The 377884-nt window shown below is 57.2% G+C and carries 343 protein-coding genes, 6 tRNA genes and 3 pseudogenes; 128 read left to right on the plus strand and 224 right to left on the minus strand.

Features of this window, described 5'->3' with window-relative positions; genetic code table 11:
* Positions 1-236: 236 nt before the first annotated feature.
* Positions 237-1124, plus strand: coding sequence for a threonine/homoserine exporter RhtA (gene rhtA, locus CKW26_RS09575; RefSeq protein WP_095048642.1), 888 nt, complete (start codon positions 237-239; stop codon positions 1122-1124).
* Positions 1125-1292: 168 nt separating this feature from the next.
* Positions 1293-1574, plus strand: a complete 282-nt coding sequence (locus tag CKW26_RS09580; RefSeq protein WP_093434980.1) for a hypothetical protein — start codon at positions 1293-1295, stop codon at positions 1572-1574.
* A 1-nt stretch (position 1575) separates the two neighbouring features.
* On the opposite strand, the gene CKW26_RS09585 is transcribed toward CKW26_RS09580, so the two are convergent.
* Positions 1576-2139 (minus strand): TetR/AcrR family transcriptional regulator, encoded by a 564-nt coding sequence (locus CKW26_RS09585; RefSeq protein ID WP_095048397.1) that lies wholly within the window; start codon positions 2137-2139, stop codon positions 1576-1578.
* A 91-nt stretch (positions 2140-2230) separates the two neighbouring features.
* Here CKW26_RS09585 and CKW26_RS09590 point away from each other — a divergent pair, with 91 nt between their 5' ends.
* Together CKW26_RS09590 and CKW26_RS09595 are read left to right on the plus strand one after the other, a co-directional pair.
* Positions 2231-2959: an SDR family oxidoreductase gene (locus CKW26_RS09590; protein WP_095048398.1), complete on the plus strand. Its 729-nt coding sequence runs from the start codon at positions 2231-2233 to the stop codon at positions 2957-2959.
* A 35-nt stretch (positions 2960-2994) separates the two neighbouring features.
* Complete coding sequence (locus CKW26_RS09595; RefSeq protein ID WP_093434986.1) at positions 2995-3591, plus strand: 2-hydroxychromene-2-carboxylate isomerase; 597 nt, start codon at positions 2995-2997, stop codon at positions 3589-3591.
* A 42-nt stretch (positions 3592-3633) separates the two neighbouring features.
* Here CKW26_RS09595 and CKW26_RS09600 read toward each other — a convergent pair whose 3' ends face one another.
* The 4 genes from CKW26_RS09600 to CKW26_RS09615 all read right to left on the minus strand — a co-directional run bounded on the left by CKW26_RS09600 (position 3634) and on the right by CKW26_RS09615 (position 7844).
* Positions 3634-5442: an aminopeptidase P family protein gene (locus CKW26_RS09600; protein WP_095048399.1), complete on the minus strand. Its 1809-nt coding sequence runs from the start codon at positions 5440-5442 to the stop codon at positions 3634-3636.
* Between the two features lie 56 nt (positions 5443-5498).
* The gene (locus tag CKW26_RS09605) at positions 5499-6665 is read right to left on the minus strand and encodes a cysteine desulfurase family protein (RefSeq protein ID WP_095048400.1); all 1167 of its coding nucleotides are present in this window, start codon (positions 6663-6665) and stop codon (positions 5499-5501) included.
* A gap of 205 nt (positions 6666-6870) precedes the next feature.
* Positions 6871-7485, minus strand: a complete 615-nt coding sequence (locus tag CKW26_RS09610; protein ID WP_034155169.1) for a LysE family translocator — start codon at positions 7483-7485, stop codon at positions 6871-6873.
* A gap of 101 nt (positions 7486-7586) precedes the next feature.
* Positions 7587-7844, minus strand: a complete 258-nt coding sequence (locus CKW26_RS09615) for a hypothetical protein (RefSeq protein WP_007917547.1) — start codon at positions 7842-7844, stop codon at positions 7587-7589.
* A 390-nt stretch (positions 7845-8234) separates the two neighbouring features.
* Between CKW26_RS09615 and msuE the strand changes: the two genes are divergently transcribed.
* From msuE to CKW26_RS09635, 4 genes are all read left to right on the plus strand, one after another.
* Positions 8235-8798, plus strand: a complete 564-nt coding sequence (msuE, locus tag CKW26_RS09620) for an FMN reductase (RefSeq protein WP_095048401.1) — start codon at positions 8235-8237, stop codon at positions 8796-8798.
* A 10-nt stretch (positions 8799-8808) separates the two neighbouring features.
* Positions 8809-9954, plus strand: coding sequence for an FMNH2-dependent alkanesulfonate monooxygenase (ssuD, locus tag CKW26_RS09625; RefSeq protein WP_007949711.1), 1146 nt, complete (start codon positions 8809-8811; stop codon positions 9952-9954).
* A gap of 141 nt (positions 9955-10095) precedes the next feature.
* Positions 10096-11283: an acyl-CoA dehydrogenase family protein gene (locus tag CKW26_RS09630; protein WP_095048402.1), complete on the plus strand. Its 1188-nt coding sequence runs from the start codon at positions 10096-10098 to the stop codon at positions 11281-11283.
* A gap of 36 nt (positions 11284-11319) precedes the next feature.
* Complete coding sequence (locus CKW26_RS09635; RefSeq protein WP_007917735.1) at positions 11320-12423, plus strand: sigma-54-dependent Fis family transcriptional regulator; 1104 nt, start codon at positions 11320-11322, stop codon at positions 12421-12423.
* Here CKW26_RS09635 and CKW26_RS09640 read toward each other — a convergent pair.
* Positions 12420-12773 carry an antibiotic biosynthesis monooxygenase gene (locus CKW26_RS09640; protein WP_095048403.1) on the minus strand — a complete coding sequence of 118 codons (354 nt, stop codon included), beginning with the start codon at positions 12771-12773 and terminating at the stop codon, positions 12420-12422. The two genes, CKW26_RS09635 and CKW26_RS09640, sit on opposite strands and share 4 nt — an antisense overlap.
* Positions 12774-12866: 93 nt before the next feature.
* Here CKW26_RS09640 and soxR point away from each other — a divergent pair, with 93 nt between their 5' ends.
* From soxR to CKW26_RS09660, 4 genes are all read left to right on the plus strand, one after another.
* On the plus strand, positions 12867-13319 hold the full coding sequence (soxR, locus tag CKW26_RS09645) for a redox-sensitive transcriptional activator SoxR (protein WP_007917730.1): 453 nt from the start codon (positions 12867-12869) through the stop codon (positions 13317-13319).
* Between the two features lie 105 nt (positions 13320-13424).
* A complete protein-coding gene (locus CKW26_RS09650) occupies positions 13425-13883 on the plus strand; it encodes a VOC family protein (RefSeq protein WP_095048404.1) in 459 nt (152 codons plus the stop codon).
* Between the two features lie 240 nt (positions 13884-14123).
* Positions 14124-14999 carry an alpha/beta hydrolase gene (locus CKW26_RS09655; RefSeq protein ID WP_095048405.1) on the plus strand — a complete coding sequence of 292 codons (876 nt, stop codon included), beginning with the start codon at positions 14124-14126 and terminating at the stop codon, positions 14997-14999.
* 61 nt (positions 15000-15060) lie between these two features.
* Entirely contained in the window at positions 15061-15975 is a 915-nt protein-coding gene (locus CKW26_RS09660) for a LysR substrate-binding domain-containing protein (RefSeq protein WP_095048643.1), read from the plus strand.
* Positions 15976-16125: 150 nt separating this feature from the next.
* Here CKW26_RS09660 and leuD read toward each other — a convergent pair whose 3' ends face one another.
* Positions 16126-16740 carry a 3-isopropylmalate dehydratase small subunit gene (gene leuD, locus CKW26_RS09665; protein WP_095048406.1) on the minus strand — a complete coding sequence of 205 codons (615 nt, stop codon included), beginning with the start codon at positions 16738-16740 and terminating at the stop codon, positions 16126-16128.
* Entirely contained in the window at positions 16737-18155 is a 1419-nt protein-coding gene (leuC, locus tag CKW26_RS09670; protein WP_095048407.1) for a 3-isopropylmalate dehydratase large subunit, read from the minus strand. The genes leuD and leuC overlap by 4 nt, the downstream gene beginning before the upstream one ends.
* 406 nt (positions 18156-18561) lie before the next feature.
* Here leuC and CKW26_RS09675 point away from each other — a divergent pair, with 406 nt between their 5' ends.
* The 8 genes from CKW26_RS09675 to CKW26_RS09710 are packed head-to-tail and all read left to right on the plus strand — an operon-like array spanning position 18562 to position 24837.
* Positions 18562-19761: a PepSY domain-containing protein gene (locus tag CKW26_RS09675; protein WP_095048408.1), complete on the plus strand. Its 1200-nt coding sequence runs from the start codon at positions 18562-18564 to the stop codon at positions 19759-19761.
* Positions 19758-20300, plus strand: coding sequence for a thiamine pyrophosphate-binding protein (locus CKW26_RS09680; protein ID WP_095048409.1), 543 nt, complete (start codon positions 19758-19760; stop codon positions 20298-20300). The genes CKW26_RS09675 and CKW26_RS09680 overlap by 4 nt, the downstream gene beginning before the upstream one ends.
* Positions 20297-20638, plus strand: coding sequence for a hypothetical protein (locus tag CKW26_RS09685; protein ID WP_095048410.1), 342 nt, complete (start codon positions 20297-20299; stop codon positions 20636-20638). The genes CKW26_RS09680 and CKW26_RS09685 overlap by 4 nt, the downstream gene beginning before the upstream one ends.
* Positions 20635-21210, plus strand: a complete 576-nt coding sequence (locus CKW26_RS09690) for a DUF6162 family protein (RefSeq protein WP_095048411.1) — start codon at positions 20635-20637, stop codon at positions 21208-21210. The genes CKW26_RS09685 and CKW26_RS09690 overlap by 4 nt, the downstream gene beginning before the upstream one ends.
* A gap of 35 nt (positions 21211-21245) precedes the next feature.
* Positions 21246-22175 carry a metal ABC transporter substrate-binding protein gene (locus tag CKW26_RS09695; RefSeq protein ID WP_093435032.1) on the plus strand — a complete coding sequence of 310 codons (930 nt, stop codon included), beginning with the start codon at positions 21246-21248 and terminating at the stop codon, positions 22173-22175.
* Positions 22172-23032, plus strand: a complete 861-nt coding sequence (locus CKW26_RS09700) for a metal ABC transporter ATP-binding protein (protein WP_095048412.1) — start codon at positions 22172-22174, stop codon at positions 23030-23032. The genes CKW26_RS09695 and CKW26_RS09700 overlap by 4 nt, the downstream gene beginning before the upstream one ends.
* Positions 23032-23931 (plus strand): metal ABC transporter permease, encoded by a 900-nt coding sequence (locus tag CKW26_RS09705; RefSeq protein WP_007917717.1) that lies wholly within the window; start codon positions 23032-23034, stop codon positions 23929-23931. Before CKW26_RS09700 ends, CKW26_RS09705 begins: the two co-directional genes overlap by 1 nt.
* The gene (locus CKW26_RS09710; RefSeq protein ID WP_095048413.1) at positions 23932-24837 is read left to right on the plus strand and encodes a metal ABC transporter solute-binding protein, Zn/Mn family; all 906 of its coding nucleotides are present in this window, start codon (positions 23932-23934) and stop codon (positions 24835-24837) included.
* Positions 24838-25014: 177 nt separating this feature from the next.
* Here CKW26_RS09710 and CKW26_RS09715 read toward each other — a convergent pair whose 3' ends face one another.
* The 5 genes from CKW26_RS09715 to CKW26_RS09735 all read right to left on the minus strand — a co-directional run bounded on the left by CKW26_RS09715 (position 25015) and on the right by CKW26_RS09735 (position 29574).
* Complete coding sequence (locus CKW26_RS09715; RefSeq protein ID WP_038364139.1) at positions 25015-25239, minus strand: MbtH family protein; 225 nt, start codon at positions 25237-25239, stop codon at positions 25015-25017.
* Positions 25240-25322: 83 nt separating this feature from the next.
* Positions 25323-26735 carry an aspartate aminotransferase family protein gene (locus CKW26_RS09720; RefSeq protein ID WP_095048414.1) on the minus strand — a complete coding sequence of 471 codons (1413 nt, stop codon included), beginning with the start codon at positions 26733-26735 and terminating at the stop codon, positions 25323-25325.
* A 142-nt stretch (positions 26736-26877) separates the two neighbouring features.
* Entirely contained in the window at positions 26878-27363 is a 486-nt protein-coding gene (locus CKW26_RS09725) for a GNAT family N-acetyltransferase (RefSeq protein ID WP_095048415.1), read from the minus strand.
* Between the two features lie 208 nt (positions 27364-27571).
* Positions 27572-28894: an ATP-binding protein gene (locus tag CKW26_RS09730; protein WP_095048416.1), complete on the minus strand. Its 1323-nt coding sequence runs from the start codon at positions 28892-28894 to the stop codon at positions 27572-27574.
* Complete coding sequence (locus CKW26_RS09735; protein ID WP_007908710.1) at positions 28894-29574, minus strand: response regulator; 681 nt, start codon at positions 29572-29574, stop codon at positions 28894-28896. The genes CKW26_RS09730 and CKW26_RS09735 overlap by 1 nt, the downstream gene beginning before the upstream one ends.
* Before the next feature lie 153 nt (positions 29575-29727).
* Here CKW26_RS09735 and dsbD point away from each other — a divergent pair, with 153 nt between their 5' ends.
* Genes dsbD through dsbG form a run of 3 tightly spaced genes read left to right on the plus strand, consistent with a single transcriptional unit; the run spans position 29728 to position 33112 of the window.
* On the plus strand, positions 29728-31485 hold the full coding sequence (gene dsbD / locus CKW26_RS09740) for a protein-disulfide reductase DsbD (RefSeq protein WP_095048417.1): 1758 nt from the start codon (positions 29728-29730) through the stop codon (positions 31483-31485).
* The gene (locus CKW26_RS09745; RefSeq protein WP_095048418.1) at positions 31485-32366 is read left to right on the plus strand and encodes a TlpA disulfide reductase family protein; all 882 of its coding nucleotides are present in this window, start codon (positions 31485-31487) and stop codon (positions 32364-32366) included. Before dsbD ends, CKW26_RS09745 begins: the two co-directional genes overlap by 1 nt.
* Positions 32342-33112 carry a thiol:disulfide interchange protein DsbG gene (gene dsbG / locus CKW26_RS09750; RefSeq protein ID WP_095048419.1) on the plus strand — a complete coding sequence of 257 codons (771 nt, stop codon included), beginning with the start codon at positions 32342-32344 and terminating at the stop codon, positions 33110-33112. Before CKW26_RS09745 ends, dsbG begins: the two co-directional genes overlap by 25 nt.
* Before the next feature lie 33 nt (positions 33113-33145).
* Here dsbG and CKW26_RS09755 read toward each other — a convergent pair whose 3' ends face one another.
* The 3 genes from CKW26_RS09755 to CKW26_RS09765 form a co-directional block, all read right to left on the minus strand.
* The gene (locus CKW26_RS09755; RefSeq protein ID WP_095048420.1) at positions 33146-34174 is read right to left on the minus strand and encodes a ParB/Srx family N-terminal domain-containing protein; all 1029 of its coding nucleotides are present in this window, start codon (positions 34172-34174) and stop codon (positions 33146-33148) included.
* A gap of 177 nt (positions 34175-34351) precedes the next feature.
* Positions 34352-35176 (minus strand): alpha/beta fold hydrolase, encoded by an 825-nt coding sequence (locus tag CKW26_RS09760; protein WP_095048421.1) that lies wholly within the window; start codon positions 35174-35176, stop codon positions 34352-34354.
* A gap of 182 nt (positions 35177-35358) precedes the next feature.
* Positions 35359-48357, minus strand: coding sequence for a non-ribosomal peptide synthetase (locus CKW26_RS09765; RefSeq protein ID WP_095048422.1), 12999 nt, complete (start codon positions 48355-48357; stop codon positions 35359-35361).
* Between the two features lie 372 nt (positions 48358-48729).
* Between CKW26_RS09765 and CKW26_RS09770 the strand changes: the two genes are divergently transcribed.
* Positions 48730-49284: an RNA polymerase factor sigma-70 gene (locus CKW26_RS09770; protein WP_095048423.1), complete on the plus strand. Its 555-nt coding sequence runs from the start codon at positions 48730-48732 to the stop codon at positions 49282-49284.
* Positions 49285-49392: 108 nt separating this feature from the next.
* Here the strand turns inward: CKW26_RS09770 and CKW26_RS09775 are convergent, their stop codons facing one another.
* The 3 genes from CKW26_RS09775 to CKW26_RS09785 form a co-directional block, all read right to left on the minus strand.
* Positions 49393-50406 (minus strand): GNAT family N-acetyltransferase, encoded by a 1014-nt coding sequence (locus CKW26_RS09775; protein ID WP_095048424.1) that lies wholly within the window; start codon positions 50404-50406, stop codon positions 49393-49395.
* A gap of 87 nt (positions 50407-50493) precedes the next feature.
* On the minus strand, positions 50494-51291 hold the full coding sequence (locus CKW26_RS09780) for an ABC transporter substrate-binding protein (protein ID WP_095048425.1): 798 nt from the start codon (positions 51289-51291) through the stop codon (positions 50494-50496).
* 92 nt (positions 51292-51383) lie between these two features.
* On the minus strand, positions 51384-52007 hold the full coding sequence (locus tag CKW26_RS09785; RefSeq protein WP_095048426.1) for a TetR/AcrR family transcriptional regulator: 624 nt from the start codon (positions 52005-52007) through the stop codon (positions 51384-51386).
* Positions 52008-52191: 184 nt separating this feature from the next.
* Between CKW26_RS09785 and CKW26_RS09790 the strand changes: the two genes are divergently transcribed.
* The 8 genes from CKW26_RS09790 to CKW26_RS09825 all read left to right on the plus strand — a co-directional run bounded on the left by CKW26_RS09790 (position 52192) and on the right by CKW26_RS09825 (position 61536).
* Positions 52192-53976 carry an acyclic terpene utilization AtuA family protein gene (locus CKW26_RS09790; RefSeq protein ID WP_095048427.1) on the plus strand — a complete coding sequence of 595 codons (1785 nt, stop codon included), beginning with the start codon at positions 52192-52194 and terminating at the stop codon, positions 53974-53976.
* A 12-nt stretch (positions 53977-53988) separates the two neighbouring features.
* On the plus strand, positions 53989-54858 hold the full coding sequence (locus tag CKW26_RS09795) for an SDR family oxidoreductase (RefSeq protein ID WP_095048428.1): 870 nt from the start codon (positions 53989-53991) through the stop codon (positions 54856-54858).
* A gap of 3 nt (positions 54859-54861) precedes the next feature.
* Positions 54862-56478: a geranyl-CoA carboxylase subunit beta gene (atuC, locus tag CKW26_RS09800; RefSeq protein ID WP_095048429.1), complete on the plus strand. Its 1617-nt coding sequence runs from the start codon at positions 54862-54864 to the stop codon at positions 56476-56478.
* 30 nt (positions 56479-56508) lie between these two features.
* Positions 56509-57666, plus strand: coding sequence for a citronellyl-CoA dehydrogenase (atuD, locus tag CKW26_RS09805; protein ID WP_095048430.1), 1158 nt, complete (start codon positions 56509-56511; stop codon positions 57664-57666).
* Positions 57663-58460 (plus strand): enoyl-CoA hydratase/isomerase family protein, encoded by a 798-nt coding sequence (locus tag CKW26_RS09810; protein WP_095048431.1) that lies wholly within the window; start codon positions 57663-57665, stop codon positions 58458-58460. Before atuD ends, CKW26_RS09810 begins: the two co-directional genes overlap by 4 nt.
* A 111-nt stretch (positions 58461-58571) precedes the next feature.
* Positions 58572-60533 (plus strand): acetyl/propionyl/methylcrotonyl-CoA carboxylase subunit alpha, encoded by a 1962-nt coding sequence (locus tag CKW26_RS09815; protein ID WP_095048432.1) that lies wholly within the window; start codon positions 58572-58574, stop codon positions 60531-60533.
* A gap of 70 nt (positions 60534-60603) precedes the next feature.
* The gene (locus CKW26_RS09820; RefSeq protein WP_095048433.1) at positions 60604-61146 is read left to right on the plus strand and encodes an exonuclease domain-containing protein; all 543 of its coding nucleotides are present in this window, start codon (positions 60604-60606) and stop codon (positions 61144-61146) included.
* Between the two features lie 105 nt (positions 61147-61251).
* Positions 61252-61536 (plus strand): pyrimidine/purine nucleoside phosphorylase, encoded by a 285-nt coding sequence (locus tag CKW26_RS09825; RefSeq protein ID WP_003226701.1) that lies wholly within the window; start codon positions 61252-61254, stop codon positions 61534-61536.
* 70 nt (positions 61537-61606) lie between these two features.
* On the opposite strand, the gene CKW26_RS09830 is transcribed toward CKW26_RS09825, so the two are convergent.
* Both CKW26_RS09830 and CKW26_RS09835 read right to left on the minus strand, forming a co-directional pair.
* Entirely contained in the window at positions 61607-62413 is an 807-nt protein-coding gene (locus tag CKW26_RS09830; RefSeq protein ID WP_095048434.1) for an MOSC domain-containing protein, read from the minus strand.
* A gap of 167 nt (positions 62414-62580) precedes the next feature.
* On the minus strand, positions 62581-63516 hold the full coding sequence (locus CKW26_RS09835; protein WP_064391361.1) for a chemotaxis protein CheV: 936 nt from the start codon (positions 63514-63516) through the stop codon (positions 62581-62583).
* Positions 63517-63970: 454 nt separating this feature from the next.
* On the opposite strand from CKW26_RS09835, the gene CKW26_RS09840 reads away from it, so the two are divergent.
* From CKW26_RS09840 to CKW26_RS09850, 3 genes are all read left to right on the plus strand, one after another.
* Positions 63971-64438 (plus strand): hypothetical protein, encoded by a 468-nt coding sequence (locus CKW26_RS09840; protein WP_095048435.1) that lies wholly within the window; start codon positions 63971-63973, stop codon positions 64436-64438.
* A 485-nt stretch (positions 64439-64923) separates the two neighbouring features.
* A complete protein-coding gene (locus CKW26_RS09845) occupies positions 64924-65817 on the plus strand; it encodes a sensor histidine kinase (protein ID WP_095048436.1) in 894 nt (297 codons plus the stop codon).
* The gene (locus tag CKW26_RS09850) at positions 65814-66473 is read left to right on the plus strand and encodes a response regulator transcription factor (RefSeq protein ID WP_093435094.1); all 660 of its coding nucleotides are present in this window, start codon (positions 65814-65816) and stop codon (positions 66471-66473) included. Before CKW26_RS09845 ends, CKW26_RS09850 begins: the two co-directional genes overlap by 4 nt.
* Here the strand turns inward: CKW26_RS09850 and yegS are convergent.
* Positions 66457-67374, minus strand: a complete 918-nt coding sequence (gene yegS, locus CKW26_RS09855) for a lipid kinase YegS (protein WP_093435097.1) — start codon at positions 67372-67374, stop codon at positions 66457-66459. The genes CKW26_RS09850 and yegS overlap by 17 nt on opposite strands.
* Positions 67375-67686: 312 nt before the next feature.
* Here yegS and CKW26_RS30050 point away from each other — a divergent pair, with 312 nt between their 5' ends.
* Positions 67687-67995, plus strand: a complete 309-nt coding sequence (locus CKW26_RS30050; protein ID WP_175559630.1) for a hypothetical protein — start codon at positions 67687-67689, stop codon at positions 67993-67995.
* Positions 67996-68056: 61 nt separating this feature from the next.
* On the opposite strand, the gene glp is transcribed toward CKW26_RS30050, so the two are convergent.
* Both glp and moaB read right to left on the minus strand, forming a co-directional pair.
* Positions 68057-69283, minus strand: a complete 1227-nt coding sequence (gene glp, locus CKW26_RS09865) for a gephyrin-like molybdotransferase Glp (protein ID WP_095048437.1) — start codon at positions 69281-69283, stop codon at positions 68057-68059.
* Positions 69267-69806 (minus strand): molybdenum cofactor biosynthesis protein B, encoded by a 540-nt coding sequence (moaB, locus tag CKW26_RS09870; RefSeq protein ID WP_095048438.1) that lies wholly within the window; start codon positions 69804-69806, stop codon positions 69267-69269. The genes glp and moaB overlap by 17 nt, the downstream gene beginning before the upstream one ends.
* An 81-nt stretch (positions 69807-69887) precedes the next feature.
* Between moaB and mobA the strand changes: the two genes are divergently transcribed.
* Complete coding sequence (gene mobA / locus CKW26_RS09875) at positions 69888-70490, plus strand: molybdenum cofactor guanylyltransferase MobA (RefSeq protein WP_095048439.1); 603 nt, start codon at positions 69888-69890, stop codon at positions 70488-70490.
* Between the two features lie 78 nt (positions 70491-70568).
* On the plus strand, positions 70569-70790 hold the full coding sequence (locus CKW26_RS09880) for a YgdI/YgdR family lipoprotein (RefSeq protein ID WP_007908660.1): 222 nt from the start codon (positions 70569-70571) through the stop codon (positions 70788-70790).
* Between the two features lie 80 nt (positions 70791-70870).
* Here CKW26_RS09880 and CKW26_RS09885 read toward each other — a convergent pair whose 3' ends face one another.
* The 3 genes from CKW26_RS09885 to CKW26_RS09895 form a co-directional block, all read right to left on the minus strand.
* Positions 70871-71761: a pseudouridine synthase gene (locus tag CKW26_RS09885; protein WP_095048440.1), complete on the minus strand. Its 891-nt coding sequence runs from the start codon at positions 71759-71761 to the stop codon at positions 70871-70873.
* A 70-nt stretch (positions 71762-71831) separates the two neighbouring features.
* Positions 71832-72149, minus strand: coding sequence for a transcriptional regulator (locus tag CKW26_RS09890; protein ID WP_093435111.1), 318 nt, complete (start codon positions 72147-72149; stop codon positions 71832-71834).
* A gap of 112 nt (positions 72150-72261) precedes the next feature.
* Complete coding sequence (locus tag CKW26_RS09895; protein ID WP_016985470.1) at positions 72262-72498, minus strand: glutaredoxin family protein; 237 nt, start codon at positions 72496-72498, stop codon at positions 72262-72264.
* Between the two features lie 208 nt (positions 72499-72706).
* Between CKW26_RS09895 and CKW26_RS09900 the strand changes: the two genes are divergently transcribed.
* Positions 72707-74419 carry a monovalent cation:proton antiporter-2 (CPA2) family protein gene (locus tag CKW26_RS09900; protein WP_095048441.1) on the plus strand — a complete coding sequence of 571 codons (1713 nt, stop codon included), beginning with the start codon at positions 72707-72709 and terminating at the stop codon, positions 74417-74419.
* On the opposite strand, the gene CKW26_RS09905 is transcribed toward CKW26_RS09900, so the two are convergent.
* Positions 74416-75624 carry an ammonium transporter gene (locus tag CKW26_RS09905; protein WP_095048442.1) on the minus strand — a complete coding sequence of 403 codons (1209 nt, stop codon included), beginning with the start codon at positions 75622-75624 and terminating at the stop codon, positions 74416-74418. The genes CKW26_RS09900 and CKW26_RS09905 overlap by 4 nt on opposite strands.
* Before the next feature lie 305 nt (positions 75625-75929).
* On the opposite strand from CKW26_RS09905, the gene CKW26_RS09910 reads away from it, so the two are divergent.
* The 8 genes from CKW26_RS09910 to CKW26_RS09945 all read left to right on the plus strand — a co-directional run bounded on the left by CKW26_RS09910 (position 75930) and on the right by CKW26_RS09945 (position 87300).
* A complete protein-coding gene (locus tag CKW26_RS09910) occupies positions 75930-76244 on the plus strand; it encodes a YqjD family protein (protein ID WP_007908653.1) in 315 nt (104 codons plus the stop codon).
* A 2-nt stretch (positions 76245-76246) separates the two neighbouring features.
* Positions 76247-76633: a phage holin family protein gene (locus CKW26_RS09915; RefSeq protein WP_007908652.1), complete on the plus strand. Its 387-nt coding sequence runs from the start codon at positions 76247-76249 to the stop codon at positions 76631-76633.
* Complete coding sequence (locus CKW26_RS09920) at positions 76630-76968, plus strand: hypothetical protein (RefSeq protein WP_093435122.1); 339 nt, start codon at positions 76630-76632, stop codon at positions 76966-76968. Before CKW26_RS09915 ends, CKW26_RS09920 begins: the two co-directional genes overlap by 4 nt.
* 123 nt (positions 76969-77091) lie before the next feature.
* Positions 77092-78255 carry an EAL domain-containing protein gene (locus tag CKW26_RS09925; protein WP_095048443.1) on the plus strand — a complete coding sequence of 388 codons (1164 nt, stop codon included), beginning with the start codon at positions 77092-77094 and terminating at the stop codon, positions 78253-78255.
* Between the two features lie 76 nt (positions 78256-78331).
* Positions 78332-79660: a deoxyguanosinetriphosphate triphosphohydrolase gene (locus CKW26_RS09930; protein ID WP_095048444.1), complete on the plus strand. Its 1329-nt coding sequence runs from the start codon at positions 78332-78334 to the stop codon at positions 79658-79660.
* Positions 79661-80027: 367 nt separating this feature from the next.
* Positions 80028-80654, plus strand: a complete 627-nt coding sequence (locus CKW26_RS09935) for a response regulator transcription factor (RefSeq protein ID WP_007908640.1) — start codon at positions 80028-80030, stop codon at positions 80652-80654.
* Between the two features lie 8 nt (positions 80655-80662).
* The gene (locus tag CKW26_RS09940; RefSeq protein WP_095048445.1) at positions 80663-84307 is read left to right on the plus strand and encodes a transporter substrate-binding domain-containing protein; all 3645 of its coding nucleotides are present in this window, start codon (positions 80663-80665) and stop codon (positions 84305-84307) included.
* 47 nt (positions 84308-84354) lie between these two features.
* Positions 84355-87300, plus strand: a complete 2946-nt coding sequence (locus tag CKW26_RS09945) for an HD domain-containing phosphohydrolase (protein WP_095048446.1) — start codon at positions 84355-84357, stop codon at positions 87298-87300.
* On the opposite strand, the gene CKW26_RS09950 is transcribed toward CKW26_RS09945, so the two are convergent.
* The gene (locus CKW26_RS09950) at positions 87301-87783 is read right to left on the minus strand and encodes a GAF domain-containing protein (RefSeq protein ID WP_095048447.1); all 483 of its coding nucleotides are present in this window, start codon (positions 87781-87783) and stop codon (positions 87301-87303) included.
* Positions 87780-88670, minus strand: coding sequence for an ATP-binding protein (locus CKW26_RS09955; RefSeq protein WP_095048448.1), 891 nt, complete (start codon positions 88668-88670; stop codon positions 87780-87782). The genes CKW26_RS09950 and CKW26_RS09955 overlap by 4 nt, the downstream gene beginning before the upstream one ends.
* Positions 88671-88837: 167 nt before the next feature.
* On the opposite strand from CKW26_RS09955, the gene CKW26_RS09960 reads away from it, so the two are divergent.
* Complete coding sequence (locus CKW26_RS09960) at positions 88838-91159, plus strand: response regulator (RefSeq protein WP_095048449.1); 2322 nt, start codon at positions 88838-88840, stop codon at positions 91157-91159.
* Here the strand turns inward: CKW26_RS09960 and CKW26_RS09965 are convergent.
* The 3 genes from CKW26_RS09965 to msrB form a co-directional block, all read right to left on the minus strand.
* A complete protein-coding gene (locus CKW26_RS09965; RefSeq protein ID WP_095048450.1) occupies positions 91143-91604 on the minus strand; it encodes a MarR family winged helix-turn-helix transcriptional regulator in 462 nt (153 codons plus the stop codon). The genes CKW26_RS09960 and CKW26_RS09965 overlap by 17 nt on opposite strands.
* Entirely contained in the window at positions 91601-92086 is a 486-nt protein-coding gene (locus CKW26_RS09970; RefSeq protein ID WP_016985485.1) for a glutathione peroxidase, read from the minus strand. The genes CKW26_RS09965 and CKW26_RS09970 overlap by 4 nt, the downstream gene beginning before the upstream one ends.
* Positions 92087-92195: 109 nt before the next feature.
* Positions 92196-92591 (minus strand): peptide-methionine (R)-S-oxide reductase MsrB, encoded by a 396-nt coding sequence (gene msrB / locus CKW26_RS09975; protein ID WP_095048451.1) that lies wholly within the window; start codon positions 92589-92591, stop codon positions 92196-92198.
* A gap of 224 nt (positions 92592-92815) precedes the next feature.
* Here msrB and CKW26_RS09980 point away from each other — a divergent pair, with 224 nt between their 5' ends.
* Positions 92816-94027 carry a pyridoxal phosphate-dependent aminotransferase gene (locus CKW26_RS09980; protein ID WP_007908620.1) on the plus strand — a complete coding sequence of 404 codons (1212 nt, stop codon included), beginning with the start codon at positions 92816-92818 and terminating at the stop codon, positions 94025-94027.
* A 303-nt stretch (positions 94028-94330) separates the two neighbouring features.
* Entirely contained in the window at positions 94331-95218 is an 888-nt protein-coding gene (gene htpX / locus CKW26_RS09985; protein ID WP_007908619.1) for a protease HtpX, read from the plus strand.
* A 116-nt stretch (positions 95219-95334) separates the two neighbouring features.
* Here htpX and CKW26_RS09990 read toward each other — a convergent pair whose 3' ends face one another.
* Positions 95335-95982, minus strand: coding sequence for a thiopurine S-methyltransferase (locus tag CKW26_RS09990; RefSeq protein ID WP_095048452.1), 648 nt, complete (start codon positions 95980-95982; stop codon positions 95335-95337).
* Positions 95983-96085: 103 nt separating this feature from the next.
* Here CKW26_RS09990 and CKW26_RS09995 point away from each other — a divergent pair, with 103 nt between their 5' ends.
* Entirely contained in the window at positions 96086-96853 is a 768-nt protein-coding gene (locus CKW26_RS09995; RefSeq protein WP_095048453.1) for a class III extradiol ring-cleavage dioxygenase, read from the plus strand.
* 105 nt (positions 96854-96958) lie between these two features.
* Here CKW26_RS09995 and CKW26_RS10000 read toward each other — a convergent pair whose 3' ends face one another.
* Entirely contained in the window at positions 96959-98632 is a 1674-nt protein-coding gene (locus tag CKW26_RS10000) for a DEAD/DEAH box helicase (protein ID WP_008088238.1), read from the minus strand.
* A 422-nt stretch (positions 98633-99054) separates the two neighbouring features.
* Between CKW26_RS10000 and CKW26_RS10005 the strand changes: the two genes are divergently transcribed.
* On the plus strand, positions 99055-99846 hold the full coding sequence (locus CKW26_RS10005) for a crotonase/enoyl-CoA hydratase family protein (protein ID WP_034155234.1): 792 nt from the start codon (positions 99055-99057) through the stop codon (positions 99844-99846).
* A 132-nt stretch (positions 99847-99978) separates the two neighbouring features.
* Here the strand turns inward: CKW26_RS10005 and CKW26_RS10010 are convergent, their stop codons facing one another.
* A complete protein-coding gene (locus tag CKW26_RS10010; RefSeq protein ID WP_095048454.1) occupies positions 99979-100734 on the minus strand; it encodes a spermidine synthase in 756 nt (251 codons plus the stop codon).
* 153 nt (positions 100735-100887) lie between these two features.
* On the opposite strand from CKW26_RS10010, the gene CKW26_RS10015 reads away from it, so the two are divergent.
* A complete protein-coding gene (locus CKW26_RS10015; RefSeq protein WP_095048455.1) occupies positions 100888-102234 on the plus strand; it encodes a class II 3-deoxy-7-phosphoheptulonate synthase in 1347 nt (448 codons plus the stop codon).
* A gap of 132 nt (positions 102235-102366) precedes the next feature.
* On the opposite strand, the gene CKW26_RS10020 is transcribed toward CKW26_RS10015, so the two are convergent.
* Positions 102367-103593: a winged helix-turn-helix domain-containing protein gene (locus tag CKW26_RS10020; protein ID WP_095048456.1), complete on the minus strand. Its 1227-nt coding sequence runs from the start codon at positions 103591-103593 to the stop codon at positions 102367-102369.
* Between the two features lie 80 nt (positions 103594-103673).
* Entirely contained in the window at positions 103674-103895 is a 222-nt protein-coding gene (locus CKW26_RS10025; protein ID WP_095048457.1) for a DUF1127 domain-containing protein, read from the minus strand.
* A 96-nt stretch (positions 103896-103991) separates the two neighbouring features.
* Here CKW26_RS10025 and CKW26_RS10030 point away from each other — a divergent pair, with 96 nt between their 5' ends.
* Positions 103992-104846: a LysR substrate-binding domain-containing protein gene (locus CKW26_RS10030; protein WP_007908606.1), complete on the plus strand. Its 855-nt coding sequence runs from the start codon at positions 103992-103994 to the stop codon at positions 104844-104846.
* Here the strand turns inward: CKW26_RS10030 and CKW26_RS10035 are convergent.
* The gene (locus tag CKW26_RS10035; protein WP_176471265.1) at positions 104836-105585 is read right to left on the minus strand and encodes a sulfite exporter TauE/SafE family protein; all 750 of its coding nucleotides are present in this window, start codon (positions 105583-105585) and stop codon (positions 104836-104838) included. The two genes, CKW26_RS10030 and CKW26_RS10035, sit on opposite strands and share 11 nt — an antisense overlap.
* 109 nt (positions 105586-105694) lie before the next feature.
* On the opposite strand from CKW26_RS10035, the gene CKW26_RS10040 reads away from it, so the two are divergent.
* The 4 genes from CKW26_RS10040 (at position 105695) to CKW26_RS10055 (ending at position 108970) form a co-directional block, all read left to right on the plus strand.
* Positions 105695-106651, plus strand: coding sequence for a LysR family transcriptional regulator (locus tag CKW26_RS10040; protein WP_093435162.1), 957 nt, complete (start codon positions 105695-105697; stop codon positions 106649-106651).
* Between the two features lie 72 nt (positions 106652-106723).
* The gene (locus CKW26_RS10045) at positions 106724-107179 is read left to right on the plus strand and encodes a MarR family winged helix-turn-helix transcriptional regulator (protein ID WP_176471266.1); all 456 of its coding nucleotides are present in this window, start codon (positions 106724-106726) and stop codon (positions 107177-107179) included.
* Positions 107180-107505: 326 nt separating this feature from the next.
* Positions 107506-107925, plus strand: a complete 420-nt coding sequence (locus CKW26_RS10050) for an organic hydroperoxide resistance protein (RefSeq protein WP_007908600.1) — start codon at positions 107506-107508, stop codon at positions 107923-107925.
* A 34-nt stretch (positions 107926-107959) separates the two neighbouring features.
* Positions 107960-108970 carry an alpha/beta hydrolase gene (locus CKW26_RS10055; RefSeq protein WP_095048460.1) on the plus strand — a complete coding sequence of 337 codons (1011 nt, stop codon included), beginning with the start codon at positions 107960-107962 and terminating at the stop codon, positions 108968-108970.
* A gap of 122 nt (positions 108971-109092) precedes the next feature.
* Here the strand turns inward: CKW26_RS10055 and CKW26_RS10060 are convergent, their stop codons facing one another.
* Both CKW26_RS10060 and earP read right to left on the minus strand, forming a co-directional pair.
* Positions 109093-109662, minus strand: coding sequence for an elongation factor P (locus CKW26_RS10060; RefSeq protein WP_007908599.1), 570 nt, complete (start codon positions 109660-109662; stop codon positions 109093-109095).
* A 48-nt stretch (positions 109663-109710) separates the two neighbouring features.
* The gene (gene earP, locus CKW26_RS10065) at positions 109711-110853 is read right to left on the minus strand and encodes an elongation factor P maturation arginine rhamnosyltransferase EarP (protein ID WP_095048461.1); all 1143 of its coding nucleotides are present in this window, start codon (positions 110851-110853) and stop codon (positions 109711-109713) included.
* Positions 110854-110977: 124 nt separating this feature from the next.
* Here earP and CKW26_RS10070 point away from each other — a divergent pair, with 124 nt between their 5' ends.
* Positions 110978-111385: a hypothetical protein gene (locus CKW26_RS10070; protein ID WP_095048462.1), complete on the plus strand. Its 408-nt coding sequence runs from the start codon at positions 110978-110980 to the stop codon at positions 111383-111385.
* A gap of 2 nt (positions 111386-111387) precedes the next feature.
* Positions 111388-111870: a GreA/GreB family elongation factor gene (locus tag CKW26_RS10075; protein WP_095048463.1), complete on the plus strand. Its 483-nt coding sequence runs from the start codon at positions 111388-111390 to the stop codon at positions 111868-111870.
* A gap of 9 nt (positions 111871-111879) precedes the next feature.
* On the opposite strand, the gene cysB is transcribed toward CKW26_RS10075, so the two are convergent.
* The 5 genes from cysB to CKW26_RS10100 form a co-directional block, all read right to left on the minus strand.
* On the minus strand, positions 111880-112854 hold the full coding sequence (gene cysB, locus CKW26_RS10080; RefSeq protein WP_003183769.1) for an HTH-type transcriptional regulator CysB: 975 nt from the start codon (positions 112852-112854) through the stop codon (positions 111880-111882).
* A gap of 113 nt (positions 112855-112967) precedes the next feature.
* The gene (locus CKW26_RS10085; RefSeq protein ID WP_095048464.1) at positions 112968-113471 is read right to left on the minus strand and encodes a universal stress protein; all 504 of its coding nucleotides are present in this window, start codon (positions 113469-113471) and stop codon (positions 112968-112970) included.
* A 97-nt stretch (positions 113472-113568) separates the two neighbouring features.
* On the minus strand, positions 113569-114474 hold the full coding sequence (locus CKW26_RS10090; protein WP_034155247.1) for a 5'-nucleotidase: 906 nt from the start codon (positions 114472-114474) through the stop codon (positions 113569-113571).
* Between the two features lie 22 nt (positions 114475-114496).
* Positions 114497-115453, minus strand: coding sequence for a putative 2-dehydropantoate 2-reductase (locus CKW26_RS10095; protein WP_095048465.1), 957 nt, complete (start codon positions 115451-115453; stop codon positions 114497-114499).
* Complete coding sequence (locus tag CKW26_RS10100; RefSeq protein ID WP_095048466.1) at positions 115450-115836, minus strand: co-chaperone YbbN; 387 nt, start codon at positions 115834-115836, stop codon at positions 115450-115452. Before CKW26_RS10100 ends, CKW26_RS10095 begins: the two co-directional genes overlap by 4 nt.
* Between CKW26_RS10100 and CKW26_RS10105 the strand changes: the two genes are divergently transcribed.
* Positions 115835-116278 carry a PilZ domain-containing protein gene (locus CKW26_RS10105; RefSeq protein ID WP_095048467.1) on the plus strand — a complete coding sequence of 148 codons (444 nt, stop codon included), beginning with the start codon at positions 115835-115837 and terminating at the stop codon, positions 116276-116278. The genes CKW26_RS10100 and CKW26_RS10105 overlap by 2 nt on opposite strands.
* 130 nt (positions 116279-116408) lie before the next feature.
* The gene (locus CKW26_RS10110) at positions 116409-117485 is read left to right on the plus strand and encodes a 3-deoxy-7-phosphoheptulonate synthase (protein WP_007908583.1); all 1077 of its coding nucleotides are present in this window, start codon (positions 116409-116411) and stop codon (positions 117483-117485) included.
* A 60-nt stretch (positions 117486-117545) separates the two neighbouring features.
* Here the strand turns inward: CKW26_RS10110 and CKW26_RS10115 are convergent, their stop codons facing one another.
* Entirely contained in the window at positions 117546-117827 is a 282-nt protein-coding gene (locus tag CKW26_RS10115) for a GNAT family N-acetyltransferase (RefSeq protein WP_003226804.1), read from the minus strand.
* A 638-nt stretch (positions 117828-118465) separates the two neighbouring features.
* Here CKW26_RS10115 and oprI point away from each other — a divergent pair.
* A complete protein-coding gene (gene oprI, locus CKW26_RS10120; protein WP_003199355.1) occupies positions 118466-118717 on the plus strand; it encodes an outer membrane lipoprotei OprI in 252 nt (83 codons plus the stop codon).
* Between the two features lie 126 nt (positions 118718-118843).
* On the opposite strand, the gene CKW26_RS10125 is transcribed toward oprI, so the two are convergent.
* The 3 genes from CKW26_RS10125 to CKW26_RS10135 all read right to left on the minus strand — a co-directional run bounded on the left by CKW26_RS10125 (position 118844) and on the right by CKW26_RS10135 (position 120952).
* A complete protein-coding gene (locus CKW26_RS10125; protein WP_093435185.1) occupies positions 118844-119815 on the minus strand; it encodes a L,D-transpeptidase family protein in 972 nt (323 codons plus the stop codon).
* A gap of 180 nt (positions 119816-119995) precedes the next feature.
* Positions 119996-120289 carry a hypothetical protein gene (locus tag CKW26_RS10130; RefSeq protein WP_007908575.1) on the minus strand — a complete coding sequence of 98 codons (294 nt, stop codon included), beginning with the start codon at positions 120287-120289 and terminating at the stop codon, positions 119996-119998.
* 57 nt (positions 120290-120346) lie between these two features.
* Positions 120347-120952, minus strand: a complete 606-nt coding sequence (locus tag CKW26_RS10135) for an arylesterase (protein ID WP_016985507.1) — start codon at positions 120950-120952, stop codon at positions 120347-120349.
* 10 nt (positions 120953-120962) lie between these two features.
* Here CKW26_RS10135 and CKW26_RS10140 point away from each other — a divergent pair, with 10 nt between their 5' ends.
* From CKW26_RS10140 to CKW26_RS10155, 4 genes and pseudogenes are all read left to right on the plus strand, one after another.
* A complete protein-coding gene (locus CKW26_RS10140) occupies positions 120963-121646 on the plus strand; it encodes an ABC transporter ATP-binding protein (protein ID WP_007908572.1) in 684 nt (227 codons plus the stop codon).
* A complete protein-coding gene (locus CKW26_RS10145; RefSeq protein ID WP_095048468.1) occupies positions 121646-124150 on the plus strand; it encodes an ABC transporter permease in 2505 nt (834 codons plus the stop codon). The genes CKW26_RS10140 and CKW26_RS10145 overlap by 1 nt, the downstream gene beginning before the upstream one ends.
* A 34-nt stretch (positions 124151-124184) precedes the next feature.
* Positions 124185-124352: pseudogene (locus tag CKW26_RS10150) on the plus strand (transcription elongation factor GreB); the annotation flags it as partial.
* A gap of 586 nt (positions 124353-124938) precedes the next feature.
* Positions 124939-125223 (plus strand): hypothetical protein, encoded by a 285-nt coding sequence (locus CKW26_RS10155; RefSeq protein WP_095048469.1) that lies wholly within the window; start codon positions 124939-124941, stop codon positions 125221-125223.
* Positions 125224-125336: 113 nt separating this feature from the next.
* Here the strand turns inward: CKW26_RS10155 and CKW26_RS10160 are convergent, their stop codons facing one another.
* A complete protein-coding gene (locus tag CKW26_RS10160) occupies positions 125337-127559 on the minus strand; it encodes a hypothetical protein (RefSeq protein ID WP_095048470.1) in 2223 nt (740 codons plus the stop codon).
* A 663-nt stretch (positions 127560-128222) separates the two neighbouring features.
* On the opposite strand from CKW26_RS10160, the gene CKW26_RS10165 reads away from it, so the two are divergent.
* The 4 genes from CKW26_RS10165 to greB all read left to right on the plus strand — a co-directional run bounded on the left by CKW26_RS10165 (position 128223) and on the right by greB (position 131905).
* Positions 128223-129146, plus strand: coding sequence for a hypothetical protein (locus tag CKW26_RS10165; RefSeq protein WP_095048471.1), 924 nt, complete (start codon positions 128223-128225; stop codon positions 129144-129146).
* Positions 129147-129150: 4 nt separating this feature from the next.
* Positions 129151-130302, plus strand: coding sequence for a hypothetical protein (locus tag CKW26_RS10170; RefSeq protein WP_256579890.1), 1152 nt, complete (start codon positions 129151-129153; stop codon positions 130300-130302).
* A 197-nt stretch (positions 130303-130499) separates the two neighbouring features.
* The gene (locus CKW26_RS10175) at positions 130500-131198 is read left to right on the plus strand and encodes a hypothetical protein (protein ID WP_095048473.1); all 699 of its coding nucleotides are present in this window, start codon (positions 130500-130502) and stop codon (positions 131196-131198) included.
* A gap of 194 nt (positions 131199-131392) precedes the next feature.
* Positions 131393-131905, plus strand: coding sequence for a transcription elongation factor GreB (greB, locus tag CKW26_RS10180; protein WP_095048474.1), 513 nt, complete (start codon positions 131393-131395; stop codon positions 131903-131905).
* Between the two features lie 107 nt (positions 131906-132012).
* Here greB and CKW26_RS10185 read toward each other — a convergent pair whose 3' ends face one another.
* Positions 132013-132459 carry a hypothetical protein gene (locus CKW26_RS10185; RefSeq protein ID WP_256579891.1) on the minus strand — a complete coding sequence of 149 codons (447 nt, stop codon included), beginning with the start codon at positions 132457-132459 and terminating at the stop codon, positions 132013-132015.
* A gap of 96 nt (positions 132460-132555) precedes the next feature.
* Entirely contained in the window at positions 132556-132864 is a 309-nt protein-coding gene (locus CKW26_RS10190; RefSeq protein ID WP_095048475.1) for a helix-turn-helix domain-containing protein, read from the minus strand.
* A gap of 123 nt (positions 132865-132987) precedes the next feature.
* Between CKW26_RS10190 and CKW26_RS10195 the strand changes: the two genes are divergently transcribed.
* From CKW26_RS10195 to CKW26_RS10205, 3 genes are read left to right on the plus strand one after another with little or no spacing between them, the layout of a single operon-like run.
* On the plus strand, positions 132988-133506 hold the full coding sequence (locus CKW26_RS10195) for a hypothetical protein (protein WP_095048476.1): 519 nt from the start codon (positions 132988-132990) through the stop codon (positions 133504-133506).
* A gap of 35 nt (positions 133507-133541) precedes the next feature.
* The gene (locus tag CKW26_RS10200) at positions 133542-133733 is read left to right on the plus strand and encodes an MbcA/ParS/Xre antitoxin family protein (protein ID WP_095048477.1); all 192 of its coding nucleotides are present in this window, start codon (positions 133542-133544) and stop codon (positions 133731-133733) included.
* Positions 133734-133757: 24 nt separating this feature from the next.
* On the plus strand, positions 133758-133937 hold the full coding sequence (locus CKW26_RS10205; RefSeq protein ID WP_095048478.1) for a hypothetical protein: 180 nt from the start codon (positions 133758-133760) through the stop codon (positions 133935-133937).
* 311 nt (positions 133938-134248) lie between these two features.
* Here the strand turns inward: CKW26_RS10205 and CKW26_RS10210 are convergent, their stop codons facing one another.
* The 3 genes from CKW26_RS10210 to CKW26_RS10220 are packed head-to-tail and all read right to left on the minus strand — an operon-like array spanning position 134249 to position 137582.
* Complete coding sequence (locus tag CKW26_RS10210) at positions 134249-135154, minus strand: plasmid partitioning protein RepB C-terminal domain-containing protein (protein ID WP_095048479.1); 906 nt, start codon at positions 135152-135154, stop codon at positions 134249-134251.
* Positions 135154-136032, minus strand: a complete 879-nt coding sequence (locus tag CKW26_RS10215) for a ParB/RepB/Spo0J family partition protein (RefSeq protein WP_095048645.1) — start codon at positions 136030-136032, stop codon at positions 135154-135156. The genes CKW26_RS10210 and CKW26_RS10215 overlap by 1 nt, the downstream gene beginning before the upstream one ends.
* A gap of 29 nt (positions 136033-136061) precedes the next feature.
* Positions 136062-137582 carry a recombinase family protein gene (locus CKW26_RS10220; RefSeq protein WP_095048480.1) on the minus strand — a complete coding sequence of 507 codons (1521 nt, stop codon included), beginning with the start codon at positions 137580-137582 and terminating at the stop codon, positions 136062-136064.
* 154 nt (positions 137583-137736) lie between these two features.
* On the opposite strand from CKW26_RS10220, the gene CKW26_RS10225 reads away from it, so the two are divergent.
* Positions 137737-138093, plus strand: coding sequence for a hypothetical protein (locus CKW26_RS10225; protein WP_095048481.1), 357 nt, complete (start codon positions 137737-137739; stop codon positions 138091-138093).
* 80 nt (positions 138094-138173) lie between these two features.
* On the opposite strand, the gene CKW26_RS10230 is transcribed toward CKW26_RS10225, so the two are convergent.
* A complete protein-coding gene (locus tag CKW26_RS10230; RefSeq protein ID WP_095048482.1) occupies positions 138174-139724 on the minus strand; it encodes a TIGR04141 family sporadically distributed protein in 1551 nt (516 codons plus the stop codon).
* 444 nt (positions 139725-140168) lie between these two features.
* Here CKW26_RS10230 and CKW26_RS10235 point away from each other — a divergent pair, with 444 nt between their 5' ends.
* Positions 140169-141230 carry an SDR family oxidoreductase gene (locus CKW26_RS10235; protein WP_095048483.1) on the plus strand — a complete coding sequence of 354 codons (1062 nt, stop codon included), beginning with the start codon at positions 140169-140171 and terminating at the stop codon, positions 141228-141230.
* Between the two features lie 51 nt (positions 141231-141281).
* On the plus strand, positions 141282-141491 hold the full coding sequence (locus CKW26_RS10240; RefSeq protein WP_095048484.1) for a hypothetical protein: 210 nt from the start codon (positions 141282-141284) through the stop codon (positions 141489-141491).
* A gap of 962 nt (positions 141492-142453) precedes the next feature.
* Here the strand turns inward: CKW26_RS10240 and CKW26_RS10250 are convergent.
* The gene (locus tag CKW26_RS10250) at positions 142454-142864 is read right to left on the minus strand and encodes an arsenate reductase ArsC (protein WP_095048486.1); all 411 of its coding nucleotides are present in this window, start codon (positions 142862-142864) and stop codon (positions 142454-142456) included.
* Positions 142865-142992: 128 nt separating this feature from the next.
* Positions 142993-143766 carry a ParA family protein gene (locus CKW26_RS10255; RefSeq protein WP_095048487.1) on the minus strand — a complete coding sequence of 258 codons (774 nt, stop codon included), beginning with the start codon at positions 143764-143766 and terminating at the stop codon, positions 142993-142995.
* 158 nt (positions 143767-143924) lie between these two features.
* Between CKW26_RS10255 and CKW26_RS10260 the strand changes: the two genes are divergently transcribed.
* Positions 143925-144698 carry a CHAD domain-containing protein gene (locus tag CKW26_RS10260; RefSeq protein WP_177409242.1) on the plus strand — a complete coding sequence of 258 codons (774 nt, stop codon included), beginning with the start codon at positions 143925-143927 and terminating at the stop codon, positions 144696-144698.
* Between the two features lie 132 nt (positions 144699-144830).
* Here CKW26_RS10260 and CKW26_RS10265 read toward each other — a convergent pair whose 3' ends face one another.
* Entirely contained in the window at positions 144831-146732 is a 1902-nt protein-coding gene (locus CKW26_RS10265) for a potassium transporter Kup (RefSeq protein ID WP_095048489.1), read from the minus strand.
* 345 nt (positions 146733-147077) lie between these two features.
* On the opposite strand from CKW26_RS10265, the gene CKW26_RS10270 reads away from it, so the two are divergent.
* The 4 genes from CKW26_RS10270 (at position 147078) to CKW26_RS10285 (ending at position 150351) form a co-directional block, all read left to right on the plus strand.
* Positions 147078-148220, plus strand: coding sequence for an ABC transporter substrate-binding protein (locus CKW26_RS10270; protein ID WP_256579892.1), 1143 nt, complete (start codon positions 147078-147080; stop codon positions 148218-148220).
* A 13-nt stretch (positions 148221-148233) separates the two neighbouring features.
* Positions 148234-149310, plus strand: coding sequence for an iron ABC transporter permease (locus CKW26_RS10275; RefSeq protein ID WP_256579894.1), 1077 nt, complete (start codon positions 148234-148236; stop codon positions 149308-149310).
* Positions 149307-150110 carry an ABC transporter ATP-binding protein gene (locus CKW26_RS10280; protein ID WP_095048492.1) on the plus strand — a complete coding sequence of 268 codons (804 nt, stop codon included), beginning with the start codon at positions 149307-149309 and terminating at the stop codon, positions 150108-150110. The genes CKW26_RS10275 and CKW26_RS10280 overlap by 4 nt, the downstream gene beginning before the upstream one ends.
* A 109-nt stretch (positions 150111-150219) precedes the next feature.
* Positions 150220-150351: a DUF2256 domain-containing protein gene (locus tag CKW26_RS10285; RefSeq protein ID WP_095048493.1), complete on the plus strand. Its 132-nt coding sequence runs from the start codon at positions 150220-150222 to the stop codon at positions 150349-150351.
* Between the two features lie 46 nt (positions 150352-150397).
* Here the strand turns inward: CKW26_RS10285 and CKW26_RS10290 are convergent, their stop codons facing one another.
* Positions 150398-150763 carry a histone-like nucleoid-structuring protein, MvaT/MvaU family gene (locus CKW26_RS10290; protein ID WP_095048494.1) on the minus strand — a complete coding sequence of 122 codons (366 nt, stop codon included), beginning with the start codon at positions 150761-150763 and terminating at the stop codon, positions 150398-150400.
* 294 nt (positions 150764-151057) lie between these two features.
* Here CKW26_RS10290 and CKW26_RS10295 point away from each other — a divergent pair, with 294 nt between their 5' ends.
* On the plus strand, positions 151058-151894 hold the full coding sequence (locus CKW26_RS10295) for an MliC family protein (RefSeq protein ID WP_095048495.1): 837 nt from the start codon (positions 151058-151060) through the stop codon (positions 151892-151894).
* A 256-nt stretch (positions 151895-152150) separates the two neighbouring features.
* On the opposite strand, the gene CKW26_RS10300 is transcribed toward CKW26_RS10295, so the two are convergent.
* From CKW26_RS10300 to CKW26_RS10330, 7 genes are all read right to left on the minus strand, one after another.
* Entirely contained in the window at positions 152151-155912 is a 3762-nt protein-coding gene (locus CKW26_RS10300; protein ID WP_095048496.1) for an autotransporter outer membrane beta-barrel domain-containing protein, read from the minus strand.
* A 596-nt stretch (positions 155913-156508) separates the two neighbouring features.
* Entirely contained in the window at positions 156509-157498 is a 990-nt protein-coding gene (locus tag CKW26_RS10305; RefSeq protein ID WP_095048497.1) for a fimbrial protein, read from the minus strand.
* A 9-nt stretch (positions 157499-157507) separates the two neighbouring features.
* Positions 157508-160078 carry a fimbria/pilus outer membrane usher protein gene (locus CKW26_RS10310; protein ID WP_095048498.1) on the minus strand — a complete coding sequence of 857 codons (2571 nt, stop codon included), beginning with the start codon at positions 160076-160078 and terminating at the stop codon, positions 157508-157510.
* 103 nt (positions 160079-160181) lie between these two features.
* Positions 160182-160859 carry a molecular chaperone gene (locus CKW26_RS10315; RefSeq protein WP_256579893.1) on the minus strand — a complete coding sequence of 226 codons (678 nt, stop codon included), beginning with the start codon at positions 160857-160859 and terminating at the stop codon, positions 160182-160184.
* Between the two features lie 127 nt (positions 160860-160986).
* Positions 160987-161511 carry a fimbrial protein gene (locus tag CKW26_RS10320; protein ID WP_095048499.1) on the minus strand — a complete coding sequence of 175 codons (525 nt, stop codon included), beginning with the start codon at positions 161509-161511 and terminating at the stop codon, positions 160987-160989.
* Positions 161512-162335: 824 nt separating this feature from the next.
* Positions 162336-165722 (minus strand): ATP-binding protein, encoded by a 3387-nt coding sequence (locus CKW26_RS10325; protein ID WP_141231854.1) that lies wholly within the window; start codon positions 165720-165722, stop codon positions 162336-162338.
* Positions 165723-165742: 20 nt separating this feature from the next.
* Positions 165743-166414, minus strand: a complete 672-nt coding sequence (locus CKW26_RS10330) for a response regulator transcription factor (protein WP_095048501.1) — start codon at positions 166412-166414, stop codon at positions 165743-165745.
* A gap of 742 nt (positions 166415-167156) precedes the next feature.
* On the opposite strand from CKW26_RS10330, the gene CKW26_RS10335 reads away from it, so the two are divergent.
* Positions 167157-167930: an EAL domain-containing protein gene (locus CKW26_RS10335; protein ID WP_177409244.1), complete on the plus strand. Its 774-nt coding sequence runs from the start codon at positions 167157-167159 to the stop codon at positions 167928-167930.
* Positions 167931-167987: 57 nt separating this feature from the next.
* Positions 167988-168386: a hypothetical protein gene (locus CKW26_RS29480; protein ID WP_141231855.1), complete on the plus strand. Its 399-nt coding sequence runs from the start codon at positions 167988-167990 to the stop codon at positions 168384-168386.
* Positions 168387-168550: 164 nt separating this feature from the next.
* On the opposite strand, the gene CKW26_RS10340 is transcribed toward CKW26_RS29480, so the two are convergent.
* Positions 168551-169549 (minus strand): zinc-dependent alcohol dehydrogenase family protein, encoded by a 999-nt coding sequence (locus CKW26_RS10340; RefSeq protein WP_095048503.1) that lies wholly within the window; start codon positions 169547-169549, stop codon positions 168551-168553.
* A 104-nt stretch (positions 169550-169653) separates the two neighbouring features.
* On the opposite strand from CKW26_RS10340, the gene CKW26_RS10345 reads away from it, so the two are divergent.
* Positions 169654-170016, plus strand: a complete 363-nt coding sequence (locus tag CKW26_RS10345) for a helix-turn-helix domain-containing protein (RefSeq protein WP_095048504.1) — start codon at positions 169654-169656, stop codon at positions 170014-170016.
* Positions 170017-170644: 628 nt separating this feature from the next.
* Here the strand turns inward: CKW26_RS10345 and CKW26_RS10350 are convergent.
* Entirely contained in the window at positions 170645-170992 is a 348-nt protein-coding gene (locus CKW26_RS10350) for a hypothetical protein (protein WP_176471240.1), read from the minus strand.
* A 555-nt stretch (positions 170993-171547) separates the two neighbouring features.
* Here CKW26_RS10350 and CKW26_RS10355 point away from each other — a divergent pair.
* Positions 171548-171952, plus strand: a complete 405-nt coding sequence (locus tag CKW26_RS10355; RefSeq protein ID WP_095048506.1) for a hypothetical protein — start codon at positions 171548-171550, stop codon at positions 171950-171952.
* Between the two features lie 195 nt (positions 171953-172147).
* Here CKW26_RS10355 and CKW26_RS10360 read toward each other — a convergent pair whose 3' ends face one another.
* The 5 genes from CKW26_RS10360 to CKW26_RS10380 all read right to left on the minus strand — a co-directional run bounded on the left by CKW26_RS10360 (position 172148) and on the right by CKW26_RS10380 (position 174762).
* Positions 172148-172633, minus strand: coding sequence for a hypothetical protein (locus CKW26_RS10360; RefSeq protein ID WP_141231771.1), 486 nt, complete (start codon positions 172631-172633; stop codon positions 172148-172150).
* Between the two features lie 27 nt (positions 172634-172660).
* On the minus strand, positions 172661-173038 hold the full coding sequence (locus CKW26_RS10365; protein WP_095048508.1) for a hypothetical protein: 378 nt from the start codon (positions 173036-173038) through the stop codon (positions 172661-172663).
* Positions 173031-173471 carry a hypothetical protein gene (locus CKW26_RS10370; protein WP_095048509.1) on the minus strand — a complete coding sequence of 147 codons (441 nt, stop codon included), beginning with the start codon at positions 173469-173471 and terminating at the stop codon, positions 173031-173033. Before CKW26_RS10370 ends, CKW26_RS10365 begins: the two co-directional genes overlap by 8 nt.
* A 119-nt stretch (positions 173472-173590) precedes the next feature.
* Positions 173591-173899 carry a hypothetical protein gene (locus tag CKW26_RS10375; RefSeq protein WP_095048510.1) on the minus strand — a complete coding sequence of 103 codons (309 nt, stop codon included), beginning with the start codon at positions 173897-173899 and terminating at the stop codon, positions 173591-173593.
* Positions 173900-174027: 128 nt separating this feature from the next.
* Positions 174028-174762 (minus strand): metallophosphoesterase, encoded by a 735-nt coding sequence (locus CKW26_RS10380; RefSeq protein ID WP_095048511.1) that lies wholly within the window; start codon positions 174760-174762, stop codon positions 174028-174030.
* Between the two features lie 197 nt (positions 174763-174959).
* Here CKW26_RS10380 and CKW26_RS10385 point away from each other — a divergent pair, with 197 nt between their 5' ends.
* The gene (locus CKW26_RS10385; protein WP_095048512.1) at positions 174960-175445 is read left to right on the plus strand and encodes a helix-turn-helix domain-containing protein; all 486 of its coding nucleotides are present in this window, start codon (positions 174960-174962) and stop codon (positions 175443-175445) included.
* Positions 175446-175838: 393 nt separating this feature from the next.
* A complete protein-coding gene (locus tag CKW26_RS10390; protein ID WP_095048513.1) occupies positions 175839-176078 on the plus strand; it encodes a hypothetical protein in 240 nt (79 codons plus the stop codon).
* A gap of 127 nt (positions 176079-176205) precedes the next feature.
* On the opposite strand, the gene CKW26_RS10395 is transcribed toward CKW26_RS10390, so the two are convergent.
* The 11 genes from CKW26_RS10395 to gmtY all read right to left on the minus strand — a co-directional run bounded on the left by CKW26_RS10395 (position 176206) and on the right by gmtY (position 195878).
* Positions 176206-179592 (minus strand): P-loop NTPase fold protein, encoded by a 3387-nt coding sequence (locus CKW26_RS10395; RefSeq protein ID WP_095048514.1) that lies wholly within the window; start codon positions 179590-179592, stop codon positions 176206-176208.
* A 284-nt stretch (positions 179593-179876) separates the two neighbouring features.
* The gene (locus tag CKW26_RS10400; protein ID WP_095048515.1) at positions 179877-181238 is read right to left on the minus strand and encodes a hypothetical protein; all 1362 of its coding nucleotides are present in this window, start codon (positions 181236-181238) and stop codon (positions 179877-179879) included.
* A gap of 338 nt (positions 181239-181576) precedes the next feature.
* Positions 181577-183778, minus strand: a complete 2202-nt coding sequence (locus CKW26_RS10405) for a hypothetical protein (protein ID WP_095048516.1) — start codon at positions 183776-183778, stop codon at positions 181577-181579.
* 25 nt (positions 183779-183803) lie between these two features.
* Positions 183804-183983 (minus strand): hypothetical protein, encoded by a 180-nt coding sequence (locus tag CKW26_RS10410; protein WP_095048517.1) that lies wholly within the window; start codon positions 183981-183983, stop codon positions 183804-183806.
* Positions 183984-184420: 437 nt separating this feature from the next.
* Positions 184421-185530 carry an XRE family transcriptional regulator gene (locus CKW26_RS10415; RefSeq protein ID WP_095048518.1) on the minus strand — a complete coding sequence of 370 codons (1110 nt, stop codon included), beginning with the start codon at positions 185528-185530 and terminating at the stop codon, positions 184421-184423.
* Positions 185523-186140 (minus strand): hypothetical protein, encoded by a 618-nt coding sequence (locus CKW26_RS10420; RefSeq protein WP_095048519.1) that lies wholly within the window; start codon positions 186138-186140, stop codon positions 185523-185525. The genes CKW26_RS10415 and CKW26_RS10420 overlap by 8 nt, the downstream gene beginning before the upstream one ends.
* A 178-nt stretch (positions 186141-186318) precedes the next feature.
* A complete protein-coding gene (locus CKW26_RS10425) occupies positions 186319-187698 on the minus strand; it encodes a hypothetical protein (protein WP_095048520.1) in 1380 nt (459 codons plus the stop codon).
* A 123-nt stretch (positions 187699-187821) separates the two neighbouring features.
* The gene (locus tag CKW26_RS10430) at positions 187822-188301 is read right to left on the minus strand and encodes a hypothetical protein (protein ID WP_095048521.1); all 480 of its coding nucleotides are present in this window, start codon (positions 188299-188301) and stop codon (positions 187822-187824) included.
* A gap of 299 nt (positions 188302-188600) precedes the next feature.
* Positions 188601-189200 (minus strand): gamma-mobile-trio protein GmtX, encoded by a 600-nt coding sequence (gmtX, locus tag CKW26_RS10435; RefSeq protein WP_218251745.1) that lies wholly within the window; start codon positions 189198-189200, stop codon positions 188601-188603.
* Positions 189200-194578 carry a VPA1269 family protein gene (locus CKW26_RS10440; RefSeq protein WP_095048522.1) on the minus strand — a complete coding sequence of 1793 codons (5379 nt, stop codon included), beginning with the start codon at positions 194576-194578 and terminating at the stop codon, positions 189200-189202. The genes gmtX and CKW26_RS10440 overlap by 1 nt, the downstream gene beginning before the upstream one ends.
* Entirely contained in the window at positions 194526-195878 is a 1353-nt protein-coding gene (gene gmtY, locus CKW26_RS10445) for a gamma-mobile-trio recombinase GmtY (protein WP_095048523.1), read from the minus strand. The genes CKW26_RS10440 and gmtY overlap by 53 nt, the downstream gene beginning before the upstream one ends.
* 127 nt (positions 195879-196005) lie before the next feature.
* Here gmtY and CKW26_RS10450 point away from each other — a divergent pair.
* Positions 196006-196335: pseudogene (locus tag CKW26_RS10450) on the plus strand (GreA/GreB family elongation factor); the annotation flags it as partial.
* A gap of 6 nt (positions 196336-196341) precedes the next feature.
* Here CKW26_RS10450 and CKW26_RS10455 read toward each other — a convergent pair.
* From CKW26_RS10455 to CKW26_RS10465, 3 genes are all read right to left on the minus strand, one after another.
* Positions 196342-196650 carry a hypothetical protein gene (locus CKW26_RS10455; protein WP_093435191.1) on the minus strand — a complete coding sequence of 103 codons (309 nt, stop codon included), beginning with the start codon at positions 196648-196650 and terminating at the stop codon, positions 196342-196344.
* A gap of 249 nt (positions 196651-196899) precedes the next feature.
* Positions 196900-197334, minus strand: a complete 435-nt coding sequence (locus tag CKW26_RS10460) for a DoxX family protein (protein ID WP_007908568.1) — start codon at positions 197332-197334, stop codon at positions 196900-196902.
* 111 nt (positions 197335-197445) lie between these two features.
* A complete protein-coding gene (locus tag CKW26_RS10465) occupies positions 197446-198867 on the minus strand; it encodes a transglycosylase SLT domain-containing protein (protein ID WP_095048524.1) in 1422 nt (473 codons plus the stop codon).
* Between the two features lie 236 nt (positions 198868-199103).
* On the opposite strand from CKW26_RS10465, the gene CKW26_RS10470 reads away from it, so the two are divergent.
* The 3 genes from CKW26_RS10470 (at position 199104) to CKW26_RS10480 (ending at position 202146) form a co-directional block, all read left to right on the plus strand.
* The gene (locus CKW26_RS10470) at positions 199104-199910 is read left to right on the plus strand and encodes a TatD family hydrolase (protein ID WP_095048525.1); all 807 of its coding nucleotides are present in this window, start codon (positions 199104-199106) and stop codon (positions 199908-199910) included.
* 175 nt (positions 199911-200085) lie between these two features.
* Complete coding sequence (locus CKW26_RS10475; RefSeq protein WP_095048526.1) at positions 200086-201567, plus strand: methyl-accepting chemotaxis protein; 1482 nt, start codon at positions 200086-200088, stop codon at positions 201565-201567.
* Between the two features lie 213 nt (positions 201568-201780).
* Complete coding sequence (locus CKW26_RS10480) at positions 201781-202146, plus strand: terminase (RefSeq protein WP_095048527.1); 366 nt, start codon at positions 201781-201783, stop codon at positions 202144-202146.
* Position 202147: 1 nt separating this feature from the next.
* Here the strand turns inward: CKW26_RS10480 and CKW26_RS10485 are convergent, their stop codons facing one another.
* The 3 genes from CKW26_RS10485 to CKW26_RS10495 all read right to left on the minus strand — a co-directional run bounded on the left by CKW26_RS10485 (position 202148) and on the right by CKW26_RS10495 (position 204298).
* Positions 202148-202942 carry an acyl-CoA thioesterase II gene (locus CKW26_RS10485; RefSeq protein ID WP_093435202.1) on the minus strand — a complete coding sequence of 265 codons (795 nt, stop codon included), beginning with the start codon at positions 202940-202942 and terminating at the stop codon, positions 202148-202150.
* A 234-nt stretch (positions 202943-203176) separates the two neighbouring features.
* Entirely contained in the window at positions 203177-203941 is a 765-nt protein-coding gene (locus tag CKW26_RS10490; protein ID WP_095048528.1) for a CHAD domain-containing protein, read from the minus strand.
* Positions 203942-204019: 78 nt separating this feature from the next.
* Entirely contained in the window at positions 204020-204298 is a 279-nt protein-coding gene (locus CKW26_RS10495) for a hypothetical protein (protein ID WP_007908543.1), read from the minus strand.
* Between the two features lie 216 nt (positions 204299-204514).
* On the opposite strand from CKW26_RS10495, the gene CKW26_RS10500 reads away from it, so the two are divergent.
* Positions 204515-205564 (plus strand): patatin-like phospholipase family protein, encoded by a 1050-nt coding sequence (locus tag CKW26_RS10500; protein WP_095048529.1) that lies wholly within the window; start codon positions 204515-204517, stop codon positions 205562-205564.
* A 141-nt stretch (positions 205565-205705) separates the two neighbouring features.
* Here CKW26_RS10500 and CKW26_RS10505 read toward each other — a convergent pair whose 3' ends face one another.
* From CKW26_RS10505 to kdpF, 6 genes are all read right to left on the minus strand, one after another.
* Positions 205706-206404: a response regulator gene (locus CKW26_RS10505; RefSeq protein WP_095048530.1), complete on the minus strand. Its 699-nt coding sequence runs from the start codon at positions 206402-206404 to the stop codon at positions 205706-205708.
* 48 nt (positions 206405-206452) lie between these two features.
* Entirely contained in the window at positions 206453-209104 is a 2652-nt protein-coding gene (locus CKW26_RS10510; RefSeq protein WP_095048531.1) for a sensor histidine kinase KdpD, read from the minus strand.
* A gap of 130 nt (positions 209105-209234) precedes the next feature.
* Positions 209235-209780 (minus strand): potassium-transporting ATPase subunit KdpC, encoded by a 546-nt coding sequence (gene kdpC / locus CKW26_RS10515; RefSeq protein WP_095048532.1) that lies wholly within the window; start codon positions 209778-209780, stop codon positions 209235-209237.
* Between the two features lie 455 nt (positions 209781-210235).
* Positions 210236-212299 (minus strand): potassium-transporting ATPase subunit KdpB, encoded by a 2064-nt coding sequence (gene kdpB / locus CKW26_RS10520; RefSeq protein ID WP_095048533.1) that lies wholly within the window; start codon positions 212297-212299, stop codon positions 210236-210238.
* 10 nt (positions 212300-212309) lie between these two features.
* Positions 212310-214004 (minus strand): potassium-transporting ATPase subunit KdpA, encoded by a 1695-nt coding sequence (gene kdpA / locus CKW26_RS10525; protein WP_095048534.1) that lies wholly within the window; start codon positions 214002-214004, stop codon positions 212310-212312.
* Between the two features lie 8 nt (positions 214005-214012).
* Positions 214013-214102: a K(+)-transporting ATPase subunit F gene (kdpF, locus tag CKW26_RS10530; protein WP_007899818.1), complete on the minus strand. Its 90-nt coding sequence runs from the start codon at positions 214100-214102 to the stop codon at positions 214013-214015.
* 399 nt (positions 214103-214501) lie between these two features.
* Here kdpF and eat point away from each other — a divergent pair, with 399 nt between their 5' ends.
* From eat to CKW26_RS10545, 3 genes are all read left to right on the plus strand, one after another.
* Positions 214502-215866 carry an ethanolamine permease gene (gene eat, locus CKW26_RS10535; RefSeq protein WP_095048535.1) on the plus strand — a complete coding sequence of 455 codons (1365 nt, stop codon included), beginning with the start codon at positions 214502-214504 and terminating at the stop codon, positions 215864-215866.
* Positions 215867-216087: 221 nt separating this feature from the next.
* Complete coding sequence (locus CKW26_RS10540; RefSeq protein WP_007908505.1) at positions 216088-216255, plus strand: DUF2897 family protein; 168 nt, start codon at positions 216088-216090, stop codon at positions 216253-216255.
* A gap of 137 nt (positions 216256-216392) precedes the next feature.
* Positions 216393-216947, plus strand: a complete 555-nt coding sequence (locus CKW26_RS10545; RefSeq protein ID WP_095048536.1) for a TetR/AcrR family transcriptional regulator — start codon at positions 216393-216395, stop codon at positions 216945-216947.
* Here CKW26_RS10545 and fabF (CKW26_RS10550) read toward each other — a convergent pair.
* The 34 genes from fabF (CKW26_RS10550) to mtnA all read right to left on the minus strand — a co-directional run bounded on the left by fabF (CKW26_RS10550) (position 216944) and on the right by mtnA (position 258102).
* Positions 216944-218218, minus strand: coding sequence for a beta-ketoacyl-ACP synthase II (gene fabF, locus CKW26_RS10550; RefSeq protein ID WP_095048537.1), 1275 nt, complete (start codon positions 218216-218218; stop codon positions 216944-216946). The two genes, CKW26_RS10545 and fabF (CKW26_RS10550), sit on opposite strands and share 4 nt — an antisense overlap.
* Before the next feature lie 22 nt (positions 218219-218240).
* Entirely contained in the window at positions 218241-219044 is an 804-nt protein-coding gene (locus CKW26_RS10555; protein WP_095048538.1) for an SDR family oxidoreductase, read from the minus strand.
* Positions 219045-219260: 216 nt separating this feature from the next.
* On the minus strand, positions 219261-219596 hold the full coding sequence (locus CKW26_RS10560) for a helix-hairpin-helix domain-containing protein (RefSeq protein WP_093435238.1): 336 nt from the start codon (positions 219594-219596) through the stop codon (positions 219261-219263).
* 110 nt (positions 219597-219706) lie between these two features.
* The gene (locus CKW26_RS10565) at positions 219707-221701 is read right to left on the minus strand and encodes a nucleoside-diphosphate sugar epimerase/dehydratase (RefSeq protein ID WP_095048539.1); all 1995 of its coding nucleotides are present in this window, start codon (positions 221699-221701) and stop codon (positions 219707-219709) included.
* 84 nt (positions 221702-221785) lie between these two features.
* The gene (locus CKW26_RS10570) at positions 221786-222835 is read right to left on the minus strand and encodes a glycosyltransferase family 4 protein (RefSeq protein ID WP_095048540.1); all 1050 of its coding nucleotides are present in this window, start codon (positions 222833-222835) and stop codon (positions 221786-221788) included.
* Positions 222832-223803 (minus strand): SDR family oxidoreductase, encoded by a 972-nt coding sequence (locus CKW26_RS10575; protein WP_095048541.1) that lies wholly within the window; start codon positions 223801-223803, stop codon positions 222832-222834. Before CKW26_RS10575 ends, CKW26_RS10570 begins: the two co-directional genes overlap by 4 nt.
* 460 nt (positions 223804-224263) lie before the next feature.
* A complete protein-coding gene (locus CKW26_RS10585) occupies positions 224264-225373 on the minus strand; it encodes a glycosyltransferase family 4 protein (protein WP_095048543.1) in 1110 nt (369 codons plus the stop codon).
* Complete coding sequence (locus CKW26_RS10590; RefSeq protein ID WP_095048544.1) at positions 225370-226515, minus strand: glycosyltransferase family 1 protein; 1146 nt, start codon at positions 226513-226515, stop codon at positions 225370-225372. Before CKW26_RS10590 ends, CKW26_RS10585 begins: the two co-directional genes overlap by 4 nt.
* Positions 226512-227411, minus strand: coding sequence for a GDP-mannose 4,6-dehydratase (locus CKW26_RS10595; RefSeq protein WP_095048545.1), 900 nt, complete (start codon positions 227409-227411; stop codon positions 226512-226514). Before CKW26_RS10595 ends, CKW26_RS10590 begins: the two co-directional genes overlap by 4 nt.
* Positions 227411-228442, minus strand: coding sequence for a GDP-mannose 4,6-dehydratase (gene gmd, locus CKW26_RS10600; RefSeq protein ID WP_095048546.1), 1032 nt, complete (start codon positions 228440-228442; stop codon positions 227411-227413). Before gmd ends, CKW26_RS10595 begins: the two co-directional genes overlap by 1 nt.
* A gap of 646 nt (positions 228443-229088) precedes the next feature.
* Positions 229089-229475 (minus strand): GtrA family protein, encoded by a 387-nt coding sequence (locus tag CKW26_RS10605; RefSeq protein ID WP_095048547.1) that lies wholly within the window; start codon positions 229473-229475, stop codon positions 229089-229091.
* 5 nt (positions 229476-229480) lie between these two features.
* The gene (locus tag CKW26_RS10610; RefSeq protein ID WP_095048548.1) at positions 229481-230425 is read right to left on the minus strand and encodes a glycosyltransferase family 2 protein; all 945 of its coding nucleotides are present in this window, start codon (positions 230423-230425) and stop codon (positions 229481-229483) included.
* Between the two features lie 14 nt (positions 230426-230439).
* A complete protein-coding gene (locus CKW26_RS10615; RefSeq protein ID WP_095048549.1) occupies positions 230440-232059 on the minus strand; it encodes a DUF6311 domain-containing protein in 1620 nt (539 codons plus the stop codon).
* 284 nt (positions 232060-232343) lie between these two features.
* Entirely contained in the window at positions 232344-233762 is a 1419-nt protein-coding gene (locus CKW26_RS10620; RefSeq protein WP_095048550.1) for a glycosyltransferase family 1 protein, read from the minus strand.
* Entirely contained in the window at positions 233759-234979 is a 1221-nt protein-coding gene (locus CKW26_RS10625) for a glycosyltransferase family 4 protein (protein ID WP_095048551.1), read from the minus strand. Before CKW26_RS10625 ends, CKW26_RS10620 begins: the two co-directional genes overlap by 4 nt.
* 23 nt (positions 234980-235002) lie before the next feature.
* Positions 235003-235884 carry an FkbM family methyltransferase gene (locus tag CKW26_RS10630; RefSeq protein WP_095048552.1) on the minus strand — a complete coding sequence of 294 codons (882 nt, stop codon included), beginning with the start codon at positions 235882-235884 and terminating at the stop codon, positions 235003-235005.
* Entirely contained in the window at positions 235881-237104 is a 1224-nt protein-coding gene (locus CKW26_RS10635; RefSeq protein ID WP_095048553.1) for an ABC transporter ATP-binding protein, read from the minus strand. The genes CKW26_RS10630 and CKW26_RS10635 overlap by 4 nt, the downstream gene beginning before the upstream one ends.
* A complete protein-coding gene (locus CKW26_RS10640) occupies positions 237104-237901 on the minus strand; it encodes an ABC transporter permease (protein WP_095048554.1) in 798 nt (265 codons plus the stop codon). The genes CKW26_RS10635 and CKW26_RS10640 overlap by 1 nt, the downstream gene beginning before the upstream one ends.
* Entirely contained in the window at positions 237898-239265 is a 1368-nt protein-coding gene (locus CKW26_RS10645; RefSeq protein ID WP_095048555.1) for a phosphomannomutase, read from the minus strand. Before CKW26_RS10645 ends, CKW26_RS10640 begins: the two co-directional genes overlap by 4 nt.
* A gap of 127 nt (positions 239266-239392) precedes the next feature.
* Complete coding sequence (locus CKW26_RS10650) at positions 239393-240835, minus strand: mannose-1-phosphate guanylyltransferase/mannose-6-phosphate isomerase (protein ID WP_095048556.1); 1443 nt, start codon at positions 240833-240835, stop codon at positions 239393-239395.
* A gap of 436 nt (positions 240836-241271) precedes the next feature.
* Positions 241272-242168 carry a glucose-1-phosphate thymidylyltransferase RfbA gene (gene rfbA / locus CKW26_RS10655; RefSeq protein ID WP_095048557.1) on the minus strand — a complete coding sequence of 299 codons (897 nt, stop codon included), beginning with the start codon at positions 242166-242168 and terminating at the stop codon, positions 241272-241274.
* Positions 242165-243058 (minus strand): dTDP-4-dehydrorhamnose reductase, encoded by an 894-nt coding sequence (gene rfbD, locus CKW26_RS10660; protein ID WP_095048558.1) that lies wholly within the window; start codon positions 243056-243058, stop codon positions 242165-242167. Before rfbD ends, rfbA begins: the two co-directional genes overlap by 4 nt.
* Positions 243055-244131: a dTDP-glucose 4,6-dehydratase gene (rfbB, locus tag CKW26_RS10665; RefSeq protein WP_095048559.1), complete on the minus strand. Its 1077-nt coding sequence runs from the start codon at positions 244129-244131 to the stop codon at positions 243055-243057. Before rfbB ends, rfbD begins: the two co-directional genes overlap by 4 nt.
* A gap of 203 nt (positions 244132-244334) precedes the next feature.
* Positions 244335-244595, minus strand: a complete 261-nt coding sequence (locus CKW26_RS10670) for a lipopolysaccharide assembly protein LapA domain-containing protein (protein WP_095048560.1) — start codon at positions 244593-244595, stop codon at positions 244335-244337.
* A 27-nt stretch (positions 244596-244622) separates the two neighbouring features.
* A complete protein-coding gene (ihfB, locus tag CKW26_RS10675) occupies positions 244623-244919 on the minus strand; it encodes an integration host factor subunit beta (RefSeq protein WP_003189779.1) in 297 nt (98 codons plus the stop codon).
* 152 nt (positions 244920-245071) lie between these two features.
* Positions 245072-245350, minus strand: coding sequence for a hypothetical protein (locus tag CKW26_RS10680; protein WP_095048561.1), 279 nt, complete (start codon positions 245348-245350; stop codon positions 245072-245074).
* Between the two features lie 203 nt (positions 245351-245553).
* A complete protein-coding gene (gene rpsA / locus CKW26_RS10685) occupies positions 245554-247239 on the minus strand; it encodes a 30S ribosomal protein S1 (RefSeq protein WP_093435292.1) in 1686 nt (561 codons plus the stop codon).
* A gap of 119 nt (positions 247240-247358) precedes the next feature.
* The gene (cmk, locus tag CKW26_RS10690) at positions 247359-248048 is read right to left on the minus strand and encodes a (d)CMP kinase (RefSeq protein WP_064391442.1); all 690 of its coding nucleotides are present in this window, start codon (positions 248046-248048) and stop codon (positions 247359-247361) included.
* Entirely contained in the window at positions 248045-250252 is a 2208-nt protein-coding gene (locus CKW26_RS10695) for a bifunctional prephenate dehydrogenase/3-phosphoshikimate 1-carboxyvinyltransferase (protein WP_256579895.1), read from the minus strand. The genes cmk and CKW26_RS10695 overlap by 4 nt, the downstream gene beginning before the upstream one ends.
* 28 nt (positions 250253-250280) lie before the next feature.
* Positions 250281-251393: a histidinol-phosphate transaminase gene (hisC, locus tag CKW26_RS10700; RefSeq protein WP_077574022.1), complete on the minus strand. Its 1113-nt coding sequence runs from the start codon at positions 251391-251393 to the stop codon at positions 250281-250283.
* Between the two features lie 12 nt (positions 251394-251405).
* Positions 251406-252500, minus strand: coding sequence for a prephenate dehydratase (gene pheA / locus CKW26_RS10705; RefSeq protein ID WP_095048563.1), 1095 nt, complete (start codon positions 252498-252500; stop codon positions 251406-251408).
* Positions 252500-253585: a 3-phosphoserine/phosphohydroxythreonine transaminase gene (gene serC, locus CKW26_RS10710; protein WP_095048564.1), complete on the minus strand. Its 1086-nt coding sequence runs from the start codon at positions 253583-253585 to the stop codon at positions 252500-252502. The genes pheA and serC overlap by 1 nt, the downstream gene beginning before the upstream one ends.
* Before the next feature lie 231 nt (positions 253586-253816).
* Positions 253817-256591 carry a DNA gyrase subunit A gene (gene gyrA / locus CKW26_RS10715; RefSeq protein ID WP_093435302.1) on the minus strand — a complete coding sequence of 925 codons (2775 nt, stop codon included), beginning with the start codon at positions 256589-256591 and terminating at the stop codon, positions 253817-253819.
* Positions 256592-257025: 434 nt separating this feature from the next.
* On the minus strand, positions 257026-258102 hold the full coding sequence (gene mtnA, locus CKW26_RS10720) for an S-methyl-5-thioribose-1-phosphate isomerase (protein WP_095048565.1): 1077 nt from the start codon (positions 258100-258102) through the stop codon (positions 257026-257028).
* Positions 258103-258210: 108 nt separating this feature from the next.
* Between mtnA and CKW26_RS10725 the strand changes: the two genes are divergently transcribed.
* The 5 genes from CKW26_RS10725 to CKW26_RS10745 all read left to right on the plus strand — a co-directional run bounded on the left by CKW26_RS10725 (position 258211) and on the right by CKW26_RS10745 (position 263079).
* Entirely contained in the window at positions 258211-259545 is a 1335-nt protein-coding gene (locus tag CKW26_RS10725) for a TRZ/ATZ family hydrolase (RefSeq protein WP_095048566.1), read from the plus strand.
* A gap of 56 nt (positions 259546-259601) precedes the next feature.
* The gene (gene ubiG, locus CKW26_RS10730; protein WP_093435309.1) at positions 259602-260300 is read left to right on the plus strand and encodes a bifunctional 2-polyprenyl-6-hydroxyphenol methylase/3-demethylubiquinol 3-O-methyltransferase UbiG; all 699 of its coding nucleotides are present in this window, start codon (positions 259602-259604) and stop codon (positions 260298-260300) included.
* 4 nt (positions 260301-260304) lie between these two features.
* Positions 260305-260976 carry an N-acetylmuramic acid 6-phosphate phosphatase MupP gene (mupP, locus tag CKW26_RS10735; RefSeq protein WP_095048567.1) on the plus strand — a complete coding sequence of 224 codons (672 nt, stop codon included), beginning with the start codon at positions 260305-260307 and terminating at the stop codon, positions 260974-260976.
* 72 nt (positions 260977-261048) lie between these two features.
* Positions 261049-261789 (plus strand): YciK family oxidoreductase, encoded by a 741-nt coding sequence (locus CKW26_RS10740; RefSeq protein WP_095048568.1) that lies wholly within the window; start codon positions 261049-261051, stop codon positions 261787-261789.
* Between the two features lie 363 nt (positions 261790-262152).
* Positions 262153-263079, plus strand: coding sequence for a GGDEF domain-containing protein (locus tag CKW26_RS10745; RefSeq protein ID WP_095048569.1), 927 nt, complete (start codon positions 262153-262155; stop codon positions 263077-263079).
* Between the two features lie 133 nt (positions 263080-263212).
* On the opposite strand, the gene CKW26_RS10750 is transcribed toward CKW26_RS10745, so the two are convergent.
* From CKW26_RS10750 to CKW26_RS10780, 7 genes are all read right to left on the minus strand, one after another.
* A complete protein-coding gene (locus CKW26_RS10750) occupies positions 263213-263974 on the minus strand; it encodes a TenA family transcriptional regulator (RefSeq protein WP_371917960.1) in 762 nt (253 codons plus the stop codon).
* Between the two features lie 79 nt (positions 263975-264053).
* Entirely contained in the window at positions 264054-266513 is a 2460-nt protein-coding gene (locus CKW26_RS10755; RefSeq protein ID WP_095048571.1) for an EAL domain-containing protein, read from the minus strand.
* 201 nt (positions 266514-266714) lie between these two features.
* Complete coding sequence (locus CKW26_RS10760; RefSeq protein ID WP_095048572.1) at positions 266715-268541, minus strand: ABC transporter ATP-binding protein; 1827 nt, start codon at positions 268539-268541, stop codon at positions 266715-266717.
* On the minus strand, positions 268534-269136 hold the full coding sequence (locus CKW26_RS10765; RefSeq protein WP_177409247.1) for a DsbA family protein: 603 nt from the start codon (positions 269134-269136) through the stop codon (positions 268534-268536). Before CKW26_RS10765 ends, CKW26_RS10760 begins: the two co-directional genes overlap by 8 nt.
* 35 nt (positions 269137-269171) lie before the next feature.
* Positions 269172-270113, minus strand: coding sequence for a rhodanese-related sulfurtransferase (locus CKW26_RS10770; protein ID WP_095048574.1), 942 nt, complete (start codon positions 270111-270113; stop codon positions 269172-269174).
* Between the two features lie 104 nt (positions 270114-270217).
* Complete coding sequence (locus CKW26_RS10775; protein ID WP_007908388.1) at positions 270218-270517, minus strand: BolA family transcriptional regulator; 300 nt, start codon at positions 270515-270517, stop codon at positions 270218-270220.
* Positions 270518-270529: 12 nt separating this feature from the next.
* Positions 270530-271051, minus strand: a complete 522-nt coding sequence (locus CKW26_RS10780; protein ID WP_095048575.1) for a DUF2059 domain-containing protein — start codon at positions 271049-271051, stop codon at positions 270530-270532.
* A gap of 193 nt (positions 271052-271244) precedes the next feature.
* Here CKW26_RS10780 and CKW26_RS10785 point away from each other — a divergent pair, with 193 nt between their 5' ends.
* The gene (locus CKW26_RS10785) at positions 271245-272639 is read left to right on the plus strand and encodes a class II fumarate hydratase (protein WP_007908383.1); all 1395 of its coding nucleotides are present in this window, start codon (positions 271245-271247) and stop codon (positions 272637-272639) included.
* Positions 272640-272724: 85 nt separating this feature from the next.
* On the opposite strand, the gene CKW26_RS10790 is transcribed toward CKW26_RS10785, so the two are convergent.
* The gene (locus tag CKW26_RS10790) at positions 272725-273678 is read right to left on the minus strand and encodes a DMT family transporter (RefSeq protein ID WP_095048576.1); all 954 of its coding nucleotides are present in this window, start codon (positions 273676-273678) and stop codon (positions 272725-272727) included.
* Positions 273679-273888: 210 nt separating this feature from the next.
* Here CKW26_RS10790 and CKW26_RS10795 point away from each other — a divergent pair, with 210 nt between their 5' ends.
* Positions 273889-274083, plus strand: coding sequence for a DUF6316 family protein (locus CKW26_RS10795; RefSeq protein ID WP_095048577.1), 195 nt, complete (start codon positions 273889-273891; stop codon positions 274081-274083).
* Between the two features lie 135 nt (positions 274084-274218).
* On the opposite strand, the gene CKW26_RS10800 is transcribed toward CKW26_RS10795, so the two are convergent.
* Together CKW26_RS10800 and pap are read right to left on the minus strand one after the other, a co-directional pair.
* Positions 274219-275403 (minus strand): thiolase family protein, encoded by a 1185-nt coding sequence (locus CKW26_RS10800; protein WP_095048578.1) that lies wholly within the window; start codon positions 275401-275403, stop codon positions 274219-274221.
* A gap of 102 nt (positions 275404-275505) precedes the next feature.
* Positions 275506-277020: a polyphosphate:AMP phosphotransferase gene (gene pap / locus CKW26_RS10805; protein ID WP_095048579.1), complete on the minus strand. Its 1515-nt coding sequence runs from the start codon at positions 277018-277020 to the stop codon at positions 275506-275508.
* A 172-nt stretch (positions 277021-277192) separates the two neighbouring features.
* On the opposite strand from pap, the gene mnmC reads away from it, so the two are divergent.
* From mnmC to CKW26_RS10830, 5 genes are all read left to right on the plus strand, one after another.
* Positions 277193-279172: a bifunctional tRNA (5-methylaminomethyl-2-thiouridine)(34)-methyltransferase MnmD/FAD-dependent 5-carboxymethylaminomethyl-2-thiouridine(34) oxidoreductase MnmC gene (gene mnmC, locus CKW26_RS10810; RefSeq protein WP_095048580.1), complete on the plus strand. Its 1980-nt coding sequence runs from the start codon at positions 277193-277195 to the stop codon at positions 279170-279172.
* 162 nt (positions 279173-279334) lie between these two features.
* Positions 279335-281107, plus strand: a complete 1773-nt coding sequence (locus CKW26_RS10815; RefSeq protein ID WP_095048581.1) for an N-acetylglutaminylglutamine amidotransferase — start codon at positions 279335-279337, stop codon at positions 281105-281107.
* 3 nt (positions 281108-281110) lie between these two features.
* Entirely contained in the window at positions 281111-282859 is a 1749-nt protein-coding gene (ngg, locus tag CKW26_RS10820; RefSeq protein WP_095048582.1) for an N-acetylglutaminylglutamine synthetase, read from the plus strand.
* 166 nt (positions 282860-283025) lie between these two features.
* Positions 283026-284216, plus strand: a complete 1191-nt coding sequence (locus CKW26_RS10825; protein ID WP_077574040.1) for an osmoprotectant NAGGN system M42 family peptidase — start codon at positions 283026-283028, stop codon at positions 284214-284216.
* Between the two features lie 198 nt (positions 284217-284414).
* Positions 284415-284642: a YheU family protein gene (locus tag CKW26_RS10830; protein ID WP_003199186.1), complete on the plus strand. Its 228-nt coding sequence runs from the start codon at positions 284415-284417 to the stop codon at positions 284640-284642.
* A gap of 5 nt (positions 284643-284647) precedes the next feature.
* On the opposite strand, the gene csrA is transcribed toward CKW26_RS10830, so the two are convergent.
* The 3 genes from csrA to CKW26_RS10845 form a co-directional block, all read right to left on the minus strand.
* Positions 284648-284833 (minus strand): carbon storage regulator CsrA, encoded by a 186-nt coding sequence (csrA, locus tag CKW26_RS10835; protein ID WP_016985988.1) that lies wholly within the window; start codon positions 284831-284833, stop codon positions 284648-284650.
* A gap of 135 nt (positions 284834-284968) precedes the next feature.
* Positions 284969-285301 carry a YnfA family protein gene (locus CKW26_RS10840; protein WP_008088571.1) on the minus strand — a complete coding sequence of 111 codons (333 nt, stop codon included), beginning with the start codon at positions 285299-285301 and terminating at the stop codon, positions 284969-284971.
* 63 nt (positions 285302-285364) lie between these two features.
* The gene (locus CKW26_RS10845; protein WP_095048583.1) at positions 285365-286180 is read right to left on the minus strand and encodes an SDR family oxidoreductase; all 816 of its coding nucleotides are present in this window, start codon (positions 286178-286180) and stop codon (positions 285365-285367) included.
* Positions 286181-286503: 323 nt separating this feature from the next.
* Here CKW26_RS10845 and CKW26_RS10850 point away from each other — a divergent pair, with 323 nt between their 5' ends.
* Positions 286504-286662 (plus strand): DUF3309 family protein, encoded by a 159-nt coding sequence (locus tag CKW26_RS10850; protein WP_169432680.1) that lies wholly within the window; start codon positions 286504-286506, stop codon positions 286660-286662.
* Positions 286663-286736: 74 nt separating this feature from the next.
* Here the strand turns inward: CKW26_RS10850 and CKW26_RS10855 are convergent, their stop codons facing one another.
* From CKW26_RS10855 to CKW26_RS10900, 10 genes are all read right to left on the minus strand, one after another.
* The gene (locus CKW26_RS10855) at positions 286737-288830 is read right to left on the minus strand and encodes an LTA synthase family protein (protein ID WP_095048584.1); all 2094 of its coding nucleotides are present in this window, start codon (positions 288828-288830) and stop codon (positions 286737-286739) included.
* 300 nt (positions 288831-289130) lie between these two features.
* Positions 289131-289736: an START domain-containing protein gene (locus tag CKW26_RS10860; protein WP_095048585.1), complete on the minus strand. Its 606-nt coding sequence runs from the start codon at positions 289734-289736 to the stop codon at positions 289131-289133.
* Positions 289737-289777: 41 nt separating this feature from the next.
* Complete coding sequence (locus CKW26_RS10865) at positions 289778-290032, minus strand: YkgJ family cysteine cluster protein (RefSeq protein WP_007908349.1); 255 nt, start codon at positions 290030-290032, stop codon at positions 289778-289780.
* Positions 290033-290198: 166 nt separating this feature from the next.
* A complete protein-coding gene (locus tag CKW26_RS10870; RefSeq protein WP_095048648.1) occupies positions 290199-290669 on the minus strand; it encodes a translation initiation factor 2 in 471 nt (156 codons plus the stop codon).
* A 79-nt stretch (positions 290670-290748) separates the two neighbouring features.
* Positions 290749-292188: a PLP-dependent aminotransferase family protein gene (locus CKW26_RS10875; RefSeq protein ID WP_016985994.1), complete on the minus strand. Its 1440-nt coding sequence runs from the start codon at positions 292186-292188 to the stop codon at positions 290749-290751.
* Positions 292189-292389: 201 nt separating this feature from the next.
* Positions 292390-293202, minus strand: coding sequence for an OmpA family protein (locus CKW26_RS10880; protein ID WP_095048586.1), 813 nt, complete (start codon positions 293200-293202; stop codon positions 292390-292392).
* Positions 293199-293555, minus strand: a complete 357-nt coding sequence (locus CKW26_RS10885; RefSeq protein WP_093435356.1) for a DUF4398 domain-containing protein — start codon at positions 293553-293555, stop codon at positions 293199-293201. Before CKW26_RS10885 ends, CKW26_RS10880 begins: the two co-directional genes overlap by 4 nt.
* A 9-nt stretch (positions 293556-293564) precedes the next feature.
* Complete coding sequence (locus CKW26_RS10890; RefSeq protein ID WP_095048587.1) at positions 293565-294386, minus strand: ABC transporter substrate-binding protein; 822 nt, start codon at positions 294384-294386, stop codon at positions 293565-293567.
* A 79-nt stretch (positions 294387-294465) separates the two neighbouring features.
* Positions 294466-295395, minus strand: a complete 930-nt coding sequence (locus tag CKW26_RS10895) for an electron transfer flavoprotein subunit alpha/FixB family protein (protein WP_093435361.1) — start codon at positions 295393-295395, stop codon at positions 294466-294468.
* Positions 295396-296145 carry an electron transfer flavoprotein subunit beta/FixA family protein gene (locus CKW26_RS10900; protein WP_095048588.1) on the minus strand — a complete coding sequence of 250 codons (750 nt, stop codon included), beginning with the start codon at positions 296143-296145 and terminating at the stop codon, positions 295396-295398.
* Positions 296146-296693: 548 nt separating this feature from the next.
* On the opposite strand from CKW26_RS10900, the gene CKW26_RS10905 reads away from it, so the two are divergent.
* Positions 296694-298358: an electron transfer flavoprotein-ubiquinone oxidoreductase gene (locus CKW26_RS10905; RefSeq protein WP_064120345.1), complete on the plus strand. Its 1665-nt coding sequence runs from the start codon at positions 296694-296696 to the stop codon at positions 298356-298358.
* Between the two features lie 183 nt (positions 298359-298541).
* Here CKW26_RS10905 and CKW26_RS10910 read toward each other — a convergent pair whose 3' ends face one another.
* Positions 298542-299432 carry an AraC family transcriptional regulator gene (locus tag CKW26_RS10910; protein ID WP_007908334.1) on the minus strand — a complete coding sequence of 297 codons (891 nt, stop codon included), beginning with the start codon at positions 299430-299432 and terminating at the stop codon, positions 298542-298544.
* A gap of 192 nt (positions 299433-299624) precedes the next feature.
* Between CKW26_RS10910 and CKW26_RS10915 the strand changes: the two genes are divergently transcribed.
* On the plus strand, positions 299625-300677 hold the full coding sequence (locus CKW26_RS10915) for an NAD(P)-dependent alcohol dehydrogenase (RefSeq protein WP_007908332.1): 1053 nt from the start codon (positions 299625-299627) through the stop codon (positions 300675-300677).
* On the opposite strand, the gene CKW26_RS10920 is transcribed toward CKW26_RS10915, so the two are convergent.
* The 10 genes from CKW26_RS10920 to CKW26_RS10965 form a co-directional block, all read right to left on the minus strand.
* Positions 300674-301477: an IclR family transcriptional regulator gene (locus CKW26_RS10920; RefSeq protein WP_053122534.1), complete on the minus strand. Its 804-nt coding sequence runs from the start codon at positions 301475-301477 to the stop codon at positions 300674-300676. The genes CKW26_RS10915 and CKW26_RS10920 overlap by 4 nt on opposite strands.
* Before the next feature lie 61 nt (positions 301478-301538).
* Positions 301539-302849 (minus strand): MFS transporter, encoded by a 1311-nt coding sequence (locus CKW26_RS10925; protein WP_095048589.1) that lies wholly within the window; start codon positions 302847-302849, stop codon positions 301539-301541.
* Between the two features lie 174 nt (positions 302850-303023).
* A complete protein-coding gene (gene dgoD, locus CKW26_RS10930) occupies positions 303024-304172 on the minus strand; it encodes a galactonate dehydratase (protein ID WP_007908327.1) in 1149 nt (382 codons plus the stop codon).
* A gap of 46 nt (positions 304173-304218) precedes the next feature.
* Positions 304219-304839, minus strand: coding sequence for a 2-dehydro-3-deoxy-6-phosphogalactonate aldolase (locus tag CKW26_RS10935; RefSeq protein ID WP_095048590.1), 621 nt, complete (start codon positions 304837-304839; stop codon positions 304219-304221).
* A gap of 19 nt (positions 304840-304858) precedes the next feature.
* On the minus strand, positions 304859-305848 hold the full coding sequence (locus tag CKW26_RS10940) for a 2-dehydro-3-deoxygalactonokinase (protein ID WP_095048591.1): 990 nt from the start codon (positions 305846-305848) through the stop codon (positions 304859-304861).
* Positions 305849-305953: 105 nt separating this feature from the next.
* Positions 305954-306484, minus strand: coding sequence for a hypothetical protein (locus CKW26_RS10945; protein WP_095048592.1), 531 nt, complete (start codon positions 306482-306484; stop codon positions 305954-305956).
* Positions 306481-307215: a hypothetical protein gene (locus CKW26_RS10950; RefSeq protein WP_077574055.1), complete on the minus strand. Its 735-nt coding sequence runs from the start codon at positions 307213-307215 to the stop codon at positions 306481-306483. The genes CKW26_RS10945 and CKW26_RS10950 overlap by 4 nt, the downstream gene beginning before the upstream one ends.
* A gap of 5 nt (positions 307216-307220) precedes the next feature.
* Positions 307221-307715 (minus strand): PAAR domain-containing protein, encoded by a 495-nt coding sequence (locus CKW26_RS10955; RefSeq protein WP_095048593.1) that lies wholly within the window; start codon positions 307713-307715, stop codon positions 307221-307223.
* Positions 307712-308374 carry a hypothetical protein gene (locus CKW26_RS10960; protein ID WP_095048594.1) on the minus strand — a complete coding sequence of 221 codons (663 nt, stop codon included), beginning with the start codon at positions 308372-308374 and terminating at the stop codon, positions 307712-307714. Before CKW26_RS10960 ends, CKW26_RS10955 begins: the two co-directional genes overlap by 4 nt.
* A gap of 159 nt (positions 308375-308533) precedes the next feature.
* Entirely contained in the window at positions 308534-309013 is a 480-nt protein-coding gene (locus tag CKW26_RS10965; RefSeq protein WP_007908312.1) for a GNAT family N-acetyltransferase, read from the minus strand.
* Positions 309014-309243: 230 nt separating this feature from the next.
* Between CKW26_RS10965 and CKW26_RS10970 the strand changes: the two genes are divergently transcribed.
* From CKW26_RS10970 to CKW26_RS10985, 4 genes are all read left to right on the plus strand, one after another.
* Entirely contained in the window at positions 309244-309897 is a 654-nt protein-coding gene (locus CKW26_RS10970) for an HD domain-containing protein (protein WP_095048595.1), read from the plus strand.
* A 108-nt stretch (positions 309898-310005) separates the two neighbouring features.
* Entirely contained in the window at positions 310006-311202 is a 1197-nt protein-coding gene (locus CKW26_RS10975; RefSeq protein ID WP_095048596.1) for an MFS transporter, read from the plus strand.
* Between the two features lie 82 nt (positions 311203-311284).
* Positions 311285-311626, plus strand: a complete 342-nt coding sequence (locus CKW26_RS10980; RefSeq protein ID WP_007908306.1) for a hypothetical protein — start codon at positions 311285-311287, stop codon at positions 311624-311626.
* Positions 311627-311670: 44 nt separating this feature from the next.
* The gene (locus CKW26_RS10985; protein ID WP_092279308.1) at positions 311671-311925 is read left to right on the plus strand and encodes a hypothetical protein; all 255 of its coding nucleotides are present in this window, start codon (positions 311671-311673) and stop codon (positions 311923-311925) included.
* A gap of 192 nt (positions 311926-312117) precedes the next feature.
* On the opposite strand, the gene CKW26_RS10990 is transcribed toward CKW26_RS10985, so the two are convergent.
* The 27 genes from CKW26_RS10990 to CKW26_RS11120 all read right to left on the minus strand — a co-directional run bounded on the left by CKW26_RS10990 (position 312118) and on the right by CKW26_RS11120 (position 337018).
* The gene (locus CKW26_RS10990) at positions 312118-313047 is read right to left on the minus strand and encodes a PfkB family carbohydrate kinase (RefSeq protein WP_095048597.1); all 930 of its coding nucleotides are present in this window, start codon (positions 313045-313047) and stop codon (positions 312118-312120) included.
* Entirely contained in the window at positions 313040-314506 is a 1467-nt protein-coding gene (locus tag CKW26_RS10995; protein WP_095048598.1) for a cytosine permease, read from the minus strand. The genes CKW26_RS10990 and CKW26_RS10995 overlap by 8 nt, the downstream gene beginning before the upstream one ends.
* Positions 314507-314734: 228 nt before the next feature.
* Complete coding sequence (locus CKW26_RS11000) at positions 314735-315733, minus strand: ADP-ribosylglycohydrolase family protein (protein WP_095048599.1); 999 nt, start codon at positions 315731-315733, stop codon at positions 314735-314737.
* Positions 315730-316443, minus strand: coding sequence for a GntR family transcriptional regulator (locus CKW26_RS11005; RefSeq protein WP_095048600.1), 714 nt, complete (start codon positions 316441-316443; stop codon positions 315730-315732). The genes CKW26_RS11000 and CKW26_RS11005 overlap by 4 nt, the downstream gene beginning before the upstream one ends.
* A gap of 281 nt (positions 316444-316724) precedes the next feature.
* Positions 316725-317693 carry an L-arabinose ABC transporter permease AraH gene (araH, locus tag CKW26_RS11010; protein ID WP_026000669.1) on the minus strand — a complete coding sequence of 323 codons (969 nt, stop codon included), beginning with the start codon at positions 317691-317693 and terminating at the stop codon, positions 316725-316727.
* Between the two features lie 12 nt (positions 317694-317705).
* Positions 317706-319253, minus strand: a complete 1548-nt coding sequence (araG, locus tag CKW26_RS11015) for an L-arabinose ABC transporter ATP-binding protein AraG (RefSeq protein WP_095048601.1) — start codon at positions 319251-319253, stop codon at positions 317706-317708.
* Between the two features lie 53 nt (positions 319254-319306).
* Positions 319307-320311 carry a substrate-binding domain-containing protein gene (locus tag CKW26_RS11020; RefSeq protein WP_095048602.1) on the minus strand — a complete coding sequence of 335 codons (1005 nt, stop codon included), beginning with the start codon at positions 320309-320311 and terminating at the stop codon, positions 319307-319309.
* 136 nt (positions 320312-320447) lie between these two features.
* The gene (locus CKW26_RS11025; RefSeq protein ID WP_095048603.1) at positions 320448-321266 is read right to left on the minus strand and encodes an SDR family oxidoreductase; all 819 of its coding nucleotides are present in this window, start codon (positions 321264-321266) and stop codon (positions 320448-320450) included.
* Positions 321267-321536: 270 nt separating this feature from the next.
* The gene (locus tag CKW26_RS11030) at positions 321537-322412 is read right to left on the minus strand and encodes an SMP-30/gluconolactonase/LRE family protein (protein WP_095048604.1); all 876 of its coding nucleotides are present in this window, start codon (positions 322410-322412) and stop codon (positions 321537-321539) included.
* 132 nt (positions 322413-322544) lie between these two features.
* A complete protein-coding gene (locus CKW26_RS11035; protein WP_095048605.1) occupies positions 322545-323261 on the minus strand; it encodes a FadR/GntR family transcriptional regulator in 717 nt (238 codons plus the stop codon).
* 136 nt (positions 323262-323397) lie between these two features.
* The gene (locus CKW26_RS11040; protein WP_053122580.1) at positions 323398-323958 is read right to left on the minus strand and encodes a DUF1285 domain-containing protein; all 561 of its coding nucleotides are present in this window, start codon (positions 323956-323958) and stop codon (positions 323398-323400) included.
* A gap of 15 nt (positions 323959-323973) precedes the next feature.
* On the minus strand, positions 323974-324579 hold the full coding sequence (locus CKW26_RS11045) for a DUF4823 domain-containing protein (RefSeq protein WP_007908280.1): 606 nt from the start codon (positions 324577-324579) through the stop codon (positions 323974-323976).
* 170 nt (positions 324580-324749) lie between these two features.
* Positions 324750-325718 (minus strand): GTP 3',8-cyclase MoaA, encoded by a 969-nt coding sequence (locus tag CKW26_RS11050; RefSeq protein ID WP_095048606.1) that lies wholly within the window; start codon positions 325716-325718, stop codon positions 324750-324752.
* A 137-nt stretch (positions 325719-325855) separates the two neighbouring features.
* Positions 325856-326494 carry a TetR/AcrR family transcriptional regulator gene (locus tag CKW26_RS11055; protein WP_007908276.1) on the minus strand — a complete coding sequence of 213 codons (639 nt, stop codon included), beginning with the start codon at positions 326492-326494 and terminating at the stop codon, positions 325856-325858.
* 351 nt (positions 326495-326845) lie between these two features.
* Positions 326846-327637, minus strand: coding sequence for a TatD family hydrolase (locus tag CKW26_RS11060; protein ID WP_095048607.1), 792 nt, complete (start codon positions 327635-327637; stop codon positions 326846-326848).
* A gap of 14 nt (positions 327638-327651) precedes the next feature.
* Positions 327652-328008 (minus strand): PilZ domain-containing protein, encoded by a 357-nt coding sequence (locus CKW26_RS11065; RefSeq protein WP_093435417.1) that lies wholly within the window; start codon positions 328006-328008, stop codon positions 327652-327654.
* A gap of 42 nt (positions 328009-328050) precedes the next feature.
* Complete coding sequence (locus tag CKW26_RS11070; RefSeq protein ID WP_095048608.1) at positions 328051-329034, minus strand: DNA polymerase III subunit delta'; 984 nt, start codon at positions 329032-329034, stop codon at positions 328051-328053.
* Entirely contained in the window at positions 329027-329659 is a 633-nt protein-coding gene (gene tmk / locus CKW26_RS11075; protein ID WP_095048609.1) for a dTMP kinase, read from the minus strand. The genes CKW26_RS11070 and tmk overlap by 8 nt, the downstream gene beginning before the upstream one ends.
* Before the next feature lie 19 nt (positions 329660-329678).
* Complete coding sequence (mltG, locus tag CKW26_RS11080; protein WP_095048610.1) at positions 329679-330854, minus strand: endolytic transglycosylase MltG; 1176 nt, start codon at positions 330852-330854, stop codon at positions 329679-329681.
* A 3-nt stretch (positions 330855-330857) separates the two neighbouring features.
* Positions 330858-331673 (minus strand): aminodeoxychorismate lyase, encoded by an 816-nt coding sequence (gene pabC, locus CKW26_RS11085; RefSeq protein WP_095048611.1) that lies wholly within the window; start codon positions 331671-331673, stop codon positions 330858-330860.
* Positions 331673-332917, minus strand: coding sequence for a beta-ketoacyl-ACP synthase II (fabF, locus tag CKW26_RS11090; RefSeq protein ID WP_093435430.1), 1245 nt, complete (start codon positions 332915-332917; stop codon positions 331673-331675). Before fabF (CKW26_RS11090) ends, pabC begins: the two co-directional genes overlap by 1 nt.
* Positions 332918-333025: 108 nt before the next feature.
* Entirely contained in the window at positions 333026-333262 is a 237-nt protein-coding gene (gene acpP, locus CKW26_RS11095; protein ID WP_003175607.1) for an acyl carrier protein, read from the minus strand.
* A gap of 196 nt (positions 333263-333458) precedes the next feature.
* The gene (gene fabG / locus CKW26_RS11100) at positions 333459-334202 is read right to left on the minus strand and encodes a 3-oxoacyl-ACP reductase FabG (protein WP_034155354.1); all 744 of its coding nucleotides are present in this window, start codon (positions 334200-334202) and stop codon (positions 333459-333461) included.
* A 16-nt stretch (positions 334203-334218) separates the two neighbouring features.
* Positions 334219-335157 (minus strand): ACP S-malonyltransferase, encoded by a 939-nt coding sequence (gene fabD, locus CKW26_RS11105; RefSeq protein ID WP_095048612.1) that lies wholly within the window; start codon positions 335155-335157, stop codon positions 334219-334221.
* Positions 335158-335279: 122 nt separating this feature from the next.
* Entirely contained in the window at positions 335280-336290 is a 1011-nt protein-coding gene (gene plsX / locus CKW26_RS11110; protein ID WP_095048613.1) for a phosphate acyltransferase PlsX, read from the minus strand.
* A 4-nt stretch (positions 336291-336294) separates the two neighbouring features.
* Entirely contained in the window at positions 336295-336477 is a 183-nt protein-coding gene (gene rpmF, locus CKW26_RS11115) for a 50S ribosomal protein L32 (RefSeq protein WP_003179396.1), read from the minus strand.
* 13 nt (positions 336478-336490) lie between these two features.
* Positions 336491-337018 carry a YceD family protein gene (locus CKW26_RS11120; RefSeq protein WP_038364482.1) on the minus strand — a complete coding sequence of 176 codons (528 nt, stop codon included), beginning with the start codon at positions 337016-337018 and terminating at the stop codon, positions 336491-336493.
* 105 nt (positions 337019-337123) lie between these two features.
* Between CKW26_RS11120 and CKW26_RS11125 the strand changes: the two genes are divergently transcribed.
* Entirely contained in the window at positions 337124-337702 is a 579-nt protein-coding gene (locus CKW26_RS11125; protein WP_095048614.1) for a nucleoside triphosphate pyrophosphatase, read from the plus strand.
* Between the two features lie 86 nt (positions 337703-337788).
* On the opposite strand, the gene CKW26_RS11130 is transcribed toward CKW26_RS11125, so the two are convergent.
* From CKW26_RS11130 to rluC, 3 genes are read right to left on the minus strand one after another with little or no spacing between them, the layout of a single operon-like run.
* A complete protein-coding gene (locus CKW26_RS11130) occupies positions 337789-338778 on the minus strand; it encodes a S49 family peptidase (RefSeq protein WP_095048615.1) in 990 nt (329 codons plus the stop codon).
* A gap of 24 nt (positions 338779-338802) precedes the next feature.
* Complete coding sequence (locus tag CKW26_RS11135) at positions 338803-339465, minus strand: HAD-IA family hydrolase (protein ID WP_095048616.1); 663 nt, start codon at positions 339463-339465, stop codon at positions 338803-338805.
* Entirely contained in the window at positions 339452-340411 is a 960-nt protein-coding gene (gene rluC / locus CKW26_RS11140) for a 23S rRNA pseudouridine(955/2504/2580) synthase RluC (RefSeq protein WP_034155359.1), read from the minus strand. The genes CKW26_RS11135 and rluC overlap by 14 nt, the downstream gene beginning before the upstream one ends.
* Before the next feature lie 699 nt (positions 340412-341110).
* Between rluC and rne the strand changes: the two genes are divergently transcribed.
* On the plus strand, positions 341111-344350 hold the full coding sequence (rne, locus tag CKW26_RS11150; protein WP_095048617.1) for a ribonuclease E: 3240 nt from the start codon (positions 341111-341113) through the stop codon (positions 344348-344350).
* A 268-nt stretch (positions 344351-344618) separates the two neighbouring features.
* Here rne and CKW26_RS11155 read toward each other — a convergent pair whose 3' ends face one another.
* The 12 genes from CKW26_RS11155 to CKW26_RS11210 all read right to left on the minus strand — a co-directional run bounded on the left by CKW26_RS11155 (position 344619) and on the right by CKW26_RS11210 (position 356080).
* Positions 344619-345215: a nucleotidyltransferase family protein gene (locus tag CKW26_RS11155; protein ID WP_095048618.1), complete on the minus strand. Its 597-nt coding sequence runs from the start codon at positions 345213-345215 to the stop codon at positions 344619-344621.
* A complete protein-coding gene (locus CKW26_RS11160; protein WP_095048619.1) occupies positions 345212-346192 on the minus strand; it encodes an XdhC family protein in 981 nt (326 codons plus the stop codon). The genes CKW26_RS11155 and CKW26_RS11160 overlap by 4 nt, the downstream gene beginning before the upstream one ends.
* Positions 346192-348513 (minus strand): xanthine dehydrogenase family protein molybdopterin-binding subunit, encoded by a 2322-nt coding sequence (locus tag CKW26_RS11165; RefSeq protein ID WP_095048620.1) that lies wholly within the window; start codon positions 348511-348513, stop codon positions 346192-346194. The genes CKW26_RS11160 and CKW26_RS11165 overlap by 1 nt, the downstream gene beginning before the upstream one ends.
* Positions 348510-348980: a (2Fe-2S)-binding protein gene (locus CKW26_RS11170; RefSeq protein ID WP_095048621.1), complete on the minus strand. Its 471-nt coding sequence runs from the start codon at positions 348978-348980 to the stop codon at positions 348510-348512. The genes CKW26_RS11165 and CKW26_RS11170 overlap by 4 nt, the downstream gene beginning before the upstream one ends.
* Before the next feature lie 245 nt (positions 348981-349225).
* Positions 349226-350245: a UDP-N-acetylmuramate dehydrogenase gene (gene murB, locus CKW26_RS11175; RefSeq protein ID WP_095048622.1), complete on the minus strand. Its 1020-nt coding sequence runs from the start codon at positions 350243-350245 to the stop codon at positions 349226-349228.
* Entirely contained in the window at positions 350242-350706 is a 465-nt protein-coding gene (locus CKW26_RS11180; protein WP_093435454.1) for a low molecular weight protein-tyrosine-phosphatase, read from the minus strand. The genes murB and CKW26_RS11180 overlap by 4 nt, the downstream gene beginning before the upstream one ends.
* Positions 350706-351470 carry a 3-deoxy-manno-octulosonate cytidylyltransferase gene (gene kdsB / locus CKW26_RS11185; RefSeq protein WP_095048623.1) on the minus strand — a complete coding sequence of 255 codons (765 nt, stop codon included), beginning with the start codon at positions 351468-351470 and terminating at the stop codon, positions 350706-350708. The genes CKW26_RS11180 and kdsB overlap by 1 nt, the downstream gene beginning before the upstream one ends.
* The gene (locus CKW26_RS11190; RefSeq protein ID WP_003174668.1) at positions 351467-351652 is read right to left on the minus strand and encodes a Trm112 family protein; all 186 of its coding nucleotides are present in this window, start codon (positions 351650-351652) and stop codon (positions 351467-351469) included. Before CKW26_RS11190 ends, kdsB begins: the two co-directional genes overlap by 4 nt.
* A gap of 21 nt (positions 351653-351673) precedes the next feature.
* Positions 351674-352684, minus strand: a complete 1011-nt coding sequence (gene lpxK, locus CKW26_RS11195) for a tetraacyldisaccharide 4'-kinase (RefSeq protein WP_095048624.1) — start codon at positions 352682-352684, stop codon at positions 351674-351676.
* Complete coding sequence (locus CKW26_RS11200) at positions 352684-353112, minus strand: biopolymer transporter ExbD (RefSeq protein ID WP_095048625.1); 429 nt, start codon at positions 353110-353112, stop codon at positions 352684-352686. Before CKW26_RS11200 ends, lpxK begins: the two co-directional genes overlap by 1 nt.
* The gene (locus CKW26_RS11205) at positions 353109-353744 is read right to left on the minus strand and encodes a MotA/TolQ/ExbB proton channel family protein (protein WP_042560451.1); all 636 of its coding nucleotides are present in this window, start codon (positions 353742-353744) and stop codon (positions 353109-353111) included. The genes CKW26_RS11200 and CKW26_RS11205 overlap by 4 nt, the downstream gene beginning before the upstream one ends.
* A 101-nt stretch (positions 353745-353845) precedes the next feature.
* A complete protein-coding gene (locus tag CKW26_RS11210; protein WP_095048626.1) occupies positions 353846-356080 on the minus strand; it encodes a DNA internalization-related competence protein ComEC/Rec2 in 2235 nt (744 codons plus the stop codon).
* A gap of 136 nt (positions 356081-356216) precedes the next feature.
* Between CKW26_RS11210 and CKW26_RS11215 the strand changes: the two genes are divergently transcribed.
* On the plus strand, positions 356217-356735 hold the full coding sequence (locus CKW26_RS11215; protein ID WP_095048627.1) for a DUF2062 domain-containing protein: 519 nt from the start codon (positions 356217-356219) through the stop codon (positions 356733-356735).
* 143 nt (positions 356736-356878) lie between these two features.
* Here the strand turns inward: CKW26_RS11215 and CKW26_RS11220 are convergent, their stop codons facing one another.
* From CKW26_RS11220 to CKW26_RS11235, 4 genes are all read right to left on the minus strand, one after another.
* Positions 356879-357658 (minus strand): ABC transporter permease, encoded by a 780-nt coding sequence (locus CKW26_RS11220; RefSeq protein WP_008087860.1) that lies wholly within the window; start codon positions 357656-357658, stop codon positions 356879-356881.
* Entirely contained in the window at positions 357655-358587 is a 933-nt protein-coding gene (locus tag CKW26_RS11225) for an ABC transporter ATP-binding protein (protein WP_093435472.1), read from the minus strand. Before CKW26_RS11225 ends, CKW26_RS11220 begins: the two co-directional genes overlap by 4 nt.
* A 123-nt stretch (positions 358588-358710) precedes the next feature.
* Positions 358711-359334 (minus strand): glutathione S-transferase family protein, encoded by a 624-nt coding sequence (locus tag CKW26_RS11230; protein ID WP_095048628.1) that lies wholly within the window; start codon positions 359332-359334, stop codon positions 358711-358713.
* A gap of 43 nt (positions 359335-359377) precedes the next feature.
* Complete coding sequence (locus CKW26_RS11235) at positions 359378-360037, minus strand: transglutaminase family protein (protein ID WP_093435478.1); 660 nt, start codon at positions 360035-360037, stop codon at positions 359378-359380.
* Positions 360038-360285: 248 nt separating this feature from the next.
* Between CKW26_RS11235 and CKW26_RS11240 the strand changes: the two genes are divergently transcribed.
* Complete coding sequence (locus tag CKW26_RS11240; RefSeq protein WP_095048629.1) at positions 360286-362733, plus strand: acyl-CoA dehydrogenase; 2448 nt, start codon at positions 360286-360288, stop codon at positions 362731-362733.
* Positions 362734-362807: 74 nt separating this feature from the next.
* The gene (locus tag CKW26_RS11245) at positions 362808-363215 is read left to right on the plus strand and encodes a PA2817 family protein (RefSeq protein WP_095048630.1); all 408 of its coding nucleotides are present in this window, start codon (positions 362808-362810) and stop codon (positions 363213-363215) included.
* Between the two features lie 108 nt (positions 363216-363323).
* Here the strand turns inward: CKW26_RS11245 and CKW26_RS11250 are convergent, their stop codons facing one another.
* On the minus strand, positions 363324-364322 hold the full coding sequence (locus CKW26_RS11250; RefSeq protein ID WP_095048631.1) for a LysR family transcriptional regulator: 999 nt from the start codon (positions 364320-364322) through the stop codon (positions 363324-363326).
* Positions 364323-364412: 90 nt separating this feature from the next.
* Between CKW26_RS11250 and CKW26_RS11255 the strand changes: the two genes are divergently transcribed.
* The 3 genes from CKW26_RS11255 (at position 364413) to CKW26_RS11265 (ending at position 366538) form a co-directional block, all read left to right on the plus strand.
* A complete protein-coding gene (locus CKW26_RS11255; RefSeq protein ID WP_095048632.1) occupies positions 364413-365039 on the plus strand; it encodes a hypothetical protein in 627 nt (208 codons plus the stop codon).
* 88 nt (positions 365040-365127) lie between these two features.
* Positions 365128-365898 (plus strand): 2OG-Fe(II) oxygenase, encoded by a 771-nt coding sequence (locus tag CKW26_RS11260; protein WP_095048633.1) that lies wholly within the window; start codon positions 365128-365130, stop codon positions 365896-365898.
* A gap of 1 nt (position 365899) precedes the next feature.
* On the plus strand, positions 365900-366538 hold the full coding sequence (locus CKW26_RS11265) for a LysE family translocator (protein WP_095048634.1): 639 nt from the start codon (positions 365900-365902) through the stop codon (positions 366536-366538).
* Positions 366539-366665: 127 nt separating this feature from the next.
* Here the strand turns inward: CKW26_RS11265 and CKW26_RS11270 are convergent.
* From CKW26_RS11270 to CKW26_RS11295, 6 genes are all read right to left on the minus strand, one after another.
* Positions 366666-366741: transfer RNA gene (locus CKW26_RS11270), tRNA-Gly, on the minus strand.
* A gap of 2 nt (positions 366742-366743) precedes the next feature.
* A tRNA-Glu gene (locus CKW26_RS11275) sits at positions 366744-366819 on the minus strand.
* A 57-nt stretch (positions 366820-366876) separates the two neighbouring features.
* Positions 366877-366952: transfer RNA gene (locus CKW26_RS11280), tRNA-Gly, on the minus strand.
* Positions 366953-366955: 3 nt separating this feature from the next.
* A tRNA-Glu gene (locus CKW26_RS11285) sits at positions 366956-367031 on the minus strand.
* Between the two features lie 104 nt (positions 367032-367135).
* Positions 367136-367211, minus strand: a tRNA-Gly gene (locus CKW26_RS11290).
* Positions 367212-367213: 2 nt separating this feature from the next.
* Positions 367214-367289: transfer RNA gene (locus CKW26_RS11295), tRNA-Glu, on the minus strand.
* Between the two features lie 383 nt (positions 367290-367672).
* On the opposite strand from CKW26_RS11295, the gene CKW26_RS11300 reads away from it, so the two are divergent.
* Positions 367673-368431, plus strand: a complete 759-nt coding sequence (locus CKW26_RS11300) for a hypothetical protein (RefSeq protein ID WP_176471267.1) — start codon at positions 367673-367675, stop codon at positions 368429-368431.
* A 647-nt stretch (positions 368432-369078) separates the two neighbouring features.
* Here CKW26_RS11300 and CKW26_RS30500 read toward each other — a convergent pair.
* The 4 genes and pseudogenes from CKW26_RS30500 to CKW26_RS11315 form a co-directional block, all read right to left on the minus strand.
* Positions 369079-369960, minus strand: coding sequence for a methyl-accepting chemotaxis protein (locus CKW26_RS30500; protein ID WP_371917961.1), 882 nt, complete (start codon positions 369958-369960; stop codon positions 369079-369081).
* A pseudogene (locus tag CKW26_RS30505) lies at positions 369940-371223 on the minus strand (HAMP domain-containing protein); the annotation flags it as partial. The gene CKW26_RS30500 and the pseudogene CKW26_RS30505, both read right to left, overlap by 21 nt.
* Complete coding sequence (locus CKW26_RS11310) at positions 371156-372556, minus strand: PLP-dependent aminotransferase family protein (RefSeq protein ID WP_095048637.1); 1401 nt, start codon at positions 372554-372556, stop codon at positions 371156-371158. The gene CKW26_RS11310 and the pseudogene CKW26_RS30505, both read right to left, overlap by 68 nt.
* A gap of 190 nt (positions 372557-372746) precedes the next feature.
* Positions 372747-373508, minus strand: coding sequence for an SDR family oxidoreductase (locus CKW26_RS11315; RefSeq protein ID WP_095048638.1), 762 nt, complete (start codon positions 373506-373508; stop codon positions 372747-372749).
* A gap of 237 nt (positions 373509-373745) precedes the next feature.
* Here CKW26_RS11315 and CKW26_RS11320 point away from each other — a divergent pair, with 237 nt between their 5' ends.
* Positions 373746-374750, plus strand: coding sequence for an NADP-dependent oxidoreductase (locus CKW26_RS11320; protein ID WP_095048639.1), 1005 nt, complete (start codon positions 373746-373748; stop codon positions 374748-374750).
* Positions 374751-374875: 125 nt separating this feature from the next.
* On the opposite strand, the gene pyrF is transcribed toward CKW26_RS11320, so the two are convergent.
* A complete protein-coding gene (gene pyrF, locus CKW26_RS11325) occupies positions 374876-375574 on the minus strand; it encodes an orotidine-5'-phosphate decarboxylase (protein WP_176471268.1) in 699 nt (232 codons plus the stop codon).
* A gap of 284 nt (positions 375575-375858) precedes the next feature.
* Between pyrF and CKW26_RS11330 the strand changes: the two genes are divergently transcribed.
* Together CKW26_RS11330 and CKW26_RS11335 are read left to right on the plus strand one after the other, a co-directional pair.
* Positions 375859-376620, plus strand: coding sequence for a response regulator (locus CKW26_RS11330; RefSeq protein ID WP_095048649.1), 762 nt, complete (start codon positions 375859-375861; stop codon positions 376618-376620).
* The gene (locus tag CKW26_RS11335; protein WP_095048641.1) at positions 376620-377669 is read left to right on the plus strand and encodes a HAMP domain-containing sensor histidine kinase; all 1050 of its coding nucleotides are present in this window, start codon (positions 376620-376622) and stop codon (positions 377667-377669) included. Before CKW26_RS11330 ends, CKW26_RS11335 begins: the two co-directional genes overlap by 1 nt.
* The last annotated feature ends 215 nt before the right edge of the window (positions 377670-377884 follow it).

Consider the following 377884-nt stretch of genomic DNA (forward strand, 5'->3'; position numbering starts at 1 on the left):
CAACCTGCCGCCGAAACCTACATAACTCATTGAATCTCAAGGAGTTTTCCGTTTCGACTGCGCCGGAAGTGGGGCGAATTATAGACATCCTGAATCTGCCGTCAACCGTTAATTTCACTTTTCTATCGATTGGCGGAAAAGACGGCCTCTATATAGACGTGATCGCAACGAATGCGCAGTATATTGCCCACTATCAAAATAAAACCCTGCTTTTTTACCTTGGACGATGCCGCGCAATGAATGACCAGCCACGCTCTCTTGCCTCAATGCTGTTCCCGGTTGGCCTGCTATTAATAGCCATGGCATCAATCCAGTCCGGCGCCTCACTTGCCAAAAGCATGTTCCCCATCGTGGGCGCTCAGGGAACCACTACGCTGCGGCTGATCTTTGCCAGTGTAATCATGCTGTTGATACTGCGTCCCTGGCGAGCCAGGCTGACCGCCAAGTCGCTACGCACGGTCATCGTTTACGGCATGGCTCTAGGCGGAATGAATTTCCTCTTCTATATGTCATTGCGCACTGTACCGCTGGGGATTGCCGTTGCCCTCGAGTTCACCGGGCCGCTGGCCGTAGCCATCTATGCCTCCCGTCGTGCTATCGACTTTCTCTGGATCGCTCTCGCCGCCGCGGGATTGATGTTGCTGATTCCAACAGGTGCCACCAGCGCCGGAATCGATCTGGTCGGCGCTGGGTATGCATTGGGAGCAGGTATCTGTTGGGCGCTCTATATCCTGTTCGGCCAGAAGGCAGGTGCCGATAACGGTGTGACGACCGCTGCATTAGGCGTAATGATCGCGGCATTGTTCGTGGCCCCTATTGGCATCGTGCATGCTGGCTCAGCGCTTTTGACCCCCTCCCTGATTCCCATTGCCATTGGCGTAGCCATTCTATCCACCGCCCTGCCCTACACACTGGAGATGGTCGCACTTACCCGCATGCCGGCACGTACATTCGGCACACTGATGAGTATCGAACCGGCTTTCGGAGCCTTATCGGGCCTGCTGTTTCTGCACGAATTCCTCACACTGTCACAATGGATGGCGATCCTATGCATTATTCTGGCGTCTGTCGGCGCAACCATGACCATGGGTAGCGCCGCGAAGCCTGCAATAGCGGCTGACTGAAAGAGGTTTTGACGAAGGTCTGGCAATTGGTGCGTATTTAGGCCATGTTTAGACCCGTAACCCAATGCCAGACATGGATTTTTTCGGACAGGGATTTCAAAACGCTTAGAGCGCAGGCGAACACAGGCAAACCCGGGCATTAGACTCGTGGCCGCTATAAGGACGGTAATGAAACGAATTTTGATACTGATCGCCATACTGGCTATTGCGGGTTGTGCGGCGACTTCGGAAACCAAGGTAAAACGCGGAAAAAAAGGGCTGCACATCAACTGCTCAGGGCTATCGTCCTCCTGGGACAAATGCTACGCCAGCGCCGCCAATGCTTGCTTGCCGAAAGGCTATAAGGTCATCGCCAAATCCGGTGACACCGTGGAAGAACCCGGCGATTACCCGTTCGGTCTCAATCCTGCGGGTTACACCAGTCGCAGCATGATTGTCATCTGTAAATAGATCAGCGCTGCGCGGCAATCTGCCGGCCAATTTCTTTATGGCTGGACTTCAGCACCGCTTGCTGAACGTCCGGCGTGGCCAACATGCGCGCCACCACCAAGGCCCCGACGCATTGCGACAGCACCGACCACGCCAGGGTCTCACTCTCAAGTATCTGTGCCCAGCGCTCTTGCAGCCGACGAATCCATAACTCGGCTTGCTCCCGTACTTGGATATCCGATCGGGCAATTTCCGCGCCCAGCGCCGGCAACGCGCAACCGGCTTCAGGTTGTTCTACGTGAGCCATGCTCAGATAGTGCTTGAGACAGCGCTCCAGTCGCTCACGATCCTGCGCGCCCTCGCCCCCCAGTCGCTCAAGGCTTTGCCCCAACTCTCGCTCGACGATGGCGGTGAACAACGCATCTTTCGACGAAAAGTGACTATAGAACGCCGCGCCACTCAATCCGATAGCCTTCATCAAGCCGTCGACGCCTACCGTGGAAAACCCCGAACGCTTTGCTGACAGCGAGCTGCTCTGCAATAGCTTTTCCCGGGTTTCCAACTTGTGACTGGCGGAGTAACGCATGTGTTTGCCCTCGAATCGACTGCCTTGACGTGGTCTGGATCCTAGCATAACGTTCGTTCACTTAACGATCGTTTAATAAAGGCATCTACCCATGAATAACAAGAAGGTCGTATTAGTGGTTGGCGCCGGCGATGCCACGGGAGGGGCGATTGCCAAGCGTTTTGCCAAAGAAGGATTCATCGCCTGCGTCACCCGACGCAGCGCCGACAAATTGCAGCCGCTGGTGGACGCGATCAAGGCTGAAGGCGGTGAAGCCCACGGTTTTGCCTGCGATGCGCGCAAAGAAGAAGACGTAATCGCTCTGATTGAAGACATCGAGACTCGCCTCGGTCCGATCGAAGCTTTTGTATTCAATATCGGCGCCAATGTGCCGTGCAGCATTCTTGAAGAAACCGCACGCAAGTATTTCAAGATTTGGGAAATGGCCTGTTTCTCAGGCTTCCTCAATGCCCGTGAAGTGGCCAAACGCATGGTCACGCGCAATCGCGGCACGATTCTCTTCACCGGTGCCACCGCTGGGCTGCGTGGCGCTTCCGGATTCGCCGCATTCGCCGGCGCTAAGCACGGCATCCGCGCACTGGCGCAAAGCATGGCGCGGGAACTCGGGCCGATGAACATCCACGTCGCCCATGTGGTGGTCGATGGTGCGATCGACACCGATTTCATTCGCAACAGTTTCCCCGAGAAGTACGCCACCAAAGATCAGGATGGCATCCTCAATCCCGAGCACATCGCCGAGAACTACTGGTATCTGCACAGTCAGCCACGGGATGCCTGGACGTTCGAGCTGGATCTGCGCCCCTGGAACGAACGCTGGTAAGGCCCCGCCATAACAATAACGACAGAGACGCGAAAATGACTAAAACCGTGGAGTTCTATTTCGACCTTGGCAGCCCTGCCACCTATCTGGCCTACACCCAATTGCCGAAGATTTGTGCCGAGACGAACAGTGAGCTGATTTACATCCCGATGCTGCTCGGTGGCGTATTCAAGGCAACCGGCAACGCGTCACCGGCAATGATTCCGGCGAAGGGTCGGTATATGTTTCAGGATCTGGATCGCTACGCGAAACGCTACGGGGTACCGCTGAGATTTAATCCGCATTTCCCGATCAACACACTGATGCTGATGCGTGCGGTCACGGGTATCCAATTACGTCAGCCAGAACGCTTTGAGGCGTTTATCGATTGTCTGTTCACGGCGCTATGGGTTGAAGGACGCAGCCTTGACGAGCCCGCGACTGTCGCCGCTGTACTGAGCGAACACGGTTTCGACCCGCAGGAAGTTCTGGCGCTGAGCAACGATGAATCTGTCAAAGCAGCGCTTAAGGAGAACACCGAAACGGCGGTTAAACGCGGCGTGTTCGGCGCACCGAGCATGTTCATCGGTAATCAGCTGTTCTTCGGCCAGGATCGGCTCGACTTCGTTGAGGAAGCCTTGCGCCAAGGCTAAGCGATCATTCAGGCGCTGGACACAGCGCCTGAATTCAGCCGATCAGATCGCCGCAGTACGGGTGTTCAACCACTCCAGCGCAGCCCCCTCAAGCAACGGACTCAGGCGCTCACGCACTTCTGTGTGGTAGCTGTTGAACCATTGCTTCTCTTCCTCAGTCAGCAGCGCCGGCAGCAGGCATCGCGTATCGATCGGGCACAGCGTCAAGGTTTCAAACTTGAGGAATTCACCGAATTCGCTGCTACCCGCCTCACGGTTCATCGCCAGATTCTCGATACGCACGCCCCAACGGCCCGGACGATACGTACCCGGCTCGATCGACGTGATCATCCCCGGCTGCATGGCCGTCTGCGGCGCAGGCGCGGCCTGATAGGCAATCACCTGTGGTCCTTCATGGACGTTAAGGAAGTAGCCAACGCCGTGACCAGTGCCGTGGCCGTAATCCACGCTGTCGGCCCAGATCGGCGCACGGGCGATGGCGTCCAGCAGCGGCGAGAGAATGCCTTTCGGGAACTGCGCGCGCGACAGCGCGATCACGCCCTTGAGCACGCGCGTGCAATCGCGCTTCTGCTCTTCGCTCGGCGTACCGACCGGCACCATCCGCGTGATGTCCGTGGTGCCGCCCAGGTACTGTCCACCCGAGTCGATCAGCAGCAAGCCGTCACCCTCGATCACCGCGTGTTCTTCTTCGGTCGCGTGGTAATGCGGCATCGCGCCATTGGCGTTAAACGCAGCAATGGTGTTGAAACTCAGCGAGACATAATCCGGACGACGCTCGCGAGCAGCGGTGAGCTTCTCATCGATGGTCAGTTCGGTAATGCGTTCGCGGCCCCAAGCAGATTCCAGCCAGGTAAAGAATTCGCACAGCGCCGCACCGTCCTGCTCCATGGCTTGGCGGATGTGTTGAGCATCGGCTTCACTTTTCTGCGACTTGGCCAGCGTGGTCGGATTCAAGCCTTCGACCAGTTTCACTGCGCTGTCGAGATTATCCAGTAAACCGCTGGTCACTCGTGCCGGATCAACCAGCAGGCTCGCGCCACTCGGTACGGCACGCAGGGCATCAGCGACTTCGCTGTAATCACGCAGCGTTACGCCATCCTGTTCCAGCACAGCGCGCAATTCGCCATCAACTTTGCTCAGCGCCACGAACAACGTCGCCTGCTGCTGATCGATCAAAGCAAACGAAACAAACACCGGGTTGAACGACACATCGCCGCCGCGCAGGTTGAACAGCCAGGCAATGTCGTCGAGGGTGGCGATGAAATGCCAGTCGGCCCCGCGCTCCCGCAAAGTTTCGCGCAGTTTGGCGAGTTTCTCGCCACGGCTGACCGTCGCCTGCGGTGGCAGATGCTGATAGATCGGTGCATTCGGCAGGCTCGGGCGATCACTCCAGACTTCCTGCAGCAGATCGATATCGGTACGCAGGCGCGCACCGCGTGCTTCAAGCTTGCTGCTCAGGGTACGCGCCGACGCCACGGCCATCACCGCACCGTCAACCGCGACCACACCACCTTCCGGTGTTTGCTCGGCCAGCCAGTCCAGCGGACTCGGCTGACCCGGTTGCAGTTTGACCAGTTCGATGCCGCTGCCCTTGAGTTCCTTGGTCGCTTGCTCCCAATAACGGCTGTCGGCCCAGACACCGGCGAAATCAACGGTGACAATCAACGTCCCGACCGAACCATGGAAGCCCGACAACCACTGCCGGCCCTGCCAGTAACCCGGCAGGTATTCCGACAAGTGCGGGTCGGCGGACGGCACCAACAACGCATGAATGCCTTCACGGCGCATCAGTTCACGGGTCTGCGCCAGGCGCTGGGGCACCGATCCTTCGGTCGAGGTCTGGGTACTCATCATGTCTCCTGCTAATCACTTCATCGTTATTGTTCGTAGCCGAGAGATCGGCTCGTTTAAAGCCCGGTCGCCCAGAATGCCGGAGCACTGGCGCAGGCGGTCTTGATCAATGCACAAGCCTTGTCGATATCCTCGGCGGTGGTGAAACGACCGAGGCTCAGCCGAATGGTGCGACCGGCCAGGTGCGCGTCATGCCCCAGCGCCAACAACACGTGGGATGGCGTGTTACTGGCCGAGTTGCAGGCCGAGGTCGCGGAAAAGGCAATCGAATGGCTCAACGCCGCACTGTTGAATTCACCTTCGCTGAAGGTCAGGCTCAAGGTGTGCGGAATGCGTTGAGTGGCGCAACCATTGAGACGTACGCCCGGCAGGCTGAGCAGTTGTTCGAGCAAGCGTTCACGCAACACGACGATAGTTTTTTTCTCGTCATCGAACGTCTCGGCGGCCAGCGCGAACGCTGCGCCCATGCCGGCAATCTGGTGCGTCGCCAACGTCCCGGAGCGCAAGCCACCTTCATGTCCGCCGCCGTGAATCTGCGCCTGTAACCGCTGCTGCGCCCGTGGGCCGACATACAATGCGCCGATGCCTTTGGGGCCGTAGAGTTTGTGTGCGGAGAAGGACATCAGATCCACCGGCCATTGCCCCAGATCGATTGCCACTTTGCCGGCGCCCTGCGCCGCATCGACGTGGAACAATGCCTCGCGACTACGCACCACTTCGCCAATCGCTTGAACATCATTGACGGTACCCAACTCGTTGTTGACCAGCATCAGCGACACCAGAAAGGTGTCGTCGCGCATAGCTTCACTGACCGCTTGCGGGGTGATCAGGCCATCGGCATCCGGCACCAGATAGGTTACGGCGACGCCGGCGTCCTGCAATTGGCGGGCGGTATCGAGAATGGCTTTGTGTTCGATCTGACTGGTAATGATGTGGCCGCCGGGGACACCGCGGGCCTGCGCCACGCCTTTGAGGGCAAGGTTATTGGACTCGGTGGCACCGGAGGTCCAGACGATCTGCTCAGCCTTGGCGCCGACCAGTTCGGCGACCTGTCGGCGGGCCTGCTCGACCGTGTGTCGGGCTTGCTGGCCGAACGCGTGGGAGCTGGAAGCCGGGTTGCCAAAGTTACCGTGAAACCCCAGACACTCGATCATCACCTGGATGACCCGCTCGTCAACCGGGGTGGTGGCGGCGTAATCGAAATACAACGGACGTGTGTTCATAAAAGACTCGCAGAGCGTGTTCCGGGATCAGGAGGCTCGTGTCTGCAAACGGCACGGCGCAGCCTTGTGAGCTGCGCGTCGGTTCGAGAGCGTCATCAATACCTGATCGGATGCCGTTAAAGAAGAACAACTTCATTTAAAAGTGCGTAGGAACGCTCCTGAAGCCGAGCTTAACAGGCATCCGGCCTGCGGTTGAAGCAATGCGTCAGCTAAAGCTTTCGAGAAGTAACGGGTACAGCGAAATCACCAGCAATGCGGCCATGCCCCAGTTGAACACGCGCAACCAGCGCGGATCCTTCAGCACATTGCGCAACAAAGTACCGCAGGCGGCCCAGACGCCGACGCTCGGCAGGTTGATGATGGCGAACACTGCAGCAATCACCACGACATTGGTGAAATAGCCCTGCATCGGCGTGTAGGTGCTGATGGCCCCGATGGCCATGATCCACGCCTTGGGATTGACCCACTGAAACGCGGCCGCGCCGAGGTAGCTGATCGGCTTCGCCTCGCCTTCGGCGCTGTCGCCGACCGGTCCCGAGTGAGCAATTTTCCAAGCCAGATACAGCAGATAGGCCGCGCCGACATAGCGCAGAACCGTGTAGAGAATCGGGTAGGTCTGAAACACCGCACCGAGGCCAAAGCCCACGGCCACGACCAGAACGAAGAAGCCGCAAGTGATCCCGAGCATGTGCGGGATGGTGCGGTTGAAGCCGAAATTCACTCCCGATGCCAGCAACATGGTGTTGTTCGGCCCCGGCGTAATAGAGGTGACTAGGGCAAACAGGGCAAAGCCCAACAGCAGGTCAAGCGAGAGGTTCATGGCAGGCAATCCATCAGGGTCATTCAGGTGTAGACCCTATCCCACGCCGCCCGGCAAGCCCACGGACAGTTGGGGAAAACTTCCACCAGTACAGTTTGTTTTCAGCTAGGACGACCGTGCAGCTGTACGGCACGTTCGGCGCTCATTTCAGCTTTCTTGTCGAACTGAGTCTGACCGAGCAATTGCGCTTTTTTTGCGTGGTATTCGTCGAAGGACAAGCCGCTGCGATTCAGTGCTTCCATCGCCAATTCACGGGATTCTTCATCGGTGTAAGGACGCAGTTCCGGTGATACATGCCCAGCACAACCGGCGAGTACGGAGACAGCGAGCAACAGGGAAACGGTGAGTAAACGATTCATGGGAGCGTCCTGGCGAGCAATGGGGGGGCGATGGACAAAGGCTACGCCCGGTCACGCTTGCGCAGAAATCAACGCTCTCAATAGTGGCTATCAGGAAATCGACACGTGCTGGCACATATCTCTTAACGATCTATAAATATCAATTAACGTTCTTTTACGGAATAACAAACTGCCTCTATAACTCCCTGCATGCGCTGAGCACTGTTGCTCCAGCAACTGTTGCTCAGCCAACACTGATTCAACAAAGCACCCTGCTACTCACAGGGGTGACCGCCGCGCTAACGCTCAACGCCCTGTAAACCGGGGCTTCCAGGAATTGGTACAGCGCTTGCTCTGACCCGGTGACTCACTCACTGCTCGCTGAGCAACTGTTGAAAAAAGGAACTGATCATGTCGCGTCCCCTGAAAGTCGTCGCCCTCTCCGGCGGCACCTGGCGTCCGTCCCGCACCCTGGTACTGACCCAAGCTTTGATCGCCGAACTGGCCGAGCACTTGTCCATTGAAAGCCATTTGATCGAACTCGGTGATATCGCTCGCCCGCTCGGTGGCGCGCTGTCGCGTCAGGAGCTCAGTGCCGAGGTTGAAGCCGAGTTGCAGGCCATTGAACAGGCCGATCTGCTGATCGTTGCCGCGCCGGTTTATCGCGGTTCTTATCCGGGCTTGCTCAAGCATCTGTTCGACCTGATCGACCTCAACGCCTTGATCGACACCCCGGTGCTGCTCGCCGCTACCGGCGGCAGCGAACGCCATGCGCTGGTGCTCGATCACCAGTTGCGGCCGCTGTTGAGCTTCTTCCAAGCCATGACCTTGCCGATCGGCGTGTACGCCACCGAAGCCGACTTCGCCGATTACCAGATCACCAGCGAGCTGCTGAAGGCGCGCATCCGCCTGGCGGCCGAACGCGCCGCGCCGCTGTTCGCCACCCAAATCAAACCCTTGCTGAAAATCGCCTGAGGAGCCGTTCATGGATGTTTTCTGGTTCCTGCCGACCCACGGTGACGGCCACTATCTGGGCACCACCCAAGGTGCGCGACCGGTCACCCTCAATTATCTGAAACAGGTGGCGCAGGCCGCTGACAGCCTCGGCTACCACGGCGTGCTGATCCCCACCGGACGCTCCTGCGAAGACTCCTGGGTGATCGCCTCGGCGCTGGTGCCGCTGACCGAACGTCTGCGTTATCTGGTGGCGATCCGTCCGGGAATCATCTCGCCGACGGTCTCGGCGCGCATGGCTGCGACGCTTGACCGGTTATCCAACGGCCGCTTGCTGATCAACGTCGTGACCGGCGGCGATCCGGACGAAAACCGTGGCGACGGCAGTTTTCTCAGTCACGCCGAGCGCTATGAAGTTACCGATGAATTCCTGAAAATCTGGCGCCGCGTGTTGCAGGGCGAGGCGGTGGATTTCGACGGCAAACACCTGAAGGTGCAGAACGCCAAAGCCCTCTATCCGCCCGTGCAGAAACCCTATCCGCCGCTGTACTTCGGCGGCTCATCCGATGCCGCGCATGATCTGGCCGCCGAACAGGTCGATGTCTATCTGACCTGGGGCGAACCGCCGGCCGCGGTTGCGGAAAAACTCGCCGACGTGCGCGAACGAGCGGCGCGGCATGGGCGCAAAGTGAAGTTCGGCATCCGCTTGCACGTGATCGTGCGCGAGACCGCCGAAGAGGCGTGGAAAGCGGCGGACAAACTGATCGAACACATCAGCGACGAGACTATTGAGGCGGCACAGAAATCCTTTTCCCGGTTCGACTCCGAAGGCCAGCGACGCATGGCGGCTTTGCACGATGGTCGTCGCGACAACCTCGAAATTGCCCCCAACCTGTGGGCCGGTGTCGGTCTGGTGCGTGGCGGTGCCGGTACGGCGCTGGTCGGCGATCCGCAGCAAGTGGCGGCGCGGATCAAGGAATACGCGGATCTGGGCATCGAGAGTTTCATCTTCTCCGGTTATCCGCATCTGGAAGAGGCTTACCGCTTTGCCGAGCTGGTGTTCCCGCTGTTGCCCGAGCCTTACGCCAGTCTGGCCGGGCGTGGCGTGACCAATCTGACCGGGCCGTTTGGCGAAATGATTGCCAATGATGTGTTGCCCACAAAAGCCTCCGCCTAAACCGGATCTCTTGTGTAGGAGCTGCCGCAGGCTCGGGCCGCGATCGGACGATCTTTTGACTTTGATTTTCTAAAAACCAGATCAAAAGATCGCAGCCTGCGGCAGCTCCTACAAGGGCAGTACAAATTCAGGAGTATTGGTGTGACCGCCAAACCGCAAAGTACTTTGTTATCCCCGTTGCAAACCGCCCGCCAACTGGCCGCCGAATTTGCCCTGACCGCCGTCGAACGCGACGAACGTGGCGGCACACCGAAGGCCGAGCGCGATGCCCTGCGCGACAGCGGCCTGCTGGCCCTGAGCATTCCCACCCGCTACGGCGGCCTCGGCGCAAGCTGGAGCGAAACCCTGCAGGTCGTTCGCGAGTTCGCCAAGGTCGACAGCTCGATTGCTCACGTCTTCGGTTTCCATCATTTGATGCTCGCCACCGTGCGCCTGTTTTCCCGGCCGGAACAATGGCAGCCGTGGTTCGAACAGACCGCGCGGCAGAACTGGTTCTGGGGCAACGCACTGAACCCGCTCGACACCCGTACCGTGGTCAAGGACCTCGGTGGCTGGCGCGAGTTTTCCGGGAAGAAAAGCTTCTGCTCCGGCGCCAGTGATTCACAAATGCTGATCGCTTCGGCGGTCGATGAAAGTGCCGGCGGCAAATTGCTGATCGCGGCGATTCCCAGCGGCCGCAGTGGCATCACCCTGCACAACGACTGGAACAACATCGGCCAGCGTCAGACTGACAGCGGCAGCGCCACGTTTGAACGGGTCCGCGTCGAAGAGTCGGAACTGCTGCTCGATCCCGGCCCGCTGAGCACGCCGTTTGCGTGCTTGCGCCCGCTAATCGCGCAGCTGACCTTCACGCATATGTTTCTCGGAATTGCCGAAGGCGCTTTCGAGGAGGCGCGGCAATACACCCTCAGCGAAACCCGACTCTGGCATAAATCCTCGGCGCGCGATGTGCGTGAAGATCCGTACGTGCTCGCCCATTACGGCGAGTTCTGGGTGGCGCTGGAAGGCATCCGCCTGTTGGTCGAACGCGCGGCGGCGTTGCTCGATGAGGCCTGGGCCAAAGGCGCGAACCTCAGCGCCGAAGAACGCGGCCAAGTCGCGACAGCGATTGCCACCGCGAAAGTTGCCGCCAGCCGTCAGGGCCTGGAGATTTGCAGCCGTTTGTTCGAAGTGACCGGCGCGCGCTCCACTCACGCGTCCCTGCGCCTCGATCGCCACTGGCGCAACCTGCGCACGCAAACCCTGCACGACCCGCTGGACTACAAACTCCATGAGTTGGGCGACTGGGCGCTGAATCAGTCGCAGCCGGTACCGACCTTCTATTCCTGACCTGCCTGCATTTGAACTAAAAAGAAGGACGAGCCCATGCAACTGCTGACCCTACCGCCCTCCCCCGCGCTCGCCACGTCGATCCGCGCCACTGCGCAGGTGTTCGAGGACCCGAAGTCCCAGGCCCTGCTCGCGCATTTGCAACAGGTCGCACCGAGTGAAGCGAGCGTGCTGATCATCGGCGAGACCGGCACTGGTAAAGAACTGGTGGCGCGACATATTCATAACCTCAGCAATCGCCGTCATCGGCCGTTTATCGCGGTCAATTGCGGGGCGTTTTCCGAATCACTGGTGGAAGCGGAGTTGTTCGGTCATGAAAAAGGCGCGTTCACCGGCGCGCTGAGCGCCAAGGCCGGATGGTTCGAGGAAGCGGATGGTGGCACCTTGTTTCTCGATGAGATCGGCGATCTGCCGATGGCGATTCAGGTGAAGTTGCTGCGGGTTTTGCAGGAACGCGAAGTGGTGCGACTGGGCTCGCGCAAAAGCATTCCCATCGATGTGCGGGTGCTGGCAGCGACCAACGTGCAGCTGGAAAAAGCCATCAACGCCGGCCATTTCCGCGAGGATCTGTATTACCGCCTCAACGTGGTCAATCTGGAACTGAGCCCGTTGCGCGAGCGTCCTGGCGACATACTGCCGCTGACCCGCCATTTCATCGAGGCCTATAGCCAACGCCTCGGTTACGGGCGGGTCAGCATCAGCCCCGGCGCCGAACACAAACTGCGCGCTTACAGTTGGCCGGGCAATATTCGCGAGCTGGAGAACGTCATCCATCACACCTTGCTGATCTGCCGCAACGGCGTGATCGAACGCGATGATTTGCGTCTGTCGAACCTGCGCATCGAACGCCCGGACGATCATCACAGCAGTGCCGATGATTCACCGGAGGCCTTACTGGAACAGGCCTTTCAAAAACTCTTCGCGCAACAGGCCGGCGCGCTGCACGAAAAAGTCGAAGACGCTTTGCTGCGCGCGGCGTATCGCTTCTGCCATTACAACCAGGTGCACACCGCCGCGTTGCTCGGTCTGAGCCGCAACGTCACCCGCACGCGACTGATCAAGATCGGCGAACTGGCGGTAAACAAGCGGCGGCTCACGGAAAATCTGCAGGGCGAACGCCTGATCCAGTTGTCGATCTAGCCGACCAGGTGACAGTGCAGCGCATCGTCGTGACTGCGGGCGATGCTGCTTAGCACCTGGAACGAATTGAAGTTGATGGTTTTCGCCTGGTGGGCGTGAATCAGTTGCCAGAAGTCCTGCTCGCCGCTTTCGAAGCTGCGAAATGCCGCTTCACCCGCCTCGCGGGACTGCCATTGGAGGAAACTCAGCACGCGCCGGCCGTCATCGCTGGCCTGCACACTGGCGCTGACAAAACCGGCATAACGTTGCGCCAGGCGCTCGGTTTGCATTGATAGTGCAGTGACCAAGGCGGGTTGTTGGCGTGGTTCGATTTCGAATTCGATCAATTGGGTAAAACTGCGGTTGTTCATGGAATGCCCCCACTCAGCGTAAGACGAGCCTTGCGACTCGAAGACCTGCAGGGTAAAACCTCTAGTTAAGTCAAGGTCAAGAGCTGTCTTCAAATGATCAGCAAAGAAAATGTGCACAAACAGTTAACGGTTGGTGAAGTCGCAGCGCGCAGTGGCGTGGCCGTCACCGCCCTGCACTTTTATGAATCCAAAGGCCTGATCAAGAGCCAGCGCAATGCCGGCAATCAGCGGCGCTATCCGCGCGAAGTACTGCGCCGCGTAGCGTTGATCAAAGTCGCGCAGCGGCTGGGGATTCCGCTGGCGGAAATTGGCGAGGCATTGAAAATCCTCCCGGAGGATCGTGCGCCCAGCGCGGCAGACTGGAAAATCCTCTCACAGCAATGGCGACAGGAACTGGACGCGCGGATCGAGCAACTGACGCTGCTGCGCGATCGGCTCAATGGCTGCATCGGATGTGGCTGTTTGTCGATGGAGGCCTGTCCGCTGCGCAATCAGGGCGATGTACTCGGCGAACAAGGGCCTGGCCCGCACTTTCCAAAGGATTGACTGCTCGTCGGGCAAAAGTCTGCACGGCGAGGACGGTTCTATAGTGAATCTTCCACAAATTCGGTGGAGTCCTGTCCCATAGAACAACAATTCAGGGAGAACGTCATGAGCGTCAAACCCATTCCCGAGGGGTATCACAGCATTACCCCGTATCTCGGCATCCACAAAGCCGCCGAGGCCATCGACTTCTATAAAACAGCCTTCGGCGCCACCGAGGTCATGCGTCTGGCCATGCCTGACGGCGGCATCGGCCACGCCGAACTGCGCATTGGCGACAGCGCGATCATGCTCGGTTCGCCGTGCGATCAGGGGCCACTGAGCAATCCGGATCAAGCAGTGTCGGTTGGTTTGCATCTGTATGTGACTGATGTCGACAAATCGTTTCAACGGGCGCTGGAGGCCGGGGCGACGACAGTATCCGAGGTCAAGGATCAGTTTTACGGGGATCGCAGCGGGACGTTGAAGGATCCGTATGGGCATCTGTGGTTTCTCGCCTCGCGCAAGGAGGATCTGACCGAGGAGCAGATCAAACAGCGGGCGATGGAGATGTTTAGCCAAGGCTGATTTTTTCTGTGTGTTCAATGGCCTCATCGCGGGCAAGCCCGCTCCCACAGGGTTTTGTGGTTGGACATAGATCGTGACCACACCAAAGATCCCTGTGGGAGCGGGCTTGCCCGCGATGGGGCCGGAACGGCCAACAACCATCACACTTCATGAACCTGCCGACCACGCTTTGCCCCTTGCCGCAAACGCCGGACAATTTCAGGATGCAGCCAACCAGAACCCTGAACAAGGATCAGCCCGATGTTTGCCGGATTCCGCAAAGACCAGCGCCACGTCAACGGCGTCGACATCGCCTACCGCCTCGGCGGCAGCGGCCCCGGCCTGTTGCTGTTGCACGGCCACCCGCAGACCCATGTGATCTGGCACAAGATTGCCGAACAACTGGCCGAACACTTCACCGTGGTCGCCGCCGACCTGCGCGGTTACGGCGACAGCAGTCGCCCGGCCGCTGATGAGCTGCACGCCCATTACTCGAAACGCGAAATGGCCCGCGACAATGTCGAGTTGATGCAGGCGCTGGGCTTCGAGCAGTTTTCGATTCTCGCTCACGACCGTGGCGCGCGGGTCGCCCATCGTCTCGCGCTTGATCACCCGAACGCCGTGCAGCGCATGATGCTGCTCGACATCGCCCCGACCCTGTCGATGTATACGCAAACCAACGAAGCCTTTGCCCGCGCGTATTGGCACTGGTTCTTCCTGATCCGCCCGGCACCACTGCCGGAAACCCTGATCGAAGCGGATCCGGAAGGCTATCTGCGCAGCGTGATGGGCAGCCGCAGCGCCGGACTCAAGCCGTTTACCGATGAAGCCTTTGGCGAATACCTGCGCTGCCTGCAACGACCGGGCAGCGCTCGCGGCATCTGCGAAGACTATCGCGCCAGCGCCGGCATCGATCTTGCGCACGACCGCGCCGACATCGCCGCCGGGCATCAGCTGAATCTAACGCTGCGCGTGTTGTGGGGCGCCGAAGGTACGGTCGGGCGCTGCTTCGATCCGCTCAAGGAATGGCAGCAAGTGGCGTCGAACGTCAGCGGTCAGGCATTGCCCGCTGGCCATTACATTGCCGAAGAAGTCCCCGAACGGTTGCTCGCCGAAGCACTGGCCTTTCTGCGCTGACCGGAAACACTGGATCTCGGTGCTATGCTGGCGGCTTCTGCCGCCAGTGTTCGTTTTTGACATGTCCCAGAAGAAAGACACCGTGCCCCTGCCCGAAGACCTGCGCGTACTGCTCACCGTAATCCGCAAGAACGGCTTTGCCGCTGCAGCGGATGAGTTGGGCCTGTCACCGGCCTACGTCAGCAAACGCATCCAGATTCTCGAAACCACCCTCGGCACGCGTCTGTTGCACCGCACCAGCCGTCGCGTCTCGCTGACCGAGGACGGTGAGCGCGTGCAGCGCTGGGCGTTGCGCATTCTCGATGATTTCCAGCAGTTGCACGATGAACTCTCCGACGCCCACGGCAGCCCGCGTGGGCGTTTGCACATTTGCAGCAGTTTCGGTTTCGGTCGCAATCACGTAGCCCCGGCGGTGTCGTTGCTGGCCGAACGTTATCCAGAACTGGAGATTCGCCTCGACCTGTTTGACCGGGTGGTGGACATCATCAACGAAGGCTTCGATCTGGAGATCCGCGTCGGCGATGACCTGCCCGGCCAGCACATCGGTCGACGCCTGGTCAGTAACCGGCGGGTGCTGTGCGCCGCTCCCGGTTATCTGCAACGTCGCGGCACACCGCAGACGCTGGACGAACTGCAACAGCACGATTGCCTAGTGATCAAGGAGCGCGACAACGCCTTTGGGATCTGGAATCTGGATCGCGATGGCGGACAAGAGAGCGTGCGCGTCAGTGGGCCGTTGTCGTCAAACAATGGCGAAATCGTTTTGCAATGGGCGCTGGATGGACGTGGGGTTTTGTTGCGGTCGTTGTGGGATGTGAAGCCGTTGCTGGAGCAAGGACGCCTGGTGCAGGTGCTGGAGGATTACAGCCAGAGTGCCAATGTCTGGGCGGTGTACCCGACGCGGCTGGCACATTCGGGGAAGTTGCGCGCGTGTGTGGAGTTTTTGCAGGCGCATTTCAAAAGCCTGTCGCTATAGCTCAAAACACCACAAAAACCTGTGGGAGCTGGCTTGTCGGAACGCCGCATCGCAGCGATGGCGTCAGCTCAGCCAACACAAATGCTGGAAGTGCCGGCCTCATCGCTGCGATGCGGCGTTCCGACAAGCCAGCTCCCACAGGTTATGCGTTCAGCCTAACCAAGGGTTGTTGGCCAGATGTTGGCGTTCGAAGGTTTTGATCTGCTCGCGCCGTTGCAAGGTACTGCCGATAGCATCCAGACCGAGGATCAACGCAGTCTTGCGCAGGGTGTCGATCTGAAAGTCGATTACGCTGCCATCCGCCAGGCCAATCTGCTGCGTCTCTAAATCAATACTGATCCGCGCCGTTTCAGCCTGACCGACAAGCTGTCCGATGCGTTGCACCTGCGCTTCATCCAGCGTGATCAACAACACCCCGTTACGCTGGCAATTGTCGTAGAAGATCCCGGCAAAACTGCTGCCGATCAACGCGCGGATGCCCATCTGCTGCAAGCCCCAAACCGCATGTTCGCGGCTGGAACCGCAGCCAAAATTCGCTCCGACTACTAGAAAACTCGCGCCCTGCCATGTCGGTTTGTTCAACACAAAATCGGGATCGGGGCTACCATCGCGCAGAAACCGCAGATCGAAAAACAGCCCGCGATCGAGTCCTCGGCGATCAATGCCTTTGAGGAATTGTTTTGGCATGATCACGTCCGTGTCGACGTTGGCCACCAGTAACGGTGCGGCCCGACCGCTGATGTGGGTGAAGGGTTGCAGGCTCATGGGCGTTCTCCAAATTGGCGAATATCGGTGAGTCGACCGCAGATCGCAGCGGCGGCGACCATGGCCGGGCTCATCAAATGAGTGCGCGCACCGGCGCCCTGACGGCCTTCGAAATTGCGGTTGGTACTCGACGCGCAGCGGTCGCCGGGCGCAAGTACGTCGTCGTTCATCGCCAGGCACATCGAGCAGCCGGACTGACGCCATTCAAAACCGGCATCGATAAAGATCTGCGCCAACCCTTCGGCCTCGGCCTGAGCGCGAACTTCGCTGGAGCCGGGGACGATCATCGCCCGCACATGTCCGGCCACTTGCTGACCGCGCACGACGCTGGCGGCATCGCGCAGGTCTTCTATCCGCGCGTTGGTGCACGAGCCGATAAAGGCGTGGCTGATAACAATGTCGCTGAGCGCCATGCCCGCTTCGAGGCCCATATAGTTGAGGGCGCGGCGCATGTCCTGACGCAGGATCGGATCGCTGATCGCTTGCGGATCTGGTACCCGCGCACCAATTGCAGCTGCCTGATCGGGGCTGGTGCCCCAGGTGACCATCGGTTCCAGGACGCTGGCGTCAAGGTGAATCTCGCGGTCAAACAGCGCACCGGGATCACTGCGCAGTTCGCGCCACTTCTTCACGCCTTGTTCCCATAGCTCTCCTTGCGGCGTTCGCGGCTTGCCCTTGAGATAGGCGAAGACTTTGTCATCCGGGGCCATGAATGCGCCGCGCGCTCCAGCCTCGACAGCCATGTTGCAAATGGTCATGCGCGCTTCAACGCTGAGGGCATCAATGGTCGAGCCGCAGAATTCGATCGCGTAACCGCTGGCCCCGGAAGCACCGATGCGGCCGATCAGGGCCATGATCACGTCTTTCGAGGTCAAACCCGGCGCCAACTCGCCGTCGACGGTCACGCGCAGGCTTTTCAGTCTTTTGTAGACCAGCGTCTGCGAAGCCAGCAGGTGTTCGATCTCGGAGGTGCCGATGCCGAAACCGAAAGCACCGAGTGCGCCATAGGTGGTGGTGTGGCTGTCGCCAGCGGCAATGACCATGCCAGGCAGAATAAAGCCCTGCTCGGGGGCGATAACGTGTTCGATGCCCTGACGCTTGTCGAGGATGTCCAGCAACTCGATGCCGAAGTCCCGGCAGTTCTCCGCCAGATACGACACTTGCCGCGCGCCGCCGGCGTCGGGCATTGCTGCGATACGCACAGGCGTGGTCGGGTTGACGTGATCGACCACCGCCAGCGCCGTGCCCGGCCGCCAGACGTCGCGCCCGGCCGCGCGCAAACCGCTGAAAGCCTGCGGGCTGGTGTATTCGTTGATCACCTGACGATCGATATACAACAGGACATGACCCTGATCGTCGAGGCGGCACACCGTGTGCGAATCGATGTGTTTGTCATAGAGGGTTCTGGCGGTCATCAAGGCGCTCACTCAGGGAAATCAGGTGATTCCCATCATAGGGAGCGCGGGTCGGCCATCAATTGGCAGACAGTGATGGCGTGGATCATGAATCGTGTTTGATCCCCTGCACGCAGCAAAGCCCTGTGGGAGCGAGCCTGCTCGCGAAAGCGGTGGATCAGGCAAAGGATGAAGTGACTGACCCGGCGCTTTCGCGAGCAGGCTCGCTCCCACAAAGGGATTTGTGGTGAGCGGGGAATTGGGAAACATTTGCTTTCATATCACCTTTCGGGATTTGTCCCGCTCATTCGTCTTATAGAGATGCAGGCCGTTCGCGTAGGCAAAAGCCACGTTCGGTCTTTCGGGGTCTGCCGTGCTGCGAAGCCCGTAGCCACGCGCCCTTTCACCGCTATAAAGACGCGCAATCATGTCGAAGAAATCCCGCTCCAAACTGTGGTTCCTCGTTCATAGCTGGCTGGCGTTACCGATCTGGTTCTTTGTCCTGATCGTCTGTGTCACCGGCACGCTGGCGGTGGTCAGCCAGGAAATCGTCTGGCTGGCCAACCCGCAGATGCGCGCCAGCCAGCCTGCGGACGATGCGCCGCTGCTCAGCTATGACCAGATCATGGCAGCGATCAAAACAGCCGAACCACAGACCATCGTTGAAAGTATCAGTCGTCCCGACGAATCCCACTTCGCCCTCGACGTTGCGGTCAGCTATCCGGACGGTCGTTCGCAGACGGTCTACGTCAATCCTTACACCGGGGTGATTCAGGGCCCTGCCCCGACGTTCGATTTCAAGGCCTTCACCCGCGCCCTGCATGGCTGGTGGCTGGTGCCGTTCACCAACGGTTTCAGTTGGGGCTGGTATCTGGTGTCGTTCCTCGGCGTGCCGATGCTGGTGTCGCTGATCACAGGTCTAGTGGTCTACAAGCGCTTCTGGAAAGGTTTTCTGCGTCCGACCCTGCGCGTGCGTCACGGCGCGCGGATCTTCTGGGGTGACTTCCATCGCTTGTGCGGTATCTGGTCGATCTGGTTCATTGCGGTGATTTCCATCACCGGGATCTGGTTTCTGATTCGGGCGATTCTGTTCGACAACCAGATCGCCATTTCCAGCGAGCCGATCATTCCGGCCATGTCCCGCGAGAGCGTGCCGATCTCTGCCGCCGGCACACCGCCGCCACGGATCAGCCTGGACCGTGCCGTCGAGCTCGCGCAAGAGAAGATTCCGGGGCTGGAAGCCAGCTTCGTCAGCCTGCCGGGCAATGCCTACAGCCACATGAGCGTCGGTGGGCGCGGCTGGTATCCGTTGATGTTCCAGACCGCCACGCTCAATCCGTACAACGGCGACATCGCCGCTTCACGGCTTCTGTCCGATCGTTCGTCGCTGGAGTTCGTCACCGAGTCCATGCGGCCACTGCACACCGGCGACTTCGGCGGCATCTGGATCAAGCTGATCTGGTTCTTCTTCGGTTTGATCCTGAGCATGATGATCCTCAGCGGCTTGTTGATCTGGACTAAACGCACCGCGCTGGCCACCGCCAACGCGTTGAAGCGCGAAGACAAGAAACACCGCCTCAAGGCACAACCGGCGATGAGCCGTGAAACCTCGGAGGCCAGCCTGTGAGCAAATCAATCACCAAGGCACAGCCTTCTCGACTCGCGCGTTTCTGGCACAAATGGCGCTTCCACATCAATGTCCTGCTGCTGTTGATCCCGCTGGGGTTCATGCCCAAATACTTCGCCGACGCCTCTCTGTTTCGCGGTGACAGCGGGCTGGGCCAACATGAAATCGGCAATATCCAGGTTGGCCCGTGGAGCCTGCGCCTGGCCGAACTGCGCAACGAAGCGCCGGTGCTCACTGGCCCGGCCGGCTACATGAAAGACTTCAGCGCCGCCCTTTGCGATGCCTGTGTCGAGCAGGTCAAGGCCACCTACCTGCGCATCGGCAAGCCACGCAGCCTGCGCGCCGCCGGTACGATTTTCTTTGGCACGCCATACCGCATGGGCACGCAGATGCCGATCCCGGAGAAGACCAGACCCGACGCCGAACTGTGGATCACCATGGAAGGCTGGGACGGCAGCATGCATCAGGCTTCGATTCCCCTGAGTCAGGCCTCCCCCGCCACCTTCGCCTGGCTGAACAAACAAGGAGTCAAACCATGACTTGTTCCCAACGCCATTCCCGCCTGCGCCTGAAGGCCGTGCTGCTGGTGCTGTGCGCCGGTTTCAGCGCCAGTGCGCTGGCTCACAACCCGATGTGCGAATGTAAAGCCATCGACGCCGAGCAGATCAAATGCACCGGCGGGTTCTCCGACGGCAGCGGCGCGCCGGGGGTGACCCTCGATGTGATCGGTTACGACGAAACCATTCTGGTGCCGGGCAAACTCGGCGCCGATTCCACACTGACGTTCAAGAAACCCGGCAGCGAATTTTACGTGCTGTTCGACGCGGGCCCGGGCCACGTGGTGGAAATCGACCAAGCGGATATCGAAGCCCCATGAGTACGCCCACTCGACAAATCGTGCGTCCGGCCGGTGCCGGTCATGAAACCCTCAATGTGCTGCTGTTGTGCCTGTTGATCCTCGCGGTCGCAGGTTCTGTGGTCGCGTGGCGCGGGGTTTCCCATGAGCCCGAGCCAGTGGCGACTAACCAGCTCGACGCACGCCGCGACCTCAGTGCTGCCGAGCAAGGCATCTATGCCGACCTGCGGGTGACCCTCGATGAAATCCGCTTGCTGCGCGAGGAACAACAAGCGCTGCCGACGCCGCAGAATCTGGCCGACGAAGGGTTTGCGCCATTTGCCCAGGATGCGAGTTCGGTCAGCCGCGGCGGTCATGCCTGGCAATTGCTGGCGGACGCCGCGTATTTCGGCCAAAGCCAGAATCCGGCCGTCGCCGGTTCGTTTGTGATGCTGCTCAGCGCCGATGACAAGGCTGCGCCGGACATCTGGCTCAGCCGCGATGCTGCCGCTCAAGCCCCGGCGCAACTCACTGCGGCGGCGCTGTCCGCTGCCGGCTGGAAACAGATCGTCGCGCAATACGATGCCGGGGTTACCCGCGAACATCGCCATTGATTCCTCGCCCTCCTCCGAGAGAAGACCGCTTGCCCATGTCTATTTCATCGCCACGCCGTCCATTGTTACGCCTCTTTTTATTGGGCCTGTGTGCCTGTCTGCTGAGCCCTTTGGCCAGCGCCGATCAGGCCAAACGCCTGCGCATTGGCATCACCCTGCACCCTTACTACAGCTATGTGGCCAACATCGTCGGCGACAAGGCCGAGGTGGTGCCGCTGATCCCGGCCGGTTTCAACCCGCATGCCTACGAGCCACGGGCCGAAGACATCAAACGCATCAGCGGGCTGGATGTGATCGTGCTCAACGGCGTTGGCCATGACGACTTCGCCGACCGCATGATCGCCGCCAGTGAAACGCCAAACATCAAAACCATCGAAGCCAACGAAAACGTGCCGTTGCTGGCGGCCACCGGGGTCGCCGCACGCGGGGCCGGCAAAGTGGTGAACCCGCACACGTTCCTGTCGATCAGCGCTTCTATTGCCCAGGTCAACAACATTGCTCGCGAACTGGGCAAACTCGATCCGGACAACGCCAAGACCTACACCCAGAACGCCCGTGCCTACGGCAAACGCCTGCGGCAGATGCGCGCCGACGCGCTGGCAAAACTGACGCAAGCGCCGAACGCGGAACTGCGCGTGGCCACGGTGCACGCGGCTTACGACTATCTGCTGCGTGAGTTCGGCCTGGAAGTGACCGCCGTGGTCGAGCCGGCCCACGGTATCGAGCCGAGCCCAAGCCAGTTGAAGAAGACCATCGACCAGTTGCGTGAACTGGACGTGAAAGTGATCTTCTCGGAGATGGATTTCCCGTCCACTTACGTCGACACCATTCAGCGTGAGTCTGGCGTCAAGCTGTATCCGCTGTCGCACATTTCCTACGGCGAATACACCGCCGACAAGTACGAAAAGGAAATGACCGGCAACCTCAACACCGTGGTGCGGGCGATTCAGGAGTCTGGCGCATGACTTCCAGAGAAACGATCTCGACCGAACTCCAGTCCCCTGGGGGAGCGAGCCTGCTCGCGAAGGCGCCGGATCAGCCAACATCTGTATTGAATGACACGCCGCATTCGCGAGCAGGTCGAATCGTCGCACCGTCGCTCCCACAGACCTGCGGGCCGACGCTGGATTTTGCGGAGGTTTGTCTGACGCTGGGGCGCACGACGATTTTGGATAACGTCACCTTCCAGGTGCAGCCCGGCAGCGTACATGCCCTGGTCGGCCCAAACGGTGGCGGCAAGAGTTCGCTGATCAAGACCCTGCTCGGGCAAATGCCCCATCAGGGCCAGCTCAGCCTGCAATGGCCCGGCGAACCCGGCACCATCGGTTATGTACCGCAGGCGCTGGAATTCGATCGCGGTCTGCCGATGACCGTCGACGATTTCATGGCTGCCATGTGCCAGCGACGTCCGGCGTTTCTCGGTTTGAGCAAGCGTTACGCCGGCGCCATTGGTGAAGCGCTGGAACGCGTCGGCATGCAGGACAAACGCAAGCGCCGCATGGGCGCGCTGTCTGGCGGTGAGCGGCAGCGGGTGCTGCTCGCCCAAGGTTTGATTCCGGCGCCGCAATTGCTGGTGCTGGATGAACCGATGTCGGCCCTTGATGAAGCTGGGATTCAAGTGTTCGAGCGTCTGCTCGGCGATTGGCGTGCAGCGGGCATCACCGTGCTGTGGATCGAGCACGATCTGGAAGCGGTTGGGCGTCTGGCCAGCCGTGTCACTGGTCTAAACCGCCGCGTGCTGTTCGATGCCTCACCGCAAGAGGCGCTGACCCCGGAACGTCTGCTGACCTTGTTCTCGACCCATCCACGGAGCGCTGCCTGATGAGTTACGAAGCCTTTCGTTTGATGGTGCAAGGCTGGGCCTCGTCCGGTTATCTGCCGGAAGCGCTGGCCTACGGTTTTGTGGTCAATGCGTTGCTTGCCGGCCTGTTGATCGGCCCGGTACTCGGCGGCCTTGGCACTCTGGTAGTGGTCAAGCGCTTCGCGTTTTTTTCCGAAGCGGTGGGCCATGCGGCGCTCACCGGTGTAGCCATCGGCATTCTGCTCGGCGAACCTTACACCGGGCCCTACGGCAGCCTGTTCGGCTACTGCCTGCTGTTCGGCATCCTGCTCAATTACCTGCGCAACCGTACCGGTCTGGCACCGGACACTTTGATCGGCGTATTCCTCTCGGTGTCACTGGCACTGGGCGCAAGCCTGCTGCTGATTCTGGCGGGCAAGATCAATGTGCACATTCTCGAGAACGTACTGTTCGGTTCGGTACTGACGGTCAACGGCAACGATCTGGCGGTATTGGCCATCGTCGGTTCGCTGGTCATGGCCCTGGCCTTGCCACTGTACAACCGCATCATGCTCGCCAGTTTCAACCCGCAACTGGCGGCGGTGCGCGGGGTGGCGGTGAAGACCCTGGACTATCTGTTCGTGATTCTGGTGACGCTGATCACCGTCGCAGCGGTGAAAGTCATCGGCGCGATTCTGGTCGGCGCGCTGCTGGTGATTCCAGCGGCGGCGGCACGTTTGCTCAGCCAGTCGCTCAAGGGTTTCTTCTGGTGCTCGGTGTTGATCGCCACGGTCAGCACACTGTGCGGGATCCTCGCGCCGATCGTGTTTGATCTGCCGATTCCGTCCGGCGCCGCGATCATTCTGGTCGCCGGCATTGCCTTCGCCCTCGCCGCCATTGCGCGCGGGGTTGTCCCGAGTCTGAAAGGGAATCTTGGATAAATGAGTTTTTCACTGCGCAAACTGACCCTGGCCATGACCCTGTGCGGTGTGATCTGCACGCCGTTGATGGCCGCCGAAAACACTAAACCGCTGCGAGTGCTGGCCTCGTTGCCGATCACGTATGGCTTGGGCGAAGTGCTGCTAAAAGGCACTGACGTCAGTCTGGAACGTGCAGCCCCCGCCAATTTGCCAGGCAGTCGCCAGACCGCGTATTTCACCGGTCGCGGTGCGCCGGCGCTGAGCAAACTGGCAACCGGCGCGGACGCGGTCATTGGCGTGCGTTCACTGTGGGCCGATGATCCGCTGTACCCGATCGCCCGTCGCAGCAATATTCGCATCGTTGAAGTTGATGCGGCGCGCCCGGTCGACGGCGCCCTCCCGGGCATTGCCGTGCAACCGGATCTGAAGGTTGATGGTTTGAACAGTCAACCGTGGCTGGCGAGCAACAACATGGGGCGCATGGCGGACGTGATGGCGGCGGATCTGGTGCGCCTGGCACCTAGCGCCAAGCCTGCGATCGAGGCGAATCTGGCGACGTTGAAGCAGCGTTTGCTGAAGCTCAGCGCCGACAGCGAGGCGCGGTTGGCGAGTGCCGACAATCTGAGTGTGATGAGTTTGAGTGATCACTTTGGTTATCTGATCGGTAGTCTGAATCTGGAACTGATCGGCGAGGATCCACGCCCTGATGCGGAATGGACGCCGCAGGATCTGAAAAAACTGACGGCGACGCTCAAGGACAATGATGTGGCGGTGGTACTGCATCATCGGCAGCCATCGGAGCCGGTGAAAGCGGCAATTGCTGAGTCAGGCAGTCGTTTGGTGGTGTTGAGTACCGATGCGGTAGATCCGGTGGCGGAGCTGGAAGGCAATGTGGATTTGTTGCTTAAGGGTTTGAGCGGGGCTTAGTTCCAGCCGGACCGCGTTATCGTTCTTCGCGAGCAGGCTCGCTCCTACAGGGCGAGCGCATTTCAAATGTAGGAGTGAGCCTGCTCGCGATGAGGCCAGCCCGGCCAACACAAACCTAAGGAATGAAAAAACCCGCTGACTGTTTCCAGTCCAGCGGGTTTCTTTTTGCCCGGCCGCTTATTGCGCGGCGGCCTGGGCTTCCATCTTCTGACGCAGACTCAGCGGACGCATGTCGGTCCAGACTTCTTCGATATAGGCCAGGCATTCCTTTTTCAGGCCGCTCTTGCCCACGGTGCGCCAGCCTTGCGGCACGGCTTTGTAGTCCGGCCAGATCGAGTATTGCTCTTCGTGGTTGACCACGACCTGAAAGAGGATGTCCTCGCGGTCGAATACTGACGTCATGCTGGTTCTCCATCGTTATAAGGGTGGGCTGCACGCTGAGTGCAGCCGGGTATGTAGAAAGAACGTTCGGCGCGGCGAAAAATTTACAGCGCAGCGGTGGCAGCGGCCAAAGCACGGCCAAAGATTTCTGCGACACGGTCGATTTCGGCGGCAGTGATCACCAGCGGCGGCAGGAAACGTACTACTGCGCCATGCCGACCGCCCAGCTCCAGAATCAGCCCACGCTTGAGGCATTCGCGCTGGACCAGCGGCGCCAGTCGTGCGAACGCCGGCGGATGACCGAGCGCATCCGGTGTGCCGTTCGGCTCGACCAGCTCGACGCCGAGCATCAGGCCGCGACCACGAATGTCGCCCAATTGCGGGAAGTCCCGTTGCAGGATGCGCAGGTGCTCGCTGAGGCGCTCGCCCATGGCAGCAGCGTGTTCGCAGACCTTGTGCTCAACCAGATAACGCATCACCGCAGAACCTGCCGCCATGGCCATTTGATTGCCACGGAACGTGCCGGCGTGCGCGCCCGGCTGCCAGGTGTCGAGCCAGTCGCGATAGACCACCACGGCCAACGGCAGGCTGCCGCCGATGGCTTTGGACAACACCACCACATCCGGGGTGATACCGGCGTGTTCGAAGGCAAACATCTTGCCGGTGCGGGCGAAACCGCTCTGGATCTCGTCGACGATCAACGCCACACCCGCCTTTTCGGTGATCCGGCGCAAGCCGCGCAACCACTCGATGTCCGCCGGAATCACACCGCCCTCGCCCTGCACCGCTTCGACGATCACCGCTGCGGGCAGTTGCACGCCGGCTTCCGGGTCGTTGAGCAAGTTTTCCAGATAGCTCAGGTTAGCCTTCACGCCCGCCGCGCCACCAAGGCCGAACGGGCAACGGTAGTCATACGGGAACGGCATGAACTGCACGCCATTGCTGAGCAACGCACCTAGCGGTTTTTTCGGCCCCAGGCTGCCCATCAGGCTCAGCGCGCCCTGGCTCATACCGTGATAACCACCGGAGAACGACAGCACGGTGCTGCGCCCGGTCGCCGTGCGTACCAGCTTCAATGCCGCTTCCACGGCATCGGTACCGGTCGGGCCGCAGAACTGGATTTTCGCTTCAGCCGCGAGGGCAGATGGCAGCAGGCCGAACAGGTCCTGGACGAACTGATCCTTGACCGGTGTGGTCAGGTCGAGGGTATGCAATGGCAATTCATCGGCCAGTACCTGCTGGATCGCTTCGATCACCACCGGGTGGTTATGCCCCAGCGCCAGCGTGCCGGCCCCGGCGAGGCAGTCGATGAACGTGCGCCCTTCAACGTCTTCGACATACAGGCCTTTGGCGCGCTTCAGTGCCAATGGAATGCGTCGTGGATAGCTGCGCGCGTTGGACTCCTGCCGGGCCTGACGAGCCAGCAATGGCGATTCATTGAACTGGTACAGCGTTTCGGCCGGCGCCGAGGTAACCCGGGCCGACGACTCTTCGATAAGGCTGGTGGCGACTGACATCTCTCGACCCCTCAATTGGCTATGGATAGTGACCAAAACAGCACACCGGACAGGTGCGCATTCCGATCGCGGGGCGCACTTGCAGGTTTTCCTGTTCTGGAAACGCTTAAGGGGCCTGAGGATTTAGCCCGTGATCGTGTTGTCAGGCCGGCGCTGCCAACGACTTGTGCATGGGCAGGGTCTGCACGCCTTGGTATTCGACGGGCGGCGCTGACTCGCGATAGCCCAGACGGCGATAAAAAGCACGGCCGGTGCGCGTGCTGTTGAGATTCGCTTGAGCAACGTCGCGAACCCGCAACCAGCCTTCCAGATCGTGCATCAACGCGCGCCCGACGCCCCGGCGAAAGGATTCCGGCTGCACGTAACACAGGGAAATGTCACCACTGGCCTGTGCCATGCCGACACCGACCGGTTTGTCCGCCAGTAAAGCCATGCATAAATAGAAGTGCGGGTCGGCGAGGCGGGCGCTGATGAAGTCGGCGGATTGCTGAGTGATCCAGGTGCTGACCCGTGTCGGATCGTTACGGTGGTCGAGCGCACAACCGATACGGATCGAACGTTCGATGATGCGGCTGATGATGCCGGCGTCGGCCAGTGTGGCGGGACGAATGCAGATGGGTGCTTCCATGGCGCAATTCCCTCAATCCATTGAGTCAAAGCTGCGTTGACCTTACCCCCACCTCTGCCGGATAGCGAATGTCGAAAAGTTACATTTGATGTGTCTGGCGCGATTTCCTGTAGGAGCTGCCGAAGGCTGCGATCTTTTGATCTTGATCTTGAAAAACAAAATCAAAAGATCGCTGCCTTCGGCAGCTCCTACACAAGCTCTACTGGAATCAGACAGGTTGCAATGGCATGGTCAGCTCGACACTCAGGCCATCCGGGCGGCTGTCGAAATGCAGGGCGCAGTCGCAGCGCTGGACGATCGCCTGAACAATCGCCAGGCCAAGGCCGCAACCGGTGCTCTGGCCGTTGCGCCAGAAGCGTTGGGTCAGGTGTTGCAGATCATCCGCCGCAATCCCCGGGCCATGGTCGCGCACGACAAACCGCACACGGTTGCCAATGGTTTCCAGGCTCAGCTCAACCGCGCAGTCTTCTGGCGTATGGCGCAGGGCGTTGTCGAGCAGATTGCGCAGCGCCGCAATCGACAGCACCGCCGGCATTTGCAGCGGTGCAACGGAAAGTCCGGTCGGCAGTTGCAGTTTGATGCGCTGGTGCTCGCCACCGGTGGCGTCCTGGATCGCCAGGCGTGCCACTTGCTCGGCGCTGCACTGCGAACCGTCATCGAACGACAGACTACCCTCGACCCGCGCCAGCAACAGCAACTGTTCGAGGGTGCGATGCAAGCGATCGGCCCCCTCCTCGGCCCGCGCCAGCGACTGATCGCGGGCGCTGCCATCGGTCATGCGCGCAACTTGCAGGTGGGTCTTGATCGCCGTCAGCGGGCTGCGCAGTTCATGCGCCGCGTCACCGGTCAGGCGCCGCTCGCGCTCGATGGTTTTGCCGATGCGTTGAAACAACTGATTTTGCGTTTCAAGCAGCGGCTTCAATTCGCTGGGGAAGGTCTGGATCTGCAACGGTTCAAGCGAGTCGGCATTGCGCCGCATCAACGCTTCACGTAGACGGTTGAGCGGCGCCAGCCCTTGGCCGATACCCAGCCACAACAGGCACAGACAACCGAGCAGCGCCACGCCCACCGGCACCGACGCTGCCAGCAGGATCGACATGTTCAGCGCCTCGCGCTCGATCTGCCGGTCGGCTGTGGTAATGCGCACATCGCCCCGGGCGAGGGTGAAGCTGCGCCACGGTGCACCGTCGATCATCTGGTCATGGAAGCCCATTTTCTCGGCTTCCAGTGCTTGTTCGGGATTGTTGTGGCTGCGCGCAAGAATTTCCCCACGCAAGGAGCTGACCTGACAGGCCATGCCACCGGGGATATTCAGTTGTTCGGCACTGAAATGCGTGCCCTCGCCTTTGCTCGGCAGCGTCGGCAACTGTTCCAGCAGCCCGGCGACCATGCGCGCCGAGGCCACCAGACGCTGGTCGAGAGAGAACATCATCTGATTGCGCAGGTCACTGAGCATCCAGGCCGCCGCCAGCGCCCAGATCAGCGCAAACGCAGCGCCGAGGGTCAGGCTCAGGCGCAGTCGCAGACTCATCACTTGCCTTGATCTCCACCGTCGGCCGGGCCAAGGCGATAGCCCAGACCGCGCACGGTTTCGACGATGCCTTTGCCCAGCTTGCTGCGCAGGTGATGGATGTGCACGTTCAGCGCGTTGCTTTCCAGTTCATCGTTGAAGCCGTAGACACTGTCCTTCAATTGCTCGGTGGACAGCACCCGGCCACGATTGTGCAGCAGCGCCTGCAACAGCGACTGCTCGCGACGCGACAGGTCCACCGGTTGCCCGGCCAGCGTGGTTTCGCGGCTGCTCGGGTCGTACGTCAGTGCGCCATGCTCGATCAGGTTGACGCTGCGCCCGGCGACCCGGCGCAACAGGGTTTGCAGGCGGGCGAACAGTTCGCGCAGATCAAACGGCTTGAGCAGGTAATCGTCAGCCCCGGCCTGCAAGCCGTCAACGCGGTCGGTGACCGAGTCGCGCGCGGTCAGAATCAGCACCGGAATTTCCAGACCACTCTGACGCAGTTGTTGCAGCAACTTGAGGCCATCTTCGTCGGGCAGGCCGAGATCGAGCACCATCACGTCGAATTCAGCGACCTTGAGCATCGCCCGCGCTTTCGATGCGGTGTTGACGTGCTCAACGGTCAAACCCTGAGCCGTGAGACCGGCAACGATGCCGCTGGCAATCAGCTCATCGTCTTCGCAAACCAGTACGTGCATGGTGAGTCCCGTAGAAAAAAGCCGATTAGGCAGTTGGCCGATTAAGCTGACATTATGCCCCGAACGTCACAGCGACAAGGGCGTGGCGGTTAATCATCGGTTAATCGCCGCCGCCCATTGTGCACCTCACTTGCACAGGGACAAGGCTCCTCCATGCGTCATTTTTTTCTTTTGTTTGCTCTGCTGATCTCCAGCCTGGCCCAGGCCGGGAACAATCCATTTGAGACAAAACCGGAGTTTCTCCTGGTCGACCAGGCATTCGTGCTGACATCCGAGCGCCTGGAATCCGGTGAGACCCAGTTGTTCTGGCAAATCGCCGACGGTTATTACCTGTATCAGAAACGCCTGAAATTCGAAGGGCTGAGCGCAGAGCAACAGCCCGCGCTGCCTGAAGGCGAATCCCACAGCGACGAGTTTTTCGGTGAGCAACCGGTCTATCGCCAAGGGCTGGAAATTAAAATTCCAGCCTCGGCCACGGGGCAGATCAAGGTCGGCTATCAGGGCTGTGCCGATGCCGGCCTGTGCTATCCACCGCAAACCCGGGTCATCGACCTGGGCGGTAAAGCGCCAGCCACGACAACACCGGCGACAACAGCGACAACGAACGACCAGGCACCGGATCAAGCCCTGGCCAGCAGCCTGCAAGAACACGCGTTGGGCTGGAGCTTGCTGGCGTTTTTCGGTTTCGGCTTGCTGCTGGCATTTGCGCCGTGCTCATTGCCGATGCTGCCGATTCTGGCCGGAATGGTCGTCGGCAGTGGTGCCACCCCGCGTCGCGGATTTGTACTGGCCGGCAGTTATGTGATTTGCATGGCGCTGGTGTATGCAGCGATGGGCGTGATTGCCGCGCTGCTCGGCGCGAACCTGCAGGCATGGTTGCAAAATCCATGGCTGCTGGGGACCTTTGCCGCGATCTTCGTGGTGTTGGCGTTGCCGATGTTTGGCTTCTTTGAACTGCAATTGCCGGTGGCCCTGCGCGATCGCCTGGAACACGCCTCGCGCAGTCGCAGCGGTGGCAGCGTGATCGGTGCCGGAGCGCTCGGTGCATTGTCCGGTCTGCTGGTCGGCCCGTGCATGACCGCGCCACTGGCGGGTGTCTTACTGTATATCGCGCAGACCGGCAACGCGCTGCACGGTGGTTTGATTCTGTTTTCGCTGGGCATCGGCATCGGTGTGCCGCTGCTGTTGCTGGTGACCGTTGGCAATGGCTTCCTGCCCAAACCCGGTGCGTGGATGAACCTGCTCAAAGGCGTGTTCGGATTCTTCTTCCTCGCCACTGCGCTGGTGATGTTGCGCCCGGTGCTGGATGCGTCGTTATGGCTGGGCCTGTGCGGCGCGCTGCTGTTGATCGCCGCGTTCTGCGCCTGGAAACAGTCCGAAGGTTTTGGCCGCGTTGCGCAGTTGTTCGGCGCCAGTTCGCTGCTGCTCGGGCTGTGGGGCAGTTTTCTGGTGATTGGTGCGGCGGGCGGCAGCGATGATCCGTATCAACCGTTGCAGGTCTACAGTGCCGGCCGCGCTGGCGCCGCCGCGCCTTCGGGTCATGAAGCGTTCACCACGATCAAGGAGCCGGCGGCGCTGCAACGCGAACTCGATGCCGCCAAGGCTCAGGGTCAGTGGGTGCTGCTCGATTACTACGCCGACTGGTGCAAGTCTTGCCTGATCATGGAGAAGCAGGTGTTCGGTAAGGACAACGTGATGCAGGCGTTGAGCAACGTGCGCCTGCTCAGGCTTGATGTCACCGACGACAATGCCGCCAGCGCTGAACTGCTCAGCCGCTACAAAGTGCCGGGACCGCCGACGTTCATCTGGATCGGTGCTGATGGTCTGGAGCGCCGCAGCCAGCGCATCACCGGCGAAGTCGACGCCGAGACGTTCCTGCAACACTGGACTGCCACCCGAGATGCCCATTAATGCTGACTTTCACCCTCGGCACCTTTGCCATCGCGCTTAACCACCTGCTGCTGATCAGTGCCCTGGCGCTGGCGACCTTTGTCGGCTGGCGGGTGGCCAAGCGTGGCGGTGATAACCCCGAGTCAGCATTGTTCAGCCTGTTTCTGCTGGGCATGCTCGCGGCGCGAATTGCCTTTGTGCTGCTGTACTGGTCGCACTATCGCAATGACCCGTGGCAGATCATCGATTTGCGCGACGGTGGTTTCCTCGCCTGGCCGGGGGTGATCGTGCTGTTGCTGGTCGCCCTGTATCGCGGCTGGCGGCGTCCAGGGCTGCGTCGCCCGTTGGGTTTTGGCGTGGCCAGCGGCGTGGCGTTCTGGCTGTTGGCGACGTTGTCGTTAAACCTCTACGAACAAGGCACCCGACTGCCGGACATCTCTCTGCGCAACGCGGCCGGGGAAACCATCCAGCTCAGCGATTATCAGGGCGGCCCGCTGGTAATCAACCTGTGGGCGACCTGGTGCCCGCCGTGCCGGCGCGAGATGCCGGTGCTGGAAAGCGCTCAGCAACAACGCCCGGATCTGACCTTCCTGTTCGTCAATCAGGCCGAAAGCATGCAGAGCGTGGCGACGTTTCTCGAAACCCAGGGCCTGAGCCTCAATAACGTGCTGTTCGACCGCAGTGGTCGGCTGGGTCAGGCCGTCGGTTCCATGGCATTGCCGACTACGCTGTTCTATAGCCCTGACGGTCGGCTGCTGACCAGCCACCTGGGTGAGCTGTCCAACGCCAGCCTGGCGCGCGCGCTGGAAAACTTCGCCACCCCAACCCCGAATTCGAACCCGGCCACTGCACCGGCCACCTCTGCAAGGAAACTGCCATGCCCCGCCTCCGCCACCTGCTGACGCTGACTCTGGGCACCGCCCTGCTGCACTTGCCGTCGGTGCAGGCTGCTGAAGAACTGCCCGCGGCGATCAAGCAGATCGAAGCCAAAGGCGCGAAAATCGTCGGCCAGTTCGACGCCCCCGATGGCCTGCGCGGGTATGCGGCGCAGTATCAGAATCGCGGCATGGCGCTGTACCTGACCCCGGATGGCAAACACGTGTTGCTGGGCAATCTGTACGACGCCGACGGTAAAGACCTGAGCAGCGAGCCACTGCAAAAACTGGTCTATGCGCCGATGGCCAAGGAAGTCTGGGCCAAATTCGAGGCGAGCAACTGGATTCAGGACGGCAACAAGGATGCACCGCGCACGGTGTACCTGTTCAGCGATCCGAACTGCCCGTACTGCAACATGTTCTGGGAACAGGCACGGCCATGGGTCAAGGCCGGCAAGGTGCAACTGCGGCACATCATGGTTGGCATCATCCGCGAGGACAGCCCGGGCAAATCCGCCGCGTTGCTGGCCGCGAAAGATCCGGCCAAGGCCCTGGAGGATCACGAAAAAGCAGGCAAGGGCAGCTCGCTCAAAGCGCTGAAAGACATTCCGGCGGCCGTGCAGACCAAACTGGCAGCGAACATGCAGTTGATGGAAGACCTGGATTTGCAGGCGACGCCGGCGATTTTCTACATGGATGACAAGGGTGAGTTGCAACAGCAACAAGGCGCGCCTTCGCCGGACAAGTTGGTGAAGATTCTCGGCCCCAAGTAACGATTACTGGCTCCCGCCTCAGTGCGGGAGCCATCAATATTCGCTTCGGCCGATAATGTCCTCCAGATACTCCGTTGTCCCCTGCTCTTTCAGGAACGTCGTAACCTCAGCTATCCACTGTTGATCCGACGCGATGCCCGCCCAGGCGTGCGTACCCGCCCAGTGATAGGGACGATCATCAAAGGTGCTGATCAGCGCCTGATTCAATGTTCGCACATCAAAATCCGGATTTTTTGCGCTTTGCATCATCAGTGAGCTGAACACTCGCTGTTGTGTGTCTTCGCACAATTTGACCTGCCGGGCCTCTGTGGAGCTCAAAACGATAAAGTCGGGCTTGATGCCCTCGTCGAGCGCTGCCTGCAACCGGTAGTGGCCATCGATGATCACGTACGAGCACAACGCGCCCACATACCAGAGCAAGATGGGCGGCAAGCTGCCTTCACTGGCTTTTTTACGCCACCATTTCATCCGGCCTGCCAATGGATCCACCGTGTGCAAGCCGATCAGATGACCCAGATCCCAATCGAGCCAATGCACGGTTTGCGGCTGCACATTGTCGAGAATGCCGTCACCGCGCGCGTACCATTTCGGCAAATGGCTGGAAGCTTCTGCAGGCGTTGAGAAATACCAGCCCTTTGCGCCTTCGCCGTAGGTATAGCGGGCAGCAGCGGGCAGCAGAGGACGCGCCACCCAATGGCCGGGATAGAGAAAGTCCGCCTGATTATCCATCAACCTGTTGATGAAATAACGGCACCAGTGGCGGATGCGCTCATCAGGGGGTAAATCAAAATGTTCCTGAACGTCAGCCGCACCAATGGCAGGAACCGGTGACGAGTCCAGTTGAGTGGACTGCGGATTGCGAACCAGCCACGCACCGTAATACGAGGTGGCGATGGTGCCCCAAAACAACGGGATGTCGTTGAGCATCAGCTTCATCCGACCGTTGTTACCGCTCTGCAGATGCAGCGGAGGTTTGGCTGATTTCGCTCGTTTGACTTCAACGCTCAAGCCGGCCCACTTGTCCTCAAGATCCTTGAGATCGCGCCAGTAAAATTGCTCCACATCAGTCCCTTAATGATTGTCTTTGCGGGCGGCAGTATCTCAGATTTCAGCTTTGCGGTGCCTGGGCTGGCCCCATCGGCGGATCTGCGCGCGAAGCCGGCTCGCTCCTGCTTTTAGCCGCGCGTCCTCAGTCAGGGTGCGGTCGAGTATCGGAGCGAGCTTGCCCGCGAAGTGCAATTACCCGGTAATTCGGTTGCGCTCGCTGAGGAAGGTAAGCAACGCCTCGGTGACAAACTGCGGATTCTCCAGATTGGAGATATGCCCCGCTTCCGGCACCAACACCCACGGGCAACCGATCAACTCAGCCATTTCCTGCGCTTCCGACGGTGGTCGCGGCTTGTCCTGATCGCCGCACATTACCAGCGTGGTCGCCGCATTCAACTTGCCCAACCGTGGCAACAAGTCATCACGGCCAAAGGTGATTCGCCCCATCGGCACGATGCTTTCGCGCAGCCGATCCGAAGAGTACGCCGCCAGTTTCGCGCGGAAATCCTGATACAGCGCCGACTGCGGATCGATCCCCGGACGGAAGAAAATCGGCACAACGATATCCAGTAGTTGCTCGGAGATTTCGCCGGTTTCCTCAATTTGCTTGAACAGCGAGAAGTAATACTGACGGGTGGGTTCAGGTTCGACGCCAACGTAGGTGTCCATCAATACCAGACCGTTGATCCGTTGCGGTGCCGACAACGCCAGACGCACGCCCCACATGCCGCCGACCGACAGGCCAATCAGGGTGACACGTTCGATATCCAGATGATCGAGCAGAGCCTGCGCCTGACTGGCAATGTCATCCAGTGATGTCGTGCCTTCAGGCAACCGTCCCGACTCACCGTGGCCCCACAGATCCAGCGCAATCACCCGATAGTGCGGCGATAACGCGGCGATCTGCGGCGCCCACATGGCCTGATCCCACAGATAACTGCCGGCCAGCAAAACTGCCGGACCAGTGCCTTGATCAATGTAATGCAGCGCTTGTCCGTCAACCGTGAAAAAAGGCATCGACCACCCCCGCGACAAAAAAGAGAACCGGCAGACTGAGCTGCCGGTTCTTTATCGTCAACCTTGGAAATGTACATGAATGTACCGGCCTCATCGCGAGCAGGCTCACTCCTACATTTTGGAATGCGTTCCCCTGTAGGAGTGAGCCTGCTCGCGATGAGGCCATTGCAGGCGCTAAGGAACTAGAAGCCCTCCAGCTCCGCCATCAGATCATTCAACCGATCAACCTTCTCCTCGGTGATATCACTCGCCGCCAATCCATCGACGTACTCAGCCAACTCCTCCACCGTGCTGCACTCGAACATCGCCCGCAGCGGCACATCGCGTTGCAGGGTTTTCTGCACCCGCGAGGCGATCTGCGTGGCCAGCAACGAATGCCCGCCCAGCTCGAAGAAGTTGTCGCGTACACCGACCTTTTCGACCTTCAGCACCTCGGCCCAAATATCAGCCAACGTCTGTTCAAGATCATTGCGCGGGGCCAGATAATCCTGGCTCTGCAACAGGCCGATCTCCAGCGCCGGGAGGGCCTTGCGGTCGAGCTTGCCGTTGGCATTCAGCGGCATTTGCTCGAGCCACAACCAGTGCAGCGGCACCATGTACTCTGGCAGTTCGGCGCGCAGGCGCTGCTTGATCCGCTCCAGGCGTTCGCTCGGATTGAGTGCTGAATCGGCCGCAACCAGATAACCGACCAAGTGTTTACCGTTGACGCCCTCCTGCACAGCGACCGCGCCATCGCGCACTTCCGGCTGTTCATGCAGGCGCGCTTCGATCTCACCCAGCTCGATGCGATAACCGCGAATCTTCACTTGGTGATCGACCCGGCCGACGTACTCCAGCACACCGTCACTGCGACGCCGCGCCAAGTCACCGGTGCGATACAGACGCTCGCCCGGCGCACCGAACGGGTTTGGTACAAACACCGGCGCCGTACGCAACGGATCGCTGACATAACCGCGCCCGACGCCGGTCCCGGCAACACACAACTCACCCACTGCGCCCAACGGCACCAGTTCCAGCGCGCCATCGACCAGGTACAGCAAGTTGTTGTCGGTCGGCGTGCCGATCGGCAGGTAACTGCCGCGCGTCGAGGCCATGTCGACGCGGAAGAACGCCACGTCGTCCGAGCACTCCGCCGGGCCGTACGCATTGACCAAACCAATGTCCGGATAACGCAGCAGCCATTGGTGCGCCAGCTCCGGCGGCATTGCTTCACCGGTCGGCAGCATCCAGCGCAAGCCATCAAGACTCAGGCGCTCCGAGGCGAGCATGCCCTGAATCAACGAGGGCACACTCTCCAGCACGGTGATGCCCTGCGCTTGCACATGCACCAGCAAACCTTGCGGATCGTGGGCGATGGTGTTCGGCACGATGTCCACTCGCGCTCCGAACAACGGCGCGGCAAGGAACTGCCAGACCGAAATATCGAAGCTTTGCGAAGCGGTCTGTGCAATCACATCGGCATCACTCAGATCCAAGTACGGCACCTTGCTCAACTGGTTATTGAGCATCCCGCGCTGCTCGACCATCACGCCTTTCGGCAGGCCGGTGGAGCCCGAGGTGTAGATCACGTAGGCGAGGTTGTCCGGGCCGCTGTAAATGCCCAGGTTCTGCGCCGAAGTCGCTGCCGCCTGAATCTCCTCCCACACCAGCAAGCGCGGGCGATTGGCGCAGCTGAATTCATCCAGCAAAGTCTGCGCTTGTTCAAAGCATGCTTTGGAGCAGACCAGCACCGGCGTGCGACTCAGCTCGATGATGCGTTGCAGACGCTGGCTCGGCAGGCCCGGATCCAGCGGCAGATAACCCGCGCCGGCCTTGAAGCTACCGATGATCATGCCGAGAAGATCAAGGTTACGTTCGCCGAGCAAGGCCACCGGTTGATCCATCTGCACACCGGCGGCGATCAGTGCATGACCGAGACGGTTGGCGTTGTGGTTCAGCTCGACGTAGCTCTGTTGTTGATCAAGGCACGTAGCGGCAATCCGTTGCGGATGCGCAGCGACCTGCGCTTCGAACAGCGCAACGTAGCTTTGCTCCAGCGGATAATCGTGGGCACTCTGGTTGCAACCGTGCAGCAGGAAGTCCTGTTCCTCTGTGCCTAGCAGCGGCAGATCGGCCATGTCGCCATGGAAGCCATCGACCAGCGCCAGCAGCAGACGTTTGAACTCGCCGAGCATGCGTTCGATGGTCGATTCGTCGAAATAACGCTGGTCATACGACAGGTGCAGACCGAGGTCATCGCCTGGGTAACACACCGCCGTCAGCGGGAAGTTGGTGTGCGTACGGCCCGAGTCCGAAGTCGCATTCAAGCTCTGCGCATGATCGAGTACCGAAACTTCCACCGGGGCGTTTTCGAAGACAAACAGGCTGTCGAACAGCGGCTGGCCTTTCGGCAATTCGCTCTGTTCCTGGATGTTCACCAGCGGCAGGTATTCGTACTCGCGCAGTTGCATGTTGCTGTCGAGCAAACCACTGAGCCACTGACGCACGCTGCTGCGCTGATCGTCCTCAGGCATTTTCACCCGCAGCGCGATGCTGTTGATGAACAGGCCGACAGTTCGCTGCATTTCCGGCATGTCCACCGGGCGCCCGGCCACGGTCACACCGAAGAGCACGTCACGATCGCCGCTCAGGCGCCGCAGGACCAAGGCCCACGCCGCTTGGGCGAAGGTGTTGATGGTCAGTTGATGGGCCTGCGCCAGTTCCCGCAGACGCGCCCCGTCCTCGACTTTGAGGCGGGTGTAGCGGTCGCCGACGACCATGCCGCCGCTTTCACCGGCATGTTCACGCAGGAATGGACGGTCGCTCGGGATCGGCGTGGTGCGCTCAAACCCTTGCAGATTGTGCTGCCACCACTGCCGCGCCTCGGCCAGGCTCTGACGTTGCAGCCAGCCAATGTAATCACGATAACGCGGCGGCACGGCGAGTTGCGTTTCACGGTCCTCACCCAGTGCGGTGTAAATCTCGAAGAAGTCGTTCATCAGCAACGAGCGGCACCAGGCATCGATGAGGATGTGGTGGTTGCTCATCATGAACCAGTAACGCGCCGCGCCGACCTTGATCAGGCGCAAGTGGAACGGCGCCTGATTGAGCAGATCGAAACCGGCCTCGCGCTCGCTTTTCAGCAGGGCTTGCAGCTTCGGTTCCTGCTCGTTTTCAGCAATGGCGCTCCAGTCCAGATATTCGATTGGCGTACGACCCGGCGTATGAATCACTTGCAGCATGTCTTCGCCGACGTTCCAGCAGAACGAGGCTCGCAGCGCTTCGTGACGGGCGACCACCGCTTGCCAGGCCTCAGCGAAACGCTGCGGGTCGAGTTCGCTGTTGATGCGGTAGCGATCCTGCATGTAGTACAGGCCAGTGCCCGGTTCGAGCAAGGTGTGCAGCAACATGCCTTCCTGCATCGGCGTCAGCGGATAAACGTCTTCGATGTGCGCGGCCGGCACCGGCAAGGCATCGAGTTGCGCCTGAGTCAGTCTGGCCAGCGGGAAGTCCGATGGCGTCAGGCCGCCGGCCTCGTCTTGCAGGCAATGGGTGATCAGGCTTTGCAGTTCACCAAGGTAGGCGTCGGCCAGATCGTTGATGGTTTGCGCGTCATAACGCTCGGCGCTGAAGGTCCAGCGCAGGAGCAATTCACCGCCGTAAACCTGGCTGTCGATGCTCAACTCGTTGGGCAATGGCGCCTGCGGATCGTGGGCGCCACCGACCGGCTCGTCCAGCGGACGGAACAGCGCATCACTGCCGAAGCTCTGGTCGAACTGGCCGAGGTAGTTGAAGGTGACCGGCGCATGCGGCAGCGCGGCCATGCTGCGCTGGCTGAGGTCATCGGCGAGATAACGCAGCACGCCATAACCGAGGCCTTTGTGCGGCACCGCGCGCAGTTGCTCCTTGATTGCCTTGATCGAAGCGCCCTGCCCCGCAGCTTCTTCGATGTTGTGCGGGGTCAGACGCAGCGGGTAAGCGCTGGTGAACCAGCCGACGGTGCGGGTCAGGTCGATCTCGTCGAACAGGGTTTCGCGGCCGTGACCTTCCAGTTGAATCAGCGCCGACGGTTGACCGCTCCAGCGGCACAACACTCGGGCCAACGCCGTCAGCAGCAGGTCATTGACCTGCGTGCGATAGGCCGCCGGAGCCTGTTGCAATAACTGTTTGGTGTGCTCGGCATCGAGGCGCACGCTGACGGTTTGTGCGTGACGATTCTGCTGGCCGCCCTGTGGATTTTCGCAGGGCAGATCAGCGTTCGGCCCGGCCAGTTGGGTCTGCCACCAGTCGAGTTCTTCGCGCAGTGATTCGCTGCCGGCGTAGGCCTGCAAACGCGCAGCCCAGTCCTTGAAAGAGCTGGTTTTCGCCGGCAGTTTTACCGCTTGTTCGGCGTCGAGTTGGCGATACACGGTTTGCAGATCGTCGAGCAAAACGCGCCACGACACGCCGTCGACCACCAAGTGATGAATCGCGATGAACAGGCGTTGCTGAACTTCAGGGCCGTCAACCAGCAGGGCACGCAACAACGGACCTTGCGCAAGATTCAAGCTGCGTTGGGCATCAGCGAACAGCGCTTCGCACTTGTCCATCGATGCGACGCGTACTTGCCAGAGAACAGCAACGTCGGACACCGGTTGATGCGTGGCTTGCCACTCAGCATTGGCCTCGGTGAAGCGCAGACGCAAGGCGTCATGCTGCTCAATCACCGCCAGCAGCGCCTGCTCCAGACGATGCGGTTCCAGCGCCACAGTTGGCTCCAGCAACAACGCCTGGTTCCAGTGCTGACGTTCAGGGATTTCTGTGTCGAAGAACCAATGTTGAATCGGCGTCAGGGCCGATTCGCCAGCCACCAGGCCCTGCTCGGCCGTCACCTGCTCGGTACGACTGGCTACAGCGGCCAAAGTCTGTACGGTCTGATGCTGGAACAGATCACGCGGGCTGAAATGAATACTTTGCTGACGCGCACGGCTGACCACTTGAATCGACAGAATCGAATCGCCGCCGAGTTCGAAGAAGTTGTCGTTGAGGCCGACCTGTTCGACGTTGAGCACCTCGCACCAGATCTGCGCCAGGGTCTGCTCCAGTTCGTTACTCGGCGCGACGTAGTCCTGACGATTCAACTCAGGATCCGGCGCCGGCAAGGCGCGGCGGTCGAGTTTGCCGTTGGCGGTCAGCGGCATGCTCGCCAGCAGAATCAGGTGGGTCGGCACCATGTAATCCGGCAGTTGTGCCTTGAGGTGCGCCTTGAGGGCGTCGCGCAGTTCAGCCTGACGGGCTTCACTTTGCTCAGCAACTTCGGTGACCAGATAGCCAACCAGTTGTTTGCCGCTCGGGGCATCCAGTGCGAGCACCACGGCTTCACGGATCGAATCGTGATCAAGCAGACGCGTTTCGATTTCGCCCAGTTCGATACGGAATCCACGGATTTTCACCTGATGGTCGATTCGTCCCAAATATTCCACCAAACCATCGGCACGCTGGCGCACCAGGTCACCGGTGCGATACATGCGCCCGCCATCGGTGGCGAACGGGTCAGCGACAAAACGCTCGGCGGTAATGCCCGGACGGTCGTGATACGCCTGCGCCAGACCGGCCCCACCGACGAACAACTCACCGGTCGCACCTTGCGGTACCAATGCCAAATCGGCGTCGAGAATGTACGCGACACGCGCGCCAATCACGCTGCCAATCGGCACGCTGCCGGCGCCCTCGTCCAGCACCTCCGGCGCCAGACTGGCCAGCGGCATGACCACGGTTTCGGTCGGGCCGTAAGCGTTGAAGAACATCGCCGGTTTGAACGCCGCGCGAATCCGTTGCAGGTGTTCACCGGTCAGCGCTTCGCCGCCGGTAATGATCATCCGCACCGGCAAGATTTCGTTTTGCGTTGAGAGGAACTGCGCCAACTGGCTGCCGTAGCTCGGGGTGAAACCAAGCACGTTGATTTTATACGTGCGGATCAAACCGCAGATTTCTTCCGCGTCCCACTGACCCTGCGCACGCAACACCACCTGCGCGCCACTGAGCAACGGCACCAACAGACGCTCGGTCGCCGCGTCGAAGTTGATCGAATAGAAATGCAGTTCGCAGTCGTCCGGGCGCATGCCGAAACGTTCGATCACGGCTTGGCAGTGCATAGCAATTTCACCGTGGGAGACCACCACGCCTTTCGGTTTACCGGTCGAACCCGAGGTGTAAATCAGGTACGCCTGATGCTGCGGCAGACTGATAAACGGCAGCTCGCTGGCCGGGTAAGCGGCGAGTGCCGCGCTGTCGTCTTCCAGACACCAGCGCGCCACACTTGGCGGCAGATCGCCGAGAGCTTTGAACATGGCGCGATCACTGAGCAGCAGGCCGATGCGGCTGTCTTCGATCATGTAATGCAGACGGTCGAGCGGGTATTCCGGGTCTAGCGGCACGTACGCACCGCCGGCCTTGAGAATCGCCAGCAGGCCGATGACCATTTCCAGCGAACGCTCCAGCGCCAGGCCAACGCGCACTTGCGGGCCGACACCGCGCTCACGCAAGGCCCAGGCCAGACGATTGGCGCGGGCGTCGAGTTCGGCGTAGTTCAGGGTCTGCCCGGCGAAGGTCAGGGCCGGCGCGTCTTTGCGCGCCAGCGCCTGTTCGGCGAACAGGTGATGGATGCACTGATCGAGACGATGCTCACCCGACTCGATGCCGAGGCTATCGAGCAGGTGCTGTTGCTCAGGCGCATCGAGCAGCGGCAATTCACTGAGGCGCTGTTGCGGATCGGCGATCAGCGCTTCGAGCAGATTGCGCCAATGCTTGGCCATGCGCGCGATGGTCGGCTCGTCGAACAGATCGGTGCTGTAAGTCAGGCAGCAACCGAGGCGATGGTCGAGGTCGGTGACTTCCAGGTTGAGGTCGAACTTGGTCGCTCGTGCATCGTTGGCCAGGTACTCGACGGTCATGCCAGCGAGCATGCGGCTCTGCTGGAATTCCCAGCGCTGCACGTTGCACATCACCTGAAACAGCGGGTTGTACGCAGCGCTGCGCGGCGGTTGCAAGGCTTCAACCAGATGATCGAATGGCAGATCCTGATGCGACTGGCCTTCGATCACGGTGTGACGCACCTGCTCGAAGAGTTCGCCGACCGACATCATGCCGTCGAGCTGGCAACGTAGCACTTGGGTGTTGAGGAATGCACCGATCAGCCCTTCACTTTCCGGGCGAATGCGGTTGGCCACCGGCGCGCCAATGCGCAGATCAGTCTGGCCGCTATAGCGGTAAAGCAGCGTCGCGAGTGCGGCGGTCATGGTCATGAACAGGGTCAGACCGTTTTGCGCGTTGAACGCACGAACCCGCGCGGCGAGTTCGTCGCTAAGGTCGAAACGGAACAGCTCACCCTGATGGCTTTGCACTGGGGGACGCGGACGGTCACCCGGCAATTCCAGCAGCGGATGTTCACGACCGAGTTGCGCGGTCCAGTAGTCGAGTTGGCGCTGACGCTCGCCGGATTCCAGCCAGTTGCGTTGCCAGACGCTGTAGTCGAGGTACTGCACCGGCAGCGGCTCAAGCGGCGAATCACGGTCATCGACAAAGGCTTCGTACAGCGCACTGAGTTCTCGGGCGAAAATATCCATCGCCCAGCCTTCGGTGACGATGTGGTGCAGAGTCAGGACAAAGTAATGTTCGTGCTCGGCAGTCTTCACCAGACAGGCGCGCAGCAGCGGGCCGGTTTCCAGATCGAACGGCAGATGAGCTTCGTCATCGGCCAGTTGCTGAACCTTTTGCTCACGCACATCGGCGGCAAGTTTTGAAAAATCCTTCCAACCCATGCGCACACCGGTTTCGCCATGCACCTGCTGACGGGCGACGCCGTCGACGCTCGGGAACGTGGTGCGCAGGGTTTCGTGGCGCAGGATCAGCGCTTGCAACGCCGCCTCGAAACACTCGACATGCAACACGCCGCGCAGGCGCGCCATGCCGCCAACGTTGTACGCCGGGCTGTCCGGCTCCATCTGCCAGAGGAACCACATGCGCTGTTGCGAGTACGACAACGGCACCGGTTGGCTGCGATCGACCTTGTCGATCGGTGGCTGTTTGTTCGTGCGACCGCTGGCCTGGATCAGGTGGATCTGTTCGGCAAAATCACCGAGTTCGCTGTGTTCGAACAAGGCGCGCAACGGCAGCTCGACGTCGCAGGCCTGACGAGTACGCGAGATGATTTGCGTGGCCAGCAGCGAGTGGCCACCAAGGGCGAAGAAGTCGTCGCGCAGACCGACTTGAGGCAGACCGAGCACTTCGCGCCAGATAGCGGCGATCTGCTGTTCAAGTGCAGTGACCGGTTCGACGTGTTCACGCACTTGCCATTGCGGCTCGGGCAAGGCGCGGCGGTCGAGTTTGCCGCTGGGGCTGAGTGGCATGGCGTCGAGACGCATCAGTTGCGCCGGGACCATGTATTCCGGCAGCTCGGCGGCCAGCGCGGTTTTCAGGCGAGTGTTTTGTTCGTCGTGATCTTCGCTGGCATCGGTGGCGGTGAAGTAGCCGATCAATTGCGCGCCGGCAGCGGTTTCACGCACCAGGACCACGGCTTGGGCGACGCCGTCCTGGGCGAGCAAGCGTGCTTCGATTTCTTCCGGTTCGACGCGAAAGCCACGCAGTTTGACTTGCTGATCGAGACGGCCGAGGTATTCGATCACGCCATCGGAGGTCCAGCGCGCGCGGTCGCCGGTGCGGTACAACCGCGCGCCCTGCTCGCCCAATGGATCGACCACAAAACGTTCAGCGGTCATCGATGGACGACCAAGGTAACCACGAGCCAGGCCGATACCGCTGATGCACAACTCACCCGGCACGCCTGCCGGCACTGGATTGAGATCGGCGTCGAGCACGCGGCAGATCACGTTGCCCAGCGGACGACCAATCGGCGAGCGCTCACCATCGGCAGTGGTGCAATGCCAGTGGGTGACGTTGATCGCGGTTTCGGTCGGGCCGTAACGGTTGTGCAGTTGCACCGCTGGCAGTTGCGCGAGGACGCGGTTGCGCAGTTCGGCTGGCAGCGCTTCGCCGCCGGAGAACACCCGGCGCAGGCTGGTGCATTCAGTGCTCAGTGGTTCGTCGATGAACAGCGAGAGCAATGGCGGCACAAAGTGCAGCGTGGTCACGCCATAGGCCTGAACCAACTGGGCGATGCGATGCGGATCGCGATGTTCGCCGGGGCCGGCAATCAACAGACGCGCGCCGGTGATCAGTGGCCAGAAGCATTCCCACACCGACACGTCGAAACTGATCGGTGCCTTTTGCATCAGCACATCGGTTTCATCGAGGCGGTAGGTGTTCTGCATCCATTGCAGACGCTCGGCCAGTGCCGCGTGGGTGTTGCCGACGCCTTTCGGTTGGCCGGTGGAACCCGAGGTGTAAATCACGTAAGCGAGGTTGTCGCCGTGCAGGTGCAAGCCCGGTGCCTGGCTCGGCCAGTTTTCCAAGTGCAACGCGTCCATGGCGATGACACTGACGCCATCGCTGGCCGGCAAGCGGCCGAGCAATTCGGTTTGGGTCAGCAGCAGTTCGACGCCGCTGTCGCTGAGCATGTAAGCCAGGCGATCCGCCGGGTAATCCGGGTCCAATGGCACATAGGCGCCGCCGGCCTTGATGATCGCCAGCAGGCCGATCAGCAGTTGCGGCGAACGCTCGGCGGCGATGGCCACGCAGACATCCGGGCCGACGCCTTTGTCGCGCAGATAATGCGCAAGGCGGTTGGCTTGCGTGTGCAGTTCGGCGAAATCGAGGCTGCCACCGTCCCACACCAGCGCGGTGCGTTCCGGGGTCAGGCGCGCCTGTTCATTGAGCAGTTCTGGCAGCCATTGTTGCGCCGGGGTGCATGGCGCAACGCCCCAGTGTTGTTGCTGATCGTGCTCAGTGGCGGTCAGCAGTTGCAGATCACCGATGGCTTGCTCCGGACGTTCGCAGACGTCGCGCAACAGGTTGCTGAAATGCTCGGCCAGACGCTCGATGGTCGCCACATCGAACAGTTCGCTGGCGTAGTCGAACGACAGGGTCAGGCGACCGTTACGGTCTTCTTCGCTGTGCAATTGCAGGTCGAACTTGGCTTCGCGGCTGTGCCACGGCAGTTCTTCGGCGAGCAGACCCGGCAGACGTTTGAGCGCACTCAGATCACGTTGCTGGTGGTTGAACATGACCTGGAACAGACCTTGTTCGCGGGCCTGCGGGAAGGCTTCGAGGAGTTGTTCGAAGGGCAGATCCTGATTCGCCTGGGCACCGAGTGTGGCGTTGCGGGTCTGGGCCAACAGCGCAACGAATGACAGGCGCGAATCGATCTCTGCTCGCAGCACTTGGGTGTTGATGAAGAAGCCGATCAGGCCCTGGGTTTCCAGGCGTGGACGGTTGGCGTTCGGTACGCCGATGCGGATGTCGCGCTGACCGCTGTAGCGATGCAGCAGGCTCTGGAATGCCGCGAGCAACAGCATGAACGGGGTCGATTGCTGAGCCTGTGCCGTGTTACGGATCGCATCGCTGAGGCTCGCGCCCAGACGCACGGAGTGACGTGCGGCGCTGTGAGTTTGTTTGGCGGATCGTGGGTAATCGGTAGCCAGCTCCAGCGCTGGATGCTCGTCGCCCAACTGCGCTTTCCACCAGGCCAGTTGCCGCGCGCTCTCGCCTTGCGCTAGCCATTGACGCTGCCAGCTGCCGTAGTCGGCGTACTGGGTTGGCAATGGCGCGAGGTTGGCTGTCGCTCCTTGCGAAGCAGCGGCGTAAAGGCGCGAGAATTCGTCGATCAATACGTTCAGGGACCAGCCGTCGGCAATGATGTGGTGCAGCGTCACCAGCAATTGGTGATCTTCGTCGTCGAGACGCACCAGCGTCACCCGCAGCAGCGGACCTTTTTCCAGGTCGAACCGGGTGCGTGCTTCGTCTTCGCGGATTTGTTGCGCACGGGCCTCGCGCTCGGGCGCCGGCAAGTCGCTGATGTCGATCAGTTGCAGGTTGAATTCGGTGCCGGCAATCACTTGTTGCAGAGCCACGCCGTCGCGCTCGAAGAAACGCGTGCGCAGGGATTCGTGGCGCTCGATCAGTTGCTGGAAGCTGGCATGCAAGGCGTCTTCGTCCAGTTCGCCGCGCAAACGCAGGGCACCGGGAATGTTATAGGCGCTGCTCTGTGGGTCGAGTTGCCAGGTGATCCACAAACGGTTTTGTGCCAGCGATTGCGGCATCGGCTCGCTGCGCGACAGTGTGGTGATTGCACCTTGGGCGCTGCCGCCGTCCTGCTGCTGTTGCGCAACGGCTGCGGCGAACGCTGACAGGGTCGGTGCTTCGAACAACAGGCGCAGGTTCAGCTCAAGCGCGAGCTCTTCACGCACGCGGGCGACCACTTGCGTAGCGGCGATCGAGTTGCCGCCGAGCAGGAAGAAGTGATCGTCGGCGTTGACCTGTTTGACGTTGAGTTGCTCAGCCCAGATCTTGCCGATCAAGCCCTCAAGTTCTGAGGCGCTGGTGACTGCGCCCTGGCTTTCAGCGGTGCTCGACGGGAACACCGCGTAGCTGTCGAGGCTGCCATCGGCCAGACGATTGCGGCACGCCGAGCGCTGCAATTTGCCACTGGAAGTTTTCGGCAAGGCGCCGGGATTAAGCAGCACCACCACGCTCGGGGCTTCCTGAAAAGCCTCAGCCACGGCTTGGCGAATGGCTTTGATCAACGCCTCCGGCGGGAGGATTTTCTGCACGCTGCGGCTGATTTCCGCCGCAATGCCGATGCCCTCCTCGCCATCCTGATTGACCGCAAATGCAGCGACGCGACCCTTGCGCACCACTTCCACTTCGTTCTCGACCGTTTTTTCGATGTCCTGTGGATACAGGTTGTGGCCGCGCACGATCAGCATGTCTTTCAGGCGTCCGGTGATGAACAGCTCACCGTCGCGCATGAAGCCCAGGTCGCCGGTGCGCAGCCAGGTGCGGCCGGCGTGCTGGACGAAGGTCTTGGCGCTCGCTTCAGGATTGCGCCAGTAGCCGTGGGCGATGCTCGGGCCTGCGGCCCAGACTTCGCCGACCGCGTTGTCGGCGAGTTCGACGAGTGTGTTTGGCTCGACGATCAGCACCGCGTGTTCCGGTTGGCTGATACCACAACTCATGATTGGGCTGCCATCGCCCGGCTCGGCGCGGTTTTGTGCCAGCGCCTGATCGTCCACGCGCAGTGCCGAGATACCGGTGCCGCGCGGGGTGCCGGCGACGAACAGCGTGGCTTCGGCCAAACCGTACGAGGCCATGAAGCTGTGCTCACTGAAACCGCATGCGGCGAACTTCTCGGCGAAGCGCTCCAGGGTGTCGAGACGGATTGGCTCGGAACCAGAATAGGCCACGCGCCAGCGACTCAGATCGAGACGTTCCAGCGCCGACTCGCTGATCCGTTCGCTGCACAAGCGATAGGCGAAGTCCGGTCCGCCGCTGATGGTGCCGCCGTATTCGCTGATCGCTTCCAGCCAGCGCAATGGCCGACCGAGGAAGTACGCCGGCGACATCAGAATGCATGGCACGCCGCTGAAAATTGGCTGCAGCAGACCACCGATCAAACCCATGTCGTGGTACAGCGGCAGCCAGCTGACGATGACATCATCAGGGTTCACGTCGATGCCGAAACCGTGACGGATCAGGAGTTCGTTGGCGACCAGATTGCCGTGGCTGACTTGCACGCCTTTGGGCAGTGCAGTCGAACCGGAGGTGTATTGCAGGAAGGCGATGTGGTCTTGCGGCAGGCTCGGTTCAACCCAGTTTTGCGCCAGTGTCTTGTCGAGAGTGTCGACACACAACAACGGCGGCGCACCCTCGATCTGCTGCAAGGCGTCGCGCAGGTCGGCGCTGGTCAGCAGCAGACGCGGTTCGGCGTCGGCAATGATCGACAGCAAACGCTCCTGATGGTGACGGCGCGCGGATTCCGGCGGATAGGCCGGCACTGCGATCACGCCGGCGTATAGGCAGCCAAAAAATGCCGCGACGTAATCCGGACCGCTGGGAAACAGCAGCACCGCACGGTCGCCGAATTCAGCGTCAGCCTGCAACGCGGCGGCGATCATGCGTGCGCGCTCATCCAGCTGACGATAACTGAGTACCACAGCCTGCTCTTCGTTTTCGGCGAGAAAACGCAAGGCCAGTCGATCCGGCGTCAGGGCCGCGCGGCGCTGGAGGGCTTGGACCAGGGTGCTGGGGAGTTCGAACGCGTCGGTCATGAGGTTTCCTGCCTGAATTCGGCTTGCTAATGGAATCGGGTTTGCTGCGTCACGCCCCTCGAAGGGCATGCAGGGCGCGGTCTGTGCCGACCGCGCAAGGCTGCGGAATGCGGTGTGGCCGGGGTTGTGCACCGGGAACCATTCACCAATGAGAACGGATGACGTCTTGAAATAATTAGTCGGCAGGCTGGATCGCCAATGGGGCCGGGGTGTGGCGGCGTGTCGCAGTTCTCAGAACGCACCTTTGTGGCGCATTACTTCTCTTTCTCAATTGACAATCATTATCATTCAACATAATTTGTCGCTCGATGTGTAGGACGCCCCCATCCCCCAAGGCGTCCCACGAACCTATTTGGCAGCAAGGTGATTTCCATGACGGAACAAGTATCCACAAGCAAGTGCGATTCACCGCTACTTCAGGCATTCGTCGACAATCGACTGATTCTGGTCAAGATTGCAGCCCGCATTACCGGCTGCCGGTCGCGCGCCGAAGATGTGGTGCAGGATGCGTTTTTCCGACTGCAATCGGCGCCACCGATCACGTCGTCGATCAAGGCTCAACTGAGCTATCTGTTCCAGATCGTGCGCAACCTCGCCATCGATCATTACCGCAAACAGGCGCTTGAGCAGAAGTACTCCGGCCCTGAAGAGGAAGGGCTGAATGTGGTCATCCAGGGTGCTTCGCCGGAAACCTCGCATATCAATTTCTCGACCCTGGAAAACATCGCCGACGCGCTGACCGAACTGCCCAGCCGCACGCGCTATGCGTTCGAGATGTACCGGCTGCACGGCGTGCCGCAAAAGGACATCGCCAAGGAACTGGGCGTTTCGCCAACCCTGGTCAACTTCATGATTCGTGATGCACTGGTGCACTGCCGCAAGGTCTCGGGCAGCCGTCAGGATGCGGTAGCCGTGGGTCGTCGCTGAGACCGCGCCGACAGATAAAAAAGATCGCAGCCTTCGGCAGCTCCTACATGGAAATGCATTCCTCTGTAAGAGCTGCCGAAGGCTGCGATCTTTTGCTTTTAAATGACCTCAAGCCAACTTGCAGCGATCAAAAAACCGCTCACGCCCCAGCATCATCAGCGCCGCGCGCTTGTGCGGAAAGTCGAATTCCTTCTCGCAGTGAAAGCACTGATTCTGCATATGGCCGATCATCTTCGCGTTGTCGGCCCGCGGCTCGGCGACCACCCGCTGAGTGCGCGGATCATCAAGAAACAGGTAATGCACCAGCGCCGATAACCAGCTCGCCACTTTATGCGGACCACGGTGCTCTTCCTCGCCGACCAGCATGTGAATACCGCGATCGTAGTTGTCGGCATCGTAGAACGGCGCGATGCGATCTTCCTTGGCCCAGTAGGCTTCGAAATAGGCAAACGGCTGATCATCGAAACAGCCAATCAGCGTCAGCGTATGCGGGTCAGCATCGAGCTTGCTCAGGTATTCGCGATGCTTCTCGAGGCTGCCCTCTTCCTGCCAGAAACTGGCAACGCGCGGGCTGTTCTGCCAGCGGTTGAAGCGCGCCAGGTCTGCTTCGATCTCTACAGTGCGCAGGGAAATCCACGCACCAAGGCGGGCATCGAAACGCCGATACACTTCACCGCGCGGTTTGACTGGCCGCAGCGGATGACGCTTGCCCTGGCTGATGACCATCTGCTGCGGATAACTACCACTCAGCGAAGTGCCGAGCCACGGTTGCGGCAACTGCCAGAACAGCGTGCGCTCGCAGCGATATTCGCCGGCCACTTCGGTGCTCACCAGCAAGCCACTGAGCAAGGCTTCGGTCGGTGGCTGATCGAGTTGCCAGGTCAATTGACGGCACGCCGGATCCCGTGCGAACAGCCAGTAACAGGCTGCCCACAACGCCTGCCCGGGCGGCAACGCAAAACGCTCATCGATCTGGATCGGCCCCTTTGCGTCTCGATCGAGGCGCAAGCGGATCAGCGGTTGTCCGTCCAGGCTCAGGCTCAGACGGTTTTCGCTGACATCAGCGATCAGTTGACTGCCCGCAGGCAAGGCCAGGGAAGTCAGGTCATTCAGATTGGACATGGGTCGGGCTCACGATAATCGTCGACAGTTCAACGATGGGACGTGATCCGGGAGGGAAAATTTAGGCTTTGCCCAGAAATCGCTGCCTCAGTGGTGAGGCACCGGCACTACGGCAATCTTGTACGGATCGAAAATCTTCAGCATTTCACCGTTGTCGCGCAAACCCTGCAACAACTTGCCAAACGCCGCGCCGGTGATCGGCGCGGTCGGACGAAGAATCGCGTAATGGTGATAGACCTGATCGATGCGCTGCGACACCAGCAACTCGTCGCGCACCTTCTCGTTACGCAGCAGGTAATCGAACAGATAGGAACGGGTCACCAAGGCAACATCGGCGCGCCCGCGCAGCACCATCAGCAGGTTGCTGTCGTGGGAATAGGTCAGCGTGGCGTTGTAATTCTGTGCGAGGTATTTCGGGTCAGCGTTGAAGTTGGCGAACTCGTAGTGATAACCGCTGAACATAGCCAGGCGCTTGCCAGTGAGGTCGGCGAAATAATTCTGCTGCCGGCCATCTTCGCGTTGTGCGACGAAAATTTCCGCATCCTCAAGACCCATGTCGACATCTGTGTGGGGAATTTCCTTCCAGCCCCAATCGGGATTCTCGAAAATTGCCATGTCGATCCGGCCCTGCTTGAAGTCACCGAAACGCCGGGGAATCGAGGTGGGCACGAGGACGAACTGATAGTCGCTTTGCAGGCGATTGAGGGCCTCGACCAATTGCGGCAGAAGGCCTGTGTCGGCACCGTTTTCCGGGCGAACGGTGTAAGGCGGAAAATGCGCCGCGCCGACCCGGACCAATTGCGCTGCCTGAGCGGGCAATACCCAAAATGCAGCCAGCGCTGCGAGCATCAAGCCCGCGGCCGTCCGAATTGGCAAAGACTTCAAAACACCCCACTCCCCGAAAAAATACCGATCAATGCATTCAAGCTAGGCGGTTTCGCCCAGTTAGCCAGTTTCCCGGCCCGATAGAAAGTGCTTCAACGCTCTTCGAGGACCAGAATCAACGCCTCGTCGGCCAACTGATCGAGGCTCAAACTGCCGCCGGCACGGAACCAGGTGGTCGTCCAGGACAGTGCGCCAGTGAGGAAACGTCGGGTAATAAATACATCGCCACGGATAAATCCTGCGTCCTTGGCCTCACCCAGCACTTGCAGCCAGATGTCCTCGTAGACATCGCGCAGTGCCAGCACTTGGGTCTGACCTTCTTCGGACAGCGAACGCCACTCATAAACCAGCACCGCCATGGCTTCACCGCTGCCGCCCATGATTGACTGCAGTTCGCAGCGAATCAGCGCCAGCACGCGTTCGCGCACATTGGCCGCATCGGCCAGAGCTGCCCGCATTAACGCGGTGTTGTAGCGGATGGTTTCCTCCATCACCGCCCGGAGGATTTCATCCTTGCTTTTGAAGTGATGAAAAATGCTTCCCGACTGGATGCCGACGGCGCCGGCCAGATCGCGCACCGTGGTACGTTCGTAGCCTTTGTTGCGGAACAGGTGAGCGGCCACTTGCAGCAATTTGCCGCGGGCGCTGTCAGGGTCAGTCAACTGGCCTTCGTCGACCAAATCGCGCATGACCCTCAGGGCTTTTTGCTCGTCCACCCGTTCTCTCCTACAGTCGATCAGTCTGTTGCCCCCTGAAACCGCAGGGTTGCGCGCAATTTAAGCCGCCAGCGGCAACCAAGCAAGCGCTTGGGCAGAAGATAGTCTCAACTGTTTACAAACCAAGCGCTTGCTTGGTAGCCTCCAGACACTTCTGTCGCAGGTTGCTGAGTCGGAGATAAAAATGCCCACCACCGTTCGCATCGGATGCGCCAGTGCATTCTGGGGAGACACCTCGACCGCCGCCGCGCAGTTAGTGGACGGCGGCAAGCTGGATTATCTGGTGTTCGATTACCTGGCCGAGATCACGATGTCGATCATGGCCGGGGCACGCATGAAGGACCCACAGGCGGGGTTTGCCGGCGACTTCATCGACGCGCTGACACCCCTGCTGCCACAACTGGCCGAGCAGAACATCCGCGTGATCAGCAATGCCGGCGGGATCAATCCGCAAGCCTGCGCCGCCGCCCTGCAAGCGGCCTGCGACAAGGCCGGCGTCGCACTGAAAATCGCCGTATTACTGGGCGATGATCTGCAACCACAGCTCAAACAGCTCAGCGGCATCACCGAAATGTTCAGCGGCGCCCCGCTGCCGCCAATGTGCGTGTCGACCAACGCCTACCTTGGCGCGCCGGGCATTGTCGAAGCGCTGCGCCTGGGCGCCGACATTGTCATCACTGGGCGCGTGGTCGACAGCGCGGTGGTCAGTGCGGCGCTGGTGCATGAATTCGGCTGGTCATGGCACGACTACGACAAACTCGCCCAGGCTGCGCTCGCCGGGCACATCATCGAATGCGGCGCGCAATGCACCGGCGGCAATTTCACCGATTGGCGCGAAGTGCCGGATTACGAGCACATCGGCTTTCCGATCGTGGAAGTCAGCGCCGACGGCCAGTTCATCGTCAGCAAACCGCAAGGCTCAGGCGGACTGGTCACCCCGCTGACTGTCGGTGAACAGATGCTGTATGAAATCGGCGATCCGCAGGCGTATCTGTTGCCCGATGTAGTCTGCGATTTCACTGGGGTCAGACTTCAGCAACAAGGCAAGAATGCCGTGCACGTCCACGGCGCCAAAGGCCTGCCACCAAGCGATAAATACAAGGTCAGCGCCACCTACCCGGAAGGGTTTCGTTGCACCGCCAGTTGCCTGATCGCCGGTATCGATGCAGTGGAAAAAGCGCAGCGGGTCAGTCAGGCGATTATCGACAAGACTTCTCAAATGTTCAGCCAGCGCGGCTGGGCGCCCTACAGCGAAATCAACATCGAACTGCTCGGCAGCGAAGCCACCTACGGCCCTCATGGCCAACGCCGCGACAGCCGCGAAGTGGTTATCAAGCTCGCCGTACGTCATCCAGACAAACAGGCGCTGGTACTGTTTTCCCGGGAGATTGCCCAGGCCGCCACCGGCATGGCGCCGGGGCTGACCGGCATCGTCGGCGGGCGGCCAACGGTGTATCCGCTGATTCGTCTGTTTTCATTCCTGATCGATAAAAGCGCCTGCACAGTACAGATCGACATGGCCGGTCAACGTTATCCATGCGCCCTGCCTTCGCTCAGCGCACTCGACAGCGCGGATTTGCCCCTGCCCCATCAGCCGCCCAAACCACAGGGCCGCGCCGATGCCAGTGTGGCGCTGGTGAAACTGGCCGTCGCGCGCTCCGGTGACAAGGGCAATCACAGCAACATTGGCGTGATGCCGCGCAAACCCGAATACCTGCCGTGGATCGCCGAAGCGCTGACCCCGGCCGTGGTTGTCGACTGGATGAGCCACGTACTCGACCCGATCCACGGCCGGGTCGAACGCTGGTATCTGCCCGGCACCCACAGCCTGAATTTTCTATTGGAAAACGCCCTCGGCGGTGGCGGCGTGGCCAGTCTGCGCATCGATCCGCAAGGCAAAGCCTTCGCCCAGCAACTGTTGGAAATCCAGATCCCGGTGCCACAGAGCATCGCCGAACAGCTCGACTAGAGGATTGTTTGCATGGCTTACGCGTCGATTTTCAACGCCGGTCTGTTCAGCGGCCAGACCATCATCGTCACCGGTGGCGGCAGTGGCATCGGTCGCTGCACCGCCCATGAACTGGCGGCCCTCGGCGCCAATGTACTGCTGGTCGGGCGCAAGCCGGAGAAACTGCAAAAGGTCACCGACGAAATCGCCGAGGACGGTGGCCGCGCGCACTGGAAGGCTTGCGATATCCGCGATGAAGAAGCGGTAAAACAACTGGTCAGCGAATTGATTGCTGAACACGGACCGATCCACGGTCTGGTCAACAATGCCGGCGGCCAGTACCCGTCGCCCTTGGCCTCGATCAATCAGAAAGGTTTCGAAACCGTGCTGCGCACCAATCTGGTCGGCGGTTTTCTGATGGCGCGGGAAGTGTTCAACCAGTCGATGAGCAAACACGGCGGCAACATCGTCAACATGCTCGCCGACATGTGGGGCGGCATGCCCGGCATGGGTCACTCTGGCGCGGCGCGGTCGGGCATGGACAACTTCACCAAAACTGCCGCGTTCGAATGGGGTTATGCCGGCGTGCGGGTCAACGCGGTGGCGCCGGGCTGGATTGCCTCCAGCGGCATGGACACTTACGAAGGCGCGTTCAAAGCGGTGATTCCGACCCTGCGCGAACACGTGCCGCTCAAGCGTATTGGTACCGAGTCGGAAGTCAGTGCGGCGATTGTTTTTTTGCTTAGCCCGGCCGCCGCATTTATCAGTGGCAGCACCTTGAAAATCGACGGCGCGGCCAGCCTCGGCAGCCGTGCATGGCCGTTGCACAAGGCGACCCACAGCGAGTCGTTCAACGGTTTCCACCGCGCGTATTTACCCGATGTGCTGAAGGACAAGGAGTAAGCCATGCCGCAGATCCAGTCCCGACTCGACCCGCACAGCGAAGCGTTTGCCCGCAACCGCTCGGCCATGCTCGCGGCGATCGAACATGTGCAGCAACTCGAACAGAGTCTGCTGAACAAGGCCACCGAAGCCAAAGCCAGGTTCGACAAGCGCGGGCAACTGCTGCCCCGTGAGCGCTTGAATCTGTTGCTCGATCCCGGCGCGCCGTTTCTCGAACTGGCCAGCCTCGCCGGCTACAAGTTGCACGACGACAAGGACGGCAGTTCCGCCGGTGGCGGACTGATCGCCGGTATCGGTTACGTCTGCGGCATTCGCGCGATGGTGGTGGCGAACAACAGCGCAATCAAGGGCGGGACGATCTCGCCCACTGGCCTGAAAAAATCCCTGCGCCTGCAACAGATCGCCCAGGAAAACAAACTCCCGGTGATCACCCTCGCCGAAAGTGGCGGCGCCAACCTCAATTACGCGGCGGAGATTTTTGTCGAAGGCGCGCGCAGTTTTGCCAATCAGGCGCGGATGTCGGCAATGGGTTTGCCGCAGATTACCGTGGTGCATGGTTCGGCCACGGCCGGTGGCGCTTATCAGCCGGGGTTGTCGGATTACGTGGTAGTGGTGCGCGGCAAGGCCAAGCTGTTTCTCGCCGGTCCGCCACTGCTGAAAGCGGCCACCGGCGAAGTCGCCACCGATGAAGAACTCGGTGGTGCCGAGATGCACGCGCAGGTCGCTGGAACGGCCGAGTACCTGGCGGAAAACGATGCCGATGGCGTGCGTCAGGTGCGCGAAATTCTCCGTATGCTGCCGTGGAACGAGCAACTGCCGTGGCTGCCGGAGCCACAATACAAAGAGCCGCTCTACCCCATCGATGAATTGCTCGGGCTGATCCCCGACGATCCGAAAAAACCTTACGACGTACGCGAAATCATCGCGCGCATTGCCGACGAATCCTGCTTCGTCGAATTCAAGGGCGAGTTCGATCAGCAAACAGTTTGCGGCCAGCTAAAGATTCAGGGCCGCGCCTGCGGGTTCATCGGCAACAACGGCCCGATCACACCCAACGGCGCGAGCAAAGCGGCGCAGTTCATTCAGTTGTGCGATCAGAGCCAGACGCCGCTGCTGTTCTTTCACAACACCACCGGTTTCATGGTCGGCACCGAATCCGAGCAGCAAGGCGTGATCAAACACGGCTCGAAACTGATTCAAGCGGTAGCCAATGCACGGGTGCCTAAACTGACGATGGTCGTCGGCGGTTCCTACGGTGCCGGCAACTACGCGATGTGTGGGCGTGGTCTCGATCCGCGCTTCATCTTCGCCTGGCCGAACAGCCGCACGGCGGTGATGGGCGGTGCGCAGGCCGGCAAAGTCTTGCGCATCGTTACCGAAGCCAAGCAGTTGAAGGACGGCCTGACGCCAGACCCGAAAATGCTCGACATGCTCGAACAAGTCACCGCGCAGAAACTCGACAGTCAATCCACCGCGCTCTACGGCAGCGCCAATCTGTGGGATGACGGGCTGATCGACCCCCGCGACACGCGCACCCTGCTTGGCTACTTGCTGGACATCTGCCACGAGGCCGACATTCGCAAGCTGCAACCCAATAGCTTCGGCGTCAGCCGGTTCTGACCGCCACGGATCTTACGGAGAACAATAAAAATGATCTTCACCCCGGAACACGAAGCCCTGCGCCGCACCGTCCGCCAGTTCGTCGAGCACGAGATCAATCCGCACGTCGATGAATGGGAAAAGGCCGGACGCTTTCCCATTCACGAAATTTTCCGCAAGGCTGGCGACCTCGGTTTGCTGGGTATTTCCAAACCGGAAAAATTCGGCGGCATGGGCCTCGACTACAGCTATTCGATTGTCGCCGCCGAAGAGTTCGGCACCATCCATTGCGGCGGCATTCCGATGTCGATCGGCGTGCAGACCGACATGTGTACGCCTGCCCTCGCCCGCTTCGGCTCCGATGAACTGCGCGAAGAATTCCTGCGCCCGGCGATCACTGGCGAGCAGGTTGGTTGCATCGGCGTCTCTGAAGTCGGTGCAGGCTCCGACGTCGCCGGGCTGAAAACCACCGCGCGCAAGGACGGCGACGACTATGTGATCAACGGCAGCAAGATGTGGATCACCAACTCGCCGAGCGCCGATTTCATCTGCCTGCTGGCCAACACCTCGGACGACAAACCACACATCAACAAATCGCTGATCATGGTGCCGATGAACACGCCTGGGATCAGCCTCAGCTCGCACCTGGACAAGCTCGGCATGCGCAGCTCGGAAACCGCCCAGGTGTTTTTCGACAACGTGCGCGTGCCGCAGCGCAATCGCATCGGCCATGAAGGCGCCGGATTCATGATGCAGATGCTGCAGTTTCAGGAGGAACGTCTGTTCGGCGCGGCGAACATGATCAAGGGCCTGGAATATTGCGTCGACAGCACCATCGAGTACTGCAAGGAGCGCAAGACCTTCGGCAATCCGCTGATCGACAATCAGGTCATCCACTTCCGCCTCGCCGAATTGCAGACCGAAATCGAATGCCTGCGCGCGCTGGTCTATCAGGCCACCGAGCAATACGTGAAAGGCCAGGACGTCACGCGGCTGGCGTCGATGGCCAAGCTCAAGGCCGGGCGCCTCGGCCGCGAAGTCAGCGACAGCTGCCTGCAATATTGGGGCGGCATGGGTTTCATGTGGGACAACCCGGTGGCCCGCGCCTACCGCGATGTCCGGCTGGTATCGATTGGCGGCGGCGCCGACGAGATCATGCTGGGGATTATCTGCAAACTGATGGGCATCCTCCCGGGGAAAAAGAAATGAGCAGCCTGCCGCAATGCCAGACGCTGTTGCTGGAGCTGCATGGCGGCGTGCTGCACGTCACCCTTAATCGGCCGGACAGTCGTAATGCGATGAGCCTGCAGATGGTCAGCGAACTGCGCGAGGTGCTGGCGGCTGTGCGTGATGACCGCGCTGTTCGGGCGTTGGTGCTCAGCGGTGCCGGCGGGCATTTTTGTGCCGGCGGCGATATCAAGGACATGGCCAACGCCCGCGCTCAGGGCACCGAGGCTTACCGCGATCTGAATCGCGCGTTCGGCGCCCTGCTGGAAGAAGCACAGCACACGCCGCAAGTGCTGATCACCGTGCTGCAAGGCGCGGTGCTCGGTGGTGGTTTCGGTCTGGCCTGTATCAGCGACATCGCGATTGCCGATCATCAAGCGCAATTCGGTTTGCCGGAAACCAGTCTCGGTTTACTGCCGGCGCAGATTGCGCCGTTTGTGGTGCAGCGCATCGGCCTCACCGAAACCCGTCGACTGGCACTGACCGCCGCACGTTTCGATGGGCACCAGGCACGCCGTCTGGGGCTGGTGCATTTCGTCGAGCAGGATGCACAAGCGCTGGCTGAGCGGCTGGATGAGGTGTTGCAACATGTGCTGTGTTGCGCGCCGGAGGCGAATGCCATGACCAAGAAATTGTTGTTGGCGAGTGCCGGGCAGCCTTCAAGTGAATTGCTCGATGAGGCGGCGCAGTGGTTTAGCGAAGCGGTGACAGGCGACGAAGGGATCGAGGGCACCATGGCATTTGTGCAGAAGCGTAAACCTCGGTGGGCCACTTAAAAGCATCGCGAGCAGGCTCACTCCTACAGGGGAAATCCATTCCAAATGTAGGAGTGAGCCTGCTCGCGATGAGGCCATCACATTCACCGCCAAATACTCAGGAAGATCACCATGCCCGCCATCCACAAAATCCTGATCGCCAACCGCGGTGAAATCGCCTGCCGCATCCAGCGCACCGCCCAAGCCTTGGGCTATCGCACCGTCGCCGTCTTCAGCGATGCCGACGCCAAGGCCCTGCACGTTCAGATGGCTGACCAAGCCGTTCGCATTGGTCCGTCCCCCGTTCAACAGTCATACCTCAACATCCCTGCGATCCTCGACGCCGCTCGCCGCAGCGGCGCTGACGCGATCCATCCCGGCTACGGCTTTCTTTCGGAAAACGCCGAATTCGCCCGTGCCTGTGAACAGGCCGGGCTGATCTTCATCGGCCCCAGCGTCGAAGCCATCGAATTGATGGGTAGCAAACGCCAGTCAAAAATCGCCATGCTCGAAGCGGGTGTGCCGTGCATCGCCGGTTATCAAGGTTCCGAACAGGACGACGCCACTCTGCTGCGCGAAGCCGAGCGAATCGGCTACCCACTGATGATCAAGGCCAGTGCCGGCGGTGGTGGGCGCGGCATGCGTCTGCTGCAAAATGCGGCTGATCTGCCGGCGCAACTGCGCACCGCGCGCTCCGAAGCATTGAACGCGTTCGGCAGCGACGAATTGATCCTTGAACAGGCGCTGATCGAACCGCGGCATGTCGAAGTGCAGTTGTTCGGCGATCAGCACGGCAACCTGATCTACCTGGGCGAACGTGACTGCTCAATCCAGCGCCGCCACCAGAAAGTCATCGAAGAAGCGCCCTGCCCGGTGATGACCGCCGAGTTGCGTCAGGCCATGGGTGAAGCGGCATTGAAAGCCGGGCGCGCAGTGAACTATGTTGGCGCTGGCACCGTTGAGTTTCTGCTCGACACACGCGGCCAGTTCTACTTTCTGGAAATGAATACGCGTCTGCAAGTCGAGCACCCGGTAACTGAACTGATTACCGGGCTGGATCTGGTCGCATGGCAATTGCTCGTTGCCGAAGGGCAGCCGTTGCCGCTGACCCAGGATCAGGTTCAGCTCAACGGACATGCCATGGAGGTGCGGCTTTACGCCGAAGATCCCGCGCAAGACTTCCTGCCACAAACCGGCCGAGTGCAAGCCTGGGAACCGGCGCTGCAGCACGGTACGCGAATCGACCATGGTTTGCTTGAAGGGCAATCGGTTAGCCCGTTCTACGACCCGATGCTCGGTAAGCTGATCGCCTGGGGTGCCACTCGCGAGGAAGCCCGACGCAAACTGTTGCGCGCGGTACAGGACACGGTGCTATTGGGTGTACAGAGTAATCAGCGCCTGCTCGCCAGTCTGTTGCAACACCCGCAGTTCATCAGCGGCTACTTCAGTACTGCCTTCATCGCCCGGCACTTCAGTGATCACCCTTGCCTGCACCGCTCCATTCCGGATGCCGAGCAGTTGGCGATCGCAACGGTACTTTTCTATCAAACCAGCGCCCGCAGCCACCGCGCACCACTTAACGGCTGGCGCAATAACGCGAATGTGCCGCTGCATTATCGCCTCGGCCTCGACGATCAGACCTGGACCGTGCAACTGCTCGCTGAGGCACAAGGCGTGTTCAAAGTGCAGATAGCCGAACGCACACTTGAATTGAAACTTATCGATCACGATGCCCAGTCGGTCACGCTGGAAGTTGACGGCCTTCGTCAGCGCCACACCTACCGCCAGAATGACGAGCAACTCTGGTTGTTCTGCCATCCCGGCAGTCTGCGCCTTGAGGATCGAACTCACGCCGTGATCGACAGTCAGACCAGCGTCAGCTCCGGCACCCTGAAAGCCCCCATGGACGGTGCCATCGTCGACGTACTGGTCAGCGAAGGCAGTCCGGTCAGCAAAGGTCAGTTGCTGGTGGTGCTGGAGGCAATGAAAATGGAGCACCCGCTCAAGGCCGGCATCGACGGCGTGCTCAAGCGGGTGCAGGTCAAGGTCGGCGATCAGGTAAAAAATCGTCAGGTTCTGTTACAGGTCGAGTAGTCGCCCACACGCCCGTGCGGGTTTTGACTACGCTCTGAGTTATCAGAACGCGGAAATCAGGAACCCTGCGATGCCTCACTGGCTGGTCATAGATCTGGAAGCCACCACCGATGAGGGTGGCTGGCCAGTCACCGAAATGGAAATTATCGAGATCGGCGCCACCCTGGTCGATCGCGCCGGGCGCGAGCAGGATCACTTCCAGCGTTTCGTCAAACCGACGCGACGGCCGTTGCTTACGCCTTTCTGTCGTGAACTGACACACATCACCCAAGCCAATATCGACTCGGCACAGCCGTTGACTGAGGTCTGGCCGGCGTTCGAACGCTGGCTCGCGCAACATCAGACACGCCTTGAAGGCTGGGCCAGTTGGGGCGATTACGACCGCAAGCAGTTGTTGCAGGAATGGCAGCGTCTGCAAATCGACAGTGGCTTGAGCAAGGTGCCGCACATGAATCTCAAACAACGCTTCGCCAAGGCCCGCCGCCTGGAGCGTCCATTAGGCCTCAACGGTGCGCTGCAATTGGCTGGCATGCAGTTCAGCGGCCAGCAGCACCGGGCGCTGGAAGATGCGCGCAACACCGCGCGGTTGTTGCCACTGGTCTTGCCACTCTAGGGTCAATTCGAGAACTCACCGGACAGACGCCGGGCAGGTGACGGCGCGAAAAGCCTTGTGCATACTGGCCGCCTCCAATTTCTAACCCTTTTCGAGGAATCGCCCATGTTTAAAGTCAACGAGTACTTCGACGGCACCGTCAAGTCGATCGCCTTTGGCACCGCTGAAGGTCCGGCGACCATCGGCGTCATGGCCCCGGGCGAATACGAATTCGGCACCGCTCAGCGTGAAATCATGCATGTGGTTTCCGGCGCACTGACCGTCAAACTGCCCGACAGCAGCGACTGGGAAACCTTCGCCGCCGGCAGCCAGTTCAACGTCCCGGCCAACAGCAAGTTCCAGCTGAAAGTTGCGGTCGACACCGCTTACCTGTGCGAGTACCGCGGCTAAACCCACGGCTTTCACTGCGATAAAAAATGCCCGTGTCCAAGGACACGGGCATTTTCGTTTCAGAGACGGGTTACTCGAGAATCTCCACCGGCATGCCGACTTCGAGTCGGCCATTGTTGTCGTTGACCAGATTCTGGCCGAACATCGCACCATCGGCTTCGGCGCGGTACTTCTGCAAGGTGGCCAGAGGCTCGCGATCGGCACTGCGCTCACCGGTTTGCGGGTCGATGGTGGTGAGGATGCAACGCGAACACGGCTTGACCACGCGAAACTCGACGTCACCGATGCGAATGCGCTTCCAACTGTCTTCGGCATATGCCTCACTGCCTTCGATCACCAGGTTCGGCCGAAAACGCAGCATTTCCAGCGGTCGTCCGACCTTTTGCGCAAGATCCTGCAGGGATGCCGCGCCGATCAACAACAGTGGAAATCCGTCAGCGAACGCAACCTGATCGTCATCCTTGCCGAAGCCTGCCTGGGTGGTCCGGGCGCGATCCAGCGGCACCTGCACCAGCCGGGTCGGCTTGCCGATGAAATCGCTGACCCAGCGCGCCGCCTCATCACCGGCATCCGGCACGCGCAAGGTGTCACGCCAGATCGTCACGCCGCGCAGTTCGGCATCGTTGCCCGGCAAGGCGATTTCGATGGGAGGCTGTTGCGGCGCACTAAGGGTCAGACCGCCCTGCGCATTCCATAGCGCCGACAACTGACTCATCTTCGCTTCAGCGCGCTGGGTCAGAAAGCGGCCGCTGGCCTCGTCCACGAGCATCCAGCGTCGATCGCCATCAAGCCCCAGCTTGTCGAGATCAACACTTTGCAGCACATCGACTTTGCCGGATTTCAACGGGTAACGATAAAGCGCGCTCAGACGCAGCATGGCCAGCTCCCTGAAGGGTAAAAACGCCACCCTATACGAGCTTGATCAGGAATCAAAGAGCAATAACTGTAGGAGTGAGCCTGCTCGCGATAGCGGTGTGTCAGGTAATGATTCGGGGCTGACACACCGCGATCGCGAGCAGGCTCACTCCTACAATGGGTGTGTGATCAGGCCGGAACTTCGTCGAGCATCAGACGCTGGCGAACGACGTCGACCAGTTTGTCCGGCTGGAATTTGGAGAGGAAGTTGTCGCAGCCGACCTTCTTCACCATCGAGTCGTTGAAGCTACCGGACAGCGAGGTATGCAGCACCACGTACAAGCCACGCAGACGCGGATCGTTACGAATTTCGGTGGTCAGGCGATAGCCGTCCATTTCCGGCATTTCCGCATCGGTGAAGATCATCAGCAGCTTGTCGGTCATGTTCACGCCGGTATCCGCCCAGGCCTTGAGCATGTTCAACGCCTTCAGGCCATCGCTGGCAATGTGCATTTTTACCCCGAGCTGGCCGAGGGTGTCGCGCAATTGCGAAAGTGCCACGTTGGAGTCGTCCACCAACAGCACTTCACGGCCACGGGCGCGCTCGAGCACCGGATCATCGAGTTTTTCACGCGAGACCTTGGCGTTGTACGGGACGATTTCGGCGAGGACTTTCTCGACGTCGATGATTTCCACCAGTTGATCGTCGACCTTGCTGATCGCGGTCAGATAGTGCTGACGCCCGGCGCTGGTCGGCGGCGGCAGAATGGCTTCCCAGTTCATGTTGACGATGCGATCCACACCGCCCACCAGGAAGGCCTGCACCGAGCGGTTGTATTCGGTGACGATGATCGTGCTGTTGGGCCCCGGCACCAACGGACGCATACCGATCGCCTGCGACAGATCGATCACCGGCAAGGTCTGACCGCGCAGATTGACCACTCCGCATACAAACGGGTGACGCTGCGGCATCAAAGTCAGTTTCGGCAGTTGCAGCACTTCCTGAACCTTGAACACGTTGATCGCGAACAACTGACGCCCGGCCAGTCGAAACATGAGAATTTCCAGGCGATTCTCACCCACCAGTTGCGTGCGTTGGTCTACCGTGTCGAGAATGCCGGCCATCAATGACTCCTGGGCTTGTTCTGATGAATTCACTATGTGAGGTTATCGGCGGCAAATCGCAGTTCTTGATTGCCATACCCGACCCCATCAAAAATGCCATGAACAGGCATTGATGTCACATTAACATCATGGTTTACTGGCCCGGTGATTTTCATCTGCTACATTCTCTGCGGCGCGACCTCGGTTTGCACGGTAGGTTCCCGCGCCTAAGGGATTCCCCTAGTAACAATCAGGCCCAACCTGATATTCGCAATATCCAATAGCCATTAATGTGACGCCATTCTCATTGCATGAACGGAGTCAGGCTATTGTGTGCGATCGCAGTTCAGTGGAAACAAGCCCTCTGGAACCTCTCAGTCTGTGCACTTGCACGTCTGGGCGCGATCTCCCGACGATTCACGATCGTCGCCACACACGGCATTCCCTCATCAGACATGACGTTGTGGAGATAAGCATGCCAATGGACCGCAAAGAGTGGGTACAACGCTTCCCCGAATTCCTTGTCGAGGCCGAGCAACTCCTGGCCAAGTCCGAAGAATGCCTCAGCCACCTGCAATTGATCAGCAATGACAAGGACGCCATCGAGTGCATGCTCAGTACTCTGCTGAAACTCGCACGCAGGGCTGAAGCCCTCGCGCTGGAGGCGATTTCCGAGTTTTCCCTGCACATTTACAGTCTGCTCAACCTCAATCAGGAACACGTCGACCTTCACGAACAGGCCCTGCAGGCCTTGCAGGATTGCTTCACATTGATGGCCTGGCAGCTTGAACTGGTCGATCAGCAGACCGGGCAACTGAGTCTGGATGAAAGTGAGCAGGCTTTGCTGCTCGAAGCATTCGCCTTCCAGGTCAGCCAAAGCCGCCATCAGCCGCCCCGCACGGGCAAACGTTTGCCCCAACTGCCCTACTCGGGACAAGCCTGACCCGCACTCGGTACCCGCGCAAGCACTTGGAACACAAGCGTTGAACGTCGCAATTGAATAGTTCATACCTGCCAGCGACAAGTCGAACTAAATAATCACTGAAAGCCGACGCCGATATTTTTGCCGGCCTCAGGGTTTACCTGTGTGCAAACAAGCACAACTTCAGGCAACACTGACATCTATCGAACACAACAAATCGACTTTTCCATTATGGAACTTGCGTCCAATATCACGTATTTCCTGACTCAATGGACATATATAGCAAACGCGACCAACGGTATCTTAAGTGGTATTATGCCGCCCATTAGTTGCTTTCAAATTAGTGGCACAGTGACTTCAGAGATCGCTGTCCACTGATAGTTGGCGGCCAATACGTTTACTGAACCGCGTTGAAATCAATAATATAATTGACAGCATTTTCAGACAGAGACCCGTCAGCCTCCGGCCGGTCTGCCCGCAGCGAACATCCATTGGCTCCATCCGTTATGTACGCCAGCCTCAAGTCAATCACTACATGGCCACCCTCCCGCGAAAATGCTCGCCGGTTCACACTCATACTGTGTGTCGCGGCCACGCTCGGCAGTCTGCTGACCTACGCTCTTTCAACACCACTTTGCCTGGGATTGCTGCTGCTCGAGATCGCTGCTACTGCGTGCGTCTGGGTGCAATATCGACTGTCACGCAAATCAATCAAGTTTCAGCCGCAGGAACTCGCTGACCGCTTGCTGGAAGTCCAGGAAAACGAGCGCCATCGCCTCAGCCGCGAACTGCATGACGATATCGGCCAACTGCTAACGGCCGCCAAACTGCAAAGCGAATGGCTCAAGCGGCGCATGCCCGACGACTTGCAGGAACAATGCACCGCGTTGTGCGACACCCTGGAAGAAACCCTCAACAAGGTGCGCGACGTTTCAGCCATTCTCAACCCACGCCAGTTGACCAGCCTGGGACTTGAAGCCAGCCTGCGTGCGCACCTGCTCAAGACATTGGCCAACACTAACGTGCACTGGAGCCTCGATTGCCAGCAGCGGCTCAATGGCATTCCGGAAGAAATGGCAGTCGCCGCCTTTCGTATTACCCAAGAGGCTGTTACCAATATCCTGCGTCATGCCCAGGCAAAAAATCTGGTGATACGCGTGCAACGTCTGCCCAAAGGTCTGACGTTGCTGATCAGCGATGACGGCCTGGGATTCGCCCCGGCGGCCAACCCCGGTCGTGAAGGACAACGAGGCATGGCCGGGATGGCCGAACGAATCGAGCAACTGGGTGGCACCCTGAACGTCATCAGCGAACCGGGCAAAGGCACTCAAATCGAAGCACTCTTCCCGTGGGCGCCACGCGCACTCGAGCGGGCCAGTACGAATAAGGTTATGCGTTGACTTGCAACTTACTTCTGGTGGATGACCACTCGCTGATCAGGGCCGGCGTGCGCGCTCTGGTGCTGGATATTCCCGGTTACGCGGTGATTGGCGAGGCCAATGACGGTTCGCAGCTGCTCGAAATGGTCGAGCAACTGAATCCGGATATCGTGTTGCTGGATATCTCCATGAAAGAAACCGGTGGCCTGGAAGCCCTGCAACGGCTCAAGCGGGTACGCCCGCAGAGCAAGGTGCTGATCCTGTCGATGCACACCGATCCGGCGCTGATCATGCAGGCGCTGGAATCCGGCGCCCACGGCTACCTGCTCAAGGACACCACAGCGACAGAACTTGAGCATGCACTGGAAGCCTTGCGCAACAACGAGCGCTACCTGAGCCCGGCCATCGCCCATACCGTGATCAATCAAGCCCTGACCCGTAATCAGAAGCAGCAGCCGGAGGCAGCCGACTCGCACAATCTGACCGCGCGCCAACTGGAAATCCTGCGCTTGATCGTGCGCGGAAAATCCACCCGGGAAATCGCCAATGGCCTGGGCCTGAGCATCAAGACTGTCGAGACCCACCGTTCACAGATCATGAAGCGACTGCAAATCTACGACGTGGCGGGTCTGGTGCTGTTCGCCGTGCGTGAGCAGATCATCAGCCTGGACGACTGACCAGCCCGGCGCTGCTCAACAAGGGAGAATGTTCCGGCAAATGCACGCGCAACGCCGCCGGACGCGCCTCGAATCGCATGCTGTCACCTTCGAGCGGTTCGCCATCAAGATTGATGCACAGCCCCTCGGCCACCTTGATTTCGACCCATGGCAAACGGGTGCGAACAAACATGTTGTCGATCCCGAAGCCATCGCTGAGCAGCGTCTTCAAGGTGCCCACCAACTCCTGTGGCGCCGGCAGAATACTGATATCCAGCAAGCCATCATCGGCCAGCGCCTCCGGGCACAACACGTGTCCACCGCCGGCCTGTCGGCCATTGCCGATACCCAGTGCCAACAGCTCGCCACGCCAGTGAAAATCCGGCCCCTGAAGTTCGCCGTAAGCGGCATGCAGCTCGCTGAATCGTGACAAGCCAGTGAACAGATAGGCAGCACCGCCAAGTACTTTTTTCAAGTCCTCGGAGGTATTGGCCGTGACCTGGCTGCCGAAACCACCGGTGGCCATGTTGAGAAAAATCTGCCCGCCCACTTCACCCAGATCGATGGCGCGCGGTGGCACATCGAGCAGCTCAAGGGCTTCGGCAGGCTCCAGTGGTACGCCGGCGGCACGGGAAAAATCGTTGGCAGTGCCCAAAGGCAGGAGTACGAGACTGGCTTTGCCAGGATGCGCGGCGAGCGCTTCGGCGATATCGCGCAAGGTGCCATCGCCGCCCCCGGCAATGATTTTCGTGTAGCCGTCAGCCAAGGCTTGTTCTACCCAGCGCTGTGCGTCCCCTGCCTCCCAGGTCAGACGCACGGCCAGCTCCCAGCCTTGCTTGCGCTTGTCCTCGACGGCGGTGCGTACCGCCTCGTTGAGTGCCTGCTTGCCATGCAGAATCAACAGCGCCCGGCGTTCACTCATAACATCACTCCCAAATTGATCGGTTAAGACATCTTGACCACTGGCGCACGCAAAAAAGCCGTCATACCCGTAATTAATTCAGCCTCCTAGCGCCGGACGTCCTACACAGCGGTACTTTTTCTTACAAAACATGCGGAATCGGCTTAATTGACCCGGTTCGAGCATTGAGTCACCGTGTGTTGGCGGTATCGATTTTCAATCCAACACACAGGGACGTGCATGTAATGAGTGGATACACCCCATGGGCTCTTGCCGGTTCGAGAGCTGGAAAAGGTTGCAAGCAAACAGTTGAAACAATCGGTGGATGCTTCCATGCCTGGTCATGAAGCGAGAATACCCATGAGCCCGGTTGGCCCCATTGTCGAAAGTCGCGCGAATCACAAGTCCGATTTCAAAAACAGCGCCAGAACCACTGGAGAAGTTGATATGGAACCCCGTGTTACCGAGCTGGAAACCCATCTCAAATACCTTCGACGGGACATGGACGAAATTCGCGGTGATGTCCGAACGATCAAACACCGGCTTGCCTACTCGGCGGGTGCAACAGCGGTAGTGCTGGGTTTGCTGGGCTGGGTGGCCAATAGCCGATTCGATCAGCTTGTGACATTGATCAGCAATTAATTGAATCAGTCATTGCAGGCGCCGCCTGAGTCAGCCGACGCCTGCATTTACGAGATAGCGATCAGTCGAGCAAGTCACTCAGCGGGATGAAGACCACTTCGTCTCCGACGCTCAGCGTGCGACCTTCCAGCACTTCGACCAATCCATCTGCCCACGCGGCGCTACGCAGTACACCTGAGCTCTGGTTGCGGTAGACAGTCGCCCGTCCTTGCTCAAGACGGCCTCGCAGGTACTCACGCCGATTGCCTGCCACCGGCCAGTCAAACCCCGCTGGCACGGTGAACTTCAGCGGCTCGACGACCCGAACGCCCTGACGGCGTAACAGATAAGGCCGAGTGAGCAGCGCAAAGGTCACCAGTGTCGACGCAGGGTTGCCTGGCAAGCCAATGACCGGCACGTTGCGGAAATGGCCAAAAGTTAGCGGTTTTCCGGGTTTGATCGCCAGCTTCCAAAGGGCAAGCTCGCCCTCTTCACGCAATGCGACACCCAAAAAATCCGCCTCACCCACCGACACGCCACCGGTGGAAAGAATCAGATCAACATCCTGCAACTCACCCAGACGCGCTCGGGTTGTGGCCAGATCGTCCGGAAGAATACCGGCATCAACTACCTCACAGCCCAGGCGTTGCAGCCAACTGCACAGCAACACTCGATTGCTGTTGTATATCTGTCCCGGCCCCAGGGCCTGGCCCGGCTCGACCAATTCATCGCCAGTGGAAATCACCGCGACACGAACCTTGCGCACGACCTTCAACCCGGCACAGCCCAACGATGCGGCTAATCCCTGCTCTATCGGACCCAGCCGAGTTCCGGCGGGCAGGATCAGTTCACCGACTGTGGTTTCCTGACCTTGCGGGCGAATGTTCTGCCCGGCCTTCATCGGTTCAAGGAAACGCACCCTTTCATCGGTTTGAACCTCAGCGTTTTCCTGCATTTCCACGCAATCAGCGCCCGCGGGCACCGGCGCCCCGGTGAAGATCCGTGCACAGGTGCCCGGCTTCAGCGGTTCGGGGGATTGCCCGGCAAACACCTTCTGACTGACCGGCATCGGTTCGCCCGTCCAGTCGGTCAGATTCAGCGCATAACCGTCCATGGCACTGTTTGGCCAGGGTGGCAGATCCAGCGTCGAAATCAGGTCTTCGCTCAGCACACGCCCCTGAACCTGAGCCAGCGGCAAATACTCATGCTCGACAATCGGCGAGGCCTCGGCCATGTCGAGCAGGCGCTCCAGCGCCAGCTCGACCGGCATCAGCGCTCCGGTCTTGCCCGGCTTACCCACGGGATTCACAAGGCGCTGCCTGCTTCAAATGAGTCACGAAGTTGCACGGACGATGACGCGCGTCCAACTGCTCGCCCAGGATGCCATCCCAACCGGTGCGTACGGCATTGGTCGAACCTGGCAAACAGCACACCAGCGTGCCGTTGGCCAGACCGGCCAGCGCCCGGGACTGAACTGTCGAGGTACCGATATCGGCTACCGAAATCTGCCGGAACAACTCCCCAAACCCGTCGACCTGTTTATCCAGCAGGCAGGCAACCGCTTCCGGCGTGCTGTCACGACCGGTAAATCCGGTACCGCCGGTGATCAGCACGACCTGCACGACATCGTCGGCAATCCAGCTGGCGACTTGCGCGCGAATTTTGTAGAGGTCATCTTTGAGCAAAACCCGCTCCGCCAAACGGTGGCCCGCCGCCGTCAAGCGATCGACGAAGACCTGGCCTGAGGTGTCGGTTTCCAGAGTTCGGGTGTCACTGACTGTCAGCACCGCAATATTGAGCGGCACGAAAGGTACATCAGCCTTGGCTTTCATAGGCTCGTCCAGTTGTAGGAGAAACAGCCCGGTGTTATATCACAGCGCCCTATTTTTTCGCCGCCCCTCTGGAGAGCTGCCATGACCCGCGATTCGCAATTGCCCCCCTGCTCCATTCTGCTCCTGGCAGGCGGGCGCGGCCAACGCATGGGCGGTCAGGACAAAGGCCTGGTCGAGTGGCTGGGCGAACCGTTGATTGCACATTTGCAGCGTAAGGTACGCGGGCTGACTGACGACCTGATCATCTCCTGCAACCGCAACCGCGAGCGTTACGCACCGTTTGCCGATCAATTGGTGGTCGATGACGAGGGCGATTTTCCGGGGCCATTGGCGGGTATTCGTGCCGGTCTGAAAGCGGCGCGCCATAGCCACCTGCTGGTTTTGCCGTGCGACGTTCCGCGAATTGACGCCGCGCTGCTGCAAAGCATGCGCGAGACTGCCAATCAGCATCCTGAAAAACCTTTAATGTTGCGCCATGACGAGCATTGGGAACCCTTGCTGTGTGTGATTCCGGTGGCCCTTCTAACGGCCTTCGAAGATGCCTGGAATGCCGGTGAACGCAGCCCCGGCCGGGTCATGCGCAATCTAGGCGCCACTGCCCTGGAGTGCCCTGAAAACGACCCGCGGCTGGCCAACCTGAACACCCCCGAACTGTTAAATTCCCATAACACTGTGTCAGACTGACACCATTCAAGGAACTCTCAAGCCTTGTATACGTCTCAAGCTCAGTAACCAAAAGAATTCCCATTCGGAGACACACCCATGACTCAACGGACCCTCGCCACTTTCATGCTCGCACTGGGCCTTGCCACCCTCGCCGGTTGCTCGTCGCCTACAGTGATCACCTTGAATGACGGTCGCGAAATCCAGGCCGTCGACACCCCGAAATACGATGACGATTCGGGCTTCTACGAGTTCAAACAGCTGGACGGCAAAGAAACCCGCATCAACAAGGATCAGGTTCGTACCGTTAAAGAGCTGTAAGCTCTGGTTCGATACCGGATACAGAAAAGCCCGCATTGATTGCGGGCTTTTTCATGGGCGCTCTAAAAGTGAAGTCAGTATCACCACTGCAAGGTGATCCGGCTCTCGAATTCGCGCTCCTCACCGGTCACCGGGTCGATAAACCGCAAGCCTTGCGCCAGCAGCTTCAACGGATTGGCATAGTCATCCTCGACGTCTTTCAGCACCTGGGGATAAAACGGATCGTTGCAGATGCTCGCCCCCAGCGCAGTCATGTGGACGCGCAGTTGATGTTTCTTGCCGGTCACCGGAAACAATCCATAACGCCACAGATCGCCATGCTTTTCCCGAACCTCCACCGCCGTTTCGGTATTGCTGGCTCCGGCGCCTTCCTGCATGCGGAAAAACGGTTCTCCGTCGACCAGACGGCTCTTGTGCACCAGGGGGAAATTCAGATCGGGCAGTGCCGGAGCGATGGCCTCATAACGCTTGTCGATCTGCCGCGTGGGGAACAGCGACTGATAAGCCGATCGGGTTTGCGGATTGGCCGAGAAAATCACCAGCCCCGCCGTATGCCGGTCGATGCGGTGCAGCGGCACCAAGTGAGGATTGTCCAGGCGATGAATCAGCCTGCGTAACAGGGTTTGCTCAACGTATTCGCCGGCGGGCGTCACCGGCAGAAAATGCGGTTTGTCAGCCACCACCAGATGTTCGTCCGCATACAGAATCGACTCGACCACCGGAATCGGCTTCTCGTCCGGCACTTCGCGAAAATAATGAATCCGCAAACCTTCCTTGTAAGCCAGATCCACCGAGATCGGCTGGCCATGACCATCCAGCACCCGTCCCCGGGCGATCCGGTCCAGCCATTGTTCGCGGTCAATCGCGCGGAAATGCTCGCACAGACAATCGAGTACGGTCAGCCACGCACCGGGCGGCAGATAAAGCGTGCTCGCCTGATTCTGAGCAGCAGAAAATGTAGATGTGGACATACGAAAATCGGACCCTCAATGCAGGGCGGCATTATCCAGCACTGAGGGAAACGAACCTAGCGCAGAATGTTCAGGCCGGAATTGTTTTCAGCGCTGCGGCGTCAGTGAATTCCTTGAGCCAGCGCAATACATCAACTGCCTCCCAGCGGCCCGGATCGTACAAGGCGTAGAGCAGCCCCTGATAACCGACCACATCCAGTTGCTTGTGGTAACCGGCACGCTGAAACAAGGCCTCGATTTCGGCAAAGCAAGTGTTGAAATGCAGCTTGTTGAACGGCGTCTTGCCTTCCGTGACCAGCCCGTCCAGGCGCAATTCGAGAACGGCCTCGCGCACCACGTCAACCGACATCCGGTTCACGCTGTTTTTCAACTGTTCGACATTGACCACGGTTCATCCCTCTGACGCATTTACTGTATGAACATACAGTAACCGATGAAACCGCAAAATGCCAAGGAATGCATGGCAGTAGCGACCGGCGGGATAAACCAGAAAATGCGGATTAACGCAGAAATGCCACGACCTCATCAGCGCTGAATGGCCAGCCCAGCTCAGCACCTGTATCGACACGGCGCAGTACCGGAATTCGCAGGCTGTAAGCCGCATACCAAGCCTCATCCTCAGCAATATCGACCAGTTCAACCAACAAACCATGCTCGACAAGAGGCATCAGCTCGGCTTCGGCGACTTCACACAAGTGGCATCCAAGGGTGCCGAACAGCTGACATTCAGGAGGCATGATTGCTCAACCAAAAAATGAGTGGGCCTATTCTAGGCCGCACCTGAAAACCCGTCGAGCCAGCGCCGCCCAAAGGCTCCAGCTCCCCAACAAAGGTTCACAGGCAAAACCCTGACGCAAATCAGTCCACAGAAAAATCATTTGCGCGATCCTCCCGGTCTTTTTGCCTCTACGCTTGAAAAGCCTGAATCTGACATCGGAGTGTCCAGTGTTTGCCAATCTGTTGATTATCCTCGCCTCGTCCCTCGTGGTGATTGCCCTGTTCCGGCGCTTGCGGCTGCCGCCGGTGCTGGGCTATCTGTGTGTGGGATTGCTGGTGGGGCCAAGTGCATTCGACTGGGTCAACGAAAGCGAACACTTGCCTGACGTAGCCGAGCTGGGCGTGGTGTTTCTGTTGTTCTCACTTGGCCTGGAGTTCTCCCTGTCGAAGATGATCGCCCTGCGCCAGGTGGTGTTTCGTCTCGGCAGCCAGCAGGTGCTGATCAGCACCGCGCTGCTCGGTTTGCTGCTGATGCTGTTGGGCATGCCGATGACGCCGGCGCTGTTGCTCGGTGCCGGACTTTCGCTGTCATCAACGGCGATTGTGACCAAAGAATTGGGCAGCCTCGGCGAGGTGTTCAGCAGTCATGGCCAGAATGCTGTCGGCGTTTTGCTGTTTCAGGACGTTATCGCGGTATTGCTGCTGACGTTGGTGCCGGTGTTCGCCGGCAGCAGCGAGCAAGTCTGGTACTGGGCGTTGCCTTTGACCCTGGCAAAAACCGTGGTGCTGTTTGTCGGTCTGCTGCTGGCCAGTCGCTGGTTACTGCCGCGGCTGTTTCATGAGGTGGCCGCCTCGCGCTCGGCAGAACTGTTTGTGCTGCTGGCGCTAGTGATTGTGCTTTTGACCGCCTGGCTGACGCACCTGCTGGGGCTGTCCCCTGCCCTTGGTGCATTTCTGGCCGGCATGTTGCTCGGTGAAAGCCACTATCGACACCAGATCGAGGCGGATATCCGGCCGTTCCGCGACATTCTGCTCGGGGTGTTTTTCGTCAGCATCGGCATGCTCATCGACCTGCAACTGTTCGTCAGTCACAGCCTGCTGATCCTCGGGCTCACCGTCGGTTTGATGGTGATCAAGGGTATCGTCGTCGCCTTGCTGGTGAAGTGGCGCGGCAGTGACAGCGAAACAGCATGGCGCAGCGGTCTGGCGCTGGCCCAGGGGGGCGAGTTCTGCTTCGCCCTGATGGCACAGATGCAACAACACAGCATGATGCCCGAAGCACTGAGCGACCTGCTGCTCGCAGCGACGTTCTGCTCGATGTTGTTGACGCCCCTGTTGCTGCGCGCAGCGCCACGCATCGCAGCAGTGCTGCACCGCAAACCCAATCAGGAGGCGCAGATCGAAGAGATCAGCGCACTCAACGCCGACCTCAACCAGCATGTGGTGATTTGCGGCTACGGCCGCGTCGGCCAATCCATCGGTCGTTTCATGCGCAACGCCAAGCAGCCTTTTATTGCGCTGGACAATGACCCGGTGCGGGTACAGGAAGCCGCCAGTGGAGAAAGCGACGTGCATTACGGTGACTCGTCGCGCGGCGATCTGCTGACTGCTGTTGGCCTGTTGCGCGCCAGACTGCTGGTGGTTGCCGTGGATCAGAGCGACATTGCCCTGCGTATCCTCAAGGAAGCACGTCGGCTCAACGCCCACGTACCGATACTGGTGCGTACCCGCGACGACAGCCAGTGGGCCGAACTGAAAGCCGCCGGCGCCACCGAAGTGGTGCCGGAACTATTGGAATCGAGCCTGATGCTCGCCTCCCACGCCTTGATCATGCTTGGCTTGCCGGCACATCAGGTGCAGGAAAAAGTCGATCAGGTGCGCATCGACCGCTATCGGCTGCTTCACGGTTTTTATCCCGGTAGCGACGATGCCGAGACTTAATCCTGACTTACCGCGCCGATCTTGTGCAGCGACAGGTCGGCGCCGTAATACTCTTGTTCCTGACTCAGGCGCAGCCCATGCAACGCCTTGATCACGCCGTACACAGCGAAGCCACCGATCAGCGCCACCGCGACACCCAGCGCGGTGCCGATCAACTGACTGATCAAGCTGACGCCGCCAATACCGCCGAGCGCAGTCTGGCCGAAGATCCCGCAGGCAATCCCGCCCCACACGCCGCACAAGCCGTGCAATGGCCACACCCCCAAGACATCGTCGATGCGCCATTTCACCTGGGCGGCGGTAAAGCACCAGACAAACAGTGCACCGGCGATCGCGCCCGTCACCAGGGCACCAACCGGATGCATCAAATCCGACCCGGCACAGATCGCCACCAACCCGGCCAACGGGCCGTTATGCAGGAAGCCCGGGTCATTACGTCCGACAAGCAGCGCCGCCATGGTGCCGCCGACCATCGCCATCAACGAGTTGACCGCCACCAGACCGCTGACGCCTTGCAGCGTCTGCGCACTCATCACGTTGAAGCCGAACCAGCCGACAATCAGAATCCACGAACCCAACGCCAGAAAGGGAATGCTCGACGGTGCGAACGCCACCAGACGACCGTCGCGATAACGGCCATTACGCGGCCCCAGCAGCAATACCGCCGCCAGCGCCAGCCAACCACCCATGGCGTGCACCACTACGGAACCGGCAAAGTCATGAAAAGCGGCACCAAACTGCGCCGTCAGCCACGCTTGCAAACCGTAGTTGCCGTTCCAGATCATGCCCTCGAAAAAGGGGTAGATGAACGCGACAATCAAGGCCGTAGCGCACAACTGCGGCACGAAACGCGCGCGCTCGGCGATACCGCCGGAAATGATCGCCGGGATCGCTGCGGCAAAGGTCAGCAGGAAGAAAAACTTCACCAGTCCATAACCGTGATCGGCACTCAGTACCGCCGCCGGCTGCATAAACGTCACGCCATAGGAAATCCAATAGCCTATAAAGAAATAGGCCAGGGTCGAGACGGCGAAATCACTGAGAATTTTCGACAGCGCATTGACCTGGTTTTTCTGGCGCACCGTACCGACTTCCAGAAAGGCGAAACCGGCATGCATCGCCAGCACCATCACCGCACCGATCAGAATGAACAAGGTATTGGAGCTGTGAACCAGGGTGTCCACAGCGCTTTGCAGATTTTCCATAAGCAGGCAGACCTAAAGGCGAAAAAGGCACCAAAGCGGTTCATACGCACATTTCATGCACCAAGTTGCGACCGCGCAGTCACAGATCCGAAGGTCCGGCGAACCGCTTTGGCGCACGAGGTCGATGTCCTGACACGAACCGGGCTTGTTTGGGATAAGGTTTCTCGAGGCGCACGCCCGACAACAGCGCACAACCGCCGGGGAACGCACCACGACACAGCAAAAGTTGTACCAGTCATTTGTACTGAACCTTCGCGCAAGGCTCATACTCGAACGCTTCAGACGTCACTTACGGAGATCCACCCATGGCCAGCATCAAGGCAAAGACCGCTCAAGAAATCCTGATGAACGACTTCCAGACTTTGGTCGCCGACACCGAACGCTTGCTCGAGCACACCGCCACCCTGGCCGGCGATCAGGCCGATGAGCTGCGCGAGCAGATTCACGACAGCCTGCTGCGCGCCCGCGAAACCTTGAAATTGACCGAAGAAACCTTGCGTGATCGCGGTCAGGCGGCAGTCACTGCTACCGAAGATTACGTCTCGGCCAACCCTTGGCAGTCCGTCGGTATTGCCGCCGGTGTCGGCTTCCTGATCGGCCTGTTGGCTACCCGGCGCTGATTATGTCGATCGGTGAATCCGGCCCGACTGCGGGCACCGCCTCTTCCACGCGACGCCTGGGCGCCGCCGTTCTCGGTCTGCTGCACAGTCATGTCGAATTGTTCGGCATTGAATTGCAGGAGCAGAAATCACGTACCGTCAGCCTGTTGCTTTTCGCAGGCCTGGCGTTAGTCTTTGCCCTGTTATTACTGGTGGGCTTATCGACACTGGTGATGATTGTGTTCTGGGACACTTATCGCCTTGCTGCGATTATCGGCCTGTGCGTGTTCTATACCCTGGCCTCGATCTTCTGCGCGCTGCGCCTCAAGGCTGCGATCTTCGATGAGTCCTCGCCTTTCCACGGCACGCTCGAAGAGCTGGCCAACGACCGGGAGCGCCTGCTGCCATGAGCCTGCCTGAACTGCCACACAACAGCTCGCGTCGGGAAATGCGCAAGGCGTTGATCCGCTTGCGCATGGAAATGCATCGTCAGGAAATCCGCCATGAAGCCGGGCAAGTGTTGCAGCCTCTGCAGCGCATGCGCGGCATGTCGCAAAACCTGCAAGGTGGTTTCGGCATCAAACACGCGCCTTTGTGGGGCGTGGCCGCCGTTACGCTATTGGGTTTCATCACCGGCAAAGGCGCGAAAAGCGGCGGTGTCGGTGGCCTGACCCGCTTGATCCGGCTCGGCACCAGCCTCGGGCCGCTGATCAAACTGGTGATGCAGAGCTCGGCGAAACGCTAAACAGATACATCTGGCTACATTCTTGCACTGTCGGCGGGATGAATCTCTTTATCCGGAGATTCGATCCCGTGCGCCTACCCGGTCGGCGGGGTTCACCAGAACAAGAACCACTAAGGAGGCCCCGTGATCGACGGGCAACCGCTCGCCTGCTTTCAGCCTTTCATCGATACCGCCACCGGACGCATTGCCGGCGTCGAAGCGCTGGGGCGCCTGCGCCAAGCCGACGGTCAACTGAACTCGGTTGGGCCTCTATTCGCCGACCCGCGCACGCCCGCCATTGCCCTGCGCCGTCTCGACCGGCAGATCCGCGATAACGCCTTGAGCCGCTTGCATGAAGCGCCGGCAGACTGGTTTCTCAGCCTGAACATGTCGCCACGCTGGATCAGTCGCCTGCGCGCCGATCAGGCCCTGCCCAGCCTCAAACAATTGGCGCGCTACGGTATCGATCCGCAACGCATCGTCTTCGAGATCACCGAACTGGGTGGCAATGGTCAACGTCTGGCCGAAGTCGTCGCGCGCTATCGCGAGGCGGGAGCAAGAATCGCCATCGACGACTTTGGCGCCGGCTACTCGCAACTGGATCGGGTGCTGGCGCTGCAACCGGACATTCTCAAACTCGATATGCGCCTGTTCCAGGCCGCGGCACTGGGCGGGCCGAGCAGCGACGTGGTCAAGGCCCTCGCGCAGATGGCCGAGAAGACCGGCTGCTGGATCATCGCCGAAGGCGTCGAGACCGAAGCGCAGTTGAATTTCGCCCTGGAATGCGGATCGCGCTATGTGCAGGGATTCCTGTTCGCACGGGCACAGGAGGCGTTTTTCCCCAGTGACGCGATCGTCCAACGCTTCGCCGAGCTGCGCCAGCGCTATGTCCGGCAGAAACTCGTGGAGCGCGGACGACTGATGCAAATGCGCCAGCAACTCGCTGAACTGATGTCGATCCTGCAAGCCTGGGCTCAGGCCCATGCCCCTTTGAGCGCTTTGCCACAACTGGACGCCTTCCCCTGGCTGCTGCGGTTTTATCAATGCGATCGCCACGGCACGCAACTGACGCCCAATCTGGAATGGCGGCAGCATGGCTGGGTCGCCGACAATCGCTATCTGGGGCACAACTGGTCGTGGCGCCCGTACTTCTATCATTTGCTCGCCGAAGGTTGGGAGGAGCGGCGCTTGACGCTCTCCAATACCTACCGCGATGCCACCAGCAATCAGTACTGCCTGACAGCCGGGCAGTTTTTCGACAACGGTGAACGTTTGCTGCTGATCGACATTGACGCCGCCGGACTGTAGTTCCGCTTGCAGGGGCGGACGTGAACCGGGAAGCTAGGGGCCAACGCCCCCAGTCACCTGACGGAGAGAATCAGCCTTGGATTGGCACACCCTGCTCAACCGCGAACGCCTCGGCAAGCCGCTGCACAGCCCGCAAGAACTTGGCCGCAGCCCTTTCCACAAAGACCATGACCGCATTATCTTCTCCGGCGCCTTCCGCCGTCTCGGGCGCAAGACCCAGGTCCACCCGGTCACCAGCAACGATCATATTCACACGCGCCTGACCCACTCGCTGGAAGTCAGTTGCGTCGGCCGTTCGCTGGGCATGCGGGTGGGTGAAACCCTGCGCAATGCCTTGCCCGAATGGTGCGACCCGGCCGATCTCGGCATGGTGGTGCAATCGGCGTGTCTGGCCCACGATATCGGCAATCCGCCGTTTGGTCATTCCGGTGAAGACGCCATCCGCCACTGGTTCCAGCAGGCCGCCGGACGCGGCTGGCTCGACGGCATGAGCGAAGCCGAACGCGCTGACTTCCTCAATTTCGAAGGCAATGCCCAGGGTTTCCGGGTCCTGACTCAGCTGGAGTATCACCAGTTCGACGGCGGCACCCGACTGACCTACGCCACCCTCGGCACTTACCTGAAGTACCCGTGGACCGCGCGCCACGCCGACTCCCTGGGCTACAAGAAACACAAATTCGGCTGCTATCAGAGCGAGTTGCCGCTGCTCGAGCAGATCGCCCACAAACTGGGCCTGCCGCAAATCGAAGACCAGCGCTGGGCGCGTCACCCGCTGGTGTACCTGATGGAAGCCGCCGACGACATCTGCTACGCGCTGATTGATCTCGAAGACGGTCTCGAAATGGAGCTGCTGGACTACGCCGAAGTCGAATCGCTGCTGCTCGGGCTGGTGGGTGATGATCTGCCGGAAACCTATCGCCAACTCGGCCCGCAGGATTCGCGCCGACGCAAACTGGCGATCCTGCGCGGCAAGGCCATCGAGCATTTGACCAACGCCGCCGCACGGGCCTTTGTCGAACAACAGGACGCCCTCCTCGCCGGCACGCTGCACGGCGATCTGGTCGAGCACATGCACGGCCCGGCCAAGCGTTGCGTGCTGAATGCCAAGGACATCGCCCGCAAGAAAATCTTTCAGGACAAACGCAAAACCCTGCATGAAATCGGCGCCTATACCACGCTCGAGATTCTGCTCAACTCGTTCTGCGGCGCGGCGCTGGAACAACACAACGGTCGTACACCGTCGTTCAAAAGCCGGCGCATTCTCGATCTGCTGGGCAGTAACGCACCGGATCCGCAGGGTTCGTTACACACGTCGTTTCTGCGCATGATCGATTTCATCGCCGGCATGACCGACAGCTACGCCAGCGACATGGCGCTGGAAATGACCGGGCGCTCCAGTCACTGACCCGCTCGCCTACGGGCGGCCATAACGATGGCCGCCCGTATCCACACAGCCTGTGATTATCGACCCACAAGTGTCGACGGGCGTCTGATATGGCTGGAATAGCGGCAATTATTGCGCCGATGACTCAGCAACTTTAAACATCTTTAAAAAGCCATTTACGGCCAGTACTTGCAAATCATTCAAGTCAAACTATAAGCCCGTTCAAATCCAGCACTTCCTTACGTCAAACCTAGTTTGGTTGTAGTCCGCTTCCTCATTAATTGTAGGATTAATCCGATATCGTGACTGAAGCCATGTCACTTCATGCGAGTGCTCATTCAACTGAGCTAAGGTGCGCGCTTTATTCGTGCTTGCATGGGATTTGATTATGAACTCCGTTTTTATTGTCGACGATCACCCGGTCATCCGTCTCGCCGTTCGAATGCTGCTGGAGCATGAAGGTTACAAGGTCGTCGGTGAAACCGATAACGGAGTCGATGCCATGCAAATGGTGCGCGAGTGCATGCCCGATCTGGTCATTCTCGATGTGAGCATCCCCAAGCTGGATGGCCTCGAAGTACTGGCTCGCTTCAATGCCATGGGTTCCCCGTTAAAGATCCTGATCCTGACGGCACAGTGTCCGACGCTGTTCGGCATTCGCTGCATGCAATCCGGCGCATCGGGTTATGTCTGTAAACAGGAAGACTTGAGTGAACTGGTCAGTGCGATCAAAGCGGTACTGTCCGGTTACAACTATTTCCCCAGCCAGGCATTGAATCCGGTGCGCAGCGACGATATCCGTTTTGCCGAACTTGAATTATTCAAATCTGTTAATGATCGTGAGTTGATGGTCTTGCAACTTTTCGCCCAGGGTCGCACTAACAAGGAAATAGCCAAGGGCATGTTTCTAAGTAATAAGACCGTCAGCACCTACAAAAAACGTCTGATGCAAAAACTCAAGGCCAAATCCCTTGTAGAACTTATCGAGATGGCCAAACGAAACGCACTCGTGTGAGAGCCCGCATGCCCAGCCGTTTAAAGGACTATTTAATTGCGTTGAGCGCAGGTTTTTACCTGAGCGCCAATGTGTTCGCCATGCCCGGCACCTCACCTGACTATGCCTTGCTCAGCCGGTCGGCGGACGAGCCAGTTCCGGTCACGCTCGAACACTCCCAACGGCAGTGGCTGCTGACACGTAACGAACTGGTCGTGGGCACCTCCGCGCCCGACTACCCGCCTTTTGACATGACGACCAGTGGCAAGGATTACGAAGGTCTGACGGCCGATTACGCCGGGCTCCTAGGCCAGGCCACCGGTCTACCGATCCGGGTGCAGCGCTTTCCCTCTCGGGACGCGGCGATTAGCGCACTGGTCGATGGCCGGATCGACCTGCTCGGTACCGCGAACGGCTTCGAAGCGGGCAATGCCAACCTGGCGCTGTCGATACCCTACGCCGTTGACATGCCGGTGCTGGTTACCCGCGAGGACGAAACCCGCTCACTCACCGAAGGCCTGGCCGGACTGCGATTGAGCATGGTCTATCATTATCTGCCGTTGCCCGAAGTCAAAGCGCTGTACCCCAAAGCGCTCATCACCTGCTACCCCTCCTACCAGAATGCAATCAACGCCGTAGCGTTCGATCAGGCCGATGTGTTTCTCGGCGACACGCTTTCAACTCACTACATGATCAACAAGGGTTATCTGAACAACGTGCGCATGGCCAATTTCGGCAAGCAGGAAGCCCAGGGATTCAGCTTCGCCGTGCGCCGCAACAACCCACAACTGCTGGCCATCATCGACACAGTACTAAAAGCTGTGCCGGCCAGTGAGCGTGACAATATTGCCAAGCGCTGGAGCGCTGGCAGTGATCTGCTGCTCACCGACCGGAAACTGCAACTGACCCAGCGCGAAGAAGCGTGGCTCAAACAACATCCGGTGGTCAGTGTGGTGGTCAATGAAGCGTTCGCGCCGCTGACATTCTTTGACAACGACGGTAATTTTCGCGGCATCAGTGCCGACCTGCTCGAGCTGATCCGCCTGCGCACCGGCCTGCGTTTCGAGATCCGTCGCAGCCGCAACGACGCGGAAATGATCCAGCAGATCGACCATCATCAAGCCGATCTGATCGCCGCATTACTGCCGACGGCGGAGCGCGAGAAAACCCTCAACTTCAGTCGTCCCTATCTGGAAAACTCCTACGTTCTGCTGACCCGCAAAAGCGCGGATGGTCCGACCAATCTGGGCAAGCTCAAGGGCAAGCGACTGGCGATTGCCCAAGGCAATCCGATGGTCGAGTACCTGCGTCGGGAATATCCGCGCATCCAGTTGATCGAAACGGCAGATACGTTCAGCGCGGTGTCCCAGCTCGCTGAAGGCCATGTCGACGGTGCGGTGAACTCGCTGGTGATTGCCAACTATTTCATTTCTTCGCGAATCTTCAATCAGGCGCTGCAGATCACCACCACGATCGGCACGGGCCAGGCGGCGTTTTCACTGGCGACCGCGCGGGACAACACGGAACTGACGTCGATCATCAACAAGGCGTTGTTGAGCATCGCGCCCGACGAACTGGGGGTGATCAATGGGCGCTGGCGCGGTTACTCCACTGTCTCGCAGAACATCTGGCACAACTACCAACGCCTGTTCTATCAAGTGATCATCGGCGCTTTCCTGTTACTGCTGTTGCTGTTGGTCTGGAACGCTTACATGCGCCACCAGATCAAAAAACGCCAGGCTGCCGAACGAGCGCTGAACGACCAGTTCGAATTCATGCGTTCGCTGGTCGACGGCACACCGCATCCAATTTACGTGCGCGACCGCCAGGGCCGGTTGCAAAGTTGCAATGAGAGCTATCTCGAAGCATTCAATGCCCGCCGCGAGGAAGTCATCGGAAAAAACGTCATCGAGGGCTCCCTGAGCAATGCCTTTGAGGCCCAAGCGTTTCAGGCCGATTACCAGCGTGTCATTGCCGAAGGCACGCCGATGGTCGTCGACCGGCCCCTGCACATCGGCAACCGGCGTCTGACGATCTATCACTGGATACTGCCGTACCGCGACTCCAGCGGTGAGGTGAAAGGCATCATTGGCGGCTGGATCGACATCAGCGAGCGCCGCCAGCTGTTCGACGAGTTGCGTACGGCCAAAGAACGGGCGGATGAGGCCAACCGGGCGAAAAGCACCTTTCTGGCGACCATGAGCCACGAGATCCGCACGCCGATGAACGCGGTGATCGGCATGCTCGAACTGACGCTCAAACGCATGGATCCGCAGCATCCGGATCGCTCATCCATCGACACCGCGTACCACTCGGCCAAGGACTTGCTGGGTTTGATCGGCGACATTCTCGACATCGCACGGATCGAATCCGGGCGTCTGAGTCTTTGCCCGGAACGGGTCAATCTGATCGATACGGTGACGTCAGTCGCCAGGATCTTCGACGGTCTCGCCCGGCAGAAAAACCTCTCCCTGCAAGTCATCTTCAACCCACCAGATCTGGCCGTCGATGTGCATCTGGACCCACTGCGTTTCAAGCAGGTGCTGTCGAATCTGGTCAGCAATGCGATCAAATTCACCGAACAGGGGCATGTGCGGATCACCCTCGACCTCATGAACACCGATGTACCTGCCCGCGCCCTGATGCAGCTGACCGTACAGGACAGCGGCGTCGGTATCAGTGCCGAGGATCAACAGCGCTTGTTCGAACCGTTTGCCCAAGCGGAAAACAGCAGCCAGCAAGGCAGAGGTGGTGCCGGCCTGGGGCTGGTGATCAGCCGCAACCTGTGCGAAATGATGGGCGGGCAATTGCAATTGAGCAGCCAGCCTGGCATCGGCACCCAGGTCTGCGTCTCGCTGGCACTGGAAACGCTGCCGATACAGCTGAGCACGGTCAAAAGTGAATCCCCAATCAAGGCATCGCAGACCCCCTTACGCGTGTTGGTGGTGGACGACCATCCCGCCAATCGCCTGCTGATGTGTCAACAACTGGAGTTTCTCGGCCATCACTTCAGCATTGCCGAGAACGGTTGCAGCGGCCTGGAACTGTGGAAGACCGGTCACTTCGATCTGGTGATTGTCGACTGCAACATGCCGTTGATGAATGGCTATGATCTGACCCGCGCCATTCGTCAGCAGGAACTGCAAGCGCGCTGTCCGCCATGCACCGTGCTGGGTTTCACGGCCAATGCGCAGCCCGAAGAAATCCAGCGCTGCAAGCAGGCCGGCATGAACGACTGCCTGTTCAAACCCCTGAGCCTGAGCCTGCTCAGCCAGTGGGTCGATGGCATCACACCGACATCAGCGCCGCCGGCTTTCAACCTGCAAAACCTGAACATGCTGACCGGTGGCAATCCGGCCCAGGCTCGCCGTCTGCTGGCGGAATTGCTCAAAAGCAGCCGTCTCGACCGAGAGGAACTGCTCGCGCTGTCGCCGGAACAGGATCGCGGGGCGCTGGCGGTGGTCGCTCACAAAATCAAGGGCGCGGCACGTATCGCGCAGGCATCGCGCGTAATCGAGTGTTGCGATGCCCTTGAGCAGGCCTGCGCCGAGGCCATGGCGACAGATGAAGTTGCTCGCCGTTGCGAGGCGAGCAACCGCGCCATGCTCGAACTGGAGCAGGCATTACAGCAACAATTGGCGGTGTCGGATCGAAGCACAATGAGCTTGCCTTAACTATGCTTGGCGCTGAGCAGTGAGTTAACCATCATGGAGAGTCCGAAATGCCCAGCCCACTGCGCCCGGAGCAACGCCGGTTTCCGCTGCATGTACACATCAGCGTCATGTTCACATTCCTGTTGCTGCTCACCGGGGTCGTACTGGGCCTGTTCAATTACCACCAGACGACGCAGATCATCCTGTCGAGCAGCGAAAAGCTGTTCGAAAGGATCGAACAAGACGTACGTCTGGACATGTCCGCAACCTATCAGCCGATTCGTCACCTGCTGAGTTTGCTGGCGGATGACCCCGCCACTCAGGCCGCGCGCCTTGAACAACGCTTGCCCTTGCTCCGACCGTTTAGCCAGTCGCTCAACGACAATCCCAATCTGGCATCGCTATATCTGGGTTATGCCAATGGCGATTTCTTCATGGTGCGTCCGCTGCGCAGCACCGCCATCAAGACATTGCTCAAGGCCCCTGAAGCGGCGGCGTATCAGGTCTGGAGTATCGAACATGACCCGCAGGGCGCGGTGCACTCGCAATCGCTGTTTTTTGACCAGACATTGTCGCTGATCAGCCGTCAGGACAACCCCGACGACAGCTACGATCCGCGTAGCCGCGCGTGGTTCAACCATGCTCGCCAGCAAAACGAACAAATCACCACCGAGCCCTACGTGTTTTTCTCCACGCGCAATGTCGGCACGACGCTGGCCCGACGCAGCGGCGAGAACGCCGTCATCGGTGCTGACCTGACGCTGGTCGCCCTGTCGGCGGCGCTGAGCAAACATGTCGTCACACCCTCCACCGAAATTGCCCTGTTCGATGCCGACGGCAACGCCGTGGCCTATCCCGACAGCGAACGCCTGATCGTCGACAGTAGCGGCGCGCATCTGGCCAAAGCGGCGGATCTGAGTCCGGGCTTGCATGCGCTGTTGTCCGGCGCAGCCGCGGGCAATCGCCTGGAAGCCGATGGTCGCCAGTGGATCGTCGCCCGCAGCAGCATTCAGGAGGGCGGCCCGAAAGGTTTGCAGTTGGCGCTGCTGGTGCCCGAGGACGAGTTATTGATCGATGCCTACCGCCTGCGCTGGCAAGGCGCGCTGATCACCCTCGCGACCCTGCTGCTGTGCTTGCCGCTGGGCTGGGTGATTTCGCGGATATTGGTCAAGCCGTTGCATGCGCTGGTCAAGGAAGCCGACGCGATTCGCAGTTTCGATTTCAACTTTCCTCTGGCCCGCCGCTCGCCGGTGCTTGAAGTCGACCAGTTGAGTGTGTCGATGGCGCGGATGAAAGACACTCTGGCGAGTTTCTTTCGGATTACCGACACCCTCGGCGCCGAAACCCGCTTCGCCCCGCTGCTGCAACGGGTGCTGTTTGAAACGGTGCAGATTGCTCAGGCACAGGCAGGGCTGATCTATCTGCGTGAAAGCGACAGCAGCCGCATGGAGCCATACGGGCTGGTGATCGATGGTACGTCTCAGGCGTTGCAAGCATTCGACATTCAGGGACACGACCTGCAACAGAACAAAGGGCCGGCGTGGTTTGAACAATTGGTCGGCGCCAACAACGTGGTGAGCAACTTCGGCGTCGATCAGGCCGGCGACTTGCAGAAGGTCCTGCTGGCAATGCAATCGCCCCGCATCCATCTGATCGGCATCCGCCTGCACAACCGCCACGACGAAACCATCGGCCTGCTGATTCTGCTGGTGAGCGACAGCGGCACGGCAGCCGATCTGGAAAAACTGCGCCCTGATCGCATCGCGTTCCTCCAGGCTGTCTCGGGCGCGGCGGCGGTCAGTATCGAGAGCCAACGCCTGCAAGCCCGCCAGAAGCAATTGCTCGACGCCTTCATTCAACTGCTCGCTGGCGCTATCGACGCCAAGAGTCCGTACACCGGCGGCCATTGTCAGCGCGTGCCAGAGTTGACGCTGATGCTCGCCCAAGCGGCAGCGGCAAGCGAGGCGCCGGCGTTCAGTGCCTACCAACCGAGCGAGGATGAATGGGAAGCCTTGCACATTGCCGCGTGGCTGCACGACTGCGGCAAAGTGACGACGCCGGAATATGTGGTCGACAAGGCCACCAAACTGGAAACCATCAACGACCGTATTCATGAAATTCGCACGCGTTTCGAAGTGCTCAAGCGTGATGCCTGGATCAGCTATTGGCAGGCGTGTGCTCTGGGCGGCGATGAGACTGCACTGGCCGAATTGCGCGATGCCACGCTGACGGCGCTGGACGACGATTTTACGTTTGTCGCGCGCTGTAATCTGGGCAGTGAAGCGATGGCAGAGGCGGATCTGCAGCGCCTTGACCATCTGGCGCAACGCACCTGGCTGCGCACCCTTGATGACCGCTTGGGCGTGTCATGGGAAGAGAACCGGCGTCAGGCGCGCACGCCGGCACCGAATCTGCCGGTCAGTGAAAAGCTTTTGGCAGACAAGCCGGAGCACTTGCTTGAACGCGACCCGAACGAGTTGATCCCCGAAGACAATCCATGGGGCTTCAAACTGGATGTACCGCAACACAAATACAATCGCGGCGAGCTGTACAACCTGAGCATCAACCGTGGCACCCTGACCCGCGAAGAGCGTTACATGATCAATCACCACATGGTGCAGACGATCATGATGCTCAGCCACCTGCCCTTCCCCGGCCACCTCGACAGCATTGCCGAAATCGCCGGCGGCCATCATGAAAAAATGGACGGCTCCGGTTACCCGAAACGCCTGAAGCGTGAGGACATGAGCCTGCCCGCGCGGATGATGGCGATTGCCGATATCTTTGAGGCGCTGACCGCAGCCGATCGCCCGTACAAAAAGGCCAAAACGCTGAGCGAGGCCTTGGCGATCATGGCCACCATGTGCCGTGAGGCGCACATCGATGCCCAGCTTTTTGGATTGTTCATCAACGAAGGCGTTTACATGCAGTACGCCGTGCGTTTTCTCGATCCCGGTCAAATCGATAACGTCGATCCGGCCAGCCTGTTGCACAAGGCTGGCCTCACCGCGTGATCAGCAGTCGGTCAGACGCAGGAAAATTGCCGCCAGTTGCTCGATGCCGGCCTGATCCTGCGCGGTAAAACGCGACAGTTTCGGGCTGTCGAGGTCGAGTACACCGATCAGGCGCCCGTCCTTGACCAACGGTACGACCAGTTCGCTGTTCGAGGCGCTGTCGCAGGCGATATGCCCCGGGAACGCGTGTACGTCTTCAACGCGCTGGGTTTGCCGAGTGGCCGCCGCCGCGCCACACACACCACGACCAAACGGAATGCGCACGCAGGCGATCTGCCCCTGGAACGGACCAAGCACCAGTTCTTCGTTGCGGTTGAGGTAAAAACCCGCCCAGTTCAGGTCATCGAGCTGGTTGAACAGAAACGCCGAAAACTGCGCGGCGTTGGCGATAAAATCACGCTCGTCCGCCAGCAGCGATTCCAGTTGTGCGGCCAACATGCCATAGCCTTCGAGGCCCTGGCCGCTTTGTTGCAAATCAATCATGCCTTGTGCTCCAACAATTTCAGTCCCACCCAGTAACGGGCGAATTGGTACGCGCAACGTCCGTTGCGATTACCGCGGCCGGTGGCCCAACGCACCGCAAGGATGTCCAGTGCTTCGTCGCGCTGCCAGCTCAGGCCGGCCTTGGCGGCCAACTGGCCGATCCAGTGTTCGACGACGTTAAGGAAGTGTTCTTGGGTAAACGGATAGAACGACAGCCACAGACCGAAACGGTCCGACAGCGCGATCTTGTCTTCAACGGCTTCGCTGGGATGCAGTTCGCCGTCGACGCGTTTCCAGTTTTCGTTATCGCTCTCCTTTTCCGGCACCAGGTGGCGGCGGTTGGAGGTGGCGTACAGCAATACATTGTCCGGGGCCTGCTCAAGCGAACCGTCGAGGACGCTTTTGAGCACGCGATAATCGCCTTCACCGGATTCGAACGACAAGTCATCGCAAAACAGCACGAAGCGTTGTGGCAGCTTGCCGATCTGCTCGACCACCCGCGGCAGATCCGCCAGATGATCACGCTCGATCTCGATCAGGCGCAGGCCGGCGGCAGCGTGCTCCGCCAGCAAGGCCCGCACCAGCGACGACTTGCCGGTACCGCGCGAACCCCAGAGCAACGCATGGTTGGCCGGCATACCATCGAGAAACTGCTGGGTGTTGCGCCCCAGTTGTTCGAGCTGACGGTCAACGCCGATCAGGTCGGACAGGCGCATGTCGAGGCTGACTTCCAGCGGCATCAGATAGCCGCTGCGCCCGTCGCGTTGCCAGCGCGCCGCCAGACAAGTGCCCCAGTCGATCACCGGCCGTGGTGCCGGCAACAACGGTTCGATACGCGCCAGAACCGACTCGGCGCGTTCAAGAAAAGCATTTAATCGGGAATCCACGTCTTCTCCTCGGGCACGTTCACAGTGATGATGGTGAATCCTGCGACGACACACAGATAAAAATCACCCTACCAAGCCTTGTTACAAGGCGATTCGGGAACCTCGGTATCCATACATGATCGACTATGCTTGAGCAGCGAAGGGAAACGGAAGTGGTTCAACACCCCATGGATATCAAATTCACCCACCGGCTGTCTTACAAGCAAGCCAGGCTTACCGTGCTGGTCGGGTTCATTCTGGGCACGCTGCTCAGCCTGCTGCAAATCGGCATCGATTATGCCAGTGAAGACGCCTCCATCAACCGTGAAATCCTGTCTTTGCTGGAAATCAGCCATAACCCGGCCTCACGGATCGCCTACAACATCGACGCCGAACTGGCGCAGGAACTGACCCTGGGCCTGTTGCGCTCGCCGGCAATCATTTCTGCGCAACTGATCGACAACAACAATACGGTGCTGGCCAGCGTCAAACGCCCGGAACTGCAAAGCGGCTATCGGGTCATCAGCGACTTCCTGTTTGGCGCCAAACGCCAGTTCGAAGACCGTCTGTATCTGGATCATCTGCCCAATGAATCGCTGGGCGTGTTAAGCCTTGAGGTCGACACCTATGCGTTCGGCAGCCGCTTCCTGCGCCGCGCCGAGGTGACCCTGCTCAATGGCTTCGCCCGCAGCCTGATTCTCACCGGCATCCTGTTGGCGCTGTTCTATGTGATGTTGACCAAACCACTGGTGCGGGTCATCCGCGAACTCAGCGGGCGCGACCCGCGCAGCGCCGAGCCGACCACGCTGGAGTGCCCGTCCGGGCACGGCAACGATGAAATCGGCGTGCTGGTCAAAGTCGCCAATCAGCAATTCGAGAACATTGCCACCGAGATCCAGCAGCGACGCAACGCCGAAAACCGTCTGACCGACTACCTCGGACAACTGGAAAACATCGTCTCGGCGCGCACCGCTGAACTCAAGGCGATCAACGCACGGCTGAGCCAGTCCAATCAGGAACTCGAAGTCGCCCGCAGCACCGCCCTGGAAATGGCCGAGGCCCGCTCGGCGTTCCTCGCCAACATGAGCCATGAGATCCGCACGCCGCTCAACGGCCTGCTGGGAATGATCGCGCTGTCACTCGACGGTCCGTTGAATGCCGAACAGCAGCAACAACTGTCGATCGCCCACGACTCGGGCAAAGTGCTGGTCGAATTGCTCAACGATATTCTCGACCTGTCGAAGTTCGATGCCGGGCAACTGGAGCTTGAGCACATCCCGTTCGATCTTGGCTCATTGATCGAAGACACCGCCAACCTGCTGTCGCAGAATGCCGCGCCGAGCGTCGAACTGACCTGCCTGATCGACCCGCACTTCCCGGCACTGGTACTGGGCGATCCGACCCGCGTGCGGCAGATCGTCAGCAATCTGCTGTCCAACGCGCTGAAATTCACCCGCTTCGGCCGGGTGGATGTGCGCTTGTCGACCTACAAGGATGGCGTGCGCATCGAGGTCTGCGACACCGGCATCGGTATCGCCCAGGACGCGCAGCTGAAAATCTTCCAGCCGTTCACTCAAGCGGGCGCCGGCATCACTCGACAATACGGCGGCACCGGGCTGGGTCTGGCGCTGACTTACAACCTCTGCGAAGCCATGCAGGGGCGCCTGACCATCAGCTCCGAGACCGGGTTCGGCAGTCAGTTCTGTGCCGAGCTGCCACTGCCGTGTCATACCCGCGCACTGGTTCCGGCGCCGCTGCACGGGAAAATCCTCGCCATCACCGCTGCCAGCAGTGGACTGGCGGAACTGTTGCAGAGCCTGCTGCCGGTGTGGGGACTTACATATGAGCAGCGCACCATCGATGACTCACTGCTGGGCCTGACGCCGGACGTGGTGATCACCGATTGTCCGGAGTGTCTGTTCGGCTTGCGCCCGACGCTTGGGGCGCCGATTTTGCTGGTAACCGCCTACGGCAGTTTCCTGCCGAGCGAAGAAGCCGCCGCACTCGCGCCTCTGCAGCAACAGGCCCGACCATTGGCGCGAAACGCTCTGTACCAGAACCTGCGACGCACCCTGCAACCGGACGTGGTCGCCGTTAACGATGCGCAACTCGAAACGTCTCCCTCGGTGCGGCGCGGGCGGGTGTTGCTGGTTGAGGACAACCCGGTCAATCAACTGGTGGCCAAAGGCATGCTCGGCAAACTGGGCTGCGAGGTCATCGTCGCCGCCCACGGTGCCGAAGCGCTGGATCAGTTGGAGTATCACGAATTCGATCTGGTGCTGATGGACTGCAACATGCCCGTGATGGATGGCTACGAAGCCAGCCGGCAGATCCGTCAGAGCGGGCGCTGGCCGAGCCTGCCCATCGTCGCTCTGACCGCCAACGCCATGTCCGAGGAACGCGAACGCTGCCGCGCAGCCGGCATGAGCGACTATCTGGCCAAGCCGTTCCGCCGTGAAGAGCTGGCGGCACTGCTCGATCAGTGGATCCCGACTACGCCAGCGCTTTGATCTGTCCCAACAAGTGATCAAGTCCGCTGCGCAGGTCATTGAGACGGTCCAGATCCACCCCGCTGTCGCACAACAATCGGGCCTTGAGCGGCCCGACCTGCTCGCGCAAGGCTTGGCCTGCCGGTGTCAGACTCAAGTGCACTTCGCGCTCGTCACGCGTTGAACGCTGGCGCTGTACCCATTGCAACTGTTCCAGACGCTTGAGCAATGGCGTCAGCGTGCCCGAGTCCAGTGCCAGACGCTCGCCCAACGCCTTGACCGTCGGTTGCTCCGGCGCAGCGTCCTGCCATTCCCACAACACCAGCATCGCCAGGTATTGCGGGTACGTCAGGCCGAGCTGATCGAGCATCGGTTTGTAGGCACGAATCACCGCCCGGGAAGCGGCGTACAGCTTGAAGCACAACTGGTTGTCGAGCTTCAGCGAATCGACCGGCAAGCTGTTCATTTGAGCAGGGCTTCGATCTCGCCGCTCAGCTCCTGCGGCTTGGTGGTCGGGGCAAAACGCTTGACCAGTTTTCCGTCCTTGCCAATCAGGAACTTGGTGAAGTTCCACTTGATGCCTTGGGAGCCAAGTAGACCCGGCGCGCGTTTTTTCAGCTGCACGAACAGCGGATGCGCGTCTCCACCGTTCACGTCGATCTTCTTGAACAGCGGGAAGCTGACGCCGAAGTTCAGCTCGCAGAACTCACTGATCGCCCCTTCGTTACCCGGCTCCTGCTTGCCGAACTGATTGCACGGAAAGCCCAGGACCACCAGACCCTGATCCTTGTAGGTCTGCCACAGTTCTTCGAGGCCTTTGTACTGTGGGGTGAAACCGCATTTGCTCGCGGTGTTGACTACCAGAACCGCTTTGCCGGCGAAATCGGCCAGGGTCTTTTGCTCACCCTTGATGGTGGTGCACGGAATGTTCAACAGGTTGTCGCTCATGGCGTCGGGCTCCGCAGACAGTCAAGAAAGATCAAACATAGCGAGCAATTAAATTGTGTGCAATTTAATTATCGAATAATAAGGCGACCCGAAGGTCGCCTTCATTCGTTTATGCGCGTGGAACCAGATCCAGGCAAACCGAATTGATGCAATAACGCAAACCAGTCGGCGGCGGGCCGTCCGGGAATACATGACCCAAATGCGCATCGCAGCGCGCGCACTTCACTTCCGTGCGGATCATGCCGTGGCTGATGTCACGGATTTCGGTCATCGCGCTTTCGCCAATCGGCGCGTAGAAGCTCGGCCAGCCGCAGCCGGAATCGAATTTGGTCTTGGAATCGAACAGCGCTTCGTTGCAGCAAACGCAGTGGTAGACACCGTCGGTTTTGGTGTCGTTGTATTTGCCGGAGAACGGGCGCTCGGTCGCACTCAGACGACAAACGTTGTATTGCTCAGGGTCGAGCATCGCACGCCATTCTTCCAGGGTTTTTTCCAACTTTTCCATCATCACACCTCAGCGGCTGAAAAAGCCCGATCTGTACCTTTTCCACGGATCGGGCGGCACGTATGATTGCGCCTCGTCACGCACCAGTCTGGCAGCCAGACCGGGCGCATTCAAACGGATTATGGGAGCCACGGCTCAAGACGTCCGCCTGTGTGAAGACGCAGGAATCCCAGTACGGTTGTCCACCCGCCGCCTGGATCGTTCATTTTCGGGATCACATCGCCATGCAGTTCAGCAAATCGAACAAGCTCGCCAACGTCTGCTACGACATTCGCGGCCCAGTGCTCAAGCACGCCAAACGACTGGAAGAGGAAGGCCAGCGCATCCTCAAGCTGAACATCGGCAACCCGGCGCCGTTTGGTTTCGAAGCGCCGGACGAAATTCTTCAGGATGTGATCCGCAACCTGCCGACCGCGCAAGGCTACAGCGACTCCAAAGGTCTGTTCAGCGCGCGTAAAGCGGTGATGCAGTACTACCAGCAGAAGAATGTTGAAGGTGTCGGCATTGAAGACATCTATCTGGGCAACGGCGTATCCGAACTGATCGTGATGTCGCTGCAAGCGCTGCTCAACAACGGCGACGAAGTGCTGGTGCCCGCCCCGGACTATCCGCTGTGGACTGCCGCCGTCAGCCTCGCCGGCGGTAACGCCGTACATTACCTGTGCGACGAAGGCGCCGACTGGTTCCCGGATCTGGCCGACATCAAAGCCAAGATCACCCCGAACACCAAAGCGATGGTGATCATCAACCCGAACAACCCGACCGGCGCGGTGTATTCGAAGGAAGTGTTGCTGGGCATGCTGGAAATCGCCCGCGCGCACAACCTGGTGGTCTTCTCCGACGAGATCTACGACAAAATTCTGTACGACGATGCCGTGCACATCTGCACCGCGTCGCTAGCCCCGGACTTGCTCTGCCTGACCTTCAACGGTCTGTCGAAGTCCTACCGTGTGGCGGGTTTCCGCTCCGGCTGGATCGCCATTTCCGGACCGAAGCACAACGCGCAGAGCTACATCGAAGGCATCGACATGCTGGCCAACATGCGCCTGTGCGCCAACGTGCCAAGCCAGCATGCGATCCAGACCGCATTGGGCGGCTATCAGAGCATCAACGACCTGGTGCTGCCGCAGGGTCGCCTGCTGGAACAGCGTAACCGCACCTGGGAATTGCTTAACGACATTCCAGGCGTGAGCTGCGTCAAGCCGATGGGCGCGCTGTATGCGTTCCCGAAGATCGACCCGAAGGTCTGCCCGATCCATAACGACGAGAAATTCGTCCTCGACCTGCTGCTCTCCGAGAAGCTGCTGGTGGTACAGGGCACGGCGTTCAACTGGCCGTGGCCGGATCACTTCCGCGTGGTCACCCTGCCCCGCGTCGACGATCTGGAAATGGCCATCGGCCGTATCGGCAACTTCCTCAAGTCCTACCGCCAGTAACTGGCCAGCAGTGCGCAACGGCCAAACGTTGCGCACTGTCTGATTCAGCAACACTTCTGCGTTCCGCGTCCGCGCACGCCTTCTACACTTGCGATTCGTACCGTTTACCTGCGTCCAGCTTAATGGCGACGGGTCGCGGCTGGCCGTCATCCCTATCGTTATCTGTCGTGGGAAATGTGCCAGGCACCGAAGAATCCGCTGTAGGACACAGTTTGAAATAGTCACTCAGTTGAATAGCCCGGTGCAGCACCTTATATACCCCGCAGTACGCTACATCTTTAGCTTGAGGAGATTTCTACAACCATGATGCGCATCCTGCTGTTTTTGGCCACTAACCTGGCGGTCGTGCTGATAGCCAGCATCACCCTGAGCCTTTTCGGCTTCAACGGGTTCATGGCGGCCAACGGGGTTGATCTCGACCTTAGTCAGCTGCTGGTTTTCTGTGCAGTCTTTGGTTTCGCCGGCTCGCTGTTCTCGCTGTTCATCTCCAAGTGGATGGCGAAGATGAGCACTGGCACCCAGATCATCAGCCAGCCACGTACCCGGCATGAGCAATGGCTGCTGCAAACTGTCGAGCAACTGTCCCGCGAAGCCGGGATCAAGATGCCCGAAGTCGGTATTTTCCCGGCCTACGAAGCAAACGCCTTCGCCACCGGCTGGAACAAGAACGACGCACTGGTCGCGGTCAGCCAGGGCTTGCTCGAGCGCTTCTCACCCGATGAAGTGAAAGCCGTGCTGGCCCACGAAATCGGCCACGTCGCCAACGGCGACATGGTCACCCTGGCGCTGATCCAGGGCGTGGTGAACACCTTCGTAATGTTCTTTGCACGGATCATCGGCAACTTCGTCGACAAGGTGATCTTCAAGAACGAAGAAGGCCAGGGCATCGCCTACTACGTGGCGACCATTTTCGCCGAACTGGTACTGGGCATTCTCGCCAGTGCGATCGTCATGTGGTTCTCGCGCAAGCGCGAATTCCGTGCCGACGAAGCCGGCGCCCGCCTGGCCGGCACCAGCGCAATGATCGGCGCACTGCAACGCCTGCGCGCCGAACAAGGTCTGCCGGTGCACATGCCAGACACCCTTAACGCCTTTGGCATCAACGGTGGTATCAAACAGGGCTTTGCCCGCATGTTCATGAGCCACCCGCCGCTGGAAGAGCGTATCGACGCCCTGCGTCGTCGCGGTTGATCCGACCGGTGTAACAATGAAAAAGGCCCGCAGTGATGCGGGCCTTTTTTTGTTTCTGTGCAAATAATGGATTGTTGCTGATGACCTCTTCGCGAGCAGGCACTGTCAGCCAAAAACTATCGAGAAGAAACCCGATAAACCCGCTCCTCCAGCCGCGTCACGCCAGCCTGAAGGAACTTCCCGCTCTCCCCCAGCACATCCTGCTCTTCCAGCACCGGCACCTGCCAGGCACCACTCAGCAACCGCTGCACCTCATCATCCCCCACCGCAAACGGCGGCCCCGGCATCTGCGCCTGATCGTAATCCAGGGTAATCAGCAACCCGTGCACGCCCTGTGGGAGGATCTGCTGAAGATGCGCCGCATAACGCTCACGCATCGGCGCCGGCAAGGCAATCAGCGCGGCGCGGTCGTACAACGCGGCGCAATCGGCCACATCGGCGGCCGTCAGCGCAAAAAAGTCACCGCACCACAGTTCGATGGCATCACCGCGATAGACCTTGAACGCGCCCTTCTGGCTAATCTGCGGCTGCACCTGATATTCACTGAAAAAGTCCTCGATAGCCTTTTCCGACAGTTCGACCCCGAGCACCTGATGACCACGTCCGGCCAGCCACGCCAGATCCAGACTTTTCCCACACAGAGGCACGAGCACTCGCGCCGCAGCCGATACCGCCCAGTGCCGCTGCAAATACGGGTTTACCTCGGGCAGATGGAAACCAATCTGCCCCGAAGCCCACTTCTTGTGCCAAAACTCAGGCTGCATGCATCACTCCCAATAATTCGATCAAAAAGCGTTAAAACTTATATTAGATTTAGATCAATGATCTGACTGAAGATGAAGCCATCTTAACGCTCAGGAACCCGCCATGTTGCCCAGCCTGTTCATTTCCCATGGTTCACCCATGCTGGCCCTGGAGCCCGGCGCCAGTGGCCCGGCTCTGGCTCGTCTGGCCGCCGAATTGCCGAAACCCAAAGCCATCGTCATCGTCTCCGCGCACTGGGAAAGCCAGGAACTGCTGGTCAGCAGCCATGCACAACCGGAAACCTGGCATGACTTCGGCGGCTTTCCCCGGGCGCTGTTTGAAGTGCAGTATCCGGCGCCGGGTAATCCGCAACTGGCTGCTGAGGTGGCTGATCTACTGACTGCCAACAACCTGCCTGCCCGTCTCGATCCGCAACGCCCGTTCGATCACGGTGTTTGGGTGCCACTGTCGCTGATGTACCCGCTGGCGGATATTCCAGTGGTGCAGGTTTCGCTACCGAGCCGCGCGGGCCCGGCGCTGCAAACCCGGGTCGGCCGCGCGCTGGCGAGTCTGCGTGATCAGGGCATTTTGCTGATCGGTTCCGGCAGCATCACGCACAACCTGCGCGAACTGGACTGGCACGCCGGCCCGGAAAGTGTCGAGCCGTGGGCGCGGGATTTCCGTGACTGGGTGATCGAGAAGTTGGCGGCCGACGATGAGGCAGCGCTGCATGATTATCGCCAGCAGGCACCAAATGCGGTGCGCAGCCATCCGAGCGATGAGCATTTGTTGCCGTTGTATTTTGCCCGGGGCGCGGGGGGAGAGTTCAGCGTTGCTCATCAGGGTTTCACGATGGGCGCGCTGGGCATGGATATTTATCGTTTCGGTTGACGCCTTCGCGAGCAGGCTCGCTCCCACAAAGGCAAAAAACAGGCAAAAAAAATCCCCGAACCAGTCGGGGATTTTTTATGTGCGATCAATCAGCCCAAGGGCGGATCAATCTTCGCGATAGCGACGCAGTTTCAGCTGCTTACCGGCAACGCGAGTGTCCTTCAGTTTGGTCAGGAGTTTGTCCAGACCATCTTCCGGCAGCTCGACGAGGCTGAAGCTGTCACGCACCTGGATGCGACCGATCGCTTCACGGGCCAGACCGCCTTCGTTGAGGATGGCGCCCAGCAGGTTTTTCGCAGCGATACCGTCACGCGCACCCAGCGCGGTACGGCAACGAGCACGGCCTTCGCCCAAAGGCATTGGCGCGCGACGCTCACGGTCACCACGATCAGGACGATCACCGGTGCGCTCAGGACGGTCGCCACGCGGTGCGTTGTTCGGCACCAGTGGACGTTCCTTCTCGATGGCAGCCAGGTTCAGCGCTTGACCGTTGGTGGCTTTGCGCAGCAGCGCAGCAGCCAGAGCACGCGGGGTGCAGCCGATGTCTGCAGTCAGACGATCGAGCAGCTCACCGTGGGTCGATTCGGCATCAGCGACCAGTGGCGACAGGCTGTTGGTCAGTTTCTTGATGCGTGCATCGAGAACGGCTTGAGCGTCCGGCAGGCGAACTTCAGCGACTTTCTGACCGGTTACACGCTCGATCACTTGCAGCATGCGGCGCTCACGTGGAGTCACCAGCAGCAGTGCACGACCTTCGCGACCGGCACGGCCAGTACGGCCGATACGGTGAACGTAGGACTCTGGGTCGTACGGCATGTCAACGTTGAACACGTGAGTGATGCGCGGAACGTCCAGACCACGAGCAGCTACGTCGGTCGCGACAACGATGTCCAGACGGCCATCTTTCAGCGAGTCGATGACGCGCTCACGCTGGTTCTGGGCGATGTCACCGTTCAGCGCCGCGGCTTTGTAGCCTTTGGCGTCGAGGGCGCTGGCCAGATCCAGGGTCGCTTGCTTGGTGCGTACGAACATGATCAGAGCGTCGAAATCTTCCACTTCCAGCAAGCTGAGAACGGCCGAAGTCTTCTGGTCAGCGTGAACCAACAGGTGAGCCTGTTCGATCGCGGTAACGGTCTGGGTCTTGGTCTGGATCTTCACGTGTTGCGGATCGCGCAGGTGGCGTTCGGCAATGGCGCGGATCGACTGCGGCAGGGTCGCCGAGAACAAAACGGTCTGACGGGTCGCTGGCAGAGCCTTGAAGATGACTTCCAGGTCATCCATGAAGCCCAGTTTCAACATTTCGTCAGCTTCGTCGAGAACCAGGTGGTTCACGGTCGACAGAACTTTTTCGTCGCGACGCAGGTGGTCGCACAGACGGCCCGGAGTGGCGACAACGATCTGTGCGCCATTACGGATTGCTTTCAGTTGTGGGCCCATAGGCGCGCCGCCGTAAACGGCCACAACGGTAACGCCCGGCATTTGCTTGGCGTAGGTTTCAAAAGCGGTTGCTACTTGCAGCGCCAACTCACGAGTTGGCGCCAGGATCAGGGCTTGCGGTTCGCGCTTGGCAGGATCGATGCGGTGCAGAATAGGCAGTGCGAACGCGGCGGTTTTACCGGTACCGGTTTGCGCCTGACCAATCATGTCCTGGCCGGCCATGATGATCGGGATCGATTGCTGCTGAATCGCCGAAGGCTCTTCGTAGCCAGTCGCTGCGACGGCTGCAAGAATATTCGGGTTAAGATTAAAAGCGGCGAATCCGCCGGTTTCCTGGGTCATGGGTCTGCCTCTAAGTGCATCCGCAAAGACCCATGCTCCAAAGCTGCGCATGCCGTGTTGAGACTCAAGAGTCGCCCTGGCAGCTTTGTCGGCGGGGATTTGCGAAAACGAATGAATGAAAAAAAGAATCGTCCGGGAAGAGCCCGCAATGCGGACGTGCAGCCGAAGCTGACTTCGGGAAATGCGCTACCTAAACGCGGCCCGGTTAAAGGCCGGCGCGCACTATACCGGATTTTGCCCAAAAAGGGAGCTTTTTTTATTGCCTGAATGAGCGTGTCACCGCTGTGTAACGGGGTTTTGCGGATAATCGCGCGAAGGTCTATTTTTCAAAGGCCCGGCCCTGCGGGCGATGACGCTTAAACGATTCACTGATGTGCGGCATACCGTCGCTGCACCCGCCCTTCCCGCCCGAGGATTTCGCCATGAATCAGCCCTGCCCCGGCCGCGTCAGCCGTGAACGTCGTGGTCACGTCCATCTGATTGGCTTGGATCGAGCGGCCAAGCGCAATGCTTTCGACCTCGACCTGCTCAACGAGCTGAGCCTGGCCTACGGCGAGTTCGAAGCCGACAGCGAAGCGCGGGTGGCGGTGGTGTTTGGCCATGGCGAGCACTTTACCGCCGGTCTGGATCTGGTCAATGCCAGCTCCGCCCTCGCCCAAGGCTGGCAGGTTCCGACCGGCGGTTGCGACCCGTGGGGTGTTTTCGTCGGGCCACGGGTGAGCAAGCCAGTGATTGTCGCCGCGCAGGGTTACTGCCTGACCATCGGCATCGAGCTGATGCTGGCAGCCGATATAAACCTGTGTGCGAGCAATACCCGCTTCGCGCAGATGGAAGTGCAGCGTGGGATCTTTCCTTTTGGTGGTGCGACTTTACGTTTTCAGCAGATCGCCGGTTGGGGCAACGCGATGCGCTGGCTGCTGACCGGCGATGAGTTTGATGCGCACGAAGCGTTGCACCTGGGGTTGGTGCAGGAAGTCATGGCCAGCGAAGACCTGTTGCCGCGGGCGATTGAATTGGCTGAGCGGATTGCCCGGCAGGCGCCGTTGGGGGTGCAGGCAACGTTGATGTCGGCGCGGCAGGCAAGGTATGAGGGTGAGACGGCGGCCGCGCAAGGGTTACCGGCGCTGGTGAAGAAATTGTTGGCGAGTGAGGATGCCAAGGAAGGGGTGCGGTCGCTGGTGGAGCGGCGGCCTGGCATATTCAAGGGGATCTGAGAATTATGGCGCCTGTCAGGGCGCCATCGCTGGCAAGCCAGCTCCCACAGTGACCGAGTCGTTCACACATTTTGCGTACGGCGCGAACCCTGTGGGAGCTGGCTTGCCAGCGATGGGGACAGCACTGACGCCTCAGGTGGCTGGGCGAATACTGTTGATCAACGACTGCAACGAATACCCCAACCGCGGTGCCAGCGCTTCAGCCCGGGCCGTCAGTGCCTGCATGTCCAACTCCTGATCGAGGTCCGCCGGCACAATCAGAATCACGTTGCCCTCCTTCACCGGCAATTCCCAGTAATGCCGGTGATAGAGCCCGCGCAACATCGCCGCGCCCAGAGGCTTGCCGTCATCGGTGGCCCACTGATTGATCACCAGCCAGCCACCCGGATTCAGACGCTTCTGGCAGTCGCCGAGAAAACTCCAGGCCAGATGCCCGACGCCCGGGCCGACATCGGTATACAGGTCGACAAAAATCAGATCCGCCGGCTCAGCCGTCGGCAGTAACTCCAGCGCATCGCCAACACGGATGTACAGCCGCGGATCATCGTCCAGGCCAAGGTATTCGATGGCTAGGCGCGGCACATCCGGACGCAGTTCAATGGCTTCGACATCTTCCAGCGGCAGGAACTTGAGGCAGGCCTGGGTCAATGTACCGGCGCCGAGTCCTAGAAACAGCGCGCTCTCCGGCTGCTCGTGGCACAACGCGCCGATCAGCATCGCCCGGGTGTAATCGTATTCGAGCCAGCTCGGATCTGCGGTGAACACGCAGCTCTGCTCGATCGCATCGCCGAACTCGAGAAAGCGGTAATCGGCCACTTCCAGCACGCGAATCACGCCGAACTCATCCTGTACTTCGGCGAGCAGATGCTCGACGCGCTCCTCAGTCATTTCGTCTCCTGATGGTCACCGGGCGCGGTGACGCGATGGCACCGCTGTGGCGCCGTGGCAAAGCGGCGATTGTCGGCGATGGGGCGGGAGCAGGTCACGCACTAATTGCTGCTACCATGGGCTTCCCGTGCGTAGAACCAATTAGAGACCGTGATGAGCCAACCGTGGAGTCCTGATAGCTGGCGCGCCCTGCCGATCCAGCAACAACCCCAATATCCTGACGCGGCGCATCTGCGCCAGGTCGAGCAGACGCTAGCCAGTTATCCGCCACTGGTGTTTGCCGGCGAAGCGCGCGAACTGCGCCGCCAGTTTGCCGAAGTCACCCAGGGCCGGGCATTCCTGCTGCAGGGCGGCGATTGCGCGGAAAGCTTTGCCGAATTCTCCGCCGCGAAGATTCGCGACACGTTCAAAGTGTTACTGCAAATGGCGATCGTCATGACCTTCGCCGCCGGCTGCCCAGTGGTCAAAGTCGGGCGCATGGCCGGTCAGTTTGCCAAACCGCGTTCGGCCAACGACGAGACCATCGACGGCGTGACGCTGCCGGCTTACCGGGGCGACATCGTCAACGGCATCGGCTTCGACGAAAAGAGCCGCGTGCCGGATCCAGAGCGCCTGCTGCAGTCCTATCACCAGTCCACCGCGACCCTGAACCTGCTGCGCGCGTTTGCTCAGGGCGGTTTTGCCGACCTGCACCAAGTGCACAAGTGGAACCTCGATTTCATCGCCAACTCGGCGCTGGCAGAAAAATACAGTCACCTCGCCGACCGCATCGATGAAACCCTGGCGTTCATGCGCGCCTGCGGCATGGACAGCTCGCCGCAACTGCGCGAAACCAGCTTCTTCACCGCCCACGAAGCACTGCTGCTGAACTACGAAGAAGCCTTCGTGCGCCGCGACAGCCTGACCAACGATTACTACGATTGCTCGGCGCACATGCTGTGGATCGGTGACCGTACTCGTCAGCTCGACGGCGCGCATGTCGAATTCCTGCGCGGGGTGAACAACCCGATCGGCGTCAAAGTTGGCCCAAGCATGGACCCCGATGACCTGATCCGCCTGATCGACGTGCTCAACCCGGACAACGATCCGGGGCGCCTCAACCTGATTGCGCGGATGGGCGCGAACAAGGTGGGCGATCACCTGCCGGCGCTGATCCGCGCGGTGCAGCGCGAAGGCAAGCAAGTGCTGTGGAGTTCCGACCCGATGCACGGCAACACCATCAAGGCCAGCAGCGGCTACAAGACCCGCGACTTCGCGCAGATCCTTGGCGAGGTTAAACAGTTCTTCCAGGTGCACGAGGCGGAAGGCACTTACGCCGGCGGCATTCACATCGAGATGACCGGGCAGAATGTCACCGAGTGCATCGGTGGTGCGCGGCCGATTACTGAAGATGGCTTGTCGGATCGTTATCACACGCACTGTGATCCACGGATGAATGCTGATCAGTCGCTGGAGTTGGCGTTTTTGATCGCCGAGACGCTGAAACAAGTCCGCCGCTAAGGTTCGACATCTTTAGCGCCATGACTGGCCCCATCGCTGGCAAGCCAGGCTCCCACAGTGATCGCGTCGATCACAAAATATATGTACGACGCGGACACTGTGGGAGCCTGGCTTGCCAGCGATGGCGTCAGATCAGTCGCACCCAATCTCTGCCAATGCCACCCGCAACCGCGCTGAACTCTCGCGCTGACAATTCAACTGCACCCGCGCCAGCCCCAACCAATCCGCCATCCGCCGCAGATTCTCCGCCAGCGCCAGCATCCCCTGCTCATCCAGCCCCGGCTCTTCCTCGTGCACCGCATGCACCGCCAACTGCCCCGCCGCCCGCTCAGCCCGCAAATCCACCCGCGCAGCAATCCGCTCGTTGTGCAAAAACGGCAACACGTAATAGCCGTAAACCCGTTTGTCCTGTGGCGTATAAATCTCCAGCCGATAACGGAAATCGAACAAGCGCTCAGTCCGGCTGCGTTCCCAGATCAACGAATCAAAGGGCGACAGCAGCGCACTGGCCATGACCTTGCGCGGGACGCTCGGCTCCGGCAGGCAATAGGCGATTTGCCGCCAACCGGCAACCTCGCACATCTGCAACTGCCCGGCTTCAATCAGTTCCGCGAGACGTGGCCGCGCATCCGCCGGATTCAGGCGAAAGTAATCACGCAGGTCTTTTTCAGTACCGACACCCAAGGCCTGTGCCGCGTGCAACAGCAACCCGCGTTGCGCTTCGGCCTCATCAGGCAACGCCTGTTGCAGGATCGATGAAGGGATCACCCGCTCCGGCAAATCATACAAACGCTCAAAACCACGCCGCCCCGCCACCGTCACTTCACCCGCCGCGAACAGCCACTCCAGCGCATGTTTTTCCGCGCTCCAGTCCCACCACGGCCCGGCCTTGTCTGCACGGGTTGAAAGGCTGCCGGCGCCCAACGCGCCCTGCTCTTGCACCGAATTCAAGACCCGACGCACCACGTCCTGCTGCTCGCGACCGAATCTGGCCAGTTGCTGATAAATATCCTCGCCACGCCTGGCCCGCTGCATGCGCCAGCCCAGCAACGGATACATCGACATCGGCAGCAACGAGGCTTCGTGTCCCCAGTATTCGAACAACGTGCGACGTCGCCCCGAACTCCAGGCAGCCTGGTCGAGCAAGTCGGAAGAATAGGAACCGAGACGGGAAAACAGCGGCAGGTAGTGCGAGCGCACCACGGCGTTGACGGAGTCGATTTGCAGCAAACCCAGCCTTTCGATCAGCCGGTTGACGTGTGGCGCCTTGACGGTCGGCGGCTGGCGCCCGTTGAACCCTTGGGCAGCCAGCGCCAGTCGTCGCGCCTGTTTGAGGGAAAAGGCCAGAGTCGCGGGCATGAGCATCTCCTTGTCTGCTCGCAACCTACCTCACTGGAAGAGGGTTTGTGTAGCGTTCTGCTGATCATTTATGCAGCGGGTCATTTATGCATCGGATCATCCCAGAACGGCCGCACGGACTCGTGTTCAACATCGGCACGACTGACGCCGATGTCTTTCAACGCTTCGTCGCTCAGACTGGCAAGCAACTCGCGTTCACGGTGCAATTCGTACCAGCGGCTAAACTTGTGCAGCAGGTCGGAAACGATATGGCCGTGGCCGGAAAATTTTGCGTCGTCTACATACTCTCTTTGACCTTTCATCGTGTTGCCTCCTTTGTGGATGGCTCAAGTCTCGCGCCGGCGCTAAGATCAATCCAACGAATGTTTCTGATGGCATGCATCACGGAGATTCATCAATTGTCGGCCTACCCCAGTATCGATACCGATGTCCTGCGCACCTTTGTCGCGATTGCCGATCAGGGCGGTTTCACCCGCGCCGGCGAAATGGTCAACCGCACGCAATCGGCGGTGAGCATGCAGATGAAGCGTCTGGAAGAAGACGTGTTGCAGCGGCAGTTGTTTGAGCGCGACGGACGCCAGGTGCGCCTGACCGCTGAAGGCCAGGTGCTGCTCGGATACGCGCGGCGCATCCTCAAGCTGCACAGCGAAGTGTTCAACACCTTGCGCGAGCCGCACATGGTCGGCACCGTGCGCATCGGCACGCCGGATGACTACGTGATGCGTTTTCTGCCGGGGATCCTGTCGCGGTTTGCGCAGTTCTATCCACTGATCCAGATCGAAGTGCATTGCGAATCGACCAAACAACTGTTGCAGCGTACTGACCTGGATTTGTCGATCGTCACCCGTGAACCGGGCAACGAAATCGGTCAGTTGCTGCGCAAGGAGCGTTTTGTCTGGGCCGAGGCGCAGAATTTCAGCGCCCACGAACAAACGCCACTACCTCTGGCGATGTTCAACAGTGATTGTTTCTGCCGCTTGTGGGCGTGTAACGCACTGGATGCGATGGGCCGCGAATACCGCATCGCTTATAACAGCACCAGCCTCTCGGCGTTGATGGCGGTGGTGAGCGCGGGTCTGGCGATCACCGCGCAACTGGAAAGCCTGATCACCCCGGACATGCGCATTCTCGGCGCCGCCGAAGATCTGCCGCTGTTGCCCGAGGCCAGCATCATGCTGATCCGCAACCTGAACAATCCGTCGCCGATCACCGAGTGCCTGGCCGAGCATATCGTCGAAGGTTTTAAACTTTAAACGCGAGCATCACCGCACACAGCACCAGGAAACCGCAGAACAGCCCGCGCAGAAGTTTTTCCGGCATGGCGTGGGCAACTTTCACCCCCCAACTGATGCTCGCCAGACCGCCGATGGCCAGCGGCAGGCCGATCATCCAGTCCACTTCGTTATGCACCGCGTAGGTCACCAGGGTCACGCCGGTGCTTGGCAACGCCAGCGCCAGCGACAAGCCCTGAGCGACCACTTGCGTGGTGCCGAAGAGGCTGGTCAGCACCGGCGTTGCCACCACGGCACCACCGACACCGAACAAGCCGCCCATGGTTCCGGACGCCGCACCGAGGACGCCGAGCCAAGGCCAGGAATAGCGCATCTCGGAAGTCGCAGCGGGTTGCCTGCCGAACATCTTCAGCAGGTTGTACGCCGAGAGCACCACCAGGAAAGCGACAAAACCGATGCGCATGGTTTGCGCATCGATACCCACCGCCCAGATCGAACCGATCCACGCAAAGCAAAAACCCATCACCGCCAAGGGCAACGCATGCCGCAGTTCGATGCGATTGCGCTGGTGATAGCGCCACAGCGCCAGCATCACGTTCGGCACCACCATGACCAGCGCCGTGCCTTGGGCAATCTGCTGATCGAGGCCGAACCACACACCGAGCAACGGAATGGCGATCAAACCGCCACCGATACCGAAAATGCCACCAAGGGTGCCAAGCGCGGCGCCGAACAGCAGGTACAACAAAAACTCCATCACAGCTCAATTCCTCTTACGTCAGGCGATTCATCCTACGCAGTCGTGGCTGGCGGGGAAACGCACAGCAACGCACAATGGCTATGCTGATTTCGCACAAGCGTGAATTCTTATGAACCCCAACCAACTGACTGAACAATTAGGGTTGTTTCTCGATGTGCTGGAGAGTGGCAGTTTTTCCGCCGCCTCGCGCCGTCATCCGCTGACACCTTCGGCCGTTGCGCGACGCATCGACAGCCTGGAAAGCGCCGTCGGCAGCCAGTTATTTATACGCAGCACCCACGCCGTCAGAGCCACACCCGCCGGTCTGGCGTTTGCTGAACGTGCCCGGCGCATTGTCGCCGAGTTGCAACTGGCGCGGGCCGAAGCCGTGTCCTTGAGCAGCGCGCCGGAAGGTTTGATTCGCATCGACGCCCCCGCTGCGTTCGGGCGACGGCATCTGGCACCGGTGATTGCCGACTTTCTCGTCCTCTACCCGGGGCTGGATGTGCAGTTGCACTTGATCGACAGTTTCGTCGACATGGGCGGCTCGAACCTGGGCAAGGTCGATCTGGTACTGCGTGCCGGGCAAATGGCTGACACGCGATTGGTGGCCACGCCTTTGGCGAGCATGGTGCGCATAGCCTGTGCCAGTCCTGACTATCTCAAACGCCGGGGCGTGCCCGGCAGTCCGGCACAACTTGGTGAACATGACGGTCTGGACTGGGAAGGCCTCGCCCCGCCCTTCGCCTGGCGGTTCGAGCAGGACGGCCAGATGCATTTGCACCGCCCGGCGCGCATCCGCATGAGCGCCAACAATGCCGAAGCGCTGGTGTGTGGGGCTTTGGCGGGATTAGGGATTGCGCATTTGCCGACCTGGCTGGCGAGCGAATACCTGCTGCGCGGTGAACTGGTCCCGCTGTTCTGCGAGAACGGTCTGCCGGCCCCGGAATCCACCGGCATCTACGCACTGCGCATGGAACAGCAAACCAACTCGCGCAGCCGCTTGTTGCTTGAATACCTCAAAACTCGTTTCAGTCCAGTGCCGCCGTGGGATCTGGCGCTGCAACGAGATCTCGACCGCCATTAGATCCGGAGAATTATCTGGCGCATTAAAGATTCGAGCGCTAGATTCATGACCATCACCGAACAAGGCTTTGACATGACTTCCCAACGCGACACCTGCGACGACCTGCTGCTGGATAACCAGGCCTGCTTCGCCCTGCATTCCACTTCGCTGATGATGACCAAGGTCTACAAGCCGCTGCTGCAAGCCTTGAACCTGACCTATCCGCAGTACCTGGCGATGATGGTGTTGTGGGAGAAGGATGGATTGACGGTCGGAGAAATCAGCTCGCGGTTGCTGACCGATCCCGGCTCGCTGACTCCGCTGCTCAAACGCCTGGAGGGCGAAGGGTTGCTCAGCCGCACGCGCAGTCGTGAGGATGAGCGGGTAGTGATTGTCGAGCTGACCGAGCAAGGCCGAGCGCTGAAAGAAAAAGCCCAGACCGTTCCGCAATGCATCCTCGGCGCCAGCGGCTTCTCTCTGGAACGCCTGCAGAAGCTGCAATCAGAGTTGCAGGCGCTACGCGGTCACTTGCAAGAAAGCCTGATCTGACCTTCACACAGTCCCTGTGGGAGCGAGCCTGCTCGCGAATGCGTAGTGTCAGTCGGTATGAATGGTGACTGATACACCGCATTCCCGAGCAGGCTCGCTCCCACATTGGGTTCATCGACAGCAAAATATTTTCACCACCTGATCTACCGCGCAATCCGCTCTAACTCAAGCCTTACAGCCACCCTCTCATACCCGCCCCTTCGTGGAAGTGCAGCTTTTTCAAAAATTTATCTTGCGCACTAAATATTCGCGCGATACATTCACCTCGCACTTACTTAGCGCACAAACAATTAGCGCACAAAACCACACCCAATGAGGCTCACACCATGCAAACTCTCTACACCGCAATCGCAACCTCCACTGGCGGCCGTGATGGTCGTGCGATCTCCAGCGACAACATCCTCGACGTCAAACTCGCCACTCCGAAAGAACTCGGCGGTGCCGGCGGCGCGGCGACCAACCCAGAGCAACTGTTCGCGGCCGGCTACTCGGCCTGCTTCATCGGCGCACTGAAATTCGTCGCCAGCCAGACCAAACGCAAAATCCCTGACGACGCCTCGATCACCGCTCATGTCGGTATCGGCCAGATCCCTGGTGGCTTCGGTCTCGACATCGATTTGCACATCAGCCTGCCTGGCCTGGAACAAGCCGACGCACAAGCGCTGGTCGACGCGGCCCATCAGGTCTGCCCGTACTCCAACGCCACCCGTGGCAACGTCGATGTGCGTCTGCACGTCACCGTTTAACTGCTGATACCCCAGGCCCGAACAGGAAATGAACATGCACACTTTCAGCAAAGTCTTGACCGGTACCCTTCTCGCCCTGTCCATCCACAGTGCATTTGCCGGTGATGTCGAACACAACACTCAGGCATTTCTCGATGTGCTGAATGCCGGCACCGGCAAACCGATGGAACAGCTGACACCCAAAGATGCCCGCGCCGTGCTGGTCGGCGCGCAGTCCGGGGTCAAGCTGACGCTGCCCAAAACGGACGTCAGCGAGAAAACCATCCAGATCGATGGCCAACCGTTGAGCCTGACCATCGTCCGGCCGGCCGGGGTCAAGGGCGAGCTGCCAGTGTTCATGTTCTTCCACGGTGGTGGCTGGGTGCTGGGCGATTTCCCGACGCACGAGCGGCTGGTGCGGGATCTGGTGGTCGGTTCAGGAGCGGCGGCGGTGTTCGTCAATTACACGCCTTCACCGGAAGCGCATTACCCGGTGGCGATCAACCAGGCCTACGCGGCAACGAAGTGGGTCGCCGAGCACGGCAAAGAAATCAATGTCGATGGGAAACGTCTGGCCGTCGCAGGCAACAGCGTCGGCGGCAACATGGCGGCCGTGGTTGCACTGATGGCCAAAGACAAAGGCACGCCGGCGATCAAGTTCCAGGTGCTGTTGTGGCCTGTGACGGACGCCAATTTCGACACCGGCTCCTACAACCAGTACGCCGAAGGGCACTTCCTCACGCGCAACATGATGAAGTGGTTCTGGGACAACTACACCACCGACGCCAAGCAGCGAAACGAGATTTACGCGTCGCCGCTGCGGGCCACCACTGCACAACTGAAGGGCCTGCCGCCAGCACTGGTGCAGACCGCAGGCGCCGATGTGCTGCGTGATGAAGGTGAAGCCTACGCACGCAAACTCGACGAGGCCGGTGTAGCGGTGACGTCGGTGCGTTACAACGGCATGATCCACGATTACGGTTTGCTTAACGTGGTCAGCCAGGTGCCGGCAGTACGTTCGGCGATGTTGCAGGCATCTGAAGAACTCAAGCAACACTTGAAGTAACCACAATCCCATTGTGGGAGTGAGCCTGCTCGCTCCCACAGGGGATTGTGTGAAGCTCAAATCGCAGGCACAAAAAAGCCCGGCTCAATGGCCGGGCTTTTTCTTTCCGTAAAAAGCAGTGCTTATTTGGCACGGCCTTTGTAGGAACCGCCTTCGCGGGTGTCGATTTCGATCTTGTCACCGATTTCGATGAAGTCAGCAACTTGCAGCTCGGTACCGTTGGCCAGCTTGGCTGGCTTCATGACTTTGCCGGAAGTGTCGCCACGAGCCGAACCTTCGGTGTAGTCAACTACGCGCACGATGGTGGTCGGCAGCTCTACGGAAACCAGACGCTCTTCGAAGAAGATCGCTTCGCAAACATCGGTCATGCCTTCTTCAACGAAAGGCAGAACAGCTTCGATGTCTTCAGCGTTCAGCTCGTACATGGTGTAGTCAGTGGTGTCCATGAACGTGTAGGTGTCGCCGCTGATGAAGGACAGGGTCGCTTCTTTGCGGTCGAGGATTACGTCGTCCAGTTTGTCGTCAGCGCTGTAAACGATCTCGGTCTTGTAACCGGTCAGCAGGTTTTTCAGCTTGGTCTTCATGATCGCGCTGTTACGGCCCGACTTGGTGAATTCAGCTTTCTGAACCAGCCAAGGATCGTTCTCGAGACGGATCACGGTACCGGGTTTCAGTTCTTTACCAGTTTTCATTGCGAATATCCGAATTTGGATGGGATTTACAAAAATCTAGGCCGCGTATCATATCCAATTTAGGTAAAACTGTACCAGCGCTGCGGCAAGATCGGCCTGCAAGCCTTGTTCCAGACACCACGCTTCGGCATTTTCCTGCAGTTCTGGCCAATGATTGCGGACTTCGAGCCACTGTTCACCGATGGGCTGACCGGCGCTCCAGGCTCGCCACAGACCGTTCATCGCCTCGGCAGCGGCCGGTGATAGACCTTTTGTGTAAAGCGCGAGGAAGGCATCAAGCTTGTCCAGATGGATGTCTTCGTCCTGCTGATAGATGTGCCAGAGCATCGGCCGCCCCGCCCACTGCGCCCGCACGAACGAGTCCTCACCACGCACCGCGTTGAAATCACAGCACCAGAGCAACTGATCGTATTGATCCTGACGGACGAACGGCAACACCTGCACAGTCAAAGACTGCCGCACATTAATCTCGCCCACCGTCAGGGCTTCCACCCCGAGCCAGCGCGCCACGTCGCCAAGAATCCGCCCCTCCGGCACCAACAGGTGAGTCGGCGCAGCGTCCGCCGCCAAAACGTCCAGCCAACTGGCCAGCCCGGCATTCTCGTAGGCAAACAACGAAATCAGCTCGGCGTCAGACGCAGGATCGATCCCGAGACCTTGCAGGAATTGCCGTTGAGCTTCGGCATCCTGTTGAAACTGCCGACGCTGCTCGAGCAAGCCGCGCTCACGCAACAGCCCGCCAGTGCCTGGCTGGAATCCGGGAAAGAAAAAGAACTTCTGCACCGATTTGTATTTGACCGACGGCAAGCCGTGACAACCAATCACCCAGTCTTCGGCGCTGAGATAGTCGAGGTTCATCCACAAGGGCGGCGGCTCTCGCGTGGCCATCGCGTCCATGTAATCACTGGGCAACTGACAGGCGAACGCAGCGATCACCACATCCGCCGCCTCTATGTGCACCCACTCGGCTGGCCAGTGCCGCACTTCGACACCTTGTTGCCATTGCTGTGAGGCGTTGATATCAATCGCCGGACAAATGCGTTCGAAGGCGCGCAGATCATCGACCCACAATCGCACCGTCAAACCGTGCTCAGCGGCCAATTGCCGGGCCAGGCGCCAGGTCACGCCGATGTCGCCAAAGTTGTCGACCACGGTGCAAAAAATATCCCAGCGGGGTTTCAATTGCGGCATTCAAGACTCCCGTTGGCAAAAGCTGCGATTGTCCGCATAAATCACCTCGCGCAGAAGAGCCGACGGCGATTAATCTTCGTGCGACAATCGCCACTTGCCCGCAATCATCCGCCAGGAGGCAGCCATGCCGTATCGCCCCAATCCGCGTCGCCCGTTGCCTGTTCAGCTTAGCGCGCTGCATTTGACCGGCAGCATTGCCCTGGGCATGTGGCTGGGCTTTGTCGCCATTGCGCTGACTTGCTGGCTGCTGTCGCAGTTTGTCTTCAAAGAACAACTGGCACCGGTTGCACAAGCGGTGCAGCAACTGGCCAATCCGCCGGCCGTGCAGGTACAACCGGATATTGCGCCGCCGAGCCCGCAGTTCCAGCAGTACGAAGAAAACCTGCGCAAGAACGAACAACAGGCACGTCTGGATCAGGCACGCGGCAGCACGCGTAACCTGTCCAATCCGAAGTGCCAGTTCTGGCTGCAACAGGATCAGACGGCCCCGAGCGAAAAAAGCCGCGCCAACGTTTTGCAATTTTGCGATTGATCATGAACAAGCACATCGTCCACCAACTGATTCTCGACAAACTGCGCATCGACCTCGACATCGCCGAACGCGCCGCGCAAACCGCTTACGAAACCGCGACGCACGAAGAAAACATCGCCGAAAACAAGTACGACACGCTGGGTCTGGAAGCGTCGTATCTGGCAGCCGGGCAAGCAAAACGGGTCGAGGAAATCCGTAAGTCACTGGCGTTGTGCCAGAACCTGACGCTGCGAGCCTACGATGAAAATCGTGGTATCGAAGTCGGTGCCCTGCTCGGCCTGGAGGACGAAAAGGGTCGCGAGCAATGGCTGTTTCTGGCGCCGGATGCAGCAGGCCTGAAAGTCGATGTGGTCGGTCAGCCGATTACCGTCATCACTCCGCGCTCGCCGCTGGGCAAAGGTCTGCTGGGCAAGTGCGAAGGTGATGAGGTGGAGATTCTGGTGGCGGGCACCCGGCAACAGTTTGCTGTCACCGAGGTGCTTTGATTCAACGAATCAGTGAACCGGCAGTTCGACGCCGTCGAACAGTTCTTCCAGTTCCTGCTTGTTGTGGCACTGAATGGCTTTGGCCATGACTTCGCGAGTCAGGTGCGGCGCGAACTTCTCGATGAAGTCGCACATGAAGCCGCGCAGGAAAGTGCCGCGACGGAAACCGATCTTGGTCACGCTCGATTCGAACAGTTCGCTGGCGTCCAGCACCACCAGATCGTTGTCGAGTTTGGTGTCGACTGCCATTTTAGCGACGATGCCCACGCCCAGCCCCAGACGCACGTAAGTCTTGATCACGTCGGCGTCGGCTGCGGTGAACACCACTTTCGGTGTCAGACCACGATGGCTGAAAGCTTCGTCGAGTTTCGAACGACCGGTAAAACCGAACACGTAAGTCACGATCGGGTATTCGGCCAGCGCTTCCAGGGTCAGCTTTGGCAACTTGGTCAGCGGATGGCCCTGCGGTACGACCACGCAACGATTCCAGCGGTAGCACGGCATCATCACCAGATCGCCGAACAGCTCCAGCGCTTCAGTGGCGATGGCAAAATCCACAGTGCCATCAGCGGCCATTTCGGCGATCTGCATCGGCGAACCCTGGTGCATGTGCAGCGCCACGTCCGGGTATTGCTTGATGAAATTGCTGATCACCGGCGGCAGTGCATAACGTGCTTGGGTGTGGGTGGTGGCGATCGACAGGGTGCCTTTCTTCTCGTTGGAGAATTCCTGGGCGATCTGCTTGATGCTTTCGACCTTGCGCAGAATCTCACCGGCGGTGGTGATGATGCGCTCGCCGGCCGGGGTCACGCGGGTCAGGTGTTTGCCGCTGCGGGCAAACACTTCGACGCCGAGTTCGTCTTCCAGCAGGCGGATTTGTTTACTGATGCCCGGTTGCGAGGTGTAAAGGCTTTGGGCTGTAGCGGAAACGTTGAGGTCGTGGTGCGCCACTTCCCAGATGTAGCGCAATTGTTGAAGCTTCATATGAATCCCTCAAAGCAGGTAGACGCCACGGGCATCAGCGACGGTATATAACTATATTAATGGTTTGAATAATAAATCTAGAACTTTTTTATCAAAGCGCCATTATTCCTGCCTTAGCGATCCTCCCGCCGCCGCCGCTCCACTAACGGCACCAGATAAACCGGCACCTTGGCCAATTGCAGGACCCGCGCCGCCGTGCGCCCCAACGGCGTTTCCGCGCCCACCCCATGGCTATGACTGCCTACGATCAGCAGATCGACGGAGAGTTTCTGCACCTGGTCGAGAATCACCTGCGACGGATCGCCCTGCAGCACGCGCACGGCGCGAATGCGCTGCAGATCCAGCTCGCCTTCATCTCCCAATTCTTCGCGAAAACTGTCCAGCACCCGCTGCTCGATATTGGCAATGACAGTTTTCAGACCCTGGCTGTGAAATTCGTTCAATGCCTGCTCGTCGAGATAACTCTGCAATACCGATTCGGCAAACAACCCCATCGGCTCCACCGCGTGCACCACGTACAGATCGGCATTGAACGTTCGCGCCAATGCCAGGGCATGCTGCATGACTAACGGTGCGTACAGACCGAGGTCAGTGGCATACAGCATCGAACGAATCATATGACCTCCTCGCGTGCCAACATGGCGGAGATTTGATTCAGCTTAGCAGTGCCTTGGCGACTACGACGGGCGACGCAACGTCTTGAAGCACAGGGCTTTAGATGGACGGCTCATTGCTGATGCCGTGAGGCACGTGACCGGTGGCGACCACTTCGCGGGCGAGCTCGCAGTGGCCGGCCTGATCGTCGAAAAACACGTCGGCAGCAAACGCTTCGAGAAACGCCGACTTGGTCAGGCCACCGAGAAACAGTGACTCGTCGAGACGAATGTCCCACTCGCGCAAGGTGCGGATCACCCGCTCATGGGCCGGCGCCGAACGTGCAGTGACCAGCGCCGTGCGGATCGGGCAATCGTCATCGGGAAACTCGCGCTGCAACAGATTGAGCGCCGCCAGAAAGCCCTTGAACGGCCCACCGCGCAACGGCTCGCGAGCCGACTCACGCTCCTTGGCCTGAAACGCTTCGAGCCCGCCGGACTGATAGACGCGTTCCGACTCGTCGGAAAAAATCACTGCGTCGCCGTCGAAGGCGATGCGCAATTCGTCGCTGGCCGCGCGACTGGCGCCGCCGGACAGAATCGTTGCGGCAGCGAAACCAGCGTCCAGGGCCGCGCGCACGTCTTCGGCATGGGTCGAAAGAAACAGGTCGCAACCAAAGGCTTTCAGATACGGATACGGACTGCGCCCGCCAACAAACGCCGCGCGGGAAATCGCCAGACCGTAATGGTGAATCGAGTTGAACACGCGCAGGCCGGTGTCGGCGCTGTTGCGCGAGACCAGAATCACCTCGACCCGCGCGCGGCCGAGGCGACTGTTGAGTGCCAACAGTTTTTCCACCAGCGGGAAGGCATCGCCGGGCGCAAGAATTTCGTCTTCGTGCTCGATCTGATATTGCCGATAGGCTTCAACGCCGCTCGACAGATAGACCTTGTGGCTCTCGCTCAGGTCGAACAAGGCGCGCGACGAAATCGCCAGCACCAGTTTGTCATCGATGTTTTTGGCCATGCTTTCCCCCAGAGCGACCGGCTTAAATGTTGCGCCGGTCGATAAAACTCAAATTGCGATACAACGCTTCGATGCGCGGCAACTCACAACCCGCTGCTTTCGCTGCCGCCAATGGCCGAGCGTAGATCGCTTCCAGCTCCAGCGGTCGTTTATGCAAAAAGTCGTGGTACATGCTCGGCCAGTAGTCGGGCATTTTCTCGGTCATCATGAACAGATACTCGGCGTATCCCGGCGGCACGTCGTGGCCGCAGGCCTTGGCGCCCTGCACCACTTCGGCCATCAACGCCTGGATCAACGCGCGGCTGTCGACATCGGCCATCAACGGTGTGGTGCTTGCACCGAGCAACACCGAGAGTCCGTTGTAGGGAATATTCCACACCAGTTTCTGCCAGCGCGCCTGTTGCAGATTGGGCATTGCCTGGGAATCGATGCCGGCAGCGCGAAACAACCCGCTGCCCTCCTCGACAATCGCCATGCGCGCGCCATCATCCATGGCCGGGCCGCTGTGATAGCCAACGTTGACCGCGCCGAGTGCCTGATGGGTCACCAGACCCGGACCTTCGCGGTGTACGCAAATCAGGCACAAGCCGCCCAGCAGATGCAAGGAATCGGGAAGCACCTCACGCAAGCTGTCTTCGACGTCGAGACCGTTTTGCAGCACCAGTACTTTCGCGTCCGGTTTGGCCGCTTGAATGATTGAAGGCGCGAGACCTGCGTTGCTGGTGGTTTTCGCCCCCACCAGCAACCAGTCGCACTTGGGCATGTCTTCGGCGGACGAATAGGCCTGCGCCGGATGCAACGTCAGCGGGCCATGCACCGCGCTGTTGATTTGCAAACCGCGCTCAGCCACCGCCGAAAACTCGCTGCGCAACAGAAAGTGCACGTCGAAACCGGCGCGCGCCAGCATCACACCGTAAAAACCACCAATTGCGCCGGTGCCGATGATCCCTACGACCGGTTTATTCACTGCCCCCATCATGGCAACTCCTCTGCAGTTCGCCCCAGTGCCTGCGCCAGCGCCGCGTTCAACGCATCGGCCGTCAGGTGCGTGTGCAATGCCCCAAAGAACTCGCCGTCGCGCACCACGAACAACGCCGGTAAATGAAAGACCTGATAGCGCTCGACCAACCCGCCGTTGTCGCCGGCATCGATCCAGCACAGACGATCAATCCCCAGCGCCATAGCCGGCAACACTTCGCGGGCATAACGGCAACTGGCGCAGCCGACGCTGGTGAAAATCACCAGCGAAACGCCGCTCATCGCCAACAGCCGTTGGTCGGCGTCGAAATCGGTCAGTTCGGATTCGACCACTATACTGGGGGAAACAATGTCAAATGGCTGACACAGGGAGTCTGTGCTCATGGGACGTTTCATTCCTCATCCGGACGAGGTGCCGGTTGAATTAACCTTGCTCAAGCCTGAGTGTATTTCCAGGCAACAGCTGCACACTATCAGCCTCGGCGGCATCGCTTGCAATTACCACCGTGCCTGGCGCCATGGCACGGCGCTGCAAGTGCGCATGCCGTCAGTGAATGCCGACATTTGTTATCCGGGCTACGTGGCGTGGTGCCTGCGGCGCAAAAAAGGCTATCTGGTGGGCATCGCGTTTACCGATGAGCAGACGCTGTTCAGTGCGCGAATGGGTGAGCAAGTGTGTCAGATCGAGCGCTACTGCCGCATGCACGACACCCACGATGACCTGCAAGAAATTCAGGCGGTGGCACTGCAATGGGTCGAGCAACACGCCGACGAGTTCTCCCACGACAGCGTGCGCAAGGCTTTTGCGCAGCCAGCGCTGGACTAAAGCACCTTTTGCCCATTGTCGAGCAGGCGCTTTACGCGCTAAGGTTCCGCTCCCCGACGCGCTTAAATCTGCTGTGCTCCGCCGCGCGGGGATCGCTGGCGGCCGGCACCCGTGACCTGACGAGTAAACGATGGCTGATTTACCGATCAACGACCTAAACGTCGCCTCTAACGAGACCCTGATCACTCCCGATCAGCTCAAGCGTGATATCCCTCTGAGCGATGCTGCCCTGCGCACTGTCACCAAGGGCCGCGAAGTCATTCGCAACATTCTTGATGGCACCGACCACCGTCTGTTCGTAGTGATCGGCCCGTGCTCGATCCACGATATCAAGGCTGCCCACGAATACGCCGATCGCCTCAAGGTGCTGGCCGCGGAAGTTTCCGACACCCTGTATCTGGTCATGCGCGTGTATTTCGAGAAGCCACGCACCACCGTGGGCTGGAAAGGCCTGATCAACGATCCATACCTGGACGACTCGTTCAAGATTCAGGACGGTCTGCACATCGGTCGTCAGTTGCTGCTGGATCTGGCCGAAAAAGGCCTGCCGACCGCGACCGAAGCCCTTGACCCGATTTCCCCGCAGTACCTGCAGGATCTGATCAGTTGGTCGGCCATCGGCGCACGTACCACTGAATCGCAGACTCACCGTGAGATGGCTTCCGGCCTGTCCTCGGCCGTCGGCTTCAAGAACGGCACCGACGGCGGTCTGACTGTGGCGATCAACGCCTTGCAGTCGGTCTCCAGCCCGCATCGCTTCCTCGGCATCAACCAGGAAGGTGGCGTGTCGATCGTCACCACCAAAGGCAATGCCTACGGTCACGTGGTGCTGCGCGGGGGTAATGGCAAGCCGAACTATGATTCGGTCAGCGTTGCCCTGTGCGAGCAGGCGCTGAACAAAGCGAAGATCAAGCCGAACATCATGGTCGACTGCAGCCACGCCAACTCCAACAAGGATCCGGCCCTGCAACCGCTGGTGATGGAGAACGTCGCCAACCAGATCCTCGAAGGCAACCAGTCGATCATCGGCCTGATGGTCGAAAGTCACCTGAACTGGGGCTGCCAGGCGATTCCGAAAGACCTCGCCGACCTGCAATACGGCGTGTCGATCACCGATGCCTGCATCGACTGGTCCGCTACCGAGAACACCCTGCGCAGCATGCACGCAAAGCTCAAGGATGTTCTGCCAAAACGCCAGCGCAGTTGATACACGTTTTACAGGCATAAAAAAACGCCGGGCAATGCCCGGCGTTTTTGTGTATGCGATTCAGATCTTGGCGGCGCGGCGCTGATGACGCTCCATGTAGCGCTCGACGTAGGAGCACGACGGGATCACCGTATAGCCCATTTCTTCGGCGTACTGCAGCGCGCTTTCGGTCAGCGCTGCGGCAATGCCACGGCCACGCAGGGCATTGGGCACGAAGGTGCGATAGATATCCAGGGTCTGTTTCCCCAGATCCATATAGGTCAGGTAGGCACGATGACCGTCCACATTGGTCTCGAACTGATGACCAGCCTGGTCATGGTGGATGGACAACGCCTCGCTCATCACTACTCCTCGCGGGTCTTGAATTCTGACCCCTACCTTACCGATGTTTTTCCGGCGAAGGAACATCTACGCCACCCCGTGCCTGATGGACACCGAGAAGAGCCACACCGATCTCGCGCAACCTGGCACCTGATAAATAGTAGGCACCATTGGCAAAAATGCTCAAGGTACGCTCGTCATCAAGCGGGTTGACGGGGGTTGCTCCGATGGACGCAGGGTGGGCCTGGAAGAAGATCTTGCCAAACCGGTCACCTGAACATTGCCGGATGTTGAGACTTAAGACGTGCAGCCTTTTTTAAAGTCACCTCAACATGGACAAAGATAAGCGAAGCAGCACGCAAATTCGGAACAAAAGTGTCGACGTATTCATCTAGAAAGACTTTAGCCAAGACTGCAAAAACAGCACGTGGCAACGGGAACTTTTTCGCATTAACTCGCTCAGCTCGGGGCTTGTAGCTGTATATTTTTTAAACAGCGCAGTTAAAAGTTGCTCGAAAAAGAATCAACGCCTACAATTTTTTTTGCTTCTTGCCTTACGTCAGTTTACTTACTACAAGTAATGGGTAGTATGTACGCCGGCTATTTCCTCAATCGTGAGGAGACAGCCACTTAATTGAAAGTCCTTGAAGGGGAACACGATGAACAACGTTCTGAAATTCTCTGCTCTGGCTCTGGCCGCAGTTCTGGCTACCGGTTGCAGCAGCGCATCGAAAGAAACCGAAGCACGTCTGACCGCTACTGAAGACGCAGCTGCTCGCTCCCAGGCTCGTGCAGACGAAGCTTACCGTAAAGCTGATGAAGCTCTGGCTGCTGCTCAAAAAGCACAACAGACTGCTGACGAAGCTAACGAGCGTGCTCTGCGCATGCTGGACAAAGCTAGCCGCAAGTAATAATCCTTCGGGGTTGTTATCGAGCCGACCCGATTTTTCGGGTCGGCTTTTTTGTGCCCGATGCTTTTGCCCGGGCATTAAAAAACCCGCCGGCGCTGTACGCATCGGCGGGCCTTTAACCTCGACTTACTGCTGCAAGTCGATCGGTGTACTCGAAACCATCGGGGCCGAGGCACTCGGCGTGCCGATTTCCGTTGGCAGGCCATCTTCGGCCGCGACCACATCACGCACCACATCCCAGTTCACGCGCAGGTTGCTGGTGACGTCTTCACGCTTGAGCATCGCGTTGATCACTGCGGTGTGCTTGTCGACCACAGACGGGTTGCCCTTGTCGTCGATCGGCGTGTGCGCTTCCAGATAAACCTTGCCGCCACTGCTGCCGAACTTGTAGGCATCGTTGAGGATACGCACCGACGTGCCTACCGGCACCATGCCGGCCATTTCCAGCACGTTATTGTTGAACATGCGGAAGCAGCCGTGGCTGGTACGCATGCCGATACCGAATTTCTTGTTCGAACCGTGGATCAGGTAACCCGGCGTACCCAGGGTGAACTTGAACGGGCCTAACGGATTGTCTGGGCCGGCCGGCACTACGTTTGGCAGCGGATCACCGTCTGCGGCGTGTTCAGCCTTGATCGATGCTGGAGGCGTCCAGGTCGGGTTTGGCGTTTTGGCGATGATCGAGGTGTGCGCGATTGGCGAGCCCCAACCCTCACGACCGATACCCAGCGGGAACGTGTACACCACGTTGCGGCCTTTCGGGAAGTAGTAGAGGCGGTATTCGGCAAGGTTGATAACGATGCCTTCGCGCGGGCCCGGCGGCAGAATGAAGCGGGTCGGCAAGACGATTTCAGTGCCGGCACCCGGCAACCAGGCATCGACGCCCGGGTTGGCCGCGACCATCTCCGAGTAGCCCAGATCGTACTTCGTGCCCAGATCGGCGAAGGTGTCTTCGTACTTGGCTTTGATCACCTGCACCTGACCGATGATGTCTTCACCGGGTGGTGGCAGGGGAAACTCCAATGCAGCAACGGGACCGGCCACACACAGGGCGGCAAGTGACAGGCAGCGGGTGACGGCAGGAAAGCGCGGCAACATCCGGAAAATCCTTCGCATGATCAACAAGGGTATAAGAGCGCGATTGTACACCGCACTTTGAATATTCGGGGAGCCACGCCGATGGAGCGTGCTGAATGCGAAAAGATCGCAGCCTTCGGCAGCTCCTACAGGATTACGCGAACCCATGTAGGAGCTGCCGCAGGCTGCGATCTTTTGCTCTTAAAGCTCGAAACGCAGCTCTGGCCAGATCGGCGAGGTGCCGCGCTTCTGCGATTCCAGAATCGCCCGGCACAGCGAACACAGGCGCTGATCCTGAAACACCCGGCGATCAACGCTCGACCAGCGCGGTTGCGCCGGCAGCAAGCTGCCGCACAGGGTGCGATCAGCTGAGCCACCGAGTTCGAGTTGACGAGTCACCAGATGCACCCGCACTTCCTGGCAGGCGAACAGATCCAGCTGTTCGTCAGGCTCGATCAGTTGGTAGGCAAACAGGGACCAGGCAGAACGCGACATCGGGGGCTCCAGATAAGGGGGCGCCACATTAGCCGAAAGCCTGTCCTTAGAAAAGCCTCATAACAGCGGTTTTAGCGTCGGCCAGACATTTTCCAGCAACTTGCCCTGAGCCCCGGCTGCCGGGTGCAGACCATCGGCCTGCATCAGGTCCGGATGACCGCCCACACCGTCGAGGAAAAACGGCACCAGGGGGATCTTTTTATCGTCGGCGAGTTTGCCGTAGACCTCGGCGAAGGCATCGGTGTAACGCTTGCCGTAATTGGGCGGCAGTTGCATGCCCAACAGCAGCACCTTGGCCCCGCTCTGACGAGAGCTGTCGATCATCGAGGCAAGATTTTGTTGCAATTGAGTTGGCGGCATTCCACGCAAGCCATCGTTGCCGCCGAGTTCGAGGATCACCAGCTCAGGCTTATGCTCTGCAAGCAGCGCCGGCAGCCGTGCCTGGCCTCCGGCGCTGGTGTCGCCGCTGATGGAGGCATTGACCACTTTGTCGTCGAAACCCTCCTGTTTGAGCCGTTGTTCGAGCAACGACACCCACCCCAAGCGGGTATCCAGTCCGAAACCGGCGCTGATACTATCGCCAACGATCAGGACAGTACCCGCCGCTGCGTTCTGGGCCATGCACATCAAGGCCAGGCCAGCACTCAAAAACCACACACGCATCGGATTCTCCATGGGCGCAAGCATTCTCACCGCGAAGAACCTCAGCAAAGTGGTTCCCAGCGCGGAAGGTGAACTGACTATCCTGCACGAACTCAGCCTGGAACTGAACAAGGGCGACAGCCTCGCCATCGTCGGCGCGTCCGGTTCGGGCAAATCCACCCTCCTCGGCCTGCTCGCCGGCCTCGACTTGCCGAGCAGCGGCGAAGTCATCCTCGCCGGCCAGGGCCTGAGCAATCTTGATGAAGACCAGCGCGCACGCATTCGTGCCGAGCATGTCGGCTTCGTCTTCCAGTCCTTTCAGTTGCTCGACAGCCTCAACGCACTGGAAAACGTCATGCTGCCGCTGGAACTCGACGGCCGCAAAGATGCGCGTGAACGGGCCACCGAATTGCTCCAGCGCGTCGGCCTTGGCCAGCGCCTGACGCACTCGCCGCGCCAGCTCTCCGGTGGCGAGCAGCAACGTGTGGCCATTGCCCGCGCCTTCGCAGCCGAACCTGACGTGCTGTTTGCCGACGAACCGACCGGCAACCTCGATAGCCACACCGGTGAGCGCATCAGCGATTTGCTCTTCGAATTGAACAAGGAACGCGGCACCACCCTGGTGCTGGTGACACACGACGAACGCCTGGCCCATCGCTGCCGGCGCCTGATCCGTCTTGAAGCCGGGCTGTTGGTCGCCCCTCTGGAGCCTTGATGGCACGTTTGCCGCTGTTGCGTCTGTTCAGTCTCGCCATACGCCAACTCATGCGCGATGCCCGCGCCGGGGAATTGCGCGTGTTGTTCTTCGCGCTGGTGGTGGCGGTGGCGGCAAGTACCGCCATCGGTTATTTCGGCGCCCGCCTCAACGGCGCCATGATGCTGCGCGCGACCGAATTTCTCGGTGCCGATCTGGTGCTGGAAGGCAGCTCTCCAGCCCGTGAAGAACAGATTCGCAGCGGCACCGAACTTCGCCTGAAGCATGCGCAGGTGGTGGAGTTTTCCAGCGTCATCGCCACTGACAATGGCATTCAGTTGTCGAGCATCAAAGCCGTCGACCGCGCCTATCCGTTGCGCGGCGAACTGAAGAGCGCGCCAGCGCCTTTCGCCACTGAAGAAACCGGCGGTGAACCGCAACCCGGCGAAGCCTGGGTCGAGGCACGCCTGCTGACCGCGCTGGATCTGAAAATCGGCGACAGCATCGATGTCGGCATGAAGACATTGAAAATGACCCGCGTGCTGACCTACGAACCGGATCGCGCCGGCAACTTCTATAGCCTTACGCCGCGGGTCATGATCAACCTCGACGACCTCGCGGCCACCGGCGTGGTACAGCCCGGCAGCCGCGTGAGTTACCGCGAACTGTGGCGCGGTGAACCGCAGGCGCTGGAAACCTATCGGCAACTGATCAAACCCGGGCTCGCCGCGAACCAGCGGATTCAGGACGCCCGCGATGGCAACCGGCAGATTGGCGGTGCACTCGGTAAGGCCGAGCGCTATTTGAACATGGCCAGTCTGGTCGCCGTGCTGTTGGCCGGTGTCGCCGTGGCGTTGTCGGCTAACCGTTTTGCCAGTCGCCGCTTCGATGCCAGCGCCTTGCTGCGCTGCCTCGGTCTTTCGCGCCGGGAAACCATGGTGCTGTTCAGTTTGCAGTTGACCGTGCTCGGCTTGTTCGCCGCGCTCAGTGGAGCGTTGCTCGGCTGGTTGGCCCAACTGGGCCTGTTCGCGCTGCTGCATGATTTGTTGCCAAGCGACGTGCCACCGGGCGGTCTGTTTCCAGCGATCGCCGGGATCGGCACCGGGCTGGTGGCCTTGGCCGGTTTCGCTTTACCGCCGCTGGCCGCACTGGGTCGTGTGCCACCGTTACGTGTACTGCGCCGCGACATGCTGCCGATTCCGTCGAGCACCTGGATGGTTTACGGCGCCGCCCTGGGTGCGCTCGGCCTGATCATGTGGCGCCTGAGCCTCGATCTGCTGCTGACGTTCGCTTTGCTCGGTGGTGGCGTAGTTGCCGCGTTGGTATTGGGCGGTCTGCTGTTGTTACTGCTGCAAAGCCTGCGGCGGATGCTCGCCCGTGCTTCGCTGCCGTGGCGGTTGGGTCTGGGCCAGTTGCTGCGCCATCCCTTGGCAGCGGCTGGTCAGTCGCTGGCATTCGGTCTGATTCTGCTGTCGATGGCTTTGATTGCCCTGCTGCGCGGCGAATTGCTCGACACCTGGCAAAACCAGTTGCCGAAAAATGCGCCGAACTACTTTGCTCTGAACATCCTGCCAGCAGACAAACAGGCGTTCACCGATCATCTGATCAAAGTGTCCGCGCAAGCCGCGCCACTGTATCCGGTGGTGCCGGGACGGCTGATCAGCATCAACGGCGAAGCTGTGCAGCAAATCGTCAGCAAGGATTCGGCGGGCGATCGCGCTGTGCAGCGCGACTTGAGCCTGACCTGGGCGGCGGATTTGCCGGCGGGCAACAAGCTCACTGCCGGTGAGTGGTGGAAAGATCAGCCAACCGACGGTGTTCCCGGCGTATCGGTGGAAGGCAAAGTCGCCGAAAGCCTCAAGCTCAAACTCGGCGATCACATGGTATTCAGTGTCGGCGGGGTCAATCGTGAAGCGAAGGTCACCAGCCTGCGCGAAATCAACTGGGACAACTTCCAGCCGAACTTCTTCATGATCTTCCAGCCCGGCACCTTGAAGGATCTGCCGGCGACTTACCTGACCAGCTTCTATCTGGCCCCCGGCCATGATCAGCAGATCGTCGAACTGTCGCGCGCATTCCCGGCGGTGACCATTCTTCAGGTCGAGGCACTACTCGAACAGCTGCGCAGCATCCTCGCCCAAGTCACTTTGGCGGTCGAATATGTGCTGTTGTTTGTGTTGGCAGCGGGTATGGCCGTGCTGTTTTCCGGTTTGCAGGCAACGCTGGATGAACGTATCCGCCAAGGTGCGCTGTTGCGGGCATTGGGCGCGGAACGGCAGTTGCTGATCAAGGCGCGGCGCATCGAATTCGGCCTGCTTGGTGCAGTCAGCGGATTACTCGCCGCGATCGGCTCGGAAGTGGTGAGTCTGGTGTTGTATCGCTACGCGTTCGATCTGCCGTGGCACCCGCATCCGTGGTTGCTGGTGCTGCCATTGATTGGCGCGGCGTTGATTGGTGGCGCCGGCGTGTTCGGTACGCGCCGGGCACTCAATGCAAGTCCACTGACAGTGTTACGTGAGGGTTGATAGACTCAAGCGGTCTTAATCACAAGAAGTTGCCATGAGCCGTTATCGCCCTCCCCGCACCGCCGGCACCGCGCTGATCACCCCTGAAGGTGAAGCGCGGATGCGCGCCGAATTCCATGAGTTGTGGCATGTGCGCCGCCCGCAAGTGACGCAATCGGTCAGCGAGGCCGCGGCTCAAGGCGATCGCTCGGAGAACGCCGAGAACAACCTATAACCTCACCCCCCATACTATTTTCCATAAAGCCCTTTAAATTCGGAACATCTAAAATAGTACACATACTCCCTGAGAGATACTATTTCGAGTACGCACCCTCATTTTGGCACCCTCAATTTTTTTTCATTTGAAGCCAAAAAGCAGGCTCACCCACCTCTTTTTTCCTCGAAACACCTTCAAGCACGGCGAGTGCGATGAAGACTTTGTCACCTGTCATGCCTCATGCCTCCCCTTCTCCCTGCTATCGATGTCTCCGAGCCGAACCTCAAAAACCATCTGCAAAGCCCACACCCCTCCCCCCAAAAAATACGATTGGTGAACAGAGGTTCGACAGGACTAGGTGGTGCGGTGATTGACTCCCGACGAAATGAAGGGCAACGAACTTGAGAATGGAAGCAGATTGGCAGGAGTGGATTCTTTAAAAAAAAACCACCGCCCACCCAAACGAATGCCATCGAAGAAAAACACTTGCCATGAAAGCACGTTAGTAAAGAAAGCTCACGATCATATAGACCCTTTCAAAGGCTTGGCTTAGGCTTGGTGGAGCCACCCTCGGCTCACCAAGGAGTAATCAATGGCTGTTTTTATGGTGACATGGAATCTCAATAAGGAACGGGGCAATTACGCCCAAGCTCGGCAAGCTTTCATACAGCATTTGGATCGCTATCAGAATGTAAGCGACGCTGGGTTGGAGTCTGTTAGATGGCTTGCCAGTAACGCTACGGCCAACCAGATCTCTGACGATCTTCGACTTAAACTTGACCTGAATGACCGTATTTTTGTCACCAAACTCAATAATGGAGACCACCAAGGGTGGCTCAGCAAGAATGTTTGGGAGTGGATAAACGCACGGCTTTAGCGTTGACCCAGCACCCTTTCGAGCCTTTCGGATGCTAGCTTGCAGCCTTAGAGGACGCCCGATGAGCAGATCGTCGCTTGCTGAAGGACGCAGAGCCCAAGAGCTGAGAGTGCTCACGCAATACCGATGCTCCGTTCAGCATAGAGATCCTTGACCTCCTCCCACGTCATTTTCATGGCAATGTTTCGTGCCGACGTCTCATCGAGGAGATAAACCTCGGCGTCAGGATCGGTAATTGGAGAAAGAAATTTTCCGATCCCCAGTATCCGACCAGTCCCCACCGTACCATCTTGATTAAAAATAACTGCCGGTCGATGGTCTCCCGATTCGAACAGCACCCTCACCCCAGATTTCAACCACTCCCAATCAACCGTCGCGGGAAACGCTGGGCTAACAGTGTGAAGAACGACTGGAATGATTGAGTCGATCCCCTTTACGAGTGTCTGTGGAAACGCTCTGAGAAGCTCAATATCTGAAATCCCATCAAGCACTGCGTGCAAACGCAAGCCGTCGACCTCACCCTGCTCGTTCTCACAAGAAGCCAAATGCGGGGCCAGATATTCCTCGAAATCGCGATATCCCGCAGACTGTAAAAGCTGACCTTGGCTGCCCCTCATCCGCAGAATCGCCCCTTTCAGGATGCGTCGGATTAAAAAGGCGGCTTCGTGAGGTTGATCAGGAGGAGAGCGGTCAATACTTCCCTCCTCGGACAATCTGAACAGCATTGCTTCCCGTAAACCCAGATCAAAACACGCCTGGTGGAACGGATGCCGATCACTGATCAGATTCGTCCGCACCCAATTCGCAAGATCCTCCGTTGCCTGTAGCCTCCTGGATGGATCATTGGACAGCATGGGTATTGGCGTGGCGATTTCTTCCGTCACGTCAGACATCTGCTTCATTTCGATCGCGTATCGAAGCACCTCTAACTGCGCCCACTCAACCATGGGCTCAATTTTCGCGGCATGCTCTTTGTCTGGAGCCGCATTGAAGGCGGCCAAGGCGAGGTCACCCAGCGCCCGACCCACGAGGAAGGCATCACTGCACTTGATTGTCCCCCCTGAAAACGGCACCCCCACCGACAGGTTCTCTACCAATGGCATCGCAACGGCAGGGTCTGTCCAGTCGAGTTGGTTGCGGCTCATATAGGGCATGTACCAGTTCCGGACGGCAGTGTTACAGACGAACTCGCGCGCGTGCTGACCGAGACTACCCCAGAATTCAAACCTGGTAGGCACACCTCTCAAACGATATTGCCGAGCCTTCATTTGCCAACAAAAATCTCCGCTGAACTCAGGCTCAAACTTCTCCTTCAGTATCGGGTAGGCTGCGGTGGCAAGGTCGTAGATTGTGGCAGGCGTCTGACCCGCGATGTCGGCCTTGCGGCTGTCGAGGAACAAAGAAGCCTCAGAAACACGCTGGGGTAAGCCATGCTCCTTGCACCAGGCGTACATCGAGTAGGGATCGATGGCGCACAGGGTGATGCACCACCGCCCTCGCCCATGGCCATTGACATCCCGCCACAGCATCATGAAACCGTGTGATCCAGCCCGGTCACCTGCACGAGCAATAATATCCATCGCGGTAACCACCAAACGTGGCGGAAATCGCTCTTCAACACCGCTCCCCCCAGCGTTTCCACCATCACTCTCACCATCATCGTAATCGACGATGGCATCAGTCGATTTTTCGTGCAGGTACAGATCGATCGAGGGCAATGCTTCGGGTGGCAGTCTTACACTACCAGTGAGATGCCATGCTTCAGGCAGATGAGCCTGCAACTCAAATGAGGACTCAGTAGATATCAACTTGAGCGCCAAGCATTGCTTGCCCGACCATGCATTCATGCCACCGACTGCATGGGTTAGAAGCGTCGACCAGTCTGCAGCCACCACGACAAAACAGATGTCGAAACTGCCCAGGAACGGAAGCAGGTTCCGCAGTTCTTGCTCATAACCTGCAAGCTCGGTAATGGTCTGCCGCTCGGTCTCACTGGCTCGTTTAACCTCAAAAACCACGAGCGTCTTCGACTCGGGATTGAAACAGAGAATGTCGGGGCGCAGCACTTCACCCTTGGTGAGCGAGATGCTGGTGTTGATTGAAATGATCTCCAGCAATCCTAGACGGCCCAGCACATGCCCAGCAGCCTCCGCTGAGGCACGTCGAGAGATGTAATCGATGCCGAAGGATGGAATGAAAAAATCCTGCCCGATCGCATCCGTGATGGAGGTGATGATTTCCTGGCCTTGAACGTTTTCGAGCAACTGGTCGTTTTCGATAAGCCTTTGCAGCCAGGTCACTACCTCAGACTCAGGAGGCAATTTTGGTTTGGACATGATCCTTCCTTGAGTTTCCGAGTTGCAGGTTTGAGCCATCTGAAAACAATGGTGCAAGAGGCAACTTAGCAACTCAGACTAGGCCGCCGACGAATTCATCCTAGCAGAGCCATACCCCAAGCCGGCAAACAGCCAGACGGCTCCCGGCAGATCATCCTCATTTCAGGTTCGAGATGGAGGCCTCCCACTCACCGTTCAAGGTCATGGTCATGGTCATGGTCATGGAACTCGTCACCCTAAACCACATCACGCCGAATTTAATTGATCTGTAAATGCGTCGGACTTGGAGGTCATCGAGAGCGCAAATTCATCCCAAAGGTCGCCGATTCAGACGTTCCCGACCCTCAAAATTGCTGACCGCTACTTCCAGCTTGAAGAGGATGAGACCAAAGGAAGCACATTTTTTCACCCAGACACTGAAGCCGAATAGATAAACAAAATGAATGACTCAGAGCCCGGATAACTGTCGATGCACAGTAACTGACAGGCCTTCCAGCAAAATGCCGTACGGCATGCTGTTTATCAGCTGATTATTCAGCAATCCGCAGTACACATCGCTGTACTTCAGTTTCGTGGACAAAGTGCCACTAGACATCGCCGCTCAGACTCCGTAGCGTTCGGCTCACATTGGGTTGATGCGTCTCGGCTTATAAAGGACTTGTGATGGGCGAATGGTCAAAGAAATTGGGTGAACGTGGGGAACATGTTGTAGAGACTCTGCTGAACCTAATCGGATGGAAAGCGGCACTCAAAGGAACAAGCATCGACTGCGTCAAGCCAAAGCCACACAGCATGTCCGAGAACCCGAGGCAGACGCATGGGGCGGACTTCATCTTCAGCTGCCTGTCCCCCCTTGAAGATGGCGTGCTCAAGCACATGGTCATTTCGTCCAAGTTTTCGAGTGTGCCCTATCCCACCTCACCGGGAACCAAATTCAAAGAACACTTCGTCGACCTGGCAACAACAGTCGAATGCTTTAATCGCTCGACAGTTAAAAAGTCCATCAATTCGGGCTACAACGGTGCAAGCTCCCAAGCGATCGCAGGCGTCCTTTTTTGGCTTAGCGCAAAATCAGATGCCGAGGCAGATGTGGTCAGTTTGGTCGCAGGTTCGCGCAAGCTGGATGACTCCAACTATGGAACCATCTATGTGATCGACAACTACCGCGCGAGCTTCCTGTTCGACACCATCACTTACGTTAGAAACACTTTCGGAAGTGAGAACGTGAGCTTCCTGTATCCCTCAACAGGGAAGAATGTCAGCCCCATCCAGAGGCTGACTAACGGCCCAATTTTACCTCCCGAATACCTCAATAGTGGACTCATACCTTTCTTTGTTCAGGAGTATGGCAAGAAGCATCTGGTCATCTGCTGCCAGGATGGTTTCAGCGAGGAAGCGGTGAAACGCATGATCGGATTTTCAATGGCGATCGCCCTTGAGTTTCCACATAAGGTCACGCTTGCCTTCCCTGACTTCAACTACGTTGAACACGAGGAAATCGCGAATATTGCCAAGTTGGCGATCGCGAACAAAGAATTCGCCTCCATAGTAGATGTGGAGTCTTACCAGGCAGATTTCAGAGGTTGATACAGTGAGTAATCAGAATATTGACTCGATCCTGCCGCAAGGTGAAGCCCTGCGCACCTACCTGGCCCAACCCTACATCGGCGCAGCTGATATTAAGACAGTACTTAAAAGTCGTGGTGTCTTCATCAACAGTCAGGAAAAGGAACAGTCTATCCCTGCTCTGACTTTGTCCCTGATCAGGCCTAGCGAATTCTCACAGCTACAGCTTGCCTATACGACGAAGGAAGACAATCCGAAAATCACCACTCAAACGATCAGATGGCAAGGACAAGACACACTGCTCGACTCGGTTCCCGACTCGATCGATGTAAACAAGCTACTTGACCTCGACTTCGTGAATTTCAAGGTACTGGGCACGCCTGGATTCTATCCCGTCAACAAAGACCTCGACACCATCCGGATGGATTACCTTTTGGAGCGAATTGATCGATCCAAAAGCTGGGCGGATTCGCACAAGACCTTCAAGGGGTCAATCGAGATCAAGAAAAACAAGGCTCAGGATGAACTGATTCTGATCAGCACGCATAGCGCCCCTGAGACAAGAACCACGAATAAAGCGATGTCTAAGCACTTGGTCTCGCACTTCAAATCAGTCAAGCAAATCGACGAGAGCGAGACAGTCACAGCCATACGCTTCTGCGATTTCACCAATGAAAACAGATTCAAATATCTTTTGGGTCTGACTCAGCACAGCAAGTTGGTGGCGATCTCGTTTATCGAAATCGTAGACATTGGTATAGCGCCTGATCCCGACAATCTACTTCCAACCGATTTGGGCTGGATGAAAGAGAAAATTCGCAACCTGGATCTGAAGGGGTTCAGCTTGGAACATTCGGACTTTCTCTCAAACGCGTCCTATCGCCCGAGCCTGTTTTTGCATCGGCTAGACGCGAAATTTCGCTTCAGCACCTCGGGCCTCGATGGCCACTGCGTTATTTCCCTTGGTTTCCCAGAATTCTCTGCCGGCCAGAACAAGGACAGCGAAATCGAGCTACGGATCAAGCAGATCACCTTCGACAACACAGGAAAGTCGATTGACAAAAACGATGCGAAAGAGACGATCCTGAAGGAGCTGGAGTCAGAGAAAATCGAAACATTCAAGACGCTTTCGATTCCTGGTAAACCAGTAACACCCAAGCCGCTGTCACCTGCTTAGCAGAAGAGCGACTCAGCGCCATTCGAATCCGGAGAGGCGCTACGGATGTTGGATAAAGCGAGCGTAAGAACCTGGCAATACCGAATATGCCATCGTTCAATACCTCGATACTCGCCATCCGAAGATGACTAAGCACACTGGCGCTACGGCGACTCATCAACCTCAGGGCCCATCCCGACGAAGGAACAGATATCTAGATGTTTGAAAGCCTACGCCGCAAGAAAAATTTGAACACCCTCATTGAAAGAAACTTCAAGGAATTACCGGGCTACGGAGTGCCGTCCGTTGATGACCTGCGCTTTGAAGCTATCGAGTTCGAAAAATCCATTGTTAGCTATGTCCACCGAAAGTCAGGTGCTGCCCCCCAAAAGCCACTCGGATACATCGTTCAGAAAATGCTGGGGGATTACCCCCTGCTTCCTGAAATCCCGGAGTATTGGCCTGAGTTTGTAGAAGAAGCCAAGAAGCTGAAAGACTTTAGGAATAACGTTATCCACTCTGATTTCGTCGGACTTCCACCTCTTGAAGAGCTTTACGAAAAATTCAAAAGAGCGAATGAGGTTTTGAGACCCTTCGGGATATGTAGTGCGAACCGGGACAGGTTCAGTGATATCCGGTGGCGTGGTGACACCCTGCTTTTGAAAATCGATGAGCATCGATATGAACTGGAAGTGGATGACATCAAAAACCTGATGATGGAACTTCATCCTGCAAGCAGAGGTGAAGTGCACTTTCTCAAGGGCAAGCTCGTCGTCAGCAAGGTGCTTGATTACCAATACGAAAGGATCACCTATTTCATCGAGAGCTATGACCAATTTGAACTGAGCCTTGAAGAGTCCATGGTACTGGAAGATTTGTTGAGTAGCCTCCTGGGCCAGCATTTTTACAGCCAGTAATTAGCTCAAATACTCAAAATCCGTTGGGCTCCCCCGATTGCTCCCCCCTCGGGTACGAACGCTCACTCTCGCATGTTAGTCTCTGTCTATGTGCGCTGCGACAAGCTCATCAATCAGCAAGAAGATCTGATCCTCGCTTACGGCAATCTGCTTCGCCCCCTTGAGCATGAATAACTTTTCAACAGGAGGCCGCTTTGGCCACAAACATCATTACTCGCGGTGGCCACGACGCCTTAAGAGCAGAGCTTGATCATCTGTGGCGTGTGTATCGCCCGGAAATAACCCAGAAAGTCGCTTGGGCGGCATCGCTGGGAGACCGCAGCGAAAACGCGGACTACCAGTACAACAAAAAACTGCTGCGCGAGATTGATCGAAGGGTCAGGTATTTGCGTAAGCGATTGGAGGACGTGAAGGTTGTCGACTATTCCCCCGAGCAAGAGGGTAAGGTTTTCTTTGGGGCTTGGGTCGAAGTTGAGAATGACGATGGAGACGTAAAAAAATTTCGGATCGTGGGCTATGACGAAATTTATGGCCGCAACGATTACATTTCGATCGATTCACCTATGGCTCGGGCCCTACTCAAGAAAGAGGAAGGCGACGAAGCAACGGTACATACTCCAACCGGCGAAACCTCTTGGTATATCAAGAGCATCTCCTACCATGACCCAGCAGAAGATCAGACTTCGGCTTCGTCGGTTCAAAAATGACGAAATATCATGGCATCGAGCAGCGAGCTGATGCTGCAAACATCGCTGATAGGCTTATCTGAGCGGCGGGCAATCAACGACGAGAAAGCCAACCGCTTGATGAGCAACTATTTGGCGGTGAGGAAGCTTTTTAGTAAATCGAAAAAGCTCCCCGACACCATCAGGCCTAACAGCATTTCCTTCTTCTCGGCGAAAACGCTCCATTCAGTCAGACCTAGCCCAACTCCCAACAAAATGGTTGTCATCAACATGTAACGCCAAGTAGGGGCAAAAATTCTGATCAGTTGGGGCAATGAGGTGTGCTTCACGAACTCATGAGCATGCTTGTTGTACTCACGCCCCACGATGCAGGCAAGGACGAGCAGAGCTCCCGCCAATCCTAGCGCTAGAGGCTGTGTAAGCGGCACGAAGAAAAGCGCCCCACATCCCACGAACAAACCACTACCCACTATCGCAAGCTTGCGACTGTACTCTTTGGCAGTCTTATATCCGGCCCCCGGCAATTGGGGGTCGAATCCGGGTTGCTTCAGTATCCTCATTTCCCAGTAACTCATGCTTGTCTCCCTCCTGCTTTGCCGCGTTCTGGTCTACTCATACGTTACTTGTGCTGTTGGGAAAAGCTTCTTCAGTCCTCTGTTTGGGCATGTATATCACCCACCCAATGCCAGCCGCTCAACCCAATCGACCACATCCTTGCGATCCTTCGCTTTCAAAAGATGAAAGCACTGCAGCAGATGCGCCGTCTCGTCGTCCTCGCAATAAAAATACGGCACCGGCAGATTCATGACTGCAGCGATCTGCTTCACGATGCTTTCACCTGGCTGGTGAACGCCCTTCTCGTACTGAGACATCCGCGCAGAGGCCGTGGCCGGCTCAATGCCCGCCTCAATCCCCAAACGCTCTTGTGAAAAACCCCTTAGCTTGCGCGCCTCTTTCAAACGCTTGCCGAACGTACTCATTTTCTCATCGCCGAAAGGCTAAGAGATTCTTAGATTTGCTTTGACCGCATACTAAGTATTCCTTAGTATTTAGTAGAAATATCCTTTTGCCATCACTCAGCGACGCAAGGACAGGGACTCAAGATGAAGGAAATGCAGATCGTAGACGGCCGGCTCGATGAGAAATCGCGCGGCTTCGGCGGCGACATGGTGAGCTACCATTTTTGGAAAATTGACGGCAAAAAACTCGAACCGATCGAAATCCCAGATGTGCTGGACGCTCACGTCAAGGCGGGGGATCGTGTCCGGGTGACAGCACAGCTGGGTAAGGACAAGGTCTACAGAATTTGGGCAATGCAAGTGGCTGGAGAGCCTGTTCGCTCGGTGGTTACTATCCCCTTCATTGGCGTCTCCCTAGGGAGGCTCGGCATCTTTCCGTTAACGGTCGCCATATTTACTATTTTTATTGCCTACGGGTTCTGGACAAACAGCGACAACCACCGAAGTTTTCACGGTTCGTCCTACCAGCTAGCCTGGATCGCGCTGAATTTGTTCGTCAGCTATCGCTATATGGTTAAGCCAATATTGATCATCACGCGCGGCATCAAGGCGTTCCGTGAATATTGCGCCAAGACCCCTGCTTCCGCCTCTACCGCCAAATGAGATGAACCAGTCGCAATAGAGTGCCAGGAGTAAAAGTGAACAACGTCGAGCAGATCCAACGCCAAGCCGAACAAATTTTTGGCAACAAAGAAAAAGCCGATCATTGGCTGAGCCAGCCGACAGTTGAAACCGGTGATTGCTCGCGGTTGCAACTGGCTCACAGTCAGATGGGATATGAAGTCGTGAAAGCAGAGCTCGATAGGCTCAGCCATGGGTTCGCCTGTTAGTGCTCCCCTTCGTCGAGGATCGACATGATTACCTTTGATCTCAACACAAACGACGCCGAAGCTTTGCTTCGGCATGCGCAAACATTCGAACCGGATTCGGGCGATGCTCGTGAAGATCGACGACTGCGCGAGGCACTGCTCGATCTGAGAGACGCCCTTTCATTGCACTTGAAGGAGCAGGTGGATGACAAAACCCGCTCTTAGCCTGACCATCTGTAAAAACTGCCTTTGCAATGAAACCGTCAGCCAGAAGGCCAGGCGCCAATGACAGTGTCGAGTTCTTGCGCCCCGAATGATTGGGCGCTGACGCTTTAGAGTGTCTACGTGAAGGGCAGCATCTTGCAGGTAAAACGTCAGTACTGTTTTAAGCAGACCCGGCGAAAGTTGCTCTTGTGAACGGACATCCTCCCACCTGTTGAAGGGGGTCATTCAGACGATTCCTGCAGAGCGATGTCCCAAGGATTTGCTTGAATGGAGACTGCAACTAGATCTGGCGGTGTGATGGAGAGGTACCGTCATTCTCTTTCAAGATGACGGGCATCTGAAGTGACTGCGTCCATGATGGATTGCAGTTCTTCAAGCAGTTCTGCGTAATGCCGCTTCAGGTAAGCGGAAATGGCTTCATCGCGAAGCAGGCGTGCCAGGTAGCCTTTTGCGACGACCAAGACCAGCATCGTTTCACCCAACGTGTCCTCAACTTGCTTGTAATCATGCTGCAGGTTTTCCATTTCACGCTCCATGCGAGCAATATCCACAGAGCTGACATCCGCCGCCTGTTTTTTCTTCTTCTCCACGAGCATCTCTGGGCGAGTCGCGGCCAACACCATCCGAGCATAATTTTGAGTAAAGCAGTTAGCCGAGATCATCATTTCCACAGTCTCGATCTGTCGAATGGGCTTCATCTGTCTAAGTGCGCGAAAAACGTCCTGAGCGACCATTCGAACCTTGAGCATCTCCACCACTTCAGGCGCGATGCCGTTGAGCAGGTTCTCTCTCTCATGGATTCGATCCACGTTGATCCCCAGCACTTGGGCAATGCGGGTGGCCTCAATTCCTTTCTTCAGGGCAGCAATAATCATCTTATGCTCTTGGATCGGTGTCAGCCGGTTGATCTGTCGGTTATAGGTAAACCCTTCATCATCAGTAGAAATCAAGCACAGAGCTTCCGTACCACCTAATGTCTTCAGTGCCTCCAAGCGAAGATGCCCGTCCAAGAGCATATACATTGACACCCCACCACTCACCACTGGTTTGGGATGCACGGCCAAGGGCTCGATTATTCCTAGTTCCTTGATCGAACTGAGAATGCTGGCGTATTTTTTACTACCCTGAATTATTTTTTCGATCTTGCGAGTAGGGAGAATCCGTTCAATTGGAATGGCAATGATGCGCTGCTCGAAAGCCTGTTTTATCTCGGCCATTATTGAGTCTCCCCGAATACCCGATCTGCCAATGGCTTAGGCATGTCCGAGATCTCCTCAGTGCGCAACAAAGTGACGAAGTACTCGTCTGATAGCAGCCGACGCATTGTCGTAACGATAATAAGCAGACGCTGCTCGCTGATATCCGCTTTTTTGATCATCACTCTTTGACGACGCACCTCCGCTTGATAAACGTTCAAAAGCTTTTGCGGAGTTGTCGGTTTATCACTGTGAGGCTGCTGCCCGTAACGCTTGCCCAACGCTTTACGCCTTTCAACCAGGCGTCGCACCTTCATAAGTTGCTCGCCCTTCAACACACCGGTCTCGTATGCCTCCATCATGGCATGCTGGACTTCTCCATCATCGGAGCGCGCAATTTCCGTCGCCATGGAGATTGAAACCCACCCCTTTTCTACGGCGGCGATCAACCGCTCCTCTCCTTGCCGCAGAAGCAGGAGAATTCCGTGTATGTAAGTCACATCCAGGCACGTTTTACTGGCAATCTGTTGAGGCGTATAGCCTCGATCAGAGAGGATTTGAATCGATAACAGCAGTTCTTTATTCGAGTGTTTGCGGCGGGCCAAATTCTCGACAAGACTGATGAGATAACGGTCAGTTTCGCTGGCACTCACTACGATGCACGGAATCTTTTTCTCCCCCAAAGCTTGGTAGGCTTCAAAGCGACCCTGCCCACAAACGATTTCAAATGTCTCTGCGCCAATGGCGGTAGGGGTAACAGTGATTGGACGTTTTAAACCCAATGCAGAGATATTCTCCACCAACTTCGCAAAAATCTGGCGGTTACGCATTCTAGGGTTGAGCACGCGAATATCATCCAACGGAATGAGCCGAATCAATGATTCTTCTGCGACATGCATCAACGCTTTACGATGGTTTTGAATTGCCGTCATGCCACCCTCCGATGAGCAGACCGCCGAGACAGCTGCGCAAGGATATCCAATGAGTCGAACCTATAGATTTCGAGATTGGACTGATTACTCTCGGCCAGACGCAATGAGGGTGCTTCCATTTCCACGGTCGGCAAGATGTAATAGTCCAGCGCGGCTTCTTCTTGCTCTTTCATACGCACGGCGACGGTGATGTCTGGATTCAGACCAACGTCGAATCGAATTTTCCAACGCTTATAGCCGGTGATCGATATTTGGCAGCGGCAGAGCACCAGCGATATAACTAATTCCTGGTTAACCAGCATAAGGTCTGTGTTGGGATCGATGATTACCTGCCCGCCCACCTCCGAGATTCTGTCTGTGGTTTTCCCCAGCAAGACCGGGTGCAAATGTCGAAGGCGCCTATTGGCTTCTATGTATTGATAGTCCCTTTCAGGCGTGTAACCGATCAATGAATAACACCGGAGCAAGCTCCCAAATCGGTGTTGATAGGCGCTACTGGACGGACACCCTTCTGACTCATCAATCACCAGTCCCGACAGATATCCCTTCTGTTCGTAGATAGCCTTGAGCACGCAAAGCATCTCATCATCAGGCATACGGTATGAGCGCGTCTGGATGACGGCTTGAGCGGCTTGAAAAAGGATCACACTGATAATTGGCCGGAAGACTCCGTTGGCCCTTATCCAATTTTCTGGACGATTGCGCTCACGCGTCTGCTTCAATTTGAAGGAGCTGTGGTTCCAAACGTTGTTTCCTATGTACTTTTCATTGATCAGTATCTGGTGAACGGTGCCGCGTGACCATGCTGAGCCCCGGTCGTTGACTACACCACTCGAATTGAGCCAGTCAGCGATTTCCCGTTCACTTCTACCCTCTTCTACAAACAGCTGGTAAACGCGTTGGACTATCGCGATTTCACTGGCAGGGCCAGGTATTAGAATGACCCGATCAGTTTGAATGCTTTTGTGCTCTCCAATACTCAGTTCATTTTTGGGCTGTCCACTTGCGTCCACCAATTGACGCCTAAGTCCAAATCCGGCGGGCCCACCCTGCCGAAAGCCCATTTCGATCAAACGTGATTGCCCGGCAAAGACCTTGACCGACAATTCTCGACTGTATTCTCCTGCCATCATGCGCTTGACGCTTTTGACGATATTCGACACTGGCGAGCCATCGTTGGTGAATTGCTCAGCGCAATATTGGACTGATACGCCAGCTTGGCGACATCTCACTTCATAACTTGCGCTGACATCAGGATCTTGGAATCGCCCCCACCGGCTTACGTCGTAGACCAACACCGTTGTGTATTGAGCAAGCCCGCTCTCCACGTCGGAAAATAACTGCTTGAGTGCATCCCGACCTTCCAGACGCAGGCCGCTTTTGCCGGCATCGGTATAAACCTTGGTGATCTCTAACCCATGCGTTACCGCGTATAGTCGGATGGTATCGAGCTGGTTTTCTGTTGAGTATTGCTGGTGCTCCGTGGACATGCGCACATACGCCGCAGCCAAGGCCATAGGCGAGTCAATGCCATCCGCACTCTCAATTAGCGTCCGCACGGGCGTTACCCTCGTCCTGATTTACGGCCGACCTGACTCGTCACATGCCGCGAACGGTCAACGCGTTTCTTCGAAATAGCCCTTAAGAAGGTAGAAGACCGAGGAGCGAAATATGTTCACCAAAACAGGCAATACTTTTCTGCCCCAAAAACAATATGCCGCTGAGATTGCCCTGGCCTTGCATAGAGAGCTTGGTGAAACTCATCAGGCGACAAAGACTTTGATGCGCTGGACGAATGCGGATGAGAGGACTGTGAAAAACTGGATGTCTGGGAGTAACGGCCCAAGGGGTGAACATTTGGTTGCCCTGGTTAAGCATTCCGATTTTGCTCTAGCAGCCTTCCTAAGCATGGCGAAAAGGCCTCACGCCCTGACTGCATCGCAGCTGCCTCAGCTTAGACAGAAACTCCAATCTGCAATAGATAGTATTGACTCGTGTGACTGCCGGGACGGACTTCCCTCACCTTAAGCAAATCACACCCTCTTTTTCATTTCCGACAATTCGATGTGATCGTAGCTGCACACCACGGCAAGACCAGGGTGAGTCAATCAACTGGGTATCCGGCACACCTGCACCTGGTACCCCATGGCAGTCAGCCTCTGTGAAAACTGTCGGAAGTTAACCTTAGAAAAAAATGGCATGTGCAAGACGTCATGGGGCTGCATGATGGCGAAAACAATGCGGTTACGTGGCTGGGTAGACGGATCAAAGACAAAGCGAAAGTCACCGTCCAGCGCAAGATGTGCATTCACCTGAACCGCAACGTCTGGAGAGTTAATCAACGCTTCGGCGGACACATAAGCTTGAGAAAACAGATGACTGAGTACGCTTGATGATGAGTACTTTTTCACATGGATGATGTGGTGATCTGGGGTAACCAAGTCACAGAATTCAAAGGGGCTTGAGGCCCCATTCAGTCGCACCAGTTTCTGATCAAGCAGATGGAAATTGATGTTGTCTGCAATTCGCCTCAGGTAGGGCCCCTCAAGATCAGTGTGATAGGGAGGGAAATGCAGTTCGGATGGAGTAGCTGCTGCAAAATACCGATTGACCTGATCAGTGTACTCACGATCAATTTGGTACCAATCCCCTTCGCTTAATAGATACACCTTCCCCTGAAACCCAATTTCACCTTCAATGCATATGTATAAAGGCCAACACTCGCGTCGCTGTTCATCCCCACCGTAGAGGTAGATACGCTCCGAATGCAGCGACTGTAGCGTTACAGCGCCTAAAATGTGTTTGGAAACGAGTGCTTGTCGAAGATCCAAGTCAAAGCTTAGCGCGGGCCCATTTTTGGAGCGTGCTCCATGTCGAACGTAGCCGAAACCGCTAACGTCATCTGTTAAAAGCATGGGCGCAGCGGCACGAACCCGATCGAAATCCTCTGCGTTAATGGCATCAACCAACAACCCATCAAGCTGAGACGTAAGGGCTGCGTCTCGTACCGGAACTATATAGTCCATCCAGGGATATTTTTCCTTGCAGCGCTCGTCCTCATAGGCAACCAGTAATCTTGAGGCAATGTCCGGAAATTGTTCCAGTCTGACATCCGAATGCAAGGCCAACGAATCCGAACCGCTCACGTATTCGCTTTCATCGTTCTCACCTTCAATGACTCCCGTGAGCGACTTTAAAATTTCCGAGTCAAATTTGAAGTCGAACTCCGATATCGTCATATGTTTCGAAGATTGGGCTTTCGAGCGCAGAGGTGTCCGATCAATATTTGACTTCTCCACAGACTTTATTAACAGCGGATCTGTAAGACTTAGTGCGGTGCGAAGGCCGAAATAGCGCTCAATCCCGGCACCGTCGATAAGGTGCCGCGCATGCCCAAATGTGAAACAAAATATGCGATCACGTACAGCCATCACCATCAGCGCCTTGAGCGACCGACCGTGGAGGTCTAGCTCCGCAACTTGTTCAATATCATTGAAAAGCTGCGTCCACTTGGGATGGGATGCGTTTGTTTGGTGATAGAAAAGGCACTCCACTCCGGGTAGTGAGAATGGAATGGGGTCTAGTCTAACTTCATCAGAGAGCGCGTCGCGAAGGCTACGACCTGCCTTAAGGAGAAAGACATTAATGGTTAGCTTCATACGCCCTCCTTGACCTTTCGCCTCAAACTCAACCTATCGTCCAGATGCCGCAGGTTAAGTCCGTATATGCTAGGTTTTGAATGTATAGCCGTCTTCTATAACAACTGCACGCAGTTTAGTCACATATATTTCAAAAGGCTCAATTTCCGCGTCATTGAATCACCGTGATGGAGAAAAACATTGAGGATGAACCTTGCCATTGTCACCCGAGAAGACAACAAAGGGATGCGCTGGCGAGTGTGCGCCTGATCTCACTTTTTCAAGGTTCTCGCCGGTTTAAGAAAAAATGAAAAACCAAGTAATCATCCAAGATGCGAAGGTAGATGACCAAGCGGATTCGATGCGAGTGAAACGCTTGGCATACAAGGTACGCCAATGAAGATCCGGCTAGGTTGAACCTCCATCGCTTCGGAGGACTCCCAAACCTAAATCCAGGAGAAACGTATGACCCAGACAGCTTTCGTCGTGGGCGCCAGCGGCATCGTCGGCAGCGCCATCACTCAGTTACTCATCGACAACAAGTGGCAGGTCGCCGCGCTGTCGAGGCATCCGTCACAAGTGCAAGGCGTAATACCTGTCGCGGCAGACCTCCAGGATCCTGCTTCGCTGGAACAGGCGCTGGCGGATTTGAAACCCACTCATGTGTTCATTACCACATGGTCACGGCAAGCCACGGAGGCCGAGAACATTCGCGTTAATGCCGCCATGGTACGTAATGTGCTCGCGGCTATTCACCCGGCCAAGAGCGTTGAGCATGTAGCGTTGGTCACTGGCCTGAAACACTACCTCGGCCCATTCGAAGCGTATGGAAAAGGCAGCCTTCCGCAAACACCCTTCCGCGAAGAGCAGGGTCGCCTGGATGTCGAGAATTTCTATTACGCCCAAGAGGACGAACTCTTCGCCGCAGCTGAAAAGGACGGCTTCAGTTGGAGCGTTCATCGCCCGCACACCGTCACCGGGGTCGCCGTAGGCAACGCGATGAACATGGCAACCACCCTCGCCGTCTATGCCTCGATTTGCAAAAAAACCAATCGCCCTTTTGTGTTTCCCGGATCAAGAGTGCAGTGGGACAGCCTTACCGATATGACGGATGCCCGTCAGTTGGCGAGACAACAACTGTGGGCGGCCACCACGCCGGCTGCAGCCAACCAAGCATTCAATGTCACTAATGGCGATGTATTTCGTTGGAAGTGGATGTGGAGCCGAATTGCCGAATACTTCGACTTGCCTGCCGCCGATTATCCCGCTTCACTCTCCCCACTTGAGAAGCAGATGGCTGACGACCAAACCGTGTGGAGGCAAATGGTTGCGGAACACGGTTTGAAAGAGTCGGATATCGGGCGCTTGATATCCCCATGGCACACCGATGCAGATCTCGGTCGCCCCATCGAAGTGGTGACGGATATGTCGAAAAGTCGCACCATGGGCTTCACTGCATACCAGGCGAGCGATCAGGCATTTTTCGACGTGTTCAACAAACTACGCGATATGCGCTTGATACCCTAGGTCGTGCCGCAACGGATATGCTCAGATGATTCCAAGGAGGGGAGAAAGAATATGGCAGGCGAATACTCGTTATCAGATGTGCTGGAAAGGATGTATCAGAATCAGCTCGCTCTCGAAGCGGCATTAATGGAATTGACGCTGCACGCTGAAGCTCAGGGTCACGCAGACGTCGGAGACAATGTCCGAGGAGCGCTTTACGCAATTGGTGAAAACGCTGGCCACATCAAGCAAGGTTTGGCACGCCTCAAGAAGTCTCTATGAATACCTCTTACATTTTTTTCACATCCATCGGCGTACGGTGAAGTCAGCTCCTTTTACGATTCACAGCCCGCAATCCCCATGGCGGGCTTTTTTTTGCCGCAATAATGCTTCGAGTAAGCATGTTTGGTTTGGTTTGGAGGCTCGAAAGCTCTTCATGGCAGATCAATATCGAGCATCAGCGGATCTGATTTTAAGGTGGGCACTGAGCGAGGCCGGCCACTGCAGTTTTGAAGTGGCTGACTGGTTTCCAGATTTAGGGAAACCGATTTTTTTCTAGAAATAGGCAGGCTGCAGAAAATGGAGGTTTGGCTAAGCTCGCAGTGACGTCAGCGTGACGCTTGAGCTCGGAATGGTCTGCATGAAGCAAAGGGAGCTGCTACATGGAACCTGATATTAGATCGTTGGTTGCTATAAGCTTGGCTGTAGTCACTTGTCTCGTTTTCTTCCTTCGCCACCTGATGTTGCGGCGGTGGCAGCGCCAGGAGCAGGAAGCATTCATGGCTGCATTGCGATCCCTTCACATCTCTCACTTCGAGCTGCTCTTAGACAGAACTGTCTTTCCTAGTAGGCTCTCGCCTGGTGAGGTGTACCGGATAATTCATAATCAAAACGGCGGATACTTTCTCTACCTTCATACGAGAGGATCACCGGGAGTTCTTCAGCCATTAAGTAAAGAGCGCGCAATGCTTGCAGTGGAGTTGAATAGCTAGCTGAGATGGTCGGTATAGCCACAAATCGACATCTGGTCGCCCCAATCAACGTTTCAACAAGGCTGACCCGGTCATCACTACTTCGAGACTTAGAAGACTTTCAATGAGCGTTGGGCATCCTATTGATCCGAACTACTCTCCTCACGTCGTGCTTTTGGAGCCTGTTCGCAGTGGCGTAGATGTACAGCCTGATTAGTTTTTAGCTTTTGTACCGACCATTGATGGTACTGAATTGGCCGATGCCTCAAGTCACTATCTTGTTTTCACAGTTACGAACATTTTGATGCGGTCATGAATCTCTTGCAGCGCATGGCGAAAAGGTTCATGCCTTTCACTGGTCGTTGGGTCTTCAAAATTCCACACGATGACCTCACCGGAGGACGGCATACGTGAGCTCTCTTCGGAAGACTTATCGCACAGAGTGATCACGTAATGAAACTCTTGCCCATCAAATTCATTGATCGATTTGCTACGCAAGCCAATGGTCTCAATGCCAATGTGATCAAGGGACTCCACGGTTCGCGGATCGACCTCGCCGAGCTCCAGGCCGGCACTGAATGCTTCGAAGTTTGATGAGTAAGTGTGGCTAAGCAGGGCCTCCGCCAAAAGCGAACGGACGTCGTTTTTGGCGCAGACAAACAGCACCCGGATTTTGTCAGCCATTTCTTTCCCCCTCCCGATCCAACGGTGATCTGAGAAAACGACATCGCTTAGTAAAGCAGCGTTTTTATCATCCGACCTCTAGTCGGTGGCAATGTACTATTTCCAAATCTTTCATTGCTCGCGCCAATTTAGCCTGCGTCCTCCAGCACATGCAGGAGGTCAACAAACTGGCGTGTGAGCTTGTGATTTCTATCGAGGTGAATCAGAGGCTGGCACCGTTCATGAGACTCACGCATCTTGATCGAACTGCCGAGATAGACAGGAAGAATCGGCAATCCTTCCTTGATGAGTTCTTCGACCAAATTACGGTGGAAACCCGTCGTGGTCAGATAGTGGTTGATGACAATTCCCTCCACCACTAACGATTCGTTATGGTCAGCTTGTAGTTCGGCCACTTGTGCCAGTACCTGGTACAAAGCTTGGCGAGAGAATGTATCGCAATCAAATGGAATCAGAACCGCATCAGCAGCGATGAGCGCACTGAACGAATAAAAATTCATCGCAGGAGGCGTGTCGATGTATATCCGGTCGTAATCCTGGGAAATGTCGTCCAACAGCCGCCGCAGCTTGTTTATCTTGAATTTCGCTTCCAGCTTTGGCTGCAAATCCGCGAGCTCGCCGCTGGCCGTGATGAGGTGAAGATTGTCGTAGGGTGTCTCTGCGATCCGAGCACGGCTTTTTTTGGGGGCAGGCCCTGAAGACAATGTTTGCTTGAAAAAGTCTGCGATACCCACCGGGATATCATCACCGGACAGGCCCGACAGATAGTAAGTGGAATTGGCCTGGGCATCCAGATCAACAACGAGCGTTCGATAGCCTTCCATTGCGCTTGCAGCAGCCAGGTTGCACACGATGCTCGACTTGCCAACACCTCCCTTTTGATTGAAAACAACACGACGCATCGATGCCCTTCCTGCGGCAAAAGATTTCAGTTTATCGATTTCCCGCGAACCCACAGCAACAACTTGATGAATTTTATATTGCAGCCCTCGTAGGCAATGGCAGCAACGACCCATAGCTCTGCTACGCTTTGCCAACATCCTTTTATGCGAGGTCGATGATGTCTTTTGTCGACGATTTTGTTGCTCAGATTATTTCCTTGGAAGTCTCCCTTTATCACTCGCGCGCCAGGATAAAAGCCAACAGCGACAGCGAAGCCCTGCATGATTTGAGGATTGCGGTACGGAAAATACGCAGTCTCTTGCGCCCTCTGCGCGACATGCCGGAGGTAGCCGCGTTGAATCAATCTGCAGCCGAAGTCGGCAGAGCGACTACACTCACCAGGGATCTGGAGGTCATCATCGGCGAGCTGCAAAAAAGGGGCTATTCGCACCAGGCGGAGAGCCGAAGTGCAGCCCGGATAGAGCAGTATCGAGAGATCGCCGCCAGCCCCGTGCTCGACAAATTATTCGCCGAATTGGATCAATGGCCGGAGCTATTCAGGACAGCAGAGAGAGCAGGCGAACTGGTTGATGTCAAAAGACAGATTGAGAAAGCATTGAAGAAAAGAATCACTCAATTGGTTGCTGGACTTCGCGATAAAGACTTTGATCGACACGAGTTACGGATCATCGTGAAAAACGCGAGATACCTATCCGATGCGTTTCCGACACTGTCACCACTCAAGGCAAAATCCAGAGATCAATTGAAGTCGGTACAAACATCACTTGGCTCATGGCACGATCACCATCAGTGGTGCCTGCGAGCTGAGGCTGAACCGGACTTGCTCGAAATCGCACCCTACTGGAAAGTCGCGTCAGAACAGGCGCTGGCAGATGCTGAGCTGAAGCTGGCATCGCTGCTTGATCACTTGAAGAAGGATCTGGCGGAGTAAAATTGGCCATCCCACTGAGGCGATTTGGTCGCGTGGTTAGCTGAATTCAAACGCTTCAACGGCGCCCACTGGAAAAAGTGAGCGCCGCCAGACAGTCGCTAAACAATCAAACTAGAGCAACCTCGCTTACCTCTACATCTCAACCTGCGTGCCCAATTCGATCACTCGATTCAGCGGCAAATTGAAGTATTTAAGGTTGCTGTTGGCGTTCTTGAGTAGAAAGGCGAACAGGCTTTCTCGCCAACGAGCCATCCCGATACGCTTGGTCGGAATAACTGTTTCGCGGCTAAGGAAGTAGGTGGTACGCATCGGACTGAAATCCAGCTCATTCAAGTGACAGAGACTCAACGCTGCGGGTACGTCAGGCTCCTCGATGAAGCCAAAGTGCAGGCTGACTCGGAAAAATCCTTCACCATAAGCCTCGACCTCAAACCGCCGATCAGCAGTCACACGCGGGCTGTCTTCAGAGACCACCGTTAGCAAAACCACCTGCTCGTGCAGAACCTGGTTATGCAAGAGGTTGTGCAAGAGCGCATGGGGGACAGCATCAGCCTTGGCCGTTAGAAACACTGCAGTACCTTGAACCCGATGCGGTGGCTGCGAACGTATGCTGCTGATGAACAACGGCAGAGGAAGTGCGGTCTCGTCCAAGCGCTCAACGATGATCTTCCGCCCCCGCTTCCAGGTGGTCATCAAGATAAACAGACCAATGCCTGCGATCACGGGGAACGCACCTCCTTGAAAAATCTTCGGCGCGTTGGCCGTGAAATACAGACCGTCTACTAGCAGAAAGCCCAGCAGCAATGGAATGGCCAGCCAACGCGGTGTTTTCCAGAGGAGAAGCACTACAGCCGAGGACAGGATGGTCGTGATCAGCATTGTGCCCGTCACAGCGACCCCGTAGGCAGCAGCCAAAGCACTAGACGACTCGAAGCCAATCACCAGCAACACTACACCGACCATTAACGCCCAGTTGACCGTGCCGATGTAGATCTGCCCCTGCTCTTGGCTGGAGGTGTGCTGGATAAACATACGAGGGACGTACCCTAGTTGGATGGCCTGGCGCGTCAGGGAGAAAGCACCGGAGATTACGGCTTGAGAAGCGATGATGGTCGCCAGTGTGGAGAGCGCGACCATAGGCAGCAGTGCCCAACTCGGCGCTAGCAAATAGAACGGGTTGCGCACTGCCTCTGGGTTTTCCAGGATCAAGGCGCCTTGGCCAAAATAATTGAGTACCAGCCCCGGCAACACCAACATGAACCATGCACGAGAAATCGGCTTGCGGCCAAAATGTCCCATGTCGGCATACAGTGCTTCAGCACCGGTCAATGCCAACACGACGGCGCCCAAAATGGCTACACCCATGCCTGGATGAGCAACAAAAAACTGTACTGCCCAAACAGGGTTTAGCGCTTGCAGCACTTCGGGGCGCTGCAAAATGCCGTGGATACCGAGGGCGCCCAGCACCACAAACCACAGCACCATGACAGGGCCAAATAGGATGCCGATTCGAGCTGTGCCATGTTTTTGTATCAAGAACAGGGCGACGAGCACGACCACTGATATAGGCACGACCCAGCGCTCGATACCATCAAATGCTAACTGCAGCCCCTCTACCGCCGAGAGCACCGAAATAGCCGGGGTGATCATGCTGTCCCCGTAAAAAAGTGCCGCACCGAACAGACCGAGCAGAACCAGTATCTTGCTCATGTGCGGATAAGGTGCTGACGCACGGCGGGCTAAAGCAGTCAACGCCATGATGCCGCCTTCGCCCTGATTGTCGGCACGTAAAATGAACAATACGTATTTGATCGAGACTACCCAGATCAATGACCAAAAGATCAATGACAGGATGCCAAGTACGCCATCGTGATTCACTTGAACACCGTAGTGCCCGGAAAAGACCTCTTTCAAGGTGTAGAGGGGGCTAGTGCCAATGTCTCCGTAAACCACACCTACAGCGGCGACAAGCAAGCCCACCCCGGATGTTTTGGATAGGGAGTCTGTGTGTGTAACGGTTGCGGTCTCACTCAAGGTGACGCCCTCTCAATTAGCGGGGAGTAACTGCATGCCATCCTTGGGCAATACGTTTTTCCAGGGCCAACTGCAGAGCAAGGCACATGGACGATCTAAAAAATCGGGGCCAGTATCGTGGTGAGCAACAAAATCTACCGTAAAGAAACCGTAAAAAACTCGTATCAATATTCCCAACAATCCGTCCTCGCCATGCCTCCTTTTGTAATTGCAACATTAGAAGCATGAAATTTTCTTTAAAGGACGAATGAGATTTATTCCCATAGCCTAGGCCCGCGTTTTTTGATTCGATTCAGGTAGGACGGTTTCGATCAACGCGTCTACTCAGCGGCTATGGAAACTCCTATGCAACATTTGAAAAATCTCATCGCGAGTATCGGTTTGCTAGTTGCAGGTCAGTCGATGGCAAATGCGACGACCTATCCCGTAACGGTGACCGATGTTGCCAATCGCCAAGTAGAGATTGCGCAAGAGCCTAAGCGAATCGTCCTTCAGGATGGCCGTGACCTATTCACCTTGGCCCTGCTCGACCGCCAGGATCCTTTTAAGCGCATCGTCGCTTGGAACAACATCGTCAAGCGTGCCGATCCGAACACCTGGAAGGTGTTCGAGCAGCAGTGGCCGGAATCGGCGAATCGTGCGACGGACATGAAGTTCGGCGATGAAGGCGATCTCAATCTGGAAGCGATAGTTTCGGCACATCCTGACCTGCTGGTTTTCCAGACCCGCGCCCGCGCCTCCTTGGAGAGTGCTGGTGTCGCGCAAAAGCTCGCGGCGCTCAAAATCCCCGTGGTGTTTGTCGACAGCGACATTGATCCCGTGGTCAACAGCCAGAAAACCGTAGCTCTGTTAGGCAAAGTGCTCAATCGCGAAGCAGAAGCGAAGGCATACCTTGATTTCTATCAGAATCATCTCGCCAAGATCGATCAGAACATCAAGCAACACACGCAAAAACCCTTGGTGTTCGTCGAGGCAAAAGCCGGCCAAGGCGGTGCGTCTGCATGCTGTTTCACTCATGGTGACGTGTATTGGGGGAAACTCGTGCAAGCCGCCGGAGGGCAGAACTTAGGGTCTAGCTTACTGCTCGGTGCAACCGGTGACGTGACACTGGAAACGGTGCTCAGCAAAAAGCCCGACGTCTATGTGATGACTGGCTCACAGTTCCCAGGTTCGACCTCTGTCGCACCGCCATTTGGTTTTGGTGATAGTGTGCAGCAGCCGATGATAGATCGCTCATTGAGCCTGCTGCAGGAGCGTCCTGGATTCGCCCAATTGAAAGCCAGCCAGAACGCTCGGGTGTACGGAATCTATCACCAGTTTTACGCAAGCTCCTGGAACATTCTCGCGCTCGAATACCTCAATCAAGCGTTCTATCCCGACAGCGGACAGCACCTAGATACAGCCGAAAGCCTCGCCACGCTTTTCAGCCTTACCGGATTGGAAGCCGTGCCCGCCGTCCTCTACTCGCATGCGCCCGCCAATGACTGAGTTACCAGCGGCCATGGCGATATCCGGCCCTCTCGTCCCGCCCTCCCCTCAGGCCCACTACGCTCATACCATTTGGCGACGTAGCGCGTTACTGACCCTCTTGTTGGTGTTGGCACTTGCAGCATTCATTGCTGACCTGATCGTCGGCTCCGGGACGCTCACACTGGGTGAAGCTATAACCGGGTTGCTACGTCCCGACAGTGTCGATTCCAGCACCCGGGTAATCCTTTGGGAGCTGCGGATGCCGATGACACTGATGGCGGTACTAGCCGGCACCTGCTTGTCGCTCTCGGGATTGATTATGCAGTCCGTCCTCGACAACCCGCTCGCAGAGCCTTTTACGCTAGGTATCTCGTCAGCCGCAGGTTTCGGTGCGTCACTGGCACTCGCCCTCAACCTATCTTTTAGCCATGCGTTGCCAGGATTGAGCGCCGACCTGATAGTCACCGCCAACGCGTTCCTATTCTCGTTAACGACAGTTGGAATCATCCTGCTGCTGACACGCGGACATGTGGGCCTTCAGGCCATCACGTTGCTGGGAATCGCGATGCACTTTGTCTTCAGCTCACTGTTGGGGATGGCTCAATACGTGGCGAGCACCGATCAATTGCAAAGCATCGTGTTCTGGCTGATGGGCTCGCTGCTGCATGCCACCTGGAACAAAGTCACGTTGTGTGCCGTGATCGCAACCATCGCAATTCCGGTCGTGCTGCTCCAAGCCTGGGCGTTGACGGCGTTGCGCAGCTTTGGCGAACAGGCCGTGGTGTTCGGCATTCCGGTGCGCCGACTGCGCACGACGATGTTGGTATTGGCGGCGCTGTTGGCGGGCGCTGTCACTTCGGTGGTGGGTGTGATCGGCTTTGTGGGCCTCGTCGCGCCGCACGTTGCAAGGCTGCTAGTGGGCGAAGACCAGCGCTTCACCATCGGCGTGACCATTGCTTGCGGAATCATCTTCGTGACCCTGGCCTCTCTGGCCAGCAAATTGATCGTCCCCGGTGCCGTGTTACCCATCGGCATGGTCACCTCACTAATTGGTCTGCCATTCTTTATCATTCTTATCCTGCGCGACCGGAGGCTGACGTCCCGATGAGTTTCACTACCACCAACTACCGGGTGACTTTGCGCGGCAAGCCTATTCTCAAGGGATTGAACGTGAACGTTGACGCCGGCAACACAATGGCTTTGCTGGGTGCCAACGGTGCGGGGAAGTCGACCTTCATGAAAGGATTGTGCGGACTCGTGCCTGCTTTCGGTTTTGCCAGCATCAACGGCACGGCATTACTGGGGATGTCTCCTGCCACCCGCGCGAGGATGATTGGCTACGTCGCGCAAGATCTCGCGCATCTCGACGTACGACTGTCGACCTATGAGCTCTTGCTGCTCGCTCAGCAAGGCAGTGCACGCAGCTGGAAAACCAGCGCAGAGGCGCGATACAAGGCAACCGAACTGCTTGAGCTGCTTGGATTGCAACGTTTCGCCGAGAAACAGCCTGGTCAACTTTCCGGTGGCGAACGACAGATGATTTCCCTTGCCCTAGCGCTAATTCGCAGTCCGCAACTACTGCTGCTGGATGAACCCACCTCGGCTTTGGATTTGGCCAATCAATTACAGATTCTTGATGCCGTCAGCGAGTACACACGCAAGCACAACATCGTCACGCTGGCGATCTTTCATGACATGAATCTGGCCAGTCGCTACGCGGACGACACGCTCATGCTTGATCAGGGCATCGTGCATTGCTGCGGCCCAACGAGAACCACATTAACCCCAGAAAATCTGGCGCAGGTGTATGGGGTTGACTGCAGAGCGCTGAGCGTCGAAGCCGGCGCCTTCACAGCGATCTATCCAGTATCGGTGATTGCGCCCGAGAGCCAGGCTGGCGGTAGATAAAATTTACGGTTTATGTGAGATCACGGCTCTAATTAAGAGGTAATCTTGATGCCACAAGGCAACGTCGCGCGCGCCGGTAAGGCCAGGGCATAGATGAAGGTGAGTCATTCTGAAAAAAGGTGCTCTGCCAGTCAAAACTTGCGTGACCTGCGGTCTTCCCTTCACATGGAGAAAAAAGTGGGCGCGCTGCTGGTATGAAGTTCGCTACTGCTCGGAGCGCTGCCGGCGCAGCAAAGGCTGAATTAAAAAAAGGGCCATTAGAGGCCCCTTTATTGTTCGATCTAAGATTACTTCTTGAGCCAAGACTCGACGGTCGCAGCGCCGTGCTCTGCTTTCCAATCTTTCAACGTCTTATGGTTGCCGCCTTTAGTTTCGACGACTTCGCCTGTGTGAGGGTTTTTGTAAACCTTCAACTGGCGAGGCTTGCGACTGCCCACTTTGGACTCGGCTACTGGAGCGCGACGGACTGCTTGAGGATCGAGCAGGTTGATCACGTCCTTGAGGCTATAGCCGTATTTTGCGAGCAAATCGCGCAGCTTCGTTTCGAATTCAATTTCTTTCTTGAGGCCAGCGTCGCCTTTAAGGGCTTCGAGCGCTTGGAGCTGTTCGGCTAGGTGTTTTTCCAGCTGGCGGAATTCGGCAAGTTTTGACATGACAAGTCTCGGTTAGATAGATAACTAAGAGTGTATTGCATATCTGCTTTTCGTGCCTGCTCGGTGACTAGGCTACGGAAAATTATCAGTTAGTACCATGGCCCAGCCGAAAATCAAAAAATTCTGTGTAGGTCTCAGCGCTCCTCCAGAGGAGAACCTTAGGCTCACCGAGTTAGTCAATCGTTGACACTAGATGCCAGGAATACTGCAATCTACCGAGGATTTACCGATCAATAGCGCGTCAGAGAGAATAAGATCGGTACTTCGCGATTGCCTAAATTAAAGGAACCCTATGTGAGCAAATATTTGGTTTTATTATTGGTTAGTGTCACAGGCATCGCTCAGGCGCAATCCCTATGTTCAACAACATGGTATCAATCGGTCGAAAAGGTTCTGCATACGGCTGATACTCAAGGGCACGGATCGGATTTAGGTTCTAACGAATGGAAGTCGGTGATCGAATTCAAGCTCGGGGTTCGCGATCGGCCAGATGTTCCTGAGCGAAGCTCAGAGCAATGGTGCCAGTACGTTGATCAGCAAATCAGTGAGATGTGGGCGACCGAAGGGCGCATGAGAAAATTGTTGATTGTCAATGAATCACCTGACCCATCGTACGAATGCACAAAAGTGAAGCCTAGTGGTATTGAAGCAAAGATATGTGAAGACAAAGCGCTATCGGCCCTGGATCGCAAGCTCTCGGCAGTATATGCCAGTGTAAGCACTAAGGCCGGCAACGAGCATGCTCCACGGCTCAAAGCAGAGCAGCGGGGATGGATTAAGGGGCGAAACGACTGCTGGAAGAGTAATGATGTCGCTGCATGCTTGCGCATGGAATATCAATTTCGCATCGCTGAGTTGCAAGCACGGCACCGACTGGTAGCTGGCACTGGGCCTATCTATTACGAATGCGACGGCAACTCCGCGAACGAGATAACTGCCATGTTCTTCGAAACTGATCCACCGACATTGATCGCCGAGCGTAGCGACAGCGTATCGCTGATGTATCAGCAACCGAGTGTCAGTGGCATCAAGTACGTCGGGCCCAATGAATCGCTTTGGGAGCATCAGACCGAAACCATAATCATCTGGGGATATGGCGCCCCCGAAGAGCTTTGCAAAAGAAAGCCTTAAGCAGCGCTTTCAATCAAGCGGCGAAATTACGAATGCTTGAACGGCAACATTCTGCCGAAAGCACTCAACAGCGACTGCTTTCGCGCAAGCCTGCACTTTAAGAGCTGACATGACTTGTCACCTAAGCAATTACATCTGCTGGCGATGGTCATCCGTAACCTGCCGCGCGTGACGCGCACTGGTAACAACCCGAGGGGAATTAGGACTAAAAGAACGGCCCAGCAAACCGGGCCGTTCTATTCAGGCGTGGCATAATTTACCAGCAATATTTCACACCAAACTGACCAGTGGTCTCGCTCTGATTAGCAGTTGCTATCTGGGTGCTCAAGTGACCCCAGGCGCTCCATCCGCTGCCGATATCAACCTCAGCGCCGACCTTTACCTCATACGTATCATTCGCTGTGCTAAGTTTGCTGGTGATATTGTTGAACGACATTGCACTGTCGTCCTCACTGTGCCACCAGTTCACGGCAACAAAGGGTTGTATGCGAGTGCCCGATTTTTCCGTCGGACGGACATATGCTCGGGCCCCCAAGCGCGTGGTGACGTTATCCGAAGCCTTCGATTTGACCGTAGTACCATTCTCTTCTCGGTGCTTGTCTGCCTTGAAGTTCGTATAGATTACCTGCGCTTGCGGTTCTAGGTAGTAAGCCTTGCTCTCCCCTTGTCCCACGTTTAAGGCATAGCCGGTTTCAACCGAAGCCGAAAACGTTCTGCTGCGATAGCTTTCGCGAGCCAAGCCATCACCTTTGACACCGTTCTCATAATGTCCGGATTGCAACCAGGTATCGACATATGCACCCGTCGAATCAACACCGTTCTGAAACCAAGTACCGTACATACCCACGCTGTAGCCTTCCACCTCCCCCTTAGCGTTGTAGCCGAGAATATTGGAGCTGATACCAGTCGTCGCCTTACCTTTAGCAGCCATCACGCCCAAGTGATAATTATCATCGCCATCTGTCCAACGGGCCACCTCTGCACCAAGCTGTAACGTGTCGGTGCTTGTGTTCAGGTCGATTTGGTTCTCGCCGGTATCGCCAGTGAAGTCATTATGCTTCACACGCATCCATACCGAACCTTGTGCGCCCTCAGTGGGACTAGAGTCGAGCTCACCAGCTCGCTCGTGCAAGGTGTGCTGGAACATACCAATCGCTGCCCGAGTATTGCCAAGATAAGCACCAATTTCAGGTCGGTATAGACTCGGCTTATTGGGACGCACCGGCTCTGGCTGCTCCGGATGCTCCAGACCTACTACCTCAACAAGATCATCATGCTTTTCTTCGGGTGCTTCCGAACGTAGATACCAATCACCGTCATGTTCAGAGGTCTTGCCTCCTTGGAATAGAAGGTACTCATTGCTGCCTGCAACCACACGGTTACCCAGCTTGAATACGCCATTAGACGCACCATCCACCCGCACCACTTCAATACCATCACCGTAGGTAAAATGACCTTGGCCGCTAGAATTGTTGAGCTTGAGGAATGTTTCACCGCTCGAGTCCCCTTGTATTATGAGCTTGTCACTGTGTGAGTCATCGCCGCCTAGCCGCGCATTCATTGCAAGCACCCCGTTATCGCCGATGTAGTTGCCTGCCACAGTTAGGGTCTTGAATTCTTCAAAAGCAGAGCGATTCGAGTTCGGCGGGGAAAAGGCGATCGTGCTATCGGCAATGCGCAAGCTGCTTACATTAGAGTCACTCAGCATGTTCCAAATAGAACCCCCTTTCAAATCCAAGTCTAAAACGACACTAGGCCCAGAAAAGCGTACGGCGGAACCATCCCAAGTAGAGTTACCGGCTAAACTGAGATTAATGCGGGTGTCTTGATCCATCACAAGAATGTTTCCGTTTAAATGAGCATTCTCGCTAGCGCTTAAAACTGTAGCGGAGGCAGATTCTCCAGAAAGGAGCACCCCATTACCACCCGTTATTGAGCTATTATTCATGACGTCAATCGCTACGTTTCCAGACTTTACTCGTAACGCAGTACTCTTTTCCGAAATGATATGGCTGTTCCCAAATGACGCTCTACTACCATCAGATAGGGAAACACCAACACTATCATTACCTGAAGTTATTAGAGTCAATCCATCTGCAGCAACGGTGCCTCCAGAAGTGACGTGAATGCCTGATGAACTATTTCCATGCGAGATAATGACGCTATCATTGAAAGTCATTTTTCCATTATCGCCGATCCAACCTCCATACGAAAAATCACCTAAAGTCGTAATATGCGAGCGCGCTGCGCGCATCTCGGTTCCGTTGCCCGTCAGGTGGAGACCAAATGCACTGTCACCTTGGGTGATAAGCTTTGTATCCTTAATATCGATCACAGCGCCATTATTAGCGTAGGTAGCCGAGCCATTATCGCCACGACTAGTCACACTACTATTAGAGATAGAAGCAAAACCGCTCCCCTCATCGACCGCAATGCCACGCCCCATATCAGATGTAATGCCTACATTATCCAGAGTCAGAATTGAACCATTCCTTGCTATGACACCATCACCATTCTCACCTGAAGCCGATATTGACGAATTTACCACACTGACTAAAGCTCCATAATTTGCCAACAAACCTGCTGCATCTGCGCCAGATGTTAAGACTACAATATTAGAGCCTCGAATTTCGCCTCCGCTTGAGTATAATCCACTTGCGTTATTGCCTTGGGTTTTTATATGCATTTGGGATAGCGTAGCTTTAGAGCCAAGACCATCCAGAACTAATCCATGTCCCCCTCCCCCCAAAGTATGTATGTCGATATTTTCGCCTGTGAGTATGCTGTTATCCAAGTGAACTGCACTAGCGCCCGTGTTGTCGGTCTGGATCGAAGTGCTCCGAAGTGATCCAACGCTTCGGTCAGTCAAGTAAATGCCGCGAGCAGCTACTCCTTCCGTTGCTATCGTGACTCTGTCTAAGGAAGCAGTGCCTAAAGCGCTTGCAATCACACCGCCAGCCTCCGCCCCTTTAGTACTTAATATACTATTATTGAGTGAAATCAAACCGCCTCGGCTAGCAAAGATTGCGTGTGCACCTTTACCTGACGTACTAACATCTGTATTAACAACATTAATAAATGAGTCAGTATCACCCGAATGTAACGCCTGCGCATCGTCCCCCCTAGTCTCAATAGAAGAACCATCGATAGAAATTTGGGCACCGCCTGCCACATACGCAGCGGAGCCACCAATGACTCCTGCACTATGAGTTATGATACTGCCACGGGTCATATTGACTTGAGACAGTTCCGATGACGCAATTAAGCCCCGTCCCTCGTTCACACTCACTTGAACATCACTCAAGTCAGCTGAGCCTGCATACACAGCCACGCCATTGCTAGTTTTACCCTTAGTACTGATAGAGCCACCTGTTATTTTTATTTGAGACTTCGCCGATACATAGATCCCGTTTGAACGATCGCCTGTAGTAGAAATTGCGGAATCAGTAACGGTGGCCGTGCTGGCATCATGTACCTTTATGCCTCCGGCTAAATTCTCTCCAACCCTATTACCTTCAACGTTAATAACTGCACCATCAATAAGGATATTTGCTCCCTGTACCGCTGTTACGCCATACGCCGCATCACCAGTTACGACAACCTCAACACCGTCACCGGAAGAGTCGCGCCGTAGATTAAGTTTGCTGCCAAAAACTGCATAAGCGCCATGAGAAGTAGCGCCCGATGATCGAATTCTACCGCCGCTAATTTCGATGAGACTGTCAGCACCGCTCGCATGAGCTCCGAAGGCTCTTTCGCCATCTGTAGTGACAGATGCATCAGAGGTAAATATTTTACCTTTACTTAGCGCGTATAGGCCGATTCCGTCCAGATAATCACTTCCAGACGTATTGATACTTATACCGTCGTCCGTAGTTATGCTGGTGCCATTTGCCTTAACCTGCTGAGCTGCGGCAGGTAAACTCAACGCGGAAAGTAAAGCAGTTGCCTGACAAATTAGAATCGACAAGAGCTTCTTTTTGAATCTTTCCGGGCTAACTACGTATTTAGCATTCATTTTTCCCCTACCTATAAGTTTTGCACGGTAAAGCGATGAAATGTATTGGTTGTCTCTAACGGTGCATGGAGGCGAGCCGTCACGTCTTGCTTTAGTTATGCGAAGGTCGAAAAACTAATTAAAAGCCTGGCATTAGTTAAAGTGCTTCAGGCAATAAACAATTTCGTATACATCGTATTTTTATATAAGGGTGAATGCATCACACCTCCGCGAGCACTTGATAAGCTCGTTTCCTGAAAGACTACTGTTTTGTCAAAGCGGAGGTTCAATCGCGTGAAAGCTCGCCCAAAAACGCCGCAATAGTCTTGCGTTAACAACCATGGACGGGGCAGAAAATATTCCGAGAATATAACAACGGGGGGTAACGCTTCGACCTAAAATCTCCGTACTGAGAGGCGCTTGCCCAACTCCAGACTCGATAAGCAATCATTATAAAACCGAAACCGCTTACACCAACTTTTGACGATACCGTCAAGTATATCGCCGCCTGTATACCGCTAAGTAATGAAGACGGCTAGTCCCTATTTGTTAATTCGCCTCGTTACATAGACTCAGACAAATTAAGGTTATAGACCAATGCACTGCATAGCGAGTTTTTAGTTGTACGTCAAAGTAAAAGTAGCCGTGCCATTTGCCTTCCCGGCGGTCACTGTACTTTGAGTTTGATAATAACGCGCCTCCATCACGATATTATTATTCCCGGAGGTCGAGTCTCCCACAGCTGTGGCCGCTCCTAACGTCACCGGCGCTCCACGGAACAACAACTGTATACCGACTCCTTTAGCATCGAGATTTCCCATAGTTGACCCTAGCGCCATCACGCCTTTTACTCCAGAACTATCTGCCGCTGCATTCCAAGTGATTTTCAATGGAGTTATTCCATTACAATTAATAGGAATCGAAAATTCTTTGGCTCCTGAGGTACTCCCCACTCCACTAAAGGTACTTCGCTTCACCTCTCCCATTGCGACATTGAGTGACGTGCTCCCGATCGAGCAAGTTGTTGTGGTAAAGCTCCCGCCATTAACAATATTAATTGCCGACATCCAATATGGACTAATCTCTTCAACAATCTCGCCAGCATAAAGCCCTGTATTTATAGAGCCCGGAGTAATTGGCCCGGTTTTTATAATCTCAACTTTAAAACCACGCGAGTTCATTACCAATGTGCCAGAACTGCCATTCTGAGGAGTCAAAAACGCATATGGATAATTACCAGCCCCTCCAAAGTATTTATTGTAACCTAATACTAGCAACCTCATACCCACACCTTGCAAATTGGTTTGGAGCAACCCGTTGCCGTCTGGAGTACGCCCCCTAAATTCCGCCCTAAGAACCACTGGTTCTCGACAATTAGTTGCATACGGCCCATCCGGATATGAAACTACTTGTGAATACAAAACGGTGCCAGTTGGAGTATTACCCTCAACCCTTATTGCTGGAATCGATACATTGAAAGGTTTTTCTTTCCAGCCGTTTACAGGTGTGCATGCTGCATGCGCAGTCAAGCCAGATACGCTATTCACGATCATTAGAAAAAGCGAAAACGCGAAACTTGAGAAACGACTCTTGTTTAAAATATTCATGATCAATTCCTATTTGCAATCGACAGCTATTACCTGGATTGATGAGATACTTTCTGCTTTCGGCAGCTCAAAATTCGCCTCGCATCGATTGTGGTCGTGACTACCCCACTTCACGTATAGCAAGCCGCGATCGGCTACACCGCTCAAGTAGACCTGCCCATTAGTACCAACAATGCCGATGTTGTCTGACGCTTCCGAATTGGGCTGTAGCGCAACGGTTGCACCGAAAGGAACTGGCTTGTTTTTATAATTCAGTGTTAACAGTACGCGACTGCCAATGCGAGTCTGGAATTTAGCCAACACCACCGCCCCCCTAGTAGGGATGACTGTTTGTGTCGCAGTTTCTAGGTCTATATCATCACCTAAAGATTCTGTATCCAAAGCAATTCGGTTCTGTCGGTAGGTACTAAGATACGGTACGACCGCATACCCCCTCCAATCAGTACGCACGCCAGTGTTATTCTGGATTTTCGCCCCAGCGGCCCCAAGCGCCTCTACGAGCGCAATAGTCTCTCCGTGTTGCTGGGAAAAAGTGACTCCGTCGGAATGAGCAACGATTCCACCTTGCGCTCCGTAATTCAGGCGTTCGGAGGTGCTGGTATAGCTGTAACCAACTTGGGCCTCAGCATAAGTTCCAAGATAGCTAGCGCTGGCGTTTCCACTTCCTCCTACGCCTTTATCGGCATAGCCTTGGCTTATATTGTAGTTTAGGTTGTTATCTGCCAACGCTGTGCCGCCCAGGCCAATCTGTTGGGATGTGCCGCTATTTTTACTGGCACTTATGTTGTAGCTTGCCCAACTATTCGGTAACAGGTTGTCTAGCGGAATCTGAATGTTAAGCGCTAATTGCTGATCCTTGCTGTTTCGTTCCGGCGATTGAGACAACGTATAGTTTAAGCCATAGGTAATGCTATTTTTGCTGACGCTATAACCAATGCTTATATTTCGCTCAACACCGCCGCGACGCCAGTAGTCCTGCTGGAAAGCGTTGACGTAGACGTTCCCATAGGCGCCAAACGACTGGTTGATACTAATTTGCGCCTTGCTTCGCTTAATGTAATTGTTACGCCACATGTCGTTTTTGCCGAACGAACCAATATCGTTGGTTTCTTGAAAATCATAAAAGCCATTGGTGGAATAACGATAGCCCGCCAGTGTAAAAGTAGTACTGGTCACTTCTATATCTTTTGCATATTGAAAACGATAAGATTGCCCTGATCTCGTCTCACCGTTGTCCAGTTCCGCCTTGGCCTGAGTGGCGTCAATCGATAAAGAGCCCCAGAGGCCAAATCCATGGCCTAAACCAAAAACCTGGGAGTTGTAATTTTTAGCTATCAGCACCCCACCGTAGGCGGTGCTGTCGAAAGGTAAGCCATAGATCATGGTACCTTGGCCGAAATAGGGTGTAAGCGCATCGGAGTTGGCCGTCCGATATTCACCGGCGGTCAAGGCGTATTTTAGGCGACCCTCACGAAGCATTACGGGCACGGCTGAAAAAGGCTGTGTCAAAGAGCGCTCTGAACCATCGGTCTCTGTAATGGTAACCTCCAAGTCGCCACTGGCGGAGGTAGGGTAAAGATCAGATATGGCGAACGCACCTGGTGGCACATAGCTTTGATAAATAATGTATCCGTTTTGACGAACAGTAACCTGTGCGTTACTACGCGCGATCCCTCGCACGACTGGAGCAAAACCGCGCAAGCTATCGGGATACATATTATCGTCCGAGTTAAGTTGTATACCTCGATATTGGACGCTATCGAATACGTCGCTCGGGGTCACACTATCGCCTAGTGTCAACTGACCTTTCAAAGGCGTGATATCACGTTGCAGGTAGGTGTTGACATTATCCAACGACGTTTGGCCGTTGTTATCGTAGTACGTAGAGTAATTGCGTAGGCGCCAATCCCCCCAGTTTAGCCCGCTACGCAAATTAAGATAATTACTATCACTCGTCCCTGCGCGTCCATCCTCCCAAGTGTTCGCACCGCTAAAGCTGTAGTTCATCAGGAAAGCATTCACCCCCCTATCCCATAAAATAGGATCCACATAACCGCGAGCCTCGTTGTTAAGAGCGGCTTGTGGAATGCTCAAGTCGAGGCGCTGCTCTGCAAAATTAAGCTGACTATTGGCATCAGGGATGTATTGGCCCAAATCCGACAACGTTTTATCCGCTGGAAGATTCTGGAGGCTTGCAAGCGCTTCAGTTTTTACACCCAGTGCGGTTAGTTGCCCAACAGTGAGTTCGGGAAGTAGGCTATCCTGCAAACGGAAAAATTTGATATTGCGAGTATCGACTTTGTTACCGTTCAGGTAGATGTCTACCATGTACGTTCCCGGTAACTGCCCATTTCCAGTCGAGAAATTGGTGAGATCAGGAACTGGTTGATCGTCCGCGATCATTTCTAACGCTGAAGGATCGAAATATTCTTTTGCAGTTAATCCGGGTGAAAACACTAAAATGCAAAACGAAATTAGCGAAAGTGTGAGCAGGATCCAGGCTGAAGAAGTACTAATAATCAGGCCACGGTTACGTTTCAAATGTATGGGGTCGCGGTGACCGAAAGTAACTATCTTCATTGCATTGGTCTCCTACCGTGCATTGTTGGGGGGGGGGGAAGCGTTAATATTGCGGGGAAAAAGATCGCTGGCTATTGTTCATACGATGGGTCGAGGGATATATTCACTGTTTAACCATATCTGTGATGCCCCCATAGTCATTAATAGACTGCCAACTTATGTCACCTGCAGATCCGTCGGGGATAGCCCATTCACGAGTGCTGAATGGCTCAACCATTCCTACATCCTTGATCTCTTCAGAACCGATATTTATTTTAAAAAAAGAGATGTGGTAAGGCGTCGGATTGGTAGCAATCAGTCGACCGTTGTTTTTAGAAAAAACTAAGAGTTTGTGCGCCTCGTTTGCATTTCCCGGTAGGCCTACTGGACGGTAGAACAATTTGATACGAGTTTTCACGGAAATCTGAAGTTTATTAAGAGTAGATTCTTCGGTCGCTGGAATAGATTTAATATTTAACCAATAGACAGCTTCTCTGTCTTTTGGCAACTGGTTGCCCACTCGCACAATGCGCAAGATATTTTCTCTCCCAACATCCAACCGAAACAGGGGCGGGGTAATGATAAATGGTAACGTCTCTCGATGTACTCCCTCATCAACTTCAAACCAGGACTGAATGAGAAAAGGAGTACTTTTATCAGCATTTGTTACTGATATAGACGCTTCCTTTTTTTTACCGTCATAAATAACTCTCGTTGCACCAACTACGACTCCTGCTTGTGCAACATTTGATATGCTAAGCAGGAAAACCACCAAGCAGCCGAACATATTCAACCGAGGCATGCGTTGCTCCTAGGTATGCATCACAATGTAAATGACTGAGGGCTACTCAACTTATAAGCAGTCCCTCAGCCGAAGCAAAGTGCTATATAGATTAGGACTAGCCTAGCTATACCTTTTGTATAAAATCTTAGTTATAGGAAACGGTAAAGTTGCTCGTAGCATTAGCTTTGCCGGAGACCACCGTCGCCGCAGTAGATACATACTTCGCGACAAATTCGAAAGTGGTATCTGCTCCTGACGCAAGAGCCTTAGTCGCAGACTTTGTGCCTACAGGAATCAGAGTGGTTGAATTACTTTCATAGATGCCAATTCCCACGCCTGTAGCGACGCCGGCGCCACTGGTAAGCGCCAGCAGACCACTATTCTCGGAATTCGCAGGCCCATCGAACTTCAAAGAGGCGGTAGTAACCGACGCCGGACAAGTAGTCAAGGTGATACCGAAACGAGTAGGAGCTGACGTAGCTCCTGCTGCGCTAAACGCTTTTGAACTGATCGTCCCGAGAGCAACAGTTGCGGAAGTAGAACTTGGACTAACAGTGCAAGCTGCATCGGTAATAGTACCGGTGAAATTAACGACTCCGTCAGCTGCATACGATGCTGAGGAAAAAGCGGAGCCTGCCAGCAAAGCCATAACAATCAGTTTTCTGTTCATGATTTTCCTATGCGCCAGTTAAGGCAGTAAAGTAGTGTTGAGTCTTAGTACTAATTTCGCTCGTACCAGAGGATCATTGATAGTCAAACTAAGATCCGTAAAAATACCAATTTGAATTACGCAACTTAGATTAAAAATATGATCGATCTGCACTACTATGCTGCCTTGAACTCACGTCAGGATGTATTGTGACTACTCCCATTTTTATCTAAGAATACTCTTATTTTTTTTAACGCCGTGAATCTAGTGCCAACCAACTCCGGAAACTTTGAGTTTTACTCGCATTCAGCGGGTGCTAGGTCGCCGATGAGCTAATGTGAGGGATCCAGTTCTAGAGAATTCATACGAACTGCTGATGTGCCCCGATGCTTTTCACAACTTCGTATCCTTTGTTTTAACTGGGAACGACTTTTCCGTTAGGGGAAAATAGCTCAATGAGACATGGAGACACTGTGATATTTGGAAGCCCGAACGAATAAAAAATAGAACTGCGATGACTACAAGGTATTAAAAAATGTACCATCACGACATGTCGAGGGGCTCACAGGGACAGCGTGACTGCGACTCACAGCTTAAATATTTCGCCCCCCCCAGCAAGGGCATATAGCTAACCTACAAACCACGCAGTACCCCGACCACATGGCCTGACATGACATGCTCAAATAATAGAAGCGAATCACACTGTTCAGTACTATATTCGCCAAGCAATACAACTTCCTTCTGGCAATCCCCTATAGTAAAGAGCAATAATTTTTGGAACACTTGAGCCTTAGTTAATGACTTAAAGAATAAAGCGAGTGATGACAACCACTAAACTACATTGATTAGTTTATAAAACTGTTTTTTATGTAATTTATGTGCGCCTCTACTCTTGACCGAACAAATATTATATTTTTGGACTTAACAAGTGCGCATAGATGATCGCATTCTCTAGCACCAGTATTTTCTCCAATCGCTAAAAACGCCCCTTTTAGACGATGAGCAAGTCGAACAATTTTATCGCTGTCGTTTGTGTCTAACGCGTGGCGCAAAGTCTGCTCATCAGCAACCCACTCGGCTAGTAGTAATCTTCGCATTTCAGAAACAGCGTCTAGGGGAAGCGCATCATTATCCTTACAAGTCAGAGCCGAAACCTCATCATTCAGAACCTTATTAATGAAAAGCTTTAACTGCTTCAATGATATCGGCTTGTACATCAGTTCAATGTCACTTGCCAGATCGAATCTTGATACTAGATCGGCGGTACTAATTATCACCGGGGTAAATATTTTCAACGCTCTAATTCTTGCAATGAGGTCAAGACCATTCATTACGGCCATATTCAGATCACTTATGATAAGTTCATAAGAAGTAATAACAATTTTCTCTAGCGCTTCAGAGCCATTACTCACACAATCCACATTAGAATAACCCAATGCCGCAAGCTGGCATCTCAGCAGTTCCCTGTTGACGGGATCATCTTCAACGACTAAAAAACGAGAACTATTCGCCTGATGATAAGTTTCAATTCGAGAGTCATAAGACTCAATGATTTGTCCACTCTTATTACTTGTTGATAGAGCAAGCCTTAACATCGAAGCTGAAAAAGATGTAACATGGACGTTAGCTCCCTGTCTTTCGGGATATAGAGGGCCGTGAGGTGAAACTAAAATCGTATCCTCATAGTAGTTCGACGGTTCGCTCCACCACCCAAACAAAGGCTCATTGGTAAGCGCAATCAGTAAAATGGCTTTCGCATTATTATGATGCTTTTCATCATGACCGTTACTACATACTACTGTCACACCGGGAAACCAAGCTCTGACTTGGGCACCCAAGTGCAATTCCCAAAGTGGAGCGTCACAACAAACTACTACCGTATCAAATATATGTTTTTTCTGTGAGTGCGCCGAAGCACTGTTCTCGTTCTCACGCATTAGAGGCCAATTAACTTGGAAAATAGATCCAACATTCGGCTCACTATCAACAGAGATAAACCCTCCCATTAACGAAGTAATTTCTCTGCATAACGCGAGACCAAGGCCGGTACCGCCGAATCTTTTTCCTATTCTAGGATCAGCTTGTACGAATGGTTCAAATACTGCATCGAGATTATCAGAACAGATTCCAATACCGGTGTCACCTAGACTTAAGTGAACCCACTGCTTATTGCCTTCCATACGTCCTGGTGCGATCTTCAACGTTATGGAACCACACACAGTGAATTTCACAGCGTTGCTGAGAAGGTTCATTAAGACCTGAGAAATCCGCTGGGCGTCACCACGCCAAATACCTTCCATGTCAGGATCAATCAAGCAAAGAAAACGCAATCCTTTATCAGAAATAACAGGTGCGAAGGTTTGTGCACACCGTTCAACTAATTCAACAAAATTGAAAAGTTCGATATTTAAGCGAAATTCCTGCGCTTCAATTTTCGATAGATCCAGTACGTCATTCACAAGGGTTAGCAGAGCGTCAAAGGAGTGCCGAATTATACTCAACCTTTCCTTCTGATTAGCGGTAAATTGCTCCAATGTGAGTAATTCGAGATTTCCCAATGCACCGTGCATTGGAGTACGTATTTCATGGCTTATCGTTGCCAAAAATACAGATTTAGCTTTGTTCGCTTTGTCAGCAGCCTGCTTTGCCTCTTCCAAATAACGGACAGTTGATTTTTGATCGCTAATGTCAATCATTCCAAATAGTAAAACATCGGTTTGCTTATATCTTGCCATTGAATAATTAACTGAAACCTCCCTAAAACAACCCTTATCATCGTATATCCGAGTTTCAAAATTGTTTGAGGCGGTCATGCCCGCGTGCGGTTCTAATTCATCGGCATGCCTCCCAAAAGTGTTCGTGTGTTCAAGCAACTGTCTGTAAAAGCCGTCAATATCGCAGGAAGTCTCAAGCAGTTTCATTGCCTCATTATTTTGCAGAACTATAGTTTTCGATAAAGGCTCGTAAATTGTAAGTGCGACAGGAGCTATGTTTAATACTGCGCGATTAAATATATCGCTATCATAAATAATGCGTGAACTTGACCCTAAAGGGCCTAGCACGGATCTGTTAAAATAAATCGCAAACCCCCACAGTAAAGATATAATCACGCAGAATAGTGCCACGCATATTATCAGTGGTTTTTTGAGGCTACTAATAATTGCGTTCCAATCAAATACGAAAACTGCTGTCCAGTTCGGGCCGGTAATTAGCTGGGAGTAAATAAAAATCCCGTTTCGGTAAATAAGAAGAGGTCGATCTCCAGTCTTATCGAAGTCTGCTTTGAATTCGATAGCCAAATCTGCGAGGCGGCGTTCGACCGAATATTCCTCTCCACCCCCCATTACATGGTCTAGATTCTGGGAGAGGACAAAAAAATTAGGTTGATGGGTGGAATCTTGAAATAGAATTGGGAATTTTTTTAGTGGCACGCTTGCCACCACAACAGCAATTCGTTCTGATGAACGGTAGACAGGAGCAGCGTAATATCCTGTCATTTCGTTGGTGATAGGTGACAAAGCAATAGGAATCCAAACGATACGCTCTTTAAGGATGACTTCTGGTGCGATGTTTATTATCTGTTTTTCTACTGCATCAATGGTATGCCTGACGTAATTGTCAACTCCATAGTCATGGGCTTTCTGAAGTTCAGGAGAAGTTAAAGGCGGGCCAATTGCCAGTAGTTGATGATCTGCAGAATAGGCAAAGCCTCCCAACGAATACCCGACATCACGAAATCTCATTAACGAGATTGGCGAGAATTCCTGTATAAGATGCAAAAAATCTTTTATCTTCCCCCTGTTTGTATCGTATTCTATTCTAGAGAAAAGCATAGCTGGAATTACCGTTGTCTCAGGCCCTGTGATGCCAATTGAGAACTCATGCGCAACACCTTTATGAACGTTTCTAATGGGGCCAGAGTTACTTTTGCGCATATTCGACAAAAGTTCGTACGACTCTACCGCTTGCTTTACCCGTGCTTGAGTACGATCCACATTAGCTTTTACTCTCTCGTGCTGAGTTTCGAAAATATTCAGTTGTGCATTGAAAAAGTCGGTTATCAACATGGCCAAGATAGTAAAGAGTGCAGCTATTATAACGAGAGTTGCGACAGCACCACCCGTAAACAATAGCCGTGTAGAGTATCTCTCCATTAGATTTGGAAAAGATTGTTTAACTTTTGAGCAATCTACTGGCTGGGATCGTTCGATATGCTTTATTAAGTTCAACACGTGGCATCTACCTTTCGCATTCAGAAAAGCTGATTGAAGGCATTAAGAAGCTCTACGTCATTCGTAGCGCCAAGTTTTAACATTGCTTGTTTTTTTTGAGTGCTGATTGTCTTTACACTGCGGTCTGTATGTTGCGCTATATCGGTAACCGACATTCCTCTTGAAAACATACGCATCACTTCTAACTCCCTGGCCGTAAGAGTTAAGTTAGTTAGCGTAGCAGGTGATAAGTCGTTCGACATTAGATGATCAAGCATGGTTTTTGAAGTGAGTGAGTCAAGATATTTCTCCCCAGAATGGACTCGATGAATTACGTTAAAAAACGAATTAGCATCATTACTTGCTTTGCTTAGAAAGCCGGACACCCCGGCCCTCACTGCTCTCTGTACAACTACAAGATCGTCATGAGCGGTGAATAGTATTATCTTAACGCTAGGATGCAATCGTCGTATCTTCTCTAGCAACAGTAGCCCATCGGGTTCGCCATCACTTTCAAAAGAGTAATCACAAATCAAAATGTCACAACTTACCTCGTCCAGCCTCTTGAAAAGGTCGAAGATTTTTGTAGCGGTGGCTACTACTTGGAGATCTTTGCAATCGCTTAATAATTTATTAACCCCCAATGTCACTACTGGATGATCATCGGCAATTATTATTTTAATAGGTTTCGCCTTCTCTTTATTTTCACACATAACACAACCCTAGGTTTAACGTTTTCATGAACACCATTACTCGATCTCAATGGATCACTGAGACATAAAGCGGAATGTGACGCTGTAATATTCCTCCACATTAATTTGAATTTTTACCATCCTCAGCACTTCAAACTTGAATTTAGAATCGATAGCTCAAAAACTACCCACGATGATAGAAACCGAACCCAGCAGTAAGATCATCGGCGAATGGTGAACAGGTTTTCCTACCTGCTCAAAAATCTAAGATTTTAGTTCCCTATAGGTGCGACTCAGCATCTAGCCATAATATTTATTAAGTCTGACTGTAAAAACATTGCTCGCACACCTAATAGGTTATGTTATTAACTCCTAATATTGCTTAGGAATTATCCTATGTATTGGTGAGTGGGGACTCAGTACTCCGACACGCGCTGATTAGGAATTCTTACTATCATGCAAGACTATCCCGCAAGCGAAATTAGGAAAAACAGCTATATTCGCATCATAAGATGCTGAGTGATTATGTAGCTTCTTATTTCACTTCGCCCCCGCCAATTCGGCGCCAAAGTGTATTTAAAAACTTTTCCTAGAGTGCGAAATACTGTGAAAAGACTTCATATTTTGGTCATCGCAAAAACAATACGATTTTGGCGCAAACCATTCACTACCTAAGATGAGGCTGATAATGTTCAGCATTACTGAGCATTAGCACTGAACACAACGCAGTTATTAAAACAAGCCGACCAGGAAAATAACCTCTGTGGAACACAAACCAGAACGTCAATTAAATGCGTCGGAATGCCTTCAGCAAATAATTGCTTATTATCAGCCACAAATCCATATACGCACCGGGGCTCTATATGGAGCTGAAGCTTTAGCTAGGTGGGACAGTGATGGATCTGGAGTACGCGGCCCAGGTGATATTTTCGCGGTGCTTGAGACTTACTCCGAGCGCAGAGCGTTATGGAAAAAGATGCTAGGTCATACAGGTGTCACTTTTCGGCGGCTAAAAGGAGTGGAGTTGAACATAGCTGTTAATGTTTGTGCAGATATTGCAGCTTCAGTAGATTGGGCTGAGGAATTATCACTTTTTTTTAATCAGCATGATCTTAACCCCAAAAATTTCACGGTAGAGATAACAGAATCTTCATCACATAACTCGGAGTTGTCGCTATCTGAAACTGTGGAGCAGTTAAGACTTCGGGGATTTAGTTGCGCTATTGACGACTTCGGCGTTGGTTTTTCGTCCCTTCAGCGTTTAGCGACAATTGCATTTAGCAAACTAAAAATTGATAAAAGCTTCATACATGGGGCCAGAGCAAATGTTTCCGGTAGAAAGCTCATTCAACACACAGTATTACTTGCCCGCGACTTGGGATTGACTACCATAGCCGAAGGAATTGAGACTGAAGAAGACTATGATTTGGCTAGAAAATTAGACGTAGATATAGCCCAAGGATTTTTTATTGCAAAGCCGATGTCGTCGGAGAAATTTATAAGCTTTGTACAATCCTATCGCACTTTTTTTCCATAGTACGACAAACAACCCAGACTTACGTCTGATAATTACCTTCTCCACGGCAGAGTCAATATGTCCCCTAAAAACCTTCGCATCGTTATTGCAGACACGAAATATGAGCGACGAATTTATATAGAAAAAAACCTTAATGCACTAGGGTATTTTCGAATCGCGGAAGCATCTTCTTCCTTGGAAGCGCTAAAGTTAACCTTGGTGCCAAGCTGCCCCGTTCATCTGCTCATTATTGAAGAGAACTTGATGTGGCATGACAACCCTCATCGATCTATTCAATCGGGGTCTACACCACTACAAATACTCAAGTATCGAGCTCTGCAACATTCAGATTTGCTGATGCTAACTGAAGGTATTTTGCCCGGACTTCCAGATGCGGCTACGCTTAGCTATATTATCTCTGCCCGCGCACAGGCATTGGATAGCAAAACCAATCTTGCTGACATTATTCTGAAATGATTAGCTCGCTTTTCTAGTTTACCGCCGCAGCAGAAATTTTTTACTTAATGAACAAAGAATATTCCTTTACTTTTTCTCCCGCAGGGGTGGCGGACGTAGTGCGGCCTCGTAGATTTGCTTTTTTAATGCCACCCTGCAATTTACATCATTGGCGTGATTGCGGGTCAGACGATTTCGATTACTATTTTCCCCGCCGTATTTCCTTGCTCTACTGCATCATGAGCTTGCCGAGCCTCATTTAGAGTAAAGCGCTGAGGATCCAGCAGTGGTTTAATTTTTCCTCTTTCTACAAGTTTAGTTGCTTCACCAAGAATACTCTTGAATCTCGCTCGGTCTTTGCCAGTCAGCAGCGGGAGCAAAATAAATATGGCAGACATCGTCGAACCCCGCAGGGATCCGGTGGCCAAGCTGTGGGTTCCGAAAGCTGCGCAACTTACGATATGACCATAAAGACGTATTGCGTTAAAAGAGTCATCCAGACAATTGCTTCCGACTGTATCGTAAATGACGTCGAATCCTTCATTACCTGTGTGCAGTTTCGTGTAGTAGTCCACCGAGACTTCACGATAATCGATCGCGGTAGCACCGTATCCTTCGACGATCGGGTGCTTACTCTTTGAAACCGTTGCGAATACTTCGGCGCCAAGAGCTTTAGCGATCTGTACAGCCATGTGACCGACACCACCTGCGCCGCCATGAATCAGTATTTTCTGACCAGCCTTAATCTGAGCGCGCTCAACCAAACCTTCCCAAGCGGTGAGAAACGTGAGTGGCATAGCCGCCGCTTCACGGAAAGTTAAATTCTTAGGTTTAACAGCAACCAGATCTGAATCGACTGCAACGTATTCGGCCAACGATCCCTGCAGACCTCGTACACCGCCTATCAGCCCATAGACTTCATCACCTACGGATAAATCTTTGACGCTTGAGCCGACAGCTTCAACAACGCCAGCCATGTCGCAGCCTAGAACTGCAGGGAGATCTGGCATCGCATAAGGGGCTTTTCCTGTACGGATTTTGTAGTCGATCGGATTCACGCCGCTAGCGACGATACGAACCAAAACCTCATTGGACGCAGGTGCAGGACGCTCTATTCGCGCGTCTCTGAATTCGTTGGTTTCGTAGTTATCGAGGATTAGCGCACGGATAGATGAAACGGTCATTTCCAAGTCTCACAGCTTCTTTAATCAAGATGCGCATTATTGGGACGTTGTATTATACTTGTCGAGTAGGTACTTTTTTGGAACGTAGGCACTCAGGAGTAACCATGATTCCGTTGACTGTAGATATAAACTGCCCTCCCCGACGTATCCACAGGCTACTCTCGCCAAAATGGACGTCTATGGTTCTGTACATTCTTCATTTCGGCGAGCTTCGTACAGGGCAGTTGCAACGCAGCATGCCTGGTGTCTCGAAAAAGATGCTTACACAGACCTTGCGCGAGTTAGAGTGCGAAGGATTGATCCACCGTGAAGTGTTTCAAATTGTGCCGCCAATGGTTGAATACTCTCTTACAGCTTTGGGCAGGGAATTCGTGAAACCATTGCTCGCACTGTATGATTGGGCGGAAGTTAATTCTGATTTGCTAGACCAGTTGGAGCTCAATCGAGAACGGGCGAGCAGTCAATGATTATTACGCGCAAGATATGCGATTTATAGATCTGCTTTTTTTGCCATCATTACTGAACGCGTTTTCCATTGGAGAATAGATGAACGCAAGAGAGTGTTGCCTACTCTAAGGGTAAGGCTGATCAAAAATTAAGTCGTCCAGCTCAATAAGCCCGCCACAAACTAATGATAGAGCCGTCGTGGCCATGACGGTTTTTGTAAAGCTACACCAAGGTGCCTAGGGCTTAACTGATCAGACGTTTGCGACTGACCGTCCAGCACGAGCGCGCTGAGCATGGTCTTCCTTCACGCTTGAACGGATCGACGGCTGGCAGAGATACGCTATTTCGCTCCCTCGTCAGAGTGAACAACCAGACGCTAGAAAATCGCGCTGAAATGTGCTCTGGCGCCATTTTGTCATCGTAGGCTAAGCCAACATGCCATCAATCGGATGCGGCTTAACATCGTTCCTTCGCGAAGCGCCTCTCGCCTCTCTGAGCGTTAGTAGAAAGCGTGATAGCTACAAGCGAAGGTGGTCAGGGGTCTATGGTAAAGGCAGGTATTATCGCATGACACCTAGGCGAACGGGACATCGTGAATAATTGTTGCCTGCCAAAGGCGGTCTTTGGGATCGTCGATGACATCGATGACTACAGCCCCATATCCCGTTCCAACTGATCCGCTTTCATCGCGTCAGAAGCAAAGCCGATCTTCATCAGGTGCGATTGCAGATGATCGCGTAAATGCATTCTCAGACGAGACCTAAGCTCGACGTGAGACGCAAATGGGCCCGCATCGATATCAGAGCGTTCCAGAGCATCACGTAGCACTCTGATGCTCTCAGCACCGATCCCTGACGCGTGCAGGCGCACGATAGGATCAAGCCCAGGGATTCTCTTGAAACTGGCGACCGCCTCTTCAAGCAGTCGCGCAAACGACACCTTGCTACATGCCTGCTGCGCCGAGCGCCAAACCTTAAACTCAATCTCGTCTTCCATCTGCTCTCTCCATTTGATCTACGGACTGACTCGCACGAAGTTGTCCGGCACGGGTATTTTTTCAAAAAATGACTCGTTGTTTGAAATCAAACTGGATAGCAGCGGCTTACGCCGCTAAGTGCCGACTTTGCTATGCCCACAGGGCAGTCACACATCAGCGTCAGCAGGATAAATGGCAAGAAAAGGCCAAAAGCAGAAGCACTGAATAAGCAAAAAACCCACACCGTTTCCTCAGCAGGATCGCCGGTAGGTGGGGCGCTGAGATCGCTGCTTTTTTGTTGTCCTCAAATATAAAGATCCGTCGCTCGAAAAAATTTTCAAGGGGCCTTCTGAAAATATATTTTTCTTGACTCGACCCTCACGCAGTCACGACGGCCTCCACACTCGTTTTGTTTGTAGATTGCGCAATGCGTGCGTTCAGATCAACACATCTAGCAGCGTACAATTACGTCCCCTGTTGAAGCGTCGCAGGTCGTCCAGGAAGGATGTGGCAGCAGTTGAAATCACACCTGCCGATGACGCGGTGCAGAACGTGGATGTATTAAGGAAAACTTGATGGCGATTGATTTGAAAAGTCTGTGGCAGCGAGAGCGTGCAAGGCGGGCCGCTTTGTGGGGGCTGGAGGACTTGCGACCAGGGGATGATCGCGCAAAACCTCACCTAAGCATTCTCGATGAAATTGATCGACAAGACCTCGAACAACCTCATGGGGCTGCTGCGCTTATGACAATCGAGGAGTTGAGGGACTTTGTGCCGGAAACGCCGTATGAAAGCAGCGACGGGCACCACTTTGTAATCGTTTTAGACCAGCACATACCGGAAGTTTGGCGAACCAGATTCGAAGCAGCCAATGCAATTGCTGAGCGTTTTCCGGAAGGAAGCTATGCCCATGACTGGCGTCGTTTTCTGAGAACCTGGGTTCGAGACATGGAGCGTTTAGCGGCTCACCGGTTCTGCTAATTACCGCTGGTTTTCTGGAGTGACTATCCCCTCCTCTCCGCCAGCCTGTCGCACACAAAAAATGAGTCCTGGAAGCCGACCTGACTGGGCAGTGCAAGGCTGCTTTACCTGAGCCTCCAGATGCGAGCTGAAGTAAATGCCATGCATGAACAAATTTGGATCGAAGGTGCGGCTACGCGTCAGCAAGCGGCTCAGCTACAGACCTAAATCTCTGAACAATTGATCCTCCTTCATGTCGTCGGTGGCCATCTCATTGTCCACCAGATGCCGTTGCAGGTGCTGAGAAAGATGGTTCGTCAGGCGGGATCCGATCTCGATGTAGTTATCTGAGACGCTTGCATATAAATCTCGACCGCTCACAACGCTTTGCAATATCTGGGCGCATGGTAACCCGAGTTCGGATACGTCAACTCGGATCGGCCAATCATAGATGGGTACACGGCTGTAGGTGGCGACCGCCTCTTCAACCAAACGCACAAATTCATTGGCACCGCATGTCTCATACACTGAGCACCAAATGGCTAAATCACGTTCCCTATACATCACATTCCTTTCTTCATTGATACACAACATCTCGGCAAGAGATTGAAATGAGGGAGAAGGCATACTGCGCCGAACGATGTCGTGAAGTTCAATGCTTGGCGAAGGCGAATTCACAGTGCCCCAAAGGTCTGCGTTCATGGATTCAACAAGGAGCTTTCCGAGAATTCATGCGCAGTCGCCTGGCGGTAACCAATTGACGTGATCAAGGCACCGTACGCGGAGCCAGTCCTCCCCTCCTAACTTCCCAGCCCCGCCACAGACCTCGCAGATAGCCAACGACCTTTCTTCTGCACGAGCGATCAACTCACGGCACGTCGCATCACCACCCGAGTAATAAAACCGCAATCCCCCGAACTTTTCCTTCACCTGACGCGCCCGCACTTGAGGCACCTCGGGGTGAGCTTTCAGGTAGGTTGTCAGCGCGCCACACAGTTCATCTAGCAAATCCAGCCAGCCTGGCATACATCCGATCTCGCGCAGTGGTGCGTGGGAGAAAAACTCCGGATAGCGATCGCGCAAGATCGGCAACAGATTTTCAACCATAGGTTTTCTCTACTCGCTTTATGGCAGCGGCTATTGCCTCAACAGCGGGCAAGCTCACATGCTTGCGCGCGCCTCGGCCGGCCAAGATGAAGATCCTGTGTTTGCTTTCAAAAATGAAGCCATCAAATTCACATTGGAAATCACTGAGAATGTTGTCGCCAGGCAGGTAAGTGTTTTCGCTGTCGAACTCAGATGATTGGGCGTACAAACGCGTTGCCTCAAACCCCTGAGCTTTGATTTCTCGCTCCTGAAACTCTGGGAGCATCACATCCAAAATCATCCATTGTCTGACGATGCAAAATGGCTTTTCTGTGAAGCTCTCAGCGGCTAGTTCGATCAATTCATCGTTGCTCAGATTTGATCCACTAAGAGGCTGCGCAGGCCCAAAAAGTAGATCGCCTAGCAGGTCTATATCCGTAACGCTTGTATTCATAATTTCGCTTTAACCTGCTCTTCCCATGAGTACCAGACAGGGATTTTCTTCCCTATACCCGTTGCCATCTGGAGAGCCCGAGAGTCTTTTCGATCCGCGTATCCGTACCCGCAGTTCGCTCAGTGATAGATGCGATTCATATAGAGATTGCCGCCGCCAAACGCCCAACTGACGATCACATATCTGCTACCTGCCACGGTTTGGAATAATGCATAACCGTCAATGAAGGTGACGCCCGTTATGCGAGAAGTTCGCATACTCGCACCCTCTCGGAAACGGCCCGTGGTATCGCCATAAATTGTTCCCATGATGACGGGTGGACTGTCGACGGCTGCGAAAAGGAACGCCGTGATGCTCACACCAAAATCCTTTTCCATAGCCGCCGCGACCTCTGCCGGAAGAGACGATGGGAGCTGTCGCTCAGTCATAAAGTAGCTCGCTTGAACTGCCAGCTGGCGATCGTGTTTCGTTGTCTACTCCATACATCTCCCAGCCCTCTTCAAGATCAACACAGAGCTGCGCCAAAACCCCATAACTCTCCAGTGGAGTGAGCTTCTCACTGAAGATCAATTACAAAGCCGTGATTAAAGCCCGTCCGCTCACCTGGATAACCTCTAGGGTTCGAGACCACACGACAGCTACCCATCGCGATATCGACTGCGCGGTGTGTATGCCCAAAAATCCATAGATCCGCTTTATCCAGAAGCGCGTACCAACGGTTTGAGTAGGCAGCACTCAAATGTCCTTCGTGTTTATCACCCATGACTTCGGGTATGGGTGCGTGATGCGTCACGACCACAGTTTTGCCATCAAATGGCTCACCGAGCTCCTTGGATAGCCAAGCAAACGATGCGTGATTCCGGCTGATGAGGTCGGACGGGCGCAGCGGGCGATGGTTTTCTCCAGTGCGAATGACACAAAAATCATTCATCCAATCCCATGCTGTTTGGGTCGCCACTGCTACGTTTCCGGTAGACGAATAATCAGTCCAGCCAGTGGCGCAAAGAAACCGCGTTTGATTCCAAATAAATGTCTCGTTTTCTAGGACGTGAACATGCGGTAAAGCGGCGTCCCTCATCTTGTGGAGGGTGTGATCTATGTGTCCTCTATAAAACTCATGATTTCCACACACGTAAATCACAGGGCAATCAAACGTCTCATTCGCCCACTCCACTCCCCGTCCTTTCAAGTCGATGTCACCAGCCAAAATCACCAGGTCATAGCCATTGGATAGGGGCTGATAGGACGCGAACTCGTTGTGCAGGTCTGACAGCACGAGAAGTTTAAGCAATGGCCTGATCTCGATTTACAGCTAAATTGACAAGGTCAGTATCAGCGTATGGACATGCGTGCCAGCGAAGTAGTCGCAGATGCTGTTGCTCTGTTTCTACAGCCTGGTAGACCTACCGAAAAATCCGGCAGGAGGACTATATACCGTCGCACCGGACTGAGCAACATGGCTACATCCTCGTTTTTCGAGAGACTCTGATGTCCTTAAGCAAAGGGTTTGCGGCCGTACTACGGACTGCTCGGGCGGTACGGGGCTTATCTCAGCAGGATCTGGGAGATGTCAGCGATCGCAAACACTTCTGGCAAATCGAAAATGCAAGATCATCTCCAACGCTCAACAAGTTCGAAAAGCTTTCGAAGGCGCTCCAATTTGATCCCGTTACGTTGCTTGCCCTGTGCGTAGCAACACGCGATAACGTCTCGCCATCCGACGTCCTTCAGCGGGTTCAGAAAGAACTCGCTGAATTTGAGAGTATGGGCGGCACGAAGAAATTGGCCGAGAGCATGGAAAGCGGCGTACTCAAATCACGCGCCAGTGAACAGCTACGCAAGATGGCCGCCGTCCAGGAGTGCAAGCGAGAAGGCCTTACTCAAAAAGCGACGATGGAGAAGCTGGGGCTTCCAAAGTCCACGGTTCATGACCTTTGGAAAATGACGGATCAGGACGGGAAGTCCAAAATTTGAAGTGAACACGCTTAGGAGCTTCTTGATACGAGCCCTGATCCTGAGCATACGTAAAAGGCTCCACCTTCCAGCGCAGCTCCATGTTGAAACTCACTCCCCCCAAGAATCAGGTGGACTCGTAAGCCGTTCAGTCTGGGAATGGCTTTGCGCCTCTTCAAGTCGACCACCTGAGTGGCGCTGCCACGATCGGCCATGATCGCCATTTTGCATTGGGCTCAAACCCGAAGCTCATAATCCTGCTCACGCCGAGCCGACCTACCGGCGATCGACTGATGCAGTCCAGTTGTCATGCTTCGAAACGGCGCCGAGACAACACTTCCCACTTTTCACGGACGCTGGCTAGTGAGGCGAAGCTCAATCCTTTAGGATCACCCAAGACAGAGGGCATTCTTAATGACAATTGACTCAGATTCAGGCTTAACCATCCAACATCAAGATCGCTGGCCGAAGCTTCTTGCGGCTTTCGACTCCACCACAACGAAGGCGCACGTCCATCAGCACAAGAGTTTGATCGACGGCTACCTGCTTGCCCTACTAGATGGGGGACTGATACACGAATTTAACTATGAGCGACTGACCAAGGCAGCCGAGGATTACGCGAAAGCTGCCGAACAAGCCGCGCTACAGGACTAGTAAGTCAAAGGCTGAAAATCTCGGAGGCCCTCCCAAACCCGGCCGGTCGTCCCGATGGACATCGTACTCGCTGAAGACCAAACACTTCGGCAAGCGCAGTATCCCTACAGCACGCCAGGAGCAGCGATCACGTATCTTGCTCAGGTTCCGGATCACGTGCGGCCTTTTTGAGCGACTGGATCATGCGCTTGAAACCCTTGGTCTGTGCAAACTTTTTGTACAGGGCTGGGGTGATCTCAGAAAGCTTGGCAACGGCTTCGCCCATCGTACTCCGGAGTTCACTTGAGTATTTGAATGCTGCAATCTGCTCGGCCTTCGCATCGAAGAATTTGGCCAAAGCTGGAAGGCTTTCAGGCTTCCGGCTAAGGTACGCCAAGAACAGTACGATCCGTTGCACCTCTTGCGGATTAGAGGGCTGAATGTCCGGAATCAGGTGACCGTACTTCGAGAGCGGGATAGCGAAATTGTCAGGCTCTACGGATTCAGAAAAGAGCATTGACCTCAAGCGAATCCCGATAACATCGCGCTGCTGCGCATCAAGCAACTTAAGCAACGAATCCATCAGGGCGTATTGGGCCGCTCCCCATGGCGAGGTGAGGGTACCGTTAGCGAGAGAAGTAAGCACATCGATCAAAGCATCGCTAACTGCCGTAATCGTGGGTATGGAGATTCCATTCTGCACTATCGAACTCGTGATTGCCTGGTGCTGTTTCGCCCCTGCCGAGATGATCTGAACCCATTCATCACGAGTCCGCTCATCACTCGTGAGCTGCTTGAGCACACTCTCCCGAGTTTTGGGCAGCACACTCTTATCTGACTTCATGACGACATTGATCAAATTTACGTCAACTTTGAGAATATCTTGACAGCACTTCTCGATAGGAGCGTCCCATCCTGTCAGCCAAGTTGCCAAATCAAGCTCAGACACTCCAAAAGGCTCAATCGATTTCGTCAACAGGCCGAAGTTAGATGCTACCCAACTACATTGCAGTGGCCCAATATGTTCCCCTTGGATTAGATAAGCCAAGAATCCACTGATCGCCTCTCCAACCTTTTCATCCGGCAATAATTGGAAAAGAGCAGCTGTGGTAACCGTAGCATTTGCAAGCGCTCGGAAAACAGAGGACTCCAAGACACCATCCAAATCGTCCAGTTTGGCTAGTGAATCGGCGTCAGCTTGGCGAATGTACGTAGTTGCCGCCACCGCCTTGACCAACGGATTGGCGCTGTTTGCAAGCAACGTCGTAATCGCAGTAGCGATGACTTGATCGACATCCGTGGCTAATGCCAAGCCCAGTACCGCGCTCTCCACTTCGCCGGCAGCGCCAGTGAATTTCGCCAAGACGGCCACATCCGCTGCCGTAATACCACCAGTGATACCGCCTCCAAGATTCCGCTCCGCGTACAACCATTCGAGCGCAGGTACGACGCACTCGGTCGGCAAAGTCACCCCGCTGATTGGATGATCAGTGCAACTGACCAATTGCAGGTGAGCATCTGGCAGACCCACGTTCGCGAAGGTGAAGCCATTGGCTTTTATCACTTTCAAATGGGCAACATCAGCTAGTAGGTGCATCACATACTCAGACCGTTTCACAACGATCTCTTCAAACTCAAAACCTTGAGCCTGAAGATATTTGTCGTACTCCTGCAGGAGATCCCAAGCCGGCTGCAACTGCTCTTGATCAAAAGGCGAATTCAGAATTTTCATCAGGTTGGTTTTCAGCTGACCGCCATGACCAGTCAATAGCTGCCCATCCAACCCATGACCTTTGCAATAAGATACGGCGTCATAGAACTCTTCGGAGCCTGTCTGGGACTCGCCGAACAATTTCAGCTGCGCGGTATTGATCAGTTCCAAGAGCGGCTCGATCCATTCGTCTTCCTGCACTTGATGGGCTTTGGAAATGGTTGGCAGCAGAGACGCCAACAGAGGGCGCTGGGCAACCAGACGCTTCATGGCGTCGGAGAAACCGAACAGTGAAGTAAGACCACCCAGCGCCTCGTAATCCTCGTTGGCGAAGGCCTCTGCTAATGGCGTGTCCAAAAGTTCGGCGATCGCGATATCACCTGCGGTGAGGTAATGAATCTGCAGGAACTGGATCTGCCACCCAGCCTCCATGGAATCGCCTAGGGTGGCGCTCAGAATGGCTTTGGTGTCTTTGACCAGCCCACCTTGCTCGTCCCCAATCTCTTTTTCATAGGCCGCCGAGAACCCATCAGTGCGGAGGATCTCCACCAACGAGAGCTCAGCATACTTGCAGAGCAGAATATGGCTGGCGATAGCAAGAAGGCTGATCTCCTCTCCCACCACCAAGGCTGTCGTGGCTATGTCGTTGATGAATTTTTTTTGCAGCCGTGGCGTAACTAGGCTATTGGCCATGGGGCTGTGACGCTGCAGTAGCTGTGCGCTCTGCTCAATGACGTTTCCGCCGACATCCGGAAAGGTGTGTTTCCACAGCTGACGATATCCATCTTTCCAGCCTGAGGTAATTACCGGCGGCGAACGGAATACCACCGGGAATTTTTTCGCTATGAAGTCCCTGGCATCGTAACGTCGATCTCCGTCTGCCTTCAGGTATTCCGCCACTTTGTTTGAGCAGAATGGAACGATCACGGTCAGATTCGCAGCTTTGGAAGCAGCCTCAATAAAGATCTCTAGGTCGCTCCAAACTGACCTAAGGCTTTCCTTTGGCAAGCGATCAAGGTTGTCCAAGATGATGACGTAACGCTTGTCTTCAACAACCTTCAGCTGTTCGAGAAGCGTCTTTTTGAGATCAAGAGGCGTAACCTCCTTGCCCACTTCAATCTTCTCCTCAATATGGTCGTCGCTGGAGCCTTTGAAAAGGCTCAGAAGGCTCCACTTCTGGGCACCGACCTGCACCTTCCTATGGCAGAATTTGGCAGCGCCAAGGATCAGCACAGGGCTGAAAAACGAAACAAGGTGCACCGCGATAAGCCACCAAAAGGGATCTTGCAACGTGTTGATGAGCGCGGCGGCTTCGGGCGATGTACCTGTGAATGCGGCATGAGAGCTACGCGAAAGTGCGAAAAGCTCCCGGAATGAGGTGGCGGCGAAAAACAGACTAGCGACAAGCGCCAACGCCCAAGCACTGACGCGGCTCGTTGTTCGTTTGTTGTACTCGAACAAGCGCCCGAGGGCTCGATCGCGGGAGGCTTTGAGGGCCTCTGCAGCCTTGCTGACATGAGGTACTTCCTTGAGTACCTCGTCGGTGAAGAGCTCGATGAAGTTGCTCTTGGTCGATCCCTGATAATTCTGCTCACAATCGAAAACCCATACCCTGAAGTCAGAATCGGCAGCCGTCAGCTTTGACTTCAACATATACAAAATCGAGCTCTTGCCAGAGCCAAACTCACCGTCCAGGCCAACGACCTTGGAAGGCCCGCCGCTCAGCAAAAGACCATGTATTGCGCTCGCCACCTTGTCGTGGCTACCGCCGGGGAACACATCCTGAGTAGCAGGATGCTCGGTATGGAAATTGATCAGCCGCATAGAAGTCCTTTTATGCCATCCCTGCGTGTGTAGATCTCGTCAGAGTCCGACTAGCCCAAACTAAGCGTGTTAGTCCGGATGAGGTTAGCTCAATAACACCACCATATGGCGTTACAAACGTCGATTGCCGGTTAATCTAAGAAACTCGTCCGTGACCGATTGATCTTGGCTTTCGTGGCAGTTGCTTCCACTCTCTAACCGACTTGACTCTATGCTGAAGAGCCGGTTTTCCTGTCGTCTCCTCCACCACCAGCCGACCTAGACTCATGAATAAATTCGCGACATTACTTCCAGTTCAAGTCTGCTGTAGAGAACTTCAACGCCTGATTACCCGCCTGATAAAAGCTCGCCTCAATGACCACTTCATCGACTTTGCGAAGCTGACTCATAAACTTGCTGTAGTCGGAAATGAAGAGGTACGTTGTGCTGTTGTCACTCGGCTCACTGGCAGAAAAACGTTGAGGCTTGCCATCGCCAAATCGAACGCTCACGCTGCAACCGTCGTAGCTGCTGCACAGAAACTGCCCCCGCTCAATCTGAAGGATAACGTCCGATCCCCACCGAGGATGTTTTCGTAATTCGAGCGTAGCCCGTTGTGCGCCTGCATATGGAAAACCGAAGGACAACGTGTTGGTCGAATCGACCTGCGCAGTCAGTACCTCTTTTTGAGTCATATCATCGTTGTGGGTACCGTAGCGCCAAACCAGCCCCATTTGTTGTTGGTAGGCTTTGAGTGCGGCAGCCTCATCCTGTAATTTCTTATTCGCGGCAGCGTTGGTGATTTTAATATTGAGCTCCGCCAGCTGTTTTTTGTACGCGGCATTGTCAGGAGTCAAAGTGACCAGTTGCTCGTAAATTCTGGCCCGCGCAGAGACATTGTCATCTTTGATAGTGGCGAGGCTCTCGACGAGTTTGGTCTTTTTGGCCTCAACAGCCATAGCCTTATTTTTTAGCTCCACCTTCAGTGCGATTGCATCAATGTCGGCGTCTCCAAGACCTTGATACTTGCGAACAACGTTCAGCGCGTCGGCAATCTTGCCCTGATCAATAAGAGCGTTCGCCTCGGCTTGGATCGCAGCTTTGTTCGACTTGAGGTACTGAGCGGTCTGGGTACGCTCGGCCTGACGCTGCTGCTCGACCTGTTGTTGCGCAAGCTTGCTGCGCTCGGCCTTTTCATCGGACGTGGCAGAGTTGAACATCATCATGTAGCAGATGAACAGCACGCCCGAGCCGATGATCTTCGACTGAATACCTAAATTTAATCCAAGTAGAGACCGAACTCGTTCATATAAAGGTGGGATGAGCAATGACGCACCGGCCAGTGCCGGCAGCGACACTAGTGGATACCGCCAAACGCTCAACAGGAACAGCCCCAGAAAAAGCAGTCCAAAAAACCATGCGATAGCGCTTCTGGCGAGCGTAACGGATCGTGACCCTAAATCTGCACTTCCACTTCCCTCGCTAGGGCGTAAAACGATGGGCTGTGTTGGCTCAAATTCGACGAAAACATCGTCATGCAGCGGCAAGTCACTCGCGAGGGGAACAGTCACCGGCTCTGTGCAATGAGGGCATTTTCCAGAGATACCGGCCTTGTTGTTGCTCAAGCGAATGCTTTGTTGGCAGTGTTTGCATGCAAACTCAATCATGGCCTTCCCTGGTCGTAAAAACCTGAGCCTTAGCCTACGGCGGTGGCTCATTGCCAGTCAACCGCTCGCTTGATTAGACAGTGGTGATCTATGACGGCTACTTGACACCGTGGTGAGTTCCAGAAAATCGGTGATGATGCAATCGCATCTGTGACACGGAACCTGTCCTGGGCTACAACGCTTTTCGGTTGGCTAAACGGCTAATCGGTTTTCCAGAAAACCCATCGCTAGACGTCCTTCAGCGACGAACAGCAAGTACATTTTCATTCAACTAGCGGCGCTTGGCGTGAGTGTACTGCGGCCACAACAAGACAGAATTCGCGTAGCGGCGAAACCATTCAGCGTCTTTCTACAACTTGAATCTCAAACGCTTGCTCTGGAAAATAGCGTTCGAATCTTGTTTTTGCATTCTCCAGCAACTCACTCCGGTTGTTGTAATCGCGGCTGTAGCGCCCGGACTCCACGTTAATGAGTAACGTATCGCCATTCGTGGAGTGCCTGATCTCACCGGCTATTCGAGCCGGTTTGAAACCTGTGATGCTTGGATGGCCACGGCCGTCGTACTCCTCAGCAATCAGCAAATCGCCTTCTAAGGATACCGCCCAAATTAAGTTGTCAACATTTCGCCCTGCAAAGCCCTGGAACATCTCCAGCAGACCTTTTCCATTGGGTTCATACAGCGTCTCAAGCGTCTTGTTCAGAACGATGTTGCCGCCCTCAAACTCACTCTCACGAAGATTTTTGGGAGCACGTGGCGAGCCATACGTCTGATCCAAGTGTGTCATTCGGCTTGGCGGGGCAGTTTTCAACCGTCGAAGGAAAGACTGATAAAAATGACCAGAATTCACTTCTACTTGATCTGGATGAGCGGCACTTTCACGAATCAGATCTAACAGCACATTGCCTAAACAAATATCGTAGGCAAGGATCGCTGAAACCGCGTCTCCTTGAGGAATTTCACTGGCGTCAATGAGCACCTTGAACAGTGGCGTACCCAACCAGTTAAATGAGACTACCCACTGGAGTCGAGCGTAGCTCGTTGTCAGGAACTTGACTTTTTCCGCTTGCCAAGCCTCGACTTCTTCACTGCTTGCCTTACGCAGCTCATCGCCATTTAGCGTTTTAACAGTAGGCTCATGCTTCAGTACTTCGCTACGGATATCAGAGATTTCACGAAGTTCTATTTGGTATTCCAACCGAGCCAGCGATTCGCCGCTCGCCAAGGCCATACTCTTGAGATCGTCTATGATGACGTTGCACGTTTCGAAAACATAAATAAAAGGCAGACGGGCTTTTCGGTCACAAGGAACCACCGAAAAATCAGGAGTAATGAGCTCGTGCGGCTCGTCCCAACGACCTGCCTCGTTCATCCGTTGCAAGCCAAGTGCCCACTTGATATCTCGTGGAGCCTCGCCTTCGACTAAGTTGTATCCGCCGATACCTATCAGCTTGGCCCTTGCGTAAGGCCCCAACCGATCATCATGGACGTACAAAACGTCTTCACCCCGGTCAACCTTATAGCCCACGACACAAATGGCGTGCCCGCCACGTGCTCGGAAAACAGGCTTAGCAGTCTGTCCTCCGCTGCTGTCAGCCAAATCCTGCGACGCTAGCTCACACGGAGCGCTATTGGAACCTGAAGTCGCATCCGTATTTGAAGGCTTGGTTGGAATGGAGGGAACGTGGGTAAAAACTTCGCCCGTTAGAATCATTGGGAGCGAGCTGTCAATGTGCGCAATCACGGACTGCATGAAATACCGCTCATCCGGTGCTTCCATACTTTTAGCGTGGTAACGCACTCCCTCTACATCCAACGACCTTAGGATCTGCTTGTTGCTTAACTGCAAGCTAGGAAAGCTGTTGGATGAGTCTTCAACATGGTTGAGGGCGTTGATCGTGATCTCACTACATGAATGGATGCTGCGGGTACTGCGCATTTTGAGCGCGTGCAAGGATGCCCAAATGGCAGTTGTCGCGCAGGCCGCCACAACTTTGTCCTGCTCCTGAAAAGCAATCGAATTTACCTGAAGCGAGATTCCGAACAGATCGACATTGTACTCACGGGCGAGTCGCCGCTTGAGCTTGCGCTTCGTGCGAGCATCAGGCATGACCTTTAAGCAGGTTTTCCCGATAAATGTCCGAGGTAGCGGCTTAATCACCATGAAACCGAGATAGCTTTTGTTCAGCTTTACGGTAGCTTTCTTCGCATCATTGCCACGCTCCAGGATCGATGTAATCGTCCTGTGATCAACGGACGAGGAGAAAAAATGGAGCCGCGCGCATTTGTGGCCGTCGTTACCAAATCGCTTTACGTAATAGCGTGAGAAGTCTTCCAGGTAATCCTTATCAACGTAGTTAAACTCCAGAAGCACGGTCTTGGCCTTCAGGCAGGTCAGATAGGTAAAGAGGTAGTCGACCTGATCCTTGCTGAAGATGTCCGGAAAGTCATACCCAAAGCATTCCCTGACGAGATTGGTAATCGTGGGCTTCGCGAATTCAGAAACGAGGTAAGGAGTCATAGGCATAAAAAAAGCAGCCATCGGCTGCTTTTTCCTTCGAAAATGATTAGAGGCTGCAAGTCTTAGCGAGCAGGGCCTGGCTCACAGCTTGGGAAGCGATACGCTTCTCAATCTCTGCGTCGTACTGGCGCAAACGCGCAAGGCTTTCCTGCACCCGCATGGCGCGTGCCTCGGAATCCTCATACTTTCGGCGATTGGTTAGCTCAATCAGTGCATTCAGACTCATGGCTTCTCTCAAGAAACGGCATGGATAAATCAAATTAGCATGTGAGCAAAGCTAAGCACAATTGGTGAGGTAGCGCTTGCGGCTCATCGAAGCCAAGGACAGTTAAGCAGGCATTCGAGCGTTGGGTTGGTCAATCAGTATACAGACTCTGCGCTTGAGTTAACACCACTGCTCCCTCAGAAGCACATGAGTATCCTCATCCTCCCTTGAGACCACTGCAGAAAGCTAGCGTTCAGAGCTTACGTTATCTCACCTTAGCTAGAATATCGTAAGGTTTCCACATCTCACCGTGCTATCGGCTGGTGCCTGCAAAACTGAAGCAACCGATCAATCAGTGCGCCCCGACGCATCGACCAACACTCTCCCTAAAGCGACAAACATTTAAACCGTTTGAGCGAATGCTTCGGTTTCGTTGCCTGATAAGGTCGTCAGCTTGATCAGGCTTCTTGCTTCACAACAGACAACGGAGCGATGGGTACCTTGAGCATGAAGCGGTCAGTGACGAGCGCATCTGTCAGACCGGACTCCTTCAGAATTCCCCGCCACGTGGCATGATCTAGCAGCTCAATCGCCTTCTGAACAAGGCTCGGACATTCCATCTCGATCTGCTCATCTAATTCTTCTCGCCGAGTGAACCCATTTCGATTGAGGTAGGTGAAGCCTGTTCGAGCCTGATCTTGAGTGATCAAATTCAACGTCTGAGCTCTATAGATGAGGGCTTTGAAACTCACCTTCCAACGAAGCTTGAGTTCCCTGAGTGCTGACCAGTTGAGGTACTGCCCTCGCATCGGAGGAAACTCTCCTGCAAAGCTCGCACGAGGCATCAACAAGGCGCTCGCAAATTGGTTGGCTTGATCTTCAGTAGTGCGACATCCCGTTTCAATGCCCTGATGCATGACCAGGTGGCCCAACTCATGAGCAATGTCGAAGCGTTGACGGCAGGGGTTCTCCTTCGCGATGTTGCGCACGATCAGAGGTCGCTTGTTGTACAAGGAGAATGCATCGACTCGGTCATCAGCATCAGCGAGGCTCACAACCAAAACGCCTACATTCTCCACCAAGCGGGTCATGTTCGCGATAGGGCCAATACCAATCGACTGCTCACGCCGAAACCGCTCAGCGGCGATCTCCATCGAGTCGTGGTTCACGAGCGCCTCGTCAAAAGTCGAGAACTTCACCGCAGGAAAGTCGATTTCCTTTTCAAGTCCATCGAGGAACAGTTCAAACAACTCAACTTGCGAGGCGATGCTCTTCTTCACAGTTTGTGTCGATGAGCGAAGGCTTCGGAAATGACATTGCTCAAGCTCTACAGAGCCGCGCCGAGGGCTCGATAAAAAACCCTCGGTAACGCCCAATGCCTTACTGAGCACCTCTATCTGTGCCCTATTAGGAACAGTGTTGATTTCGAGCTTGTGCGCGTACTGCCGGCTAACGCCAAGCAGTTCACCCAATTCCGCAAGCGAAAGGCCTGCGGCGCACCTGGCTAACCGGAGCTTCTCGGGAGAGAACTCCTCGCCAAATGCGAGCTGTTGCGTTCTTTCATCCATCTATCGGGCCAACATCATTTGCAGTGTCTGTATCTGCGTCTTTCTTTTTACGATGCGGTTGAGCTTCAGTTACATCGACCTGAGGATGCTGCTCCATGGCTCGAACAGAAACACCTGATCTCTGCTCATGCTTCCAAAGGCAGACGACGTTCTGATTGACGTCAAAACCGACAATCGCCGTTTCGATTTTCGGGAACTCAGGATCCTGGTTGCTAGACAGGTACACCCGCCAGGTGCAAACCTCTGGAGACACTTCAAACAAACTCAGCTGGTGTTGCTCCAGCGGATTGGCCTTGATGCGGTGGGTTTTCCTGATGTCTTGAGGATTGTCCGTGACCACCTGAAACAGAACACCGTTCACGCTGACCGTGAAGTCCAACGTCGCATTTCTCAACTCCAGCCAAGGCAACGACTTGTCTTTACCCAAGACCTGGGAAAGCCCCTGCAGCCGACCGAACAGCAGCGTACCGCGCGTGTAAGCGGTGTCGTATTGGGTGGTTGAGTCTTCCAGCGCACCGTAGGCGACAGAAGAAACCTCCTGACAAAACTTGTCCAAGTACTCTGGTTGCAGTCGGGGTTCGAAATAGCTGGGGTGTTGAGTCTCAAGCATCAGGTAGATCCTCAAAAACTATGCATATCGAAAAATCTGTCAACTAGATTTTTATGCAGTTTATTGAAAATGTCAACCTACCTGATCGCGCAGTCCCATCGCTCTAAATGGGCCATTGAGATGATCGAGTCTCAAAGAGAGTCGTCCCCAAGCACGCCTCCACCTGCCGAATCCGAATTCATTGGTTAGATTTCGCAGCCTTGTCCTGCTCCCAATGGGTGACGTCTTCAAACTCCTCGGTGTCGTCTGCGGACAGCATCAAGGAGTGGCGGTAGAGTTCCATCAACTGAGGCATGCGAGCGAAGTACTGCAGCGTCTCCGCACATTCATAGCGGTTCTCGAACGGGTAATAATTCACGCCGTGAACCAGGATGCCCATCACCAATGTCCCGGAAGCGTCAAATTTTGAAAGACTGTCGATGTTTTTAACCCGGCGCATTTCCTCGATATCGACCCCTTCAACCGTCTCGTACCAGATATGGACGACTCCAGGTTTATCAGGAGGTATCTGGGTGATCCCACTGTTGGCAAGCCCCTTAAAATGACGTGAGCGTCGCTCCAGCGAGATCGCGTGGTCACATCGCCATTGGGCCGCCACACAGTTGGCAACGCCCTGAACAAAAATATTGAGAATTGTGTTCGAGTCACCTGGCCGAACGATGTTCGCAGCTAAAGTCGCGATGCTGCGTTTCTCATTGCTATCGATATCACCGAATACCAGCAACTCATGCTGAGGGCTGTTGGCCCTGACAGAGTTGCTGCGGTAATGGCGTTCGAGGTGCGCCCTATCAATCCCGCGAATCTGCGCACTGATCGAGCCCTCCCGAACTCTGCCTGACCCAATTTCGATAGCGCGATTCACCACCTTGATCACATCATCCGCAGTTGCATCAGAAACCTGATCGTGGAAGGTCAGATCGACGATGCTCCACGGTGCAACCTCAAGCATATGCTGGCTCAACTGACTCCAAATGCTGACCCAAGTCTCTTCTTCAATCTGCGAATATTGAGTCTGCTTGTCCGCTCGCTTGCACTCAACGTAGATCTCCACGTCATCGACTTTGACAAGCAGATCCGGTGACTTTTTCGTTTTCCCGTCCGACCAGATGAGACTGTTCTCTGGAATGAAGGAAACCTCATAACCATTTTTCAGATAGAACGAGGCAGTCAGCAGCTCAAAAACCTGCGTCTCTGGCTTCGTTTTATTGGACAACATTTTGTCCAGAACCCCTTCCACATTGGGGATTTTCAGGAGCAGTTCTGAAAAAGCACCGATGGTCTTGGCATACGGATAGATTCGATCGCTGCTGTAGGCACAGTCGCTGTAGGGGAAGTCGTAGGCCAACTCAGCCACCAAGATGTACCAGTCAATATCGTCCTCTGCCGGCACAAAAAGCTGGGGCTCGATCGGCATGCTCAGATCAATCTTCGACTCTTTCGCTCGGATACGCTCCACATAAGCGGCCCTTCTCTTGGCCCAGACGTTAGCCCCAAGTCTATCCACCAAAAGTTTGTAGAATGCTTTGGTTCTCGCATACTCAACCTGACGAACATCCACTGTTATTTCTCCCTGTCTAGCTGGCGAATCGTGATGGAGGGGTCTGAGGGGAACTGAATGCGCGCGGTAAGCCGTTGCTTCCCTTTTTTGAACTGGCCTGAGCATTCGGTTGAAAGGTCTGTATTACAGCCCCAATTCTTCAGCCAAGGCTAACGCCCAGATGACCTCATTTCCTTGAGTGGCGAGAAGCTCCCTCACCATATCGGTCAAATCAGCCCAGCCCAAACCAGAACGATCGCCCCAAGGGTTGTCGAAATCCGCCAAGCATTCTCGTATCAGTCGAGACAAAATTTTCATCACAGTGTGATCTTCTTTGGGGCAATCTTCTCGACCGCCTCCACTGCCGTCAGAGAGGAGGAGATCGTCATACATCTGCCTAAGCGCAAATTTATTCGCGAGTAAGATTGCTCGTAGGCGTGCCTCCATCACCGACTCACTGAAGAAATCCCTTGCAGCGTTCCAAATGACACAGACTTTTTCATCTCCGAAACCGGAAGCGCAAGCCAGACATGCGTATATCCGGTCAGCCTCGGCTCGCATCAAAAAGTCGAAGCCATAGACCCTTGCGTCTTGGTACGGAAAAAATGCGGGCCAGCGCCCCACATGCAACCTTACATACCGATTCTTTGCTTTTACTGGGTCAGCCTTCTCATCACTCCATTGACACGCGATCGTGGGCACACTAAGGGATTCGAAGGTGAGGGGAAGGTGAACCAATCATGCGAGCGGGCACGCCGGATAGCCGCGAATACGTCTTTCAAATATCGACCAGACGATGGACAACATAAGCGGAGACAATCACCTCCGCTACTCATTTTGCGCTCGTAAAACTTGTCCTAGCCTTCTGCTCCTAGGCGTAACTGAGACTTACCAATGAGCACTCTTGCCAAATGCGAATTCCACTAGAGATATTTCAATGACTTTTCGATTGCATCGATGGTTCCGGGCTTAAGAACTTTCTGCCCGTTCTCATCGATGACGTCGCCCACCTTCCCACGCTTGAAATGCCAAAGGCTCATGAAATCTTCTGACAGGATGTACTCCAGAGCACGACGTTCAATATCGTCCAGTTTAAAACTTCCTTTCGGCGCACTCCTATCATCGACGTAGATTTCCAGGTTTGGCGGCACAACCTCACGTACCAACCGGCGCGCCTCAGCCAACTCCGACTTGAGAATCTGAACCAGCATCCTATGCCGCGCAGTTGGAAGCTCATCAATCCACGCCTCCGACTCCGGTTTATTCGACGTCTTTTTTTTGACTGGCACACCCGCCGCAAAAGACTCAATCAAGGCGCGGTAATGAACACCCCCGGCATTGCGAATACTCTGAGCTTGAGGCACACCACGTTTTTCGCCCAAACGAGCTATTGTCGAAAAAGAGAAATCGGAAATGCCCCGCTCAGCCTGTTCCTGGCACACCTCGTAAATGGCCTCCAAGGTTTTGTGCGTTCGCGCTGAAGCGACCGTCTTGAGGTGTTCCAGGGTAGCTTTAGGATCCATTAAAGTACGCTCAATTCAAGTGCTGGTTGACGGCCCGCCAAAATGGCCTGGATATCAGTCGGTGCGATGGCTTCTTGCTCGCCAAGATCTTGCAGCAACAGTTTGCCCTCCATCAGCCTGTCCACCTTGCCCCAAGACTTGACCCGAGCCAACAGGAAGTTGGTCATTTGATTGCCGATCACCAGTTGCTGTTTTTTGTTCAGTGCGTACATAGTGGGCATCATGTTGTTGAAGGCAATCATCCTGTCGATCATCTGTGAACGAGGGGCCAGTGCTAGCTCAGCCGACGCAGATTCAAAGATTTCCGCGTTCTCACAGACCTCATGCAACTGATGGAATCTCGACGTTTCCTCCAGCGCCACATGAAGCTCATGCCCCGTGTGAACGATGAGTTGCGGAAGATTTGACTGCGAATTACTGGAAGCTTGCTCGTTGAGCAGCGCTTGACTCTGATTGATCAAGCGCGAAACGGCCTGGATATCACAGAGGTAAAGATCTGCTTTTTTCGACGACCGCTCCAACTCGGAACGCGTCTTACGGATTTTCATTTCAAGCCATTTGCGCTCGCCCACATCAAATTTTCGTCCCGCCTTATTGGCATGGTACTGCTCAACATCCAACGCATCGATTTGCTTGGACAGCTCCATGATTGACGACTCAAGTTCAGCAATGTGTTCAAACTGAATGGAGGCTTGCAGAGAAATCTCATTCGCGATGGCCAGCAGCCCTCCGATAAATACAGGCCCGGATACCAAATGGCGACATTGCAGGCAGTTCTGCATTCCCAGATAGCCTGCGGTGACGGGTTGACGAACCTTCGTTTTACCAATCAGTGGCCCGCCATCTTCACATCGAGAACCCGCAAACGGGCAAAAACCGTAGTCACGAAACAAGATGCTGCCGACCGCCGTGGAGCCCGTGAACCGTTGTAAGGCTTCCTCATTGTTCGAGATCAGTTGGTCACGAACCTCTTCGAATCGATCCTGCTCAATCATTTGCATCGTGGCGTATGCTTGATTCGAAAGTGCCCGTTTTTCACCTTCGCTAAACTTTTGACGCATGCCTTCGGCGTTGAGCTTGACGTAATAAATTGTCATCACGATGGCGCTGTGGCCCGCAATTTTCATGACGACTTCAAGCGGAAGCCCAAACTCCATGACATAGGCACTGATGAGACTAACCCGCATACTGTGAGCGGTGTACCGAGATTGATAACCAGAAAGTGCCGAGACATTGCCGTTGCACTCGGCCAGGGTCAAACCTTTCGGTTGACTGTAAAACAGCGCAGCCGCCAGGCGATCTTTCAGTCGATGGCCAAAATGGGCGCACTCTTCTCCGCCGAAATCCCGGAACAAGAAACAGTTTTCCCCCTTCGCCCGTCGCTGAGTTTCATTCAGATCCGTTCGAATACACTCAAGCCAAGGCATGGGCCGACTGATCGGATTGTATTTCGACTGCCATTTACGCAAGCGGATCAACCAAATCGCGAGCTTCTCTGGCATCCAGGCAACGTTGTACCCAAGGCCATCTGAAGAGGTTTTATTGGAGGTGAAATGCATGCCGATTTGATCGTCGGGGTATCGCTTGATAAACCCTTGTTCTTTGGTCATACCTGCCAATGCAGATGTGTTGGGCACCCACACGATCTTGCCATCGACAATTTCGGGAATGTCCTGATCCGCCTCACCTGAATCGTTGTACCCAATTTGCTTGCCTCGTGCAGGAACCGAAGCCAGCGCAAAGGTATGCATCCAGGAAACCGGATTCCACATCTTGGTTTTCCCGTACTCTTTTCTGAACACACAATCAGGATCATCGGGATCCACGATTGATGGGTCGACCTCAACCCAATCGGCATCAAAAATCTGCAGGTGCCCGAGATCTGCATAGGTTACCGCGTCGTCAGGAATCATCCACTCGCACATCGCATGTACAAAGTGATAAGCCAACGCGGGCTTGTTGCTTTCACCCAAGTTGCCGCCGCTCACGCCGCCTTCATACTGAACCGCCGCGAAAGGATTGCGTGCGTTTGGAACCAATACGACTTCCTGGGTCTCATCATCCTCAACCGTCAACTTGCGTCGCAGGATGTGATCACAGAATTCCTTGGCCGCCGCGATGATGTAGCGCGCGTTGTTGTCAGACTGCTCCGAAGTAAATGCGTCAAAAAGCTTCAGATCAATCTTGGGTGATGTCAGAAATGCTTCGGGTGACGTGCCCAATGCATTCTTCTGGATGTAGTAACGTACAAACCGGCAGAGGTTCGCGACCTTGGTGTCAGCTCCCCGAGAGCTCTTCATGAACTCGTCAATTGCATCCTTCCACGGAAGGTAAGGTGCACGGATGTTTCCTGTATTCAGCGGTTCCTGTTTGCCGACAAACCGATGCCAGTTGATCCATTCGTCTTTGTATGTGATTGCTGGGTTCTTAGGTAAGCGAAGATCATTTTGCGCCGCACGAAATGCCCGATAAGCCATTCCCCCTGCCACACCATGCTCAGTGACGATGCGACTGCACTCTTCGTAGCTGTATGGCTTGGGAATATCACACAGGTCGTACCAGTCCACGAACTCATGGCTGAAAACCCTATCAGGGTTTGCAGGGAGGCAGGAGTAATTCCCGTACTCCTCTCGGTACTCGACACTGTTCTTGATCTTCACGACCTTGATGACGAACTTTACGTCCGCCAATGTCTCGCAGGTTTCAGGCAATAGAAAATCAACCCAACCCTTCCATTGTGTGCGGTAGTAATCGATCGGATCCGCTGGCAGACGAGGATCGTCTTTGAATGCACGAAGGTATTCAGACGAACCGGTGATGCCCAAGGCTCGTGCAGCCTTTCCAGCCTCCCTGATGTCCTTATATTTATCCACGCCGAGATAAGCGTCCCAGCCCCAAGCTTCCCACTTGTCCGCATACATAACCTGCGGAGATGAAGGCAGCTTCGGATCCTCCTTGTAACCCTCCAGATACTGCTCCTTCGTCCGGAATCCCAGGCGCTGCGCTGCCTTGCTGGCTTCAGTCACTGTTGCGTACTTAGGAACATGGTCGCCTACAAGATCGGGGAATCCGATCCACTCGCTGGCGTATTTGATGTTGGGATTTGAGGGCAAACGAGGATCTTCGTGGTGCCGAATTTTGTACTCGATCGAAGAGGTGATATCCAAGCGTCTGACGGCTTCCTTGGCTTGGGCCAACGTTTCATAAAGGACAACGGCTCGTTTTGAAACAACGAAGTTACTCCAACCCTCCCAAAATCCTTCATAAGTTCTGGAGGGATCAGATGGCAGCATCGGATCCTTACGGTAATCCTCCGTATACTGTTTGGCAGAGCAAATATTGAGTTCTGCAACGCGCCGCTTCGCTTCCTCATATGAGTAGTAGACTTTTCCCCTGCGCGAACCTAGATAATCCGCCCACCCTTTCCAGTCCGCCTTATAGAACTGGGCTGGCGAACCTGGAAGCCGTGGATCCAAGGTTTTATAGGTGCGGGCGTAGTTAGTGTTGGAGCCAAAATTCAGCGCCCGAGCTGCCGCGCGCGCCTCTTCATAGGTCGCATATTTCTCCGCGTGGCTAACCGTACCGAGGTAATCGTTCCAGCCTTTCCATTCCTTGGCATAGGTTTTATCGGGGAATGGCGACAATTTCTCATCCTGGGCTACCTTGCTGCGATAATCGCTACCACTCACTGCCCCGAGCTTCTTGGCGGCCTCCTTGGCTTCAGCGTATGTCGCGTAATAGCTTTCGTGTTTTTCACGATAGACGTAGCCAGTAAAGTCTCCCCACCCTGCCCACTCATCCTCATAATATTGGGCTGGAGAAAAAGGCAGTTTGTCATCAAGTTTATGGCGCTCTAGGTACTCACGCTGCGTTCGGATACCGAGCTTCTTTACCGCTTCGGACGCCTGCGCCAAAGTGGCGTACTTACCCTTGCGTTTATCAGGATTGGGCGGCAGAAAGTCAGGCCAGCTAGTCCACTCGCTGCGGTAGACATCTTGCGGTCGGGATGGCAGCCTCGGATCGTTGGAGTGAAGTTCTTTGTACTGTGACGTGGTGTAGGCACCCAAAGACTTAGCCGCCTCCTTGGCTTCTGCATATGTCGCGTAATAATCGACCCGCTGACCGAGAAAATCCTTGAATCCGCGCCACTCGTCCTTGTAGACGGTATTCGGATTAGCAGGCAGCTTGGGGTCTTCGCGGTAGCGTTTGTTGTATTCAAGGCTCGTTCTGATACCAAGCCTCTGAACCGCAAAAGCTGCTTCTTTGAACGTATAGAACCTGGATTCCGGGCCAGTTGGCAAAAAGTCGCGAGCACCTTTGAAGCTTTTCCCATAAAACTCTTCAGGATATGCAGGCAGCTTATGGTCAATTTTGCACAGTAGCCGATACTGCTGCATCGTATAGGCACCGAGGGTTTTCGTTGCCTCCTTGGCCTCCTCATAGGTTTTATAGCGATCCACTAAACGATCGAAAAAATCCGGGAACCCAACCCACTCGCGCTCATAAATAGCATTTGGGTTTGAGGCAAGCTTGGGATCCTCACGATACCGGACATTGTATTCAGCCTTGGTCGTGATACCCAATTGTTTGACCGCCTCGGCAGCCTCAGCCATCGTTGCATAAAACTTCGGATCAGGGTTGGCCGGGAGATAATCAGCCCAACCAGTCCATTCTTCACCATAATATTTATCAGGCGATGCCGGTAATTTGGAGTCTTGGTTACACTCCTTTTTATATTGCGACATCGTATAGATCTTGAGCTTTTGAACTGCGGCCTTGGCCTGAACAAAAGTCATATAACGCTCTACGTGGCCATCAAAAAAATCAGCATATCCGATCCAATCCTTCTCGTAGACACTATTTGGATTCGAGGGAAGACGCGGATCTTCTTTATACCGTTTTTTGTATTCATCGGCGCCGGCGATTCCCAGCGCGACGGCAGCACGGGCAGCCTCGTTCAATGAAGTGTAAAACGGCTGTTCCGGGTTCTTTGGAAGAAAGTCGCCCCATACTGTCCAGCGATCCTTATAGACTTGACTAGGCCACCCTGGCAATCTGGGATCTTTTCGATAGTGCATTCGGTATTCGGCTTGCGTGTAAACGCCAAGCGCTTTCACTGCTTCTTTAGCTTCGTCATAAGTCTCATAACGTCGAATCCTCCAGCTAAAAAATCTCGAAGAGCCCTTCCACTCATTTGGATAAGTAAACTCAAGACTGGATGGAAGTCTCGCATCCTCTCGATACCGCGCCTTGTACTCAACAATGGTATTTATGCCCAATGCTTCTGCAGCATCGGCGGCTTCTTGAAGGGTCTTGTAGAAATTATTAGTGGCCATAGTCTTCGACAGTATTTTCCATTTTTGTACGAAGTTCGTCATTAGTCATCTGAATGTAAACAAGACACGAGTCAGGTGACCTTTGATGCATGCTTTTCTGGATTTCAACTTGAGTAAATCCATTTTCCGCCAAACGATATCCATAAGCATGCCGATGACCATGCTCGGTAGTACCCAAATACTTTTCGCAGTTCAGCCCAATTCTATTTACAGCAGCCTTATGCAGTCGCTGAAAATTCTTAATTGTCTCGGGCTCGCCCTTGGAGTTCGTAAATGCGTATGGATGATCCTGCCCCTGCGGCTCGACACGCTGATACTCCAAGTATTTCTTATAGGTGAGTAGAAACTCTGTAGCCTTGTGTGGTGGGTAAAACTTCACCTCGAAGAACCGCCCCCTGGTCAATGCCGGCGACTTCCAACCCAGATGCAGACGTTCACTCTTCAAGTAGTCCGTTCTAGGCACGAGTAAGTACTTTTTCGCCAGAAACTCTCTTCGATTGCTGTACTCCTTGTCCGGAGAAGCACCTTCAGAAGGGTGATAAACGCGGACAACAGCCTCAGATCGCTTTTTATTGATCGAGATGTCGGTGAGGTAGAGCTGCAATGCCTCACTCTTCCTTATGCCGCCGTAATGCAACAACAGCGTAATAGCCCGTGACTTGAAGTCGGCAGCCCTATCAGGATTTGTTTCGTGGCGACGATCCGCCCTGATGAATCCGAAGTCCAGCAAGGGAAGAATTTTATCCGCAGGAAACCGCTTGAACTCCTCTTCGTAAAACCGCTTTTGGCGGCGAACAATCTCACGGACATAACGGTTTTTTTCCTTAGCCTCTTCACCGCGATCAAGGTGATTCAGGAAGACTCGACTCTGCTTGTGGTAGTAAGCAGCCCAATTCAATCGCTGCTCCGCCGACGTAGCCAGTCGGAAAGGATTCGCTCGCTTGGTCTCGTGATCCGATGCCTTGGTCAGCCAGTCGGTGTATCCAGTGAGGCACGTGCTGAGGTAATCGGCATCCTCGTCCTTACGGGGATCCCAGTACAGGCCTGAAGGGTCGCTCAGGTCTGTGGGGTTAATCGTGCCCATTCTCAGCGATTCATCAAATGCTCGAAAGAGCTCTATGTTCTGTTCGAACCGCCCCTCGTTGGCGTTGATGTACTCGATCAAAAGCTTGATCGTCTGGGTCACCTTGTCTCGCCAAGACTGTCCTTTGTGGAGCTTGGTCGCCAGGTATCTCAGGTGAGAAATCAGCAACCCGCTCTCAGTAACGAGTGCAGGCAATCTCACTTCCCGACCCGTTTTGTCGTTCCGGTACCTCGCCTTCACCTTCAGTACGTAGGCCATTTTCGCATACTAGATATTATGTAGTTAGAGGTACTATTCCTGTTCTGCCGGGAAAAAGGAAGGGGTTTTTTTGAGGAAACCGTGGAGGTTTAGGGGGTAAATAGTATGTTTTTGGGTGGGGTTATAATACACCTATGGCAAGAAGATGCTGCGCGAGATCGACAGTCGCGTGCGCTTTCTGACCAAACGTCTGGAAGCGTTGAAAGTCGTCAGTGAAAAACCCAGCGATCCGAACAAAGTCTACTTCGGCGCCTGGGTGACCATCGAAGACGAAGACGGCAAGCAATCGCGCTACCGCATCGTCGGCCCCGATGAACTGGATCTGAAACTGGGCCTGATCAGCATCGACTCGCCACTGGCCCGCGCCTTGATCGGCAAGGCGCTGGATGCAGAAGTCCGGGTGCAGACGCCGACCGGCGAGCAGTTCGTTTACATCGTCGCCATCGACTATCCGTAAAGCGAATCAGCGGCGGGTGATCAGGCCCTGCCGCGCAACGCGGACCAGTTGCTTGATCATCTCCGGCGCATCTTCAGCGCTCGGTGTCTGAATCACCGCGAGATCAAAACTGTCACTGGCAAAACGTGACAGCGACTCGCCGTCTTCAACGAACTGGATCAGGAACGCGGCAGGACCGCCACTGCGCCGTGGCCAGCCATCGAGATAACGCAGCAGCGTTGGCTGATGTTTGCCGCCAAGAAGGATTTTCGGGTTGCGCTGGGTGATATGCGCCGTGATCGGTGCGGGACGTGCTGGAGGGCGTAGTGCATTCATCGTGTCGTGTCTCTGCCTCAAAAGTCTGCATGGCAGGTGAGAGGCAACACCGAACCAGCGCTTTAGCGGTATTTCGAAGCCCTGTTCCGGCTTCTGACGGCAACTGTTGAAGTCACCTGGCGCCCCGCAAGTAGCTGTTTAAATCGGCGCATGGGCAACATCCTAGAGAACGTGACCGATCAGTGTCAAGAATCAGCCGCAACAAAAAAAGGCCCGCACAATGCGGGCCTGTTCCTTGAGCCAGAGCGCTTAACCGGCGATGGCGCGATCCACCGAGAGCTTGCCGGCGCCTTCGATCAGGACGGCGAGGCTGCCACCGAGCAGAGCCAGGGCGAACTCGTAACCGTTGTTGGCCATAAACAGACCGTTGCTGATATGTACGGTGAAGATCGCCACCAGCGACAGGAAGGTCAGGCCCAATGCTGCCGGACGCACCAGCAGGCCAATGATCAACGCCAGGCCAGCGAAGAACTCAGTACCGCCCGCCAATGTGGCCATCAGGTAGCCCGGGTGCAGACCGATGCTGTCCATGTACTGCGCCGTGCCTGCCAGACCATAACCACCGAACAGACCGAAAAGTTTTTGCGAACCGTGAGCCGCGAAGATCACGCCGACAGCGATGCGCAGGATGGTCAGACCGTAGCCAGCGCGAGTGAACAGTACTTTGTTGATCAGAGAGCTCATGGGCATTCCTTGTTTTTGCGAGAAGTTGTGTGTGTTGGTTGGCCGCTATATTAATCAATAAATTTCATGTTAAAAGCGCAAATATTTCGCCATAACAATCAGTTTATTAGATCATTTACGTGAGACGACTTTTTGTGCCCCGGGCTCCAACGACTCCCGCTCCCGGTCGAACGCCAAGTAATACTTGTTCACGCTATTAACATAGCTGACCGGCCCCATTCCTACCTGCTCCATGGCAATGCGCTCGACCTGGAAGAACCACTGGTTGGGATTCAACCCGCGCCGCCGGGCCTCTGCGCGCATGCCCTGCACGCGCTCGGGGCCGATGTTGTAGGCCGCCAACGTGAAAGCCATGCGTTCACGCTCATTAAGCTTGGGACTGTTGAAAAACTTGCGGCGGATCATCGCCAGGTACTTGGCCCCGGCCTGCACATTCGCATCGAGATTCTGAATGTTGTTCACGCCGACTCGCTGAGCGGCAGAAGGCGTGATCTGCATCAGCCCGGTCGGACCACTGCCGCTGCGGGCATTGGGTTGCAGGCGTGACTCCTTAAACGCCAGTGCGGCCAGATTCAGCCAGTCCATGTTCTGCGCGTCGGCATGCTTTTGCAGGGTCGGGCGCAGTTTTTCCAGGCGCTGGCGATCAGCCTTGGCCAAGGGATAGTGGACTTGATAGAGACGACGATAGATGCGCAAAAACGCCGCATCTTCATTGGATGGCTTCTTGTAACCGCCGAGAAAGCGATCGATGCTCGCGCGCAACATCGAGGCATCGCGGCGTACGAACCAGTACTCCTCGCCCGGCTCGCTGATTATCAGTTGCCGGTCAAAACGCAGCTTCGGCAAGATCTTGCCCCAGCGCTCGGCGATAGGTTGCTCGACGATGGTCAGGTGGAAAATGCCACCCTGAACCATCTCCAGCACGTCTTCGACCGCCAGGGTCGGATCGACCCATTCGATCTTGATCGGCGCCAGTTTGTGCAACGCCAGTTTCTGATTGAGCTGACTGACCGCCTCCCCCGCCGCACTGCCGGTGGGCAACGCCAGGGTTTTGCCGGAAAGCTGCTCGACCTTGGTGTAGCGCCGCTCGCCCTTGATCCCGACCAACACCAGCGGCACATTGCTGGCAATCGGTTCGCTGCTGGCTACGGCATAGCCCGGTTGCAGATCGAGCAATTCACCCGGCGCGACCAGATCACCTTCGCCACGTTGCAAGGCGCCGAGCAGTTGATCCTTGGCTTTGGGAATGATCTTGAGGGTGACTTCCTGACCATCGCGGGCGTGGCCATTGAGGTATTGCTCGAAGGCGCGCAGGCGATGGTATTCGACGCCGATGGCTTGGCCCTGGACTTCGCCGGAGCTGTTGCGGCTCTGATTGACCAGTACGCGCAACACGCGGCTGCTGCGAATCTCGGACAAGTCACGCACCTTGGCCGCCGGCACGGCTTGCAGTGGCCCGGGCAGGCGCGCGACCGCCGTCATCGGCAGCAGCAACGATCCACACAACAGGAGCAAAACCGAGGGACGAACCATCCACTCTCCGGAAAGAATACGGGGCGATTTCATCTTTAAAAGGTCGAAATCACCGACGAAAACAGAGCGCCATGAGCGCTGGCAACGTGCGAGAGACTGGCACAGTAATGGCACTTCTACCAAACCGGTCTGCGTCGCGGCATCAACAGACAGCTATAACTCGTTGTAGTTCTTGGCTTTTCTTATGAATCTACAGCTCTGGTATGCTTTCCGGCCTTCGGCCCGAGGTAGCAACCATGCAACTCATCGATATCGGCGTCAACCTGACCAACCCCAGTTTCGCCGACAAACATCAAGCCGTACTCGAGCGCGCCTATGCCGCGGGCTTATGCCAACTGGTGCTGACCGGCACCAGCGTCGAGGGCAGCGAGCAAGCCCTAGAGCTGTGCCAGCAACTCGATGAAAGCGGCCAGCGCCTGTTCGCCACCGCCGGTATTCATCCGCATTCGGCCAGCGACTGGAACGCAGACAGCGCGCGCCGCCTGCGCAATTTGCTGAAAGAATCCAATGTCGTCGCGGTAGGCGAATGCGGGCTGGATTTCAACCGGGATTTCTCCCCGCGCCCACAGCAGGAAAAAGTCCTTGAGGAACACTTGGCGCTAGCCGTTGAACTGCAAATGCCAGTGTTCCTGCACGAGCGTGACGCCAGCCAGCGCCTGCTGGAAATACTCAAAGACTTCCGCGATCAATTACCCGCCGCTGTAGTGCATTGCTTCACCGGCGAGCAAAAAGCCTTGTTCAGCTATCTCGACCTGGATCTGCATATCGGCATCACCGGCTGGATCTGCGACGAGCGCCGTGGCACGCATTTGCATCCGCTGGTGAAAGAGATCAAACGCGGGCGCTTGATGCTGGAAAGTGACGCGCCTTACTTGCTGCCGCGCTCCTTGCGCCCGAAGCCGAAGAACGGGCGTAATGAGCCGGCCTATCTGACCGAAGTACTGCGCGAAGTGGCGCTGCATCGTGGCGAAACCGAGGAAGATCTGGCGGCACACACCACCGCGTGTGCCCGCGCGTTCTACAACCTTCCCGCATTGGCGTAAGCCACAAAAGATCGCAGCCTTCGGCAGCTCCTACAGGGCATACGCCATCCCAATGTAGGAGCTGCCGAAGGCTGCGATCTTTTGATCTCTTGACCCACATCAAATCGAGCCTTCTGCATAGCGGCACAATAATGGCACCTTGCCAAAACTGTTTCCGCTATCAGAGAAGACCTCCATGGGTGCCTGGCTTAGCAATATCTCGCTGAAATACAAATTCTGGGCGGTCAATGCGGTCGCCTTCGTCACTACCCTGTTGCTGGTGCTGTACGCCGTGCAACTCGAACAACAGGCGCGCAGTCACGCATCACAGGCCTCGGCGCAAGCCCAAGCACAACTGCTTAAAGCCTGGCCGGTCGGTCAGCCATTGCCCAAGGCCGATCAGGTGTTGACCTTCAAACGCGGCGAAGCACCGCGCCTGAATGATCAGCCCTTGCTGGAAATCACGGAAAGCAACGGCTGGAACGAGATCAATCACCTGCCGCTGTTCGGCGAAAATCCGTTGATGGGCGCCGAAGTGTTCAGCCGCGCCGATGGTCAGCAGGTCGCGGTGATTGCCTATGGTCCGAGCCTGAGCCAAGTGTTCAGCGAACGTTTCGCCAACTATGCGGTGGCGGTGTTCATCCTGATGTTCGCCATGCTGTGCGCCTCGCAACTGTTAATCCGCTTCCTGCTCAGCCAGCTCAACACCTTGAAAGACGTGATGCTCCACGTCGAGAAAAGCGGCGATCTCTCGGCCCGTGTGCCGCTGGCCGGCAAAGACGAAGTCGGGCAGATGGCCAATGCGTTTAACGCGATGCAGGCCGGTTACCAGCGCGTGGTGACGACCGTCGCCAACACCGCGCGGCAACTGGATGTCGGCGCGGCGCGGCTGGCGTCGAGCATGAACGAAGTGCGCCACGGCATGCTCGGCCAGCAGAGCGAAACCGATCAGGCCGCCACCGCGATCAACGAAATGACCGCCACCGTTTACCACATCGCCCAGCACGCCGGCGCCACCCGCGACCTGTCGCAGACCGCCGATGGCCTCGCCGGCAGCGGTCAGCAAGTGGTCGCGCGGGTGCAGCAGTCGATTGCCGGACTCTCCAGCGGAGTGCAGCAGACGGCCGAGATGATTCAACGGCTGGCCGAGGACAGTCAGAAGATCAACGGCGTGGTCAGCGTGATTCACAGCATTGCCGAGCAAACCAACCTGTTGGCACTGAACGCCGCCATCGAGGCGGCCCGCGCCGGTGAGATGGGCCGCGGCTTTGCGGTGGTGGCCGATGAGGTGCGCAATCTGGCCAAACGTGTGCAGACCTCGACCGACGAGATCACCACGATGGTCTCGGCCTTGCAGGCCGGCACCCGCGACGCGGTGGATTTCATGCAGGAGAGTTCGTACAAGGCCGACGACTGCGTGCAGCAGGCGCAGGAGGCTGGCGCGGCGCTGGCGGAAATCACCGGCGCGGTGGCGCAGATGCGTGAAAGCAATACGCAGATTGCCGTGGCAGCGGAGCAGCAAAGTCAGGTCGCCGAGGAGATGAACCGAGCGGTGGTGAGCATTCGTGATGTGACCGAGAACACGGTGCAGCAGACTGTGGATTCGGCGACCACGAGTAATGAACTGGCGACGTTGGCCGGGGAATTGAGCAAGGCGATCGGTCAACTGAAACTCTGATGCCCCCTTCGCGAGCAGGCTCGCTCCCACAAGGGGATTTGTGTGCGCACCGATCCAATGTGGGAGCGAGCCTGCTCGCGAAAGCGTCAGCCCCGGCAACATCGAATCTTGCGATGACGCCTATCACTTCAATAGCCAACCTTGATTCGCCGCCCTCCGTGCCCAGGCCTATTCTTCAACCATGTGTTCAACAAGGATCGAGGAGTAGAAAACATGGGCAAACGTCATCCCAACCTTCCCGCGTGGCAATGGCGCGCGTACCCGGGCAATCATCAGCACCCGACCAATCTGGTGCTGCACCTGATTGCCGTGCCGTTGTTTATCGTCGCGTTTCTGCTGATCGTCTCCGGGGTGTTCAGCCTGAGTCTGGCCAGTGTGGCCATCGGCGTGATCGGCATCATCGCGGCGCTGGGTTTGCAGCGTCATGGCCACAGCCTGGAGGCGCAAGCCTCCGAGCCGTTCAGTGATCGTAAAGATGCGATGTCACGTTTACTGGTCGAGCAGTTCCTGACCTTCCCGCGCTTCTTTCTCAGTGGCGGCTGGTGGCGCGCCTGGCGTGAACGCCACCGTCGGCATTGAGTCAGGCGAAAATCGTAACGGTCTGGCGACTCATGGCAATCAACTCCCCTTCCGCGCTCCACAGCTTGGCGGCGACATGGCCGTAGCCGTCGGCGGCGTATTCGATATCGGCCAGATATTGGCACCAGTCCAGCGTGCTCAAATCGTGTAGCGGCTGCACGAATTCGATGGTCCAGGTCAGCGTGCTACCCGGTGCCGGCCTCTTCAGATATGGCAACAGCGCGGGCGGCCACGCGTCCACCAGGGCCAGCAGATGCGCCTCGTTGACCGGTTCTTCTTTGACATCTCCGCGTAACCGCACCCAGCCGCCCATCAGCCGCGATTGCGTGCCGGTGAACGGCATGCCGCCGACGCTCCAGCGCATCGCCAAATGACGCATGAATTCTGGGGTCACGCCTTTGATGTAAGGCAACTCCTGGCATTCGTCCCAGTGCTTCATTGATGGCGCCGGATAGGCTTCGACTGCCACCTCCGACGGCCGCGAAGCACCGAAGCTGCCTTGAACGATCGTTACCACCTGACCATTCTGCATCGCCCGGCCCATGACCTGGCTGACGGCCTTGCCTTCGCGCAGTACATCGACTTCGAAACTCACCGGGACTTCAGGTTCGACAGGGCCGACAAAGGTGATCGCCAGCGAACGCACCGGGCGATCTGCCGGGACTTTCGCGCGCATGGCTTCGTATTGCAGCGCAGCCACCAGACCACCGAAACTGGCACGGCCCTGGCCCCATTCGGCAGGGATCGTCAGTTCCGGTTGGCGGCGGACCGCCTCAAGCAGATCGCTAAAGCGCATGGCAACCTCAGAAAACAAGAAAGGAATGCAGGGATCTTAACCAGACCTGCAGAGCGCCGCAGCGTCTATTCCGGTCAAATGGGCTGACAGAAAGGCCTTAGCGTATTTCAAATACAGACACAAAACCCTGTAGGAGCTGCCGAAGGCTGCGATCTTTTGATCTTGTTGTTAAAAATCAAAATCAAAAGATCGCAGCCTTCGGCAGCTCCTACAGGGGATATCGCGGGGCTAAAGTTATTTGAAGCAGGCTGAACTGAGTTTTTCCAGCACGCGATCAGCCTTGCTTTCGGCTTTGATCATGGTCGCCTGCCAAGTGGCGACACAGGGCTGCAGATCCGCCTCAAGCTCAGCCTTCGCCAGCCACTGCCAGCAATCGTGCCAGTCGCCCAGCGCGCCTTGGGCAGACTTGAGGCGAGCCAGCGCCGCCTCGGGCAAGCGATCCAGTTCGGGATAGGCTTCGATGCCGTAGCGCACGCGCTTGATCAACAGGCGCAGGCGATGACGGTCGTGAGCGGGATCGTGCAGCGCCTCGTCGAGTTTCTGCCATTGCTTGCCCAAGCGTTTTTCGATGCGTTTGTCCAAGCCCTTGAGCAAGCCCTGACGCTGAGACGCGCGCAGAAATCGCGGGAAAGCGTCGAGAATCATCAACAGCGAAGCCACCTCGGCGCTCGCCGCCAGCGCCGGATAGGCCTCGGCCATTTGCGCCATGCGCCGTTGCGCGGCCTCAGGCTGATCATGCAGGAGCAGATACGCCGCGAGCACTTCGCGATCACGCCACGGCGTGGTCAATTGGCCGACCGCCGAGGCGGCATCTTCCAGTTGCTCGACCCCGGGCAAGCCACGCAATGGCCGCAACAGACTGCGCAAGCGCCGCACTGTGGTGCGCAGATCATGCAGCGCCTCGGGGTCGGTCCGTGCAGTGAGCCGTGCCTGACAGGCTAGCAGGCGCACTTCCAGACTCAGGACATGAGCCACCAACCGGTCAACCAACGCAGACATCACTTGCTCCTGATTCAAATGGCTTGAAGATCATTCTGCTGCCCAGCGAACGCAGCCTCCTTGCTTCACGTCAGCAGCTTAGCGGCCGGCGCGGGATTCGCGAATGTAGAAACGCGCCTTCTCGGCTTTCTTGCTGCAGCCTTCGAACCCTTCGAATTGCTGCTGAGTCTTGGCAGCGGTCAGCAGCGACAACGCTTTGGAGTAGCTGACAGTGCCGGCAAAGCCTTCAGCCTTGGCCAGATCCAGCTCATGCCAGGCCGCGTCGAGCTGGCTGCCGCAGCTGTCGCGGTAAGCGGTTTTACCGGCGCAACCGGCCAATGCCAGAGCCATCAACGGCACACAGATCCAGGCTTTCATCACTCACACCTCAAAATAGGTCAACAGTCGTGCAGGTAAGACGGTAAGGCTGCGAAAAAGTGCCTTGCCGGCGGGTGAAACCGCGCAACTGAGAAGGATAGCGCTGAAGGGCCATGCAGTAGCGAAAAAACGACGTCACCGGCGCACTCAACGACCTCGGCGATTGAGCCTGCCCGGCGATGGGTGCATTGTGGAACCTTGTCGGGAGGACGCTGGATGAAAAAAAAACGTGTCGCGCTGGTACTGGGCTCCGGTGGCGCCCGGGGCTATGCCCATATCGGGGTCATTGAAGAGATCGAGAAACGCGGTTACGAAATCGCCTGCATTGCCGGCTGTTCGATGGGTGCCGTGGTCGGCGGGATCTACGCCGCCGGCAAACTCGACGTTTACAAGAACTGGATCGAAAGTCTCGATTATCTGGATGTGCTGCGCCTGGTCGACGTGAGTTTTCGCCTCGGCGCGATTCGCGGCGAAAAGGTCTTCGGCCAGATCCGCAAGATCGTCGGCGATGTCAACATCGAAGACTTGCGCATCCCCTACACCGCCGTCGCCGCTGACCTCACCAACCAGCAGGAGATCTGGTTTCAGGAAGGCTGCCTGCATCAGGCGATGCGAGCCTCGGCGGCGATTCCCAGCCTGTTCACCCCGGTGATGCAGGGCAATCGCATGCTGGTCGACGGCGGCATTCTCAACCCGTTGCCGATCGTGCCGGTGGTGTCGAGCCACTGCGATCTGATCATTGCGGTCAATCTCAATTCGACCAATCAGCGTCACTACAAACTGCCGGTGATCCAGCGCCCTGCCGCTTTTCGCTCACGCTTCGATAGCCTGATCAGTTCGCTGGGATCGAAGATGCCATTCCGCCGTACACAGGCCGAGCAATTGTTGCGGCTCGAACAGGAAGCGCTGCGCGCCGAAGCGGCGGACATCAATCCCTGGCTGGACGGCGCCGAGCCGGAGAGCCAGCAACCGGCAGCCGCGCCCGAGCGTGAAGGCGCACCGAAATCGGCGACCGGTTCATTCATCATCGATAACGTCGGACCGGCCTCGTTGCTGGACTTGATCAACCAGAGTTTCGAGGTGATGCAGACCTCGCTGGCGCAGTACAAGATCGCCGGATATCCGCCGGATATCCTGATCAATGTGCCGAAGCGGGTGTGCCGGTTTTTCGAGTTTTACAAGGCGCCGGAGCTGATCGCGTTGGGACGCGAGATTGCGCGGGATACGCTGGATCGGTATGACAGTGAGCAGAGCAGAGAGCCCTGAAGTTTTCCGCAGTCTTTAAGGGCCTCATCGCTGGCAAGCCAGCTCCCACAGTGATCGAGGTGATACACAGATTTCAATCACAGCTGAAAAACCTGTGGGAGCTGGCTTGCCAGCGATGGCGTCTGCCGGGACAACAAATGGCTAAAGAGTGTTGTCACTCAACAGCCGATAGCCAACCCCCGCCTCGGTCACGATAAACCGCGGCCGCGTCGGATCATCCGCCAGCTTCTGGCGCAAATGCCCCACCACAATCCGCAGATAATGGCTGTCCTCGGTGTGGGTCGGCCCCCAGATATCCTTGAGCAATTGCTGCTGGGTAATCACCCGCCCCGGATGCCGTGCCAGTTGCGCCAGCACCGCGTATTCCTTGCGGGTCAGCGCCACTTCGACACCGTCGAGCAACACCCGCCGATAAGCTAGATCCACGGTCAGCGGGCCGAAGCTCAGCGCTGCCTGCTGCGCCTCCCCTGCCGGAGCCTGACGCAACAAGGCGCGGACTCGGGCGAGAAACTCCTGAATGCCAAACGGCTTGGTCACGTAGTCATTGGCGCCGCCATCCAGCGCCTGGACTTTCTGCCCTTCGCTGGCGCGCACCGACAGCACCAGCACCGGCGCCGTCGCCCACTCGCGAAACTCGCGCAGCACTTGCTGGCCATCCATGTCCGGCAGGCCTAAATCGAGCACCAGCAGGTCCGGTTTGTTCAGCGCCGCTTGCGCCAAACCCTCGGCACCGTTGCCGGCCTCGAGCACTTTATAGCCCTGTGAGGTAAGGCTGATGCGCAGGAATTTGCGAATCTGCGGTTCGTCGTCGATGACCAAAATGGTCGTGGTCTGGCTCATGAATTCACATCAACACAAATGATTGGCAAGAGAGTAGCGCAGTCAGCTTCAGCCTTCATCGTCCATCCCCGGTTGCGTCTGCAACGGCAAGTGCAAAGTGATGCAGGTGCCGTGCCCCTCGATGCCGTCGGCGACGCTGATGCGCCCGCCGTGCGCGCCAACCATGCCCTGACAGATCGCCAGGCCGAGGCCCGTGCCCTGGCCGCCACGATCACCCCGGGCAGCGGTGTAGAACATGTCGAAAATCTTCGCCCGCTCATCCTCCGGAATCCCCGGCCCTTCATCGCTGACCGAGAAGAAAATCTCTTGGTCATCCGCGCCTGCGCTCAGTTGCAAGCGACCGTGAGCGGGTGAGAAACGTGCGGCGTTTTCCAATACATTGACCAGCGCCTGTTCGATCAGCGCGGCATGCACGAACAACAGCGGTAACTCGGCCGGCACATCAGTGCTGACCTGCAACGGCGCGAGCACCGCGCGCAGGCGATTGAGCGAACTGCCGACGATATCGGCCGGCGACACCCAGTCCCGCGCCAGCTTCAGCGCGCCGTGGCCGAGGCGGGTCATGTCGAGCAGATTCTGAATGTAGCGATCGAGGCGCTCGGCTTCATCGCGGGTGCCTTCGAGCAGTTCACGACGATCTTCCAGCGGGATCGCTTCGCCGAGGGCCAACAGGCTGTCGATGCTGCCGCGCATGGCCGTCAGCGGCGTGCGCAAATCGTGGGATACGGAGGCCAACAAGGCACTGCGCAGTTGTTCGGTTTCACCGTGCAGGCGCGCGGCTTCCAGGTCATCAGCCAACTGCGCGCGCGCCAGCGCTTGGGCGAGCGGCTGACTCAATGCGGTGAGCAAGCGCCGACGCTGGCCACTCAAGGTCTGGCCTTCTTTGGCGCAGACACCGAGCAGCGCCAGCGGCCCGTCCTCGACCGACAGCGGCCACCACCACCAGCGTCCGAACGGCAGCGTGCCAGTGCCCATGCCTGCCGGTTGATCGTGTTGCCAGGCCCAGTCAGCGGCGGCGCGTTCGGACTCGGTAAACTCCAACGGCCCGCCGGTCTCGACCTTCCAGCCGCCCTGCCCGTCCCGGTTGAGCAGACATAACTGCAGATCGCTCCAGCCATTGAGGTGTTGCGCGGCAGCGCTGACCACCGCTTGGCGATCCGTCGCGGCAGTGAGTTTGCGCGACAGGTCGAGCAGTTCAGTGGTCTCTTCCTGGGTGTCGCGCAGGGCCTGCAATTGCCGACGCTGACGCGCCGCGAGGTTGCCGGTGAGCGCCGCCATCAACAGGAAAAACAATAGAGTCAGGACGTCTTCTTCGCGCTGAATGCTGAAGGAAAAATTCGGCGGGATAAACAGGAAGTCATAGGTCAGAAACGACAGCGCGGCACAGGCCAGCGCCGGGCCGAGACTGCTGCGCACCGCCACCAACAGCACCGCCGCAAGGAACACCAGCGAGATGTTCGGCAGCGGCAGCACGCTCGACACTGCCCACGCCAGGGCGGTGGCCAATACGGTGGCGACCAGCGCCAAGGCATAGTCGAACCACACCAGGGTCAGCGCGTTGCGCGGGCGCGGTTGATGCTGTTGCTGATCGCTGTCGAGGACGTTGATCTCCAGCCCGTGAGCCTGACGCAGCAGGCGCGCCGCGAGTCCGCCGCCGAATAGACGCCGGCGCAGACGTGGCCGGGACTGCCCAACCAACACCAGGCTCGCACGGCGTTCGGCAGCGTGCTGGATCAGGGTTTTCGCCACCTCACCGGCGCGCAGCAACACCACTTCACCGCCCAGGCGCTCGGCCAGTTGCTGAGCGCTTTGCAGGCGCAATCGCGATTGCTCGTCGCGTACGCTGCCGTTATCGACATGCACCAGACTCCACGGTAAATGCCGGCGCTGGGCAACGCGACTGGCGTGGCGCACCAGGCGCTCGGCCTGCGCATCACCATCGACGCCGACCAGCAAGCGCCCGCGCACTGCCGGGGCGGCCTGACCGAGTTGGCGATAGCCTTGGGCGAGATCGTTATCGACCTGTGCGGCAGCGGTTTGCATCGCCAGTTCGCGCAATGCGGTGAGGTTGGTCTGGGTGAAAAACGCATCGATCGCCGCACGCGCCTGCTCCGGCACGTAGACCTTGCCTTCACGCAAGCGCTCGAGCAATTCGCGCGGCGGCAGGTCGATCAGCAGCAGTTCGTAAGCTTCTTGCAGCACCCAGTCCGGCAGGGTTTCGCGCACTTGCACACCGGTGATGCCGCGCACCTGATCGTTGAGACTTTCCAGGTGCTGGACGTTGACCGTGGTGAACACGTCGATGCCGGCGGCGAGCAGTTCCTGAATGTCTTGCCAGCGTTTCGTGTGGCGACTGCCGGGGGCGTTGCTGTGGGCCAGCTCATCGACCAGCACCAGTTTCGGTTTGGCCGCGAGAATGCCGTCGAGGTCCATTTCTTCGAGCATCACGCCACGGTATTCCGAGCGCACCAACGCTTGCTGCGGCAAGCCGCCGAGCAGCGCTTCGGTTTCGGCGCGACCATGGGTTTCGACGACGCCAGCGATGACTTTCACGCCTTGGCGCAATTGCGTGTGGGCGGCCTGGAGCATGGCGTAGGTCTTGCCGACACCGGGAGCGGCGCCGAGGAAAACCTTGAGCCGGCCACGGCCGTCACGGGGCAGGTCTGCTAACAGCGCGTCGGCGCGGCCGGAGTCGCTCATGCTTGATGTTCTCTCTTGCTGATAGTTATGCGATGTTCTTTCGGCCCTATTCGCGAGCAGGCTCGCTCCCACATTTGGAACGCATATTCCTGTGGGAGCGAGCCTGCTCGCGAATGGCCGCGCCGCTGATTCAGAGTTTTTCCAGTGCCATATTCAGCTCAAGCACATTCACCACCGGCGGCCCCACCAGCGGCTGTTCGATATGCGCATCGAGCAGTTGCTGAAGAGTCGATACCGGCAAGTTTCGCGCTGCCGCAACTCGCGCCAGTTGATAGGCAATTGCCGCCGGTGGCAAGTGCGGATCGAGGCCACTGCCGGAGGTGGTCAGCAGGGCCAATGGCACTGGGCCTTGGCCGGGAACCTGGAGTTTGTTGGCGTCGTCGATCACGCGGGTTGCCAGTGCCGGATTGCTCGGGGCCAGGTTGCTCGCGCTGCTGGAAACGGTCGCAAACGCACCGGCGGAGGGACGTGGATGAAACCACGCATCGCCGACAAAATCCTGCGCGATCAGCGACGAGCCGCGGACCTTGCCGTCGGCGTCTCGCACCAGGCTGCCATTGGCTTGGGCGGGGAATGCGACTTGCGCAACACCGGTCACCACCAGTGGATAGGCGACACCGGTGACCAGGGTCATCAGCACCAGCAGGCTCAGGGCCGGACGTATCATTGTGGACATTTCAAGATCCTCGAATTCGTTGGGCAAACTTTTGCGGGGTGTCAGGGAGATCTTTTCCCCCTCACCCCAGCCCTCTCCCCCAAGGGGGCGAGGGGGAAAGGGAGCCGACTTGTATGCTTTTCAAGACCTGAGTTCGGCTCGGTATCTCAAGTCGGTGTAGTTCATGCAACCACCTCAATCAGTCCCCTCGCTATAAGTGCGCGAGGGAAAGGGAGCCGATTTCTGTGCTTTTCAAGACCTGAGTTCGGCTCGGTATTTCAGGTTGGTGTAGCTCTCGCAAACACCTCAATCAGTCCCCTCTCCCACGAAGGTGACAAGAGGAAAGGGAGCCGATCCTTGTGCAGTTCAAGACCTGAGTTCGGCTCGGTATTTCAGGTCGGTGTACCTCTGTTGAACCACTCGGTCAGTCCCCTCTCCCTCTGGGAGAGGGTTAGGGTGAGGGGCTTTTTCCGGCCTCACACCAGATGCAGCGCCGTGAGCAACATGTCGATCGCCTTGATCCCCACGAACGGCACCAGAATCCCGCCCAGTCCGTAGATCAGCAGATTGCGTCGCAGCAACGCTGCCGCACTCGCCGCCTGCACGCGCACACCGCGCAGCGCCAGCGGAATCAGCACGACGATGATCAAGGCATTGAAGACGATCGCCGAGAGAATCGCGCTCTGCGGACTGGTCAGTTGCATGATGTTCAGCACGCCCAGTTGCGGATAGATCGAAGCGAACAGCGCCGGCAGAATCGCGAAGTATTTGGCCACGTCGTTGGCGATGGAAAACGTCGTCAGCGCACCGCGTGTCACCAGCAACTCCTTACCGATCTGCACCACGTCGAGCAGCTTGGTCGGGTCGCTGTCGAGGTCAACCATGTTCGCCGCTTCGCGGGCAGCCTGGGTGCCGTCGTTCATCGCCATACCAACGTCCGCCTGAGCCAGCGCCGGCGCATCGTTGGCACCGTCACCGCACATCGCAACCAGACGACCATCGTTCTGCTCGTGACGAATTCGCGCGAGTTTCTTCTCTGGCGTGGCTTCGGCGAGGACGTCATCAACGCCTGCTTCAGCGGCGATGGCGGCAGCGGTCAGCGGGTTGTCGCCGGTGACCATCACGGTACGAATGCCCAGTTTGCGCAGTTCGGCAAAACGCTCACGAATGCCGGGTTTGACCACGTCCTTGAGATGGATCGCGCCAAGCAGTTTGCCGTCGGCGCAGACCAGCAACGGCGTGCCGCCGCTCTGGGCGATCTTGTCGATTTCCCGCGACAGGGCCGGAGCCAGATCCGAGCGCTTTTGGCCGAGGAAACTCAGCAGCGAATCCACCGCACCTTTGCGGTAGACACGACCTTGATAGTCGACGCCGGACAACCGGGTTTCAGCGCTGAACGGCACAGCGGTCAAGGTTTCCAGCGCCGGCTCAGGCTGCGGGTGCAGACCACGCAGGTATTCGACGATGGATTTACCTTCAGCGGTTTCGTCAGCCAAAGAAGCGAACAGCGCACCTTCGGCCAGCTCGCGACCACTCACACCCGGCGCGGCATACACCGCACTGCAACGACGGTTACCGAAGGTGATGGTCCCGGTCTTGTCCAGCAGCAACACATGCACGTCGCCCGCCGCTTCCACCGCACGACCGGACTTGGCGATCACATTGAGGCGCACCAGACGATCCATCCCGGCGATACCGATGGCCGACAGCAGACCGCCAATGGTGGTCGGAATCAGCGTGACCAGCAGCGCCACCAGAAACACCAGCGGCAGGCTGCCGTTGGCGAAATGGGCGAACGGTTGCAGGGTCACGACCACCAGCAGGAAGATCAGGGTCAGGCCGATCAGCAGAATATCCAGCGCCACTTCGTTCGGGGTTTTCTGGCGTTTGGCGCCTTCGACCAGCGCAATCATGCGATCGAGGGTCGACTCGCCCGGATTGGCGGTGATCTGCACCAGCAACCAGTCGGAGACCAGTCGCGTGTTGCCGGTGACGGCCGAACGGTCACCGCCGGATTCGCGAATCACCGGCGCCGATTCACCGGTGATCGCCGCTTCGTTGACCGCCGCGATACCTTCAATGACTTCGCCATCACCGGGGATCATCTCCCCGGCTTCGACGCGCACCACATCGCCTTTGCGCAGACTTGCCGCTGGCACCACTTGAAAGCTGCCGTTAGCCTGTTTACGACGTGCGCTGAGGCCTTCGCTGCCGGCCTTGAGGCTGTCGGCACGGGCCTTGCCGCGACCTTCGGCCAAAGCTTCAGCGAAGTTGGCGAACAGCACGGTGAACCATAGCCACAGGGCAATTTGCGCGGCCACGAAGGTCGGTACATCCGCGTCAGGAATGAAGCACAGCACGGTGGTGAAAATCGCCGTCAACTCAACCACCAGCATCACCGGCGAACGCTTCAGTTGCCGCGGGTCGAGCTTGACGAAAGCTTGCACCAGCGCCGGCCGCCACAGGGCCGAGATCGCGGTTTTCGGTGCTTCTGCCGACTTGGTCGGCTCTGCAGGTTTTGCAGGAACGTGCATATTCATGATGGATTCCTTAGAAGCCCATACTTAAATGTTCGGCAATCGGGCCGAGCGCCAGAGTCGGCAGAAAGGTCAGGCCGCCCACCAGCAAAATGGTCACGGTCAGCAGGGTCACGAACAGCGGGCCATGAGTCGGAAAGCTGTTCTGGCCGATCGGTGCGGTTTTCTTCATCGCCAGACTGCCGGCCAAGGCCAGTACCGGAAGGATGTAACCGAAGCGACCGATCAACATGCCCAGGCCCAGCATCAGGTTATGGAAAGGCGTGTTCGCGCTCAGGCCACCGAACGCCGAGCCATTGTTGGCGCTCGCCGATGTGTAGGCGTAGAGCAACTGGCTGAAACCGTGCGGGCCAGGGTTGCTGATGGTCGCCGCAGCACTGGGAACCGCGGCGGCAATCGCACCGAGCACCAGCACGCCAACCGGCATCACCAGCAAAGTCACCACCAGCAATTGCACTTCGCGCGCCTGGAGTTTCTTGCCGAGGTATTCCGGCGTACGGCCGATCATCAGACCGGCGAGAAACACCGCGATCAGCACGTTGAGCAACATGCCGTAGAGCCCGGCACCGACACCGCCGAAGATCACTTCGCCGACCATCATGTTGACCAGCGCGACCATGCCGCTGAGCGGGTTGAGGCTGTCATGCATGCCGTTGACCGAACCGTTCGAGGCGGCCGTGGTGGTCACCGACCACAGCACGGTAGCGGTGGTGCCGAAGCGCGCTTCTTTACCTTCCAGCGGCGCGGTCTGTTCGACAGCAGCGTTGTTCAGGGTCGGGTTCGGTTGATATTCAGCCCACAGCGAGGTCGCGCCGCCGATCAGGAACAGCGCGAGCATGCAGGCGATGATCGCGCGGCTCTGACGCAGGTCCTTGACGTAGTGGCCGAAAGTGAACACCAGCGCCACCGGAATCAGAATGATCGAAGCGACTTCGAACAAGTTGCTCCACGCGGTCGGGTTCTCGAACGGATGCGCCGAGTTGACGCCGAAGAAGCCACCACCGTTGGTGCCCAGTTGCTTGATCGCAATCTGACTGGCCGCCGGACCGAGCGGGATCACTTGATCAACGCCTTGCATCGTCACCGCGTTCACATACTGCGCAAAGGTCTGCGGCACGCCCTGCCAGACCAGATACAGCGCCAGCACCAGGCACAGCGGCAACAGGCCGTAGAGGGTGGCGCGGGTCATGTCGACCCAGAAGTTGCCGAGGGTTTTCGTCGATTTGCGGCCGATGCCACGGCACAGTGCGACCAGAACGGCGAGGCCGGTAGCGGCGCTGACAAAGTTCTGCACGGTGAGGCCAACCATCTGGCTCAGATAGCTGAGCGTCGCTTCACCGCTGTAGGACTGCCAGTTGGTATTGGTCATGAAACTGACCGCGGTGTTGAACGCCTGGGTCCATTCCTGGCCGGGCAGATTTTGCGGGTTCAGCGGCAAGTGATCCTGGAACAACAGAATCGCGAACAGCAGCAGGAAACCGGCGAGGTTGAATGCCAGCAGCGCCAGCGTGTACTTCTGCCAGCTCTGCTCGGCGTTAGGATCAACCCCGGCGATGCGATAGCAACCGCGCTCGACCGGGCCAAGAACCGGCGTCAGCCAAGTCCGCTGACCTTCCATCACCTTGTAGTAGAAGCGCCCGAGGAACGGCGCCGGCAGCAAGACCACCGCAAAAAACGCGAGGATCAGCCAATAGTCATAACTGTGCATAGCCGCTCCTAGTTCCGATCCGCGCGCAACAGCGCAACCAACAGATAAATGAACAGCCCCACTGCCAACAGCAGTGACACCCCGTCCAGAACGCTCATGGAAGATCTCCGTGTTACGGCGTATTGCCGCGTGTGGAGGCATTGTCGGAAAGGAGGCTGTAAAGGAACGAGAGCGAGGGGTCTGGCTGGGCATAAAGAAAGCGTAAAGAGTGGGTTTATGCCGGCGTTACAGGTGGGTTTTGCGCCGTATGGGCAGGCCTCTTCGCGAGCAGGCTCGCTCCCACAATTTGAAATGCATTCCCCTGTGGGAGCGAGCTTGCTCGCGAAGACGGCATAACGAACAACATCGCACTCAACTGGCGCACAAAAAGCAGCTATCCCACCGCGAACATCCCCGATACGACAGCTTTCAACTCATTACGACTTGTTTCACAGCAATGGCACGCCCACTGCACACGCCCTCCCCCGAGCTTTCCAAACCGTTCAGGGAGCAAACGCATGAACACACAACTCAAACCCACACTGGGCACCTTGCACCTGTGGGGCATTGCCGTAGGGCTGGTGATTTCCGGGGAATATTTCGGCTGGAGTTACGGCTGGGGTGTGGCCGGGACGCTGGGTTTCCTGGTGACCTCGTTCATGGTCGCGACCATGTACACCTGTTTCATCTTCAGTTTCACCGAACTGACGACCGCGATTCCTCATGCGGGCGGGCCGTTTGCCTATAGTCGTCGAGCGTTTGGTGAAAAAGGCGGATTGATCGCCGGGCTCGCGACGCTGATCGAATTCGTCTTCGCGCCACCGGCCATCGCGCTGGCGATTGGCGCCTACCTGAATGTGCAGTTTCCGGCACTCGATCCGAAGCATGCGGCGGTCGGCGCTTACATCGTGTTCATGGGGCTGAACATTCTCGGGGTGAAACTGGCGGCGACCTTCGAGCTGGTGGTCTGCGTACTGGCGGTGGCCGAGTTGCTGGTGTTCATGGGCGTGGTCGCGCCGGCCTTCAGCTTCAGCAACTTCGCACTGAATGGCTGGGCCGGTTCGGATGTGTTCGGTGCGCCAGCGATTGCCGGGATGTTCGCCGCGATTCCGTTTGCGATCTGGTTTTTCCTGGCGATTGAAGGCGCAGCGATGGCTGCCGAAGAAGCCAAGGATCCGAAACGCACGATTCCAAAGGCCTACATCAGCGGCATCCTGACGCTGGTGTTTTTGGCCATGGGTGTGATGTTCTTTGCTGGCGGCGTGGGTGACTGGCGCACCTTGGCAAACATCAACGACCCGTTACCGCAGGCGATGAAAACCGTGGTCGGCGACAACTCCGGCTGGCTGCATATGCTGGTATGGATTGGCCTGTTCGGGTTGGTGGCGAGTTTCCACGGGATCATCCTCGGCTATTCACGCCAGTTCTTCGCCCTCGCCCGCGCCGGCTATCTACCGGCCTCGCTGGCGAAACTCTCGCGCTTCCAGACGCCGCACCGGGCAATCCTTGTCGGCGGCATCATCGGCATCGCGGCGATTTACAGCGACGGCCTGATCAACCTCGGTGGCATGACCCTCACCGCCGCGATGATCACCATGGCCGTATTCGGCGCCATCGTGATGTACATCATGAGCATGCTCAGCCTCTTCAAACTGCGTAAATCGGAGCCGAATCTGGAACGCACCTTTCGCGCGCCGTGCTATCCGCTGATTCCGCTGATTGCATTGGTGCTGGCGATGGTGTGTCTGGTGGCGATGGCGTGGTTTAACACGTTGATCGGCTTGATCTTCCTTGGCTTCATGGCGGTCGGTTTCTGCTACTTCCTGCTGACCGGACAACTGCGTGCCGACGCACCAGCCGATGCGATGCTCACCGGCCTGTAACGACCCGTCTCCTGTAGGAGCTGACGAGTGAAACGAGGCTGCGATCTTTGCTTTTCAAGATCAAAAGATCGCAGCCTTCGGCAGCTCCTACAGGGATTTCGGGTGTACCGGGTGCAAGCGGCCTAGAATGGAACCACTGCGAGTTCACTTCGCTCAAACGTGGTATGCAGCGTCGCACGGCGAAATCCTCGTCCGTCGACCTGCCCTTAAGGAGAGCCGTTATGCCTTGGTATGCCTGGTTGATTCTGGTCGTTGCAATCGGCTCGATCGTGGGTGGATTAATGATGTTGCGCGACACCGCCAATAAGGTCGATCTGACCGATGAAGAACGCCGACGCGTTGCCCAACGCAATGCCGAAGCGGACGCCAAAGACGCCCAAGACCGCTGAACACAACCCCGCCTGATCGGCGGGGTTTGCGCTTTTTATAGCCATTGGAGCTATCTGCACGCTTTTAAGAAGTAGAAGTACAGTCACCATCTAATTTTCCTTGGTTAAGATGGGGACATTGTTGCGGAGAGTTCCAGATGCGTTATTCGCAGGACCATAAAGCCCAGACCCATAAGCGCATCATCAAGGAGGCTTCGGCACGCTTTCGCAAGGACGGAATCGGCGCTACCGGCCTGCAACCCCTGATGAAAGCGCTGGGTCTGACCCATGGCGGTTTCTACTCACATTTCAAGTCCAAGGACGAGTTGGTCGAGAAGGCCCTGCAAGAGGCCGGCAACCAGGTCGACGGGTTATGTGCCGAGATTTTTGCCCAGGACAACGCGCTAGATGTGTTCATCGAGACGTATCTGTCCGAATGGCACCAGACATCACCAGACGAAGGCTGCCCGTTGCTGACCATTTCTTCCGAGTTGGGGCTGCGCGGGCAACCAAGCCCCACCAGCGACGTGGTCCTCAACGCGCGACTGGAGCAGATCGAAAACAGCCTCGAAGGCGAGAACTGCGCTGACCGCGCCATCGTCATCATGTCGACCCTGGTCGGTGCACTGCTGCTGTCGCGCAGTGTCGCGGATGCCGGGTTTGCGCAACGCATCCTCGATATCACCCGCGATCACCTCAAGAACCGCGACTAAGCCTGCCAGCGCTTGAACAATACGCTGGCATTGACCCCGCCAAACCCGAAACCATTGGACAGTGCATATTCGATCGGAATTGACCGCGCCTCGCCATGGACGATATCCACACCGGCACTCGCCGGATCCGGGTTGTCGAAGTTGAGCGTCGGCGGCACCACCTGATCACGGATCGCCAATAGCGTGAAAATCGCTTCAAGCCCACCGGCAGCGCCGAGCAGATGACCTGTGGCCGATTTTGTCGACGTCACCGCGATTTTATTCTCTTCGCCGAAAACACTTTTGATCGCCGCCAATTCACCCAGATCCCCGACCGGGGTCGACGTGGCGTGGGCATTGAGATGCTGCACCTGATCCGGCTCGATACCCGCCTGCGCCAATGCCAGCGTCATCGCCCGACGTGCCCCACTGCCATCTTCAGGCCCGGCCGTCAGGTGATAGGCGTCGGCGCTGGTGCCATAGCCGACCAGTTCCGCCAGCGGCGTCGCGCCACGCGCCAGCGCATGCTCCAGGGATTCGATCACCAACAACCCCGCGCCCTCGCCCATGACGAAACCGTCGCGCCCGCTGTCGAACGGCCGCGAGGCGCGCTGCGGGGTGTCGTTGTAACCGCTCGACAGTGCCCGCGCTGCCGCGAAACCGGCCAGACTGACGCGGTCGATGCAGGCTTCCGCACCGCCACACACGGCAATATCCGCTTCGCCGGCGCGGATCAAGCGCGCCGCATCGCCGATCGCTTGGACACCCGCAGCGCACGCCGTCACCGGCGCACCCAAAGGCCCCTTGAGGCCGTGTTGAATGGACACGTGACCTGCCGCGAGATTGACCAGAAACGACGGGATGGTAAACGGTGACAAACGCCGAGGACCGCGACTGTCGGTCGTGCGTACGGCGTCAGCAATCGCGCCGAAACCACCGACACCGGAACCGATGATCGTTGCGCTACGCTCCTGACTTTTGCTTTCTGAAGGATGCCAGTCGGCCTGCTCCAGCGCCTGTCGGGCAGCCTCCATGGCGAACAGAATGAAGCGATCCATCTTCTTCTGCTCCTTGGGCGGCGTGGCGCGATCCGGATCGAAACCTGCTTCAGCGTCCTCTTCCAGCGTCGGCACCGCGCCGCCGACTCGCGTGGGCAAATCAGCGACCGTTGCCTCAGGCAAGTTACGCAAACCAGAACGCCCAGCCAGCAAACGCTGCCATACGACTTCGAGATCGCTGCCCAAGGGTGAAACCAGGCCCATGCCCGTGACGACTATTCGACGCGAATCCATACTGTGGTGACCTCTGATCAATTCAATTGCCGGACTTATAGCGTTGCGCAGCAGCACTGCGGGAAAGGTTCGGCGCCATGACATGGCGAGCCGCAACAAAGGCGTGCCATTCGCCTGCGTCAGGCAGCGAAGGAATGGTGATCAACTCGCCCTGATCCAGACCGGCCAGCGCCGCATCAACCATCTCGCCCGCCTCCATGACCATTTCTGCCGGAATGCCACTGGCATCGATACCGGAACGCTCCCAGATTTCGGTGCGGGTCACACCCGGTAGCACGGCCTGGATCTGCACGCCGGTGCCTTCGAGTTCAGTGTTCAGCGACTGGGTCAGACTCAGTACGTAAGCTTTGCTGGCGCTGTAGGTAGCGTTGAAGCGTTCCGGAAACAGCGCCACCACCGAGGCGATATTGATGATCGTGCCACGACCGGCCTTGGCGAAACTGGCAGCAGCCGCCGATGCCAGTCGGGTGACGGCGGTGATGTTCAGCTGAATCAACCGCTCCAACTGGTCCATATCGGCGTTGGCCAGTAATCCATCTGCCGCGACACCGGCGTTATTGACCAGCAAGCTGATGCTGGAATCGCTGCGCAGGCGTTGCTCGAGTTTGAGTACGTCATCCTTTTGCGTCAGGTCTGCTTTCAGCACTTCGACCTGAATGCCATGGGCTTCACGCAACTGACTCGCAGCGCTTTCCAGACGATCCTTGTCACGGGCAACCAGCAGCAAATCAAAACCACGCGCCGCCAGGCGCTGAGCGTAAATCGCACCGATTCCGGACGATGCGCCAGTGACGAGAGCAGTACCTAGAGATTGTGCGGAATTCATGAGAATGCTCCTGGAATGCTTGATGAAGGGAGTTGCCGATGAGATGTGTTGGCTCGACGCAGCGGCAAATTATTATAGGCATAATCCAAACGCAATATGATAGCCGTAATTTTAAATCGTCGGACTGCTGCCCTCTCTTCCACTACCCGCAGCCATGCGCTGCGCAAGTAAAAAAGGCCGGTCAATGACCGGCCCCCTTGGCATTAAACACTCAGCTTAGTTGACTTCCAGCTTGTCGCGATTGCGATCCAGAATCGCCTTACCGATACCCTTCACTTCCAGCAACTCATCCACCGACGCAAACGGCCCGTTTGTTTCACGATAAGCAACAATCGCTTTGGCCTTGGCCTCTCCGACTCCCGCCAGTTCCTTTTGCAGCGTTGCCGCATCGGCATCGTTGAGGTCGACTTTTGCGCTTTGGGAAGGTGCAGTTGTCTCCATCACCAACGGCGCCTTGGGTGACTCCGCCGGCGCAACAGGCGCGGCAATAGCGGCGATCGAGGCGCTGGTGAGGAAAGCAAAGATCAGAGAATAGAAGTAACCGGTACGCATTAGTGACGCTCCATCATCGTTTGAGAAAGCAGCTTTTCCGAAGCTGCTCTCCAAACTTAGGTCATGGTGGAGGGATGTCAAAAATGCGTGCGTTACAGAATGTGAAACAATCAGGGTTCGAGACGACGCTGCTGGTAGATCCAGTCGACGATCTCGCCATCGGGGGTATAGCCGCTGACGGTTTCGCGCAATAACTGGCGAACGCGCGAGTAATCATCCTCATCAACCGCCGCCAACAAACTGGCCAATCTAACCTTTAACACTTCCCAAGGTAGATGATCCTCATTGGCCGTCATGATCATCGGATGCGGTGTTGCAGCGACGTTGTCGCCGATCAACAGCTCTTCATAGAGCTTTTCACCTGGACGCAACCCCGTGAACTCGATGGAGATGTCGCCCTGCGGATTGCGATCGGAACGAATACTCAAACCGGACAAGTGGATCATCTTCTCTGCCAGTTCGACGATTTTCACCGGCTCGCCCATGTCCAGCACAAACACATCGCCACCCTGCCCCATCGAACCGGCCTGAATAACCAGTTGCGCGGCTTCGGGGATGGTCATGAAATAACGGGTAATCTTCGGATGAGTGACGGTCAGCGGCCCGCCGGACTTGATCTGGCTGTGGAACAACGGAATCACCGACCCGGAGGAGCCCAGCACATTCCCGAAGCGAACCATCGTGAAACGGGTTTTGTTAACCCGGGAAACTTTTGCATTGTCTCCGAACAATACCGGCGCGACTTCACGACTGAGCGCCTGAAGCGTCAACTCCGCCAAGCGCTTGGTACTGCCCATGACATTAGTGGGCCGCACCGCCTTATCGGTCGAGATCAGTACAAAATTTGCTACGCCGGATTGCAAGGCAGCCTGAGCAGTATTGAGCGTCCCGATTGCATTGTTCAACACACCTTCGGCGATGTTGTGTTCGACCATGGGCACATGCTTGTAGGCGGCCGCATGATAAACCGTGTCGACCTTCCAGGTTTTCATCACATCGAGCAATTTATCTTGGTGACGTATGGACCCGAGTATCGGAAGCAATCGAACCGGAGCCGACTCTCGAGAGCTGCGTTGCTCCAGCTCTGAAAGAATGTTGTAGAGATTGAATTCACTGTGTTCGAACAACAGAAGCGCGGTTGGCTCCAACGCAAAAATCTGCCGACACAACTCCGAACCGATCGAACCGCCGGCACCTGTGACCATGACAGTCTTGCCTTTGATACAACGCTCCAGAAGATCAGGCTGAGCTGGAACGGCATCGCGCCCCAGCAGGTCCGCAATATCGACTTCCTGAATATCTTCGACTTTGACCCGGCCACTCGCCAGATCGGAAAAATTCGGCACACTGCGAACATGCAGTGGAAAGCCTTCCAGCAAGTTAAGAATTTCCCGGCGCCGAGCACGAGTCGAGGATGGCAACGCGAGAAGGATTTCCTGCGCTCCTGTGACGTCGATCATCTGCTGAATATGCTTGGGTTTGTAAACCTGCAGGCCTGAGATCGAGCGATCGGAAATACCCGGGTCATCATCGATAAAGGCAACAGGGCGCATAACGCGCCCCATACGCAGTGCGGCGACAAGTTGATTGCCTGCAACACCTGCGCCGTATATCGCAACTTTGGTCAGACCATCGTCGCGGCTGGCAAAAGGAACATGCTGCGCGGCTGTAAACCAGTCCCCCATGAAGTATTGCCGCATACATAGCCGCAACCCCCCAATGATGACCAGGCTCAACCACCAGTAATTGAAAATGATCGAGCGAGGCACAACCGCTTCGTGATTGCTGTACCAATAAACGACAACCGCCAGAATCAGCGAAGACAAACTGACAGCCTTGATAATCGCGATCAGTGCATCGTTGCCGAAATAGCGCATGACGGCACGGTACATGCCGAAGCGAATGAACAATGGAATGGCCACAACAGGGGCGCAGACGAATAGCCAGAAGTGGACTTTGAAGGGGTTGTACATATCATCGATACCCAAGCGCACGATGAATGCCAACCACAGGGCCACCCAAACCAGAAAGATGTCTGTGCCAACCTGTATCAGTCGTTTGCGCCGCCGTGGAAGTCCAACGAGACGCTCTCTGACTTTATCCATTAACTCTTCAAGCACCTCAGTTTCCCTCTTTCAAATGCTGATCACCGTAATGAATCACCACAAGCCGGCATCATGACTCTAAACCTAGATGACAGAATTGTTTTCTTTTCCATCATCAGCGGTCTTTTCAAGCTCCCCTGCATGAAACCTGATCGCGAGAAAAACCAGCGGGATATAGGCTAAAAGTACACCCCATACGCCGCCCAGCCCAAACCGTGTAACACCTACCGCAATCGGCAACAGCCAGCATAGATTGATCAAGCCTGTTGCCAAGGTTACGGGCAAATGCCGGCCAAATTGCCTGGAAGCAAACTGATAGGCGTGGCTTCTGTGAGCCTCATACAGTTTGTCTCCTCTGAGCAGGCGCCGGAACAACGTGAAGGTGGCATCCACGATAAACACACCGAGCAGGATGAGCCAGCCCCAAAATAGTGAAGGATCATGCCACGCAGCCTGCAGAGAAAGACCGCCCAGAACAACGCCAAGAAATCCGCTACCCGCATCACCCATGAAAATTTTTGCCGGCGGAAAATTCCAGTATAGAAAGCCCATCACCGCAGCAGTCAACATCAACGGAGCCCAGATCAACTCTGTAGCAGAGTTAAGCCAATACAACACGCATGCCCCAAGACAAACACAAACCGCCTCGACACCTGCGATGCCATCAATGCCATCCATGAAGTTGTAAAGATTGAGCAACCATACGAGATAAAACAGTGCCAGAAAATGACCAAAGAAACCCAGATCGACCTGCGCGCCGAACAGCTCCACCTCGGGCATGCCACCCATCCAGATCAGCAGCCATCCCGCAGCAAAGAAATGCCCCAGCAGACGCCAGCGTGCCGCTATATGGCCGTGGTCATCCATGAAGCCAATCACTGCAACCAGACTTCCAGCGCCGGCAACAGCGAGAAAAACGTTACCCGAGGTAATTCCGACGCCCCATAACACTACTAGCGCAAAAACAAATGCGATCACTATCGCTACGCCACCGCCACGAGGAGTAGGCACAGAGTGCGAACTGCGCGCATTTGGAATATCCATCAAGCTGCGCGCCAACGCGTAACGGCGTAACGCCCAAGTGAGAACAAAAGATAAGCAGAGAACGACGAAAAGGAACCATCCATAAGTCATGATTTGCGGGTTTCCAGAAAATGCGTTGCGGTCAAAGCAAGTCCCTTATCGAGACTGATGGGCGGGGTCCAACCCAGTAACTGTCGATTTTTACTGATATCGACCTGCAGAGAGCCGAAAAGCCGCTGAGATATAGACCGCCGTCCTACCAGTACCAACAGCCGCTTCATCATCCATACCGGAACAGGCAAGAGATAACTGGTCTTCCCCAACGCTTGGCCTAGCTTGCGCAACAGGTCACTTGTGGAAACATCTTCGCCATCGCTCGCCATAAAAGTTTGATTGGCAGCACCCGGATGGCTGGCACAGGTCACGATGAGATCTACAAGATTGCCTACTGACACCAGACTACGGCTGTTACGCACTGAGCCAAATGGCAACGGGACGCTGCGGTCCAGCCATTGCATCATAGTGAGAAAATTAGCTTTCACCCCCGGACCGTAGACCAGAACCGGGCGAATAATAACCACTTCCATATCCGTAACCTGCGCCAGTCGCTTCAAGCCCTGCTCGGCTTCAAATTTGGAAATGCCATAGGCGTCAAGTGGTGCAGGCACATCATCGGCGTTAAAAGGAGTGCCTGGAAAAGTGCTCTCTCCGTTCACTTTCACCGAACTGACGAAAATAAACCGTTTAACTCCTGACGCTGCAGCCTGACGAGCGAGATTCAAAGTCGCGTCGACATTGATTTCCCGGAAGGCAGCCAAGGGATCGACCGCGACTTCGTCCATGACGTGAACGCGCGCTGCCGCATGGACGACAACATCAACTTCTGTGAGGACGCGACTCCAATCGTTAGCCCCACTGAGACCTTCGAAGGGTATAACGTCCACACCTGGAGCATGCTCATGAGTTCTCGTACGCATCGGCGCGACGACAGAACAATCCGACTCCAGTATTAGCCGATCTATGAGTGCTCTCCCCAGAAAACCATTACCGCCGGTAATCAGGAATGTCTTGGATCTCATGAAAGCACCTTGAGCTAAGAAATCAATGCTTGCCTGTCGACAACAGCCTCGTTGAAGCGGCAAATGGACGCGTGACTGTAGCAACCATGGAGATCGCGTCGTCGAGGGATATGCGAGCGGCAGTCTATTGAATTACGCGATTCTTGGCCACTTCAAAGCAGCAGGAAAAGACAACTTGCGCCACGTCAGAAAAACACACCCTGAAACCTGCCTTCATTGAGGCAAAATTCACTGCTACATTTTGCGCGACTGACATACTGTTAACAAACAAGTTCTTTGGCAAACTCGCGCATAGACTCTGCAACAAGCAATATAAACTCAAACAAACTTTTCTGGAGCAAAACTTGTACGCAAGTATCCAGACAATAAACCGCAAAACACTCCGATTCTAATTATCCGCAAACATCCGCCATACTGGGGTATTGCCCTAACAGCCCATTAACATGGGCTGCGAAAAGTTTTAAAGCAACGAGCGATAAATATCAGCGTAAGATTGCGCCATTAAACTTGAGGAAAACACTTCCTCAAACCGGCGTTCGGCGGCCAAGCCCATCCTGGCAGCTGTAGCGGGTTCGCTCCACAGCCGTGTCATAGCCTTTGCCAATGCAATGGAATCCCTGGGAGGGACGACCAATCCGGTTTCTCCGGCAATATTAATGTAGGTGGTGCCCGAGCCAATTTCACAAGAGATCATCGGTTTTCCGTACATAGCCCCTTCGAGCAGGGAAATTCCGAAAGACTCCGATCTCAAATGCGACGGAAAGACAAAAGCGTAGCAAAGCGTCAGCAGCGCAGCCTTGTCTTCGTCAGGTAACATTCCCAGAAAATGCACGTTGGACAGACCCGCTTCCGCGGCTTGAGCCTTGAGTTCTGCTTCAAGATGCCCTCCTCCAAGAATGGCCACCGGTAACCCGGTTGTCCTGGCTGCCTCAAGCAGATAATCCAGGCCCTTGTAATAACGCAGGGCACCTACAAAAAGAAAAAAACGCTCACCCAACCGGTCTCGCCAGAATGCCAGTTTCTCTGCAGAAGGGACGGGATAAGTCGAGCGATCAAGACCGTAAGGAACAACACGTACCTTATCTTCAAATCGGGTCAAAACCGGGCTGCTTGCCAGATAATTTGGCGACGACGCGACAATACAGTCAACGCTGGACAGGAAGCGATTCATCAATGGCTGATAAAGTTTGAGCAGCGTTTTCTGCTTGACGATATCGGAGTGATAGCTGACCACACTGGGCTTGCCGACTCGACTCGCAAAATGAACGAGATCCATGTAAGGCCACGGAAAATGGTAATGAACAATATCCGCTTCTCGAGTCAGCTCGATGAAATCCCTGAGCGCCGAAAACGAGAATCCCGTAGAAGCAACGTGAAGATCCAGTTTTGAGCGATGGGTCAGATGATGCGCAATCGGCTCATTGCGTGCAGCCCCTCGCTCACTGAGATAGAGCACCTGGGACTCGTACCCGTGTTGTAAACCACCTTCGGCAATCTGAAAGATGACTTGTTCGATGCCCCCCATTGTCTCCGGATAATAAGTCTTGAAGAAGTGCAGAACCTTGATCATCGCCCGTCGACCACCTTCTGATAAACCTCGAACGTTTCCTTTGCGCACCGCTCCCAGGAAAACTTCGCTGCGTGCAGCAATCCCTGTTCAATGGCACTGGCGCGCCACACTTCATCTTCAAGGCCTTGGCGCAAAAGCTCTGTCAACGCCAGCGTGTCCGTTGCTTCGCACATAAGTGCCGCATTACCGGCAACCTCTGGCAGGGAAGAACTGTTGGAGCACACGACGGGAACGCCCGAACTCATAGCCTCCAGCACCGGTAAACCGAAGCCCTCGTACAACGAAGGGAAGGTAAATAGCCGCGCACCGGCAAACAACAGAGGCAAGTCTTCACTGGGAACAAAACCGAGATAGTAGGCCCAGCCCTCGCGACGTGCGCTTTCAAGCCGGTTATGAATATCCTCGTTTTGCCATCCATAGTAGCCCGTCAACACGAGCGGCCAGCGCTTGCGCAGCTCCAGTGGCAGACGTGAATAAGCATTGAGCAAGGTATCAATATTCTTGCGCGGCTCGATGGTACCCACAAACAAGCTATAGCCGCCCGCCTCAAGACCATGTCGCGACAGAGTCAACCGGAGGTCGTCCGCCGACCGAGGATGAAACTCGGCAGAACTGGCCAACGGCACGGTGTGAATCCGCTCAATAGGCCAGGAAAAATAGTCGGACAACTCTTTACGCGTGTATTCAGAGTCCGTTATCAAAGCATCAGCCCTGACCAACGTCGCCTTGAGTTCCTTTTGCAAATAGCGCACAAGTTGCGGCGCGTGACAGTGGGACCACGTAAAGGGAGAAAGATCGTGAAAGGTAGCAACACTGCGTCCGGCAAATGGAGGCAGATAATAATTGGGGCTGTGGTAAAGAAATTCACCATGACCTTTAAGCGCTCGCTTCCTGAGCAATGGCATCAGCAAACGATAGGCCTCAACCGCCAGGAAATTCTTCTGAACGGCTCGCTTCAGACCATAGCCGTTACCCGACGTATCGGAAGCAGCAGGCAACGACGGTAGAAATCGCCGACCTGCAAAAAACTGCAGGTCAGTAATTTCACGATTCTGCTGCAGTCGCAGCGCCAACTCATAGGTGTAGCGACCAATGCCGGTCAGTGGAAAACGGACCGGCTCAACAGAAAGAATTAACTTCATTTATCAGCCGTCAGCATCCAGCTCAGGGTTTCGCTCAAAGGCGCCGTTGCCCATCCGGGAACCAGATCCCGCAGCTTCGAGTTATCCCCGCACAAGGTTTTCACCTCGTTGGCGCGAACAAACGCTGGATTCACGTCGACTTCGATGTCATGCCCAGTCAGCGACTTGCACAACTCGATAACCTCTCGAAGTGAGTGCGTTTGTCCCGAACTGACATTCACGATTTGCCCCAAAGGTTTCGCGTCGATCAAACCACGATAAGCCTTGACCAAAGCCCGAACATCACTGAAGTCGCGCCAAACGTCGAGGTTACCCAATTCAATCCTAGGCGCCTTGCGCAGGAAATGGGAGACGATTTTCGGCAACAGGAAGTTCTCGGCCTGCCCAACACCTGTGTAATTGAATGGCCGCGCGATAACTATGGGAAGACGATCCATCCAGAGCTTGGCCATGTACTCCATGGCCAGCTTGCTAACGGCGTAATCGTTGGCAGGAGCCGGCACTGTAGCTTCCGACAACATGCCACCTGATGCATTGCCATAGACATTGGCGCTGCTGGCAATCAAAACGCAATCCGGAGCCTTCCCGCTAGCGGCAACAGCATCCAGCAGATTACGCGTGCCTATCAAGTTGACTTGATAGAACGCATCCGCCGCACCATGTCCGACAAATGCCAGAGCTGCAAGGTGCACAACGACATCCGGCTGAATCTTTGCCAGCAACGTGCGTAGACCAATACCGTCAGCCAGATCGACTTGATGATAATTGTGATCGTCGGAGGGTTGACTACCCATCCCGACAACTTCGTAGCCATGAGCTTGCAACTCAGCCGCCATGTAGCGACCGGTAAATCCATGAATACCCGTAATCAGCGCACGTTTGCCAGCATTGATCATCAGAAAGAGAACCCTTGCTTGTTACGGCGCAGGTCAGCCTCGACCATCATGCGGCAAAGCTCTTCAAGCGAGGTTTTCGGTTCCCAACCCAATACTTCCTTGGCCTTGGCCGGGTTGCCGATCAGCAACTCAACTTCGGTAGGACGGTAGAACTTCGGATTGATGGTAACCAGTACCTTGCCGGTAGCAGCATCAGTGCCCTGTTCGGCTTCAGCAGTACCCGACCAGGAAATAGTGATACCAGCGGCCTTGAATGCCATCGATACGAAATCACGGACGGTCTCGGTACGATTGGTCGCCAATACGAAGGTATCCGGTACGTCGGCCTGCAGCATGCGCCACATGCCTTCTACGTACTCCTTGGCAAAACCCCAGTCACGTTTGGCATCGAGGTTGCCCAGCTCCATTTTATCGAGCAGACCGAGCTTGATCTTGGCCACGGAGTCAGTGATCTTGCGGGTTACGAACTCACGACCACGCAGAGGCGATTCGTGGTTGAACAAAATGCCGCTGGTCGCAAAAATACCGTACGACTCACGGTAGTTGATGGTCATCCAGTGAGCGTAAAGCTTGGCGACACCGTAAGGGCTGCGCGGATAGAAAGGCGTGCTCTCGACCTGCGGGATGGCCTGTACCTGACCAAACATTTCAGAGGTCGATGCCTGATAGAAACGCACCTTTGGATTGACGATGCGGATCGCTTCCAGAAGGTTCACGGCACCAAGGCCGGTGATTTCGGCCGTAGTGATTGGCTGCTCGAACGACACGCCCACAAAGCTCTGCGCGGCGAGGTTATACACCTCGGTGGCTTCAGTGGTTTGCAGCAAACGGATGCTGGCAGAGAGATCTGTCAGATCATATTCGACCAAATGCAGGTTAGGGTTCTGCTGGATACCCAGCTCTTCGATACGCCAGAAATTGACAGAACTGGTACGACGGTAGGTACCGTAAACGGTGTACCCCTTCTCCAGCAGCAGTTCCGCCAGGTAGGCGCCGTCTTGACCGGTAATGCCAGTAACGATTGCTTTCATGCGAATCCTCTAAACTCCATTTATCGCCTAAGCAGGCACGATGAGTAAATTTTATGTTTGGCTCTGCGGAAAAAACCAGCGGAGCAGCCTAGCTGCGAATCATACAGAAGCATAAAGGCTTAGACGATAGGCGAAACGAGGAGCTGGGCATAAACGGTTTCGCGGTGGCCTTGATGAATCACCCAGGCAATGGAGGTGGCGAACGACCCGAGCCGTACCTGACGTTCGTCTTACCCTCGATATCAGCCGTTGTTTGGAACCCGACGGGTTTGACGGCCAAAAAGGAAAACTTTGCGATTACGCTAGTCAATAAAAAATGTGCAAAGACCTCTAAATTCGCAGGCGACGTAAAATGAACCAAAAAAACGAATTATGTAATCGGCTGCAAACTAAACCGCTGCATAGAAACACATATAAAAAGGTAGCCAAAAAATAAAAAAACTTTAACTTCAGCAAAAAACTTTTGCCCACGGCTGCGCTAGTGGCCAAGAGCGATAGTTTCCTACACAAGATATTCGAACTTTGATTTGAATCTGGCGAAGGCAAAATCGGCCAGGGAGGAGCCGCGTAGTACGCCCCTCCCTTTATCTTTAACCGATTACTACACTAACCCGGCATGACTTTAGTTAAAACTTTAGGAACTCCCTCAGCCCCCTGGCGAGAATGCCCAGACTTTCATGACCAGATAGTTTAATACCGGCACAACCAGTATCGCCAGAATCAAGCCGACACCATAGTGCCACCCTAAAAACTCAATTACCGAGGTAATTAGTAACGTCAGCGCCAAGGACACAAGAGAAACCAATAAAAAGCGCCGATAACCAAGAAAGCTCATGGGAAGCCTGAAAGTAAACCGGCTGTTCAGCGTATACGACATCAAATTGGCAAAGAAGAATGCCACCCCGTTTGCAACAAATGCAGGAGGTACACAGGCTTCCATCAGCATAATGACGATACCCGCATGCACGGCAGTATTCGCAACGCCCACCAGGCCGAAGCGAATAAACTCATGATATTTCGCTGGAACTATCATGTCGTCTACTTGATCACGTCACGCACGATATAAACAGGTCGCTTTTTTGACTCAGCAAAAATTCTTCCCACGTACTCACCCAGCACGCCTATACCGATCAACTGCACGCCACTGGCAAAAAGAACAGTCACCATAATGGAAGCGTAACCCGGAGTGCCAATGCCAAAAAACATGGTTTTGACGATCAGATAGACGGCAAAGGCGAATGATAACGCCGATACCAAGCACCCGAGATAGGTCCACACCCTGAGGGGCGCAGAGCTAAAACTAGTAATGCCCTCAAGAGCGAAGTTCCATAGCTTCCAAGTATTGAAGCTGGTCGTACCATGTTCGCGAGGCGCAACCTTATATTCCACCGTAGCGGTACGGAACCCCACCCAGGCGAATAATCCCTTCATGAAACGACAATTTTCCGGCAGGGATTTAAGTGCTTCAATCACCTTACGATCCATCAGACGAAAGTCCCCAACGTCAGCAGGGATGTCGATATCTGAAATACGATTGTGCAGTTTGTAGAAATAGTTGGCAGTTAATTTTTGAATAGGTCGATCCGTTTTACGGTCGACTCGTTTGGCGAGTACGACCTCGGCTCCACTCTCCCACTTTTCAATGAGTTCAAGGATCACTTCAGGAGGATGCTGCAGATCTGAATCAATTGGAATTACCGCATCACCGGTTGCGAAATCCAGTCCTGCCGAAATTGCCGCCTCTTTACCGAAGTTGCGTGATAAATCGACAATCACCAAGTAACTATTATCGGTCTTTGCCTTGACCAACTCATTGTACGTTTGATCGCGACTGCCGTCGTTGACTGCAACGACTTCGAGTTCATACTTATCGGCAATAGGCAAGAAAACTTCATTGATCCTCCTGAAAAACGCCTGTATACCGTTCTGCTCGTTATAGCAAGGGGTTACCAGAGATATTTTACGCTTCGATGGTAGACTCATTGTGTATCATCCCCTTATTGGTTTACACGGCAAACATGAGCAAAGTCGACGTCTTTACAAACTGGCTGCCAACCGTCTGGAAACAATGCTTTAACCCTATCGAGTTCTGGAAAATCATTTTTTACAAACACATATAAAGAGTGGGCAGGCAGTGATGGCAAAATATCGGCTTTAGTACTTTCGTCGCTGCAATTGGAGTTAGACCGCGATACGTAGCCAGTGTTGATTTTGATGTTGTGTACTGCGGCATAGCGCATTGTAGGCATTAACGTACGAAGCACATCGGCCTGGCTACAACGAAACTTAGGAAAAAAATACAAGTACTGGATGTCGCTGGTAGCTACGTCATCCCATGCAGCCTGTGTCATGACCAAAGTTGCCGGACGCTTTGCTGTGTCAACGAGCGCGTGACGAAGATTCGACAGATCAAGTACTTGAAGCGAAATAAGTAAACACATCGCCCCCACAAAAAAGTACTTACTCAGCTTTTCGTACAGTGTAGCGATTGAAAAAATGACAACACAGTACCCAACTGGCCAGAAGAATCGGCCGGAAGCTCGAAACTGAGAAGTTATCTGCTCCATAAACTGCGGAAAATTAATAGTAACTATATGGTAAACACCATAATAGACGACATTAGACAACGCATAGGCTGTAAAAAGCACCATCAGCCAGGTCAACGCAGCATGTTTCGAAAAACTCCCAATCGCTGTTCTGCGATTAAGCACGAGGCTCAAAACAAATGCCAAGAGGACCCCCAGCCCCAAGTAGTTAAACCCCTCGTACTGCCCCGGCATTTCCGGATTAGGAAAGTTGAAGTATTTACCACCATTAAATGGTGATAGCAGATTCATCGAGTAAAAACCAAAGCCTGACTCCGCCGCTACAGCAGTTCGAGCCATAGGAAAAATGGTCAGAAACAAGCTCGCTCCAATAATCAGGAACGGTACTAACGCACGACCCAGTTCCGCGGGTTTGAAGCGATCTTTGTTATAAAGACAGGTCACAACATAAACGCAACTTGCCATAACGCAAAGATAGATATTGATATAAAATGCGGCTACCAAAAGCAAAGACCATCCCCAACGCTGAGGTTCGCCGGTTCTTCTGCACCGAATGTAAAGCGCCAGCGAGCACAATATAATCCAGTGTGACATCAACGATATGTGGCCTAATCTCATCGTCAGTGCCGGAAAGGTCACCAAACAAACGATCACCGCCAGTAATGCGAGCCATGATTTAATCTGAAGTTCCCGAATTATCCACCAGCCACACACCGCTTGGCCGATGAATGCCAGTGCGACCCATACCCCGAAAGGGTTAAAGGGTGCAAAACTGGCAGGCACCAAAATCTTAATCAATAACGAATATAGTGGTATGGCATCGACAAACGTAGCCCGAGTACCTTGGGGATAGTTGATGCTATCAAAAGCCAGCAAAGGGAAGCCCAACGGGGCATTAAAAAAGGCGTTAAAACCAGAAAAATACTGAGTGACATCTTCAACCTCAGTCAACCAGTAAGAAGAACTCCCTTGAACAAAACCCGCCGGAAAGTAGCGCCAGACGAAAAATAACCCAATCGCCAAAGCCAATGCAAACCCGGCTCTCCCCGTTGAGTCAAGCTTGAAACCCATAATCCGAACCTCTCCAAATGATACTTAGCAATACGGGTGCGTTAAACGCACGCTTATCCTTGCATGATGAGCAGCTATGCCGTTAGTCACCATATGCTAACGGATTTGCACACCAGTTTCTTGCCCTGCCCATCTTCAGATGGAACATCCCCACTAATTATTCAATTCCACATTCTATTGTCTGTGGTATCAATACTACTCTCAGCTTCCATGAGCATCTATATTCTGCGGATCGCGTCAAAATCAATCCGCAGAAACAAGAAAGCAAAGACTATCGACCTATATCAATCAAAGTCAGCCGAGTGAAACACTGCCGCGGCGGTATCCTTCCAACTCACTGCTTTGTAATGATCTCGAATATTCTTCTCTTTAGCTCGAAGAACTTCAGGATTCTCTAGCAAAAATTCAATTTCGTCTGCCCAAGCAGAGACGTTCCAAGGATCGATATAATTCAGCAACTCTCCTCCTACCTCAGGAATGGAGGCGGCATCGGATGCAATGCAATACTTACCAAATGCCAAACTTTCGGCCACGGGAAGCCCCCAACCTTCATAAAGGGACGGGAATGCAGAAATCCAGCACCCTCCATAGAGAGTAACAAGCTCCGCATCGGTGACGTTATTTAACAACACGATCGACTTTTGCGTTCTTGGATCAAGCTTCAGATCGAGCATGAAGTCACTAACCCCCCAACCAGGCATACCTACAAATACCAAGAGCGGGAGATCTTTGACCCCTTTATCAATTAGCTTGGTGTATGCCCGATAGAGAGTCTCGTGGTTTTTACGCCGCTCAATAGTCGATACAAAAAGGATAAAGGGTTTTGAAGCGATGGAAGCAACTTCTGCTGAAATTATCGCCTCGCTGGTTTGATCAACATGACAACCTAGCTTGACGACCTCCATGTTGGGCATCGGGGCTCCCAACTCAAAAAGCAAGGCGGCGAGATCTCGCTTGGAACATTCGGATATGCAAATGATTTTATCTGCACACCAGGAAGCGTTGGTGAAATAATTCGCAAATTTCGACGCTACGTCCCCCACACACAAGTGGGGTAATTTTACTGGAATAACGTCATAGCAAAACAAAACGACCTTAAATCCAGATTCCCTTTTAATGCTAAACAGATAAGAGAGGTCCTTCTTATCCCAATCCAGCCCCAAAGAAATGTATGTATCACCACGATTAAACGGAGGATTCTTTTTAACGCTTACTCCCGCGTGCAATGGAGCTACATTAAACATCTGTCGGGAAAGTTCCGGATTCACAAATGCCTTGAATGCTGCACGGAGCAGACGTGCGCCAGCGATCGCATCAAAAAAGGAGCTTTTACGCCGTTGCAAAAATTGAAAAATGTGTGCTCTGAAACGAACCGGAACCTTATGGGAAGCTTTAAGGAGATACCCCTTGAGCCTATTTTCCAGTGGCTGCTTAGCAACGACTGTGGGTGGAGGTGAAACAGTGGGCGATACGGGCGAGGATACACCTCTCGCACCAAATACTCTGTCCAAAGCCGACTGAACTTCTTCCCCGCGAACTTCTCTATAACCATCGATAAAATCGAACACGCAAAACTTAACGCTTTTCCCTTGCGCAGCCAGTTCAAGCGCGTGTGACGCACACTCCGCCTCTGTTCTAATTACACCGACCGCTGGACGGTGCCAACCGATAATTGTCGTGACATCTAACCAAATAGTATTCATTTAACGATCTCATCGAGATAAGCTGAAGTCAAATCTGGGATCCCACGTAAACTATTAGTCCAAGTCAACGCTTCACGCCCATCGGCAGATTCTCGTGATTTATCAAGAGGAGGCAATTCGCTCAGCACTTCTCTAATCATGCTATGAAACTCAGTCGGGGTTTTTGCCATCTTGATTTCGGGTAACGCAGTAAAAGACTCAAAACCTCGGTAAGCAGACTCTGTCCCTACCACATATTTACCAGAATAGATTGCCTCAGCAGTTTTTATATTAGAACCACCGCCATGAGGTATCGGCAATAAAAAGGCATGAGCGAGGGTTTTAACTGCAGCCAAATCCTCATCAGAAAGAATAAAAAGCAATTCAAGACGGGAAAGATTAAGAGAACTCCAGCGACTTAAACTCAACTCTCTCGCAAGATGCTCACATACGCTGCCCGCAACAACCAATCTGCTATCTGGAGGTATACACGCCAAGGCGCCTCCAAGACATTCGTTAAACCCTTTAAAATTGGGAGGATGCGCACTCGCGACATAAAGTATCCAAGGAGACTTTGGAAGTTTTTCCTTCCACTGTTCCATTAACTTCTGGGACGCATGCCATGGCGCAATGCCGTTTGGCGCCAAAATGCACTTTTTTACGCCCCAGCTTTGAATTATCTCTAGATCAGCCTGGGTTACGGCAACTGTTATATCTGCGGTTTTCGCAGCATTCCGCTCTAAATCATCAATAGCCCTAATGACCTCATCCGCATGAGTCACGCCATAGCTATCTAATATTTCTTTCTTAAGCGGAGCTTCAATATTCTGAGAGCCATATATTAAACATGCATTAGAATATTGCGGCAATGATTTCAACTTCAATGCTAAGGGCCACAACCATGGTTGCTCAACGTGAATAGCATCCAGGTGCGCAGGCAGTTTTTTCTTTATTGTTGTAAAAGCACCATCATCTGCTGACGCAAATTCGCCAGCCAAGAGATCATTAATCAAAGGGATATCCAATCCCTTAAACTTTCTATAGCGCGAGCCAGGAGAAAACTCCACATCCAAAGGCCCCAGTGTCGCCGGCGGATACCCCTCAGGCTCATAAACTGCAAGGCTCGTTACGTCCCAGCCACAGTCAGAGAAAACCTGTGCGACGTTCGCCGCTCTCACCTGCCCCCCATGGCGCGGGTATAGGATTGGATACGTGGTCAATAACAATACTTTTTTCATGACATGACTCTAATGAATTACACCTAAGATCGCCGACGAAAGATGCTTGATATCCTTCCAAGCATACTTGCGAATCGCCATGCACGACTACTTACAATCTGATCATATGCCGCTTGAACTCTATTAGCGTTCTCATGGGCCAAATGCAATTCAGCATCGGCATCAGCGATAACAATCTGAAGACGCTCTTCTGCAGCCCTAAGCTCATCCCTAGCCTGAACCTCAGAATAAAAGACAAATTCATCAAAAACATTTGGAGGATATTTGAAAAACACAGCCAAGGATGTCTTTTCCGCAGCCAAATAAAATCTATTCAGACCGTCAGCGTACACAAACACATAATCCTGAGAAGTGAGAATTTGCTCCCACTCCAGATATGACTCTTCTTTCGAATTAGGTCTTGTAGCTTCCACCACTACTACCCATGGCCGGAACTTCTTAAAGTCCATACCTTCAAGAACTGCTTTCTCCAACCCCTCAACGTCTACTTTAAGAAAATGTATTTCCTGAGCCACATACTGCTCGCAGATTAGGCTTAACGTCGTAACTTCGACCTTGTAAGAGACGCCTTCTCTTCCCGCAGAAGAAAGAGTATTAATTACATCTTTAGCTGCGGTACCCCAACCCCGAACACCAAAATCCCAGAGCTCAATTTCGGAAACCTCGTTCCCAGCAGCTACGCATAAATTTATATCGAGCGGACGCGCTAAAACCAAATCATCAAAATGTTCTTTTAACGGCTCGATATTTATACCTCGCCATCCTCGATCGTAAAATGCACGTGTAACGGAATCGACGGTGGGGTCATTAGCACCCACATCTATATAAAAGCCGCGCTCCACCTCACTAAATGCCCGCCACAACATAAGGTCTTCTAAATTTTGTGCATACGAGACAAACTTCATTTACTTACTATCTCAATAGCAGGATCAATCCATGCACACCCGGCAAAATGTGGCTTTCCGATATTTACTACGTTGAATACCAGAGCAAGATCTCGCCACTCATAGTTATTCACCAGATGACTATCAGTACTTACCAACGCCGTCTGAACCGAATAATTTCCGATCCCGAAGTTAGCCGGAAACTTTATAAAAAATTCGTGAACAGATCCAGCCTTGACATTCAGCAAAGGTTGTTTTTTCAGATCAGTATTGGTGCCATATACAATCTGTCCCAGCCGATCCTTAATACCATAACCAAGAACCAGTCTTTCAATATCTTCTTTCACTAGAACACGCACATGCAAAGTCACAGCCTGCCCTACATCAGCAACTTCTATAACGGCCCCGGACTCATTTAAGAGTGCGATACCATCAACAACAGCTTCCCCTGTTCCTGAAACCGTTTGAATATTGCCATCTGAAAGAAGTTCTTGCTTTACATTTTGATTCTGATGATCAGCAAGCAAGGCATTGTAGTAGTCCATGACCTCTTCAGGCTTACCGACCATAGCGAGCTTTCCGGCGTTCAACAATATCGCTCTATCACATATAGATTGGATCGCTGCTTTATCGTGTGACACAATCAACAAGGTTGTACCTTCCCGTCGGAACTGGCGAATCCTCTCAAAGCTTTTATGCTGAAAGTACGCATCTCCAACGGATAACGCTTCATCAATTATTAAAACATCTGGTCTTCTAGCGGTGGCAACACTAAATGCCAAGCGCATCTGCATCCCACTCGAATACATTCTTACAGGCTGATCTATGTAATCTCCAATTTCAGCAAAGGCTTCAATTTCCGGCATCAGGCTGAGGATCTCCTCAACTTGGAATCCGAGTAACTGCCCAGCCATAATGGCGTTTTGTCGCCCGGTAAAATCGGGATGAAAACCCATCCCCAACTCAAGCAATGCGGCGACATTACCAGAAATGTCTACACTACCGGTCGTCGGCCTTGTTGTACCAGTAATCATCTTGAGCAACGTGCTTTTCCCGGCACCGTTGACTCCGATAATGCCGAGGGCTTCGCCTGGCGAAACCTTGAAACTCAAATCATTGAGTACCCACTTCAGATTGTGGCGCTGACCACTAAAAGGTAATACCCACTCAATCAAGCGAGACCAGCGATTAGAATATTGTTTATAAGCCTTGCCGAGACCACGGACATTAATAGTTCCCATCAGAGCTCATCCACCAGTTCACCAGAATGCTTTTGAAACAATCGCAAGCCCCACAAGCAAAGCAGAAGTCCCAGTAGAGCAGTAGGCCACAAACTAATCCAGTTAGGCACCTGCCCATAAACCATAATATTCTGATAAGAACTAATTATGGATGACATTGGATTATATTTCATGAGATGTTGAATACTTTCCGGCAACACATTAACTGGATAAACGATCGGAGTGAGCCAGAACCAGAACTGCAAAATCACACCGAACAGTTGACCTATATCACGAAAGAAAACATTCAGTACGCCCAACGTTATACCCAGACCTATGGAGAATACAACCTGAATAACAAGAACGGGTATCATTGCAAGTATCGCCCAACCTGGAAACGTCCCCGTTGCAAGCATAAAAGCAACAAAAATCCCAAATATTATAAGAAAGTTCAAGCCAGCACTCATAACGAGTATGACTGGCAGGCACAATCTCGGAAAACTTAGCTTTTTAAGTAAGTTTGCATGATCTATAAATACATTCTGTGCACGCCCTACAACTTCCGAGAAAAAACCCCAGGAAATAACACCCGCACAAAGATATATACTATAACCGAATACACTTTCAACACCAGGAAGCCGGGACTTCATGAGTTGCGAAAAAATCACTGTATAGACAATAATCATGGCCAGCGGCTGAATAACAGTCCAGGCTATACCCAAAATAGAATTGGTATACTTGGCCTGAAACTCCCGCTTAACACTACCAAGAATAAAGCCGCGGTAATTCCATAGCGCTCTAATTACAGATGGCATCATTTTACAACCTCAATTAGATTTTCCAGTTCCTTGAGACACGACCAAAGTAAATCACTGTCTCCCCGTGACTCAACGTTCAGGCGCAATAATGGCTCTGTATTCGACGCCCTCAGATTGAATCGCCAGGTAGAGAAAATCAAACTAATGCCATCCGTCTTATCAATTTCAGGGTTGAGGGGTAAGTAATAATTCAAAACTTTTTGCAGGATAGTGGGAACGTCGGCAACAAGATAGTTTATCTCTCCCGTGCACGGATATGCCTCAATGCGATCGTCCACAAGTTGAGCCAAAGACCTACCTGCGGTGGACATTAAAGCCGCCACCAGCAACCAGGGAATCATTCCACTATCGCAATATGCAAAATCTCGGAAGTAATGGTGAGCACTCATCTCCCCACCATACACCGCGTCTTCCAGGCGCATACGCTCCTTGATAAAGGCATGACCGGTTTTGCTTTGTACAGCAATCCCTCCCGCCCGCTCAACCTGATCAATGGTGTTCCAAGTCAGACGCGGATCGTGAATGATCTTGCTGCCAGGGTGTTGTTTGAGCAGCATTTCGGCCAGCAGGCCGACAAGGTAATAGCCCTCGATGAACCGGCCATCAGCATCGAAGAAGAAGCATCGATCAAAGTCTCCGTCCCACGCCAGCCCCATGTCGCATTGATTGGCCAGCAGCGCCTGACGAGTCAACTCGCGATTCTCGGGCAGAAGCGGATTCGGGACGCCGTTCGGGAAGTGGCCATCAGGTTCTTCGTTGATAAATACCCACTCCAGAGGCAGACGTGCAGCCAGCGCCCGAAGTACGGGCCCGGCAGCGCCATTGCCCGGATCGGCAAGAATCTTTAGGGGCTTCAAAGCACTGATGTCGACGTAGGTAAGTAAATGATCGATGTACGCGGTCTTGTCGAACGCTTGGCGAACAGCGCCTTTTGTCGCGGCGAGCACCCCAAGATCACCTTGATCTACACGCACTCGGATTGCGTCAAGCCCTGTGTCACCGCTGATAGGACGAGATTCTGCCTTGACCAGCTTCATCCCGTTGTAGCCTTTGGGATTGTGGCTGGCGGTGATCATCACGCCACCATCAACCTTGTAGTGACTAGTGGCGAAATAGACTTCCTCGGTGCCGCATAGCCCGATGTCGATAACATCGGCCCCCGCCTCAGTAATGCCACGCATCAGCGCTGAAGCCAAAGATGGGCTTTCGAGCCTCATGTCCTGGCCGACTACAAACGCCTTTCCCTGCAACTCGGTCACGAGCGCTCGTCCTATGCGGTAAGCAATATCATCGTTGAGTTGAGCGGGAACCTGACCACGAATGTCATAGGCCTTGAAGCATTGCGTCACGATAGGAGGATACATTCTACTCACTGACTGAAAAGTCCGATGCCGCCCGGAGGCGGCAACGGCAGAAATGGATTACCAGGACCTGACGTCACTGGCGCGCTACCTCCCGCAACACGGGAGGCTGGCATCGGGTTCAGTGTCGTTACTTGTCGACGCGACCATAGTTGTCTTCAAAACGTACGATGTCGTCTTCACCCAGATAGTCACCGCTCTGTACTTCAATCAGCACTAAGTCGATCACTCCCGGATTCATCAGGCGATGCTGGTGGCCGGCGCGAATGAACGTTGACTCGTTGGTATTCAACATCAGTTCTTGCTGATCGTTGACCACCACCGCCATCCCGCTGACAACGATCCAGTGCTCGCTTCTGTGGTGATGCATTTGCAGCGACAAAGAAGCTTTAGGCTTCACCACAATGCGCTTGATCTTGAAACGCTCGCCGTTTTCCAGCGTGGTGTAAGTACCCCACGGACGATGCACCGTACGGTGAAGCAAATGCACCGTATGACTGCAGGCCTTTAGCTGATTGACAATATGCTTCACGTCTTGAGCGTGATCTTTGTGAGCAATCATCACCGCGTCGGGAGTATCAATGACCAGCAAGTCCTCAACGCCGACAAGCGCAGTCAGCCTGTCTTCACTGTTGACATAGTTATTGCGCGAATCATGGGACAGTACCTCGCCCTCAAAGCGGTTACCGTTCTCGTCGGGCTCGGTCAATTCGCTGACAGCATTCCACGAACCGATATCACTCCAACCGATGTCACAGGGAACAGTCGCAACTTTGGAAGAGCGCTCCATCAACGCGTAATCGATGGAAATATCCGGCACCGTTGCGAATGCTTCGGCATCAAGGGCCAGGCAACGGTATTTGGCGGACGAGGTCAGACGCGAGCTATCGATCGTTTTGCTAACCGCCTCGACTACATCCGGAGCATGCTGACGAAGCTCTTCCAGGACGGAGCCCACACGGAAGCAGAACATCCCGGAGTTCCAGTAGTAGTTACCCGCGCCGACGTAATTTTGAGCGGTTTCAAGGTTAGGCTTTTCGACAAAACGCGCGACTTTCAAGCCACCTTTAAGAGGGGCATCCTTCTGCGCTTCAATGTAACCGAAACCAGTCTCAGGGTAGGTAGGCTGAATACCAAACGTTACCAACCAACCGTCGGCAGCCAGCGCCATGGCGCTGGAGACAGCCGCAGCGAAAGCCTTTTCGTCTTTGATCAGGTGGTCAGCAGCCAACACCAGCATCTGGGCATCGGGGCCGTGCGTGGATTCGAGTTGAAGTGCCGCTGCGGCAACGGCCGCCGCTGTATTGCGACCAAAGGGTTCAAGAATGAAAGCCTGAGCATGCTTGGCAGAATTGACTGCGCTGTACTCATCTTCAGTCTTGAACAGGAGTTCGCGGTTGGTCACCGTCAGAACTTCCACCACACCTTCCAGACGCGAAGCACGAAGGAACGTTTTCTGGATTAGATTCTGGCCATCTGGCAGTGCCATGAACGGCTTTGGATGGGTTTCTCGAGAAACAGGCCACAACCGGCTGCCCACTCCGCCAGACATAATTACGGGAATCAGTTCCATGCTCTCAATCCTTAGTCCCCTCTCCAGTGGATACTTCCAGAAACGGGTTCAGTTATATTTCCGGTCATTTGTGCGTCCTGACTGACGCAAATACTTGCCCCAAGCCGCCAGAGAAAACAGCCGCTCGGCCTAAATCCATATCCATCGGTAATAGCCGAACCTAGCCGATCATCGAACGGTGCGGGGTGTCGATTTAAGAGGCGTACCCAAAAAGCCGAAGCTGCCCGCCCACGACCGTTAACCGTAGGAACCGGTAAGATTACCGATCATTCTACAGCTTGTGCCTGGACATTAATAACTCCCTCCCGGCGGAAGGCACAAAAAACGTCCTTAAAATTGAAAGCATCCGAACAAGATCGATATCAAACCAACATCAACCCGGCTCAGCGTAACCACATCACAATCTCTACGAAAAATGGCTACTGTGCCAACAATGTCAGCCCTCGCGCACTGCGGAATCCAGAAGCTTCTCCAGGTACTGTCCATAGCCGGTTTTCTTCAGGCGCTCGGCTTGAGCACGCAACTGCGCCATGTCAATCCAGCCATTACTGTACGCAATCTCCTCAAGGCAGGCGACCTTCAAGCCCTGGCGCTTTTCGATTGTATGCACGAAGTGACTGGCCTCTAGCAGCGAATCATGCGTACCGGTATCAAGCCATGCGAAGCCTCGACCGAGCATTTCAACCTTCAGCGACTTCTGTTGAAGATAAGCGAGATTGACGTCGGTAATTTCGAGCTCGCCGCGCGCGGACGGCTTGATCCTCTTGGCAATATCGACAACCTGATTATCGTAGAAATAGAGGCCTGTCACTGCGTAACTGGACTTGGGCACTATCGGCTTTTCCTCGATACTCAATGCTGATCCATTAGTGTCAAACTCAACCACACCAAAGCGCTCGGGATCAGAAACGTGATACCCGAAGATAGTGGCACCCTCCTCTCGCAGGCAGGCGGAACGCAAATTGTCCGAGAAGTGCTGACCGTAGAAGATGTTGTCTCCCAGGATCAGACAGCAGGGATCATCACCAATGAACTCCTCACCGATAATGAAAGCCTGAGCCAGCCCGTCCGGGCTTGGCTGTTCGGCGTAACACAGCTTGATGCCATATTGGCTACCGTCGCCCAACAGCTTTTGAAAGCACGGCAAATCTTCAGGCGTGGAAATAATCAGAATTTCGCGCATCCCCGCCAACATCAGCACGGACAAGGGATAGAAGATCATCGGCTTGTCGTAGATCGGCAGCATTTGCTTGGACACGCCAAGGGTCAGCGGGTGCAAACGAGTACCCGAACCGCCAGCGAGGATGATGCCTTTGCGATTTATAGTGGTCATTTATTGAGAACTTCCGTAAGCATTCGGGTTACGCCACTGCGCCAATCCGGCAAGTGCAAAGAAAAATTGTCGCGCAGCTTTCCCGTATTCAACCGGGAGTTCAGTGGGCGACAGGCTGGCGTTGGGTAGACAGACGTTTCGATCGCATTGATGCCTTTCACACAGAGCTCTTCCCCATGCGCTTTGGCGAAGTCAATCACGTGAGTTGCATATCCATGCCAAGAGACTTCGCCAGCGGCCGCCAAGTGATAAAGACCCGACAATTCAGGACGCAGAAAAACCTGTCGAAGGGTCAAGGCACTGATGTCCGCAATCAGGTCTGCACCGGTTGGCGCCCCCATCTGATCAGCGATGACACTCAGACTTTCGCGCTCTTTTGCCAGACGCAACATGGTTTTGGCGAAATTATTGCCACGAGCGCCATAAACCCAGCTGGCGCGAAAGATAAGATGCTTGCAGCCGGATTCGATGATCAATCGCTCTCCCGCAAGTTTGCTGGCACCGTAGTGATTCACCGGAGCCACGGCGTCACTCTCCCGCCATGGTGCAGATCCATGCCCATCGAAGACATAATCTGTCGAGTAATGAACCAGCCACCCGCCAAGCGCTCTGACCTCTTGCGCCAATACTCCAACAGCACGCGCGTTCACAAGATCTGCCAGCTCAGTCTCGACCTCAGCCTTGTCGACTGCGGTGTAAGCAGCCGCATTGACAACGACATCTGGCCTGATTGCGCGGAGAGTTGCCCGTAACCCATCAATATTGCTCAGGTCACCGCACAAGCCATCGGTTACTTGACGATCCAGTGCCACCAACTCACCGAGGGGCGCGAGAGATCGCTGCAACTCCCAACCGACCTGGCCGTTTTTTCCCAGAAGAAGGATTTTCATGCCTTGCCCGTACGATCTGCGTAGTTCTGATCAATCCACTGCTGATAGCTGCCGCTCTTCACATGCGCGACCCATTCAGTATTGTTCAGATACCACTCCACCGTTTTGCGGATACCACTATCAAACGTTTCTTCCGGCGCCCAACCAAGCTCTTGCTGTATCTTGCTTGCATCAATCGCGTAACGCTGATCATGACCGGGGCGGTCCTGCACGTAAGTGATCAGACTCGCATGGGGGCAATGAGGCGAAGCCGGGCGCAACTCATCAAGCAGCGCGCAGAGAGCATGCACTACTTCGATATTTTGTTTCTCGTTGTGGCCACCAATGTTGTAAGTCTCGCCGATGACGCCATCGGTGACGACTTTGTAGAGCGCGCGAGCGTGATCCTCCACATACAGCCAGTCACGTACCTGGTCGCCCTTGCCGTAAACCGGTAGCGCCTTGCCTTCCAGAGCGTTAAGTATGATCAGCGGAATCAGCTTTTCCGGAAAGTGGTACGGACCATAGTTGTTCGAACAATTGGTAACCAGGGTCGGCAGACCATAGGTGCGAGACCACGCGCGAACCAGGTGATCGGAGCTAGCCTTGCTGGCAGAGTAAGGCGAACTTGGCTGGTAGGGCGTGGTTTCGGTAAACAGATCTTCAGGCCCTTCCAGATCGCCGTACACTTCATCAGTAGAGATATGATGAAAGCGAAAAACGGCTTTACGACCTTGCTCCAGGCCGCTCCAGTAATGACGCGCTGATTCCAGAAGCGTGTAGGTGCCAATGATGTTGGTCTGGATGAATTCCGACGGACCCGATATGGAGCGGTCAACGTGCGACTCTGCCGCCAAATGCATGATCGCGTCAGGCTGGTGCTCACGCAGAACTCGATCCATTTGACCGCGATCACAAATGTCTACGCGCTCAAATGCATAGCGCGAGCTCTGACTCACATCAGCCAGAGACTCCAGATTGCCGGCATAGGTCAGCTTATCGACGTTAACGACAGAATCGCCGGTATTGGAAATGATGTGACGGATAACTGCTGAGCCGATAAACCCGGCGCCGCCGGTTACTAGAATTTTCACGCGGTACCATGCCTTTGAGCTGCTGACAGCGATTCGGGAGCGCTGTCCAATCCACGAATGCAAAAGCTACCAATCGTAGCTTTTATCAAATTCAGTCTGAATGGGTGTGAAAACCTCACAACCAAAAGAGGATCGCATTTTACAGCTTCATAGGCGTTTTACTATTGGATATAGCTAAGCCTGGAAGCAAGCATATGAGGCTTTCACTCTGTCAAATGCTTGCGCGCAGCTCTGTTTTTACTCGCGACTCTTGATGAGCGCCCCAAAAACCAGCCTAACACCGGCCCGATCAGCATCCCGACAAGCAAAGCCAAAACCACGATCAACGAAATCGGCAACTGAGGCCCAGACAACCCCAGAAACAATAACGAAACCGACTGCTGATTCTCGAGAACAAACGCCAGAATCACCAAAATCAGTAAAAGAATAAAAACGCCAAGAAGTATGCGCTTGAGGTTACGCATCAGCGCCCCCTTGAAAAATAGCGAAGATCAAACCCCCTCCTCCTCTTCCTCATTCACCCGATCACGCAGCTCTTTACCCGGCTTGAAATGCGGTACGAACTTACCGTCCAGACTAACCGACTGACCTGTCTTCGGATTACGACCGACGCGCGGCGCGCGGTAATGCAGGGAGAAGCTGCCAAACCCACGGATCTCGATACGATCACCGGTGGCGAGGCACTGGGACATTTGTTCAAGCATGGTCTTGATGGCCAGCTCCACATCCTTGGATGAGAGTAGCCCTTGATGGGTGACAATTCGTTCGATCAACTCCGACTTCGTCATATTTTTCCCTTCTTTTTCAAGCAGCTAGATCAGCGCTTGAAAGGTTTTAGCACGCCCGGAAGATTTTGAACAGCCCAGGGATTGACATATCTTCCTCCGCGTCGAAACGCCCGTTTTCAGGGCATCACAGCAACAAACAGGGCACAGCATGCTTAACGGCATATCACCAGCATGGTTCGCGTCACGTAGCCCGCCGGGTTGAAGCCAAAAGGAAACTCGTCCTCATCCTTGGCATCATCTGATCGCGTGATCACTTTGTACCCCGCGCCCTTGCACTCCTTAGCCGCGCGCTTCTGGCACTTCTCCCAGCCTGAGCCCAACCCGGAGCAGTCGACCTCTATACCACTGACACCACGCACGGCATGGGTCTTGGCACTGGTCGTACAGCCAGCCAGAGCCAGCACAGCCATGAGGACAATAAACTTGTTCATCCACTTCCTTATGCCAGGCAATGCCCGACCGCTACACGCTTAAGATCAAGCTTAGTCGTGAATAGGCGATTGATCCGATTAAAGAAACAGACCACCCGGAAGCAAGATTGGTTTCACCAAAAACCCCACGCAAGCCGTGAGCACTAAATCGCAGGCACAAAAAAGGGCGACCGAAGTCGCCCTTTTTCATGATCAAGCAGAACTTAGTTCTGTTTGGCCATTGCTTGACGCAGCAGTGCAGCCATAGTGGTATCGGCAGGAGCAGCAGCTTCACCTTCTTTCAGGCTCTGGATAGCTTCTTTCTCTTCAGCATCGTCTTTCGATTTGATCGACAGCTGAATTACACGGCTCTTACGATCAACGCTGATGATCTTGGCTTCTACTTCCTGGCCTTCTTTCAGAACGTTGCGCGCGTCTTCAACGCGGTCACGGCTGATTTCGGAGGCTTTCAGAGTCGCTTCGATATCGTCGGCCAGAACGATGATGGCGCCTTTGGCGTCAACTTCTTTCACGGTGCCAGTAACGATTGCGCCTTTGTCGTTAACCGAGACGTACTCGGAGAACGGATCGCTTTCCAGTTGCTTGATACCCAGGGAGATACGCTCGCGCTCTGGGTCAACCGACAGGATAACGGTGTCCAGCTCGTCGCCCTTCTTGAAACGACGTACGGCTTCTTCGCCCACTTCGTTCCAGGAGATGTCGGACAGGTGAACCAGACCGTCGATGCCGCCGTCCAGACCAATGAAGATACCGAAATCGGTGATCGACTTGATGGTGCCGGAGATTTTATCGCCCTTGTTGAACTGGCCAGAGAAATCTTCCCATGGGTTAGATTTGCACTGCTTGATGCCCAGGGAGATACGACGACGCTCTTCGTCGATGTCCAGAACCATAACTTCCACTTCGTCGCCGACTTGTACGACTTTCGAAGGGTGGATGTTCTTGTTGGTCCAGTCCATTTCCGAAACGTGTACCAGACCTTCAACGCCTTCTTCCAGCTCAGCGAAGCAGCCGTAGTCGGTCAGGTTGGTTACACGAGCGGTAACGCGAGTGCTTTCTGGGTAACGGGCTTTGATAGCAACCCATGGATCTTCGCCCAGTTGCTTCAGGCCCAGGGAAACACGGTTGCGTTCGCGATCGTATTTCAGAACCTTAACGTCGATTTCGTCACCAACGTTGACGATCTCGGAAGGATGCTTGATGCGCTTCCAAGCCATGTCGGTGATGTGCAGCAGGCCGTCCACGCCACCCAGATCGACGAATGCGCCGTAATCGGTGAGGTTTTTGACGATACCTTTGACTTGCTGGCCTTCCTGCAGGGATTCCAGCAGAGCTTCACGCTCGGCGGAGTTCTCGGCTTCCAGGACGCTGCGACGGGAAACGACAACGTTGTTGCGCTTCTGGTCCAGCTTGATGACCTTGAATTCCAGCTCTTTGCCTTCCAGGTGCGTGGTGTCGCGCACTGGACGGACGTCAACCAGGGAACCTGGCAGGAACGCACGGATGCCGTTAACGTCGACAGTGAAGCCGCCTTTAACCTTACCGTTGATAACGCCCTTGACCACTTCCTCGGCTGCGAAGGCTGCTTCCAGAACGATCCAGCATTCAGCGCGCTTGGCTTTTTCACGGGACAGCTTGGTTTCACCGAAACCGTCTTCAACCGAGTCCAGCGCAACGTGAACTTCGTCACCGACATTGATAGTCAGATCGCCAGCGTCGTTGTAGAACTGCTCAAGCGGGATGAGTGCTTCAGACTTCAGGCCAGCGTGAACGGTTACCCAGCGAGCTTGGTAATCGATATCAACGATAACACCGGTGATGATGGAGCCTGCCTGAAGGTTCAGGGTTTTTAGGCTTTCTTCAAAGAGTTCCGCAAAGCTTTCGCTCATTTTAATTCCTGTAAATGAGGGCGAAGGATACGCCCATCTCCACACCCCAGACGGTGTGGGTTAGTTTCATATAGAAGAAGCGTCGCAGGACTATGACTGGTCCCCTGCGGCCTTCTTGGTCACCCGGCGATATCGCGAATGGCGATCTCGCTCATGATGCGTTCAAGCACCTGATCGATGGACAACTCCGTGGAATCCAGCTGTATGGCGTCAGCCGCCGGCTTAAGCGGGGCTACCGCTCGCTGGGTGTCACGCTCGTCGCGTGCACGGATCTCATCTAGCAGACTCGACAGACTAACACCCTCGACTTTGCCCTTCAACTGCAAATATCGACGGCGCGCCCTCTCCTCGGCACTGGCGGTCAGGAAAATCTTCAGCGGTGCATCCGGAAAAACCACCGTGCCCATGTCGCGACCATCGGCCACCAGACCCGGCGCTTCCTGAAAAGCACGCTGGCGCTGCAGCAGCGCCTCGCGTACGGCCGGCAATGCAGCCACTTGCGAAGCGCCGGAGCCGACGCTTTCGGTGCGGATCACATCGCTGACTTCGTCACCTTCCAGAATGATCCGTTGCAACTGACCTTCGGTCGCCGCAATGAACTGAACATCCAGATGAGCGGCAAGCTTCTTCAGCAGCTCTTCATTGGTCAGGTCGACACCATGGTTATGCGCAGCAAATGCCAGCAAGCGGTACAACGCACCGGAATCCAGCAGGTTCCAGCCCAGACGCTTGGCCAGTATTCCGGCTACGGTGCCTTTGCCCGAGCCGCTTGGCCCATCAATGGTGATGACCGGTGCAATGTTTTTCACGACTGAGCCTCTTGTGCCACACGAATGCCGACCTGCCCGCACAGCGCGAGGAAGTTGGGGAACGACGTCGCGACGTTGGCGCAATCATGGATGCGGATCGGTGCGCTGGCGCGCAGGGAGGCCACACTGAAAGCCATCGCGATACGGTGATCGCCGTGACCATGCACTTCGCCGCCGCCGATCTGGCCGCCGTCGATGATGATACCGTCCGGGGTTGGCTGGCATTTCACGCCCAGCGCCAACAGACCGTCCGCCATCACCTGGATACGATCCGATTCCTTGACCCGCAGCTCTTCAGCGCCAGTCAGCACGGTACGCCCTTCAGCGCAGGCAGCCGCCACGAACAGCACCGGGAATTCGTCGATGGCCAGCGGAACCAGCTCTTCGGGAATCTCGATACCTTTGAGTTTAGCTGCCCGCACGCGCAGGTCAGCCACAGGCTCGCCGCCGACTTCACGCTGGTTTTCCAGGGTGATGTCAGCACCCATCAGGCGCAGGATGTCGATCACGCCGGTACGGGTCGGGTTGATGCCGACGTGCTCAAGCACCAGTTCCGAACCTTCAGCGATCGACGCTGCGACCAGGAAGAACGCCGACGACGAGATGTCGCCCGGCACTTCAATATGGGTCGCAGTCAGCTTGCCACCGGACTCAACCGATGCCGTAGCGCCATCAACGCTTACCGAATAACCAAAACCACGCAGCATGCGTTCGGTATGGTCACGGGTAGGTGCCGGCTCGGTCACTGTGGTCTTGCCTTCCGCGTACAGACCGGCGAGCAGCAGGCAGGATTTCACCTGAGCACTGGCCATCGGCATGGTGTAAGTCAGGCCTTTGAGTTTATGCCCGCCACGAATAGTCATCGGTGGACGACCTTCGGCAGCAGTTTCGATCACGGCGCCCATTTCGCGCAGCGGATTGGCCACGCGGTTCATCGGGCGCTTCGAAAGCGAGGCATCACCCGTCAAAACACTGTCGAAGTTTTGCGCAGCCAACAGGCCGGACAGCAGACGCATCGACGTGCCGGAGTTGCCCAGATAGATCGGGCCCGGCGCCGGTTTCAGGCCGTGCAGGCCGACACCGTGAATGGTCACGCGGCCGTGGTGCGGGCCTTCGATGACCACGCCCATGTCGCGGAATGCCTGCAAGGTCGCCAGGGCGTCTTCACCCTCAAGGAAACCTTCGACTTCGGTGACACCTTCGGCCAGCGAGCCGAGCATGATCGAACGGTGGGAAATGGATTTGTCACCCGGTACGCGAATCCGACCGGACAGGCGGCCACCAGGTTGAGCCAGGAAGATCAGATCGTTGGAATTCATAGCGTCCACATAGGCCCTGCGGGCCAGGATTTTACTGAAATGCTCGCGGGCAACCCGGGCGCGCGTGAAGACGCCCAACAATTGGTGCCCATCCCCTGCATCGACCGCGTCGCGCAAAGCGTCGAGGTCGCTGCGAAATGTATCGAGTGTGCGCAGGACAGCCTCGCGGTTGGCGAGGAAGATGTCGTGCCACATCACCGGGTCGCTTCCGGCGATTCTTGTGAAATCGCGGAAACCGCCCGCAGCGTAACGGAAGATCTCAAGATTTTCATTGCGCTTGGCCAATGAATCGACCAGACCGAAGGCCAGCAGGTGCGGCAGATGACTGGTCGCGGCCAGCACTTCATCATGACGTTCGACTTGCATGTGCTCGACATCGGCACCCAATTCGCGCCACAGACGATCGACCACAGCCAATGCGGCCGGGTCGGTTTGCTCAAGCGGCGTGAGGATCACTTTGTGGCGACGGAACAGCTCGGCATTGGAGGCTTCCACCCCGCTCTGCTCGGAGCCGGCAATCGGATGGCCCGGCACGAAACGCGCCGGCATGCCGCCAAACGCCTCGGTCGCCGCGCGCACCACATTGCCTTTGGCGCTGCCAACATCAGTCAGAATCGCCGCCCCCAGATCAATACTCGCCAAACGCGCGAGCACTTTTTCCATGGCCAGAATCGGCACCGCCAACTGAATTACGTCAGCGCCCTGACAGGCCACCACCAGATCATCTTCACAACGGTCGACCACACCCAACTCGACCGCCAGCTTGCGCGATTGCGGATCGAGATCGACCCCGACCACTTCGCGGCAGATGCCACTTTCACGCAAGCCTTTGGCAAACGAACCACCGATCAACCCCAGACCGACCACCACAAGGCGCCCGATCATAGGTGCAGCAGATTGCAGTGCAGTGACATCACCCACGAGCCAGAACCTTGCGCAGCGCTTCGAGGAAGCGGCTGTTTTCCGCCGGCAGACCAATGGTCACCCGCAGGTGGTTCGGCATGCCGTAGTTGGCCACCGGACGCACGATCACGCCTTCGCGCAGCAAGCCCTGAAACACCGGGGCTGCGACTTGAGCGAGATCGACGCAGATAAAGTTGCCTTTGGATTCGATCCAGCTCAGGCCCAGCTCACGGAAACCGGCCTGCAACTGCTGCATGCCTGCCTCGTTGAGTTGACGGCTTTGCGCCAGATATTCCTCATCCTTCAACGCCGCACAGGCTGCCGCCAAGGCGAGGCTATTGACGTTGAATGGCTGGCGAACACGGTTCAGTACATCAGCCACAACCGGGGTCGACAGACCGTAGCCAACACGCAATGCCGCCAGACCATAGGCCTTGGAGAAGGTACGCGAGACCAACAGATTCGGGTAAGCGGCAAGGAAATCCAGTCCGTCCGGCAGATCACTGCCTTCGGCGTACTCAATGTACGCCTCGTCGAGCACCACCAACACGTGCTCCGGAACATCCTGCAGGAACTCGTCCAGCGCTTCTGCGCCGAACCAGGTGCCGGTCGGATTGTTCGGATTGGCGATGAACACGACACGGGTATTGGCATCGATGGCCGCGAGCATCGCCGGCAGGTCATGCCCCCAATCCTTGGCCGGCACCACTTTGGCTTGTGCGCCGACGGCCTGAGTGGCGATCGGGTACACCGCGAACGCGTGCTCACTGAACACGGCATTCAGGCCCGGCGCCAGATAGGCACGCGCGACCAACTCAAGAATGTCATTGGAACCGTTGCCCAGAGTGACCTGGCTCAGTTCGACACGGCATTGCTCGGCCAGCAGGGATTTCAGCGCAAAACCGTTGCCATCCGGGTAACGGGTCAGCTCGGCCAGCTCTTCGCGGATGGCTGCCAAAGCTTTCGGACTGGCGCCTAGCGGGTTTTCGTTGCTCGCCAGTTTGACGATTTTGGCCGGATCCAGGTCCAGCTCGCGCGCCAGTTCGTCCACAGGCTTGCCCGGAACGTACGGCGAAAGTTGTTGCACGCCCGGCTGTGCCAGAGCGAGGAAATTGCCACTCATTTGCTACCGCCCTTAGAGAACTGCTTTCGGGTAGGAACCCAGCACTTTGAGTGCTACTGCTTCCTGACTGATCTTTTCCAGCACACCTTTGATCAACGGATCACGGTGGTGGCCGACGAAGTCGATAAAGAACACGTAGGTCCATTTGCCGCTGCGCGACGGACGGGTTTCGATGCGGGTCAGGTCGATCCTGTTGTCATGGAACGGCACCAGCAGCTCGTGGAGCGCACCCGGCTTGTTGCTCATCGAAACGATGATCGAGGTCTTGTCGTCGCCGGTCGGCGGCACTTCCTGGTTACCGATCATCAGGAAGCGCGTCGAGTTATCCGGACGGTCTTCGATCTTCTCGGCCAGACGGGTCAGGCCATACAGACCGGCCGCCATGTCGCCGGCAATCGCCGCCGAGTTCCACTCGCCCTTGACCCGCTTGGCCGCTTCAGCGTTGCTCGACACCGCGACGCGCTCGACATTCGGGTAATGCGCGTCCAGCCACTTGCGGCACTGGGCCAGCGACTGCGCGTGGGAATAGATACGGCTGATGCTGTCGGTCTTGGTGTTTTCACCGACCAACAGGTGATGGTGAATGCGCAGCTCGACTTCGCCACAGATGACCATGTCGTGTTCGAGGAAACTGTCGAGGGTGTGGTTGACCGCGCCTTCGGTGGAGTTTTCCACCGGCACCACGCCAAAATTCACCGCACCGGCCGCCACTTCACGGAATACTTCGTCGATCGCCGCCATCGGCTTGCTGATCACCGCGTGACCGAAGTGCTTCATCGCTGCAGCCTGGGTGAAGGTGCCTTCAGGGCCGAGGTAAGCCACTTTCAGCGGCTGCTCCAGCGCCAGGCACGAGGACATGATTTCGCGGAAAAGCCGCGCCATCTCTTCGTTGCCCAGTGGCCCCTGATTGCGCTCCATCACGCGCTTGAGCACCTGAGCTTCGCGCTCAGGACGATAGAACACCGGCACTTCGCCTTCGGCCAGCGAGGCCATCTTTACTCGCGCGACTTCCTGGGCGCAACGCGCACGCTCACTGATCAGCTCAAGGACTTTGGTGTCCAGAGCGTCAATACGAACGCGCAATGCCTTGAGTTCTTGCTCGGACATCAGCCGTGTTCCTTCTCGAATTCAGCCATGTACGCCACCAGCGCGTTAACGGCGGTGATGTCGACGGCGTTGTAGATGGAGGCGCGCATGCCGCCCACGGAGCGGTGGCCCTTCAGATTGAGCAAGCCGCGCTCTTCGGCACCGACCAGGAAAGGCTTGTCCAGACGATCATCAGCCAGACGGAACGGCACGTTCATCCACGAGCGGTCCGACTTGTTGATCGGGTTGCTGTAGAGGCCGCTGGCGTCGATGAAGTCGTACAGCGTGCGCTGCTTGACGTCGTTGAGCCTGGCGATCGCTTCAACGCCACCCTGCTCTTTCAGCCACTGGAACACCAGACCGGACAGGTACCAGGCCAGCGTCGGCGGGGTGTTGTACATCGAGCCGTTATCGGCCGCGACTTTGTAGTCGAGCATGGTTGGGCACAGCGAACGCGCCTTGCCGAGCAGGTCTTCGCGGATGATGTTGACGACGATGCCGCTCGGGCCGATGTTTTTCTGTGCGCCGGCGTAGATCATGCCGAAACGCGAGATGTCGACCGGACGCGAGAGGATGTCCGAAGACATGTCCGCTACCAACGGCACGTCACCGGTTTCCGGGATCCACTGGAATTCCAGACCGCCGATGGTTTCGTTCGGCGCGTAGTGAACGTAAGCGGCGTCTTTCGACAGTTTCCACTCATTCTGGCCCGGGATGGCGAAATAGTCGTAAGGCTTGGCGGTGGCGGCAACATTGACGTGACCGTAGCGCGAGGCTTCTTCGATGGCTTTCTGCGACCAGATACCGGTGTCGATATAGTCGGCCGAGCCGTTTTCCGGCAGCAGGTTCAGTGGAATCTGCGCGAATTGCTGGCTGGCGCCACCTTGCAGAAACAGCACTTTGTAGTTCGACGGGATATTCAGCAGGTCACGCAGATCCTGCTCGGCCTGGGTGGCGATGGACACGAACTCATCGCTGCGATGGCTCATTTCCATGACCGACAGACCCTTGCCGTGCCAATCAAGGAGTTCACCCTGGGCACGTTGCAGGACAGCTTCAGGAAGCGCCGCAGGACCGGCGCAGAAGTTATAGGCTCGCTTGCTCACATCCAATCTCGCTCTGATTTGGTGGTATCACGCAATAAATCACACTACCGATCAACACGGCCCTGTGGGAGCGAGCCTGCTCGCGAATGCATCACCGCGGTGCGTCAGAGGTACCGCAGCGCCTGCATTCGCGAGCAGGCTCGCTCCCACAGGGGATCTCCATGATGTCGAAATTTCATACCGGACAAATAACAAGGGGGCGAATTCTCATCCGCCCCCTCGTTTGTCCGCTTATTCTTGCGGTTCTTCGTCTGCTGCGGCGTCGAGTTGCTGGTCTTCGGCAGCATCGTCGATCACGACGTTGCCTTCGAACTCCTCGCCCTCTTCACCCTCAAGCTCTTCACCTTCAACTTCCGAAGGCTCCTGAACCCGCTCCAGCCCAACCAGGGTTTCATCCTTGGCCAGCTTGATCAGTGTGACGCCCTGAGTGTTACGACCCAGGCTCGACACTTCGTCGACACGGGTACGCACCAGAGTGCCCTGATCGGAGATCAGCATGATTTCTTCACCGTCCTGCACCTGAACCGCGCCGACCAGACGGCCGTTACGCTCGTTGCTGACCATGGCGATAACGCCCTGACCGCCACGCTTGTATTCAGGGAACTCGGTGATCGCCGTACGCTTGCCGTAGCCGCGCTCGGAAGCAGTGAGAATCTCGCTGCCTTCTTCTGGAATCAGCATGGAGATCAGCTTCTGCCCTTCTGGCAGACGCATGCCACGCACACCGCGGGCGGTACGGCCCATGGCGCGAACTTCGGATTCCTTGAAGCGAGTCACTTTGCCGCCGTCGGAGAACAGCATGATTTCCTGCTCGCCATCGGTAATGGCGGCGGAGATCAGGATGTCGCCTTCGTCCAGTTCCAGCGCGATCAGACCAACGCTGCGCTGACGGCTGAAGGCCACCAGCGGGGTCTTCTTCACGGTACCGTTGGCGGTCGACATGAAGATGAACGGGGCTTTCTTGCGGTCAGCAGCCTTGATGCGAGCACGACGCTCTTCATCGGTCTCGTTGCTGTTTTCGATTTCTTCTACATCAGCCTCGGCGCCTTCGGCTTCTTCTTCATCAGCCTGACGCTTCATGGCTTCGAGATCGACCGGCAGCATGGTGGTGATGTATTCACCTTCGCTCAATGGCAGAAGGTTGACCAGCGGACGACCACGGGCGGCGCGGGACGCTTCCGGAATCTCGTAGGTCTTGAGCCAGTAAACCTTGCCTTTGCTGGAGAACAGCAGCAGCGTGGTGTGGCTGTTGGCAACCAGCAGGTGAGCGATGTAGTCCTCATCCTTGACGCCGGTGGCCGACTTGCCTTTACCGCCACGACGCTGAGCCTGATACGCAGCCAATGGCTGGGTCTTGGCGTAGCCACCGTGGGAGATGGTCACGACGCGCTCTTCTTCCGGGATCATGTCACCCAGGGTCAGGTCGAGACGGGCATCGAGAATTTCGGTGCGGCGCTGGTCGCCGTATTCGGCGCGGATCACTTCCAGCTCTTCGCGGATCACTTCCATCAGGCGCACGGCGCTGTTGAGGATGCGGATCAGCTCGCCGATCTGGTTGAGGATCTCTTGATACTCGGCCAGCAGTTTTTCGTGTTCCAGACCGGTCAGACGGTGCAGACGCAGTTCCAGAATGGCTTGCGCCTGTTCTGGCGACAGGAAGTACTTGCCTTCACGCAGACCGTATTGCGGATCGAGGTTTTCCGGACGGCACGAATCGGCACCGGCACGCTCAACCATCGCCACCACTGCCGAGGATTCCCACGGCGTGCTGACCAGCGCTTCTTTGGCTTCCGACGGCGTCGGCGAAGCCTTGATCAGGGCGATGACCGGGTCGATGTTCGACAGGGCAACGGCCTGGCCTTCGAGGATGTGCCCACGCTCGCGCGCCTTGCGCAGTTCGAACACGGTACGACGGGTGACGACTTCGCGACGGTGACGAACAAAGGCTTCCAGCAGATCCTTGAGGTTCAGGATGCGTGGACGGCCGTCGATCAGCGCAACGATGTTGATGCCGAATACCGATTGCAGCTGGGTCTGGGCGTAGAGGTTGTTGAGGATCACCTCAGGTACTTCGCCGCGACGCAGTTCGATCACGACGCGCATACCGTCCTTGTCGGACTCGTCGCGCAGTTCGGTGATGCCTTCCAGCTTCTTCTCTTTGACCAGCTCGGCGATCTTCTCGATCAGACGCGCCTTGTTCAACTGGTAAGGGAGTTCGGTGATGACGATCTGCTGACGGCCACCGACCTTGTCGATGTCTTCGATGATCGAGCGGGCGCGCATGTAAATACGGCCACGACCGGTACGGTAGGCTTCGATGATGCCGGCGCGACCGTTGATGATCGCGGCGGTCGGGAAGTCCGGACCGGGGATGTATTGCATCAGTTCATCGACGGTCAGCTCAGGGTTGTCGATGAGCGCCAGGCAACCGTCGATGACTTCACCGAGGTTGTGCGGCGGAATGTTGGTCGCCATGCCCACGGCAATACCGCTGGAGCCGTTGACCAGCAGGTTGGGGATACGGGTCGGCATGACCGCCGGGATCATTTCGGTGCCGTCGTAGTTCGGCACCCAGTCCACGGTTTCTTTGTGCAGGTCAGCCAGCAGCTCATGCGCCAGCTTGGTCATGCGCACTTCGGTATATCGCATGGCCGCAGCGTTGTCGCCGTCGACCGAACCGAAGTTGCCCTGACCGTCTACCAGCAGGTAGCGCAGGGAGAAAGGCTGTGCCATACGAACGATGGTGTCGTACACCGCGGTATCACCGTGCGGGTGATACTTACCGATCACGTCGCCGACAACACGGGCAGATTTCTTGTACGGCTTGTTGAAGTCGTTGCCCAGCTCGCTCATCGCGAACAGTACGCGACGGTGCACGGGCTTGAGGCCATCGCGCGCATCCGGCAGTGCACGGCCGACGATCACGCTCATCGCGTAGTCGAGGTAGGACTGTTTCAGCTCGTCTTCGATATTGACCGGGAGGATTTCTTTGGCCAGTTCGCCCATGAGAAGCCTGATTCCTTTTTCTGGTGAAACTTCGTCATATCCATATGGGACCAACGAAGCTCGTCGGGGCAGACCGAGTGCCATGCACCGACTTACGACAAATCAACATTGGATCGCGGATTTGCGCAGTAAAGACAGCTCCGTGGAGCTGCCTCGGAAAACGCCGGATGTTATCACAAGAGCCGCCACGCACCTATCCCCCTGATGCGCATGGAGCATAGTTAGTTGACCGGTGACAGGCTTAACGGGGACGAGAGAGGCTCAGAGCTTCTTTGAATGCAGAATTGGGGCTTGGTTTAGCGATGTTTATTGACATTTAGGACCCCAAACACCTGTAGGAGCTGCCGAAGGCTGCGATCTTTTGATCCTGACCTGTAAAAAGCAAGATCAAAAGATCGCAGCCTTCGGCAGCTCCTACATTGAGCAGGCCAGCATCAATGCAGGCGTTTGCGGCACATCAACTGGGCCATTTTCGCGGTATCCGGGCGCTCGACGATGCCTTTTTCGGTGACGATCGCATCGATCAGGTCGGCCGGCGTCACGTCAAATACCGGGTTGAACGCTTCAACGTCCGCGCCGACGCGCTTGCCACCCACTTCGAGCAACTCGGCGCCATCACGCTCCTCGATCGGGATGTCGTCACCGCTGGCCAGATTCATGTCGATGGTCGAACTTGGCGCCACCACCATGAAACGCACACCGTGGTGCATGGCGTTGACAGCCAGTTGGTAGGTGCCGATCTTGTTGGCCACGTCACCGTTGGCGGTGATGCGGTCCGCACCGACGATCACCCAGGTCACGCCTTTGGTTTTCATGATGTGCGCAGCGGCGGAGTCGGCATTCAGGGTGACCGGAATGCCTTCGTTGGCCAGTTCCCAAGCGGTCAGGCGCGAGCCCTGCAGCCACGGACGGGTTTCATCGGCGTAAACACGCTCGACCATGCCTTCCAGATAAGCCGCGCGAATCACCCCCAGTGCCGTACCGAACCCGCCGGTAGCCAGCGCACCGGTGTTGCAGTGAGTCAGAATCGCCTGCGCATTGCCCTGGTGCTTGCGGATCAGATCAACGCCGAGCTGGGCCATGGTCAGGTTGGCTTCGCGGTCGCTTTCATGAATGGCAATGGCTTCAGCTTCCAGCGCCGCCAACGGGTCGGCGTTGCCTTTCAGACGATCCAGTCGATCGTGCATCCGGCCCAACGCCCAGAACAGATTGACTGCGGTCGGACGAGAATCGGCCAGCAAGGCGAAATCTTCTTCCAGCGCCGCAGCCCAGTCGCCACCTTCGGCCAGACGGGCACGGGCCGCCAGCACAATGCCATAGGCCGCGCTGATGCCGATGGCCGGCGCACCGCGCACCACCATCGAACGAATCGCCTCAGCCACGCCGGCGGCGCTGGTGTAGGCAATCCAGGTTTCCTCGAACGGCAAAATACGCTGATCCAGCAGGTGGAGCGCGCCATCTCGCCAATCGATGGCCTTTACTTTCTCCGCAGCCAACAGTCGATCGCGCATCCCTCACCCCGCACTCATGAACAAAAGCCGCCGATTATAGCGATCCCCCCGCGAAGACGCTCGGGTATACTTCGCCATCCTTTACAAAAGCACTGGAACCGACCCTCGATGCCGAAACCTGCCATTGCGCTCGACTTATTATTGCTGCCGACCTGGCTGGTACCCGTCGAACCTGCAGGCGTTGTGCTCAAGGAGCACGGCCTGGGCATCCGCGACGGTCGCATCGTGTTTATCGGCCCGCGCGCCGAAGCATTGAAGTGTAACGCCACAGAAACCCGGGAATTGCCGGATGTGCTGCTCGCCCCCGGTCTGATCAATGCGCACGGTCATGCGGCGATGACGCTGTTTCGTGGCCTGGCCGATGATTTGCCGCTGATGATCTGGCTGGAAAATCACATCTGGCCGGCCGAGGCCAAGTGGGTCGATGAAGATTTCGTTCGCGATGGGACTGATTTGGCTATCGCCGAGCAGATCAAGGGCGGCATCACCTGTTTTTCGGACATGTATTTCTTCCCGAAAGTCGCCAGCGAGCGTGTGCACAACAGCGGCATTCGCGCGCAGATCGCCATTCCGATCCTTGATTTCCCGATTCCGGGCGCCAGCAGCGCCGATGAAGCCATTCGTCAGGGCGTCGAGTTGTTCGGCGATCTCAAGCACCATGAACGGATCAAGATCACCTTCGGCCCCCATGCACCGTACACCGTCGGCGACGAAAACCTCGAGAAAATCCGCGTGATTGCCGAGGAGCTGGACGCCTCGATCCATATGCACGTGCACGAAACCGCTTTCGAAGTTCAGCAAGCGCTGGAGCAGCGCGGCGAACGTCCGCTCGCGCGCCTCGGTCGTCTCGGCCTGCTTGGCCCGCGCTTCCAGGCCGTGCACATGACCCAGATCAGCGATGACGACCTGGCGTTGCTGGTAGAAAGCAACACCAGCGTGATCCACTGCCCGGAATCGAACCTCAAACTCGCCAGCGGCTTCTGCCCGGTCGAGCGTTTGTGGCAGGCTGGCGTCAACGTGGCCGTTGGCACCGATGGCGCCGCCAGCAATAACGATCTCGATCTGCTCGGCGAAACCCGTACCGCTGCACTCCTGGCCAAAGCCGTCGCCGGCTCGGCCACTGCGCTGGATGCCCATCGAGCACTGCGCATGGCCACGCTGAATGGCGCGCGCGCACTGGGGATCGAGGCGCAAGTCGGCTCGCTGGAAATTGGCAAAGCTGCCGACATCGTCGCTTTCGACCTGTCCGGCCTGGCCCAGCAACCGGTATATGACCCGGTCTCGCAGCTTATATATGCCACCGGTCGCGATTGCGTGAAACACCTGTGGGTCGCCGGCAAGCAACTGCTCGACGACCGCCGCCTGACGCGCATGGACGAAGAGCAACTGGGCGTCACCGCCCGGACCTGGGGCCAGCGCATCAGCGGCCACACCGAATCGTAAACACCTTGGCGCAAACGCCAGGGCTACAGCACTTTTAAAGTTTTAGAGGATTTAACATGAGCAACGTCGACCACGCCGAAATCGCCAAATTCGAAGCCTTGGCCCATCGCTGGTGGGACCGCGAAAGCGAGTTCAAACCACTGCACGACATCAACCCGCTGCGGGTCAACTGGATTGACGAGCGGGTCAATCTGGCCGGCAAGAAAGTCCTCGACGTCGGTTGCGGTGGCGGCATCCTCAGCGAAGCCATGGCGCAACGCGGTGCCACGGTGATGGGCATCGACATGGGCGAAGCGCCGCTGGCGGTCGCGCAACTGCATCAGCTGGAATCCGGCGTCAGCGTTGAGTACCGCCAGATCACCGCCGAAGCCCTGGCCGAAGAAATGCCGGAGCAGTTTGACGTGGTCACGTGCCTGGAAATGCTTGAGCACGTGCCGGATCCGTCGTCAGTGATCCGCGCCTGCTTCCGCATGGTCAAGCCGGGCGGTCAGGTGTTCTTCTCGACCATCAACCGCAACCCGAAGGCCTACCTGTTCGCCATCATCGGCGCTGAATACATCATGAAGCTGCTGCCGCGCGGCACCCATGACTTCAAGAAATTCATCCGCCCGTCCGAGCTGGGTGCCTGGAGCCGCATGGCCGGCCTGACCGTCAAAGACATCATCGGCCTGACCTACAACCCGCTGACCAAGCACTACAAGCTGGCCAGCGACGTTGACGTCAACTACATGATCCAGACCCTGCGCGAGGAGTAAGCCGATGGCGATCAGAGCAGTTCTCTTCGACATGGACGGCACCCTACTCGACACGGCGCCGGACTTCATCGCCATCTGCCAGGCCATGCGTGCAGATCGCGGCTTGCCGCCGATCAACGACAAGCACATCCGCGACGAGATCTCCGGCGGCGCCAAAGCGATGGTTGCGGTGACGTTCTCGATGGACCCGGAGTCGCCGGGCTTCGAAGAACTGCGTCTGGAGTTCCTTGAGCGCTATCTGGTTGGCTGCGCCGTGCACAGCAAGCTGTTTGACGGCATGGGTGAACTGCTGGCCGATATCGAAAAGGCCAAGCTGATCTGGGGCGTGGTGACCAACAAGCCACTGCGCTTTGCCGAGCCGATCATGCAGCAACTGGGATTGGCTGAGCGTTCGGCGCTGCTGATCTGCCCGGATCACGTGAAGAACAGCAAGCCGGATCCGGAGCCGTTGATCCTCGCGTGCAAGATGCTTGATCTGGATCCGTCGACGGTGCTGTTTGTCGGCGATGATCTGCGTGATATCGAATCGGGGCGCGATGCCGGTACGAAAACGGCAGCGGTGACGTTCGGCTACATCCACCCGGACGACAACCCGCGGCATTGGGGGGCGGACGTGGTGGTGGATCATCCGTCGGAGCTGCGCAAGGTGCTCGATAGCGCGCTTTGCAGTTGCTGAGACCTGACGCAGAGCGTCATTGGCTGCATTCCCACGCAGAGCGTGGGAACGATCTGACTTGATGAGGTTTTTATGTTTGATTACTCCGCTCGTCCCGAATTGCTCAAGGATCGGGTCATTCTAGTCACCGGTGCCGGTCGTGGCATTGGCGCGGCGGCCGCGAAAACCTACGCCGCCCATGGCGCTACGGTACTGCTGCTGGGCAAGACCGAGGCCAATCTGACGCAGGTGTATGACGAGATCGAAGCTGCCGGGTATCCGCAACCGGCGGTGATTCCGTTCAATCTGGAAACCGCCCTGCCCCATCAGTACGATGAGCTGGCCGCGATGATCGAGACCGAGTTCGGCCACCTCGACGGTCTGCTGCACAACGCTTCGATCATCGGTCCACGCACGCCGATCGAACAGTTGTCCGGTGAAAACTTCATGCGCGTGATGCAAGTCAACGTCAACGCCATGTTCATGCTGACCAGCACCCTGCTGCCGCTGCTCAAACTGTCGCAGGATGCCTCGGTGGTGTTCACCTCCAGCAGCGTCGGTCGCAAAGGCCGTGCGTACTGGGGCGCTTATGGCGTATCGAAGTTCGCCACCGAAGGCTTGATGCAAACCCTGGCCGATGAAGTCGACGGTGTCGCGCCGGTACGCTCCAACAGCATCAACCCGGGCGGCACGCGCACCAGCATGCGCGCCCAGGCGTATCCGGGGGAAAACCCGCTGAACAACCCGACGCCGGAGGAGATCATGCCGGTCTACCTGTACCTGATGGGCCCGGACAGCTCGGGCATCAACGGCCAGGCCTTCAACGCGCAATAACTGCCATACGTCGCTTTTGTTGCCGCGGCAGATTCCTGTCGCGGCATGCATTTGCCGCTGGCGACCGTCATATTTCAGTCAATTTTCCAGCACACTCCTCCCCCTTGATCAGCCAACTTATTGATTCAAAACGGTTTAAATAAAACCGAACCGAATGGCACGACTTTCGCTCTAAATTTCCTCAAAGCATGCCGTGTGAAGGCAGTGGGGCAAAGCCGATTTCGATAGCTGACTAATCGTCTTCAGGCAGACTAAACTTACGCCAAATGTCCTACGGGACTGATGGATCAGTATGACGCGCAGCCCATAGCCGCTCTCACCCAGCCTGTAAGACAGACTTACTGCTTTAGGGGCTCACGCCATATGAAATCACCCTCCCAGACCAATGCAATTGACTTTGACAGTGCCAAATTGCAACGCCTGGGCTTTGGTCAGCTGCCTCCCCTTCTGGAGCGACCGGCCAGTCTTGCGCAATTGCGCCAGCAAATGAGCCTGCAACTGCAAACCAGCCTCGAACCGCAACGCATCCTCGGTCTGTTTTTCCGCGAAGTTCAGCGCCTCGTGCCCCTGGACGCGCTCAGCTACGTGCATCAGGGCAGCGACCTGCGCCTGGAATTCGGTGCCCGCGGCCACCACTCGATCAGCTATACCCTGAGCCACGAAGGCGAGCACATGGGCGAACTGGTGTTCCGTCGCAATCAGCGCTTCAACGACACGGAACAAGGTCAGCTGGAGTCGTTACTCTCATCCTTGCTGTACCCGATGCGCAACGCGCTGCTTTATCGCGAGGCGACTCAGAGTGCCCTGCGCGATCCGCTGACCGGCGCCGGTAACCGCATCGCCATGGAGCAAACCCTGCAGCGGGAGATCGATATGTCTCGCCGACATCAACAACCGTTGTCGCTGCTGATGCTCGATATCGACCACTTCAAGCGGGTCAACGACAGCCATGGCCACAGCGCCGGCGATGACGTGCTTAAAGCCATCGCCGCGACAATCAAGGCGCAACTGCGCAACGTCGATATGGTGTTCCGTTACGGTGGCGAAGAGTTTCTGGTGCTGCTGTCCAACACCAGCCGGGAAGCGGCAGCGATGGTCGGCGAACGACTGCGTTATGCGACGCAGGCGGCCGAATACTATGCGGATGGGCAGTTGATTGAATTGACGGTGAGCCTGGGCTGCTCAACGTTGTTGCCGGGGGAATCGGCCGACAGCTTGCTGCGCCGCGCTGACAGTGCGCTGTACGTGGCAAAGCGTGAAGGTCGCAACCGCCTGGCGATGGCGGGCTAAGCTATTCAACCAACACAAAACAGTGTGGGAGCGAGCCTGCTCGAATGCGATCTGACATTCAACCATGAGTTGACTGGCATACCGCTTTGGCGAGCAGGCTCGCTCCCACATTGGTTTTGCGTGAAGACGAATATCAGCTCTCGACTACCGCCCTGCGCTCTCGGTTGACCAGCAAGCGTTCCGACGTCTCCAGTTGCATGCAACGCTCCAGAAACAGATACATGTAGTCATAGCTCTTGCAGACGGCCTGACGCAACTCGGCCTGCAAGGCCTTGCTAGGGTTCATCCCGGCCAGGCTGCAGATGATTTCCAGCGCCTCCCACGGATGGGCATCGTCGTACTGGGCATGCATCTTCAACCACTTCATCGCGCGCTTGCGATCCTCTTCGGGAAACGCTGCGGCATACACGCCGGTGGAGCAGACCAGCGCCGACCACTCCCCGGTCGCGCCTTCGATGGCATAGTTGGTGGCCGCGATGGCCACAATCAACGAATCGGCTGAGCTGGTGTGCCAGCACCAATGACTCAAGGCATGCAGTTCGGGCGGCACATGTTGGGCCTGAAGGTCTTCCAGACTGACGCCATGTGCACGACTCCAGTGCACCCAATAATCCGCATGATTGAGTTCGACGCGGATATTGCGCATCAGCCAGCGCCGCGCCATGTCTTCGCCCGGATGCCGGGCAAACCTGGTTTTGGTGAGATTCTGCGCCATGTACAACGCAAACTGCTCAACCACCGGCCAGCCCCCGATCAGGTACTGACGCATGGTTCTGGCGCTGAGCTTGTTATCACGCATGCGCAGGTAAAGTTCATGTTCGACAACCCGGCGCTTGCTCTCGCTGCAATCCTCAATGAGCTGTTGTGCCCAGGCAGGATAACTTGCAGCTTCCATGAGTGGTCCGGTTCGGTTGAATGTGTCGATCACTGTTCGGCTCCTTTTGATTTGTGATTGTAAGGATCGGCGAGAGACTTCAACGGAACGTGCCAGGCGCTTTGAATAACAGCGGTTGCGGTCTGGCGGGCCGACTTTGCAAACTGTCGCAGGTAAACAACTGTGGGCGTTCTATAACATAACCCTGAGCGTAATCCACACCAATTTCAAGCAGGGCCTGCTCGATCTGGGTTGTTTCAACAAACTCGGCAATTGTCTTTTTACCCATGACATGCCCGATGTGATTGATCACTTCGACCATTGCGCGGTTAATCGGGTCGTCCAGCATATCCTTTACGAAACTCCCGTCGATCTTCAGGAAGTCTACAGGCAAATGTTTCAGATAAGCGAATGAAGACATTCCGGCGCAAAAATCATCTAACGAAAAATAGCAACCTAAGCCTTTGAGTTCATTAATAAATCTTATTGCACTGCCCAGATTTGAAATTGCACTGGTTTCTGTAATTTCAAAACAAATCATTTCAGGCGGTATTGCATAGTTAACAAACTGTTCCCGCAGAAAGTGCAAAAACGCGTCATCTCCTATAGTAATGCCTGACAGATTAATCGCACACATTGCTAAAGGTTGTTGATGTTCTTGTGCAATACATTGAGCAATAACCTTAAATACATTCTGAACTACCCAACGATCCAGTTGACTCATCAAACCATAGCGCTCGGCTGCGGGAATGAAACTGTCCGGCAGAATCATCCGCCCGGCTTCATCATGCAGACGCAGCAGAATCTCGATATGCCCACCGTTGTTGTCACCCGACTTGAGCGGAGCGATTTCCTGGGCGTACAGACAAAAACGGTTTTCTTCCAGGGCCATGTGCAAGCGTTGCACCCAGGCCATCTCACCAAAGCGCAGGGACAGTTCGGAATCGTCAGCGTGATAGACCTGCACGCGGTTACGGCCCTTTTCCTTGGCCATGTAACAGGCCATATCTGCGGCACGCAATGAGGCTTCGAGGGTCGTCGGGATTTGTGCGATATGCACCAGGCCAATGCTCACGGTGGTCAGGAACGGCCGCCCCTTCCAGACAAAGTGCAGATTCTGCACAGTCTGACGCAGCGCCTCGGCAATCTTTTCCGCCGCATCCGGCGCGCAGTTCTCCAGCAAGATGCCGAACTCATCACCACCCAGTCGCGCCAGCGTATCGCCCTCGCGCAGTCCGGACTGCAGCAGCGTACAAATGTGCCGCAACAACTCATCGCCGGCGGCATGGCCGCAGGTGTCGTTAACCAGTTTGAATTGATCAAGATCGAGGAACATCAGCGCATGCCGCCCGGTATGGCGCGTGAGATTGTGCAGCGCCTGCTCCAGGCGATATTCGAACTCGCGACGGTTAGCCAGCCCGGTCAGCGCGTCATGGGTGGCCTGCCACGACAGATTGGCGATGTATTGCCGTTCCTGGGTCATATCGTGCAAGACCAGCACCGTGCCACTGACCTTTCCGGCATTACGGATCGGCGCGCCGACCAGGGTCACCGACAATGTCGTGCCATCGAGGCGCTGGATCAGCTTCGAGTGCTCGCTGCCGCCACTAAGCTTGCCGCTGAGAATGTGCTCGATCAGGGTCAGCCCTTCGGACTGGGCGTTGTCGTCGAGCAGATTGAACAATGCCGCCAGCGGCAAACCCGCCGCCTGTTCGGCTTTCCAGTGGGTCATGGCTTCAGCGGCCGGGTTCATGTAATCGATAGCGCCGCTGACGTCGGTGGTAATGACGCCATCACCGATCGAATGCAAGGTAACGTGCGCCCGATCCTTCTCCAGTTGCAGCGCCTCGGCAAAGGCATGGCGCTGTTTGAGCAACTTGTGCGTACGCCACAGGGCCAGCACGATCAACCCCAGCGCCGTGGCGAGATTGGTCAACAGCAGCAGCCGCAGGATCATCCGCGAGCCTTCGCCCAAGGCATCGCTGAAGGCTTTCGCAGCCGGAGTCACGCCATCGTTGATGGCGAAAATCCGTGCCTTCCAGTGCTGGATATCAGTGCTGCTGGCACTGTTTTGCGAAATGCTGCGGTGCATCTCCTGCGCCACGTCATCCAGCTCGACCAGGTAGGCGTCACCGACCGTCCAGCGGTCAATTGCGGTTTCCAGATAACTGAAATGGCGGAAGTTGAGGTACAGCCAGATCAGGCTGGAAACGTCGTCCGGGTGGTTACCACCCTTTAGAATGCCTTCGCGCGCCGCGGCCAGATCCGGTGGTTGATGATCCAGCGCCAGACGCAACTGATGCCCGCCTTGCGGCACACCGATCGCAGTGCGGTACTTGAGGAAAATCGCCTCGTCACGGCTGTCGGCGTAGAGATTGAGGTAGTAAATCGCGTCTTTCTGGCCCTTGGACCAGAGGCTTTCACCAGCGACGTAACCGCGAACCGCCGAGAGCACGTAAAGACTCACGCCGCCCAATAACGCTTGAAACAACACGACGGCAATAAATGGCCAGACGATGCCCAACAACCGTGGCGTTCCGAGAGTCCGCTTTTGCTTCATGAGATCCCTTGCGCAAGCACTGCCAGATGAACACCGGAAAATCCCGCTCCTGACAGCTCAGCCTAGGCTAATTTTCGCCAAGTCAAAGGGACAGCTCTGCCGTCCTCTAGGTCGATTGTGCAAATGGCGGGACTGTACGGGCGTTCCGAGTGATTTTACTTAATGCAATTCAAGCACTAAGCACAGAAACCGGCACGAAACTCAAGGGCGCTGGATCTGCTGCAGATGACCATAGAGCTTGGCATACAGGCCACCGTCGGCAATCAACTGCTGATGATCGCCGTCTTCAGCGACCTGGCCACCATCGAACACCAGCACGCGATCAGCCTGTTTCACCGCCGACAGTCGGTGGGCAATGATCAGCGTGGTGCGGCCATTGAGGAAGCGCGCCATGGCCTGGTGCAGGTTGTACTCGGTGGCCGCGTCGAGGGCCGAGGTGGCTTCGTCGAGGATCACGACTTTCGGTTCGGCGAGGATCATCCGCGCGATGGCCAGACGTTGCCGCTGCCCACCGGACAGGCGCACGCCGGAGCGGCCGACGATACTGTCCAGACCATTGGGCAAGGCGCGGATGGTCGCTTCGAGCTGAGCGATTTCCAGCGCCTGCCAGCACGCCTCGTCACTGCGGGTGCGGCCCATGGTCAGGTTGGCGCGCACGGTGTCGTTAAACAGCGCCGGGTGCTGCAACACCACCGCGACGTTTTCGCGAACCGTGTCCAGACCGATTTCCTGCTGGGTCGAACCGCCGAAGCGGATGGTGCCGGACAGTGGTGTATACAGCCCGAGCAGCAATTGCACGAGGGTACTTTTGCCGCCGCCACTGGCGCCAACAATCGCGACTTTTTCACCGGGAGCAATCGACAGATTCAGCTGATCCAGCACTAGGTCATCGCCGTAGCCGAAGCTCAGGCCCTGTACCTGAATACCTACGGTGTCACGGCCCTTGAACGGATCGACACCGCCGGGATATTGCGGCTCATCGGCGCGCGCCAGCAGTTCGTTGATCCGCGCCAGCGCCCCGCCCGCCGCGTAATAGGCGTATTGCAGATTGAGCAGTTGCTCGACCGGGCCGATCATGAACCACAGGTAACTGAACACCGCGAGCATCTGGCCGATCGACAGGTCGGAGAACAACACCGTGAGCATCGCCGCCGCGCGGAAGATGTCGATACCGAACTGGAACAACAAACCGCTGGCGCGGTTGGAAGCGTCGGTTTTCCACTGCGAATTGACCGCGTAGTTGCGCACTTCCTGCGCCCGCAGACCGAGCCGCCCGAGGAAGAAACCCTGACGGTTGCCGGCACGGATCTCCTGAATCGCATCAAGGGTTTCGCTCAACGCCTGGGTGAAGCGCGAGGTGCTGTCGTTCTCGAGTTTCTTCAGGTGTTTGACGCGTTTGCCCAACTGCACCGTGGCGTAGATCACCAGCGGGTTGAACAGCAGAATCAGCAGCGCCAGTTTCCAGTGCATCCACAGCAGGATGCTCGCGGTGCCGACCAGCGTCAGCATCGCCACCAGAAAGCGACTGAGGGTTTCGCCGACGAATTTGTCGAGGGTATCCAGATCAGTGACCAGGTGCGTCGTGACTGTGCCGCTACCAAGGCTTTCGTATTCGCCGAGGGAAATCCGCTTGAGGCGTTCGATCAGACGCACGCGAATACGATAAACAATGTCCTTGGCCAGCCGTGCAAACAGCCGCGACTGCAACACGCCGAAGCACAGCGAACTGCAACGCAGGGTAAGGGTCACCAGCAGCATCAGGCCTATATAGCCGGCCGCTTGCTGCCACATCGTCGGCAGCACATGGTTCATGACTTTCAGCGCGGCATCGCCATGGCCGAGAAGGACTTCGTCCACTAGCAATGGCAGCAGCAATGGGATCGGCACGCTGCACAGCGTCGCCAGCACAGCCACGCCGTTGGCAATCCATAGGGATTTTTTGTGAGTGAGTGCCAGTCGCCGGACTTCTGCCCAGCTCAGCCGGTCGACACGCTTTACGGCTGGCGTGTCATCGGCCAGGTCAGGCACAGGCGGCGCGCTCCAGCCAGCGGCCGAGCAATGGCGACAGTTCGCTGAGCGGTTGATAGCCATTGGTCAGCAGCGCCAGTTGGCCATTGCGTTCGGCGAGCAGGGTCGGGAAACCGGCGATGCCCAGATCTTGCACCCAACTGAAATCGGCCTGAGTGGCTTTGTGTTGATCGGCATGATCGAACAACGCCGCGAACTCGATGCGCGGCACACCCGCCTGCTCCGCCAACTCGACCAGTACACTGGCTTGGGTGACATCGCGGCCTTCAGCGTAAAACGCCTGCTGGATCAGCCCGACCAACTTCCACGCGCAATCCGGCGCCAGACTGCGCGCCGTGACGATTGCGCGGCAGGCAGGCTCAGTGTCGTAGACAAAACCGTCGGGCAACGCGCCGTCAAATTTGAACGGCTGGCCGGTGGCCTCGGTGACCGCTTGCCAATGTTCAAGAATGTAGCGACGCGTGGTCGGCTCCAGCGCCGAGCCGCTGCCGGTGCGCAAACCACCGACCACCAGATGCAACTCCACCCCGGCTGCTTGCGCCTGCTCGACCAATGCCTTGGCCACCGGAGCAAAACCCCAGCACCACGAACACATCGGATCCATCACATAGAGCAGGCGCGCAGACATGGTTAAGCCTCGGTGGATGCTTGCTTGTAGTTGTAGCCGATCGGGTGCGGCTGGTTACGCGCCTTGGCCAGTTCGATCTGTTTCTGCCGATCGATGGCGCTGCGGCGGGTTTTCTCGCTCAACGTGTCCCAGCAATGCGGGCAGCTGATGCCGGCAACGTAATGCTCGCTGGTGCGATCTTCAACGCTGACCGGTGTGCGGCAGGCATGACATTGATCGTAGTCGCCTTCGCTGAGGTCGTGACGCACGGTCACGCGGTTGTCGAACACGAAGCAGTCGCCCTGCCACTTGGTTTCTTCCTGCGGCACCTCTTCGAGGTACTTCAGGATGCCACCCTTGAGGTGGTAAACCTCTTCGAAACCCTCGCCGAGCATGTAGCTCGAAGCTTTCTCGCAGCGAATGCCACCGGTGCAGAACATTGCGACCTTCTTGTGCACGGCCGGGTCGAAGTGTTCTTTGATGTAGTCGGGGAATTCGCGAAAACTGGTGGTTTTCGGATCGATGGCGCCTTCGAAAGTGCCGATCGATACTTCGTAATCGTTACGGGTGTCGATCAACAGCACTTCCGGGTCACTGATCAGCGCGTTCCAGTCTTGCGGATCAACGTAGGTGCCGACCTTTTTGTTCGGGTCGACGCCTTCGACACCGAGGGTGACGATCTCTTTCTTCAGTTTGACCTTGGTGCGATAGAACGGCTGCTCGTCGCAGTACGACTCTTTGTGATCGATGTCGATCATGCGTGGGTCGTTCTTCAGCCAGGCGAGCAGACCGTCGATGCCTTCGCGAGTGCCGGACACCGTGCCGTTGATGCCTTCTTCGGCGATCAGCAGGGTGCCTTTGATCTGGTTGTCGACCATCGCTTGCAGCAGCGGCTCGCGCAGGTTGACGTAATCTTCGAGGGTGACGAACTTATACAGTGCCGCCACGACAATCGGTTGTGTCATGGGTATTTCTCCAGGTGGCTACCCTCGCAAAGGGTGAACCGGATTCAAAAAAAAAAACGCGCCGGGTGAGCGGCGCGTTGCGGATTCTAGCAAAAAACCGAAGCTTAATGCTTACTGCCGCCAGCACAGGTCGGCGATGCCGGAGCGGCGCCGATCTCTGCCCATTCCTGCGGGGTGTAGGTGTGCAGCGCCAACGCATGGAACTCGCCCATCAGCTCACCGAGCGTGCCGTAGACTTTCTGGTGGCGCTTGACCCGGTTCAGGCCGTCGAACTGCGCGCTGACCACTACGGCCTTGAAGTGCGTCTGCAACCCGCGACTGTGCATGTGGCTTTCATCCAGCACTTGCAGGTGCTCAGGCTGAAGCAGGGCCAGCGTCGATTCGATGCGTTGTTGCATGGTCATCACGAACTCCGCTTACTTCTTCTTGGCCGGCGCAGCAGCGCTTTTCGGGTCCAGCTCTTTGGTCATGTCGTCGAGCAGCTTGTTGACGACAGGCACGGCGCTTTCCAGTTTGGCCTGGGTCATCTGGGCCGATTGCTGAGTCAGCTGCGGCATTTTTTCCAGGACTTTCTTGCCCAGTGGCGACTTGTAGAACGCGACCAGATCTTTCAGCTCGGATTCGCTGAAGTTGCTGGTGTAAAGCTTGACCATGTCAGGCTTGAGCTTGTTCCAGCCGATGGCCTGGTCCAGGGCGGCGTTGGCCTTGGCCTGGTAGGTTTCCAGAACGGCTTTCTTGGCTTCCGGGGCTTTGGTCTGTTCAAAACGCTGAGCGAACATTTGCTGCACTTGCATGTACACCGGAGTGCCCAGCTTGTCAGCGTGCGCCAGGGTCAGGAAAGCTTCAGCACTGGCGTTGTGGCTGGCGGTATCGGCAAGCACCTGGCCGCTGGCGCAAACCAGTGCAACCGCGGTGCAGATGGCACGAAGACGAGTCATCGAGTTTCCTTTTCAGCTAGGCGAGGTAAAACCCCAAGGGCGACCATTCTGCGCCTAAAAAACCTCGTGGCTCAACCCCCGAGCCTTGCCGTGCTTGATTGGCCGGGTTTTACCGGTCAACAATCGGTTCGAGGGAACCACCACGGCCGATGCCGGCCTAAACTGCGCAAACAGACCAACAGGAGTGTGCACGATGAGCCGTATCGAAACCGACAGCCTGGGCCAGATCGAAGTCCCGGACGACGCCTACTGGGGTGCTCAGACGCAACGCTCGCTGATCAACTTCGCCATTGGTCAGGAACGCATGCCGCTGCCGGTACTGCACGCTCTGGCCCTGATCAAGAAAGCCGCTGCACGGGTCAACGACCGTAACGGCGATTTGCCCGCCGACATTGCCCGCCTGATCGAGCAGGCTGCCGACGAAGTGCTCGACGGCCAGCACGACGACCAGTTTCCGCTGGTGGTCTGGCAGACCGGCAGCGGCACGCAGAGCAATATGAACGTCAACGAGGTGATTGCCGGTCGCGCCAACGAACTGGCCGGTAACCCGCGCGGCGGCAAGACGCCGGTGCACCCCAACGATCACGTCAACCGCTCGCAAAGCTCCAACGACTGCTTCCCCACCGCCATGAGCATTGCCACCGCCCAGGCTGTGCAGGAACAACTGCTGCCGGCGATCGCCGAGCTGTCCGGTGGTCTCGCCGAACTGGCGGCGCGGCACATGAAACTGGTAAAGACCGGTCGTACGCACATGATGGACGCGACACCGATCACCTTTGGTCAAGAGCTTTCCGGTTTTATCGCGCAGCTGGATTACGCCGAACGCGCAATCCGCGCTGCATTGCCAGCCGTGTGTGAACTGGCTCAGGGCGGCACCGCGGTCGGCACCGGGCTGAATTCGCCGCATGGTTTTGGTGAGGCGATTGCTGCAGAACTGGCGGCGCTGTCCGGCCTGCCCTTCGTCACCGCGCCGAACAAGTTCGCCGCCCTCGCCGGCCACGAACCGCTGACCAGCCTGTCCGGTGCGCTGAAAACCCTCGCCGTGGCGCTGATGAAAATCGCCAACGACCTGCGCCTGCTCGGCTCCGGTCCCCGCGCAGGTTTTGCCGAGGTGCGGCTGCCGGCAAATGAGCCGGGCAGCTCGATCATGCCCGGCAAGGTCAACCCGACCCAGTGCGAAGCGCTGTCGATGCTCGCCTGTCAGGTGCTGGGCAACGATGTGACCATCGGCATTGCCGCGAGTCAGGGTCACTTGCAGTTGAACGTGTTCAAACCGGTGATCATCCACAACCTGCTGCAATCGATTCGCCTGCTCGCCGATGGCTGCAGCAACTTCCAGCAGCACTGCATTGCCGGGCTGGAACCAGATGCCGAAGTCATGGCCAGACATCTGGAACGAGGGCTGATGCTGGTGACGGCACTGAATCCGCATATTGGTTATGACAAGTCGGCGGAGATCGCCAAGAAGGCTTACAGCGAAGGGCTGACTTTGCGTGAGGCGGCGTTGGCGTTGGGCTATCTGACGGATGAAGAGTTTGATGCGTGGGTGCGGCCGGAGAATATGATCGAGGCTGGCGCCAAGGGCTAAACAGCAAAAGATCGCAGCCTGCGGCAGCTCCTACATTGGAATGCGTCCTCTGTAGGAGCTGCCGCAGGCTGCGATCTTTTGATCTTCAAGCCATACGCATGCGCCGCGCCTTGAGCCCGGCAATCAACGAAGGCCCCAACGCCACCAGCGCCGAACCCAACACCACTAACACCGCCCCGCCATAGCCAAGCCCATTGATCTGCTCGGCATGCACATAGTCCGGCCAGATCCCAGCCGCAATGGCCACTGCGCCAAACGTCACCAACGGCGTAATCGCCAACGTCGCACTGACCCGCGACGCCTCCCAATGCGCCAGCGCTTCAGCGAACGCGCCATAGGCAATCAGCGTATTCATACAGCACGCCAGCAGCAGCCAGCCCTGTAACGGGCTGAGGTTCAGCGCTTCGAGCGGATGCACCCACGGCGTCAGCAACAGTGCGCAGAACAGGTAGATCACCATCATCACCTGCAACGAATTCCATACCGTCAGCAATTGCTTCTGGCCCAGCGCATAGAAGGTCCACACCGTCGACGCCAACAGCACCAGCAAAACCCCGGCGGTGTAATCCGACAACGAGGTCAGCAGCTCCGCCAGACGCTGATTGAAAAACAGCACGAAACCGATCAACAGCACCGCCAACCCGATTCCCTGACCAATACTGAAACGCTCCTTGAACACAAACAGACTGGCGATCAACAACATGATCGGGCCCATCTGCACCACCAGTTGCGCGGTGCCGGGGCTGAGCAGATTGAGCCCCATCAGGTACAACACATAGTTGCCGACCAGCCCGAGCACCGCCATCAGCACCAGCCAACCACCCCTGGGACCCAGCACTTTGCGACTGGGCAGGCGTTTTACCACCGCCAGATAAATAAACAGACAGCCACCGGACACCAGCAGACGAAACCAGGTCACCGTGACCGGGTCCATCACCAGCAAGACCTGTTTGAGTTTGATCGGCAGGATGCCCCATAGAAACGCGGTCAGCAGCGCCAGGAACAAGCCGTACACCCAGCGACCCGATGAAATGTGCATGGAAACCCCAAAGCCTGCTGACAAGTGCGCTCATTCTAGGCGCGCCATGAACCGACACACAGGGACAGTTAAGGCCAGGACGCGAATGAAACTGTGCAGGTCGCAGCATTAAATTGACGCGCCGCCGTTGATCGGCTGGCCGGGCGAGCCAAGTGCTTCAGGCATAAGCTCATTGGATCCCTTCCAGCACATCAGCCAAGGAGACCGCTCATGTTAGGAATGCGCGCCCGCGACAGCGCCCCCGAAATGCACTTTCGCAGCGACCGGGTGTGCCGGATCAATGGCGAACTGTTTTTCAGCACTCGCGAAAATACCCTTGAAGGGCCGTTTGAGAGTGCCGTCCAGATTGAGAAGGAAATCCAGGCTTACATCGCGCGGATGCAAGGACAGAATTCCAGTCGTTAAGCGGTGGTGATCCAATCGCTGGCAAGCCAGCTCCCACAGGATTAGTGGCGTACACAATTTGTGCGACCGCTACGAAACCTGTGGAAGCTGGCTTGCCAGCGATAGCAATGGAACAGACAACAAAAATGCTCTGGCTTAGCTAACCGCCTCAAACAACCCGGTCGCGCCCATCCCGCCACCCACGCACATGGTGACAATGCCATAACGCAAATTACGCCGCTGCAACTCCCGCACCAGATGCCCGACCTGCCGCGACCCGGTCATACCAAACGGGTGACCAATGGAAATCGAGCCGCCATTGACGTTGTATTTCTCATTATCGATCTCCAGCCGATCCCGGCTGTACAGGCACTGCGAAGCAAACGCCTCGTTCAGTTCCCACAGATCGATATCCGCCACCTGCAAGCCTTTGGCTTTGAGCAGCTTCGGCACCGAGAAAACCGGGCCGATGCCCATTTCGTCCGGCTCGCAACCGGTCACGGTGAAGCCGCGAAAAAATGCTTTCGGCTTGAGGCCCAACTGCAAGGCTTTCTCCAGGCTCATCACCAGCGTCATCGACGCACCGTCGGACAGCTGCGACGAGTTGCCCGCCGTGACCGAACCATCCTCAGCAAACACCGGTTTCAACCCGGCGAGACTTTCATAGGTGGTGTCCGGGCGATTGCAGTCGTCGCGATCAACCACACCGTCGAGAATCTGCACTGCACCGGTGTTTTTGTCCTCGACGCGGTACTTCACCGCCATCGGCACGATTTCATCGTTGAACAGTCCGGCAGCCTGCGCCTGAGCGGTGCGGATCTGGCTCTGCAATGAATAGCGATCCTGCGCTTCACGGCTGACGCCATAACGCCGCGCGACCACTTCGGCGGTCTGGCCCATCGTGTAGTAGATGCCCGGCGTTTGCTGTTTGAGCAGCGGGTTGATCAGGTGATCGGTGTTGACGCTTTTCATCGTCAGGCTGATCGACTCGACGCCGCCGGCAACGATGATGTCGCTGCAACCCGAGGCAATCTGGTTGGCAGCAATCGCAATCGCCTGCAAGCCCGATGAACAGAAACGGTTGAGGGTCATGCCGGCGGTGCCGGTGCCCAAACGCGACAGCACCGCGACGTTACGGCCGATGTTGTAGCCCTGCGCGCCTTCGTTGGAGCCGGCGCCGACGATGCAATCCTCGACGCTGGCCGGATCGATGTCGTTGCGCTCAAGCAGCGCGTTGACGCAATGGGCCGCCATGTCATCGGGGCGGGTCTGGTTGAACTTGCCGCGAAAGGATTTGGCCAGGCCAGTCCGCACGCTGTCGACGATCACCACTTCACGCATGGCATACCTCATTGTTTTAGTCGGTTGAGAGTGGACCGAGCATAAGTCCACCGCATCAACCACCGCGACAATCATTCACCCCGCGTATGCGCGTCTATCGGCTCAGTCCTTGTGTTTCTTCGCGTGCTTGTCGGATTTCTCGAAGGCCTCTTCCAGTGCACGGTTGATTGTGCGCAACACCTTCACCCGAGCCCAGCGCTTGTCATTGGCCTCGATCAGCGTCCATGGCGAGATTTCCGAGCTGGTGCGGTCGACCATATCGCCGACGGCAGCGCGATAGGCGTCCCACTTGTCGCGGTTGCGCCAGTCGTCTTCGGTGATCTTGAAGCGTTTGAAGGGGATCGCTTCGCGCGCCTGAAATCGCTCCATCTGCGTGTCTTTATCAATCGCCAGCCAGAACTTGACGACGATCACTCCGGCGTCGGACAGCTGCTCTTCAAAATCGTTGATTTCGCCGTAGGCACGCAACCAGTCGGCCGGCGTGCAGAAGCCCTCAATCCGCTCTACCAGCACCCGGCCGTACCAAGAGCGGTCGAACACGGTGAACTTGCCGCGCGCCGGAATGTGCCGCCAAAAGCGCCACAAGTACGGCTGAGCGCGCTCCTCCTCAGTCGGTGCGGCGATCGGCACGATGTTGTATTGCCGTGGATCGAGCGCCGCCGCGACCCGACGGATCGCCCCGCCCTTGCCGGCGGCATCGTTGCCCTCGAACACCGCCACCAGGGCGTGGCGGCGCATGCGTTTGTCGCGCATCAGCCCAGACAAGCGCGCCTGCTCGGTGATCAGTTGTTCTTCGTAGTCTTTCTTCTCCAGACGCTGGGTCAGGTCGAGGCTGTCGAGCAGGTTCAACTGATCGACCGGCGTGCCCAACGGCGCGGCGCTGACATCGTGCGGATGAACGTCCGGACGCTTCAGCGCATTTTGCAAACCTTCGAGGAGAATCTTGCCGACCGCCAGGCTGCGATAGTTGGCGTCGGCGCCTTCGATCACATGCCACGGCGCGTAATCGCGACTGGTACGGCGCAGCACGCGCTCGCCGTATTTGACGAACTTGTCGTAGGTTTCCGATTGCTGCCAGTCCAGCGGGCTGATGCGCCAGCTGTGCAACGGGTCATCAGCCAGCGCCTTGAGCCGGGCCTTCATCTGTTTTTTGGACAGGTGAAACCAGAATTTGAAAATCAGTGCGCCTTCATCGCAGAGCATCTTTTCCAGACGCTCGGCGCCGGCGATCGCCTGATCCAGACGCGGATCCTTGAACAGGCCATGCACCCGCCCCTGCAGCATCTGGCTGTACCAGTTGCCGAAAAAAATGCCCATGCGCCCCTTGGCCGGGAGCATTCGCCAGTAGCGCCATGCCGGAGGCCGTGACAACTCCTCATCGGTCTGCTGATCGAAGGTGCGCACTTCGATCAGGCGCGGGTCCATCCACTCGTTGAGCAACTTGACCGTCTCGCCCTTGCCCGCGCCTTCAATGCCGTTGATCAAGATGATCACCGGAAAACGCTTCTGCTGCTGCAGTTCGAACTGAGCTTCGAGCAAGGCTTCACGCAATGCCGGGACGGCCGCATCAAAGGTGTCTTTGTCGATGGCGTGACCGATTTCAGCGGATTCAAACATGGGACGGCTCCTTCCAGGATTCAGCAAGACTAGCGGATTGGGCACAGCAGCGGCGCAGAAATTCCCGCGGCTGGCGGATTGTCCGTGAGTCAACGGGCGCAAGCCTTGCCATGGATCAAGCAGCCCCTGCGCGATCGGCTAGAATGGCCGCCTTGTCGTTGCCGAGCCTGCCATGAAACCTGTATTGCCCCACGCCCAACTCGATTGGGATGACCACGGACGCCCGCGTTCGCGGGTGTTCGATGACGTCTACTTTTCCGATCAGTCGGGGCTGGAAGAAACTCGTTACGTGTTCCTCGAACAGAACCGCCTGGCCGAGCGTTTTGCCGCGCTGCCGGCGGGTGGGCGACTGGTCATCGGTGAAACCGGTTTTGGCACCGGGCTGAATTTTCTCTGCGCCTGGCAGTTGTTCGAGCAACACGCCATGGCGGGTGCGCGCCTGCATTTCGTCAGCGTCGAAAAATACCCGCTGAGCCCCGCCGACCTGAAACGTGCCTTGGCCCTGTGGCCGGAACTCAAGCCACTGGCCGATCAGTTACTACGGCATTACGTGGCGATCCATGCCGGCTTTCAGCGCATCACCCTGGCCCACGGCCGCGTGACGCTGACGCTGTTGATCGGCGATGCCCTGGAACAACTGCCGCAGCTCGACGCGCAGATTGATGCGTGGTTTCTCGACGGTTTCGCCCCGGCAAAAAACCCCGACATGTGGACTGCCGAACTGTTTGTCGAGCTGGCGCGACTGGCAGCGCCCGGCTCAACCATCAGCACCTTCACCAGTACCGGTTGGGTCCGCCGTTTGCTCAACGCCGCCGGGTTCAAAATGAAGCGCACGCCGGGCATCGGTCACAAGTGGGAAATCCTCCGTGGCGAGTTTCTCGGCTGGCCGGCGGAAGTGACGCCGCCGACACCGGAAAAACCCTGGTTCGCTCGTCCTGCACCGATCGCGGCTGAACGTCGAGCGCTGGTGATTGGCGCCGGTCTCGCCGGCTGCGCCACCGCGTCCAGCCTGGCCGCACGTGGCTGGCAGGTGACGTTGCTCGAACGCCATGCGGCGGTTGCGCAAGAAGCCTCGGGCAATCCGCAGGGCGTGCTGTACCTGAAATTGTCTGCCCACGGCACGGCACTGTCGCAACTGATCGTCAGTGGTTTCGGTTACACCCGACGCCTGCTGGAAACCCTGCAACGCGGCACCGACTGGGACGCTTGCGGCGTGCTGCAACTGGCGTTCAATACCAAGGAAGCCGAGCGTCACGCCCAGTTGGCCGAAGCCTTCCCGGAAGACCTGTTGCAATGGCTGGATCAGCCCGAGGCGCAGGCCCGTGCCGGAGTCGGTCTGGCCCATGGCGGCTTGTACTACCCCGAAGGCGGTTGGGTGCATCCGCCGGCGCTGTGTCAGGCGCAAGCGGCGCAGGCGAACATCGAACTGCTCAACCATTGCCAAGCACTGCAACTGCGCAGGGTCGATGACCAGTGGCAAGCCCTCGACGGTGACCGCTTGCTCGCCAGCGCGCCGGTCGTGGTGTTGGCCGGTGCTGCCGACATCAAATGTTTTGCGCAGAGCGCCGAGTTACCGCTCAAGCGCATTCGCGGGCAGATCACCCGTCTCGCCGAAACTGCAGAAAGCCAGGCACTGGCCACTGTGGTCTGCGCCGAAGGCTACGTCGCTCCTGCCCGTCTAGGCGAACACACCCTCGGCGCCAGTTTCGATTTCAACAGCGATGACCTGACGCCAACCACCGCCGAACACGTGGGCAATCTGGCGATGCTCGAAGAGATCTCAAGCGATCTGGTTACGCGTCTGCACATCAGCGAACAGCCCGTCGAAAATCTTCAGGGCCGCGCAGCCTTCCGCTGCACCAGCCCTGACTATTTGCCGATTGTCGGCCCCCTCGCCGACCGCGAAGCGTTCCTCGACACCTACTCGGTGCTGAGCAAAGACGCGCGCCAAGTGCCGGACATCGCCTGCCCTTGGCTGGACGGTTTATACGTCAACAGCGGCCACGGTTCTCGCGGGCTGATCACCGCGCCACTGTCCGGCGAACTGCTCGCCGCATGGCTGGACAATGAACCGCTACCGCTGCCACGCAGTGTCGCCGAAGCCTGTCACCCCAACCGCTTTGCATTACGTCGGTTGATTCGCGGCAAATGAACTGAAGACCACGGGCCATGACGGTGGCCCACTGGTCTGACGGCGCCGCTTATAACTTATCGTTCTAAAACTCCCACAACCGCACCGGGTCAGTTTCTGAGTACCGGCCATTTTGGCCGCTGAAGAAACACCCTCCCCAACGGAAAAACCGGTAAGGACTTTATGTGCGGATTAGCTGGCGAGTTACGTTTTGATCAACAACCTGCAGATCTTGCAGCGATCGAGAGAATCACCCATCACCTGGCCCCTCGCGGCCCCGACGCGTGGGGTTTCCATGCCCAAGGGCCGATTGCCCTGGGTCACCGTCGCCTGAAAATCATGGACCTGTCGGACGGCTCGGCGCAGCCGATGATCGACAGCCAGTTGGGCTTGTCCCTGGCCTTCAACGGCGCGATCTACAACTTCCCGGAACTGCGTGCCGAACTTGAAGCGCTGGGTTACGCGTTCTACTCCGGTGGCGACACCGAAGTGCTGCTCAAGGGCTACCACGCCTGGGGCGAAGCGCTGCTGCCGAAGCTCAATGGCATGTTCGCGTTTGCCATTTGGGAACGCGACGCCAAACGCTTGTTCATCGCCCGCGACCGTCTCGGCGTGAAGCCGTTGTACCTGTCGCGCACCGGTCAGCGTTTGCGCTTTGCTTCGGCCTTGCCGGCGCTGCTCAAGGGTGGCGACATCAACCCGATCCTCGATCCGGTGGCGCTCAATCATTACCTGAATTTCCATGCCGTGGTCCCCGCGCCACGCACCCTGCTGGCCGGCATCGAAAAACTGCCACCGGCGACCTGGATGCGCGTTGAAGCCGACGGCAACACCGAACAGAAAACCTGGTGGACGCTGCCTTACGGCCCACACGATGATGAGAAAAATCTGACCCTCGAAGATTGGGTTGATCGCGTCCTCGACAGCACCCGCGAAGCGGTGGCGATTCGTCAACGCGCGGCAGTGGATGTCGGTGTACTGCTGTCCGGCGGCGTCGATTCGAGCATGCTCGTCGGCCTGTTGCGTGAAGTCGGCGTCGACAACCTTTCGACCTTTTCCATCGGTTTCCAGGATGCCGGCGGCGAACGCGGTGACGAATTCCAATACTCGGATCTGATCGCCAAACACTACGGCACTCAACATCATCAACTGCGCATCGACGAGAAAGAGATCATCGAGCAATTGCCCGCCGCGTTCCGCGCGATGAGCGAGCCGATGGTCAGCCATGACTGCATCGCCTTCTATCTACTGTCGCGCGAAGTGGCCAAGCACTGCAAAGTGGTGCAGAGCGGCCAGGGTGCTGACGAGTTGTTCGCCGGTTATCACTGGTATCCGCAAGTCGACGGTGCGGCGGATCCGTACGCGGCGTATCGCAATGCGTTTTTCGACCGCAGCTACGATGACTACGCCGCCACCGTGCAGCCGAAATGGCTGACCGCGAACGATGCCGCAGGCGACTTTGTGAAAGAACATTTCGCCCAGCCCGGCGCCGATGCGGCGGTGGACAAAGCATTGCGTCTGGACAGCACGGTGATGCTGGTCGATGACCCGGTCAAACGCGTCGACAACATGACCATGGCCTGGGGCCTGGAGGCGCGTACGCCGTTTCTCGACTATCGACTGGTAGAACTCTCGGCCCGAGTGCCTGGCCAATTCAAGCTGCCTGACGGCGGCAAACAAGTGCTCAAAGAAGCCGCGCGCCGAGTCATCCCGAGTGAGGTGATCGACCGTAAAAAAGGCTACTTCCCGGTGCCGGGCCTCAAGCACTTGCAGGGCGACACGCTGAACTGGGTGCGCGAACTGCTGCTCGATCCGAGTCAGGATCGCGGTCTGTTCAACCCGGCCATGCTCGACAAATTGCTAACCGATCCGCAAGGCCAACTGACGCCGTTGCGCGGTTCGAAGTTGTGGCAACTGGCTGCCCTGAACCTGTGGCTCAGTGAACAAGGAATCTGATTGATGAAACCCCACGCCACGGCCATCAACCAACGGCTGCTACGCGGTCAGACGCCGTCCTATGAACGCTTGCAGGCGCGTCTGGCCGAAGATGGCAGCATGCTGGCCGCCGACCCGATCGCCGTCCATTGCGGCTGGGGCCGGTTGCTGATCGGCCACACGTTTCCCGACCCGGCATCGCTGGCGCAGGAGCTGCTCAAAGAGCAGCCCGGCGAGCGTGATATCGCGCTGTACGTCGCGGCGCCGCAGCAGATCCTCGGCCTGGAACCGACGCAACTGTTTCTCGACCCGTCGGACACCCTGCGCCTGTGGTTCAGCGATTACCGCCAGGCCACCCGTGTGTTTCGCGGCTTTCGTATTCGCCGCGCGCAAAGTGAGGCGGACTGGCAGGCGATCAATCTGTTGTACCAGGCGCGCGGCATGTTGCCGATCGATGCCACGCGGCTGACGCCGCATCATCAGGGCGGCCCGGTGTACTGGCTGGCCGAGGATGAAGACAGCGGCGCGGTGATCGGCAGCGTCATGGGCCTGAACCATCAAAAGGCTTTCAACGACCCGGAAAACGGCAGCAGCCTGTGGTGCCTGGCGGTTGATCCGCAATGCTCGCGGCCGGGTGTTGGTGAAGTGCTGGTGCGGCACCTGATCGAGCACTTCATGAGTCGCGGCTTGAGCTATCTGGATCTGTCAGTTCTGCATGACAACCGGCAGGCGAAAAACCTCTACGCCAAGCTCGGCTTTCGCAATCTGTCGACCTTCGCCATCAAGCGCAAAAACGGCATCAACCAGCCGCTGTTTCTCGGCCCGGGGCCAGAAGCGCAGTTCAATCCGTATGCGCGGATCATCGTTGAAGAAGCTCATCGACGCGGCATCGACGTGCAAGTGGATGACGCCGATGCCGGGCTGTTCACTCTCAGCCACGGCGGGCGTCGCGTGCGTTGCCGCGAATCGCTGAGCGACCTGACCAGCGCGATCAGCATGAGCCTGTGCCAAGACAAAAGCCTGACCCACAAAGTGCTCAAAGGCGCCGGACTGAACCTGCCCTCGCAGCAACTGGCCGGTAATGCCGACGACAATCTGGCCTTCCTCGATGAGCATCAACGGGTGGTGGTCAAACCGCTCGACGGTGAACAGGGCCAAGGCGTAGCGGTGGATTTGCAGAGCATCGAAGAGGTGCAGCAAGCCATCGAAACGGCGAAGCAATTTGACAGCCGCGTGCTGCTCGAAAGCTTCCACGAAGGGCTTGATCTGCGGATTCTGGTGATTGGCTTTGAAGTGGTGGCCGCGGCGATTCGCAAGCCGGCGGAAGTAGTCGGCGATGGCCAGCATTCGGTGGGCGCGTTGATCGAGGCGCAGAGCCGTCGTCGGCAAGCGGCGACCAGTGGCGAAAGCAAGATCCCGCTGGATCACGAAACCCAGCGCACCCTGCATGCGGCGGGCTATGACTACAGCAGCATTCTGCCGGCGGGCGAGCATCTGTTTGTGCGGCGTACGGCAAATCTGCACACCGGTGGCACGCTGGAGGATGTCACCGCGATTCTGCATCCGACGTTGATTGATGCCGCCGTGCGCGCGGCGCGGGCGCTGGATATTCCGATGGTCGGGCTCGACTTGATGGTGCCGGCGGCGGATCAGCCCGAGTACGTGTTTATCGAGGCCAATGAACGTGCCGGTCTGGCCAACCATGAGCCGCAGCCGACGGCGGAGCGCTTTGTCGATTTGTTGTTTCCGCATAGTCAGCCGGTTGTCTCTTGATTCTCTGGTGACTGAACCGACGCCATCGCTGGCAAGCCAGCTCCCACAAGTTTTGCAGTACATATAAAAACTGTGGGAGCTGGCTTGCCAGCGATGAGGCCCGATCAAGCAACACAAAACTTTCCTCATCGAAACCATCGGTGTGCTCAACCCATCAGGAGTTTCCATGACCACGCAAATCCCCGAACCGGATCTCAACTACCTGCAAAAAGTCTTGCTGGAAATGCTCGCCATTCCCAGCCCCACCGGGTTCACCGACACCATCGTGCGTTACGTCGCCGAGCGTTTGGAAGAGCTCGGCATCCCCTTTGAAATGACTCGACGCGGCACCATTCGCGCCACGCTCAAAGGCAAGAAGAACAGCCCCGACCGCGCCGTTTCCGCGCACCTGGACACCATCGGCGCCGCCGTTCGTGCGATCAAGGACAACGGCCGCCTGACCCTCGCCCCGGTCGGCTGCTGGTCGAGCCGCTTTGCCGAGGGCAGCCGCGTCAGCCTGTTTACCGACAACGGCGTGATTCGCGGCAGTGTCTTGCCGTTGATGGCGTCCGGGCATGCCTTCAACACTGCCGTCGATGAAATGCCGATCAGTTGGGATCACGTTGAACTGCGTCTGGATGCCTACTGTGCGACCAAGGCTGACTGCGACTCGCTGGGCATCAGCATCGGCGACGTGGTCGCATTCGATCCGCTGCCGGAGTTCACCGAAAGCGGTCACATCAGCGCCCGTCACCTCGATGACAAGGCCGGCGTTGCCGCGCTGCTCGCGGCACTCAAAGCCATCGTCGACAGCGGCCAGGAGCTGATGATCGACTGCCACCCGCTGTTCACCATCACCGAGGAAACCGGCAGCGGCGCGGCGGCGGCGCTGCCTTGGGACGTTAGCGAATTCGTCGGCATCGACATCGCGCCGGTCGCTCCCGGACAGCACTCCAGCGAGCATGCGGTGAGTGTGGCGATGCAGGATTCTGGCGGCCCGTACGATTATCACCTGTCGCGACATTTGCTGCGTCTGGCCGGTGAAAACGAACTGCCGGTGCGCCGCGACCTGTTCCGCTATTACTTCAGCGATGCGCACTCGGCGGTGACCGCCGGCCACGACATCCGCACCGCCCTGCTCGCGTTTGGCTGCGATGCGACCCATGGGTATGAGCGCACGCACATCGACAGTCTGGCGGCACTCAGTCGCTTGCTGGGGGCTTACATCTTGAGTCCGCCGGTGTTTGCCAGTGATGCAGCGCCGGCGAACGCTTCGCTGGATCGCTTCAGTCATCAGATTGAACATGACACGCAAATGGAGAGCGATACGCGGGTGCCGTCGGTGGACAGTCTGGTGGGGCAGCGTTCCGATAGTTGATCCGGCTTTGTGATGACAGGACTGGCCCCATCGCTGGCAAGCCAGCTCCCACAGGTATCGGAGGTGTACACAAATTTGTGTTGCCCCAATTACTGTGGGAGCTGGCTTGCCAGCGATGAGGTCGGTACAGGCAACACAAAACTGGCAGGCAAACCGCAATCGCCGTAGCATCCCGCCATTGATTCAGCCGAGGTGCCCATGCTTATTCCCCACGACCAACTTGAAGTCGACACCCTCACCCGCCTCATCGAGGATTTCGTCACCCGCGACGGCACCGACAACGGTGATGACACGCCGCTGGAAACCCGCGTGCTGCGCGTGCGTCAGGCATTGACCAAAGGCCAGGCGCTGATCGTCTTCGACCCGGAAAGCGAGCAGTGCCAGTTGATGCTCAAGCACGACGTGCCCAAGCACCTGTTCGACTGAAATCCTCAGCGAACTTTCTGCGTGGCTTGCTTGCGCTGAATCCGCTCATAGACCTCCGCGCGGTGCACGTTGACCTTTTGTGGCGCCTCGACGCCAAATCGCACGCTGGCACCGTTCACTGACAGAACGCGCAAGGTGATGTCATCACCGATTGAAATCAACTCACCAACGACACGGCTGAGTACAAGCATGAGATTCGTCCTTCAGGGTTAGCGAACCCTGAAGATGCGCGGCTTGCCGCGCCTCTTCAATGCACGGCGCGCAAATCAGTTTTGCCTTACACCCATGATCGCCGCGAGCTGTCAGACACTTCCCACAAAAGGTCTTCAGGCAGCAGAAAAGCGTGGCCCGAACAGAATCACGCTGGCGCCGATCACGCACAGCGCCACGCCGATCCAGTCCGAACCCAAGGGACGCACGCGCTCGACCACCATCAGCCAGCCAATCGAAGCGACGATGTAGATGCCGCCATAAGCGGCGTAGGCACGACCGGCATAGTTGGCTTCAACACGGGTCAGCAACAGTGCGAACAGGGTCAGGCTGAGCAGCGCAGGAATCACCCACAAGGCACTTTTGCCCTGACGCAGCCACATGAAGAAGGCGAAACAACCGGCGATTTCAAACAGCGCCGCAAGAAAGAACCACAGGTAATTGAGCATTGACGTGTCTCGACAGGGTGACCATTGCGGCCACCCTAGCGACGCTGTCTCCGACGGGCAAGCTCAGCCGTTGCTCTGTTTGGCTTTGGCGCGCATTTTCTCCGCCATTGAGGTCATTTCGTTGTAGAGCAGTTGCGGGTTCTTCTGCTTCAGCGCCCAGGCCATGCGCCCTTGTTCGTGGGGCAGGATCATGAACTCGCCAGCGGCGACTTGCTGATAGATGTAGTCAGCGATATCCGCCGCCGTAATTGGCGAACTTTCCAGCAACTTGCCGACCTGCGCTTTCATCGCCGGGGTCGGCCCACGGAACGAATCGAGCAAGTTAGTCTGGAAGAACGAGGGGCAGACCACGTGCACGCCGACTTCCTGCTGCGCCAGTTCGATCAGCAGACTTTCCGACAGTGCTACCACGCCGGCCTTGGCCACGTTGTAGTTGCTCATCGCCGGGCCTTGCATCAGTGCCGCCATGGAGGCGATGTTGATGATTTTGCCTTTGCTTTGTTCAAGCAGCGGCAAGAACGCCTTGCAGCCCTTGACCACGCCCATCAGGTTGATCGCGATCTGCCAATCCCAGTCTTCCAGGGACAGTTCGCTGAAAAAGCCACCCGAGGCCACGCCGGCGTTGTTGACGATGATGTCGATGCCGCCGAGCTTTTCTTCACAGGCCTGAGCGAACGCGGTGAGCTGGCTGTAATCACGTACATCACAGCGCTGGGTAAAACCGTCGCCACCGGCCTCGCGGACCATTTTCAGGGTTTCCTGAAGACCGGGTTCGCTGACGTCGGACAAGGCCAGTTGCCAGCCTTCACGTGCCCAGCGCAGCGCGATTTCGCGACCCAGGCCCGAGCCCGCACCAGTGATCATCATGCGATTTTGCATAGCACACAGCCTTGTTGTTCTGGGAAAGATGCGCCGAGTGTAGCGAAGGATCGGCGCGCGCCCACGCTCCATCAAGTTGCTGAATGCAAGATCAAAAGATCGCAGCCTTCGGCAGCTCCTACTTGGATTCGTGTAAGCGCTGTCGAGTGAAACGAGGCTGCGATCTTTTCGCTGTAAAGGAAATAAACGAGCAATCCAAATACATTAAAAAAACATTGAATTTTCTTTCACGCGCACCGGTCGGAATTTGTAAGCCGTCTGGAATTACTTAGTCTCCAGTCGCCCTTGAATACCAAGACTTCTCGAACACTATCAACAAGGAAATCGACATGGGCACAATTCTAATCATTATCCTGATCCTGTTGCTGATCGGTGGTCTGCCGGTCTTCCCGCACTCCAGAAGTTGGGGCTACGGTCCATCGGGCATTATCGGCGTGGTGTTGGTGGTGCTGTTGGTGCTGCTGTTACTCGGTCGGATATAACGATTCACGCGTAAAAAAAGAGGCCCTGTTAAGGGCCTCTTTTTTATTGCGCGGATCTTTCTGTTATAGATCGATCAGTCCGGCTTGCCGTGGATGACACCGGCGGTGTTATCCATCAGGCTCTTGGTTGCCGTTTGCAGGAACGCTTCGAGTTTGAGTTTCAACTCGGCGGTGCGCGGTGCATTCGGTACCACTTCGGCGTGCGGATTGGCCCCCAGTTGGTACTGCCACATCTTCGGCCCCATATCCTTGTCTCTCGGCAACACCAGAATCTGGTCAGCGGTGACGATGGCAGTGGTCTGCTCGCTGCCTGACGGCTTGATCACACCGAAACCGGTGTCGCCTTCCGGCAGGTTGAGCAAGTCGCGGCCCCAGCACTGGTGACGCACTTCGCCGCCGAGACGGCCCATGATGGTTGGCACGATATCGATCTGCGTACCCACTGTGTGGTCACGCGTACCGAACTTCTCCTGAATGCCAGGTGCGATCATCAGCATCGGCACGTTGAAGCGGCCCAGGTCCATTTCGGTGATCTGGCGCTCGTTGCCGAAGCCGTGGTCGCCGACGATGACGAACAGGGTTTCCTTGAAGTACGGCTCTTTGCGCGCCTTCTCGAAGAACTGACCCAGCGCCCAGTCGGAGTAGCGCATGGCGGTCAAGTGTTCGTTGAGGCTGCCGCGATCGGTCACGCGCTCGACCGGCAATGGCGTCGGCAAGGCGTATGGCGTGTGGTTAGACAGGGTTTGCAGCAGCGCGTAGAACGGCTTGCCGTTTTCCCGCGCCTTCAACTCCTGCAGACCACGGTCGAACATGTCCTGGTCGGACACGCCCCAGGTCGGATCGGAGAACACCGGGTTGACGAAGTCGTTACGGCCAACGAAGTTGGTCATGCCCTGGTTGCTGAAAAAGCCCGACTGGTTGTCCCAGGCGAAGTCGCCGTTGTAGACGTATACGTCGTCGTAGTTGCGGGCGCTGAGCACCTGCGGCAAGCCGGACAGTTTGTGGCTGCCTTCCGGGGTCTGCATCAGGTATTCGAAACCTGGCAGGTTGGGGAAGCAGGCCATGGTCGCGAACATGCCCTGATGGGTGTGCGTACCGTTGGAGAAGAAGCGATCGAACAGCAGACCTTCCTTCGACAGTTTGTCCAGGTATGGCGTGATGTTGCCTGGCGCGCCCAGTGCACCGACCGAGTGACCGGCCATGCTTTCCATCAGGATCACCACAACGTTTTTGATCGGCAGGGTCTTGTCGGCCGGCGGCGTGTAATCACGGCGCACAGCGGCAATATCGGCATCGACCAGTTTTTCGTCTGGCATCAGCAGCATGTCGCGCACGACTTTCTGCGCCTGCTCTTGCGGCAACGTCGCTTTCCAGATGTTGTCGCGATCTTCGCCCATGCGAGATTTGGCGGCCTCGATCAGCGACAGCGTGGCGTTGAGGCCGAGCTGGTTGGCGAAGTTGGAATCGGTGGTGTAGACATCACCCCAGCGCATCGGCGGGCCCTGACGCAAAGTGCCACGGGCGGCAGCCACGCAGATCAGCAGGCAGACCATGAACACCGCCAGACGGGTGTACCACGGCGCAACTTGACGAGTACCCACGCTGCCGCCGCTGAACGGTCCGCGTGGACGCGTGGCACGATCGGCGCCTTTGAACGCAAGGGTCAGGATGACAGTGCCGATGGCCCACGCCAGCAGATAGCGCACTACCGGAAAACCGTACCAGAGCATGCTCATCACGGTTTTCGGGTCTTCCTTCACGTACTGGAACACCAGGCCGTTGAGGCGCTGGTGGAACTCGCGGTAGAAGTCCATCTCCATCAGGCCGAGGAACAGCGCGATGCTTGAGGCGATGGTCAGCCACAAGCGGAAGAAGCCGCGTGCGGCCATGGCGCGGGCACTGAACAGCGCCAGCACCAGCGGAATGCACAGGTAAACCACCAGGCGCAGGTCAAAACGCAGGCCGTTGGCGAAAGCTTCGAGGAAGGTCGAAGCCGGGGTATCGAGGATCATCTCGCGGTTGTAGACCAGCAGCGCGAGGCGCAGCACGGAAAACATCACCATCATGACCAGCGCGCAAAGCAGCGTGTAGGCCAGATGCGATTTGACGGTCGGTTGCAGCAGGCGAGCAGAAGATCGCTGCTGATTCAGGGCGTCCGGGTTTGCCATGTCGTTTTAGGACCCATTGGAAGTTGAAGTTGCAAAAATACAGCGGCGCCATGTCCTCTATTGGTCATTCCAGACCCCGGGGCTTGCGCGGTGCGCAAATGTTGCACGATCACCCGCACCATTGCCATTGATTACTGCCCCGCCGCTAGACACTTTCATTTACAGCAGCGGACAAACAGCGCGGGCGAATTGTCAGGAACACTTTGTGAAAATTTCGTGCAACGCATATCTGGAAACACAATATAGATACAAAACAAAACGCCCCGACTTGTTCGGGGCGTTTCGTTGAACGCGGGCCGATTACTTCTCGGCGCGCTCTTTCAAAGCTTTGAGGGTGTTGAACGGAGCATCGACGACAAATTTGTTGGCAACCATTGCCGGCACGCTGCCACCTGGTTCGGTGTGCACTTGATAAGTGACTTCAACCTGGTCGCCCTTCGGTACGAACTTCCAGAAGCCTTTGACCTGCTGCACGCGGACAAAGCCTTTTTCTTCAGGAACGTACGTCGGCAGACCTTTGAGGTTGCGGGTCAAGCTGCCGTCGGCGCCTTCGACGGTGGTGACTTCGATCACCGAGTCACGCGGGGTGACTGGCCAAGGGGTGTTGAACTGGGTGTAGGTCCAGCTCTGATCGCCCTCGTGCTTGAGCAGTTTCTGGGTCTTGCACTCGTGAATCCAGGCGCAGGCGCCAGCGACGTCTTCCTGCAGTGCGCGCAATTTGGCGACGGTGGTTTTCATCAGCGCAACGCCCTGGTAGGACTTGTAGTCCGAACCTGGCACTTCACTCAGGGACACCTTGATACCGTCCTCGTTCTTGGCGACTTTCCAGTCTTCAGCCTGAGCGACGGAGGTGGCCAGCACAGCGGTCAAACCACACAACACAGCGATACGATGCAGCGAACCCATAGTCTTATTCCTTATTGTTGAAGTTCCGTTCGTTTGACACATCACGCCGCCGTCATCTGCTCCCACCAGCCAATCAACCTGATCGCTTCTTCCGAGCTGCTGCCACAGACTTCGACATCCGCCGCGAAGCCGGAACAGACTGCCGGGCGCTCGGGGCGGCCGAAAATGCTGCACAGGTTTTCGACCGAGAGTTGCACGCAACGTTCGCCGGCAGGTTTGCCATCAGGCATGCCGGGAATTGGCGAACTGATGGAAGGGGCAATGCAGCAAGCGCCACAGCCTTCACGGCATTTCATGACGAACAATTCCTCGCGACGGGCGATGTGTAAAAGGGACGCGGAACAGAGTAACCGCTAAAACGGCTGTTTCAAATTCCCGGAACCGGGGTTTTCACCGATAACTGAATGTGACTGACCAGTCTCCGACAAAGCGTCTGGTCTGCGGGTCACAGATGAGCTGAGTTTACTGCTTGAATTCAAAGTCCAGCGCCGCACCTTCGACTTCACGGCGCTCTTCATTGCGCAGTTGCAACTGCATTTCGTTGCTGAGCAAGCGGCCGTTGAGCTGGAATCCGTTGTTTTTCTCGCCAAACATCTGCGGCAGGATCGGCTCGCGCTTGGGCAATTCAACCGTGCCCTTGGGCTTCAATTCCTCGACCATGTCCTTGGGCAGGCTCAAATCGAGTTTGGCCGACGGCAACTTGGTTTTTACCACTTCACTGGCGGGTTTCGATTTCGAGGCGACTGGCTTGCGCTTCTTGATGACTTTTTGCTGAGGTTTCTTCGCGGGAGTTGCCTTCTGCGCTGGCGTGTATTTTTTTGCCGGGCTCGTCGCCGCCGGTTTTTCCTGAGCCGCAGCGGCCACGACGCCAGGCGCATGACCGATCATCAGCAAACCCAGCAAAACCCAAGCGGCAGGAGCAATCGCTTTCATGAACCCAACAGTGGCAAACGGCAGATAGCCATATGCTCGCTTGTTGGGCGCCACAAGACAAGCATCACCCACCGCTCGTTCAGAATCCGCCAGCGGTTTCCTGACACAGTTGCGTCGCCAGCAACCCAAGGGTCATCAACGCCCGCTCCGCCTCGCGGTTCCACGGAATCCCGCAGTTCAGGCGGATACAGTGGTTGAACTGCTCGGTATTACTGAAGATCAGTCCCGGCGCAATGCTGATGCCCTGCTGCAGGGCGCGCACATGCAATTCCTGAGTATTCACCCTACCCGGCAAGCTCACCCAGAGGATGAAACCGCCCGTAGGCCGGGTCATTTGCGTACCCTCGGGGAAGTACTGCTGCACCGCCAACTGGAAGGCACTGAGGTTTTTTCGGTATTCCTGGCGGATGTACCGTAAATGCCGGTCATAACCGCCGTTTTCCAGATAAGCGGCAATCGCCATCTGCGTCACGCTGCACGCCGAATGGGTGCTGAAGGTCTGCAGTCGCTGGATTTCCTGCTGGTACTTGCCAGCGATCATCCAGCCGATGCGCACACCGGGTGACAAGGTTTTGGAGAAGCTCGAACAGTAGATCACCCGATCCAGTCGGTCATAAGCCTTGAGCGCTTTGGTTTTGCCCTGCTCGAACATCAACTCGCCATAGATGTCGTCTTCGACAATCTGGATGTCGAAGTCCGAGGCCAGACGCAGCAACTGTTTCTGCCGCTCTTCGGGCATGGTGCCGCCCAGTGGATTGCTCAGGCGCGTGGTCAGCACCAGCGCTTTGATCGACCACTGGTTGGCCGCCAGTTGCAAGGCTTCGAGGCTCATGCCGGTGGCAGGATCGCTGGGGATTTCGATGACTTTCAGGCCGAGCAGATCGGCCAGTTGCAGCAAACCGTAATAGGTCGGCGACTCGGCAGCGATCAGATCGCCCGGACGGGTCAGCACACGCAACGACATCTGCAGAGCATCGACGCAACCGTGGGTGATCACGACTTCCGACGGATCGACCACTACACCGGCATCACGCATGCGGATCGCCACTTGCCGGCGCAGCGGTTCGAAACCGGGGCTGAACATGTAGCTGAAGGCGCGTGGGCTATGAAAACGCGTGACCTTGGCCAGTTGCTGATGCAAGGCGCGCACCGGCAAGTAATCGACACTTGGCACGGCAGCGCCGAGCGGGAACACACCTTCACGGCGTGATTCGACCAGCACCTGTTGAATGATGCTGCTGCGAGTGACCAGACCGGGACGTTCAACCCGCGCAATGTCCGGTGTCGGTGCAGTCAGCGCAGGCGTTTGGTGTACGTAATATCCGGACTGCGGACGTGCGCGAATCAGCCCCTGATCTTCGAGATTGGCGTAGGCCTGCAACACCGTCGCATGGCTGACGTTGAGCTGCGAACTCATCTTGCGTACCGAAGGCACGCGCTCCCCCGGTTGATAGACCCCACGGCGGATGTCTTCGGCCAGTTGCTGAGCAATACGTTGGTAGAGCAAGAGATTGGTCATGACGCAGCACTCGATTTCACGGGCATTTTATTCTTGTGTGAAACAATACCGGAACAGTTTAGAAGTGTACTGGGACAGTTGCCACATTACTCGACCATACAGTGCGGTGTCTGCCCCCTACTGTACGGATTGCGAGCCAATCGACAGACGTAAAAAAGCCCGGCACTGCATGACAGCCCGGGCTTTCCAGAGACGCAACCCTTAACGGGCGGCGCCGAGCTGGCCTTTTTCATCGGAGAAGACAATTTCAACCCGACGATTCTGTGCCCGCCCACGCTCGGAAGCGTTGGCGTCCACCGGGTATTCGTCGCCGTAGCCTTCGACCTGAATGCGTTTGTCGTCGATGCCCAGGTCCATCAGCACGTCCGCCACCGATTGCGCGCGGTCACGGGACAGCTTGAGGTTCTCCTGTTTGCCGCCGGTGCTGTCGGTGTAGCCCTCGATGCGCACTACACGTTTGGGGTTCAGTTGCAGGAACTGGACGATTTTCAGCACAACACGGTTGGCCGAGTTTTTCAGCTCCGCTTCACCGGTGTCGAACAGCACATCGCCGAGGGTCATCACCAGACCACGGTCGGTCTGCGTGGTGGCCAGTGCTACGATCTGTTCTTCCAGCCATTTGCCCTGTTGCTGCACGCTGAGCAACTTCGATTCACGCAAGGCCAGTTGCAGGCGCTGACGCTCCAGCTCAAGTTTGGCTGCGCGCTCCTCATTGAGCACCTGATTGGTATGCTCGCGGGCGATTTCGCTGTAGCGCTGGCTCAGGTAGGCGTAGTGCACAACATCGGAACCGCTGCCCCAATAGGTCGACAGGCGATCGGCACGAGCCAGGGACTCACCAGCGCGGATCACGTCTTTCGGCGCGATGCGCAGCACGTTGGAGTCTTCCTTGACCTTCTGAAAGTCGGCGCTGGCTTCCTGCAGAGCGAATTCGCTGTGCTGACCGGCGCAGCCGTACAGGCTGACGCAACCGGCGAGGATCAGGCCGCCTACAACTTTCGACTTGAGGCTCATTGGGCATCTCCCAGTTGCTTGCGCAGACGGACGATGCGGGTGTTAAGCACATTCACCTGTTCTTGACTTTTTTGCGTCAGCACTTTGGCTTCGGCCAGACGTGCATCCAGCTCGGCCTGTTCGGAGCGCATGCGCGCATTCCGGTAGGACTGGTCAGCCATGTTGCCTTTGGCGCGGTTGTACTTGGTTTCGGCCAGTTTCATTTCCGGCACTTCATCGGCGGTGGCGCCAACAGCCTTGGCCTGGGTGATGGCTTGCTCGGTCAGGCGCATTTGTTCATTGGGTGCCGGATCGGTCGCGCAACCGGCCAGGGCCAGAACGGCCACAGCCGCGAAAAGAGGTCGAATACTCACTAAGAATCCCTACTGTTTTGGGGCACTGACAGGTTGTGGCGGCTGTTGCTGCTGCGCCTTCCAGCGCTCGATATTGCGTTGCAGCGCGGCTTCCGTCAGTCCGGACGCGGGCAATTCTGTCATCTTTTTGGCCAACTGTCCGCGCAACCACGGATCGTTGCATGCCGAGTTATGCGAAACCGCGAGGAACAGCCCCGGCCGGTCGACCGGTTGCTCGAACACCAACAGGTCATTGGCCATACCCAATGCCTGCGCGGCGGCCATGCCCGAGTATCGGCCGGCGAGTACATATTCCACTTCGCCCAAGAGCAGTTTCTGTAGCGCCTGAGTGAGGTTGGCTGTCCGGGTCAGGGTCAGATTCTGCTCGGCGAAAGTGCCAAATGCCTGGGTCATACGAGACTTTTCCGACAACGCACCGACGTGACCGTGCAGGTCTTTGGCCTCGCTGTAGACCAGCGTCGAGCCTTTGCGGGTCCACACCAGATAGTCGTTTTCCAGCAACGGCGGATGGATGTAGTCGAGGTTTTCCAGCTCATTGAGGGTCAGCGGCGCGTCGGCGAGCATGTCCATGCGCCCGCTGCGCACTTCATCGAGGGCTTGCGAACGTTTGCCGGCGTAGAGCAATTCGACTTTGATGCCGAGGTCTTTGGCGACTTGTTGCAGCAGATCAGCGCTGGCACCGATCAACTGCTTGGGATTCTGCGGGTCCTGCCACAGGTACGGCGGCGCATCCGGGCTACCGGTGACGACGAGGCGCTCGCATTTGCCAGCGGCCATAGCCAACCCTGGCAACAGGGCCAACCCCAACAACCATCCGCAGCGCAGATCCATGGCAACACACTCCCACTCAAATCCGAGACAAAAAAAGCCCGACCAAAAGGTCGGGCTCTTTATAAGTGAAGCCGCTGGATTAGACCAGCTTCTCCAGCTCAGGGACGGCTTCGAACAGATCAGCCACGAGACCGTAATCGGCCACCTGGAAGATCGGCGCTTCTTCGTCCTTGTTGATCGCAACGATCACTTTGGAGTCTTTCATACCGGCCAAGTGCTGGATCGCGCCGGAGATACCGACGGCAATGTACAGCTGTGGCGCAACAATCTTGCCGGTCTGACCGACCTGCATGTCGTTCGGTACGAAACCTGCGTCGACCGCGGCGCGCGAAGCACCGACAGCAGCGCCCAGCTTGTCGGCCAGAGCGTACAGGTGTTTGAAGTTGTCGCCGTTCTGCATGCCGCGGCCGCCGGAAACGACGATCTTGGCAGCGGTCAGCTCAGGACGATCGGACTTGGCCAGTTCTTCGTTGACGAAGCTGGAAGTGCCCGCGTTGTGCGCAGCAGCAACTGCTTCAACGGCAGCCGAACCACCTTCAGCGGCAACCGGGTCGAAACCGGTAGCACGTACAGTGATCACTTTGATCGCAGCGGTCGACTGCACGGTAGCGATAGCGTTACCGGCGTAGATCGGACGCTTGAACGTGTCAGCGCTTTCGACCGAGATGATCTCGGAGATCTGGTCAACGTCCAGCTGCGCGGCAACGCGCGGCAGGATGTTTTTACCGTTGGAGGTCGCGGCAGCCAGGATGTGGCTGTAGCCAGCGCCCAGCTCTGCAACCAATGGCGCAACGTTTTCCGGCAGCTGATGCGCGTAAGCGGCATTGTCAGCGTTGAGGACTTTGCTCACGCCAGCGATTTTCGCAGCGGCTTCAGCCACGGCGCCAGCGCCTTGACCTGCAACCAGAACGTGGACGTCGCCGCCGATTTTGACCGCAGCAGCCACGGTGTTCAGTGTGGCCGGGGCCAGCACTTTGTTGTCGTGTTCAGCAATAACCAAGATAGTCATTTAGATTACCTTCGCTTCGTTTTTCAGTTTCTCGACCAATTCAGCTACCGACTTAACCTTGATGCCCGCGCTGCGTGCAGCCGGCGCTTCGACTTTCAGGGTCTTGTTGGTGGAGGCGGTGGAAACGCCCAAAGCGTCCGGAGTCAGCACTTCGAGAGGCTTCTTCTTGGCTTTCATGATGTTTGGCAGGGACGCGTAGCGCGGCTCGTTCAAACGCAGGTCGGTGGTGACGATGGCCGGCAGTTTCAGGGAAACCGTCTGCGCGCCGCCGTCGATTTCACGAGTCACGGCAACGCTGTCGCCGGAGACTTCGACTTTCGAGGCGAACGTGCCCTGACCGTAGCCGCTCAATGCAGCGAGCATCTGGCCGGTCTGGTTGTTGTCGCTGTCGATGGCCTGCTTGCCGAGGATCACCAGCTGCGGCTGTTCCTTGTCGACCACAGCCTTGAGCAGCTTGGCCACGGCGAGCGAGGTCAGATCTTCAGTGGATTCGACGAGGATGGCACGGTCGGCACCCAGAGCCAGTGCGGTACGCAGTTGCTCCTGAGCGGTGGTCGGGCCGATGGAGACGACGACGATTTCAGTCGCAACACCTTTCTCTTTCAGGCGTACGGCTTCTTCCACTGCGATTTCGCAGAACGGGTTCATCGACATCTTGACGTTGGCGAGATCGACGCCGGAATTGTCCGCCTTGACGCGAACCTTGACGTTGTAATCCACAACGCGTTTGACAGCTACAAGAACCTTCATGGATTCCTCGTTACTCTCCGGTGAAAAGAAAGTCGCCTAGGCGAACCTGGCGGTTGATGCTCATCAGGCTAAAGGGCACCTCTAAAAACGCCGACTCGGGTGTCAGGTGGCTGCACGGTGGAGGACCTGCGACCGTTCGTCAGGGGTGACCGACGGGTCATTGATCTTCACGCTGTGTAAACTGCGCGCCGGACCTGCGCTGCGCATCACCTTCTACTGCCTGTGCCCTGTCTTTAGACGTGCTCTTGAAACCGCCAGTCTGCCTACGACGAGCGCAAAACCGCCCGTATCTTGACCGGAACGCCTATTCCGGTCAATACAGCAAAATGACCATTCATAAGCCGCGCTTCTTTGATTTCTCTGGGCTGGAGCCAATTCAAACAAACGTTTGTATTGGACGCTCGGAGTGGTGTAGATATAATGCGCCGCCTAGAGAGAAAGGTCGGACTCCAATATTCCCCTTGACGTTAACGTAAAGGAATAGCGGATGCGACATCAAACCTCCAAATTAGAAAAAAAACTGTTGAGCCTTGAGTAGGAGATAGCCTGTGGAACGCGAATACATGGAATTCGACGTGGTCATCGTCGGTGCCGGCCCCGCTGGCCTGTCCGCCGCCTGCCGTCTGAAGCAGAAGGCCGCCGAAGCCGGTAAGGAAATCAGCGTCTGCGTGGTCGAAAAAGGCTCCGAAGTCGGCGCACACATCCTGTCCGGTGCCGTGTTCGAACCACGCGCTCTGAATGAACTGTTCCCGGACTGGAAAGAACTCGGCGCCCCGCTGAACACGCCAGTGACCCGCGACGATATTTTCGTACTGAAAAACGCCGACAGCGCGCAGAAAATTCCTGACTTCTTTGTGCCCAAGACCATGCACAACGAAGGCAACTACATTATCTCCCTCGGCAACCTGTGCCGCTGGCTCGCCCAGCAGGCCGAGAACCTCGGCGTGGAAATCTACCCGGGTTTCGCCGCTCAGGAAGCACTGATCGACGAACAAGGCGTAGTGCGCGGGATCATCACTGGTGATCTGGGCGTCGACCGCGAAGGCAACCCGAAAGAAGGCCTGTACACCCCGGGCATGGAACTGCGTGGCAAGTACACGCTGTTCGCCGAAGGCTGCCGTGGCCACATCGGCAAGCAACTGATCAAGCGCTACAACCTCGACAGCGATGCCGACGCCCAGCACTACGGCATCGGCCTGAAAGAAATCTGGGAAATCGACCCGGCCAAACATCAGCCAGGCTTGGTGGTGCACACCGCTGGTTGGCCGCTGGACATCATGGGCACCGAAAACACCGGCGGCTCGTTCCTCTATCACCTGGAAAACAACCAGGTGGTGGTTGGTCTGATCGTTGACCTGTCCTACAGCAACACTTACCTGTCGCCGTTCGACGAGTTCCAGCGCCTCAAGCATCACCCGGTGCTGGCCCAGTATCTGGAAGGTGGCAAGCGCATCAGTTACGGCGCTCGCGCGATTTGCAAAGGTGGCCTGAACTCGCTGCCGAAAATGGTCTTCAAGGGCGGCGCGCTGATCGGTTGCGACCTCGGCACCCTGAACTTCGCCAAGATCAAGGGCAGCCATACTGCGATGAAGTCCGGCATGCTCGCCGCAGAATCCGTGGCTGACGCGCTGTTCGCAGAAAAGGACGGCACTGAAGAGCTGACCACTTACGTCGACGCGTTCAAGAAGAGCTGGCTCTACGACGAACTGTTCGCCAGCCGCAACTTCGGCCCGGCGATCCACAAGTTCGGCGCCATCGTTGGCGGCGGTTTCAACTGGCTGGATCAGAACATCTTCGGCGGCAAACTGCCGTTCACCCTGCACGACACCAAGCCGGATTACGCTTGCCTCAAGCTAGCGGCGGACTGCAAGAAGATCGACTATCCGAAGCCGGACGGCAAACTCAGCTTCGACAAGCTCAGCTCGGTGTTCATCTCCGGTACCAACCACGAAGAAGAACAACCTTGCCACCTGAAGCTGACCGACCCGAGCATCCCGATCAGTAAGAACTTGCCGCTGTACGACGAACCGGCGCAGCGCTACTGCCCGGCCGGCGTGTACGAAGTGATCACCAAGGAAGACGGCGAGAAGCGCTTCCAGATCAACGCCCAGAACTGCGTGCACTGCAAGACCTGTGACATCAAGGACCCTTCGCAGAACATCACCTGGGTCACGCCGGAAGGCGCTGGCGGCCCGACTTACCCGAACATGTAAGTCGAACCGCTGAACATCAAGGCTCCCGAATCGGGGGCCTTTTTGTTGCCCAAAATTTACTGCATCACTTGACTCCCTGTGGGAGCTGGCTTGCCAGCGATGGCGGTGGATCAGGTGACATCTATGTTGAATGTGCCGGCCTCATCGCTGGCAAGCCAGCTCCCACAGGGATTGTGAAAATCCTCAGGCAGCGCGCTCGTCACCCGGGCTGCGCTCGAAATAGCGCTTATATTCACGGCTGAACTGCGACGTACTCTGATACCCCACCCGATGCGCCACCTGCGCCACACCCAGGCCTTCGGCGACCAACAACGTCTGCGCCTTCAGTAACCTCAGGCGCTTCAGATACTGCACCGGCGACAACAACGTGCTGCGTTTGAAATGCTCATGAAAGGTCGACACGCTCATGTTCGCGCAACCGGCCAGCGTTTCAACGTTCAACGGCTCGGTGTAATGCGCATGCAGATGACTGATCGACGCCGCCACCCGCGCGAATTGCCCTTGCTGCTCGACCAATGCCCGCAACACATCCGCCTGCGGCCCGCGCAACGCGGTGAACAACAATTCACGCACCCGAGCCGGCCCAAGAATCTGGCATTCCAGCGGATCGTGCAGGCAACTCAGCAAGCGCTCGACGCAACCGCGCATGGCATCGTCGAGTACCACTGAGGTCATCGACTCCGGGGTCTGCGCCGGGATATGCCGGCCCGGCGCCAGCCCCATGGCCAGCACCAGCTCACCGAGCAACACCCGATCAATCGCCACCGAAACACCGAGCAACGGCGCATCCGGCAAGGCAAACGTCTCGCATTCGAACGGCACCGGCAGCGCCTGAATCAGATAGTGCCCGGCGCCGTACTCCATGGTGCGCGGCCCGAGAAACGCCAGTTTGCTGCCCTGGGCGATGATCATCAGGCTCGGTTCGTAAATGTGCGGGCCACGGGCAACGTCGCAACTGGCGCGCAACACTTGCACACCGGGCAACCCGGTCGGGGAATAACCATCGCGCAGCGCCAGCGGCTCGATCAGCGAAACCAGCCGCGCATTGGCATCAAGATGACGGGTCAACTGCATCGAATTGCTCTTCACAAAAAATCACGAAAATAAGGGATGAAAGCATCATCGCAGATCCTTTTGCCAATGCGACCGATCAAACCCGCATGCCGGAGGATTAGGCATGAGACCCGGAGGAATCGTCATGGCCGGACCGACAGTCGACGCCCAAAATGCGCCGCCTCACTTGTTCCTGCTTTTGCGAGGTTTCACATGTACACCGCCATCGGCTATGCCGCCCAATCGGCCACCACCCCCCTCGCCCCGATGAAATTCGAACGCCGCAGCCCGCGCGCCGATGACGTCGCGATCGAAATCCTTTACTGCGGCGTCTGCCACTCCGATATCCACCAGGCGCGCAACGAATGGGGTATCGCCGTTTACCCGCTGATGCCCGGCCACGAGATCGTCGGAAAAGTCACCGCGATCGGTGCGAATGTCACTCAACACAAGGTAGGCGACCTGGTCGGGGTTGGCTGCATGGTCGACTCGTGCCGCACCTGCGAAGCGTGCCAATCGAACCTTGAGCAATACTGCCTCGAAGGCCCGACCATGACCTACGCCACCCCGGATCGGGTCGATGGCAGCAACACCATGGGCGGTTATTCCGACAGCATCGTCGTCAGCGAGCACTTCGTCGTGCGCATCCCGGAAAAACTGGCGTTAGCCAGCGCCGCGCCAATCCTCTGCGCCGGTATCACCACCTACTCGCCGCTCAAGCACTACGGCGTGAAGGCTGGCGACAAGGTCGGGATTCTCGGCATGGGCGGTCTGGGCCACATGGGCATCAAGTTCGCCAAAGCCATGGGCGCCGAAGTGACGCTGTTCACCCGTTCGGCAAGCAAGGCTGAAGAAGGCCGCCGTCAGGGTGCCGATCATGTGATCGTCTCCACCGACGCCGAGCAGATGAAAGCGGCTGCCGGTTACTTCGACTTCCTGCTCGACACCATTCCGGTGCAGCACGATCTCAACCCGTACCTCGACACCCTGCGCTTCGACGGCGTGCACATTCTGGTCGGTCTGATCGAGCCGATTGATCCACCGGTACACGCCGGCAAACTAGTGATGAGCCGTCGCGTGCTGGCCGGCTCGTTGATCGGTGGCGTCGCAGAAACCCAGGAAGTCCTGGATTTCTGCGCCGAGCACAACATCACCTGCGACATCGAAATGCTCGACATCCGCCAGATCAACGAGGCTTACGCCCGGATGATTGCCGGTGACGTGAAGTACCGCTTCGTGATCGACATGGCGACGCTCAAGGTTTAAACCTTCAGGCCTAGCTCTGCCGACAGCCGGGCTGTGACCCCTTTGATCAGGGGAATCAGCTCGGCCATTTTTTCCAGCGGCATGTACGGCACGGTGCTGGCGATACTGATCGCCGCCACGATGCCCTTGCTCGCATCCCGAATCGGCGCCGCCACGCAGCGGATCGACGGTTCGTTGTCCTCCAGATCGAAGGCGTAGCCCCCGGCGACGTACTCGGTCATACGCTGCTCAAGCTGCTCCCACGACTGCTGAGGATGCTGCGGCCAGAACTGACTCTTCCCACCTGCCGGCAGACTGATGTCGTACAGACGTTGCCAATCTTTCGGTGAGTCATCGAGCATCAATGCCTTACCAATACCGGTGCGCGCCAGCGGCATGCGATGGCCGACCCGCGAACGCATTTCCGGGCCGTTGCGCCCCGGATTTTTCAGCAGATACAACACTTCATCGCCTTCGCGAATGCCCAAGTGCACGGTGTCACCAGTCAGCGCCGACAACTCGTCCAGATACGGCCCGGCCAGGCTCACCAGCGGCAACTCTTCACGCGCCTGGAAACCCAATTCGATCAGCTTCGGTCCGAGCAGATAACCGACTTGCGGCACCACGCGCAGGTAGCGCTCGTCGACCAGGCAACTGGCCAGTCGATGGGTGGTGCTGCGCGTGGTACCGATCAGCCGGGCAATCTCCTTGAGATCGCGGGCGCCACTGGCCACCGCTTGCACCACGCCGAGACCGCGCAATAGCGTCTGGGTGCCGGTGGGTGCGGCGTCCTTGGTTTTTTCCGGAGCGTCTTCCTGCATATCCAGCCTTTTACCGTTGAGCGAAGGAACGGGCGGCATTATGGTCGCCCGACGCAGACCACTACAACTCGATACGCTCGACCTTGCCGACCAGCAGCACGTAGGACAAAGCACCGATCAAGGCGAGAACCGCGATATAGGTGATCGCCGGGGCGAACGAATCGCCGCTGGCAAGGAAACCGATGACGATCGGCGTAGCAATTGCCGACAGGTTGCCGATGAAATTGAACACCCCGCCAGTCAGCCCCAACAACCGCGCTGGCGCTAACGTCGACACCAGTGACCAAGTGATCGAGGCCAAGCCGTTGCCGAAAAATGCCAACGCCAGAAAGGCAATCACCAGCGGCGTCGACTCAACGAAGTTGGCGCCGATGATCGAGGTGGAAATAAGCAGCCCGCCAATGATCGGCAACTTGCGCGCAAACCCGACGGTGTAGCCGCGACGAATCAAGAAGTCGGAAAAGAACCCCGAACACAGCACACCGATGAACGCGGCGAGAAACGGCAGCGACGCCAGCAGGCCGGACTTGATGAAGTCCATGCCGCGATATTTCACCAGATAGGTCGGGAACCACGTCAGGAAAAACCACAGCGTCGAGTTCAGGCAGAACTGGCCGAGGTAGATGCCCCACAATTTGCGCTTGGTCAGGACGATGCCCAAATCGGTCCAGCTGAATTTGGCTTTGACCTTGGCCGACTCTTGCTGAATATCAACTAGACCACCGCCCTCGCGGATCAGGTCGATTTCCGCTTCGTTCGCGCCTTTGAAATCCCGTGGCTCGCGATACACCGCGTACCAGATCGCCGCCCAGATAATGCCGACAGCGCCTGTTGCGACGAACACCATGTGCCAGCCGAATTCATGTTGCAGCCAGGCGAGCACCGGAGTGAGAAATGCCAGACCAACGAACTGTCCCGACGTGTAAAAACCAATCGCCGTGGCGCGTTCCCGCTCGGGAAACCACGTCGTGACCACACGGCTGTTGATCGGATAAGCCGGCGCTTCCAGCGCACCGACCGCCATGCGCAATACAAACAACGCGATGAAACTCGCAGCGAAACCGAGCATCACCGTAGCCACAGACCACAACAACAACGCGACGCTGTAAAGAATGCGCGGCGGCACGCGATCGACCAACCAGCCGCCGGGGATCTGCATCGCGGCGTAAGTCCAGCCGAACGCGGAGAAAATCAGACCGACGTGAATCGGATCGATGCCCAGCTCACTGGTCAGCGCCGGCGCAGCAATCGACAGGTTGCTGCGGTCGAGGTAGTTGATGACCACGGTGATAAACAGCAACACCATGATGAAAAAACGCTTACGGCTGGGCGTGACTAAAGACGCCTGCCCGGTGAGGGTTTGCGGTTGCATGGGGAGAGCCTCTTTTTATGTTTATTGAGGTCGGCCTGAGGCCTGATCGTTCCCACGCTCCGCGTGGGAATGCAGCCCGGGACGCTCTGCGTCCCAAAAGCGCACGCAGAGCGTCCATTGAGGCATTCCCACGCAGAGCGTGGGAACGATCTCATCGGGTGTGTCAGGGACGACTCACCACTCGGCAAAACTGCCATCGGCATGACGCCAGATCGGGTTGCGCCAGCGATGCCCGACCGCTGCGCGCTCGATCACATATTCTTCGTTGATCTCAATGCCCAACCCCGGGCCGTTCGGAATCTTCACAAAGCCTTTGTCGTAATCGAACACCCGCGGATCCTTCACATAGTCGAGCAAGTCGTTGCTCTCGTTGTAATGGATGCCCAGGCTCTGCTCCTGGATAAACGCGTTGTAACAAGCCGCGTCCAATTGCAAACACGCCGCCAGCGCAATCGGCCCCAACGGGCAGTGCAGCGCCAGTGCCACATCGTAGGCCTCGGCCATGTTGGCGATCTTGCGGGTTTCGGTGATGCCGCCCGCGTGGGAGGCATCCGGTTGGATGATGTCGACGTAACCTTCGCTCAACACGCGTTTAAAGTCCCAACGCGAAAACAGCCGCTCACCCAGAGCAATCGGCGTGCTGGTCAACGGCGCAAGCTCTTTCAGCGCTTCGTAGTTTTCGCTGAGTACCGGTTCTTCGATAAACATCAGTTTGTACGGGTCGAGTTCCTTCATCAGCACCTTGGCCATCGGCTTGTGCACGCGGCCATGGAAGTCGACGCCGATACCGACGTTCGGCCCGACCGCGTCACGTACGGCGGCGACGTTGGCCAGCGCCAGATCGACTTTCTCGAAGGTATCGAGGAATTGCAGTTCTTCGGTGCCGTTCATTTTCACCGCAGTAAAACCACGGCTCACCGCCTCTTTCGCCGCACGCGCGGTGTCCGCTGGACGGTCGCCGCCAATCCACGAATACACGCGAATCTTGTCACGCACCTGACCACCGAGCAGATCACTCACCGACACGCCAAGGGCCTTGCCCTTGATGTCCCACAACGCCTGATCGATACCCGCCAGCGCGCTCATGTGGATCGCACCGCCACGGTAGAAACCGCCGCGATAGAGCACAGTCCAGATGTCTTCGATGTTGCGTGGGTCTTTGCCGATCAGGTAGTCGGACAATTCTTCAACGGCAGCTGCGACGGTATGCGCGCGCCCTTCAACCACGGGTTCGCCCCAACCGGTCACGCCTTCGTCGGTTTCGACTTTGAGGAAACACCAACGCGGCGGGACGATAAAGGTGGTGAGTTTGGTGATTTTCATCTTTTTGTCTCTCTTGTAGATGCAGCGCACGCAGCGCCAAAAAGTCTTAGCGAAGGGCCTTCCACGCGGCCACGTAGGCCTTGGCATTCACCGCCACTTGCTCCGGGGTCATGCCCGGTTTGAACAGTCCGGAACCGAGGCCGAAACCTTTTACACCGGCATCGATAAACGCCTGCATATTGTCCGGGGTGATGCCGCCGACCGGCGCCAGTACCGTTCCCGTCGGCAACACTGCGAGCCAGGCTTTGACGACCGCCGGGCCCATTTGCTCGGCCGGGAACAACTTGAGAATGTCCGCGCCCTCCTCCAGTGCCGCGAAGGCCTCGGTCGGCGTGGCGACGCCCGGCGACAGAAACAGCCCCGCCGCTTTCGCCGCACGCAAGACCTTGGCGTCACTGTGCGGCATGACAATCACTTGGCCGCCGGCTTCTTTCACCAGCTCGACCTGTGCCGGGGTCAACACCGTGCCGGCACCGATCAGGCAATCGGCGGGCAGGGCCTTACGCAGGATGCGGATACTTTCGTACGGCGAAGGGGAATTGAGCGGTACTTCGATGACGCGAAATCCGGCCGCATACAGGACTTCTCCGACAGCGGCGGCTTCCTGCGGATGCAGTCCCCGCAGGATCGCGATCAGACCGTTTTGCGCCAATGCTTGCTTGAGCATGTCAGGCCTCCAGTCAGGGTTAACGGGATGAGGAATCGATCAGTCCGGCGGCCAGCGCCAGTTGCCACAGACCACGCTCGGTGGCCTGTTCGGCCAGCGTCACGTTGGCGAAACCGCAGGCAGCGAGGGCACGGCTGTAGCGCGTGCAGAGTTGCGCGTTGCCGATGAGGATGATCGAAGGGAGATTCGGGTTGTTGCGGCGACGCCGCTGAACCGTGGCGAGCGCCGCCAGTTCATGGCCGATCATCAGGCCGGACAGATAATCCGCCTGCGCGGTCGGGCTGAGTTCGCCGGTCAGGCCCAAGGTACGGGCACTGAACAACGTCGACAGCACGCCGAGTTCGCCGTCCGCCGACTGCGCAACCTGCACACCACGGTCAAACGCCAGAGCATCGAACGCCGCCCCCTGCTTCAGGGTACGGCCGAGAATGCTGTGTTCACTGAGCACGGCGAACACTTCGCCGGTCATGAACGTGTCGAAATGGGTGATGCAGCCATCGACGACGTCCACCCATTTCGAATGACTGCCCGGCAGACCGATCAACAGATCAACACCCGCCTCAATCGGCAGATTCTGCAGCACGCCGAGCACTTGGGTTTCTTCGCCGCGCATCACATTCGGCAGGCGCGAACGCTGAATCACACCCGGCACGATATGCACGCGGGTGCCGCGCAGGCTGACAATTGTTTGTAGGGAGTTTCCGAGATTGGCGACGTTCGCCGGCGTCTCGCAGTAGGCTGCTTCACGCCAGCCCTGTGCACTGCCGACCATGCCGCAAGCTATCACCGGTAGATTCGGCTGCGCATCGAGCCAGTCGCCGCACGCCTCGTCGAACGCCAGTTCAAAACCATCGGCGCATTCGCGACCGTTGATGACTCGCGGAGTCTTCGGCAGTTGCATGATCCCGGACGACAGCGCGCGCTGCTCCAGCACCACACCGTCCGCTGCGAGTTTGTAAGCACGTAATGAGGTCGTCCCCCAATCGAGCGCGATCAATTGCGCCAGCATCGCTTCACCTGTTTTGTTTTTGGCAGTGAGTGCGACGGACTATAGACCTCTCAGACGGGAAATCTCAATATGTAATTTTGCATCCCACATTATGGGATAAAGCAATCATTGCACGCGCTGCTGTTCAATGACGTGTACGAGGTCAGTTGCTGGAATCAGCATTGACTTCGAATAGTATCCCCCGAATGAGTAAGCTGAGGTAAACACTCTGCAAGAGACGGCGTTACGTTCATTTAATAATGCCAGCAGTTCTTCCACGCTCATGAAAACATTTGAAACGCCCTCATCCTCCTTTCTCACTGCGGACAATCTAGACGTATAAATATGGTCTAAACCAGACTTATCGGCGTCAACCTCAACAAGATTACCAACAAAATAATTAGTCAATTTATCGGAGTTTTCAAATTCAAGCTCTTTATCCAGAGAGCAAAACAATGTTTCACCCAACTGTGTTTCTCCCGTCGCATCCTTAAAAAAATTCAACACATCGGTCTTCGAACTAAAGCGAACACTCCAAGACAAACTATCGCCCCCTGTAGCGACAGAAATGAATTCAATCTCGGTATCAGGAAGAATCGGCCGCTTGGCACAAGAACTACATAGAAGCATCGTCAGCACAATAAATAGTCGTATCATTTTTTCGATTCCAAATATTGAGTCACTCGCTCATAAACTATATCGCACGCAGACTTTCCACTTTGAAGTTTGGAGGCGAACAGCATACCTGCTTGCCGGTGATTCGCACTGACCGCCTCATTTATATTCGGTCCAGATGTCATGATCCAGCGCTCTCCCAAACTGGCAACAGTATCTGAATCGTCTTTTTCCTTGGGGGATGCCAATATATTTATCCAGTAATCTGCCACGGGCTTTGGCGTCGTAAAATAGATATCAGAGAACATCCATACACCTGTACCACCGCCAACAGGATCGAGTGTTACCAACATCTTGACTGTATAACCTCGTTCTTTCAAAATCGAGGTCAAATGTGCACCATTCCACCCCCCAAGGCTATGACCAACAATCACAAGATAAACCGTCTTATCACCTTTTAACGGGCGTATTACATACTTCTCGATATCCTTCTCACCGCGAACATCCTTATAGCTTATATAAGGTAAATTAACGTCGAGCTTTTGTTCCGGAGACAGTCTGTTCGACAACTGATTCCACGCATTTTGCACGTTATGATGAGGAGGTTCATTCTGATAATACTCCTCTTTATCCCCAGCACCGCCAATAAAGAAAACGGCTACCTTTTTCACTTTGACAGTAACTTGCTTGACGCTCTGGTCAGTCTTGCAGGTCAACTCATGGCCAGCCACTTCAGTTTTGCAGTCTCTGAGTGCAGGATTTTCGACTTCCATTTCGATCACTCTACAAACAATTTAATAGTTTCAGCCAAGTGAGAACTCACCATATGGGTAAAGCCCTGCTCATTGGTGATGCCATGTTCTATGCGCCCATCACTTCGCTGGATCGCATACGGATGATCGGGGATAGGCTCGCCAGTCGCCTCGTTAACCACTTGCAACCTGTCCGTAAAATGCACCGGCATCGGCAACAGCCCACTAAACGCTGCCCCTCCGCCACTCTGGCCGATAATCACCGTCCCCGAGCCACCCACCACGACATTGCCGTGGCCTCCGGTGCTGTCGAGCGTGGCGGCATTCAAGCCGTTGATAAAAACGGTGCCGGAAACTGCCCCGGTAATCGGACTGCCGCACGCCGATTTATCGGTCATGCGCGCGGCGGCGAGGCCGTCGAAGAAGACGTTCGGCGAGCCGGAGGCAATCGGGTTGGTGCCATGGCCTGGCAATGGGCAGGCGGTCGGGTCGGTGACGCGTGCAGCGGGTTTACCACTCAATTCAAAGCTCCTTGCTTCAGGGGTTCCGGGTGCGGCTGATGAATATCGATGTCGGTCGCGGCGAAGCGCCAGCGGTTGTCGACGGGGTCGAACAGGGCGTGGCAATGTTCACGGCTGTCGGGGGGTGTAGCGAATTGCAGATGCTGCCAGGCTTCGTCTACCTGCCATGCCAGTTCAGCCGGCAAGGCGTCGTCGAGTTCGTTGAGCCAGGCGTTGTAGTTGCGCAGGTGATTACGCTCGTAAGTCGATTGCAGCAGTTCGGCCATTTGTGCGCCGAGGTCGAGATGATGCTGGGCCGTCCACTGGCCGATCTCGGAATAGACGTACCAGCCCATCGGCATCAACCCGCCGTCCTTGAGCAGCGAATGCCCGGCAGGGGCGACGAAACCACAGCAAATGTGCAGCATCAGCCAGCCTTGATGGGCGTCGATAAACGCCGTCGGATCGAAAGTGCGCAGCGGTATCACGCGGTAATCGGCGAGCCCGGCACTGCGCGTCATCAACTCAGCATCGAGGCGTGACACGAACGCACGAATGGCGCTGCCGCCCATGCGGTTTGTCATGCACAGAATGTCGACCGGTTGGCGCTGGGGGTTGTCGCTCGAGCCTGAGTTTTTCACTAGGCCATACAGACGCATTGACGCCCGTAGTCCGCTCATCGCCGGTCACTCGTTGACGCAGCGAAGGCTCCACGGGCGTGGAGAAGTTGTGCCAGAGGCATTGCAGGTGTCGTCCGTGAGCGCGCAAAAATGGCGCGTAGAATGCCGGACTAGAGCGCTGGCGACAATCGAATTACTGCCGGATTGCCATCATCGTGTTCAACCCTCGGCAAACTCACGCAAAACCTGGCCATCCATGCGGTAGCGCACCCACTCTTCCTGAGGTTGCGCGCCGAGGGATTTGTAGAATTCGATCGCCGGCGTGTTCCAGTCGAGCACGCTCCATTCGAAGCGGCCGCAGTCGTTGTCGCAGGCGATTTTTGCCAGGTGGCGCAACAGGGTTTTGCCGGCACCGCCGCCGCGTTGTTCGGGGGTGATGTAGAGGTCTTCGAGGTACAGGCAGTTGCTGCCGAGCCAGGTAGAGTAGCTGAAGAAGAACACCGCGAAACCGATTGGCAAACCGTCGCGTAGGCAGATCAGACCGTGGGCGGTGGCGCCTTCGCCGAACAGGCTGCGTTCGATGTCGGCGACGCTGGCGATGACTTCATGGCGAGCTTTTTCGAAATCGGCGAGTTCAGTGATGAAGGCGAGGATTTGCGGGGCATCGCTGGGGGTCGCCGGGCGGATTTCGATCGTCATGGACGGGCCTTGTCGGAAAAAGGAAAACGCCATACTAAGACGGTGCGCGGCGCTCGTCACATGGCAAAACACACACTACCCTGCGCAATGTTGCAAAAACAGCAGTCCCCTGTGGAAGCGAGCCTGCTCGCGAAAGCGTCCTTTCAGTCACCTGCATTGTTGATTGACAGACAGCATTCGCGAGCAGGCTCGCTCTCACACAGTGACTTCGACAGTCTAAAAGGATGTTTATGAACCTTGAGTTTTTTACACCGGTGGCGGCACTGGCAGCAGAGTTACTGCCGTACGCATTGGAGCCGTCCGACGACGGCGCTCACGACCTCGCCCACCTGCAACGGGTCTGGCACAACGTGCGTACGCTGCATGAAGAAGAAGGCGGTGATCTTGAGGTGTTGTTGGCCGCCGTGCTCTTGCACGATTGCGTGGCCGTCGAGAAGAATTCGCCACTGCGTTCGCAGGCTTCGCGGCTGGCGGCAGATAAAGCTTCGTCAGTGCTGGCCGATCTGAACTGGTCCGAAGAGAAAATCGCCGCCGTCGCCCACGCCATCGAAGCCCACAGTTTCTCCGCCAACATCACCCCGCTCACCCTCGAAGCGAAAATCGTCCAGGACGCCGATCGGCTCGACTCACTCGGCATGCTTGGCGTCGCCCGCACTTTCTACATCGCCGGGCGCATGGGTTCGGCGCTGTACGACCCGCAGGATCCCGAAGCGAAACAACGCGATTACGATGACACGCGTTTTTGCCTCGATCATTTCCAGACCAAACTGCTGCACCTCGCCGACGGTTTTCAGACCACCGCCGGCCAGCGTCTTGCGCAGGTCCGTCATCAACGTCTGAAGGGTTTCATGGAACAGTTCAAGGAAGAGATTGGCATCGTTTAAGCCGTTACTCCGGCGTGCGCTGAACCTGACTTCGCCAACTTCAGACCTAACCCGCTCACCTGGCGTGCTAAACAGATGACGCTGAATTTCCGGTCAAGGAACCGCGTCATGTCGCAAGCATCACCCCAGGTATCAGGCAAGCTGTTCGGCTTGTTCTGCCTCGCGAGTTATCTGCTGTCGTTGTCCTATGGCGCGACGTTTTTGCTGTCGCTGTTGATCGGTGCACGCGGCGGCAATGAACACGATGCCGGCAGCGTGATTTCGGCGGCGATGCTCAGTACGTTTGTCGCAGTGCTGGTGTCCGGGCATCTGTCGGACTGGCTCGGTGCGGCGCGTTCGATTGCCCTGTTTGGTCTGTTGCTGGTGGCGGCGAGTCTGGGCTTTGCAATGACGCCGGGATTCGGTCATCTGCTGTTGTTTTTTGGTTTGTTACTGGGCCTGGGCTGGGGGGTGTTTTACACCTTGGGACCGATCATCGTTGCCAGTCTGGTGACGCCGGCGCAACGGGCCAGGTATTTCGCGTTGCTGTCGGGCAGCATGATGACTGGCATCGGCAGCGGCCCGTTACTCGGGCGCGCCGCCAGTGCGTTGGGTATGCCTGTGACCTCGGCGTTTTATCTGGCGGCGCTGGCAAGCCTGATCGGCGCGCTGCTGTTCTGGCAACTCGGCGCAAAACTGAAAAGCACACAGGCGACAACCACCGCGAAAATCAGCTGGCAAGCAACCACTCAAGTGCTGGGCTCGCGCGCCGTGTTCCCGATCATCATGGTCGGTCTCGGCGGTTGCGTATTCGGTGGCCTGTCGAGCTTTCAGACCAGCTATGCCGCTGCGCGCTCGCTGGATTATTCATTGTTCTTTCTGGGCTTCATGAGTGCGGCGATCAGCAGTCGAATGTTGATCGCGGGGTATGTGGTCAAGCGTGACCCGTTGCGCGCGTCGAGCCTGCTGTCAGGGTTGATGTTGAGTTCGATTGTGCTGTTCGCGTTCGGCGTGCACGGCGGGTTCACTTACCTGCTGGCGGCAGTGCTGCTGGGTGTTGGTTATGGCCTGACCTATTCGGTGATCAACGGTCTGGCCGCCAACGAAGCACCGGCCGGCACCACATCACAGGCGCTGTTGCTGTTCAGTCTGGCGTACTTTATCGGCGTATTCGGCTTCCCGTTGCTCGCTGGCAAAATCATCGTCGAACACGGCATGGCAACGCTTTTACACACTGTGTTGGTAGTGGCATTGATGAACTGGCTGATCACCCTTGGTCGTCTGCTCTGGCGTCGACTGAATGTCAAAACCGTACCAGTGATTTAGACCGTTCGTCGTTCATCAGGCACCAAACCGCTCAGAGGGCAGACCAACGACAGGTAAGGATTCCAATCACTGGAGACGCCCTATGATCCCGTCAAGGTTGACCGCTTTCGTATTCAGCGCCCTGCTCTGCCCTGCAGTTTTCGCAGCATCCGCTACCGCTGCGGGCACCGGCCCTACCGACCCGACCCCACCACGCGCCCCCGCCATCAACAGTGCCCCCGGTATGAACACCGATGGCTCGGGCGTGCCTTTGATCAATCAGCCTCCCGCCACCGGTACTGATCCGCGCACCCAGGGCAGTGACCCGGGTCGTCAGGGCGGGATGAACACTCCCGACGCCCCCGCCACGCCTGACAATGCGGGCCCCGGCGTTGGCTCAAAAACCACCACAGGTGGCTCCGGTTCCGAAGGCTCCGGTCAGTAGTTCGCCGACGCGAGCGTCCTATTCAATCCAATGAAGAGGTAACCATGAACGTCGATAAAAACCTGGAAAAAGAAGTCCTCACCCGCCTGCTGCACGCCCATCCGAGTGGACTGGGCAAGGAAGTGTTGGACAATTACCGGGGCGAGAAAGTCGTGGCCAGCGCCCTCGCCGCTTTGCAGGATCGTGGACTGATTCACCACGGGCATGTGACCTGCAACGAGGCTGGCGAACATTCGTTGAACCTGCCGATCAAGCTCAGTGCGGCCGGGGTTGAAGCGGCGCGCAAGCTGGATAGCTGAGCGATATGATCGTGTGATCGTGTGATCGTGTGATCGTGTGATCGTGTGATCGCTAATCATGCAGGAGCGGCTGTTGGCTGCGATCTTTGCTTTTAGAAGATCAAAAGATCGCAGCCTTCGGCTGCTCCTACATTGGATCTAAGGCGAACAGAAATCCCCTGTGGGAGCGAGCTTGCTCGCGAAAACTATCTATCAGGCGCTGCTGGACTCGCGGATAAACGCATCCACCTCAGCCGCCCCCGGCGATGTCGCCGGCCCCCAACGTGTCACCGCGATAGCCGCTGCCGCATTTGCCCGCCGCGCGGCTTCATGCGCTGACAAACCCTGCGCCAACCCGGCGACAAACACCCCGGCATGTGCATCACCGGCACCATTGCTGTCCACGGCTTTCACGGCAAACCCCGGCACATGCCGACGCTCGTTGGCCTGTTGAATCCAGCAACCCTGCGGCCCGTCCCGCACCACCATCAGCACCTCTTTGGGCAGATGCTCAGTCAGACGATCCAGCGCTAAAGCAATGTCTTCAGCCCCAGTAAAGCGCAACGCCTCAACACTGTTGCTGGTCCACACATCAATGCGCGGCAGCAACGCTTTCATCAGCAGCGAGTCCGGCGATTCAACCAACGGGCCCGGATCGAACACCACGTTGATCGACTCCGGTAACGCCAACGTCCAGTCGAGCAACGCTTGGGCCTTGCCTTCGTGGAGCAGGCTGTAGCCGCTGAGATAAACGTAATCGCCCGCCTCGGCCACAACGCTGTTCAGATCCTCTTCGGTCACCTCACCTTCAGCGCCGATGTAGGAAATGAAACTGCGCTCGGCCGACGCATCGGTCAGCGCGACGCACAAACCGGTGTCTTTCAGTGCGGGTTCGGTGATGCCGATGTGAATCCCCTCGGCGTTCATCGCCTGGCGCGCGAGATCACCGAAACGCCCAGTGCCATGGCGACCGAGGTACACCACCGACAGGCCATTACGCACCGCCGCCGCCATCACGTTGAAACCGCCGCCTGCTTCGAAACCGGCCGACTGCGCCAGCACGTCACCGCCAATCTGCGGCAGCTTATCCACGGCCATGACCAGGTCGATAATGACCTGGCCGGTGTGCAACATCTTAGGCATGAGCATTCTCGGTTTGCGCGGCGCGGCGGTCTTTCGCCCCGCCAAGGACAAAGTAAATGCCACCGGCGACCACGAAGGTCACGATCCAGCCGAGGCCGTTGTGGCCCAGCCAAGAGTCGGACAGGAAGCCTTTGAACCAGACGTTTTCAGCAGTGGTGCCGATGGTGGTGAAACTGAAGCCAAGGACGATGGCAATCGCCCAGGCGCCGAACGCGCGCCACTCGATGCCGCCGTGATACCAGTAGGCACTGCTCGGGCTGACGTCGAGCAGGTCTTTCGGGCTGTAGTAGTGACGGTGAATCAGGTCGACGACGAAGATCCCGACCCACGCGGTGATCGGCACCGCCAGCAGGGAAATAAAGGTAATGAACGGGCCGTAGAAACTGTCGGCGATCAGCATGAAGTAGATCGAACCGGCGAAGATCGCGACGATATCCACTACCACGGCGTAGACGCGTTTGACCTTCAGGCCAAGGGTCAGCGTGGTCAGACCGGCGGAGTACACCGACAGGTTGTTCGACAGCAACAAGCCACCGAACGCGGTGATCAGGTACGGCACGGCCATCCACGTTGGCAGCATGTCGCGGATTGCAACAATCGGGTCAGTCGCCGAGGCGAGGTCGTTGTTACCCACCGAGAGCAGACCGCCAAGAGTGATCAGCAGCACCAGCGGAATGCCCGCACCGAACGCTGCTGATGCAACCAAACGCACGGCTTTGACGCTGCGATGCTGATAGCGCGACATGTCGGCGCCAGCGTTGGCCCAACCAATGCCGGTGCCCGCGGCCATGGTGCCGATACCGATGATCATTGCGCTCATCGGTGCTGGCGTAGCGTTGAACACGGCGCTCCAGTCGATGGTCGCGCAAAGGAAACCACCGACGAGAATGTTCAGCGCGCCGAACACGTAAGTGGCCCACTTCTGGATCACCAGCAGCGTCGCGTGGCCGAGGCCGGATACCGACAGGGTCATCAGAACGAAAATCGCGATGAAGATCAGCGTCAGTATCGGCGCACTTTTCGCTTCCACTGGCGAGCCGAACAGGATCGAGCACAGCGACAACAGCACAAATGCAGCGGTGGTGGTGTTGACCGTTTCCCAACCCAGGCGCGACATCAGCGAGACCAGCGTCGGGCCGATATTGCCGCGCACGCCGAAGATCGCCCGCGACAAGGTCAGGCTCGGCGCGCGGCCACGGCGACCGGCAATCGAGATGATCCCGACCACCGCGAACGAACCGGCAGCGCCGATGATTGCGACGATGATCGCCTGCCAGATCGCCAACCCGCGAAATGCGACCAGCGTGGCGCCCAGTGGCAGACCGAGGATGGAGATGTTAGCGGCGAACCAGACCCAGAACAGTTGCAGCGGATGCCCGTTGCACTCGGCTTCCGGTACCGGTTCGATGCCGCGGGTTTCCAGTTGCCCGGCGCTTTGCCCGACGGTTGATGAACTCATGAAGGTGCTCCTGTTTGCCTTTTTTGTGGTTGTGGCAATTGATGCAAAACGACAAGACATCGCGGCCATCCTCGGCCTGTCTGCGCGATCCATTGCGGGTTGTAAATTCGATTATGCGGTGCGCCTATCGCTGGCAAGCCAGCTCCCACAGGGATCAGGGTGTACACAAATGTGTGTTCACAGCAAAAACCTGTGGGAGCTGGCTTGCCAGCGATGGCGTCACTTCACTCAGCGCAACGCCAACAGCCCCTGCACCAACGGTTCAAGCTCTAGGTGATTAACCGATTTGACCGTGTCGATCATCGGCACTGGCCAGCTCTCAAGACCCAGGCAGGCCCCGAGCATGGCGCCGAGAATCGCCGCGATGGTGTCAGTGTCACCGCCAAGACTGGCGGCCATGCACAACGCATCAAACGCGCTCATCTCGCCGACGGCCACTTGCTGCGCCAGGGCAAAGGAGACCACCACCGATTCCTGCGACGCCACCGAAGTACCGATCACGTCATAGAGCAGATCCGCCAGCAAAGCCTTGTCGCTATCGACACTGATGGTGCGCGCCCAACTGATTCGCGAGCCAATGCGCCCACCGGCCACCCAGTGCCCGTGCGCCTCGGCTTGCTGAGCGATGTGCTGGCCGAGGTTCAACGCCTCGCCCAGGTCCATGCCATTGATGCCGGCAGATACCACCGCTGCCACCGCCGCCGCACTGGAAATCCCCAGTGTGGTGTTGTGCGTGACCTGACAGGCCTGTACCACCGCTGCGATAAACCGCTGAGGATCGGCAACATCCGCCGCGATCCCTACCGGCGTAATGCGCATGGCCGCGCCGTTAGTGGTGCCGTAGCGTCCGGCCTCTTCCGGCGAATGGCCGGCGAGGATCATTTCGATGGCGCGCTTGGTCGACGGCCCGAGCAAGTCCTGCGAGCCCTTGGCCTGCATCTCGGCCTCCCACTCGATCAAGCGTTGCGCGAGGATCGCCGGTTCGATGCGGCCTTTGCCTTCGACCAGCAACTCACCGACCAGAATGGCTTGTTCAGTGTCGTCGGTGATCGAGCCTTTGGGCATGTTTGCGGCGATGGGTTGCAAGGGACCTGCATCCTGCAGATCGGTGATTGTGCCGAAGCGGGTCTTGATGGTTTCGCGGTTCAGCGATTGCGTCGGCATGCCCAGCGCATCACCGAGGGCCAGGCCATAGAAAGCACCAAGGGCACGGTTGAACGCGGTCATTTCGATTCTCCAAATTGCAGGTGCAAACGGAAATGCACCGGGTCGAGCAGGCTTTCGACCAGCTCCATAAAACGGTTCTGGCGATCGTAGGTGGTGCGCAACGCCTTGAGGAAAACCGTGCCGACCGGGCGCCCGAGCAATTCGGCGTCTTCGGCATTCAACGGCTCGGCACCGATCCACTGATCACCGCGTTCGCCGATGTAGCCGTAAGCGGCCAAGGTGATGGTCAGGGAATTGTCGATCAGGCCGACACGCGGCAGGCTTTCCAGGCCGCCGGTGGCCGGCATCAAAGAGCGTTCGAGAGAGACCAGCGTGCCGTCGTTGGAGCGCCGACGGCGGTCGAGGGTAATGAATTGGTCAGTGCCGAACCGCGAGAGCAGATCGGGCCGGGTCACGGCTTCCAGACGCAGCACTTCGGTATTGATCAGCGCGCCGCTGTCGGCCAGCGCCTGCGCCCAGCCGCTGCGCTGGTCGAGCGCGACACCGTCGAAGGTGACGATGGAGCCGACGCCGCTTTGCGTGGCGATGTAGTTGCGCCGTTTCAGTTCGGCCAGCGCTTCGCGCAGCGTGCCTCGGCTGACTTTGAATTCTTGAGCCAACTGATGTTCGCCGGGCAACAGAAAGCCGTCCTCCATGAGGCCGCTTTCGATGCGTCGGACGAGTTCGTCGACCACCCGTTGTTTCTTGTCAAATCGTACCTGTCTAATCATGTACAAATTGATACCCGAAACTAGCGTGGGCGGGCAAGGGATATTTAGCGAGAGTGACGAAAGGCGGGAGAATCAAAAGCCCCTCACCCTAGCCCTCTCCCGAAGGGAGAGGGGACTGAATGGGGGATGCTCAAGAAGTACGCCGACCTGAAAGTGCTTCGCCGAATCCATAATCGACTAGGTCTTTCAGGTCGATGCAGGACGCAAAGCACCCCGGTCGGCCCCCTCTCCCTCCGGGAGAGGGCTGGGCGGGCGGCGTTCCGATGAGGGGCTCTTGATTTTTAGCGTTGTTTCAGACGGTCGATGACGACGGCCAACAGCAGGATCGAACCACGGATAACATATTGGTAGAAGGTATCAATGTTCTTCAGGTTCATCGCATTCTCAATGATCGCCAAAATCAACACCCCGGCAATCACATGCCGAATCATGCCGATCCCACCGCTCAACGACACCCCGCCCAACACGCAAGCCGAGATCACCGTCAGCTCAAATCCCTGACCTATCATCGGCTGCCCAGAGGTCATTCGCGACGCCAGAATCACCCCGGCCAGCGCACCGATCACACCGTGCACGGCAAAGATGATGATCTTGGTGCGATCAACGTTCACACCCGCGAGCAACGCCGCTTCCTGATTGCCACCAATGGCCATGGTGTTGCGCCCGTAGGTGGTGTAATTCAACAGCCAACCAAAAAACAGGAAGCAAACAATGGTGATCAGAATCGGCACCGGCACGCCAAACAACTGGCCATTGCCGAAAACGAAGAACGATTCCTGCGACACGCCCACTGCTTTGCCGTTGGCAAAAATGTAAGCCAGACCGCGAACAATCTGCATGGTCGCCAACGTCGTGATCAAGGCGTTGACGCGCAACTTGGCAATCACGATGCCGTTGATCAACCCGACAATCAGGCCCATCACCAGCGCCGCGCTGACACCGAGAAACACGCTATTGGTGTCGCGCATCACCACCGCCGCAACTACCCCGGCGCAGGCAATCACCGAGCCGACCGACAAGTCGAAATGCCCCGACGCCAGGCAGTACAACATCGTGCACGCGGCGATCCCGGTGGTGGAAATCGCCAAGCCCAATCCGCGCATGTTCAGCGGCGAAAGGAAGTTGTCGATCAGCAAGGTGCAGGCGACAAAAATGCCCACGGCCGCCAGCAGCATGACCCAGTCGTCGAGGAAGCGGCGCATGTCCAGAGGTTTGCGCTCTTTGGGCAGGGTTTCGTTTTGGGTTGTCATCATAGTCACCTCTCAGTTCGCCACGCCGTCAGCGCGGTGGCGCGGCAAAGCCAGTTGCAGCAGGTTGGATTCATTGGCCTGATCGCGGCCGATTTCGCCGCGCAGGGCGCCTTCGCAGAGCACCAGAATGCGGTCGGAAATACCCATCACTTCCATCAGGTCGCTGGACACCACGATCACCGAAATGCCGTCGGCGGCGAGGTTATGGATGATCTGGTAAATCTCGGCTTTGGCACCGATGTCGATGCCGCGCGTCGGTTCGTCGAGCAGCAGGACTTTCATCGGCATCGACAGCCAGCGACCGAGAATGGCCTTCTGCTGATTGCCACCGGAAAGGAATTTGATCTGCTGACCGGCGTGCGGGGTTTTCACTTTCAGGGCTTTGATCTGTTTGTCGGCGTTGCCCTTTTCCCACAGACCGCGAATCAGGCAACCGAGGCCCGAATGGGCGCCGCGTGCGCTGATATTGATGTTTTCGGCAACGCTGGCCAGCGGGATAATGCCTTCCTTCTTGCGATCTTCCGGGCAGAGCAGAATGCCCGCAGCAATCGCGTCGCGCGGTGAGCGCAGTTTCAGTTCGTGACCGCGCAATTCGAGGCGTCCGGCGGTGTTGCGTTCCAGCCCGCTGAGCAAGCGAAACAGCTCGGTGCGCCCTGCCCCGACCAATCCGAACAGGCCAAGAATTTCACCTTTGTGCGCTTCGAAACTGATCGGTTCGCGCAGACCCGGGCCGAGCAAACCATCAACCTTCAGCGCGACGGCACCGCGTGGTCGATGGCGATAATCGTAAATGTCCTGAATGTCGCGGCCGACCATGCAGGTCACCAACTGATCGTGGCTCAACTGGCTCATGTCGTCGAAGGTGCGCACGTAGCGACCGTCCTTGAACACCGTCACGGCGTCACAGATGCGGAACACTTCTTCCATGCGGTGGGAAACGTAGAGCACGACTTTGCCCTCGTCACGCAGGCGTCCGATGATCGCCATCAAGCGGTCGATCTCACGGGCCGAAAGGCTGCTGGTCGGTTCGTCGAAAGCGATGACGTGGGCGCCGCGCGACAGCGCCTTGGCGATTTCCACCAATTGCCGCTGGCCGAGGGACAAGCGCCCGACCTTGGTTTGCGGATCGATTTCGTCGGCCAGGCCTTTGAGGCAGTTCAACGCTTGCTGGCGTAAAGCACCGCGATTGATCAAACCGAAACTGGCCGGCAGATGGCCGAGGAACAGGTTTTCGGCGACGGTCATTTCCGGCACCAGATGCAGCTCCTGGTGAATCACCGCGACGCCGCTGCCGATGCTGTCAGCGGTCGACTTGAACGCCATGGTCTGCTCGCCGATCTGCAACTCGCCGCTGCTCGGGATGTAAGCACCGCCGAGGATTTTCAGCAGGGTCGATTTGCCGGCGCCGTTCTCGCCCATCAAGGCGTGAACCTGGCCGGGATGGGCGACAAAGCTGATAGCGTCCAGCGCTTTCACCCCGGGAAAGGTTTTGCCGATCCCGTTGAAGCGCAGGCTGCCGCTGGCGCCGTGTTGTTCTTGTGTTTGTACTTGCGCGTGCATAAAGCCACCTCTTCACACCGAAAAACGGCCCGGCTGCCCGGGCCGTCGCGGCATCAGTTCCACAGGCCGATTTTTTCCAGCTCTTGCTTGAAGTTCTCGCGGGTGATCAGGGTGACGTCGTCCATCGCGGTGTACTTCGGCGGTTCTTTGCCGGTGGTGACCCACTCGTACATCATCTCTGCGGTTTTGTAGCCTTCGATGTGCGGGCTTGGCAGCATCGAGCCGAAGAAACCGCTATTAGGCTTTTTCAGTTCGCCGATGGCGTCGGTGCCGTTGATGCCGATGCCGATCACGTTGGCCGCAGCAAACCCGGCGGCTTCGGTGGCGCGCACGCCGCCGAGCACGGTGTTGTCGTTCATGCCGCCGATGATCAGGTTTTTCGCCGCGCTTGGCAGCTTCACCAGCGCCGAGTTAGTGGCGTCCATGCTGCCCGGTACGTCGAGGGTTTTCAGCGCAGCGAACAGAATGTGGTCTTTCGGCATACCGGCGTCTTCAAGGGACTTCACCGAACCGTCGGTGCGCTTCTTGCCGGTATCGAGCTCGTTGTAGGTGTTGACCACCGCGTAAGTGTCTTTCCAGTCCCAGTTACGTTTCTTCGCTTCGGCGACCATGGCGTTGCCCTGTTTCTGGCCAACTTCAAACGCGGCCATGCCGAGGTACGGCACGTCTTCCATGAACTTGCCGTTGGCGTCGACGAAACGGTCATCGACGGCAATCACTTTCAGGTCGTTGAGTTTGGCTTTGGCCATGATTGCCAGGCCGAGCGAGACGTCCGGCGGGCAAATCACAAAGCCCTTGGCACCGTTGGCAGCAAGACTGTCGATCGCCGAGAGGGTTTTCTCACCGTCCGGCACGGCAATCTTGATCAGTTCAAAGCCCTTGTCCTTGGCGGCTTTCTCGGCGAAGGCCCACTCGGTCTGGAACCACGGTTCTTCCGCCTGCTTGACCAGAAAACCGATTTTCACGGTGTCGGCAGCGAGCAGGGCACTGCTCAGGCTGAACGCGGTGACCGCCAGGGCGGTACTGCACAGGGTACGAATCCCGAAACGACGTTTCATAAGCTGACTCCTTGTTATTTTTTTTGAGCAATGTTTGAAAAGCGTTAAAGCGTGTTCCTGCAAAATCTTCTGACAATAGTCATATCGTATGATGATTGGATTTCACACGGATTTATCCGCGTGAAAGCCACTGTGCTCAGTCGTGGTACATCACCGAGCGCCCACCATCGATGGTGATGCATGCAGCATTGATGAACGGCGCCTCATCGCTGGCCAGAAATACCGCGGTCATCGCCACTTCGAGCGGCTGACCGATGCGCTTCGGCGGGTGCAGATCGAAGGCGCGCTGACGCTCGGCGTGCGGGTCGGCGAATCCGTTCCAGTAGTCGACGTTCAACTGCGTCTCGATATAGCCCGGGGCGATGGCGTTGACGCGGATGCCCTTAGCGGCGTACTCAATGCCGAGCGCGCGGGTCAGGCCGAGCAAACCGTGTTTGGCCACCGGGTACGGAAAGCAGCCGGGAATGATGTGGCTGGAATGGGTCGAAGCAATGTTGATGATGCTGCCGACGCCCTGCTCGATCATCTGTGGCAGCACCGCTTTGCAGCCGAACCAGGCGCCGTCCAAATCAATAGCGAAGCAGCGACGCCAATCTTCTTCGGTCATGACCAGCGGATCACAGAACACGTTGACCCCGGCGCAGTTGACCAGCACATCGATGCGCCCGTGCAGCTCAACGGCGCGTTTGGCCATGGCATGCAGGTCGGGCTGATGCGAGACATCCGCCTTCAGCGCTTGCACGTCGTAACCTTGCTCACGCCAGTGCACGGCAACCGTTTCGACTTTTTCCGCCTGAATATCACTGATCACCAGTTTCGCTTGCTGCGAGGCGAACGCCGCAACAATGGCTTCGCCGATGCCTTGGGCGGCGCCGGTCAGCAGCACGACCTTGTTTTTCAGACGCTCGCCCCTCGGCGGCGCAGGCACCGGCGGCAGGGAAAGAGGTTCAGCCATGGATCAGGACTCCTGTTTCGCAAGCACAAAAAAACCGGGCATCTGCCGATGTCCGGTCTGGAAGGCGGTTGGAACGAAACAGGCAAGCGCAGGCGACAGCTTGGGGCCGTTGCGAGACGCGGACTCCGCACGGGAGTGCGATAGACATTCGCTGCATCACTTCACCTGTTTTGTTTTTTTAAGTGTGAGTGCGTGTTACTGCTGGAGCCGACTATAAACCCGACTGCCGAATAATCTCAATATATAATTTTGCATCCCATATTTTGGGATTTAACCAGCAAACCGCGTACAGAGTTTTCCTGCGACATCCATGCGCATCGACAGCACTGCGCCATCCAATGGATGGTTGCTCGGGCTCTGGGCGCTGGTGATGAACAGGGTTTTCAGGTCTTCACCGCCGAATACACAACTGGTCGGGCGGCTGACAGGCAGATCGATCCTGCGGTCGACCTTGCCGTCAGGCGTCAGGCGCAGCAGGCAGCTACCGTCCCAGCGGGCATTCCATACATAGCCTTCGGCATCCATTGCTGAACCGTCCGGGCCACCGTTCTGATCAGGGCCGTACCAAGGAGTGGCCACATCAAGGTTGCCGTCGGCATGAATAAAATAGCGATACAGCGTGTCATCGAGACTGTCACCGAACAGGACTGTGGTGCCGTCGTCGCTCCACAGCAGCGTGTTGGGAATGCCCAGGCCGCGCAGCAATGGCGTAACACGTTTATCCGGATCTATGCGGAACAGGCCACCGGAGCGCTGGGTGATCGGCAGATCTTCGCCCTGCTCGCCGATGTTGTTTTGCATGGTGCCGAGCCACAGTCGCCCCTGAGCATCGCAACGCGCTTCGTTGGGGCGATTGCCCGGTTGCGGGTCGGCGACGCAGAACAGCGTCAGGCGTGGTTCGAGGCCCGGGGAATCTAGGTCGAGGCGATAGACGCCGCTGCTCAGGGTCACCAGTGCATCGCCGCTGGCGCAGGGGATGAAGGCGGAAACGTGTTCGGGCATCTGCCAGATCTGCACGTTCTGGCCGATCAGACGCAGGGCCTGTTTGCCGGCAATGTCGACCCAGTACAACGCCTGGGTCGGCGCGTCCCAGAACGGGCCTTCACCGAGTCGGGCGCGGTGTTGGGTCAGGGCGGTCCACGGCATATAACGGTCTCCATTGTTCTTGTGATTTTCTGTAGGAGTGAGCCTGCTCGCGATGGCGTAGTGTCAGTTGACTTCAATGCGGCTGATATACCGCTATCGCGAGCAGGCTCACTCCTACAGGGGATCTGGGTGTTAGCCGGCTTTTTTGTCGGCCATGACTTTCGGGTAGAAGCGTTTGATCGCCAGGTCGGCGTTGTCGATCAGGGTCATGCACGCCCACACGCCCCGCGCGGAATCCCGGGCGGCGATGGCGTCGGCCATGTCCTTGTGGATCGGCAAGGTGCGGCGCAGTTCATCCGGATCGGCAGCAGACACTTCGAACGATACCGCCAGCAACGCACCGAGCGCCGGAACCATTTGTTCAATGAATTGATTGTGGCTGGCCGCGAGGATGCATTCGTGGAAGAACTGGTCGGCGCGGTTGTAATCGGTGCCGCTGTCGACCGCGCGCTCGAGGGCGTTGTAAGCCAGTTGCACCGCTTCGATCTGGTCCAGCGTCGCCCGCTCACATGCCCAGCGCACGGCCATCGGTTCGATGGTGCGGCGCAGGTCAAGCAAGTCATCGACAAAATTTTCCGGCAGGCCGTTGCGCGACAGCCAACCGACCACTTGCGGATCGAACAGGTTCCAGCGCCGCACCGGCAGCACGCGGGTGCCGACTTTCGGCCCGACTTCGAGCATGCCTTTGGCGACGAGGGTTTTGATTGCTTCGCGAATAACCGTGCGACTGACGCCGAGCTGTTCACCCAGATCGGCCTCGACCTTGATGGTCTGCCCCGGCTTGACCTGGCCAGCGGCGATCCAGCTGCCCAGCCAGTCGACCGTGGATGCGTGAAAGCTGCTGGACATGAACACCTCAAAGCGGGTCGCGATGGGTGATCAAGCTAATCATCATACGATTAGCTGTCAACGACAAAAAAGATCGCAGCCTTCGGCAGCTCCTACAGGTGTAAGCCATGTAGGAGCTGCCGAAGGCTGCAATCTTTTAAGGTTCGAGGCCGATGCGGAAGAACTCTCCGCCGCTCCACACACCGAGCCAGCGCTGGCCATCGATTTCGCGACTGACCGCCAGTTCCACCAGTTGATAGAACACATTGCGATGAATCAGCGCTTCAAGATTGGTACGCACATGCACGTAAGGCGCCGGCTCTTGGGTCGTGGGATCAATCTCGACGCGGATCGGATGCTCCGGCCCGGCCTCAGCGGTTTCATCAACGTTGGTGGTAAAGCGCAACAGCTGCGCCTCCCCTTCGCCTTCAACCTCGACCGCAATCGCCACAAACGGCGCGTCGTCGACCTTGATCCCGACCTTCTCGACCGGGGTAATCAGGAAGTAATCATCGCCGTCGCGGCGCATGATCGTGGAGAACAATTTGACCATCGGCTTGCGCCCGATCGGCGTGCCCAGGTAATACCAGGTGCCGTCGCGGGCGATGCGCATATCGATGTCGCCGCAGAAGTCCGGATTCCACAAGTGCACCGGCGGCAAGCCTTTGGTTTTCGGGATCTGTCCCAACAGGTCATTGGCTTTTTGCGGGCCACTCATGGCGTTCTCCTTGAATTATTGGTCGCCGACTCCCAACAGGCTGCGCGCGTACTGTGCCAGCGGCGGGCCGATCAGGTCTTCGGGCTTGCTGTCGTGGAACGTCAGTAAACCGCCACGACTCTTGATCCGTGCAGTATCAATCAAATACTGGGTGCTGGTCTCGATCAACATGATCTGAATCACGCCGCCGTCGATGCCGAGGCGATCCACCGCTTCTTCATCGAGCCACTCATCGGAGTTGCCGATGCGGTCGTCAGCCTTGGCGAAACGCGTGTACAGCAGATAGTGCGCACCGGCATCACGAGCTTCACCCATCGCCTGATCGAGGCCTTCCGGCGCGCGAGCACGGCGGACCATCGGGAAGTACTCGACGAAGCCTTTGAAGGCTTCTTCGGCCACCACGTTCGGGCGCGGGTAGGAACCGCCCGGCGGTGCGAACGCGCCTTGGGCGATGTAGATGAACGAGTCCGGCTGAATGCGGAAATTGTTCACGCGACGGCTGTCGCTGTGATCCAGCAAGCCCGCGTCGCTCATCTGGTAGCGAGTGCCTTCGGCCATATCGCTGACAGTCATACAGCCGCCAAGCGCCAAAACGGCCAGCAGCAAAACCAGGCTACGCATCCTATTCCTCCAGAGGCCGGTGACGGAAAACCGGCGAATGGCCGTTGGATGCAGCTTTTGCGCCAGCTCTGGTTCTTCGTTGATTGTTAGATCGTATTCGCGAGCAGGCTCGCTCCCACAGGGGGAATACATTCCAAGGTGGGAGCGAGCCTGCTCGCGAAAGCGGTTGATCAGCCGCCGATAATTTTCATCACTGTCGCGCCACCTGAGAACGCCACCTCCTGCTTGTCGCCCAACGCCTTGACCAACAGACGCTGCAGCGCTGGCAAGGCCTGATGACGCGGCTTGTCGAGCAAATCGCCGACATAGTGACGGTTGCTCGACGACAGGCAGCCATGCAGCCAACCAGTCGACGACAGGCGCAAGCGCGAGCACGTCCGGCAGAACGGCACGCTTTCGTTGGCGATCACGCCAAAGTTGCCCAGGCCAGGAATCGCATAGCGCACCGCCGTAGCGTCAACTGGCGCGTCGGTTTGCGCGTACTCGTAACGTTCGCCAATCAGTTGCAGCAATTGCTGCAGGCTGACGAACTGTTGCAGGAACGCATTGGAGTCCTTGGCCAGATGGCCCATGCGCATCAGCTCGATGAAGCGCAGTTCGTATCCGCGCTCCAGGCAGTAATCCAGCAGCGGCATCACCTGGTCGAGGTTCTGCCCGCGCAATGGCACCATGTTGACCTTGATCTTCATCCCCGCCGCTGCCGCTTGATCCATGCCGTCGAGCACCGTGGCCAGATCGCCGCCACGGGCGATGCTGCGGAAAGCACCGGCGTCGAGGGTATCGAGGGACACGTTGATCCGGCGCAGACCGGCATCCACCAGCAGTGGCAGTTTTTTTGCGAGGAGTTGACCGTTGGTGGTCAGGCTGATGTCTTCCAGGCCCATCTTGCCGACAGCGGTCATGAACGATTCGAGTTTGGGACTGACCAGCGGCTCGCCACCGGTAATTCGCAGCCGCTCGATGCCGGCGGCTTCGATCAGATACGCCACGCCACGCGCCATGGCTTCGGCCGACAGTTCATCCTGCGCAGCCACCAACCGCTTGCCGTTCGGCACGCAGTAGGTACACGCGTAATTGCAGGCTGAAGTCAGACTGATCCGCAAATTGCGAAAACGCCTGCCTTGACGGTCAACGATCATGATCACTCCGGCGATAGAAAATCGAGCCGCTAAAACTTGACTCACAAATCAAGTTTTAGCAAGCCCTATGCCTGAGTATATTCCTGCGTTACTGCGTCATGTAGCGAAATCATGGCGCAATAAGGCGGCTGAATGGCTCAGCTGCTTGGCGTTTCCGGGTCACGCTTGCGTTTGTTGCCCATGCGCACGCCAATGTCCATCAGGAACTGGAAGAAACCTTCCTGATCTTCCAGCACATTGCTCCAGAACGGCGAGTGATACAGCGCAACAGCGCCGTGCACCAGCGCCCAGGAGGCGCAGTAGTGGAAGTATGGCGGCACGTCTTCGAGCTTGCCTTCGCTGATACGGCCCTTGATCAGCAAGGTCAGGCGTTCGAAGTTCGAGGCACGGATCTTGTGCAACTCCTCGACCATTTCCGGCACCTGATTGCCTTTGACGACCTTCTCTTCGAGACGGTCGAACAGGCGATAACGCTGCGGGTCGCGCATGCGGAATTCGAAGTAGGCGCGGGACAGCGCTTCCTTGTCCTTGTCGACATCGGCCGAATGCAGCAGCTCGTTCAAATCGCGCTCGTAATCAAGCATGAGGCGCAGATAGATCTCGGCCTTGGATTTGAAGTGCTTGTAGATCGTGCCTTTGCCGATACCCACGGCATCAGCAATCATCTCGACGGTGACACTGTCTTCACCTTGGTCGAGGAACAGCTTGAGCGCGGTATCGAGAATTTCTTGCTCGCGGCGACGAAACTCACGGACCTTACGAGGTTCTTTGTGCATAAGAAAAGGTCTGAAGGGTCAAAATTCGAAGCCGCGTATTATGCCTAACTTGCGCAAAAATGCACGGATCATCCGACCATATCTGTGTTTCATGTTCATTTTGAGAACGTTTTGGGCGCAATGAGAACTCAACTGAAGCGAACGTATTCCAAATTTGTTTAAAAACCCCGACCGGCTAACTGGACTGCACGCCAGACTGATCAATACTTGAACTGTCGGGCGACATCTCCCCCAAGTGTCGCGCCGATAAAGGTACCAAGGGACCGCGTGCCTTTGTTTTACTCCTAATGGTCTTAACCCGGATTCACCCCCCAGAACCCGGGTTTTTTTTGCCTGCGATTTGGCTAAGGCCTACAGGGCAGATTTAACACTGGCTAGCGGGAACAGACGCTTGAAGTTTTCGGTGGTCTGCTCAGCAAAATGTTCGTAGTTCTCTCCGCGCAACATCGCCAGGAATTCCGCCACTTCGCGCACGTACTGCGGCAGGTTCGGCTTGCCGCGATAAGGGATCGGCGCCAGATACGGTGAATCGGTTTCCACCAGCAAGCGATCCGCCGGGACCTTGCTCGCGACGTCGCGCAACGCATCAGCATTGCGGAACGTGACAATACCCGACAGGGAAATGTAATAACCCATGTCCAGTGCAGCCTTGGCCATGTCCCAGTCTTCGGTGAAGCAATGCAGCACACCGGCCTGAGGCAACGCCGCTTCGCGCAGCAATTCAAGGGTATCGGCACGCGCGCCACGGGTGTGGATGATCACCGGTTTGCCGGTCTGCTGCGCCGCTTGCAGGTGCAGACGAAATGACTCCTGCTGCAGTTCGGCAGCTTCCGGCTCATAGTGATAATCGAGGCCGGTCTCACCGATCGCCACGACTTTCGGGTGATTGAGTTCGTGCAACAGCCAGTCCAGCGCTGGCGCCGCACCGGGTTGTACATCGAGCGGATGCACGCCGACCGAACAATCGACATCGTCATAACGCTCAGCCAGGGCTTTGACGTCGGCGGCGTTATCGGCACTCACGCCGATGCACAAGAAGTGCCCTACTCCGCGCTCACGGGCCGCATCCAGTGCAGCATCCAGCGAGCCGTCATGGGCGGCGAGGTCGAGGCGATCAAGGTGACAATGGGAATCTACAAGCATAAAAAGACGGCTACTTACATCGTATGAGTGGGACGGTCGGATTTAAGCGCTCCGGCCAGATGGGTTTCGATGCGACTGCGCGCCGTGTTGTCGCCATCGTTGAACTGTACGCCGACACCGGCAGCACGATTGCCTTGCGCCCCTTTGGGGGTGATCCACGCGACCTTGCCGGCCACCGGGATCTTCTCGGCCTCGTCCATCAGGTTGAGCAGCATGAACACCTCATCGCCCAACCGGTAACTCTTGTTGGTCGGGATGAACAAGCCACCGTTCTTGATAAACGGCATATAAGCGGCGTAGAGCACCGACTTGTCCTTGATGTTCAGGGACAAAATGCCGTTGCGCGGCCCGGGGCTGACGGATTCATTCATGTTGACCTCCACTGCTGATGTTCAGAGTCTAGGTACACATTCTTATCTTTGACCAGGCAATCCCGCCCATTGCACCAACAACGCTTCCAGCAGCAAGGCCGGATTGAGGTTGGCTTTGCTCATGACCTTCTGCCGCTGAGCGAGAATCCAGTCCTGAATCTCGAGGACTTTGCCTTGCGCACTTTTCTGCGCCAGGTACTGCACGACTTTGCGCATGTCGGTCAGGCCGAGGCCGGCTTCATCCTGAGTCAGTTGATAACGCAGGATCAGGCTCGACCAATCGCAGAACCAGTCAAACAGACGCAGCATCGGAATGCTTTTCCACTCCTCAGCCAGTTGCGTCGGCGATTGCTGTTGCTTGAGCAACTTCTTCACGCCCTCGACCACTTGCGCGCGTTGTTCACGCACGCCCTGGGATTGCAGACTGACGGCCATCAACGGCGAGCCAGCGGCCAGCGTCAGCAGTTCGACACGTTCGTCTTCGGAGCAGTCCGGCAGCGCCTGAGCCAGCCATTGCAGGCTCATCGCCTCGCCCGGCAGCGGACAGGCCTGCTGCACGCAACGGCTCTTGATCGTTGGCAGCAAGCGGCTGGTCTGGTGGCTGACCAACAGCAGAACGGTATCGCCGGAAGGCTCTTCAAGGCTCTTGAGCAAGGCGTTGGCGGCATTGATGTTCATCGACTCGACCGGCTCGATCAGCACCACTTTGCGCCCGCCCAGTTGCGCGGTCTGCACCACGAAGCTGACCAGATCGCGGACCTGATCGACCTTGATCGCCTTATCGGCTTCTTCCGGTTCGAGAATGTAATTATCGGGGTGACTGCCGGCCTTGAGCAGCAGGCAGGATTTGCACTCGCCGCAAGCTTCCGGAGTCGGCCGCTGGCACAACAGGCTGGCCATCAAGCGTTCGGCCAGCGCACGTTTGCCGATGCCGGCTGGGCCATGCAGCAGATAGGCGTGGGCGTGCTGCTTACGCCCGGCCAGTTGCTGCCAGAGGCTGTCCTGCCATGGATAGGCCTCAGCCACGGGCCAGCTCCAGCAAATTCGGAATCAGGGTATCCAGCGATTGTTGAACCTTGGCCAGTGGCTGACCGGCATCGATGCGCACATAGCGCGCGGGATCGGCTTCGGCGCGCTTCAGAAACGCATTGCGTACAGCCTCGAAAAACGCCCGGCCTTCCAGTTCGAAACGATCCAGACGGCCACGGGCACTGGCGCGGGCCAGGCCGATTTCTACCGGCAGATCGAAAATCAGCGTCAGATCCGGACGCAGGTCGCCCTGCACGAAAGTTTCCAGTGTGGCGATGCGCTCCAGCGACAAACCGCGACCGCCGCCCTGATAGGCGTAAGTCGAATCGGTGAAACGATCACAAAGCACTACCGCCCCCCGGGCCAGCGCCGGTCGAATCACTTCAGCCAGGTGCTGAGCGCGCGCGGCGAATACCAGCAACAACTCGGCGTCCGGGTTCATGACCTCGTCGGCCGGCGCCAGCAGCACGTCGCGAATCCGCTCGGCCAATGGCGTGCCACCCGGCTCGCGGGTCAGCACCACTTCGATACCGGCGGCGCGCAGGCGCTCGGCAAGGTATTCGCGGTTAGTGCTTTTGCCGGCGCCTTCCGGGCCTTCCAGGGTAATAAACAAGCCAGTCACAGGCAGTCCTTAATCAAAGTCATTGCGTGTTTTGTGGGGCGGCAGCTTCTGGAGCCGGCGCAGATTCCTGAGGCGCAATTTGTGGCAACGATTCCGGCGCTGTATCCGGAGAGGCAGCGGGAATCGCCTCTTCAGGAGCGGGAGCGGTTTCAGGCGTTGTCGCCGGCGCAGGGCTGGAACGGTAATCGGCACGGCGTTTGAGCTGGTACTCACGCACCGCATTATTGTGCGCATCCAGATCATCGGAGAACACATGGCTGCCATCGCCACGCGCAACGAAGTACAGGCTGGTGCCATCCACCGGGTTCAGCGCCGCATGAATTGCTTCGCGCCCGACCATCGCAATCGGTGTCGGCGGCAGGCCGGGAATTACGTAGGTGTTGTAAGGCGTCGGCTCTTTCAAATGCGCCCGAGTCAGCTTGCCGGTGTAGCGATCGCCCAGACCATAGATGACGGTCGGGTCGGTTTGCAGCTGCATGCCCAGCGCCATTCGACGTACGAAGACGCCGGCAATCTGCCCCCGTTCCTGCGGCACACCGGTTTCCTTCTCGACCAGCGACGCCATGATCAGCGCTTGATAGGGTTCGCTGTACGGCACATCGGCAGAACGACTTTCCCACTCTTTCGCCAGCACTTCATCGAGGCGATCAAAGGCTTTCTTCAGCAGTTCGGCATCGGACATGCCGCGCACAAAGCGGTAAGTGTCCGGGAAGAAACGGCCCTCCGGGAACAACCCTTTATGACCAATCTTCGCCATGACGTCGCTGTCGCTCAAACCGTTGAGGGTCTGCTCGACCTTATCGTCTTTGGCCAACGCCGCGCGCACTTGATGGAAATTCCAGCCCTCGACCAGCGTCAGGCTGTACTGGACCACTTCACCGCGCTTCCACAAGTCGATCAGACCGTTGACGGTCATGCCCGGCTGCATACGGTATTCGCCGCTATGGATCGGTGTACCGGCGAGATTGAAGCGCCAATAGACTCGCAACCAGAATGCGTCCTTGATGACGCCATCGGTTTCGAGGGAAAGGAACGTACGGGTCGGAGTGGAGCCTTTCGGCACATCCAGCAGTTCTTCCTGCGTGATGTTCAGAGGCTGTTCCAGTGCGGAGTGAATCTTCCAGGCGCTGGCGCCCATCAACAGCCCTGCCAGAACCAGTCCGGTTTCCAGCAGCAGCAAAAGTTTACGTCTCACAAATCAGGCATCCAGTAGGGCGCGGGCAATGGTTTGCAGTTTACGGGTGAGCGGGCCAACCGGCCAGCTCAGTGCAGCGTAGGCGCGTACCGGCCAGACGCCATACACGCTGTTGCAGACAAACACTTCATCGGCCCATTGCAGCTGTTCGAGGCTGATGTCGGCGATCTGCGTGGGAATGGCCAGTGACTCGGCCTGAAACAATATTTCGGCGCGCATCACACCGGCAACGCCGCAGCGTTTCAGATCCGGCGTGATCAATACACCGTCGCGCACCAGAAACACATTACTGAACACCCCTTCGATCACTCGACCGGCTTGATCAAGCATCAAGCCTTCGGCGTGCTCGCTGTCCTGCCATTCGGCACGGGCGATGACTTGTTCCAGTCGATTGAGGTGTTTGAGTCCAGCCAGTAAAGGCTGTCTGGAGAGTCGCGTGTTGCACGGAAACAGGCGAATGCCTTGTTCAGTATGCACAGCGGGATAAGCTGCCGGAGGATTGCCTTGCAGAATACGTCGGCCAGGCGCCGCCGGATCAGGTGCATAACCGCGCAGACCGTCGCCACGGGTGAGGATCAGCTTGAGTACACCCTCGCCCATCGCTGCCGCATAACTCAGCAGCTCGTGGCGAACCCGTTCGATATCGGCGGCGATGGCCAGACGCGAACAGCCATCGGCCAGACGCGTCAGGTGCCGATCCAGCAGGATCGGCTGTCCATCACGCACGGCGATGGTCTCGAACAGACCGTCGCCGTAAGCCAGGCCGCGATCTTTCAGCGACAGAGCGTCAGCCGGTTGACCGTCGACCCAGCTGTCCATCAGCCTGCGAACCGACGGAACGCCAAGGTGCCGTTGGTGCCGCCAAAACCGAAGGAGTTGGACAGCACGACATCGATGTCCATGTTGCGCGCAGTGTGCGGCACGAAATCGAGATCGCAGCCTTCATCCGGCTCATCGAGGTTGATGGTCGGCGGTGCCACTTGGCTGTTGATCGCAAGAACGCTGAAGATCGCTTCAACCGCGCCCGCCGCACCTAACAGGTGACCGGTCATCGATTTGGTCGAGCTCACTGCCAGTTTGTAGGCGTGATCACCGAACACGGTCTTGATCGCATTGGCTTCGGCGAGGTCGCCGGCCGAAGTCGAAGTACCGTGAGCGTTGATGTATTGCACTTGATCGGCGTTGATCTTCGCATCGCGCAGCGCGTTGGTGATGCAGCGTGCTGCACCGGCGCCGTCGGCAGGTGGCGAGGTCATGTGGAACGCGTCGCCACTGGTGCCAAAGCCGATGAGTTCAGCATAGATGGTCGCACCGCGCGCCTTGGCGTGTTCCAGCTCTTCGAGAACCAGTGCACCGGCACCGTCGGACAGGACGAAACCATCACGGCCCTTATCCCATGGACGGCTGGCGCGGGTCGGTTCGTCATTGCGGGTCGACAGCGCACGGGACGCGCCGAAGCCACCCATGCCCAGACCGCATGCGGCCATTTCGGCACCGCCGGCAATCATCACGTCGGCTTCGTCGTACATGATGTTGCGTGCCGCCATGCCGATGCAGTGCGTACCGGTGGTACATGCAGTGGCGATGGCGTAGTTAGGTCCCTGTGCCCCCAGGTGGATGGACAGGAAACCGGAAATCATATTGATGATCGAGCCAGGTACGAAGAATGGCGAGATTCGACGCGGGCCCGTCTCATGCAGGGTACGGCTGGTTTCTTCGATGTTGGTCAGACCGCCGATCCCCGAACCCATGGCCACGCCAATGCGTTCACGGTTGGCGTCGGTGACTTCCAGACCAGCGTTGCGTACAGCCTGAAAGCCGGCAGCGAGACCGTACTGAATGAACAGGTCGAGCTTGCGCGCTTCCTTGACCGACAGGTATTCCTCGACATTGAAGCCCTTTACCGAGCCGCCAAAGCGGGTGGAATAGGCAGAAAGGTCGGTGTGTTCGATCAGACCAATGCCACTGCGGCCAGCCAGAATGCCCTGCCAACTGCTCGGCACATCCGTGCCCAGTGGCGACAACATACCCATACCGGTGACTACGACGCGTCTACGCGACACAGCACTCTCCTTTTTCAAATGACGATTTTGCATCAGGCCTAAAGAAAAAACCGCACGCCATGATGGCAGTGCGGTTTTTCCATGACAGCAAACAACGATTACAAACTATTACGCCTGGTGGCTAGTAACGTAGTCGATTGCAGCTTGTACAGTAGTGATCTTCTCAGCTTCTTCGTCAGGGATTTCGGTCTCGAATTCCTCTTCCAGAGCCATCACCAGCTCAACGGTGTCAAGGGAGTCGGCACCCAGGTCTTCTACGAAGGAAGCAGTGTTGACCACTTCTTCTTCTTTAACACCCAGTTGCTCGGCAACGATTTTCTTGACGCGCTCTTCGATGGTGCTCATACCTTGTTTTCACTCCTAATGGACAAATTCAGGCAGCTGGCCAGTGGGTAAGTGTATAGAAAGACTTTTCAGTTTTTCAACTGAAAGCTTCACTCCTCAAACCCTGCAGCCCTCTGCCTATAAATAGATTGCAGCTTTATAACGGATTTTAGACAGCTCGTATGACATTTTTTTGAAGCAATCCGTCACATTTTACTTACATGTACATCCCACCGTTCACCGGGATTGTAGCCCCAGTGACGTATGCCGCACCGTCGGATGCAAGAAAAGCGACCACAGACGCGATCTCTTGAGCTTGCCCCAGACGACCCAGCGGAATCTGCGTCTGCAAGGCTTCACGCTGTGCTTCAGGCAGTTCGCGCGTCATATCGGTGTCGATAAACCCTGGGGTTACCGAGTTGACCGTAATCGAGCGCGAACCGACTTCACGCGCCATTGCACGGCTGAAACCTTCCAGACCGGCCTTGGCGGCTGCATAGTTTACTTGGCCTGCGTTGCCCATGGCACCCACCACCGAGCCAATACTGATAATTCGACCCCAGCGCGCCTTGGTCATACCGCGCAGAACGCCCTTGGACAGGCGATACAGACTGTTCAGGTTGGTATCGATTACGTCGTACCACTCGTCGTCTTTCATGCGCATCATCAGGTTATCGCGGGTGATGCCGGCATTATTGACCAGGATTGCCACCGGCGCACCGAACTGTTCCTGAATACCCGCCAGCACTGCACTGACCGATTCATCGCTGGTGACATTGAGTTCGAAGCCGGCGCCCTGAATACCGTTTTCCTTCAGGGTCGCAGCGATACGCTCGGCGCCCGAAGCGGAAGTCGCGGTGCCAATGACGATGGCGCCCTGACGACCCAGCTCCAGTGCGATAGCCTGGCCGATGCCGCGGCTTGCACCGGTGACCAGTGCAACTTTACCTTGCAGACTCATGCAAGTTTCTCCTGATTCAGGCTTGCGCTGCGCGAGCGGCAGCGAAAGCGTCTGGGGTATTGAGGTTGGAAGTCGCCACGCCTTCGGCGCAACGTTTGTTCAGACCGGCCAGGACTTTGCCCGGGCCGCATTCGACCAGATTGGTCGCGCCCTTGGCAGCGAGAGTCTGTACCGACTCGACCCAGCGCACTGGCTTGTACAATTGTTCGAGCAGATCACGCTTGAGGGTTTCCAGATCGGCCGGCACTTGTGCGCTGACGTTCTGTACCACCGGGATCTGCGGCACCTGCCAGTCGATGGCAGCAATGGATTCGGCGAAGCGCTCAGCGGCCGGACGCATCAGCTCGCAGTGCGACGGCACGCTCACCGGCAGCGGCATGGCACGCTTGGCGCCACGCGCCTTGCAGCCTTCGATCGCGCGCTCGACGGCAGCCTTGGCACCGGCAATGACCACTTGGCCCGGCGAGTTGAAATTGACCGCGCTGACCACTTCACCTTGCGCCGCTTCGGCGCAGGCAGCCAGCACATCGGCATCTTCCAGGCCGAGGATGGCAGCCATGCCGCCCTGCCCGGCCGGAACAGCTTCCTGCATCAACTGACCGCGACGCTCGACGAGCTTCACCGCATCAGCCAGTGTCAGGCTGCCGGCAGCAACCAGCGCGCTGTATTCACCCAGGCTGTGACCGGCAACAAAGGCCGGACGCGCACCACCTTCCGCCAGCCACAAACGCCACAGAGCGATCGAAGCGGTCAGAATGGCCGGTTGGGTTTTATCGGTTTGATTGAGCAGCTCTTCCGGGCCCTGCTGGGTCAGCGCCCACAGGTCATAGCCCAGAGCCTCAGAGGCTTCTTTGAAAGTTTCGAGGATCAACGGATATTCCGCGCCCAGCTCGGCCAGCATGCCGAGGGACTGCGAACCTTGTCCTGGAAAGACGAATGCGAGGGAAGCAGACATGTAACAAGCCCCTAATGATCTTGTCGTCGGAAAATGGCGCCCCACTGGGGACGCAAGAAACTGACAGTTGGATGGCCCTTTGAACCGGGCGGTCACATTTAAGCATTGTCCGACGAAAACGCCTAAGACAACAAATCCTCCAGACGACCATGGAGACGCTCGGGAAGATTTTCCTGAATCTCGATCAGCGCACGGGAAATAGCACTCTGAAAGCCCTGAACACCGGCCGAACCGTGGCTTTTCACCACGATACCCTGCAAGCCGAGAAAGCTTGCGCCATTATGTCGCGCCGGCGCCAGATCCGCCTGCAAACGCTTCATCAGCGGCAACGCCAACGCCCCCACGATACGAGAGGCCAGATTTTTTTTGAACAGCGCCTCGATACGCGCAGCGATCATCGTCGCCAGACCTTCGCTGGACTTGAGCAGGATGTTGCCGACGAAACCATCACACACCACAACATCCGCCTCGCCGCGATACAAACCGTCGCCTTCGATAAAGCCGATGTAATTGATGCCACGGGCAGCCTGCAACAGCGTCGCAGCCAGCTTGACCTGCTGATTGCCCTTAATGTCTTCGGTGCCGATGTTCAGCAGCGCGACGCGCGGGCGATGGATGCCCAGCGTCTGCGCCGCCACCGAGCCCATTACCGCAAATTGCAGCAAATGCTCGGCGCTGCAATCGACGTTGGCGCCCAGATCAAGCAACTGGCAATAACCCTTCTGCGTCGGGATAGCCGCCACCATTGCCGGCCGATCGATACCGGGCAGCGTCTTCAGCACGAATCGTGACAGCGCCATCAACGCACCGGTATTGCCGGCGCTGACACAGGCCTGAGCCTTGCCGTCACGCACCAGCTCAAGGGCAACACGCATCGACGAGTCCGGCTTGCCACGCAAGGCCTGGGTCGGTTTTTCGTCCATGGTGATGACTTCGCTGGCCGCAACAATCGTCAGGCGCGCGCGATCGGCAGCCGATTGGCCGTGGATCAATTCTTCAAGAAGGGAGGGTTGACCGACGAGGGTCAGGTGCAGCGAGGGCGTAGCAGACAGGCAAGCAAGGCTGGCCTGAACAATGCTGCGGGGACCGAAGTCCCCGCCCATTGCGTCAATCGCGATGACTTGAGCGGACAAGTGATTACTCGTCAGCGCCCTTGTCGATCACTTTACGGCCACGGTATACGCCTTCTGGCGATACGTGGTGACGCAGGTGAACTTCACCAGTGGTTTTTTCTACAGACAGGGTGCTAGCCTCGAGAGCGTCGTGCGAACGGCGCATGTCACGGGCAGAGCGGGATTTTTTGTTCTGCTGAACAGCCATAATTGATTAACTCCTAAACGTTTGGGTCACGCTTTAACTGCGCCAATACACTGAACGGGTTGGACCGCGTTACCTCGTCCTCGCTCGGTTCGGGCTCATCTGCTCCCGCCGGCTGCTGGCATTCTTCCGGATGATGAGCAGGCACAATAGGCAAGGCAAGCAAAAGCTCTTCCTCGACCAGTGACTGCAGATCCAATGGATCTTCGCCCAGTTCCAGCACGTCATAACCTTTCGGTAACGACTGGGTATTCGCACCCTCCTTCACTACAGCGTAACTGCATTCGCTGTGGATCGGCAGGGTGACCAGCTCAAGACAACGCTGGCAAACCATTTTGACCTCGGTGTCGATAAAGCTGTGGATCACCACAGATTTACGTTCATCTCGTTCAAAAACGAATTTCGCCTGCACCGTACCGACATCGTCGGAAAGCGGGTCGCAGAGTCTCTTCAAATCGGCCAGCAGCAGTTCACCTTGAAGGGTGGTGCCACGGTCAGCCAATTTGCGCGGGTCAACGTGAGGTGGAATCGGGTCATTCAACATAGGCGCAGCATTATAGGGATGCACCCACCCATGTCAAAGGAAATTGTGCCCTGTCCGTCACTTGCGTGCCTCCGCTAGAATTCGCACCTGCCTCAGGAGACGCGAATGCTGCCTTTATTACTCGCTTCAAGCTCGACCTATCGTCGGGAATTGCTCGCCCGCCTGCACCTGCCGTTCGTCTGCAGCTCGCCGGATATCGATGAAAGTCACCGCCCGGGCGAATCGGCGATCGAACTGGTCAAGCGCCTCGCCGAACAAAAAGCCCGGGCATTGGCTGACAGCTATCCCGCCCATCTGATTATCGGCTCGGACCAGGTTGCCGTGCTCGGCGAGCAGATCATCGGCAAGCCGCACACCTTTGAGAAGGCGCGCGAGCAACTGATGGCCGCCAGTGGCGCCAGCGTGACATTCCTGACCGGCCTTGCGCTGCTTAACAGTCAGACCGACCAGTGCCAGGTCGATTGCGTGCCGTTCACGGTCCACATGCGCACGCTGGATCAGGCAAGCATCGAACGCTATTTGCGCATTGAACAGCCTTACGACTGCGCAGGCAGCTTCAAGGCGGAAGGCCTCGGTGTGAGCCTGTTTCAATCTACCGAAGGCCCTGATGCCACCAGCCTGATCGGCCTGCCGCTGATTCGCCTGATCGACATGCTACTGGTTGAAGGCGTACAGATGCCTTAAAGCAAAAGATCGCAGCCTGCGGCAACTCCTACACCGATCTCTGTAGGAGCTACCGCAGGCTGCGATCTTTTGATCTTTACAACGAACTAACGCAACGAAGGTCCGTGGAAACCCATCCACATCGCCAATTGCTCTGCCACGCTGGCACCGAGCTTCTTCGAGAAACGATCGAACGGCGACTCCTGAACAGTGAAGTCGACCAGCTCTTTCTCGCCAATCACATCACGCGCCACCGAACTGGCATTGCCCAGACCATCGATCAAGCCCAGCGGCAGCGCTTGCTCACCCGACCAGACCAGCCCGGAGAACAGCTCCGGATGCTCTTTGTCTTTCAGACGATCGCCACGGCCCTGCTTGACGCTGTTGATGAACTGCTTGTGCGTGGTGTCCAGCACCGTTTGCCAGAACGCCGTTTCATCAGACTTCTGCGGCTGGAACGGGTCAAGGAACGACTTATGCTCGCCCGAGGTGTACGTGCGACGCTCGACACCCAGTTTCTCCATGGTGCCGACAAAGCCGTAACCGGCCGCCGTCACACCAATCGAGCCAACCAGACTCGCCTTGTCGGCATAGATCTGATCCGCCGCACTGGCAATGTAATAAGCACCGGAGGCGCCCAGATCGGAAATCACCGCGTAAAGCTTGATCTCCGGATGCAGACCGCGCAGACGCTTGATCTCGTCATACACATAACCCGATTGCACCGGACTGCCGCCAGGACTGTTGATGCGCAGGATAACGCCTTTGACCTTCTTGTCCTCGAACGCCGCCCGCAGGCTGCCAACAATGTTGTCGGCACTGGCGGGCTCTTTGTCGGCGATCATGCCGGTGACGTCGATCAACGCGGTGTAGTTCGGCCCGCGCGTGGCGCTCTTTTCCATGTCCATCAGCGGCGTGAACAGGATCAGCGCCACAAACAGATAAACAAACGTCAGCAGCTTGAAGAAAATCCCCCAACGCCGCGAACGACGCTGTTCCTGAACACCAGCCAGCAGAGTCTTTTCCAACAGCTTCCAGCTTTTTTCGTCACCGCCGTCGGCACTTGCCTTGGCCGGTGCTTTCCATTCGTCGGTCATGCCATCCACCCCAGCAAAAACGTATTAGGCCTGCTTCCCCAGCCAGGCATGCAATTCGGAAAAACGGTCGATCGACAGACGTGGCTCGAATTGTTGCAGCGATTCGATCGATTGCGCGCCATAACTGACCGCGACCGAATCCATCCCCGCATTACGCGCCATCAACAGATCGAAGGACGAATCGCCGACCATCAAGGCCTGCTCCGGGCGCACATCACAATGAGCAAGGATCTGCTCCAGCATCAGAGGGTGCGGCTTGCTCGCAGTTTCATCGGCAGCGCGGGTGATATCGAAATAATCTTCCCAGCCATTAGCCTTGAGCACTCGATCCAGTCCGCGACGATTCTTGCCGGTCGCCACCGCGAGGTGATAACCCTGCTCGCGAAAGGACGCCATCGACTCGACTACGCCTTCGAACAACGGCGAAGGCACAGCTTCTGCGGCGATGTAGTGATCGGCGTAATACTCGCGAAACGCGGTCATTTCGGCGTCACTGATCTCGGGATACAGCGTGCGAATCGCCTCGGGCAAGCCCAAACCGATAATGCCTTTGACAGCAAAGTCGTCGCGCAACTCGAAACCGGAGCGCCCGGACGCCGAATGCATGGCTTCGACAATCCGATGAATGGAATCGGCCAGGGTGCCGTCCCAATCGAAAATCAGCAGTTTGTAATCAGATGGGCGCACTCAATCGCTCCACGGTCTTGGCCCACATTTCATCGACCGGCGCCTGCAAGGTCAGCTTGCCGCCATCGGGCAGCGGCACGGTCAGCATGTAGGCGTGCAGGAACAGGCGCTTGCCGCCCAGATCACGGATTTCCTTGGTGAAATCCTCATCGCCATACTTGCTGTCGCCAGCAATGCAATGACCGGCATGCAAGGTATGCACGCGAATCTGGTGGGTGCGACCGGTCACCGGTTTAGCCTCGACCATGGTGGCGAAGTCACCGAAGCGGCGCAGCACTTTGAACATGGTCAGGGCTTCTTTGCCCTCGTCATTGACTTCGACCATGCGCTCACCGGAACGCAGATTGCTCTTGAGCAATGGCGCACTGACTTTCTTGATCGAGGTCGCCCAGTTGCCGCGGACCAGCGCCATGTAGCGCTTGTCGACGCCATCGCCGCGCAATTGCTCGTGCAAGTGGCGCAACATGCTGCGCTTTTTCGCGATCATCAGCAGGCCGGAGGTATCACGGTCGAGACGGTGCACCAGCTCCAGCTCTTTGGCATCGGGACGCAACTGACGAAAGGCTTCGATCACGCCGAAGTTCAAGCCACTACCGCCGTGAACCGCAATGCCGGCGGGCTTATTGATCACGATCAGGGCTTTGTCTTCGAAGACAATCGAAGCTTCCAGGCGCTGCAACAGACCCTGCGCCAGCGGCACCGGCTCATCGCGCTCAGGCACGCGAACCGGCGGCACGCGCACGATATCACCGGCCTGCAGCTTGTATTCGGGCTTGATCCGACCTTTGTTCACACGCACTTCGCCTTTACGCAAAATGCGGTAAATCAAGGTCTTGGGCACGCCTTTGAGCCGGGCGAGGAGAAAATTGTCGATTCGTTGGCCGGCATACTCCGGCGAGACTTCAAGCAATTGAACGCCTGGAGTCGAAGGGGCAGTAGTTGTCATGCCGCGGATGATAACAATTTTTATGGAATTGAAGCACTTAATCATTGCTGCTATAGTCGCGAACGCCGCCAAAAGCGGCCTGGACAGAGGAACCACGGTCAAAAACCGGCCCTGACCAACGCAATTCACCAGGACGCGAGGCCGTCCTACGGGGCTTTCGCTACGTAACGGTGGAGTTTGCAGTTGTAACAAGCGCAGGTGACATGAGGCCTGAATTACACCGTCGAGCAGAGTTTTTACTCGCCTGACAGGCACACATTCAAGGCCAGTTCACAAAGTGCAGTCAGCTACAGATGACCCCGAGCGAATGCTTCGGAAACAACGCCTGAATTAGCCATGATGCGTGACCTCCCCTTTCGGAGCTCACGGTAAATGCCAACCCGCTGCGGATTCTGCGCGCGGCAGCACCCGAATTATCAGGGATACGTGTAGGGTGGAGATGCACAACCGCTGGACTGTGTAGCAATAGGCTTTATCAAGACGCTTCATCTCGTCCACAGCCGCTGGTTGATTCCTCCTCCTGACTGAGTGCTTAAGTAGCCACAGCAAGCAGGACGCGTACGTCGCTATATCGGCCCAATTGGCCGCATATCGCTGGACACGGGAATGGCCAACCACTCCCGACGCACCTGACACCGACCGTGAGAAGTCGTGTGTGCCGAACGCCGTTTCCGGCAGCCCGGAAACCGACGGTACTACATGAAAAGAATGCTGATTAACGCAACTCAACCCGAAGAGTTGCGTGTTGCACTGGTAGATGGCCAACGCCTCTACGACCTGGACATCGAATCCGGTGCACGCGAGCAGAAGAAGGCCAACATCTATAAAGGCCGCATCACTCGCATCGAACCAAGCCTTGAGGCTGCCTTTGTCGATTTCGGCTCCGAGCGCCACGGCTTCCTGCCCCTCAAAGAAATCTCCCGCGAATACTTCAAGAAAGCCCCTGAAGGCCGCGTCAACATCAAGGACGTCCTGAGCGAAGGCCAGGAAGTCATCGTTCAGGTCGAAAAAGAAGAACGTGGCAACAAGGGCGCAGCCCTGACCACCTTCATCAGCCTGGCCGGTCGTTACCTCGTGCTGATGCCGAACAACCCGCGTGCCGGCGGTATCTCCCGTCGCATCGAAGGCGAAGAGCGCAACGAACTGCGTGAAGCGCTGAACGGTCTGGTCGCACCAGCCGACATGGGTCTGATCGTGCGCACTGCCGGCCTTGGCCGCAGCAGCGAAGAAATGCAGTGGGACCTCGACTACCTGCTGCAACTGTGGACCGCCATCAAAGAAGCCTCGCTGGATCGCTCCGCGCCATTCCTGATCTACCAGGAAAGCAACGTGATCATCCGCGCCATCCGCGATTACCTGCGCCAGGACATCGGCGAAGTGCTGATCGACAGCGTTGAAGCCCAGGACGAAGCCCTGACCTTCATACGCCAGGTGATGCCGCAATACGCCAGCAAGATCAAGCTGTACGAAGACAGCGTGCCGCTGTTCAACCGTTTCCAGATCGAAAGCCAGATCGAGACCGCTTTCCAGCGGGTCGTTGAACTGCCTTCCGGCGGCTCCATCGTTATCGATCCGACCGAAGCCCTGGTGTCGATCGACATCAACTCGGCGCGCGCCACCAAAGGCAGCGACATCGAAGAAACCGCTCTGCAGACCAACCTTGAAGCTGCCGAAGAAATCGCCCGTCAGTTGCGCCTGCGCGACATCGGCGGCCTGATCGTCATCGACTTCATCGACATGACCCCTGCCAAGAACCAGCGCGCCGTGGAAGAGAAAGTCCGCGAATGCCTGGAAGCCGACCGTGCCCGCGTGCAGATCGGTCGCATCTCGCGCTTCGGCCTGCTGGAAATGTCCCGTCAGCGCCTGCGTCCATCCCTGGGCGAAAGCAGCGGTATCGTTTGCCCGCGTTGCAACGGCACCGGCATCATCCGTGACGTTGAATCGCTGTCGCTGGCGATCCTGCGCCTGATCGAAGAAGAAGCCCTGAAAGACCGCACCGCCGAAGTGCGCGCCCAGGTGCCGATCCCGGTCGCCGCGTTCCTGCTCAACGAAAAACGCAACTCGATCACCAAGATCGAACTGCGCACCCGTGCTCGCATCATCATTCTGCCGAACGACCACCTCGAAACCCCGCATTTCGAAGTTCAGCGCCTGCGTGACGACAGCCCGGAAGCTGCGACCAACCAGTCCAGCTACGAAATCGCAGCTGCCGCTGCCGAAGTCGAAGAAGTCCAGCCAGCCGCTGCGACCCGCACCCTGGTTCGCCAGGAAGCTGCGGTCAAGACTGCTCCGGCACGTGCCAACGCTCCGGTTCCGACCGAAGTCGCCGCCCCGGTCGCTGCTGCACCAGCTCCAGTCGCTGCACCAGAGCCAAGCCTGTTCAAAGGTCTGGTGAAATCGCTGGTCAGCCTGTTCGCCACCAAAGAAGAACCAGCCGCTCCGGTTGTGGTTGAAAAACCAGCCACCGAACGTCCGGCCCGCAACGAAGAGCGTCGCAACGGTCGTCAGCAGAGCCGCAACCGTAATGGTCGCCGCGATGAAGAACGCAAGCCACGCGAAGAACGTGCTCCACGTGAAGAACGTGCGCCACGCGAGCCGCGCGAAGAGCGCGCGCCACGTGAAGCCCGTGAAGTCCGCGAACCACGTGAAGCTCGTACCGAAGCGCCAGTTGCCCGCGAAGAACGTGCACCACGCGCTCCGCGTGAAGAACGTGCACCACGTGCACCGCGCGAAGACCGCAAGCCACGCGGCGAGCGTGAAGAGCGTGTGCGTGAACTGCGCGAGCCACTGGACGCCGTTCCAGCCGCTGCTGCTGACGTTGCCGTTACCGCTGAAGAACGCCCGACCCGTCAGCCCCGTGAAGAACGCGCACCGCGTCCGCCACGTGAAGAGCGTCAACCGCGTGCCGAACAGGCCGTTGCTGCCGTCGCTGAAGAAGAAGTGAACACCAACGAAGAGCAACTGCCGGAAGACGGTTCGGAGAACGCCGAAGGCGATCGCCCACGTCGTCGTTCGCGCGGTCAGCGTCGTCGCAGCAACCGTCGTGAGCGTCAGCGTGATGCCAACGGCAACGTGATCGAAGGTTCGGAAGAATCCGAAGCCGGCGAAAACGCTGAAGCGCCAAGCACTGCCGATCTGGCTGCTGGCATGGCTGTGACCGCCGCTGTTGCCAGCACCGTGATCAGTGCACCGGCTGAAGCACAAGCCCACGAGCAAGCTGAACGCGCCACCGCGGCTGTTCAGGAAACCGCTCCAGTGGAAGCGCCGGTTGTTGAAGCGACTACTCCAGTAGAAGTGGTTGCTGCTCCGGAAGTCGAAGTGGCACCGGTTCAAGAGACCCTGCCTCAGGTAGAGCCAGCGCCAGTTGTGGCTGCGGAGCCGGTGGTAGAAACCGTCGCAGAAACCGTAACCGAAAGCGTACGTGAAGTTCGCGAAGAGCAGACTGCCTTCAACTGGGTTGCCGAGCCGACTGTTGCTGAAACCCCAGCGCCAGTGGTGGAAGCACCGGTTGTTGAAGCGCCAGTGTTCGAAACCCCAGTGTTTGAAGAACGTAAAGCTGCCGAACCAGCACCTGTCGTTGAAGCACCGGTTGTCGCAGCACCCGTGGTGACCGAGGCGCCAGCCCCTGTGGTTGAAGCTGCAGCACCGGTCAGCGCTCTGACGCCAAGCGGCCGCGCGCCAAACGACCCACGTGAAGTGCGTCGTCGCAAGCGTGAAGAAGAGCGTCTGCAGAAGGAAGCTGAACTGGCTGCCGCTGCTGCGCCAGTCGCTGCCGAGCCAGCCGTGGTTGCTGAAGTGGTCGAGGCAGCGCCTGCCCCGGTGACTGAAGAAGCTGTGGTTGAGTCGGTGATTGCTGAAGCACCACGCTCCGTTCAGGACGCGGTCGAGCAGCACCAAGAGGCCGAGGAAAAAGAACACGAGCCTAAACCACTCGTGTAATTTCCAAAGCCAATAAAAAGCCCCGCCCGATTATTCAGGCGGGGCTTTTTTATGCCTCGATTTTTTGTGCTGGACTCTAGATCCAACCCCCTCACCCCAGCCCTCTCCCCGAGGGGCGAGGGGGAAAGGGAGCAGATCTCCGTGTGTTTCAAGGCCGGAGTTCGACTCGAAGTTTCAGGTCGGTGTACCTCGAAAGAACACCTCGGTCAGTCCCCTCTCCCTCTGGGAGAGGGTTAGGGTGAGGGGCTCTCAGGAATTTACGCAGCTCTCAAGACGAAGTAAAAACCAAAGCCTCCGGCACATCGATATCCCACAACACCCCAGGATCATCCACCGCCACTTCCACCACCCTGCCCTGCTTGAACAACGGCCGAGCCCCTCGATCGCCACTCAAAGCCTGCAACCCCGCACCAAACGACCGCCCAAACCCCACAGGATGACCAAACTCCCCTTCCTGCACCGGCACGCTCACCGCATCATCAGCAATCGACGCGACCACCAGCCCAATACTCGACGGCAAGATAAACGGCATGTCACCAAGGACAATCAACCAGCCATCGGCATCAGGGCAAGCGGCGACCCCGGCGGCAATACTGTCACCCATTCCAGTCGATTCAATCGAGACCACGTCACAGCCATAGGCCTGGGCCATGCGCATCGCCTGCGGCCGCGCCTCGGTCGTCACCAGCACGCGCCTGTCGAGGCTGCCCGGCAGATTCAACAGCACCTGCTCAATCACCGAACGCACTGCACCATCACGCCCGGTGCAGTCCGCCAGCAACTTGTCCTTATCGGCACCTGCCACCTGGCGAAAACGACTGCCCTCACCCGCCGCCAGCACAATCACTGCAATGGATCGACTCATGCGTCCTCCAAAGTTTTCTTCTGCTTCAACTCGACGCCGTTCTTAATTGCGACGATCTCCGCCAACAGAGACAAAGCAATTTCCGCTGGCGAATGACTGCCGATATGCAAACCGATCGGCCCGTGCAGTCGATCGATCGCCTGCACCGACAAGCCTAGCTGAGCAAGATTCTCCCGACGCTTTCGGCTGTTAACCCGAGAGCCGAGAGCGCCGACATAGAAGGCCGGAGAATCCAGCGCCGTGAGCAGCGCCATATCGTCCAGACGCGGATCGTGGGTCAACGCGACAATCGCCGTACGTTCGTCGGTCTGGATACTCAACACCGCCTCATCCGGCATGCCCGAGACGAAACGCCCGTGATGCTCTTCCCAGCCGTAGACGAATTCGCTGCGCGGATCGCAGATCAGCACCTCAAAATCCAGCAACCGCGCCATATCCGCCACGTAACGCGACAACTGCCCGGCACCGATCAATAGCAGGCGCCAGCGCGGCCCGTAGATCGCTCGCAGGGTTTTGCCGTCGAACTCCAGCGAGTCGGACTTGCTGGCCGGCGACAGAAGCACTTCACCGGTTTCAATGTTCAACTCACGGGCAACGATCTCGTGTGCTTCGCACCGCGCGAGCAACTCGGCAACCCACGCGGGATCGCCGATCCGTTCTTCAGTCAGGCGCAACGTGCCGCCACAAGGCAAGCCAAAGCGCGCCGCCTCCTCGCGTGTAACGCCATAGGTGATCAACTGCACCGGCGGCCCATCGGTGGCGATGCGTCCGTCGTGCAGGCGGGCGATCAAGTCATCCTCGACGCACCCGCCCGACACCGAACCGATCACCACGCCATCCTCGCGCAAGGCGAGCATGGCACCGGGCGCCCGCGGCGCCGTGCCCCAGGTCTGCACCACGCTGAACAGCACCACCCGCTGCCCGGCGCGGCGCCATTCAAGGACGCTGCGCAGGACATTGAGGTCGACGCTGTCCATTACGCCTCTGCCTTCTGCCAGCCCTGCAACTGGTAACGCACCGGCAGATTACGGATGCGCTTGCCAGTAGCGGCAAAGATCGCGTTACACAAGGCCGGAGCAATCGGCGGCACGCCCGGTTCGCCGACACCGCCCAAGGGCACGTCGCCCGGCGGCGTCACCAGATGCACGGCAACTTCTTTCGGCGCCAGCGACATGCGCGCCACTTCGTACATGTGGAAGTTGTCCTGCTGGACCTTGCCGTCCTTGAAGCTGATTTCGCCCAGTACTGCGTTGCCCAGGCCCATCACGCAGGCGCCTTCGAACTGCGAACGGATACGTTCAGGGTTGATCTGCGGCCCGCAATCCACGGCAATATCGGCCTTGTGCACGATCAGCGTACCGTCGTCCTTGACCTCGACTTCGATCACCGCCGCCACGTACGTGACGAAGCTGTAATGCACCGCCAGACCCAGACCACGGCCCTTCGGCAGTTTGCGCCCCCAACCGGCTGCTTTCGCGGCGGTTTCCAGCACGGTGCGCATGCGCCCGGTATCGATCGGATACCGCTCGGGCGATTCGCCGTAGTTCCACTCTTCGCTCAAGGTGCGCGGGTCGATCTGCCGATCAGCGCCGAGCAGTTTGATCTGGTATTTGAGCGGATCCTCGCCGGCCTTGTGCGCCAGCTCATCGACGAAACTCTGGATGGCAAAACCATGAGGAATATTCGACACCGAGCGATACCAGCCAACCCGTGTGTGCACGGTCGCCTCGGGGTTTTCCAGGCGTACGTTGGGAATCGCGTAGGCCATGTTGGTGAAACCCATGCCCAGCTCGAAAGCCGCTTCATGGTTCATCCCCGGCGCGAACAGCGCGGTGATGCTCGGCGCCACGGTGCGATGCAACCAGCCGGACGGCATGCCGTCCTTGCCCACGCCAGCCTTCAGATACTCGGCGGACACAGTGTGGAAATACGAGTTGTGGATGTCATCTTCACGCGTCCACTGCACCCGCATGGCTTTGCCGGGGAACTCTTTGGCGAGAATCGCCGCTTCGACGACGAAATCCGGTTTCGACTTGCGACCAAAACCACCGCCAAGCAAGGTGACATTGAATGTGACATTGTCGAACGGCAGTCCAAGACGCTCGGCAATGCGCTCGCGGGTGACTTGCGGCGCCTGACTCGGTGCCCACGCTTCGCAAACGCCGTCCTTGTAGCGAGCGATGGCAACCATTGGCTCCATCGGTGCCTGGGCCAGATGCGGCAGGTAGTAGGATGCTTCAAGCGTACTTGCAGCACCGCTCAGGGCCTTGTCGATATCGCCGGTGTTGCGCACCACTTTGCCGGGTTTCAGCGAGGCGGCTTCAAGCTCTTTGCGATAGGCGATCGAGTCATAACTGGCGTTCGGACCGTCATCCCATTCGATTTTCAACGCTTCACGGCCCTTGATCGCGGCCCAGGTATTGCTCGCCACCACGGCCACACCACCCAGTGGCTGAAACTCAGAAGGCAGCGGCCGGCTTTCGATCTGCAGCACTTTGAGCACACCGGGGACTTTCAGCGCAGCGCTGTCATCCAGCGATTTGACCTTGCCGCCGTACACCGCCGGACGGGCGATAGTTGCGTACAGCATGCCGTCGAAATGCACATCGGCGCCGTATACCGCACGACCGTTGACGATGTCTGCGCCGTCGATGGCTTTCGTACCTTCCTTGCCGATGTAGCGAAACTCCGACGGCTGCTTGAGGCGCAGGCTGTCACGCGCCGGTACCGGCAACGCACTGGCTGCGGCGGCCAGTTCGCCATAGCCCAGCTCACGGCCAGACGGTTTGTGAATGACTTTGTGCAGTTGCGCGTGGCACTCACCGACCGGCACTTTCCACTGCGCAGCGGCGGCCTGTTCAAGCATGGTCCGCGCCGCCGCACCGCAACGCCGCATTGGTTCATACCAATGGCGCATGCTGCGCGAACCGTCGGTGTCCTGGTTGCCGAAGCGCACTTCATCACCCGGCGCCTGCTGCACTTTGACGCGCGCCCAATCGGCTTCCAGTTCATCAGCAACAACCATGGTCAAACTGGTGCGCACGCCCTGGCCCATCTCGGAACGGTTGCACACCACAGTGACCGTGCCGTCAGCGGCAATGCTGACGTAGACCTTCGGATCGTCGATCCAGCCATTGGGCATGCCATCGGCGCCGAATTGCTTCGGTTTGTCTTCAGCCAACGCATCCTGCCAACCCCAACTGGCGGCCAGCACCAGCGCGCCGGTGGCGCCGACGCCTTTGAGGAAACCGCGACGGCTGAGATTGCTCAGGGCGAAATCATTCGGAAGGCGACTCATGCCTTGGCCTCCTTCAAGTGAGTGGAAGCCTGGCGGATCGCAGTCTTGATCCGGTTGTAGGTGCCGCAGCGGCAAATGTTACCGACCATGGCTTCTTCGATCTGCTCGTCGCTCGGGTTCGGGTTGGTCTTGAGCAACGCGGTAGCCGACATGATCTGCCCGCCCTGACAGAATCCGCATTGCGCTACAGCGGTGTCGAGCCAGGCTTGCTGGACCACCTGCCCCACCGGGTCGGCGTGCAGGTTGTCGATGGTGGTGACGTTCTGGCCGACCACCGAACCGATCGGCGTGATGCAACTGCGCGCCGGCAAGCCGTCGATATGAATGGTGCAGGCGCCGCACAGCCCCATGCCGCAGCCGAACTTGGTGCCGTTATAACCGGCGACATCACGAATCGCCCACAACAGCGGCATGTCTTCGGTGACATCGAGAGGATGGTCTTGACCGTTGAGTTTCAGGGTAATCATGGGCACGCCCGCATATTTTTAGTGGTTATGGGGTCGAGCAATCTGCCGCCGTTGAATCGGCGGTGGTTCACGCAGATCGACTCAGGCTAATCAGGCTCTCTTGTGCCGACGCGAACGTCTGCACCGGGCCTTTGGTGGAGCAAATGACGGTTATCGTTAGCCCGCTAAGTTAACCCAGCGTTAACAAAAAAGCCCTGCACTTTTTATCAGTGCAGGGCTTTGGATGGCGCTTTGAAAGCGTAGCCTCAATAGCGATTAGGCTCCATCTCCAGGTCGACATTGAAACGTTCGGCAATGTCTTTTTGGATGCGTTGCGCCAGATCGAGCAGTTGCAGCCCGGTTGCCGCGCCGTAGTTGACCAGCACCAGCGCCTGCAGTTTATGCACGCCGGCATCGGCTTCACGGAAACCTTTCCAGCCGGCGCGCTCGATCAGCCAGCCTGCCGCGAGCTTCATTTGTCCGTTCGGCTGCGCGTAGGCGACCACATCCGGATGCTGTTCCTTGATCCTCGAGACGATGGCCGCCGACACCAGCGGATTCTTGAAGAAGCTGCCGGCATTGCCGAGTACCGCCGGATCCGGCAGTTTTTCGCTGCGGATACTGCAAATCGCACGGCTGACGTCGGTAGGCGTCGGCTGCTCGATGCCCTGCTCGGTCAGGCGCTGACGCACCGGGCCGTATTCCAGATGCAAATGCGCGATGCGGTCGAGTGCAAAGCGCACGCGCAGAATCAGCCAACGCCCCGGCTGCTGCTTGAACAAGCTGTCGCGGTAGGCGAAGTTGCATTCTTCGAGGGTGAAATCGCGCAGCTCGCCGGTCTGGCGATCCAGCGCGGTGAGGCCGGCGAATACATCCTTGATCTCGACGCCGTAGGCACCGATGTTCTGCATCGGCGCAGCGCCAACCGTGCCGGGAATCAGGCTGAGGTTTTCCAGCCCGGAGAGTCCTTGCGCCAACGTGTGCTGCACAAACGGATGCCACGGCTCGCCCGCTTCCGCCTCGATCACCACACGGTTGCCGTCATCGCTGATCACACGAATCCCGCGCGTGGCCATGCGCAGCACCAGCGCCGGAATATCTGCCGTTAGCAGCAAGTTGCTGCCACCGCCGATCACCAGCAACGGCACATCATGAGCAACGGCATAGGCCAGCGCTTCACGGACATCGGCATCGCTGTGGGCTTCGGCGAACAGTTGCGCGCGCACATCCACGCCAAAACTGTTGAACGGTTTCAGGGAAACCTGCGGTTGCACCTGCAAACTCATAACCGGCCCTTCACTTCGATCAACAATTGGTCACAGGCTGCTTCGATCAGATCCAGCACTTGCTCGAAACCCTGATCGCCGTCGTAATACGGATCCGGCACTTCATCGACGACACCGGCATAACGGCGCAAAAACAGGTCCAGCTCGGCTTTGCCGGTGGACGGCTGCAACGCCTTGAGGTTGCGCAGGTTGCTGTTGTCCATGGCCAGAATCAGGTCGTAACTGGCGAAATCGGCACGGCGGACCTGCTGCGCGCGTTGCGCCGACAGGTCATAGCCGCGCACTTTGGCCGCGGCCTGGCTGCGTTTGTCCGGCGGGTTGCCAACGTGCCAGTCACCGGTGCCGGCGGAGGCTACTTCGACCTGATCCGCCAGCCCTGCTTCACGCAGTTTGTGGCGCAATACGCCTTCGGCCGTGGGCGATCGACAAATGTTGCCCAGGCACACAAACAGAACGCGCATCAGGCCTCCAGCAGGCGACGAACGCGCTCGAGGTCTTCGGCCGTGTCAACGCCAGTCGGCGGTGCGATCAGCGCGTCGGCGACATGAATCCGCACACCGTGCCACAGGGCACGCAGTTGCTCGAGGGATTCAGTGTTTTCCAGCCAGCATGGGCCCCAGCTCACAAAGTCCTGGAGGAAACCGGCGCGGTAGGCATAAATGCCTATGTGGCGACGGTACGGCACGCCTTCGGGCAATTGCTCGCGGCTCTTGGCGAACGCGTCGCGCGCCCATGGCAAAGTCGCGCGGCTGAAGGTCAGCGCCAAACCGTTGAGATCACTGACGACCTTGACCACGTTCGGATTGAACAGGGTATCTACGTCTTCGATCGGCTCGGCCAGCGTGGCCATGCGCGCTTCGGTGTGGGCAGCCAGATTGGCGGCGACCTGATCGATCACGCTCGGCGGAATCAGCGGCTCGTCACCCTGCACGTTGACCACGATCGCGTCGGGTTCAAGACCCAGTTTCGCCGCGACTTCGGCCAGACGATCGGTGCCGGAGTTGTGATCTTCACGGGTCAGCACCACTTCGGCACCAAAAGCCTTGCAGGCCTCGACGATGCGCGCATCGTCAGTCGCGACGACCACACGGCTGGCGCTGCTTTTGCTCGCCTGTTCCCAGACGTGCTGGATCATCGGCTTGCCGGCGATGTCGAGCAGCGGTTTGCCGGGCAGGCGGGTCGAGGCGAAACGCGACGGGATGACAACGGTGAAGGCAGTGGTCATTTATCCAGACGCTCGTCGGTGGTCAGGGTGCGGGCTTCGCTTTCGAGCATGACCGGGATGCCATCGCGGATCGGGTACGCCAGACCGGCGCCCTTGCTGATCAGTTCAGTTTTGTCGGCGCTGAGCTTGAGCGGGCCTTTGCAGATCGGGCACGCGAGGATATCGAGCAATTTGGTGTCCATGAACATTCCCTGAGTAAAGAGTTAAGGCAAAAGACGATCCGGCAACAGGCGCATCAGCTGCGTGTCGAACCAGGCCACAAAGGCCGGCGACGGCAGCGCATCGACCGCCAGATACCACCAGTCGTCAGCCGCAAAGGCACGGCACTTCACCGCGTCCTTTTCGGTCATCACCAACGGCAATGACGGTGTGAAATTCAACGCCTGCACGCTGTATTCGGCGTGGTCGGCAAACGCATGGGGGACTGCTCGCCAGTCTAGCGCTTCGAGGGTATTGAAGAAACGTTGCGGATTGCCGATCCCGGCGACCGCGTGCACGGCCTGGCCGGGTGGAAAATGATCGAGCGACTTGCGCTCGCCGCTGCGCAGATTGACCAGCGCGGTCGGTTGCAGACGGAAAGCGAAACCGTCATCGCGATCCTCGGTGGCACCATTGAACAGCACGCCGTCGACACTTTGCAGGCGCTCGATCGGCTCACGCAACGGCCCTGCCGGCAAGCAGCGTTTGTTGCCCAAACCACGGGCGGCGTCGATCAGCACCAGCTCCAGATCCCGCGCCAGACGATAATGCTGCATACCGTCGTCGGAGAGGATCAGATCCAGTGGTTCACTGGCGAGCAAGGCTTTGACCGCTGCGCTGCGATCGGGGTCGATCATCAGCGGCACGCCGGTGCGCTGGACGATCAGCAACGGTTCGTCACCGGCGATGTCAGCGGTTTGCTCGGCCGCAACGCGCCACGGCAGTTGCGGTGGTTTGGCGCCGTAACCACGACTGACCACGCCGACGCGCAAACCGCTGCGCCGGCAATGTTCGATCAACCAGAGAATCATCGGCGTCTTGCCGGTGCCACCGACGGTGATGTTGCCGACCACGATCAACGGCACCGATGGCTGGTAGATCTGACCTTCACCGGCAAGAAAGCGCTGGCGCTTACCCACCACCACGCGGCGATAGAGCATTTCCAGCGGCCGCAGCAGCGTCAGGGCCGGGTGCCCCTGATACCACGCGGCGAGCAAACGATCGGACAGGCTCATCAGGATTTGGGCGCCGCCTCGACCGTGGTCATGCGCAGATGGCTGAAACCGAGCTTGCCGGCCGCGTCCATGGCAGTGATCACGGATTGATGCTGAGTCTTGCCATCGGCACTGATCGACAACGGTATGTTGGTATCGCCGTTGGACTCTTTCTGCATGGCTTCCATCAGGGTCGCCAGGTCGTTCTTCGGCAGAATCTTGTTGTTCACCGAAAACACGCCTTCGGCGCTGATGGCCACGTCGATCTGCTTGACTTGCTGGTCTTCGGCCGGGGAGCCGCTGACCGCTTCCGGCAGGTCAACACGCAACTGGGTTTCGCGAGTGAACGTGGTGGTCACGACGAAAAACAGCAGCAGAATGAACACCACGTCGATCAGCGAAGCGAGGTTGATGTCCACGGTTTCCCGGGGTTTGCGACGGAACTTCACGCGCGGCCCTCGGCCAGGTCAACGTCACGGTCGCCCTGTACCACTTCAACCAGCTTGATCGCTTCCTGCTCCATGCCCACCACCAATTCATCGATACGGCGTTGCAGGAACCGATGGAAGAACACCGCCGGAATACCGACCATCAGGCCCGCAGCGGTGGTGATCAGCGCCTTGGAAATACCGCCCGCCAACACCGAGGCATTGGTGGTCATGCCGGAGCCGGTGAACGCGCTGAAGATATCGATCATACCCAGCACGGTGCCAAGCAGACCCAGTAATGGCGCCATGGCTGCGATAGTGCCGAGAGCATTGATGTAGCGCTCGAGTTCATGAATGACCCGGGCGGCGGCCTCTTCGATGCACTCTTTCATGATCTCGCGACCATGTTTGGAGTTGGCCAGGCCCGCCGCGAGGATTTCCCCCAGCGGTGAATTAGCGCGCAATTCCTTGAGTTTTTCTTTATTGAGCTGCTTGTCCTTGATCCAGACCCAGACCTGGCCCAGCAGATGCTCGGGGGTAACGCGACTGGCGCGCAGGGTCCACAGGCGCTCGGCGACGATCGCCATGGCCGCGATGGAGCTCAGAATGATCGGCAACATCATCCAGCCGCCGGATTTGACCAATTCCCACACAGTGACAGTCCCCTCGAAAAAGTGCGCCACTTTACCATACCGATCCACGATTAAGACCCGCCGCCCCGACGACCGTGACGCCCCATCAACCCACGTCCCGATCAGCGGGCCAGTGCGGGCGGATCACGCCAGAAACGCCGCTGATGACGCATCGTGCGTGGCGCCCGGAAGGTGCCCAGTTGCAGATGAATGGCGCCCTGCTCGGCGCTGTCGTAAATATTCAGGCCCAGTTTGCGATAACGCGCCAGCACGGTCGGGTGTGGATGGCCAAATGAGTTGCCATGACCTCGAGAGATCAGCACGGACTCGGGTTTCAAGACGTTGAGCAGCGCCATTGACGATGAACTGCGGCTGCCATGATGGGGCGATTGCAGCCATTGCGTCGGCACGGCCAGTGGACCGTCGAGCAGCACGCGTTCGGCATGGCTGTCGATGTCGCCGGTCAGCAGCAGGCGCTCGCCATTGGCCTCGATCTGCAATACGCAGGAACGCTGATTGCTGTCGTCAGCGTCCGCCCACTGCCAGAGTTGAAAACGTACGCCGTCCCATTGCCATTGCTGGCCACTTGCACAGGCTTCGGCGTTCAATTGCGCGGGCAGCCCCGCCGGGTCACCGCTGATTACCTGATCGACAGTCAAACCCCGGCTGATCGCCAAAGCGCCGCCGGCGTGATCGGCGTCGGCATGGCTGAGCAGCATCAAATCGAGTTTTTCCACGCTCAGTTTGCGCAATGAAGGCAGCACCACACGCTCGCCGAGATCGAACTCACCAAAGCGCGGCCCCGCATCGTAGAGCAACGCGTGATGGCGGGTCCGGATCAGGATGGCCAAGCCTTGGCCGACATCAAGCTGCCAGATATCGGCCAATCCATCATCTATCTGATCGCGTGGCGGCACGACCAGCAGCAACAACAACGGCCAGCCCAATGGACGCAGCGGCACGCCGCGCGGCAATAGCAACAACCCGGCGCCGAGGCTGCCAATGACCCAGACCCAAGCGGGTATCGAGGGTGCGATCCATGCCGGCCAATGCCCGGCAATCGTCGCCAGCGCGTGAAACAACCCATCGATCAAACCGCCGGCCAGCCACAGCAGGCCGGCGCCGACAAAAGGAACAGGCAGCAACACGGTTCCAAGCAGCGCCGGCGGTAACACCGCAAGACTGACCCAAGGCACTGCAAGCAAATTGGCCAGCGGCCCGCTGAGGCTGATCGGCAGATTCAGCGCCAGCAACACCGGACATAAGCCGATCGCGATCAACCACTGCGCCCGCGTCCAGGTCTGCCACCAGCGCCACGCACCCAAGCGGCCGCCAAAGGTAAAGATCAACACCGCCACCGCCGCAAACGAGAGCCACAAACCCGGACGCAAACTGGCGAGCGGGTCCAGCAACAGCACAGCGTTGAACGCCAGCAACAACGGCCATCCTGCGCCAAGATGACGAAAGCGCAGGCGCCACAACAGCACCAGCCCGACCATCACGCAGGCGCGCTGCACCGGCACGTCGAACCCGGCAAGCAGGCCATAACCGAGCGCTGCCGCGAACCCCAGACCACAGGCCCACGGCAGCCACGGCCAGCGCAGCGGCCACAGGCCATATCGCGCCATGCCGGCGACCAGCCCATACATCAGCGCCGCCAGCAAACCGATGTGCTGACCGGAAATCACCAGCAAGTGCACGGTGCCGGTGTCCTGCAGAGTCTGCCAGTCCTCGCGACTGAGCCCCGAGCCGTCACCCAGCACTAACGCCGCCAATGCGCCATTTCGCCCCTGCGCATCCACGCTCAGCAAACGCTGGCGAATACTGTCACGCCAGGCCCAGCGCGCTTCGCTCAAGCGCTGGCCGTCCTTGATTGTGCCGGTGGCGCCAATGCGTTGCGCCAGCAGCCAAGCCTCGTAGTCGAAGGCCTCGGGATTGCGCAATCCACTGGGACGCTTGAGCTTGACCGCCAAGCGCCAACGCTCGCCGCTGTTGACCTGCGGCCCGGCGTACCAGGCAAGCCGCATCAGCGATGGCAGTTTTTCATGACGCGAGTGCGCATCAGCCAATTCGAAGCGCACCACGCCGTCGCTGTTCTGCGGCAAACCGACGACCCGCCCTTCAACCCACCGGGTTTCGCCATCCAGCCCGGCCGGCAAACGATCATTCAACGCCCATTGCGCACCGACGCTGGCCCACGTGAAGCCAAACAGCAAAAACGCCAGCGGATAGCTGCGAAACGGCAGCAGCATCAAAGCCACGACCGGCAACAACAGCATCAACCAGACCGGCGGTAATGCCGGCATAAAAACCGCGACCAGCAGACCGACTGCGAGCGCCATCATCCCTGTGCGCATAAGCCCGTCCTTGAGAGTCCCGCACTTAGGCATAGCGGTTGTCAGTTACACGCGTCGTCAACAATTGTCACAAAGTCTGAATAGGCGCTTCGTAGAATCCAGACATACTTGCCGCCTTAACCGACCGAGAAGCCTTATGCCCCGGCGCTTATTCAAACGTTATATGCCCGACCCGACGAGCATCAGGGAACACAAATCCTTACGCTTTCTCGGCAAGTTGCTGCATGACCCGAACCTCTGGCACCTCAATCGTCACTCGGTCGCCCGGGCGATGGCGGTTGGCCTGTTCGCCGCGTTCCTGCCGATCCCGGCGCAGATGCTGGTGGCCGCCGCCCTCGCCGTCACGGTGCGCGGCAACATGCCGATTGCGGTCAGCCTGGTCTGGCTGACCAATCCGATCACCATGCCGGCGGTGTTCTTCTGCACCTATCAGGCCGGGGCGTTTTTGATGGATGTGCCCGCCCGACATCTACCGGACGAGCTGACCTGGGAGTGGATCAGCGGCGAGTTGTCGACGTTGTGGCAGCCGTTTCTGCTCGGCTCGGTGGTAGTCGGACTGGTACTCGGTGCCCTCGCCTACTGCATTGTGATGATGTATTGGCGTTGGTGGGTGGCGCGGCAATGGGCGCGGCGTAAGAAGAGTCGCATGCGCTGAACGCAAAACGGCCTCCGCAGTGGGAGGCCGTTCTGATTTGTGGCGTCTGGATTGGCCCCATCGCAAGCAGGTTCACTCCTACATTGGAATGCGTTCCCCTGTAGGAGTGAGCCTGCTCGCGATGGCCACGACTCGGTCTGGAGTCAGGTACGCATCCCGCGCCCGCTTACCAGCAACCGAGCACAACCGAGATACAGCACCACCGTCGCCACCAGCATAAAGGTGATCGCGATGCCGATCTTGATATCCGACACACCCAGAATGCCGTAACGGAAGGCGTTGACCATGTGCAGCACCGGGTTGGCCAACGACACGGTCTGCCAGAACGGCGGCAGCAAGGTGATCGAGTAAAACACCCCGCCCAGGTACGTCAGCGGAGTCAGCACAAAGGTCGGGATGATCGAAATATCATCGAAGTTGCGCGCAAACACTGCGTTGATGAAGCCCAGCAGCGAGAAAATCGTCGCCGTCAGTACCACCACCAAAATGGTCACGCCTAAGTGATGCACCTGCAAATGGGTGAAGAACAGCGACAGAATGGTCACGATCACGCCAACCATCAGACCACGCAACACGCCGCCAATGGTGAAACCGATCAGAATCGTGTGCGGCGACACCGGCGACACCATCAGCTCTTCGATGGAGCGCTGGAACTTGCTGCCGAAGAAACTCGAGACCACGTTGCCGTAGGAGTTAGTGATCACCGACATCATGATCAGCCCCGGCACGATGTACTCCATGTAAGTGAAGCCACCCATGTCGCCGATCTGCCGACCGATCAGGTTACCGAAGATCACGAAATACAGAACCATGGTGATCGCCGGCGGCAGCAGCGTCTGCGGCCAGATCCGCGTGAAGCGTTTGACCTCGCGGTAAACAATGGTCTGCAGGGCGACGAGGTTGGGACGGAATTCGGAACTCATACCGCCACCTTCGACAGATTTTTCTCCACCAGGGACACGAACAGCTCCTCGAGGCGATTGGTTTTGTTACGCAGGCTCAGCACTTCGATGTTCTGCTGCGCCAACTGGGTGAACAACGCCGTGATGCCCATGGATTTGTCGACCTGGACTTCCAGGGTATGGCTGTCGATCAACCGGGCAGGGTAGCCGAGCAATTGCGGCGCGGCGTTCAAGTCGTTTTTCAGGTCCAGCAGGAAGGTCTCCACGTGCAACTGGCCCAGCAATTGTTTCATGCTGGTGTTCTCGACGATGGTGCCGTGGTCGATGATGCCGATGTTGCGGCACAACTGCTCAGCCTCCTCCAGATAGTGCGTGGTGAGGATGATGGTGATGCCTTTCTGGTTCAGCTCGGTGAGGAACGTCCACATCGAACGGCGCAACTCGATATCGACGCCTGCGGTCGGTTCATCGAGGATCAGCAGACGTGGTTCGTGCACCAGCGCACGGGCGATCATCAAGCGCCGCTTCATGCCACCGGACAACGAACGCGACGGCACGTCACGTTTGTCCCACAGGCCCAGTTGGGTCAGGTACTGCTCGGCGCGTTCCTTGGCGATCTTCGCCGGAATGCCGTAGTAACCGGCCTGGGTCACGACGATGTCGAAAGTCTTTTCAAACTGATTGAAGTTGAATTCCTGGGGCACCACGCCGATCGAGCGCTTGAGCTGCGCAGGATTTTTGTCCAGGTCATGACCAAAGATATTCACTGTGCCGCTGGTCTTGTTCACCAGGGTCGAGAGAATGCCGATGGTCGTGGATTTGCCAGCACCGTTGGGGCCGAGCAAGGCGAAAAAATCACCTTCGGCAACGTCCAGATCGATACCACTCAAGGCCTGGAACCCGTTGCCGTAGGTTTTGGTTAGCTGCCGGATGGACAGAGCGGAACTCATATCTGATTTACGCACCATTGAAGGGAAAAAGGAGACGGCGGCGAAGGATCGAACCGCAGCGCAAGTGCGCAATGGTGCTTGCCGCCGCCGTACAAGTACAGTCAAGTGTGTCGATAGTAGGTATTAAGTCAACGCGGTCATGACGGCTTTCTGGTAGGGCGGACGCTGCTTCAAGCGCTCGTACCAAGCTTGCAGATGCGCTTGTGGTGCGCGTTCGATGGGCATCTCGAACCAGGCATAAATGAAACTGCCCAATGGGATATCGCCCATGCCGATGTCTTGTCCAGAGAGATAAGGCTGACTGGCCAAGGCATGGTCGGCCATGCTCAGCAACTCATTGCATTCCTTGATCGCAGCGTTGATCGCAGCCCAGTCCTGCTTGTCCGCCGGGGTGCGCAACACGCCCCAGAAAACCGTGCGGAACGGGCCGGCAAAACTCGACGTGGTCCAGTCCATCCATTTGTCGGCGATGGCGCGAACTCGCGGATCTGCCGAATACCAGTTGCTGTCGGGCGCATGCTTAGCCAGCAGATAGCGGACGATGGCGTTGGACTCCCACAGCACGAAACCGTCGTCTTCGATCACCGGCACCCGGCCATTCGGGTTCATCGCCCGGTACTCGGGTGTGTCGACTACGCCGAATGTGCCACCGGCATCGATTGCCTCGTAGGCCAGGCCAAGCTCTTCAGCCGCCCACAATGGCTTCCTGACATTCGATGAGTTTTTCCGTCCCCAGATCTTCAGCATGAGCGCCTCTTTTCAAATGAGTGGGCAGGCAGCATACGCCGGATCAGGTACGGCTCAAATCACTCTGCATATCGCCCAGCCGTTGCGGCTGCTGATCAGTGAATAGATGCGGATAGCACTTTTGCAAATGTTCGAAGAAGAACGTTTCCGGGACATCGGCGAATTGGCCGTGATCGACCAGATACTCCATGAGCTGCGCGCCGTCGCGATTGAATGGGTGGAAAACGCTGTCGTTGATACCGTCGAACTCCAGCGGTGCTACGTTGAACAATTCGCAAAGCTTCTGATTGAACGCCGGCGTGGCTTTGACCCAGCGTCCATTGAGGAACAGTTCGGTGTACCCGTGCATGGCGAACATGTCGCTTTTCAGCAACTCAAGCAGACGTGGCGTCGATAAGTGATTTTTTACGTCGGCCAGACCGATACGCGCCGGGATCCCGCAATGCCGGGCACAACCGGCAAGCAGCGTGGCTTTGGGCACGCAATAACTCTCCCCCGTCGTCAGCGCATAGCTGCCACGCAAGGTCTGCGGATCGCGACTGAAGGTGTAGGGGTTGTAGCGCACCGCCTCACGTACCGCGTAATAAAGATTGATCGCCCGCTCGAGCGGATCGCGGCTGGCACCCCGATGTTGTTCGGCGAACTCCACCACTGCCGGGTGGTCACTATCGATGAAGCGGCCGGGACTCAGATACTCGCGCATGACGACAATCTCCTGGGTGAGCCCCGAGTCTAGCGACAGCGTCAGCACAGAGATAACGACGTTTCGGCCAAACTTGGACGCAAAGACGCGGGATCAGCGAACGATTTCCCACACGTGTTGCCCACCGAACCTACGAAAACCATCCGGGGTTTCCCACGATTTCAATCACCTTGGTCTGACCACCCGGTTTTACAGATGCCGTCTAAGCTCTGGAGGGTCGATTTGCCTTGGTTCACGGAGGACTGAATATGCTGTTGTTGTGGATACTGGTTTTGATCGTTGGTGTGGCGTATCTCGCCCACCGGCGTATTTCACCTCTGCCTGCGTTGGGCATCGTGGCCGTCTACCTGCTGGCGATGGGTATTTTCAGTCATGCGCCGGGCTGGCTGTTGCTGGTGTTCTGGGTGCTGCTCGCGGTGGTCGCTGCTCCGCTGCTGCTGCCTGATCTGCGTCGCAAGCATTTCACTGCGCCGTTGTTCAACTGGTTCCAGAAAACCCTGCCACCCATGTCGCAGACCGAACGCGACGCAATCGACGCCGGCACAGTGTGGTGGGACGGTGAGCTGTTCAGCGGCCGCCCGGACTGGGACAAACTGCTGGCCTATCCCAAGGCGCAATTGAGCGAAGAAGAACAGGCGTTCATCGACGGCCCGACCGAAGAGCTTTGCGCGATGGTCACTGACTGGCAGATCGGCCAGTCGATGGACCTGCCACCCGAAGCCTGGGCGCATATCAAGGAACACGGTTTCTTCGCCCTGATCATCCCGAAAGAATTTGGCGGCAAAGGCTTCTCGGCTTACGCCCACTCGCAGGTGGCGATGAAACTCGCTACCCGTAGCGGTGACCTCGCCTCCACCGTGATGGTGCCGAACTCCCTCGGCCCGGCCGAACTGTTGCTGCATTACGGCACCGACGAACAACGCAATCACTACCTGCCGCGCCTGGCTCGGGGCGATGACATCCCGTGCTTCGCCCTCACCGGTCCGCTCGCCGGGTCCGATGCCGGTGCGATGCCCGACACCGGGATCATCTGCAAAGGTCAATGGGAAGGTCAGGAAGTCATCGGCCTGCGCCTGAACTGGGAAAAACGCTACATCACCCTCGGCCCGGTCGCGACCCTCCTCGGCCTGGCTTTCAAGGCCTACGACCCGGAGCATCTGCTGGGCGACAAAGAAGACCTTGGCATCAGCCTCGCGCTGATTCCGACCGACACCGCAGGCGTGGAAATCGGTCGTCGTCACCTGCCACTAGGCGCGGCGTTCATGAACGGCCCGAACTCGGGCAAAGATGTGTTTATCCCTCTGGACTTCCTCATCGGCGGTCAGGAGATGCTCGGCAAGGGCTGGATGATGCTGATGAACTGCCTGTCGGTCGGCCGTTCGATCTCGTTGCCGGCGGTCGGCACTGGTGCGGCCAAATTCACCAGCCTGGTCACCGGTCAGTACGCGCAGATTCGCGAGCAGTTCAATGTACCGCTGTCGGCTTTCGAAGGTATTCAGGAAGCCATGGCGCGCATCGGCGGCAACGCGTGGATGATGGACGCGGCGCGCATGCTCACTGCCAACGCAGTGGATCTGGGCGAAAAACCCTCGGTGCTGTCGGCGATCCTCAAGTATCACCTCACCGAGCGCGGCCGCGAATGCATCAGCCACGCCATGGATGTGCACGGTGGCAAGGCGATCATCATGGGCCCGAACAACTACCTCGGGCGTAGCTGGAACGGCGCGCCGATCTTCATCACTGTAGAAGGTGCGAACATCCTCTCGCGCAACCTGATGATCTTTGGTCAGGGCGCGATTCGTTGCCATCCATTCGTGCTGAAGGAGATGGCCCTCGCCGGTCGTGAGGACAAGGATCAGGCGCTGAAAGAGTTCGATGGTTTGCTGCTCAAACACATCGGTTTCGCCGTGAGCAATGCCGCCAGCACGCTGGTACTGAACCTCGGCTTCGGTCACTTCGAACATGCGCCGGGCGACAAGATCAGTCAGGGTTACTTCCGCGCACTGAACCGTCAGGCAGCGGCGTTCGCCATGCTCGCCGACTTCAGCATGATGTTGCTGGGCGGCGAACTGAAACGTCGCGAGCGTCTGTCGGCACGTTTGGGTGATGTGTTGAGCAACCTGTATCTGGCCTCGGCCGCGCTCAAGCGTTATCACGATCTGGATTCGCCGGCGTACATGGAGCCGCTGTTCAGATGGGCGATGGAAGAAAGCCTCGGCCAATCGGAACGGGCGCTGGATGAATTGCTGCGCAACTTCCCGAACAAGGTATTCGGTTGCCTGCTGCGAGCCATCGTGTTCCCGTTCGGTCGTCGTCACAAAGGCCCTTCGGACAAACTCGGTGCCGAAGTGGCAGGCGTGATTGGTCGCGCCAAAGGTGATCCGGCGCTGGAAGAGTTGCTTGCCGGTTGCTATCGCCCGCAGTCGGCAGACGATGCAGTCGGCGCGCTGCAACACGCCAGTGATTTGCTGAATGCCGCGCAGCCACTGCACAAAAAACTGCACACGTCGCTGAAAAGCGGTCAGGTCAAACCGGTCGCAGGTGAGCACGCCATCGATGCGGCGCTTGAGGCCGGGGTGTTGCAACCGGGAGAAGCACAGAGCCTGCGCGATGCCGAAGCCGCACGACGCAAGGTGATCGACGTGGATGACTTCGAGAAAGAGGAACTGAAACTGGCAGAGGGCAAAGTCCGCTGATCCTGACAACCATGTCCAAGAGGGCGCGGGAGCTTTATACTCCCGCGCCCGTTTTGCTCTTGAGGACTTATCTCGTGTCCAACGTCGTTGCCGATCATCTTGTTTTGCTCGACCACCTGCGCAGTATCCTGGTCGCCGTAGGTGAGGCCGAACAGGTTCCCGAAGAAAGCCATGCCTTGTTCCTGGAGCGCTTCGACGAACTGCTGGCATCGCTGCCGATCGATCCGATCGAAAGCCAGTACCTGGGCCAGGACATCCTGACTCAAGTGATTACCCGTTATCCGCAAATCGCCCACCTGATCCCGCGCGATCTGTTGTGGTTCTTCGCCGGCGACTGCCTGCATTACTTGTCCGATGAAGAGATCGACCTGTATCAGTCACTGGAAGAACGTCGCTACGAAGCCGAACAGAACGATGAACCGTTCGACTGGAACCAGGAAAAACAACTGCTGGCGATGTCCGCTCAGGACAGCAAGCACTGATTTAACAGTGGGTTGAAGATCAAAAGATCGCAGCCTTCGGCAGCTCCTACAGTGGACTCACGCAATCCCCTGTAGGAACTGCCGAAGGCTGCGATCTTTTGCTTTGCGCTACAACAACCCTTCGCTTTCGGGCAATTCATACGCCATCGCCGCGTTGCTTTCCCCCACTGATTTGCCCGGTTTGCTCAAGGTCGGCTCTTTCTCCAGGCACTCCACCAGATAGTCGATGAACACCCGCAACTTGGGTGGCAGATAGCGCGTCGGCGAGTGCAGTAACCACAGTCCGCCGTGATAGGACGCGAGGAACGTCCAGTCCGGCAACACCTGCACCACCAACTTTTGCTCAAGCGCGTAACGGGCGGTGAAATACGGCAGGCTGCCGATGCCGATGTGCTGCAACACCGCGCCCAGCCGCACACCGGTGTGATTGGCGGCATACCGACCGCGGACACCTACCGTCACCGCCTTACTGCCCTTCTTGAATTTCCAGCGCGCATCACTCGGGGTTTCCCCCAGATAAATACAACTGTGATTGAGCAGATCATGCGGGTGAGTCGGTATGCCGTGCTCGGCCAGGTACTGCGGCGTGGCACAGAGCAAATGGTCGATGGTCAGTAACTGCCTGCCGGCCAGCCCGGCCGGTGGTCGATCCGTAATACGAATGGCCAGATCGACATGGTCGTCGATCAAATCGACCTGACGATCCTCCAGCAACAACTCGACATCGACCTTGGGATAACGCCGCAAAAACTCGGGCATGTGCGGATGAATCACGAAACGCCCCACCGCTTTCGGCACACTGACGCGCACCAGTCCTTCCGCTTCATGGGTGAACTGGCCGCTGATTTCCATCACCGACTTGGCCGCGCTGACCATCTCCTGGCAGCGTTTGAATACCTCCTCGCCGCCGTCACTCAAGCGCAGCTTGCGCGTGGTGCGCTGCAGGAGTCGCGTGGCCAGGGCTTTTTCCAGCCGCGAAATACTGCGACTCACCGCTGACGGCGATGAACCCAACTGCCGAGCCGCTTCAGAGAAGCTTCCGGTCTCGACGACCTTGACGAAAATCGCCATTTCACCAAGCAGCGGTAGCGGCAGATTGATGCTCACAGCGCACAAGTCCTTTGATGTTTGAACGGATTATCACGTTATTGCACGATTCATATAATAAAAAAAGAAACTTTAATAAGGGCATGGAATATGACGCTTCGCCTCTTTTTCCATAGTGATGACCTCAAGGCCAATGTGGAAGTCCTCGACTGCACGCCCCAAGAGAACGAATTCGCCGTGGTCTTGCGCGCCACGCTGTTTCACCCGCAGGGCGGTGGTCAGCCGTGTGATACCGGCTGGATCGGCGAAAGCCAGGTACTGCGTGTAGTGCAGGAACCGGACCGGATCATTCATTTTGTCGACCGACCGGTAAAGCTCGGCATGACCTGCATCCGCATCGACGAACAGCGCCGCCAATTCAATACACGCATGCATTCGGCCGGGCACCTGATCGGGCATTTCGTCCAGGCGCTGGGCTGGATGCCGATCAAAGCCCATCACTGGCCGGATGAAGGCCGAGTGCAATTCAAACCCGGCGACACCGCGCAGGAAGTCGATGCAGAGACCGTTCAACACGGGATCGACCAGTGGATCGAGCACGACCTGCCCCGCCTGACCTCGCTACGCGAAGGTGCGCGGGAAATCGGTTTTGGTGAACTGCCCGCCTATGGCTGCGGTGGCACCCACGTACGCAGCCTGAAGGATCTGGGCACAGTCACGATCGCGTCCCTTTCGCAGAAGAAAGGCACGTTATCCGTCCACTACAACGTGGATTGAGCATTTCGGGCGCTGCTTCAGGCAGCGTCCGACGCCGGGGAGCCGCATTCGCAGGTTCCGTTGACTATCGATAGATGGACCTAAAAAAATGATGCTAGACGTCGAGCGTCTCGATGAGACGTGCATAAAAAAACTGGCCAACGAAGAAGTCCTCGCCATCCGCCTCAAAGGCTTTTTGCCTGAGCCGCTGGCCATTCAGATTGGCGACAAGATTCTCGCTCCAGGCTTCGAGGGTTACATCAACGCACCGAGTATCGGCCGCATCGGCATGGCGTTTTACGAGGCGGAAAACCAGCCGCTGCTGATTGAGGACTACTTCGAACGCGCCACCAGCAACATCGCTGAACTGCGCAATCGCTGCGCGCCCTACTCCTCACCGATCGACACCTTGCGCTGCATGCTCGACGAATCCTGGCCGGCCGGCGCGCACCTGGAAAACCTCTACGGCCGGAAAATGTATGTCGGCCTTTCGCGCGTGGTGAAGCCCGGGGTGTGCTTCCTCGCCCATCACGACATCTTCGCCAAGGACGCTCCAGACAGTTTCCAGGCCCGCAGCCTGGAGGCGCAGTTCGCCTGCAATGTCTACCTGAACATGCCGACCGAGGGCGGTGCGTTGCAGATGTGGGACGACGACATCACCCCGGATCAATTCGACGAGATGCGCGGTGACAGTTACGGCATCGAACCGGCACTGCTCGGCCCACCCGCGCTGGAAGTCCGACCGCAACCCGGCGATTTCATCATGTTCAATTCGCGGCGCATGCACTCGGTGACCCCGGGCGTGGCCGATCCGCGTTTGAGCCTTTCCTTTTTTGTCGGCTATCGCGGCAATGCTTCACCCCTGACCTATTGGAGCTGAGATGTATTCGAATTATCTGGGCGAGTTTCTGGCGCTGGCAACCATTCACTTTCTGGCTGTGGTTGCTCCCGGCCCGGACTTCGCAGTCACCATTCGCCAAAGCGTACGGTTCGGCCGATTGGTAGGGATCTGCACGGCGCTGGGTATCGGCGCGGGGATTTCCGTGCACGTGCTCTACACGTTGCTGGGTGTCGGGGCATTGATGCACACCACCCCGTGGTTGCTGACCGTCGCCAAGGTGATTGGCGGTGCCTATATCCTGTATCTGGGCGTCAGCCTGTTGCGCAGCAAACCCAAATCGGCCGTTGAAGGTGAAAAAGCTGCGGATGAACCCGTGGTCGAACAAACCCTGTTCAAAGCTTTCAGCACCGGTTTTCTGACCAATGCAACCAACCCCAAGGCCACGCTGTTTTTCCTGGCCATCTTCACCACGATCATCAGCGCCAGCACGCCCCTGCAGATCCAGGCCTTTTACGGGCTGTGGATGTGCTTTGTGAATGCGCTGTGGTTTGTCGTGGTCGCGCTGTTCTTCTCAAGCAATCGGGTTCGCCTGCTGTTCATGCGCATGGGCCATTGGTTCGAGCGCACCATGGGCGTGGTGCTTATTCTGTTTGCTGGCCGACTGATGCTGTCCTGGTAAGCAGACGCAAAACGCAAAAAGGCCCGCCGAATCGCTTCGGCGGGCCTTTTTCTTTATGACAGATGACACAACCACAAATCGCGCGCATACAAAAACGCCGCTCTGTTGAGCGGCGTTTTTGTGAATATGGAGCGGGAAACGAGACTCGAACTCGCGACCCCGACCTTGGCAAGGTCGTGCTCTACCAACTGAGCTATTCCCGCAATGGCGTCCCCTAGGGGACTCGAACCCCTGTTACCGCCGTGAAAGGGCGGTGTCCTAGGCCACTAGACGAAGGGGACACAGGCTACAACTTTCACTAATAAAAACGCCGCTCACTGAGCGGCGTTTTTAGAATTTGGAGCGGGAAACGAGACTCGAACTCGCGACCCCGACCTTGGCAAGGTCGTGCTCTACCAACTGAGCTATTCCCGCAAATGGCGTCCCCTAGGGGACTCGAACCCCTGTTACCGCCGTGAAAGGGCGGTGTCCTAGGCCACTAGACGAAGGGGACACGCTACCCGGAACACATGGTGTGTGTTTCGGTGTCCAGATCCGTATCCGAAGACTTGGTTCTGGTTTCACTCAGCACCGCCCGAAAGCGCTACTGTTTAAAATTGGAGCGGGAAACGAGACTCGAACTCGCGACCCCGACCTTGGCAAGGTCGTGCTCTACCAACTGAGCTATTCCCGCATTGGCGTCCCCTAGGGGACTCGAACCCCTGTTACCGCCGTGAAAGGGCGGTGTCCTAGGCCACTAGACGAAGGGGACACACTACAACATTCACTCCCTGCCGCGCTTCGCTGTGTGCTTTACGCTGCAAGTGGCGCGCATTCTATGGATGGATTGAGAGGTCGTCAACCCCCTGATATAAATTTATTTAAATCAATGACTTCGACGACCTTTACGGCGGCAATCAGGCTTTTCCGTCGCCCGACGATTGACGCCTATATTCCGCCACTCGCCAAGACGCTATAGTCCACCCACAGTGATGGCAATCTGCACTCGCAGCGCCAGCATTCATATAAGCAGCGTGCGGCCGATACAGATTGAACCTGCCGATCCAACTCGTCGAGCGGCGCTAGGCGACTAAATGCCCAGCCACTACACTCGCATGCGAACCCTATAAAGAGGTCTTACCGGTGACACCACTCATGATCACCCTGCTAGTCGTAGCCGGGATCGCAATTCTGATCGCCATTGGCTACATGAACCATGTGGTGGAAAACAACAAACTGGAGAAGGCCCGCACCAAGGTCGAACTCAACGACCGCCTGCGCCGTTGCGGCGAACTGACCGAAACCTTCCCCGGCCAGTTCATGACCCCGGCGCTCAAGCTGCTGCTGACCCGTCTGGAACTGAACGTCTGCCAGCGCCTGCTGAACCTGGAAAAAACCAGCGCCACCACCAAAGCACGCATCACCGAACTGAGCGCCCTGGTCGCCCAAGGCGAATCGATCCCGGTCAACAACCCACCGGCACCGATCCTGACCGAAGCCAAAGCCAAAGACGTGCGCTTCCTGCTCGAAGCCCTCCACGGCCAGATCACCCGCGCCGCCCACGATGGTTTCCTGCCACCGAATGAAGCCAAGCACTGGATCCGCGAAGTCCGCCACATTCTGGTGCTGCTGCACATCGAATTCTTCAACAACCTCGGCCAACAGTCCCTGCAACAAAACCAGCCCGGCCAGGCCCGCCTCGCCTTCGAACGCGGCGTGCAATACCTGCGCAAACAGCAGGATCCGCAGATGTACGCAGAACAACTGCAATACCTGGAAAAACTCCTGGCCCGCGCGAACGCCCAGGTCATGGACAAGATTGCACCGGTTGAAGGTGAAGAGAACCAACTGACCGCCGGCCTCAAAGATGTCGAGGCCGATGCGGACTGGAAGAAGAAAGTGATTTACGACTGAATGCAGAGGTTGAAAGAGAAGCCACCGAGAGGTGGCTTTTTTGTGGGCTCGCGGGAGTGAACCTGATAGATACCCGGTGGATGTGAGGCCGTCATCGCGAGCAGGCTCACTCCTACATTGGGACTGAGTACATCCGATAGCGGATTGGTCGGCTGTCAGGCCGCCTTCGCGAGCAGGCTCGCTCCCACAGAAAAGCAAAAGCAACGCCCACCTCACAACCGCATCTGCTTCTCACCACTCAACAGGATGAGCGTTAGCTCGGCTGCCGCTCTTGATCTTGATCTGAAAGCCCGTCGGCAGGCTGAGTGGAAGGATTGATCCGGGGGTGGGAGCGCAGCGACCGTTCGACGAAGTCGAACACATCGAGAGGAGGTGCAGCGAAGCAAACCGTAGGCGATGCCCCCGGAGCGATCCCGGAGCGAAGGAACCCCGAGCCCCAGCGAGCGGGCCGAACGTCAGGGCGAAGACCTTTTGGTTACTTTTGGGGCGTTTGCCAAAAGTGACCCGCCGTAAGGGCGGAACCCTAATCAGCAACACCCGCAGCAACGGATATCCCCCCAAAACCCCAAGAACCTGGTCGGCCCAAAGGCCGCCAAGCGTCAAAGCGTCAAAGCGTCAAAGCGTCAAAGCGTCAAAGCGTCAAAGCGTCAAAGCCGAAAATGCCCAACCATCCCGCGCAACTCACTCCCCAACTGCGCCAACTCAACACTCGAAGCCGCATTCCCACGCATCGCAATCGACGACTGATCCGCACTCGCACGAATACTCGTCACACTGCGATTGATCTCCTCCGCCACCGAACTCTGCTCCTCCGCCGCCGCCGCAATCTGCTGATTCATCTGCTGAATCAACGACACCGCCGCCGCAATACTCCCCAGCGCACTCTCGGTCTGCAACGCATCACTCACCGCCAGCTTCACCAACTCGCCGCTGCTCTGAATCTGCTGCACCGACGAATGCGCCGCCAAGCGCAAAGCACTGACCAGCCGTTCAATCTCCTCAGTCGATTGCTGCGTGCGCCGAGCCAGTGCGCGCACCTCATCGGCCACCACCGCAAAGCCCCTGCCCTGCTCCCCGGCCCGCGCCGCCTCGATGGCGGCATTCAGCGCCAATAGATTGGTCTGTTCGGCAACACTTTTGATCACCCCGAGTACCGTGCCGATATTCTGGATTTCAGCACTGAGGCTTTCGATGCTCGAACTGGCCGAAGTCGCCGAATCAGCAAGTTGCTCGATGCGCGCCATACTCTGGCGCACCACCTGCTGCCCACTCTCGACTTTGTCATCCGCCGTTTGCGCGGCCAGCGCCGCTTCTTCGGCGTTGCGTGCAACGTCGTGAACGGTGGCGGTCATCTGGTTCATCGCCGTGGCAACCTGCTCGGTTTCTTCCTTCTGACTGCTGACCTCAAGGTTGGTCTGCTCGGTGACCGTCGACAACGATTGCGCTGAACTGGCCAATTGCTCAATCCCCGCCTGCAAACCACTGACGATGGTACTCAGACCCGCGCCCATCTGTTGCATCGCCAGCATCAACTGGCCAATCTCGTCGCGACGGGTCACTGCCACAGTCGCACTCAAGTCACCGGCGGCAATCTGCTGCGCGACCTGAATCACACTGCGCAATGGCGCGACGATAAGTCGGGTGATCAGCCACGCGGCGAGTAATCCCACCAGCAATGCCAGCGCCGATGAGCCGATGATCAGCAGCGAGTTTTTCTTCAGTTCTGCCTGCATCGCGCCGTCTTCAGCGACATACGCCTGATTCACCCGCTCAACCACTTGGTCGGCACGCTGGTGCAATTGCTCGTAGACGGTTTTTTCCTGCGCGAGCAACCCGGTGTATTCGGCCAATTTGTCGTTGAAACCGGCGATGTGCCCGGACACTTCATTGAGCACGGTCAGGTAGCCCTCGTCCTTGACCGTGGCTTTTAATTCTTCGGCCTGCGCCTGCGCCTGCGCGGCCTGTTCGATATTGCCCTTGCCGGCACTGTCGGCATCGCCCTTGCGGCTTTGATCGAGGCGAATCCGCGCTTCATTCATCGCTTGCAGCATCAACCGCGAAACCTGGCTGACCTGACTGGCCTGCTCGATGAACTGCGCGCCATCCTTGCCCTCGGTGTCCTTCAAGGTATAAGCACCGTCGTCGGCAAGCCCGGCCTGCAATACGTCGAGGTTGTTGGCCACACTGGACACCGACCAACTGGCCATTTCCAGCGCCAGGTCCTTGGCCTGAGTCAACGAGACAAACTCGTCGAACGCCTTACGATAAGCGCCCAGCGACTGCTGCACATCATTCATTACCGGCCCATTCGCCGCTGACTGCGTCTTGAGTTGATCAGCCAGAGCAACCAGTTCGTCGACGCCCTTACGCAGGGCATCGGCCGTCTTCGGATCGCCCCGCAAGGCATATTCCTGCTCGAGCAGGCGCACCTTGAGCAAACCACTGTTGAGCGAAGACATCTGTTTCAGCCCGTCGAAATGCTGACTGATGGTTTGCAGGGACCAAACGCCGATGGCCGCCACCAGCGCGGTCAGAAGCAAAACCAGCACAAACCCGATACCCAGTTTTTTCGCCATACCGAGGTTGGCAAAACGTCCTTGCATGGCCGAAATCATTGCGCGTAGTCCCCTGCCATTGTCAGTAGAGCGAAGAGTCGCAACGGCCATGAAGCAGCACAAGTCTCTGGCGTCGGAATAATGGCAAAAAGCTACGCTTGCGTCGTTTTCAGAACACTTGAGGTCGATCCGAACCGGTGTTGCGAAAAAACTGCCGGGCGCGTGGATCACAAGCATAGGCGACGTTGATGCGCAGCCAGTCGCCCGACTCGCCACTGGGGCTGAACGCCTCAGACGCTGAGAGCAATACGCCGCAGCGTTGAGCCTGCCGACGCACCCGAACCTGATCGGCCATGCGCGAGCGGGCCCAGATGAACAAGCCACCCGCAGGCTTGCCGAAAACCTCCCAATCGGCGTCCTCCAGCGCCTGCAATGCGGCCGCGCGATCGGCATTCAGGCGTTGACGCTGGCGCTGCACCAGTTTGCGGTAAGCGCCGCTGACCATCAGGCTGGCCAGCACCGCTTCGGTAAACCTTGACGCCCCCAGACCGCTGATCATCTTGACCTGCGCCAGCCGTCTGACCATGTCGCTGTCGGCAAAAACGAAACCGACCCGCAACGAGCTGCTCAGCGTCTTGGAAAAACTGCCCACGTAAAGGACTCGCCCCTCATTATCCAGAGCCGCCAGGCGCGTGCCGTTGCCGGTGTGCAAGTCTGCGTAGACATCGTCTTCGATCACGCGCAAATCATAGGTCTTGCTCAGTTGCAGGATGCGTTGCGCTACGCTCGGCGACAGGCAACTGCCGGTGGGGTTGTGATGATGGCTGTTGATGAATAACGCGCCGGGGCGAAACTGTTGTAGCAAAGTCTCCAGCGCGTCGATATCCGGCCCGTTCGGGGTGCGACGCACCTCGAGCATGTGCACGCCGTGCATCCGCAGGAGATCGAACAACGGCGCGTAACCGGGCGTCTCGACCACCACACAGTCTCCAGCCTTGAACAAGGTGCGCACGATCAGATCAAGCGCATGGCTGGCGCCGCAGGTACTCAGCAACTGCGCACTGCGGGCCTCGATACCGAACAGTTTCAGGCGCTTGGCGATTTGCTCGCGCAACGCTGGAAGCCCCAAGGGCGTGCTGTAGTTGAACAGGCTGGCCATGTCGGTGCGCGCCACCTCGCGCAGCGCATAGCTGAGGTCGTCAGGCTCGCGCCAGCTTTGCGGCAGGCTACCGGCACCAAGCTTCAAGCCACCTGCTGTATCGCACACGGCATCGCACCAGGCAAACCGGCCCTCGAATGGCGCCAGTTCGTCCTCTGCGCCGGGTGTCGATGGCGAGGCGGCGACAACGAAACCGGTGCCTTGGCATGAGTTCAGAACGCCCTGCGATACCAACCGTTCACACGCCTCGACCACGCACGACTGGCTGAGCAGATTGCCCCGGGCGATTTGCCGCACGGACGGCAAACGGGTGGCCGGCGGTACGCCACTTTGCAGGATCCACTCGGTCAGTCCGTCAACAATCTGCTGCACGACCGGCACCATTGCCTGTCGATCAATTCTCAATTCCATGAGCAAGCAAACTCCTGTCCGTTTTGCTGGCGGCAGTAAATCACAGCCGCGCCGGACAGGCTGTGCGACAACGCCGCCAAAAGCGACCGTTCTAACCGTTTGATACACATTGTTTAAGAGGCTTCACGGAACTGACCGCTGCCCACAAAAAAGCCCGCAACGAATGCGGGCTGTTGTTCTTGGGCGTGATTCAGAAAGCGGTGACGCCGCCATCCACTGCCAGCGAGTGGCCGGTGGTGAATGCCGCACCGTCGCTGCACAGGTACAACACGGCACTGGCGATTTCCTCGACTTTGCCGATGCGCCCGACCGGGTGCATGGCGTTGGCGAACTCACCCTTCTTCGGGTCGGCCTCGTAAGCACGGCGGAACATGTCGGTATCGATCACCGCCGGACACACAGCGTTGACACGGATTTTCTTCTTCGCGTATTCGATGGCCGCCGATTTGGTCAGACCGATCACCGCATGCTTGGACGCCGCGTAGATGCTCATCTTCGGCGCCGCGCCCAGTCCCGCTACCGAGGCGGTGTTGACGATCGCCCCGCCGCCCTGCGCCAGCAACAGCGGCAGTTGATACTTCATGCACAGCCAGACGCCTTTGACGTTGACGCCCATGATCGCGTCGAATTCATCCATCGAGCCGTCGGCCAGTTTGCCTTTTTCGATTTCGATGCCGGCATTGTTGAAGGCATAGTCGAGACGGCCGTAGGTGTTGATGACCTCGTCCATCAGATTTTTCACTTCGCTTTCGACGGTCACGTTGCAGCGCACGAAGGTCGCTTCGCCGCCGGCTGTAAGAATCAGCGCCACCGTGCCCTCGCCCCCTGCCGCGTCCAGGTCGGCGACCACCACTTTCAGGCCTTCGGCGGCGAACGCCTGGGCGGTCGCACGGCCGATGCCGTTGGCCGCGCCAGTGACTACAGCAACCTGACCGGAAAACGTCATGCTCATTGTTATGTCCTCGAAGGGATAGATGCAGGGGATGTATGGAATGGCAGCATAGCCATTGGGGTCTGCCGTGCGTCAGCACTATCCAATGGCTGTTTATGTGCCCATGCGTCGCAGTGATAGAACCATCCCGGTGATCATCACTGCACTGGATCGGCGTGCATTCGCCGCATCAGCCAACCTTGCGCCAATGCCGGCGAAGGTCTATCAACAAGGCTTCATTCCGTTCGAGTGCCTGCCATGTCCAACCACACCAATCGCCAGTTCCTGCTCGCCAAACGCCCGGTGGGTGCGGCTACCCGCGAGACCTTCACCTATCAGGAAGTACCGGTCGGCGAACCGGCGGCGGGCCAGATTCTGGTCAAGAACGAATACCTGTCCCTCGATCCGGCGATGCGTGGCTGGATGAACGAGGGCAAGTCCTACATCCCGCCGGTCGGTATCGGTGAAGTCATGCGCGCGCTGGGCGTAGGCAAAGTCATTGCTTCGAACAACCCTGGCTTTGCGGTCGGGGACTACGTCAACGGCGCCATTGGCGTGCAGGATTATTTCCTCGGCGAGCCAAGAGGTTTCTACAAAGTCGATCCGAAACTGGCACCGCTGCCGGTGTACCTGTCAGCGCTGGGCATGACCGGCATGACCGCCTACTTCGCCCTGCTGGATGTCGGCGCACCGAAGGCCGGCGACACCGTGGTGTTGTCCGGTGCAGCGGGCGCAGTGGGCAGCATCGCCGGGCAGATTGCCAAGCTCAAAGGCTGCCGCGTGGTTGGCATTGCCGGCGGCGCCGACAAGTGCAAATTCCTTATTGATGAGTTGGGTTTTGACGGTGCCATCGACTACAAGTCCGAAGATGTCGTGGCCGGGCTTAAACGCGAATGCCCGAAAGGCGTCGATGTGTATTTCGATAACGTTGGCGGCGACATCCTCGATGCGGTGTTGAGCCGTTTGAACATGAAGGCGCGGGTGGTTATCTGCGGCGCGATCAGCCAGTACAACAACAAGGAAGCGGTCAAAGGCCCGGCCAACTACCTGTCGTTGCTGGTCAACCGTGCGCGGATGGAAGGTTTTGTGGTGATGGATTACGCGGCGCAATACGCCAGCGCCGCGCAGGAAATGGCCGGCTGGATGGCCAAGGGGCAGCTCAAGAGCAAGGAAGATATCGTCGAAGGGCTGGAGACCTTCCCGGAAACGCTGATGAAATTGTTCAGCGGTGAGAACTTCGGCAAGTTGGTGCTGAAAATCTAAAACCACCACAAAACAAATGCAGGAGTGAGCCTGCTCGCGATAGCGGTGTGTCAGTCAACATTAACGTTGTTTGACACACCGCTATCGCGAGCAGGCTCACTCCTACAGGGTTTTGCGGTGCCTGATCAGGCGATTTCGGCGACAACCGAAGCCAGTGCCTTGGCCGGATCCGCCGCCTGGCTGATCGGACGGCCAATCACCAGATAATCGGAACCGGCATCCAGCGCCTGACGCGGAGTCAGAATGCGGCGCTGATCGTCCTGCGCGCTGCCGGCCGGACGAATTCCCGGGGTCACCAGTTGCAGCGAAGGGTGCGCAGTTTTCAGTGCCGAGGCTTCCAGCGCCGAGCACACCAGACCGTCCATGCCAGCCTTTTCGGCCAGCGCGGCCAGACGCAGCACTTGCTCTTGCGGCTCGATATCCAGACCGATACCAGCCAGGTCTTCACGCTCCATGCTGGTCAGCACGGTCACGCCGATCAGCAACGGCTGCGGGCCGCTGCGTTTATCCAGCTCTTCACGGCAAGCGGCCATCATGCGCATACCACCGGAGCAATGCACGTTGACCATCCACACGCCCATCTCGGCAGCGGCTTTCACGGCCATCGCGGTGGTGTTGGGAATGTCGTGGAATTTCAGGTCGAGGAATACTTCAAAACCCTTGTCACGTAGGGTGCCGACAATTTCGGCGGCGCAACTGGTGAACAGTTCCTTGCCCACTTTGACCCGGCACAGTTTCGGGTCCAACTGGTCGGCCAGCTTCAGTGCGGCGTCACGGGTAGGGAAATCCAGGGCGACGATGATAGGAGTCTGGCAGGCGGACATGAATGGGCTCTCAGGCAGGTCGAAATCGGCGCGCATTGTAGCGGAACCGGCGGCAGCGCGGCACCCGATGATCGGTAAATCGTCGCGCTGGCCGTGATCAGCATAGCGCTCGCTGCTATTGTGTCGACTCCGATACACAACCGACACGCCAGCAACAAGCACCCGCGCTAGCCTCGCCTGCCGCAATACGTCCTTACATCAGCACTTCCCGCCTCACGGCCGGACGCCTATGCTGAAACCACAACCTCGCAGCCCATCTTTTGTGGTTGGCGGCCTACTGGCAGATGAACAGCCTCATGCACAACACCCAAATGACCGCGACGGATGAGCCTAAAGACGACAAGCGCTGGAGCATTCGCGCGCTGATCGTCGATGATGACGTGCCGATCCGCGAGCTGATGATTGACTACCTCGCGCGTTTCAATATCCACGCCAGCGGCGTCACCGACGGCGCGGCGATGCGTCAAGCGATGCAGGCCGAACATTTCGACGTTGTCGTGCTGGATCTGATGCTGCCCGGCGAAGACGGCTTGTCGCTATGCCGCTGGCTGCGCGCTGAATCGGACATCCCGATCCTGATGCTCACCGCACGTTGCGAACCGACCGACCGCATCATCGGCCTGGAACTGGGCGCCGATGACTATATGGCCAAACCGTTCGAGCCACGCGAACTGGTCGCGCGCATTCAAACCATTCTGCGCCGGGTGCGCGACGATCGAACCGAACAGCGCGCGAACATTCGTTTCGACAACTGGCGTCTGAACAGCGTCCTGCGCCAGTTGATCGCCGACGATGGTCTGGTGGTGCCGCTGTCCAACGCCGAATTCCGCCTGCTGTGGGTGTTTATCGAACGTCCGCGTCGGGTACTCAGCCGCGAGCAACTGCTCGATGCGGCCCGGGGTCGCTCGATCGAAGCCTTCGACCGCAGCATCGACCTGCTGGTCTCGCGTCTGCGGCAGAAACTCGGCGACGACCCGAAAGCACCGCAGTTGATCAAAACCGTGCGCGGTGAGGGTTACCTGTTCGACGCGCGAGACATCGGCTGATGCGGGCGCGCTTCGACACGCTGTTCGGGCGCCTGTTTGGCGTGCTGTTCGTGGCGATTGTCCTGGCGCACCTGCTGGCGTTCGCCTGGTTCCGCCTCTACGGGCCACCGCCGCCCCCGCCGCCACCGGAGTTCTCCCAAGGCGCCGAAGGGCAACCGATGGCACATGATCCGCGCTACCCGCCACGGCCACCGCGTCCGTGGTTCGGTGGCCCGGTGGTGCCGCTGACCTTTCAGTTCATCACGCTGATGATCGCGGCCTGGTACGGCGCCAAACTGCTCAGTCGCCCGATCCAGCGCCTGAGCGACGCCGCCGAACGTCTCAGCGAAGACCTCGACAGCCCGCCACTCGACGAGTCCGGCCCGCGGGAATCGCGACAAGCCGCCTACACCTTCAACCTGATGCAGCAACGCATTCGCGAACAGGTGCAACAGCGCGCACGGATGCTGGGCGCGGTCTCACATGACCTGCGCACACCGCTGTCACGCTTGAAACTGCGCCTGGAGAACATCAGCGATGAAAAGCTGCAAGGCCAGATGCGCCAAGACCTCGACGACATGATCGGCATGCTCGACGCCACCCTCACCTATCTGCACGAACAGCGCACCAGCGAAGCCTTGCAGTTGATGGATGTGCAGGCGCTGGTCGAATCGCTGTGCGAAAACGCTCAGGACCAAGGTGCCGACGTGCAGGTCAGCGGCCATTGCGCACCTCTGCCGGTGCAGCCGATGGCGCTGCGTTCGTGCCTCAACAACCTCATGGACAATGCCCTGCGTTATGCCGGCCAGGCACGCATCGAATTGCAGGATCAACGCGAGCAACTGCTGATCCGCGTGATCGACCACGGCCCGGGGATTGCCGAGGACAAGCGTGAAGCGGTGTTTGAACCGTTTTATCGCCTGGAAGGCTCGCGCAATCGCAACTCCGGCGGCGTCGGGCTGGGCATGACCATTGCCCGCGAAGCGGCGCAGCGCCTGGGTGGTCAGCTCAACCTCGAAGAAACCCCCGGCGGCGGCCTTACCGCCATCATTCGCCTGCCGCGCACTTGAGAACACCACCGCCCCCCTGTGGGAGCGAGCCTGCTCGCGAAGGCGTCAGTTGATCCAGTATCTCCTTTGAATGTACCGCCCTCTTCGCGAGCAGGCTCGCTTGTATGGTAGGACTTGAAGGGAGGAGGAGGGACAAGGCTCGATTCTGACTGTTGACGCAGCACAGACCGTGGGAGATTTCGCCCCTCCTCCTTTCACCCAAGCGCCGATAAAGA

Origin of the sequence: Pseudomonas sp. Irchel s3h9 (assembly GCF_900187475.1) — a bacterium.
Lineage (GTDB): Bacteria > Pseudomonadota > Gammaproteobacteria > Pseudomonadales > Pseudomonadaceae > Aquipseudomonas > Aquipseudomonas neuropathica.

Bases quoted from the DNA above. Each gene is read 5' to 3' on its own strand.
- rhtA (WP_095048642.1), top strand. From the start codon at position 237: ATGAATGACCAGCCACGCTCTCTTGCCTCAATGCTGTTCCCGGTTGGC.
- CKW26_RS09580 (WP_093434980.1), top strand. From the start codon at position 1,293: ATGAAACGAATTTTGATACTGATCGCCATACTGGCTATTGCGGGTTGT.
- CKW26_RS09585 (WP_095048397.1), bottom strand. From the start codon at position 2,139: ATGCGTTACTCCGCCAGTCACAAGTTGGAAACCCGGGAAAAGCTATTG.
- CKW26_RS09590 (WP_095048398.1), top strand. From the start codon at position 2,231: ATGAATAACAAGAAGGTCGTATTAGTGGTTGGCGCCGGCGATGCCACG.
- CKW26_RS09595 (WP_093434986.1), top strand. From the start codon at position 2,995: ATGACTAAAACCGTGGAGTTCTATTTCGACCTTGGCAGCCCTGCCACC.
- CKW26_RS09600 (WP_095048399.1), bottom strand. From the start codon at position 5,442: ATGAGTACCCAGACCTCGACCGAAGGATCGGTGCCCCAGCGCCTGGCG.
- CKW26_RS09605 (WP_095048400.1), bottom strand. From the start codon at position 6,665: ATGAACACACGTCCGTTGTATTTCGATTACGCCGCCACCACCCCGGTT.
- CKW26_RS09610 (WP_034155169.1), bottom strand. From the start codon at position 7,485: ATGAACCTCTCGCTTGACCTGCTGTTGGGCTTTGCCCTGTTTGCCCTA.
- CKW26_RS09615 (WP_007917547.1), bottom strand. From the start codon at position 7,844: ATGAATCGTTTACTCACCGTTTCCCTGTTGCTCGCTGTCTCCGTACTC.
- msuE (WP_095048401.1), top strand. From the start codon at position 8,235: ATGTCGCGTCCCCTGAAAGTCGTCGCCCTCTCCGGCGGCACCTGGCGT.
- ssuD (WP_007949711.1), top strand. From the start codon at position 8,809: ATGGATGTTTTCTGGTTCCTGCCGACCCACGGTGACGGCCACTATCTG.
- CKW26_RS09635 (WP_007917735.1), top strand. From the start codon at position 11,320: ATGCAACTGCTGACCCTACCGCCCTCCCCCGCGCTCGCCACGTCGATC.
- CKW26_RS09640 (WP_095048403.1), bottom strand. From the start codon at position 12,773: ATGAACAACCGCAGTTTTACCCAATTGATCGAATTCGAAATCGAACCA.
- soxR (WP_007917730.1), top strand. From the start codon at position 12,867: ATGATCAGCAAAGAAAATGTGCACAAACAGTTAACGGTTGGTGAAGTC.
- CKW26_RS09650 (WP_095048404.1), top strand. From the start codon at position 13,425: ATGAGCGTCAAACCCATTCCCGAGGGGTATCACAGCATTACCCCGTAT.
- CKW26_RS09655 (WP_095048405.1), top strand. From the start codon at position 14,124: ATGTTTGCCGGATTCCGCAAAGACCAGCGCCACGTCAACGGCGTCGAC.
- CKW26_RS09660 (WP_095048643.1), top strand. From the start codon at position 15,061: ATGTCCCAGAAGAAAGACACCGTGCCCCTGCCCGAAGACCTGCGCGTA.
- leuD (WP_095048406.1), bottom strand. From the start codon at position 16,740: ATGAGCCTGCAACCCTTCACCCACATCAGCGGTCGGGCCGCACCGTTA.
- leuC (WP_095048407.1), bottom strand. From the start codon at position 18,155: ATGACCGCCAGAACCCTCTATGACAAACACATCGATTCGCACACGGTG.
- CKW26_RS09675 (WP_095048408.1), top strand. From the start codon at position 18,562: ATGTCGAAGAAATCCCGCTCCAAACTGTGGTTCCTCGTTCATAGCTGG.
- CKW26_RS09685 (WP_095048410.1), top strand. From the start codon at position 20,297: ATGACTTGTTCCCAACGCCATTCCCGCCTGCGCCTGAAGGCCGTGCTG.
- CKW26_RS09690 (WP_095048411.1), top strand. From the start codon at position 20,635: ATGAGTACGCCCACTCGACAAATCGTGCGTCCGGCCGGTGCCGGTCAT.
- CKW26_RS09695 (WP_093435032.1), top strand. From the start codon at position 21,246: ATGTCTATTTCATCGCCACGCCGTCCATTGTTACGCCTCTTTTTATTG.
- CKW26_RS09700 (WP_095048412.1), top strand. From the start codon at position 22,172: ATGACTTCCAGAGAAACGATCTCGACCGAACTCCAGTCCCCTGGGGGA.
- CKW26_RS09705 (WP_007917717.1), top strand. From the start codon at position 23,032: ATGAGTTACGAAGCCTTTCGTTTGATGGTGCAAGGCTGGGCCTCGTCC.
- CKW26_RS09710 (WP_095048413.1), top strand. From the start codon at position 23,932: ATGAGTTTTTCACTGCGCAAACTGACCCTGGCCATGACCCTGTGCGGT.
- CKW26_RS09715 (WP_038364139.1), bottom strand. From the start codon at position 25,239: ATGACGTCAGTATTCGACCGCGAGGACATCCTCTTTCAGGTCGTGGTC.
- CKW26_RS09720 (WP_095048414.1), bottom strand. From the start codon at position 26,735: ATGTCAGTCGCCACCAGCCTTATCGAAGAGTCGTCGGCCCGGGTTACC.
- CKW26_RS09725 (WP_095048415.1), bottom strand. From the start codon at position 27,363: ATGGAAGCACCCATCTGCATTCGTCCCGCCACACTGGCCGACGCCGGC.
- CKW26_RS09730 (WP_095048416.1), bottom strand. From the start codon at position 28,894: ATGAGTCTGCGACTGCGCCTGAGCCTGACCCTCGGCGCTGCGTTTGCG.
- CKW26_RS09735 (WP_007908710.1), bottom strand. From the start codon at position 29,574: ATGCACGTACTGGTTTGCGAAGACGATGAGCTGATTGCCAGCGGCATC.
- dsbD (WP_095048417.1), top strand. From the start codon at position 29,728: ATGCGTCATTTTTTTCTTTTGTTTGCTCTGCTGATCTCCAGCCTGGCC.
- CKW26_RS09745 (WP_095048418.1), top strand. From the start codon at position 31,485: ATGCTGACTTTCACCCTCGGCACCTTTGCCATCGCGCTTAACCACCTG.
- dsbG (WP_095048419.1), top strand. From the start codon at position 32,342: ATGCCCCGCCTCCGCCACCTGCTGACGCTGACTCTGGGCACCGCCCTG.
- CKW26_RS09760 (WP_095048421.1), bottom strand. From the start codon at position 35,176: ATGCCTTTTTTCACGGTTGACGGACAAGCGCTGCATTACATTGATCAA.
- CKW26_RS09765 (WP_095048422.1), bottom strand. From the start codon at position 48,357: ATGACCGACGCGTTCGAACTCCCCAGCACCCTGGTCCAAGCCCTCCAG.
- CKW26_RS09770 (WP_095048423.1), top strand. From the start codon at position 48,730: ATGACGGAACAAGTATCCACAAGCAAGTGCGATTCACCGCTACTTCAG.
- CKW26_RS09775 (WP_095048424.1), bottom strand. From the start codon at position 50,406: ATGTCCAATCTGAATGACCTGACTTCCCTGGCCTTGCCTGCGGGCAGT.
- CKW26_RS09790 (WP_095048427.1), top strand. From the start codon at position 52,192: ATGCCCACCACCGTTCGCATCGGATGCGCCAGTGCATTCTGGGGAGAC.
- CKW26_RS09795 (WP_095048428.1), top strand. From the start codon at position 53,989: ATGGCTTACGCGTCGATTTTCAACGCCGGTCTGTTCAGCGGCCAGACC.
- atuC (WP_095048429.1), top strand. From the start codon at position 54,862: ATGCCGCAGATCCAGTCCCGACTCGACCCGCACAGCGAAGCGTTTGCC.
- atuD (WP_095048430.1), top strand. From the start codon at position 56,509: ATGATCTTCACCCCGGAACACGAAGCCCTGCGCCGCACCGTCCGCCAG.
- CKW26_RS09810 (WP_095048431.1), top strand. From the start codon at position 57,663: ATGAGCAGCCTGCCGCAATGCCAGACGCTGTTGCTGGAGCTGCATGGC.
- CKW26_RS09815 (WP_095048432.1), top strand. From the start codon at position 58,572: ATGCCCGCCATCCACAAAATCCTGATCGCCAACCGCGGTGAAATCGCC.
- CKW26_RS09820 (WP_095048433.1), top strand. From the start codon at position 60,604: ATGCCTCACTGGCTGGTCATAGATCTGGAAGCCACCACCGATGAGGGT.
- CKW26_RS09825 (WP_003226701.1), top strand. From the start codon at position 61,252: ATGTTTAAAGTCAACGAGTACTTCGACGGCACCGTCAAGTCGATCGCC.
- CKW26_RS09830 (WP_095048434.1), bottom strand. From the start codon at position 62,413: ATGCTGCGTCTGAGCGCGCTTTATCGTTACCCGTTGAAATCCGGCAAA.
- CKW26_RS09835 (WP_064391361.1), bottom strand. From the start codon at position 63,516: ATGGCCGGCATTCTCGACACGGTAGACCAACGCACGCAACTGGTGGGT.
- CKW26_RS09840 (WP_095048435.1), top strand. From the start codon at position 63,971: ATGCCAATGGACCGCAAAGAGTGGGTACAACGCTTCCCCGAATTCCTT.
- CKW26_RS09845 (WP_095048436.1), top strand. From the start codon at position 64,924: ATGTACGCCAGCCTCAAGTCAATCACTACATGGCCACCCTCCCGCGAA.
- yegS (WP_093435097.1), bottom strand. From the start codon at position 67,374: ATGAGTGAACGCCGGGCGCTGTTGATTCTGCATGGCAAGCAGGCACTC.
- CKW26_RS30050 (WP_175559630.1), top strand. From the start codon at position 67,687: ATGCCTGGTCATGAAGCGAGAATACCCATGAGCCCGGTTGGCCCCATT.
- moaB (WP_095048438.1), bottom strand. From the start codon at position 69,806: ATGAAAGCCAAGGCTGATGTACCTTTCGTGCCGCTCAATATTGCGGTG.
- mobA (WP_095048439.1), top strand. From the start codon at position 69,888: ATGACCCGCGATTCGCAATTGCCCCCCTGCTCCATTCTGCTCCTGGCA.
- CKW26_RS09880 (WP_007908660.1), top strand. From the start codon at position 70,569: ATGACTCAACGGACCCTCGCCACTTTCATGCTCGCACTGGGCCTTGCC.
- CKW26_RS09885 (WP_095048440.1), bottom strand. From the start codon at position 71,761: ATGTCCACATCTACATTTTCTGCTGCTCAGAATCAGGCGAGCACGCTT.
- CKW26_RS09895 (WP_016985470.1), bottom strand. From the start codon at position 72,498: ATGCCTCCTGAATGTCAGCTGTTCGGCACCCTTGGATGCCACTTGTGT.
- CKW26_RS09905 (WP_095048442.1), bottom strand. From the start codon at position 75,624: ATGGAAAATCTGCAAAGCGCTGTGGACACCCTGGTTCACAGCTCCAAT.
- CKW26_RS09910 (WP_007908653.1), top strand. From the start codon at position 75,930: ATGGCCAGCATCAAGGCAAAGACCGCTCAAGAAATCCTGATGAACGAC.
- CKW26_RS09915 (WP_007908652.1), top strand. From the start codon at position 76,247: ATGTCGATCGGTGAATCCGGCCCGACTGCGGGCACCGCCTCTTCCACG.
- CKW26_RS09920 (WP_093435122.1), top strand. From the start codon at position 76,630: ATGAGCCTGCCTGAACTGCCACACAACAGCTCGCGTCGGGAAATGCGC.
- CKW26_RS09935 (WP_007908640.1), top strand. From the start codon at position 80,028: ATGAACTCCGTTTTTATTGTCGACGATCACCCGGTCATCCGTCTCGCC.
- CKW26_RS09940 (WP_095048445.1), top strand. From the start codon at position 80,663: ATGCCCAGCCGTTTAAAGGACTATTTAATTGCGTTGAGCGCAGGTTTT.
- CKW26_RS09945 (WP_095048446.1), top strand. From the start codon at position 84,355: ATGCCCAGCCCACTGCGCCCGGAGCAACGCCGGTTTCCGCTGCATGTA.
- CKW26_RS09950 (WP_095048447.1), bottom strand. From the start codon at position 87,783: ATGATTGATTTGCAACAAAGCGGCCAGGGCCTCGAAGGCTATGGCATG.
- CKW26_RS09960 (WP_095048449.1), top strand. From the start codon at position 88,838: ATGGATATCAAATTCACCCACCGGCTGTCTTACAAGCAAGCCAGGCTT.
- CKW26_RS09965 (WP_095048450.1), bottom strand. From the start codon at position 91,604: ATGAACAGCTTGCCGGTCGATTCGCTGAAGCTCGACAACCAGTTGTGC.
- CKW26_RS09970 (WP_016985485.1), bottom strand. From the start codon at position 92,086: ATGAGCGACAACCTGTTGAACATTCCGTGCACCACCATCAAGGGTGAG.
- msrB (WP_095048451.1), bottom strand. From the start codon at position 92,591: ATGGAAAAGTTGGAAAAAACCCTGGAAGAATGGCGTGCGATGCTCGAC.
- CKW26_RS09980 (WP_007908620.1), top strand. From the start codon at position 92,816: ATGCAGTTCAGCAAATCGAACAAGCTCGCCAACGTCTGCTACGACATT.
- htpX (WP_007908619.1), top strand. From the start codon at position 94,331: ATGATGCGCATCCTGCTGTTTTTGGCCACTAACCTGGCGGTCGTGCTG.
- CKW26_RS09990 (WP_095048452.1), bottom strand. From the start codon at position 95,982: ATGCAGCCTGAGTTTTGGCACAAGAAGTGGGCTTCGGGGCAGATTGGT.
- CKW26_RS09995 (WP_095048453.1), top strand. From the start codon at position 96,086: ATGTTGCCCAGCCTGTTCATTTCCCATGGTTCACCCATGCTGGCCCTG.
- CKW26_RS10000 (WP_008088238.1), bottom strand. From the start codon at position 98,632: ATGACCCAGGAAACCGGCGGATTCGCCGCTTTTAATCTTAACCCGAAT.
- CKW26_RS10005 (WP_034155234.1), top strand. From the start codon at position 99,055: ATGAATCAGCCCTGCCCCGGCCGCGTCAGCCGTGAACGTCGTGGTCAC.
- CKW26_RS10010 (WP_095048454.1), bottom strand. From the start codon at position 100,734: ATGACTGAGGAGCGCGTCGAGCATCTGCTCGCCGAAGTACAGGATGAG.
- CKW26_RS10015 (WP_095048455.1), top strand. From the start codon at position 100,888: ATGAGCCAACCGTGGAGTCCTGATAGCTGGCGCGCCCTGCCGATCCAG.
- CKW26_RS10020 (WP_095048456.1), bottom strand. From the start codon at position 103,593: ATGCCCGCGACTCTGGCCTTTTCCCTCAAACAGGCGCGACGACTGGCG.
- CKW26_RS10025 (WP_095048457.1), bottom strand. From the start codon at position 103,895: ATGAAAGGTCAAAGAGAGTATGTAGACGACGCAAAATTTTCCGGCCAC.
- CKW26_RS10040 (WP_093435162.1), top strand. From the start codon at position 105,695: ATGAACCCCAACCAACTGACTGAACAATTAGGGTTGTTTCTCGATGTG.
- CKW26_RS10045 (WP_176471266.1), top strand. From the start codon at position 106,724: ATGACTTCCCAACGCGACACCTGCGACGACCTGCTGCTGGATAACCAG.
- CKW26_RS10050 (WP_007908600.1), top strand. From the start codon at position 107,506: ATGCAAACTCTCTACACCGCAATCGCAACCTCCACTGGCGGCCGTGAT.
- CKW26_RS10055 (WP_095048460.1), top strand. From the start codon at position 107,960: ATGCACACTTTCAGCAAAGTCTTGACCGGTACCCTTCTCGCCCTGTCC.
- CKW26_RS10060 (WP_007908599.1), bottom strand. From the start codon at position 109,662: ATGAAAACTGGTAAAGAACTGAAACCCGGTACCGTGATCCGTCTCGAG.
- earP (WP_095048461.1), bottom strand. From the start codon at position 110,853: ATGCCGCAATTGAAACCCCGCTGGGATATTTTTTGCACCGTGGTCGAC.
- CKW26_RS10070 (WP_095048462.1), top strand. From the start codon at position 110,978: ATGCCGTATCGCCCCAATCCGCGTCGCCCGTTGCCTGTTCAGCTTAGC.
- CKW26_RS10075 (WP_095048463.1), top strand. From the start codon at position 111,388: ATGAACAAGCACATCGTCCACCAACTGATTCTCGACAAACTGCGCATC.
- cysB (WP_003183769.1), bottom strand. From the start codon at position 112,854: ATGAAGCTTCAACAATTGCGCTACATCTGGGAAGTGGCGCACCACGAC.
- CKW26_RS10085 (WP_095048464.1), bottom strand. From the start codon at position 113,471: ATGATTCGTTCGATGCTGTATGCCACTGACCTCGGTCTGTACGCACCG.
- CKW26_RS10090 (WP_034155247.1), bottom strand. From the start codon at position 114,474: ATGGCCAAAAACATCGATGACAAACTGGTGCTGGCGATTTCGTCGCGC.
- CKW26_RS10095 (WP_095048465.1), bottom strand. From the start codon at position 115,453: ATGATGGGGGCAGTGAATAAACCGGTCGTAGGGATCATCGGCACCGGC.
- CKW26_RS10105 (WP_095048467.1), top strand. From the start codon at position 115,835: ATGGGACGTTTCATTCCTCATCCGGACGAGGTGCCGGTTGAATTAACC.
- CKW26_RS10100 (WP_095048466.1), bottom strand. From the start codon at position 115,836: ATGAGCACAGACTCCCTGTGTCAGCCATTTGACATTGTTTCCCCCAGT.
- CKW26_RS10110 (WP_007908583.1), top strand. From the start codon at position 116,409: ATGGCTGATTTACCGATCAACGACCTAAACGTCGCCTCTAACGAGACC.
- CKW26_RS10115 (WP_003226804.1), bottom strand. From the start codon at position 117,827: ATGAGCGAGGCGTTGTCCATCCACCATGACCAGGCTGGTCATCAGTTC.
- oprI (WP_003199355.1), top strand. From the start codon at position 118,466: ATGAACAACGTTCTGAAATTCTCTGCTCTGGCTCTGGCCGCAGTTCTG.
- CKW26_RS10125 (WP_093435185.1), bottom strand. From the start codon at position 119,815: ATGTTGCCGCGCTTTCCTGCCGTCACCCGCTGCCTGTCACTTGCCGCC.
- CKW26_RS10130 (WP_007908575.1), bottom strand. From the start codon at position 120,289: ATGTCGCGTTCTGCCTGGTCCCTGTTTGCCTACCAACTGATCGAGCCT.
- CKW26_RS10135 (WP_016985507.1), bottom strand. From the start codon at position 120,952: ATGCGTGTGTGGTTTTTGAGTGCTGGCCTGGCCTTGATGTGCATGGCC.
- CKW26_RS10140 (WP_007908572.1), top strand. From the start codon at position 120,963: ATGGGCGCAAGCATTCTCACCGCGAAGAACCTCAGCAAAGTGGTTCCC.
- CKW26_RS10145 (WP_095048468.1), top strand. From the start codon at position 121,646: ATGGCACGTTTGCCGCTGTTGCGTCTGTTCAGTCTCGCCATACGCCAA.
- CKW26_RS10155 (WP_095048469.1), top strand. From the start codon at position 124,939: ATGGCTGTTTTTATGGTGACATGGAATCTCAATAAGGAACGGGGCAAT.
- CKW26_RS10160 (WP_095048470.1), bottom strand. From the start codon at position 127,559: ATGTCCAAACCAAAATTGCCTCCTGAGTCTGAGGTAGTGACCTGGCTG.
- CKW26_RS10165 (WP_095048471.1), top strand. From the start codon at position 128,223: ATGGGCGAATGGTCAAAGAAATTGGGTGAACGTGGGGAACATGTTGTA.
- CKW26_RS10175 (WP_095048473.1), top strand. From the start codon at position 130,500: ATGTTTGAAAGCCTACGCCGCAAGAAAAATTTGAACACCCTCATTGAA.
- CKW26_RS10185 (WP_256579891.1), bottom strand. From the start codon at position 132,459: ATGAGTTACTGGGAAATGAGGATACTGAAGCAACCCGGATTCGACCCC.
- CKW26_RS10190 (WP_095048475.1), bottom strand. From the start codon at position 132,864: ATGAGTACGTTCGGCAAGCGTTTGAAAGAGGCGCGCAAGCTAAGGGGT.
- CKW26_RS10195 (WP_095048476.1), top strand. From the start codon at position 132,988: ATGAAGGAAATGCAGATCGTAGACGGCCGGCTCGATGAGAAATCGCGC.
- CKW26_RS10205 (WP_095048478.1), top strand. From the start codon at position 133,758: ATGATTACCTTTGATCTCAACACAAACGACGCCGAAGCTTTGCTTCGG.
- CKW26_RS10210 (WP_095048479.1), bottom strand. From the start codon at position 135,154: ATGGCCGAGATAAAACAGGCTTTCGAGCAGCGCATCATTGCCATTCCA.
- CKW26_RS10215 (WP_095048645.1), bottom strand. From the start codon at position 136,032: ATGCATGTCGCAGAAGAATCATTGATTCGGCTCATTCCGTTGGATGAT.
- CKW26_RS10220 (WP_095048480.1), bottom strand. From the start codon at position 137,582: ATGGCCTTGGCTGCGGCGTATGTGCGCATGTCCACGGAGCACCAGCAA.
- CKW26_RS10225 (WP_095048481.1), top strand. From the start codon at position 137,737: ATGTTCACCAAAACAGGCAATACTTTTCTGCCCCAAAAACAATATGCC.
- CKW26_RS10230 (WP_095048482.1), bottom strand. From the start codon at position 139,724: ATGAAGCTAACCATTAATGTCTTTCTCCTTAAGGCAGGTCGTAGCCTT.
- CKW26_RS10235 (WP_095048483.1), top strand. From the start codon at position 140,169: ATGACCCAGACAGCTTTCGTCGTGGGCGCCAGCGGCATCGTCGGCAGC.
- CKW26_RS10240 (WP_095048484.1), top strand. From the start codon at position 141,282: ATGGCAGGCGAATACTCGTTATCAGATGTGCTGGAAAGGATGTATCAG.
- CKW26_RS10250 (WP_095048486.1), bottom strand. From the start codon at position 142,864: ATGGCTGACAAAATCCGGGTGCTGTTTGTCTGCGCCAAAAACGACGTC.
- CKW26_RS10255 (WP_095048487.1), bottom strand. From the start codon at position 143,766: ATGCGTCGTGTTGTTTTCAATCAAAAGGGAGGTGTTGGCAAGTCGAGC.
- CKW26_RS10260 (WP_177409242.1), top strand. From the start codon at position 143,925: ATGTCTTTTGTCGACGATTTTGTTGCTCAGATTATTTCCTTGGAAGTC.
- CKW26_RS10270 (WP_256579892.1), top strand. From the start codon at position 147,078: ATGCAACATTTGAAAAATCTCATCGCGAGTATCGGTTTGCTAGTTGCA.
- CKW26_RS10275 (WP_256579894.1), top strand. From the start codon at position 148,234: ATGGCGATATCCGGCCCTCTCGTCCCGCCCTCCCCTCAGGCCCACTAC.
- CKW26_RS10280 (WP_095048492.1), top strand. From the start codon at position 149,307: ATGAGTTTCACTACCACCAACTACCGGGTGACTTTGCGCGGCAAGCCT.
- CKW26_RS10290 (WP_095048494.1), bottom strand. From the start codon at position 150,763: ATGTCAAAACTTGCCGAATTCCGCCAGCTGGAAAAACACCTAGCCGAA.
- CKW26_RS10300 (WP_095048496.1), bottom strand. From the start codon at position 155,912: ATGAATGCTAAATACGTAGTTAGCCCGGAAAGATTCAAAAAGAAGCTC.
- CKW26_RS10305 (WP_095048497.1), bottom strand. From the start codon at position 157,498: ATGAATATTTTAAACAAGAGTCGTTTCTCAAGTTTCGCGTTTTCGCTT.
- CKW26_RS10310 (WP_095048498.1), bottom strand. From the start codon at position 160,078: ATGAAGATAGTTACTTTCGGTCACCGCGACCCCATACATTTGAAACGT.
- CKW26_RS10315 (WP_256579893.1), bottom strand. From the start codon at position 160,859: ATGCCTCGGTTGAATATGTTCGGCTGCTTGGTGGTTTTCCTGCTTAGC.
- CKW26_RS10320 (WP_095048499.1), bottom strand. From the start codon at position 161,511: ATGAACAGAAAACTGATTGTTATGGCTTTGCTGGCAGGCTCCGCTTTT.
- CKW26_RS10330 (WP_095048501.1), bottom strand. From the start codon at position 166,414: ATGTGTGAAAATAAAGAGAAGGCGAAACCTATTAAAATAATAATTGCC.
- CKW26_RS29480 (WP_141231855.1), top strand. From the start codon at position 167,988: ATGTCCCCTAAAAACCTTCGCATCGTTATTGCAGACACGAAATATGAG.
- CKW26_RS10340 (WP_095048503.1), bottom strand. From the start codon at position 169,549: ATGACCGTTTCATCTATCCGTGCGCTAATCCTCGATAACTACGAAACC.
- CKW26_RS10345 (WP_095048504.1), top strand. From the start codon at position 169,654: ATGATTCCGTTGACTGTAGATATAAACTGCCCTCCCCGACGTATCCAC.
- CKW26_RS10350 (WP_176471240.1), bottom strand. From the start codon at position 170,992: ATGGAAGACGAGATTGAGTTTAAGGTTTGGCGCTCGGCGCAGCAGGCA.
- CKW26_RS10355 (WP_095048506.1), top strand. From the start codon at position 171,548: ATGGCGATTGATTTGAAAAGTCTGTGGCAGCGAGAGCGTGCAAGGCGG.
- CKW26_RS10360 (WP_141231771.1), bottom strand. From the start codon at position 172,633: ATGAACGCAGACCTTTGGGGCACTGTGAATTCGCCTTCGCCAAGCATT.
- CKW26_RS10365 (WP_095048508.1), bottom strand. From the start codon at position 173,038: ATGGTTGAAAATCTGTTGCCGATCTTGCGCGATCGCTATCCGGAGTTT.
- CKW26_RS10370 (WP_095048509.1), bottom strand. From the start codon at position 173,471: ATGAATACAAGCGTTACGGATATAGACCTGCTAGGCGATCTACTTTTT.
- CKW26_RS10375 (WP_095048510.1), bottom strand. From the start codon at position 173,899: ATGACTGAGCGACAGCTCCCATCGTCTCTTCCGGCAGAGGTCGCGGCG.
- CKW26_RS10385 (WP_095048512.1), top strand. From the start codon at position 174,960: ATGTCCTTAAGCAAAGGGTTTGCGGCCGTACTACGGACTGCTCGGGCG.
- CKW26_RS10390 (WP_095048513.1), top strand. From the start codon at position 175,839: ATGACAATTGACTCAGATTCAGGCTTAACCATCCAACATCAAGATCGC.
- CKW26_RS10395 (WP_095048514.1), bottom strand. From the start codon at position 179,592: ATGCGGCTGATCAATTTCCATACCGAGCATCCTGCTACTCAGGATGTG.
- CKW26_RS10400 (WP_095048515.1), bottom strand. From the start codon at position 181,238: ATGATTGAGTTTGCATGCAAACACTGCCAACAAAGCATTCGCTTGAGC.
- CKW26_RS10405 (WP_095048516.1), bottom strand. From the start codon at position 183,778: ATGGCTGCTTTTTTTATGCCTATGACTCCTTACCTCGTTTCTGAATTC.
- CKW26_RS10410 (WP_095048517.1), bottom strand. From the start codon at position 183,983: ATGAGTCTGAATGCACTGATTGAGCTAACCAATCGCCGAAAGTATGAG.
- CKW26_RS10415 (WP_095048518.1), bottom strand. From the start codon at position 185,530: ATGGATGAAAGAACGCAACAGCTCGCATTTGGCGAGGAGTTCTCTCCC.
- CKW26_RS10420 (WP_095048519.1), bottom strand. From the start codon at position 186,140: ATGCTTGAGACTCAACACCCCAGCTATTTCGAACCCCGACTGCAACCA.
- gmtX (WP_218251745.1), bottom strand. From the start codon at position 189,200: ATGGATCCTAAAGCTACCCTGGAACACCTCAAGACGGTCGCTTCAGCG.
- CKW26_RS10440 (WP_095048522.1), bottom strand. From the start codon at position 194,578: ATGACGAACTTCGTACAAAAATGGAAAATACTGTCGAAGACTATGGCC.
- gmtY (WP_095048523.1), bottom strand. From the start codon at position 195,878: ATGGCCTACGTACTGAAGGTGAAGGCGAGGTACCGGAACGACAAAACG.
- CKW26_RS10455 (WP_093435191.1), bottom strand. From the start codon at position 196,650: ATGAATGCACTACGCCCTCCAGCACGTCCCGCACCGATCACGGCGCAT.
- CKW26_RS10460 (WP_007908568.1), bottom strand. From the start codon at position 197,334: ATGAGCTCTCTGATCAACAAAGTACTGTTCACTCGCGCTGGCTACGGT.
- CKW26_RS10465 (WP_095048524.1), bottom strand. From the start codon at position 198,867: ATGGTTCGTCCCTCGGTTTTGCTCCTGTTGTGTGGATCGTTGCTGCTG.
- CKW26_RS10470 (WP_095048525.1), top strand. From the start codon at position 199,104: ATGCAACTCATCGATATCGGCGTCAACCTGACCAACCCCAGTTTCGCC.
- CKW26_RS10475 (WP_095048526.1), top strand. From the start codon at position 200,086: ATGGGTGCCTGGCTTAGCAATATCTCGCTGAAATACAAATTCTGGGCG.
- CKW26_RS10480 (WP_095048527.1), top strand. From the start codon at position 201,781: ATGGGCAAACGTCATCCCAACCTTCCCGCGTGGCAATGGCGCGCGTAC.
- CKW26_RS10485 (WP_093435202.1), bottom strand. From the start codon at position 202,942: ATGCGCTTTAGCGATCTGCTTGAGGCGGTCCGCCGCCAACCGGAACTG.
- CKW26_RS10490 (WP_095048528.1), bottom strand. From the start codon at position 203,941: ATGTCTGCGTTGGTTGACCGGTTGGTGGCTCATGTCCTGAGTCTGGAA.
- CKW26_RS10495 (WP_007908543.1), bottom strand. From the start codon at position 204,298: ATGAAAGCCTGGATCTGTGTGCCGTTGATGGCTCTGGCATTGGCCGGT.
- CKW26_RS10500 (WP_095048529.1), top strand. From the start codon at position 204,515: ATGAAAAAAAAACGTGTCGCGCTGGTACTGGGCTCCGGTGGCGCCCGG.
- CKW26_RS10505 (WP_095048530.1), bottom strand. From the start codon at position 206,404: ATGAGCCAGACCACGACCATTTTGGTCATCGACGACGAACCGCAGATT.
- CKW26_RS10510 (WP_095048531.1), bottom strand. From the start codon at position 209,104: ATGAGCGACTCCGGCCGCGCCGACGCGCTGTTAGCAGACCTGCCCCGT.
- kdpC (WP_095048532.1), bottom strand. From the start codon at position 209,780: ATGTCCACAATGATACGTCCGGCCCTGAGCCTGCTGGTGCTGATGACC.
- kdpB (WP_095048533.1), bottom strand. From the start codon at position 212,299: ATGAATATGCACGTTCCTGCAAAACCTGCAGAGCCGACCAAGTCGGCA.
- kdpA (WP_095048534.1), bottom strand. From the start codon at position 214,004: ATGCACAGTTATGACTATTGGCTGATCCTCGCGTTTTTTGCGGTGGTC.
- kdpF (WP_007899818.1), bottom strand. From the start codon at position 214,102: ATGAGCGTTCTGGACGGGGTGTCACTGCTGTTGGCAGTGGGGCTGTTC.
- eat (WP_095048535.1), top strand. From the start codon at position 214,502: ATGAACACACAACTCAAACCCACACTGGGCACCTTGCACCTGTGGGGC.
- CKW26_RS10540 (WP_007908505.1), top strand. From the start codon at position 216,088: ATGCCTTGGTATGCCTGGTTGATTCTGGTCGTTGCAATCGGCTCGATC.
- CKW26_RS10545 (WP_095048536.1), top strand. From the start codon at position 216,393: ATGCGTTATTCGCAGGACCATAAAGCCCAGACCCATAAGCGCATCATC.
- fabF (WP_095048537.1), bottom strand. From the start codon at position 218,218: ATGGATTCGCGTCGAATAGTCGTCACGGGCATGGGCCTGGTTTCACCC.
- CKW26_RS10555 (WP_095048538.1), bottom strand. From the start codon at position 219,044: ATGAATTCCGCACAATCTCTAGGTACTGCTCTCGTCACTGGCGCATCG.
- CKW26_RS10560 (WP_093435238.1), bottom strand. From the start codon at position 219,596: ATGCGTACCGGTTACTTCTATTCTCTGATCTTTGCTTTCCTCACCAGC.
- CKW26_RS10565 (WP_095048539.1), bottom strand. From the start codon at position 221,701: ATGGATAAAGTCAGAGAGCGTCTCGTTGGACTTCCACGGCGGCGCAAA.
- CKW26_RS10570 (WP_095048540.1), bottom strand. From the start codon at position 222,835: ATGACTTATGGATGGTTCCTTTTCGTCGTTCTCTGCTTATCTTTTGTT.
- CKW26_RS10575 (WP_095048541.1), bottom strand. From the start codon at position 223,803: ATGAGATCCAAGACATTCCTGATTACCGGCGGTAATGGTTTTCTGGGG.
- CKW26_RS10585 (WP_095048543.1), bottom strand. From the start codon at position 225,373: ATGATCAAGGTTCTGCACTTCTTCAAGACTTATTATCCGGAGACAATG.
- CKW26_RS10590 (WP_095048544.1), bottom strand. From the start codon at position 226,515: ATGAAGTTAATTCTTTCTGTTGAGCCGGTCCGTTTTCCACTGACCGGC.
- CKW26_RS10595 (WP_095048545.1), bottom strand. From the start codon at position 227,411: ATGATCAATGCTGGCAAACGTGCGCTGATTACGGGTATTCATGGATTT.
- gmd (WP_095048546.1), bottom strand. From the start codon at position 228,442: ATGAAAGCAATCGTTACTGGCATTACCGGTCAAGACGGCGCCTACCTG.
- CKW26_RS10605 (WP_095048547.1), bottom strand. From the start codon at position 229,475: ATGATAGTTCCAGCGAAATATCATGAGTTTATTCGCTTCGGCCTGGTG.
- CKW26_RS10610 (WP_095048548.1), bottom strand. From the start codon at position 230,425: ATGAGTCTACCATCGAAGCGTAAAATATCTCTGGTAACCCCTTGCTAT.
- CKW26_RS10615 (WP_095048549.1), bottom strand. From the start codon at position 232,059: ATGGGTTTCAAGCTTGACTCAACGGGGAGAGCCGGGTTTGCATTGGCT.
- CKW26_RS10620 (WP_095048550.1), bottom strand. From the start codon at position 233,762: ATGAATACTATTTGGTTAGATGTCACGACAATTATCGGTTGGCACCGT.
- CKW26_RS10625 (WP_095048551.1), bottom strand. From the start codon at position 234,979: ATGAAAAAAGTATTGTTATTGACCACGTATCCAATCCTATACCCGCGC.
- CKW26_RS10630 (WP_095048552.1), bottom strand. From the start codon at position 235,884: ATGAAGTTTGTCTCGTATGCACAAAATTTAGAAGACCTTATGTTGTGG.
- CKW26_RS10635 (WP_095048553.1), bottom strand. From the start codon at position 237,104: ATGGGAACTATTAATGTCCGTGGTCTCGGCAAGGCTTATAAACAATAT.
- CKW26_RS10640 (WP_095048554.1), bottom strand. From the start codon at position 237,901: ATGATGCCATCTGTAATTAGAGCGCTATGGAATTACCGCGGCTTTATT.
- CKW26_RS10645 (WP_095048555.1), bottom strand. From the start codon at position 239,265: ATGTATCCTCCTATCGTGACGCAATGCTTCAAGGCCTATGACATTCGT.
- CKW26_RS10650 (WP_095048556.1), bottom strand. From the start codon at position 240,835: ATGGAACTGATTCCCGTAATTATGTCTGGCGGAGTGGGCAGCCGGTTG.
- rfbA (WP_095048557.1), bottom strand. From the start codon at position 242,168: ATGACCACTATAAATCGCAAAGGCATCATCCTCGCTGGCGGTTCGGGT.
- rfbD (WP_095048558.1), bottom strand. From the start codon at position 243,058: ATGAAAATCCTTCTTCTGGGAAAAAACGGCCAGGTCGGTTGGGAGTTG.
- CKW26_RS10670 (WP_095048560.1), bottom strand. From the start codon at position 244,595: ATGCGTAACCTCAAGCGCATACTTCTTGGCGTTTTTATTCTTTTACTG.
- ihfB (WP_003189779.1), bottom strand. From the start codon at position 244,919: ATGACGAAGTCGGAGTTGATCGAACGAATTGTCACCCATCAAGGGCTA.
- CKW26_RS10680 (WP_095048561.1), bottom strand. From the start codon at position 245,350: ATGAACAAGTTTATTGTCCTCATGGCTGTGCTGGCTCTGGCTGGCTGT.
- rpsA (WP_093435292.1), bottom strand. From the start codon at position 247,239: ATGAGCGAAAGCTTTGCGGAACTCTTTGAAGAAAGCCTAAAAACCCTG.
- CKW26_RS10695 (WP_256579895.1), bottom strand. From the start codon at position 250,252: ATGATCGGGCGCCTTGTGGTGGTCGGTCTGGGGTTGATCGGTGGTTCG.
- hisC (WP_077574022.1), bottom strand. From the start codon at position 251,393: ATGAGTGGCAATTTCCTCGCTCTGGCACAGCCGGGCGTGCAACAACTT.
- pheA (WP_095048563.1), bottom strand. From the start codon at position 252,500: ATGTCCGAGCAAGAACTCAAGGCATTGCGCGTTCGTATTGACGCTCTG.
- gyrA (WP_093435302.1), bottom strand. From the start codon at position 256,591: ATGGGCGAACTGGCCAAAGAAATCCTCCCGGTCAATATCGAAGACGAG.
- mtnA (WP_095048565.1), bottom strand. From the start codon at position 258,102: ATGCGCGATCGACTGTTGGCTGCGGAGAAAGTAAAGGCCATCGATTGG.
- CKW26_RS10725 (WP_095048566.1), top strand. From the start codon at position 258,211: ATGCCGAAACCTGCCATTGCGCTCGACTTATTATTGCTGCCGACCTGG.
- ubiG (WP_093435309.1), top strand. From the start codon at position 259,602: ATGAGCAACGTCGACCACGCCGAAATCGCCAAATTCGAAGCCTTGGCC.
- mupP (WP_095048567.1), top strand. From the start codon at position 260,305: ATGGCGATCAGAGCAGTTCTCTTCGACATGGACGGCACCCTACTCGAC.
- CKW26_RS10740 (WP_095048568.1), top strand. From the start codon at position 261,049: ATGTTTGATTACTCCGCTCGTCCCGAATTGCTCAAGGATCGGGTCATT.
- CKW26_RS10745 (WP_095048569.1), top strand. From the start codon at position 262,153: ATGAAATCACCCTCCCAGACCAATGCAATTGACTTTGACAGTGCCAAA.
- CKW26_RS10750 (WP_371917960.1), bottom strand. From the start codon at position 263,974: ATGGAAGCTGCAAGTTATCCTGCCTGGGCACAACAGCTCATTGAGGAT.
- CKW26_RS10755 (WP_095048571.1), bottom strand. From the start codon at position 266,513: ATGAAGCAAAAGCGGACTCTCGGAACGCCACGGTTGTTGGGCATCGTC.
- CKW26_RS10765 (WP_177409247.1), bottom strand. From the start codon at position 269,136: ATGTGTTCGTGGTGCTGGGGTTTTGCTCCGGTGGCCAAGGCATTGGTC.
- CKW26_RS10770 (WP_095048574.1), bottom strand. From the start codon at position 270,113: ATGACACAACCGATTGTCGTGGCGGCACTGTATAAGTTCGTCACCCTC.
- CKW26_RS10775 (WP_007908388.1), bottom strand. From the start codon at position 270,517: ATGACCATGCAACAACGCATCGAATCGACGCTGGCCCTGCTTCAGCCT.
- CKW26_RS10780 (WP_095048575.1), bottom strand. From the start codon at position 271,051: ATGACTCGTCTTCGTGCCATCTGCACCGCGGTTGCACTGGTTTGCGCC.
- CKW26_RS10785 (WP_007908383.1), top strand. From the start codon at position 271,245: ATGAGCCGTATCGAAACCGACAGCCTGGGCCAGATCGAAGTCCCGGAC.
- CKW26_RS10790 (WP_095048576.1), bottom strand. From the start codon at position 273,678: ATGCACATTTCATCGGGTCGCTGGGTGTACGGCTTGTTCCTGGCGCTG.
- CKW26_RS10795 (WP_095048577.1), top strand. From the start codon at position 273,889: ATGTTAGGAATGCGCGCCCGCGACAGCGCCCCCGAAATGCACTTTCGC.
- CKW26_RS10800 (WP_095048578.1), bottom strand. From the start codon at position 275,403: ATGCGTGAAGTGGTGATCGTCGACAGCGTGCGGACTGGCCTGGCCAAA.
- pap (WP_095048579.1), bottom strand. From the start codon at position 277,020: ATGTTTGAATCCGCTGAAATCGGTCACGCCATCGACAAAGACACCTTT.
- mnmC (WP_095048580.1), top strand. From the start codon at position 277,193: ATGAAACCTGTATTGCCCCACGCCCAACTCGATTGGGATGACCACGGA.
- CKW26_RS10815 (WP_095048581.1), top strand. From the start codon at position 279,335: ATGTGCGGATTAGCTGGCGAGTTACGTTTTGATCAACAACCTGCAGAT.
- ngg (WP_095048582.1), top strand. From the start codon at position 281,111: ATGAAACCCCACGCCACGGCCATCAACCAACGGCTGCTACGCGGTCAG.
- CKW26_RS10825 (WP_077574040.1), top strand. From the start codon at position 283,026: ATGACCACGCAAATCCCCGAACCGGATCTCAACTACCTGCAAAAAGTC.
- CKW26_RS10830 (WP_003199186.1), top strand. From the start codon at position 284,415: ATGCTTATTCCCCACGACCAACTTGAAGTCGACACCCTCACCCGCCTC.
- csrA (WP_016985988.1), bottom strand. From the start codon at position 284,833: ATGCTTGTACTCAGCCGTGTCGTTGGTGAGTTGATTTCAATCGGTGAT.
- CKW26_RS10840 (WP_008088571.1), bottom strand. From the start codon at position 285,301: ATGCTCAATTACCTGTGGTTCTTTCTTGCGGCGCTGTTTGAAATCGCC.
- CKW26_RS10845 (WP_095048583.1), bottom strand. From the start codon at position 286,180: ATGCAAAATCGCATGATGATCACTGGTGCGGGCTCGGGCCTGGGTCGC.
- CKW26_RS10855 (WP_095048584.1), bottom strand. From the start codon at position 288,830: ATGGCAAACCCGGACGCCCTGAATCAGCAGCGATCTTCTGCTCGCCTG.
- CKW26_RS10860 (WP_095048585.1), bottom strand. From the start codon at position 289,736: ATGGGTTCGCTGCATCGTATCGCTGTGTTGTGTGGTTTGACCGCTGTG.
- CKW26_RS10865 (WP_007908349.1), bottom strand. From the start codon at position 290,032: ATGAAATGCCGTGAAGGCTGTGGCGCTTGCTGCATTGCCCCTTCCATC.
- CKW26_RS10870 (WP_095048648.1), bottom strand. From the start codon at position 290,669: ATGAAAGCGATTGCTCCTGCCGCTTGGGTTTTGCTGGGTTTGCTGATG.
- CKW26_RS10875 (WP_016985994.1), bottom strand. From the start codon at position 292,188: ATGACCAATCTCTTGCTCTACCAACGTATTGCTCAGCAACTGGCCGAA.
- CKW26_RS10880 (WP_095048586.1), bottom strand. From the start codon at position 293,202: ATGAGCCTCAAGTCGAAAGTTGTAGGCGGCCTGATCCTCGCCGGTTGC.
- CKW26_RS10890 (WP_095048587.1), bottom strand. From the start codon at position 294,386: ATGGATCTGCGCTGCGGATGGTTGTTGGGGTTGGCCCTGTTGCCAGGG.
- CKW26_RS10895 (WP_093435361.1), bottom strand. From the start codon at position 295,395: ATGACTATCTTGGTTATTGCTGAACACGACAACAAAGTGCTGGCCCCG.
- CKW26_RS10900 (WP_095048588.1), bottom strand. From the start codon at position 296,145: ATGAAGGTTCTTGTAGCTGTCAAACGCGTTGTGGATTACAACGTCAAG.
- CKW26_RS10910 (WP_007908334.1), bottom strand. From the start codon at position 299,432: ATGCAGTTGACCCGTCATCTTGATGCCAATGCGCGGCTGGTTTCGCTG.
- CKW26_RS10915 (WP_007908332.1), top strand. From the start codon at position 299,625: ATGTACACCGCCATCGGCTATGCCGCCCAATCGGCCACCACCCCCCTC.
- CKW26_RS10920 (WP_053122534.1), bottom strand. From the start codon at position 301,477: ATGCAGGAAGACGCTCCGGAAAAAACCAAGGACGCCGCACCCACCGGC.
- CKW26_RS10925 (WP_095048589.1), bottom strand. From the start codon at position 302,849: ATGCAACCGCAAACCCTCACCGGGCAGGCGTCTTTAGTCACGCCCAGC.
- dgoD (WP_007908327.1), bottom strand. From the start codon at position 304,172: ATGAAAATCACCAAACTCACCACCTTTATCGTCCCGCCGCGTTGGTGT.
- CKW26_RS10935 (WP_095048590.1), bottom strand. From the start codon at position 304,839: ATGCTCAAGCAAGCATTGGCGCAAAACGGTCTGATCGCGATCCTGCGG.
- CKW26_RS10940 (WP_095048591.1), bottom strand. From the start codon at position 305,848: ATGCTGGCGCAATTGATCGCGCTCGATTGGGGGACGACCTCATTACGT.
- CKW26_RS10945 (WP_095048592.1), bottom strand. From the start codon at position 306,484: ATGATACGACTATTTATTGTGCTGACGATGCTTCTATGTAGTTCTTGT.
- CKW26_RS10950 (WP_077574055.1), bottom strand. From the start codon at position 307,215: ATGGAAGTCGAAAATCCTGCACTCAGAGACTGCAAAACTGAAGTGGCT.
- CKW26_RS10960 (WP_095048594.1), bottom strand. From the start codon at position 308,374: ATGAGCGGACTACGGGCGTCAATGCGTCTGTATGGCCTAGTGAAAAAC.
- CKW26_RS10965 (WP_007908312.1), bottom strand. From the start codon at position 309,013: ATGACGATCGAAATCCGCCCGGCGACCCCCAGCGATGCCCCGCAAATC.
- CKW26_RS10970 (WP_095048595.1), top strand. From the start codon at position 309,244: ATGAACCTTGAGTTTTTTACACCGGTGGCGGCACTGGCAGCAGAGTTA.
- CKW26_RS10975 (WP_095048596.1), top strand. From the start codon at position 310,006: ATGTCGCAAGCATCACCCCAGGTATCAGGCAAGCTGTTCGGCTTGTTC.
- CKW26_RS10980 (WP_007908306.1), top strand. From the start codon at position 311,285: ATGATCCCGTCAAGGTTGACCGCTTTCGTATTCAGCGCCCTGCTCTGC.
- CKW26_RS10985 (WP_092279308.1), top strand. From the start codon at position 311,671: ATGAACGTCGATAAAAACCTGGAAAAAGAAGTCCTCACCCGCCTGCTG.
- CKW26_RS10990 (WP_095048597.1), bottom strand. From the start codon at position 313,047: ATGCCTAAGATGTTGCACACCGGCCAGGTCATTATCGACCTGGTCATG.
- CKW26_RS10995 (WP_095048598.1), bottom strand. From the start codon at position 314,506: ATGAGTTCATCAACCGTCGGGCAAAGCGCCGGGCAACTGGAAACCCGC.
- CKW26_RS11000 (WP_095048599.1), bottom strand. From the start codon at position 315,733: ATGACCGCGTTCAACCGTGCCCTTGGTGCTTTCTATGGCCTGGCCCTC.
- CKW26_RS11005 (WP_095048600.1), bottom strand. From the start codon at position 316,443: ATGATTAGACAGGTACGATTTGACAAGAAACAACGGGTGGTCGACGAA.
- araH (WP_026000669.1), bottom strand. From the start codon at position 317,693: ATGACAACCCAAAACGAAACCCTGCCCAAAGAGCGCAAACCTCTGGAC.
- araG (WP_095048601.1), bottom strand. From the start codon at position 319,253: ATGCACGCGCAAGTACAAACACAAGAACAACACGGCGCCAGCGGCAGC.
- CKW26_RS11020 (WP_095048602.1), bottom strand. From the start codon at position 320,311: ATGAAACGTCGTTTCGGGATTCGTACCCTGTGCAGTACCGCCCTGGCG.
- CKW26_RS11025 (WP_095048603.1), bottom strand. From the start codon at position 321,266: ATGGCTGAACCTCTTTCCCTGCCGCCGGTGCCTGCGCCGCCGAGGGGC.
- CKW26_RS11030 (WP_095048604.1), bottom strand. From the start codon at position 322,412: ATGCCGTGGACCGCCCTGACCCAACACCGCGCCCGACTCGGTGAAGGC.
- CKW26_RS11035 (WP_095048605.1), bottom strand. From the start codon at position 323,261: ATGTCCAGCAGCTTTCACGCATCCACGGTCGACTGGCTGGGCAGCTGG.
- CKW26_RS11040 (WP_053122580.1), bottom strand. From the start codon at position 323,958: ATGAGTGGCCCGCAAAAAGCCAATGACCTGTTGGGACAGATCCCGAAA.
- CKW26_RS11045 (WP_007908280.1), bottom strand. From the start codon at position 324,579: ATGCGTAGCCTGGTTTTGCTGCTGGCCGTTTTGGCGCTTGGCGGCTGT.
- CKW26_RS11050 (WP_095048606.1), bottom strand. From the start codon at position 325,718: ATGATCGTTGACCGTCAAGGCAGGCGTTTTCGCAATTTGCGGATCAGT.
- CKW26_RS11055 (WP_007908276.1), bottom strand. From the start codon at position 326,494: ATGCACAAAGAACCTCGTAAGGTCCGTGAGTTTCGTCGCCGCGAGCAA.
- CKW26_RS11060 (WP_095048607.1), bottom strand. From the start codon at position 327,637: ATGCTTGTAGATTCCCATTGTCACCTTGATCGCCTCGACCTCGCCGCC.
- CKW26_RS11065 (WP_093435417.1), bottom strand. From the start codon at position 328,008: ATGAATGAATCCGTCAGCCCCGGGCCGCGCAACGGCATTTTGTCCCTG.
- pabC (WP_095048611.1), bottom strand. From the start codon at position 331,673: ATGGACAGCTGGGTCGACGGTCAACCGGCTGACGCTCTGTCGCTGAAA.
- acpP (WP_003175607.1), bottom strand. From the start codon at position 333,262: ATGAGCACCATCGAAGAGCGCGTCAAGAAAATCGTTGCCGAGCAACTG.
- fabG (WP_034155354.1), bottom strand. From the start codon at position 334,202: ATGAGTCTGCAAGGTAAAGTTGCACTGGTCACCGGTGCAAGCCGCGGC.
- fabD (WP_095048612.1), bottom strand. From the start codon at position 335,157: ATGTCTGCTTCCCTCGCATTCGTCTTTCCAGGACAAGGTTCGCAGTCC.
- rpmF (WP_003179396.1), bottom strand. From the start codon at position 336,477: ATGGCTGTTCAGCAGAACAAAAAATCCCGCTCTGCCCGTGACATGCGC.
- CKW26_RS11120 (WP_038364482.1), bottom strand. From the start codon at position 337,018: ATGTTGAATGACCCGATTCCACCTCACGTTGACCCGCGCAAATTGGCT.
- CKW26_RS11125 (WP_095048614.1), top strand. From the start codon at position 337,124: ATGCTGCCTTTATTACTCGCTTCAAGCTCGACCTATCGTCGGGAATTG.
- CKW26_RS11130 (WP_095048615.1), bottom strand. From the start codon at position 338,778: ATGACCGACGAATGGAAAGCACCGGCCAAGGCAAGTGCCGACGGCGGT.
- rluC (WP_034155359.1), bottom strand. From the start codon at position 340,411: ATGACAACTACTGCCCCTTCGACTCCAGGCGTTCAATTGCTTGAAGTC.
- rne (WP_095048617.1), top strand. From the start codon at position 341,111: ATGAAAAGAATGCTGATTAACGCAACTCAACCCGAAGAGTTGCGTGTT.
- CKW26_RS11155 (WP_095048618.1), bottom strand. From the start codon at position 345,215: ATGAGTCGATCCATTGCAGTGATTGTGCTGGCGGCGGGTGAGGGCAGT.
- CKW26_RS11160 (WP_095048619.1), bottom strand. From the start codon at position 346,192: ATGGACAGCGTCGACCTCAATGTCCTGCGCAGCGTCCTTGAATGGCGC.
- CKW26_RS11165 (WP_095048620.1), bottom strand. From the start codon at position 348,513: ATGAGTCGCCTTCCGAATGATTTCGCCCTGAGCAATCTCAGCCGTCGC.
- CKW26_RS11170 (WP_095048621.1), bottom strand. From the start codon at position 348,980: ATGATTACCCTGAAACTCAACGGTCAAGACCATCCTCTCGATGTCACC.
- murB (WP_095048622.1), bottom strand. From the start codon at position 350,245: ATGAGTTTGCAGGTGCAACCGCAGGTTTCCCTGAAACCGTTCAACAGT.
- CKW26_RS11180 (WP_093435454.1), bottom strand. From the start codon at position 350,706: ATGCGCGTTCTGTTTGTGTGCCTGGGCAACATTTGTCGATCGCCCACG.
- kdsB (WP_095048623.1), bottom strand. From the start codon at position 351,470: ATGACCACTGCCTTCACCGTTGTCATCCCGTCGCGTTTCGCCTCGACC.
- CKW26_RS11190 (WP_003174668.1), bottom strand. From the start codon at position 351,652: ATGGACACCAAATTGCTCGATATCCTCGCGTGCCCGATCTGCAAAGGC.
- lpxK (WP_095048624.1), bottom strand. From the start codon at position 352,684: ATGAGCCTGTCCGATCGTTTGCTCGCCGCGTGGTATCAGGGGCACCCG.
- CKW26_RS11210 (WP_095048626.1), bottom strand. From the start codon at position 356,080: ATGCGCACAGGGATGATGGCGCTCGCAGTCGGTCTGCTGGTCGCGGTT.
- CKW26_RS11215 (WP_095048627.1), top strand. From the start codon at position 356,217: ATGCCCCGGCGCTTATTCAAACGTTATATGCCCGACCCGACGAGCATC.
- CKW26_RS11220 (WP_008087860.1), bottom strand. From the start codon at position 357,658: ATGAGTTCCGAATTCCGTCCCAACCTCGTCGCCCTGCAGACCATTGTT.
- CKW26_RS11225 (WP_093435472.1), bottom strand. From the start codon at position 358,587: ATGAGTTCCGCTCTGTCCATCCGGCAGCTAACCAAAACCTACGGCAAC.
- CKW26_RS11230 (WP_095048628.1), bottom strand. From the start codon at position 359,334: ATGCTGAAGATCTGGGGACGGAAAAACTCATCGAATGTCAGGAAGCCA.
- CKW26_RS11235 (WP_093435478.1), bottom strand. From the start codon at position 360,037: ATGCGCGAGTATCTGAGTCCCGGCCGCTTCATCGATAGTGACCACCCG.
- CKW26_RS11240 (WP_095048629.1), top strand. From the start codon at position 360,286: ATGCTGTTGTTGTGGATACTGGTTTTGATCGTTGGTGTGGCGTATCTC.
- CKW26_RS11255 (WP_095048632.1), top strand. From the start codon at position 364,413: ATGACGCTTCGCCTCTTTTTCCATAGTGATGACCTCAAGGCCAATGTG.
- CKW26_RS11260 (WP_095048633.1), top strand. From the start codon at position 365,128: ATGATGCTAGACGTCGAGCGTCTCGATGAGACGTGCATAAAAAAACTG.
- CKW26_RS11265 (WP_095048634.1), top strand. From the start codon at position 365,900: ATGTATTCGAATTATCTGGGCGAGTTTCTGGCGCTGGCAACCATTCAC.
- CKW26_RS11300 (WP_176471267.1), top strand. From the start codon at position 367,673: ATGATCACCCTGCTAGTCGTAGCCGGGATCGCAATTCTGATCGCCATT.
- CKW26_RS30500 (WP_371917961.1), bottom strand. From the start codon at position 369,960: ATGCTGGCGATGCAACAGATGGGCGCGGGTCTGAGTACCATCGTCAGT.
- CKW26_RS11310 (WP_095048637.1), bottom strand. From the start codon at position 372,556: ATGGAATTGAGAATTGATCGACAGGCAATGGTGCCGGTCGTGCAGCAG.
- CKW26_RS11315 (WP_095048638.1), bottom strand. From the start codon at position 373,508: ATGAGCATGACGTTTTCCGGTCAGGTTGCTGTAGTCACTGGCGCGGCC.
- CKW26_RS11320 (WP_095048639.1), top strand. From the start codon at position 373,746: ATGTCCAACCACACCAATCGCCAGTTCCTGCTCGCCAAACGCCCGGTG.
- pyrF (WP_176471268.1), bottom strand. From the start codon at position 375,574: ATGTCCGCCTGCCAGACTCCTATCATCGTCGCCCTGGATTTCCCTACC.
- CKW26_RS11330 (WP_095048649.1), top strand. From the start codon at position 375,859: ATGAACAGCCTCATGCACAACACCCAAATGACCGCGACGGATGAGCCT.
- CKW26_RS11335 (WP_095048641.1), top strand. From the start codon at position 376,620: ATGCGGGCGCGCTTCGACACGCTGTTCGGGCGCCTGTTTGGCGTGCTG.